The sequence below is a fragment of the Arthrobacter sp. TE12231 genome (genome assembly GCF_054062895.1).
The window spans coordinates 1,079,082-1,540,454 of the sequence record NZ_JBSSFS010000001.1; the positions used below are offsets into that span (position 1 = coordinate 1,079,082).

Below are 461,373 nucleotides of genomic sequence, written 5' to 3' on the forward strand. Positions count from 1 at the left end.
GCGGCCGGAATGAGGTGCGCGGTCGCTCCCGCCGCCTGAACACCCACCAATTCCGGCGCCCGGCCGCGGGTAGAATTGGCGTGTGCCCGTATACCTGGATCATGCCGCCACCACCACCCTCGCCCCGGAGGCTCTGGCGGCGCTGACGCGCGAACTGTCCCGGACCGGCAACCCCTCGTCGCTGCACGGCTCGGGCCGGCGGGCGCGTCGGGTCGTGGAGGACGCACGCGAGGCGCTCGCCGCCGCGGCAGGGGCCCACCCCTCCGAAGTCATCTTCACTTCAGGTGGCACGGAAGCGGACAACCTGGCGGTGAAGGGGCTCTACTGGGCCCGGCGCGCCCAGGACCCGTCCCGTACGCGCATACTGTGCTCCGGCGTCGAGCACCATGCGGTCCTGGACACTGTGGAATGGCTGGAGCGGCACGAGGGGGCCGACGTCTGTTGGCTGCCCGTCGACGCCGACGGCGTCGTAGAACTGGCCGCGCTGGAGGCGGAACTGTCCCGCGATCCGGCGTCGATCGCCCTGGTGACCGTCATGTGGGCCAATAACGAGGTCGGCACGCTGCAGCCGATCGCCGAAATCGTGGAGCTGGCACACGGTGCCGGCGTCCCGGTGCACTCCGACGCCGTCCAGGCCTTTGGTTCGGTCTCCGTCGATTTCCGCGGCACGGGCCTGGATGCCATGTCCATCTCCGGGCACAAGATCGGCGGCCCCGTGGGCGTCGGTGCGCTGCTTCTGGGCCGGGCGGTCAAACTGACGCCGGTGCAGCATGGCGGCGGACAGGAGCGCGACGTGCGTTCCGGTACCCTGGACACCGCCTCGATCGCCGCCTTCGCCGCGGCGGCCGACGCAGCTGTTGGCCGGCTCGCCGAGGAATCCGCACGGATCGCGGCCCTGCGGGACCGGCTGATCGAGGGCGTCCGCGACGCCGTTCCCGAGGCCGTGCTGCGCGGCGCCCCGGGCCCCGGGCGACTGCCCGGCAATGCACACTTCACGTTCCCCGGCTGCGAGGGCGACTCGCTGCTGTTCCTCCTGGACCTGGCCGGCGTCGAATCCTCCACCGGCTCGGCCTGCACCGCGGGCGTTCCGAGACCGTCCCATGTGCTGCTGGCCATGGGCCTGGACGAGGACACGGCGAGGGGCGCGCAGCGTTTCACCTTGGGCCATTCCTCCACCGACGCCGACGTCGATGCCCTGCTCGCCACGCTGCCGGGCGCCTACGCGCGGGCACGCCAGGCCGGCATGGCCGGGCATGAGTCCAGCATCCAGACTGCGGGCACCGTGGCGCGTCAGGCGTCCGGCAGGAGCTGAACGGGAGCTAGCCCAGGAGTTGGTCCAGCGGCACTGAGGGATCCGCGAGGAGGGCAGGACTGACGGCGGCGCGTGCGCCGATGAGCGCCTTGATCGCCTTTTGCGGCTTGGCGGTGCGGGGCCAGTTGACGTTCATCCCGGCGACCACCTGTCCCTCGCGCTGCCAGAAGGCCATGAACGACTTGTCCGCAAGCGAGCCGCGGATCACCGGAGGCCCGGCAACGAGCGACGGGAAGCCCGAGTACTCCATGCTGACGTCGTACTGGTCGGTGTAGAAGTACGGGACCGTGTCCAGCACGGCATCAAGGCCGAGCATGGCCCGCGCGGCGACCTTGCCGCCGTTGAGGGCGTTGGACCAGTGCTCGCTGCGGTGGTGCTCGCCGGTGAACGGGTGGAGGGCATTGGCAACGTCCCCGGCGGCGAAAATCCCCGCCGTCCACGTGCGCAGCGAGGCGTCCGTGAGGATGCCGTTGCGGACTGCGATGCCGGCTGCCTCGGCCAGTCCCGTTTCCGGGGCCACCCCCACGGCAATGACCACAAGATCTGCCGGGAGGACCTCGCCGGTGTCGGTACGGACGCCGGTGACCCGTCCGGAGGTGCCCATGATTTCTGCTGCCGAGGCCGGCAGCAGGAACCGCACGCCGTTGGCCTCATGCAGTGAGCGGAAGAAGCCGCCCAGTTCGGGGCCGATTGCCGCCGCCAGCGGAACCTCTTCGAGGCCCAGCAGGGTCACCGTGTTGCCGTAGCTGCTCGCGGCCGCGGCCAGTTCCATCCCGATCCAGCCCGAGCCGACCATCACCACGTTCCGGCCGCCTTCGGCGAGCGCGGCGAGCAGGCGGCGGCTGTCTTCAACCGTGCGGAAGGTGCCGACCCCGGCGAGCCCGCTGCCTGCCAGGGGGATGCTGCGCGGGCGTGCCCCGGTCGCGAGCAGCAGGGAGGCGTAGTCCAGCCGCGTGCCGTCGCCCAGAACCACGGTCCGGCCGGCCGGGTCCAGGCCCGTGACCTGAGTGCCGAGCCGAAGGTCGACGTCGTTCGCGCCGTACCAGTCATCCGGCACCACCGGCAGGGCGTCCTCGCCGGACTTGCCCAGCAGGTAGTCCTTTGACAGCGGCGGCCGCAAGTACGGCGGGTGGGATTCCGCGGCAAGTACTGTGATGCGCCCGGAGAAGCCCTCCGTGCGCAGCGTTTTGGCCGCGGTGGCGCCCGCCAGGCCGCCGCCCACGATCACGATGTCGTCATTGGCCATGATCCGCTCGATTCCGCTGTGCCGGTTTTGATCCGGGGTGAATACGGTCTGAATCCGTTGTGAAAGGCCTGTCGATCCGGACGGCGGCGGTTCGGCACGATGTCCGGCTCAACGATCTAAAATCACTTCTCTTGACTTTAGATTCGCGAGCGAAGGCGGGTCAAGGGGTTTTGGGCGGGGAATCGGCGTGGCGGTAGAATGGGGCCGCAGGCTTTGTGCTATCCGATCCTGGTTCGTGCCAGCGATCGACGCCAGCCGGCGACACCCCCGACAGCTAGAGAAAGCCAGTATGCGAGTTCTTGCAGCCATGAGCGGCGGCGTTGATTCCGCCGTTGCCGCCGCCCGCGCCGTCGAGGCGGGACACGACGTCGTCGGGGTCCACCTTGCGCTGTCCCGGATGCCGGGCACCCTGCGAACCGGGAGCCGTGGCTGTTGCACGATCGAGGACTCCCGCGACGCCTGGCGGGCCTGCGACATCCTCGGAATCCCGTACTACGTCTGGGACTTCTCTGAGCGGTTCAAGGAAGACGTCGTCCAGGACTTCATCGATGAGTACGCCGCGGGACGCACACCCAACCCGTGCATGCGCTGCAACGAGCGCATCAAGTTCGCCGCCCTGCTGGAGAAAGCCATCGCGCTGGGCTTCGACGCCGTCTGCACCGGCCACTACGCCAAGGTCATCACCGACGCCGAGGGCAATCCCGAGCTCCACCGCGCCGCCGACTGGGCCAAGGACCAGAGCTATGTGCTCGGCGTGCTGACCCATGAGCAGCTCAAGCACTCGATGTTCCCGCTCGCCGACACCCCGTCCAAGGCCGAGGTCCGTGCCGAGGCGGAGCGCCGCGGCCTCTCGGTGGCGAACAAGCCCGACAGCCATGACATCTGCTTCATTCCCGACGGCGACACCGCCGGCTGGCTTGCCGAAAAGATTGACATGACCACGGGAGACATTGTCGACGAATCCGGGGCAAAGGTCGGCGAGCACCCCGGCGCCAACGCCTTCACTGTCGGCCAGCGCCGCGGACTGAAGCTCGGCACCCCCGCCGCTGACGGCAAGCCGCGGTTCGTGCTGGAGATCCGGCCGAAGGAGAACAAGGTGGTGGTGGGGCCGGAAGCGCTGCTCGCCATTGACGAGATCCGCGGCATCAAAGTCTCCTGGGCCGGGCTGCCCATTGCGCAGGTGGCCACCGGCGAGGAATTCGACTGCTTCGCCCAGGTCCGGGCCCACGGCGACCCCGTCCCCGCCCGCGCCCGCATGGCCGGGGACGGACTCCTCGTCACCCTCAAGGAGCCGCTGCGCGGCGTGGCCCCGGGGCAGACCGTGGTGCTCTACCAGGGCAGCCGCGTGCTGGGCCAAGCCACTATCGACGCCGCTCGCTCGCTGCAGCGGGCCGCGCTCTAGGCGCCCGCCACACCGACTCCATCGCAGGGCCCCGCCGAATGGCGGGGCCCTGCGTCGTCTGCGCGCTCCGCCGAAGAATCGGGCGGAATCCTGAAGAAAATGGCAGAAACCTTCGTTTCGTATAAATTTTGTGTCTCAACTCACAAAATGCAACGATTCACCTAGCGGTCGTCTGATTGAATCTAGGAATCAGCAAAGCGTGCCGCCCGACGAGTCACTCGTTTCACTTCGGGCTGCGCTAGAACGCATCGAACAGAAAGTTCACAGATGGCAATGAACAAAAAGGCCTGGCAGAGCGTCATCGCGCTGGCCGGGGTTTCCGCCTTTGCACTGACGGCCTGCACGGGACCGTCCGGCGGCTCTGGCGGGTCATCAGCCGCGGCAAGCGGTCCGATCGCCTATGGCACCACGGATAAGGTCACCGCCTTGGACCCGGCGGGCTCCTACGACAACGGTTCGTTCATGGTGATGAACCAGATCTACTCCTTCCTGCTTAACTCGAAGCCGGGCAGCGCAGATCCCGTTCCGGACCTGGCCGAGTCCGCGTCCTTCACGTCGCCGACCGAATACACGGTCAAGCTCAAGCCGGGACTCAAGTGGGCCAACGGCCACACGCTCGACTCCAAGGACGTCAAGTTCTCCTTCGACCGGCAGATCAAGATCAACGATCCCGCCGGCCCCGCCAGCCTGCTGGCCAACGTGGAAAGCGTCACCGCCCCCGATGCCAACACCGTCGTGTTCAAGCTGAAGCTGGCCAACGACCAGACCTTCGCGCAGATCCTCAGCAGCCCCGCCGCGCCGATCGTGGACGATGAAGTCTTCCCGGCCGACAAGCTGCTTGACGACGACTCGATCGTCAAGGCCAAGGCGTTCTACGGCCAGTACACGATCGACACGTACAAGAAGAATGAACTGATCAGCTTCAAGGCGTTCCCTGACTACCAGGGCGTCCTCGGCAAGCCGGCCAACGATGCCGCCACGATCAAGTACTACGCGGACCCCACCAACATGAAGCTGGACGTCCAGCAGGGCAACATCGACGTCGCAAACCGCAGCCTGAGCGCCACGGACATCGATGACCTGAAGAAGGACTCCAAGGTCAAGGTCAACGTGGGCCCGGGTGGCGAAATCCGCTACATCACGTTCAACTTCGACACCATGCCGTTCGGCGCGAAGGCGCCGGACGCCGATCCGGCCAAGGCTACGGCCGTCCGCCAGGCCATCGCCAACCTCGTTGACCGGCAGGCCATCGCTGACCAGGTCTACAAGGGCACCTATCTGCCCCTGTACTCCAACGTTCCCAACGGCTTCCTCGGCGCCAACGAGTCGTTCAAGGACGCTTACGGCGACGCCGGCAAGCCCAGCCTGGACAAGGCCAAGAAGGTCCTGACCGACGCCGGTGTGACCACGCCCGTGTCGCTGAACCTGCAGTACAACCCCGACCACTACGGCAAGTCCTCCGGCGATGAATACGCCATGATCAAGGACCAGCTGGAGAAGTCCGGTTTGTTCAAGGTCAACCTGCAGTCCACAGAATGGGTCACCTACAGCAAGGCCAGCCGCGCGGATGAATACCCGCTGTTCCAGTTCGGCTGGTTCCCGGACTTCAGCGACGCCGACAACTACCTGACGCCGTTCTTCCCGGAAGGCGGCTTCCTGAAGAACCACTACAACAACCCCACCGTCAACGACCTGATCAACAAGCAGCTGACCACCGTCGACAAGACTGAGCGCGAGTCCACGATCAAGGATGCGCAGAATGCCCTCGCCAAGGACATCTCCACGCTTCCGCTGCTCCAGGGCGCGCAGGTTGCCATTTCCGGCAGCGGCGTCAAGGGTGTCGATACCACCCTCGATGCCTCCTTCAAGTTCCGTTTGGGAACTGTTTCCAAGTAGGGCTGCAACCCTGCTGTCCTGACCAGCCTGCGAGGCGGGGTGCCCTCGAGGCGCCCCGCCTTTGCTGGTCATTGCCGCACCTTGCAGTTCACGCCGGCCGGCCCATGGCCGCGAAAGCACAATCTTAGGTACCAATGACAACATTGATAGAGGCGCCGCCAAGCGACGCCGACGGACTCCTTCCGTCCAAGAAAAAATCCTCAGGTGGGGGCCTGGGGACCTACATCCTGATCCGGTTCTTCCTGATCATTCCGACCATTTTCATCCTGGTGACCCTGGTCTTCTTCCTGATGCGGGTCATCGGCGACCCCATCACCGCCGCCCAGGGCGGCAGGCTTCCCCCGGAGGCGCTGGCGCAGCGCATTCACGACGCCGGGTACGACCGCCCGATCCTGATTCAGTACCTGGAATACGTTGGGCAGGTGGCGACCGGCAACTTCGGCACCACCATCACCGACCGCCGACCCGTGGTTGAAATGCTCGCAACCTTCGGCGCGGCAACCCTTGAACTGGCCATCAATGCCCTCATCGTGGCGCTTTTGGTCGGCATCCCGCTCGGCCTCATCGCCGCCTACAAGCGCGACAAGGCACCCGACGCCGTCCTGCGGTTCTTCGCCATCCTCTGCTACGCCACCCCGGTGTTCTTCGCCGGTCTGCTGATGAAGCTAACCTTCTCCGTCTGGCTCGGCTGGCTGCCCGTGGCGGGACGGGCCTCCACGAGGACCGAACTGGCCATGGGAAGCCTGGCCGCGCCGACCGGGATCTATTGGCTGGATGCGCTGCGCAGCGGCAACATGGCCGCGCTCGGCGACATCGGGGCGCATTCGATCCTCCCCGCGGTCACCTTGGGCCTACTGACGGCAGGGGTCTTCCTCCGGCTGGTCCGCACCAACGTCATCGGTACGCTTGGCAAGGATTACGTCGAGGCCGGCAGGTCCCGCGGCGTCAGCAATTTCCGACTCGTGACCAAGCATGCCTACAAGCCTGCCCTCATCCCGATCATCACGGTCATGGGGCTCCAGATTGCACTCCTGCTGGGCGGAGCCGTCCTTACGGAGTCCACCTTTGAGTGGAAGGGCCTCGGCTACCAGCTGGTGCAATACCTGAACTCCCGCGACTTCGTCGCCGTCCAGGGCATCGTCGTGCTGCTGGCCGTCATCGTTGCCATCACGAACTTCATCGTGGACGTTGTCGCAGCCCTGATCGATCCGCGAGTGAGGTACTAGCCATGAACGCAACCACAGTAAGCGGGCGCAAGCAGCCCCTCCTTTACCGCCTGCCGGTCATCTCGCATTTCCGGACGAGCGTCGGGCTGCAACGCGGCATGCTCGTCACCGGTCTGGTGCTGGCTGTCCTCTTCCTACTAACGGCGGCGCTGGCGCCGATCATCGCCCCCTACGGCTTTGCCCAGCTCAGCGACGCGTCCGGGACCTTCCCCGCACAGCAGCCCCCCAGTCCTGCCCACATTTGGGGCACTACGGTGAGCGGCTACGACGTCTTTTCCCGCGTGATCTGGGGCGCCCAGACGGCGTTCGTCGTGATCGTCGTCGCCGTCGTGATGTCGATCTTCCTCGGCGTCGCGCTTGGCCTGCTCAGCGGCTACTTCGGCGGCTGGCTGGACCGGACGCTGGTGGTGATCGCGGACGCGATCTACGCTTTCCCGTCGCTCCTGCTGGCAATCGTGATGTCAATCGTCATCAACCACGGCCAGTCCAGTTTCTGGGGCGGCATCCTTGCCTGCTCCATCTCCATCTCGGTGGTGTTCGTCCCGCAGTACTTCCGCGTCATCCGTGCCGAGACCATCCGGCTGAAGGCAGAGCCGTACGTCGAATCAGCCAAGGTGGTGGGTGCATCCAGCGTCCGCATCATGGGCCGCCACATCTTCAAGAACGCGACCCGCACGCTGCCACTGATCTTCACGCTGAATGCCTCCGAGGCTATCCTGACTCTGGCGGGGCTCGGCTTCCTGGGGTTCGGCATCGAACCGTCCTCCGCCGCCGAGTGGGGCTACGACCTCAACAAGGCCATAGCTGACGCCTCGTCGGGCATCTGGTGGACCGGTGTCTACCCCGGTACAGCCATCGTCCTGACCGTTCTCGGTCTGACCCTCGTCGGTGAGAGCATGAACGATCTCAACGATCCACGGCTCAGGGGCCGCAAGAAAGCCGGAAGCAAGGTTCCTGCCGGGGGCCCCGGCTCCACCGCCGGCGCGCAGGCCGCCCTTGAAGCAGAAGCGAGAATGCCATGACCACCAACATCGACCGGCCGGGCACAGGCTCCGGCCCCGTCCTGGACATCGACCACCTCAAGGTCACGTTCGCAACCGACAGCGGCGACGTCTTCGCCGTCAAGGACGTCAGCCTTGAGGTCAACCCCGGCGAGGTCCTCGCCATCGTTGGCGAATCGGGATCCGGCAAGACCGTGACTGCCAAGACCATCCTGGGGCTCCTGCCGGAAACGGCAACCAGCCAGGGCGCTGTGCTGATCAACGGCAACAACGTCATTACCGTCAGCGCGGCCAAGCTGCGGCAGATCCGCGGCCGGGACGTCGCCATGGTGTTCCAGGAACCATCCACGGCACTCAACCCGGTCTACACCGTCGGATGGCAGATTGCCGAAGGCATCCGGGCGCACGCCGACACCAGCGGCCACAAGATCTCAGCCAAGGAGGCCAAGGCGCGGGCCGTCGAAGCCCTCCGAAAGGTGGGCATCCCGGACCCGGAGACACGGGTCAACTACTACCCGCACCAGTTCTCGGGCGGTCAGAAGCAACGCGTCGTGATTGCCGCCGCACTGGCCCTGAACCCTGGCCTTATCGTGGCCGACGAGCCGACGACCGCCCTGGACGTCACCGTCCAGGCGGAAATCCTGGAACTGCTGCGGGACCTGCGCGACCAGTACGGCACGTCCATCGTGCTGATCACCCACAACATGGGCGTCGTCGCCGACCTCGCCGACCGCGTGGTCGTCATGTACCAGGGTGACGTCGTGGAGGAGGCTTCCTCGCGGGTCCTGTTCGCCCAGCCCAAGGAGGACTACACCAAGAAGCTCCTGGCAGCCGTCCCGCACTTGGGCCGCAATTCCGCGTCCGAAGGCATGACGGAACGCGCCCACCAGGGCGGCAAAGTGCTGGTCGAGGCCAAAGACCTGACCATCGAGTATCCGGGGCGGCTGGGCAGCCCTGCCTTCAAGGCCGTCGACGGCGTCACCTTCACCGTGTCCGAAGGCGAAGTCTTCGGCCTCGTGGGGGAGTCGGGCTCCGGCAAGACCACGATCGGCCGGGCGATCGCCGGCCTCAACCGGACCACCGGCGGCAGCCTTAAGGTGCTGGGCTACGAAATGCTGAACTTCAAGGAGCGCACTTTCAAACCGCTCCGCAAGGAGATCGGCTTCGTGTTCCAGGACCCGGCCGCCTCCTTCAACCCGCAGCTGACTATCGGCGACTGCGTGGCGGAACCGCTGATCATCCACTCCAACCCGAGCCCGGCCGAGGCGCGCAAGCGGGTGGGTGAGCTGCTCGAATCCGTGCAGCTGCCGGCGTCGTACGCTGACCGGTTCCCGCATGAACTCTCCGGCGGGCAGCGCCAGCGCGCCTCCCTGGCACGGGCGCTCATCCTGAACCCGAAGCTGCTCATCGCCGATGAGCCGACCTCGGCCCTGGACGTCTCCGTGCAGGCCGTTGTACTGGAACTGTTCAAGGAGATCCAGCAGCAATTCGGCTTCGCGTGCCTGTTCATCAGCCATGACCTCGCCGTCGTGGACATGCTCTCCCACTGGGTCGGCGTGCTCTACAAGGGCAAGATGGTGGAGCAGGGCCTCGGCAACCAGGTCATGGGCAACCCGCAGCACGACTACACGAAGAAGCTCATCGCCTCGCTGCCCGTTCCGGATCCGGACGAACAGGCCAGGCGGCGCGAGGCCTTCCGGGCTGTGCTGCACAGCTAACCGCGGATGCCTGCATGCCGGACCGCTGCCTGCCGGTCCGGTTCCCCGCCCGCAGGGGACACCGCCAATGGACATGCCCGCCGTTCGCCACGAACGGTGGGCATGTCCACTTTGTGTCCGGCTTTGTGCCCTATTTTGTGCATGACATTGTGTTCGGCTTGTGCGCGGTTCTTTGCCTGCCTGTTTGCCTTCGGCCCGTGCCTGCAACGGTGCTTAACAGCAGAAAGCATTAGCCGCCGTGCCCCTAGACTGGGTCAATGACCGAGCAGAACCTCAATCTTCCTGACACCGATTCCTACGACCCGGCGGCAAGTTCCCTGGCCGGTTCGGTGGATCCTGCGGTGATGGCGGAGCTGTTGTCGATCCGCTCCAGCATCGACAACATCGATGCCACCCTCGTTTTCCTCCTCGCCGAGCGCTTCAAGGCCACCCAGAAGGTCGGCTTCCTCAAGGCCGCGCACAAACTTCCCGCCGGGGATCCCGGCCGTGAAGCGGCGCAGATCGCCCGGCTGCGGCACCTCGCCGCCGAGGCCCATCTGGACCCGGCCTTCGCGGAGAAGTTCCTGAACTTCATCATCGGCGAGGTCATCCGCCACCACGAGGCCATTGCCGAGGACCACCAAGCAGCCGCCCAGGCCGCCGGCCCGGCGGACGCCGACCGCACCGCAAACGCATAGCCATGGCCGCAGCAGCGTTGCCCGCCCCCGGCCAAGTCACCGCGACGGGCCTGGGTCCGTGGCCCGGCGAGGACCCGGCCGAGGCCGCCCGCATCATCCGCGGTGAACTGGGCAGCCCTCACCTGCCGTTCCTGGCCGAGCTTCCCGACCGCGGCGTCGGCTCCGATGCCCTGGGCCGCACCGCATCCCTGCTTGTGGAACTCGCCGTCGACGTCCAGCCACACGGGTGGCGGCTCGTTGACCGTCCTGGCAAGGACCTGCAGCGGGCGAAGTCGGCGTTGTCCACCGACATTAACGTCCTCGCGGACTTAATCGGGGCCGAGGAAGCGCCCTCGGACGATATCAAAATCCAACTGCGCGGGCCGCTCAGCCTGGCCGCCGGCCTCCACCTCCACAACGGGGAGCGGGCACTGATCGACTACGGCGCCCGGCGGGAGATTGCGGAATCGCTCGCAGCTGGAGTGGAAGGCTACCTCAAGCGCGTGGCCGCGGCCGCCCCGGGTGCCCGGATCGTGGTCCAGATCGACGAGCCGGACATCGCCTCCGTGCTGGCCGGCACCATTCCCACCGCCAGCGGGTACCGGACGCTGCGCTCTGTGCCGGGCCGGGAAGCCACCGAGTCCTGGCAGCTGGTCATCGACGCTCTCCGCGCCGCGGGCGCCGTCGAAACCGTGGTGGCCGTCTCGGAGGTCGAGGCGCCGTTTGAGCGGATCCTGGCGGCGGGCGCGGACGGAATCGCCGTCCCGCTCCGGGCACTGACCTCGCGCCAGTGGGAACAGCTCGCCGGCGCCGTGGAGGCCGGAAAACGGCTCTGGGCCGGGGCGCTGGACGTGGCAGACCCCGCCGCGGCGCTGCCCAAGGTCCGCGACGTCGTGGAAAACGTGTGGCGGCCCTGGCGGCAGCTGGGTCTTCCCGCATCCACGCTGGGCGCGCTCAGGGTCACGCCGTCGGACGGGCTGGCACGGCACTCGCCCGCCGCGGCGACAGAGGTCCTGACCCGGCTGACCCAGGTGGCTGACGGGCTCAACCAGCTCGCCCTCGGCTAGCAGCCTTCCGGGACTATTGGGACTGGCGGAACTGCCGGGTCAGACCCTGCTCTCCCAGCCGTCCGGGCGGGCATATCCGGGCAGGTAGCCCGGCGCTGTGCCACCGGCGGGGTAGGGCTCGAGCCGGTAGTCGAAATGGCCGGCGTACACCAGCACCAGGCCGAGCTGGGGCTGGATCACCTTGACCTGGATGCGGTGCCGGCCGCCGTCCTGAGGCTCCCACCACTGTTCGGCATAGGCCTTGGCGTCGAGGGCGGCCGGCAGCGGAATCCGCAGGGGTCCCAGGAACAGGCGGGACGCCTCGGACACGCCGCGGAGCCGGCCTTCCGGCGTGACGCTGAGGTTGAGGTCGGTGACGAGCCGCCGGAACCGGCCCACATAGTCCACGAGTCCCGGCCTGGTCCGGGAGTCGTCAAAGCTCGTGGTGTCGTGGAACAGCCGGGTGGTTCCCGGGAAGAAGATCTCCCGCCGGGCGGTCAGGCTTGACCTGCCGAACGGGTCCAGGTGGGCGTGGTTCTCGATCCGGAAACGAACGCCCTCGCCGTATTCGGGGAAGAAGGCCTGCTCGCCGGCGGTGAGCCGCAGGAGGGGGCGCAGCCACGCCTGGCGGCAGCCGACGACGTCGAACACCCCCTCGCCGACGCCGTAGTGGCCGGATCCCGGCGCCAGGGAGAAGTACGCTTGGAGTTCCGGCTGCAGTCGGGCAAAGTCACTGCCCAGGGCGCGCTCATAAATGGGGGTGTTCACGGGTTCCTCCTGCGGTCCGGGGCCGGTTCACTGGGCCTGTCCACAGCATGCAGGACAACGCGGCAATTGTCACAATGTCCGGCGTACCAGCGTGGTCCCGGCGGCCGCGGCACGCCCGCCTGCGCCATGCCGGAAGGCCGTCCGATACGACAAAGAGAATTCAATGGGGGAATATATAACTATGAAGGCACGCATTCTGGTAGTGGATGATGACGAGGCGCTCGCCGAGATGATCGGTATTGTGCTGCGCAATGACGGCTTTGAACCCGTCTTTTGCGCCGACGGTGGACAGGCGCTGGACGTGTTCCGCTCCTCCAAGCCGGACCTCGTCCTGCTCGACCTCATGCTGCCCGGGATAGACGGCATTGAGGTCTGCCGCCAGGTCCGCGCCGAATCTGACGTGCCGATCGTGATGCTCACTGCCAAAGCGGATACTTCGGACGTCGTCCGCGGCCTCGAGTCCGGTGCCGATGACTACGTGCCCAAGCCGTTCAAGCCCGCCGAGCTCGTGGCCCGGGTCCGGGCACGGCTCCGTCCGGGGGACCAGAAGGCCCCGGAAACCCTGCGCATCGCAGACGTCACGATCGACGTCGCCGGCCACCTGGTCAGCCGCGGCAACGACCGTATTTCCCTGACGCCGCTGGAATTCGACCTACTCGTCGCCCTGGCCCGCAAGCCGTGGCAGGTGTTCACCCGTGAACTTCTCCTTGAGCAGGTCTGGGGTTACCGGCACGCCGCCGACACCAGGCTGGTCAATGTCCATGTCCAACGGCTGAGGTCCAAGATCGAACGTGACCCCGAGGCCCCCGAAGTTGTATTGACGGTCCGTGGTGTCGGCTATAAAGCAGGTTCCTGAGCCTGCGGACCGCAGCGTCGCACAGGCCGCCGGGCCGGAATCCGGGCACGACACGACTCCGGACATGACTCCGGACATGACGCGCGGCGAAGCGCCCGCTGAATCGTCCGCATCCCATGAGCCCGTACCGGGCGTGCCGGAATCCGCTGTGGCGGAATCTGCCGTGCCGGAATCCGGTGTGGCTGAATCCGGTGAGCCGGAATCCCAGGAGCCGGAATCGCCGTCTGCCGGCCCGGGCAGTCGGGGACCGTGGCGCGGGCTCGCCTTCCGGACCCGGCTATGGGCCAAACGCGCGAGGATCGTTGGGGTCCGGGTCGCGCGCCTGGTCCGCACCGGGGCCGGCAGCCTCCTGCCCGGCATCCGTTACCTGCTCCGCGCGGTACAGCGGAAATGGCGGCGTTCGCTGCAGTTCCGGACCGTCCTGACCACGCTCCTGCTGGCCATCGGCTCGTTCGCCGTCGTGGGCGCCTACCTGTCCAACCAGATCGCCAATAACCTTTTCCAGGAACGGCTTGCGCAGGCCGAGTCGGAGACCCGCTACAACGTCAAGCAGGTCCAGGACACGTTCGACGGCGCCCAGGTCACCGACCAGTCCAGCGTCATCACCCTGGTCTATGACACCCTGAACGCCGTCGAAGGACGCGGGTCCGTGATTCAGCGGCGCTATGTCTTCGAAGCGATGCCGGAGCAGACCAAGCCGCGCAACCGCTGGGTCGAATCCCGGGCCTCGGACCAGCTCACCATCGCCGTCATCCCCCCGGAGCTGCGCAAGGCCGTGCAGGACTCGGGCAAGGACCAGTACTGGGCGTCAACCCAGTTCCCCGTGGGGACCGAGGACCGGCCCGGCATCGCGGTCGGCAACAAGGTGACCTTCAACGGCACCGTCTACGAGCTCTACCTCATCTATGACCTCAACACGGCGCAGAAGACGCTGGACGAGATCCAGAACGTGCTGCTGGCCGGCGGTGCCCTTTTGGTCCTCATGATCGGCGGCGTCGCCTGGTACGTCACCCGCAACGTGGTCAGCCCGGTCAGCCATGCCGCCGTCGTCTCCGAAAAGCTCGCCGCCGGGCAGCTGCAGGAGCGCATGGTGGTCAAGGGCGAGGACGAGGTCGCCCGGCTCGGGGCCTCGTTCAACCACATGGCGGCAAGCCTCCAGGAGCAGATCACCCAGCTGGCCACGCTCTCGCAAATGCAGCAGCGGTTCGTCTCCGATGTGTCGCACGAGCTCCGCACCCCGCTCACCACGGTCCGCATGGCCGCGGAGGTGCTCTACGACGCCCGCGAGGACTTCGACCCCATCAACAAACGCTCTGCTGAACTGCTGTACAACCAGGTGGAACGGTTCCAGTCGCTCCTGGCGGACCTGCTGGAAATCTCCCGCTTTGATGCGGGCGCCGCCACTCTCGACGCCGAACCCACGGACATCGTCCAGCTCGTCGCCCACGTCATCGAGGGAGTGGCGCCCGTCGCCGCCGAATACGGGTCCGCCGTCACCTTCAACGCACCGGCCGGCAGCATCATCGTCGACATGGACGACCGCAGGATCGACCGCATCCTGCGCAACCTTGTCCTGAACGCCCTTGAACACGGCGAGGGCCGCCCGGTGAACATCTCCGTGGCCGCCAACGACACCGCGGTGGCCGTGGCCGTGCGGGACCACGGAATCGGCATGACACCGGCCGAGGCCGCCCGCGTCTTCGACCGCTTCTGGCGCGCCGACCCTGCCCGCGCCCGCACTACGGGAGGCAGCGGGCTGGGACTGTCGATCGCCGCCGAAGACACCAAGCTCCACGACGGCTGGCTGCAGGCGTGGGGGAGCAAGGGCAACGGGTCAAACTTCCGGCTGACCCTTCCCCTGCGCCGCGACGAGCCGATCACCCGGTCTCCGCTCCAGCTGGAACCGGTCAACGTCGGGCTCCCGGGGCCCGGCAGCCAGCGAACAGTGCTGCTCCTGGACCGGCCGCCGGCCGCCGCGGTACCGGCAGCAGATACACCGGAAGGAACGCAGGGCAAACCTGACGGCGGGACCGGCGCCGACGACCTCATGGCGGACGGTTTGGCTGGCGACGGCGCTACCGGCGTCGGCGGGGCGAGCCCGGGCGGCGGCGCGGCCGGCCTCCGGGGCCATGGAACGGAAGGCAGGGCATGAGCAGTGTTTCCATTTCCGGCAAACTCACCAGGGTAGGGGCGGCGCTGCTGGCCGTCGTCCTGCTGCTGTTGACCTCGTGCGCCCAGATTCCGCGCTCCGGCCCGGTGGGCAAGAGCAAGGATGAGAGCGCCGGAAACCCCAATGCCCCCGTGTTCTTCCCGGCCGCGCCGCGTCCGGGCGCCGGGCCCGAGGCGGTCATTGAGGACTTCTACCTGGCCGGAAGCGGCTACGAAGACGATTACGCCGTCGCCCGGCAGTACCTCACCCAGGCGTCATCGGTGACATGGAAGCCGGACCAGCGGGCTCTTGTTTTCCGGAAGGCCTCGGTGGTGGCCACCGGCGTCGAAAACGTCTTCAACTACCAGCTCGACCTCGCCTATTCGGTGGACGCCGACGGCGTGGCGACGCAACTGCCCGAGGGCACCACCGAGAACATACCCGTCACGCTGACCCAGGTGGACGGCGAGTGGCGGATCTCGGATCTCCCGGACGGCACGGCGATTCCGGAGGAAACCTTCAAGGTCATCTACGGCGCCTACCCGATCTATTTCTACGACCCCACCTTCACCTACGCCGTGCCCGATGTCCGGTGGTTCATCCGCAAGAAAACCGTCAAGGCCATGACGAGCGCACTGCTCGGCGGCCCGGCCCCCTACCTCAAGGGCGCCGTCGTCAGCGCATTCCCGTCGGGCATCAAGCTGGCGCGGGAGTCTGTGCCCGTGGTCTCCGGCGCCGCCCAGGTGGATCTCACGGCCAAGGACCTCGTCGACGCCTCCAACGAGGACCGGCTGCGGATGCAAACGCAGCTGGCCCTGACGTTCCGCAGCCAGCCGGATGTCATCAACGTCGAGCTCCGGGCTAACCAGGATCTGGTGCGCGTCGAAGACAACGGAACGGTCCTGCCTCCGGTCCGCGACGAAAGCGTCCCCGGCTATCAGATCGCCGTCAGCAACAACGACCTGGTCCGGTACGAGAACAACCGGCTTTCACCCCTGCCGGATATCCGGTCCGTCGCGGCCCTGTCGCCGCGGGCGCCGGCGGAATCCGCCGAGTCACAGGCTGCTGCGTTCCTCAACGCCGACCGCACCACGCTGTACTCGATCGTTCCGGGCCAGCCGGCCAGGGCCCTGACCACGCGGGCCGCCCTCTCCCGGCCTTCGTTCGGCCGGTACGACTGGGTCTGGACCGCCGGGCCGGGCGCTGCCGGCGCCACCGAAGTGGTTGCCTTCCGGCCGGTCGGTGTGGCGGAGAGCGGAAACGTACCCACCGTGACCCTGACCCCGGGATGGCTTGCCGGCCGGACCGTCAAGGAGTTTCGGATATCCCGGGACGGCACGCGTGCACTGGTCATTTCCCAGCAGAACGGCAAAAGCCTGGTCCAGATCACCGGGATCATCCGGAACACGGACGGCACCCCAAGGGATCTGACCGTACCCCTGACGCTTCTGACGCCCCGGGATCCGGACCAGGGCGTGTGGGTGGATGACACCACAATCGCGGTCATGAAGGCCTCCGCCAGCGACGCCGTCACTCCCGAGTTGTTGTCCCTGACCTCCACCCAGCCGCAGCAGCTGGCGTCGTGGCCCGGGCTGACTGCCCTCAGCGCAGGAAACGGGCCATCTGAGATCTACGGCCAGTCCGCGGAAGGGATCTTCCAGAGGCTGGGCAACGGCTGGTCGCCGCAGCTCAAGGGCCCCATCGACCCGTCTTTCCCGGGCTGACCACGGGTGTGAGACCGCCGGGGTTGTCCACATAGCCTCCCGCGGTGCTACCGGCGTGCGAGTCTCCGGTCCACGATCGGAGGATGATCACTCACATGCCCCATGGTGGCGGAAATGTCGGGGGCGGAAATGGCGGGGAACACCGTGAAGTGCCGGCCCGCCGCAGTCCCCCACGCGCGGGGCCCGATCCTGGGCGGCGACCGGTCGCGGATCCGGACCTGGCCCCGGCTGCACCGACACCGGCAAGGCACCGCGGCGTGTACGCGCGGCCGCTGGCGCGGCTGTCCGACCGGACCGCGGCGGCTGCGGCCGAGGTGCTCGCCCTCGCCATCCCGGTGGAGTGCGTCTGCTGCGGCGCGGAAGACTCTGCACTTTGCGGCGCCTGCGCCCGGCAGGTGCGCCTGCTGACACTCAGGCCGTTCCGGGCCGAGGCCCAGGCGCCGGCCCTGATGGACACGGACGGCTCCGTGCTGCTGCCCGTGGTGGCGGCCGGGGCGTACCGGGCCGAGCTCGCGCAATGCCTCCTGTCCTTCAAGAGCCACGGCCAGGCGCGGCTGGCAGGCGAGCTGGCGCGGGGCCTCGCACGGGCCCTGCACGCAGCGGCAGGGCCGGCGGAGGGACTCGTCCTGGTCCCCGTACCGACTAGCGGCGCCGCCTTCCGCAAGAGGGGGTTCAGTCCCGTCCACCTCCTGCTCCGCCGGCTCGTTCGCGGCGATGAAATCCCCGGGTTCACCGTCGCGGACGCACTGCGGAAAACCGCGCGGCCCGCGCCGGGCCAGGGAACCCCGGAGCTTTCACCGCGGGTCGTAATGAACGGGTTGAGGCGGGCCGGCGGACAGAAGGGACTGGGCCGGGGGGCCCGCTCCCGGCGCGTGCGGGGAACCATGCGGGCCAGGGCAGGCCTGTGGTCTCCGGCAGTCCTGGGACGGACGTGCATCATCGTTGATGACGTGCTGACCACCGGCGCCACTGTGGCCGAGGCAGCCCGTGCGCTGCGGGCAGCAGGGGCCCTTGTAGGCGGCGCCGTTGTGCTGGCTGCGACACGCCCGCCGGCCACCGCCGACGGTGATGCCTCCGGCCCCGCCGTGGCGGGCGCGACCGGCGTGAAGTAAAAAAATAAACCGGAAAAGGATGAATAACAGGTTGCTATGAACTAACGTCGAAGATGGGTACCAAGAACAGATGTACCTGTCGATAGCGGCTCGGAAAGGGGCTCGACTGTCAGTCAGATCGGCCCCCGGGAAGTACCGCCGTCGTGTCACCGAAGTCATTTGGAGGGCACCATGGAGTTCATGATCAGCGGACGCAACTTGACGGTCTCAGACCGGTTCCGCGAATATGCCGACGAGAAGATCTCAAAGATCGCCTCGTTGGGAGACAAGGTCCAGAGGGTTGACGCGAAGGTCACCAAGGAGACCAAGGCCCGCCAGACCGCAGAATCGCTCACGGTTGAGTTGACAGTCTTGGGACGCGGCCCCGTAATCCGCGCTGAAGCGAGTGCCGCCGACAAGTTCGCTGCCTTCGATCTCGCTTACAACAAGCTTCTTGAACGCCTGCGCAGGGCCAGGGACCGTAGAAAGGTCCATCACGGCCGGCACACCCCAAAGTCCGTTACTGAGGCCACGGCAACGCTGGAGCCCGCAAGCCCCAACGAGCCCCTCTACGTTGAGGCGGCAAATCAGCAGGCGGCGCCTGTCCCGGCTGCAGAGAAGTCGCCCTATGAGGTCGAGAACGACATTCCGGCCGGCGATTCGCCCGTCCTGATCCGCCGGAAGGTGTTCCCCGCAGCCCAGCTCACGCTCGATGACGCCGTGGACAACATGGAACTTGTGGGGCACGACTTCTACCTTTTCGTGGACAAGGAGACCAAGGCGCCGTCGGTCGTATACCGGCGTGACGGCTGGACCTACGGGGTCATCTCCCTGGACCAGACCTGCGAGCCCGGACACTCAAGTCTGGAAGAAAAGATCCTCGCCTACCGTTCAGAGGATGAGCCCGCCACCGCATAAGCTGGTGCAGACCATCCAACGAAGGGATTGACGTGCAAGCATCGCTGAGCCTGGCACAGGCACGGCGGATCGCATTGGCAGCCCAGGGATTGGACAAGGAACGGCCCGCCGGACCCGTGACAGCACGGGCGGTGGGCCGTACCTTTGCCCGGCTGCACCTGGTCCAGATCGATTCCGTCAACGTAGTGTCCCGCAGCCACTTCCTGCCGTTCTTCTCCCGGCTGGGCAACTACGACCGCGCCATCCTGCAGCGCATGGCGGGGACCCACCCGCGCCGGATGATGGAGTACTGGGCGCACGAAGCCTGCTTCATCCGGCCGGACCACTTCCACGATCTCGTGCAGTGGCAGAACCGCACATGGGTGGGCGCCCACGCCATGGACCCCGAATTGCGCAACGGCGTGGCGGCGCGGGTGCTGGAAACCCTGGCGGCCGGGCAACCCCTGACCGCAGCCGAACTGACCGCCCGGCTGGGCCACGTGGAGGACCGGCAGCGGGACCAATGGGGCTGGAACTGGAATGCCGTCAAAAGGGTCCTGGAACATCTGTTTGAGGAAGGTCTGGTCTCCGCGGCCTCGCGGACCGAATCGTTCGAACGGCGCTACACCCTCACCGCCAGGGTGCTGCCCGGACCGGGCGGTGAGGCCGCGGCGCAAGCACCGGATGCTGCCGCCGCGATGGACCGGCTGATCGACGCAGCGGCCCGGGCCCACGGCATCGGGACCGTGCGGTGCTTCGCGGACTATTTCCGGACGCCCCAGAAAGCAGCCGCCATGGCCGTCCGGAACCTCGTGGACACGGGCCGGCTGCAGCCGGTCACCGTGGCCGGCTGGGACCGACCCTTGTACCGCCATGTGGAGGCGAAACTGCCGCGGTCAGCCACCGGCCGCGCGCTGCTGAGCCCGTTCGACTCCCTCGTCTTCGAACGCCGGCGGCTTCAGGAGCTCTTCGGCTTCCACTACAGGATCGAGATATACACCCCGGAACCGAAGAGGCGGTACGGCTACTACGTCCTGCCCTTCCTGCTGCGCGACGCGATCGTCGCGCGGGTGGACCTGAAAGCCGACCGGGCCGGGGGCCTGCTTCTGGTGCGGACCGCCCACGCCGAACCAGGCGCTCCGGAGGACACCGCCGTCGAACTGGCCGCGGAACTGAAGCTCATGGCAGAGTGGCTGGGACTCGGCGGGGTGGTTGTCTCGCCAACCGGGGACCTTGCGCCGGCGCTCGCCGAAGCCGTGGCTGAACCGGCAAACAGCAGTATCCGCTGAGAGGGAACAGGCGCCACCGGCGCTGCGTCTCTCCCGTAGACTAAACACGCCAGAATTCGGCAGCTTGAGACTGGGAGCAACTTCACGTGGCATCACTTATCGAAAAACTTCTCCGCACGGGGGACAAAAAAACCCTGCGGCAACTGCGGAACTATGCCGATTCCATTAATGCCCTGGAAAGCTCCTTCCAAACCTTCACGGACGCTGAGCTCCGTGAGGAAACTGACCGTCTGCGCGAACGCCACCAGGACGGCGAGAAGCTGGACGATCTGTTGCCGGAGGCCTTCGCGGCCGTCCGCGAAGCTTCCTCCCGTACCCTCGGCATGCGCCACTTCGACGTCCAGCTCATGGGCGGTGCCGCCCTGCACCTGGGCAACATCGCCGAAATGAAGACCGGTGAAGGCAAGACCCTGGTGGCCACTGCTCCGGCCTACCTCAATGCCCTCACCGGCAAGGGCGTCCATGTGGTCACCGTGAACGACTACCTCGCCGAATACCAGTCTGACCTCATGGGCCGCGTCTACCGCTTCCTCGGCCTGACCAGCGGTTGCATCCTGTCCAACCAGGACCCGGCACTGCGCCGCGAACAGTATGCCGCGGACATCACCTACGGCACCAACAACGAATTCGGCTTCGACTACCTGCGCGACAACATGGCGTGGGACAGCTCCGAACTCGTCCAGCGCGGCCACCACTTCGCCATCGTCGATGAAGTGGACTCGATCCTGATCGACGAGGCCCGCACCCCGCTCATCATCTCCGGCCCGGCCCAGGGCGACACCAACCGCTGGTACAGCGAATTCGCCAAGGTCGTCACGCGCCTGCAGCCCGAGACCGACTACGAGGTCGACGAGAAGAAGCGCACGGTCGGCGTCCTCGAGGCCGGCATTGAGAAGGTCGAGGACTACCTCGGCATCCACAACCTCTACGAGTCCGCCAACACCCCGCTGATCGGCTTCCTGAACAACGCCATCAAGGCCAAGGAACTCTTCAAACGCGACAAGGACTACGTCATCCTCGACGGCGAGGTGCTGATCGTCGATGAGCACACCGGCCGCATCCTCGCCGGCCGCCGCTACAACGAGGGCATGCATCAGGCCATCGAAGCCAAGGAAGGCGTCGAGATCAAGGCCGAGAACCAGACGCTTGCCACGGTCACCTTGCAGAACTACTTCCGCATGTATGACAAGCTCGCCGGCATGACCGGCACGGCCGAGACCGAGGCCGCCGAGTTCATGAGCACCTACAAGCTCGGCGTCGTGGCGATCCCGACCAACCGCGACATGCAGCGGATCGACCAGGCCGACCTCGTCTACAAGAACGAGACCGTCAAGTTCGACGCCGTGGTCAAGGACATCGCCGAACGCCACGAAAAGGGCCAGCCGGTCCTGGTCGGCACCACCAGCGTCGAGAAGAGCGAATACCTCTCCCGCCTGCTGGCCAAGGAAGGTGTCCGGCACGAGGTCCTCAACGCCAAGAACCATGCCCGGGAAGCCTCGATCGTGGCCCAGGCAGGCCGCAAGGGCGCCGTCACCGTGGCAACCAACATGGCCGGCCGCGGTACCGACATCATGCTCGGCGGCAACGCCGAGTTCACCGCCGTCGCCGAACTGGCCAAGCGTGGCCTGGACCCCGAGGAAAACTCCGAGGAATACGAGGCCGCCTGGCCCGAGGCTTTCGAGTCCGCCAAACAGGCCGTCAAGGACGAGCACGAGGAAGTCCTCAACCTGGGCGGACTTTACGTGCTCGGCACAGAACGGCACGAGTCCCGCCGCATCGACAACCAGCTCCGCGGCCGTTCCGGACGCCAGGGCGACCCCGGCGAGTCCCGCTTCTACCTCTCGCTGACCGATGACCTGATGCGCCTGTTCAACTCCGGTGCAGCCGAACGCCTGATGAACAGTTCGGTGCCGGACGACGTCGCACTCGAATCCAAGCTCGTCTCCCGCGCCATCGCCTCGGCCCAGGGCCAGGTGGAAGGCCGCAACGCCGAGCAGCGCAAGAACGTGCTGAAGTACGACGACGTCCTGAACCGCCAGCGCGAGGCCATCTACGGTGACCGGCGCCGCATCCTCGAGGGCGATGACCTCCACGAGAAGGTCCAGTACTTCCTGGAAGACACCATCAACGCGTTCATTGACGCGGCCACGGCCGAGGGCACGGGCGACGACTGGGACTTCAACCTCCTGTGGTCGAACCTCAAGACCCTGTACCCGGTGAGCTTCACGCCGCGCGACGTTATCGACGAGGCCGGCGGCAAATCCCGCATCACGGTTGACTTCCTGAGGGAAGAGATCCTCTCTGACGCCCGTCTGGTCTACCAGGCCCGGGAACAGGCAATCGGCTCCGAAAGCATGCGCGAGCTCGAGCGCCGCGTGGTCCTGTCCGTGATCGGTCGGAAGTGGCAGGAACACCTCTACGAGATGGACTACCTCAAGGAAGGAATCGGGCTGCGCGCCATGGCGCAGCGCGACCCGCTGGTGGAGTACCAGCGCGAGGGCTTCATCATGTTCCAAGCCATGATGGAGGCCATCCGCGAGGAGAGCGTCGGATTCCTGTTCAACCTCGAGGTCGAAGTGACGCCGGCCGAGGACGTTGTGGTGGCGGACGCCGCCGGCCAACATACGGAACACCACGAGCCGCAGATCCACGCCGCGGGACTCGAGGCTCCGGAGAAGCCGGCGCAGCTGCAGTACACCGCCCCCGGTGAAGACGGCGCCGCCCAGACCCGGATCGAGGCGAAGGCTTCTGGACGCTCAGGAAACCCCGCCAAGGCTGCGGCGCAGGACATCGGCCGCCGCACCGCGAAGAAGAAGCGGCGCTAGCAGGCGGCGCCAGTCGCGGTTGCCGGCGCAGAGGCAAACGCAGGAGGACCGGAACGATTGTTCCGGTCCTCCTGCCGTTGTGCCTCCTTTCCTTGCAAACCGGGTTTCCGCTTCGAACCCGGCCTGCGTATCGTTCCCGCCCCCAGCCGACGGGTTTCCGTTTCCGGTCCCCGGCCGGGCCGCTCAGCCGATCTCCAGGACTGTGACGCGCCAGGCCACGGTGCCGCGCTCGAGCCTCAACGCGACCGCGCGGACCCGCGATTCCTCGACCACCACTGCGCTCGCCTCATAGACGTCATCCGACACCCTGCAGGCCCGGACGGACCGGACCGACGGGTTGCGGTGCAGACGGCCCGCCGTTGGCGAGCTACCGGAGGCGACCCGACGGGTCAGTGCGGCCCGGTGTTGCAGGGCCGCCAGGCACCGGGGGTCCAGCCGGCGGGAGAGCTGCTGCGCGGGCCGCGTGCCGGCCAGGACTTCGATGGCCGCCTGCACCGTGCTGCGGGAGATCGCACAAATCTCATGGTTTTCGTCGACCACGCGCAGGGGCGCCGGGACCGCAGCCGGGCGGATGGCTGGTGTTGCCGTGCCGGAGACAACCCGGAGGGCGGAGGCGGTCGTGGTCGCCGCGGCGGCGCGGATCCCGGTGACTGGATTCATGACGGTTCCTTTGCTGGGCTGCTGATGCGGGGTGATCTCTCGGCTGGTGCTGACATGTGGTGCTGACGTGCTGGGGTGACGCGTGATGCGGCGTGTCCCTAGATTCCCGGCGGGAGGACAATGACCTGTCCCGGCCGCAGGAAGTGGGGGTTGGCTCCGATCGCTTCACGGTTGTTCGCATACAGCCGTGGCCACTCTCTGGCGATGTCGGCGTCGGACGCGAGGGGTCCCAGCGCGGCCGCGGCGATGCTCCACAGCGAATCACCGGACCGGACGGTGACCTCCCTGGCTGCGCCGGGGGTGTCCTGCGTGCGCACGTGCCGTGCCGTCAGGGGGCCGGCATCCACGACCGGGCTGAGGGGTTTCCACCGGGGATCCACCGCGGAACTTACCGCGGAGCCGGTAGCCGGCACCTGCGGCGCCGGGGCGGGCGTCGGGGCAGGGGGCGAAGACGGGGCAGGTTCGGGGGCGCTAGCGGGCATCGCGGCGCGGGCGGGTGTCCAGGATACCGAGACTGCCGCCGGGACTGGCCGGCCGGGATCCGGCACGTCGTGCGCGATTGCGGCGTTGGCCATCGGAGCGGTCATGAGCTGCAGGCCAACGGCGGCGAGAACCAGCCGGCGCATGAATGCCGGGCTGAAGCGCCCCGTGGCGGCCGCCGCGCGGGTCCTGCCGAGACGGTCGAGCAGGGCCGCGGCGACGGCGATGGCGAGGGACAGGACCCACCACGTGATGACGATCAGCCCCGCGGTATTCGCCGCGATCCCCAGTTGGTCCTCGAAGGACAGTGACTGGTGGCGCTCGGCGGCTAAGTGCCAGCGCTGGACGAGGAAGCTTCCGGTGGCAGCCAGGAAGACGCCCAGCATCAGGATCACGGCTGCCATGGCCGCGTCGGCCCGGACCGTTTGCCGGGGCCGGGGGTGGGGATTCTGTCCTGTTGTCCGGTCCATCGCTAACCCTCCATCGACCTTCAACATCATTTGATACATTTTGATGTTGTTTGATGTTGTTTGATGTCATTGAGTAAAGTCTGATCCGCGATGGCCTCGTTTGTCTAGAGGCAGCCCGCAGTCTGTGGATTGACCGGTGCGGGAGGCGCGCCTACGCTGGCGCAATGCGGTGGGACGCCCTGTTTGACGACATGGAGGCACAGCTGGCCGCGCGCCAGCAGTTGGATTTAGAGGCGGAAGTAGCAGAACGCGCACTGGTGGACGCGGCGGGGGTGGAGCTCGCCGACCGGCTGCGCGGGTCCCTGGGACTGGGCATCCGCGTTCACCTGTCGTCAGGATCCGCGTTCGAGGGGGTCCTGAGCCACGCGGGCAGCGAAGCCCTGGTCCTTGATGAGCCCCACCACCAGGTACTCGTTCCCTATGCCGCCGCCGTGCACTATGTTGGTCTTTCGCGGCTGGCGGTGCCCGAACAGTCAAGGGTCCGCCGGCGGTTAGGTTTGGGCAGCGCCCTTCGGGGCCTCGCCAGGAGCCGGGCGCGCGTGACGATTCTTGTCTCGCGGGGGCCGTCGGAGACGGTGTTCCACGGCGTTATTGACACTGTTGGCCGGGATTTCCTGGATCTGGCCGTGGCCCGGGAGGGCGGGGGCCGGCGTCCGGCGAATGACCGGCAGGCGGTGACCATCCCCTTTGGCGCCCTGGCGGGCATCAGGTCCGTCAGCGCCGCGGTCGACTAGCCAACCCTGCGGGGTCAGCTCCCGGCGGACTTCGCCTTAGCCTCTTCGATCATGCGGCTGGCCTCGGCGTAGCGTTCCTGGATGTACTGCTCCAGCATCTTCTCCTCAACACGCCACTGGCCGCGGCCGCCCACCTGGATCGCCTTGAGTTCGCCGCTGCGAACGAGTGCGTAGGCAGCCGGGGAGTTGATCTGGAGTTGCTCGGCAACGTCCGCGAGGGTCAGGAATCGGGGCATGTGTCCATTTTGCCACCGTTGGCGTCAATTGGTGCCGTTATCCACAGTTTGCGCCTGTTTGTCCCTACATCTTCCGCCCGGACCGCCGGGGCGTAACAATAGGGGTGCCAGGGGTGCCCGGCATCCCGGGAATGGACGGCGGCGACAGGGGGAGCGGACGCATGAGTGGAAGCGCGGCAGCCGAAGGGGCCCGTTTAAAGAAGCCGTCCTGGAAAGATCCCCGGCTCCTCGTCGGTATCCTGCTGGTCCTGGCATCCGTGGTGGGCGTAGTGTCGCTGGTCGGTGCCGCGGACCAGACCACTGAAGCCTATGCCGCGCGCGAGTCGATCGCCGTCGGCGAGACGCTGACCCCTGACAAGCTGCACCGGGTCAAAGTGCGGCTCGGCGAGGTCGAGCAGCACTACCTGACCCCGGAGTCCGGCCTGGATACCGGCCTCGTGGCAGTGCAACGAATCGGCAAGGACCAGTTGCTGCCGCGCGAAAGCGTCGGGCAGCTCGACCGGCTGGACCGCAAACCCGTCGCCGTCACTGTCGAAGAAAGCCTTCCCGCCCAAGCCGCGGCGGGCTCCCGAGTGGACGTGTGGGTTGCCCTGCCGGATGCCCGGAACGGCTTCAGCGAACCTGCCCTGCTCCTCTCGGGCGCCGAAATTTCCCAGATCACCGAGGGGAGTACAGCTCTCGGGTCTTCCCGCTCGACTGTGGTCATGGTGCTGGTCCCGGACGCCCAGATGCCGAAACTTCTGGGGGCGCAGGCCAACAAGGCCAAGATTGCTGTGGTGTGGAACCCGGGCGGTACCGGGCGATGAGCATACCCGTGGTGACTGTGGGGGACTCACGCGATGATCTGGTGGGAGGCCTGGAACGCCTGCACGGTCCCGTATCCGTTGTTCGGCGGTGCAGCGAGTTGGCCGAACTGCTGGCCGCCTGCCAGAGCGGCCTTGCCCGAGCCGCTGTCGTCGCGGCGGGCAGCGAAGAACTGACGGCCTCTCTCGTGGACCGCCTGTCCGCTGTGGGCGTCGTGGTCATTGCGCTGACCGACAATCCCGGGGAAACGGCCCGCCTGCGGACCATCGGCGTGGCAGCAGAAGCCCGCGGGGTTGACGCCGTGGCCCTTGCGGCACGAATTGCAGAGGCCGTGGCGCAGCTCAGCGGCACGGGAGGCGGGCCGGGAAGTGCCGCACCGGACGGCGACGCCTCCGGCATTTCCGCGGGCCAGTCCTCGGGCCCTGACGAGGTGGCGCGGCCCTCCGGAGAGCACGTGGCGGGCGCCCCGGGCACTGCCGGGACGGGCCGGATCATTGCGGTCTGGGGCCCGGGCGGCGCGCCGGGCCGGACCTTGGTGGCTGCCAACATCGCTGGTGAGCTGGCCGCGGAAGGACAATCCGTGCTGCTGGTCGACGCCGACAGTTACGGCGCCAGCATGGCCGCCCTGCTGGGACTGCTCGACGAGGCTGCCGGACTGGCCCAGGCCTGCCGCCTGGCCGACCAGGGCCTGCTCGACGCCGAGGCCCTGCTCCGGGTCGCCACCACGGTGGCGAGCAAAGCCGGGACGTTTCGCGTGCTCACCGGGATCACGAGGGCGGACCGTTGGACGGAATTGCGCGCCGCGGCGCTCACGCTGGTGCTGGAACGGGCAAGGGAGATCGCGGATGTCACCGTGGTGGACACCGGCTTCTGCCTTGAAGCCGATGAGGAACTCGGCTTTGACACCGGCGCGCCGCGCCGGAACGCGGCGACCCTGAGGAGCCTGGAAATGGCCGATACCGTCTTTGCCGTCGGGGCCGCCGACTCCATCGGAGTGCCACGGCTGGTCCGCGGCCTGGCCGAGCTTCAGGCGGCCGTCCCGCAGGCATCGCCCCAGGTTGTCATGAACAAAGTCAGAGCCGCCGCCGTCGGGCGTTCGCCGGAACGCCAGCTCAGAGAAGCGTGGGCGCGATACGGCCCTTCGGTGCCGTTGTCGGCGTTCCTGCCCTCAGACCCTGCGGCGAGCGACGCCGCCTTGCTGACGGGAACACTCCTGCTCGAATCCGCCCCTGAATCTGAGCTCCGGCGTGCAATCGCCAAAATGGTTTGTGCACCTGCCCAGCGAAATAAGAAATCCTTTGGCTTTTCTTCCACAGCACAGCGCCGGGCAAAGAGCTAGGGTCATCGTAAGGGCCGCAAAGAGGCGGCTGTGAACTTCTTTTATGGAGGCGTTTCGATGTCGTCTGGGTCCAGCGTGGAGGATCAACCCGTTTCGATCGGTAGTAGCGAGAGCTATCTCGGGGATTACTACGAGCACCTCGCGGAGGAGGATTTCCGGGCCTATCCCCAGGAAGTCCTGACGGCAAGGGCCGATACCCACCGCCAGATCGCAGCGACTCGGCTGCCGGGCATCGCGAACATCGCCGTCCGCGACGAGGCCGATTGCAGCGTCCTGTACATCGTCACGGATGACATGCCCTTCCTCGTGGACTCCGTTAACGCCGAACTGGTCCGTCAGAACGCCCCCATCCACCTCGTCCTGCACCCGCTCTTCGTGGTGACCCGCAACCGCGAGACCGGCGACCTGGTCAAGGTGGCGCGCGTCCCGTCCCACCTGGGCTTCTCGAGCGGAGACACGGCGGCCATGCCGAACATCTCGCACCTGATCGCACAGGGCGACAACGCCTCGCACATGGAATCCTGGATTGCCGTCGAAATCGACCTCGTCAGCGAACAGAAACGCGAGGAGCTCGTGAAGGGCATCTCCCGGGTGCTTGGCGACGTCCGCGCCGCCGTCGAAGACTGGCCGAAGATGCGCGCGAAAGCCCTGGAGATCTCCGCGGACTTGGACCGGGTGGCCAACCGGGCCCAGATTGCCGAGCTGCGGCAGGCGCAGGATCTGCTGCGCTGGCTCGATGACGGAAACTTCACCTTCCTCGGCTACCGCGAATACGACCTCGTCAACGAATCCGGCGAGGACGTGCTGGAACTGCGCGAGGAAAGCGGCCTCGGCCTGCTCCGCGCCGGCGCCGACGCCCGCCAGGTCCAGCACCTCACCGAGGCCGGCAGGAAGAAGGCCCGCGAGAAGCGCGCCCTCGTGATCACGAAGGCGAACTCACGCTCCACTGTGCACCGCTCGGCCTACCTGGACTACATCGGCGTCAAGAGCTTCGACGCCGCCGGAAACGTCAACGGCGAACGCCGCTTCATCGGCCTCTTCGCCACGACCGCCTACGCCGGATCCGTCCGGGACATCCCCGTGGTCCGGGAAAAGGTGGCCGCGGTCCTCGACGACGCCGGCTTCCCGCCGGACTCGCACTCGGGCAAGGACCTGCTGGGCATCCTCGAAACCTACCCCCGGGACGAGCTCTTCCAGATCGAAATCCCGGACCTCGCCGCCATAGCCACCGGCATCCAGCGGCTGCAGGAACGCCGCCGGACGCGGCTCTTCCTCCGGCCCGATATCTACGGCCGGTTCATGTCCGCCGTCGTCTACCTTCCGCGCGACCGTTACACCACCAATGTCCGCCTGCGCATTGAGCAGGAGCTGCGCGAGACTTTCAACGCCGCGTCCATCGACTACGAGGCGCGGATGACCGAGTCGGCCCTCGCCCGCCTCTTCTTCCGGATCCGGCTTCCGAAGGACGCCGATGTCAGCAACGTCAACAGCGACGAACTGGAGAAGCGGCTGGTCCGGGCTGCCCGCTCCTGGGGCGAAGGTATTTCCGAAGTGCTGCGCGCCCGCGCCGACGGTGGGGAAGCCGGCATCAGGGAGGACCGTGCCAAGGAACTGGCGGCAGTCTGGGCCGAGGCATTCCCCGCCACCTACCGGGTGGACTACGAGATCGAAGACGCGCTGGAGGACATCGACCGCTTCGAGAAGTACGGCGCCGCCGCCGAACGGGCCGGAGAGGGTGTCAAGGAAGAGCCCGGCGTCCACGTCTACCTTCCGGAAGGCGCCGGCGCCATGCTGGAGGAAGACGCCAGGGTCAAGCTCTACATGCTGGAGCCGAAGAGCCTGAGCCAGATCCTGCCGTATTTCCACAACCTCGGCCTCGAGGTGCTGGACGAGCGCCCCTTTGAGATCGAGACCGCGGACCAGCGGGACTTCTTCCTCTACGATCTCGGCCTGAAGTACCCGGCCGGGGTGGACCCTTTGACCACGGGACAGCTGCTCGCGGACTCCTTCGGAGCGGCCGTTTCCGGTGCCGTGGAATCGGACAGCTTTGACCGGCTGGTGCTGCGCGAACGGATGCACTGGCGCCAGGTGGTCGTGCTGCGCGCCTACGCCAAGTACATGCGGCAGATGGGCAACACCAACTCCTTCGGATTCCTGGCGGACACCCTGCTGGCGAACCCGGACGTCACGCGGGGCCTCAGCAACCTTTTTGCAGCACGCTTCGACCCGGCGCTCAGCGACGCCGAACGCCAGCTCAAGGAAGCCGAGGTCCTCATCGGACTGGACGCAGCGATTGAGCGGGTCGCGACCCTTGACGCCGACCGGGTGCTGCGCACGTTCAAGAACCTGGTCCAGGCCACGCTTCGGACGAACTACTACCAGAACAAGCCCCACCTCAGCTTCAAACTGGATCCGTCCCGGATCGACGGGCTGCCGTTCCCGCGGCCGATGTACGAGATCTGGGTCTACTCGCCCCGGGTTGAAGGCGTCCACCTGCGATTTGGCAAGGTGGCCCGCGGCGGCCTGCGCTGGTCTGACCGGCGCGAAGACTTCCGCACCGAAATTTTGGGGCTCGTGAAGGCCCAGACCGTCAAGAACGCCGTCATCGTCCCCACGGGCGCCAAGGGCGGCTTCTACGCCAAGCAGCTCCCGGACCCGGCGAGCGACCGCAGCGCCTGGATGGCCGAGGGCATCGAGAGCTACAAGACGTTCATCCGTGGCCTCCTGGACATCACGGACAACCTCATGGTCACGCCCGAGGGCGAAACGGTCAGGCCGCCGGCCGACGTCGTCCGCCATGACGACGACGACTCCTATTTGGTGGTCGCGGCCGACAAGGGCACGGCATCCTTCTCCGACATCGCCAACGGGCTGTCCGCCGAGTACGGCTTCTGGCTCGGCGACGCCTTCGCCTCCGGCGGCTCGGTCGGTTATGACCACAAGGCCATGGGCATCACTGCCCGCGGCGCCTGGGAATCGGTCAAGCGCCACTTCAGCGAGCTGGACCTCGACACCCAGTCGGAACCCTTCACAGTGGTGGGCGTCGGCGACATGTCCGGCGACGTGTTCGGCAACGGCATGCTGCTCTCCAAGCACATCCGCTTGCTGGCCGCCTTCGACCACCGGCACATCTTCCTCGACCCCACCCCGGACGAGGCAGCGTCCTACGCCGAGCGCCAGCGGCTCTTCGAGCTGCCCCGGTCCTCGTGGGATGACTACAACAAGTCGCTCATCAGTGAAGGCGGCGGCGTCTTTGCCCGGCAGGCCAAGGCGATCCCCGTGTCCGCCCAGATCCGCGCGGCGCTCGGACTCCCGGACGGCACTACGGAGCTCAGCCCGCCGGAACTCCTGCGCGCGATCCTCCTGGCACCGGCCGACCTGCTCTACAACGGCGGCATCGGCACCTACGTCAAGGCCAGCACGGAAACGAACGCCGAGGTCGGCGACAAGGCCAACGATGCCATCCGCGTCGACGGCCGCGACCTGCGGGTCAAGGTGGTCGGAGAAGGCGGAAACCTGGGGATGACCCAGCGCGGACGCATCGAGGCGGCGCTGCAGGGCGTCATCCTGAACACCGACGCGATCGACAACTCGGCCGGCGTCGACTGCTCCGACCACGAGGTCAACATCAAGATCTTCGTGGACCGGATGGTCGCGGCCGGCAAGCTGGACCGCACCGAACGCGCCGACTTCCTGGCCTCGATGACCGACGAGGTCGGCCGGCTGGTGCTCGAGGACAACATCGACCAGAACATCCTGCTCCTCAACGACCGTATGCGGGTCTCCGAATGGAGCCCCAGCTACGAACGGCTCATGGACTGGCTGGAAAAGTCCGCGGACCTCAAGCGGGACCTCGAGGCGCTGCCCACCACGGCCACGCTGCGCGAGCGGCTGGAACAGGGCCAGGGACTGACCTCCCCGGAGCTCTCGGTCCTGGCCGCCTACGCCAAGATCGAACTGGCTACCGCACTGCGCGACAGCGACCTCGCCGATGACCCGTGGTTCCGCTCGACGCTGCGGGCCTACTTCCCGGAGCAGCTGCGGGAGAGGTTCGACGCCGAACTGGACACCCACCCGCTGCGCCGCGAAATCATCGCGACCATCGTGGCCAACGACATGATCAACCTCGGCGGCATCACGTTCGCGTTCCGCGCCATTGAGGAAACGTCGGCCACGGAATCGGCCGTTGCCAAGGCATTCGTCGCACTCCGCGAGGTCTACGAGCTGGACGTCATGGTCAAGGAGCTCAACGAACTGCCGGCGTCGTTCCCGACCGAACACTGGAGCACCGTTCACCTGGACATCCGGCGGCTCCTGGACCGCGCCGTCCGCTGGCTCCTCGGCCAGGGCTCGGCGTCACGTCCCATCGCCGAGATTGTGGCAGAATTCAAGCCGCTGATGGATCCCATGCGGTCCCGCCTGCTGGACTACCTCCGGGGCGACGACCGTGCCCGCGTGGCCGAGTGGCTGGAGAAGGCGCGCGGCTGGGACCTTCCGGAAGACCTTGCACACCGCTGGGCGGAACTGTTCGAAAGCTTCGTGCTCCTGGACATCGCCAAGATCGTCCATGTCAGCCCGGAGCCCGTGGCCGATATTGCCCACGTGTACTACACGGTCTTCAACCGCTTCCACGCCGATTCCCTCCTCGAGCGCATCACCAAGCTGCCGAGGGAAGACCGCTGGCAAGCACTGGCCCGTGCAGCCCTGCGCGACGACCTCTACTCCACCGTCTCGGACATGACGACGGCGGTACTGGAGAGCACCCCGGCCGGTACTCCGGCCGAGGAACGGCTGGCGGCCTGGGAGGGCCAGAACGTGGAGCAGCTGGGCCGGGCGAAGTCCATGTTCGACGAGGTCAATGCCCTTGAGGCCGATGACATGGCCTCACTGTCGGTAGCATTGAGGCTCTTGAGGTCAATCGTCCGACGCTAGGGGGCTGCTGTCCCCGGCGTCGCAAATGGAGGTGCTGTGGCAATCTTTACGGACCCTATCAGGGAGCATGCTGATTTTGGCCCGGGGGATGCCGAGTGGCTGCACCTCCTGGTCGGCGACTGGCAGATGGTCGCCGACCTCGCGTTCGCCGACCTCGCCCTGTGGTTCCCGCATCCTGAGCTCGGCTACGTGGCGCTTGCCCACGTCCGCCCCTCCACCACGCACACGGTGTTCCACGCCGACTTCGTGGGGGAGGGGATCAGGTCGGACCTGCAGCCGCTGGTCGACAAGGCGTGGGAGAGCCGCGCGATCGAACGCTCCAACGAGACCAACTGGAGCAGCGACATGGCCCTCCGAGTCGAGGCGGTCCCGATGGTCCGCAACGGCCGCACCCTGGCGATCGTCACGTCCCATATGGATCTGTCCAGTTCACGGATGCCCTCCCGGCTCGAACTCACGTACCGGCAGTGCGCCTACGATCTGCTGCGCATGGGCACCCTGGGCCTGTGGCCGGACTTCGCCTCGCCGACAGGCTCGCGCCGCGGTGCCCCGCGTGTGGGCGACGGCCTGATCAGGCTCGACGCCGAGGGGATCGTGCAGTACGCCAGTCCCAACGGGGTTTCCGCGTTCCGCCGGCTCGGCGACGGCGAGTCCCTCGAGGGCCGGTCCCTGGCCGAGGTGACCGCCGGGCTCCTGAAGGACCGGCGCATGGTCGATGAAACACTGCCTCTCGTGGTCACGGGCCGCATGCCGTGGCGCAGTGAAATCGAGTCACGCGGCGTGAGCCTTTCGCTGCGGGCCATCCCGCTGCGCGACGAGCAGCAGCGGTTCGGGGCCCTGGTCCTCTGCCGCGACGTCTCGGAGCTGCGCCGCCGGGAGATGGAACTGGTGACCAAGGACGCCACCATCCGCGAGATCCATCACCGGGTGAAGAACAACCTGCAAACCGTTGCGGCCCTTTTGCGGATGCAGTCGCGGCGCATGGTCAGCGATGAGGCCAAGCAGGGGCTCGAGCAGGCCATGCGGCGGGTGGCGACCATTGCCCTGGTGCACGAGACGCTGTCCCAGGGTCTGACCCAGAGCGTCGATTTTGATGAGCTGATCGGCCGCCAGTTCCGCCTCTCGGCAGAGGTGGCTTCACCCTCGCAACAGGTCAAGACGCAGCGTTCCGGACTCTTCGGCGATTTGCCGAGCGACTTCGCCACCCCGTTGGCCCTCGTCATCAATGAACTCGTCACGAACGCCGTCGAGCACGGGCTGGAGGGACGGACCGGCACGGTCTGGCTGGTCGCCGACCGCTCGGAAACCGAAGAAGGGGACGAGCTTCTCACCGTACGGGTGGAGGACGACGGCGTCGGGCTGCCGGACACGCCGTATGTCGAGGGCCTGGGCCTGCAGATCGTCCGCACACTGGTCACGAGCGAACTGGGCGGCACCATCCACTGGCAGGCCAGGGACGGCGGCGGAACCGCAGTCCAGATTGTCCTGAGCCTTACGACCCATTGAGCCTGCCACACCGGGACGGTGATTTTCGTGGACGCCGCTGCCCTGCGGCGCGGCCCCGTTGACCGGACGCCCCTCACGGGCTCATGCTCCAGCCTGGTCCGCGGGACTGCGGAGAACGGCTTAAACGGACAATGGCCGCGGACCTTTCGGTCCGCGGCCATTGATGCAGGGATCTTGCGGTAGCTGCCGGCGCTTCGGCAGCTGGATCAGGAAGCGCGCCGGGCGCGTGCGGCGCGGCGCTTCAGGGCACGGCGCTCGTCCTCGCTCATGCCGCCCCAGACGCCGGCGTCCTGGCCGGACTCCAACGCCCATTGCAGGCAGGTGTCCACAACGGGGCAGCGCCGGCAAACGCTCTTCGCTTCCTCGATCTGCAGGAGGGCAGGGCCGGTGTTTCCAACGGGGAAGAACAGCTCCGGGTCCTTGTCAAGGCAGGCTGCGCGGTTACGCCAATCCATGCTGATCAGTCACTCCATTCCTGGGAACTCGTTAAATGCCTTTGTGAAATTATTCACTAGAGGCTTCATAAGAAAAGGGCCCATTGGGGCCCCCTCGGTCATCTGGATTAAGCGTGTCATGTTAACGCTGTGTAAACAAGGGGTAATAGAGGTCAAAATGCCTCGAGACCGTGAGCGATGCATCACATTGAGTAGCGACGTCCTCACATCTAGACGACTATGTCCGGTAGTGTGCCAGTGTGTCAAGGCCCCCCGTGAACCCCGAAGATCCCCGCGAAAATGCCGCTGAAAATGCGGGCGACAGTCCAAGCAACCATGCAGGGGGGAATCCCGGCGAAAATCCCCTCCGGCGCGAGGCCGGCGACCCCGCCACAGCCGTCGTGCGGCCCCGCGCCGTCGTCGTCATCGCCGTCGTCGTGGCGCTTGAAGCCACGGCCCTGCTCCTGGCGGGCGTCTGGTACGGGACCCAGCTCGTGACCGGGGCACCGGTACTCTCCTTCTGGGGCGCCGTCTTCACGCTGTGCCTCCTTCTGGCGGCCTCCGTCTGGCTTTTCGCCGTGGCACGCTTCCTCATGCGGGGGTTCCGCTGGCCGCGGGCAGGTGCCCTGATAGCCCAGCTCATCGTCCTGAGCATCGGCTTCCCGACCCTGACCGGCGGCTATCCGCTCGCCGGACTGGCCATGGTGGTTCCTGCAGCCACGGCCATTGTGCTCCTGTTCGACAAGCGGGTCATCGCCTTCGGGTCACGGGCAGCCGGAGCCCCGCCCGCCCTGTAGCGACCCGCAGCCTACCTCCCGCCTGCTCACGTCGAGTCCTGTAGCGGCCCAGCACGTGCGGCCCTCCGTCCGGGGGATATGCGGACCGGGCCGCCGGTAAGTCGGTCTGCAGCCAGTTGGACGGGCGTCGCCCGGCCGTCGGATATGACGACAGCGCGTCCTGGCGGAGGATTCTGTTCCGGTTCGAACCGAACGCCGAACATGTCGCCGTCGATGAGACCCCGCGGACGAATCAGGACCGCCCGTCCCTGGCTGCGCGCGATGCCGGCGAGGGTTACGCGTTGCCCGAATCCGGGGCCGAAACCCGCGGCCAGGACCACACGCCAGCCCAGGCTGTTTAGGGTCGCCAGGTTGCTGTTGGCCTCGGGCGGGAGCAGATCAGCGTCATCTGCCAGCGCTATCGCAGTCCGGTCGAGGGTGCCAGCGAGCGCGGAGGCATGGACTGCGGACCAGTATTGGCCGGGATCGGTCCCTGGCTGCGGTGAGAGCCACGCTCCTGCAGGGTTCATCGCCGGGAGCGCGGCCAGCAACGTGCTCTTCCCGGATGCCGGGCCGCCAAGGACCGCAAGGACACCGCCGGCCGGCAGTCGGATTCCACACGGCCGGAGCTCGTCTCCGGCCACCCCGATGAGCAGTTCGGTGGCCGGGACCGGGACCCGTGCGGTCCCGGGCACTCCACCATCCACTGCACGATCCACTGCAGCAGACGCGGCAGCGATCGTGGACGCGGGTCGCACGGACGGCGCAGGCGGCGCACTCCGAGGGCCGCCCCCGGGAGCCCTGCAGCCGGCCAGAACCTCGTCAACCGTCACCAGTGTTGGCAGGGCGTCGACCCGAAACGGCTTCGTCGCGACGGCTCCGAAAACCTTGCTCCGCCCGCCAGTTGCCATCGGCTCGAACATCTGGGCCGGGTGCCCGGTTGCCCCGGGAACCGGGACGAACGCACCGAATACGGCGACGCGCCCCGGGATCGGCTCCAACGCAGGAAGCCGCGGCCAGGCAAGACGGCCCTCGTCGGTGGACCCCGCGGGAAAGAAGATCCGGTTTGGCAATGCGGCGAAAAACCTGGACGTCACGAGCTCGCGCTCGCCGGAGACCACAACAGTGATCCCGGCCCGGGGTCCGTCGCGCACGATGTCATGGACCAGGTCTTCGGCCCATGCCAGCGGCCCGGAACGGAAGCCCGACACCCAGGCACCCCAGGCGTTGAGCACCAGGACCAGTAAGGGCCGGGGCGAGGCCGCCGGCACACTGAGCCGGAAAGTGACTTCTTCCGCGACCCGTTGCAGCACCCTGGCGGCCCGTCGGAGTTCGTGCAGGCCTGCCACCGCGCCGGACCGGGGCGCCGCCGCGATGGAGACGAAGGCACCGGTGGCGTCGAGGACGTAGAGGTGCGACTCCAGATTGCCGGCCAGAAGCTGATCGACTGCGAGGGCCAGAGTGGCGTCGCTGGTGCCGGCCCCGGCGCCGACGAAGCCCAGATGCCCATGCTTGTCAGGGCTCCAGCTCAGTTCCCTGACGCATTGGAGTTCCGGCAGGTCTACCCGGCCCAATCGGATCAGGTCCCGGTCGGCCTGCCCTGGACCCGGGTACGGCAATCGTTCCGGCAGGGGGTCCGCTACGGGCCGGCGCGGCAGCGGGCCGCCGCGTTCCTGCCACAGGCCCGCAACGACGTCGATGAGCGGCGCGGCCACCTGTGCCGGCGTCCGGGCCGCGGCGCCGGAGTCTTCCTGCCGACCGGGGAAGCCGTCGGCCGCGAGGCCGGCCGTCTGCGGCCGGGTCAAAGTCTCCGTGACTGTGCGCACCGTGACTGTACCGTCTGCCGGCGCGTCCGTCCCGGACGTCATGGTGGCCGTCTGGAACTCCTCTGGGGCTTGTGTGCCGCGAATCAAGAACGCCCGCCCGGGCCGTGCGATGGGGATTGCGGCCGCGAGGCCGGAGCCCATGACGTCGACCGATTCGAGGCTGGACTGGACCCGGAGGGCGATGCAGGTGGTGACATTGGCCCTGATGTCGGCGTTCAGGGCTCCCTGAGGGCGCTGGGTGGCCATGATGAGATGGATCCCCAGCGACCGGCCGATGGCAGCAATCCGCATGAGTTCGGACAGGGCGTCGGGGGCTTCGTCCACCAGGATCCTGAACTCGTCAACGACGATGACCAGATAGGGCACGGCCGGGCCGTCCCCTCGTGATGACTCATACGTCGCAAGATCCGGCGCATTCACCCGAGCCAGCAGCTCTTCCCTGCGCCGAACCTCGGCCCGCAATGATACGAGCGTGCGCTCCACGTCGGGAGCGCCGAGATCCGTCAGCAGGCCGACGCAGTGCGGGAGCCCGGTCAGCGGGCCCAGGCCCGAGCCGCCCTTGAAATCTATGAAGAGCAGGTTGACCCGGTCCGGGGGATGACTGGCCGCGAGCCCGGCGGCGAAGGTCCGCAGAAACCCCGACTTCCCGGAACCCGTAGTCCCTGCGACCAGGAAGTGCGGACCGTCCGCCTTCACATCGATCCGAATGGCCCCCGAGCTTCCCATACCGACAAGAACCCCCAGTCCGGCGGGGGAGCGGCTCCGGGCCCAGCGCCGGGAGATATCCGCAGCCGCGAGGGGAAGAACGTCCGCCAGTCCACAGCGGTGCGGGACGGTTGGCGGGAGATCCGCCGGGGTCCGCCCGGCGGCGTTGAATCTGCGGCAAAAACGGTCAAAGACGCCCGGCGGGACAAGATCAGGGATGAACTCCACAGGTGGGGCGTCTGCCGTGATGAGGGCGCCGGGCCGGCCGAGGACGATGCCGGGGTGCTGATCGGGGCCTTGTTCCGGTAGATACTCAATCACCCTCCAGCCGTGTGCCGTGGCCAAGTGCCGCAACGTGGGCCGCGTGCCGGCAGCGGCCCGACCGGCAGTGCCCCGTTCGGCCGCGTCCTCATCGGCAGCGTCCGGACCGGCCGCAGCACTGAACTTCCTGGCTTGCCAGGGAGCGTCCCAGAGGATGAGGACTCCGTGGGCACATCCCTCCCCGGGACCGCCAGCCAAGCGGGCTGCGGTGACAGCGTGAGTCGCGGACAACGTGACGCCGGGCAGGAAGCGCGCCGCCAACGGCAGCGTGTCCGCCGCGCCGTGCACGAGCACACAGGTGCTGCCGGCGTGGGGGTAGGCGGCCAGTTGCAGGATGAAGGAGCGCAGCAGCCCCGCGGCCGCGGACGCGGGCCCGTGGATAGTCACCACCGCAGACGCCGGGTCCAAGGTCAGGGGCGCCGGGCCTAGGGTCGGGGGCCGGAAGCCGGATTCGGGCGGTTCCAGCCGGATATTCGCCCGCTGATCCGCAAGGCCGAGTCGCAGCCAGATGCCCGGAGGCTCCCCGCGGGATGCGCCGCGTGGTGCGGAGGCCTCGGCCGCAGAAGTAAGAACAAGGTCCGCCGCGGAGGGGGCGGCCTGCCGGCGTCGGTCCCGGTCCTGCAACACCGCCGCCGCGATGGCAGCGGCGAGCTCGCGGCGCTGGCGCCGGCCCGACAGAACCGGGACGAGGACGGATACGGCAGATACCGCGGTAAAGGCCAGGAACATCCACATGCCGGTGAGCAGGGCCAGGCCGATGCCGGTCAGGAGCGGCAGCACCGCGGCCAGAACCACGGCGGCCCGGTGGCCTGGGGCAGCGGTGCCGCGGACAACAAGTGGCTCGGCCACGCTGCCGCCTGCATACGCCGTCAGGGAGGCCGCCGCAGCGTCCGGCTCGGTCGGCGGCCCTAGCCGGAGCGACATGGTGGAGTCGCCGCAGCGGATCGAGGACGCCGTGGTTACCGGCGCCGACCGCACTTTGCGGCCGTCGACGCTGGTTCCGTTCGCGCTCCCGAGGTCGACGATCGTGACGGCCGAGTCCGAGACGTCCAGGCGTGCGTGCTCCCGGGAGAGTGCGGCGTCAGGGATCTGGATCTCTGTCCCGCTGCGTCCGATCCGGAACTGGCCCCGTTGCAGCGCGACGACGGTGCCCGCGCCGGGACCGCTGTGGACGGCGAGCAACAACATGGCAGGTTTCGGGTGCCCGGGCCGGGGCCGGGATCGCGCGGCGGAACCATCGGGAGACGCGGTGCCGGCAAACCCACTGCCCGCAAGCCCGGAGCCCCTAGTGGACCCGGAGCCCTTAGTGGACAGAGCACCGTCAATCAGCACGGCGCCCGGGACCAGGGGAGCGACGCCCACCGTCATGGCGGAAACCGGGGCTCCCCGGACAAATAGTTCACCTGTCCCGTGGCGACGGGCGATGGCAGCTTCCAGATCTGCGCCGGTGCAAGCGGCTGGCACATCGACGGCGAGCTCGATGAGCTGCCCTTCCGGCGTCGATCCAGACCCGTGGGTGCCCTGCGTGAGAGTGCAGTGGAGGGCAGTGCCCGGCACAAGCGTGCAGTGGAAAATCATCAGGGGGCGTCCTTTCCCGCGTGGCGGCCCGCTTCCCACGTTAGGGACGCGTCGGCTTGGTTGCAGCCGCGAAATTGGGCTATGTGGACAACCCCGGAGCAGGCAGCGCATGCGCAGCACCCGCGCCGTACGCGCGCAGCACCTGCGCCGCACGCGGGCTGCAAGCGCGCCGCACGCAGGCCGCGCGACGCGGGCCGGGCGCCGACTGCAATGGCGCCTCGGGTAGGCTAGAGCAGCAGACAATGCGCAACATTGGGCTGCCCGCATTCGAATCAGGAGAGTTTGTGACCGCTGACCTCGTCATCGTAGGGTCGGGCTTCTTTGGCCTGACAATCGCAGAACAGGCCGCCACAGAGCTGGGCTTGAAGGTAGTCGTCATCGACCGCCGCCACCACATCGGCGGCAATGCCTACAGCGAAAAGGAAGAACAGACCGGCATCGAGGTGCACCGCTACGGTGCCCACCTCTTCCACACGTCCAACGACCGTGTGTGGGAGTACGTGAACCGCTTCACCACCTTCACGAACTACGTTCACAAGGTCTATGGCGTGCACAAGGGCGAGGTGTACTCCCTGCCCATCAACCTGGCCACGATCAACCAGTTCTTCCGGGCCAACCTCACCCCCGGCCAGGCGCGGGAACTGATCACCGAACAGGCCGGCGAACTGGCGGGCACCGATCCGCAGAACCTGAACGACAAGGGCATCCAGCTCATCGGCCGTCCGCTCTACGAGGCGTTCATCAAGCACTACACCGGCAAGCAGTGGCAGACGGATCCCAAGGACCTGCCCGCGGGCATCATTTCCCGCCTCCCCGTCCGGTACAACTACGACAACCGTTACTTCAACGACAAGTACGAGGGCCTGCCGACCAACGGCTACACGGCCTGGATCGAGAAGATGGCCGAGCACCCGAACATTGAGGTCCGGCTCAACACGGACTTCTTCGACGAGTCGCACGAGTACAGCAAGGACAAGGTGGTCGGCACCATCCCGGTTGTTTATACCGGTCCCGTCGACCGCTACTTCGACTACGCCGAAGGCGATCTCTCCTGGCGCACGATCGACTTCGAGGAAGAAGTCCTCGACGTCGGCGATTTCCAGGGAACTTCCGTGGTCAACTACAACGACGACGACGTGCCGTTCACACGCATCATCGAGCCGCGCCACTTCCACCCGGAACGCGACTACCAGACGGAGAAGACCGTCATCATGCGCGAATTCTCCCGCGCGGCGGAAAAGGGCGACGAGCCCTATTACCCGATCAACACTTCCGCCGACCGGGAGCGCCTGCTTAAGTACCGCGACCTCGCGGCAGCCGAGAAGGACGTCCTCTTCGGCGGACGCCTCGGCACCTACAAATACCTGGACATGCACATGGCCATCGGCTCTGCCCTGACCATGTTTGAGAACAAGATCCGGCCGCATTTCGAGGCCGGCGCCACGATTGAAAGCGGAGGAGTGGACGCATGAGCGCCGCTGAAACGACACCCGGCTGGAACCCGATTCAGCGGGTCATCCTGCCATCGACGGACCAGACCGACACCGTATCCCTCTACGTTGACGCTGGCACCGCCAGCGGCATCCGGCTCCGGGAGAACGACGAATTCGCCCGCACCCCCAAGCTGCTCGAAGACAAGCTGCAGATGTTCAGCTCAGAGAGCCGCGAGGCGCACTTCGAGGACCTCCTTGGCCGGCACTCCATGCGCGTGCGCTCCGGGGAGCAGATCTCGTTCGGCACCTACTTCAACGCCTTCCCTGCCAGCTACTGGCGCCGCTGGACCTCGGTGCGTGACATCCGCCTGGTCGTGGAGACGTCCGGCCCGGGAACGGTTACCGTCTACAAGTCGAACGCCCGCGGCTCAGTCCAGCGCGTCGACGGCAAGCACGTCGACGGCGACACCACCTCCACGTTCGAGCTCTCGCTCAAGCCTTTCGGCGACGGCGGCTGGTACTGGTTCGACCTGGCCGCCAGCACCGGCGACCTCGTCCTGAAGAACGGCGCGTGGCAGGCTACCGGTGGCCCCGCGACCAAGGGCCAGGTGACCCTGGAAATCACCACGATGAACAAGCCTGACTTCTGCCTGAACAACGCCCGCATCCTGGCGGAGAACGCGGAGGTGCTTGAGAACGTCAAGGAAATCCTGATCGTGGACCAGGGCACGCAGAAGGTCCAGAACCAGGAGGGCTTCGCCGCTGTGCGGGACGCCCTCGGCGGCAAGCTGCGGGTCATCAACCAGGCCAATCTCGGCGGCTCCGGTGGCTTCGCGCGGGGCATGTTCGAGGCCGTCGAAAACGGAAGCGACTACGCCCTGCTGCTCGACGACGACATCGTCGTCGAACCCGAGAGCATCGTCCGGCTCCTGACCTTCGCCGACCACTGCCGCAAGCCGACGATTGTCGGCGGCCACATGTTCGACCTCTACAACCGCAGCGTCCTGCACACCTTCGGCGAGGTGGTGGACCCCTACCGGATCGTCCCGGCCCTGCCGCATGCCGACATGGAGACGCGGCACGATTTCAGCGTCGCGAACCTGCGTCAGACACCTTGGCTGCACCGCCGCGTGGACGTGGACTACAACGGCTGGTGGATGTGCCTGATCCCCACGAAGGTGATCCAGGAAATCGGGCTGTCCCTGCCTCTGTTCATCAAATGGGACGACGCCGAATACGGGCTGCGCGCCCGTGAAGCGGGCTTTGCCACGGTGTCGATGCCGGGTGCTGCCGTCTGGCACGTGTCCTGGATCGACAAGGATGACCTCGTCGGCTGGCAGGCCTACTTCCACGCGCGGAACCGGCTGATCACCACCCTGATCCACAGCCCGTACCCTAAGGGCGGCCGCGTGCTGCGCGAATCTTTCCAGTCCGACGTCAAGCACCTCGTGTCCATGCAGTACTTCACCGAGCACGGGCGTATCGACGCGCTGCGGGACCTCCTGAAGGGTCCCGACGACCTCCACAAGGTGCTCGGCACCAAGCTGCCGGAAATCAACGCGCTGAAGGCGCAGTACCCGGACGCCCAGCTGAAGGAAGACGTCGATGACTTCCCGGCGCCCAAAATCGGCCGCGGGCCGATGGGCGGGACCGTCGTGGGCCTTCCCAGCAAGAAGCAGCTGATCCCGTGGGGCATCAAAACGGTGGCGCGCCAGCTCATCAAGGCGCCGGGACCGGAAAGCGCCGAACGGCCCCAGGGCTACCTGGCCCACCGCGACAACCGGTGGTACCGGGTGGCGCACTATGACAGTGTGGTGGTCTCCAACGCGGAGGGCACGGGCGCCTCGTGGTACCAGCGCGACCCGAAGAAGCTCAAATCGATGCTGACCGAAGCGACCATGCTGCACGCAAAACTGTTCCGGGAATGGGACAGTCTTGCCGCACAGTACCGCCGCGCCGTCACCGAGATCAGCTCCATCGATGCGTGGAAGAAGACGTTCGAGGCGAACTCCGAGGACGGCAGGTAGATGGCTGGTCAAACCGACCAACTGATCAAGCCCGGATCCGGGCACGGGCTCCTGGACGTCTACGGCGACCGCTTCCTCCTGAAGCTGCTGGTGCGCAAGGAAATCAAGGTGCGCTACCGCGGCTCCGTGCTGGGCCTGCTGTGGTCCTATGTGAAGCCGCTCGTGCAGTTCCTGATCTACTTCGTGGCGCTGGGCATCTTCCTGAACCTTCAGCGGGGAACGCCAAACTATGCGATCTACCTGTTCTCCGGCATTGTCCTGGTGAACTTCTTCACGGAATCGCTGTCCAACGCCACCCGCTCGATCGTGGACAACCGGGACCTGATCCGGAAGATCTACCTGCCCCGGGAGCTCTTCCCGGTGGCAACGGTCTGGGTCTCGGCAGCGCACTTCCTGCCCCAACTGGTGGTGCTGGTCGGTGCCTGCCTGGTGGTCGGGTGGGCGCCCACGCTGCTGCAGCTCGCCGCGGTGGTCCTGATCTTCCTCATGGTCGCCGTCCTGGGCACGGGCCTGGGCCTGCTGTTCGGCGCCATGAACGTGTATTTCCGGGACTCGGAAAACATCGTCGACATGATCGTCATGGTCGTCACCTGGGCTTCCCCGGTCCTCTACCTCTGGACGATGGTCGCAAAGGTGATGGGCGACTGGTTCTGGATCTACCAGCTGAACCCGATGACGGTCGCCGTCGAGGTCTTCCACTGGGCCTTCTGGGAACCGACGCTCAAGGCGGACCAGCTGGTCAACGACGCCACACCCCCCGGCATGCTGACGCTGTGGCTGCCCATCGCCATGCTGATCACGTTGGCCGTGCTGTTCGTCGGGCAGTTGACGTTCCGCCGGCTCGCCGTCCACTTCGCTCAGGAGCTCTGACATGACGCCGCAAGGCCACGTGGCCATCATCTGCACCGACGTCCGGAAACAGTTCGTGCTCCGACACACCCGTTCCCTGAAGGAAGCCCTCGTCTGGCTCGTGAGGGGGCGCAAGGGTGACCTGTCGAAGAAGTTCCTGGCCCTCAACCACGTCTCGCTTGAAGTCAAGCAAGGCGAGACGGTGGCGCTCATGGGGCTCAACGGCTCCGGAAAGTCAACGCTCCTGAAGCTCATTTCCGGGGTCCTTCAGCCCGACGGCGGCACGGTGCGCACGCGCGGCCGCGTCGCCGGCCTGATCGAGGTCGGCGCAGGCTTCCACCACGACCTCAGCGGACGGGACAACGTCTACCTCAACGGCGCCATCCTGGGCATGACCGAAAAACAGATCGACGAGAAGTTCGACTCGATCGTGGAATTCTCCGAAATCGGCGAGTTCATCGACACCGAGGTGAAGTTCTATTCCTCCGGCATGTACCTGCGGCTGGCGTTCAGCATCGCTGTGCACACGGACCCGGAAGTCTTCCTGATCGACGAGATCCTCGCCGTGGGTGACGAGCCCTTCCAGCGCAAGTGCATCGCGAAGATCAAGGAACTCTCGGACATGGGGAAGACCCTGTTTGTCGTGAGCCATGACCTGGACCTCGTGGCCACCGTGTGTGAGCGCGGTGTGCTGCTCGAACACGGCCAAATCGTCATGGACGGAGAAGTGCACGACGTCGTCGGCGAACTCCGGCGCAGGTCCCTCGCCATGTAGCAGGTCCCTCGCCGTGTAGCGGCGTGCCCGGCCGGCTCCCCGCAGGCTGTCCGTTAGGATAGGCCCGAAACGGGGGCTCAGCCCCGTACCGGGGGATGCGGGAGCAACGATGACAGCTGTGGGGTCCAGCGAGCGACGCGGCAGGGGACCGGGGCCTTCGTGGCCCGGTTGGCTGCGAATCATGACGAGGGCCGTGGCAGTCGCGGCCGTAACCGGCATCGTGGCGGCCAGCCTCGCCCAGGGAGCCGCCGCGGACAGCTCCCCGCCACCGCAGCCCGCACCATCGGCCACCGCAGGCAACGCCGCCACCGCCAGCCCACCCACGGCGGCGCCGGCGGCCCCGGTCACGGCAACACCACAACCGACGCCGACGGCGACGCCACAACCGACGCCGACGGCGACGCCACGCGCGACGCCAAAACCGACGCCTGCCGCAAAGGCGGCGACGGCGGCGCCCACGGCAGCTGCCGCGGAGGCAGCCATCCGCGTCCCCGGTGCCATCGGCGCCGAATACGAGCGCCTCGGCGGCGCCACTGGAGCCGTGGGCCTCGCGACGGCCGTGCAGCAATGCGGCCTGGCCGGCGGAGGCTGCCTGCAGACCTTCAAACACGGAACGATCGCCTGGAGCAAAGCCACCGGCGCCCACCTGCTGACCGGGGCGCTGGAGGACGCCTGGCTCAAGGGCGGCGGCGTCACAAGCTATCTCGGCTACCCGACCGGGGACGCCCGCTGCGGGGGAGATCCCCGGGTGTGCCAGCAGGCATTCCAACGCGGCAGCGTCTACAACGTGACCGGGAAGGGGACCTTTCCAGTCTGGGGCGCCATCAATGCCACCTATGAATCCCTCGGCGGACTGAACGGGTATCTCGGCTATCCGCTGGACGCCGAGACCTGCGGCCTGCCCGGCGGGGCCTGCACGCAGCGCTTCCAGCGCGGCGCCGTGTACTTTGCCCCCGGTGCCGGGACCTTCCCGGTGTGGGGCGCCATCAACGCCCGTTACCTTGCCCTGGGCGGCAGCCGGGGCTACCTGGGCTACCCGACGGGCGCCGAAAGCTGCGGGCTCCGCGGCGGTGGCTGCGCCCAGTCCTTTCAGCGCGGACGGATCTACTATGCGGCCGGCGCCGGGACTCAGGCGGTGTGGGGTGGTCTCGGACAGTTCTACGCGGCCCGCAAGGCCCAGGACGGCGCCCTCGGGTACCCGGTCACGGCCGAGGCCTGCGACCGGAGCGGTTTCTGCAGCCAGTCCTTCCAGTACGGCGTCCTCCAGTGGGTTCCGGGATCCGGCGTCCGTTACAGGCTGACCTCGGCCGCTTACTGCCCGGCCCTCAACTCCGGAGCCGTGAAGTACCGCACCGCCGGCGCCTCGCGGGTGTCCTTCGCGATTGCCGACGACTACAGGTCCACCCGCATCACCTTCATTACCTGCGTCCGCCAGCCGGACGGAAGCTACGCCAAAGAATGGGGCGCGCTCGGGCACGCCGGCGAGTCCGGCTTCGCGGCGCCTGGCGTCGCGACCGGGCCCACCTGGCAGGCGTTCTCCCCGACGGGGTCCTTCACCGTCACCCAGGCCTTCGGCCTGGGCAACCCCGGGACGGCCCTGCCGTACCGCACCCTCAATCCCTATTCGCGCTGGGGCGGCCGGCTCAATGCGAACTACAATAAGTACTTCGAGTCGAGCTCGGACGTCTTCCCGGACGAGAACATGTGGTACTTCGCAACCCGGCCGTCCCATGATTACCGCCAGGGCGTCGTCATCAACTACAACCGGCCGCCGGATGCGCCCATCACCATGAATGCGGGATTCGCGATTTTCCTCCACGGCAACAACCTGCCCACCTGGGGTTGCATCTCCCTCAACGACGGAGACCTCCTGCAATACCTGAGGACGGCGCATTCGGGAGACCGGTTTGTGATGGGGGTCGCGTATGACATCTTCAACTAGCTCAACCAGCCAGGCCGTTCCCCGGGAGGGTGAGGCAGCGGGCCGACGCCGCCCGGCCCAGTGCCCGGCGCGGCGCTCCGGCCTGCGCTACACCGGCCTGCTTGCCCTCGCCGCAAGCCTGGCCCTGGCCGGCTGCACCGCCGCTCCGGCCCCTGCCCCGGAGCAGTCCGCCGCCGTCCCGACGTCGGCCCCCACTCCGACCGCAACCTCCGGCGTCGCCCCCGGGGACGAGCCGTTGACGCACGACGGCCGCACGGTGGCACCGTCGACGGGCGATCGCTGCGCGCAGCCGGCGCTGCCCGATGTCCGGCGCGTGCTGGGCGCTGTGGCCGCCAACGTTCAGCCGGCGGAAGCCCAGGCGTCCTCGAAGGACGGCGTTGCCGACGTCGTCTGCACGTTCGCATTGGCCCCGGTCGGTGCCGGAGAGGCCGCCGACGTGGGGAATGCGCTTCTTGTGGCCAGGACCACCGCGCCGGACCAGGCTGCGCTGGACGGACTCGGACTGCCCCGGCTGATGATGTCTCCCGAGCCCGTCCCGGACTTGGGGGCCAAGGCGTGGTACTCGGTCAACCGCCTCAGCGGGACTACGGAATATGTCCTTGAGGCAGCGAACGGTTTGACCGTGGTGCGGGTAACCCTTGCCCTCCCGGCCGATGCGGCCGAGCCGGAGAACCTGAAAGCCGAACTCGCCGAACTCGCCAAGCTCAGCTAGGTGGCACTCATTTCGCGGGCCGCATTCCAGGGACTCGTGTCCGGACCACTTTCCCGGGACTCATGTGCCCCTGCAGGCTGTCACTTCGTAAAGCCGTGCGCCGCCTTCTGCCAGTACGAGCCGGACGGCCAGCGAGTTGTTGAGGTTCTCCAGTCCCGGGAAGGGATGATCGCCGAAGTGGACTTCATTGGGGCCAAAGTCCAGGACGTAGCGGACGCCCGTCGCCTTCAGCGCGGCGCAGACGTCGGGATCGGTGTCGGCGTTGCGGAGGTTCTGGTTGAGGATGTCGACGGCGGCCGTGTTGGCCGTCAGGATGTGTTTGGCGGTGGTCTCGCGGTGGGCCAGGGCATAGGCCAGGGCACCGCCGGTCCACGGGTTCACGGCGATGGCGTCGCCCTCGGGAACAATCCCGTCCAGCCGGTCAATGATTTTCTGTTCGTCCGTGGAGATGAGCAGCGAATGGTCGGTTTCGAGGTAGTTCATCCGGGCCGAACCGATGGCGGCCCTCATCGAGGGGACCTGGGACGCAAGCACGGCAAGCGCCAGTACGCCGCAGATGGCGGTGAAGGCAATCCTGCTGCCGCGGCCGGCCCCTGTATTTTCCTTGGCTGCACTTTCCTTGCCGGCACCGTCCTTCGCTGCACTGTCCTTCTCTGCCGGGCGCGACGCTGCCAGCCGGTCAAGCCGGCGGCGCAGCCAGACGGCGAAGGAATCGACGCCGACGGCGGCAAACGGCAGGGCAGTTAGCGGCAGGAGCGCCGCGAGCCTGTTGCTGTCGTTGTACCAGACGCCGGTCAGGGCGCTGCGCAGATCGCCCTTCAGGGTGCCGGAGACGACCACGTACAGCACGCCGGTGATGACAAAGGCTGCGATCATCCATGTCCTGCCGCCGCGCCGCCAGCACACGTAGAGTCCGATCAGCATGAGCACGCTGACGCCGATCGCAGCCGGGCGGTCGATCGCGGCGTTGGCGACAACGTCCCACACGGCACCCCGGGGCGTTTGCACGGGTTCCCAGAATGCGGCATCTTCCGGCGGCCGGATATTGGTCCACAGCAGATAGAGGGCCACCGCACCGGCGCCCAGGCCCAGGCTGGCAAGGAGCCAGACGTTCCGGTGGCGGGCCCGGTAACCGTGGTCGGCGGCCAAACGGGCGTAGGCCTGCAGGACGATCGGAACCGAGAGTGCCAGGAGCGACATGAAGCCGTTCGGATGGGCCAGGGCAAGTCCCGGAAGGATCAGCAGCGGCAGCGTGAACCGCGGCATCGGCGGCCACTGAAGATCGCGCGCGACCCGGAACAGCAGGGCAATGCTGGCCAGGACGGCCGGGAGCATGCTGATGGCCAGGAAATTCGGGTACAGTACGCCGAAATCCAGCAGCAGGAGCGGGAACGGCGCGAACAGTGCGGATAGGATCGCGGCAGCGCCGACGGCCACCGGCCGCTTGCCCGCCACTGTCCGTGTCAGCATCATGCAGCCCAGCGGCCACACCACTGCGGCCACCCCCATGTTCAGCACGTTCACGGCCGCCGTAATCGGCAGGCCTGTCAGCTGGACGAGGGCCGCGGCCAGGCCGTGCCAGGCGGCGGGATAGAAGTAGGGTGCCGCGTCGCCGCTGGTCATCTTCGACATCGACAGCGAGGACGCGTTGCCGGTATCGAGAATGTATCGCACTCCGTTGAGGTGGAACACGTTGTCGAATGTCTGGGAGAAACTTTCCGGAGTGCCGAAAACGACTGCGAGTTCAAGCAGGATCAGCGCCGCCCCCGCGACGAAGGCCGCTGCAACCCAGACGTCGCTGCGGGGCCGGCCTGCCTTCGGCTGCTGCGCGTCGGCGGGGGAAGTTCCCGCGGGGGATGCCCCGAGGGAGGCGGTGGTTAGGGTGTGCCGCAGGCTGCTGCCCGGGTGCAGGCGCCGGAGCGCGAAGAATCGGATCCCGAAGAGCAGGGCGGCGATCAGGATGCCCCCGGCCAGCACGGCAGCGGGCGTCCAGGGGATGTGCGCGAACGGCAGGACCACGGCGAGGACCGCCGCAATGGAAATTGTGACCGGTCCTGCCAGGGCGACCGCGGACAGCCGCCGCAGGCCCAGGCTCAGTGTCACCAGGCCGCCGGGCAGCAGCAGGAACAGCGCTGCCTCGAGCAGGTACGGCAGCGTCTGGAACCAGGTCAACGTATCAGCTTCGAAGAAATGCGGGCACCGGCAGGTACCGGCCCGCCGCAGGCGGGCGCGTCAGGACAGGCTGGCACGTCAGATGGTCTGGTCCAGCAGTCCCAGCAGATAGGCGCCGTAGCCGCTCTTGACCAGGGGCTCCGCGCGCTGGCGAAGTTCGTCGTCGGTCAGGAAGCCCAGCCGCCAGGCGATCTCTTCCGGGGCGCCGATCTTCAGTCCCTGGCGGTTTTCCACCGTGCGGATGAAGTTGGAGGCGTCGCTGAGGTCATCGAAGGTTCCGGTGTCCAGCCAGGCTGTGCCGCGGGGGAGGATCTCCACGTGCAGCTTGCCGCGCTCAAGGTAGGTCCGGTTGACGTCGGTGATCTCGAGTTCACCGCGGGCCGAGGGCTTGAGGTTCTTGGCGATTTCGATGACGTCGTTGTCGTAGAAGTACAGGCCCGGCACGGCGTAGTGGCTGCGCGGCTTTTCGGGCTTCTCTTCCAGCGAGAGGGCCTTGCCGTCGTCGTCGAATTCCACAACGCCGTAGGCCTTGGGATCGCGGACCCAGTAGCCGAACACGGCGCCGCCGTCGATGTCGGCGTGCCGGCGCAGCTGCGTGCCCATGCCCTGGCCGTAGAAGATGTTGTCACCGAGGACCAGCGCCACGGTCTCGTTGCCGATGTGCTCGGCACCCAGCACGAACGCCTGGGCCAGGCCGTCCGGCGAAGGCTGCTGGATGTACGTGAGGTTGACGCCGAACTGGGAACCGTCGCCCAGGAGCCGCTGGAACTGCTCTGCGTCATGGGGCGTGGTGATAATGAGGATGTCCCGGATGCCCGCAAGGATCAGCGTGGACAAGGGGTAGTAGATCATCGGCTTGTCGTAGACGGGGACGAGCTGCTTGCTGATGCCCAGGGTGATGGGGTGAAGCCGGGAGCCGGTACCGCCGGCCAGGATTATTCCACGCATAGGCCCAATCCTTCCGTACCTTGGCCGGTGACAGCAAACCAGGTGCCCGTTCCGGCGCGCGCAACGCGTGCTCAAGAGCGTGCCCAGGGCAACCGGCGCCCGGGGTGCGGGGCCCTGCAAGGTAGAATTGTGGGTCTGGACTACGTGATGAAGGATGCCGGAATTGAGCGCAGCTGTACTGACACCCAAGGCAAAGCCGGCCCCGGCAGTGGGGAGCCGGCTGGACCCGCGGAAGAACAGCTTGAACCTCATCAGGCTGGTTCTAGCCTTCATGGTCCTGCTTGCCCATAGCTGGCACATAGTCGGCGCCGGCAACGGCTGGGGGTTCCGCGGCGAAAACCTTGGCGGCTGGGCGGTGGCCGGGTTCTTCGGCATCAGTGGTTACCTGATTACGGCCAGCCGCTTTGGCAGCGGGATCGGCCGGTACCTGGTGCACCGTGTCGCCCGGATCTTCCCGGGGTTCATTGTCTGCCTGATCGTCATGGCCTTCGGCTTCGCCCCGATCGCCTACGTGATCCAGCACGGCTCCCTGCACGGCTTCATGCAGACGCCCACTACGCCTTTGAATTCCATCTTCGCTAACCTGTCCCTGCGGATTGTCAGCTACGACATTGCCGGCACCCCGGCGGGCGTGCCTTATCCGGGGGCATGGAACGGCTCGCTGTGGACGTTGTACTTCGAGTTCATGTGCTACCTGCTGGTCGCCGTGATGGCGTTCATTCCCCTGGTCCGCAAGTCCCCGTGGCCGGTGGTGGCCGCGTTCATTGCCAGCGTGGCCCTGTGGGCCAACGTCGGCGTCCTCAAGCCCTACCTGCAGTCGAACCTGGACTTTGAACTCGCGGCACGCCTGATCCCGTACTTCCTCGGCGGCGCCGTGGTGCAGGTGCTCAGCAACAAGATCGGCATCCACAAGGTGGCCGGCCCGGTCTCGATCGTGCTGGCTGCCCTGTCGATCTTCTTCGTCGACGGCTTCGGCGGTCAGCTCGCCGCGCCCTTCATTGCTTACGGGCTTCTCTGGATTTCCACGTGGCTGCCGCAGCCCGCCATTGTGGGCCGTCACGACATCTCCTACGGCGCCTACATCTACGCGTTTCCCGTCCAGCAGCTGCTGGCGGTGTTCGGGGCGTACCACTGGGGCGTCGCGTGGTTCACCGTGGCGGCCACGCTGTGCACGATCCCGTTCGCCGCGGCCAGCTGGTTCTTCGTTGAGCGCCCGGTCATGCGGCGGGCCAAGAACGCCGGCTGACCGGAAGCCACGTCCCGGGCCCGCATCCCATGAGCGGACCCCGGGCGGCTAGTGCCGGGCGCGTGGCCCGGAGACTCCGCGCACGCCGTCCGCCATGCCACGGAAGGCGTTGGCCAGGCGGATCCCGCGGCCTGGGGCCAGCAGCGTGACGATCGCCAGGTGGCGGTAGTCCGCCAGCAGGCCCTTGAGCGTCCACAGCGGAAAGCGCCGGCCGTACTGGCGTGCGAGCAGGATCCGGTTCCGGAAGAGGTAGTAGTAGCGCCAGTCCGCGGCCGTCCTGATCTTAAGTGGCCGGCCCGCGACGGACACGTCGCGGCCAAAGACGTTGGCTGTGGCCGGGCTGCCCAGGGCATGGTTGAGCGCGGCGTTGGGGGCCAGCACGGTGCGGAGACCCGCGGCCTCGCACCGGAGGTGGAACTCGCTGTCCACGCCGTCGATGAACAGCGGGCCCTGGAAGAGGCCCACCTTTTCGAGGACCGGCACCGGCACCAGCAGTCCTGACTGGATGGGTTCCCCGCCGAGCTGGATGCCGTTCAGGACCGGGCCTCGGCGCACCGGCAAGCCACGGACCGACGCCGGGGCAACCATGCCGACCGGGACGCCGGCCCCGGCGGCGGCCGCGGCGGCGGTGAGAAGCGCGTCGACGTAGCCGGGGTCCAGCAACGAGTCCTGGTCCATGGTCAGGATGTAGTCGGGCTTCGGGGCGGCCGCGAGTGCCGCGGTGATTCCCGCGTTGAGCGCAGCGGCGATGCCGGAGTTCTCGGCGAGCCGCACCACACCGCAGCCCAGGCTTTCCAGCGCGGCCAGGATCCGGGCGGTGTCCCGGGGGCTGCCGTCGTCGACGACCACCACCGCGTCAGCCTGGGCGAGCAGCGCGGCGGCGTTCGCCAGCACGCCGTCGTCGGGGTTGAACAGGGAAACGACGGCAGTAGTCCGGGGCACGGGAGCGTCCGTTCGGGTCAGGCGGGCTGGACGTCGGGCTGGGCGTCGATCCAGGTGGCGAGCCGGTCGATGCCCTGGGCGAGGTTGTACTGCGGAGTCCACCCGAGCACGTCCTTCGCCGCCGTGATGTCCGCCCACGCATGCCGGACGTCGCCCTGCCGGTACTGGCCGGTGACATGCGGCGCGGGCGCGTTGTAGTGCTGTGCGATGAGCTTCGCGGCGGTGCCGATGGTCTGGAACTCGCCGGACCCGATGTCCATGGGCTCGCCCTGGACCGTGGGGGAGACGGCGCCGGCGACAATCGCGGAGGCAACGTCGTCGATCAGGATGAAGTCGCGGCGCACTTCGCCGTCCTCGTACAGCGGAATGGACTTCCCGCCCATCGCCATGCGGCAGAACAGGCTCATGATGCCGGTGTACGGGTTGATCAGGGACTGGCCGGGACCGTAGACGTTCTGCAGCCGCAGGATGACGGTCTCAACACCATAGGACTTGGCCCAGGCCTGCAGGACATGTTCCTGGGCCAGTTTCGTGGCGCCGTAGACGCTCACGGGAGCCGGGAACGTCACGGAGGCCTTCATCGGCAGCGGGGTGGCGCCGGGGAAGTCCCACTGGGCCTGGTCCAGGGTGGCGCTGGTGCGCTGTCCCGGGTAGAAGGCCTTGCCGGCGGCGTCGCTCCAGGCACCCTCGCCGTACACGGCGCGGCTGGAGGACAGCACGATCCTGCGCGGAAGTTTGCCGTGGCGGTTGAGCCCGTCCAGCAGCTGCGACGTGCCCACCACGTTAACGTGCGTGTGCCGGGTGGACTCTTCGAGCGACTGGCCCGTTCCGGTCTCAGCAGCCAGGTGGATGACGACGTCGGGGGAGTGCTGCGCCAGGACCGTGTCCCACGTCTGGGCCTCGGCGACGTCGGCAACGATCAGTTCCGCCCGAGCGTCAAGCTCCGCCGGACGCTCGCCCGTGGCATGGATCTGCGGGTGGAGGCTGTCCACCACGACTACGCGGTCGAAAGCGTCGGCGAGGGCGGCGGAAATGGCGCAGCCAATGAAACCGGCGCCGCCGGTGACAAGGACGGTTCCGCCTGGGCGTGCGGAGGTTTCGGAAGAAGTCACAGCGGACCTTTCGTTGCGGGGCGTTTACTTGCCGAAGGAGTGGCGCACGAGCGCGCTGACGGCTGTGGAGTTGCGGTCCAGGACGGCCTGGGGAAGCAGAGAGAGGGCATGCGCCCGGGACGTGAGCCTGAGCTTGGCGGCGCGCTTGGCCCGGCGCCAGCCGAGAGCGTCGGCCTGCTCCGCGGACAGGGCGAAGTATTCGCGTTCGCCGGCGAATCGTGAACCGTCAACGAGCTTGGTCGAGGAGGCGCTGTTGGAGTGCCGGCGGTACTGGAAGCACACCGTGGGCTCGATCAGCAGCTGATCGCCCTTGTAGATCATGTCCATGATGAGGGCGAGGTCCTGGATGATCGGGAACCCGTCCCGGAAGTCCACTTCGCGGATCTTGTCGGTCCGGAACGCGAGGGAGGGCCAGTACAGCCAGTCCCCGTGCATGAGGTTGCTGGCAATGGCCTCACCGGCGATGAGCTGCTTGCCTTGTCCCCGGGGACGGACGATCTTCTGCTTCACGGAGTCCGCCAGCGTGGCCACCACCTGGCTTTGTTCATCGATGACCTGGACCCCCGGCTGGATGATCGCCGCGTCGGGGAAGCGCCGGTGGGCGGCCAGGATCACATCAACGTAGTTCGGCAGCAGGACGTCGTCGCAGCCCAGGATGACCATGACCTCCTGGGTGGCCATCCCGACGCACGTGCGGTAGTTCTCGGTGATGCCGGCATTGACGTCTTTGCGGATGTAGCGGACTCGCTCATCCTGGATCCCGGCCATGTACTCGGCAATGTCCGTCCCGGGGTAGGCGTCGTCCACGACGGTCAGGAGCCAGTCGCCGTTGTCCTGGGCCAGGACGCTGCGGACGGTTTCCTTCATGTAGCCGGGGTCGCCCCAGTAGGGAATGAAAATATCGAGGGGCATCTTAGGATTCCGTGCTTTCGGCGGGACGGTCGGTGACGTGCGCGCGGGCCTGGGCCGCAGGCGCGGCTTCACCCGCGAGCGGATTTGCAAGGGGATTCTTGCGGGAGTCCGGGAGGGGATTCGGGACCGGATCCGGGCGGCCCGCATCCAGCGCGGACAGGTGGCGGTGCTGCTCCAGGGACTCGAGCTGGGTGCGCAGGATGGCCACCTCCTCCGCCAGGGTCCGGGTTTCGTCCTCCACGACAGAGATTTCCCAAGACAAGTGCAGGCAGACGCCCAACAGCATGAGGATGCTCATGGCGAACAGCAGGTTGGAGGGAATCTGGACGCCGACAAATTCGGCAACGATGTTCAGCAGCCGGGGGAACGCGGCCAGGACCAGGGTGGCGACGCCGACCACCAGCCAGAGGACGGCGTACTTCTCCCGGAGCTTTTTGCGCCGAAGCATCTCGATGACCAGGGCCACGATGGCAAGCGCCAGCAGGAAGGCTGCGATGTTTCCCATGTCCTAGGCTCCTGCGGGTTCAGCGGCCCGGGTGGCCAGTCGTGTGGGTTTCCGGGTAAGGGCGAAGAGCAGGGCGAACACGGACCTTCCGAGGTAAATGGCTGCCTTGACGGGGTTGTGGCTTGGCTTGCCGCCCTGGCGTGCCCGCATCTCCACGGGCACCTGCGTGACCGTGCAGCCCGAGCGGATGGCCACGACGAGCGAGTCGATCGTGTCGCCCAGGTATTCGGCGGGATAGTGGTCGAGGTATTGGGCGACGGCGCGCTCGTTGGCGGCCCGGAAGCCGCTGGTGACGTCCGTCAGGCGGGTCTTGGCGAGGCCGGAAATGACCTTGGCCAGCAGCTGCATGGCCCACTTCCGGGGGCCGGTGACCTTGTATTCGCCGCGGTCGGCGAAGCGGGCGCCGATGGAGATGTCCGCGTGCTGGAGGCCGGCGAGGACTTCGTCAATGTTCCGGGGGTCGTGTTGGCCGTCCGAGTCGACCTGGATGACCTGGACGTAGCCGAGGCGTTGGGCGTACTTGAAGCCGGCCCGCATGGCGCCCCCGACGCCGAGGTTGAACGGCAGGTTTAGGACGGTTGCACCGGCCGCTGCCGCCTCCTGCGCCGTCGAGTCCGTGGAGCCGTCGTTGACGACGAGCACGTCGTAGCGGGCATTCGTGCGGAGGACTTCCCGCACGGTGCTGCCAACCACGGCGCCTTCATTCCAGGCAGGCATGATCACCAAGACGCGCGGGGAGGGTAGGGCTTCCATATCGTCCAAACTATATCAATTGCGTGCAGGGTCCTCGCTGGCGGCGGCCGCCCGGGCGGCGTCGGGCGCTGCCTGCTTCAGCGCAGGCGCCGTTCCAACTCCGCCGGGATCCGCCCTGTCGAGCCCCGGACCGCGTCCGTGAACCCTGCGACGGCGGCGCGTAAGAGCTTGGCGCGGCCCGGGCTGAAGGTGAAGCGCAGGATATGCGCCTTCAGTTCCTCCACGAGGCGCCGCAGCACCCAGCCCGGATACTTGCGCAGGTAGCGCAGGGTCAACAGCGTCCCGTTCCGGCAGATGTAGTAGACCCGGCTGGGCGAGTGGTAGTTATACGAAATTTCCCGGCCCAGGACCCGCACCGGCCGGCCGAAGAGCCGGCCGGGCTCGCGCTGTCCGAGGTCGTGGGCGATGTCACAGCCCTCACCCACCAGGACGCCGAGCCCTGCGGCACGGGTGCGCATGGTGAATTCGGAGTCGACGCCGTCGATGAACAGGGCCTCCTCGAAGGGGCCCAGCCGGTCCACGGTGGAGCGCGGGATGAGGAAACCGGACTGCATCGGATCGAAGGCGTGCACGAACCGGCCGTCGGTGTGCAGGACGGGGATGGGGTGGCCGCTGTAGGAGGCGGCCGTCACGAATCCGACGCCCATGCCGGCGGCGGTGGCGCGGGCGTAGGTGGCCAGGCCCCGCCGGACGTACTCGCCGACGGGGCGCGAGTCCTGGTCCAGCGTGAGGAAGAAGTCCGGGTTCCAGTGTGTCCGCGCCGCCGCGATGCCGGCGTTCAGGGCTGCCGCGATCCCTGAGTTTTGCGGTTGCCGGACCACCAGGGCGCCGGCGTCCGCGAGGCCGGCCAGCACGGCTTCGGAGCCGTCGGGCGATCCGTCGTCCACGACGACGACGTGCGCCACCTGCTGTTGCAGGGCCCGCACGGTGTCGGTCAGGGACGGATCGGGGCGGTAGGCGGCGACGACGGCGACGACGCTGGGGGACGGATCATTCGGCGACGGATTATTCGGCGACAACGGGCTCCATGCTTTCTTTGGCGAGCAGTCGTGACCCCGGGATCAGCAGGGTCACGAACAGGATAGCTTCGCTCAAGGCCATGCCCAGCGCGATGCCGGGGGCGTTCCCGATGGACCCGGCGTAGATCATGGCCGCGACCCCGAATACGGCGGAGATCAGCGTCCAGCGCAACACGAGGCTCTGCTGGCCGGCCGGAATGAGCAGGTTCCGGATGAACGGGGTGCTGGCACTGAGGAAGAGGAAGGCGAGCCCGTAGTAGAAGCACAATTCGGTGGTTGCCTGGGCCTCTCCGGCGAAAAGGAGGCCGCTGACAAACGGTCCGGCGACGGTCAGGACCGCCGCGCCGATCACGCCGAGTCCGATGTGGGACCAGATGGCTGCCAGATGGCGCCGTTTGCGGCCGGACGCCCCGCGTTCGAGGGTCCAGCCCTGGAAGGCATTGCCCAGGGCCACCACGGTGAACAGGCCGAAGCGGTACAGCGTGTCGGCCGTGGCCAGGCTGCCGGACGCCGCCGGGGCGGTCGTGGCGGTGGCAATCGGGGTGGGCGTGGAGGCGTAGGCGTTGCCGGCGAGGCTGATGCCCGCCGTCCGGCCCTGGGCCCCGAGCTCGCGGAGGGCGCCGCGGAGATCGCGGGGCCACCAGTTTCCTCCGGGGGAGTAGGTCCGGTGAAACACGATGAGGGAGGCCAGGCTCATGGCGGCGACCAGGGCCGTGTAGTACCAGAGCTGGTGGCTGATCAGCAGCACGGGGAGGGCCAGGGCGGTGGCGATGAAACGCGGAACGGTGTCGTAGACGGCCAGCAGCCGCGGCTGGCCCAGCCCGATGCAGAACCACGACGGCGACATCCCCGCGAACGCGACCGCCCACGCCATGGCCACGGCTTCCCAGCGGAATGCGGGAACGGCCACGAGCGCGGCGACGGCGGCGGCGGCGGGCAAGGTGAGGACGAGCAGCAGCAGCCGGGTCCGGATGCTGCGCAGGTAGACCCGGGCGCGGTCGGCGCTGCTGGCCGCCCGGGCGACGGCGACGGGCCCGTCCACGTTCCAGCCCCACATCAGGATGGTGGCGGCGAAGGTGCCGATTGCCTGCCCCGAGATGACGCTGGAGATTCCTTCGCCACCGACGAAGCCGGAGATGACCGGGAGCAGCAGGAGCGGGGTGATCAAGGACAGCAGGGGCAGAATGGTGAACCCTGAAAGTCGTAGCAGTACGGTTCTCATTCGAGCCGGAATCCTTGTTTCTTAGACATCGTCCCTCGATCCTACGGGATGCCCGGCCGCTGCCCGCGGTCCCCTAGGATGGTGCAGATGAACGATCAGAACCGGTTGCCCGACGTTCCGCTCCGGGCCAGCATCTGCATGGCAACGTACAACGGCGCGGAGTTCGTGGAGGAGCAGCTCGCCTCGATCCTGGCCCAGCTGGGCCCCGACGACGAGATCGTGATCGTGGACGACGCGTCCACGGATGACACCGTGGCGCGGATCCGGCAGCTCGCTGATCCCAGGATCCGTCTAATCGAGGCCGCCGCCAACCAGGGGTACGTCCGCTCCTTCGAGCAGGCCGTGCGGGCCAGCCGCGGCGGAGCGATCTTCCTGGCCGACCAGGATGACGTCTGGATCGGGGGCCGGCTGGACGCCATGCTGGAAGCCCTGGCCACGCACGCGGTCGTGGCCAGTAACTTCGATGTGCTCGGCGGGGGCGACCGGCCCCCGATTCCCCGGCTCCGCGCGGCCGACAGCGGCCGCCACCGGGCCAACCTCTGGGGCATCATGGTCGGCTACCGTGCCTACTACGGCTGCGGGATGGCCTTCCGTCGCGAAGTGCTGCCCAGCTTTGTCCCGGTGCCCGCGTACCTGCACGAGTCCCACGACCTCTGGCTCGCAATCCTCGGCAATACCGCGGGCTCCATCCGTCACCTGGACGACTCGACCCTGTTGCGGAGGCTGCACGAGAGCAACGCCACCCCGCGCGGCTGGCGTTCGCTGCGCGTTATCCTGGCCGCACGGGTGGTGCTCCTGCGCCTCATGGTCGAGGCCCGGCGGAGGCTCCGGGCGGCGTCGGCGCGGACGTAGCTTCAAGAGTCCAGCCGTGGACCAAGAGGGCCCGGGACCTCTGCGGTCCCGGGCCTTCTTGCGTCAGGTGTCCCTGAAAGTCGTTCGTCCCTAGAAGTAGGAGACGTCCACCGTCCGCGTGGCGAGGCTGTTGGTCAGCTGCCAGCTGTTGCCGCGCACGATGCCCACGGTGGTCAGTTTGTCACCGTTCCAGTCGCCTGTGATGGGACGGTCTGTGCTGACCCCGAAGGCGATGAAGTTGGAGACCACGGGGGACTTGATCCGGTTGCTGAGCCACCATTCGCCGTTGCGCCACACCCCGATGCTGGTCTTTCCGTCGCCGTCCCAGTCGCCGACGATCGGCGTATCGGAGGGAATCCCGAATCCGGTGTACTCATTGACCACCGGATTGTTGACGTTATAGCTGACCTGGAAGCTGGAGTTGCGCCAGATGCCGATTCCGTCGCGGCCGGCGCCGCTCCAGTCGCCAACGATCGGGGTGTCGGAGCCGACGCCGAAGCCCACCACCTTCGTGATGGCCATGGTGTTGAGGTCATCGACGAGCCACCACATGCCGTTCCGGAAGATACCGATCCCGGCCCGGCCGTCACCGTTCCAGTCGCCGACCACGGGCTTGTCGCCCGGCATGCCGTAGTTGAAGCAGCGCCGCGGGGCGGAGGGCATCTGCAAGCACCAGAACCCGTCCTTGAACCAGCCGGTGTAGGACTTGCCGTCGCCGGCCCACTTGCCGCTGAGCAGCGTGGCGCCGGGTATGAGGCCGATCGGGTAGGTGTCAGGCGTGGAGGCGAGTTTGCGGAGCTGGTCCAGCGAGCCGTTGAAGACGTTCTGATCGCCGGGGAACGTGGCCTTGACGGTCTGGGAAGCGTCGGCGTAGGCGTTGGCATACTGCCAGACGGTGTAGGTGGGCCATCCGCCGGGAACGGCCGGTGCATTGGTGTAGTAGGAGGCCAGCCACAGCGGGTTGGTCTGGCTGAATTCGCTGGTGTTGCCCAGGCAGTCGCGCCAGAAGTAGTAGCTCGTGTAGATCATGGCCTGTTTGTTGGTCATGCGGTACACGGTCTGGGTGAAGTCCCGGACCCAGGTGGCCAGCTGCCCCGGCGTGGCACCGTAGCAGCGGTTGAGGCCGGCGTAGGGGTTGTCCTCGATGTCCAGGACCGGGGGCATCGTGACGCCGTCGGCGGACCAGCCGCCGCCGTTGTTGACGAAGAACTGGGCCTGGGCGGCGCCCCCGGAGACATCGGGCCGGCCGAAGTGATAGGCCCCGCGGAGCAGGCCGACGGAGCTCGCGCCCGTGTACTGGGCCCCGAATTGGCTGTTCACGTAGCTGGTGCCCTCGGTGGCCTTGACGTAGGCGAAGCGGGCGCCGTTGGCCTTGACGGAGGACCAGTTGACGCTGCCCTGCCACGAACTCACATCCAGTCCCAGAGGCTGCCCGCGGGTGTCCAGCGGCTGCTCCGCCACCCACGGCTCGGTCGCTTGGGTCACGGCGGCCTGTTGCGTCTTGGCCATCGCCGCCGAGGCCGACGCCGGATTCAGTCCGGCCCGCCCCATTGTCGCCTGGCCCTGTTGCGGGGCGGCCGCGGCTTCCGCCGTGGCCGGAGCGGACGACGGCGCCGCCGCTGCCGTCGCCGCCTGCGCCGTGGCTTGAAGGGTGGTGGCCTGAGGGGTGGTGGCCGGGGCGCTGGCCTTCGCGGGGGCAGCCGCGCTGGTTGTCGCCGTCGGTTTGGGGGTCGCTGTGGGCGCGGCGGCGGTGGCGGTCGGGGAGGGGCTGGGAGCGGGTGCCGCGGATGCAGGGTTAGCCCAGGTCAGCGCCAGCGCGAAGGGAAGGCAGAGTGCCGCCGCGGTCCGTAGTTTGTGGATTTTGATAGTCGTCACCATTACTCCGGAGGATCTGGACAGAGGCCAAGATCACCCCCGTATGTGCGTAAAGAGTAACCAATTGCCCTCAGTGTTACCACTGTGGCCAATGTTGCTTTTGGTGTGTCCCGCGTCGGGACGGGAGAAAATCGTCAGCCGGTAAGCTGGCCTAATGCAGAAACTCCTCGTCACCGGCGGTGCCGGTTTCATCGGTTCCAATTTTGTCCACTACGTACTGGAGAACACCGACCACCACGTCACGGTCCTCGACAAGCTCACCTACGCGGGCAATGTGGAGTCGCTGGCGGGCCTTCCGGCAGACCACTTCACGCTGGTGCAGGGGGACATCTGCGACGCCGCAGTGGTTGACGACCTGGTCGCCGGGACGGACGTCGTGGTTCACTACGCGGCGGAATCCCACAACGACAACTCGCTGCACGATCCCCGCCCGTTCCTGGACACGAACATCATCGGGACGTACACCCTGATCGAGGCGGCACGGAAGCACAACAAGCGCTTCCACCACATCTCCACGGATGAGGTGTACGGCGACCTCGAGCTCGACGATCCGGAGCGGTTCACCGAGAACACGCCCTACAACCCCTCGAGCCCGTATTCCTCCACCAAGGCGGGCTCGGATCTGCTGGTCCGGGCCTGGGTGCGGTCCTTCGGCCTGCAGGCGACCATCAGCAACTGCTCGAACAACTACGGCCCGTACCAGCACGTGGAGAAGTTCATTCCGCGCCAGATCACCAACGTGATCGACGGCATCCGCCCCAAGCTGTACGGCAAGGGCGAGAACGTCCGGGACTGGATCCACGCCAATGACCACTCGTCCGCTGTCCTGGCGATCATCGCCAAGGGCCGGATCGGCGAGACCTATCTGATCGGCGCCGACGGCGAGAAGAACAACAAGGACGTCGTCGAGCTGATCCTCAAGCACATGGGCCAGGCGCCGGATGCCTACGACCACGTCGTGGACCGGCCCGGCCACGACATGCGCTACGCGATCGACTCCTCCAAGCTGCGCGACGAACTCGGCTGGGAGCCGAAGTTCTCCAACTTCGACGCCGGCATCGAAGACACCATCGCCTGGTACCGGAACAACGAGGACTGGTGGCGTCCGCAGAAGGCCGCGACCGAAGCCAAGTACAAGGAACAGGGCCAGTAGACCATGTCGATCGAGTTCTCGAAGAAGCTCACAGCACACGAAACCCCGATTCCCGGCGTCGTCCTGTACGACCTTCCGGTCCACGGCGACAACCGGGGCTGGTTCAAGGAGAACTGGCAGCGGGAAAAGATGGTGGCGCTCGGCCTCCCGGACTTCCGCCCGGTGCAGAACAACATCTCCTTCAACGAGTCGGCGGGCACCACCCGCGGGATCCACGCCGAGCCGTGGGACAAGTTCATTTCCGTGGCCACCGGCCGGATCTTCGGCGCCTGGGTGGACCTGCGCGAAGGCCCGACGTTCGGCGCCGTGTTCACTGCCGAAATGGATCCCAGCCAGGCCATCTTCATTCCCCGCGGAGTGGGGAACGCCTTCCAGACGCTGGAAGACAACACCGCCTACACCTACCTCGTCAACGACCACTGGTCCGCCGACGCCCAGGGCCAGTACACCTTCCTGAACCTCGCCGACGAGACCGCGGCCATCAGCTGGCCCGTGCCGCTGGAGCAGGCCGAGCTCTCGGACAAGGACAAGGCACACCCGCGGCTGGCGGACGTCACGCCGATGCCGCCGAAGAAGGTCCTCGTGGTCGGTGCCGACGGCCAGCTCGGCAAGGCCCTGCGCAAACAGTACGACGGCGACGCGTCCGTTGAATTCGCCGGCCGCGGCGAGTTCGACCTCGGCAGCGAGGACGCCTTCACCGGGCGCAACTGGAAGAACTATTCCGCGATCATCAACGCCGCGGCCTACACGGCGGTGGATGCCGCCGAGTCGGCCGAAGGCCGTGCGGCGGCCTGGGCGGTCAACGTCACCGCCGTGGCGCGGCTGGCCCGCACCGCCGTCGAACACGACCTCACACTGGTCCACGTGTCCTCGGACTATGTCTTCGACGGCACGCGCGCCACACACGACGAGTCGGAGCCCCTGGCGCCGCTGGGCGTCTACGGCCAGACCAAGGCCGCGGGCGACGCCGTCGTCAGCGTGGTGCCCCGGCACTACATCGTGCGCACGAGCTGGGTGATCGGCGAAGGCAACAACTTCGTCCGCACCATGGCCTCGCTGGCGGAACGCGGCATAGAGCCGTCGGTGGTGGACGACCAGATCGGGCGGCTGAGCTTCACGGAGGACATCGCCGCCGGCATCCGGCACCTGCTGGAGTCGGGCGCCGCGTACGGCGTCTACAACCTCAGCAACGACGGCGATCCGCAGTCCTGGGCGGAGATCGCCGCGGACGTCTACGAGCTCGCCGGCAAGCCGCGGGAGGCCGTGACGGGTGTCAGCACGGAGGAGTACTTCAAGGGCAAGGCCGTCTCGCCGCGCCCGTTGAACAGTGCCCTCGAGCTGGACAAGATCAAGGCCGCCGGGTTCGTCCCGCCGCTGTCCTCGGACCGGCTCAGGGCGTACATGGGGGCAACAGTTCCCCAGCACTGAGCCTTGGCCGTGCGGTTCAGCTAAGGATCAGCACGCGAAAAAGACCCGTTCACGCGCATGGCGTGGACGGGTCTTTTTGGTGCGGGAGCCGCGGGAGCCGCGGGAGCCGCGGGAGCCGCGGGAGCCGCGGGCTCAGCCGGCCGCGGCCTCGGCAGCGGGACGCTTGCGGGCCAGCCTGGTCCTGGACGGCCACGGCCGCTTCGGGAGCAGAGTATGGCCCGGGAACAGGTAGCTGAACAGCTTCGAGGCGCAGAGCAGGACTGCCGCGGTGAAGGCCAGGGTGAGGACCTCCCAGGTCAGCGGCGGCTGCCAGCCCGGCACGGTGAACATGGTCTGCCAGTTGGCCGTTTCCTGGATGCCCACAACATAGCGCCGGAGAACGTTCACAAAGGCATAGGCGTGTGCGACGCAGCCGGCCACCAGCAGGATCCGGGCGATGGTCATGCTCTGCGGCCGCTGTCCGAACGGCCGGAACCGCATGGCGAGCCCGGTCGAGATGACCGCGATCGTGAACAGCGGCAGGCTGTACCGGCCCTGCCAGATGAAGCCGGTGGTGTTGATGAGGGCCGCCTGCACCACGGCAGGGACCACCGCCAGCAATGCGACCGCCACCCAGAAGGCAGCCTGCAGCCGGTAGGGCCGGACCAGCATGACCGTGAGCATGAGCCCGATGAGCAACATGCTCCAGAACATCTGGACGGCCTGCGGAACCGGTGCGTCCAGCCACCCCGCAACGCCGATGTACTGGCCGACAAAGTCGAAGGACTTGTCCATCATCGTCAGGAACGCGTTGTACGGCCGCACCTCGCCGGCGACGTTGGAGATCCCGGCCGGGGCTTCGCCGGCCGAAGCCGGTGCCCGGAGCATCAGGAAATTCCACGCCACGCCCAGGACGATGCCCACAGTGGCCAGTGCGGTTACTGCCAGCACCACCCGGTTCCTGAAGATGGCGACGATGTCAGCGCGCCGGAAGAAGAGGCAGGCAACGATCGCGCCGCACAGCAGCCACAACAGGGATATGTTGCGGGTGTTCGCGAGAGTCGCGGCCGCGATGCCGACCGTCAGGATGCCCGGGCGGGCCCGCTCCAGGTGCCGCGAGTTCTCCAGCACGGACACCAGCCCGCAGAAGGCCGCCATGGAGGCCGCGATTTCCAGCGAATTCGGATTGATGCCGCTGCCCAGGAACAGGACCATCGGCGTCGTCGAAATGGCGGCCGCGACGAGCGGCCACTTGGGGTGGCGCAGCCGGTGCAGGGCCGTGAAACCGGCGGCGTAGAAGGCTGCGGACAGCAGACCGCTGACGATGCGCATGGCGTAGATCGCCGGGGCCCCGGACATGACGAGGCTGGGCAGCCCGACAAGCCAGTAGTAGAAGGGGTTGTACAGTCCGGCCGACGTCACACCGATGGTGAGGTCGTTGTCATCGAGGGGGATCGCCGGGGCGCAGCCTGCCGGTTTCGTCACCTGGAAGGGGAAGCACATCTGCGCCTGCACGTTGGCGATGTAGGACGGAACCTGCACATGGACGCCGTGGCCGTACGATTCGCCGGGGCCCGGGAAAAACTGGCCCCGGGATACAGCGGCCGCCTTGATGGTGTGCGAGGGTTCGTCCGGATAGGCCATGAGGGGGGTGGCCAGGATCCACAGGGTGATGAGGAGGGACAAAAGGGCGAAGACAGGAAGGAAGAAGCCCATGCCACCGCGGGTGGTTGCCGACAGCGCGAACCGCCGAGCCTTGCCGGGCCGGGCGCCGGGCACGGAGCCTGCTGGTGACGTGCGGGCCGCCTCGGTTGCGTGAATCACTGTGCGTCCCCGATCGTGTCAATCAGCTTTTTGGATTCCCGAATGGCCTCTTCGCTGGGAGAGGCGACACTGGCGAAGTACGTTGAGGACACCTGGCCGTCGGAACTGAGGACAAAGGTGCCCCAGGACTTTACGAGCGTGCTCAGCTGGTGGTTTGAATACTTACCGCAGAAGGCCTGGTAACCGACGACGCCGAGGGCGTAGCCCTGGTTGCTTGTCTCGGGCAGAGTGAATTCCACCCCGGTGGGCAGCGTCCGGGTGGTGCCCTCTTGGGCGGCAACCGCGGCGGAGTCCTTGGACATGCGGACGTAACCTCCGCCGAAGGAGAGCAAGGCGGTTTCGAAGCGGCTGCCGATCGAGCCGAGGTCCATGAACGCGATGCCGCCGGGGGTCTTGTCGACCTTGTCGGCAAGGTCGGAGTGCTTCTTGACGGTGACGGCGTTGCCGGTCTTCGGCCAGGTGGCGGATACGCCCGAGGTCCAGGCGGGGTCGGCGCTGAGGTACTTTGTGGCCGCTTCCGTTTCCACGCTGGGCTCCGTGGCCACGATGGGGGCGATGTCGTCCGAGGGGAGGGTGATGTCGGGGTTGATGTCCGCGATCTCACGCGCGTCCCAGCGGGTGATGGAGCCGGAGAAGATCCCGGCCAGGACTTCGCGGGTCAGCTTGACGTTCCGAAGGCTCGGATTGTTGAGCGCGACGCCGATGGAGGTCACGGAAACGGGAACGGAGAATGCGCCCGCCGGCCCGCACACGTCCTTGGTCTGGTTCTGCTGTTCCGGTGTCAGGGGACCGTCCAGTGCGGCGAAGTAGGCTTGGCGCGTGGCCAGGGCCCTCAGTCCGACGTCGGATCCGTCCGGGGAGTAGTTGAGCGACGTGGCGGTGAGTTCCTTGCTCCAGGCGTTGCTCCAGGCCTCGATCGGCCCCTTCTGCACGGGCGTTCCGATCGCGGTGAGGGATCCCCGGACGTCGCTGACGGGCGTTCCTCCGGAGCAACCGGTCACTCCGATTCCCAGCAGCAGAATGCAGGCGAGAACTCCACCTGTGGACCGATTGCGCAAAGAATTTCCCTTCCCGTTCCGGAATGCCTCCGAAACCGTTCCTTATTACCCTAGCCGGTCCCGTGGTGTCGAGGGGTTGCCGGAACACGTCACCGGAGTCTGCACGGCACGCGGTGCTGGTCTAGACTTGCCGGATGTCCCTGTGGATGAAAGCGCCCGGACACATCAACGATTACAGGCGGTATGTTCGAACAATGGGGATTGAATTGTGAGCCTTGCTCACCGCATGAAGACCCTTGTGCGCGACGGCTTCCTGGTCAAGTTCCTCGTGGTGGGAGGGCTTTCCTTCGCCATCGACCTCGGACTCCTGGCCCTCCTTCATGAGGTGGGCAACGTCGATCTGTGGATTGCCACCCCGATCGCCTTCCTGACCAGCCTGGTCTTCAACTTCTTCGTCCAAAAGAACTTCACGTTCCAGTCCGGCGCCCGGGCCCACGTCAGCTTCATCAAATACGGGGCACTTGTAGCGTTCAATGTCGTGGCAACAGACGTGATCGTCAATCTCGCCGCAGGGGCCGGCCAGTCCTACGCGCTCGGCAAGGTCATCGCGACCATCGCCACGACCGCCTGGAACTTCTTGCTCTACAAGCACTGGATCTTCAAGCCCGCGCCGGAGCATGACCGCGACATCGTCGACCTCGACGCCTCCGCGACCCCTGCCAGCGGCCCTCATCATCGGGATTAGCTAAGGCTGCTTCCGTCGTTGATGGGCTCCCCGGCCGGGGGCTGGCCGGGCGACAATTGGCGGTACAGCAGGACTCCCGCCACGGCTGTCACGGCCAGATAGGCAAGAGCCAGGGGAAGCCAGCCCAGCGGCGGCTCCCACTTGGTTGCCCCGAACATGTCCGCCCAGTTGGCTTCGGTGGATATTCCGACTCCGTACCTGCGCAAGGCATTGGCGAACACCGCGGTGTGCGCGGCCGCGGTGAGCCCGATCGCCCACATCGTGATTCTCCGCGCGAAGAGCGAGTCGGGGAACCGGAGGAAGCGCAGGGCCAGTCCCGCGGCCAGGAGCATCGGGACAATCACGGGCAGAAGGTAGCGGCCTTGCCAGATGTAGCCCAACTCCGTGACCACCTGAGCCTGAAGGATTGGCGGGATGGCGATCGCCGCGGCGAGCAGCACGATGAATCCGAGCCGAGGGCGCCACAGCCTGACGGACACCGCGGCGACCATGAGTGCCCCGGTGAGGCAGGACCACCAAAAGTAGACGCCGGTGGGACCGTTGGTGTCCAGCCAGCCGAGCTGGGCCACGTAGGAGGCCGCGATGTCGAATGTCCGCTCAACCATGGTGCCGAAGGCTTGCTCCGGGGTGACGGTACCGGGGGTGCCCAGCAGGCTGGCGAGGGTGTTGGCTGTCTTGAGCCACAGGAGGCCGAGGGCCGCCGCGACGGCAATCAGGGCGGCCATGGCCAGGACGAGCTTGTTCTTCACCAGGAGCAGTAGATCCCGGGGCGGGACCATGAGCAGGGCGGCAATGACAGCCAGGGCAAGCCACAGCAGTGACAACGCCCGGGTGTTGGCCAGGACGGCGGCAGCGACCCCCACAACAACGATGTTGAACCGGAACCGGGACAGCTCCCGCACGTTCTCAAGCACGAGGCACAGGTTGACGAACACTGCTGAGGTGGCGACGATCTCCAGGGCATTCGGGTTGATGGACCCGCAGAGGTAGAGAACCATGGGCGTGACGGCGATCCCCGCGGCCGCGACGGGCCAGCGCCGGTTGGCGAACTGGGTGGTGGCGAGGAGCGTGGCAGCGAGGAACAAAGAGCACAGCAATCCGCTGAGGATCCGCATGGCGTAGATGGCCGGCTCGCCGCTCAGGATCGTGGAGGGCAGGCCCACCACCAGGTAGTACAGGGGGTTGTAGTTGCCGGCCGACGTGCCGGCCGTCGTCGGCTGCCGGTCCGCGGAATCCAGCCCGGGGGAGCAGTCAGCGGTGACGATCACTTTGAAGGCGAAGCAGGTTAGGGACTGGGTGTCGGCGATGTACTTGGGCACCACCACCTGAAGCTGTTCGCCCTGGGTCTGTCCGGACGTGCCGAGGAACTGCCCCCGGGCCACGGCGGCGGCCTTGATCGTGTGGGCCGGTTCGTCGGGGACCGACATCAGGGGAGAGGCAAGGCTCCACAACGTGCTGAACATCGACAGGATCAGGAAGATCATGCCGAAGCGCAGGACCGGTGCGGGGGGCTTGGACTGCGCCGGATTCGCCTGGCGGGGCCGCTGCGCTTTGCGCAAGGGAAGACTCATGGATTCAGTGCACCGTTTCACAGTGATGAGACGCGTCCAGCGCCCTTGAAGCGCCCCGCCGGAAAACTGCTCATGAAGATTCGCGCAGAACACCGCGTCGGGACGCCGGGGCCCGTCTGTCCCCCGTCGATCGTAGGGCCACCAGGCACCCGGTACAAAAGCGCTGTCCGCCCGACCGGCCGCTCCGGCTCGGTCCGGCCGTGAGGCCAATGAGCCTGCTGTGACCGGTGAGAAAGATGTTGTCCCGCCACGGTGGCGGTTATCCACATAAGGCCGCCGCACCCCTTGTCCGGCCGGGCAGTGCCGCCTAGGTTTAAGCCACTTTCATCGCCTCGGCAGTGGGGCGTCAGTCATATTGGGGGCTGCATGGAGGCTGTGCGCATTGTCGAGGACGAGGTCCGCGAGCTGATCCGCCGGCGCGGCCTGGACCCCCTGCGGCAGTCCGGGGAGGTCCGGCGGCTGGTCGAAGCGGCGGTCAGCGACTACGACGAGCGGGCCTTGCTGGCGCCGCTGCCGCCACTGGGGCCGTTGGAGTCGGCGCGGAGATTCGTCTACGACGCCGTGGCCGGCTTCGGCGCGCTGCAGCCCCTCCTGGACGATCCGGGCATCGAGGAAATCTGGCTCAATGCGCCCAGCGAGATCTATGTGGCGCGCAACGGCGAATCGGAGCTGACTTCTGTGTCGTTGACGGACCAGCAGGTCCGGGACCTCGTGGAACGGATGCTGAAGAGCTCCGGCCGTCGGCTGGACATGTCCTCCCCGTTCGTGGATGCGGCGCTCCCGGACGGCTCACGTCTGCATGTGGTCATCCCGGATGTCACCCGGCGGCACTGGGCCATCAATATCCGCAAGTTCGTGGTCAAGGCCAGCCGGCTGGAGCACCTGGTGGAGCTGGGAACGCTGACCCCGCAGGCGGCCAGGTTCCTCGGTGCGGCCGTCGCCAGCGGCCTCAACATCCTGGTCTCGGGCGCCACCCAGGCTGGCAAAACCACCATGCTGAACTGCCTCGCGGCGAGCATCGGCACCCGTGAGCGGGTCATCACGGTGGAGGAGATCTTCGAACTGCAGTTTCCGCTCCGCGACGTCGTGGGGCTGCAGTGCCGGCAACCGAACTTGGAGGGGCAGGGGGAAATTCCGCTGCGGCGGCTCGTCAAGGAGGCCTTGCGCATGCGGCCCGACCGGCTCGTGGTGGGGGAGGTCAGGGAGGCTGAGAGCCTTGACATGCTCATAGCCTTGAATTCGGGTCTTCCCGGGATGTGCACCGTCCATGCAAACTCCGCACATGACGCCGTGACGAAGATTTGCACGCTGCCGTTGCTCGCCGGCGACAACATTTCCAGTGCCTTCGTGGTTCCCACGGTGGCGTCCTGCATCGACCTGGTGGTCCACTGCAGCCGGCACGCCAACGGGCGCCGACAGGTCACCGAGATCCTGTCGCTGGGCCGCCGCGTGGAAAACGGAATCATCGAATCCTCCATGGTGTTCACGATGTCGGACGGGCAGCTTCTTCCGAAGGCCAACTCGATGCCCGCCGCGGAAAAGTTCGCCCGCTCCGGCTATGACGTCGCGGCGCTCCTGGAGCCGCGCTAATGGCGCCGCTCCTGGGGATGCTGGGCGGGGCCGGACTTCTCTTGATCTGGTGGTCCGCGTGGGAGCAGCCCGGGAGCTCCGGGCGCAAGTCCCGGACCAGCAGGGTTGAGGATCTGCTGCGGACGGCGGGCATCGAAAAGGTCAGCGCGGCAGGCCTGCTCGCCTCGTGCCTCGGGGTCGGCGTATTTACAACCCTGGCCTTCTTCGCAGTGACAGCGTCGTGGCCGATCTCGGGATGCTTTGGCCTGTTTGGCGGCTGGCTGCCGATGGCGATCGTCCGGTGGCGTGCAAGGAAGCGCACGGCCGTCCTCCGCCAACTCTGGCCCGACGTCGTAGACCACCTCCGGTCAGCCATCAGGGCCGGCCTGTCACTGCCCGAGGCCCTGATCCAACTTGGCGAGAAAGGCCCCGTGGAGCTTCGCCACGTGTTCGTGGACTTCGGCTCCGACTACCGTTCCGGAGGCCAGTTCGATCCCTCGCTCACCCGGCTCAAAGAACGCCTGGCTGATCCCGTGGCGGACCGGATTGTCGAGGCGCTCCGGCTCACCCGGGAGGTGGGCGGCTCTGATCTCGGGCGACTCCTCGGCACCCTCGCCGAGTTCTTGCGTGAGAGCGCCCGGACCCGGAGTGAGTTGGAGGCCAGACAGTCCTGGACCGTCAACGCCGCCCGGCTGGCCGTCGCGGCGCCCTGGATTGTGCTGGTGCTGCTGGCCAGCAGGCCCGAGGCCGTGATGGCCTACAACACCGCGGCCGGGGCGGCGGTCCTACTGGGCGGCCTGGCTGTCTCTTTGATTTCCTATGCCATCATGTTGCGGATCGGGGCGCTGCCGGAAGAGCAGCGGGTGCTCCGATGACCGGGCTGATGGCGGGTGCCACGGTATGCGGCTCAGTCCTCGGGGCCGGACTCTGGCTGTTCCTCGTGCGGCTTCCCTTCATGCGCCCGACGACGTTCGTCGAACGTATCGGTCCGCAATTGAGAACCCACAACCTGGAATCCCGGCTCCTGCGGACCGCCCCGCGCAATGTCACGCCGTTCGGGCCGCTGGAAAGGATTCTCCGCCCGGCGATCCGCGACGGCGTCAGATCACTAGGCCGAATCAACCTTGGTGCGACGGCCTTGAACCGCAGGCTTGCCCGCGCCGGGAGCGCCAAGACAGCGGTGGACTTCCGGGCCGAACAGCTCGTGTGGGCGGCCGGCGGCTTTGTCCTCGCCGTCGGCGTCGTGGCGCTCGCCGGCAGTCTTGGCAGCTTCAGCCCGTTCGTTGCGGTGGTGGCCGTCGTGGGGAGCGCCGTGGGCGGGTTCCTGCTCCGGGACTACCTGCTGGGAGCGCACATCAAGAAACGGGAGGCGCTGACGATGGCGGAGTTTCCCAGCATCGCCGAACTCATGGCCCTCGCTGTCAGTGCCGGGGAAAGCGCCACCGGTGCGCTGGACAGGGTCTGCCGCAGCGCCCGGGGCGAGCTCTCGCACGAATTCAGCCGCGTCCTCTCCGAGACCCGGGCCGGGAAGCCCCTCGTGGAGGCCCTGCGGGAGTTCTCGGCCAGGACGGATCAGGGACCCCTTCTCCGTTTCGTCGACGGAATGATCGTGGCCGTGGAGCGCGGAACACCCCTGGCCGACGTCCTACGCGCGCAGGCACAGGATGTCCGGGACACAGCCAAAAGGGAGCTCATGGAGTCCGCCGGCAAGAAGGAGATCGGGATGATGGTGCCGCTCGTCTTCGGGGTGCTTCCGCTAACAGTCATCTTCGCCGTGTTCCCCGGCCTGGCCGCCATCAGTCTCGGACTCTAGGAGCCGCCAGCCCAGCCTGGACGCGGCGCAGACGGCGAGGCCTTGCAGGCCATAAGGACGGAATTCAAAAAAAGCCATACGACGACGGAAGAGGATACGAAGAACGTCCCGCGGTCCGGGACTTGCCGGCCCGGATGCGGTGCCAGGTTCTGCACCGAAGCATCACCAGGATTCAGGCACGAAGCGCAGGAAACCAGATGCACCAGATCGACAACAGCACCGGAAAGACAGAAGCAGCGGAAAGACAGAAGCACGAAACAAGAGAGATCAGGCACGAGAAGAACGAGGAAAGAGGACACCGTGAAGAACTTCGGAACCCGGATGGCATTGATGGCGCTGAGCATGGTGACGTGGCGGTCTGTCGCGTCGCGGCTGCGGCCGGGGGACCACCGTGCCCCGGTAGCAGACCATCCGGAGCGGGGGGATGTGCCCGGCTGGGTGATGATCACCCTTATGTCCGCCGTCCTCGTGGCAGCCCTTCTGGCCCTCGCCGGTCCGGCACTGGAGGGGCTCTTCAACCAGGCCATGGATAAGGTCGGACAGTAGCAGGTGGCGGCACAAGGCGCGGGGCACGGCACCGGGCTCCGGCGCATCACAGACCGTGAGCGTGGGGCCGCCGTGGTGGACTTCGTGCTGATCGGCGCGCTGCTCACGTTGTTCTTCCTCGCGATCGTCCAGCTCACCTTGGTCCTCCATGTGCGGAACACGCTGATAGACGCCGCCGCCTCGGGGGCCAGATACGGCACGCTGGCGGACCGCAACTCCGGGGATGCCCGGGACCGTACGGTCCAGCTGATCACGGCGGCGCTGAACCCCGATTTCGCCCGGGACGTGGCCACCAGCGAGTCCACGTACCAGGGCATCCGCACGCTGGAAGTCACTGTCCGTGCGCCCTTGCCGGTCATCGGCTTTATCGGTCCACGGGCGCTCCTGGAGGTGAAGGGCCATGCGGCCATCCAGCCGTAACGGCGCAGCGCCCCGCCCAGTCCGGGGCGTCCCCGGGGGCGACGGCGTCTCTCGGGACCTCAGCGCCGGGCTGGAACAGGGGAGTGCCGTGATCGAGTTCGTTTTCCTGTCCATGCTGCTGATGGTGCCCCTCGTGTACTTCATCGTCACCGTGGGCCAGATCCAGGGCGGCTCGTTCGCTGTGGTTGGCGCCGCGGACCAGGCCGCCAAGGTCTATGTCGCCCAGCCGGACGCGGCAAGCGGCCGGGCCGCTGCCGAGCAGGCCGTGCTGCTGGCGCTCGCCGACTACGGGCAGCCGCCGGAGAACGCCAGCATCGACACACGCTGCGAACCCGCGGACTGTCTGGCTCCCGGCTCGGCGGTGACGGTCACCGTTCACCTCGCCGTGCCGCTGCCCTTTGTGCCCTTCAGCGATGTGCTTCATCTCAACGCGAGCCAGCTCAGCGCCTCGGCAACCCAGCTGGTGGGAAGGTTCCGGTGAAAATCCACGTCGGTGCATTCCAGCATCCAGCCAGGAACCCGTCCCGCCCGCAGGAGGGCCAGGTGCTGGTGCTGAGCATCGGGTTCGTCGTGATTGCCCTGCTTGTCGCGACCGTCGTCATTGCCGCTTCCAGCGTCTACCTCGAACACAAGAAACTGCTCTCGCTCGCGGACGGCGCCTCGGTGGCCGCAGCGGACAGCTTCACGCTCGGGCAGCTCGGCAACGCCGGCGGCACGCCATCCGCCGTATTGAGCGGTACCAGGGTGCGCAGCGCCGCCGTCGACTATCTGAGCCGCAACGGCGCCTTCGGTCGCGTCAGCGGCCTCAGTGTGGCGCCGTCCACGGGCAGCCCGGACGGTGCCACCGCCGTCGTGGTGCTCAGCGCTGCGGTCCACCCGCCAGTGGTGAACTTCCTGGTGCCCGACGGCATCCGGATCGAGGCGACGTCGACGGCGCGGTCCCGCCTCAGCCGCTGACCCGCGTCCCCAACATCCCGGTTGCCCTATCAGTAGATGCTGCCAACCGGGGCCGATAGCAGCCCCAAGTGACAGGGCATCCGGGAGGGGAAGGGGGCCGCGGTGAGGGTCAGGGGGCTAGGACACATAGCGTAGGCTTAAAAAACCATGGCAAACATTGATTTTCCCGCTGAAATCCGCGCGCTGCGGGCCACCTATGCGTCCATCGAGAACGTCTCGAACGTCGAGGCGCTCAAGGAAGACATCGCCGAGCTCAGCGAGCGGGCCGGTGAACCCAACCTGTGGGACGACCCCGCCGCGGCGCAGGTCATCACCTCGAAGCTCTCGCACAAGCAGTCCGAGCTCGAGCGCCTCAACAAGCTGGCGGCCCGGATCGACGACCTCGAGGTCCTGGTGGAGCTCGGCCAAGACGAGGACGACGCCGAATCCATGGCCGACGCCGCCGCGGAGCTGGAATCGGTCCGCAAGGCGCTGGGCGAGCTCGAAGTGGTCACACTGCTCTCTGGCGAGTTCGACGAGCGCGAAGCCGTGGTGACCATCCGGGCCGGAGCTGGCGGCGTGGACGCGGCGGACTTCGCCGAAATGCTGCTGCGCATGTACCTGCGCTGGGCCGAACGCCACGGCTACCCGACCACCATCATGGACACCTCCTACGCCGAAGAAGCCGGGCTGAAGTCCGCGACGTTCGAGGTCAAGGCGCCCTACGCCTACGGCACGCTCAGCGTCGAGGCCGGTACCCACCGCCTGGTCCGGATCAGCCCGTTCGACAACCAGGGCCGCCGCCAGACCTCCTTCGCCGCAGTGGAAGTGATCCCGCTGATCGAGCAGACGGACTCCATCGACATCCCCGACAACGAGATCCGCGTCGACGTCTTCCGGTCCTCCGGCCCCGGCGGCCAGTCGGTCAACACCACCGACTCCGCCGTGCGCCTGACCCACATCCCCACCGGGACCGTGGTGTCCATGCAGAACGAGAAATCGCAGCTGCAGAACCGCGCCGCCGCCCTGAGGGTGCTGCAGTCCCGCCTGCTGCTGCTGAAGAAGGAACAGGAGGACGCCGAGAAGAAGGCGTTCGCCGGCGACGTCAAAGCCTCGTGGGGCGACCAGATGCGCTCCTACGTCCTGAACCCGTACCAGATGGTCAAGGACCTGCGCACCGAGCACGAGGTCGGCAACACCTCGGCGGTGTTCGACGGCGAAATCGACGACTTCATCGACGCCGGGATCCGCTGGCGGACCGACAACCGCAACGCCGAGAAGTAGGCCCCGCACCCCGGCCGGTCGCCTCGACTGGGAGGTCGCTGACAATCGTGCGACACGCCCCGCCGTTCCGGCCGATCCGCCGTTACCCGTGCGTATAGTCGAGGGGCCGGAGCTCTACTTCCCCCACACGAAAGCCCTTGCGCCGGCAGCAGAACCGGGTCCCCGCGGCCATGTCCTGCAGGGTACTAAGGGCCATGATCCGTTTCGAAAATGTCACCAAGGTCTATGACCAGAAGGCGCGGCCGGCGCTGGATTCGATCAACCTTGAGATCGACCGCGGCGAATTCGCCTTCCTCGTCGGGGCCTCCGGCTCCGGCAAGTCGACCTTCCTGCGCCTGGTCCTCAAAGAGGACCGCGCCTCCTCCGGGGCCGTGTACGTCGCCGGCCAGAACGTCGCCAACATCTCCAGCTGGCGCGTGCCGCGCCTGCGCCGAGGCATCGGCGTCGTCTTCCAGGACTTCCGCCTGCTGCCGCAAAAGACAGTCTTCGCCAACGTCGCCTTCGCCATGCAGGTCATCGGCAAGAGCCGCAGCGTCATCCGCGACACCGTCCCCGAGGTCCTCAAGACCGTGGGCCTGGAAGGCAAGGAAAACCGGCTCCCGCACGAACTCTCCGGCGGTGAGCAGCAGCGCGTGGCGATCGCCCGCGCCGTCGTGAACCGGCCCGGCATCCTGCTGGCCGACGAACCCACCGGCAACCTGGACCCCACCACCTCGATGGGCATCATGGGCGTGCTGGACAAGATCAACCAGAACGGCACTACCGTGGTGATGGCCACGCACGACGACGACATCGTCAACGAGATGCGCAAACGGGTCGTGGAACTCAAGAACGGCGTCGTGATCCGCGACGAGGCCAGGGCCCTGTACACGTCCATGATTCCGGTGGTGGGCCAGTCGCGCCGCCTGCGCGACGCCAGCGGCCGGGACGAGCCGCCCGCTACGTCCCCCCGTGCGGAAACACGCGCCGAAGCGCGCGGGCTCCGCACCGCAGGGGAGGGCCAGGCGTGAGGCTTGCATTCGTCCTGAGCGAGATCGGCAGCGGACTGCGCCGCAACCTGTCCATGGTGATCTCCGTCATCCTGGTGACCTTCGTGTCCCTGACCTTCGTCGGCGCCGCCGGCATGCTCCAGTTGCAGATCAACCAGATGAAAGGCTACTGGTACGACAAAGTCCAGGTGGCCATCTTCCTGTGCAGTGACGGTTCGACGGCGCCTGGCTGCGCCACCGGCCCTGCCACCCCGGAGCAGGAAGACAACCTGCGCAAGCTCCTGCAGTCGCCCGCGGTCGCGCAGTACGTCAACGACTTCCAGTACGAGTCCAAAGACGACGCCTACAAGCACTTCAAGGAACAGTTCTCCAATTCCCCGATCGTCGACTCCGTGACCCCGGACCAGCTTCCGGCCTCGTTCCGGATCAACATGAAGGACCCGGAGAAGTACGAGATCATCAGCGAGACCTTTTCCTCGCAGGCCGGCGTGGAGACCGTGATCGACCAGCGTCAGCTGCTGGAGCGCCTGTTCTCGGCCATGAACGCGGCGTCCCTCGTGGCAGTGAGCATCGCCGGCGTCATGATCATTTGCGCCATCCTGCTGATTGCGACCACCATCCGGCTCTCCGCGTTCAGCCGGCGCCGCGAGACGGGCATCATGCGGCTCGTGGGAGCGTCCAAGATGGTGATCCAGCTGCCGTTCATCCTCGAAGGCGTCATCGCCGCGGTGATCGGCGCCGCCCTGGCCTCCGGCACCCTGTGGGCGGTGGCCCACTTCTTCCTTGGCGAGGTCCTGTCCAAGCAGTACCCGGACACCGCCTTCATCTCGCCGGGGCAGACCCTGATGCTGGCACCTGCCCTGATTGGCCTGGGCGTCGTCCTGGCCGGAATTTCCTCCCTGCTGACCCTCCGCCGGTACTTGCGGGTCTAGCTTTGCGCAACGAAAAGGGAATGCTTATGACACCGATGGCCCCCCGCCCCCTCCGGCACCCCCTCCGGCACCCCCTCCGGCTTCGCCTGGTGGGACGCCGCAGCCGGATGATCAGCGCCACCCTGGCCTTGGTCCTCGCGGGAAGCCTGGGCGCCTCGGCGCCGGTGGCATTTGCGGACAACCTGGACGACCAGCAGGCCGCACTGAAGGATCAGGCGGCGCAGGTCCAGGACTCCCTGGAGTTCGTGGATGCCAGGATCGCCCAGGCCGCGGCAGACCTGGTCCTGTACCAGGGCCAGCTCCCCGCCGCCCAGCAGGCCCTCATGGACGCCCAGGGACGGGTGGCCGGAGCAGTCCAGGAGGTGGACGCCCTCGCTGCCCGCGTGGACCTCGCGCAGCAGAACAAGGCCAAAATCACCGCGCAGCTCGAGAGCGATAAGCAGAAGATCGCCGACACCCGCAAGCTGATCGGGCAGATCGCCACGCAGGCCTACAAGTCCGGCGGCGTACCGTCCAACCTGTCATTGTTCTTCGGCTCGAACCAGGGCGGCAGCCTGACCGACACCATCGACCTCGCGGACCAGGCCCTGCGCAGCCAAAACTCCGCGATGGACAAGCTCACGCAGCAGAGTGCCACCAACGTCAACGCGCAGGCCCGGCTGGCAGCCGTCGAGGCCGAAATCACGGACCTCAAGGCCAAAGCCGACGCAGCACTGGCACGGGAGAAGGCCGCCCGGGACGAGGCCGAAGCCAAGAAGGCGCAGGTGGACAAGCTCATCGCCGATACCACCAGGATCGACGCCGAACTCCAGGCTGCCAAGCCCGGCATCCAGAACCAGCTCGCCCAGGTCAAAGCCCAGCAGGACGCCGTCGCCGCCGATATCGCCGAACGCGACCGGAAACTGCGTGAGGCCTGGGAAGCCGAGCAGCGCCGCATCGCCGAGGCCGCGGCCGCGGCCGCCCGTGCGCAGGGACAGGCGGTCCAGCCCTACGTTCCGGTCCAGGGACCGCCGTCGGCCTTCGGCCTCCGGCACCCGTTCTCTTCCAACATCCCGATCACGTCCGGATTCGGCTGGCGCGCGACGCCGCCCGGCACCATCGACTTCTACGGCACCGGCGGCTATATGCACACCGGCATCGACTTCGGCGCCACGTGCGGCACCCCCGTTTACGCCGCGGCGGCCGGCACCGTTTTCTCGGCCGGCTGGGGCAACGACGGCGGCGGCAACCGGGTGAAGATTTCCCATGGCGTCATCCAGGGCAACTCGCTGACCACGATCTACTACCACAACACCTCTGTGACGGTCTCGGTCGGCCAGCACGTTGAACAGGGGCAGCTGATCGCCTACTCGGGAACCACCGGCAACTCCACCGGGTGCCACGCGCACTTCGAGACCTGGCTCAACGGCCGGGCCGTGGACCCCATGACCCTGCTGTAGCCCGTCCCGGGCCATCCGCTGCGGCGGCCGCCCTGCCGTAAACTGGAAAGGTTCCGCGCCACCCGGCCGGAGTGAATCACCACCACAACCAAGGAGTCCTACCGTGCCCAAAGAAAGTGGCCGTAAGGTAGTGGCCACCAACCGCAAGGCCCGGCACGACTACCACATCCTTGACACATACGAGGCCGGCATCGCGCTGATGGGCACTGAAGTAAAGTCCCTGCGCGAAGGCCATGCCTCAATGGTCGACGGCTTCTGCACGTTCTATAACGATGAGCTGTGGATGGAGGGCATCCACATCCCCGAATACCACCAGGGGAGCTGGACCAACCACGCCGCACGCCGCCGCCGCAAGCTGCTGCTGCACCGAGAGGAGCTCACGAAGATCTCGCACAAAATCCGGGAATCGGGTTTCACGATCGTGCCGCTGCAGTTGTATTTCGTGGACGGCCGCGCGAAGGTGGAAATCGGCGTCGCCCGCGGTAAGAAGGAATACGACAAGCGCCAGACGCTGCGCGAACAGCAGGACAAGCGCGAGGCCCAGCGGGTCATGCGCGAACGCAACCGGCGCTAGCGGGCGATCTACCGTCTGGCCGGCGGGCCCCTGGAACGTTGCCGGGAATGTTTCCCAGGGGTCGTGCGTTATGATTGAGTGTCCGGGAAGGAACGAAGCAGGACCGCGAAGCGGTTCAGCATCAGGCTAGTCCGGTTTGATAAAAAAATACGGGGATGATCGGTTTCGACGATGTTAGTCGCGACAGGTGAAGCGGGCCGAGGATGCAGAATTATCTCGTAAACGCTGTCTGCAAACCAATAAGTGCCGAATCAAAACGCACTGACTTCGCTCTCGCTGCCTAAGCAGTAAGACAGTCCGTCAGCCCGAGGTTGCTATTGCCCCGGATCCTGGCGTCATTTAGATAGCCACTGCTGTTTACCTCCGTCATCGGGGTAAACGGGACTCTTAGATGACTGGGCCCGGATCAGCCAGCTGTTTGCAGCATGGCTGGGGCCGAGAAAATCCAACGCAAACTGCGCCCGGAGAAGCCCTGACAACACGACATCGGACGGGGGTTCAATTCCCCCCATCTCCACAAGCATCACCCCGAAAAAAGGTGGGGGAAGTGTCTACTGACACTTCCCCCACCTTTTTTGTTGCCCGGGAGAATAGGCCGGAGCACTGCCCGGAGAATCGTTCAGTTGCCGAGGATCTTCGCCTTCTGGGCCACGAACTCTTCTTCGGTGAGAATCCCTTGCTCCTTCAGAGCTCCGAGCTCCTTGAGCTGCTGGATGGCGTCGTCCGTGATGCCGCCTGAAGGAGGCGGGGGCGGGGGCGGTGGCTGTTGATAGACAGGTTGCTGATACTCGGGCGGCGGTTGCTGCTGCGCCATCTGCGCATCGTAGGCCTCTTGCTGCTTGGCCGCGGTAGCGGCATCCTTCTCGGCAAACTTGTTAGCCTGGCGGCGCTGGACGCGGCCACTGACGGCAGATGCCGTCCCGGCAACCACGGCCGTCCGGGCCATACCCCTAAGAAGTCCCATAATTGCTCTCCTCTCACATTTCTTCTGCGTCAGGGCCTATGCGTCGGCTGCTGGCGTCGCGGCGTCGCGGGCCTCGAGGGCGTCGAGCGCCTCCATGACGTCCGGCGCGGGAATCCGTGTACTCCCGACGAGCTCGCCACCGCTTTCGCGAACGGCCGCTACGAACGGCGCTGCCCAAGTGTTCTCGTAGACAATCAGCGCGGCGACCGTCCCCGGGAGAAGCGCGGCCGACGCCTCCGCGATATCGTCGTCGCCCAGAAGCCCTGTCTGTGCGCCCTCGAAGTAGGAGAACCCCGCCGCCGGGCCTCCCGGGTCGGTAAGTTCGAGCACTTCCACAGTGCCGTCCTCGTTCTTCATGACGACGAGGAGATCGAAGAGGCGGATCACGCCCTGATCGACGAGTTTGACGAGTTCCTCACTGGCCCGTCCCGTCAGTCCCGTCATGGGGAACTCAAGGAGTACGAAGTCGACCGGCCCGTGGGCCTCGGTCTCCGGTGTGGTTGTCACTGGCATTCCTCCGGTCTGGTTCGAGCGCGCTGTCCGGCGCGCTGGTCCTAGTGTGGCCGTCCGCCGCCGCGGCGTCACCACCCGCGCCGGGTGAGATGCTGAAGGCCGGAAGCAACAGCTTCCGGCCTTCAGCATTGTTCAGCGCTTCTTGATGTGCGCCACCGGGTCGGTGTGGGCGTCAACGATATGCTTGGCCTTTTTCTCGGCCCGTTTTTCCTTGATCGTCTTAACCGACTTTTTCGACACGCTCTGGTGCGGCGTCTTGTCAGGCATGGTGCTCTCCCTCACGGCAGGGGCCCGGAGTAGCCCCTCTTTCTAAGCTACGCCTCGGGAACCTCGGCGTCCACGATGCCTGCGAAGCGGCTGCCGACGCCGTCGTACACGCTGCGCACGAGCCCGGGCCCGAGGACCGGGATGTCACGGGCCTCATGGTGGGCGCAACAGACGTAGGTGAACTCCGGCCACCATTTCTTGGGCCGGGCCGACTCAGAGAATCCGCAAACCGCACACGTGAGCTGGACCCAGACAGGGCGCTTCCCGGTCCGGTTCGCTTTGGACTGGAGCAGCCACGCCGGGGGATTGTCCAGCAGCTCACCGAGCTCGGCCTCGGACAAGCGGGACGGGATGCCGTGACGGTGCGCCATCTCCAAGGGAATGTCGAGGATCTGGGCTGCTTCACGTCGGGTAACCATCCTTCAACGATACGGGAACGACGGCGGCCCCCAGCCACCGAAGGGGCCCGGTGTTAGGCTCGACACACCGCCGGCGGTCGAGGTCCCGGCCCGACGGCGAGGAAGGCGGCAGCCGTGTCCCAACAGCAGCGCGTTCTCTACGTCGCCATCGTGGCGTCCTTCATGGCCTTCCTGGACGGGTCCGTCGTCAATCTCGCCCTCCCGGCCATCAGCAGGGACCTCGGCGGCGGCCTGGTCGTCCAGCAGTGGGTGGTGGATGCCTACCTGCTGACGCTGGGCGCGTTGATCCTGGTGGCCGGTTCGCTGTCGGACCAGTTCGGCCGCGTCCGGGTGCTGCAGTGGGGCCTGGCGGGGTTCACCGCCACGTCCGTCCTGTGCGGCTTCGCTTGGAGTGCCGAGGTGCTCATCGTCGCCCGCGGACTGCAGGGCATCGCCGGTGCGCTCCTGGTGCCGAGCTCGCTCGCCCTGATCGTCACGGTCTTCACCGGTCCTGCGCAAGCCCTGGCGATCGGCCGGTGGTCCGCCTGGACCAGCGGCGCGATCGTTGCGGCGCCTCTCTTAGGCGGCCTTTCGGTCGATGTGCTCACCTGGCGTGTCATTTTCTTCATCAATGTGGTTCCGGCCATCGCCGTGTGGCCGGTGCTCCGGCGCCTTAGAGGTCTTGACCACGGGCGGATTCCCGGCAGCCGGATCGATCTGCTCGGAACCGTCCTGGCGGTGATAGGGCTGGGCGGCACGGTGTACGCCCTCATTGAATCCGGCAGCAAGGACTGGGCTGCTCCGCAGGTCTGGGTGCCGCTGGCTGCCGGGGTGCTTGGCCTGGCCGCGTTCCTTGTGCACGAGGCACGGACCCCGTACCCGATGATGCCGCTGAGGCTCTTCGCCGTGCGTAATTTTGGCTGGGGCAATCTCGCAACGATGGCCATATACGGCGCGCTCTCGCTGGGCTTCTTTGTGCTGGGCCTTTACCTCCAGCAGGTGGCGGGCCTGGGCGCCACGGCCGCCGGGTTCGCCCTGCTGCCGCCGACGCTGATGCTCCTGCTGCTGTCCTCACGGGTGGGCGCCCTCGCCGGACGCTTCGGTTCCCGCTGGTTCATGGCGGGAGGACCCCTGCTCTGCGCCGCCGGCTTCGTCTTGATGATGGGCGTGGGGATCCCGCTGGACTATGCCGGCCAGATCCTGGCCGGATTGCTGGTCTTCGGCCTCGGCCTGTCGCTCACCGTCGCACCGCTGACAGCAGCCATCCTGGGCGCCGTCGAGCCGGAAGAGGCCGGGATCGGCTCCGCCGTGAACAACGCGGTGGCCCGCATCGCGGGCCTGCTGACCATCGCGTTCGCCGGCGTCATCACGGGACCGGCGGTCACGACGGCGGGCCTGCAGCGAACCATGGCCGTGACAGCGGCGCTGTTCCTGGCCGGCGCGCTGATTTCCGCCGTCGGGATCCGGAACCCGCCCGTGACGGACGGGCAGCCGGCTTAGCGCTCCGGGACGCTGCAGCCCGCGTGCTCGGCGTCGCTGTGGACCCAGAGTGCCGAGGCGACTTCCTCGGCGAAATCGAATTCACGGGGCGCCGCGGCGGAACCGATCCGGACCACGAGCGGGCCGCCGAACGGCCTCCGCCCCACAACCTCCACTTCGGCGTCGAGGTCGATGTCCTCGGCGGCGAGGTAGCGCAGGAGTTCCGGGTTTTCGTCGCTGATCCGGGTGATGCGGCCGGTGTGGCCGTCGTCGAGTTCGCTCAGGCGGAAGGCGGCGGGCATCAGCACGGTGCCGTCCGCGGCCGGGATGGGATCGCCGTGCGGGTCCCGGGAAGGGTTCCCCAGTTTCGCCGCCATCCGGTCAATGAAGGTGTCGGAGACGGCATGCTCCAGGAGCTCGGCTTCGTCGTGGACCTCGTCCCAGCGGTACCCGAGTTCCTGAACGAGGAACGTCTCGATCAGCCGGTGCCGCCGGACCATGGACAGGGCCAGCCGGACCCCGTCGCTGGTGAGGGTGACCGCGCTGTAAGGCTTGTGGTCTACGAGGCCTTGGTCCTTGAGCTTGCGGACCATCTCCGACACCGAGGAATTGGCGACCCCCAGGCGCTGCGCCAGCTGCGTGGAGGTGATGGGCTTCTGCTGCCATTCGGTGAACGAGTAGATGACCTTGACGTAGTCCTCGATCGAGGAGGAGGGCGTACTGGTCTTCACAAACCCAAGCCTACCGTCAGCCGCGGGCGGAGAACGTGAGCCAGAGCAGGACCAGGTTGAGTGCCACGACGAGCACCACGCTGATGATGGCGGCGATCCGGAGGGCCAACCCGTCGGCAAACCTGCCCATCAGGGCCTTGTTGCTGGTCAGGACCACCAGAGGGACCAGGACAAAGGGAATCCCGAAGCTGAGGACCACCTGGCTCAGGATGAGTGCCCACGTGGGATCGAACCCGACCGCCAGCAGCACAACGGCCGGAATCAGGGTGACCACACGGCGGGCCATGACAGGAATCCGGATTTTGAGCAGGCCCTGCATGATGGTTCCGCCGGCATAGCAGCCCACCGAGGTTGACGCCAGGCCCGATGCGAGGAGCCCGACCGCGAAGACCACGCCGACGACGGGGCCGAGGTTGGCGGAGATGGCGGCGTGCGCGCCTTGGATGGTGTCCGTGCCGTCCTCGCCGCCGAGAGTGGAGGCGGCCAGGAGGAGCATGCCGATGTTGACGATGCCGGCGATGGCCAGCGCGGCCACGACGTCGAACCGGGTGGCCCGGACCAGGCGGGCGACGGCCGACGGCGGGACATGCTGGTGCTCGTCGGGCCGGTGCCGGTCCCGGGACAGGGCCGAGTGGACGTAGATGGCGTGCGGCATGACGGTGGCGCCGAGCATGCTGGCAGCCAGCAGGACGGTGTCCGGGCCCTGGAAGCCTGGAATCAGCCCGGCCAGGGCGGCCCTCGGATCGGGCGGGCTGATGATCAGCCCGGCCAGGAAGCCGATGGTGATGATGCCGAGCAGGAACATGATGATGAATTCGAAGGGCCGCTGCTTCTCCCGGGCCTGCACGGCGAGCAGGAGCATCGACACCGCGCCGACAATCACGGCGCCCAGGGGGAGGGGGAGGCCGAACAGCAGGTACAGCGCGATTGCGCCGCCCACTACCTCGGCGAGGTCGGTGGCGGCGGCCACGATTTCGGCCTGCAGCCAGAAGGCGCGGCGCCAGAACGGCTTGAGCCGCTCGCCCAGGATCTCCGGCAGGCTCTTGCCGGTGACAACCCCGAGCTTGGCGGACTGGTACTGGACCAGGACGGCCATGATGTTGGCGACCACCAGGACCCACACCAGAAGGTAGCCGTACTTCGCGCCGGCGGTGAGGTTGGCGGCCACGTTTCCGGGGTCGACGTAGGCGATCGACGCCACGAACGCCGGGCCCAGCAGGCCGATCAGCGCCTTGTGGGCACCCGGATGTTTATAGGTGCGGGCGCCCTGCGGCGGTTGTTCGTGTCCCTTTACGTCCAACACTGACAGCTCCCGTGATTGGCGCGTCCTCGTTGACGCGGCGGCCGGCGCCGGCGGGAAAATGGCCGGCGTCAAAGTTTTGTCAGCCTACAAGAAATTATTAGGCATACCGAAACAATAAGCCCCATTGGCCTTCCCCTGCAATCCGGACCGGGGTCAGGCCCGGATGGCACGCCACGTCTGCGTCAGGTAGGGCAGCCGGAGGATCTCGCCGGGGGCATGGCCCAGGTGATCGTTCAGGTACCAGTCGAGGTTTGCCATGACCTTGGCCCGGGTGGCCTCCGACGCTGCGAGATAGTAGCTGCGGGACTTCGCCAGCTCCTTGATGTCCTCCGCGGTGACAGCGTCTTCCCAGCGGGTCAGGTGGCTCTCCAACGCGGTGAACTCGGGGCCCACGGGCGGCCGGAAGTGCGGTTTGTGGACATCCCCGGCGTGCATGATGCGGGAGAGCCGGTGTACCCACGGCACAGCGGTGTCCAGCTGGTTCCAGACCAGGCCCAGGACTCCGTGTGGCCGGAGGATCCGGGCGATCTCGGTGCTGGCCAGGCGGGGATCGCACCAGTGCCAGGCTTGGGCGACAGTGACGAGATCAAAGGCTCCCGGCTCGAGGCCCGTGTGCTCCGCGGTACCCTCGACGGCCGTAACCTCCGGCAGGGCCCGGCGCAGCTGCTCGAGCATGTCGGCGGAGGGGTCCACCGCCACCGTGTGCAGTCCCCGTGCGGCCAGGAGGGCGGTGAACTTGCCGGTGCCGGCGCCAATGTCCGCGGCGTCCTTGGCCCCCGCCGGGATCAGCCAGTCGGCCGATTCCTGCGGATAGCCCGGGCGGACGCGGTCGTAGTGCTCTCCGCCGTCCTGGAAGCTCTGTCCGAGTTCCTGGCGCCGTTGACTGTGCAGCTTGGGCCCGGCGTGCAATTTGGGCCTGCCGTGCATTTTGGGCACGCTGTGCAACGTGCTATCTCCTTCGGGGAAGGTCCTGCCGGTTCAGGTACCTTTCGAATTTACCGCACCGGCGCAGTGCCTGATCCCCAGCGCCTAGTCAGTAGTGCCCGGTCAGCAGTGCCCGGTCCAAGCAGTGCCTAGTCCAGGGTGCACGGCGCGGCGCCGGCAGTGCCCGGCGTGTTCGGCGCCCAGTGCGGGTAGCTGCGGGTGTCATTGGCCGGCACCCAGCGGCCGGCATCCACCACGTAATCCCAGCCGAGCCCTGTTTGCCGCAGTTGCCGCAGGCCGGCCAGCAGGCGCTCGGCGTCCTCCAGCCGGGATCCCAGGCCAAAGCTGGCCCGCAGGGAGCCGGCGGGCAGGCCGAGCCGCTTGAGCAGCGGGTGGGCGCAGAAGCGGCCGTCGCGCAGGCCGATCCCGTGTTCGGCCGACAGGTAGGCGGCCACCAGCCCGGCGTCGTAGCCCTCCACGGAGAAGTTCACGACGCCGATGGTGCCTGCGCCCGGCTGACCGTCGGCAAGCGACGAGTCGGCAGACGAGTCGGCGAAGATCTGGTGTACGGTCACGCCCTCGATGCGCCGGAGGCCTTCGACCAGGAAGGACCGGATGGCGTCCTCGTGGGCGTACCACTGTGCCGGGTCCAGCTCTGCGATCACTTGGGTGGCGCGGGCCAGCGCGGCCGCGCCCAGGACGTTCGGCGAGCCGCCCTCGTGCCGGGCCGGTCCGGTGGTCCAGCTGACGGAGTCGAGCCGGGCGTCGCGGACGGCGCCGCCGCCAGCCAGGTGCGGGGTGCCGGCGTCGAGCCAGTCCGTGCGCCCCACCAGCACGCCCGTTCCGAACGGGGCGTAGAGCTTGTGACCCGAGAAGGCGAGGTAGTCGACGTCGTCGGCGGCGATATCGATCCGCCGGTGCGGCGCCAGCTGCGCTGCGTCGACGACGATCCTGGCGCCGTACTCGTGCGCCAGCGCGGCGAGGGCGCGGATCGGCAGGATCTCGCCGGTGACATTGGAGGCGCCCGTAACGGCCAACAGGCTCACACCGCCGCGTGCGAGCTCGTCCCGCAAGCGGTCGATGGTGGCCGCGAGGGTGGGCGCGGCCACGACGCTGCGGTGCGGGACGTTCTGCCAGGGCAGGAGGTTCGCGTGGTGTTCGATGTCGAGGTAGATGACCTCGCCGGCGGGCCGGCCGTCCTGCAACGGCAGGCACCCGGCCAGCAGGTTCAGGGAATCGGTGGTGTTGCGGGTGAAGATGACGGAATCGTCCGGCCGGCCGCCCACGAAGTCCCGCACGATGTCCCGGGCGTTCTCGTAGACCGAGGTGCTGATCTGGGAGGCGTAGCCGGCACCGCGGTGGACGCTGGCGTAGTACGGCAGGATTTCGTTCAGGTAGGCCGAGACAACGGACAGGGCCGGGGCGGAGGCGCCGTAATCGAGGTTGGCGTAGCGGGCGTGGCCGCCCTTGATCAGCGGGGACTGGATCTCGGCGCCCGTGACGGCGGCGAGCGGGCGTGCGGCGGCGGCAAACCGTGCGTCGACTTCGGGGGCGGCGGGGAAAATGGCAGTTGTCATGGGACCTCACTCGAACAGGACCCCACATCGTGGGAATCCGCGCTTGCCGGGTCCGTTCCGGACCGGCCAGGTCGTCACCCGGGGCACCCCACCGCGACTGGAGGGTTGCCGGCCAGCAAACCGGGGTTTAGCGCTGGCACTCGTGACCTGCATCGAGCGTAGGACATCGGTGCAGCCGGGGAAAAGGCGGCCTCCGAATGTGAAGCGTTTTGTTACGTGCGCGCCGCAATGCGCACGTCGGCCGAAGAAACGACGGCGGCGGCCCCGGAATGGGGGCCGCCGCCGTCGTTTGTTCGATTGTTGAGAAAGGTCGGACGATCCTAGAGGAAGTCGTCGAGTCCGGGGTTGAGCCGCTTGAGCACTTCCGAGTGGAGGATCGAGTTGGTGGCCAGGGCGTTGCCACCGAAGGGGCCGTCCTCGCCCTCGAGCGAGGTGAAGCGGCCGCCGGCTTCGGTGACGATCGGCACGAGGGCGGCCATGTCGTAGAGGTTCAGTTCGGGTTCGCAGGCGATATCCACCGCACCCTCGGCCACGAGGCAGTAGGACCAGAAATCACCATAGGCGCGGGTGCGCCACACTTCCTCGGTGAGGCCCAGGAACTCGTCCAGGTTTCCGCGTTCCTTCCAGCCGCCGAGGCTGGAGTAGGACAGCGACGCGTCCTCGAGCTTGGAAACGTTGGACACCTTCAGCCGGGTGGCGGAGGCCAGGGAGCGGCCGGTGTAGGCGCCCGCGCCCTTGGCCGCCCACCAGCGCTTGCCCAGGGCCGGCGCACTGACGACGCCGACCACCGGTTCGCCCTCGTCAACGAGGGCGATCAGGGTGGCCCAGACCGGGACGCCGCGGACGAAATTCTTGGTGCCGTCGATCGGGTCAATGATCCAGCGCCGGGAGCCGTGGCCCGAGCTGCCGAATTCCTCGCCCAGGACCGCGTCGCGCGGCCGGGAGCGGGAGAGCTGGCCGCGGATGGCCTCTTCGGCGGATTTGTCGGCGTCGGTGACCGGGGTGAGGTCGGGCTTCGTCTCGATCCGAAGGTCGAGCGCCTTGAAGCGGCTCATGGTCTGGGAATCGACGGAATCTGCCAGGACATGGGCAAGGCGCAGGTCATCGTTGTAGCTCGAATCGGTTTGGCTCATGGTTCCAAACTACCGTCTAAGCGGGCGGGCCGCCGGGAGGCCGCGGTGCTGCGCCGCGGGCCGGTGAGGGGCCGGATTAGGACACAGTGCCGAGTTCCTTGGTGTCCTGCGCTTCCATCCGCGGGTCTGTGCCCAGCAGCCGGCGCAGGGAGGCCAGCCTTGCCGGCCCGGAGGGACCCGCATGCCCGGCCGCAACCCATGCATCGACGCCGCAGTTGACGGCGGTGGAGTCGTGCTTGCAGCCGCGTTCGCAATCGTCCGTGCCCGGTTCCAGGTCCGGGAAGGACCTCAGGATCCGGTCCGGATCCACGTGGGCCAGCCCGAAGGACCGGATGCCGGGGGTGTCGATGATCCAGCTGCCGGCCGGGGCATCGTTGACTTTTAGCGCCAGCGCGGAGGAAGACGTATGGCGGCCGCGGCCGGTCACCGCGTTGACGCCTCCGGTGGCACGTTCGGCCCCGGTCAGTGCGTTGACCATGGTGGATTTGCCGACGCCGGAATGGCCCAGCATGACGGTGACCTTGCCGTCGAGGTAGCCGCGGAGCTGGGAGACGGCGTCCTTGTCGAGCCGGGCCGAAAGGCCGTCGTCGGAGCGGGCGTCGATGCCTGATGCGGCGGAGTCCGCCGTCTTGGAGATGATGACGGGGAAGTCGAGGTGCGTGTAATTGGACAACAGCTCGGCGGGATCCTTGACGTCGGCCTTGGTGACGAGCAGCAGCGGCTCAATGCCGGCGTCGTACGCGGCCACGAGCGCGCGGTCGATGAAACCGGTCCGGGGCTCGGGATTGGCCGCCGCCACCACCACCACGAGCTGGTCGGCGTTGGCCACAACGGCCCGTTCGATCGGGTCCGTGTCATCGGCACTGCGGCGCAGCAGCGTCTTGCGGTCCAGGATCTTCACCAGCCGGGCGAGGGTGTCAGGTTCACCGGTAACGTCCCCGACGAGGGAGACGAAGTCGCCGGCCACCACGGGATTGCGGCGCAGTTCCCGGGCCCGTGCGGCGATGATCTTGCGTTCCCCGGGGGTGCCTTCGCCGACGACGGCGGTGTAGCGGCCGCGGTCAACGGTGATGATGCGGCCCGTGACGGCGTCGTCGTAGCTGGGCCGGTCCTTGGTGCGGGGCCGGGAGCCCTTCTTGTTCGGACGGATCCGGACATCGGACTCGTCCCAGGAATCAGTGCTGCGTGCCACCGGCGCCGTCCTCGTCCGCGGTGGGTCCCTGCGCCAGCATGGCTTCCCAGAGCCGTGGGAAGTCGGGCATCGTCTTGGCCGTGGTGGCGATGTCCTCGACCTCGACGCCCGGCACGGCCAGGCCGAGGATGGCGCCGGCCGTGGCCATGCGATGGTCTGCGTAGCTGTGCACGACGCCGCCGTGCAGCTTGGCGGGCCGGATGATGAGTCCATCCGTCGTTTCCTCGGCGTCGCCCCCGAGGCGGCTGATCTCGGCGACGAGGGCGGCGAGCCGGTCTGTTTCGTGACCGCGGAGGTGCGCGATGCCGCTCAGCCGGGAGGGGCCGGTGGCGAGGGCGCAGAGCGCGGCGACGGTGGGGGCGAGTTCGCTGGTTTCGTCGAAGTCGCCGCCTTTGATTTCGCGTCCGCCGGTGACGGTCAGGGTGCCGGCGTCGAGCGTCACGGTCGCCCCCAGGGCGGCCAGGATGCCGCGCCAGAGGTCACCGACCTGCGTGGTCCCGGCGGGCCAGTTGGGGATCCGCACGGTGCCGCCGGTGGCGAGGGCCGCCGCGAGGAACGGGCCGGCGTTGGAGAGGTCCTGCTCGATCCGCTGGTCGAACGCGCGGATCGGGCCGGGGGAGACCACCCAGTGGTTCGGTACCGAGTCATCGACCGTGACGCCCACTCCGCGCAGCACGGCCACCGTCATGTTGATGTGGTCCAGGCTCGGCACGGGCCTGCCTGCATCTTCCCTGCTTTGGTGTTCCAGGTGGAGCCCCTCGGTGAAGCGGGCGCCAGCCAGCAGCAGGGCGGAGACGAACTGGGACGATGCACTGGCGTCGATGACGAGGTGGCCGCCGCGCACTTCACCCGTGCCGTGCACGGTGAAGGGCAGCGACGACGCCGGACCGCCGTCGGGCGCGCTGACCGCCACGCCCAGGCCTGCCAGTGCCTCGATGATGGTGCCCATCGGCCGTTTGCGGGCGTGCGGGTCTCCGTCGAAATGTGACTCTCCGCGGCGCAGCGCGGCCACCGGCGGCACAAAGCGCATGACCGTGCCGGCCAGGCCGCAGTCGATCGCCGTTTCCGCCGCGGCGGCGTCCAGGCTGATCGGGATGATTTCCAGGTCGGGGCCGAACGCGCCGTCGCCGGGAACTTCCGTCACGGTGGCCCCCAGTTGCCGCAGGGCCGCAATCATCAGCGCTGAATCCCGGGAGTGCAGGGGCGCCCGCAGGCGGGACGGCCCGTCCGCGAGGGCCGCGAGCACGAGGTACCGGTTGGTCAGGGACTTGGAACCCGGAACGGTGACGGTGGCGTCGACCGGCCGTGCCGCGAACGGCGCGGGCCAGGGCGGAGCGGCATCGGCAGCATGGCGGCCGGCTGAGCGGGACGGGGTAGCTGCGGAGGGGGTGGTGCCAGTCATTACCGTCTTAGGCCCCGGCCTTGTGGTCGACGGCCTTGCGGACCACTTTGTCGGCCTTCTTCAGCCGCTTGTTGGTGGTCTTCTTGGCATCGGCCGCGAAGTGGCTCGCGTTCTTCTTCGCGTCCGCGGCGAAGGTGCCGGCGCGCCACGCCAGGCTGGGCTTGCCGGCGGTGTCGACGGCAGCGAGCAGCGCGCCGCCGGTCAGGGAAACGTTTTTCAGGAGCTGCTTGCGGCGGGCGTCGCGGGCTTCCTTTGAGGAGATGTCCGCGCTGCGCCATTCCACGTAGCTGTTGAGGGCCGAAATGACGGCCAAGACGGTGGCCGCCAGCCGGGCGGACTTGCCAAGGGCGAAGCAGACGCCGGCGCCGACCTGGGTTCCGCCAATCGCGCGCGCCAGGACCTTCTCATTGACCTGGAACGGCAGTGCGTCGGCGGTGCGCCGCAGCAGGGGAGACAGCTGTGCCGCAGTGTCATCCGCATTCTTGAGCTTGTGCACGCCGGCGAGGACGAAACTGGAGGCGAGCATGGGCCGGGCGAGAAAGCGGACAATCGACATGAATTTCCTCCTGGATGGACGAACTGCGGATTTACTGCGGGAGAACCGGTTCTAGTCTTGCACTTTTGCGGAATATTTGCCTGCCGGACGTGGTTGTGAAAGGCAGGTTTAAGCACGGCTAAGGAAGGCGGAGATTTGACGCAAGTGTTGGACAGAACGGAACTGGAAGCCGGTTCCGGGCAGCCGTGGACCGTCGCGCTTCCGGGAGTTCCGGGTGCCCGGCGGAAGGTGACAGTAGACTTGGACGCAATGAGCACCATGGACCCGGCCGTTACGGCCATGCACGAGGTTGCCGGAAACGACGCCACGCCCACCCCCACACCTGATGCCAGTGCGGCCGCCGCCCTGGAAACCGAGGTGGACGGCAAGCCGCTGGACGTCTCCACCGAGTCCGCGGAAGAGCGCCGGGCGCGCTTTGAACGCGACGCGATGCAGTACGTGGACCAGTTGTATTCCGCGGCCATGAGGATGGCCCGGAATCCCTCGGACGCCGAGGACCTGGTCCAGGAGGCGTACACGAAGGCGTTCTCGGCCTTCCACCAGTACAAGCCCGGCACCAACCTGAAAGCCTGGCTGTACCGCATCCTCACCAACACCTACATCAACCTGTACCGGAAGCGTCAGCGCGAGCCCCTGCAGTCGAATTCGGACACGATCGAGGACTGGCAGCTGGCCCGCGCAGAGTCGCATACGTCCTCGGGACTGCGTTCGGCTGAAGCCGAGGCGCTTGACCACCTGCCCGATTCCGATGTGAAGCGCGCCCTCCAGTCGATTCCCGAGGAATTCCGGCTGGCCGTGTACTTCGCCGACGTCGAGGGCTTCGCGTACAAGGAAATTTCAGACATCATGAACACCCCCATCGGGACCGTCATGTCCCGGCTGCACCGCGGCCGGAAGATGCTGCGGGACATGCTTGCGGACTATGCCGCCGAGCGGGGATTCAGGGCCGCCACCGAGTCAACCAGCGCGGCCGACAGCAACAAACAGGAGAACAGGAAATGAGCGACTGCCAGGGACTGGGCGATTGCGACGACGCCCGGATGCAACGTATCTATGAATATCTGGATGGTGCGCTCACGCATAAAGACATCGCAGAGATCAAGGACCACCTGGACAGTTGCCCGGAGTGCCTGGAGCAGTACGACCTCGAATGTGTCATCCGCGTGATGGTCAAGCGTTCGTGCACCGAAGCGGCTCCGGAGAACCTCAAGAACTCCATCCTGGACCGGATCCACTCCATCCGGACCGTGGAAGCCTAAGCCGCACAGCGAAAGACCCCAAAGCGAAAGACCCCGGAACCGTGAGGTTTCCGGGGTCTTTCACTTAAAGCATTCAATCCTAGCCGTGGCTTAGGTGTTGGGGCGCTTACCGTGGTTCGCGCCGCCACGCTTACGGTCACGACGTTTACGTGCACGCTTGCTCATAGCTGGCCTCCTTAATCTTGGTACTCAAAAGAGCTGCCCTCAAGTCTCCCACATCACGGCACCCGCCGCGAACCGGCGACCTCAGCGACCGGGCTCATGCCTCGAGTGAGTTGCGGATCGAGATCCGGGCCTGATCCAGCACTGTCCTGACGGTTTCGAGCGTGACGGCGGTGACGGGGTGGCTCCCGGCGTGGCGCCGCAGTTCCACCCGCATGTCGTCGCGGAAGGCCTGGACGAGCAGTTCGGCCTCCTTCAGCCGCCGTTCCCCCTCCGGCGAGTACCGCGTGCCCGCGACGCCGGCAGAGCCCGTCCCGGCCGCCGTCCCTGCGGCACGGGCCGAGGTGCGCGCCGCCTCCGCCGTTGCCGCGAGATCGGCCCGGAGGCCGCGCATGTTGACGCGGATGTCCTGGCGCAGGTTGTCGGCGAGCCGGCGGACCGAGGCCGAGATGTCGTTTTCGACGCCGGCGAGCTCGTCCCGGCGGCTGTTCAGCTCCCTGAGCCCCGCCGGGGTGATGCTGTAGTTAGTGCGGCGGCCTTCCGTGTGGGTGGCCACAAGCCCTTCCTCCTCGAGCTTGCCCAGGCGCGGGTAGATGGTTCCGGCGCTGGGGGAGTAGGTGCCGCCGAACCGCTCGCTGAGGGCCTTGATGAGCTCGTAGCCGTGCTTGGGTCCTGATTCGAGCAGGGCGAGCAGGTACAGCCGGAGTGCTCCGTGGGCGAAGACGGGAGGCATCAGAGCACCGGTTCGGTGTCCGCGGTGGGGTGGCCGTGGAAAATCGATGTCTTTCCCGAGACCGAGTTGGTGCGGACCAGCATCAGCTTGGCGTCCGGGCCCGCAATGGTCTGCACCGTGCCGTTGGGCTGGGAATACCTCAGGTCGTTAATGACCACTGCTCCGCTGGCGGATTTGGCGATGATGTCCACGCCGACGTCGTGCGGCAGCCGGATGGTGACGTCACCGGAGACCGAATTGGCGCCGAAATCCTGGGTGAAACCGTGGAGGTCGAAGCTCAGGTCGCCGCTGACGGTGTTCGCGCGGATGTGGCTGAAATGGCCCGAGGCCGTTACCTCGCCGGAGACGCTCTTGGCGGTCAGGACGCCGCGGTGGTTGCGGGCGATCACTTCGCCGCTGACCGTGTTGACGGAGAGGTCCCCGGAGGTGCCGTCGGCCAGCACGGACCCCGAGACCGTGTTGAGCCGGGCGTGCCCGCTGGTCCCGGAGACCATGCCGTCGCCGCTGACCGTTCCGGCCTCCACCTCGACGCCGGCGGGCAGGGCGATGCTGATGACGACCGAGTTGCTGCTGTGGTTGTTGACGGTCCCCATGAGGTTTTTGAACCAGCCCTGCGGGCCGTGGAGCTGGTGGCGGACTTCCAGGCGGCCGTCGATGACGGAGATGGTGAGCGGGTCGCCGGTGATTTCGGAGACTTCGATCCTGGCCACGTCTTCGTCATGGGTGACGATGTCGAAGCGGCCGCGGACGATGCCGAGCTTTAGCGAGCGGACGCCGTCGACGTCGATGGTCTGCGGGCCTGTCACGGTCCACGTGTTCTCTGACATGGTTCCTCCGGAAAATGCGAAAAGCGGCTGGACAACTAACGATATATCGCGACTATGAAGTCACGATATATCGCGCTTTCCGGCGGGTCAAGATATATCGCGAAATTCCCGGGAGAGCCGGCCGGGCTACTCCGGCGCCTCGATGCCGAGCCATTGGAACCAGCCGCGGTGCAGCACCAGCCACGCCATGAGTCCGTAGCCGGCCTGGCCGGGCGTGCCGCCGTTGGCTGCGAGGTCCTGGCGCCATTGTTCGTGGTTCAGGAGCGGCGAGAAGGTATCCACGTAGAGGTGCTTGCGGCGCGTGGTGACGTCGGCGAACGCCGTGTTGAGTTCACCGAGCCGGCGGTTCTGCGCGGGGTCGAGGGTGGGCGGCGGCCCCACGACGAAGACCTCGATCTTGTTCTGCGAGGCGGAGTCCAGGATGTTGGCGAGGTTCAGCCGGCTGCGGGCCGTGGACAAGCCGAATTCGATGTCGCGCCCGGATAGGCCGATCACCAGGCGGTTTTCGTGGTGGTTGCCGAAGCGGCGGCCCGCCTCCTCGAGCCAGCGCGCGGCAATTCCTTCGGTGCCCTCTTCCGGGCATGGCAGGGGGTAGCACTCCAGGGCGACGCTGTCCTGCGGGGTCCGGGCCAGCACCCGGCCCAACCAGCCCAGAGCCCGCGGATCACCGAGCCCGGCCAACAGCTCGTCCCCAACGGCTGCGATCCGCAGCTTCCGATCTTCCACGACTACCTCTTCACTTCAACGCTGTCCATCAAGCTGACCACTAACAGTCCATTAAACAGAGCTGCCCGGCCGGAGTGTTGTGTTTCAGTCTCCGGCCGGGCAGCAATGACGCTATTTACGCGCGAATGCCTGCTTGAGCAGGGTGTCCTGCTCGGCCGCGTGGCGCTTCATCGACCCTGCGGCGGTGGAAGCCGAGGCGGGGCGCGAAATGAGGCGGACCCGGCGGTCCAGGGCGTCCGGCAGGTTCAGGCCGATGAACGGCCACGGACCCTGGTTCGCGGGTTCGTCCTGGGCCCAGACCACTTCGGCGTTGGGGTACTTGGCCAGCTCCGCGGCGATCTCGGCGGCCGGCAGCGGGTAAAGCTGCTCGACGCGCACGATTGCCGTGGTCTTGTTCTCGGTCTTCTGCCGGGTGGACAGCAGATCGTAGTACAGGCGTCCGGAGACCAGCAGGACGCGTTCGACGGCGTCCGCCTGCAGTTGCTCGTGCTCCGGGATGACCGGACGGAACGAGCCGGTGGTGAAGTCCTCCACGGAGGACGCCGCCGCCTTGAGACGCAGCAGCTGCTTCGGCGTGAAGATGATCAGCGGCTTGCGGGGCCTGCTGTACGCCTGGCGGCGCAGCAGGTGGAAGTGCGAGGCCGACGTCGTGGGGTTAGCCACGATCATGTTCTCTTCCGCGCACATCTGCAGGAAACGCTCGATCCGGGCCGAGGAGTGGTCCGGGCCCTGGCCCTCGTAGCCGTGCGGCAGCATCAGAACCAGCGAGGACCGCTGGCCCCACTTCTGCTCGGCGGAGGAGATGAACTCATCGATGATGGTCTGCGCACCGTTGACGAAGTCACCGAACTGGGCCTCCCAGAGCACCAGGGCATCCGGGCGCTCCACGGAGTAGCCGTACTCGAAGCCCATAGCCGCGTATTCGGAGAGCAGGGAGTCGTAGATCCACAGCTTGGCCTGGTCCTCGGACAGGTGGGCCAGGGGCAGCCACTCGTCGCCGTTGGCGCGATCGTGGAAGACGGCGTGACGCTGCACGAAGGTGCCGCGGCGCGAGTCCTGGCCGGCGAGCCGGACCGGGACGCCTTCCATGATGAGCGAGCCGAACGCGGCGAGCTCGCCGAAGCCCCAGTCGATGCCGCCTTCACGGGACATGGCCTCGCGCTTCTCCAGCAACTGCTTGAGCTTGGCGTGGACGGTGAAGCCCTCCGGGATCTCGGTGTGGGCCTTGCCGATGCGGGCCAGGGTATGCGCGGAGATCGCGGTGGACGTCGGGGTGCTCACGCCGGAATCGGACTGCTGGGCCATGGGGCGTTCGAGATCGGACACCGCGGCGGAATCGGCCGTGATGATCGGGATCGGGGACGTCTGGGCGGCGTGGGTCTCTGCGAAGACGCGTTCCAGGCGTTCCTGGTAGTCGCGCAGCAGCTGCTCGGCTTCTTCCTCGGTGATGTCACCGCGGCCGATCAGCGATTCGGTGTACAGCTTGCGGACCGAACGCTTGGCTTCGATCAGGTTGTACATCAGCGGCTGGGTCATCGAGGGGTCGTCGCCCTCGTTGTGGCCGCGGCGGCGGTAGCACACCATGTCGATGACAACGTCCTTGTGGAACCGCTGGCGGAACTCGTAGGCGAGCTGGCCGATGCGGACAACGGCTTCGGGGTCATCGCCGTTCACGTGGAACACCGGCGCCTGGATCATCTTGGCGACGTCCGTGGAGTAGGTGGAAGACCGCGAGGACGACGGGGCGGTGGTGAAGCCGACCTGGTTGTTGACCACGATGTGGATGGTTCCGCCGGTGCGGTAGCCGCGCAGCTGGGAGAGGTTCAGGGTTTCGGCCACTACGCCCTGGCCGGCGAAAGCGGCGTCACCGTGGACCATGATCGGGAGCACGGGGAATGCCTCGCCCTGGTCCAGGCGGTCCTGCTTGGCGCGGACGATGCCTTCAAGGACCGAGTCGACGGCCTCGAGGTGCGAGGGGTTCGCGGCGAGGTAGACCTTGGTCTCCTTGCCGTTGTCCGAGGTGAAGGTGCCCTCGGTGCCGAGGTGGTACTTCACGTCCCCGGAGCCCTGGACCGAGCGGGGGTCCTGCGTGCCTTCGAATTCACGGAAGACCTGGGCGTAGGTCTTGCCGGCGATGTTGGTGAGCACGTTGAGCCGGCCGCGGTGGGCCATGCCGATCGCCACTTCGTCGAGTTCGTCGTCGGCGGCGTCAGAGATGATGGCGTCCAGCAGCGGAATCAGGGACTCACCGCCTTCCAGCGAGAAGCGCTTCTGGCCGACGAACTTCGTCTGCAGGAACGTCTCAAAGGCCTCGGCGGCGTTGAGCTTGGAGACGATGCGCAGCTGCTCGTCGCGGCTCGGCTTCGAGTACGGGTGCTCGATCTGGTCCTGGAACCATTTGCGCTCGGCCGGGTCCTGGATGTGCATGTACTCGATGCCGGCGGTGCGGCAGTAAGCGTCGCGGAGGACGCCGAGGATGTCCCGGAACTTCAGCATCGGCTTGCCGCCGAAGCCGCCGGTGGGCCATTCGCGGTCCAGGTCCCACAGGGTCAGGCCGTAGGTCAGGACGTCGAGGTCCGGGTGCTTGCGCTGGACGTACTCAAGCGGATCGGTGTCCGCCATGAGGTGGCCGCGCACGCGGTAGGCGTGGATCAGCTGCTGGATCCGGGCGACCTTGTTGATCTCGTCGGCAGGGTCTACCTGCAGGTCCGGGCTCCAGCGCACGGGCTCGTACGGGATGCGCAGGGACTCGAAGATTTCGTCGTAGAAGTTCTGCGCACCCAGCAGGAGCTGGTGCACAAGCTTGAGGAACTCGCCGCTGCCGGCACCCTGGATGACGCGGTGGTCATAGGTGGAGGTCAGGGTGAGGACCTTGCTGATGGCGTTCTGCGCGATGATCTTCTCGCTGGCGCCCTGGAACTCGGCCGGGTAGTCCAGTGCGCCGACGCCGATGATGGCGGCCTGGCCCTTGGAGAGGCGGGGCACCGAGTGCACGGTGCCGATGCCGCCGGGGTTGGTCAGGGACACGGTGGTGCCGGAGTGGTCGTCCGCGGTCAGCTTGCCGTTGCGGGCGCGCTTGATCAGGTCCTCGTAGGTGTGCCAGAACTCGGAGAAGTTGAGGGTCTCCGCTTTCTTGATGTTCGGCACCATGAGCAGGCGGGTGCCGTCAGGCTTCGGCATGTCGATCGCGATGCCGAAGTTCACGTGCGCCGGCTGGACAGCCACCGGCTTGCCGTCGATCTCGTCGTAGTAGACGTTCATCGAGGGGAACTGGGACAGGGCGCGGATGACGGCGTAGCCGATCAGGTGTGTGAAGGAGACCTTGCCGCCTCGGGCGCGGGCCAGGTTGGAGTTGATGACCACGCGGTTGTCGATCAGCAGCTTGGCCGGGATGGCGCGGACGCTCGTGGCGGTCGGCACTTCCAGGCTGGTGACCATGTTCGACGCGATGGCCTTGGCCGGGCCGCGCAGGACGGAGACGACGTCCTCTTCCGGCGCCGTCGGAGCTTTGACGTTCTTGGGCAGCTGTGCCGGGATCGGTGCGGTGCCGGGGCCGGCGTCGGAGGTCTTGGAGCCGTCCCGGGCGACGGTGGCCGGGGCTTTCTTGGCTGCGGGGGCCGGAGCGGGGGCTGCGGGCGCGGCGGGCGCAGGTGCGGAGGGCGCAGCTGCTGCCGGCGCTGCGGCGGCAGGCGCTACAACGGGAAGTTCACGGGTGGCAGGATGCACAGCGACTGCTGTGCCGGACGTTCCGTTGGCGGAAGAGGCGTCACTAGCTGCAAAGGATTCGAACAGGGGCCACCACTTGGCGTCGACCGTGTTCTTGTCCTGCTGGTAACGCTCGTACAGTTCGTCAACGAGCCACTCGTTTCCGCCAAATTCCTCTGGTAGACGGTGGCTAGGCTGCTCTGGCACTTGAAATACGCCTCTTCCATGAGTTTGATTCCCTCTGGCTTCCACGGTGCTTCGGCACAACGATCGAGCCAGTCTCTGCGTCCAGTGAACCCAGACCCATGCCAGTCTAGTGACGATTCTTGCCAAACCGCCAATAAGCGTGACTCAAATCATGATCTGCCCCGGCGGCCGCTGAATTGGCGTGAAGATGTCGTGCGGAACCGGCGAGGATGCAGCGGCTGCCGCACCTGAAATCGCCCCTAGAATCGAGGGAGAACCGTTTGGTGCCGAAGGTGCCAGCTAAGGAGCAGCCGTGCGTTTCCTGAATGAACCCACCACCGATCTGACCTACTCCGACCTCTTCCTCGTTCCGTCCCGTTCCGATGTCACCTCGCGCCTGGACGTGGATCTCGCGGCCGACGACGGGACCGGCTCGGCAATTCCGCTGGTGGCGGCGAATATGACGGCGGTGACGGGAAAGCGGATGGCAGAGACGATGGCCCGCCGCGGCGGCCTGGGCGTCCTGCCGCAGGACGTCCCGCTCGATGTCATCCGGGACGTTGCAGCCTGGATCAAGGGCCGCCACCCGGTCCTCGAGACCCCCGTCACCCTGGCGCCCACGGACACCGTGATCGATGCCCTGCACTTGATGGGCAAACGGCCGCACGGGGCCGTGGTGGTGGTGGACGCGGCGGGCGCCGTCACCGGAGTGGTCCGTGCCGCCGACTGCGAGGGCCAGGACCGTTTCGCGTCGCTGGCCTCCGTCCTGCGCCACCAGCCGCTCGTGCTGGATGCCGGGATGCTCGGTGACGGAACGCTGGCGGGCGGACCGGCCGCGGATGCTGCCGGCGCTGCCCAGTCGCTCCGCCGCGCCTTTGAAGCGATGGACGCCGCGGGGACGGACTATGCGCCGGTGCAGCAGGACGGTGTCCTGGCCGGTGTGCTCACCCGCAAGGGCGCCCTTCGCTCCACCATCTACCGCCCGTCCCTGGACGAGGACGGCAAACTCAAGGTGGCTGCCGCCGTCGGGATTAACGGTGACGTGGCCGGGCGGGCGGCCGAACTCCTGGCTGCCGGCGTCAACGTGCTGGTCCTCGACACCGCGCATGGCCACCAGCAGAAAATGTTCGACGCCCTGGCCGCCGTGAAGGGACTCAACCCCGGCGTGCCCGTCGTGGCCGGCAACGTGGTCACCGGCGAGGCCACCCGGGAACTCATCGAGGCCGGAGCGGACATCGTCAAGGTCGGCGTGGGTCCGGGCGCCATGTGCACCACCCGCATGATGACGGCCGTGGGCCGCCCCCAGTTCAGCGCCGTTCTGGAATGTTCCGCGGCGGCGCGGGACGCCGGGGGCCGGGTGTGGGCCGACGGCGGTGTGCGCTACCCGCGCGACGTCGCCCTGGCCCTGGCCGCCGGGGCGAGCCAGGTCATGATCGGGTCCTGGTTTGCCGGCACTCACGAAAGCCCGGGAGACCTTCAGCTGGACGCGGGCGGCCGGCAGTACAAGGAGAGCTTCGGCATGGCGTCCGCACGCGCCGTGCAGAACCGCAACCAGCGCGAGGGCGCCTTTGAGAAGGACCGCAAGGCCCTCTTCGAGGAGGGCATCTCCACGTCCCGGATGTACGTGGATCCGGTGCGGCCCGGCGTCGAGGACCTGCTGGACATGATCACCGCCGGCCTGCGCAGCTCCATGAGCTACGCCGGCGCCGCCGATCTCGCCGCCTTCCGCGAACGTGCCGTGGCCGGCATTCAGTCCGCGGCCGGGTACGAGGAAGGCCGCCCCGTCCCGCAAAGCTGGTGACGCCGCAGCTCGGGGGCTGGCGGCGGCTGCTCCTGTAGACTGAAATTCTTATGGACAGTAAATCTAGGTGCCGGCCTGGGGGCTGTCAGCGAAGAACGGAAACCGTTCCCGCGCAGTCCACCCGCAGAGCCGGCAAACCCCGTTCACGCGCCCATCACTCTCCGGCCATTCGCCACTCCGGAGCCTTCCAGGACACAGGGTCGGCTGCCGCCGACCATCCTCCGCCGGCCCGCCGACTCCAGCCACTCCACACCCCGCAACGGCACCGGCTGTGCGCCGCCTCTCCGGAAGCAGGCCATTAAATGGAATGGCTTCTCCTCGTAGCAGGGCTCCTGCTCATCCTCGGCACCGGTTTCTTCGTTGCCGTGGAATTTTCCCTGGTCGCCCTTGACCAGACGACAGTGCAGCGCGCGGTCGACGGCGGAGACGCCGCCGCCGAGCCTCTGCTCAAATGCCTCAAGTCCCTCTCCACCCAGCTCTCCAGTTGCCAGCTCGGCATCACGATGACCACGCTGCTGACCGGCTACGTCATGGAACCGTCCGTCGGCAAGCTGCTCGAAGGCCCGCTCGCGGCCATCGGAGTACCGGCAGCGGCGGTCGCCTCCGTCTCCCTGATCCTCGCGATGGCGCTCGCCACCCTGCTCTCCATGGTGATCGGCGAACTGGTGCCCAAGAACATGGCGATCGCCCTGTCCTTCCCGATCGGCAAGGCCGTTGCCCGGCCCCAGCTGGTGTTCACCGCGATCTTCAAGCCCGCAATCGTGGTCCTGAACGGTTTCTCCAACAAGGTCCTGAACGTCTTCGGCCTGGAGGCCAAGGAGGAAATCTCCGGCGCGCGCACGCCGGCAGAACTCGCCTCCCTCGTGCGCCGCTCCGCGGCCATGGGCACGCTCGACGCCGGAACGGCCAACTTCATCGCCCGGACCCTGAAGTTCTCCGGCCGGACCGCCGCGGACGTCATGACCCCCCGCATCCGGGTGGAGACCATCGACGCCGACCAGCCTGTGTCGGACATCGTCGAGGCCGCCAAGCGCACCGGCTACTCCCGTTTCCCGGTGATCGGCGAGTCGTCCGATGACATCCGCGGCGTGGTCCATATCAAGAAGGCCATCGCCGTTCCCGCGGACCGCCGCGCCAAACTGCAGGCCGGCGCCATCATGACCGATGTTCTCCGGGTGCCCGAAACCATCCACCTGGATGCCCTCCTCGCCGAACTGCGTGAGGGCAACCTGCAACTGGCCGTCGTCCTCGACGAGTACGGCGGAACGGCCGGCGTCGCCACGCTGGAGGACCTCGTGGAGGAGATTGTCGGGGAAGTGGCCGATGAACATGACAAAGTCCGGCCGGGGCTGCTACAGAGCGCCTCGGGCGACTGGTACTTCCCCGGGCTGCTCCGGCCCGATGAACTCTCCGAACAGATCCCGGGCCTGACCGTGCCCGACGAAGCTGCCTACGAAACGGTGGGAGGCTACGTCATGAGCCAGCTTGGCCGCATCGCGGCAGTCGGCGACACAGTCGACGTCGTCGGCGGAACGCTCAGCGTGACCCGCATGGACGGCCGCCGGATCGACCGGATCTGCTTCCGGCCCGCCCGGGTCCCGGGCAGCGGCCAGCCCGCCAGCCAGGCAGGTGCCGCGTGAGCGACTGGGCAGGAATCCTGTGGCTTGCCGTCCTGCTGGTCGGCAACGCCTTCTTCGTGGCGGCTGAATTCGCCATCATGTCCGCCCGCCGGAGCCAGATCGAGCCGCTGGCCGAGGCCGGCTCGAAGCGCGCGCAGACCACCCTGCGGGCCATGGAAAACGTCTCCCTCATGCTCGCGTGCGCCCAGCTCGGCATCACTGTCTGTTCGCTGCTGATCCTGCAGGTGGCCGAACCCGCGATCCACCACCTCCTGGCGGTGCCGCTGGAAGCGGCGGGCATCCCGATGGAGGCCGCCGACCTCGTGGCCTTCGCCGTCGCCCTGCTGGTGGTGACGTTCCTGCACGTCACGTTTGGCGAAATGGTGCCCAAGAACATCTCGGTGTCCGTAGCGGACAAAGCGGCGCTGCTGCTGGCTCCGCCGCTGATGTTCATTGCCCGCGTCGTGAAGCCCGTCATTGCGGCCCTCAACTGGTCCGCCAACCACATCCTGAAGCTGATGCGGATTGAGCCGAAGGATGAGGTCACGTCCTCCTTCACCCTGGAGGAAGTGCAGTCGATCGTGCAGGAATCCACCCGCCACGGGCTCGTGGATGACGACGCCGGGCTCATCACCGGAGCGCTGGAGTTCTCGGAGCACACGGCGTCCCACGTGATGGTCCCGCTGCACAAGCTCGTCATGCTCAAAGCGGCCACCACGCCGGCGGAATTCGAAAAGGCAGTGAGCCGGACCGGTTTTTCGCGCTTCCCGATGCTCGACGACGACGGCATGCTGTCCGGGTACCTCCACATCAAGGACGTGCTGTCCATCCCCGACGCCGGATACCACCAGGCGATTGCGGAAAGCCGCATCCGGTCGCTGGCGAACCTAGCCATGGACGACGAAATCGAGAAGGCCATGTCCGTCATGCAGCGCACAGGCTCGCACCTGGCCCGCGTGATCGGTCCCGACGGGCTGACCCAGGGCGTGCTGTTCCTGGAAGACGTGATCGAGCAGCTGGTGGGCGAGATCCGCGACGCGACGCAGGCTACCGGCTACCGGAGGCTCGGCCAGGACCAGTAGCGCATTGCCAGCAGCGGACGGGCGGCACGGCGCCGCGCCGGGTATCCCTAAATAGGAATGATTCCTATTTAGGGATACACTCGGGCTGTTGCTATTGCTCCTGATTCTCAATAACAGATCCGAGGTTTCCCGTGCGCCGTCCCGCTGCCCGAGCCGTGCTGGCTGGCTTTGCCGGCTTAGGCCTCCTGCTGACCGCGTGCGCTCCGACGGCGGGAAGCGCCCGGGGGACCGCGGGCGACGGCGTCGTCGACGTCGTAGCCTCTACGAGTGTCTATGGCGACATCGTCTCCAGCATCGGCGGCGACAAGGTCCGGGTCAGCTCGATCATCAGCCGCACCAGCCAGGACCCGCACTCCTACGAGGCCACCACCCAGGACAAACTGGCTGTCTCCAAGGCCGAACTCGTGGTGGAGAACGGCGGGGGATACGACTCCTTCATCGACACGCTCGCAACGGACACCGGGCTGGACCGCGGCAATGTGATCAGCGCCGTGGACGTCTCCGGCCTTGCCTCCGAAAGCCCGGCAGCGGCGAGCCCCGAGGCCTCCGGCCACACCCATGCGGCCACCGGGCTGAACGAGCACGTCTGGTACAGCCTGCCGGCCATGTCCCGCCTTACGGACGCCATTGCGGACAAACTCGGCACGCTGGAACCCGCCTCGGCGGAGACGTTCCGGACCAACGCGGCCGCATTCAAGGACTCGCTCGGCGGTCTGGAAACCAAGCTCGCCGCGATGAAGTCCGCGAAGGATCACGTGCCCGTGGCCGTCACCGAACCGGTGCCGTTGTACCTGCTGGAAGATGCAGGACTTGAGAACAAGACCCCCGCCGAGTACACGGCGGCGATCGAGGAAGGCGCCGATGTCCCGCCGGCCGTCCTCAAGGCCGCCGTCGATCTCGTGGGATCGGGGAGCGTGCGGCTGCTGGCCTACAATACCCAGACTGAGGGGCCGCAGACGCTGGCGCTGAAGAAGGCCGCCGCGTCCGCCGGCGTCCCGGTCGTGAACTTCAGCGAAACCCTTCCCGAGGGCCAGACCTTCCTGCAATGGATGACCGCAAATGTGGAGAGCATCAGCAAGGCCCTAGGATGATCGCAACAACGGAAGCGTCTGTCTCCGTAGGGAAATCGAGGAAACCTCATTTGACACCGGTAGTGAGCCTCCGCGGCGCCTCCCTGTCGTTCGGCCAGCGGACACTGTGGGAGGACCTGGACCTGGACATCAACCCGGGTGAATTCTTTGCCGTACTCGGCCCCAACGGCAGCGGCAAGACCACATTCCTCAAGGTCCTGCTCGGGTTGCAGGAGCTGAGCACGGGCACGGCCGTGCTTGACGGCCGGCCCGTCGAACGGGGAAGCCGCCGGATCGGCTATGTCCCGCAGCAAAAATCTTTCGACCCCGACACGCCGCTGCGCGCCCGCGACCTCGTGGCCCTCGGCCTCGACGGCCACCGCTGGGGCATCCGCCTTGGCGGGGCAAAAGTGAACCGGAAGGTGGACGAACTCCTGGAGCTCGTCGGCGCCAGCGACTACGCCAAAGTGCCGGTCGGGCAGCTGTCCGGCGGTGAGCAGCAGCGCCTGCGCGTGGCCCAGGCCCTCGCCACCGATCCCAAGGTGCTCTTGTGCGACGAGCCGCTGCTGTCCCTGGATCTTCAGCACCAGCAGGCCGTCAGCGCCTTGATCAACAAGCAATGCCGCGATGCCGACAGCGCCGTGGTGTTCGTGACGCACGAGATCAACCCGATCATGGACTACGTGGACCGCGTCCTGTACCTGGCCGGCGGACGGTTCCGGGTAGGCACTCCTGCTGAGGTCATGACCACCGAGGTGCTCTCCGATCTCTATGGCAGCCCCGTGGAAGTCATTCAGGCCAACGGCCGGCTGATCGTGGTGGGGCTGCCCGATGCCACGACGCACCACCACCACGACGCGCATTCAGTCGCGGGAGAGGTGGGCTAGATGGATCTGGGCAACCTGCTGCATTCAATCTTCAACTTCGAAAACTACGGCGAGCTGCTCGTCCTGGTGCAGAACTCGATCTGGGCCGGCGCCGTCCTCGGGCTGCTGGGGGGCCTCATGGGCACCTTCGTGATGAAACGCGACCTCGCCTTCGCGGTCCACGGCATCTCTGAACTCTCCTTCGCCGGTGCGGCGTTCGCGCTGCTGATCGGCGCGGACATCATTCTCGGCTCGCTGGCAGGATCGGTGCTGGCGGCCGTGGTGCTGGGCCTCATGGGCGTCCGTGCGCGGGACAAGAACTCGATCATCGGCGTCATCATGCCGTTCGGGCTGGGCCTGGGCATCCTGTTCCTGTCCCTGTATGAGGGCAGGGCCGCCAACAAGTTCGGCCTGCTCACAGGGCAGATTGTGTCTGTCGGAACGGTCCAGCTGCAGGTCCTGGCGGCCGCCGCCGTCGTGGTGATGCTGGCGCTGGTCGCCATCTGGCGGCCCCTGACCTTTGCCAGCGTGGACCCCGACGTCGCCACCGCCCGCGGCGTGCCGGTGCGGGCCCTGTCCCTGGCCTTCATGGTGCTGCTGGGCATCAGCGTGGCGTTGTCGATCCAGATTGTGGGCGCCCTGCTGGTGCTGGCCCTGCTGATCACGCCGGCGGCGGCGGCCATGCGGGTCACGTCCTCGCCCCGGCTGGTGGTCACCTTGAGCATCGTCTTCGCCATGGCGGCGACCGTCGGCGGAATCCTGCTGGCCCTCGGCGGCCGGCTGCCCATCAGCCCCTACGTCACCACGCTGTCGTTCCTGATCTACGTGGCCTGCCGGGTGATCGGCGGTGCGCGGGCGAAGCGGGGACTTAATGGCCGGGTTGTCCGCACGCCGACCCCTACCTCGACGCCGGTGGCTTGAGCGCGTGCGCCTGCCGCGTCCGATTTTCCCCAGCTTTGCGCAGGATCGACCGCGTGGCGCCGCGACCCGCTGGTTGATTGCCGCGGATCCACGTCAAAGGCGGGGAAATTCGGCCGTCGTGCTGCAGGGAACTTCGACGGCGAGGCTACTTTGCGGTCTTCAGCGCCGTGCACTCGGGGCATAGCCCGAAGATTTCCACGGTGTGCTCCACAGCCGTGAATCCGTGCTCTTTCGCGATCCTCGCGGCCCAGGCTTCGACCGCGGGTGCTTCAACTTCCACGGCCTTGCCGCAGTTGCGGCACAGCAGGTGATGGTGGTGCCCGGTGACGGCGCAGCGCCGATACACGGCTTCACCGTCGGCGTTGCGCAGGACGTCCACCAGCCCGTCGTCGGCGAGGGACTGCAAGATGCGGTAGGACGTCGCGAGGGACACCGTGCTCCCGCGCTCCTGGAGAATGCGGTGCAGCTCCTGCGTGCTGACAAAGTCCGCCAGATCGTCCAGGGCGGCACTGACGGCGAGACGCTGTTTGGTGACGCGCTGCTCCTTGCCCTGCGCGGGTGCCGCTGACGAGACGGGTCTCGGCGCTGACGCCGGGGCCGGAATCCGGCTGTTGCCGGCGGTGGCGCCCTGGGACATCGTGGAACTCGCTTCGCTTTGGGGGTTTCGCGGGGGACCCGCTGAGGGGTGGTGGCAATGTCCAAGATTACCAGCGTCCAAGATTGCCGGCAGCGCTCCGTGGACACCGTGACGGGTGTTGCCTAGGCTGGCCGGATGAAGCTGACCAAATTCACCCACGCCTGTGTCCGACTCGAGAAGGACGGCCGGGTGCTGGTGCTCGACCCGGGTACGTTCTCTGAGACGGACCAGGCGCTGGCCGGGGCGGATGCCGTGCTGATCACGCACGAGCACGCGGACCATGTCGACGTCGACGCCGTCGCCGCGGCGCTGCAGGGCAACACCGCCCTTGAGCTGTTCGCCCCGGAGGCTGTGGCCGCCACGCTCCGCAGCAAGGCGCCCGACGCCGGGAGCCGCATCCACGCGGCGGCCGTCGGTGAGGACTTTGAGACGGCAGGCTTCACGGTCCGGACCTTCGGGGGTCAGCATGCCCTCATCCATCCGCAGATTCCCGTCGTGGCCAACGTGGGCTACCTCGTGGATGCCAACGTCTACCACCCGGGGGACTCCTTCGCGATTCCCGACGGCGTCGAGGTCCGGACGCTGCTGGTCCCCATTCACGCCCCGTGGAACAAGGTGGGCGAAGTGGTGGACTTTGTGATCGGCGTCCGCGCGCCGCTGGCGTTCCCGGTCCACGACGCGCTCCTGAACGACACCGGCCGAGGCCTGATAGAAGGGCATGTGACCCGGATCGGAGCGAAATACGGCACCGAGTACCGGCACCTCTCCAGCGGAGACTCGGTGGAGGTCTAGCCCGTTGGAGGTTTAGCCACCGCGGGCGCCGCGGCGGTTCAGGCCGGCCACACACCGCTCTCGAAGAAGCCGCGCAGCACGGCCTCGTGGGGTTCGGGGTCCAGATCATGGGCAGCCAGCCACTCCGCGTTGTAGTAGTTCCCGGCATAGCGGTCGCCGGCGTCGCACATGAGCGTGACGACACTGCCCCGGCGGCCCTCGGCGATCATCCCGGCGATGAGCTGCCACGCGCCCCAGAGATTGGTGCCGGTGGACGGCCCGGCATGTAGCCCTGCGTGCTCCCTGAGGTGGCGCATGGCAGCCACGGACGCGGCGTCGGGAACCTGGATCATGTGGTCGATCACGGCCGGCACAAAACTCGGCTCCATCCGCGGCCGGCCGATGCCCTCGATGCGGGACGGCAGGCCCGTCGGCGTCCCGGCAGCAGACGTGCCGCGGGCGGCGGGGTTCCCGCCGTCGGACTGGCTGTCCCGCCAGCCCGGATAGAACGCGGAATTTTCCGGATCGACGACGGCGAGTCTCGTCTCATGGCGCTGATAGCGCAGGTAGCGGCCGATCGTGGCGCTGGTGCCGCCGGTGCCTGCCCCGACCACCACCCAGCGGGGGACCGGATGCTCCTCCAGGGCCAGCTGGCCGAAGATCGACTCGGCGATGTTGTTGTTCCCGCGCCAGTCTGTGGCCCGTTCGGCGTATGTGAATTGGTCCATATAGTGCCCGCCGGTGCTGCTGGCGAGGCCGGCGGCGGCGTCGTAGACCTCGGAGGCATGGTCCACCAAATGGCACGAGCCGCCAAACTGCTCGATCAGGGCGATCTTCTCCCGGCTGGTGGTCCGGGTCATGACCGCGATGAAGGGCAGTCCGAGCAGCTGCGCAAAATAGGCCTCGGAGACGGCGGTGCTGCCGCTGGAGGCCTCGACGATCGTGGTGCCTTCCCGGATCCAGCCGTTGACGAGGCCGAACAGGAACAGCGACCGTGCCAGGCGGTGTTTGAGGCTGCCCGTGCGGTGGGTGGATTCGTCCTTCAGGTACAGCTGCACGCCCCAGTGCTCCGGGAGCGGGACGGAATACAGGTGGGTGTCGGCAGATCGGTTGTTCTCGGCGTTGATCCGGCGGACGGCTTCGTCGGCCCAGGCCCGGTCGTGTCGGTGCGCGGTGTTCACCGCTACAGCCTACCGAAGGCGGCGGGACGCCGAAGATAGAGTGGGGCGCATGGACACCCTCATCGATGCAGTTGCCCTCAAAGACCGGTTGGACAGCGCCCGAGAAACGGGCCGCCGCACAGTGCTCCTGGATGTTCGCTGGGCGTTGGGTGACCCTCACGGCCACGACCACTACCTGCGCGAACACATCCCCGGGGGCATCTTCGTGGATCTGGCCACCGAACTCGCCGGCCCCGCGGAACCGAGCCGCGGGCGGCATCCGTTGCCGACGCCGCAGCAGTTCCAGGAGTCCGCGCGCCGCTGGGGCATCAACGATGGCGACGCCGTCGTGGCGTACGACGACAGCGGCAACATGGCCGCCGCCCGGCTGTGGTGGATGCTGCGCAACGCCGGCTTCCGTTCCGTCCAGCTGCTCGACGGCGGCCTGGCCGCCTGGCGCGCTGCCGGGTTCGATCTGGTAGCCGGAGCCGAGCAGCCTGCATCGGGGACTGTCACGCTGTCCGGGGGAGCCATGCCCGCGATCGACGCCGGCCAGGCGGCTTCCTGGGGTCGGCGCGGGCTGCTTCTCGATGCCAGGGCGGGGGAGCGGTACCGCGGGGAAGTCGAACCCGTGGATCCCCGCGCCGGTCATATTCCGGGCGCCGTGAGTGCCCCCACCACCGGGAATCTGCAGCCCGACGGGCGATTCCTGCCCCCGGCCGAGCTGCGGGAACGCTTCGAACGGCTCGGCTACCGTGCAGGCGTCCCCACCGCCGTGTACTGCGGTTCCGGGGTGACGGCGGCCCACGAAATCGCCGCCCTTGAGATCGCCGGCTTTCCCGCTGCTTTGTACCCCGGTTCGTTCTCCGAGTGGTGCCACAGCGCCTCGAACGAGGTCATCACCGGAGCCGCCCCGTATGGCGAGGACGCGGCTTCAAACTAGAGCTCCTTCTTGCCGGTTCACGCACTGAGTGCACCTGTCCTCACTTTGGTCACCCCCGACAAGCCGCCGACCAGCCGTGCGGGCTTGAAGGTCTTGGCGCGATGCCGCAGACGGTGTCTTATTCGTGGCCGTTCTGCCGCTTCCGTCCTGAGTGGCGTGCCCGGTAGCGGCGGGGCCGTGGACTGGTAGGTGTGGCCGGTGGGGGTGGTGAGCTGGATGGTGTGTCTGGGGCCGGGGCGGGGCTGGGCGTTCCAGCCGGGGGTTTCTTTGGTGTGGTTGCAGGCTTCGCAGAGCCCGGCGCCGTTGGTGCCGGTGGTGTGTCCGCCGTGGTGCCAGGGGATGATGTGGTCCAGGTGCCGGATCGGGGCGTCGCAGTAGGGGGTGCGGCAGGTGTCGTCGCGGGTTTGGATGAAGCGGCGGAGCCCGGCGGGGAAGATCCGGGCCCGGGAGTCCATCCCGACGAGGTCCCCGGTGCCGGGGCGGGTGTAGAGGCGGCGGAGCCGGATGTCCGGGGCTGGGTTCTCGTCCGGTGTCAGGATTTTGCGGGCCCAGCCGGCGGGGACGGTGCCGTAGCCGGTGAGGCGGGCGGGTTCGGAGTCGGCCTGGAGGAGGGTGCGGTCGGTCATGATGAGTTGGAGTTCGATGCCGCCGATCCCGCCGGGGGTGCCGGTGGTGCGTTCGACGAGCGCGTCGGCCATGGCCTGGCCGCGGGTGCGGGGGTCGCCGGCGGAGCGGCAAGAGTCGGCGTGCCGGGTCAGGGCGTTGTAGACGGCCACGCCCTGGGCGACGGGGAGCAGGGCGGCGAGGCAGGTCATGGTGTCCGGGGCCGGGCGGAGGCTGACGTGCCGGTCGGTGGCGGCGTGCGCGGCGCGGTCGGTGACGGAGCGCGGGTCGCGCCGGTAGGCGGCGGTGCGGGCCGCGGCGATCAGGCCCCGGTCCCCGGCCCCGGCGAGGGCGCCGGTGTCGGCGGCCATTTCCTCATCGACCCCGGCCCGGTCGGCGGCGGTCAGGCAGGCGGTTTCGCGCACGAGCAAGGTGGCGCGCCATTCGTTGAGGTTCCCGGTTTCCAGGGCGGTGAGGGTGTGCGGCATTTCGGTCACGAGGGCTTTGGCCAGGCCCAGGAGGCGGCTGCCTTTGGCGGGGGATTCGCGCCGGGCCAGGGCGATCTGCGCGCCGACACCGGCGCCGAGCTTGTCGGCCGGGACCCCGGCGGCAGCCTGCTCGCGGCGCTGAAGCGCATCGAAGGCCACGCTCAGGCGGGCCTGTTGTGCGGCCGCGGCGGATTTCAGGTCCTCGAGATCCCGGATCTCGTCGATCAGTGCGGCGGCGGTGTCCGGGGCCGGGAGGAAGGCCAGGATCCGGGCCAGGTCAGCGACCGTCACGGCACTTGCCGGTGCTGTGTCTGCCGGCCCCGTCTCGGGCCGCTGTATGCCGTCCATGAATCCAGTCTCCCTCGAGGGTCTGACACTGAAGGGAGAGCCCGGGGGGAGGAACCAGCAACGCGCCACAACGGTGATCCTCGCATCAGCGACAGCGCCGCGAGATGGTGTTGGAACCACTTCGGGCCCCTGATTGCCGTCCATGAATCCAGTGTCCCGTCGACCACCGACAATTAGGGGAAAGCCGAGGCGGGTAGACAAGCCACGGGAGTCATGCGCGGCCTTCGCTCGTCCGCAGCAGCGAAACCCTGGGGGTGTCAGCTTGTTTGTGTAGGAGGGCTGTAGTCGCTGATTGATTGGAGAATCATTGTGGCTATGACTGAACCCCGTGAAGTTCTCCCGGAGGAGCCGGCCCGCAGTGTGGCCTGGCGCTCCAAAGTGGAATAGTCGCCGGGACCGGGGGTAGCGTCGACACATGACACCTGGACGTCCTGTACCCCCGCCCCTTGCCAAGCCGCTGCCGAACTCCGAGACCTCCGACACCACCGCGATCAACGCCGCACACGCCGGCGGTGCCACGCTGGTCGCCGCCTATGGCGCCACCGCGCCGGACAGCGGACTCGTTCCCTTGACGGTGTCCCGCCGGGAGCCGAAGGCGGACGACATTGAGATCGCCATCGAATTTTGCGGACTGTGCCACTCGGACGTGCACGCCACGCGCGGCGAATGGGGCGGCGACACGTATCCGCTGATCCCGGGCCACGAGATTGTCGGCCGGGTCACCCGGGTCGGTTCCGCCGTCGACGATTTCACGGTCGGTGAGCGCGTGGGCGTGGGCTGCATGGTCGATTCCTGCCGCGAATGCGACAGCTGCCTGGACGGCCTCGAGCAGTACTGCGAAAACGGCATAACGGGAACGTACGGATCCAAGGATCCCCGCAACGGAGGCGCGATCACCCAGGGCGGCTACTCGACGTCGATCGTCGTGGACCGCAACTACGTCCTGCGGGTTCCGGAGGGCATGGACCCGGCCGCCGCCGCTCCCTTGCTCTGCGCGGGCATCACCACCTATTCCCCACTGAACCACTTCGAGGTGGAGGAAGGTGACGTCGTGGGCGTTGTCGGGCTCGGCGGCCTCGGACACATGGCCGTCAAGATCGCCAAGGCCATGGGCGCCGAGGTGACGGTGTTCACGACGTCGGAGCAAAAGTTCGGGGCGGCCCGCGAACTGGGCGCCGACCACGTCATCCTTTCCACGGACCCGGCCGCGATGGAGGCCGCGGACCGCAGCATCGATGTCATCATCGACACCGTCGCTGCACCGCACGACCTCAACCCGTACTTCCGCACCCTGCGCGTGGACGGCGCGCTGTTCCAGCTGGGCCTGCCCTCGGAAGCGATGCCGCCCGTCAACCCCGGCGCACTGATCCGGCGCCGGATCGCGTACGCGGGATCGATGATCGGCGGCATCGCCGAGACCCAGGAGATGCTGGACTTCTGCGCCGAGCACGGTGTGGTGTCCGACGTCGAGGTGGTCGGGGCGGACCAGCTCAACGAAGCCTACGACCGTATGGTGGCTGGAGATGTGAAGTACCGTTTTGTCCTGGACGTCAGCACCCTGGGGTCCCCGGCGGAAAAGGCGGACGTATGAGCACTCTCTTCACGAAAATCATCAACGGCGAGATCCCGGGCCGCTTCGTCTGGCGCGAGGACGACGTCGTGGCGTTCCTGACCGTGGGCCCGCTGGCCGACGGCCATACCCTCGTGGTGCCGGTCAAGGAAGTGGACCGCTGGACGGACGCCTCACCCGAGGTCTTGGGCCGGGTCATGGAGGTCGCCCGTAAGATCGGCGCTGTGCAGGTGGACGTCTTCGATGCCGCCCGGGCCGGCCTGATCGTCGCGGGTTACGAAATCAACCACATGCACGTCCACGTGTGGCCCTCGAACTCCATGGCGGACTTTGATTTCGGCTCGGTGGACCAGCACCCGGATCCGGCAAAGCTGGACGCCAACGCGGAGAAGCTCCGCGAAGGCCTCCGCAAAGCCGGGCATTCGGAGCACGTACCGGACGCCTAGGTTCAGACACGCCGGGGGCACCCCGGCGCACCCGACGCGTCCCGGACTGGCACCGGCGCAGCACTCCCCAAGGGGTCTACGCCGGTGCCAGTACTTTGTTAAGCGCCGCCCGGATGCGCTTTTCGGACACCGAGTAGGCGGTCCCGAGCTCGACGGCGAAGAGGCTCACCCTGAATTCTTCGATCATCCAGCGCACGTGGGTTAACTCCGCGCCGGCCCGCCGTCCGGGCAGCAGCGCGGAGACGGCGTCGTCGTAGTCGTCCTCGAGGGCCTGGACCGCGGCCATGTGCTGGGCGTCCCGCTGGACATTGCCCGGCAGCTTCTCGAGGCGCTTCTCGATCGCCGCCAGGTAGCGGGGCAGCTGGCTGAGCTGGGCGTAGCCGGTGCGTGCCACGAAGCCCGGATAGACAAGCTGCTCAAGCTGGCTCTTGACGTCGTTCAGCGCGCTGATCAGGGCAAGGCTGGTGGTGCCTTTGAGCTGCTTTTCGATCCGGCGCGTGCTGGCCAGGATGCGTTCGACGACGGCGGTGACCGTGAAGACGGTGTCGATCAGCTCGGCCCGCACGGTCTCGTACAGTGCCTTGAACGAGGCCTCATCCCACGGCAGCTCGGCCGGGGTGAGCTTATCAATGGCGGCCAGGGCACAGTCCGCAATCAACGCGGTCACGGAGCCGTGCGGATTCTGGCTGAACGTCAGTTTCTCGGTGTTGTTCAGGTGTTCCAGGACGTAGCGGTCCGGCGGCGGCACCTTCAGGGCCAGGAGCCGGATGACGCCGGCCCGCATGGCCTCCTGCTGTTCGGATGCGGTTTGAAAAAGCCGCAGTGCCACGGATGTTCCTTCGTCCACCACGGCCGGGTAGCCAGTAACGGTGTGCCCGCCGACGTTGCCCTGGACCTGGCGCTGCACGGTTCCGAAAGTCCAGTCCTTGAGGCCGGACACTTCGCGGAACCCGCCCGGGGCGGCGGAGGCGGCGGCCGCCGGTGCGGCCGATCCCGGCACTGCAGCCCGTGAGGCGCCCGACGACGTGCCCATCCCCCTAGGTGCGGCCTTCCCCCTGGCCGCGGGCGCCGTCGTGGCCGGGGTGGCACCGAGGGATTCCGCGATCGCCCGGCGGGTGGCCGGTGCCAGCCGCTCCTGCAGCGCGGTGAGGTCCTTACCCTCATCCAGTACCTTGCCGCGGGAATCCACCACCCGGAAACTGACCCGCAAATGCGCCGGCACGGCGTCCCAGTTCCAGGATCCCGGCGGGATGACCTGGCCGCGGATCCGGCGCAGCACGAGTTCGAGCGACGGCTCGAGTTCGTCCTCCGCGGGATGGAAGTCGGCTTCCAGCGCCGCGACGGCCTGGCGTGCCACGTCCGGCGCGGGCACGAAGTTCTTGCGGATCTGCTTGGGCAGCGACTTGATGAGCGCGGTGACAAGCTCCACGCGCTGCCCGGGGATCAGCCAGCGGAAAGCGGCGTCGTCGAGCTGGTTCAGGAACAGCACCGGGACTTCGGCGGTGACGCCGTCGGAAGGATTCGGCGGCGAGCCGGGCGCCACGGGGTGGAACTCGTAGCTCAGCGGCAGCTCAAAACCTTTGTGCAGCAAGGTCTTGGGGTAGGCCGAATCGTCCAGGGCCGCGGCGTCCTCGCTGATCAGCAGGGACTGGTCGAAGTCGAGCAGCTCGGGATCCCGCTGCCGCGCGTCCTTCCACCACTTGTCGAAGTGCCGCTCGGAGACCACCTCCTTGCCGATCCGGGCGTCGTAGAACTCGAACAACGTCTCGTCATCCACCAGGATGTCCCGGCGCCGCATCCGGGCCTCGAGCTCCTCGACCTCGTGGAGCAGGGCGCGGTTGCGGTGGAAGAACTTGTGATGGGTCTGCCAGTCGCCTTCAACCAGCGCGTGCCGGATGAAAAGTTCGCGGCAGAGCTCGGGATCCACGTTGCCGTAGTTGACCCGCCGGCTCGGGATGATGGGCACGCCGTAAAGAGTGACCTTTTCGTGGGCCATCACCGCGCCCATCTTCTTCGACCAGTGCGGTTCGCTGTAGCTGCGCTTGACCAGGTCCGGCGCCACCTGCTCGGCCCACAGCGGATCGAACTTCGCCGCGACGCGGGCCCAGAGCCGGCTCGTCTCCACGAGCTCCGCGGCCATGACGAAGGTGGGGGACTTCTTGAACAGCGCCGAACCCGGGAAGATCGCGAATCGGCTGCCGCGGGCGCCGGCATACTCGCGCTTGCGCTCATCCAGAATTCCGATGTGGCTCAGCAGCCCGGAAAGCAGGCTGATGTGGATGCCGTCATGGTTGCCCACGGGATCGGCCAGTCGCTTGTTGTCCAGGCTGATGCCCAGCGGCCGGGCGAGCTGGCGCAGCTGGGCGAAGAGGTCCTGCCATTCGCGGACCCGCAGGTAGTTGATGAACTCGGTCCGGCAGAGCCGGCGGAACGCGGTGGAGGAGAGTTCCTGCTGCTTCTCCTGCAGGTAGTTCCAGAGGTTCAGGTAGCCGGTAAAGTCCGAGTTTTCGTCCCGGAAGCGGGCGTGCTTCTCCGCGGCGAGCTGCTGCTTATCGGTCGGACGCTCCCGCGGGTCCTGAATCGTCAGGGCGGCCGCCAGGATCATGACTTCGCGGACGCAGCCGCGCTTGCCGGATTCGACGATCATCCGGCCCAGACGGGGGTCCACCGGCAGTTGGGCCAGTTGCTGCCCGACGGCGGTCAGCCCGCCACCGTTCCTGCCGCCGCCGCGGCCGGCAGCCTGTCGGCGGCCCGGGCGTCCGCCGCCGTCGCCCGTTTGCTCCTCGCCCCTCGGCTCCCCGCTCCTTTGTTCCGGGGTCCGCACGGGGCTGAGGGCGCCGAGTTCGCGCAGGAGGCTGACGCCGTCGTTGATGGCGCGTGAATCCGGCGGTTCGACGAAGGGGAAGTTCTCCACGTCCTTCGGTCCGCGGGCCACACCCATGGCGGTCATCTGCAGGATGACGGCAGCGAGGTTGGTGCGCAGGATCTCCGGGTCCGTGAACAATGGCCGGGACTCGAAGTCCTCCTCGGAGTACAGCCGGATGGCGATGCCGTCCGAAACACGGCCGCAGCGGCCCGAGCGCTGGTTGGCCGAGGCCTGGGAGACGCGCTCGATCGGCAGGCGCTGGACCTTGGTGCGGTGCGAGTAGCGCGAGATGCGGGCTGTACCGGTGTCGATCACGTACTTGATGCCCGGGACGGTGAGCGAGGTTTCGGCGACGTTGGTGGCCAGCACGATCCGCCGTTTGCTGCCGGGGTGGAAGACCTTGTGCTGCTCCTGCAGGCTCAGCCGGGCGAAGAGGGGCAGGACCTCGGTGCCGGCCAGCCGCCGGTTGGACTGGATGCGGGCGTTTAGGGCCTCCGCCGCGTCCCGGATTTCGCGTTCCCCGGAGAAGAAAATGAGGATATCGCCGGGGGCTTCCAGGGCGAGCTCGTCGACGGCGTCGCACACCGCGTCGAGCGGGTCGCGGTCCTCTTCGAGTTCGTCGTCCGAGCCTGAGCCCTCGCCGGCTCCGTCTTCGGCGCCGGCACCGGCGCCGCCGGCGGGCTGGGAGAGGGGCCGGTAGCGGATCTCCACCGGGTAGGTCCGGCCGGAGACCTCGATGATGGGGGAGGGCTCCTCCTCGCTGCCGAAGTGCTTGGCGAGGCGTTCCGGATCGATGGTGGCCGAGGTGATGATGATCTTCAGGTCCGGGCGCTGCGGCAGGATCCGCTTGAGGTAGCCGAGGATGAAGTCGATGTTGAGGCTGCGCTCGTGGGCCTCGTCAATGATGATGGCGTTGTACTTGCGCAGCAGCTTGTCGCGCTGGATTTCTGCCAGCAGGATGCCGTCGGTCATGAGCTTGACCTTGGTGGAGCGGCTGACCTCGCCCGTGAACCGGACCTGGAAGCCGACCTCCTGGCCGATCTCGACGCCGAGTTCCTCCGCGATGCGTTCGGCAACAGTGCGGGCTGCGAGCCGGCGGGGCTGGGTGTGCCCGATCAGCCCGTTCTCGCCCAGGCCGAGTTCCAGGCACATCTTCGGGATCTGGGTGGTCTTACCCGAACCGGTCTCGCCGGCGATGATGGTCACCTGGTTGGCCGCGATGGCGGCCATCAGATCTTCGCGGCGCTCGGAAACCGGCAGCTCGGCGGGGTAGGAAATATGCAATGTCATGGCTGGAGACAGTCTACTGGGACGGACTGTCCGCCGTGCCCTGCGCATAGTGAGGGCCCGGCTGGAGGAGCCGGGCCCGGGGCGGGTGTGCGGACTCAGAAGATCCGCAGGGTGTAGTTGACGCTGGGGAGATCCCGGGCCATCCAGAACTCTTCCGAGCGGACGGGCGGGTTGTGGCCGAGGCCATCCTTGCGCAGGGCGGAGATGGTGGCGGTGATGACGGCGATGATCAGGATGATGACGGCGATTCCGAGGAGTTCCATACCTCCATGGTTCTCTGGTCAACACATGAAAAAAAGTGGCAGAAATGACCAAAAAGCTATAATTTCTGCCACACTGGAATCATGATCAAATCAGTGGCAATGATCGTCGTCCCCAACTTCTCCATCTTCGAGTTTGCGACCGCATTCGAGGTCTTCGGGATTGACCGCTCAGAGCGAGGAAGCGGCGTGCCCGCCTTCGATTTCCGGGTCTGTACCCCGGAGCCGGGTGACGTCCCGCTCAAGTCCGGACTGTCCATGCACGTCAGCTTCGGGCTGGAAGCCGCTGCCGACGCGGACCTGGTGGTGATGGCGCCTTACGGCCGGGACGAGGATGTCCCGGAGTCCGTCCTGGACGCGTTGCGCGCCGCCCATGCCCGCGGTGCCTGGGTGATGTCCATCTGTTCCGGGGCCTTTGCCCTGGCCCGGGCGGGGCTGCTCGACGGCCGCCGCTGCACCACGCACTGGCACTACTCCCAGGAACTCGCCAGCCGTTACCCTGCCGTCCTGGTGGATGAAAACGTCCTCTACGTCGAAGACGACCGGATCATTACCAGTGCCGGGACGGCCGCGGGGATCGATGCCTGCCTGCACCTGATCCGCACTGAATTTGGCGCCAAAGTGGCCGCCGGCATCGCCCGTGACATGGTGGTCCCGCCGCACCGCGACGGCGGCCAGGCCCAGTACATCGACCGGCCCATCCCGCAATGCGGTTCGGAGCCGATGGAACAGCTGCTGCAGTGGATGGTCCGGCACCTCGACGAGGAACACCCGGTCAACGAACTGGCCGCCAGGGTCCACATGTCGCCGCGGACGTTCGCGCGGCGGTTCCGCTCGGAAACGGGGGCGACCCCGGCGGCGTGGCTCAACTCGCAGCGGGTCCTGCGCGCCCAGGAGCTGCTGGAGACAACGGAACTCAACATTGACGAAATCGCGCGGGAAGCCGGCTTCGGGCATTCGGTCCTGCTGCGGCACCACTTCGCAAAGGCGCTGGACACCAGCCCGCAGTCCTACCGGCGCACGTTCCGGGGGCACCTGGCAACGGCATAAGCTGCACCCGCCAGGGACAACGGCGTAGGCAGCACAGGATGACGACGGCTACGTGAGGTCCGGCGGGCCGGCCTCCTCGGCGGCAGCCCGGGCACACTCGACAAGGTCCCGCCAAGGTCCCGTCAGCTCACGCTCCGGCAGGACCGCCCGGCGCTGATCGGCCCGGATGCTGTACATGAACCGGTCCGGCTGGCCGGTGGCCTCGCCGGGCCCGGCGACGTCGTCCCACGGGCATGCCTCAATGAGCGGCTGCCACCGGTCGGTGTCCTCAGGCGGCTCGGGCCGGACGGTCCATGTCCTTTTCATTCCGGCCACGCCGCCGCTTCGCTGGACGATTATCTTCATGAGTCTGCGATCCTCACGACCTGGTGGCTGGGTTGGGATGCTGCGGCGTTTAGATGGCGCTGCGCTACAGCTTCACCTTCACAGTTTCCCACGCGGACCGCACTGCGTCATGCTCCTTGGAATCCGCCCCGAAAAGCTCCTTGGCAGAGGCGGCAGTGGCCTTGGCGAAGGCGCCGAACGTGGCATTCGGCGCCAGTGTGCCGCCGGTCAGGGTGTCGTACCAGATCTGCGCGGGGGTGTCCCAGGCGTTGCCGCCGAGGGCCGTGGCAACCAGGCAGAAGGCACGGTTCGGGATGCCGGAGTTGATGTGCACCCCGCCGTTGTCCGCGCTCGTCCGTACATAGGAATCCATCGAGTCCGGCTGGGGATCCTTGCCGAGGACGTCGTCGTCGTACGCGGTACCGGGCGCCTTCATGGACCGCAGGGCGGCACCCTGAACCTGGTCTGTAAAGAGTCCTTCGCCGATCAGCCAGCTCGCTTCCGCGGTGGACTGCTGCTTGGCGTACTGTTCCACCAGGGCGCCGAAGACGTCGGACAGGGATTCGTTGAGCGCGCCGGCCTGGTTGCGGTAGTTCAGGCCGCCTGAAAACTGCGTCACGCCATGGGCGAGTTCATGGCCGATCACGCTGAGCGACTTCGTGAACCGTTCGAAGACAACGCCGTCGCCGTCGCCGAACACCATCTGCCGGCCGTCCCAGAACGCGTTGTCGTAGCGTTCGCCGTAATGGACTGTGGCCTCGAGGGGAAGGCCCTTCCCGTCAATGGAGTCGCGGCCAAAAGCGTCCGCGTAGAGACGGTGGGTGTGGCCCAGTCCGTCGTAAGCTTCGTCCGCGGCCGGATCCCCGCTGGGCGGCTTGCCTTCGTTGCGGACCAGGCTGCCGGGCAACTGCTCCAGGGACCGGGCGTCATAGATGGTGCGTTCCGGTGCCCCGGGCTTGAGCCCCCGTGCGGCGGGGACCGCCGGCAGGGTCAGCTCAGCGCGGGCCGACTGGAAACTCTTGACGTGCAGCAGCGCCTTCTGTGCAGCCTCTGCAGCGCCGGAGAACCCGGGTTCCTGCTGGGCGGCCAAGCGGCGGAGCAAGTAGGGCGGAACGATGGAACAGTAACCACCGGAACGGTGAGAGGCGGAACGGTAAGAGACGGAACGGAACATGTGAGACCCCCTTCATGCTTCGGGGCGTGCCCGGTAGCCCGCCACCGATGAACACAGCCTACGAGCCGGCACCGACAATCGGCAGGGGGAGAGCCGCTGGTTTTGCGCGTTCTTTCCGCCGGATTCCGTGCAAAAGACCCGGCACAAAAAACCCCGCCGTTTCAATGAAACGACGGGGTTTGTCTGTACTGTCTGACTGCTGTACTGCCTATCTTCTGTGCCCTCGATAGGATTCGAACCTACGACCTTCTGCTCCGGAGGCAGACGCTCTATCCCCTGAGCTACGAGGGCAGTCAGGGATCCTGCCGTTTCCGGCGGGACGTCCTAGAGCTTAGCAGGAAGGTGGCCTCCAACGGAAAATCGGCGCCCATCTGTCGCATGGGGCGGGTGCAGAGCGCGTGCCGAGCCCTTGCTGAGTAGGCAATGAACGCGGTCACGCGCGGGGCGGGAGGACGGACTAGCTGCACGCCCGCCCGTCATGCCGGGCGCCAGATTCCGCCACACCTCGGGCCCACCGGTAGGCTAGAACTGTGACCCCAGAAGAACTCTCCCTCGCCATATCCGCCTGCCTGAAGGACGCCGTCGCGGCAGGCGAGATTGCCCTTTCCGCAGCCGACATCCCGGACGAGGTGCGCGTCGAGCGCCCGAAGAACAGGGACCACGGGGACTGGGCCACCAACGTCGCGCTCCAGCTGGCCAAGACGGCAGGCACCAACCCGCGGGAGTTCGCGTCCGTCCTGAGCGCCCGGCTGAAAACGATCGACGGCGTTTCCGCCGTGGACATCGCCGGCCCAGGCTTCCTGAACATCACCGTGGACGCCGCGGCCGCCGGCGCCCTCGCCAAGGCGATCGTCGAGGCCGGAGCGGACTACGGCACCAACAGCGCGCTCGCCGGGCACGTGGTTAACATGGAGTTCGTCTCGGCCAACCCGACCGGTCCGCTGCACATCGGCCACACCCGCTGGGCGGCCCTCGGCGACGCGATCGCCCGCGTCCTCCGCGCCTCCGGCGCCGATGTCACGGCCGAGTACTACATCAACGACGCCGGCTCCCAGATGAACGTGTTCGCCAACTCGGTGTTCGCGAGGCTGCACGGCCGGGACGTGCCCGAAGGCGGTTACCCTGGCCAGTACATCGCCGACCTCGGCCATGAGGTGCTCAGCGAGCACCCCGGCATCCGTGAACTCACCGAAGTCGCAGCCCTGCCGGTGATCCGTGGCGCCGCGTACAAGGCGCAGATGCACGACATCAAGCAGACACTGGCCGGGTTCGGCGTCGACTTTGATGTCTTCTTCTCCGAACAGGAACTCCACGACGCCGGCGCGATCGAAGACGCCGTCGCCCGCCTGCGCGAACAGGGCCACGTTTTCGACGACGGCGGCGCGGTGTGGCTGCGCACCACCGACTTCGGCGATGACAAGGACCGCGTGATGATCCGCGCGAACGGCGAGCCGACGTACTTCGCCGCCGACGCCGCCTACTACCTGTCCAAGAAGGACCGCGGCTACACGGAGAAGATCTACCTCCTCGGCGCCGACCACCACGGCTACATCAACCGGCTCAAGGCCATCGCGGCCGCCGCCGGCGACGACCCCGAGGTCAACATCGAGGTCCTGATCGGCCAGCTGGTCTCCGTCAACGGCGCCAAGCTGTCCAAGCGCGCCGGCAACATCATTGAGCTCAAGGACCTCATCGACTGGCTCGGCAAGGACGCGGTCCGCTACTCGCTCGCCCGGTTCCCGGCCGATTCGCCGCTGACCCTGGACCCCGAGCTGCTCAAGAAGCACAGCAACGAAAACCCGGTGTTCTACGTCCAGTACGCCCACGCCCGCTCCCGCGGCGCCGCCCGCAATGCCGTGGCCGCCGGCGTGGAGCGCCGTGTCGACGGCAAAGACTGCTTCGACGCCGCCCTGCTGGACCACGCCACCGAAAACGAGCTGCTCTCGCACCTGGGCAGCTACCCGTCGGTGGTGGCCAAGGCCGCCGAACTGCGCGAACCGCACCGCGTGGCCCGGCACCTGGAAGTCATCGCCGGCGCCTACCACCGCTGGTATGACGCCTGCCGGGTGGCGCCCCAGGGCGAGGAACCCATCACCGACACCAACCGGACCCGGCTGTGGCTCAACGACGCCACGAGCCAGGTGCTGGCCAACGGACTGGAACTGCTGGGCGTCTCGGCGCCGGAACGGATGTAATCGTCATGACCGCAAATACAGGACAGTCCCCGCTCGCACCCGGCTGGCTTGAGGTCCCCGCCGACCTCAACGCCCTCCACGAACCGCTGTGGGCCGGCGGCGTCGCCCGGAACGACGCCGGCGAGCTCACCATCGAGGGGCTGACGGTCAGCGAACTGCAACGCGAGTACGGGACGCCGCTGTTCGTGCTGAGCGAGACCGACTTCCGGGCCCGCGCCCGGTCGTTCAGCGACGCGTTCAACGACGCCTTCGCGGACATCTGTGGGGGAGTGGACGTCTACTACGCCGGCAAGTCCTTCCTGTGCACCTCCGTGGTCCGCTGGGTCGAGGAAGAAGGGCTGCGCCTGGACACGGCATCCGGCGGCGAACTCGCCGTCGCCGCCCGCGCCGGCATCCCGGGCGCCGACGTCGCCCTGCACGGCAATAACAAGTCCGACGGCGAAATCCACCGGGCCCTGGACATGCAACTGGGCCGGATCGTGGTGGACAGCCTCGACGAGCTCGAACGCGTCGCGGCGATCGCGGCCAACCGGGGCGACACCGCGAAGGTCATGCTCCGGTTGACCCCCGGAGTGCACGCCCACACGCACGAATTCATCGCCACCGCCCACGAGGACCAGAAATTCGGTCTCTCCATGGCGCCGGACTCCACCGACCAGGCCGGGCTGTCCGCCGCTGAGGAAGCCGTGGCCGCGGCCATTGGGCACGAGAGCATCGAGCTGCTGGGCCTGCACTGCCATATCGGCTCCCAGATCTTCGAACCCGACGGCTTCGCCCTCGCCGCCGAAAAGCTCCTGGACTTCCTGGCCGCAATGCAGGTCAAGTACTCCATCGTGCTGCCCGAGCTGGACCTCGGAGGCGGCTACGGCATCGCTTACACCCCCGTTGACACGCCCCGCCCGGCCGCTGAGATCGCGCAGGCGATGGCCGCCGTCGTCCGTTCCAAGTGCGCCGCGCTGGGTATTTCCGCCCCCCGGATCTCGATCGAACCGGGCCGCGCAATCGTCGGCAGCACGACGTTCACGCTGTACGAGGTCGGCACGCTCAAGACCGTCCGTGTGGACGCCCCGGGTTCCGAAGCCGGGGGAGTCGGCAACGACGTTACGTACCCCCGCCGGTATGTGTCGGTGGACGGCGGGATGAGCGACAACCCTCGCCCGGTGCTGTATGACGCGGATTATTCGGCAATTCTCGCCTCGCGGAGCTCCGATGCGGCCCCGCAGCTGTCCCGAGTAGTGGGCAAACATTGCGAGAGCGGCGACATAGTTGTTAGAGATGTATATCTGCCCGAGGACGTGGCAGCCGGTGATCTGCTTGCTGTACCGGGGACCGGCGCCTACTGCTGGGCCCTGTCAAGCAACTACAACTATCTGGCCCGGCCGGGCGTTGTCGCTGTCAGCGACGGATCTGCCCGGCTGATTGTCCGCGGGGAAACCGAAGAAGATCTGCTCAACCGCGACATGGGAGTCTGAATGACCGAATTGCGAACCCTGAAAGTGGCCCTGCTGGGCTGTGGCAACGTCGGGGCTCAGGTTGCGCGGATTCTCATTGACGACGCCGACGCCCTCGCGGCGCGCACAGGCGCCCGCCTCGAACTGGGCGGCATCGCTGTGCGCAACCTCGACGCCGAACGCGACGTCGATCTGCCCCAGGAGCTGTTCACCACCGACGCCGAAACCCTCGTCAAGGACGCCGACCTCGTGATCGAGCTCATGGGCGGGATTGAGCCGGCCCGGACCCTGATCCTGACGGCCATGCGGCACGGGGCCTGCGTGGTCACCGGCAACAAGGCGCTCCTGGCCCAGGACGGTCCCACGCTCTACGAGGAAGCGGACAAGGCCGGCGTGCAGCTCTCCTACGAGGCCGCCGTCGCCGGTGCCATTCCCATCCTGCGGCCCATCCGGGACAGCCTGTCCGGCGACCGGATCACCCGGGTGCTCGGGATCGTCAACGGCACCACTAACTTCATCCTCGACCAGATGGACTCCACCGGCGCGCAGTTCGCCGACGCCCTGGCCGAAGCCCAGCGACTGGGCTACGCGGAAGCCGACCCCACCGCCGACGTCGAGGGCTACGACGCCGCCGCCAAGGCAGCGATCCTTGCCTCGCTGTCCTTCCACACCCGGTTCGCCCTGGAAGACGTCTCGTGCGAGGGCATCACGGCCGTCAGCGCGGCGGACATCGCCGCCGCGAAGGAGGCCGGCTTTGTCATCAAGCTGCTCGCGATTGCGGAGAAGCTGACGGACGAGGACGGCAGGACCGGCGTCTCCGTCCGCGTGCACCCGACGCTGTTGCCCCGCGAACACCCCCTGGCCGCTGTCCGCGGTGCGTTCAACGCCGTCTTCATCGAAGCCGAGAACGCCGGCGAACTCATGTTCTACGGACAGGGCGCCGGCGGAACCCCGACGGCGTCCGCCGTGCTGGGCGACCTCGTCTCCGCGGCCCGCCGCATTGTCCTGGGCGGCCCGGGCCGGACCGAAACCACCACCGGGCACGTGCCTGCACTGCCCATCGATGCAGCCATCACGAGCTACTACATCGGACTCGACGTCGCGGACCAGCCCGGCGTCCTGGCCCGGATCGCCCAGCTCTTCGCGGAGCACGGCGTGTCCATCGAAATCATGCGGCAGACCATCCACCGCGACGCCGACTCCAACGTGGAGTCTGCCGAGCTGCGGATCGTGACACACCGTGCACGCGAAGCCGCACTTGCAGCAACCGTCGAGGCCGTCAAGCGCCTGGACGTCATCAATTCCGTCACATCCGTACTGCGGGTAGAAGGGGTCTAAGTGGCTCACCAATGGCGCGGTGTCATCCGCGAATACGCTGATCGTCTTCCTGTCACGGAAGCCACTAAGGTCATCACCCTGGGCGAGGGCGGCACCCCGCTCGTGCACGCCCGCCACCTCTCCGAGCTGACCGGCAGCACCGTCTACCTCAAGGTCGAGGGCATGAACCCGACCGGTTCCTTCAAGGACCGCGGCATGACCATGGCCATGACGGCAGCCGTGGCGGCCGGCGCCAAGGCCGTGGTCTGCGCCTCCACCGGCAACACCTCAGCTTCCGCCGCGGCCTACGCGACGGCGGCCGGGCTGCAGTGCGCGGTCCTGGTCCCAGAGGGCAAGATCTCGATGGGCAAGCTCAGCCAGGCGATCGCGCACGGGGCCACGCTGCTGCAGGTGGACGGCAACTTCGACAACTGCCTCGACATCGCCCGCAAGCTCGGCGAGTCCTACCCGGTGTTCCTGGTCAACTCCGTCAACCCGGCCCGGATCGAGGGCCAGAAGACCGGCGCCTTTGAAGTTGTCGATTCCCTCGGCGACGCCCCGGACTACCACGTGCTTCCGGTGGGCAACGCCGGCAACATCAGCGCGTACTGGAAGGGCTACAAGGAGTACGCCGCGGCGTACGAGTCGCCTACCGCCGGCTCGCTTCCCGCCGTCGCCACGAAGACCCCGGTCATGTGGGGCTTCCAGGCTGCCGGGGCTGCCCCGTTCGTGGCCGGCCACCCCATCACCGAACCCGACACCATTGCCACCGCCATCCGTATTGGCAACCCGGCCTCCTGGGACACCGCCGTGGCGGCCCGGGATGAATCCGGCGGCGTGATCGAGGCCGTCACGGACGAGGAAATCCTCTCCGCGCACCGCTGGCTCTCCGCCCGGGAAGGCGTCTTCGTGGAGCCCGGTTCGGCTGCCGGTGTCGCCGGCCTGATCAAGAAGCACGCGGCCGGGGAGGTTCCGGCCGGCAAGACGATCGTGATCACGGTGACCGGTCACGGGCTCAAAGACCCGCAGTGGGCCTTGCGCACCGAGGACGGCAGCGATGTGCAGCCGGTCAAGGTCTCCAACGACGTCGTCACCGTCGCCGCAGCTCTGGGACTGGAAGAAAAATAGCGTTGGAAACCACCCTCACCGTCCCGGCCGAATCAGCGGCAGGCACTCCCGCCGTTCCGGCAGGCCAGCTTGTCACCGTGCGGGTGCCTGCCACCAGCGCCAACCTGGGCCCGGGGTACGACAGCCTCGGCTTGGCGCTGACGCTGCATGACACGCTCACCGTGGAAACCCTGGCCAGCGGTGAACTTGAATTCGAGCTCAGCGGAGAGGGTGCCGAGTCGCTGCCCCGCGACGCCACGCACCTCGTGGTCAAGGCCCTCACCGAGGCGCTGCACCGCCTCGGTTTCCGGCACGAAGGCCTGCGGATCACGGCGGACAACGTCAACCCGCACGGGCGCGGCCTGGGGTCCTCGGCCTCGGCCGTCGTGGCCGCCGTCAGTGCCGCGAATGCCCTGGTTCCGGAGGCGTCCCGGCGCGGCCGCGACTGGATTCTGCAGCTTACGAGCGAAATGGAAGGCCACCCGGACAACGTCGCACCCGCCATTTTCGGCGGACTGGCGCTGTCATGGCAGGACAGTGACCAGTACAGCAGCACGTGCGCTGCCGTGGCCCCCTCGGTGATTCCCGTCGTCGCCGTTCCGGACTACGAGCTCTCCACCGAAGCCGCGCGGGCGCTTCTGCCGGCCTCGGTGGGCCACCACGCCGCGGCCATGAACTCCGGTCGCGCCGCCCTGCTGATCCACGCACTAACGGCCAAGCCGGAATTCCTGCTGCCGGGCACCGAGGATTACCTGCACCAGAGCTACCGTGCCGAAGCCATGCGGCCCAGCGCCGAGCTGATTGCCGTGCTGCGGCGGGCAGGGCACGCCGCCGTCGTCTCCGGTGCCGGGCCCACCGTGCTGGTCCTGGCCAACGGGGAAGCCGAAGCCCGCGAGGTTGTCGACTTCATCGGCGCCCACACGGCGGACAACACGCCGGAAGTGGGCTGGCGAGTGATGAAACTGGCCGTGGACGTTGAAGGTGCTAAAGTGGAAGTGCACCGGCGGTAAATACGCAGGCGGTAAATTAGTAACCGTTCTAAGACCGCGATGTTGGCCACGTAGCCTCTCTCATCTTTCACTGCGCAATATTTTCCGGTGCCACCTGCTTTCGGTCTGACGCAGGAATCAGCAGAATTGCTCTGCCCCCTGAAATCGTCAGCCCGCCGTTCCTCATTTCTCGGATCGTGCATGGTGAAGCAGTATCCGGCCCTGCTGGCCGAAATCCATCCGGCAAGGCCGAAATCACGGCTGCAGATCTGAACTGCAGCCCAGATCAAATCACCGCGTCCAGCTCTTAGCCTGGACGCCGTCGAGGGGGAAGGATCCTTCGTGACCGAAACCACTGAGCTGTCTCCGGCTGTGGATACATCTTCTGCTGCCGGATCAACGGCAGCACCCGCCAAGAGCAGCGGCCTTGCAGGCCTTAAGCTCGCCCAGCTCCAGGCCCTCGCCAGCCAGCTGGGGATTTCCGGCGGATCCCGCATGCGCAAGGGCGATCTGGTCACGGCCATTTCCGCCCACCGCGCAGGCACCCCGGTCAGCAAGGCTCCGGCCCGTGCTGCTGAAAAGGCGACCGACAACGGCACCGTTTCGCAGGCAGCTGCACCGGTAACCGTGCCCGCCGCCGGCAACGAGGCCGCCGCCCAGGAAAGCCCGGCCCAGGAAAGCCCCCGGGCCCGCCGCGGCCGCAGCCGCCGTGCAGGCAGCGACGGCGTCGTCACGACGGCCGCCGCAGAGGCACCCGCCGCGGCTCCGGCAGAAGCCCCTGCGGTTTCCACCGAACCCGGCGCAGCCGAAAGCCCCACTGCCGGAATTCGCGCAGCCGAAACCGGCCCGGCCGTTTCCGCAATGGAAGGCAGCGACCGCACGCGGCAGCCGCGCACCCGCAACCGCCGCCGCGGCGAAGCCGCGGCCCAGGTCACCGAGGCCGCCGGCCAGAACGCCGGCGAAGTCCAGGCCGAACAGCCCGCAACCGAGCAGCGTGAACAGCGCACTGAACAGCGTGAACAGCGCACTGAACAGCGCACTGAACAGCGTGAACAGCGCCAGGCCGAGCCGGGCAGTGAAGACGGCCAGCGCCGCGACACCACCCGCACCCGTGGCGAAGCCGCCGGCACCCGCGACAACACCCGCGACAGCGAAGAAACCGACGGCGGAAGCCGCCGGAACCGCCGCAACCGACGTGACCGTAACGACCGCGGTGACCGCCAGGGCCAGCAGGACAGCCGCGACAACTCCTCGCGCAACGACCGCTTCCGCGACCGCAACGACCGCCGCCGCGGGCGTGCGCAGGGACCGGACGTCGACGACGTCGAGGTCACGGAGGACGACGTCCTCCTGCCGGTCGCCGGCATCCTCGACGTGCTCGAGAACTACGCGTTCATCCGCACGTCCGGCTACCTGCCGGGCCCGAACGACGTGTACGTCTCGCTCGCCCAGGTCAAGAAGTACAACCTGCGCAAGGGCGACGCCGTCGTCGGTGCCATCCGTGCACCGCGCGAAGGCGAGGACCGCAGCCAGCAGTCCGCCCGCCAGAAGTTCAACGCGCTGGTCCGCGTCACCTCGGTCAACGGCAAGACCCCCGAGGAACTCAAGGACCGCGTCGAATTCGCGAAGCTCGTCCCGCTGTACCCCTCCGAGCGCCTGCGCCTCGAGACGGACCCGAAGAAGATCGGCCCCCGTGTCATCGACCTCGTGGCCCCGATCGGCAAAGGCCAGCGCGGCCTGATCGTTTCGCCGCCGAAGGCCGGCAAGACGCTCATCCTGCAGTCCATCGCCAACGCGATTACCACCAACAATCCTGAGGTCCACCTCATGATGGTGCTCGTTGACGAACGCCCCGAAGAAGTCACGGACATGCAGCGCACCGTCAAGGGTGAGGTCATTGCCTCCACCTTCGACCGTCCCGCCGACGACCACACCACCGTGGCCGAACTCTCCATCGAACGCGCCAAGCGCCTCGTGGAAATGGGCATGGACGTCGTTGTGCTCCTGGACTCCATGACCCGTCTGGGCCGCGCCTACAACCTGGCAGCACCGGCCTCCGGCCGCATCCTGTCCGGTGGCGTGGACTCCGCAGCGCTGTACCCGCCGAAGCGTTTCTTCGGTGCAGCCCGCAACATCGAAAACGGTGGCTCGCTCACCATCCTGGCCACCGCTCTCGTCGAGACCGGTTCCAAGATGGACGAGGTCATCTTCGAAGAGTTCAAGGGCACCGGCAACATGGAACTTCGCCTGTCCCGCCAGCTGGCTGACAAGCGCATCTTCCCGGCCGTGGACGTCAACGCGTCCGGTACCCGCCGCGAAGAGAACCTGCTTTCCCCCGAGGAAGTCAAGATCATGTGGAAGCTGCGCCGCGTCCTCTCCGGACTCGAAACGCAGCAGAGCCTTGAGCTGCTGACCAACAAGATCCGGGAGACCCAGAGCAATGTCGAGTTCCTCATGCAGGTGCAGAAGACGACGCTTGGTGCGAAGTCCGATAACGACAAGTAGCTGCTCTAACCGCTAGATTCTGGCGGTCCCGCGCGCTAACGCCGCACGGGTTTTTCCGCCCCCGCCCCTACGCCGGGTGGCTTGCGATCTACGATCGCAAGCCGCCCGGCTCCGGCAGGCCCGAAGCCACTCCCGGGGCGGAAAAACCCGTGCGGCTTCGTCGTTAAGTCGCCAGCCGCGGTTCAGTTCTTGTGTCGTAACTAGACTTGGTTTCAAGTCGAAAGAGGTTTTGAAAATGTTTGAGTCCGTACAGGGCCTGTTGGATGAGCATGACGCTATCCAGGCCCAGCTTGGGGATCCTGCTGTCTATGCTGACCAGCGGCTGGCCCGGAAACTGGGGCGGCGTTCTGCTCAGCTGAACGGCATTGTGGAGGCCTACCACCGCTGGGAGGGCATCCGCGATGACCTGGCCGCTGCCAAGGAAATGGCGGACGAGGACCCCGAGTTCGCCGCTGAGGTACCCGAGCTGGAGGCTGCGCTGGAGACGGCTGCGGCCAAACTGCGCCGGCTGCTGATCCCGCGCGACCCGGACGATGCCCGCAACGTGATCCTTGAGGTCAAAGGCGGCGAAGGCGGCGACGAGGCTGCCCTGTTCGCCGCGGACCTCCTGCGGATGTACAGCCGCTATGCGGAATCCCGCGGCTGGAAGACCGAGATCATCTCCGCCACGGAATCGGACCTTGGCGGCTACAAGGACGTCCAGATGGCCGTCAAGGGCAACTCGAACGACCCCGCAGAGGGCGTGTACGCACGGCTCAAGTTCGAAGGCGGCGTCCACAGGGTCCAGCGCGTCCCCGTAACCGAGTCCCAGGGCCGCATCCACACCTCGGCCGCCGGCGTGCTTGTGCTCCCCGAAGTGGACGAGCCCGAGGAACTCGAGATCAACCAGAACGACCTCAAGATCGACGTCTACCGGTCCTCCGGTCCCGGCGGGCAGTCCGTGAACACCACCGACTCGGCCGTGCGCATCACCCACCTTCCCACCGGCATCGTCGTGGCCATGCAGAACGAGAAGTCGCAGCTGCAAAACCGCGAAGCCGGCATGCGCGTGCTACGCGCCCGCATCCTGGCGCACCAGCAGGAGCTGATCGACGCCGAGAACTCGGCCCAGCGCAAGTCGCAGATCCGCACCATGGACCGCTCCGAGCGCATCCGCACCTATAACTACCCGGAAAACCGGATCGCGGACCACCGCACCGGCTACAAGGCCTACAACCTGGACCAGGTCATGAACGGTGACCTGGAACCGGTCATCCAGTCGGCCATCGAACTGGACGAGCAGTCCAGGCTCGACGCCATCGGCGAATAGGCCCCGGGTCACCACGTGATGACAGCAGGCAATGGTCCCAGCCTTGCGGAGGCCGTCCGCGAGGCGACCGAGGTCCTGGCCGCGGCCGGCGTGCCCAGCCCGCGCGTTGACGCCGAGCTCCTGGCCGAGCACCTGCTCGGCGTCGGGCTCGGCCGGCTGCGCGCTCTGATGCTCGGCGACGCCCCGGCACCGGAGGGGTATGCCGACCTCGTCGCCGAACGGGCGCAACGGATACCGCTGCAGCACATCACCGGCGTGGCGCACTTCCGCTACCTCGAACTCGCCGTCGGCCCCGGCGTCTTCATTCCGCGGCCGGAAACCGAATCCGTGGTGCAACTGGTGATTGACCGGCTGCAGGGCATGGCGCACCCCAAAGTGGTGGACCTGGGCACCGGATCCGGTGCGATCGCAGGCTCGATCGCGCACGAGATCCCCGGCGCCGAGGTCCATGCGGTGGAATACAGCGTCTTCGCGCACGCATGGGCGGCGAAAAACCTGGCTCCCCTTGGCGTCCACCTCGTCCGCGGCGACTTGCGCGACGCGCTGCCGGAACACAACGGCACGTTCGACGTCGTCGTCTCCAACCCGCCCTACATTCCCGCTGAAGCGATCCCGAACGAACCGGAAGTGGCGCTGCACGACCCGCCCGAGGCGCTGTACGGCGGGGGAGCGGACGGCATGGAACTTCCGACGGCGGCGGCCGCCTCGGCTGCCCGGCTGCTGGTCCCCGGCGGCTACTTCGTGATGGAGCACGCTGAAGTGCAGTCGGAATGGATCGCCGCGATGCTCACCCGCACCGGGAAATGGTCCGAGGTGACGACGCACCGGGACCTCAATGGCAAGGACCGTGCGACCAGCGCTGTGCTGACAGTGTCAGATCTGACAGCGTCGGCAGACACCGTCCGAATCGTGTGACAAGTGATGAAAGAATAGGCCAGTGACGACTAGCTACGATTGCACGGCAGCTGAGCAGCGCGCCGCAGGACTCGAACACGCCCAGCGGGCCATCCGTGAGAACAAGTGCGTGGTCTTCCCCACGGACACGGTCTATGGCATTGCCGCCGACGCCTTTTCACCCCTGGCCGTGACCCTGCTGCTCGCGTCCAAGGGCCGGAGCCGGAAGATGCCGCCGCCCGTGCTGATCCCCAGACTCAATGCCCTGGACGGTCTGGCCACGGAAGTTCCCGCTGAGGCGCGGCGGTTGGCCGAGACTTTCTGGCCCGGCGGCCTGACCCTGATCCTGCATGCCCAGCCGTCGCTGGACTGGGATCTCGGCGAGACCAAGGGGACTGTGGCCCTGCGGATCCCGGCTGACGAGATCGCGCAGGACCTCCTGACGCTTACCGGACCGCTCGCCGTGTCCTCCGCCAACCGCACAGGGCAGGCGGCGGCGCAGACCGCCGCGGACGCCGAAGCCCAGCTGGCCGAATCCGTGGAGGTCTACCTTGAGGGCGGCCCGCGGCCCGCCGGCGGCGCCGAGGCCCTCGCCTCGACCATCGTGGACGCGACCGCCCTGCCGTTGCGCGTGGTCCGCCAGGGAGCCATCAGCCTCGAACGCCTGCGCGCCGTGGTTCCGGACCTCGTGGACGTCGACGGCAACGCCCCGGAAGCTGCTGCACCGGTGGACGCCTCCGAGGCTGCGGCGTCTGTGGACGCCGACGCCGTTGCAGCCGAGGCAGCTGTCCCTGAGTCCGGCGACGCGCCGGGCGCGGGATCCGGCTCCGCATGACGCTGGAGCGCCAGCACGTCCCCTTCCTCGACGTCGAGGCGACCCCCCTCACGGTCTCAGAGCTGACCGCTGTCCTGAGCACTTACGTCGCCGAGGGCAGCACCCGCATTGTGGTGGGACACAACCTGCACAGCGTGACGCTGCTGCACTCCGATCCCGCCTTCCGGTCGTTCTACCAGCGCAGCGACGTGGTGCTGATCGACGGCGCCCCGGTGCTGTGGCTCTGGGCCAAGACCGGCGAAGACGACGACGGCCGGGGCCCGGTGATGGACTACCGTCTGGGGTCCACCGACTGGATTCCCGCCCTCGGCAACGTGGAGGGCCTCGAGCGGATTGCCGTGATCGGCGCAGGCGCCGTGGCCAACGCCGGCGCCGTGGCCAGGCTGCGGGAAATCGTTCCCGGGGCGCGCGTCGACGGCATGCCCGGCGAAGGCTGGAATCGGGACCTTGAGGAAAGTGCCATCGAATGGCTCTCCCGGCTACGTCCGCAGCTTGTGCTCCTGGGCCTGGGCATGCCGCTACAGGAACAAGTCCTGGCCCGGCGGCGTGCCATGCTCCCGCCGGCCGTCTACTGCGCCGTCGGCGGTGCCATTGAACAGATTGCCGGTGTCCAGAAGCTGGCGCCGCGCTGGATCGGGCGGCTCGGGCTCGAATGGGCCTGGCGGCTCATGCTCCATCCGCAGCGGGTGGCCTACCGGGTGTTCGGCGAGCCCTGGGTGCTGCTCGGCCTGCTGCTGCGCCGGCGGCTGCGCCGGCAGCCTTAGCGCGGCGTCCTTAGCACGGCCGCAGCGCCGGCGGACCCGGCAAGGGTCAGAACTTCTGGTCCTCCAGGGGGCCGAAGCCCTTGCCGCGGAGCCCGGTGGAAAAGGCGCGGAACCAGTCGGCGAGGCCGCGGACGTCGCCGCTGCGCAGGAAGTAGCCGAGGTAGCCGCCTACATCAGCGATGAAGGACTTGACCCGGAAATGGCGGCGGATCATGTAGCCGCGGTTCCGGTAGTAGAAGTAGCGCTTGAAGGCGGAGTCCGGAACGATCACGTGCCACCGTGCGCCAAAGACGTGCTTGGTTTCGGAAAACGCGTGCGGGTGGGTGATGGCGGCGGTGGTGACGGTGCCGAAGCGGATCCCGGCCTTCCGAAGCCTGAGCGTGAAGTCCACCTCGTCGCCGCGGATGAACAGGCGCATGTCCGGCAGGCCCACCTTGAAGAATACATCGGAACGGATCAGGGCGCCGTTGAAGAAGTGCCCGTCGCCGGGCAGGAACCCGACCTTCTCCACCTCCGCGCGCTCGTGAGTGACCTTGCCGTTGAGGCGGAAGAAGAAGGACAGCCGGTCCGGGTGGCCGGGGGCCACCACGAGCGGCACCACGGCGTCCAGGCCGCGGGCCTGCGCTTCGCGGAGCAGCGTGGCGAGGCATTCCGGGTCCGCGGGCTCGGCGTCGTCGTCCATCATCCAGATCCAGTCAGCCCCGCTGGCCACGGCCTTGAGGATGGCCAGCGAAAAACCGCCGGCGCCGCCGAGGTTGGCCTCGGACCGGACGTAGTCCACGTTGGCGTGCCGGTCGGCGACATCCTTGGAGGGCACGGTGCCACTGTCGACGAGGCAAATGGAGCGCACCGCAGCGGTCTGGTTGTTGATGGCGTCCAGCAGGACTGCCAGCTCCCGGGGACGGTCGAACGTCACGGCAGCGACTGCAACCGAGGGGGTCATCGCGGGGTCCTTTCAGCACGACCGTCAGTGGTTTTCCCGCCGGCGGAGGGCCGTGTGACGCGAAGACAGGTGGCCGTTGGCATTAGTATCTTGACTAGAGTCCACTGTAATACAGCCCTGTCAGGCACTACGCACTGCCTGCCCTGTGCACGGCGACGGAGAAGTTTCATTTTTCGAACGACAGTTCCACGGCAATTGAATCCACCCCATATCCGCAGCTCACCGGTGCCTCCGGTGCTGCGGAGCATGCCGCCGGGTCATGCCTTCGCCTGTGATTGTGCCGATGGCTCAGGACTGGTGGTCTTCCCGTGATCATGTATCTGCTCATGATGCTGACGGCAGCGATCGTGAGCTACGCGGCCACATGGGGTGCCCGGCTTGTGGGCAACAAACTGGAACTTTATTCACCGATCCGTAGCCGCGACATGCACTCCAGGCCGATTTCCAGGCTCGGCGGCCTCGGCATCTTCGCAGGGGTCCTGGTGGCCCTGGTCACGGCGAGCACATCGTTCTTCGTCAAGGACATTTTCCGCAACAACACCGCGCCCTGGGGGATCCTTGCCGGGGCCACCGTGATCGTGCTGGTCGGCGTCGCGGATGATCTGCTGGATCTGCGATGGTGGGTCAAACTGATCGGCCAAAGCGCCGCGGCGCTGGTCGTGGCCATCTGGGGAGTCCGGATGACGATCATCCCGTTCATCCCGGAACCGTTCGTGATTCAGAACGAGGCCGTGAGTATCGTCCTGACGGCCGGGCTGATCGTGACCACCATGAACGCGTTCAACTTCATCGACGGACTGGACGGCCTCGCCGCGGGAGTGGCGATCATCGGGGGAGCGGCCTTCTTCCTGACGGCCTACTGGGTCCACCGGACGGCCGTCCTGCTGGACCGCTCGGACCTGGCCACCCTCCTGACGGCCATTGTGGTGGGTAGCTGCGTCGGCTTCCTGCCGCATAACTGGTTTCCCTCGAAGATCTTCATGGGTGATTCCGGGGCCATGCTGATCGGCCTGCTGATGGCATCGGCAGGCGTCGTGTCCACCGGTCAGATCAGCTCCGGGCTCTACGACCGGGCCAACGGCATTCCCACGATCATCCCGATCCTCCTGCCGTTCGCCGTGCTGTTCCTGCCGCTCCTGGACCTGTGCCTGGCCGTCGTGCGGCGGACCGCGCTGGGCCGCTCGCCGTGGTCGGCGGACCGAGGGCACCTGCACCACAAACTTCTCGACATCGGCTACTCCCACCGCAGCGCCGTGGTGCTGATGTACCTGTGGACCTGCATCCTGGCCTTCGGCGGCCTCGCGTTCGCAATCTTCCCGTGGCACATAGTCCTGGCCGTCGATCTGGCGGCCGCCGCAATCATGGCCGTGGTGACCGCCTGGCCGTACCTGCGGCAGCGCGGGCCGGGGCAGATCGCCGGCACGCCGGAATAGACCGTGACGCTTCGCTCACAGGAAATTTTCAGAATAATTTCTATCTAATGTAGAATTCAGTGGCGGTGCTTCGCCGCCCACCAAGACCTGTACTACGCACGCGACGATTGGGATCTGATGACCTCCAACGCCGAACCGGAACCCGCTTCCGGCAACGGACCCGTTGGTGTCTCCGGCCCCACAAAATCCCTGTGGCTGAGACTGCTGGCCATGAGTTCCGCTGCGTCCGCCGCCGCCCTGCTGCTGACCGGCGTCACCGCCTTCTTCTTCAACGGCGCCGTGGGATTCTGGTCCTCCCTCTTCGGGGGAGCCTTGGTGATGGCGTTCTTCGCCATCAGCCTCGCGGTGGGCCACTTCGTCGGCCGCAACAACCCCTCCGGAGCGATCGGACTGTTCGTCGCGACGTATTTCGTCAAGGTCGTCGGCTTTGCCGTGGTCCTCTTCGTCATCGGAGCTCCGGCCTGGCTGCACGGCCGCTGGTTCCTGATCGGCGCCGTCGTGACCGTGGTGTTCTGGCAGGCGGCCGAGATCTACGGTTTCAGCAGGGCCAGGCTCCAGATTTACAACGATCCCGAACCCCGGAAAGGCGGCACCGATGTTTAGCCGCAAAACCGGCCGCAAGCCGCTTGCCGGACCGTCTCATAAGGTCGCCAAAACACCCAAAACCACAGCCGGTGCCCCCGGTGTATCCATGGACGGCAGCGACGGCGGATACAACGCCGGGATCGCCGTCTTTAGCTACATTGTTGGCGGAATCATCGTCTGGAGTTTGATAGGGTGGGGACTGGATAATCTGTGGGGAACCCGCTGGATTGTGCTCGCAGGCGCTCTGCTTGGAGCTGCGGGAGGGTTCTATCTTTCTCATATGCACGGCCTCACCAGTAACAGAACTTCAGCTGATGACGGCAATGCTGCACGTGGCCCGTCCCAGGACGAGGAACAGTAATGCCAAATAATTTCACAGGGGGAGAGGCGGGCAGCAATGTCGCCGGTCCCCGCCCAACGCCCAATGATGGACACTGCAGAGAGGAAACGCGTTGATCGCGCTTGCGCTCCCGGCCCAAGATTCTGGAACCTTCACGCCTCCTGGAATTGAAGAACTTCACCTGCCGGCTATCATCCCGTGGGGTGCAGCCGAAGGATTTTCCAAGCAGATGCTGCTGGTAATCCTGTCGGTTGTCATTATCGCTACATTCTTTGTGATCGCTGCGCGGAAGCAGCAGCTCGTTCCCGGCAAGCTGCAGTTCGCAGGCGAGGCCGCCTACAGCTTCGTCCGCAACGGCATTGCCAAGGACATCATCGGCGGCAGGGACTTCATGAAGTATGTCCCGCTGCTGTTCAGCTTGTTCTTCTTCATCCTCGTCAACAACATCTACGGCGCAATCCCCGTGATCCAGCTTCCGACCTTCTCGCACGTCGGCGGCGCCTACGTGCTGGCAGCGATCGTGTACATCACCTGGATCGCCGTCGGCATCAAGAAGAGCGGCCTGAAGTACTTCAAGCTGGCCACGGTTCCGTCCGGCGTCCCGTGGTACATCCTCCCGATCGTCGTCCCGATCGAGATCATCTCCAACTTCCTGGTCCGCCCGGTCACGCACAGCCTCCGTCTGTTCGCCACCATGCTGGCCGGCCACTTGATCATGATGATCTCCGGTGCGGGCATTGAGTTCCTGGTAATGCAGGAAAACGTCCTCCTCAAGGGCGCGTCCGTACTCGTCCTTGGCGGCGCCATCGCCATGTACATGCTCGAAGCGCTGATCATGGTGCTGCAGGCCTACGTCTTCACGCTGCTGACCGCGATCTACATCGAAGGCGCGCTGCACGCCGATAGCCACTAGGCACAGCGCCGCAGGGCGTACCGTCGCAAGGCTCAGCGCCTGAGGCGCAGCGCCAGCGGCACAAAAAGACTTCCCCTCACGGGGATGAAGCAACCCAAACAACCTGCCACATGGGTGGCATCTTGAAAGGAAGAAAAATGGAAGGCTCCATCAACGGCTCCCTCAACCTCATCGGCTACGGCCTCTCCGCCATCGGCGGTGGTATCGGTGTGGGTCTCGTGTTCGCCGCCTACATCAACGGTGTGGCACGTCAGCCGGAAGCCCAGCGCGTCCTGCAGCCGATCGCATTCCTCGGCCTCGCGCTGACTGAAGCCCTCGCCATCCTTGGCCTGGTCTTCGCGTTCGTTCTCAAGTAAACAGAACAAACCGAACATCCAGAACCGAGTAGATAAGGACGGGTGAAATATGCATCAAGCGATCATCTCAGCCGCCACCGAAGGCGGTACGAACCCCCTCGTTCCCAATCCTTGGGAGATGCTTGTCGTCTTCGCCGGCTTTGCTGTCCTCATGTACATCGTGGTCAAGTACGTTGTCCCGATGTTCGAGAAGACCTTTGCAGAGCGGGCCGAGGCCATCGAGGGTGGCATCGCCAAGGCCGAAAAGGCCCAGGCCGAGGCCTCCGCAGCACTCGAAGAGTACAAGCAGCAGCTCACGGATGCCCGCACCGAAGCCAACCGCATCCGTGAGGAAGCACGCGCCGAAGGTGCCCAGATCCTGGCCGAGCTGAAGGAGAAGGCGGCTGCTGAGTCCGCCCGCATCACCGCACAGGCTCACACGCAGATCGAATCCGAGCGCCAGGCGGCCGTTGTGTCCCTCCGCGCGGAGGTCGGCACGCTGGCCACGACGCTGGCGAGCCGCATCGTCGGCGAGGCCCTGAGCGACGACGCACGGTCGGCCCGAGTGGTGGACCGCTTCCTGGCAGATCTGGAGAACCAGAACGCGGGTGTAGCTAAGTAATGGCAGGTGTATCGAGCGAATCGCTGGCCGCTGCGCTGGCGGCCCTGGAAGCCAAGCTTCCCTCCGCGTCGCTGCAGTTGGCAGAAGAACTCTTCGGCATCCTGGGCACGGTGGACAGCTCGGCTGGCTTGCGCCGCGCCCTGACTGACCCGTCCCGCAGCGGTGACGAAAAGTCGGCGCTGGTCAAGCAGCTCTTCGGCGGGAAAGTTTCCGCCGACGCTGTTGAGATCGCGGGCGGACTGGCCAGCTCCCGCTGGGCATCGGCACGGGATATCGGCGATGCACTCGAGACTCTTGCCGCTTCGGTGGTCATCGCTGTTGCCGAGAACAAGTCGGCAGTCTCTGCCTCCGGACTCACCGGACTGGAATCGCTGGAGAACGATCTGTTCGCCTTCAACCATGCCGTCGAGTCCAGCCACGAGGTCCAGCGCGCTCTGTCCGAGCCGCAGGCCAGCCCGGCCGCCAAGGTGACCCTCGCCGAGAAGCTCGTACCTGGTGCGAGCAAGGAAGCGAAGGTCCTGATCGGACAGGCCGTCACGGCTCCGCGTGGTCTCAAGGTCACCAGGCTCGTTGGCCGCTTCGCCGAGCTTGCCGCCAAGCGCCAGCAGCGCTGGATTGCAACGGTCAGCGTCACCCGTCCGCTGACGGAGACCCAGACCAGTCGCCTGCAGGTGGGGCTGAACGCCCTCTACGGGCGCGAGCTCAAGATCAACATGAACGTTGATCCTGCACTCATCGGCGGGATCCGGATCCAGGTGGGGGATGAAGTGGTTGACGCTTCCGTCCTCGGCCGATTGGGTGAACTCCAGCGTCAGCTTGCTTAGCTAGCCGGACAAGCACAACCTAACGACAAGAAACCCCGGTCATCGTGAGCAACGATGATCACGAAAACAGGAGAGCAGGGACTGCAGATGGCCGAATTGACCATCAACGCCGACGACGTCCGTATTGCGTTGAACGAGTTCGCGGCGTCCTACGAACCCGGAAACGCAGAGCGCGTAGAGGTCGGCCGTGTAACAACCGCAGGTGACGGCATCGCCCGTGTTGAGGGCCTTCCCTCGGTCATGGCGAACGAGCTGCTTCGCTTCGAAGACGGCACGCTGGGCCTGGCCCAGAACCTCGACGTCCGCGAGATCGGCGTCATCGTACTCGGTGACTTCACCGGAATCGAAGAGGGCCAGGAAGTGCACCGCACCGGACAGGTTCTGTCTGTGCCGGTCGGCGACGCCTTCCTCGGCCGCGTGGTTGACCCGCTGGGCCAGCCCATCGATGACCTCGGCGAGATCAAGGCCGAGACCACCCGTGCCCTGGAACTCCAGGCGCCCGGCGTGACCCAGCGCAAGTCGGTTCACGAGCCGATGCAGACCGGCCTGAAGGCCATCGACGCGATGATCCCGATTGGCCGCGGCCAACGTCAGCTCATCATCGGTGACCGCCAGACCGGCAAGTCGGCAATCGCGATCGACACGATCATCAACCAGAAGGCCAACTGGGCTTCCGGCGATGTCACCAAGCAGGTCCGCTGCATCTACGTCGCCATCGGTCAGAAGGCGTCCACGATCGCGGCCGTCCGTCAGACCCTTGAGGACAACGGCGCCCTGGAATACACCACGATTGTGGCTTCCCCCGCGTCCGACCCCGCAGGCTTCAAGTACCTGGCACCGTACGCCGGCTCGGCAATCGGCCAGCACTGGATGTACGGCGGCAAGCACGTCCTCATCGTGTTCGATGACCTGTCCAAGCAGGCCGAGGCCTACCGTGCAGTGTCACTGCTGCTGCGCCGCCCGCCGGGACGCGAAGCCTACCCGGGCGACGTCTTCTACTTGCACTCCCGTCTGCTGGAGCGTTGTGCCAAGCTCTCCGACGAGCTCGGTGCAGGCTCGATGACCGGCCTGCCGCTGATCGAGACCAAGGCGAACGACGTTTCCGCCTACATCCCGACCAACGTGATCTCCATCACCGATGGCCAGATCTTCCTGCAGTCGGACCTCTTCAACGCCAACCAGCGCCCCGCTGTCGACGTCGGTGTGTCCGTCTCCCGCGTCGGTGGCGCCGCCCAGGTCAAGTCCATGAAGAAGGTCTCCGGTACCTTGAAGCTGGAACTGGCCCAGTACCGCGACATGCAGGCCTTCGCCATGTTTGCCTCGGACCTCGACGCAGCATCGCGCCAGCAGTTGACCCGCGGTGCACGCCTGATGGAACTGCTCAAGCAGGGCCAGTACTCGCCGTTCCCGGTCGAGAACCAGGTCGTCTCCATCTGGGCCGGCACCAACGGCTACCTCGACGACGTTCCGGTTGAAGACATCAACCGCTTCGAGACCGAGTTCCTGGAGCACCTCAAGCACAAGTCCTCCATCCTGACGACCCTGGCTCAGACCAACGTCATGGACGATGACACCGCAGAAGCACTGAAGACCGCGATCGTGGACTTCAAGAAGGGCTTCTTCGGCGAGGGAGACAACCTCCTGGTCGGTGCGGGGCACGAGGAGCACGCCCCCATCGGCGAGGATCAGGTCGACCAGGAAAAAATCGTCAAGCAGAAGCGCTAGTTTCGCTGGCAGGGACTGCCGGGACCCGCACGGGTTCCGGCAGTCCCGGCCATCGGGATCTTAGGAAAGGATAAGTATGGGAGCCCAGATCCGGGTCTACCGCCAGAAGATCAGCTCGACGACGTCGATGCGCAAGATCTTCAAGGCGATGGAACTGATCGCTACCTCGCGCATCGGCAAGGCCCGCGCACGCGTAGCAGCTTCACTGCCTTACGCAAACGCGATTACGCGTGCCGTTTCTGCTGTCGCAAGCCAGAGCGAAATTGACCACCCGCTGGTCACCGAGCCGGCGCAGATCCGCCGGGCCGCCGTCCTGGTTATTACCTCGGACCGTGGCCTCGCAGGATCATACTCGGCGAGCGTCCTCAAGCAGGCCGAAGGCCTCAACGAGCTGCTCCACGAGGAAGGCAAGGAAGTCAAGACGTTCCTGGTCGGCCGCAAGGGGCAGGCGTACTTCGACTTCCGGAACCGTCCGTACCACCGCGTATGGACCGGCAACACGGATGCACCGGAGTTCGCGACCGCTCGGGAAGTCAGCGAAGCACTGCTGGCTGACTTCGCCGCCGCCTACGAAGAGGGCGGCGTCGACGAAATCCACGTCGTCTACACCCGCTTCAAGTCGATGGTGACCCAGGAGCCGACGGTCGTCCGTCTGCTGCCGCTCGAAGTTGTCGAAGAGACGGCCGCGTCCGAATCGGACCTGCTGCCCCTCTACGAGTTCGAGCCGGAAACGGAGCAGGTTCTCGATGCCCTGCTGCCGCGCTACATCGAATCACGTATCTTCGCCGCCATGTTGCAGGCAGCAGCTTCCGAGCTCGCAGCCCGCCAGCGGGCGATGAAGTCCGCCGGCGACAATGCGACGGACCTCATCAAGAAGTACACGCGTCTGCGCAACACTGCCCGCCAGGCTGAAATTACGCAGGAGCTTTCCGAAATCGTGGCCGGTGCCGACGCGTTGAACGCGTCCTAGCCAGCCCGGGTCCGGATCCAGCTGTACCTGCACTAAAAGATAAACTTAACCCCACGCCATCTACTGAGTGAAGTGAGAGAGATGACTGCCACTGCTACCGAACACGTAGCCGCAACGTCCGGTGCTACCGGCCGTATTGCACGTGTTATTGGCCCGGTTGTCGACGTCGAATTCCCGGCTGACGCAATCCCCTCGATTTACCACGCACTCACCACCGAGATCACTCTCAACGGTGAGACCAAGACCATCACCTTTGAGGTTGCCCTGCACCTGGGCGACAACCTCATCCGTGCCATCTCCCTCCAGGCCACCGACGGACTTGTCCGCGGTACCAGCGTGGTGGACACCGGTGCCCCGATCTCCGTGCCGGTGGGCGACGGCGTCAAGGGACACATCTTCAACGTGCTGGGCCAGCCCCTCGACGTTGCCGAGTCCGAACTCCAGATCACCGAACGTTGGCCGATCCACCGCAAGGCTCCCGCCTTCGCGACCCTGGAAGGCTCCACGGAGATGCTGGAAACCGGCATCAAGGTGATCGACCTCCTCACCCCGTACATCAAGGGTGGCAAGATCGGTCTGTTCGGTGGTGCCGGCGTCGGCAAGACCGTGCTGATCCAGGAAATGATCACCCGTGTTGCCCGCAACTTCGGTGGCACCTCGGTGTTCGCCGGTGTCGGCGAGCGTACCCGTGAAGGTAACGACCTCTGGGTCGAAATGGAAGAGGCAGGCGTCCTCAAGGACACCGCCCTTGTATTCGGCCAGATGGACGAGCCGCCGGGAACGCGTCTGCGCGTGGCACTGTCCGCCCTGACCATGGCGGAGTACTTCCGCGATGTGCAGAACCAGGACGTGCTGCTCTTCATCGACAACATCTTCCGCTTCACCCAGGCAGGTTCCGAGGTCTCCACCCTCCTCGGCCGCATGCCGTCGGCCGTGGGCTACCAGCCCAACCTGGCTGACGAGATGGGTCTCCTCCAGGAGCGCATCACGTCCACCAAGGGCCACTCCATCACCTCGATGCAGGCCATCTACGTTCCCGCAGATGACTACACCGACCCGGCTCCGGCCACGACCTTCGCACACCTCGACGCGACCACGGAACTTTCCCGTGAAATCGCCTCCCGTGGTCTGTACCCGGCCGTTGACCCGCTGACGTCGACCTCCCGCATCCTGGATCCGCAGTACATCGGCCACGACCACTACAACACGGCCGTCCGCGTCAAGCAGATCCTGCAGAAGAACAAGGAACTTCAGGACATCATCGCCATCCTCGGCGTTGACGAACTCTCTGAAGAAGACAAGATCGTCGTGTCGCGTGCACGCCGCATCCAGCAGTTCCTCTCGCAGAACACCTACACCGCCAAGCAGTTCACCGGCGTCGAAGGCTCCACCGTGTCCATCAAGGACACCGTTGAAGGCTTCACCGCGATCTGCGACGGCGACCTCGACCACGTAGCAGAGCAGGCGTTCTTCAACGTCGGCGGCCTGGACGACGTCGAGCGCCAGTGGGCCAAGATCCAGGAACAGACCAAGTAATATGGCTGAGCTTGAGGTTGAGATTGTCGCAGCGGACCACTTCGTGTGGTCCGGAGCGGCCAAGATGGTCAAGGCCCGCACCAGCGATGGTGAAATCGGAATCCTGCCCGGCCACTCGCCCCTGCTGGCGATTCTGGCCGAAGGTGAGCTGGCAATCGAGCCGGTGTCCGGTGACCGCATCTCTGTAGTTGTTGACGGCGGGTTCTTCTCCGTCGACAACAACAGGGTGGTCATTGTTGCTGACAACGCCCAAATGGGCGAAGCGGCTACTGCGGGGATCCGCTAGCACGACCTTGATGAACGATATTGGTTTGCCGTTCATCGTCCTGGCAACTGCGTTTGCGTTGCTGGTCTTTGCACTGTGTCTTTCGGGGGTGCGCCGCTTCAATCTGCGGCGTGCCCTCGGCACGGTGGACGCCTCCATCTGCACGGCTGGAAAAAGCTGGCAGATGGGGGTTTGTCGTTATCAGGACAACGAGCTCGAGTGGTTCCGGCTGGTCTCACTGAGTGTCCGTCCCAAGCACACCTTCCGGCGCAGCTCCCTGGAGCTGCTGGGCCGGCGCAAGCCCACCGAATCAGAGCTCCTCAAAGTCCAGCCTGACGCCGTGATCGTGGAGCTTCGCTACGAAGGCCAGGAGGTCCTTCTTGCGATGCGGTTCGACGCCTACACGGGATTGTCTTCCTGGCTTGAGGCCGGACCGGTCATCGGCGTCGGCACCTGGCGCTAGCGCCTGTGGACGCATCATGGCTGGGCGTCTGGAAACAGGGCGTGCGCCGGACGCTGGCGCATTTCCGGGCTGTACCGTTCACTCTGACAGTCCTCACGGCCTTCCTTGCCATCGGGGCGCTCACGGGCAGTTTCCTGTCCGGGCCGCCGCACGCGTTGCTGCCCATTGCTTCCGTCAGCGCCCCGGGCCTGAAGGCAGGGCACTGGTGGTCGCTGTTCACCTCCCTGTTCTTCGCCACCAATCTGCTGGCCTACCTCGCCGCGTCGCTCATGATCCTGCTGCTGCTGGGCCTCGCCGAGCGGCATCTGGGCACGCTCCGGACGGCCGTGTTCTTCTTCGTGGGCCAGTTCGCGGCTGTGACCCTGTTCCTGCTGATCACGCAGCTTGCCCGGTACCTCGGCGACGGCTGGCTGGGCCTCATGGTCAGCGCCCGGCTGATCGGCCCCTACGCGGCCGTCCTTGCCGTCGTCCTGGCGGCCAGCGCGCTTCTGCCGACGCTATGGCAACGACGCCTGCGGACCGCCGTCGTGTCCGTCTCCCTACTGCTGGTGCTTTACGTGGGCCATGCGGAGACTGTGGTGGGGCTCTGCGGGGCACTCGCCGGCCTGGCCGCGGGCTGGTGGATCCAGGGCGACCGGGGCACCCTGCACCGCCACCGTTCAACGGGACGGGAAACGCGGAACCTGCTGGCCCTCACGGTGACCATCTTCGCGGTGGGACCGATCCTTACTGCCGTTGTCAGCAGTCCCACCGGGCCCCTTGCCTTGTTGCGCGACGTCGTGCTGAACCCGTTGCCCACGCTGAGCCAGCTGGAGGAAAACTGCGGCGGTACCGTTGACGTCAACTGCCTGGAGGCCGGCCGTGCCGGTTTCGCCGGTCCGCTCGGCCTCGCGCTGGCGGTCGTCCCGGTGGTCCTCCTGCTGATCTGCGCGGACGGCATGCGGCAGGGCCGCCGGCTTGCCCTGCGGATCGCCATCATTGTCCAGCTGGGGGTGACGGCCCTGGCCGCCGTGTACCTCGCCCTGTTCGCCCGCATTCCGCACTATCCCAACCGGCCCCGCCCGGCCGTGATGGGCTCAGGCTTCGTCCACGTCCTCCCGCTCGTGGCCGTTCCGCTGCTGGTCGTGGTGCTGCTCTGGTTCAACCGGCGGCAATTCAGGGTGGAGACGGCGCCGCAGGCGCGGCGGACCCTGGCCCTTGTGGTCGGCGGCACGTGGCTGGCGCTCACCGGCGCCTACACGGGGGCGTGGCTGGCGGCAGGCGGGATGGACCGCGACGGCGGGCCGCTGGGCCTGGTGGCGGAACTGGCCCGGCAGTACCTGCCGCTGCCCATTCCCGGCGCCTACAGCCGGCTGTTCCAGAACCGCAATGCCGTCGAGGCCTTCTTGTTCGCCTATGCCGGCATCATCTTCTGGGGCGTCGCCCTGGCCGCGGTCTGGCTGGTCCTGCGGCGGCGGCTTCACGGTACCGGGATGAACAGTACCGACGTCGGTTCCTGGGACCGGGACACGGCCCGTGAGCTCATCCGCCAAGGCGGCGACTCGCTGTCCTGGATGGCGCTCTGGGAACCGAACAAATACTGGTTCACGCCGGACCGTCGCGGCGGGATCGCCTATCAGCAGCACGGCAACGTGGCCCTGACGCTGGCCGGACCGTTCGGACCCGCGGCGCTCCATCAGGAGACCGCAGCCGGCTTCATGCGTTACTGCGCCGAGAACGCCCTGATCCCGTGCTTCTACTCCTGCACCGACGGACTCTGGCCGATGCTGAGTGCCCGGGGCTTCCGCAGGGTGGCCGTGGCCCAGGAAACCAGGCTTGCGGTGCGCGAACTCGAGTTCAAGGGCAAGCAATGGCAGAACGTCCGCACAGCCCTGAACCGTGCCGCGAAGACCGGCGTCCGGGCCGTCTGGGGCCGCTACAGCGGGTTTCCGGCCCCGCTGCGCGCCCAGCTCAGCGAGGTCTCCGAAGAATGGGCGGCTCAAAAGCACGTCCCCGAAATGGGTTTCACGCTCGGCAGCATGGACGAGCTCGACGACGACGAGGTGCTCTGCTGCCTGGCCGTGGACGCCGCGGGACGGGTGCACGGCGTCACCAGCTGGCTGCCGGTGTTCGAGGACGGGCGGATCGTGAGCTGGACCCTGGACTTCATGCGCCGGCGCGGGGACGCTTTCCCCGGCGTCATGGAGTTCCTCATCGCCTCCGCCGTCCAGGAGCTCAAGCGCACCGTGGAGGTCATCTCCCTGTCCGGCTCACCGCTGGCCAAGGACCGCTCCGGAGACGATGCGGGGGAGCGCGAAGGCGACGACGGCGGCGGTGCCTTGGGTGGTGGCCCGGGGGGAGGAAGCGCGGGGGCCGGCGACGCGGGGCCGGGGGACGGCGGACGCGGCGACGCGGGACCGGAGGGCCTGGCCGGAATCCTCGACGTCGTGGGCCGAGCCCTGGAGCCGGTCTACGGCTTCCGGTCGCTGGCAACCTTCAAATCGCGCTTCAAACCCGACTACCGCACGCTGTACCTGTATTACCAGGATCCGCTGCAGCTGCCCGCGATGGGCCGGGCCCTGAGCCGGGCGTACCTTCCCGGGTTATCCGTCCGGCAGAGCGCACGCCTGCTGCGGACCCTGGTGCGCTAGCGCATTTGCGTCGCGGCAATTCGGGCCAGCATTGGTTCCGCCGCAGCGGCGCCCGCGCAAAAGCAGTGCGGCCGAAACAGGGAGCCCAACAATGCAGGGCGCCTAACAAAGCAGGGCGCCCAACAATGCAAAAAAATGATCCCCGGCACTAATGCCGGGGATCATTTATTGCGGGAATTGCCGTAGCAGTTCCCTGCGGGAGACTAGACCAGCGTCACGCCGGTAGCCTGGGGGCCCTTGGCGCCCTGGCCGATCTCGAATTGAACGCGCTGGTTCTCGTCGAGGGTCTTGAAGCCGCCGGTCTGGATCTCGGAGTAGTGAACGAAGACATCGCCATCGGAGTCATCCGGGGTGATGAAGCCGAAGCCCTTTTCTGCGTTGAACCACTTGACGGTTCCCTGTGCCATTTGTTTCTCCTCATTGTGGATCTTGAATAAGTCCGGCGCACTTCACACCGGCCTTGGTCACTCTGCGAGAAGAACCTTGGCTTCGGGCCCGGATCCCGGACCGTGGCGGCAGGAGCTTCACGCTCGCAACATGTCTTGCGAGCATGAAAAAACACCTACACAAAGACTCGTATAAGAATTTCATGACACTTGCGTCAGGTCAACGGGCGCAAGCGAGAATTGCATAAATTTTGTGCAAAGAATCCCTTAACGCGAATCTGCGCCCGGAAAAGCCTGCCGCGGGACGTACTCAGAAGAGCCGGGACTCGCTGTCGTCAACGCCGCGCATGGCGTCGTAGTCCAGGGTGACGCAGTCAATTCCGCGGTCCTTGGCGAGGACCTTGGCCTGCGGCTTGATCTGCTGGGCCGCGAAGATCCCCCGGACCGGTGCCAGTAGCGGGTCCCGATTGAGCAGTTCCAGGTAGCGGGTGAGCTGTTCGACGCCGTCGATGTCACCGCGCCGCTTGAGCTCAATGGCCACGGTGGCGCCGTCGGCGTCCCGGGCGAGGATGTCCACCGGGCCGATCGCGGTGAAGTATTCGCGGCGGATCAGGGAGAACCCTGTGCCGAGCAGTTCAATCTGCGCGGCCAGCAGCCGCTGGAGGTCCGCCTCGACGCCGTCCTTGATCAGGCCGGGATCCTGGCCCAGTTCGTGGGAGGTGTCGTGCAGCTGCTCATGGATGTTGATGATGAGCCGGTCATCGGTCTTGGCGGACTGGACCGTCCACTGCTCGATGACGCCGACCTCGACGTCGACCTCGTCCGGGGTGGAGACCCGCAGCGAGGCAGGCGGGCTCATCCAGTTCAGCGGCTTGTAGGACCCGCCGTCGGAATGGACCAGGACCGAGCCGTCGGCCTTGACCAGCAACAGCCGGGTGGCCAGCGGGAGGTGGGCTTTGAGGCGGCCGACATAATCGACGGAGCAACGGGCTATGACTAAACGCACCCGGTCCACTCTACCGTCTGTGCCGGCGGAGCAGGGAGGCAGCCGGGCTGGGGCAGAATGGAACCATGCCGCGTTCCAACCGACCCCGTCGCACAGTGTCAGGAAAGACCGTGTCAGGAAAATCAGGCTCCGGCGCCAAACACGGAGCCAGGAACGGTCCGGCGCCGGAACTTGATCTGGAGCGCGCACGCTCGGGTTTTGCCCGCCGGGAGAGCGCACCGGACGGCGAATGGATGGTCCGCTCCATCACCGCAAGCCGTGCCGAGAAAACCTACATCTGCCCCGGCTGCTCCACGGCCGTGCTGCCCGGGATCGCCCACCTCGTGGTCTGGTCCGAGGACCACCTCTTTGGCGCCGCCGCTGGCCTCGCGGAGCGCCGGCACTGGCACAGCAACTGCTGGCGGTCACGGACGTACTGGTACCGCTGACGGGTAGGGGTAACAGGTATCGCCAAGCGTTATAGCTAAGCTTGTCAGCATGACTTTTGATCCGGCGTCGTACGTCTTCACCCAGCCGTCCGCGCCCACCCCCATCCGCGCTTCCACCGTCCTGCCGGCCCGCCGCGAGAACGTCGAACTCCGGACCTCGGACGGACACCGCCTGGTGGGCGAGCTGGCGGTCCCGGAATCGGGCGAGATCAAGGCAACGCTCATTACGCTGCACCCGCTGCCGACGCACGGCGGCTTCATGGACTCGCACGTCTACCGAAAGGCGTCCTACCGGCTGCCGGCCCTGGCCGGGATCGCCGTGCTGCGCTTCAACACCAGGGGCACGTCCTCGCCGCGGGGGACCAGCGGGGGCGCCTTCGAGGAAGGCGTCGGCGAGCGGCTCGACGTCGAGGCCGCCGTTCGGTTCGCAGTGGACCGCGGCCTGCCGAACCGATGGCTCGTTGGCTGGTCCTTCGGTACCGAGCTCGCCCTCATGTACGGCGCCACGGAGCCGGTGGCCTCGGAGATCGAGGGGGCTGTCCTGCTCTCACCCCCGCTGCACCGGGCCACGGACGTGCACCTGAAGGAGTGGGCCGAGGCCGGCAAACCGATCAAGGTGCTGGTCCCCGAACACGACGACTACCTGCAGCCCGCGGCGGCAGCGGAGAGGTTCGCCGTCGTCCCGCAGGCCGTAGTGGTAGGCGTCGAGGGCGCCAAGCACCTGTGGGTGGGGGAAAAGTACGCCGGGCGCGTGCTTAACGAAATCGTGGACGAGGTCCTCCCTGGACGCGCCGCGAGAGGCAGTGCCGGAACCGGAAGCGCCGGAACCGTGCTGCCGCAGGAATGGGACGGGCCGGTGGCCACGGCGCACGCCTGATCAAAACCGCACCGGAAAAGGACAGCCGCACCGTGGATCCACGGTGCGGCTGTCCTTTTCCGGTGCGAAAACGACTTAGCGGTTGTCCTGGCGGGCGATGAAGATCTCCTTGAGCAGCAGTAGGACCGCCGCCGCAGTGGGGATGGCGATCAAGGCGCCGAGCACGCCGAGCAGGCTGCCGCCGGCGATGACCGAGATGACGGCGACGGCACCGGGTACTGCCACGGCTTTCTGCATGATCCGCGGCGAGATGAAGTAGGCCTCGAACTGGAGGTAGGCGAAGTAGCAGATGGCGAACACGAGCGCCGTCTGCCAGCCGGCCGTCAGCGCAACGAGTGTCACCAGGCAGCCGGCAATCATGCCGCCCACGAGCGGGATGAACGCCAGTAGGGCCACGACGAACGCGAGCAGTGTTCCGAACGGCACGCCGATGATGGACATCACGATGAAGGCGAAGGTGGCGTTCAGTACCGCCACAGCGGCCTGGCCGATCACGTAGTTGCCCACCGAGCCGGTGATTTCCTCCGACAGGGCTTGAACCCGGTGGCGGCGCGAGCGCGGCGCGAGCCGGTAGCCCCATTTCTTCATGGCGGGCAAAGCCGCGAGGAAGTACAGGCTCAGGACCAGCACGATCAGCGCGCCGAACAGCCCGTTGGCCACCGTGGAGCCGAAGCCCACAACGCCGCCGAAGATTCCGCCCATGGCATCCGGGTTGTTGACGAACTTCTCAAGCTCCTGCGTGATGCGGTCCCGGATGCCGAACTGCTGGTCAATGCTCCGGAAGAAGTCCGAGTCAACGAACTCCTGGACCCACTTCGGCGCCTGCTGCACAATTTGCGTCACCTGCTGCACGATCGTGGGGATCAGGGTGGCAAAAAACGCCGCGACCGCGAGGGCCAGGGTGGCAACGGCCATGAGGATGCCGGCGGCCCGGGGGACGTTCTTGCCTTCGAGCCAGCGCACCACCGGGTCCAGTCCGAGGGTGATGAACAGCGCCGTGACGATCCACAGGAGCAGCTGGGTGGTATTCGAGCCGATCCAGTAGACCAGGAGTGCGACGCCTACGCCCACCGTGCCCATGAAGCCCATATATAGGGGATGCTGGGCGGACATCCGGGGGCCGGGGCTGCCGAAGCGTCCGGCGTCACCGGCCTCGGCTGCCCCTTCGTCCCCGGCCTCGTGCTCCGGAGGCATTTCGAAGCGGAGCCGCGGCTGGGCTCCCGGCAGGGGCTGACGCAACCGCCGGGCCAAGGACAAAAGCACGCCGGCGGCGGCCACCCGGGGGCGGGAGGCAATCGGCTGCGGGGCAGGATTCTGGCTGCCGGATTCCTGGGCTTCTTCCGGTCCTGCGGAGGACGAATCCGTATCTTCAGTCACTGCGGTGAATGCCCTTAATTCTCTGCGGCGCCATGGCGGCTGCGCTGGTGTGATGATCACCGCAAACACTATCAGCAGGCTTGTCAGCTCAAGGGCGGGGCGCCGGCGCGGGGGCCCCGGACGGGGGCGGGCCGGGCCGCCGATCTGACTCGCGGGTAACAAAACGGTTACTATTGAAGCTACGTGTCCGCTGATGATTGGTGTATTTTGCGTTTCAAGACTGCAGTCGCCCTGGTGCTGCTCGGCCTCCTGACACTGCTGGCTGGAATTGGCCAGAAGACCTTTTGGGCTCCTCCGGAGACCATCACGGCCACCGCTCCGGCCGGTACTGCGGCGCCGCTGACCGTCTTCGACGAGAAGCTGAGGACGCTGCACCCCGGGACCGTGAAGATCAACGTCAAGGGCGAGGGCAGCTTCATGCTGGCGGCAGGACGCCCGGACGACGTCAACGCCTGGGTGGGCAAGACCGCGCACAACACGGTCGCCGGCGTGTCCGACGACGGCACGGCGCTGCAGCTGACGCATACCGACGGCGAAGCAACCGCGCCGTCGCCCGCCGGATCGGATCTTTGGGTCACCACCGAAAACGCCAGCGGTGAAATGAACTATTCCTGGAACGCGCCGGCAGACGGCGACTGGTCCCTCCTTCTCGCAACGGACGGCACCAAGCCCGCCCCGAGCACCATCACGATGACCTTCCCGAACGACACCTCCACGCCCTGGGCCATTCCGTTCATGGTGCTCGGCGGCCTGCTGATCATCGCCGGCGTGGCACTGCTGGTCCTCAAGCCCAAGGCCGGCAACCGGAGCTCCGGCACCCCGACCGGCGGGGGTGAGGGCAGCCCGTTCGCCCGCCGCGCGCAGGCCAAGGCCGCGGCACGCCGCGGGAGCCGGGGTTCAACCGGCGGCACGCTGCCGGCCGGCCCCGAAGAGACTGCCCCCGACACCGCGCCGCAGCCGGCCACGCCTGAAAAGACCGCGCCTGAAAAAACCGCGCCCGAAAAGACCACGCCGGAACAAACCGTGCGTGAACAAACTCTGCGTGAACAAACTGTGCCCGAGCAGAAGCGGGGTGCCCGCACCGCACGCCGAACCGGCGTCGTGGTTGCCGTGTTGACGGCCGCCGCCGTCACCGGAACCTCCGTGGCAGCCCAGGCCAGCCAGACGCCGGTCCCCTCGCCGAGCGCCAGCGCCCCGGCATCCAGTGCTCCGGCTGCCAGTGCCCCTGCCTCCGCCAGTGCGACTCCGGGCACCTCCGGTCCGGACCAGGCCGCCGATGCCCCGGTACTCCTGGACGCCCAGTTCCGCCGCGTCCTGGAACAGGTTGCCGGTGCCGTCGATGCCGGCGACGCGGCCAAAGACGCCGCCAAGCTGCAGCCGCGCGTGGCACAGTCCGAGCTCGAGGTGCGTACGCAGAATTACAAGATCCGGTCCCAGGTGGGCTCCTACGAGGCCCGGATGCCGGTCCGCTCCACGAAGCTCCTGACCACCGTGGTCACCAACAAGCGCAGCTGGCCCCGGTCCGTCATGGCCGTGACGCAGGGCGAAGGCAACGTTGTCCCGCAGGTGCTGACCCTGACGCAGGCCTCCCCGCGGGATAACTACAAGCTCGTCAGCAGCACGCCGCTGCAGCCCGGAGCGACGTTCCCGGCGATCGGGCGGGGCGGCACCGAGACGCTGGCACCCTCGGACAAGTCGGGCCTGCTGTACAGCGGCGAGGAAGCGCTCGCCGGGCTGGGTGACCGCCTGACCAAGGCCGACTCCGCCTTCAAGGACAAGCTCGTCGAAGGCCAGTCCTCCCCGTACATCGCCGACACCCTCGCCTACCAGGCCGACGTCGTCACGTCCGGCGTCAACGGCACCTTTGCCTTCACGCACAAGGTAGCCCCCGAGAACACTGTCGTGTTCCGTACGGCCGACGGCGGGGCGCTGGTCCTGGGCCGCCTGAACTTCTCCTTCGACGGCACTCCGAAGGCCGAGGGAGACAAGCTCACGATCGGCGACGACGCGGCTGCCCTGGCCGGCGGCAAGGAGACGAGCACCGGCATGGTGCTCAACTTCGCCGAGTCGGTGGCGGTCTATGTTCCGCCGGCCGGGTCCAAGGATCCGATGAAGCTCGTGGCCGCCACCCGCGGCCTGGTCGGGGCGGCTTTCAAGTAGCCGCCACCGGCGGCGCGGGTGGCGCCGGGCGGGGCTTCAATGGCTAGAGTGGAGCTATGACAACGCCAGCTTCCCGACCGGTCCCGCCAGTTGCCGCCAACCCGCTGAACCTGCGCGGCGCCGTCGATCTCTCCGCCCTGAAACAGCGCCCCGCGCCGCCGGCTGCAGGTGCGGGCCGGACAGGCTCCGCCGACGCTCCGCCCGCTCCGGCAGCCGTCGGGGCCGAGCACGCCAATCGTCCGCTGCGGGTAGACGTCACCGAAGGCAACTTCCAGGAACTGGTGGAGCTCTCGGCGCAGGTGCCCGTGGTGATCGCCCTGTGGGCCTCCTATTCGCCGGACTCCGGGCAACTCGTGGGCATCCTGGAGGACATCGTCGAAAGCTACGACGGCCGGCTGGTGCTCGGCGCCGCGGACATCGACGCCTTTCCGCAACTGGCCCAGGCCTTCCAGGTCCAGGCCGTGCCGACCGCCGTCGCCGTCGTCAAGGGCCAGCCCGTCCCGCTCTTCCAGGGCGGTGCCGACGAGGAGCAGGTGCGCAGCCTGTTCGATGAACTCCTCAAGGTCGCCGCGGCCCACGGGGTGACCGGACGGATCGGCGCCGGCGGTCCCGGCAGCGGGGAACCGGAGGCTCCGCCGCTGTCGCCGCTGCACCAGGCCGCTTTCGACGCGATCGAGGCCGGCCACTACGACGCGGCCGCCGCCGCCTACCGGCAGGCCCTGAACGAGATGCCCTCCGACGCCGAGGCCAAGGCCGGGCTGGCGCAGGTGGAACTCATGGCACGCCTCCAGTCCTTTTCCGGGCCCGACGCCGACGCCCTCCGCCGGCTCGCCGCCGATGAGCCGGACAACCTCGACGCCCAGCTCGGCGTCGCAGACCTGGACATCGCCGGCGGCCACATCGAGGACGGCCTCGGCCGGATCGTGACGTTCATCGGCCGGAACTTCGGCCCGGAACGGGAGACCGCCCGGGTCCGGCTGCTCGAACTCTTCGACGTCGTGGGCACCGGCGACGAGCGCGTCGCCAAGGCTCGTCAGGGACTGGCCCGGGTGCTGTTCTAGTGGGATCCGCACTCTTCACGCCGCTGGAGCTGAGGTCCCTGCGGCTGCAGCACCGCGGCTGGGTTTCCCCGATGTGCCAGTACAGCTGTGAGCCCGAAACCGGCGAGGGGGTGCCCACCGACTGGCACCTCATGCACCTGGGCTCGTTCGCCACCGGGGGAGCGGCCCTGATCCTCACCGAGGCCAACGCCGTGAACGCGGCGGGCCGGATCAGCCCCCGCGACGCCGGCATCTACAACGACCGCCAGGCCGCGGCCTGGGAGCGCATCACCGCCTTCGTGCACCGGCACGGCACTGCGGAGACCAGGATCGGCACCCAGCTGGCGCACGCCGGCCGCAAGGCGTCGTCCTACTGGCCGTTCTCCGGAAAGTCGGGCAGCGTACCGGCTGCCGAGGGCGGCTGGGACACCGTGGGCCCCGGCACCGGTGCCTTCGACGGCTACGCGCCGCCGTCGGCCATGACTGACGCGGAGATTGACGGCGTGATCGCCGATTTCGCCGCCGCCGCCGTGCGGGCCGTCGCTGCCGGTTTTGACACAATCGAAATCCATGGCGCCCACGGCTACCTGCTGCACCAGTTCCAGAGCCCGCTCGTCAACGACCGCACGGACCGCTGGGGCGGGGACGAGGCCGGCCGGAACCGGCTGACGCTTGCCGTGGTGGACGCCGTCCGCGGCGTCATCCCCGACTCCATGCCGCTGCTGCTGCGGATCTCGGCCTCCGACTGGGCGCCGGGCGGGATCGACGCCGAGGCCTCGGTCCGGCTGGCCGGTGCCGCCGCGGAGCATGGAGTGGACCTGGTGGACGTTTCTTCCGGCGGCGCCGTGGCGCACCAGCAAATTCCGATCGGTCCCGGCTACCAGACCGGGTTCTCGGCCCGGATCCGGCGCGAAACCGGGGTCAAGACCGGCACGGTGGGACTCCTGACCTCGGCCGGGCAGGCCGAGCACGCGGTGGCCACCGGCCAGGCCGACGGCGTGTTCATCGCCCGGGCCGCCCTGCGGGATCCGCACTGGTGGCTGCGGGCAGCGTTCGAGCTCGGCCACGACCTTGCCTGGCCGCCGCAGTACGAGCGCGCCATACCCCGGCATTCGTTCTAGAACTCGACGGTTGTGGGTGCGGGTTGTTGCTGCGGGGTGCGGTTGCGGGCGCGGGGGAAGCTACGCCTTGCGGACGATCCTTTTCGCGACCGGGGGCGGTTAGTCTAGCGTCATGACTTACCAACCCCCTGACCAGCAGGGACAGCCAGCCCCGCACGGCCCGTCCGCGTCGACGGTCCCTGCTCTGTCCCTGCTCGGCCTCGCCAAGCGCTTCGGCGACAAAATCGCCGTCGACGGCATCACCCTGGACATTCCTGCCGGATCCTTCTACGGGGTCGTCGGCCCCAACGGCGCCGGCAAGACCACCACCTTGTCCATGGCGACGGGACTGCTGCGCCCCGATTTCGGGACTGCGCTGGTCCATGGCGTGGACGTCTGGCAGCATCCGCTGGAGGCCAAGAAGCTGATGGGGATCCTGCCCGACGGCGTCCGGCTGTTCGACCGCCTCAGCGGCGAACAGCTCGTCACGTACGCCGGCCTGCTGCGCGGCATGGACAGGGACACGGTGACCGCGCGCGTGGCGGAGCTGCTGGCAGCCCTGGACCTCGGCAACGACGCCGGCACGCTGGTGGTGGACTACTCCGCCGGCATGACCAAGAAGATCGCCCTGGCCTCGGCACTGATCCACGCGCCGCGGCTCCTGGTCCTGGACGAACCCTTCGAATCCGTGGACCCCATCTCCGCGGCCAACATCCGCGACATCCTGGACCGCTACGTCGCCTCCGGCGGAACGGTCATCGTTTCGAGCCACGTCATGGACCTGGTCCAGCGCATGTGCGATCACGTCGCCGTCGTCGCCGGCGGCCGGGTCCTCGCAGCCGGCACGGTGGAGGAAGTCCGTGCCGGGGCGAGCCTCGAGGACCGCTTCGTGCAGCTCGTGGGCGGCCGCAACCACACGGAGGGACTGGAATGGTTGCGCACCTTCTAAGGCTCAAGCTGACCCTCCTGCGCAACAGCGTGAGGCGCAGCCCCTGGCAGCTGGTGGGCCTCGGCATCGGCACCCTGTACGCCCTGGGAATCGTCGGGCTCCTGGTGGCCGGGCTGCTGCTCCTGCGCGGCCAGGAGATTGAGCTCGCCCAGACGGTCGTGGTCCTGGGCGGCGCGGCAGCACTCCTGGGCTGGGCCATCATCCCGGTCGCGGTCTCTGCCGCCGACATGACCCTGGATCCGGCCCGCTTCACCACCTTCGCCGTGCCCATGCCGCAACTGCTGGCGGGGCTGGCGCTGGGCGGCCTGATTGGCATACCGGGCCTTGCCACCTCCATCGTCGCGCTCGCCACTGTGGGCACCTGGTCCCGCAGCGTGCCCGCCGCGGCCGGCGCGCTAGTGGGCGCGGTGCTGGGCGTGCTGAGCTGCGTCGTGCTGTCCAAGGTCGTGACCACCGCGACGGCAGGGCTGGCGAGCTCCCGGCGCTTCAAGGACATCAGTGCCGTCGCCTTCCTCATCCCGCTGGTCCTCATGGGCCCCATCGTGGCGGGCATCGCGAAGGGAATCGCAGGTTCAGGCGACTTCCTGGCCAGCTTGGCCCGGACACTGTCCTGGACACCCGCCGGTGCGGCCTTTTCGCTCGGCGGCGAGCTCGCCGCCGGCCACTACGGGGCAGCCGCCGTGAAATTCCTCATCGCGGTGGCCACGCTGGCGGGGCTCGCCCTGGCCTGGAAGGTCCTGCTGCAGCGTGCCCTGGTGACCCCGCCTTACGCGGGAACCTCCAAGCGCCGTTCCGGCGGTCCGGGCCTGTTCGGGGTGCTCCCGGCGACCCCGGCCGCGGCCGTCGCCGCGAGGTCTTTGTACTACTGGCTGCGCGATCCCCGCTACGCCGGCGCCCTCGTCGTCGTGCCGCTCCTGCCCGTGCTGTTCCTGTTCCAGGGCAGCCAGAGCGGGTTCTACGGCCCGTTCCAGTTTGTCGGTCCGCTGACGGCTTTCCTCCTGGCCTGGTCCATCTCGACGGACGTGTCCTACGACAGCACCGCGTTCGCCCTGCACGTGGCTACCGGAGTGCGCGGCGCCGACGACAGGCTCGGCCGGGCTTTGGCGTGCCTGAGCTTTGCGCTGCCCGTCGTGCTCCTGTTCAGCGTGGGGCCGTTCTTCGTCACGGGTGACTGGGCCAAGCTGCCCGCGGTCCTGGGGCTGTCGTTTGGCGTGCTGTTCAGCGGGCTGGGCCTGTCCTCCGTGGTCTCGGCGCGCTACACGGTGAGCGTCCCGCTGCCGGGAGACAGCCCGTTCAAGAAACCGCCGGGCAACGTGGCCCAGACCCTTGCCGTGCAGCTCGGCGGCATGGCGGTTCTCATGGTCCTCGTGGCGCCCGAAGTGGCGCTCGTGGCCGCACAGTTCATCACAGGCAGCACCGTGCCCGGCTGGATCGCCCTGGTCCTGGGGCCGGTGCTGGGGCTCGCGCTGTTCGCCACCGGGGTCAGGGTTGGCGGAATCTGGCTCGACCGCCGGGCACCGGAGCTGCTGGCACAACTGGCCGTCAACCGCTGACGGGTGCATGCTGGGAGTGCGCAGACCCGAACGCCAGATAAGCCAGGTGAAGGCAGGGATTATGGAAGTTGTCATCCTTCCGGGCAGCAAGCAGATCGCATCGCTGGCGGCCGATGCGGTGGAAGCCTTGCTTCGCCGCAAACCCGGGGCCGTCCTGGGCCTGGCGACGGGCTCCACCCCGTTGCCCATCTACAGCGAGCTGGCGCTGCGGCACGAGCGCGACGGGCTGGACTTCAGCCAGGTCCGGGCCTTCGCCCTGGACGAGTACGTGGGACTCCCGGCGGACCATCCGGAGTCCTACCGCCAGGTGATCGCCCGCGAATTCACCGCCCGGGTCAACATCAGCCCCGCCAATGTGCACGTGCCCGACGGCGCCGCGGCAGACATCCCCGCGGCCTGCCAGAGGTTTGAAGACGCCATCCGCGATGCCGGGGGAGTGGACCTGCAGCTCCTCGGCGTCGGAACCGACGGCCATATCGGGTTCAACGAGCCAGGCTCGTCCCTCGCGTCCCGGACCCGGATCAAGACCCTGATCGAGCAGACACGCCGGGACAACTCACGGTTTTTCGGCAACCTCGCCGAGGTCCCCCACCACGTCCTGACGCAGGGTCTGGGCACCATCCTGGACGCCCGCCACGTGATCCTCGTCGCCACCGGCGCGCAGAAGGCCCAGGCCGTCCGGGATCTCGCGGAGGGCCCGGTCTCCGCCATCTGTGCAGCGTCGGTGCTGCAGCTGCACCCGCACGCCACAGTCCTCGTGGACGAGGCGGCGGCGTCCTCCCTGCGGCTGGCCGATTACTACCGCCACAGCTATGACCATAAACCTGCCTGGCAGGGCCTCTAAGCCCGGCCGCCGGCATCGCGCAGCCCCGCCGCGGGCGCCGCGCGGGTCCGGCCGCGCGCTTCCAACGGCTAAGATGGGTGTCATGACTAGCATGACCGATCCTCTCGAAAACGACCCGATGCGCGAGCTCTCCGGAGCCGGGACGTCAACGGCCACGATCGAGCGCGAGGAACTGCGCCAGGAAGTGGAGCCCGGTGACCGGGAGCGCTTCTCGCACTACGTGCGCAAGGAAAAGATCATGGAATCCGCGCTGACCGGCGAGCCCGTGATCGCGCTCTGCGGCAAGGTCTGGACGCCCGGCCGCGACCCCCAGAAGTTCCCGGTGTGCCCCGAATGCAAGGAAGTTTATGAGGGCCTGCGCCCCGGGAACGACGGCGGCAAGGGCTCCGGCGATAAATAGCGGCACGTGAGGGCTAGCGGACCGCACAGGATCCGTTAGCCGTCACGGTGCGGCGCTTCTGTAGTCCCCGGAAGCGCCCTGTAGTGCCCGTGCAATGTTCCTCTACGGCAGCGCGCCGCTGCGCTGCCGCGAATTTGTACTGCCCACGGTCCATCCGAAAAAGATTGGTGTTTTTGTGCTTAATTGGGTTTCTCCGTCGGCTGCAGCCATGCGCGGATGGGGGGCGCCCCAGTGACAGAGACACTCTTCGGCGGACCCACGCTTCCCCCCGCCTATCCCGAGCGGGCCGCCTGGGGCACCGCCCCGAAGCTGCGCGCCTGGCAGCAGGAGGCGCTGGACAGCTACTTCAGCACCCATCCCAAGGATTTCCTTGCCGTCGCCACCCCCGGCGCCGGCAAGACCACGTTCGCCCTGCGGGTGGCGTCCATGCTCATCGAGTCCGGCGTCGTGAACCGCGTGACAATCGTGGCGCCCACCGACCACCTGAAGCGCCAGTGGGCCGACGCCGCCGCCAAAGTGGGCATCGCGATCGACCCGAACTTCAAGAACGCCGACGGCCAGCACGGCCGCGGGTTCATCGGCGTCGCCGTCACGTACGCTCAGGTGGCCAGCAAGCCCATGCTGCACCGGGCCAAGACCGAGGCCGCCCGCACGCTGGTGATCCTGGACGAAATCCACCACGGCGGCGAGGCGCTGTCCTGGGGAGACGGCCTCCGCGAGGCGTTCGACCCCGCGGCCCGCCGGCTGTCCCTGACCGGTACCCCGTTCCGCTCCGACACCTCGCCCATCCCGTTCGTGGAGTACGCCGAAGACCGGGACGGGATCCGCCGCTCCAAGGCCGACTACACCTACGGCTACGGCAAGGCGCTCCGGGACCACGTTGTCCGCCCCGTCATGTTCATGGCCTACTCCGGCCAGATGCGCTGGCGCACGAGCGCGGGCGATGAAATGGCCGCCTCCCTGGGCGAGTCGGCCGTCACCAAGGACATCACCTCGCAGGCCTGGCGCACCGCGCTGAACCCCGCCGGCGAATGGATCCCCGCCGTCCTGGCCGGAGCGGACAAGCGCCTGAGCGAAGTGCGGCGGAGCGTCCCTGATGCCGGCGGCCTGGTCATCGCCACCGACCACGAGGACGCCCGGGCGTATGCCGGCCAGCTGAAGAAGATCACCGGCGAATCGCCCACGGTCATCCTCTCCGACGACGCCAAGGCCTCCAACAAGATCGAGGAATTCTCCGCCGGCGACAAACGCTGGATGGTGGCCGTGCGGATGGTGTCCGAAGGCGTCGACGTGCCGCGGTTGTCCGTCGGCGTCTATGCGACCTCGACGTCCACCCCGCTGTTCTTCGCCCAGGCCGTGGGCCGCTTCGTGCGTGCCCGCAAGCGCGGAGAAACGGCGTCGGTGTTCCTGCCCTCGGTGCCGCAGCTGATGGCGCTGGCCAACTCCATGGAGGCCGAGCGTGACCACGCCCTGGACCGCCCGGAGAAGGACGATGGCGACGGTCTGTTCAATCCCGAGGACTCGCTCATGGACGAGGCCAACCGTGAGGAGAAGGCCTCCGACACACTGATGAAGGGCAAGTTCGAGGCCCTCGACTCGCAGGCGTCCTTTGACCGCGTGCTCTTCGACGGCGGCGAGTTCGGCACCGGCGGCGAGGTGGGCTCGGAGGACGAGCTCGATTTCCTCGGAATCCCCGGACTGCTCGACGCCGAACAGGTCGGCACGCTGTTGCGCCAGCGCCAGCACGAGCAGCTGAACCGCAAGAACAGGCGCGCCCCGCAGGCCGGTGCCGCGCCCGAGGCGGCAGTGCCGGCCGTGCCAGACCACCGGATGCTCATGGACCTGCGCACCGAGCTGGCCAAGAACGTGGCGGCGTGGTCTGCCCGGACCGGGACCCCGCACGGCGTCATCCACACCAAACTCCGGACCGTCTGCGGCGGCCCCGCCGTCGCCCAGGCCAACGAGGAACAGTTGCAGACCCGGCTGCGGAAGCTTCAGGACTGGTTCATCGGGCGGAAATAGCCGCCCGCGCCGCTCAGCAGGGCAGCAAAAGCGAAGGGACCAGGCCGATGGCCTGGTCCCTTCGCTGTGTGAAACAGTCTCTTGCGCTCCGGTTACTGGCCGTTGCCGCAGATCTTGCCGTAAGTCTGGCCGGCCGCGGTGTAATCGGCCTTCATGGTTTCGAGCCTGGCGGCGTCGGGGTTGGGCTTGGCGGACTCGTCGAAGTATTCGATGATGGTCTGCAGCGGGGCCCGGAGGTCATCCGATGCCGCAGCCTTGATGGGCCGCAGCTGGTTGGCGACCCTGTTCATGCCGGCTTTGTCAGACGTCGCCGACGGGGCGGAGACCACGGTCTTGACCCGGGCGCAGGTTTCCTCGTTGGTCAGCTGCGGGGAAGCCGAGCAGCCGGCGGCGGCGAGCAGCGCTCCGGCGGCAATCAGGACGGTCAGGGTCTTCTTCATGGTGTACTCCGGGGTTCTACGGGACGGTCAAAATAGCAAGACTGGCGACTTGGCAAGGATTTCGAGTCTACTGCGGCGGCGGGCTCAGAGGACATCGACGCCGCCGAACTCCATCTCGGCCACGGCGTCGTCGAGGTCTTCGGCGATTCCGGCCGTCAAGCCGCGCAGCACCGTGACGGAGTAGCCCGCCTGGACGGCATCCAGGGCGGTCGCTTTCACGCAGTAGTCCGTGGCGATACCCACCACCACGATATCCTCGACGTCGTGGCTTTGCAGCCAGTCGTCCAGTCCGATGGCATCATCGCCGGCGGCGAAGGCACTCACCGAGTCTTCGGCGTCTTCGGCGCCGGGGCCGGTTTCGGAGACGGGCATGGCGCCGGGCTTCCGGTCCCCGGTGGGGACGTCGTCCTCGGGGGCCAGGAGTCCTTCAAAACCGGAGTACGCCGCGGCGAACTGGCCCTTGCGGAAGTATGCCTGGATGTACTCGGGGTCCAGGTCCGGGTGCAGTTCGGCCCCCCGGGTGCCCGCCACGCAGTGCCGCGGCCAGCTGTCGACAAAGTCGGGTTCCTCCGAGAAATGCGCCCCCGGATCGATGTGCCAGTCCTGGGTGGCCACGATGTGGTCGAACTGGCTGTGGTGGGCGTCGACGTACTCGCTGATCTCGCCGGCGAGGGCGGCCCCGCCGGCGACGGCGAGGGAACCCCCTTCGCAGAAATCGTTTTGGACGTCAACAATGATCAGGGCGCGGGACATTCAGTCCTCCTCGTAGATGGTCGGGATTGCCGCCTCGCCGCGTTGCAGCCGGTTGACGACGGCGGGGAGCTCCCTCATGGTCTCCGCGTGGCGCCGCCGGGCGCGCTGGACCCCCTCGGGGCCGGTCCACCCGGGCAGGAGCTCGCCGTTCTTGACGAACTGCTGCAGGAGAGGACGGTCATTGCCGTCATCCTCCGGGTGGTGGCCGACGCCGACGATTTCCTGGGTGGCGGTTCCGCGCTCGTTGAGCTTGCGCAGCGCGTACTTGCGACCGCCCTTGCTGGCTTTGTTCTTGGCGGCCTTCGCGACGGAAATGAAGTCTCCGTCGTCGTCGGTGCGGCTGACGAGCTTGTAGACCATGCTCGCCGTCGGTGCCCCGGACCCGGTCACCAGCGACGTCCCCACGCCGTAGGAGTCCACGGGTGCGGACTGCAGCGCCGCGATGGCGAATTCGTCGAGGTCGGAGGTCACCACGATCTTGGTGTGGTCATTGCCGAGCTCGTCGAGGAGCTGGCGGACCCACTGGGCCTGGGCCACGAGGTCCCCGGAATCCAGCCGGACCGCGCCGAGTTTGTCCCCGGCGAGGTCGACTGCCGTGCGGACCGCCGTTTCGACGTCGTACGTGTCCACCAGGAGCGAGGTTTCCGGGCCGAAAGCGGCAATCTGGGCCTCGAAGGCCTCACGTTCCGTGTCATGCAGGAGCGTGAAGGAATGGGCGGCCGTGCCCACGGTCTTCAGCCCGTAGCGCAATCCGGCCTCCAGGTTGGAGGTGCTGTCGAACCCGGCAATGACCGCGGCACGGGCAGCGGCGGCGGCCGCCTCCTCATGTGTCCGGCGCGACCCCATTTCGATGCACGGACGGTTTCCCGCCGCCGTGATCATCCGGGACGCGGCGGAGGCGATCGCGCAGTCGTGGTTGAGCACGGAGAGCAGGTAGGTCTCCAGGATGCAGGCCTCGGCGAACGTGGATTCCACGATCAGGACGGGGGAGTTCGGGAAGTACGCCTCACCCTCCGGGTACCCCCAGATGTCGCCGGAGAAGCTGTAGCCGGCCAGGTACTCCAGCGTCTGGTCGTTGACCACCTTCGTCCGGCGCAGGTGGTCCAGTTCCGGCTCGCCGAAGCGGAAGTTCGCGATACCCTCCAGCAGGCGTCCGGTGCCGGCGACGATCCCGTAGCGGCGGCCGTCCGGCAGCCTCCGGGCGAAGGCCTCGAAGACGGATTTCCGGTGGGCCGCACCGGACTGCAGAGCACCCTGCAGCATGGTCAGCTCGTAATGATCGGTGTACAGGGACGTGCGGGGACGGTCCCAGCCAGCTGATGAACTCACAAATTCACTCTAGTGTGCATCCCCATAGAATGGACAGATGACCCTCAGCGTTGCGCTTGGCCCCGACACACGGGAGAGCACCCAGACCGGAACGGTGACGTCCACCGACGTCCTGACCGCCCCGGATATCCCCTGGAACCTCGTGATCTGGAATGATCCCGTGAATCTGATGAGCTACGTGAGTTACGTGTTCCGCAGCTATTTCGGATACTCGGAGGCCAAGGCCAACAAGCTCATGATGGAGGTCCACAAGAAGGGCCGCTCGATCGTGGCGCACGGCAGCAAGGAACAGGTGGAGCAGCACGCGGTCGCCATGCATGGCTACGGCCTCTGGGCGACAGTGGAAAAAGCCACCGGCGGCAGCGGGAGCGGTTCAGGCAAAGGCAAGGGAAAACGTGGCTAAGGCATTCAAGTACGGGCTCAAGGGCATCAAGGGCTACCTGGAGCCGGCCGAACGGGAACTGCTGCGGAGCCTTTTTGCCGACGTCATCTCCATGCTCGAGCCGGCCGAGCGGGCCAACGAGGACCCGCTGGCCGCCCTGGTGGGACTGGACGCCGACGCCCGCGAGCCCTCGGACCGGGCCCTGCGCCGGCTGCTGCCGAACGTGATGAAGAACGACGACGACGCCTCCCTCGAGTTCCGCCGGTACACCGAGCGCTCGCTGCGCGAAAGCAAGATCGGCGCGTTGAAGGCGGCCGCCCTGAGCCTGGACAGGGAGGACCTTGTCCTGACCCCGGCCGACGCCCGGCACTGGGCCACGGCCCTCAACGATGTCCGGCTGGTCCTGGCCGAACGACTCGACATCCGCGACGACGCCGACGCGGACAACGTCCACCTCATGCAGGACTGGTCCCAGGCCGAGGACGTGGAAAGCTACCTGGCGCTTGTTTACAACTTCACCACGTGGCTGCAGGAGTCTCTGGTCCAGGCGATGGTGCACTCGCTCGATGCCCGGCGCTGAGCGCGGACGTGTGACACATGAGACACGAGTTGCACGCCACAATGTGATGGCCGCCCCGCAGGCGTTGTCCTATCCTCGAATAATCATGACTTCAGCATCGAGTATGGACCCGGCCGCAGCTGTTGCCGCGGACACCCCAACGAGCAATACCGCCACAGGCCCCTCGGGCCCCGAACCGGCATCGGAGCTGGGATCGCGTCCCATCGGGGTCTTCGATTCCGGCGTCGGCGGGCTCACGGTGGCCCGGTCGATCATCGACCAGCTGCCCAACGAATCCATCCTGTACGTCGGCGACACCGCCAACGGCCCCTACGGTCCCCTTCCCATCGCCGAAGTCCGCGCCAACGCCCTTGGCGTCATGGACGAGCTCGTGGACTCCGGCGTGAAGCTGCTGACCATTGCCTGCAACTCCGCCTCGGCCGCCGTGCTGCGCGATGCCCGGGAGCGCTACACCGCCCGGTACGGAATTCCGGTGATCGAAGTGATCCAGCCGGCGGTGCGTCGCGCCGTCGCGGCGACCCGTACGGGCCGGGTGGGCGTGATCGGGACCTCGGCCACCGTGGGGTCGCGCGCCTACGAGGACACCTTCGCGGCCGCGCCGGACCTGGAGATCACGTCAGTGGCCTGCCCGGCGTTCGTGCCCTACGTGGAGGCCGGGATCACCACGGGGCCGGAACTGCTCGCCGTCGCCCGCGACTATCTGGCACCGCTCATAGCCGCCGGCGTGGACACCGTGGTGCTCGGCTGCACGCACTACCCGCTGCTCACGGGCGTGATCTCGTTCGTCCTGGGCGAGGACGTCACGCTGGTCTCCAGCGCCGAGGAAACGGCCAAGGATGTCTATCGTGCCCTCGCCTCCAGCGGGCTCGAGCGCATGGACGCCGCGGCCCCCGAGCACAATTTCATTGCCACCGGGGATGCCGCCCAGTTCGAACACCTCGCCCGGCGCTTCCTCGGCCCCGAGGTCCTCAGCGTCCGCCACGTGGACCACGTCGCGGCGCAGTACCCCACCGGCAGCCTCGCCCGGATCACCCCGGAGATGATTGCCGCCGCCCAGGCCGGCACGGGCCGGCCGCGGATCTCCAACTTCGTGGGCGGATCCGCGGGCGGGGGAACACTGCTGTGAAGCTGACCATCGTGGGCTGCACCGGATCCTTTCCGGGGCCGGGCTCGCCGGCGTCGTGCTATCTGCTGACCGCCAGCGACGGCGAGCGGAACTGGAAGATCGTCCTGGACATCGGCAGCGGCGCGCTGGGCGCGATCCAGCGCTACACGGACCTGGAGGACATTGACGCGATCTTCCTGACCCACCTGCACCCGGACCACTGCATGGACCTGTGCGGCCTCCATGTTGCCGTGCGCTGGAAGCCGGGCGGCTGGGGCAAGGGCCGGATTCCGGTGTGGGGACCGGCCGCCACCGCCGACCGCATGGCCACCGCCTACGGCCTGGACCTGGATCCCGGGATGCACGAGGAATTCGACTTCAGTAACTGGTCCGAGCGCAAGCCCGTGGCCATGGGCCCGTTCACCGTCACCCCGTACGCCGTCAACCACCCGGTGGAAGAGGCCTACGCGCTCCGCGTGGAGGTCACCGAACCGGACAAGGTCGGCGACCCCGTCACCCGCGTCCTGAGCTACTCCGGGGACACCGACTCCTGCAGCGGACTCGAGGATGCGGCCCGCGACGCCGACCTCTTCCTGTGCGAGGCGGCCTTCGAGGAAGGCCGCGACGACGCCATCAAGGACGTGCATCTGACCGGCAAGCGCGCGGGGGAGGCCGCCGTCGCCGCCGGTGCCCGGCGGCTGCTGCTGACGCACATCCCCGTCTGGACATCCCCGACCACCGTCATGGCCGAGGCCAAGGAGGTCTTCGGCAAGGACGTGGCCGTCGCCGTCGCGGGTGTGCACTACACCGTGTAGACGCCGGCACTGCTTCGACGCCGGCACGGTTTCGACGCCGGCACAGCCGGGGCCGGGCAAGTCGATAAGCTAAAGACATGACTTCCCAAGCTCCTACTGTCCCCGTCATCCGCGCCGACGGCCGCACCCCCGATCAGCTGCGCCCGATCAGCATCACGCGCGGCTGGTCCAAGCAGGCCGAGGGATCGGCCCTGATCGAGTTCGGCAACACGCGCGTGCTGTGCACGGCCTCCCTGACGGAGGGCGTCCCGCGCTGGCTCAAGGGCGAGGGCCGCGGCTGGGTCACCGCCGAATACGCCATGCTGCCCCGGGCCACGAACACCCGATCCGACCGTGAATCGGTCAAGGGGAAAATCGGCGGCCGCACGCACGAGATCTCCCGGTTGATCGGCCGCTCACTGCGCTCCATCATCGACACCAAGGCCCTCGGCGAGATCACGATCGTACTGGACTGCGACGTCCTGCAGGCCGACGGCGGTACGCGCACCGCGGCCATCACCGGCGCCTACGTGGCCCTCGCGGACGCCATCCGCTTTGCGCGCGAGAAGAAGATGATCGCCAAGAACGCCGAGCCCCTGATCGACACCATCGCCGCGGTGTCCGTCGGCATCATCGACGGCGTGCCGATGCTCGATCTGCCCTACGTCGAAGACGTGCGCGCCGAGACGGACATGAACGTCGTGGTGACCGGCTCCGGAAAATTCGTGGAAGTCCAGGGCACCGCCGAGGGCGCGCCCTTCGACCGCGACGAGCTGAACAAGCTCCTGGATCTGGCGTTGCTGGGCACGGAGCAGCTCGCCGCCATCCAGCGCGACACCCTGGCGGAAGCCCCGTGACGGAGGCGCCCTCCACGGACCTGCGGGATGCCGGCAGCACGGCGCCCCGGCTGGTCCTCGCCACCCATAACAAAGGCAAGCTGCGGGAACTCCGCGAGCTGCTGCGCGGCCAGGTGCCCGGACTCGACGTTGACACGCAGGTCGTGGATGCCGGCGCCGTCGGAGCCCCCGACGTCGCCGAGACCGGGGTGACCTTCGCCGAAAACTCGCTCCTGAAGGCGCGGGCCGTGGCGGCGGCCACCGGGCTCGTGGCAATCGCCGACGACTCCGGACTGTCCGTTGACGTGCTGGGCGGTGCGCCCGGGATCTTCTCGGCGCGCTGGTCCGGCCGGCACGGAGATGACGCCGCGAACCTGCAGTTGCTCCTGGCTCAGCTGGCCGACGTGCCGGATGAGTACCGCGGGGCCGCGTTCGTCTGTGCCGCGGCCCTGGCGGTGCCCGGGTCCGCGGCCGAGGACTGCCGGGAAGTCGTGGAGTACGGACAGCTGGAAGGGATGCTCCTGCGCGAGCCGCGCGGGGAAGGCGGCTTCGGCTACGACCCCGTCCTGCAGCCGAGCGGATTGGACCGCAGCTGCGCCGAGCTCAGTTCCGAGGAGAAGAACGCCATCAGCCACCGGGGCCATGCGTTCCGTGCACTTCTGCCGGCCATCGTCGAGGCCCTGGCCGGGACGTAGGCCGCCGCGGCAGGTGCCGTGTGATACCCGCTGACGGCCTTAAGAGTGCTCAAAGCAAAAGAGGCGCCCCACACTGCGGGGCGCCTCTTACGTGCGGTGTGTCAGGGGGTCCTGCGCTCTTCTTCGGGCTCGTGCTCCTCGATGAACTCCTCCACGACGTCCGTGCCGTACTTCTCAGCCTGCCGCCTGGCGATGGCGCCCCGGATGACTTCGATGGCGATCGGGATCACGGAGACCAGCACGATGGCGATGAAGATGATGTCGAGGTTGTCCTTGACCCACGGCACCTTGTCTCCGAGCAGGTAGCCAAGGAGGGTGACGCCGCCGCCCCACAGCACAGCGCCGATCACGTTGTAGGTGAAGAATTTGCGCTTGCTCATCTGCGCGACGCCCACGATCACCGGGACGAAGGTGCGGATGATCGGGACGAAGCGGGCCAGGATCAGGGCCTTGCCGCCGTGCTTTTCGAAGAAGGCGTGCGCGTTTTCCACGTTTTCACGCTTGAACAACTTGGAATTGGGCTTGTTGAACAGGGAGGGTCCCGCAGTGGCCCCAATCAGGTAGCCCACCTGGTTGCCGATGATCGCGGCGACGATGATGAGCGCCGTCAGGACCCAGATGTTGACTTGGATGGTGCCGGTGGCCACGAGCAGACCGGCCGTGAACAGCATGGAGTCGCCGGGCAGGAAGAAGCCGATCAGCAAGCCGGTTTCGGCAAAGATGATGCCGCAGACCAGCAGGACCACCCACGGTGCAAAGGCCGGATTCGCCAGGAAGACCTGCGGGTTGAGCCAGTCGGGGAGGAAGGAGGCCAGATGTGGCTGCACCGGGCCGGCGCCGCCAAGGGCGGACACGGCAAAGTCGCTCATAGCTATAAGGTTCACCCGTTAAGGGTACTTGACGGCCACCGGCCGGCCCCTGCAGTGCTGCAGGGGCCGGCCGCGCCGGTGCGGGAGGTCCCGCCGTCGGGCGGTAAAGTTGAGCCGTGGGTTTGGACTTTACGGCGATCGACTTTGAGACCGCGAACGGCTTCCGCGGTTCACCGTGCGCTGTTGGCTTGAGCAAGGTCCGCGACGGCGTCGTTGTTGACGAAGCCTCCTGGCTGATGCGGCCGCCGGAAAACCACGACACCTTCGACCACCACAACGTCCGGATCCACGGCATCCGCCCGGACCAGGTGGCCGGCCTGCCGCGCTTCGGGGAGCTGTTCCCCGAGATCGGGGCCTTCATCGGCGGGGATGTGCTGGCGGCCCACAACGCGGCGTTCGACCTCGGCGTGATCCGCTCGGGTCTGGAGGTGTCCGGACTGCCCGGTCCCGCCTATGACTACGTCTGCACGGTGGTGCTGTCCCGGCGCTGTTACTCGCTGGTGTCCAATTCGCTGCCGTACGCGGCCGAGGAAGCCGGCGTGCCGCTGGTCAACCACCATGATGCGGCCGAGGACGCCCGCGCGTGTGCTGGCATCCTGATCGACATCGCCGCCCGCAACGGGGCGGCGAGCATTGCCGAACTCTATCTGTCCCTGGGCATGGCGGTCTCGCACCAGCCGGCCTTCGACCCCCGGCTCGACCCTTTGTCCAAGGCCACGCTGGCCGCACTGGAAGCGCTCGCCGGGGGAAACGCCGGGAGAAATGTTGGGGCGCCGTCGGGCCGCCGGTTCGTTGCCGGCTGGCCGGAGGAAGGTCCCAACCCGGAACCCAATGCCGGGGCCAGCCCCGACCACCCGTTGTTCGGCCAGACCGTCGTGTTCACCGGCGAGCTGGCGATTCCCCGGCCCGAAGCCAAAATCCGCTCCGCCGAGCTCGGCGCCCGGCCCGAAAGCCGGGTCACGGCCCGCACCACCGTCCTGGTGGTGGGCGACGGCTTCGTGGCCGCGGACCTGCGCTCCGGCCGGATCACCGGCAAGGCCCGTCGCGTCCTGGAACTGCACGAACGCGGGCAGCGGATCGAAGTCCTGTCCGAGGGGGAATTCCTCCAGATGGTCGGCGGGCACGTGGCCGCCGCCACCGCCTGAACCGGACAGCCCGGGGCCCGGATAACCCCGCCGGCCTGGGCCGGCATAAACCTGCCGGCAGTCACATGGCGCAACAATCATTCCCCCTGTAGCGCGCACGCTCGTAGCCTTGGCGGATGAGCAAACTGATGGATGCACAGACTCCCGCCGCTCGGTCGAAATCAGTGGCGTCGAAGCGCGGAATTGACTGGGGCAAGGTGTTCGCGTTCCCGAACCCGGTGAACGAGTACTCCGCCCGCATCACCGCGGCACTGGTCGTGGTGCTGTCCGCAGCGACCCTGCTGACCGGTTTCGGCTGGGGGCTCGCCATCATCGCGGCGGGGTTCTGGCTGCGCGTGCTGTTCGGTCCGCGGATCTCGCCGCTGGCGCAGCTCTCGGTCAAGGTCATCACGCCCTGGCTCGGCCGCACGCGGCTTGTTGCCGGCCCGCCCAAGCGGTTCGCGCAGGGCATCGGCGCCGCCGTGTCGACGGCCGCCGCGTTGCTGCTGGCCGCCGGCCTCGCGCCGGCCGCATGGGTCCTGCTGGCTGTGCTGATCGCCGCGGCGTCCCTCGAAGCATTCGCCGGGTTCTGCCTCGGCTGCACCATCTTCGGATTCCTGCAGCGCCGCGGGGTCATCCCCGAGGACGTCTGCGAGGCCTGCAGCAACATTTCGCTCCGGCGCGCCTAAGGCCCGCCGCCAGAGATCCGGCGCGCCAATGATCCGACGAGTCTGCCTCGGACATGTTCTCGGCAGGCTCTGACGATTGGACATAGTGGCAATATGTCCAGTCCTCGCCACCGCGAATGCGCATGTCACGAGCTGCTGCGGCCAGGATGGACATGTCGCTCGCAGTGGGACGCGACTGGGCATGTCCCGGGCACACAGCAGTGGCGGATGGACATGCCGTTCGCATTGATGCACGTCCGGGCATCTCCGGAGGGATGCGGCAACCCGGAATGGACATGCCCGTTGCGGCGAGGCAAAACTGGGCATGTCCCGCGGGAAAGCCGGCCCATGTGACGGCAGATGGACGGTCCCGCGCTGCACGAATACCGAAGACCTGACGCCAAGCGCACAAGTTCTCGGCGACGCTACGTGCCGGTGACGGCCGCCAGCCGTGACGCCATGCCCCGGATAACCTCCGGTGCCTCCAGGGCCGCCAGCCAGCCGGCCGGCAGGCACTGCTCGCCGTAGTACGCCCCCAGGATGTTCCCCGCGATCGACGCCGTCGAGTCGCTGTCCCCGCTGTGGTTCACCGCGACGGCGATGGCCGCGCGGAAGTGGGCCTCGGCGCGCTCCTCGGCGGCACCGGCCGCCGTCGCTGTTTCTGCCCCGGTTCCCGGGGCGGTGGCCAGCACGGCGTAGAGCGCGACGGCGAGGGCTTCCTCTGCCACCCAGCCCTCGCCGAGTTCGCGGACCAGGTCCTCGGGGCTGAGCCTGTCCCCGGGCCCCGGCTTGTCCCCGGCCAGCCGCAGGGCCGCCTCCAGCCGGGACACCACATCGGCGTCCGGGTCCTCGCCCTTCCGCAGGATGCCGCCGCACAGCTGCGCGAGGGCCGATTCCGCGGCTTCGCGCAGTCCGCGTCCGGTAGCCAGGGCATGGATGACCAGGCTGAACACCCCGGCGCTCTGTCGTGCCGCGGGGTGTCCGTGGGTCAGCGACGCGGCGTCAGAGCTGAGCTTGTAGACCGTCTCGGGCTCGAGGTGGGGGATCAGGCCGAACGGCGCCGAACGCATCACCGTGCCGCAGCCCTTCGACTCGGGGTTGACCGGCCGCTGCACGGTCCCCATCTCGCCCGTGGCGAGTCCGCTCAGGCACGCGTTGCCGGGTGCCCGGCGGTTCTTCAGAACGTCCTGGCCGTCGATCCAGCGCGGCGGCTGGACCGGGGCCGACGCCGGCACGGCGACCCCCTGGGTGCCCAGCCAGCGCAGGTACGCGAGCCACAGGCACGCGTTGATGTCGGCCGACACGCCGTCGTTCGCCCATTCGAGCGCCTCGAGGAGGCCGTCCGCCGTGTACAGCGTCATTTGCGTGTCGTCCGAAAACGGGCTGGCGGCGTCGAGAGCGGAAAAGTCCTGCAGGCCCGCGGGGCCGAACCGGGCGCGGATCGCGGAAATGCTGTCGAACTCGACGGCGTAGCCCAGCGAATCGCCGAGCGCGCCGCCCAGCAGGCAGCCGTGAATGCGCGAACCGTGGGCAGGGGAGTGTGACGGGCCGGGTGGGGCTGGTGCGGGCGTGGTCCCGGGCTCGGTGCTCATGTCTTCAAATTTACCCGCCGCCGCGCGCACTACCCAATGAACGCCGGTAGGGTGCTGTTAGGACCCGTCCAGCGGTCGGGCGAAGCAACCGCCGGTGGTGCCGTCGCCAGACTAGGAAAGGCAATCAGGCCACACAGGATGACCAGAGGAAACGAATGCGCGAACCGACGTGGCGGAAGACCGGAACTACGCCCGATTACAGATTCTCCCTGGCCAACGAACGGACGTTCCTGGCCTGGATTCGCACGTCCCTGGCCCTGATTGCCGGGGCCCTGGCGATTGACCAACTGGCCCCGGAAATTGCTCCCGCACCGATTCGGATTATTCTGTGCGTCATCCTCGCGTTCCTGGGCGCCGGCCTGGCCGCCCTGTCCTACCAGCGGTGGGGACTCATGGAGGCGGCCATGCGGAACAACCGCGAGCTGCCGTTCTCCGGGCTGATGCTGGTGATGACCATCGGCGTCGCGGCCGCGGCCCTGGTGTTTGCCGCCCTGATCCTGCTGGCGCGGTGAACCCCGAAGAGGCCCGGGATCCCGGGCTGCAGCCCGAGCGGACGTCTCTGGCCTGGCGCCGGACCCTGCTGGCCCTGATAGTGGCGGACCTGCTGATCTGGCGCAGCTGGGCGCTCGCGGCGTCCCGGGGCGGTCCTTCGGGGCGTGTTGATTACCTGGGCGTCTGCGCATTCGTCGCCATGGCCGCCACCCTGATTCTGGGCGTGTGCGTGCTGGTCCGCGGGCACGAACTCCGGCGGTCCACGACCGCGCCTTCGGCAACGCTGCTGCGCTGGGCCGCAGCCGCCGTCATGGCCCTTGCCTCCAGCGCCGTGGCCGCGGTAGCGCTGGGGCGCTAAGCCGCAACCCAGCGAACATCCAGATTCCGCTGGCAGACTGCTGGCGAAGCTATTCTCCGGGCGGCTCGATGCCGTACCCGGTCCATGACCCGGCGGCGGGCCAGCGACGGCGCAATTGCAGCCCCAGGGCGCGCCGCCACCAGCGAAGGAAGTCCTGACCATGACCCTGCCTGTGCCAGCCCACGACACCGTCGGCGTCCAGCCGCCGGCCGCCTGCGACGATGCGCCCCGGCCGGCACTCCTGGCCCGGCTGTCCGCCGAGGCGTTCGGGACCCTGATCGTCGTGGTCGCAGGTCTGGGCGTGCCGCTGTTCACCATTCCGCAGTCGAACCCGCTGCCCGCCGCACTTGCCGCCGGCGTGGCCCTGACGGCGGCGATGCTGGCCGTCGGCTACATCTCGGGCGGCCATTTCAACCCCGCCGTCACCCTCGGCAACGTCATCGCGGGCCGGATTGGGCTGGCCGACGCCGCCGCGTACATCGGCGCCCAGCTCGCGGGTGCCGTGCTCGGCGCCGTCGCCCTGTTCGGCGTCCTGCGTACGGTGCCGAAGATTGACGACAGCCAGGCCGCGTTTGCCACGGTGACGGCCGGTTTCGGCGAGCACTCGATCATCCAGGTCCCCATGGCCGGCGTCTTGCTCGTTGAGGTCCTCGGCACGGCCCTGCTCGTGGCCGTCTTCCTGGCCACCACGGCCGGCCGGAACCCCGCCAAGGCGGCGGCCCCGTTTGCGGTCGGCCTGACGATGGCGATGCTGTTGCAGTTTGGGCAGGCGATCGGCAATGTTCCGTTCAACCCGGCCCGCGCCACGGCCTCGGCCATCTTCAGCGGTCCGGATGCGCTGGGGCAGCTGTGGCTCTTCTGGGTAGCGCCCGTGGTGGGTGCGGCCATCGCCGGACTCGTCTTCCGCGGCTTTGCCCAATCGACGGCCCCGGCAGCTCCCCGGCCGGACGCCCGTCCCACGCGGCCCGCGCGCGGCAAGTCCGCCGGCAAGGCCCCCGCTGGCCAGGCCACCGCCGACAAGGCTGACGCGGAGCTCGGGAATGCAGAGCTGGATGAGGCGGAGCCGGCGAATGCTGAGATGGACAACGCAGAGCTGGCCGACGCACGGCCGGCCGGCGCCGCCCGCGCCGGGGACGACGAGGCCCGCAGCTTCTTCGACCGCAAGGGCCGCGAGTAACCCCCGTCACCCCTGCGGGGTGGTGGCGCAAGAGTGTCGGCCCCAGCCGATACCGTAGGAATATGCGGTTACTGCACACCTCCGACTGGCACTTGGGCCGGTCCTTCCACGGCGTCGGCATGCTGGACGCCCAGCGCGACTTCATCGACCAGCTTGTCACCTTTGTCCGGGACGAGGCAGTGGATGTCGTCCTCATCGCCGGGGATGTCTACGACCGCGCGCTGCCGGGTGTCGACGTCGTCGGCCTGCTCGATGACGCGCTGGTGCGTCTCACGGGAGCCGGCGCCCAAGTTGTCCTGACGAGCGGCAACCACGACTCCGCCATCCGGCTGGGATTCGCCTCACGGCTGCTTGAGCGCGGGGGAGTGCACCTGCGCACGCGGCTGAACGAACTGGACCAGCCCGTGCTCTTTCCTCTCGGCGATGCCGCAGCGGACAACGCCGCAGATGGGGATGCCGGTGGGGATACAGGGGACCAATCAGGGCCAGTGCTGGCGATTTACGGAATCCCGTGGCTTGAGCCCCGGCTCGTAGCTGAACAGCTGGGCGTCGAGACCGCGAGCCATTTTGAGGTCACACGCGCCGCCACCGAACGGATCCGGGCAGACGTGAGCCGCCGGAGCGAGACCCGGACCGTCCATTCGGTGGTCCTGGCGCACACCTTTGCCAGCGGAGGCATCAGCTCTGACAGCGAACGGGATCTGAGCATCGGCGGCGTGGGCGCCGTCCCGCTGGATCTCTTCGACGGCTTTGGCTACACGGCCCTGGGCCACCTGCACGGCCGGCAGGAACTCTCGACGGCGGTGCGCTACTCCGGCTCGCCACTGGCCTACTCCTTCTCCGAAGCGAAGCACAAGAAGGGCGGCTGGCTCGTGGAGGTCGACGCCGATGGAATCGGCGAGGTGCGCGAAGTGCTGTGGGACGCACCCCGGGCCCTTGCCGTGCTGCGCGGGAAGATCGAGGACCTCCTGGCGTCGGAGGAATTCGCGTGGGCGGAGGGCGCCTATTGCCAGATCACGCTGACGGACGCCGCGCGCCCCGCGCAGGCGATGGACCGGCTGCGGGCACGGTTCCCCGACACCCTGGTGCTCGGGTTCGATCCCGACGGCCCCGGCGCGGCGCCGAAGGCCAGCTACAGCAGCCGGCTGGCCGAGGCCGACGACGACCTCTCCGTCTGCTGCGGATTCCTCGACCACGTCCGCGGCAGGCCCGCGTCCGACGCCGAAGCAAAGGTTCTCGCCGAGGCCCTCGAAGCCGTGCGCCTGGAAGGGGTGTCCCTGTGAGGATCCACCGCCTTGAGATTTCCGCCTTCGGCCCGTTCGCCGGCACGGAGCGGATCGATTTCGACCGTCTCAGCGCACACGGGCTGTTCCTGCTCAACGGCGCCACCGGCGCCGGAAAAACCAGCGTCCTGGACGCCATCTGCTTCGCCTTATACGGCGCGGTTCCCGGTGCCCGGCAGGACGGTAAGCGGCTGCGCAGCGACCACGCGGAAGCCGCCGCCGAGCCCCGCGTCACCTGCGAGTTCTCGGCCAAGGGCCGGCACTTCGAAGTTTCCCGCTCGCCTGCCTGGGACAAGCCGAGCGCCCGGGGCAAGAACGGCTTTACGGTCCAGCAGGCCAACACGCTGCTGCGCGAACGCATCGACGGCGTGTGGGTGGAGAAATCCGGCCGGAATGACGAGGCCGGAGCCGAGATCGCCGACGTCCTGGGCATGAACCGGGAGCAGTTCACCCGCGTGGTCATGCTGCCGCAGGGCGACTTCGCCGCCTTCCTGCGGTCCAAGGCATCCGACCGGCTGGAGCTGCTGCAGAGCCTCTTCGGGACCCAGCGCTTCGAGGCGGTGGAGCAGGAACTGTCCCGGCAGGCGCAGACCGCGAAGGCGGAGATGGCAAACCTCACCACCAGGCTCGACCTGCTGCTGGCCCAGGCCGAGTCCGAAACCGCGGCACTCGACCTCGACCCGGCCGATGCCCCCGGCAGGGACGCCCCCGATGCCCTCCTGGCCTGGCTGGACGACGCGGCGGCAGCCGTCGCGACCGGGCGCCGGACCGCGGCCGCGGCAGCCGGGCAACACGCCGCGGATCAGGCCTCACTGCTGGAAGCCGCCACCGCGCGGGCCAGCCGCCACGCCAAACTTGCCGCCGCGGAACAGCGCCGGAATGATGCCGACGCCGCCGCACCCGCCCTGGCGGAACAAGCCATCACGCTGGGCCTGCATCGGAAAGCCGAAGTGCTCGGCGGCCAGCTGCGGGCCGTCGAAAGTGCCCGGGGCGCCGAGGACCTGGCGGGAACGGCCCTGCTGGAGGCCGCCCGGCAGTTGAGGTCCGCGGCCGTCACCGACCCCGAGCTCGCCGGGCTGGACCTCGTCGATGCCGGGGCGGACACCGGCCGCGAGCCCGAAGCCTTCGACAGCGCAGCCCTCCGGAACGGCCTCGGACAGCTGCGGTCACTGCGCGCCGTGCTCACCGAGCGCCTGCCCGACGAATCCCGGCTTACGGGGCTCACCGACCGCAGCAGCCGGCTGCGCCTGCAACTGACGGCCCTGGAAACACAGCAGCGGACCGGCGCCGCGGCCCTGGACGCCTTGCGCACTGAATCGGAGGCGCTGCTCACCGGAATCGTCCCCCTTGAGGAGCTCGCCGCCGAAGCCCAGCTCCGCACCAAGGAGGCCACGGCGGCGGACGAACTCGTGGCGATTGTTGGCCGCTACCTCACTGCGGAGGCCGGGTCCTCGGCAATCGCGGAACGTCACGCAGCGGCCCGGAACGACCACCAGGATCTGAGGCAGCACTGGCTCGACCTCCGCGAACAACGGCTCACCAACGCCGCCGCCGAGCTCGCCGCCCAACTCCTCGCCGGAGTGCCGTGCCCGGTCTGCGGCAGCCCGGAGCACCCGGAGCCGGCTCCGGCCGCGGCCTCTGCACTGGCCGTCGCGGAGGCCGAGAAGGCCGCACAGCAAGCCAGCGACGATGCAGAAGCGGCGCTGGCCGCCCTCGGGCGTGAACTCGCCGAGGCCCGGCAGGACGTCGCCGTGCTGGCGGCCCAGGGCGGCAGCACGCCTCCCGAGGAAGCCCGTGCCGATGCAGCACTTGCCCGTGAACGGGCCGACGATGCCGCCCGCGCTGCCACGGACCTTGCTGCCGGCCGGGCCCGGCTGGCAGAACTCGAGACGGCAATCGCCTCGGCAGAGCGGGCGAAGGCCGAGGCCGCCTCCGGCATCGCCCAGACGCAGTCCACGATCGCCGAAGTCGACGAACAGGCAAAAGTTCTCGAGCATGCCCTGGACAAGTTGCGCGCCGGCCACGCCAGCCTTGAGGAGCGGATCGCAGCCCTCACCGGAACAACAGCGATCCTGGAGCGCGCAGACGCCGCCCAGTCGGCCCTGGAACAGGCCGGGGCCCGCACCGCGGAGGCTCGCCGACAGCTGGACCAGGCGCTCCCCGCCACAGGTTTCAGCACCGAAGCCGCGGCACGGGCCGCCCTGCTGCCGGCTCCGGAGGCGACAGGGCTCGAAGCCGCCATCCGGGCGGGACAGGACGAGGCCGCGAGGATCCAGGAACTGTTCGCCGGAGAGGAGCTCGCCCTGGCTGCCGCCGAGCGGGCCGCCGGGGAGCTGGTCAGCGAGGCCGCCCTCGAAGAACTCCAAGCCGCGTCGGCGGCGGCGGAACGCCAATCCCGGGACGCCGAGCTCGCGGCGGGCCTGGCAGAAAATTCCGTCCGGACCCTCGGGCGCATCGCCGGCGAGTATGCAGAACTTGCCGCGGCCGGCCGGGCGCCGCGGGACCGTGCCGCGCTGCTTGGCGCCGTGGCAGAGGCGGCCAGGGGCGGAGGCGACAACACCTACCGCATGAGCCTGAACAGCTATGTCCTCGCCGCCCGGCTGGAGCAGGTGGCCGTCGCCGCCTCGGAACGACTGATCGGCATGAGCGACGGCCGCTACACCTTGCAGCACACCGATGCCAAGGCCGCGCGCGGCGCCAAGTCCGGCCTCGGCCTGGAAGTGGTGGACGAGTGGACCGGCCAGCGCCGGGACACCGCCACGCTTTCCGGCGGCGAGTCCTTCATGGCTTCGCTGGCCCTGGCCCTGGGGCTCGCAGACGTCGTGCAGCACGAGTCCGGCGGCGTGGACATCGAAACCCTCTTCGTGGACGAAGGGTTCGGCAGCCTCGACGACCAGGCGCTGGAACAGGTCATGGACGCCCTCGAAGGCCTCCGGGACGGCGGCAGGGTAGTGGGGCTCGTGAGCCATGTGGCGGAAATGAAGCAACGCATCGGCACCCAGCTCCAGGTGGTCAAGGCCCGCAACGGTTCCACCCTGCACATCAGCGACGACGCCCGGGCCTGACCAGGACCTGCCGTCGCGGCGCCGGGTCAGCTACCATGGACTCGTTACCGGGTCGCGCGCATCGGGAGGAGGGACGATGCGCACCATTGAACGAACCCGGAAACCATGTCCCCTTCACCGTCTTCATTGGCGTCTGCTCTTGACGCGACCCCCTCGGCCGGCCAAACCACCTCTGCCGACACCATGTCCGAACCGGCCGTTCAGGCCCCCGCGCTGCCCGCCCCCGCGCCCGGGAAGGGCGGCCGCTTCGCCCGCCTGCCGCTGCTGGCCGGGCGGACTTTCATCCCGCTGGGGCTCTTCGCGCGACTGCCGCTGGCCATGCTCACCGTCGGCGCCCTCACCCTTGTCACCGCCGTCACCGGATCCTATGCCGTGGGCGGCGCCGCAGCCGGTGCCGTCGGCATCGGTTCCGCGCTGGGCGCTCCCGTCCTGGGCGTCCTCGCGGACCGGCTCGGCCAGCGCGGAGTCCTGCTGGTGTCCGCCATCGCCAATACCGCGGCCATTGTCGCCCTGATCCTCGCGGCGTACCTGATTTCCGGCATGCAGGACCTATCCGCCGCCGCCCCCGCGCTCGCCGCGGCCTTCGTGGCCGGGGCCAGTTGCCCGCAGGTCGGCCCGCTCGCCCGGGTCCGCTGGATGGCACTGACATCCCGGCCGTCCGGTGCCGGCCGCGCGGCCGGCGCAACCTCCGCGGACCTGGACACCGCCCTGTCCTATGAGAGCACCGCGGACGAACTCACGTTCGTGCTTGGTCCCGCACTGGTCGGTGTCCTCGCCAGCCTGCTCGCGCCGTGGCTGCCGCTGGCCCTTGCTGCGGCACTGACCGTTGTCCTCGTACCCGCCTTCGCCGTCCACCCCACGCACCATGCCGTGATCCGCACCCCCCGGCGGCCGGCTGCCGGTTCCGTCGCCGGGACGGCAGGGGTGCGGGACCGGGACGCCCCGACGCCACGGCGCCTCCGGACCCTGGCCGCCGTCGCCCTTCCCGTGCTCGCGATGGTGTGCATGGGCACGTTCTTCGGCTCCACCCAGACAGCGCTGAGCTCCTTCTCCGCCAGCTTCGCCACGTCCGAGCTCGCGGGCCTGCTCTACGCCGCCATGGGACTCAGCTCTGCCGCAGCCGCCCTCTCGGTCGCGTACTGGCCCCGTCGCCTCACGGTCAACGCCCGCTGGATCGCCTGCGCGGCACTCATGGCCGGCCTTGCTCCGCTGTTGCTGCTGCCCGCGACGGCACTGCCCATGGTCCTCGTGCTGCTCGTCCTGGGCCTGCCCGTCGGCCCGCTCATGGTCACCGTCTTCGCGATCGGCGGCCTCGTGGCTCCGGCCGGAAAGCTCGGCACGGTCATGACGGCCCTGGCCAGCGGCATCGTCGCAGGCACAGCGCTCGGATCCTCCATCGCCGGACAGCTCGCCCAAAACTTCGGGTTTTCAACGGCGTTCCTCGTGCCGGTGTGCGCCGCGACGGCACTGTTCCTCCTGGGGACGGCCGCCGCCGTCGTCCTCCGGCAACGCGGGAAGAACACCTCCCAACTGACTAGCAGCTATGGTCGGTTTGAGCGCTGAAAACGGCCCTAGCTGCGAGTCAGTTGGGACAGGACGACGGGCCAGGGCGCGGGCGTTTAGCCCAACTGCGCCTCGATGCGCCGGGCCGCCTCCGTGAGGGCGCCGGCGACCTCGTCCGGATCCTGTGCCGCGCGGATGTAGACCACCGCGAGGGCGGCCGGCCGGCCTCCGGGCACGCGCAGCGGCACCGCAAGGGAGGACACGCCGGTAATGACCTCGTCGTGGCTCGCCGCAAAGCCGCGTCGCCGGGCCTCGGCCGCTTCGGCCCGGTACGGGATGCCCGGGGCCAGGGACTGCCACTCCTGCTCCGTGAAGGCGGACTGGATGGCGATACCCGGTGCGCCGGCGCTGATGGGATGCCGCGACCCCGGGTGCTGCACGACGGCGGGGCCGCTGTGCCGCGGATCAACGGTCACCAGCGTCACGCACTCCTCCCGGTCCCAGACGGCCACGAAGGCGCTCATCGTCAGGGTGTTGGCCAGTTGGGTCAGCTCCGGCAGGGCCGCGGACTGCAGGTTGCGCGAGACGCCCCGCGCCAGGACGGCAAGGCCCGGGCCCGGCTGGACACGGCCGCCGTCGTCGCGCACCAGCAGCGAATGGTCCTCGAGCGTGCGCAGGATGCGGTAGGCCACGGAGCGGTGGACGCCCATGGCGTCGGCGAGTTCGGCGATGGTGAGCGGCTGCTGTGCTTCGGCGAGGATCTCCAGGGCCCTGATGCCGCGGGAGAGCGTCTGGGACGGGGAGGCCTGGGCGCTGCCGGCGTTCGGGGTCATGGGATCCATCCTAGGGGCGGGGTCGCGGTAAGCCGGGTTCGCGGAGGCTCTTGTGTTCCGGCTCACGGTCCGCTAGCGTTCTATATGGGAACTATTTGTTCGATTATAGAACACCAGCGTATAAAAAGCCCAAGTATAAAAAGCCCAAGAGAAGATACAGCGCCAGGACAACTACAGCCCGTGAGAGCACGCGCTGAAAGCGCAGCCTGGGAAGACCGCCACCGAACCCAAGGGATCATCGATGATTGCCGAGCCTCGCGACCATGCCGGGGATGCCCCGGGCGCCGGGCGTGTCCACGGCCGGGCGGCCGACCCGCGGGCCAACCATTTCCGGGGCAGCCTCGGCCGGTACGCCACCGGCGTCGCGATCGTCACCTTCGACGGGGTGACGAAGCGCCACGGCATCACCGTCAACTCCTTCACGTCCGTCTCGATGGACCCGCCGCTGGTGCTGGTGAGCATCGCCCGGACCGCCAAGGCGCACGATGAACTTGCCGGCCGGCCCTTCACGGTGAACATCCTCGGCGCCGAGCAGCGGCAGCTGGCCATGCACTTCGCCGGCCGCCCAGGCCCCGAGCCGCTGTGGGTGGAAGGGGAGACCGCACCGCGGCTGTCCAATGTGCTCGCCTACTTCGCGTGCAGGCCCTGGGCGGCCTACGACGGCGGCGACCACACCCTGTACATCGGCGAGGTCGCGGACTTCAACTACCGCAACGGCGATGCCCTGGCGTTCGCCAACGGGTCGTTCACCACCATCCCGGAAAGCCAGCTGGGCATGGAAGACCTGCTCTAGCCCCCGCACCCCCCTCAAGACCGCTCAGCTCAACGACGACTGGAGAAAGACCAATGGGTATCCGCACCGGACGGCAGTATCTGGACAAGCTCAACGCCATGACCCCGCATGTCGTGATCGACGGCGAGGTGGTCAGCGAGAAGATCGCCGAGCACCCCGCCTTCCGCAACGTGGCCCGCTCCTACGCCAGGCTCTTCGACATGCAGCACGACCCGAAGTACCAGGACGCGCTGACTTACACCTCGCCGAGCACCGGCGACCTCGTCAACGCGTCCTTCCTGGTGCCCAGGACCATTGAGGACCTCCAGCGCCGGCGCCGGGCCATCTCGACGTGGGCCGAGTCCTCCAACGGCTTCCTTGGCCGCTCCGGGGACTACATGAACTCCTCGCTCACCGCGCTCAGCACTGCCGAGAAGTGGTTCTCGCAGGCGGATCCGAAGTTCGGCGAGAACATCCGCAACTACTACGAGTGGGCCCGGGAGAACGACGTCCTGGCCACGCACACCCTCATCCCGCCGCAGGTGAACCGCTCGGTCTCCGGTTCGGAGCAGCTCGGCGGCCAGCTCTCGGCCCGGATCATCGAGGAACGCGAGGACGGGATCGTCATCCACGGTGCGCGCATGCTTGCCACCATCGCCCCGATCGCCGACGAGCTCCTCGTTTTCCCGTCCACGGTGCTCCGCGGCACCCCGGAAGACGCCCCCTACTCCTACGCCTTCGCCATCCCCAACGATGCCCCGGGCCTGCGGTACCTCTGCCGTACCTCGCTCTACAACGGCGGCAGCACCCACGACGAGCCGCTCGCCTCCCGCTATGAGGAAATGGACGCCGTCGCGGTCTTCGACCACGTCTTCGTGCCCAACGAGCGCATCTTCATGCTCGGCAACCCGCAACTGTGCAACAGCTTCTACTCCGAAACCGGCGCCGGCGCGCTCATGACCCACCAGGTGGTCACCCGCACCATTGCCAAGAGCGAGTTCTTCCTGGGCCTGGCATCCGAGCTGGCCGAATCGATCGGCATCGACGGCTTCCAGCACATCCAGGAGGACATCGCGGAGCTGATTATCGACGTCGAAATCGGCCGGGCGCTGGTCCGTGCCTCCGAGGCCGACGCCGAGCTCAACGACGCCGGCGTCATGCTGCCCAAGTGGTCCACCCTGAACGCCGCCCGCAACTGGTACCCGAAGATCGCCCAGCGCTTCCCGCAGATCATCCGCAAGTTCTCGGCGTCGGGCCTCATGGCGCTGCCGGGCGAGGCGGACGTGAACAGCGAGGCCCGCGCGGACATCGAGCTGTACCTGCAGGGCAAAACCCTGACCGGTCCCGAGCGCGTCCGGCTCTTCAAGCTGGCTTTCGACGCCTCGATTTCCGGGTTCTCCGGCCGGCAGTCGCTCTATGAGTACTTCTTCTTCGGGGACCCCGTCCGCATGGCCGGCGCCCTCGTGAACAGCTACGACCGTGAGCCGGTCCGCGCCCGGATCCGCGACTTCCTCGCCCGCACCGACTGAGGCGCGCAAGACGCACCCCGGAAATGTGTGCGGGATATCACATTTTCATAGTAGTATCCTACATACCAACTGACCGTTCGATCAGTAATTAGAGTGATCCGCAGCTCCTGCGGCACGAGTTCCACGAGGCACCAGCTAGTCACTTCGCACCCACCCCGGGCAGTACCTCTGCCCCCAGCAACGGAGTTCCAATGACCGTAACTTCTTCCGTAGATTCAGTAGCGGGTCCCAGCAGCAAACATGAGGAACGCAAGGTCCTCGCCGGGACGCTGGTCGGCACCACCATCGAGTGGTACGACTTCTTTATTTTTGCCCAGCTGACGGCAACGCTGCTGTCACCGTTGTTCCTGGCCCCGCTGAACGCATCCAACCCCGGCCTGGCACAGATCCTGTCCTTTGCCCTCATCGGCATCAGCTTCCTGTTCCGCCCGCTCGGCGCGATCGTTGCCGGCCACCTGGGCGACCGCCTCGGCCGCAAGGCCATGCTCGTCTTTACGCTGGTCATGATGGGTGCCGCTACGGCCCTGATCGGCATGCTGCCCACCTACGCGCAGATCGGCGTCTGGGCCCCGATCCTGCTCATCACGCTCCGCGTCATCCAGGGCTTCTCGGCCGGCGGTGAATGGGGCGGCGCCGCGCTGATGGCCGTGGAGCATGCTCCGCTGAGCAAGCGCGGCCTCTTCGGCGCCTACCCGCAGATCGGTGTACCGGTGGGCATGATCCTCGCCACGGGTCTGCTGTTCTTCCTGAACACCAGCATGTCCAAGGACGACTTCGCCTCCTGGGGCTGGCGTGTGCCGTTCCTGCTCTCCATCGTGCTGATCGTCGTCGGCTACCTGATCCGCCGCGCCGTGTCCGAAAGCCCCGTCTTCAAGGAGATGCAAGACCGCAAGGAAGAGAGCAAGGCCCCCCTCGGCGAACTGATCCGCAAGCACAAAAAGGCCGTCCTCTACTCCACGATGATCTTCATCGGCAACAACGCCGCCGGCTACCTGCTGATCGCCTTCTTCATCTCCTACGCCACCAAGACGCTGAAGATGCAGACCCCGCAGATCCTGCTGGCCACCACGCTGGCTTCCTTCGGCTGGCTGATCTTCACGCTGGTCGGCGGCTGGCTCTCGGACAAGATCGGCCGCGTCAAGACGTTCCTGCTCGGCTACGCGATCGTCTTCGCCTGGATGATCCCGATGTTCGCCCTCATCGACACCAAGGACATCGTGCTCTACGGCGTGGCGCTGTTCGTCCTCACGATCGGCCTGGGCCTGTCCTACGGCCCCATGTCCGCCATGTACGCCGAGATGTTCCCGGCCAAGGTCCGCTACTCCGGCATCTCGATCGGCTACGCGTTCGGCGCCATCCTCGGCGGCGCCTTCGCGGCCATGATCGCCGAAGCGCTCCTGCAGGGCACGCACTGGACCGGCTCCATCGGCATCTACATCATGATCCTGTGCGTCATTTCCGCCGTCGGCGTCCTGCTGGCCGGCGAAACCCGCGGCCGCCCGCTGGGCCTCAGCAAGCACTAGAACCGCACAACAGCGACACGGGGTCACCTGCGGGACATCCGAACCATTCGGACGGGCCGCAAGTGGCCCCGCGTTGCTGTTCTAGTACCCGGGGGCGCTGCCCTTGAACTGGGACCATTTCCCGGCCACCCTGCCGTCGTTTGAGGCGACGATGAGGTCTCCGCGCAAGGTCGGGCCCAGGACGTTCCGGATACCTTGGCCGGCAGGCCGGGCATCCTTGTCCCGCCAGACTTCGGTCACCGTGTAGCCGTCGAACGTTGCGATGACAAAGGAGTACCCGGAGGCAACATCGGGACAGAAGCCAAAAAAGGCCGGCGCGTCATCCCCCACGCGCCTGATCCGGCTGATGCCCTGGCACAGATGCATACCCAGACTTGCCGGCGCGTCATAGGCGAGATCCAGCGTGTACTGCCCTGTGTGAATTTTGCCCTCGGTGCGATTGATCCGGTGCAGTCCGGAAGGATTGACATCCCCCGCCAGGAGGACGCAGCGGGGCAGGGGCAGAATGCCCACAGTCTGCGTTCCGTTCGTACCCGAGAAGTAGTGGGCTTCCTGCCATGTTGCCCCGAGGTTGTCGGAGTAGAGGACGCCGTTGGAGCCGGCTCCGGACATGTTGTCCCCAAAATTAAGCCAGATACGGTCCCAGTAGGGATCCCAGGCCACTCCGTGAAGGTGATGCCCCTTCGTGCTGCGGCCCTTTGCCGTCAGCCATGCATTCAGGTCAAAGATTGTCGTCCACGTCCTGCCGTAGTCCAGGGACAGGTACGTGTAGCGCGCGTTCTTGCCCTCGGCGATAATTTCCGTGCCACCGGACCACGTGTAACCGGATTTCGGTCCGTATTCGTTGGCCAGGACAATGTTGTCGTGGACGGCGAGCCCCCAGGCGGAAGCAAACTTGACCTGGGGATTGGACCCGTTCAGGACCACCGTCCACGAGGCCGAGCCGGACCCGTAGCCGCTGGACACATATGCGCGCCGCATGTTGGTGGCCGTAATCAGGACGAACACCAGCAGCTCGCCGTTGTCCAGGGGAAGGACGGCTTCGACGAACTCCCCGGCAAACGTCCTGACAGTTGTCCAGGTCAGCCCTTCGTCCCGGGTTTCCTTCAAAGTGCCGCTGTAGCAGTTCCATCCCCGGACCCGGTTCCTGTCCATGGCCACCATGATCTCCGACTGCAGCCGGGACGTTCCCGTGAGGGTGGTCGCAGTCAAGGGTGCCCGGTCCGGGACCGCGTAGGCGACCGGGGCCAGCAGTGCTTCGGGCGTGGTCACGGCGGCGGCAGCTGGTGGAGCGCCCAGGACCGGGAGAACGGCCGGCAGCGATGTCGCTGCGACTAAACCCAACATTGAGCGGCGTCCGATTTCAGCCATGAGGCACGTTAGGACGCGCACCTTGCAAAAAGGTTGGGCACTGCGCCTTTGGAGGCCCTAGACGGCCAGGAAGCTGATGGCCCCCTGCTTGAAGGCACGGCTGGTGACGGCGTTGGTGTGGTTACGGCCGGGCAGGGTGAGCTGCTCCACCATGGCGCCGGACTTGGCCCCCAGGGCGGCGAGGTTCGGCATGGAAGCAGCGCGGTCGTCCTTCTCCCCGGCCACTAGCAGCATCGGCATGGGCGGGATTGCCTCAGCAGGATCGAACGGCTCGCCCTTGATGGCCTCCACGAGCGAGAGCAGCGCGAAAATGTTGTTGCTGGGCAGCAACTGGGCCATCTTCAGCAGTTCGGCGGTCGATGCGTCGGCGATCGGAGTGCCGTCGGCCAGGTACCGCTGCGCGGCCACGAGGTCAAAGTCCGCCAGCGGATCCGCGGTGTTCGGCCCGCCCAGCACCAGGCGGTGCACGAGCTCATGCTGGGTGGCGCCAAACTCCCAGGCCAGCCGGGACCCCAGCGAATAGCCGATCACGTCGAGCCCGCTGGACGGGTCGCCGTCGCGCAGGGGGCGCGCGCCGGCATCGAACGCGATCTGGAGCAGGTCCGCACGGATCCGGCTGGGGGAGTAGGAGTCCATGTCCTCGGGGGCGCCACTGCGGCCGTGACCTGGCAGGTCCACGGTGATGACGCGCCGGCCGGCGTCCAGGAGTGCGGTGAGCCAGCCGGTGTCCTCCCAGTTGAGCTTGGAGGAGGAGGAAAACCCGTGCAGCAGCAGGATCGGACGGAGCCCGGCGTCGTTCTGGGGCTCATGCACCTCCACATACAGCTGGGGGTCGGTGCCCTCCACGGTGTGGGAATGCTGTTCGCCGGTGTGTCTGCCGCTCATGGTGTCAGTCCTCATCAAGTACGGCGCTCAGGCGGACCCGGCGCTTCGGTGCCTCTTCCTTCGGGACCGTGCCCACGATGCCGGCGGTATTGTCCGGGACCTCGAACACAATCAGGGGCTCGCCGACATTGATCTTGTCACCGGGCCCGCCGTGGATACGCACCACTTTACCTGCCTGCGGGCTGGGCAATTCAACGGCCGATTTGGTGGTTTCGACCTCCACGAGCGGCTGGTTGCGCTCCACCTGGTCTCCCGGGGAAACGAGCCATTCCAGCACGGTCGCTTCGATCAGGCCCTCGCCGAGATCCGGCAGCGGGAAGGAAATTTCAGCCACGTTTGTACTCCAATACTCGCTGGATCCCGAAGAGGATCCGGTCAATGTTCGGGATGTATTCGTCTTCCAGATCGCCCGAGGGATACGGGACGTCGAAGCCGGTGACGCGCTCCACCGGCGCCTTGAGCGTGCCGAAGCAGCTCTGTGTGATCAGCTGCGCCACTTCGGCGCCGAGGCCCGAGGTGAGCGGCGCTTCATGGACGACGACGGCGCGGCGCGTCTTGCGCACGGAGGCGGCCAGCGCCTCGGCGTCGATCGGCTTGAGCCAGCGCAGATCCAGGACCTCGATATCGATCCCGTCTTCCGCGGCGAGCTCGGCCACCTGCAGGCAGCGGGCCACCATGGCGCCCCACGCGACGAGCGTCAGGTGGCGGCCCTCGCGCATGACCTTGGCCCCGGTGGGGGAGACCCCGGCCGCATCGTGCCTGGCGAGGTCGACCTCGCCCTTCTGCCAGTAGCGGGACTTCGGTTCCATGAAGATGACCGGGTCCGGCCGCGTCGCGGCGTACTTGAGCAGGTGGTAGGCCTCGTGCGGGTTCGACGGCGAGACGACCTTCAGGCCCGGGACGTGGGCAAAGAGCGCCTCGAGGCTTTCGCCGTGGTGTTCGGGTGCCCGGATGCCGCCAAAGCTGGGCACGCGCAGCGTGATCGGCATGGGCATGGTGCCCCGGCTGCGGTAGTTCATCCGGGCGATCTGGCACACGATCTGGTTGATGGCCGGGTAGGCGAAGCCGTCGAACTGGACCTCGGGGATGGGGTGGAAGCCGGCCATCGCCAGGCCGACGGACATGCCGAGGATGCCGGATTCCGCCAGCGGGGTGTCAAAGACCCGCTGCGGGCCGTGCTTGGCCTGCAGGCCGTCCGTAATCCGGAAGACGCCGCCGAGCCGGCCGCAGTCCTCGCCGAAGATCAGGGTTCTCGGGTTGTCCGCCAGGACCTCGTCGAGGGCGCGGTTGAGCGCCTGCTGCATGGACATCACGGTGGTTGATGCGGGACTTTCCACCACAGCATCACTTTCAAGCATCGAGTTAGACATGTTCGGACTCCTCGCGCCAGCTGGCGGCCTGGGCCTGCAGGGCAGGGGTGGTTTCCTGGAAGACCAGGTCAAACATTTCAGTGCCGGGCCGGGATCCGAGCGCCTGGACGCCGGTACGGATCTGTTCCTCTTCGGCCTTGGCCGCTGCGAGGGCCTCCGCAAAGAAGGCCTCGTCGGCGATGCCGTCCGCGAGCAGCCGCTGGCGGAGCCGTTCGAGCGGATCGATGCCGGCGCCGTCGCGCTCCTCGTCGAGGGAGCGGTAGCGGCCCGGATCATCGGAGGTGGAGTGCGGTCCGCGGCGGTAGGTCATCGCCTCGATCACAACGGGTCCGCTGCCGGCCCGGGCGTGCGCGAAGGCGCGGCGGGTTGCCTCGACGACGGCGGCGACGTCGTCGCCGTCGATGTGCAGTGCCGGGATGCCGTACCCGGCGGCGCGGGCGGCGACGGAACCACCGGCCACCTGACGTTCGGTGGGCACGGAGATGGCCCACCCGTTGTTCTGGATGAAGAACACCACGGGCGCCTTCATCACGGCGGCGAAGTTCATGGCCTCATGGACATCGCCCTGGGACGATGCGCCGTCGCCGAAATACGTCAGGGCGACGCCGTCCTTCCCGTCCAGCGTCTGGCCGTGGGCCCAGCCGACGGCGTGCAGCACGGAACCTGCGACGACCGCCTGGATCGGGGCCAGCCGGGATTCCATCGGGTTGTACATCCCGCCATGCCACGTGGCTTTGTGGGTGGACATGTAGGCCACCATGTCCACGCCCATGGTGCGGGCGACGCCCATCTCACGGTAGGTGGGGAAGACGAAGTCGCGGGTGGTGTCCACGGCGTAGCCGCTGCCCACCTGGGCGGCTTCCTGGCCGAGTTCGGGCGCGTAGCCGGGGATGATGCCCTGCCGCTGCCAGGCGATGGCCGAGGTGTCGAGGTGCCGGACGGCCACCATCAGCGAATAGAGCTCGCGGAGCTCATCGGCAGTAAGGGCCCCGGCATCGGCGCCGGAAGCCACGGGGAGAAGTGTGTCCATGCCTGTGACCCTAGTCACCGGCGGCAGGGTGGGCAATCAGCCTAGGTATTGCTGCCCAGACTGCATAATTCTGCGTCACCCTAAGCCAAAACATGTGGCAATTTGTCTAGCGTCCCGTGAATCCGGCCTGCCATGCCCGTGCCCCGCCTCCGGGGTGCCGCGCGGGCGCAACGGCCGTGCCGGGGGAGTGCCGCTGCGCGGAAGCGAAGCGGCACTCCCTCCAGGCTATTCGGACTGCCGGGCGGCGGCCCGGTTGCGGGTGACGCGGGCGCCGATCCAGCATGCCGCGGCGATGCCGGCGACGAGGGCCAAGGTGCTGAAGAGCTGCTTGCTGCTTTCGGGGCTACTGAAGCCGACGGCGAAGATCAGCGCCAGGAGTGCCAGGCCGAAGATCGTCAGCCCGGGGAAGCCCTTCATCCGCAGCGGCAGCGGGGTGCCGTCCCGGTCCGCGCGGCGGCGCAGGATCAGCTGCGACACGAGGGCTGAGCCCCACACCACGAGGCACGTGGACCCGACAAGCTGGAACAGGGCCGGCAGGATCTGGTCCGGGAAGAGCAACTCCAGGACGGCGGCCAGGAAGCCGAAGGCGACAGAGACGCTGACGGCCAGCACGGGGACCCGGGCCGTGTTGAGCCTCGAGAGGAACCGCGGGGCCTCCCCGCGCTCGGCGAGCGAGTACACCATGCGCGATGCGCCGTAGAGGTTGGCGTTCAGGGCGGACAGCAGTGCGACGACGGCGACCAGAGTGATCGCGGCCGCCGGCGCCGGGGATCCGGGCGGCGTCGAGCACGCCGGCGAAGGGGGATTTCAAGGCCGCCGAGGTTGAGGGCAGGACGGCGGCGATGACGAATACCGAGCCGATGTAGAACACGAGGATCCGCCAGACCACGGTGCGGATCGCCTGTGCCACGCTGTGCTGCGGGTTCTCCGTCTCGGCCGCGGCGACGCTGACGATCTCCGTGCCGCCGAAGGCGAAGATCACTACGAAGAGCGCGGTGGCGATGCCGCCCAGGCCCGCCGGGGCAAAATTGGAGGTGAAGTTGCTCAGTCCCGGGGACGGGACGTCCGGCAGCCAGCCCAGCAGCAGGGCCGCGCCGATGCCGAGGAACAGCAGGATGGCAGCCACCTTGAGGATGGCGAACCAGAACTCGAACTCGCCGAAGTTCTTCACGCCGGCGAGGTTGACCGCCGTGAACAGGGCCATGAAGATCAGGGACAGCGCCCAGACGGGGATCACCGGCCATACGGTGAACAGGAGGGCGGCCGCACCCAGCGCCTCAGCGGCGATGACCACCACGAGCTGCAGCCACCAGAGCCAGCCGACGGTCGCGCCGGCGGTCTTGCCCATGGCCTTCTGCGCGTAGACGGAGAACGCGCCGCTGTTGGGGTTGGCAGCGGCCATCTCGCCGAGCGCCCACATGACCAAAATGATCAGGGTTCCTGCGACGAGGTAGGAGATCAGTACGGCCGGCCCCGCCGCCTGGATTCCGGCACCTGAGCCGAGGAACAGGCCGGCGCCGATCGCGCTGCCCAGTCCCATCATGGTCAGCTGCCGCGGCTTCATGCTGTGCCCCAGGGTCGGGGCCGGACGGGCGGCGGGTAACTTCGCGGTGGACTTCGTTGTCATGTGGCGAACCTTCGTGTGGTTTTTGAGCTGGGCGTCCTTATGGGACCTATTGAATTTACCGTCTTTCGCCCGGCCTTTCCGGCTGCCGCAGTGCCAAGGCCGTGAGAGCATGGTGGCAGTTTGCTCACTGAATCGGGAATTCGGCAACGGTTTGTCCGGCCCGGGCTGCTTGGGAGGGAAGAATTCATGGACGTCGATCCGCTGGACGCAAAGATTGTCCGATTTTTCACGGATTCACCGAGGGCCTCTGTCCTGGAAGCCTCGCGGGTCCTGAAGGTGGCCCGCGCCACAGTGCAGTCGCGGCTGGACCGGATGCAGGACGGCGGCGTGATCGGCTCCTGGGTGCCGCAGCCCGATCCGGCGCACTTCGGCTTCCCCGTGGTGGCGTTCTGTTCCCTCACGATCAACCAGGACCTCGGGCACGACGCCGTCGTGGAGGCCCTGGCGCAGATCCCCGAGCTGATTGAAATCCACACAGTCTCCGGGAGTTCGGACCTCATGGCCCGCATAGCCGCGCGCTCCAATTCGGACCTCCAGCGCGTCCTCGATGCCATGATCGGCACCAGGACCGTCCTGCGCTCCTCCTCCGTGATCGTCCTCAACACCCACTTCCAGGGGCGCACCCTGCCGCTGCTGGAGGCTGCGGCCGGACGCCGGTGAATCCACGGCGGCCCTACACGACGCTGAGGTTCCCGGGCAGTCCGGAGCGCCCCGTGAGCAGGAGCAGCAGGTCCGGGGCCGAGGGCAGCCGCGCGCCGATGGCCCCGGCGAGTTCCAGGGACGCGGCGATAGCGGGGGAGAGCGTATCGGGCGGCGGGAGGCCGATGGCGCGGGCCAGGTCCAGGCCGTGCACGGCCAGTTCGAAGCTGCGGGTCGGCAGGTAGTCGATCAGGGTCATTGCCCCGGCGGCGGTGGCGACGGGCGCGTCGTCCGGGGTCTTCGCGACGAGTTCCGTGACCCGGTCCACGAGCTTCCTGACGGCGGCGGCCGGGTCCTGCCCGAGGGCTTCGCCGGCCTCACGGCCGCGCGCGGCGATGGCCTCGGGCAGCACGCCACCGCGGATCGCCAGGAAATAGGCTACCGGGCCGTCGAGCCTGTCTCCGCTGGCGGGGGCGGAGAGGTACGTCTCGACGGTGCTCAGCGCACGGCTCGTGTGGCCCGTCAGTGCGCGGACGTCCCACTCGCCCAGCGCCGGCCTGGTCCAGGCGGCTTCGGGCACGTGTTCCACCAGGTCCAGGAACGCACGCGCCGCTCCGAGGTAGCAGTATCTAATCGCCACAGCATCCATACCGCCGATTATTGTCCCGCCGGCGTGAGCTTCCAACCGCGGCGGCAGTGACGGCAGGGCCCGCAACATTTCGCTTCAGGAGCCAGTGGTCGTAGAATTAGTTCTAGTCACATTGACTATAACTAGTCCGGCGGTCGGGCCGGCACCTTCCGGGGGTCCCCACGGGGACCGCCCAGAAGTCTGGAATGCGGGGTGAATCGCCGTTTACACGACAGCTGCCAACGTCTCGGAGCGCCAGCTCGCCCCGCCGTCGCTGGCCATCTCCACCGTGATCTTTGCGCTGCGTCCCAGCGAGCGGTCCGGACGGCCCACCCTTTGGATCCCGCTGGTGCGCCGGATCCGGGAACCGTTCAAGGACCTCTGGGCACTGCCCGGCGGCCCGCTCACGCACTCCGAGTCCCTCCAGGATGCCGCGTCCCGGAACCTGCGCGAGACCACCGGACTGGCCCCGAACTTCCTCGAGCAGCTCTACGCCTTCGGCGGCCTGCACCGCTCACCCACCCAGCGAGTCGTCTCGATCGTGTACTGGGCGCTGGTCCAGCCCACGGAGGCCGCGCTCGCGGACGAGTCGGAAAACGTGCGCTGGTTCCGCGCCGACCGGCTCGGCGAGCTCGCCTTCGACCACAACGCGATCATCGACTACGCCCTGTGGCGGCTGCGCAACAAGATGGCCTACGGATCCATCGCGTACCACCTGCTGGGCGAGTACTTCACCCTCGCCCAGGTCCGGGAAGTCTACGAGGCCGTCCTGGACCGCGAACTCGATCCGGCCAACTTCCGCCGGCAGGTCAAGGCCACGCCGGAAATCGAAGAAACCGACCAATACCTGCAGGGCGGCAAGCACCGCCCGCCCCGCCTCTACCGCTTTACCGGCCGCCCCGGCCTTGACCCAGACAACAGGAGCACACCATGAGCAGCGTCAACACGGCAATCCAGCTGATCACGCGCGAACAGGCCACCACCACGGCAGGCGGCGCGGCGGCCAACACCTGCAGCCCCGCCCTGGCGCGCGGGCCGTGGGACTTCGACCTCGCCGAGGCCCTCGCCGGGGTGCCCGCGTACGGTCCCGGCGCCTCATCCGCCGACGCCGCCCCGGCGTCGACCCCGCGGCAGGGGCAGCTGCCGGAGGAGTACAAGCTCGCCAGCGACGCCGAACTCGACGCCCGCATCCGCGCCGCGAAAGCGGCACTGGGGGAACGTGCCGTCGTGCTGGGGCACTTCTACCAGCGCGACGAAGTGGTCGAATACGCCGACTTCGTGGGCGATTCCTTCCAGCTCGCCAACGCGGCACTGACCCGCCCGGAAGCCGAAGCCATCATCTTCTGCGGCGTCCACTTCATGGCCGAAACCGCGGACATCCTGTCCCGGCCCGAGCAGGCCGTCATCCTGCCCAACCTTGCCGCGGGCTGCTCCATGGCGGACATGGCGGACATCGACTCGGTCACCGAGTGCTGGGAACAGCTCGAGGAGCTTTTCGGCACGGAACCCGACGCCGACGGCCGGGTTCCGGTCATTCCGGTCACCTACATGAACTCCTCGGCCGCCCTCAAGGGCTTCTGCGGCGAGCATGGCGGCATCGTCTGCACCTCCTCGAACGCCGCCACCGTGCTCGAATGGGCGTTCGAGCGCGGCCAGCGCGTGCTCTTCTTCCCGGACCAGCACCTGGGCCGCAACACCGCCAAGGCCATGGGCGTTCCGCTGGACCGGATGCCCATGTGGAACCCGCGCAAGGACCTCGGCGGCAACGATGAACAGGCGCTGCAGGACTCCCGCGTGATCCTCTGGCACGGTTTCTGCTCCGTCCACAAGCGCTTCAACGTCGGCCAGATCGACAAGGCCCGGGCCGAGTTCCCCGGCGTGCAGGTCATCGTGCACCCGGAATGCCCCATGGAGGTGGTCGACGCCGCCGACTCCGCCGGCTCCACCGACTTCATCCGCAAGGCGATCGCCGCCGCCACGGAGCCCACCACCTTCGCCGTCGGCACGGAGATCAACCTCGTCAACCGGCTGGCCGCGGAGTACCCGCAGCACACCATCTTCTGCCTGGACCCGGTGATCTGCCCCTGCTCCACGATGTACCGCATCCACCCCGGCTACCTTGCCTGGGTCCTGGAAGCGCTCGTCCGGGGCGAAGTGGTCAACCGCATCACGGTGGAGGACGACGTCGCGGCCCCGGCAAAGGTGGCGCTGGAACGCATGCTGGCGGCGCGGCCGTGACCAGGCGGCTGGTGATCGTCGGCAGCGGCGTTGCCGGGCTCTACGCCGCGCTGCTCGCTTCCGACGCGGCTGCCGGCAGCGGCCGTGACATCGAGGTGGTCCTCCTGAGCAAGGGGACGCTGGAGCAAAGCAATACCTTCTACGCCCAGGGCGGTGTCTCTGCCGTCCTGGCGGCCGAGGACGCCGCCCCCGGGGACTCCGTAGCCGCCCACATCGGCGACACCCTCGCCGCCGGCGCCGGGCTCAACGACGCCGAGGCCGTCCGGGTCCTCTGCACGGAGGCCGTCCGGGACATCGCCGGCCTGGGCCGCTACGGCGTGCACTTTGACGCCCGTCCCGACGGCGGCCCGGCCCTGGGCCTCGAAGCCGCGCATTCCGCGCCGCGCATCCTGCACGCCGGCGGGGACGCGACGGGCGCCTGCATCGCCCGCGGGCTGGTCGCCGCTGTCCTGGAACGGGCCGTCCAGGGCCTGCTCCGGGTGGAGACCAGTGCGTTCGTCACGGACCTCCTGACCGACGCCGGGCCCGACGGTCAGCCCGGATCACCCTCGCGGCCCGGCAGCACGACGCCGCCCCGGGTCACCGGCGTGGAATATCTGGCCGGCGGCCGGACCCACCAGCTGGCCGCCGACGGCGTCCTCCTCGCCACCGGGGGTGCCGGCCGGCTGTTTGCCCGCACGAGCAACCCCTCCGTCGCCACCGCCGACGGCCTCGCCCTGGCCTGGCGTGCCGGCGCCGCGGTGCGGGACCTCGAGTTCTTCCAGTTCCACCCCACCACCCTTGCCGCCGAGGAGGTCCCCGGCGGCCCGCCGGCCCTGCTCATCTCCGAAGCGGTCCGCGGCGAGGGGGCGGTGCTGCTGGACTCCGCGGGCTACCGCTTCATGCCGGACTACCACCCGGACGCCGAGCTCGCCCCACGCGACGTCGTCTCCCGCAGCATCGCCCTCCACCTGGCCGCCACGGGCGCCGCACCGGACAGCCCGGTCTACCTGGACGCGCGCGGCATCGAGTCCGCCCGCGGCACCGGCTTCCTCGCCCGGCGGTTCCCGACCATCACGGCCGCCACCCGGGGCGCCGGTTATGACTGGACCGCCGAGCCGGTACCCGTGTCCCCGGCCGCCCACTACTGGATGGGTGGCGTCTGCACCGATCTGTGGGGCCGCACGTCCGTTCCGGGCCTGTATGCCGCCGGCGAGGTTGCCCGCACCGGCGCCCAGGGAGCCAACCGATTGGCGAGCAACTCGCTGCTGGAGGGTCTCGTGTTCGGCCGCCGCGCCGTCGAAGACTTCCTGCGTGCCCCCGCGCCGGAGACGACATGGTTCTCACCGGCGCGAGGGGACGTCCACGCCGGTAGCATCGACCTGTCCGCGGCCGCTGTTCCTCCACGCACCGGCGCCGCCGGGGTTCCCTTCAGCCGTGCAGCCCTCGGCCGGCTCATGACCGCGGCTGCCGGAGTGACGCGCACCGGCGCCGAGCTCGCCGCCGCCGCGCTTCAGCTGGCGCAGTGGGCGGCGGGGCTTGCCGCCGGGGACAGTGCCGGCCTGGACCAGGGCGCCCGCGAGGACCGGAACCTGCTCCTCGCGGCCCGCTTGCTTGTGGCGGCTGCCCTGAACCGCACGCAGTCCGTCGGAGCCCACTACCGGGCGGACACCGCCCGGGCCGTCACCTCCCGCCTGGCAGACGCCGCCCGCTCGAACGACACTGCACCCACGGAAGACCATGCCGAGGCTGCCGTGCAGTCCGGTCCCGCCTCACTGACCTCCAGCGGCCGGCATCATGCCGCTGCCCGCTCCATGCAAAGGATCTAGCCATGACAGCAACCGCTGCCCCGGAAACCCTGCCCTCCCGCACCGCGGCGCTCGCCGGGAGCCTGCCCCAGGCCGCCGTCCTGGCCGTCCTCCACACGGCGCTCCAGGAGGACGCCCCGTACGGCGACATCACCTCGCAGACGCTCATCCCCGCGCAGGCGCGTGCGACGGCGGTATTGAACGCCCGCGTTCCCGGCGTGCTGAGCGGCGGCGAGGTGTTCGCCGCGGCGATGACGCTGACCGACCCTGACGCCGTCGTCGAACTCCTCGTCAACGACGGCGAGTCCTTTGCTGCCGGAACTGCACTGGCCCGGGTGACCGGGAACGCCCGCGCCGTGCTGCTGGCCGAACGCGTCGGGCTGAACCTGGTGCAGCGGATGAGCGCCATCGCCACCAGGACCGCCGAGTTCGTGGCGCTCGTGGACGGGACCGGCGCGCGGATCACCGACACCCGCAAGACAACGCCGGGGCTCCGGGTCCTGGAACGCTACGCCGTGCGCTGCGGCGGCGGCGCCAACCACCGCTTCAGCCTCTCGGACGCCGTCCTGGCAAAGGACAACCACCTGGCGGTCCTCACCGGGGGCGATCCGGCGAAGCTCACCGAGGTGCTGCGGCGCGCCAAGGCCCAGCTCGGCCACACGACTCACTTCGAGGTGGAAGTGGACACCATGGAGCAGATCGAGCCGGTCCTGGCCGCCGGGGTGGATACCATCATGTTGGACAACTTCTCCCTGTCCGATCTGGCGGCCGGCGTCCGGCTGGTGGGCGGCAGGGCCCGGGTCGAAGCCAGCGGCAACGTCAACCTCGCCACCGTGGCGGACATCGCGGCCACCGGGGTGGACGTCATCTCGATCGGCGGCCTGACCCACAGCGTCACGGCCCTGGATCTCGGCCTCGATATCGAGCTGGCTGTCGCCCCCGCCGCCGACCCGGCAGCGGGCTGAGGCCCGCCGTGATCTTCCTCGACGCCGCGGCCACCACCCCGGTCCGCCGCGAGGTGCTGGAAGCCATGTGGCCGTACCTTACGGGCGAGTTCGGCAACCCGTCGAGCCACCACTCCCTGGGGGACACGGCTGCCACGGCGCTCGCCGGGGCCCGGGCCGCGACAGCCAAGGCCCTGGGCTGCCGGTCCGGGGAGATCATCTTCACTTCCGGCGGCACGGAGGCGGACAACCTCGCCGTCAAGGGCATCGCCCTGGCCCGGCGCGCCGCCGATCCGGGCTTGGACCGGGTGGCGATCAGCGCCGTCGAACATCCCGCGGTGGAAGAATCCGCCCGGTACCTCGAACGCGTCCATGGCTTCGGCGTCGACGTGATTCCCGTGGACCGCTACGGGCAGGTCACGGAAGAGGCGCTGGCCGCCCTGCTGGGGCCCCGGACCGCGCTGGTCAGCGTGATGTACGCCAACAACGAGGTCGGGACGGTGCAGCCCATCGCCCGGCTCGCGGCGCTGGCCCGGGGCCGCGGAATCCCGTTCCACACCGACGCCGTCCAGGCCGCCGGCTGGCTGCCGCTGGACACGGGCGCGCTGGGTGTGGATGCGCTGAGCATTTCAGGCCACAAGCTGGGCGCGCCCAAAGGCAGCGGCGCGTTGTTCGTGCGCGGCCGGACCCGGCTGGAACCGCTGGTCCACGGCGGCGGCCAGGAACGCGGGCGCCGCTCCGGCACGGAAAACGTCGCCGGAGCCGTGGCGCTGGCGACGGCACTGACGCTTGCCCGGGCCGCACAGCCGGGACCGGCGGGACAAACGGCCGAGGGCGTTGCTTCCGACGTGGCGGCAGAACCGGCTCAGGACCCGGCCCGGCGCGTCGCGGACCTCCGCGAGGACTTCATCGCGGCTGTGCTGGCCGGTGTTCCCGGGGCCATCCTCACCGGGCATCCCACCGAGCGGCTGCCCTCCGTGGCTTCCTTCTGCTTCCCGGGCACCAGTGGCGAGTCAGTGCTGCTGGAACTCGAACGCCAGGGCGTGATCTGCTCCAGCGGGTCGGCGTGCGCGGCGGGCTCGGACGCGCCGTCGCCCGTGCTGCTGGCCATGGGGATCGAACCCGAGGTCGCCCAGACGGCCGTGCGGTTCAGCTTCGATGCGACCGTGACCGCGGAGGAGCTCCGTCAGGCCGCCGCTGCCGTGGGCGTCGCCGTCGCCGGGGTCCAGACCCTCGGCACCTGAATCGTTGCTCTATCATTTATGGCTGTTCCGGGGCGCCCGGAGCAGCCATAAGTGATAGCGCAACGGAGGTATTCGGCGGGGGTGACGCTAGCGGTGACGGGCGCGGCGGAAGATCCAGTGCCGCAGCATCGTGAACCGCACAGCGGTGGCGGCGAAGCCGGAGAGGGTAGTGGTCCAGAGCTCTTCGGCCACCGTGGCCTCGGGACGGACCCAGTGCAGGACGGCCAGGCTGCCGCCGGTGATCAGCAGCGCCACGAGGATTACGATGAGGCCGTTGAGGTGGTCGCGCTTCATCCGGCGGCGTTCGGTGATCTTGAATGTCAGGCGCCGGTTGAGTGCGGTGTTCATGAAGGAGGTCAGGACCAGGGCCGTCGCGTTGGCCGGCTGGGCACCGAGCCAGGGCCGGGACAGGGCGTACAAGGCAAGGGACGTCAGCGTGCAGACAATGCCGACGCCCGTGAACCGGAGGAGCTGCCGGACCACGGGGTAACGCAGGATTCCGCGGTGGCGCCGGGTTTTCGGCCCGCGGACGACGCCGGGTGCGGGGGACTGCTGTTCGAGCTGGGACTCCATCCGCTCAGTACAGTTCGCCCACGGGGATGTCCACGGCCAGCCGGTTGGCCGGACCCGCAAGGGGACAGGCCCACGCTTCGTTGTAGGCGCACGAGGGGTTGTAGGCGAAATTGAAGTCCAGGATGAATTCGGCGTCGGGCCCGGAGCCCCGAACACCGTGGAAAGCGCCCTTGATGGTATCCAGCAGGTAGCGTCCGGCCCCGTAGCTGCCGCCCGGCTGGCCGGCCGTGGCATCACGGAACGGCACGAAGATGCCGCCCCCGTAGCCCCGGAGTTTCCAGACCGCGAGCTGTCCCATCTCGGGAAGATCGAACGTGCCCAGCCGGACAAACCGCACCAGGCCGTCGGTCCCGGTCTCCACGTTCATTTCCCGGCCTGCGCCTTCCAGGGTCAGGGGAACATAGAACCGGTAGATCGGATCGTAGTCCGCCGTCTTCAATCCGCCGAAGCTCGCTTTGGCCTCGGCGGTCAGCGCCGACGCAGGGTGCGTGCCGAACATGCGGTCCCGCTCCTGGCGCCAGTAGGAATGGGCCTCCGCCGGGCTGTCGGCCGCGATCTTGCGCGTGGTGGCGTACAGGGCAAAGGTGCGCAGCCGCCAGTCCGCGATATCGAGCGCTGACATGCCTGCCGCATCGCCGTGCTCCCCAAAATGCGTTCCGTCAAAGTGCTGTTCGGCCATGCCCCCAGCGTATCCGCTTTCCCTGTGCCGCATTTCTGCCCCGGATCCCGGCGCTGGACCAGGACCCAAGCTACGCTGACTCCATGACTGGGAGGGACCCTGCCAAAGGATCAGGCACCGCCGGGACTCGGAACGCCGCGCTGCGCGCCGGCGTCGCGCTCGCGGTCGCGTCGGTGGCGCTCTCGGGCTGCAGCAGCGACGGCAAGGGGGCGCCCGTGTGGACGGCCGGCAGCAGCGCAACGGAAAGTACGACGTCGGCTCCCGCCCAGAGCCCGACGCCGTCCGCCAGCGTTTCCGCCACCCCGGGCTCCACGGCGTCGGCCTGGAAACTCTTCACCGATCCGGCAAAGACCGTCAGTTTTGAGGTGCCGCAGGACTGGATTGTCCAGTCCGTTGCCCCCGACGCCGGCACGCTCCCGGGCGCACTGAAAATCGAGGTCAAAGACGCCAAAGGCGCCTATCTGGCCACCCTCCAGACGGGGCTCGCGCCGCAGCCCGTCCCCGCCTGCTCGGACGGCGACGCGCGGAACTACGTCGTGGTCAGCAGCGTGCCCGTCGACCTGCCGCACCGGGGCGGCGAGGGGACCATCGATCCGCACGTGGTGTTCCGGGTCATCCAGGGCTACAAGTACTTCGGCTCCTACGGCATCACGAACGTGGTGGGCGGGGCCGGCGGCAAGAGCTGCGCGCTGCCGAACGTGGTCCGCGGCCCGGACGGCAAGGGCGACTATTCCTTTGCCGACCTGACGGTGCTCAAGCCGTTGGCTCCGGACCAGAAGGTCGCTCCGGCAAAGGCGTTCGACACCCTTGACCAGGCCGCCAAGTACGTTAACGACGGGTCCGAATTTGCCAACGTCCAGCGGATGCTAATGTCTCTGAAGATCAAAAACTAGTCCCGCACACCCGCACATCCCCGGGCCGTCGACGGCGACTTCTCCTTGCCCTCACCTCACATCCCGGAGATACATGGAACGCACTGTAGCCGCCCGCCTGGCCTTCAAAACCGTCGCCGAGACCAAAGTGGCGCTCGCCGTGGCCGTGGCCCGAAACGCCGGGTACGACTCCCTGGAAGAGTCGCTGTCGGTGACCGCGGGCGGCGGGCAGGTGCCGCTGACGGAGCTCTCGGACCACCACGGCGGGCGGTTCCACTACATGGAATTCGCCGAACCCGCAGAAGTCCTGGTGGAGTACTCGGCCACGGTCACCGGTGTAGCTCTGCCCGAAGAACCGGGCCTCATGGAACTGATCCGGTATGTCCGGCCCAGCCGCTACGCGGAGTCTGACCGGCTGCTGCCCACAGCGTATGCCGAATTCGGCGGCCTTCAGGGCGAAGAGCTGCTCCACGCTGTCCGCAACTGGGTCTTCAGCGAACTGCGCTATGTCAGCGGTTCCTCGCGGGGGACCGACGGCGCCGTCGAAACGCTCCTGCACCGTCGTGGTGTCTGCAGGGACTTCGCCCACCTCGCCATTGCCCTGCTGCGGTCCAAGAACGTCCCGGCCCGGCTGGCGGCCGTGTATGCGCCGGGCTTGACCCCGATGGACTTCCACGCTGTGGCCGAAGCACACATCAACGGAGCCTGGCACATCATCGACCCCACCGGCCTGGCACCGCGGGAAAGCATGCTGCGAATCACGGCCGGGCGCGATTCCTCGGACACAGCTTTCCTCTCGACGGTGGGCGGAAGCCTGTCGCTGCAGGACATCAAAGTCACAGCGATCGTGGATGTGCTGCCGGTGGAAGACCCGGCGAAGCTCGTCGCCATCAGGTAGGCACCATATGCAAAGGCGCCCCTTCCGGACGTATCCGGAAGGGGCGCCTTTGCGAGGCCGGCAGTCGGCCGGCCACCGACCGTCAGCGTGCGGCGACCGAGGCGCGGAGCTTCTCGGTCAGCCGCAGCAGTTCCTGCTGTTCGGCGGCCGAGAGTGCCGGCACCACCAGCGCGGCGATGTCCCGGACGTGCTCCCGGCCGATCTGCTTCTGCAGGTCCCTTCCGGCATCGGTGAGCCGGATCAGGATGCCCCGGCCGTCGTCGGGAGCTGGCATCCGTTCCACGAGGCCGCGTTTTTCGAGCCGCTCCACCAGCCGGCTCAGGCTCGACTGGCTCAGCAGGACGTTGTCGTTGAGCTCGTTCAGGCGCAGCCAGCCGGACGGGCAGCGGGAGAGCGTGAACAGGACGTCGTACTCATTGAGCGCCAGGGCCTTGAACGCCGGCGCCGCCTGCAGCTTGCGCATCACCGCCACCTGGGTGCGGAACAGTGATTCCCAGGTTTCCGCGGCCAGGCGCACCGGCGATTCTGTGGTCTTGGCGTGCATCACGCGTCCTGGCTGGTGGTCTCTGTCGCTGTCTCTGCCGCGGCGGCGTCGCCGGTGCCCGCGGCCAGCGCGGCGGCTACCCGGCCGGCGTGCGTGGGAGGCTCGGGGACATGCGCCGGCTTGAGTGCGGCGTATTCCCGGCGGAGCACCGGCAGGACCTCTTCGCCGAACAGGTCCAGCTGCTCCAGGACCGTCTTCAGCGGCAGGCCGGCGTGGTCGATCAGGAAGAGCTGGCGCTGGTAGTCGCCAAAGTATTCCCGGAACGTCAGGGTCTTCTCGATGACTTCCTGCGGGCTGCCGACCGTCAGCGGGGTCTGGGAGGTGAAGTCTTCCAGCGACGGGCCGTGGCCGTAGACCGGGGCGTTGTCGAAGTAGGGGCGGAACTCCTTGACGGCGTCCTGGGAGTTCTTCCGCATGAAGAACTGGCCGCCGAGGCCCACGATGGCCTGGTCCGCCTTGCCGTGGCCGTAGTGCTCGTAGCGCTCGCGGTAGAGGCCGATCAGCTGCTGGTAGTGCTCCTTGGGCCAGAAGATGTTGTTGGCGAAGAAGCCGTCACCGTAGTAGGCGGCCACTTCGGCGATCTGCGGCGTGCGGATGGAGCCGTGCCACACGAAGGGGGCGACGCCGTCGAGCGGGCGGGGCGTGGACGTGAAGTTCTGCAGCGGGGTGCGGTGTTTGCCGGACCAGTTGACGGTGTCCTCATCCCAGAGGCGGCGCAGCAGGCTGTAGTTCTCGATCGCAAGTTCGATCCCGTCCTGGATGTTCTTGCCGAACCAGGGGTAGACGGGTGCCGTGTTGCCGCGGCCCAGCACCAGGTCCACGCGGCCGTCCGCGAGGTGCTGGAGCATCGCGAAGTCTTCCGCGATCTTGACCGGGTCATTGGTGGTGATCAGCGTGGTGGCCGTGGACAAGATGATGCGCTCTGTCTGGGCAGCGATGTAGGCCAGCGTGGTGGTGGGGGAGGAGGAGAAGAACGGGCGGTTGTGGTGCTCGCCGATCGCATAGACATCCATGCCGATCTCTTCGACCTTCTTGGCGATCGCCACGGACGCCTTGATGCGCTCGTGCTCCGTGGGGGTGCGGCCCGTGGTGGGGTCGGTGGTGATGTCGCTGACGCTGAAGACGCCGATCTGCATGATGTGCCTTTCCATGGCCGGTGATCCGGGGACTGTTTCCACTATAACCGATTTACATGCATTTGCATGTATCGGTCGGTATAACGCCCGGAGCGGCCGGATATTCCCTTACCTTGCGGCTGCGGCCATCCCGGTTGCTGACACCCTGCTGCCACGAAGCCTACGGCAGCCTCGCCAACACCAACCCGGACCTGCTCAAGGAAATGTCCGGAGGCCTGACGTCCGCGCCCGTGTCAGACGCCAATGCGCGGAAGAGTTGATGCAACAACGCAAGGGCCGGACGTCCTTATTCGACATTGCCAGGCGCTGGCAGAATTGTTGGATCTCCACCGAATCGGGTAGTCCACCAGCCGTTTGGGTGGAAAAAACAAGTACCTAATACTCAGGTGCTGAGAGCTGCCTGAGACTAGCCTAGGCATAGCAACACATTCGGGCAGGCATTAGCTGCCACGTTCACGTATGGAAATACTCCATTGGTGAAAAAAATACGGGCTCCGTGGGAGCAGTGATCAGCACGCCGCAGATGTCGTGCTGCGTCCTTCCGTTGCCCGTCATCCGGGAGCCTGAGCTGAATCCACGCTCGGGACACTTCGCTAGTCGCAGAAGTACGGGGGACATCGAAAGATGGACATCTTTGAAACTTTGGAATCTGAAGTCCGCTGCTATTGCCGCAGCTGGGACACCGTGTTTGAGCGGGCCGCCGGCAGCACCCTCTACGGTGAGGATGGCAGGGAATATCTGGACTTCTTTTCCGGGGCCGGAGCACTGAACTACGGCCACAACAACCCGGTACTGCTCCGGCCGCTCGTGGATTACCTACTTTCCGGCGCCATCGTTCATTCGCTCGACATGAAAACGCCTGCCAAGCGGCGCTTCCTGGAATCATTCCAGGAGCTCATCCTCAAGCCCCGGCATTTGGATTACAAAGTAATGTTCCCCGGTCCCACCGGAACAAACTCAGTGGAAGCGGCCCTGAAGCTGGCGCGTAAAGTCACCGGCCGGCAACATATCCTCAGCTTCACCAACGCATTCCACGGGATGACCCTGGGCTCATTGTCGGTGACCGGCAATTCCATGAAACGGCAGGGCGCCGGTGTGCCGCTGACGAATGCATCGAGCATGCCCTATGACGGATTCTTCGACGGTCAGACGCCGGACTTCCTGTGGCTCCGGCACGCGCTGGAGGACAGCGGATCCGGACTCGACAAACCCGCCGCCGTGATCGTGGAAACGGTCCAGGGCGAGGGCGGGCTCAGAGCCGCCCGGGCATCGTGGCTCCAGGGCCTCGCGGAGCTATGCCACCAGCATGACATTTTGCTCATTGTTGACGATGTACAGGCCGGTTGCGGACGTACCGGAACATTCTTCAGTTTCGAGGATGCGGCTATAACCCCGGATATCGTCTGCCTGTCAAAATCCATTTCCGGTTTCGGGCTGCCCATGGCGCTGACACTGTTCAAGCCCGAGCTGGACATCTGGAAACCCGGCGAGCATAACGGAACATTCCGGGGCCACAACCCCGCCTTCGTCACCGGAGCCGCTGCCCTGGAGCACTACTGGCAGGACGGCAGGTTTGAGTCGCATGTCGCGGGGCTCATTACGCAACTGCACGACGGGCTTTCGCAGATCGCGGCCGGCATCGACGGCGCCACCGTCCGTGGCCGGGGCTTGCTCGCCGGTGTCTACTACCCCCACCCCGGGACTGCGGAAAAGATCGCGGCTGAGTCGTTCGCCCGTGGGCTGCTCGTGGAAACGTCGGGTCCGCAGGGTGAGGTCATCAAGGCGATGCCCGCGCTGACCATGAGCCACGAGAACCTGCGGAAGGGACTCGATATTCTCGCCGGGGCCGCAGAGGCCGTCACCGGCGTTCCTGTCGCCTTGGCATCCACTGTTTGATCATCCGCACGGACGCCCCGGCAGTGGGGCAAGGACCGCTCGCAAGAATCGAAGTAGATTTCGGGGGAGAAATGGGTACCCGCAAAGCCACAGCGGCTAACGATGGCGATCCAGCGGAAACAGCACGGGGCATCCCCCCGGGAAGTGTCCCCCCGGGAAGTGTCATTGTGCAAAAGTTCGGTGGTTCGTCGCTGGCCGATGCCGCAGGCGTCATCCGGGCCGCCGAGCGGATCGCCAGGACGCGTGAGGAGGGATTCCGGGTGGTGGCGGTGGTGTCCGCCATGGGCGACACCACGGATGATCTCTGCGACCTGGCGGCCGAGGTTTCCACCCGGCCGCTTCCCGGCGACCTCGATGCCCTCTTGAGCATCGGCGAACTCGTGTCCTCGGCACTCCTGGCGATCGCACTGGCAGATCTGGGCCAGGTGCCGCGGACGTTCACCGGCAGCGCGGCCGGCTTCATCACCGACAACATTCACGGCAAGGCCCACATCACTGACGTCAGGCCGGGCCGCGTCCGCACGAGTCTGGCCCGCGGCGAAGTGCCGATCGTTGCTGGATTCCAGGGCAGAACCAAGAAGCGGCGGAAAATCACCACCCTCGGGCGCGGTGGTTCGGATCTCACCGCGGTGGCGCTTGCCGCGGCACTGGGCGCCGGTATTTGCGAGATCTACACGGATGTTGACGGTGTCTATACCGCGGACCCGCGTGTTGTCCCGACAGCGCGCAAGCTGGACGTCCTCTCCAGCGAAGAGATGCTTGAGTTCGCGGCCTCCGGGTGCAAGGTACTTCACCTGCGGTGCGTTGAATATGCCCGCCGGTTCGGTATTCCGATCCATGTCAGGTCCTCTTTCGTGCCGGAACCGGGAACCTTGATCCTGCCTGGCCTTGACCGCGGTGCGCTGCGCCAGCCCGCCGGCGAGCAACCCGTGGTGACCGCAGTAGCCGGGGTCAACTCGGCGTCGAAAATCATCGTCGTTGGCATTCCGGACGAACCGGACAGTATCTCGCGCATATTCCAAGTGCTCTCGCGGTCCGGGGCCAACGTCCAGACGGTCGTCCAGACACCGGCCGGCCCGGATTCGCGGCGCTCGGACGTTGCCCTGATCCTGCCGGCAGCCCAGGCGGACCAAGCTCTTGCCGTGTTGAACGCGGCCAAGGGAGCCATCGGATTTCAGGGCCTACAGCACGACAGCGAGATGGGCAGAGTGTCCGTCACCGGTCTGGGCATGAGGTCCTCGCCGGAAATCTTCTGCACATTCCTGAAGGCCCTTTCCGACGCCGATGTCGGCCTCGATCTGGTCGATATCTCGGAGACCTGTCTGGGGGCCGTGACGCCCACCGACCGGCTCGCGGATGCCGAACGGGCCGTCCGCCTAGCGTTTGGCATGGCGACAGCGGACGGGGCGGCGGTGACGGGCCGCATGGGCACCCTCGTGCCCGCCGGCGGCCGCCCGGTCGGCACCTGGATTGCGATATCCGGCAAAGACAGGACGCCTGTCGCGCGAGGCGACAGAGCCGTGGCACGTCACTTCTAGCGAAGGAGCTAAAGGATGGGCAAGACCGCGAGGATCGGCAACGGCCTCACCCGACCCCCTGAGTTGCGCGGAAAGATGTCGGTGAACGGCGGTTCTGAGGGGGGAACGATCCTCACATCGGCCGCACCGGATCAAACCGCGCGCTGGCAGCGGGGGGAGCGGCTGGACCAGCTGTTTGAGGATCGCTGTGACCGCCTGCGGGACCAGGGGCTGGAAGACCAGGTCGCCGTGGATTCAGGGGACATCGTCCTGACGTATCTGCAACTGGATGAACGGGCGAACCAGCTGGCGCGGCATCTCCTGGTGTGTGGTGCCCGCCCGGGTGACCGCATTGCGTTGCTGTTCGACCAGCCGTGGCGTGCCTACGTCGCGATGCTCGCCGTCCTGAAGATCCACGCGGCCTATGTTCCCCTGGACGCGGGGTTTCCCCCCGACCGTCTCCAGTACATTGTGGAAGACGCCAATGTGGCGATGATCCTGTCACTGTCGCACCTGAAGGACTTGATGCCCGAGGTGGCCGCTGTGACGGTGTGTCTCGACGCTGTACAGGCCCAGGTCGACGCCAAGGACCCCTCGCGCCTGAACGGTGCGGCCAAGGGCGGAACCAAGGATGAGCTGGCGTACATCATCTACACGTCCGGCTCGACGGGCCGGCCGAAGGGTGTGGCGGTGGACCAGGCCAGCATCTGCAATTTTGTCCGGGTGGCCGCTGGTGTCTACGGCATGGAGCCCACGGACCGGGTGTATCAGGGCATGACGATCGCCTTTGATTTTTCGGTGGAGGAAATCTGGGTTGCCTGGATGGTGGGAGCGACCCTGGTACCTAAACCCGGACGCTCCAGCATGCTGGGGGCCGAGCTCGCGGAGTACTTGCAGGAGAAACGGATCACAGCCCTTTGCTGTGTTCCGACCCTGCTGGCCACCCTTGAGGATGATCTGCCCGGTCTCCGGTTTCTCCTGGTCTCCGGGGAGGCCTGCCCGCGGGACCTTGTCCAGCGCTGGCACCGCCCGGGCCGTCGATTCCTGAATGTCTACGGCCCGACCGAAGCGACGGTGACTGCCACCTGGTCCCTCCTTGACCCGGACACGCCCGTGTCCCTTGGCGTGCCCCTGCCCACCTACACGGCCGTCATTGTTGATCCCGTGGAGCCCCGGGCCCTGCCTGCGGGCGAAACCGGGGAAATCGGCTTGGCAGGAGTGGGGCTGGCCCGGGGCTACGTCAACCGGCCGGACCTGACGGAACGGGCCTTCATCCCGGATTTCCTGGGCATCAAGAACAACCCCTCCGGCCGGATCTACCGCACCGGGGATCTCGGACGGATCAACGACGACGGAGAGCTCGAGTACTTCGGACGTATCGACACGCAGGTCAAAATACGCGGCTACCGCATCGAACTGAGCGAAATAGAATCCGTCCTCCTGCAACTGCCCGGAATTGCGCAGACAGTCGTTCAAACCTATGAGCCGGAACCCGGAACGGTGGAACTGGCCGCCTACTACACCCTCCGCCATGACGCCACGTTCGTTGATGCCCATGACCTTCACCGGATGCTGCGCACCAGGCTCCCCGGGTACATGGTTCCGGCCTATTTTGAACAATTGGATGCCCTGCCCATGATGGCCAGTGACAAGGTGGACAGGAAGCGGCTGCCCCGCCCGGAACACAGGATCAGCCAGGCGGCCGCCGGTTCCTACACCGCCCCGACGACTCCTGCCGAAGAAGCCCTGGCGAAGCAGCTTGGCGCCGTGCTGAACCTTGACAAGGTGTCCACAGACGCCCACTTCTTCAATGACCTGGGAGCGGACTCCTTGCTGATGGCGCGCTATTGCGCCCGCATCAGAAAAGAAACCGCCCTGCCGCCGGCAGCAATGCAGGATATCTACGAAAACCCGACGGTCCGGCAGCTCGCCACATGCCTGGAAGCCAGGCACAGCGCATCGGTTCTCAGCGCGGCCGTGCCAAACACCGGCACTGCGCTCCCGGCACCGATGCCCCCGGTGAGCTCGTTCCAGTACGCACTGTGCGGCGCAGTCCAGTTACTGGTTTTCCTCGGTTACATGATGTATGCCGCTTGGCTGCTGGTTGTCGGCTACGAATGGACGACGGGAGCAACCACCCTCTTTGACATGTGGATGCGCTCCATCGGGTTTGGTGCCGCCATGTTCGTGGTCCTATCCGTCACCCCGATCATCGCCAAATGGGTTCTCGTCGGGCGGTGGAAGCCGGGCATCATCCGGATCTGGAGCCCGGGTTATCTCCGGTTCTGGACTGTAAAGACCCTGACGCGCGCGAACCCCCTCGTCCTGTTCGCCGGTTCTCCGCTCTTTGTGCTGTACCTGCGGCTCCTGGGCGCAAAGATTGGCAAGGGGGTGGTGATCTTCTCCCGGAAGGTGCCGGCGTGCCCGGACCTGCTCACTATCGGTGACAATACGGTGATCCACAAAGACTCCTCGTTCCTGTGCTACCGGGCCCGGTCAGGCATGATCGAAAAGGGCAGCGTCACGCTGGGAAGCAACGTTGTTGTCTCAGAGAGAACCGCACTCGACATCGGAACGTCGATGGGCAACGACTCCCAGCTCGGGCATGCTTCATCGCTGCAGACTTCGCAGGCCGTGCCCGAAGGACAGGTTTGGCACGGTTCCCCCGCCGCCCGGACAGGCGCCAATTACCTGCGGGTTCCGGCTGCCCGGTGCAGCACCCGCCGGAGAGTCATCTACAGCCTGCTTCAGTTGCTCAACCGGCTGGTCCTGGTTGTTCCGTCAGGCGTTCTCGTACTGGCCGCGCTCCTTCCGCCCTATCTGAATACCGGCCACCTGCAACTGGGAGCCTTCACGTTCTTTACCGATGTACTGGCTGCAACGCTGGTTCTGTTCATTGTCGGGCTGATCACCGGACTGGTGACGGTCATCTGCGTTCCGCGCTTGCTGAACCACTTCCTCAAACCGGACGTGGTGTATCCGCTCTACGGCTGGCATTTTTCGATCCATCGGTTGATTGCCCGGCTCTCGAACGTCAGGTTGTACAAAGACATCTTCGGCGACAGTTCCTACATCGTGCACTACCTGCGGGTCCTGGGCTGGGACCTGGGCAAGGTGCAACAAACAGGATCGAACTTCGGCCCCACGCTGTCCCACGAGTCGCCATTCCTCAGTTCCGTAGGAACAGGCACCATGGTGTCGGACGGCCTGAACATGATGAACGCCGATTTCACCAGCACCTCCTTCCGGCTCTCTAAGGTCCACATCGCCGGCCGTAACTTCCTGGGGAACAGCATCACGTTTCCGATGGGAGCGCAGGTCGGGGAGAACTGTCTGCTGGCCACGAAGGTGATGATCCCGATTGACGGCCCGGTCCGCCGGGATGTGGGGCTGCTGGGGTCACCCGCCTTCGAGATTCCCCGGTCCGTTCAGCGTGACGCGGAGTTTGACGAACTCAAGATTGCGGACGCCATGAACAGGCGCCTGCCGGCCAAGAACCGGCACAACATCCTGAGCATGGTGCTGTTCCTGGCCGTGCGCTGGTTCCTGCTGTTTGCCGCCGCACTCTTCGGCGCCGTTGCCGTTGCGGCGCACGGCGTCCTCGGTGTGCTGGCCGTCGCGGGCGCGATGCTCGGCCTGCTCGTGTTCCGGGTGCTGTTTACCGCCTTGGTGGAGCGTTCGGTCATGGGCTTCCGCCGTCTGAAGCCGCAGTACTGCTCCATCTACGACCGCTACTTCTGGCGGCACGAGCGTCTCTGGAAGCTGCTGTCCGTGGCGCAGTTCAACGGGACCCCTTTCAAGCCCCTGATTTGGAGGTTGCTGGGCGTCAAGGTGGGAAAGCGGCTCTACGACGCCGGCCTGATCATGCCGGAAAAGACCCTCGTGACGATTGGTGATGATTGTACGTTCAACGAGGGAACGCACGTTCAGGGCCACTCCATGGAGGACGGCACGTTCAAGTCCGACCACATTGTGATCGGCAACCGTTGCACCCTGGGTGTGGATTCGTGGGTCAACTACGGGGTGACAATGCACGACGGTTCAGTGCTGGGGGCCGACGCTCTGCTGATGAAGGGCGAAGACGTCCCGGAAAATGCAACATATACCGGCAACCCGGCGCGCGAAGTCATGACCCCCGCGACACCCGAGCCGCGTCCTGCAGGAATCCCCGGCGCACCCCGCAACGGCGCACCCCGCAACGGCGGACCCCGCCACGCCGGCCCCCGCCACAGGGACGCCGTCGAGCCGGCCGGTGGCCTGCTCAGGCTGTCAAGGGGGACCCACAGGCCGCACAGGGCAGCGCGGGCCAAGGCTGGGGCACCGGGATCCCCCTCCTAGCGCGAACTGCTGGGTATGGGAGCGTCCTCAGGGAAACTGTCAGGGAAATCGTCGGGGACATCCTCGGTTACGGCCGGCCCGGCATGGCGTCCCCGGGGGAGCGACTTCTGGAGCGCCTTCCGCTCACGACGTCCTTCCACGAGCCGGTACAGCACCGGAACCAGAATGAGCGTGAGCGCGGTCGAGGAGATCAGGCCGCCGATCACCACGATCGCCAGGGGCTGGGAGATGAACCCGCCGCCGCCGGTCAGGCCCAGCGCCATCGGCGTCAAGGCGAACACTGTGGCGAGGGCTGTCATGAGGATGGGGCGGAGGCGCTGGCGGGCGCCGTGCGTGATCGCGTCCGCCACGTTCATTCCGGGTTCGCCGTTGCGCGGCTGGCGGTACTGGTTGATGAGGTCGATCAGCACAATCGCGTTGGTCACCACGATGCCCACGAGCATCAGCATGCCGATCAGTGACGGCAGCCCCAGCGGCACCCCCGTCACGACGAGCAGGGCGATGGCTCCCGTCGCCGCGAACGGGATGGAGACCAGCAGAATCAGAGGCTGCACGAGGGACTTGAACGCAGCCACCATGATCACGTAGACGATCGCGACGGCGGCCAGCAGCGCGAGCCCCAGCTGGCGGAACGAATCGGCCTGCTGCGTCGTGGCGCCGCCGATCGTGGCGGTAACCCCAGGCGGGAGCTGGACTGACGTGAGCCGGTTCTGGACTTCCGTGCTCACCGCACCGAGGTTCGCGCCCGACGGCGTCACGGAAACCTTCGCCGTGCGCTGGCCGTTGCTGGCGGTAATGGAGACGGGGACGTCGACCTGTTCCACGGAGGCGATGCTGCCCAGCGGCACGGCGCCGGCCGCCGTCGGGAGCGGGATCTGCCGGACGGCGTCGATGCTCGTGAAGCGTGTGCCCTCGCCGATCCGGACCGGGAAGTCGTCGGTGTCGATCCGCACCGTCCCCGCGGGAACAGGGCTGATCGTGGCGGCAAGGACCCCGGCCACTCGCTCTTCGTTCAGGCCGGCCGCGACGGCCTTGGCCCGGTCCACCTTGACCTGGACTACCGGCTGGCTGGCGGCCAGGTTGGTGGCCACCTCGCTGCTGCCGGGGACCCCGTCCATGGCCTTGACCATCGCGTCACTGGCGGTCCGGAGGTCAGCGGTCGTGGCGGCCTTGAGGGTGATATCCACGGTGGAGGACGTGCCGAAGCCGCCTTGCTGGGAACCGACGGTGATCTTGCCTGCGTCGCCGAGCTTGGCGAGCTCGGCGCGGACTGTGTCCTGGAGCTTGTCCTGGTTGGCCTTTTCGTCCGTTACCACCGTGAATGTCGAATTCGACGCGCCGGTGGACAGCAGGGCCGAGAAACCGGTCTGGGCGTTGCCGGTGGTGGACTGGACGTCCTGGATCCCGTCGATACCCCGCAGCACGTTCTCGACCCGGATGGCCGAAGCGCTGGCATCGGCAAGGCTCGTGCCGGCCGGCAGGGCCTGCCGGACGGTCATGCTGTTCTCGCCGGAACGGCCCAGCAGGTCGGTGGCGAGAAGCGGGGACATCGCCACGGTGGCGCCCAGCACCAGGGCGGCGGCGACGAGCGTGAGGACCGGATGGCGCTGCGTGCCGGACAGGACGGGCAGGTAGCCGCGCTGAAGCAGCGTGCGCCGCTCGGCCTCGTGCGCCTTGGCGGCCACTGCGGCCGGGGAGTCCGTGACGGCGGGCGCGCGCAGGAACCAGTACGCCAGCACCGGCACGATGGTCAGCGAGACCAGCAGCGAGGAGAGCAGGGCGATGGTCACCGTGAGGGCGAAAGGCCGGAACAGCTCACCGGCCAGATCACCAACGAAGGCGATCGGCAGGAAGACGGCCACGGTGGTCAGGGTCGACGCCGTGATGGCGCCGGCGACTTCGCGGATCGCCGTCACAATGGCGGTGATCTTGTCTTCGCCATAGCTCAGGTGGCGCTTGATGTTCTCGATGACCACGATCGAGTCGTCCACCACGCGGCCGATCGCAATGGTGAGTGCTCCGAGGGTAAGGATGTTCAGGGAATAGCCGGTCGCCGAAAGCCCGATGAAGGTGATCAGCAGGGACAACGGGATGGACACGGCGGTCACCAGGGTCGCGCGCACGGACATCAGGAACACCAGGATCACCAGCACGGCGAAGCCCAGGCCCAGCAGGCCCTCGGTGGTGAGGTCCTTGATCGATTTCTCGATGAACGGCGCCTGGTCGAAGACTGGAGTGAACTTGGCGTTGGAGCCGAGTTCGGCCTCGAGCTGGGGGATGGCGTCCTTGACCGCATGGGAGATCGCGACGGTGTCGCCCTCGGGCTTCTTGGTCACGGACAGGGCGAGGGTTTCTTTGCCGTTCGTCCGCGTGATGGAGGTGCGGGCATCCTCGACGAGGCTGACATCGGCGACGCTGCCGATCGTTGCCGCATTGCGGGCGGCGCCCAGGGGCAGGGCTTTGATCGCGTCGAGGGAGTCCACCGGGCTGCCGATCTGCAGCGAGAGGGTCTTGCCCTGCTCTTCGACGGTGCCGGCCGGAACCAGCGAACCGTTGTTCTTCAGCGCATCACTGATGGACTGGATGCTCGCGCCGGACGCCGCCATGTCCCGGGGCCGCGGCAGGATCTGGATGTGCTGGGTGGCGCCGCCGGTGACGTCGGCGCCCCTCACGCCGTCGAGCTTCTGCAGCCGGGGGACACTGAGCCGGGCGAGATCGGCGTTGAGTTCGCTGAGCGGCTTGTCCGAGGACACGGCGAGGAACACGATCGGGAAGTCGCTGATGCTGCCGGCGATGGCCTGCGGCTGGACGTCCTTCGGCAGGGCCTGCTGGGCGTTGGAGATGGCCCGGTCGATCTGGTTGCGGGCCCGGTCCAGGTTGGTGCCGTACGTGAACGCCAGGGTGATCTGTGAGACGCCGTTGCGGGACGTGGACGACGTCGACTCCAGACCCTCGACGCCGTTGAGCGCCGTTTCCAACGGAGCGCTGATCTGCTTGTCCACGACTTCCGGCGACGCACCGGGCATCGAGGTGATGACCGTGATCTGCGGGAATTCGATGGACGGGATGAGCTCCTGCTTCAGCGAGGACATCGTGATCACGCCGAACACCGAGGCGAACACCGTGACCAGTGCGATCAGGGCCCGGTTGGCGAGGGACAGCTTGGCGAGCCGGAACATCTCATGGTCTCCTGGCGGGTCGACGACGTATTGCACAGATGTACTGCACAGATGTAGTGCCCAGATGTACTGCGCAGCCCTGGTGCACAACGGGAACAACATAAGCGTTGCGGCGGCTCCCAAACCAGAGGGCCGCCGCGGCCCGCGCCCGGAGGGTTTAGCTGTGAGCGGCGACTTGTTCGAGCTGCAGCGTCTTGGCCGTCTCGGCCTCCAGCTGCGCGGCGAGCTCAGGGTTGTCGTTGAGCTTGATACCGTAGCCGGGCATCATGTCCTTGAGCTTGGACTGCCAGCCCTTGAAGTTCTTGGGGAAGGACTTCTGGAGCAGTTCGATCATGATCGGCACGGCCGTGGACGCGCCGGGGGAAGCGCCGAGCAGGGCTCCGATGCTGCCATCGCGTCCGGCGATGACCTCGGTGCCGAACTGCAGCACGCCGCCCTTCTTGGGGTCCTTCTTGATGATCTGGACCCGCTGGCCGGCGGTGATGAGCTCCCAGTCGCCGTCCTTGGCCTCGGGGTAGTACTCGCGCAGGGCCTCGACCTTGTCGCCGTGGCGCTTGGCGACCTCCTTGACCAGGTAGGCGGTAAGGTCCATGTTGTCCTTGGCCACGGCCAGCATCGGGATGATGTTGGACGGGCGGATGGACAGCGGCAGGTCCAGGTAGGAGCCGTTCTTGAGGAAGTTCGTGGAGAAGCCCGCGTACGGGCCGAACAGCAGGGAGCGCTTGCCGTTGACGTAGCGCGTGTCCAGGTGCGGTACGGACATGGGCGGGGCGCCGACCGATGCCTGGCCGTAGACCTTCGCGCTGTGCTGGGCCGCGATGGTCTCGTCGGTGCAGCGGAAGAACTGTCCGGAGACCGGGAAGCCGCCGAAACCCTTGCTTTCGGGGATTCCGGAGGCCTGCAGCAGGTGGAGGGCGCCGCCGCCCGCGCCGACAAACACGAACTTCGCGTGGATCGAGCCGTGCTCGCCGCTGCGGGGGTGCTTCAGCGAGAGGTCCCAGCCGCCGTCGGACGCCCGCTTGATGTCGCTGACGTTGTGGCCGTAGTTGATCTCGACGCCGTTGTTGCCGAGGTAGGTGGTCAGTTCCCGGGTCAGGGCGCCAAAGTCGACGTCGGTGCCCTCGGCGGCGCGGGTTGCCGCGACGCGCTGCTTGGGGTCGCGGCCCTTGACGATCAGCGGGGCCCACTTCGCGATCTGGGCCTGGTCCTCGGAGTACTCCATGGAACGGAACAGCGGGTTCGGCTTGAGCGCCTCATAGCGGGTGCGGAGGAACTTGGAGTGGTCCTCGCCGATCACGAAGCTCATGTGCGGGACGGTGTTGATGAAGCCCTTGGGGGAGCCGATCAGGGAATTCGAGACGAGGTGGGACCAGAACTGGCGGGACAGCTGGAACTGCTCGTTGATGTTCAGGGCCTTGCCGGGGTCCACCGAGCCGTCTTTGGCTGCGGGGGAGTAATTAAGCTCACACAGGGCGGCGTGCCCGGTGCCGGCGTTGTTCCAGGGGCCGGAGCTTTCCAGCCCGGGCTCGTCGAGCCGTTCGAACAGCGAGATGGTCCAGTTCGGCTCAAGCTGCTTGATGAAAGCGCCGAGCGTGGCGCTCATGATGCCGCCGCCAATCAGGACGACGTCGGCATGTTGGGTCTTGGAAATGAAAGTCACAATCAGTCTCCGATAGCAGCGGCTCTGGCTGTCACAGAATATCCCCGCACGGCCCACTAACTGAAATTGGGCCCGGGCGTCAAGGCTTTAGCTCGACCTTTGTGAAAACTTCGTTCAACACCGGGGACGCCGGGTACTTCAGGACCCGATCGGACAAGGCCAGGGCCGAGATCGGGAAGGCAATGGGAACCGCGGGCACCGTGGCCGCGATCTGCGCATTGATGGTCTGGTACTCGGCCGTGCGGTCCTTGCCGTCCGGTAATCCCCGGGCCCGGGCGATCTTGGAGAAGACCTGGGGATCCTGGTAGCCGAATTCGCCGGTGTCCTCGCCGAACAGCGGACCAACGAAGTTGTCGGGGTCGGAGTATGAGCCGTTCCAGCCGAGCAGGTGCAGGGCGTGGTCGCCGGGCGAGGTGACCTTCTGCAGGTAGCCGTCGGTCCAGTCCACGGGCACCGGTTTGATGTTGAGCCCGACGGCGGTCAGTTGCCGGCTGATCTCGGCGTACACCTTTTCCGGCGTCGGCAGGTACGGCCGGGTGACGTTGAGCGGGTAGTAGAACTTCAGTTCCTCGCCCTTGTAGCCGGCCTCGGCCAGGAGTTCCTTAGCCTTGTCCGGGTTGTAGCCGAGCGACGGGGCGTTGTTGTTGAAGCCGCTGAGCTTGGGCGGAACGAACTGGGATGCCTGCGCGGTGTTGTCGATGAAGAACCGCCGGATCAGGGTGTCCTTGTCCAGCGCCATTTCAATCGCCTGGCGCACCTTGAGGTTCTGCAGGATCGGAACCTGCTGATTCATGCCCAGGTACATGACGGAGAAGGGGTCCCGCTGGATGATCTGTTTGCCGCTCTTGACCAGCTGGTCGAAGTTCCCCACGGTGACGGCGTCGTAGGCGTCGATCTTGCCGTCGAGAAGAGCCTGCATCCGGGTCTGCGGGTTGTCGTATGTCACGAACTTGATGGTCCCGATCTGACCTTTGTCCCCCCAGTAGTTCTTGTTGCTGGTCAGGGTGACGCTGCCGGTGTCCCAGGAACCAAACGAGTAGGGGCCGGTGCCCACCGGGTGGAGGCCGTAGGCGGACACGGGCTGGCCGCCGCGGCTCTGGTCCAGGACGTCCGCGTGTCCGGCAGCGAGGGCCTGCGGGGAGGACATCGCGAAGGCCGGGAGGGTGAGGGCCTGGAGAAATCCGGTGAAGGGCTGGGTGAGGTCGATCCTTACGCTGTCCGGCGCCACGGCGGTGCAGCTCTTGTAGATTGACAGCGGCGCCTGGTCGGCGTGGGCCTTGAAGACGCCCTTGAACGTGGTGCCAGTGGCCTGCTGGCGGAGGGCCGCGGGGAAGTTGAACCAGCGGTTGAAGTTGGTGCAGGCGGCGGCGGCATTGAACGGCGTCCCGTCCTGGAACGTGACTTTCTCGCGCAGCTTGAACGTGTACGCGCGGCCGTCATCGCTCTGGGACCACTCGGTGGCCAGCAGCGGTGTGGGCTCACCGGTGGTCTGGTCCACGCCGACCAGTCCTTCGAGGACCTGCCGGGTGACACGGTAGGACTCGACGTCGGAGACCAGGGCGGGATCGAGCCCCAGCGGATCGGAGCCGGTGCCGAAGGTGAAGAGCGCGGTGGGAGCGGTGCTGGAGGCGGCCGAGGAGGTTGCGGAGCCGGGTGCCGGGCCGAGGGCGCCGGTGCAGGAGGCAAGCGGCAGCACAAGGAGAACGGCCCCGATGCTGGCGGCAATACGCCGCGCTATCCTGCTGGGCACTCTACTGCTGGGCACTGAAGGAATCACCTCTGGGAGCTGGATGGTCCGCCGGCTGCGGAACAGCCCCAGTCTAGTTGACGGCGGAGTCCGGGATCTTTTGCGGCGCACCGTCACGGGCCGCATGGGCCCGCAAAAGCGATGGCCCGCACCACGAGGTGCGGGCCATCGCTTCTCCTAGTGGTCCAGGGAGTCAGGCTGGAGCCGGGGCAGGAGTGCTTGGATGTTGCTTACTTGGGCATGAGGACGGAGTCGACCATGTAGACAGTGGCGTTGGCGGTCTGGACGCCGCCGCAAACAACGTTGGCGCCGTCGACCTTCAGGGCATCCTTGGTGCCGGTCACCGTGACAGAACCGCCCTCAACGGTCTTGTGGGTGCCGACGATCTGGTCCGGAGTGATCTTGCCGGGAACGACGTGGTAGGTCAGGATCTTGCTGAGCGTGGCGTCGTCCGTCTTGAGTGCTTCGATCGTGGCCGGGTCGATCTTCTTGAAAGCGTCATCGGTCGGGGCGAAGACGGTGAATTCGCTGCCGTTCAGCGTGTCCACCAGGTTTACCTTGGGGTTGAGCTTGCCGGAAACGGCAGCGGTCAAGGTGGTGAGGACCGGGTTGTTGGACGCGGCGGTGGCTACCGGGTCAAGGGCCATGCCCGAGACGGAGCCGGCACCGCTGGGAACCTGGGCGGCGTAGGCGGCGCAGCCGGGTCCGACGAGGTTGGCGGCCGGATCCATCGCTGCGGCCGAGGTGCTCATGGACGGGGACGGCGCCATGCTGGCTTCCGACGGTGCGGAGGAGGCAGGAGCTGCGCTGGAGCTGGATCCGCCGCAGGCAGTGAGGCTGAGCATGGCGGCGGCTGCGATACCTGCAACGGCGAACGTGGTGCGCTTGATGGTCTGCATTTCGGTTTCTCCTTTGTTGTGCCGATGGTTGCCGGCGGCGAACTTTGCCGCTGCGGCCCTTTCCCGACTGTTGGGCACCGACCCTTGGTTGGTGTCTCAATGGGTATTCGGCTGCTCGGAGGACGCGGATGGGTGAGGGGTTGAAATTCTTTTTCAACCCCGGGGAATCCCCGGAAAATCCGCTGTAAACCACGAGAACCCCGGTCCGAAGACCGGGGTTCTCTCTGTGTGCGCAAGGGGGGACTTGAACCCCCACGCCCGAAGGCACAGGAACCTAAATCCTGCGTGTCTGCCAATTTCACCACTCGCGCGCGGCGCCGTCGTCGTCCGGGGGAAGAACCCCGGCGGCGGACGTCAGGCTCCATTGTACCTATTCGGCGTCGAGCTTCAGGTCCCGGCGGAGTTTCGCGACATGCCCGGTGGCCCGGACGTTGTACTGCGCGATCGTCACGGTGCCGTCGGGATCGACAACGATTGTGGAGCGGATGAGGCCCTGGTAGGTCTTGCCGTAGTTCTTCTTCTCGCCCCAGGCCGCATAGGCCTCCGCGACGGCGTGGTCTTCGTCGGAGAGAAGCGGGAACGTCAGCCCCTCGGCGGCGGCGAATTTGGCGAGCTTTCCGACCGGGTCGGGGGAGATGCCCACCACGTCATAGCCTGCCTGCTGCAGTGAGGCGAGGGAATCCCTGAAGTCGCAGGCCTGTTTGGTGCATCCCGGGGTGGAGGCCGCCGGGTAGAAGTAGATGACGGTGCTCCGGCCCCGGAAGTCGCGGAGGCTGACTTCCTGTCCTTCGGCGTTCTTGAGGGTGAAGTCCGGTGCTGCAGCACCGGGGATGAGTCGTTCAGGCACGGGTGTCTCCTTGGCGAAGTGCGGGGTTAAGTGGCGTGATTATCCAGCGTAGTGAGCGGAATGGCCCCCGACGAATCCGCTGCTCGCTATACTCTTGGGTATGCCTGATATGGATCGCTGGCCCACGGGCCGCCTATTGTCCACGGCAGCACGTCTCGTAGAACACTCCTGGAACGAAAAATTGGGGGCCATTGGCCTGACCCATGCCGGGGTGATCGCCATGGAGGTGCTCTCGGCGAACGGGCCGATGACGCAAGCCCAACTAGCCCAGCTGGTGCGGGTCCAGGCCCAGACCATGGGCAAGACGCTGAGCCGGTTGGAAGCGCACGGCCACATTTCGCGGCAGCGCAGCGCCTCGGACCGGCGCAGCCAGGTGGTGTCGCTGACAGACCAAGGCCGCGAGGCCGTTACCGCCGCCGCGGACATGGAGCGCTCAGTGCTCGCCGCGACGCCGATTGACCCGGACGTGTTGCGCCAGGAGCTTCAAGCGGTTGTGCGGGTGCTGGCCACCAAGTCCACGTCTGCCGAGGTCAAGGCCATTGTCACTGCCGCGGATCCTGCCGTCGCCTCGGAGCCTGGTCTCGCGGCGAATGCCACCCCGCTGAACTAGCCACCCCGCACGGAAGACGAAGATGAGCAGGACGGCGGGAGAATTCCCGCCGTCCTGCTCAGTCCTATCCCCAGGCCCTTAGCGGCGCCCGGTCACCAGATTGTGTGGGGGTGGTGCTTGTTGTCATTGTGCTTGTTGTCGTTGTGCTTGTTGTTGTTGTCGTGCTTGTTGTTGTCGTGCCGGTTTCCGTTATGGTCCCAGAATCCGTCCTTGTCATGCCGGCAGCCGTCGTGGCCGGTCCACCAGCCGTTGTGGTCGTTGTCGTCACGCCAATTGCCGTTGTCGTCACGCCAGCCCCACCCGTCGCCGTTGTCATGCCACCGGTCCTCACCGTCCCACCAGCCGTTATTGGTATCGTGCTGGTGGTTGTCCCGCATCTGGTGCCGGTGTTCGAACGAAGATTGATTCCAAGAGATGTTGGAAGTAGTCACGGCGGCGCTGGCGGGCAGGGCGCTGGCGCCCAAACCCAATGCCGCCGTGACAGCAGTTGTTCCGATGATGCGAATAGCCTTGTTCATTACGTTGATCCTTAGAGGGGGTCGACGTCCCCATTTCTCCCGCCGACGCACGGCCCACGCAAGGCCGGCCTGGCGTCGGCGGGAGCCCGCGTCTCTGGACGCGATCCCAGACAGGGAATCGGGGAGTCGACATGATAAACACTGGAGTTTTCCGCCCGGGAACTTGGCCGGGGGTCTGCGGTCCGGGTCTGCGGGACCGGTGTCGTTCCGGGATCGTTGCCCGGAGCACCTTCCCAGTCAACGCGCGGTTTCGGGCTCTCGACAGGGACTAAAGTCCCTGCTTCCCATGCTATTCGGGGGATGTCCGGACGCGGGCCGCGAGAGGATGATGGTGCCAACCAGGGAGCCTCAACCGGGTCGGAGGAAATGGTATGGCTATCAGCAGCCCGTTCGTGGTCGTCGTAGGGGTCGATGGCTCCACAGAGTCCCAAGCAGCCCTCGATTGGGGGATCCAGGAGGCAAAGCTCAGGAACGGACAAGTGATTGTCCTGGCTTCGTGGCACTACCCCTACGTCACGGATGCCGCGGGCCAGGCCTGGGACTACGCCGGCTTCGAGCGCGACGCACAGACAATCCTCAACGACGAACTTGAGCGCGTGGCCGATCAGGGGGTTCCGGTCACCGGGCGTCTTGTCGAGGGCAATGCGGCGGCCGCTCTTGTGGAGGCGTCGCGCGAAGCGGATCTGCTGATTGTCGGTTCCCGTGGCTTGGGCGGGTTTACGGGGATGCTGCTGGGCTCCGTGTCCTCCCAGCTGGCTCACCACGCCCGGTGTCCGCTCCTGATCATCCGGACAGGAGACGAAAGCTAGGAACCTGTCCCGGACGCGGCCTACGTCTAGGCTGCCTACGTCTACGCTGCCTAGATCGACGCCGCCTGGTTCGCCAGGGTGGCCACAAGCGAGGACATCTTGAAGCCGACCAGCACCACCGCGAGGACCGTTACGCCGATCGTGGCCCACACCGGGGCGAGCCCGCGCCGCGGCGCCACCTCGTGGACAATCACGGAACGGCCGATGACGTAGACCTCCCTGCTGAGGAATACCCACGCCCAGTGAAACGGCCTGACAACGCCGTCCTTGCGCAGCTTGTCCCAGTCCAGATAGGCCAGGAGGGCGGAGACGCCGTACACCAGGAAGCCGCTGGCCACCAGCAGGAAGTACGGCGTTGTAAAGATCGACGCCGGATCAACGGTCTGGACCTGCCGTGCACCGACGGTCCGCAACCGGATCGTCGGGTTCCAGAACATCAGCAGAATGAGCGGCACGAGCGGCAGGGCCACGATCGTCCAGACGTACGCGTTGTAGACAGGTGTCCGGTCACTGATGCGTCTCCGGGGTTCCACCGGTCGCGGGGTCTGGCCCTGGAACTGCGGTGTGCTGAATTGCCCGGTCCACGCCGTACCGTTCCACCATTGAAGCCGGCCCGATCCGGCAGGGTCCGGATACCAGCCAGGACCGGGGGTTGATGTGCTGGGCGGGACGGTCATGGCTGTTCATCCTTTTCCGGTGCGCGGGCGATCTCTGTCACTGAGACAGAGCGTACATCGGGGCGGCGGTGGTAGCGAGAGTCTCGACGTGCCAACGGATCGGGAGGACGATTAAAGGGCAATCACCATGAAGGAGGCCAGTGATGTGCTATTCGAACTACAAGGATTTCGGGCGTGATACCAGGAAGGATGCCGCACGGGAATCCGGGGAACGCCGGGAGCCCCGGCCGGAGGCAAAGGAATTCAAGTTCTGGGCCTTCCCCCGCCGCACCAAGGAATTCACCGTCGAGGAGCCGGAACACGTCGTAGACCGGTCCCGCGAGAAGGTCTAAGACAACACGCTGTCATTCAAGCGGCCGCCGAACCGCCACAGTTCGCTGTGACGGTTCGGCGGCCTCTTTAGGACCGGCCCGGCCGGCGGAGGCCAATCGCTGCCGAGGAGCCCAGGAGGAGCCCGCTTAGCGCCAACAGAGCCCCGCCGGTGAGGCCGCTCTGCCCGTCGGGTCCGGGAACATCCTGTCCAGCAGGGCTGCCCGGTGGCGTGGCTGGTGAGGGCACGGTCCCGTGGCCGGCGCCCGATGCCGGAGTCCCGGATGTGTCAGCCGTGACCGGGGCCGGAACGGCCCCCGTGGCCGATTGACCGGCGGCGCCCTGACCGGCGGATGGAACCGGGCCGGGCGTCGGGGGCGCCGGGACCTGTGCGGGCCGGGCCGTCTGTCCTTGTGACGGTGGCGTTGGGGACGGCGCGGCGGCCGACGTCGACGGTGCCGGGGTGCTCGGCGGTGTCGAACCGGAACCCGGGGGAGCGGACGGCGGGCCCGGCGTCGGCGCGGCGGGGCAGATCTTCACCGGGATGAGGCCGGCAGGCGTGCAGGGAGTCGCCACTGCGGGCCGCGTCAGGAGGAGCGGCGACGCCGCGAGCACGAGAACCACTGCGGCTATGCGACAGGCCTTCCGGATGGAGTTCATCCTCCCCATCGTAGGGTTCCACCTCCTGCCGGCACGGAACCTCGGCCCGGTGAGTGTCGCGGTAGAACGACGCTTCCTGCTGGCGTCTTGATCTATCCGTAGGCGTTTACCCGTGGCAGGATCGGTCAATGGGGGATTTCATGGGGCTGTGCCGGGCAATTTGCTGGACCACCGCGGTGGCATTACTGATGCTGGCCACAGGCTGCGCACACGCGCCGGGACAGGCAACACCTGCCGTGAGCCCGCCGTCGGAGTCCAAGGTCCCGGCAACGGCACCGAGCAGCTCCGCACCCGCCAGCCAGGCGTCTGCGAGCCAGGGACCAACGGGGCAAGCCCAACCCAGCCAGGGACCAACGGGGCAAGCCCAACCCAGCCAGGGACCAACGGGGCAAGCCCAACCCAGCCAGGCCCAACCCAGCCAGGCCGCCGGCGGGGCCCTGCAGATCAACACGATGCCCCTGGGCGGCAGCCGGATCGACGTCGTAGCTAGACTGCCGATCAACGCCTACTGGGCCAGGCCCGGCCAGGAGATCAACTTCGACGCCTCATCCTCCGAGGGCGTCATCGGCAAGTACGAGTGGGACCTGGACGGGGACGGCACCTACGACACGACCACCCAGTCGCCGATCCTCAAGCACGTTTACGCCCGGCCGTTCGAAGGCGTGATGATCCTGCGGGTCTCTAACCCGCTCGGCAGCGCCGACATCCTGAAGACCCCGGTGCACGTCGGCACGGGCCCGGGACCAGGGGGCGTGCGCCCGGTCCCGCCGACCAACGTCAAGGCCGAGGTCGTCTCCGCTGACGGCACCCAGGTGAAGGTCACGTGGGAATCGAATGACCCTACGGCTGACTCCTGGGGTGTGGCCGTGAACGGGTTCCCTGCCGGCCGCGTTTACAAGTCGGCCCGGTCCGTCACGGTCACCGACATCCAGCGCGACAAGGACGTCCTCCTGCAGGTCTTCGGCATCACCGCCGACGGCGCCGTTGGCGACCGGGCGGGAACGACCCTGCCGGCCGCGAAATGAGGGAAGCTTAGCGGACAAAAAAGAAAACCCGGCCCCGCGGGCCCCTAAGCCTGCGAAGACGAGTGATCCCGCACCGGATGGCAGCAAGGGCTAACCGGTCAGCGGATGCGGCTCGGGCCCGGGCTGCCCCGAGCCTCAGACGTTGGCTGATTTCCCCCAGGGGCCGATCTGGTCCAGGGTGTATCCGTCCGGGTATGCCACGACGTTCATCCTTCCCGGCACAAATATGGGCGCGGTTGGCAAGGGGCACCGCCTAGCCTTGAGGGAGCGGAACCGCAGCACCGCGTTGAACGGTACGCGCAGCGCTGCCGGGGCGGGTTTCAGGCCCAGGGCAACAGCGACCTCGGGTTTGTCCATCATCAGCGCCAAGATGGTCGGGGTGAACCGGCGAAGCCGGGTGGGGATACGGCTGGCGAAGGCCGCGACGGTCGCATTGAGCAGCATCGAGCCCTCGGGGGTCGGGCCCATGTTCCGGTCCTCGTACTCGTCCAGGAACCGTTCCGCCTCCGCGAAGGTGGCTGGGATGCCTTCGAGCCCCATCTGCCGGCCCAGTTCGGCGTAGAAGTCCGTGGCGGCCTGCCTCTCCAGCCCGGTCAGCCGGCGCCAGCCGTGACGTTCGGTCCAGCGCAGCGGCAGGACGAGCAAGGTCATGAGGACGTAGACGAAGTCGTCCGGGGTGCCGGGCACCCCTTTGTGGACCCGGCGGAGCAGTTCGATCATGGCCTGGCTGCGTTCGTGCTCGAACCCGTTGGCGATGATCTCGTGGAGGACGATGCCGGTGTCGTAGGAGCGCTTCATCGGCCGGGATTTCATCTCCCCGGTCGCCGCCAGGGTCCTCGCTGTGGAGGGGATAGCGAAGTTGCGGTAGTAAGCGACGAAGAAGCCCGAATGGATTTCAGTCTTGAAATCGAAGAGGACCATGTTCCGATAGATCCCGTACATGTCCGTACCGCTCGGGCGTGTTCGGCGGGTCGGGTGCGTCAGGAGGTGCATGGGGGCTTTCTGTAGCTGCCGCAGGTTATGCCAGGGCAGGGGCGACATGGAGCTTTGCTTCGACGGAGAGCAGGTAGCTGCGTTCCTCCGCGGTCAGGAAGGTCGCCGAGGTGCCCGCAGCGAGTTCAGCGTCCCGGATTTCGACAACCATCCGGTGCAGCCGGTCCTGTACCGGCGCCTGGGGGTCGGCCTCAAGGGTCCGGTCAAGAGAAGTGTTCTGCAGCGCTTTGGCCCAGATGGACTCGACGCGCGCGAGGGTTTCGGTGTTCCAGCGGTGCAGTTTTTTGCGGGCGCCCCTGCCGGCGACCGCCGGGATCGTGAGTCCGGCGCCGGCCAGGACGGTCGCGGCCAGCTCCAGCTGATGGTAAGGGAAATCAGGCCTGACCAGTATGGCCAGGAATGTCAGGTGTCGGGCCAGCAGGGAGAGACACATCTCGGCCATCACCAGGAAACCCATGATGCAGCCGGCGCCCAGCATGGAGAAGCCGACTCGGAACGAGCGGCTCATACGCGGGACGTAGCGGAAGCAGATCACGGCAATTTCCGCGCTCATCGAACAGATGAAGAGGGTGAGCATCAGTGAGAACAGGAGGGCCGGGAAGCGGTCCTCGTAGATGCCCCAGGCGGGAGTCGTGATGGTGGGTCCTGTGAGGAGGAAGAACGCGCTTTGCAGGGTCAGCGTGAGCGTCAGAGGCAGGGTGCGTGTCCACCAGGACCGGCGACCGCCGGCTTCCGGGGCGATGGCCGCGTATGCGGCGAGGCGCAGATACCAGAGGGAGATAATCATCAGGGAGTTCAGGATCAGTTTGACCAGGTTCATCCCGCCCAGGGCTGTGTCTACGGGGACGTAGACAATCGGGGACATGAGCAAAGAGCCCATGGCTCCGTACACGGCGCAGGAGAACACCAGGTCGGTGCGGTTGCGAACCAGGGCGGGAATGCGGGCCCCGGCCAAGAGGAAGAGTGCCGCGGCCATGAGGAACTGCATCATCCGAAGACCGCCCCGAAGTTGCCCGGCTCCGCGTCCGGCCGCCGGTAGGAGCGGCGGATGCGGGAGGCCAGCCGGTCGGCAAGGAGTTCGGCAGTTACCTCGAGCTCGTTGAAGAAATCGGTGCGCTTCAGGGCCGAGACGACGCGCTCCGGGCCGAGGTCCGGGAAGAAGGTCTTGGCGTAGTCGTGCGAGAGGTCCTCCTGCTCGTGGCGGAGGATCATGTGGGCGAACTCGTGCAGCACGATCTGCTGGCGGTGCACCTCCGATGCCGCCTTGGCGTGGAGGATGAGATCCAGGTCGTCCAGTCCGAACCACAGGCCGCAGACCTTGTCCGTGGGTGTGTTGTCGATGGGCTTGATGACGATCCGGCGCCCCCTGGCGGACTCCAGGTGGGCCTGGATGGAGCGCATGGAGACTGGTTCCTGTAGCCGCAGGCTGTCTTCCGCAGTCCGTGCCCGTGCTCGGGCGACGCTGTAGTCCATGGGAGCTGATCCTTGGGATAGTCCGATAAGTGGCCAGAGTCCCCTGACTCCAAAGGAGGAGCCTATCAGCCCTGTTCAGGGGCCTTCCCGGCACCCGGCGTGTCGGAAGAAGTAACGTTCGTCTCTGCCAGTTGTTCCTCTGGAGCGTCCCCCATGTCCGGAGGAATGACAAAATATCGCCTCGGAGGGATTACGGCAAAAAGAAACCCCGCCCTGCAGGCCGCTAAGCCTGCGAAGACGGGGTTTCTTGGTGGTGCACCCCCCGGGACTCGAACCCGGAACCCATTGATTAAGAGTCAATTGCTCTGCCAGTTGAGCTAGAGGTGCATCTGTTGTTCTTGTTCATCGGGGCTTTTTCTTTCCCCGTTGTTCTCCGCAACGACATGAAACTCTACACGAGTTTGGCCGCGGTGTGAAATCGAGGCGCGGGGGAGGAATCGAGCTAGGCGTGAAGGTTCAAAATCAGCGCAAAATCAGGGTTTTCGCCGTTGCTGAGGAGCCACAGGCGGCCGTCGGGGGCGAGTGAAACGTTCCGGATCCGACCGTACTTTCCTGTGAAATAGCTCACAGGATCGCCGGCGAATTCGCCCTTGAGGGGAACGGCCCACAGCCTTTGCCCGCGCAGGGCGCCCAGGTAGGCGGTGTTGCCGACAATTTCGAGCCCGCTGGGCGAGGAATCCGCCGTCGACGGCCACACGACTTTGGCGTCCAGGAAGCCGGTGCGGTGCGGTGCGCCCGTCACGTCCGGCCAGCCGTAGTTGCCGCCGGGCACGATCAGGTTGAGCTCGTCGTTGACATCGGGGCCGAATTCGCTGGCCCACAGCCTGCCGGCGCTGTCCCAGGCGAGTCCTTGCACGTTCCGGTGGCCCAGGCTGTAGACCGGGTTCTCGCCGAAAGGGTTTCCGGGCGCCGGCCGGCCATCGGCGGTGAGTCGGAGGATCTTCCCGCCGAGGGCCCTGCTGTCCTGCGGCTGCTCCGGGCGCTGCGAATCGCCGGTTCCCACATACAGAAAGCCGTCGGGACCGAAACGGATCCGTCCGCCATTGTGCGTGCCAGCTTTAGGAATCCCCGTGAAAACAGTCTCCGGGGCGCCCAGTTCCCACCGCCCGCCGCGGTCCTCGAGCCGCATGCGGACGATTCTGTTGTCTTGGGCCGCGGTGAAATATGCGTAAAGGTAGTGGTCCGTCGCGAAGTCAGGGGACAAGGCAAGGCCTAGGAGGCCGCCTTCGCCGCCGGGTACGACGCCGGGCACCTTGCCGAGGGTGCCCAGTTGTCCGCCGTTGATGGTCCGTAGCAGGGCGGTGTCGCGTTCGGAGACGACGGCGGTGCCGTCCGGCAGGTAGACCGTGGACCACGGCAACTGCAGGCCGTCAATCCGCTCCGCCACCGTGGGCTCACCCGCCGTCCCCGGCGCGCCCGTGGCAGGGCCGCCCCATTGCGGGGGCGTGGGAGAGGAGGCACCGCCGCCGGTGCAGGCGCTTGAGACAAACAGGGCAACGGCGAGGGCTGTTGCCCTGACCACGACATGGCGGAGCAGCAAGGCGAAAGTTGTAGGAACCGGGCCGGCTGCTACTGGCGCGTCCGGCGGGGCGGCCGGAATCCGGCGGCTTCGGCGTGTGCTGCGGAGACGAACCATACTTCTGCCCGGGCTTCTTCGTAGGCCGGGCTGGAGTCTTCGTAGTAGGTCATCGACGATGCGTTGCCCTTGACGGTGAAGCTTTCCGGTCCGCTGCCGTCGGCCGCCGGGGCCGCCGATCCCTCGCCGTAGGGCTGGTCAGTAGCGAGGTGGCCCGTGGGCTCGGTCGTGTGGCTTGCGGAAGCCTCCGTTGCCGCGGACGAGGCGGCCATCTGCGTGGTCTCCATGTCGGCAAGGGGCGCTGCCGCTGGTGCTGCTCCTGTCGCGGGGCCGGGCGCCTCGGGCATCGCTGCGGCGGGCATCGCTGCGGCGGCGGCGCCGGTGGCATTCGCAACACCAGGGGCAGTGCTGCCGGCGCTGACGTTGGCGCCTTCATTGTCGGCCGCCTCCGCGGCTGCCGTCTCAGCTCCGGGCAGTGTCGGCGAGTGGGGCTCGGTGTATTCGGGATGGTGCACCGGAGGCCCGGCAGCAGCCGCCGGTTCGGCGGCTGTCGGAGTTTCGGCGGCAACTCCTGGAACGTGCGCAGCGTGGGCCGGTTCGTGGTGGGTCGTGGCCGCATGCGCATCGGCCGGTGCGGCGGTCTCGGACCACTGGGTCTCCCACTCGGTGCTGTCCGCAACGCCGGCGGCTTCCGGCGCGCCTGCCGTGGCTGCGCCCGCGGCCGGTTCGATCGTCGGGGGCGCTGCCGGTTCGGGAGCGGGGGTCATCTTCTCTGCAGTGGCCTGCGGCGCAGGGTTCTCCGGTGCAGCCATCTCGGCCGGCGGCATCGCCGCCGAGGGCGCCTCAGGTGTTTGCATCGCTTCTGGCGCTGGCGCCGCCATCGCACCGCCCGCCGGTCCGGCACCCGCCGCCGTCGAACCGGCCGACGTGCCGGATGAGCCGCCGGTGCTGGTGGTTCCGGCGGAGGTGGACCCTGTGCCTGTGCGGCTCTTATTGCGGTTGAGCACGGCCCAGACCACAGCGACCACCACGATGATGACGACGAGCCAGACAATCCAGTCCATAGCAGAGCCTTTCAGTCCATATTCAGTCCATGAGATTCAGTCCATGAGGCACGGTTGCCGATGCTTGACGGTACGTCCGGGCCAAGCCGGCTGTCCACCCTTCCCGGGGCCGACACGGCCGCCTGCCGGGAGGGCACGGGCGGCCCCGCGAGCTGGCCGGAAACCGAAAACGACCCGGGCCCGCCGTGTAGCCTCGCCTCATGGATTTCAAGCGACTGCGGATTCTGCGCGAACTCGCCGACCGCGGCACGGTAGGCGCCACCGCCGAGGCCATGAACGTGACGCCGTCGGCTGTGTCTCAACAGCTCAAAACCCTGCAGGAAGAACTGGGTGTGGTCCTGGTGGAAAAGTCCGGCAGGGGAGTGCGGCTCACCGAGGCTGGCCTGGCCATGGCCGGCGCTGCTGCCGAGGTGTCCACCGCCATGGCACGGGCCGAGGCAACCATCGACACCTACCGGCGGGGCTGGCAGACGCGGGTTGTGGCAGCCTTTTTTCCCAGCGCCGCGGAGATGTTCCTCCCGGGCCTCCTGCACCGGGTCAAGGCCATCGAGGGCCTCCGCTTCGAAGCGCACTTCGAGGATCCCGGCGTTGCCGGGTTCGCCGGGCTGACCGCGGACTACGACATCGTCCTGGCCCACAGCGTCGACGGTCCCGAAGTCTTCGGCGGTCAGGGCCTGGCCGTGGTGCCGTTGCTGGAGGAACCCCTGGACGTGGCCCTGCCCGCGGGGCACGCGCTGGCCGCCAAGGCCACGCTGTGCGCCGAGGACGTCGTCGGCTTCCCCTGGATGGGCGTTCCCGAGGGCTTTCCCTTCGATACCGTGCTGCGCCAGATTGAGCTGCGGGCCGGCTCGCAGGCCGTCCGCGCCCAGCAGTTCCCCGATCTGCGTGTGCTCGAAGCCCTTGTCAGCGCCGGCCACGGGCTGAGCCTGCTGCCGCGGTACACGGCTGTCAGCAACCAGGACCGCGGATTCGTGCTGCGCCCGCTCGAAGGCGTAAAGGCCAACCGCAGCATTGTTGCCCTCGCCCGTCCCGACGTCGCGGCCAGGACCACCATCCAGCAGGTCCTGGCGATGCTGAAGGCCGAGGCCCAAGCTGTCGCCGAAGCTCCGCAACAGCGTGACGCGGCTCACCGAATCCGCGGCCAAGCGGCCGCGGATTTCATCATGTGAGATGAGAGTCCACTATTTGATCGAAATATTCCCGGTTTTCCGCTTAACGCTCCCTCATGGGGTCGTTGGGGTCCGGGGCGGACCCCTAGACTTTGAGCCATGAGTCAGGACACCCAAACAGCAGCAGACACCAAGCCGGACATCAAGCCCCGCAGCCGGGTCGTTACCGATGGAATCCACGCCGCGCCCGCGCGCGGTATGTTCCGGGCGGTCGGCATGGGCGATGACGATTTCGCCAAGCCCCAGATCGGTGTGGCGAGTTCGTGGAACGAGATCACTCCCTGCAACCTTTCGTTGAACCGGCTCGCCCAGGGCGCCAAGGAAGGCGTCCACGCCGGCGGCGGGTTCCCGATGCAGTTCGGCACCATTTCCGTCTCTGACGGCATCTCCATGGGGCATGAGGGCATGCACTTCTCCCTCGTCTCCCGCGAAGTCATTGCCGACTCCGTCGAGACCGTCATGCAGGCCGAGCGGATCGACGGCTCCGTCCTGCTGGCCGGGTGCGACAAGTCCCTGCCCGGCATGCTGATGGCCGCGGCCCGCCTGGACCTCGCAGCCGTGTTCCTCTACGCCGGCTCGATCATGCCCGGCTGGGTCAAGCTCGAGGACGGCTCCGAGAAGGAAGTCACCCTGATCGACGCGTTCGAGGCTGTCGGTGCCTGCGCCGCCGGGAAGATGAGCCGCGAGGACCTGGACCGCATCGAAAAGGCCATCTGCCCGGGCGAAGGCGCCTGCGGCGGCATGTACACCGCGAACACCATGGCGTGCATCGGTGAGGCCCTGGGCATGTCCCTGCCCGGCTCGGCCGCGCCGCCCTCCGCGGACCGCCGCCGCGACGCCTTCGCGCACAAGTCCGGCGAAGCCGTGGTCAACCTCCTGCGCCTGGGCATCACCGCCAGGGACATCATGACCAAGAAGGCCTTCGAGAACGCGATCGCCGTCACCATGGCCTTCGGCGGGTCCACCAACGCCGTGCTGCACCTGCTCGCCATCGCCCGCGAAGCCGAGGTCGAGCTGACCCTGGACGACTTCAACCGGATCGGCGACAAGATCCCGCACCTGGGCGACCTCAAGCCGTTCGGCCGTTACGTGATGACCGACGTCGACAAGATCGGCGGCGTGCCGGTCATCATGAGGGCCCTGCTCGACGCCGGCCTGCTGCACGGTGACTGCCTCACCGTCACCGGCAAGACCGTCGCGGAAAACCTCGCCGCGATCAACCCGCCGGACCCGGACGGCAAAGTGCTCCGCGCCATGGACAACCCGATCCACAAGACCGGCGGCATCACCATCCTGCACGGCTCGATGGCCCCCGAGGGTGCCGTCGTCAAGAGCGCCGGCTTCGACGCGGACGTCTTCGAAGGCACCGCCCGCGTGTTCGAACGCGAACAGGGCGCCCTGGACGCGCTGGACAAGGGCGAGATTCACAAGGGCGACGTCGTCGTCATCCGCTACGAAGGCCCCAAGGGCGGCCCCGGCATGCGCGAGATGCTCGCCATCACCGGCGCCATCAAGGGCGCGGGCCTGGGCAAGGACGTCCTGCTACTCACCGACGGTCGCTTCTCCGGCGGCACCACGGGCCTGTGCATCGGCCACGTCGCACCGGAAGCCGTCGACGGCGGCCCGATCGCGTTCGTCAAGGACGGCGACCGGATCCGGGTGGACATCGCGGCCCGCACGTTCGACCTCCTGGTCGACGAGGCCGAGCTCGAGTCCCGCAAGGTCGGCTGGGAACCCCTGCCGGCCAAGTTCACCAAGGGCGTTCTCGCGAAGTACGCCAAGCTAGTCCACAGCGCCTCCACCGGCGCGTACTGCGGGTAGCGCACGCTGAACAGCTAAACCCAACTAGCTCGCACTTGTGGCCGTTATGAGCGGGCATAACGGCCAATAACTGCGAGCTAGTTGGGGTGGCGTTCATCCAGTGGACAGCGTTGTCCAAATAGTGAGACAGGTGCCCGGCTCGTTGACACTTGTCTCACTCAGAGGGAAAACTGAACGCATGATCGAGATCGTTACCGCCGGTGCATCCGTCGTCGTACTTACCAAGCGCGTGGCTGACTAGCCCGACTGGTAACGAACCGTCACGCGCAACCCCTCGAAGAGCCACTCGGCTGAGGGGTTTTTTTATTTCCCGCAGCACCAGCACCACGCAAGACCCAAGAAGTTCCACGATCACCGAAGATCCACAAAGGAAGAGTCCGATGAGCAAAGGATCGCCGATCAGCCCCTCGCTGATGGCCACAAAGTCCGCTGGAGCCCACAAGGCTCCGGATCGCGTCGAACGTCCGGCTGACGCCGGCGTCGACACTGCTGCCGTCTCTCCTGTCCTCGGACCGAACAACGTCGTACCCCCGACCGTTATGACCGGTTCGCAAGCAATTGTCCGCTCGCTCGAAGAACTCGGCGTCCAGGACATTTTCGGTTTGCCCGGTGGCGCGATCCTGCCCACCTATGACCCCTTGATGGCCTCCAAAATGAACCACGTTCTGGTCCGTCACGAACAGGGAGCCGGCCACGCCGCGCAAGGCTACGCCATGGTCACCGGACGGGTTGGCGTCTGCATCGCCACCTCTGGCCCGGGCGCCACCAACCTCGTCACCGCCATCATGGATGCCCACATGGACTCCGTGCCGATGGTGGCCATCACCGGCCAGGTGTCCAGCGGGGTGATCGGCACGGACGCATTCCAGGAAGCGGACATCGTCGGGATCACCATGCCGATCACGAAGCACTCCTTCCTGGTCACCGACCCCAACGACATCCCGCACGTCATGGCCGAGGCCTTCCACCTGGCCTCCACCGGACGCCCGGGTCCCGTCCTCGTCGATGTCGCCAAGGACGCCCAGCAGGGCCAGATGACGTTCTCCTGGCCGCCCAAGATCGATCTGCCGGGCTACCGGCCGGTGCTGCGCGGCCACAGCAAGCAGGTCCGCGAGGCCGCCCGGCTCATCACCGCCGCCAGTAAGCCCGTGCTCTATGTCGGCGGCGGTGTGGTCAAGGCCCACGCCTCGGCCGAGCTGCGCGAACTGGCCGAGCTGACCGGCGCACCCGTCGTGACCACCCTGATGGCCCGCGGCGTGTTCCCGGATTCGCACCCGCAGCACGTTGGCATGCCGGGCATGCACGGCACCGTTTCCGCCGTGACCGCCCTGCAGCAGTCCGACCTCCTCATCACGCTCGGCGCACGGTTCGATGACCGGGTGACCGGCGTCCTGAAGTCCTTCGCCCCGAACGCCAAGGTCATCCACGCCGACATCGATCCGGCGGAGATCTCCAAGAACCGCACGGCCGACGTCCCGATCGTTGGCTCGGTCAAGGAGATCATTCCGGAACTGAGCGAGGCCCTGCGCACGCAGTTCGAAGCCTTCGGCACCCCGGATCTGACCAACTGGTGGGCATTCCTGAACAACCTCAAGGAAACCTACCCGCTTGGCTGGACCGAACCCGAGGACGGCCTCAGCGCCCCGCAACGCGTGATCGAACGCATCGGTGCCCTGACCGGACCCGAGGGTGTGTACGTCGCCGGCGTCGGACAGCACCAGATGTGGGCCTCGCAGTTCATTAAGTACGAACGCCCGCACGCCTGGCTGAACTCCGGCGGCGCCGGCACCATGGGCTACGCCGTACCGGCGGCCATGGGCGCCAAGGTGGGTGAACCCGACCGCGTGGTCTGGGCGATCGACGGCGACGGCTGCTTCCAGATGACCAACCAGGAACTGGCCACCTGCGCGATCAACAAGATCCCGATCAAGGTTGCCATCATCAACAACTCCTCGCTGGGCATGGTCCGGCAGTGGCAGACCCTCTTCTACGAGGGCCGCTACTCCAACACCGACCTCAACACCGGCCATGACACGATCCGCATTCCGGACTTCGTCAAGCTGGCGGACGCCTACGGCTGCGCTGCCTTCCGCTGCGAACGCGACGAGGACATCGACGCCACCATCCAGAAGGCCCTGGAGATCAATGACCGCCCCGTGGTCATCGACTTCGTCGTGAGCCCCAACTCGATGGTGTGGCCGATGGTCCCCTCGGGGGTCAGCAACGACCAGATCCAGGTTGCCCGCAACATGACCCCGGAATGGGAAGAGGAGGACTGAACATGACCCGCCACACATTGTCCGTTCTGGTCGAAGACAAGCCCGGTGTGCTGACCCGCGTCGCCAGCCTCTTCGCCCGCCGGGCCTTCAACATCAATTCCCTGGCCGTCGGCCCCACCGAGGTCCCGGGCATGTCCCGGATGACCGTCGTGGTCGACGCCGACGGCGAGCTGATCGAACAGGTCACTAAGCAGCTGAACAAGCTGGTCAACGTGATCAAGATCGTCGAGCTCACCTCAGAATCTTCCGTACAGCGCGACCACATCCTGGTCAAGGTACGTGCGGATGCCGCAACACGCCTGCAGGTCACCCAGGCTGCAGACCTGTTCCGCGCTTCAGTGGTCGACGTCTCCACAGAGTCGGTGGTCATTGAAGCAACGGGCCACCCCGAGAAGCTCACGGCACTCCTGTCAGTGCTTGAGCCCTTCGGCATCCGCGAAATCGTGCAGTCCGGCACCTTGGCCGTTGGGCGGGGATCCCGCTCCATGAGTGACAGGGCCTTACGCAGCGCATAAGCAAGTAACGGCGCAGGCAACTGCCTGGCCGAGCGTTGCGTCCCAAACCGCAGCACCACAGACAACATCGAAAAACCACTCAAGAGGAGTTACGCAAGTGACTGAAATGTTCTACGACGACGACGCAGACCTGTCGATCATCCAGGGTCGCAAGGTTGCCATTGTCGGCTACGGCTCCCAGGGCCACGCCCACGCGCTGAACCTGCGCGATTCCGGCGTCGAGGTTGCCATCGCGCTCAAGGAAGGCTCGAAGTCCATCGCCAAGGCCGAGGACGCAGGCTTCACGGTCAAGAACGTCGCAGACGCTGCCGAATGGGCCGACGTCATCATGATCCTGGCGCCGGACCAGTACCAGCGCTCGATCTACAACGACTCCATCAAGGACAAGCTGACCCCGGGCAAGGCCCTCGCCTTCGCCCACGGCTTCAACATCCGCTTCGGCTACATCAAGGCACCGGAGGGCGTTGACGTCATCCTGATCGCCCCGAAGGCTCCCGGCCACACCGTGCGCCGCGAGTTCGAAGCCGGCCGCGGCATCCCGGACATCATCGCCGTTGAGCAGGACGCCACCGGTTCCGCCTGGGAGCTGGCCAAGTCCTACGCCAAGGCCATTGGCGGCACCCGCGCCGGCGTCATCAAGACCACCTTCACCGAAGAGACCGAAACGGACCTCTTCGGCGAGCAGGCTGTGCTCTGCGGCGGCGTGTCCCAGTTGGTCCAGTACGGCTTCGAGACCCTGACTGAGGCCGGCTACCAGCCACAGATCGCTTACTTCGAGGTGCTTCACGAGCTCAAGCTCATCGTTGACCTCATGTGGGAAGGCGGCATCGCCAAGCAGCGTTGGAGCGTCTCGGACACCGCAGAGTACGGCGACTACGTCTCCGGCCCGCGCGTCATCACCCCCGAGGTGAAGGAGAACATGAAGGCAGTCCTGAAGGACATCCAGGACGGCGCCTTCGCCAAGCGCTTCATCGACGACCAGGACGCCGGCGCTCCCGAGTTCAAGGCGCTGCGTGCCAAGGCCGAGCAGCACCCGATCGAGGCCGTGGGCCGCGAACTGCGGTCCCTGTTCGCCTGGCAGCAGCAGGACGCGGACTACGTCGAAGGTTCCGCAGCCCGCTAGACCGCGGCCCGCTAAATATTGCCCGGCAGGGGAGCCGGACACCTTTTTCCGGGGGGTCCGGCTTCCCTGCTGTCCAGCACCACCCGTCTCACCAGCACCACCTGATTCACCAAAATCCCCACCAGATACACAAGAGAGCTAAAGAGGTCACCGGTGACTAGCACCAAACCTGTCGTACTCCTCGCTGAGGAACTTTCACCCGCCACAGTCGAGGCCCTCGGCCCGGACTTTGAAATCCGCCAGACTGACGGCTCCGACCGTTCCCAGCTGCTCTCCGCGATCGCCGACGTCGACGCGATCCTGGTCCGCTCCGCCACCCAAGTGGACGCCGAAGCCATCGCCGCCGCCAAGAACCTCAAGGTGATCGCCCGTGCCGGCGTGGGCCTGGACAACGTGGACATCAAGGCCGCCACGCAGGCCGGCGTCATGGTGGTCAACGCGCCGACCTCCAACATCGTCTCCGCCGCCGAACTGACGGTCGGGCACATCCTGAGCCTCGCCCGCCACATTCCGCAGGCCAGCTCCGCGCTCAAGGACGGGGAGTGGAAACGCTCCAAGTACACCGGCATCGAACTCTTCGAAAAGAAGATCGGCATCATCGGCCTCGGCCGGATCGGCGCCCTGGTGGCCGCCCGCCTCAAGGGCTTCGACACCAAGATCCTCGCGTACGACCCCTACATCACCTCCGCCCGGGCCGCCCAGCTCGGCGTCCAGCTGGTGACCCTCGATGAGCTCCTCGCGCAGTCGGACTTCATCACCATCCACATGCCCAAGACTCCGGAGACCGTCGGCATGCTCGGCGCCGACGCCTTCAAGAAGATGAAGAGCACGGCCTACGTCATCAACGTCGCCCGCGGCGGCCTGGTGGACGAGGAAGCCCTCTACACCGCGCTCCAGGCCGGCGACATCGCCGGTGCCGGCGTCGACGTCTTCAACAAGGAGCCCAGCACCGACCTGCCCTTCTTCAAGCTCGACAACGTCGTGGTGACCCCGCACCTGGGCGCCTCCACCGACGAAGCCCAGGAGAAGGCCGGCGTCTCCGTCGCCAAGTCCGTGCGCCTCGCGCTGGCCGGCGAACTGGTCCCGGACGCCGTCAACGTCGCCGGCGGCGTCATCGCCGAAGACGTCCGCCCGGGCATCCCGCTGATCGAAAAGCTCGGCCGGATCTTCACCGCGCTGACCCACGCCTCCCTCACGCAGTTCGACATCGAGGTGGCCGGCGAGATCTCCTCCCTCGACGTCAAGGTCCTGGAACTCGCGGCCCTCAAGGGGATTTTCGCCGACGTCGTGACCGAGCAGGTCTCCTACGTCAACGCCCCGGTGATCGCCGAACAGCGCGGCATCAACGTCCGGCTCATCACGACGCCGGACACCGAGTCCTACCGCAACGTGCTGACCCTGCGCGGTGCCCTCAGCGACGGCAGCCAGATCTCCGTCGCGGGAACCCTCACCGGCCCGAAGCAGATCCAGAAGCTCGTGGGCGTCAACGGCTACGAGGTGGAGATCCCGATCAGCGAGCACCTCGTGGTGGTGGCCTACTCGGACCGCCCCGGCGTGATCGGCACGATCGGCCACATCCTGGGCATGAACAACATCAACATCGCCGGCATGCAGGTGGCACGCCAGGCAGAAGGCGGCCAGGTGCTCGCCCTTCTGACCATCGACAGCTCCGTTCCCCAGCAGGTCCTTGACGCGATCAAGGCCGGGATCGGCGCTGACATGGTCCGCGAGGTCGACCTCGAGGACTGAAATCCTCCCCGCAGGGCGCCGGCGGCGGCTTGAGAGCCGCCGGCGTCCGTGAGCGGGCGGCCGGTCTGCGTACAATGGCTAGGACCGAATTTCGGGTCTTGGCCGGCAGACCGGCCTTTACTTTTGCACGCCCGGCACGGGACGCCTTCAATTCCGCAGGAAATGAACTGCGGCGTGCGCACGCAATCCAGCTTTCAGGAGCCCAATGAACGCCGTCCAGAGGTTCATCAGAAGCAGAGTGCTTCTGCTGACCGCGTCCATTTTGATCGTGGCCATGTGCCTGTCAGTCCTCGTCCAGGGTCAGTCCCAGGCGGCGCTGAGCAGGACCGTGGACCAAAACTCCCGGGGGCTCTACGACGTCCTGGTCCAGGCCAAGGCCGGTGACAACGGCGGCCTGATGCAGCCGGACATCGCCACCGGGCAGGGCGGCATCAGCTTCGACCAGCTGGACGCGATCCGGAAGCTCTCCGGCACGTCGGTGGCCGCGCCCATCAGCCTGGTCTCCCGCGTCACCCAGAACCTCGAGGCGCCCCGGCTGGACGCCACCGACTACCTCGGCTTCAACGCGGGCCTCGCCGGCACGGCCGGCGACCCGACCGCCACGGACCCGAGCAAATGGCCGGCCGCGGAATCTGTCCTGAGCGACACCCCGAAGAAATACCGCCTCACCGCCAGCGCCGTCAGCTCCGACGGCCACTCCGACCAGACCCTCTTCAAGACCACGGCCGAAGGAACCCTCGGCAAGGCCAAGCTGGTCGAAGAGCAGGTGGCCGGCGGCAAGAACGTCCGCATTCAGGGCCCGGCCGGCGAAACCGGGATCAAATTCCCCACCCCCGCCGGCGGCTCCGAGCACAACCTCTTCAACCTCTCCGTCTCCCTGCCCATGGCGCCGCAGGTGACCGAGTCCGTGGTCGCCGTCGACCCCGTCTCCGAACGCGCCCTGCTCGGCACGGCCGGTGACTTCCTGGCTCCGCTGGAGAAGGCCCCGCCCGCGGATGCCCGCAACGCCGGCGCGATCGGCCGCCACTTCGAGAGCCTCTTCACCAACGGCATCAGCATGGACGAGCTCAAGGAAGGCCCCGACTTCCTCGGCGTCAAGCTCAAGTACTGGGCCCCGCTGATGACCCAGTACCAGCAGGCCAAGCGCGACGGCCAGCTCACCGCCGATTCGCAGGCGATTCCGCTGATCGTGCGCACCGGCACCGCCCTGGACCTGAAGTACTCGGTCAAGATCGAGGAAATCGACGACTCCGGCAACGTCACCAAGGACGTCGGCACCGTGACCCGCTCGCTGGACAAGGACTACCTCCCGTTCGTCTCCAAGTCCCCGTTCGCCCTCGCCTGGCCCGGGTCCAAGGACCTCACCCAGCTCATGGGCGACACCGCAGCCTTCAGCCAGGGCCTCTACGACCCGGCCACCTGGACCACCAACTTCGCCGCGGCCCCCAAGTACAAAGACGGTGAAACCGCCGCCAACGGCGCGGCGAACAAGAGCGCCACGCCCGGCGACTGGGTCACCGTGAACCGGCTCCCGGACAAGGCCGCCAACGGCGCCGCCGTCGACCAGACCCAGCGCGATCCCGTCGACGAGCGCTCCTACCGGGACAACCTCGAGACCGGCAAGAAGCTCGCCACTCCGCTGGCCATGGTCTACGGCACGTTCGACCCTTCGGCGGTCAAGGAAGCTGCCGGCGACGTCAACCGGCTGCCCCTGGGCGGCTACGACCCCGCGCCGTTCACCCTGACGAAGGACGCGGCCGGCAACCAGACCAGCACCGAACTCAAGCCGTCCCTGAGCGCCACAGGCCTGGTCAGCCAGTCCGCTGGCGCCATCACCGACTACTACGGCCTCGCCGCCGCCCGCGGATACGACACTAACGCCAACGTGATCGACGCCGTCCGCGTCCGGGCCAAGGTCCCCGGCAGCTGGAAGCAGGCGCAGCCCGACATCGAGAAGCTCGCCAACGAGATCCGCGACATGGGCCTGGAAGCCACCGTCGTGGCCGGTTCCGCCCGCGAAGACGCCAGCATCGCCGTTCCCGGCTACTCCAAGGACGACGCCGGCAAGGAATCGCCGCTGGGCACCGTACAGCAGTCGTGGGTCCGCCAGAACGCCGCGGACGCCGTCTCCGGCTCCCTGACCACCACGAACCTGACCCTGCTGTTCCTGACCCTGTGCGGTGCCGCCCTGCTAACGGGTGCCTCCACCGTCAGCTACGTCCGCAAACGGCGCAGCGAGGCCGGTACCCTGCGTGCCATGGGCTGGACGCAGCGCAGGATCCGTTCCTGGGTGCTGGCCGAATTCGGCGTCGGCGCGGGCCTGCTGGCCGTCGTCGGGATCGCCCTCAGCCTGATCACCTGGACTGCGGCCACCGCGATCGTCTCGGCCTCGGTCCTGGCGTTGTACGTGGGCGCAGCCTTCTTCGCCGCGCAGCAGCTGCGCCACCGCGAGGAAGTGGACCAGGAACCGCAGCACGATGAGCGGCTCATGGCGATTGATTCCCCGCTGACCTTCGCCAACCGGCAGCTGAGCACCAACAAGTTCAACACCATCGCGCTGGCTGTTGCCGTCGGTGTTTTCGCCGCCGCCGTAGGCGGACTGGTCGCCCTGCTGATCGACATTCCCCGGGCCGCCGGCGCCAGTGCGCTGGGCGGGCTGGCCGCGGCCAGCATCGCGCTCCCAAGCATCATCCTGGCCTTGTCCGGCGTGGCCGTCGGCCTGGTCCTGACCATGGTCACCGGGCGGTTCGAACTGCAGGCCAAGCGCCAGTACCTCGGCACTCTGCGGGCCATGGGCTGGAACCCGGACATGCTGGGCCAGGTCCGTTTCTTCGAAAATGCCATGGTGGGAACCGTCGCGTTGCCGCTGGGTATTGTGGGCGCCCTCGGCATCGGCCTCCTCCTCGCCCCCTATGCCGCACTGTGGGCCGCTCTCGCCGGCCTCGTGGCTGTACTTTGCTGGATTCCGATTGCAACGAAAGTGGTCCAATGACTAACGAGCTGAACCTCGACCGGGAGGCACACGACCGGATGACCGCCAGCACCCGTCGCGGTGCGCACAAGACCCGCGCCAACACGATCGTGAAGGCCACGGACCACGCCACCCCGCTGGAACTGAGCAACATCACCATCCACTACGGCGGCGGCAAGGGCGGTGCCGAGCCCGTCAACGTCGTGGACGACTTCAACATGACGCTGCACGCCGGCGAGATGCACTGCGTCGCCGGCCGCTCCGGCTCCGGCAAGACCAGCATCCTGACCGTCGGCGCGGGCCTGACCCTGCCGACGTCGGGCCGGGTGTTCTGGGAAGGCGACTCGCTCGAGACCATGGGCGACGACGAGATCGCCGACCGCCGCCGGGCCCTGATCGGCTATGTCGACCAGGGCGGCGCCCTGATCGACGGGATGAGCGCACTCGAAAACGTCCTGCTGCCGGCCGTGCCGGATGGCGAGGTGGAGAAGCGCCGTGACATGGCCAAGGACCTCCTGGACCTCGTGGGCCTGGGCCGGCGCATGCGCCACCGCCCGGCGCAGCTCTCCGGCGGTGAGCGCCAGCGCGTGGCGATCGCCCGCGCCCTCATCCTCGGCACCCGGGTCCTGGTGGTCGACGAGCCGACGGCCAGCCTGGACCGTGCCGCGGCTAACCGCATCATCAGCATCCTCAAGGACACGACGTCCGACGGCATTGCCGTGCTGGTGGCTTCACATGACCACGAACTGGTCCGCCAGAGCGATACCCTGACCGAACTGATCTAGATTTAGACCGTGACTTCTTCTGAAAAAACCCCGTTCTACATCACCACGGCCATCACGTACCCCAACGGGGTGCCGCATATCGGCCACGCGTACGAGTACATCGCCACCGATGCGATGGCCCGCTTCAAGCGACTGGACGGGTTCGACGTCTTCTTCCTGACCGGAACGGACGAGCACGGCATGAAGATCGCCCAGGCCGCCGAGAAGGAAGGCGTCACGCCCAAGGAGCTGGTGGACCGGAACGCCGAGATCTACAAGGCGGCCCACGCCGCCCTGGGGATCTCCTACGACCGCTTCATCCGCACCACCGACGCCGACCACTACGCGGCATCGCAGGCCATCTGGAAGAAGATGGAAGCCAACGGGGACATCTACCTGTCCAAGTACGAAGGCTGGTACTCGGTCCGCGACGAGGCCTACTACGGCGAGGACGAGACCGTTCTCAAAGATGACGGACTCCGCTACTCCCGCGAAACCGATACCGCTGTGACGTGGACGGCCGAGGAGAGCTACTTCTTCCGGCTCTCGGCCTACCAGGACAAGCTGCTGGCGCTCTACGAGGCGCACCCGGAATTCGGCGCCCCGCAGTCACGGTTCAACGAGGTCATCAGCTTCGTCAAGCGCGGCCTGGAGGACCTGTCCATCAGCCGCACGACGTTCGACTGGGGCGTTCCGGTGCCCGGCAACGACACCCACGTCATGTACGTGTGGGTCGACGCCCTCACCAACTACCTCACCGGCGTCGGCTACCCCGACACCGAATCGGAATCCTTCAAGAAGTACTGGCCGGCCGATGTCCACGTGATCGGCAAGGACATTTCCCGGTTCCACGCCATCTACTGGCCGGCCTTCCTCATGAGCGCCGGGCTGGAGCTGCCCAAGCGCATCATGATCCACGGCTTCCTGCACAACAACGGCGTCAAGATGTCCAAGTCCCTCGGCAACGTGGTGGCGCCGGCGGACTTCGTCGCGCAGTACGGGCTGGACCAGGTGCGGTTCTTCTTCCTGCGCGAGGTACCGTTCGGGGCGGACGGCAACTACAACCACGAGGCCATCGTGGGACGGATGAACTCGGACCTGGCCAACAACTTCGGCAACCTGGCCCAGCGGTCGCTGTCCATGGTGGCCAAGAACTGCGAGGGCCGCGTGCCGGCGCCGGGCGGCTTCTCCGCCGACGACACCGCGCTGCTGGACCAGGCCAACGCCCTGCTGGACACCGTCCGGGCCGCGTTCGAGAAGCAGGAGTTCAGCCGCGCGCTGGAAGCCATCTGGGCTGTCCTGGGCGACACGAACGCCTACTTCGCCGAACAGGCCCCGTGGGTGCTGCGCAAGACCGACGTCGAGCGCATGAACACGGTCCTGTACGTGACGCTTGAGGTGCTGCGGATCGTGTCCATCCTGGCCCAGCCGGTCATGCCGACGGCGACGGCGGCCATCCTGGACACGCTCGGCCAGCCCGAGGGCGAGGTGCGCCAGTTCGCGGCCCTCGGCACGCCGATCGCCGCCGGCACCCAGCTGCCCGCTCCGGCCCCGGTGTTCCCGAAGTACGAGGAACCCGCCGACGCCTGAGCCTGCACACCTCCGGACGCTCCCGCAGACTTGCGGCGTTTCGGGTGACGCTCCCGCACCTCCGCCGTGGAGGAGCGGGAGCGTTTCGCTTCTTCCTGCAGGACGTGAGGGTGCGTCGGCGGGGGTGTTTGAATAGTGAGACGACTTGACCAGAATGTGGATCCCTTGGCTACCCTGAAATTATGAGCGCATCCACGATTGATCTGGCAGTCATCCCGGGCGACGGCATCGGCCCCGAGGTCACCGCCGAAGCCCTGAAGGTTCTCGAGAAGGCCGCGGCCGCCGAGGGGATCGTGCTCCGGCAGACCCACTACAAGCTGGGCGCGGAGCACTGGCTGGAGACGGGGGAGACCCTGCCCGCAGCCACCCTCGAGGACCTCCGCACCCGCGACGCCATCCTGTTCGGCGCCGTCGGCGCAGCCCCCGGCGACACCCGGATCCCCTCCGGCATCATCGAGCGCGAGCTCCTGCTGAAGCTGCGTTTCAGCCTGGACCACTTCGTCAACCTGCGGCCTTCCCGCCTCTACGCCGGCGTCGGCAGCCCGCTCGCCAACCCCGGCGAGATCGACTTCATCGTGGTCCGCGAAGGCACCGAAGGCCCCTACGTGGGCAACGGCGGCACGCTGCGCGCCGGCACGCCGCACGAGGTCGCCACCGAGGTCTCGCTGAACACCGCCCACGGCGTGGAGCGCGTGGTCCGCGACGCCTTCCGCCGGGCCAACGACCGTCCCCGCAAGAAGCTCACCCTGGTGCACAAGCACAACGTCCTGGTCTTCGCCGGCCAGCTCTGGAAGCGCACGGTCGAGGCCGTGGCCCAGGAGTTCCCCGAGGTCACCCACGACTATCTCCATGTCGACGCCGCCACGATCTTCATGGTCACCGATCCGGCCCGCTTCGACGTGATCGTCACCGACAACCTGTTCGGAGACATCATCACCGACCTCGCGGCAGCCGTGACCGGCGGGATCGGCCTGGCAGCCTCCGGCAACATCAACATGGACCGCACCGCCCCGTCGATGTTCGAACCGGTCCACGGCTCCGCCCCGGACATCGCCGGCCAGCAGAAAGCCGACCCCACCGCCGCGATCCTCTCCGCCGCGCTCCTTCTCGACCACCTTGGGTTCGCTGGCGCCGCCCGGAAGATCGAGGCGGCCGTCACCGCCGACGTCGAGGCCCGCGACGGCGCCGTCCGCACCACCAGCGAGGTGGGCGACGCCATCGCGGCGGCGCTGTAGCCCCCCGGCCGCACTCGCTGCACTGCAGGCAGCGCAGAACCGGTACTGCCAACGGGCGTAAGCTAGTTTCGAATCACCAAAATGCTGCCGTGGTCCGACGGTGAACCACGTTCCCACACCAGGCAGCCGATCGTGGAGGAACCATGACTCAGACTGCCCATGGCGTCGAATTCACCCAGCACCTGTCGGAGAACCCGAAGTCTGCTGAAGAGCGTGCAGCCATCCTGGCGAACCCGGGATTTGGCGACTATTTCACCGACCACACCGCGGTTGTCGACTACAGCGTCGACGCCGAGGGCAACGGCGGCTGGCATGACGCGCGAATTGAGCCCTACGGTCCCATTTCCCTGGACCCCTCCGCCGCGGTGCTGCACTACGGCCAGGAGATCTTCGAGGGACTCAAGGCCTACCGGCACGCTGACGGCTCGATCTGGACGTTCCGCCCCGAGGCCAACGCCGCCCGCCTGAACAAGTCCGCCCGGCGCCTGGCGCTCCCGGAGCTGCCGGAGGAGTACTTCCTCGGCGCCATCCGCGAACTCGTCGCGGCGGACAAGGACTGGGTCCCGTCCGGCGACGGCGAGGCCCTGTACCTGCGGCCGTTCATGATCGCCACGGAGGCCTTCCTGGGCGTCCGGGCAGCGCGCGAGGTCTCCTTCCGCGTGATCGCCTCCCCGGCCGGCAACTACTTCGGCGGCGAGCTCAAACCCGTCTCCATCTGGATCTCGCGTGAATACGCCCGCGCCGGCCGCGGCGGAACGGGCGCCGCCAAGTGCGGCGGCAACTACGCCGCCTCGCTGATCGCCCAGCAGGAAGCCGAGGCCCACGGCTGCAAGCAGGTCCTCTTCCTGGACCAGTTCAATGACAACGCGGTCGAGGAACTCGGCGGCATGAACGTCTTCTTCGTCATGAAGGACGGCTCGCTCGTCACCCCCGCGCTGTCCGGCACCATCCTGGAGGGCGTGACGCGGTCCTCCGTGATCCAGGTGGCCCGGGACATGGGCCGCGAAGTCACCGAACGCAAGATCACCCTGGATGAGTGGCGCGACGGGGTTGCCTCCGGCGAGATCGCCGAGGTCTTCGCCTGCGGCACCGCCGCCGTCATCACCCCCATCGGCGTGCTCAAGGATGCCACCGAGTTCATCGGCTCCGAAGACGCAAAGGCGGGAGAGACCACCATGGCCATCCGCGCCCAGCTGCTCGGCATCCAGACCGGCACCGTGGAGGACACTCACGGCTGGCTGACCCGCCTCGCCTAGGTACAAAATCCAGGCGCAGCATGTAGGACAAACATTGTGACTCTCGACGGCGGCCCGCACCTTTCGGTGGGGGCCGCCGTCGGCGTCTGAGATTTTGGTGAAAAATGCGCTGAAGTACGGCGTAACCTGTCCAATCGGCCCTGTTCGAGGCTGGAGCCGCGGGTGCACAATGAGCAGATGACCGGGCTTATCCAGGTTCTGGGCGTGGTCTTCGGGGGCCTGCTGATCGTCGTCGGTGTAGCCGAGTCGTTCTTCATCCGCGACCAGCGTCTGGAGCGGCTATTCGTCGCCGAACCGGACGACGTCCAGGCCGCCTGGCTGGGGACGTTGAATCTCGGCTTCTACAACGTGATCTGGGGGATCGGTGCCATCGCGGGGGCCATCATGCTCGGGGGAGCCGATGCCGCAGCCGGCCAGGCGCTCCTGTTGTTCATTTGTACGAGCCATGTGGTTCTCGGCCTCATTTTGTTTCTGTCCGAGCGGCGGCTTTGGGGCAGCGCCATCGCAGAAGGGCTCCTGCCGCTCATCATCGCGACCCTCTTGCTCGTCTAAGGCCTTCTGGAGGAAGTGCGAGGATGGGACCGTGACTTCCGAGACCTCCGCCGGCATTGTCCGCAGCAGCGAGCTGACCCGGTTCCGGCTCGCCCCGAACCCCGGGCCCATGAGCCTGGCCGGAACCAACTCCTATCTCATCGGCGCCCCGGCGGCGGCCAGCGTCGCCGTCGACCCCGGGCCCCTCGACGAACCGCACCTGAAGGCGCTGGCCGGGGAGGGCCGGATCGAGCTCATCCTGATCACGCACCGGCACGCGGACCACACAGCGGCCGCCGCGAGGTTTTCCGAGCTCACGGGCGCGCCGGTACGGGCCGCGGATCCCGCCCACTGCCACGGCGCGCTCCCGCTGCAGGACGGCGAAACGCTCCATGCCGCCGGGGTGGAGATCAGGGTCCTGGCGACGCCGGGCCACTCCTCGGATTCGCTGTGCTTCCACCTGCCGCAGGACGGCCCGCACGGCTCGGTGCTGACCGGGGACACGATCCTGGGCTCTGGAACCACCGTGCTGGATTACCCCGACGGCACGCTCCGCGACTACCTCGACTCGCTGGACAAGCTGGAACGCCTCGGACCCGCCACAGTGCTGCCGGCCCACGGCCCCGTACTCCCGGCGCTCGACGCCGTCGCCCGCGCCTACCGGGACCACCGGCAGGGCAGACTCAAGCAGGTCCGGGCCGCGCTCGTGGCCCTGGGCGCCGGCGTCGGCGCTGACGCCGATGTCCGCGCCGTCACGGACGCCGTGTACGCCGACGTCGATCCTTCCGTCCGCCGCGCCGCGGAGCTTTCGGTCGCTGCGCAGCTGGACTACCTGCGCACCCACCCAACTAACTCGCAGTAGAAGCCGTTTTCAGCGCTCATAACGGCCCCAAGTGCGAGCCAGTTGGGGGAGGGGCGCCCGCCGGGGACGGTACGCTTGGAACCATGCGTATCGCCCGGTTTGTAGTTGATTCTGATCCCCTCTACGGCATCGTGGAAGGCGAGCCCGGCAGTGAGGAAGTCACTGTCATCAAGGGCGACCCCTTCTTCCACGGCGTGGAACGAACCCCCATGAAGCACAAGCTGGAAGACGTCCGCCTCCTGGCGCCGATCATTCCGCGCAGCAAGGTCATCGGCGTGGGCCGCAACTTCGCGGAACATGCCCGTGAGCTGGGCAACGAGGTCCCGCAGCAGCCCCTGCTGTTCCTCAAGCCCAACACCTCCGTGATCGGGCCCAACGATCCCATTGTGCTGCCGGAGTTCTCCGAGGACGTGTCCTTCGAGGCCGAGCTGTGCGTCGTGATCGGCCGGATCTGCAAGGACGTACCCGAGGACCGGGTGGACGACGTGATCTTCGGCTACACCTGCGGCAACGACCTCACCGCGCGCGACGTCCAGAAGACGGACCTGCAGTGGGCCAGGGCCAAGGGCTTCGACACCTCGGCGCCGCTGGGACCGTGGATCGAGACCGAACTCGACACCGAGGACCTGCAGATCCAGGGCCGGCTCAACGGCGAACTGCGCCAGGACGGCAGCACCAACCAGATGATCCGCGGCGTCCGGGAACTCGTCTCCATCGTCTCGCAGGCCTTCACCCTCCTGCCCGGCGACGTCATCATGACAGGCACCCCGGCCGGCGTCGGCGCGGTGCAGGCCGGGGACCGTTTTGAGGTCGAGATCGAGGGCATCGGACGCCTCTCCAACCCTGTGGTGCGCCGCTAAGCGTTTTTCGCGCCGATTTCGGACAGCCGCACCGTGGATCCACGGTGCGGCTGTCCGTTTTCGTGGCGGTATTCCGGACAAGCGGCCGCGGTAGAGATTGGTAATGTTGGTACCACTATGACTACTGCTTCCGCGTCCGACGCCGTCTCCAGCTCCGCCCCGCTTGCTGCCTCCACCGGTGAAGTCACCACTGACACCCCGGTCCGTGTCCGGTTCTGCCCGTCACCCACGGGCACCCCGCACGTAGGCCTGATCCGCACCGCCCTCTTCAACTGGGCCCACGCCCGGCACACCAAGGGCACGTTCGTGTTCCGGATCGAGGACACGGACGCGGCGCGCGACTCGGAGGAGAGCTACCAGCAGTTGCTGGAGGCCCTCAAGTGGCTGGGCATCACCTGGGAAGAAGGCGTGGAGGTCGGCGGCCCGCACGAGCCCTACCGCCAGTCGCAGCGGCTGGACCTGTACAAGGACGTCGTAGCCAAGCTGATCGACGCCGGCTACGCCTACGAGTGCTACTCCTCACCGGAGGAAGTCGAAGCCCGCCACCGTGCCGCCGGCCGCGACCCCAAGCTCGGCTACGACAACTTTGACCGCGAACTCACCGACGAGCAGCTCGCCGCGTTCAAGGCCGAGGGCCGCCAGCCCGTGCTGCGCGTCCGCATGCCCGATGAAGACATCACCTTCAACGACATGGTCCGCGGCGAGATCACGTTCAAGGCCGGCAGCATCCCGGACTACGTCATTGTCCGCGCCGACGGCTCCCCGCTCTACACGCTGGTCAACCCCGTAGACGACGCGCTCATGGGCATCACCCACGTGCTCCGCGGCGAGGACCTGCTCTCCTCCACGCCCCGCCAGGTGGTGCTGATCAAGGCGCTGATGGACATCGGCGTCGCAAGCTACATGCCGGTCTTCGCCCACCTGCCGTACGTCATGGGCGAGGGCAACAAGAAGCTCTCCAAGCGCGACCCGCAGTCCAACCTGTTCCTGCTCCGGGACCGCGGCTTCATCCCCGAGGGCCTGCTGAACTACCTCTCCCTGCTCGGCTGGAGCCTCTCCGCCGACGAGGACATTTTCACCGTGGACCAGCTGATCGAGAACTTCGACGTCAACGACGTCCTGGCCAACCCGGCCCGCTTCGACATCAAGAAGGCCGAAGCAATCAACGGCACCCACATCCGCATGCTTGACCCGGAGGACTTCCGGGGCCGGCTGGTGCCCTACCTGCAGGCCGCCGGATTCGTGGGGGAGACCCTCACCGCCCGCGAGGAGGAAGTCCTGGCCGAGGCCGCGCCGCTGATCCAGGAACGCATCTCGCTGCTGGGCGAAGCGCCGGAGATGATCGCGTTCCTGTTCAAGGCCGACGACGCGATCGACGTCGCCGACGACGCCCGCAAGGGCCTGCCGGAGAACCTCACCGAAGTCCTCGACGCCGCCCTGGCCGCGCTGGAGCCCGTTGCCGACTGGACGGCCGAGAACATCCAGACCGCCCTCAAGGAGGCCCTCGTGGAAGGCCTCGGCGTCAAGCCGCGCCTGGCGTTCGGGCCCGTCCGCACGGCCGTCTCCGGCCGCCGGATCTCCCCGCCGTTGTTCGAATCCATGGTCATCCTGGGCAAGGACTCCTCCCTGGCCCGCCTCCGCGCCTTCCGCGGCTGACGTTCCGCCGATGGACACCGCGCCCGGATCCGGGACTGTGAACGAGACTGTGAACGAGACCATGGCCGGCCGCACGCCGGGCCCCGCCATCCTGGCGGCGGGTCTGGGCGCCGGCGCTGTCCGTGGGGTTCTGTTCGACATCGATGACACCCTGGTGGACCTCGAATTCGCCATGACGACCGCTCTGCGTGACGTCAGTGAGCATCTCCTGCCCGGCCTCGATGAGGCCGGGTGGGTGAGGTTCGGGCGGATCTTCACCCACGAGACCACCCATTTCTACGACCGTTACCTGGCCGGTGAGTTGACGTTCAACGAGCAACGGCTGCTCCGCGGCCGGGCGGCGCTGGAGCACTTCGGCGTCGAACTGTCAGACGGCGAGCAAGCCCACCACTGGGTGACGTCCTACGCAAGCCGCCAGCACGGCTACGTCCGGGCATTTGACGACGTCGGACCGCTGCTGGATGCCTTGGACGCCGCCGGCATTCCCTACGGGGCCGTCAGCAACAACGTCCACGACTACCAGCGCGTGAAGCTGGACGCGGCCGGGCTGGCACGGATTGCCGTCCTGGTGGGGACCGATACCGTCGGTGCCGCCAAGCCGGACCCCGCCATATATCTCGAGGGTGTCCGCCGCATCGGCACCGGCCCGGGCGAAACGCTGTACATCGGCGACAACCGGCTACTCGACGCTGAAGGTTCGACGGCGGCAGGCCTCCTCGGCGTCTGGCTGAACCGCGGCGGGGAGCCGGCCCCGGGCTTCCTCGGACGCCAGGTCAGCTCCCTGCTGGACCTGCTGGCGTAGCTGTTCCCCGTCGCCGGCACGCGCTAGGAGGCCTGGGCCGCTGTCTGCTTCCGCCGCAGTGTCAGGAAGGCGCCCACGGAACCCAGCCCAAGCACCCCGACGAGTCCTAGCGCCATCGCGGCGTCGGACTGCCGGAGCACAGTGCCGGGAGACACCGCTGCGGCACCGGAATAGAGCGTGCCGGTGCCGTCAGCGATCCGGGCGTTCCCGTCCGCGAGCTTGTCCGCGCCCGTGGCAAGCCGTGAGGAGCCGTCGGCCAGCTTGGTGTTCCCGGCCGAGAGTTCGGAGGCCCCTGATGCCAGCGCCTGAGAGCCGTTGAGCAGGCCGGGGTTGGCCGGATCGCCCGGAGTTCCCTTGATGCCGGCGTTCAGGGCAACGGTTCCGTCGGCCAGCCGGGAGCTGCCGGCGGTCATCCGGGCGGCGGCCTTGAGCAGACCCGGGTGCTCGGGATCGCCGGGAACCCCGTCCATCCCAACACGGATCTTGGAGGTGCCGTCGGCCAGGAGCCGGGTGCCCAGCACCACGCCCGGGTTGGCCGGGTCCTGGCTGTTGAGCTTGCCGGCCAGCGTGGCGAAACCGGCCGTGAGCTTTCCCGTACCCGCATGCAATTGGCCCGCGCCGTCCTGCAGCCGCTGCGCGCCGGCCTGCACCTGGGTGGCGCCGGCATCCAGCTTGCGTGCGCCTGCGGTGATCTTGGCGATCTTGTCTTTCACGACGGACAGAGGAACAAGGCTCTGGACAGGGTCGTTGGCCGCGGCCTGCAGGAGTTCCAGCGCCTGAGCCAAGGCAGCGGTTCCGGTTCCGGCTTCGGGATTGCCGTTGGCACCGCGGTAGCCCTTGAGCTGGTCCGTTCCTGCGGCGAGTGCGGCGGTGCCCCCGGCAAGCTGGGCGGCGCCCCCGTCGAGCTGGGTGGCGCCGTCGGCGAGGTTGTTCTCAGCGTTGCCTGCCGGCGTCGGGGTCAGGGCGGCGGACAGCTGCACGGCCCCTGCCGCGAGCTTCTGCGCACCGTCATCGACCTTGTAGACGCCGGGGGCGAGCTTGCCGTTGACGTCCGTCTCGATCTTGACGGCGCCTTCGGCCAGTTCCCCGGCGCCGGCCTGGAGCTTGTCCGCCCCCGGGGCGAGCCGGCTGCTGATGCCCGAGTAGACCTTCTCCGCCCCCGCGGAAAGTTTGCCGGCCCCGGCATCGGCCAGGCTGGCTCCGTTGGCGAGCTTACCGGCCCCGTCTTTCAACTGATCAGCCCCGGCCGAGGCCTGGCCGGCGCCGTCCTTGAGCTTGGCCGACCCGTCCGTGATGCGTCCCGTGACGAGGGTATAGAACCCCAGTACGGCAATGAGCAGCAGCGCCAGGATGGCGATGGCAATTTGCTGCCCGCGGGTCCGGGCGCGGGTCTGACTGGCGGCGGCACGACTCTCTGACACAGATGAATCCTCTCGACGGTCTCGCCGGCAGCTGCTCTGCCACCGGCCACCCCGGAAGCTGTGATGCAGCTAACACTGGAAAATAGTCGCAAAGCTGCCCGCAGCAGAGTGGGGGAGGGGTGGTTACTCATCGGTAACTTACCGAGCGTAAACTTGTTTCCGCCGGATTGGCAAGGGTGGGCCCGGGTTTTCCGGCTGGGGCCGTCCCGATCGGGGCGGAGGGGGCCGTTCGCCCCGGCGCCGGATCCCCGATTTGTGCAAGTGAAAACTCTCGGGTAAAGTAATTACTCGTGCTGAGGCGCCGGGAGCGAGGGTTTAGGCCCAAACATCCGGTCCGAAAGTGCCATTGGGATATGGTGTAATTGGCAACACTACGGTTTCTGGTACCGTCATTCTAGGTTCGAGTCCTGGTATCCCAGCTCTGAAAATTCTCGGATTTCCGCGAATATTCGGAAGTTTTGAATCGGCTGAGCCGATTTGAAACAGCGGCCAAGTGTATGAAACAATCACTTGGCTTGAATGGCAGAAATGCTGTTCTGGAAGTACGCGGCCCCATCGTATAGCGGCCTAGTACGCTGCCCTCTCACGGCGGTAACGCGGGTTCGAATCCCGCTGGGGTCACAACGGAAACGGTCCCGGGCATCAGCCCGGGGCCGTTTTGCTTTTCCCTGATGGCCGCCCGGGAACCCCCGCTTACCCCGGAACCCCCGCTCATCCCGTCGATTGCTCCGTAACTGCCCTTCTGGCGGGTCAAAAGGGCGGCTACGGAGCAATCGATGCAGGGTGACAACGAATCAGGCCATTGGGACTATGTCCGCCGAGGCAACGGTTTCGTAGATCTCCCGGTGTAGCGCGGCGGTTTGGTGGAGCCCGTTGTGGCCCGGATAGCTTGAGGTCCGCCGCCTGGAGTCGTTCAACGCGCAACTGAAGACAGTCGCCCGTGGAGTCGCCCGTGGGTGACGGTTGCAGGCTCAAGGCCCTGCGGCAGGGGCTGCGGGCTCCGGTCCGGCCGGCCTGCCTGCGGGCTCGAGGTCGGTCGGCTACAGCCCGGCCGCGGCGTCGCGGACTTTGACCATGGTCCGAAGATTCCGGGTGGTGGTGGCGGCCTTGTACTTGGCCTTCGAGGAGAGCTTGCTGAAAGGACTGTCCAGGGTTCCGCCGGTGGGGGCGAGCCACGCCAGCGCTTCCGGACCCAGCTGCGTGAGCTCGGTCCCGTCCAAGGCGCGGCCGGACTCGAAGAGTTCTGCGAGCACGCCGGTATCGGAGGCGAGGGTCAAGTAGGTGTGGGTGGATGCGTCGTCGGCCGGGTAGGGGCAGGCCTCCACGAGGGCCGCCACCCGGTCTGCCGTCAGCACCACCACCCAGGCGTCATAGCCGAAGGTCTCCCGCAGGCACGCCTCGAATTCCTGTTTGACGCCGGCCTGGTCCAGCTCGCTGGCCAGCACCACGTTGCCGCTGGCCAGCAAGGTCTTGACGCCGGCAAAGGGACGGGACTTGAGCGCGTTCTTGAGGTCGGCCATTTTGATGTTGATACCGCCCACGTTGATGCCCCGCAGGAACACGGCATAGCTTTTCATGGGCACAGCATACTTAGTCGTTGGTCTTGCGGAGCGCTTCCGTGAGGACACGGCCGGCGTTGCAGACCACTTCGGCGTGCAGCCGTCCCGGCTGGCGGGTCAGGCGCTCGATTGGGCCGGAAATCGAGACGGCGGCAATCACGCGGCCGGACGGCCCGCGGACCGGGGCCGAAACCGAGGCGACACCAGGCTCGCGTTCGCCGAGGCTCTGCCCCCAGCCCCGGCGTCGTACTCCGGCCAGAACGGTGGGGGTGAAGCGGGCGGACTGGAGGCCCTCCAGCAGGCGGTCGTGATCTTCCCACGCCAGCAGCACCTGGGCGGCGGAGCCGGCCTTCATGGACAACTGGGTGCCGACGGGGATGGTGTCGCGCAAGCCGATCGGCCGCTCGGCGGAGGCCACGCAAACGCGCCAGTCACCCTGGCGCCGGAAGATCTGGGCGCTCTCGCCGGTGGCGTCGCGCAGTTGCATGAGCACGGGCCCGGCGGAGGCGATGAGACGGTCTTCGCCGGCGGCGGAGGCCAGTTCCACCAGGCGGCTGCCCAGGACAAACCGGCCCTGGATGTCGCGGCTCACGAGCCGGTGGTGCACCAGGGCGAGGGCCAGCCGGTGCACGGTAGGCCGTGCCAGCCCGGTCGCAGCAACCAGCTGCGCCAGGGTGGTGGGGCCGGCCTCAAGTGCGTCAAGCACATGGGCCGCTTTATCGATGACACCGACTCCACTAGAATTGTCCATGTAATGATATTGACGTCTCATTATCTGAGATGCAAGTCAATGCGCTGGCGTATTACTTGGCTGTGCTGGTTCAGTGGAAGCAACAGCCCGCAGGAACGCACATTAATCACCGCAGTGAAGGGAGAAGGCCGTGGCAAAGACACTGGCCGAGAAAGTCTGGGACGCGCACGTGGTGCGCAAGGGGGACGGCGAAGGAGCCAACGCCCAGCCGGACCTCCTTTTCATCGACCTCCATCTGGTGCACGAGGTTACGTCGCCGCAGGCATTTGAGGGCCTCCGGCTCGCCGGCCGCAAGCTGCGCCGCCCGGACCTCACCATCGCCACCGAGGACCACAACACTCCCACGCTGGACATCGACAAGCCAATTGCCGACCTCACCAGCCGGACCCAGATCCAGACGCTGCGCAACAACTGTCAGGAGTTCGGCGTCCGCCTGCACTCCCTCGGCGACGCCGAGCAGGGCATCGTTCACGTGGTGGGTCCCCAGCTGGGCCTCACGCAGCCGGGCATGACCGTGGTTTGCGGCGACTCGCACACGTCAACGCACGGCGCCTTCGGGGCGCTCGCCATGGGCATCGGCACCTCTGAGGTGGAACACGTCATGGCCACCCAGACGCTGTCGCTGAAGCCGTTCAAGACCATGGCCATCAATGTCGAGGGCACGTTGCGCCCCGGGGTGAGCGCCAAGGACATCATCCTGGCCGTCATCGCGAAGATCGGCACCGGCGGAGGCCAGGGCTACGTGCTCGAGTACCGCGGCTCCGCCATCCGGGCCCTGTCCATGGAAGCCCGGATGACCATCTGCAACATGTCCATCGAGGCCGGCGCCCGCGCCGGGCTGGTGGCTCCGGACCAGACCACGTACGACTACATGTACGGCCGCCCGCACGCGCCCCAGGGCGCAGAGTGGGACGCCGCCGTCGAATACTGGAACACGCTGAGCACTGACGACGGCGCGGTGTTCGACGTCGAGGTGGACCTCGACGCCGACACCTTGGAACCGTTCGTGACGTGGGGGACCAACCCGGGCCAGGGCGTATCCCTGTCCGCGAAGGTGCCCTCGCCGAACGACTTCGGCGACGAAAACGCCAAGGCCGCCGCCGAACGCGCCCTGCAGTACATGGGGCTCGAGGCCGGCACGCCGATGAAGGACATCCGTGTGGATACGGTATTCCTGGGCTCCTGCACCAACTCCCGGATGGAAGACCTCCGTGCCGCAGCGGACATCATCCGCGGCCGCACCAAGGACCCCAACATCCGCATGCTCGTTGTTCCGGGCTCGGCCCGGGTACGCCTGGAAGCCGAGGCCGAGGGCCTGGACAAGGTCTTCAAGGACTTCGGCGCCGAATGGCGGTTCGCCGGCTGCTCGATGTGCCTGGGCATGAACCCGGACCAGCTGGAAGTGGGCGAGCGGTGCGCCTCCACCTCCAACCGCAACTTCGAAGGACGCCAGGGCAAGGGCGGCCGGACCCACCTCGTCTCGCCCGTAGTGGCGGCGGCGACGGCGGTGCGCGGCACGCTGAGCTCGCCCTCGGATCTGGACCCCGCTGCGGAGTCCGCGGCGCTCCGAACCGGCGTCGCCTAGCCCGTCCCCGGATCTGAAGCGCAGGCCGCAAACCCGGCCCTGAAGCCCAGATCCACCCAGCCTCGATCCATACAGCCTGAGAAGGATCCGCCATGGAAAAGTTCACCACCCACACCGGAATCGGTGTCCCGCTGCGCCAGAGCAACGTCGACACGGACCAGATCATCCCCGCCGTGTACCTCAAGCGCATCACCCGCACCGGCTTCGAGGACGCGCTCTTCGCCGCCTGGCGCAAGGACCCGTCGTTCATCCTGAACCAGGCGCCGTTCAACGCAGGATCCGTCCTGGTGGCCGGCCCCGACTTCGGCACCGGCTCGTCCCGTGAGCACGCCGTCTGGGCGCTCAAGGACTACGGCTTCAAGACCGTGCTCTCCTCCCGTTTCGCCGATATCTTCCGCGGCAACTCGGGCAAGCAGGGCCTGCTCGCCGCCGAGCTGGCCCAGGACGACATCGAACTCATCTGGAAGGAGCTCGAGAACGCCCCCGGCACCGAGGTCACGGTGGACCTCGTCTCCAAGACCGTGCAGTGCGGCAACATTGTGGCGCCGTTCGAGATTGATGACTACACGCGCTGGCGCCTTCTGGAAGGCCTGGACGACATCGGGCTGACCCTTCAGCACGAAGAAGACATCACCGCGTACGAGGCCACCCGGCCCTCCTTCAAGCCCAAGACGCTGCCCGCCCGGTTGTCCTAGGACCCCGGGGCAGTGCCCCCGGCTCCGGACTTCGGGACGCCGCCGGCCGCTGAGTCCGGTGATGATGTGCCGCCGTCGAGTCCTAAGACTCGACGGCGGCATTCGTTTTCGTTCGAGTTCGTCGGGGCTGGACATCCGCACAAACACCCGCCGCGCGCCCCGCCGAAGGGCTCCGTATTTCGGATCGGTAACGGATACTCCTATGCTTAGCTGGAGCCTTTGTAAGGATTTGGGGGCGAGTAGTCGTGAGGAAACCGGTATATGAGTAGTGTTCTGACAATCCGCGGAGGCGTCCCGCTAACTGGCCGCGTCACCGTTCGCGGGGCCAAGAATCTTGTCCCCAAAGCCATGGTGGCTGCCCTGCTGGGCAATGAACCATCGGTGTTGCGCAACGTCCCGGAAATCAAGGACGTCGAGGTTGTCACGAGCCTGCTCCAACTCCATGGCGTCAGGGTTGATAAGGACCCCGTCACCGGTGATCTGACACTTGACCCGAAGGGTGCCAAGACCGCCTCCAGCACGGCGATCGACGCCCACGCCGGCGATTCGCGCATCCCGATCCTGCTGTGCGGGCCGCTGATCCACGCCATCGGCGAGGCCTTCATCCCGGACCTGGGCGGCTGCAAGATCGGCGACCGTCCGATCGACTACCACTTGAATGTCCTGCGCCAGTTCGGCGCCGTGGTGGAGAAGCGCCCCGGCGGCATCCACATCTCCGCCCCGAACGGCCTCAAGGGTGCCAAAATTGCCCTTCCGTACCCGTCCGTCGGCGCCACCGAGCAGGTCCTGCTGAGCGCCACGCGCGCCGAGGGCATCACCGAACTCTCCGGAGCGGCCACCGAGCCGGAAATCGTTGACCTCATCGCGGTGCTGCAGAAAATGGGCGCGATCATCAGCGTCCAGACTGACCGCACCATCCGGATCGAAGGCGTCCAGGACCTCGGCGGCTACAACCACCGCGCCCTCTCCGACCGCAACGAATCGGCCTCTTGGGCTTCCGCGGCCTTGGTCACCCGCGGCGACATCTTTGTTGAAGGCGCCACGCAGCGCGACATGATGACGTTCCTGAACACCTACCGCAAGGTCGGCGGCGGCATGGACATCGGCGACGACGGCATCCGCTTCTACCACCGCGGCGGCAAGCTCAACCCGCTGGTCCTCGAAACGGACGTTCACCCGGGCTTCATGACCGACTGGCAGCAGCCCCTCATCGTCGCCCTGACCCAGGCCGAGGGCGTCTCGATCGTGCACGAAACCGTGTATGAGAACCGCTTCGGCTTCACCGAGGCCCTCATCCGGATGGGCGCCAACATACAGGTGCACCGCGAGTGCCTCGGCAGCGTGCCGTGCCGTTTCGGCCAGCGCAACTTCCTGCACTCCGCCGTGATCTCCGGACCGGCGCAGCTCAAGGGCACCGACATCGACGTGCCGGACCTGCGCGGCGGGTTCAGCCACCTGATCGCCGCACTGGCCGCCACCGGCACCTCCCGCGTCACAGGCATTGACATCATCAACCGCGGCTACGAGCGCTTCACCGAGAAGCTCGCGGGCCTCGGCGCCGATTTCGACATCACGTCGGCCAAGTAGCGGGGGCCCTGTGAAGGAAACGGCCAAGAGCCACGCCACATTTGTGACAGTCGCCGGGATCGTCCGGCCGGTGATGAATCTGCTGATGCGCAAGAAATGGGAAGGCCTGGAAAAGCTGCCCGCCGGGGGTTTCATCGCCGCCCCCAACCACTGCACGGAGATCGACCCGCTGGTAGTGGGGCACATGCTCTACAACCAGAAGCGGATGCCGCACTTCCTCGCCAAAGCCAGCCTCTTCAAGGTTCCGGTTCTGGGGGCGATCCTGCGGTCCACCAAGCAGATCCCGGTGGAACGCACGACGGCGGGAGCGAACCGCTCGCTTCAACTCGCCAAGGAGATCGTGGACGAGGGCGGGGCGATCATCATCTACCCGGAAGGGACCCTGACCCGGGACCCTGACCTGTGGCCGATGAAGGGCCACACCGGCGCCGCGCGCATGGCGCTGGAGAGTGGCATCCCCGTGGTGCCTATGGCCCATTGGGGTGCCCAAGAGGTCTTGCCGCGCTACGCCAAGCGTTTGTACCTCTTCCCGCGCAAGACGTCCCGCCTGGTAGTAGGGGATCCCGTGGACCTGAGCGCCTTCGAAGGCCGCCCGCTGGACCGGGCGACGCTCACCGCCGCCACGAACGTCATCATGAACGCGATAACCGGCCTCCTGGCCGGACTGCGCGGCGAACAGCCGCCGGCAGAGCGCTGGGACCCGGCAGCGCACAACCAGCCCACCCACGGCCGCATTGACCCGGACGTCACCACATGACCGCGGAATCAGTGACGGCGGATCTTCCGGCGCCGGCCTTCCGGGAAACGGATTCCGCCACCACCGTGGCTGTCTTGGGGGCAGGCTCATGGGGGACCACCTTCGCCAAAGTGGTCGCCGATGCGGCCACCGCCTCCGGAGTCGAGCGCAGCATCCGCCTCTGGGGCCGACGTCCGGAAGTCGTCGACCAGATCAACGCACTGCACGTCAATGAGCAGTACCTGAAGGACATCAAGCTGCCGTCCAGCATCACGGCCTCCACGGACGTCGCCGCGGTCCTTGCCGGTGCGGAACTGGTGATCCTGGCCGTTCCGGCGCAGACCCTGCGCCCGCAGCTGCGGGCCTGGAAGAAGCACCTGACGCCGGGCGCCGTCGTCGTATCCCTGATGAAGGGCCTTGAGCTCCACACCGACGCCCGTATGAGCGAGGTCATCTGCGCGGAGCTGGACCTGCCCGCCAACCGAGTCGCCGTGGTTTCCGGGCCCAACCTGGCCATGGAGATCGCCCGGGACGAGCCGACTGCGTCCGTTGTGGCCTGCACGGATCCGATCACGGCAGGCTGGATTGCCCGCAGCTGCACCGCGCCCTACTTCCGCCCTTATACCACCACTGATGTGGTCGGCGTCGAAATCGGCGGAATCGTCAAGAACATCATTGCCCTGGCCGTGGGAATCTGCGAAGGCAAGAAAATGGGGGACAACACCAAGGCCTCGGTGATCACCCGCGGCCTGGCGGAGACCTCCCGGCTGACCCTTGCCCTGGGCGGCGAGGCCCGGACCATGGCCGGGCTCGCCGGCCTGGGCGATCTCGTGGCCACGTGCTCCTCCCCGCTGTCCCGGAACCACACTGCCGGCCGGCTGCTCGGCAAAGGACTGACGCTCGATCAGGTCACGGCCGAGATGAAGCAGACCGCGGAAGGCATCAAGTCCAGCCAGGCGGTCCACGAACTTGCCGGAAAGCTCGGCGTCGACATGCCGATCACGGCAGCCGTCGTCGCCGTCCTGGCCGGAAAACTGTCCGTAGACGAACTGGGTCCGCTGCTGCTGTCCCGGGACCTGAAACCCGAAGGCGATTACTGAGAGTGTCAGAGAACAACATGACCACAGAAGCCCGCACAGGCCAGTCCAAACCCCGCGTCGCGGTGCTCTTCGGCGGCCGCTCCAGCGAGCACGCCGTCAGCTGCGTGACAGCCGCCGGCGTCCTCGGTGCGATCGACAAGGACAAGTACGACGTCATCCCCATCGGGATCGCCAAGACCGGCCAGTGGGTTTTGGCCTCCGGGGACACCAACGAATGGTCGCTCTCGGCGACGTCGCTGCCTGAAGTGGCGCCGTCGACGCAGACCGTGGCGCTGGCCGAGATCGGCGGCGAGCACCAGTTGATCGTCGCCTCCCCGAACGCGGTTCCGCAGGAACTCGGCGCCGTCGACGTCGTTTTCCCGCTCCTGCACGGGCCGTTCGGCGAGGACGGGACCATTCAGGGCCTCCTGGAACTCTCCGACACCCGCTACGTGGGCGCCGGCGTGCTGGCGTCAGCCGTCGGCATGGACAAGCACTTCATGAAGGTGGTCTTTGAGTCGGCCGGGCTGCACGTGGGGCCGTACATCGCCGTGACCGACCGGCAGTGGCTCACGGATCCCGAGACCGTCCGCAAACGCGTGGACCAGCTCGGCTTCCCCGTGTTCGTCAAGCCGGCCCGGGCGGGGTCCTCCATGGGCATCTCCAAAGTGGATTCGCTTGAGGGCCTGGACGCCGCGATCGAGGCTGCCCGCGAGCACGACCCCAAACTGGTCATCGAGGCCGGCATCACGGGCCGCGAGATTGAATGCGCCGTGTTGGAAGGCCGGGGGACCGATGCCCCCCGGACGTCCATGCCGGGCGAGATTTCCGTGGCGGGCGGGGGACACGAGTTCTATGACTTCAACGCCAAATACGTCGACGACGCCGCCGCGCTCAGTTGCCCGGCCGACCTCCCCGACGAGGCAATCGCCCGGGTACGGGAACTGGCCGCTGTCGCCTTCGACGCCGTCGGCGCCGAGGGACTGAGCCGGGTGGACTTCTTCTACACACCTGAGGGCGAGCTCATCATCAATGAGATCAACACGATGCCCGGGTTCACGCCCAAGAGCATGTACCCGCAGATGTGGAAGGCCACTGGCCTGGGCTATGCGGAACTGATCGACGAGCTGATCTACCTCGCGCTGCACCGCAAGACGGGGCTGCGCTAGGCCCCGCGGGGCACTAGCGCCGGGCCCGGCGTCACGGCGCCGGGTCCCTTACTTGCTGGTCGGCAGGTTCTGCAGGTCCTCTTGGCCGACGCAGTTCCGGGTGGCCTTAATCTTCAGCGCCGCAGGGGAGAGATCCGCCAGCACGGTAGCCGAGCTGATCTTGTCCGGATCCATGAGGATCTCCGTGGCCGGTTCGCGGCCGAACGTCGTCAGCGTCCACACCGGGTTGCCTTCTTTGATGACCCAATCGACGCCGTTGACGCTCACGCAGCGGTCCGTCGTGGGACCCGGAACGTTGACACCGCAGCGCAGGATCACCAGGGACGGGTCTCCCCAGGCCGCCGTCGCCTGGGCATTGGTCTTGCGCAGCTTGGCGTCGCCAATGGCATCGGGAAGGGCCAGCATCATCGGTGCACAGGCCGCGTTCGCGGCGTCCTTCGCGGGCGTGACGTCGACTACCGGCGAGCAGGATGTCAACGCCAGGCCGGCTGCGGCAGCCGCCACAAGAAGCGGAAAACGCGCGGAAACAAGGCGGCTGAACGGGAGCATTCATCCAGCTTAACCCGCCCCGCGTGGCGCTATGGCCACACTTTCGGGTCTGCGGGTAGCATCTCTTTGAACAGCCTGACTCTAGCCTTCGAGTAGACTGGGACCTCGTGCACCTCTGGGGCTCTGCCGACAATGACGTTAGTGTTGGCCGCATAACGCACACCTGATTCAATCTCGCACTGTGGGGGAGGGACTGTCGATGACGTCGTGCAGCCGAAAGAAAACTATACGAATGGGGCTGGGAGCTTTGCTCCTGGCCGCCTCAGTCGCGGGCACGGCGACAGCCGCAAACGCCGATGACCTGGTGGTCCCGAGCCCCTTGGCTCCGGCGGTCTCACCCTCCCAGACGCCCGCCGACCCGGGACCGACAGCCCCGGCGACGGATCCGGCGCCCGTCACGCCGACCGAACCCGTGATCGTGCCGACGCCCGTGGAAACTCCTGCGCCGCCCGTTGTGACACCGGCCCCGCCGGTGGACCCCGCCCCGGCACCGGTAGTCCCGCCCGTCGTACCTGTTGTGCCCGTCGAGCCGCCGGCTGTGCCGCTCGAGACGCCCGCTCCCGTGGTGGAAACCCCGGCCGTCGTTGCACCTGTCGCGCCGGCCCCCGTCGTTGAAGAAACCCCGTCGGAGACGCCGACCCCCACGCCCACCCCAACGGCCGCGCCGTCGACGGCCCCCGCCGTCATCGCCACGCCTACCGACCCTCCCGTCATGGTGAAGTCAGAGGTCCAGGCTGCAGTGGCCGTTGCCACCGGCAGCCCCCTGGCCGTTCAGGCCATCACCGTGCTCGTCCTGCTGGGCCTGGGCTTTGTCTACTTCAGGTTCATCAGCTCGAAAAAAGCCACTGGTCTTCCGCGCACCCGTAAGTCCTGACACCCATGCAAGATCAAGTCTTGATGGAGTCGAGTGCGGCCAAAACCACGAGTGACGGCCTGCAGATCACGCTGATCACCCACTCCTACTGGCCCGAACAGAGTCCGCCGCAACGGCGCTGGACGGCCATGATCAAGGAGTTTTCCCACTCGGGCTGGAACGTCGACGTCGTAACGCCGGTGGCGCACTACCCCTTCGGCAGGCGGGCCCTCCCGCGCTGGATGGCGGGCAGGCCGTTCCGGCTGCGCAACGGCCAGTTCACCGAGAAGATTCTTCACGTTCCGTACCTGCGCCACGGCAACTCCCGTGCCGCACGGCTGCTGGATCAGTGCTATTCCGCTTTCTTGTCAGTCCCGGCCGGAATGATGGTCCGCAAGCCCGACGTCGTCATTGTCACCGCCCCCGGGCTGCCGTCGCTGGCGGCCGGCTACGCCCTGGCCAAAATGCGCCGTGTCCCGCTGATCGTGGAAATGCGGGATGCCTGGCCTGACCTGGCCCGTGACGCCCGTCTGGTCCAAGGCAGCGTCAAGAGCGTTGTGGAACACGTGGTGGACTTTGTCCAGCACCGGGCGGACCTCGTGGTCACCGTCACGGAGGGTTTCGCCGCCACGCTGCGATCGCGCGGAGTCCGCAATGTGGCCACCGTCAGCAACGGCGTGCACCTGGACGCCATCCCCGTCGTCGGGCCGCCTGAACCCGAGCGGGACGTCTTCGAGGCCCTGTACCTGGGCAACCACGGCGAGAGCCAGAAGCTCGACGTCGCGATCCGCGCGAGCGCCCTCGTGGGGGACTCCATGCACCTGCACATGGTGGGCCACGGAACGCAGAGGCCTGCGCTGGAGAAGCTGGCACGTGAGCTGAAGGCTCCGGTCACCTTCCACCCGCCCCTGACCGGTGACGACATGCTGGAACGCTACTCGTCGGCTGACACCTGCATCGTCTCCCTGCGGGACGACTGGAAGTCCTTCGAAACCACCGTGCCGTCCAAGACCTACGAGGTCCTGGCCATCGGGCGGCACATCACCGCCGTGGTGCGTGGAGAAGCGGCCAGAATCGTCTCCGACGCCGAGGCCGGCGACATCGTGGCCAGTGATCCGGAAGAGCTGGCGGCACTGTGGCGCGAACTGGCGGCCGACCGCGGCCGCCTGGTCCGCAACGGCGACAGCCGCCAGTGGGTCAAAGCGAACGCCGAGTACGGGCAACTCGCCGGCCGCTACATGGAACTCATCACCGAACTGCTCGCGGAAACCCGCACTAACCGATGATGCAGCTCCTCAACAACGTCAGGCTGGCCCAGAGCGTCGTCAGGCAGCACCTGACCGACGATCCCGTCATCCTGTTCCTGCAGCTTTCGCGCAGGATGCCCTCGGCCGTGCTTCCGCTCGCGAAGCGCCTGTGCCAGCTCGCCCCCAAAGACTCCACCTCCGCGGCCGTGCTGTTGGCGGCACTCGCCGCCGGAGACGGCTCCGACGTCGAACGCCGGCTGCGCATAGCCGCCGGCGGCAACGTCGAAGGTGAGCGAGCGCGGCGCCTGGCCGACGTCGCCCTCGCCGCCAACCTTCCGGCGGTGTCGGATGTCTTTCTGGCCAAGGCAGGCACGGCGCAGCATGCAAAACAGGCCCGGGCACGGCGGCTCTGGTACGACGGCGCCGTCAGCGAAGCTGTAGAGGCGCTCGACGGCGCGGGAGCGGCGGGCTTGCGGCAACGGGCGCGCCTGGCGGCCGAAGCGGCAATTCTGGCGGACGCATCCCCGTCGCTGGAGCGTCGGGACTACACACCGGTTCCCGGCCGGATCCTTCATCTTCTGACAAATTCCCTGCCGCACACCGCCAGCGGCTATGCCCAGCGCTCCCACTCCACGCTGCTGGCGCAGCAGGCGGCCGGTTGGGAAGTGCTGGCGGTCACGCGGATGGGGTATCCCGTGCAGGTGGGGAAGCTCCTGGCCAAAGCCACAGACACCGTGGACGGCATCCGGTACCGCCGGCTCCTGCCCGCCACGATGGCCCAGACCATTGACGCCCGGCTGCAGCAGCAGGCGGAGGAATTGCTCGCCGTGGCCCTGGACTTCAAGCCGAGCGTCCTGCACACCACCACGCACTACGTCAACGGACTGGTAGTGCGGGCCGTGGCCCAGGCCCTCGGCATTCCCTGGGTCTACGAGGTCCGCGGCCAGCTGGCCGACACGTGGGCCTCCACCCGCGGTCCCGAGGCCCGGAACAGCGAGAGATACCGGCTGTTTCAGAACAGGGAAACGGACGTCATGCAGGACGCTGACCTGGTTCTGACCCTCGGGACCGCCATGAAGGCGAACATTGTCGCCGCCGGGATTCCGGGGAGCAAGGTCTTGATTGCCCCCAACGCCGTCGGCGGTGATTTCCTCTCCGAACCGCAGGAGAAAGCCAGCGCCCGGCGCGAGCTCGGTCTTGCAGAAGACGGGCAATTCATTGGCACAGTCAGCAGCTTGGTACCCTATGAAGGGATTGAGGACCTGCTGGCCGCGTTTGTGCTGCTCGCGGAGGACCTTCCTCAGCTCCGTCTCCTGATAGTCGGCGACGGTTCTTCCCTGCCAGCGCTGCAGATCCAGGCGCAGCGAAGCGGCTACGCCGATCGCATCATCTTCACAGGCCGCGTGCCCCGGAGCCGGACGGCCCTGTACCATCAAGCGCTGGATGTTTTCGTTGTGCCGCGCAAGGACTTGGAGGTGACGCGATCCGTGACACCCCTCAAACCCGTGGAAGCCATGGCCTCCGCCCGGCCTGTAGTGGCCAGCGACCTGCCGGCACTGGCGGAAATCGTCGAGGACCGGGTGACCGGCTTTCTTGCGGCGGCGGGGGATCCTGCCGCCTTCGCCAAGGCTATCCGGGAATTGCTTTCGGACCCGGAGCTTGGAGCAAAGTTCGGAGCTGCCGGCCGGGAACGCGTGTTGCAGGAAAGAACATGGGCCGCCAACGCGGTTGCCCTGGCACGAGAGTTGGAAATGCTGGGAGTAACTAAATGAGCATCCAAGAAAAAACGGAAGCGGAACAAACCGAAGCCGTGCAGACGGAAGCACCCGCCACCGTCTCGGTGCCCGTGAACCTTGCCCGGCTGAGCAAAGTGGGGCAGCGTCCCGATTTCCTGGACTACCTGGTCCAGTTGTGGGACCGCCGGAGTTTCATCCTGTTCGATGCCCGGGCCAGGGTGCAGAGCGGCCACGACAAAAACAATCTGGGTACCGCATGGCTCGTCTTGACCCCGTTGTTGAGCGGCCTCAGCTACTACCTGATCTTTGGCGTGTTCCTGAGCACCAGCAAGGGCATTGAAAACTTCATCGGCTACCTGATCATCGGCGTCTTTACGTTCCAGATGAGCACGCGGTCCATCCTGGGTGGGGCCAAGTCGCTCACCAGTAACAAGTCCATGATCCGGGCCTTCCAGTTTCCCCGGGCGGCCCTGCCCCTGGCGCTCAACGTGCGGGAACTCATCTCCAACATTCCCGTGACGATCGTCATGCTGCTCTTCGTGATCTTCACGGCACCGGCCGAGGAAATCACGTGGCGGTGGTTCCTGATCATTCCGGCGATCCTGCTGCAATTCCTGTTCAACCTCGGGATCGGCATGATGCTGGCACCGTTGATCATGAAGGTCCCGGATCTTAGCATGCTGCTCACATTTGTGGTTCGATTCCTGATGTATGCCTCGGCGGTCTTCTTTGCCGAGGAGCGCTTTGGCAAGTACCCGGTGATGCGCACCATCATGGATTTCAACCCGGTGTTCCAGGTCATCAAGGTCATCCGTGACACGGTTCTTTACGACACCACACCGTCCTGGCGGGCCTGGGCCGTCTTGGGCCTGTGGGCACTGGGATCGGTCGCCGTGGGACTCTTTGTCTTCTGGCGCGGGGAGGAGAGCTATGGACGTGTTTGAGGCATCGGGCGGCCCCATCCTGGAGCCAACAGTGGTCGTGGATGACATTTCGGTCGTCTATCGGACCAAGAACCATACTCCCGGGCGGACCAATGCCCGGACCTCCATTGTGAAGAGCCTGAGGAACCGCCGTCTCGGCGACACAGCGGTAAAGACCACGGCTTTGAGCAAGATTTCCTTCGTGGCCAATCAAGGTGACTCCATTGGTGTCATTGGCCGCAACGGTTCCGGCAAGAGCACACTGATGAAGGTTCTGGCCGGGCTGATCATCCCCGACTCCGGCACCGTCTACGCCGCGAGCAACCCCATCCTGCTGGGCGTCAACGCCGCCTTGATCAGCTCCATCTCGGGCGCCCAGAACATTAGGCTCGGCTGCCTGGCCATGGGCATGAGCCACGCCCAAATCGATGCCAAGTTCGATGACATCGTGGAGATGTCCGGGTTGGAGCACGAGGTCTACCACCCGATGAATTCCTATTCTTCGGGCATGGGCGCGCGCCTCCGCTTTGCCATTGCCGCTGCGGTGGACCCCGAAATCCTGCTCATTGACGAGGCCCTGAACACCGGCGATGCCCAGTTCAAGGAACGTTCCAAGCAACGGATGGAGACGGTCACGAACCAGGCGGGAACGGTGTTTGTGGTCAGCCACAGCCTCGGGACCATTACTGGCATGTGCAACCGCGCCATCTGGATCGACAAGGGCGACTTCATCATGGACGGAACCCCGGACGAAGTCGCCAAGGAATACCGGAACTTCATTTGGCGCATGAATGAGGGCAATGCCGACTACGGCCGCCAAATCCGTGCTGAGCTGATGGCGAGCCTGCCCGAAATGCGTACCACCCTGCTTCCCAACGGCTGGAAGCGGTCCAGGTAGCCAATGAGTTTTCGAGACAAGACGGCGTATTGGCGCCGCGCGCTGTGGCACGCCCGCCAGGGCGGCATGGGACAGGTCAAGAGCTACCTGCACCGCAGCACCGCCGAACGCGATGAGGCCAGCCTTTCCGGTGTCCGCGGAGCGGAAGGGGCCTGGCGCGGCTTGGGACGCGGCCGGCACCTGATCTTCCGTGAAGCCGAGGTTGGCGTTGCTGAGCCAAGGAATCCCCGGCTGCGCGTGGGCATCATCATGGATGATTTCTCCGCTGCCGCATTCTCCGCCGAGTGGACGGTCGTGGCGCTCAGGCCGGACAGCTGGGAAGAGCAGTTGCGTGACGAGGCCCTGGACTTCGTCGTCGTCGAGTCCGCCTGGGCCGGCAACGCCGGTCTCTGGCGGGGAAAAATCACAAGCCCTGCAGGGCCTTCGCCGGTCTTCCGCGACCTCGTTGCGGGTTGCCGGGCGGCCGGACTTCCGGCGGTCTTCTGGAACAAGGAAGACCCGCCCCACTACGAGGACTTCCTGCCTGCCGCGAAACTCTTCGACCACGTCTTCACCACTGACTCCAACATGCTTCCCCGCTACCGCGAGGACCTGGGCCACAACCGGATTTCCGTGCTGCCGTTTGCCGCGCAGCCGCGGATCCACAACCCGGCCCGGCCCCGGCACGGCTGGCACGCACGGGAGATCGCCTTCGCCGGAATGTACTTTGCGCATAAGTACGAGGACCGCCGTCGGCAGATGGAGTACTTGCTGGGAGCGGCCGTTGACGCGACGGCGGGCAAGCGCCCCGGCTTTGAGATCTTTTCCCGGCAGCTCGGCCGGCAGCCGCAGTATCAATTCCCCGGGATCCTGAAGAAGCATGTTGTGGGCTCCCTGTCCTACAAACAGATGCTGACCGCCTACAAGGCGTACAAAGTCTTCCTCAACGTCAACTCCGTTACGGACTCGCCGTCCATGTGCGCGCGGCGGATTTTTGAGATCACCGCGGCCGGATCCTGCGTGGTCTCGACCCCCAGCGCTGCCATCACGGAATTCTTCCCGGGCAATGAAATCCCCACGGCAGGCACGCGCGAAGATGCCGCACACCTGCTGAAGGCACTGACCGCCAACCCGGACTATGCCCAGCGCCTGGTCCACAAGGCCCAGCGCAGGATTTGGGCCGAGCATACCTTCAGCCACCGGGCACAGAGCATCGCAGCCGCGGCCCGGCCTGAGCTGGCCGTCCCGGGCCCCCGTGCCCAGGTGTCCGTCCTCGTGTCGAGCTTCCGGCCGCAGCAGCTGGAGCATGTCATCGCAGGGGTGGCCGCCCAGCAGGGTGTGGACGTCCAGCTGGTGTATCTCGCCCACGGGTTTGAGATCGACGAATCCGCATTCCGGCGCAAATGCCTGGAAGCGGGGATTCTCGACGTCGTGGTTCTTCAGGAACCGCAGCAGACCATGCTCGGTGAGTGCCTCAACTCCCTCGTGGCGAAGGCCGACGGCCGGTTCGCCACCAAATGGGACGACGACGACGTTTACAGCCCGCTGTACCTGGGCGACCAGGTCCACGCCATGATGTACTCCGAAGCCGAGGTGGTGGGCAAGCGGGCACACTACATGCACCTGGCCGGGGCGGGAGCTACTATCCTGCGCAACCCGCAACTGGAACACCGCTACGTCGAAGCAGTCTCCGGACCGACCATCTTCGCCGCCACGGAAACCTTCAGGCGTTTTCCGTTCCAGCCTGTGCCACGCGGAGAGGACTCGCGTTTCCTGAGCGACGTCATCGAGGCCGGCGCACGGATCTACTCGGCAGACCGCTTCAATTACTGCCAGATGCGCGGCGCCGACGTGGCCTCGCACACCTGGCCCATCACCAATGAAGAGCTCCTGGCTACTTCAAAAGTTCAGTTCTTCGGTTCGCCCGAAGACCACATTTTAGTTTAGGGAAGACATGGACGAGACGATTTTTGATGTTGCCGTCATCGGGCTCGGCTACATCGGCCTGCCTACCGCGGCCAGCTTCGCCGCCAAAGGCAAGCTCGTGGCCGGCGTCGACGTGAAGCAGTCCACCATTGACGCCGTCAACCGTGGAGAAGTTCCCTTCGTGGAACCCGACATGGGCGTGGTGGTCTCGGGCGCGGTCAGCTTGGGCAACCTCGTGGCGATGACCACCGTGCCTGCGGCCGACGCCTACATCATTGCCGTGCCCACCCCGCTGGCCGAGGGCAACGGGGCCGATCTCTCCTACCTCCGCAGCGCGGTCGAGGCCCTCGCGCCGAAGCTCCGCGGTGGTGAATTGGTGGTCCTGGAATCGACGTCGCCTCCTGGCACCACCGAACGCCTGGGCGCCCACCTCATGGAACTGAGGCCGGACCTGTCGCTCGACGCGGCTCCCGGGAAGAAGCAGGTCCACGTTGTGCACTCCCCGGAGCGCGTTCTGCCGGGCCGGATCATGATCGAAATCGTCACCAACGACCGCGTGATCGGCGGCCTCACCGAGGAAGGCGCCCAGCTGGCCAAGCGGCTGTATGAGGTCATCTGCCAGGGCGAAATCCTGCTGACGGATGCCACCACCGCAGAGATGACCAAGCTGGTGGAAAACACATTCCGCGACGTCAACATCGCCTTCGCCAACGAGCTCTCGCTGATTTGCGACAGCCTCGGCATCGATGTCTGGAGGCTGATCGAACTCGCGAACCACCACCCCCGCGTGAACGTCCTGCGCCCCGGCCCCGGCGTCGGCGGCCACTGCATCGCCGTCGACCCCTGGTTCATCGTGGACGCCGTCCCGGAGCACTCCGGACTGATCCGGACGGCGCGAGAAGTCAACGACTCCAAGCCCCACCACGTGGTCCGGCAGGCAGTTCAGGCACTCTCCGATCAGCCGGGCGCCACAGTCGCTGTCCTCGGCCTGGCCTTCAAGGCCAACATCGACGACGTCCGCGAGTCGCCGTCGGTGACGATCGTCCAGGAACTGGTCCGGCAGCTGCCGGACAGCACCATCCTGGTGGTAGACCCGAACGTCGAGGAACTACCCGCGGCGCTGGCGGCATCCGGGCTCGCGCGCCTCCACGGCATGGAGGAAGCCGTAGCCAAGGCAGATCTCGTGATGCTCCTGGTGGACCACGACGAATTCCTGACTCTTGACTCCCTGGCTCTGGAGGGCAAGCAGGTCATCGACACCAAGGGCATCTGGAACCAGCAGGAGCCTGCGGATTCCAGCCGGCCGCACACCCCCGTGGGGGCAAGCGTAGGTGGATAGGGGAAGCCACGCAGTGACAGCGTCCATTGAAGAAGAGCTGCGCGAGGCTGGCTTTGCACTCAAGGCCCTGCACACGCCGCGGCGGGAGACTCCTCTTGTCCGGATCCTGATCCGGGGCGCGAAAGCTACGGATCTGGAGATTGCCGGGACCGTCGCATCGCTGTTCGGCTCGGCGTGGCAGGACTTCGCCGTGGACATACTCGTGGAAGACGGCGCCCGGCCCAAGCTCGAGGAATGGCTGGCCAGCGACCGCCGCTTCGCCTTTGTCCCGGCCGACGGACAGCACATTGCCGAGTCCTCCTACACCCTGGTGCTCAGCGCCGGGACGGCCGTGGCCCTGCACTCGCTGGAGGCCATGATCGACACCCTGCGGCAGACGCAGGCCCTGGTCCTCAGGGCACTGGTGGACGGGCAGCCCGGTGCGATCGAACTCTGGCCGACGGCCACCCTGCGGGAGCTGTCCGGCTCCGGCGACCCCGAGCAATCTGCGCGCAGCGCCGGCGGCGAGCGATGGGTCTCCGGCAGTGCCCTGGGCCTGCACGACTTCCGCCGGCCCAAGCCCAAACTCCACCTGCGCAAAGGCGTTGCCGCCACCCTTGACCTGAATATCGTGGTCCGGGACCTGGCTGACAGCGCCACGCGCCACGACTATGAGCAGCAGATCCGGCATCTCGAGGCGCGGCTTAAGAAGTCCGAGATCGAACGCCGCCGCCTGGAGCAGGGCCTTGCCCGGAACCGGGGCCTCTCCCGTGCCCGCGCAATTGCCCGCAAGGGCCCGGCGTACATCCTGGGCCGGCTGAAGGCCCGCACCGGCCGGGCCGGGAGCTAGGATCATGCAGATCAAGAGCGTCCTGGTCAGCTCCACGGACCACTCCATGGCTGAGCTGGCACTGGACCTTGGACTCGACTACGCCCGCACGGACTGGGAGCACCGTGATCCCCGGACCGTGGCCGGCTGGCGGCACGCCGTCCCTGCGGACCAACTTTGGTGGGCCACCTACGTTGTGCAGGCGGAGTCGCTGGCCGAGGCCCGGGCACTGCTTCCCTTGTTCCGCAGCGAGGGACGGGCGCAACGGTTTGTGCTGGTGATCCGCGGACTCTTCCCGGCCGCGGAGCTCCCGGTCTGGACCCCGCGCAGCCTCCAGGTCAAGGCCGGCGCAACCGCACTCACCGTGCCCGGGCTTGGCTTCGCCGTCGTGGTTGAAGGCGGCAAATGGGTGAACGTGCATGCTGCCGCCCTGGCCGCATTGGGCTGCTGTGCTCCTGCTGCGCCGCGGCCGGTGCTGGGCGGACTGCGGGTCGGCATCACCGAGCCCGCGGCCAGCGCCTGGCTCGCCGGGGACGCCTTGGGCAGCTTCATGACGGAGCAGCTCCTGCAGCCCGAGCCGGATGACATCTATTCGGTCGACGTGCTGATCGGGCCCGCCGAACTCACGGAGCAGCTGAGCGGGCAGACTGTGGCCAACCCCGTTCGCGTCACCCCGCCGGTCTGGACACCGCCGGGGACCGTACTCCCCCCGGTCGATACCGCCATCGTCTCGCCCATGGGCTTCCTGCCCTACGCCGAGAAGCTGGCGCGCGCACTCGAACCGGGCGAGCTCGGCCACGGGGGAGAGCTGAGCGAAGCCGGCCTGGCGGCCCTGCGCCCCCACAAGTACCTCGAGGTGGACGGCACCCGCTTTGACGGCTTGGACTGGGAGTTGGCACGGCGCCTGAGTCAGCTCGCCGTCGCCGGCGTGCCGCTGCTGGCACGAGATTTGGCTGCCCCGGTGCGTTCCCTGCTCGGCGATCAGCTGGTGAACTGCGTCCAGGCATTCGACGCAGGCGACCCTCCGGTGCTGAGGGAATCGAAGTCGATCGACCTTCGCCGCACGGCGCTGGACCTCTACAGCCCGAAGGCCGTCTGGAACACCCTGTTGGGCCAGCTCGGCAGGCCCCTGCTTCCCGTGCCTTCCGTGAGCGTGGTCCTGGCCACCCGCCGGCCCGAGAAGCTGGCCTCCGCACTGGGTCAGCTGGCGCGCCAGAGCTGGGAAGCCCTGGAAGTGGTGGTGGTGCTGCACGGCTTCGACGCCGATCTGCCCGAGGTCCGGCGCGCCGTCGAGGCCTATCCCGGCGAGCTGCAGCTGCGCTCCGTTCCGGCCGAGATGATTTTTGGCGAGGTGCTGAACGCCGGAGTCAGTGCCGCCAGCGGCGATCTGGTCTGCAAGTTGGACGACGACGACTGGTACGGCCCGCACCACCTGCGGGACCTCGTCCATGCAAAGGACTTCAGCGGCGCCACCCTGGTGGGGGCACAAGTTGAATTCGTCTACCTGGAAAGCCTGGACATCACCACCCGCCGGCCGCCGCTCGGCGAGCAGTACTCGGACCACGTTGCCGGCGGCACCATGATGCTCGGCCGCGACGAGCTGCGGCAACTGGGCGGATGGCGGCCCGTCCACCGGGCCGTCGATCGCTGCCTCCTGCAGGCCGTCCAGGCCGCCGGGGGACTGATCTACCGCTGCCACGGCCAGAACTACATGATGCAACGCCACTCCGGCGCGGATTCACACGGTGGCCACACCTGGAATCCGGACGACAGCATCTTCCTGCAGAGCGTGGCCGAACAATGGGACGGTTTCGTCCCGCCGCCGCAGATCGGCGCCGTTCCGGGGCCTTCGGCAGGAGCACGGCTCGATGCCATGCGCAGCCACTTCGCCCGGGTGCCCGTTCCTTCCCCTTCCGCTTACACCACCAAACCGCACGTTTAGGATGCTCAGCGAATGAAACTTCAACAAGCTCTCCGCAGAATTGCGCGCCTGTCCCCGAAGAAGAAAGCGGCCGCGGCTTGCTTCGCTGTCCTCTTCGCCCTGGTCGTTGCGGCTGCCTACGCACGCAACCCGTGGCTCCTGGGGCTGGTGGTGGTGGTCTTCGCAGCCGCACTGGCCGTCGGCGCGCTGTACGTGGACAGGCTTCTCAAGGCGTCCCGGCAGGCAACCAAACGCGCCATCGCCGCACGGGCCAAGCTGGCCGCGACTCCGCCGGCCCCGCGCCCAGGGGCCCTCGTCGAATGGGGCGCCCGCTCCCGTATCCCGGAGGCGCGTCTTGCCCAGCGTTTGACCAAGCTGCATTCCGTTGATGGCCGCGACGTGCTCGTGAGCGCGACAACCATGGGCCGGTGGGGCTGGCGGGACATGTCGGCTGCCCTGGAAATGTACCGGATCGGGGGCAAGAGCCGGCGCAGCGTGGAGCCCGTCCTGGACAAGGCGCCGCGTTCCGCACTCCTGCATCTGGCCGATCTGTGTTTCCGGCAGAACATTCTCCAGGACGACATCCTCAACGCGGCCACGCTGTACAAATACGCCTACCAGCGGCTCGGCGCAAAGCCGTTCGGCAAAAAGCGCCGCGGGGAGTTCTTCCTCGACGCCTTGGCCCGGACCGGTCAGGGCGGGGAAGTCATCAGGCTTCAAGGTCTCTACAAGGCCGACGAACTGAACGGCAACGACCTCCACCTCTACCGTGCCAACGCTGCCAACCCGTTCAAGGACAGTTCAGCCGACGCCGAGCGCTGGCTCGCCGAGATCAACGACATCTACGTGCGGGCAGGGCTTTCCCGGCTTTCGCTCGCCGAAGGGTCCGCCCCGGCATTTCTCCGGCTGAAGGCAGAGGTGCCGACCCCGGTGACGGACGGCCCCCTCGTCAGCATCGTCATGCCCGTCTACAAGCCGGACGAGTACACGGATCTCGCGATCCAGTCGGCTCTGGATCAGAGCTACCGGAACATCGAAATCATCATCGTTGACGATGGCTCCGGCGGGGACGCCGCGGAACGGCTCAACAAGTGGCTGACCGTGGACGCACGCATTAAAGTGGTGCTCAACGAGCCCAACGCCGGTGCGTACACGTCGCGCAACATCGGCTACACCATGGCTCAGGGCGAATTCATCACGATCTTCGACGGCGACGACTGGCAGCACCCGCAGAAGATCGAGCGACTGGTCCGGGGTGCCCGGCAGCAAAGCGACGGAAGGCTTGTTTCCGCTCCCTGGACGCGCGCGGACGAAGACCTCTTCTTCCACTACCGCGGATGGCGCGGAGCCTTCATCACCCCGGCCCACGTCTCCACCATGTTCCACACCGCCACCATCCGGGAGCACCTGGGTCACTGGGATTCCGTCCGGAAGGCCGCGGACACGGAGTTCATCCTCCGCTACATGGACCTCGTCAATGACAAAGAGCCTCTCGAGGTCTGCGAGGCTCCCTTGACGCTGTCCCTCGTGGGATCCTCGAACCTTTCCATGGAGGATTTCCGTCTCGGGTACAGGTCGCCGGACCGGGTGTCCTACCGCGACTCCTACGAGCACTGGCACAAGAAGATTCGCGCCGGCGAGCACACGGGCTACTTGGACTTCCCGCTTGCCGAACGTGCGTTCCCGGCACCTGCACGGTTCCTGCCGTCCGGCGCGAATCAGCAGGACGTGGAACTTGATATTCTGCTTGTCGGCGATTTCGGCGCCGACTCCTTGGTGGCCGAGCTGATGCTGGAGCATCTGGCAGTTGCGGCCGCGAAGGGACAGAGGATTGGCCTGATGCACTATCCGAGCCTGCTTCACACGAGTTCCATCGACTCATCGTATTCAGACGAGCTCATGGAGGCCTTCCACGACGGGCGTCTTATCCGGGTCGAAGCGACGGACCGCGTGCGCTCTGCGCAAGTCAACGTGTATGATCCGACCGCATTCCAGTACAGCCGCGAGCTGCGCAGCGGTCACACAGCGGACGCCGTGTCCGTGTGGACGGATGAGCCGCCCTACAACTGGGAAACGGATGAACACAAGTACGAGGTCGGGACAGTGGAACGCAACCTGTTGTCCGTGTTCGGCGGTCCCGTACGGTGGCTTCCGCTCAACGAACGCACCTTCCGGGTCATCGCCGAGTCCGGGCACGGACAAAAGTCCGTCGGTGACCACGTAGCCCAGCCGGAAATTCTAACCATTCCCGATACCCCGGCGGAGGAAGCTCCGCTTGCACTGACAGGCTCCAACGTGGGCGCCTTTGAAACAGGAGAGACTCTGTGAATTTGCAAGAAACAACCACCGGCACGGCCTGGGACGAGCGGAATGCTGTAGAGATCCGCCGCATCGACTCGGCCAGCGAGATCGACCACAAGGCGTCGCAGCTTTACGAGTACGTTGTGCCGTCCCCTTCCGGCGGACCCTTGGATATTGTTACCCTGTACGCTCCCAGACCGTCCAAGACGCTGATTGTGAGCTTCCACGGCTCGCTGGTGCGGTCCAAGTTCCAGCTCCCCCGCTTTGAATGGCGCCGGACGCTCGGCAACCTGGACGCCGGGGTCCTTCTGATTGCTGACACGACCCTTGAACTGGGGGAGAAGATTCCCCTCGGGTGGTATATCGGCACAAAGGAGCAGGACCTTGCCGATGACATCGCTGCTGTTGTCCAGCAGGTGGCGGCCGACGGCGGCTACGAGCACATTGTTCTGGCCGGGTCCAGCGGTGGCGGGTATGCGGCTATGGCTATTTCGCGCCGCATACCCGGGTCGCTTGCTGTTAGTTTCTCGCCCCAGACTCGCGTGGGTGACTACATTCCTTGGGTTGCCAAAGTGCTCGTGAATGCAGCGTTCCCTGGCTACGACACGATTGACGCCGTAGAAGCGGACTTTGCGGAGCGGGTCAACCTTCGCCGGCTCTATGCCGAGCCGGAAATCCCCAACTTCGTGCGCTATGTCCAAAACTCCAACGACCTGGATCACATCGAAGAACACTACGCGCCGTTCGCCCAAGTACGGTCCACTGATCCTGAAACGGGCGGGATGGACCCATCGGGACGGCTCCGTTTCGTGCTTGAGCCGATGTCCAAAGGCCACGAGCCGCCCGCGCGGCACCGTTTCCTGCGGAATATCCAGGAGGCACACCAGGAGTTCTTCGGGTCCCGGCTGGGTGAAGCAAAGATGGACGGTGAATGAAACTTTCTCCTGTCATCTGATCGGAGATCAAGGGCTTGGACGCGGCGCAGCCAAGCGGGGGACTTCATACCTAACGGTGTCGAAAATCGGTCACGGCGGGCGTGCTAGGGTCTTTGACAGTGATAAGTATGGGGAACATCCCGATTAGCATGCGGATTTGCATTTGGCGGAGCGCTAGATACGGCGAAATCTACTATGACGAGGGATTACAGATTGACTGGCGATAATAAATGCCTCCACAGCTTTGAAATAAAACTTCTTGTGCCGAGAAATTCTCTATCGATTGGGATTCAGGCCCTAGCCGATGTGGATGCGGATAAGCAATTCATGCTCACGTTGGAGAATGTCTCGGCTGGCTCCGAAGTTCTGGATCCTCGGGACATGAACTGGAACTACTCCAAGGCGTTACAGCGGACTTTCGCCTATGTCCCGGCCATGAAGGCAGGGACCGTGACAAAAATCCCCCGCCTCCTTGCCAGTGAGACACCTTTTGATTCCATGCGGATCGGCGTTCGGGTTTGGCACGCGGAAATGGCCCCCGAGCAAATACCAACAGTCATTGGCAGACTTTGGTATTCCCAAGTCGATCTGCCGAGCGTGACTGCCGCCTCCGGTCCGGTTCACAGCGTAGTTCGCACGAGTCCACTAGGGAGTTTCAATTGAGCACGCGTGTGACCGTATCCGTCATTGTGAATGCCGTGACCTCGGGCCCCGATCGGATATGGCTGTCGGCGAAAACAATCGGCGCTGCATTGAGCGGGATAGACCACGAAATTATCCTGCTGGTCGACGGCGAGCGTGCTGACGACATCGAGTTGGATTTGCGGTCCAGGCCGGCGACCGGGATGCAGGTCATCGGATGCGATCCCGAGGACAGTGCAGGCCTTCAGTTAAACGCGGGCGTCGCAATTTCGACGGGCGACGTTATTCTTGCGCTCGATGACTGCATGATGTTTAGTCCGGCTGGTCTGAAGGACGCCATCGAGTCTGTCCGGTCTGCAGCGGCCAGTATGGTCATCATCCCCGGGAGGGATCTTCCGCCTCGTCTCGCCACGGCCGCGTTGACGGACACGTTGGAATGGTCTGAAGCGGCACGTGTCCCCGTGAGTCGTTCCGTCTGGGCTCCGGGAAGCCCGGTGCTCGTTGATCGAGACTCACTGCTGCGGCTTCGTGGATTCGACGAGAAACAAAAGAAAACCGCTCGTGCCTTCTGCGACCTCAAGCTGCGCATGAAACGCATGGGAGTGATCTTCGATCAGCGCTCTGCCGAGGGAATTCGTTGCTTTGTGGCTCCGGCCGTGGATGACTCTGACGCTGCGGCCGCCCGTGCCGATTCAGCCGGTGACATTGCCGAGCGGCTCAACCGGCTTGAGCAAGACGAGACCTACATCCGCAACGTGACCAGTTGGAAGAACCGCCCAGCAGACGCCCCGCCCCTGGTTACTGTTGCAATTGCGACGTACAACCGGGCCGACTACCTGCGGGACAGCATTAACTCAGTGCTGGCGCAGACAGTAGAAGATTTCGAACTCATCGTCGTTGATGATGGATCCACTGACGCTACCCGGCTTGTAGTCGAATCATTCGACGATGAGCGCGTCAAATATGTCTACCAGGAGAACCGCGGGATCGCCGCTGCCAGGAACACGGTGGCGGACATTTCACGAGGCACCTTCACCGCCGTCCACGACGACGACGACATCATGTTGCCTTGGCGACTCGAAGTGAGCCTTTCCGGAATTAAGGCCGGCGTTCAAGCCAGCTACGGTTCCTGGGTCAACTTCGACGACATCACCGGCGAGATGGTCCTCCATGTCATCAGGGAACAGTTCTGCATGCCCGTGTCATTGGTCACCGGACAAACCCCGGGCCACGCAACGTGGCTCGTGGAGACCCGCCTTATCCGGCAGTTCCGATACAACGAGACGATCTCCAGCGCTGTGGACCACAATTTGGCGCTGCGCATGATGAGGTCAGGGGTGTCCTGGGTACACACGGGAAGGGTGCTCTTCCTGCGTCGTATGCACCCCACACAGGTGAGTAACTCAGACGGCACACGGCAGAAGTACGCGGCTGAGCTTTCCCGATTCATGCTGCAGTTCGCTGGTTCCGATGACGACATCGCCGCACTGAAGGAAGAAAGCAAAGCAATCCTTTGGCCCAAGATTGCGGAGAAGGGCAAGCTCGAGGAGAGCTTCGGAAAGTACCTGCCAGACCACCTGGCAGTACGTTCGCTCCACGTTCAGGGCAATGTAGCCAACAAGGCCAGCCGCCTGCAGAAGCTCAAGAGCACGAGCTTCATCCTCTGCGAGGAAGATGAAACCGGAAAGATCGTCGGCGAATACGCCGACTTCCTGAACGTGACGCTGGAGGACCTCGCTGCCATGCAGAAGTTGGGCGTTAGCGGGCGATTGGAGGGCGAACTTAACCCTTCAATGGAGCTCCCGAGGGAGGCGCCGGCGGAAATCCTGGACCGGGCCCTTCGCAGTCGGCTCCAAGGGCTGACCGGACTCATGGCCAAGCCGGGCCGAATCCCTGCAGCCATCGTTTGGACGAATACAGATGCCGCCGACGCTCCGACTGGCTTGGAGCAAGCGGCAGACCTCAAGCGGCAAATCACCCTCTCCATCAGTCAAGATTACCGATTCGCCTTCACCGTGTATGTCTTCGAAGACGAGCCGAAGGCCCTTGAGGCCTTTGCGCGTGCGGTGGAAGGCCGGAACGAGTCCGATCTGGCGCTCTATCGGCGCGGTAGCGACGGATTGGATTCGGAAGTAGCGGAATTGCGCATTCAGGAATTGGTGAATCGATAATGAAGGTGTCTTGGATCAACGACAAATCCGGACGTGCCGGGCTCGTGGCTCACGACCTCGAATACTTGGACGCCTTTCCGGTTGTCTCGGAATTCTGGATGGATGCCTCACCGGCATCAAACTGGGCCGATAGGGTGGCGGTTGCCACGACTTTGGTTTTCGGCTCGCACATGGGCGGACGGTTCCACGCACCCTTCGCAATGTCGTCAGACGTAGCAGCTGCCATCAGCCGTTTCTCCGGCAACGGACAGATAGTTCCGACCAACGTGTCCTCTGGTGCTGGAACGCTTACGTGGCGCGGAGGACTCGAGCTGGCGCTTGAAACGGACGCGGTCATTGGGTCGGAGCGGATCAACTCGCTGGATGCAACCCGGAGAATCGGCCTGAACGTCGTCCGTTCCGACATTGCGACCGGCAGGCTGTTTACGTTCGACCGTCTCACGCTGTCCAGCAACGCCTGGCTTCACGCGGGACAGCGGGCCGGGAATGAGCAACTCTATCCATTCCTTGCCGTTGCCGTCCTGTTCGCTGCTGACCTCCAAGTTTCCACACTTGTGTGCCCGGCGGACGCTGAATTTACTGATCAACAGCTGGCGTCTCTCGTTGATCTCCTCGGATCGGTCGGCTTGGGTCTGGAGTTTGACCGCTCCGAACCGGGCCACTGACATCTCGACCGTAGAGGAGACTTCGTGAGAATTCTGTTACCGGCCTATACCGTTGCCGAATGGGGTGGGCTCCACGAATACGTCGTTGGGGCTGCGGCAACGCTTCTTGAGCGCGGCCACGAAGTAACGCTGGTCGTGCGGGACGGGCTCGTTGCTGAGAAGGGCGAGGAAGTCGGAGCCCAAGTGATTCGTGTTGACTGGGCAGACTGGACCGCGGTTGCCGAAGAAGTCCGAAACGGGCCCCGCTATGACATGGTATTCGCGCAGCCTTTCGAGTCGCGGAAATTTGCCCTGTTCGTGAACGAGGTCATGAAGACCAAAGTCGTCGCCATGTTCCATGGCTTTCACCATGACTTTGTCTACACATGGCAGCACCTGGTTGACGGTTTTCTGGTGACCACGGAGCAGATCGGTGATCTTCTGGTGGACCTGTGCAGAATCGAACCGGAGCGCGTCCATGTCGCTCCCAACGGCGTGGACATGGATCGATTCGAGTATCCTCTCCTGGGTCTCGACGAGAAGATCGTGAACGGACACGGTTCCATCGTTATGGCGTCGAGAATCGATAAGGACAAACGCAGCCAAGTTCGAGCTCTGAAGCTTCTGATTAGCGGACTCTTCCACCAGGCTCGACATATCCATTGGGACATTGAGATTCTGGGAGACGGCCCTGAGCGGAACAGAGTTGATCGCGAGCTGGCAAACTATTTAGTCGACTACCCGAACGTCTCTGTCGTCATGCGCGGCTGGGTACCTGCTGACGATGTTCCGCGCCTGATGAATAAGGCAGTCTTTAGCGTCTCAGCCGGAAGAGGCGCAATGCAGAGCCTGGCAGTGGGCACTCCGTGTTTGGCCGCCGGGGCAAGGGGCATCGCCGGGCTCCAAGTTGGACCCAACCTCGATGTAGGCGTCTGGTCCAACTTTGCCGACTACCCGATAGTCGGTTGCAAGATTGTCGATCTGGAAACTGACTTGGAACGGATATTGATTCCCGAAGCGTACGCGAATGCGCAGGTCGAGGGCCGTTCCAGGATACTTGCGGATCGGAGTCAACAAAACGCTGCAGCGATGATGGTCAATGCGCTGACGGCATTTGCTTCCTGACAGAAGTGCGGGTTTTACCCCATCATGCATTTGGGGATTAGAAGAGGCTTAGGTGGGTTGACAAGGTCAAACCACCTAAGCCTCTCTTCTTGCGCCCTGCGCGCCCTTCGTCAGGAGGGATGGTTGCTCCAAAGATCGTAGCTTCCGGCCCCACCGGTGAATTGGTAGATGCGGAACCGATAGTACGAGGCCCCTGTCCCCAGATAGGCTATGCGTTCGCGTGGCGTCAGGGTCGCTGACGCGGCGACCGTGACCCATGTGGTGCCGTTCCAGCGTTCGAGGTAGAGATCAGTGTCCCGTCCCGCAGTCGCGGCGAGCCAGCCTTGGATATAGCCGGCGCCGGCCTGATACCACGAGGAACCGTCAGGTTGATAGCCGCTGACCCCGTTCGCGGTGAGGTTGCCGTTCCACTTGCGGGCAAAGCGGTTCGGTGATCCGTTGGGGTTGCTCACGATTCCGGTGACCGCGGTGCTTTTGATAACCGCCATGACGGTTGCGGGCGAAGCGTATGGGTTGCTCTTGAGATAGAGTGCCACCAATCCGGCCACGTGGGGGGCGGCCATCGACGTTCCCGAAATGGTATTGGTCGCAGTCGTGCTTCCGATCCACGCCGAGGTGATGTTGACTCCCGGATCAAATACGTCCAGGCACGTCCCCCAGTTGGAGAAGGATGCCCTGACGTCTGTGCCGCCAGTCAGGCTGGTTGCGCCGACAGTCAATGCTGATGGAGTGGAGGACGGAGAATAGTTGCAGGCGTTGTCGTTGCTATTGCCGGCCGCTAAGGCATACGTGACTCCGCTTGCGATAGATCGCGTGACGGCGTCATTGGCTGCCTGGTTGAAACCGCCGCTGAGACTCATGTTGGCGACGGAGGGTCCGTTGTGGTTGTAGGTGACCCAGTCAATCCCGGCGATCACCGCGGAGAATGTCCCGGAACCTGTACAGTCCAGCACCCGGACTGCCACCAGCGACACCGACTTCGCCACGCCGTACGTGGATCCTCCGATGGTTCCGGAGACGTGCGTCCCGTGGCCGTTGCAGTCCTGTCCGTTGCGGCCGTCTCCTACGGAGTCGAAACCGACGCTGGCTCTGGTCCCGAACTGGGTGTGGGCGGTATTGATGCCGGTGTCGATGACGTAGGCGCTGACTCCTGAGCCGGTGTCGGTGTAGTTGTAGGTGCCATTGATGCCGGTACGTTGGTCCACGCGGTCGATGCCCCACGTGGCTCCCGTTTGTGTGGCGTCGGTGGTCACGTCGGGAGAAATGGATCCGAACTGGCCCGGTGCCTTGTTGGCCATGGGATCCGGCGGTGGTGCTTCTTTGGACGCCGTGACTTCGCCGTCTGGTTCCACGTAGTCGACGGCGGAGTCTTTGCGGACTCTGGCCAAATCCGCTTTGGACAAGGTTGCCGCGAACCCGGACAACGCAGCGGTATAGACATACTTCGTCTTCACATTATTGCGGCGCGCAACCGCCGCAGCATCAGATCCATTTTTGAGGACGACGATGAAGTGATCTGCGATGACTTTGCCGTGCCCAGGCTTAAGCGTGGCATCCGGTGGAGGAGACGCCTGGCCGGGTAGTGCGCCCCCTGCGACAAGCAGGGCACTCAGGCACGTCGCCACGATGCTCAGGCGCTGGACGGTTGGTCGTTGGGATTTTGCTTCACTTCTTGCGGATGCACGCCTGGCTGAAGTGCTCATCGAACTCCTTCGTGGGTTTGCGGCCCCTGCAGAAGTCCCTTTCCCGAATCCGTGCCGGGTGCGACGTTCATGATGTGCTCCTGTCCCGGTGGAGGACGCGATTAAACGAACCATATGGGGAGACGCGGATAACGTTTGATAGCAGCCGCCGCCTCAACGACTTCTGGCTGCTAGAGCGCAGTCAATCCCTTAAGAGAAAAAAGCACACGGGTGGTCCGCGCACCGCCGGCCTACTTGGTCCTACTCGCGTTGCCCCACGGGACACCCCCAATATGTCGGCAGTGTGCAGATGCTGCCGGGGGGATTTGACTACTTCGAAGGCGGAGCGGAATCAGCAATGACCGGTGCATCCAGTCTTTCCGAGAAATGGTTCAATACAGAGAAAAGCTCGTCTTCAAGGTCGGAATAAGCAGCTTCCCAGGCCACTTCTCCTGTGTCCGTATTCCGTCCGAGCTCCGGATTCTTGATGAGTTGGATTTCCCGGTCGGTGGTCGCTTCTGGCCCGCAAACCTCCCGGGCATGGATTGTCGCCTGTTCGGAGAGGCGGGCAAAAGTTTCAGGTGAATCCACCAGCATTTCCACGCAGGAAGCCAGGTCTTCAGGGTCTTCAGGGGCGGCAAGGAGGCCGCTCGTCCCGTGGGTTACGAATTCGGGGATAGCTGAAATCGCTGTGGACACCGGAACAAGTCCGGAACTCATGGCCTCGCCAATGGAGACTCCCTGGGAATCCCAGCGCGTAGGGCTGAGAAAAATGCCATGGTCGGCATGAAGACGGGCGATATCCTCCTGGCGTAGAAATGCTTTGGTGAGGTGCACATTTTCCAATCCCCGAAGCGGCTCGAGTGTCTCATCGAAAAACGGGCCGTCGCCGTAGATGCTGAACTGCATCTTGTCAAAGGAAGGCGATTGGCGAAGGGTGAGGATTGTCTTCACAACCAGATCGTTGGCATATTTGTACCCCGTGAACGGTTTGATGATGAGCACTTTATGCCGCAGGGCCGGATCTTTAGGAATGTAAGGGAAAAGCTCGGTGTCAACCACATTTGGTATGACGCTTACGTTCGAAACGCGAACTCCCGCATCCGGCTCTACGCTGTGTTTCAGGAACCAATTGGAGACGGTGACAAACCTGATATCACGATGTTCGGCCTGATAGAGCTGTCGCAGGAACGGGACTTTTTTGTTCTCGCCGTGCGCTCTGAGGCTCTTCACTCTATCCATGAATCCTGCAACGTCGACGGCGTCGTACCATCGCCGGTGCCAACTTAGGGTCTCGTAGCCATGAAGCCACGCGATGATCGGAGTTGACGGTTTGTGGGTGCTTAGCGGGGCAATGATGTAGTCCAATGGGAAATGGACCAGAAAGCTTGCGTGATCAGAGGCCAAGATATATTGCGTGTAAATGTCTCGATTCCCCGTAGTGACAGTGACTCCGTCGAAAACGTAGGTTCTTAGCTCGGGTTCATTGGCATCGATGCGAAAAACGTCAATAGCCAGGCCGGCGTCGAGATATTTCTTTACTCTGCGATGTAAAAACCCATAGTTGTAGATATTGGAATCATTAGGGTAAGCATTAGCTATGACCAAATATCTATCTTCAGCCACGTGGCTTACTCCTGTCATTGGGGCAGATCGACACGCAAAATAGTTGCGCCGCACTAACTAAAGCGTGCTCCGAAGCCATTCCGCGGCATTGTCCAATTGCTCGTGAAATACCGTGGGAACGGGAGGGTTGTGGGCTTTCGGACCCTCGTAGACGTGGAAGCGCACATTGTCAGCGTTGGGGCCTGCTTCGATGACATCGCGGAACGGCCGGTAGTGCTGTTCGACGTGTGCGAAGTCATTGCTGTTCTGAACGTAGTACACAAGATTGGGCTGATGCTGGCTGTACCGGACTAGAGCTGAAGACCTGGGGCCCAGCGGGATAGACCAGTCTTCTTCTGGTGTCAGTGACCATGGCCCATCCGGGGCGAGGTGCGGCATGACGGTTTCGACGTACCTGCGCTGTGCTCCCATAAGGGTCCCGTTAATGAGGTAGTTCGCGATGCTCGTCTGGCAGCTGAACGGCAACGCCATACTCCCAGGGATGTAAGTTGCCATTTGCAGAGCCGCCAGCCCGCCACCCGAAGACCCCAGGAAGAGAATTCCTTTCGCGCCGACTGCATCGGCAGCCGAACAGGCCCACTCCGCCAGGAGCGGGTACAAGTCGAGGTTTGCGGAGCCCGTGTACCAGGCCAGCTCCAAATCGTCGCGATGATGAAGCGTGGGGTCCGAGAAGTACAAGCTGCTGAATTCCGTGGTCAACAGGCTCCGCAGCCACTCGAAGCGGGGTAGTTGGTATTTGTTGCGGTCGGTAGCGCCGTGGAGGCTTACAACCAGCAGATCTGAGTTCTTGTTGACGAGAAGTGCCTCCAGGGGCAGGCCGTCCGACAAGACGGCAGAGTACCTGCTGGCTCCGTGACCAGAAGCTGGCGCAAAGGGGAGGTGGGCAGAGACCTCTGTGACGGGTACATTCGTCGCACCAGCGTCGATCCTGTCGGCAGGTATCACGGGAATCGTTTGCAGCATGGATACATGGTAGCCATGTTCCGATCAGCCATTTCCTCACCGCGGCTGTCCTCGCTGGTCTCGATGACTTGGGAGTCCAGTAATTTCAAGTGGCGTGCGATGGGGTGCCAGCCGCTAGAGCTATGTCACTTCCAGGGGCAAGGGGAGGGACACCGTGACCAAACGATATATAGTGGTCCCGTTTGGATGCGCCATCTGCGCCCAACGCAATGAAATTTACTGCAGCTACTGGGGGACTAGTGACACTACGACTAACCGTGATCGGTACGGGATACCTCGGCGCGACCCATGCGGCATGCATGGCGGAGCTCGGCTTCGAGGTACTCGGGGTCGACGTCGACAAGGAAAAGATCGACAGCCTCAGCCGAGGCGAATTGCCCATCCACGAGCCCGGCCTGCCGGAGCTCCTGCGCAAGCACACTGCGTCCGGCCGCCTGCGCTTCACCACTTCGTTCGAAGAAGCCGGCGCCTTCGGTGATGTCCACTTCATCGCCGTCGGCACCCCGCAGCGTGCCGGTGAGCACGCTGCCGACATGACCTACGTTGACGCGTCCGTGGCAGCCATTGCCCGCGCCGCGACGAAAGACTCCCTGATCGTCGGGAAGTCCACCGTTCCGGTGGGCTCCGCACGCCGTCTCAAGGGTCTCGTCGCCGAAGAAGCGCGCGACGGCGTCACCGTCAACTTCGCCTGGAACCCCGAGTTCCTGCGCGAGGGCTTCGCCGTGGAGGACACCCTGCGTCCCGACCGCCTGGTCATCGGGGTGGATTCCGCCTCCGCCGAAGCGACTCTGCGCGAGGTCTACGCCGACGCCATCAGCCGAGAAACCCCGTTCATCTCCACCGACTTTGAGACGGCTGAACTGGTCAAGGTTGCGGCGAACGCCTTCCTGGCGACCAAGATCTCCTTCATCAACGCCTTCTCCGAGGTCACCGAGACCGTCGGCGGCAACATCCGCACCCTGGCCGACGCAATCGGCCTCGACGCCAGGATCGGCCGCCGCTTCCTCAACGCCGGCATCGGCTTCGGCGGCGGCTGCCTGCCCAAGGACATCCGGGCGCTCCAGGCACGGGTATCCGAGCTCGGCCTGGACAGCACCATGCGCTTCCTGAATGAAGTCGACGAAGTGAACCTCCGCCGTCGTGACCGCGCCGTCCACGTCGCCGAGACGTTGCTGGGCGCGCTGGAAGGCAAGCGCGTCGCCGTCCTCGGCGTCGCGTTCAAGCCCAACAGCGACGACGTCCGTGACTCACCGGCACTGGACGTCGCCGCCAGGCTCTTCAACAGCGGAGCGGACGTCAGCGTCTACGACCCCGCCGCCAATGCCAACGCCGCCAAGCGCTACCCGCGCCTGAACTACGTTGACTCCCTGGCGACGGCCGTGGCGGACGCCGACCTGGTCATGCTGCTGACGGAATGGAACGAATTCGTGAACGTCGATCCCGCTGAGCTGGCCGCCGCTGTGTCCCACAAGCGCATGTTTGACGGACGCAACGTCCTGGACCACGAGAAGTGGACCGCGGCAGGCTGGGACATCGTCTCGCTTGGCCACAAGAGCGAACTGCTGGAGCTCGCCGCCGCCAACTAGCGGCACCTCGGCCTGACAGCTGATACAACACGTTCAACAAGGAAGGATCCCGCCGGAGCAAACGCTCTGGCGGGATCCTTCCCTTGGTTAACGGACAGCTTAACGGAATGTGGCCGGACACCTGGGTGTCCGGCCACAGCAGGAGGCGCTCAGCGCCTCACAGGGACGCGTAGAGCTTGCCTGTGGTGGTGAGGGAGCCGTTGGTGTGGAAGAGGGCGGAGCAACCCATCCTGATGTCGCCTGCCGGGCGGGTCTTCCAGGCGAAGCGCTCGACGAACGGCATGGCGCGCAGGCCGGCGACGGTGGCCCGCATGAAGTCCTCGGTCTGCGCCCGGGTATAGATGGAAGGCTGTGTAGCCGTAGCGTTCCAGTCGGCCACCGCGTACTCGGTCACCCAGATGGGCTTGCCATATTTCTCGTGCATCATGGTGATCTTGTTCAGGAAGTCATCGGCCCTGGGCCAGGCGTAGACGTGCGTTGTCAAGAAGTCCACACGGAGGCCCTTGTTCTTGGCCTTGGTCATGAAGTCGGCCAGCCACGCACTGCGGGGGCTGGTGCACGCCGGGGACCCGAGCCGCAGCCCGGTTGCCATCAGCTTGGGCCAGAGCTCGATGGCCCTGTCCACGCTCATGTTCGCCTGGGCCGTGTTGTCGGGCTCGTTGAAGCCCAGGAGGTGCTTGGTCTTCGTTTCCGCCAGCTGGCGCGATACCCAGCCCAGGGCATCCTGCTCCAGCAGCGTGCGTTCGCTCTTGACCATGGGAACAAAGGGCGGGTTGGTGGTGACGTTGTAGTGCGCCCCCCACGTGTAGTGCCAGTCCAGCTTCAGGCTCTTGATCTGCGTGAGCGCCAAGGCGTCTTTCCCGCCCCAACCGAACCCCTTCTGCGTATCGGCGGGCAGCGTGACGGCGGGGACGGTCGGGATCGCGGTCGGGGCCGTAGCTGCCTGTGCGATTCCGGCATTGGCGGCCAGCAGGGCGCCGGGCGCCGCCATTGCAGCCAGGGGCATAGTGAGAAACTTACGGCGTTCCATGAGTTCCCTTCGTGGAAGGTTGCTGGGTTCTGTGACTGCTGCGGGGACAACAAAGGCCAGCGGCGGCGTGCGTCCCGACGGATTCCGCTCACGGATGGCGGCGTCGGGGTGTGACTGCTCTGGCCTGTGGGGTCCCTGATTCAGTTGTGGCTGAAGTCAACATAGCACGGCAAATACTCAGGAAAGTCCCGGTTTTACACAGGAAAGACGCAGTTTTCTGCGGGCCACCAGCGGCAACCGGCACTGGCTGAAGGTCGGTCCTAGAGGGAGTGGTAGAGCTCGCCGGTGGGGGTGAGGGAGCCGTTGCTCCGGAACAGGGCGGAGGCGCCCATGATGGGGTCGCCGTGGGCCCGCGTTTTCCAGGCGAAACGCTCCACGTACGGCATCTTCCGGAGTCCGGTGACGGTCTCATTCATGAACGCCAGGATTTCCTTCTCCGTGAACCGGCTGGGCGACTTCGCAGTGGCCTTCCAGTCGGCGACGGCGTATTCGGTGATCCAGACGGGCTTCCCGTAGCGTTCGTGCAGTTTCTCCACCGTGCGGAGGAACGAGTCCCCGTGGGGCGGCGCGTACCAGTGCATCGCGACAAAATCCACCCGCAGGTCCTTCTTGGATGCCTGGTCCATGAAATTTTTGAGCCAGTCGCCCAGCGCCTGAACCGGGGCCGGAGAGCCCAGCCTGAGGCCGGCCTGTTCCAGCTGGGGCCAGAGACTGATGGCAGTGTCCACGGACATGTCCGCCTGGCCGGTGTGGTCGGGTTCGTTGAAGCCGAGGAGATTGTCGGCGCCTGTCCAGGACACTTCGGACCGCACCTGCTCTATGGCCTTCCGTTCCAAGGAGCCGCGCCCCCAGACCATTGGCACAAATTCAGCGGCCTGGCTCGAAGCAGCCCGGAGGGGCGGGTAGTCAGGTCCCCAGTCGTAGAACCAGTCCAGGTTCAGGGAATCCAGCTCCTTGAAACCGAATCCGCCGAAGCGCGGCATGCCGAGGCCCTTGCTCGCGTACGGGGGTATGGGTCGACGAGGCAGTGGTGTGGGCGAGGTCGACGGCGGTCGGGGGCCGGGCGAAGTATCGGGGGTGCACGCCGCCAGGGCGGCGGCGGCTGAGGCCGCCACTGATAGTCGTAGAAAGTCCCTGCGGTCCACTTGCACCCCCTGGCGTCGCCGTCGGTTCAGGGTCGAATCCGGGGTACCAGATCCGCCGACGGACAACGTGATGCTGGCAACCCGCATCCTTGCCTGCTGAACACTAATTGTTTCACGAAAGGCCTTCTCGGCTCACATCGAGGCCCGGGTCCCGGGCAGCCCTGCCGGTGGTTGTCCGGCGCCTACGCGCCGCTGAACTCCGCCGTCCGGTAGCCGACGCCGAGCAGCTCTTCAATAGCTGCCACCGTCCGGGCCGCAGCCTTGCCGTCGCCGTAGGGATTCACGGCGTTTGCCATGGCCGCGAAGTGCGCGGAATCGTGCAGGAGGCTGGTCACCTCGGCAACAATCCGTTCCTCGTCCGTGCCGATCAGCTTCACGGTGCCGGCTTCCAGGGCCTCTGGCCGCTCGGTGTTGTCCCGCATCACCAGGACCGGCTTGCCGAGGCTGGGTGCTTCCTCCTGCACTCCGCCAGAGTCCGTGAGGACGATGTGTGCTCGGGAGAGCAGCCGGGTGAATTCGCCGTAGGCCAGAGGTTCCGTCACCAGGACGTTGGCTTTGCCCTCCAGCGCGGGCAGGACGGCCTCCCGCACCACCGGGTTCTTGTGGGCCGGCAGCACGATCACCAGGTCCGGCTCGGCGTCGGCGATCCGGGCCAGGGCCCGTCCCACGCTGCGCATGGATTCGCCCTGGTTTTCCCGCCGGTGCGTGGTGACGAGCAGGACCCGACGGTCGCCGGCCGCCAGTGCTTCCAGCCGGGAGTCTGTGAAGGGGAGCTGCTTGTCGACGGTGGCGAGCAGGGCGTCGATCACGGTGTTTCCCGTGACCACGATGTCCTCGGCGCTGATGCCTTCCTTCAGCAGGTTCTCCCTGCTGGTGGAGGTGGGCGCCAGGTGCAGGCGGGTGATCTGGCTGGTGATCTTTCGGTTGGCTTCCTCGGGGAACGGCGAGAGCAGGTCTCCGCTGCGCAGCCCGGCCTCGACATGGACCACCGGGATGCCGTGGTAGAACGCCGCGATGGCGGCGGCCGTGGAGGTGGTGGTGTCGCCCTGGACGACGACGGCGTCCGGCCGGGTGCCGGCGAAGAGCTTCTCCAGTCCGTCGATGGTCCGCGTCATGATGGCCGAGAGCGACTGCCCCTGCTGCAGGATGTTCAGGTCATGGTCCGGAACAATGCCGAACAGTTCGTTGACCTGGTCCAGCATCTCGCGGTGCTGCCCCGTGACCGTCACGATGCAGCGGAAGAGCGGAGACTCCTGCAGCGCGCTGACGATCGGCGCCATCTTGATGGCTTCCGGCCTGGTTCCGAAGATCGGCATGATGCTGTGCATGGTTATTCCCCAAGGGTGTGCGAATGGTTGGTAAGGTCTGTGGCCCGGCTTAGCCGAGCAGCAGGGCCAGCACGATGGCCGGCACGGCCAGGGCTACGACGAGAACGGCTAGAAGAGCCACCCGCCGTTTGCGCCGGTGGAGCATGTCGCGGGCGACTTGCTGGGATTCCTTCTCCTGGATGGCGGCTTCCAGGCCCGACTCTGCCGGGTTTGAATCCGCGGGTTCCTCCGGGTCCTGAAATACAGGAGCCTGCGCGGCTGCTGGCGGCGGCGCGTTGAGCGGAAGAGGGTCCGCCCCGGGCACCAGAAGGGCGTCCGGGATCTCCGTGTGCATGCGCCGCTTGCGCAGGTGCCGGGGTGCGGCAACCAGCGGGGCAGCACCGTCGGGAGAGTGTTCCAGCGTGTCCTCCTCGCCTCGGTCAGATGCCCGAACCGGCTGACCAGTTCAACCGGATGAGGTTCAATTGTTACATTTCCGCCCCGTGATTGGCGCATTCCGGCCTAAAGGTGGCATCGATCAGGCCTCCCGTTTCGACCACAAACCGCCGGATCCACTGGAAGACATCCAGGTCCGGGTGGGAGGCAACCATCTGGACGTCCGCCGTCGTGCATTGCCCGATCAGGCGACCCGCGCGGGTGACGTGATAGCTGGATGTCACCACGGTGACGGACTTCCAGCCGTTGGCTTCGATGAGCCGGGAGATCGACTCAGCCTCGCCGCGGGTGTCCAGGTCCGGGGGCCTGAAACAGATGAGGTCCGGGTTGGGGAAGGCTGTGGAATTGCACGTCTCATCCGCGCTCCGGTTGCCCACGGTGTCCGTGTGGGAGATCACCAGGACCGGGATGTGGAATTCGGCTTGGAACTGGCGTGCCACCGGGAGTCGCTCAGATGCCGCCCCGCCGAGCATGATGACGGCGTCGGTCCGGTGAACGCTGAGCGGATCCACGTTGACGAACATCTGGGTGGCAATGATCAGCGCTAACAGGAGGCCTCCGACGGCGAAGGCAAGCACCCTGCGGGTGGCGGTATTGACCGCGGCGACGGAAGGAGGCACGGCTAAGAGTTTGGCATGCGGTTTTCAGGTGGCGAAATGGTGCGGCATTACTGCGCAGAAGCTTGCAAACAAAAATGCGTGATGCAGTTGTGATTTAAGGGATCAAAGTTAGTGGGGTGACAGGCGGGAATTGGCGTTTATGCTGTAGGCACCTTACGTCGCTCCCACCACCAGGTCTCCGCCGGCGGTCTCACCCCTAAGCGAGCAATCTTGCGAAAACTGAACATAGCGGCAACAGTGATTGCCGCCGTGATGCTGGCAGCAGCGTTGCCCCAAACCGCTGTGGCGGCCGTTCCCTCGGTTGCTGTTCCGGCCGTTGCTGTTCCAGCGGGTGCCGTTCCTGCGGTGTCGGACCCGAGCCCTCAGGGGCAGGTGGATGACTTTGTCCGGCCCGAGCCGCCGGCCAACAAGGCGAGGAGCGAATACACCTACGTAAGCGCGCCGCTGGCAGGCACCCTGAAGACCACCCTGGTGACCGTCCAGCTCGCCGACAAGACCGCAGCGGAGACGGACGCCGCCGTGCCGATGGCCGCGGCGAAGGCCTCGCTCAGCGCGGCCAACCGCTACTGGGCCCACGCCACCGCCGGGCGCGTGGACATTGCCCTGAGCTCGTCCCGACTGCTGCACAAGTCGGCTGCGACCTCAACGCAGTCGCCGTCGCAGATCGTGGACACGGTCTCCCAGGAGCTGGGCTGGACGCAGAGCCCCTACACCGCGCTGGTGATCTTCATCCCCGGCGCGTACCTGAGCAATGGCACCGCCGGCATGACCTACAGCAACGGCACCACGGGCGGGCGCATCCTGATGCCGCAGAACAGCCGGCTCGCAACCCCCGTGCTGACCCATGAGTTCGGGCATGCCCTGGGCATGGACCACGCCAACAGCCTGCTGTGCGGCAGCGGGGCCATGGACGTGGCCTCCGGCCCCTACGCGGGCTTTGCCGATCCCACCTGCAGCATCAAGCCCTATGGCGACAACCTGGACCTCATGGGGATCTCGCACTGGGACGTCATGCCGGAAATCAGCGCCAGCCTCTGGGAAATGGGCCGGTTCGGCAACGGCAACGAGATCACCAACCTGGGCACAGTCTCCGGGCCCCGCAAGGTGACCCTCGCACCCTGGGCCGGCGACGCCGCCAACCGGGCGGCGAAGTTCACCGACCCGAAATCCGGCGAGGTCTACTACCTCGAGCTCCGGGCTCCGGTGGGCTACGACTCCGTGATCGCGCAGGCCGGAAACCGCGGCGTCAAGATCACCCAGCAGGGCGGCGGCAACTCCTCGATCCTGCTCCCGCCGGACACCCGCGCCGCCGCCTTCAACGGCTACTACAGCAACACCCAGGCCTGGCAGGCCGGACAGACCTTCACCACGCACGCCGGCACCAAGGTGAGCATCGATTCGGTCACCGACACCGCGGCCAGCGTGACCATCCGCCCGCCGGGAGCGCCCGCGGTCGGCTACGTCGAGTCCATGGCCATCAACCGCTCCGGCGCCAAGGCCAGCCTTGACATTGCCGGCTGGGCGTACGACACCGCCAAGCCCTCCGAATCATCCACGGTCCACATCTACGTGACCCCGCCCGGCGGCACCGCAACCGGCTACGCCGTCGCAGCCAACCAGGCCCGCGCGGACGTTAACAAGGTCATGCAGGTGACCGGCAACCACGGGTTCACCCGTTCCTTCAATCTGACCGCAGCCGGCGTATATAAGGTCTGCGTCTACGCCCTCAGCAGCGCCGAACCAACGGACCTAGGCTGCAAGTCCCTGACCCTTGCGGGGACGCCGGCCACCGCCGGCTATCTCGAGTCCCTGACACTCACCAGGACCGGCGGAGCAACGGTGCTGCGGGCCACGGGCTGGAGTTACGATCCCGGGACGCCCACAGCGTCCATCCCGGTCCACCTCTACGTGACCGATCCGGCAGGCAAAACGACGTCCCAGGCCATCACCGCCAACAAGAGCCGCGCCGACGTCAACCTGGTGATGTCCGTGACGGGAAGCCACGGCTTCACCTCGGACCTCCCCGTGACCATGAGCGGGCAGTACAAGGTATGCGCCTACGGCATGGCCGTCACGGCATTCAGCCTCGGCAACAGCCTCCTGGGCTGTAAATACGTGACGCCACGGGCAACACCGGCGCCCGCCGGCTTCCTGGAAAGCACCGTGGTCAAGACGGACGCAGCGACGGCCACCATCACGGCCACCGGGTGGAGCCTGGATCCCGGAACTCCGGCCGCCTCCATCCCGGTCCACCTCTACGTCACCGACCCCAAGGGTGTGACCAAGAGTTCCGCATATACCGCCAACCAGTCCCGGGCCGACGTCAACACGGTCATGGGGACCACCGGAAACCACGGCTACCGGGTGGCGCTGCCGGTCACGACGCCGGGTGACTACAAGATCTGCGCCTACGGCATCGCCGTCAGCGTCTTCCCGCTGGGCAACAGCCTCCTGGGCTGCTCGACCGTGCGTGTCGCCGCCACGCCCGCACCGATCGGGTACTACGAGTCCCTCAAGGTCCAGCTCGGCGGGATGGGATCCGCGCTCGTGGCCAGCGGCTGGGCGCTGGATCCGGGGCTGACGCGGGCAAACGTCCCCGTCCACCTGTACGTCACGTCCCCGGACGGCACCACCACGGGCACGGCGTATGTGGCCAACCGGTACAGGGCCGACGTCAACTCGGTCTTCCAGGTCTCCGGCAACCACGGCTACCGGATTGTCATCCCGGTCACCAAACGCGGCGTGTACACCGTCTGCTCCTGGGGGCTGGGCGTGGCAGGGATGTCCTCGGGCAACACCCAGTACGGCTGTCTCAAGGCCACCTTCTAATACCCGTTCGCCGGTGTCAGCCCCTCGCGGTAGCGTAGGGCTGTGCCTGAAACTCCCGTGTCTGAAGCTCCCGTGCCTGTAACGGCCGTGTCCGAAACCCAGCCCGCGGAGGCCGGCCTGACCGTGGCCGGGCTCTCGGAGTCGCAGCTGCTGGAGCGCATCTTCCCGCGGCTCATTGTTCCGGAGCCCGCCGGCGGGCCGGAGGCGCCCACGTCCTTGCTGCTCGGGCCGGGGGATGACGCCGCGATTGTCGCGGCGCCGGACGGGCGGACGGTCCTGAGCATCGACACCCAGGTGGCTGACCAGGACTTCCGGCTGCAATGGAACAACGGCTACCGGACCAGCGGGTACGACGTCGGCTGGAAGGCCGCCGCGCAAAACCTCAGCGACATCAACGCCATGGGTGCCCGGTCCACGTCCCTTGTGGTGAGCCTGACCATGCCGCCGGAAACCCCGGTGTTCTGGGTGGAGGATTTCGCGGACGGCCTCACCGCCGGCATCCGGGAGCTGGGCGCTCGCGGCTGCACGGTGGCTGGCGGGGACCTGGGCCGCGGCCGCGAACTGGCCGTCAGCGTGGCGATCGTGGGCACCCTGGACGGCAAGGAGCCGGTCCTGCGCTCCGGGGCCCGGCCGGGTGACACGGTGGCCCTGGCCGGAACGGTGGGCCGCGCCGCCGCCGGTCTGGCGCTGCTGGAATCGGAGATCAACGTCGTGGAGCTGACGGCCGCACAGCGAGCCCTCATGGACACCCAGTGCCGGCCGCTGCCGCCGCTCGCCGCGGGCCCTGCGGCCCGTGACGCCGGCGCGTCGGCCATGATGGACATTTCGGACGGCCTGGTCCGCGACGGCAACCGCATGGCCGCGGCCAGCCATGCCGTGCTGAACCTGGACGCCGCCGCACTGAAGGAACTCGCCGTTCCGCTGCTGCCGGCGTCGGAGCTGCTGGGGGCAGACCCGATGCCTTGGGTCCTGGGCGGGGGCGAAGACCACGGGCTGTTGGCCACATTCCCCGCGGGGGTTCAGCTCCCTGCCGGTTTCACTGCGATAGGCTCGGTAGAGACCCCTGCACCAACTGAAAGCACGGGAGTAAAGATCGCGGGCAGGCCCGCTGACGCTGTGGGATGGGATCACTTTGCAGACTAAAATTGCCGCCAACGCGCAAGCGATGAAGCGGTGGTTGAGCAAGGCGGAGACAACGCTCGGAAACCACAGCGACCGCCTGAACGCCATCAACATCTTTCCCGTGGCCGACGGCGACACCGGCACCAACCTCTACCTGACCGCCCGGGCTGCGGCCCGCGCCGCTGACCCCGCCCAGCACGACGTCGGCGCCGTCCTGGCGCAGGCCGGCCAGGCGGCCATGGAACAGGCCCGCGGCAACTCGGGAACACTGTTTGCCGTGTTCCTCTGCGCCGCCGCCGAACCGTTGGCCGGACACACCCGGATCAGCTCGCCGCTGCTGGCTGCGGCCCTGAACCGGGCCCAGCTCCGGGCCTGGTCCGCGCTGAGTGATCCCGTGCCCGGCACCATGCTCTCCGTCATGGAAGCCGCTGCCCGCGCCGTGGCCGCCGTGGACTCCGCGCACGACGGCGATGACAGCAACCAGACCCTCGGCCTGGCCCTGGACGCCGCCGTCGAGGCAGCCCTGGCCGCCGTGGTGCACACGGAGGACCAGCTCGCTGCCCTGCACGCCGCCCATGTGGTGGACGCCGGCGGCGTGGGCATGCTCCTGATCCTGGACTGCCTCCGCTCCGCCGTGCTGGGCGAGGAGCTCCAGAGCGAACTGCTGGACGGCCTGCACGGCTACGACGTCCAGGATCCGCACATCCACGTCGGCATGCCCCGCGACGACGGCGTCGAACTCATGTGCACCATCTCTCTGTCCCCGCTGGACGCCGCCATGATGCGGCAGCGGCTCGACGAAATGGGCGACTCCGTGATCATGAGCCAGGTGGGCGGCGCCGTGGATGCTGCCGGGCACTACCGCTGGCGCGTCCACGTCCACGTCCTGGATGCCGAACCTGCCGTTGCGCTGATCCGTTCCCTGGGCGAGCCCACGGACATCTCCGTGAGCGAGCTCGCCCTGCCGCGCGACCCGGAGACAGAGGCCGCCGTCACCGCTGCCGCCGTGGCCCCGGTACTGGCCGCTGAAACCCGAAACCCCGACGGATATGCACGCTGAACTTGAACTGGGCCTGGAACGCCGGATCGGTAAGCGCTCCGCGGCTGTCATCGAAAAACACCTCGGCATCACCACCGTCGGCGGGCTCCTGAACTACTTCCCGCGCCGCTATCTCAGCCGCGGCGAGCTGACACCCATCAGCGAGGTCCCGCTGGATGAGGAAGTGACCCTGATCGCCCGGGTGATCTCCAACAGCACCCGGGCCATGCGCGCCCGGCGCGGTTCACTCACCGACGTCGTGATTTCCGACGACGCCGGGACCGCCGGTTCCGGACGGGCCGCCGGCGGACTGCCGGGCACGCTCAAGGTCAGCTTCTTCAACGGGTTCCGGGCCAAGGCCGAGCTCCAGCCGGGCCGGCGCGCCATGTTTTCCGGCAAGGTCACGCGCTACGGCGGCTCCCTGGGCCTGACCAACCCCGATTTCCTGCTGCTCGACGAGGACCCCGACACCCCGGGCCTGGACCCGGAGAAGCTCGCGGCCATGCCGATCCCGGTGTACCCGGCCACCGCGAAACTCACCAGCTGGTCCATCCAGAAGGTCATCTCGACCCTGCTGGACACCCTGGAGCTCGAGGCCCTCGGCGACCCGCTGCCCGCGGAGATCGCGGCGCGGGAGAAATTCCTGCCGGTCGCGGACGCCTACCGGCTGATCCACACACCGCAAACCCCGGCCGACTGGCAGCGCGCCCGGGACCGCTTCCGCTACCAGGAAGCCCTGGTGCTCCAGTCGGCCCTCGCCCGCCGCCGGGCCCAGCTGGCCGCCGAGGAAGCGACGGCCCGGCGCCCGGCACCAAACGGGCTGCTGCCCGCCTTCGACCGCCAGCTGCCGTTCACGCTGACCGCCGGGCAGGCCGCCGTCGGCAAGACGCTCTCCGAGGAGCTCGCGCAGGACTCGCCGTTGAACCGGCTGCTCCAGGGCGAGGTGGGTTCGGGCAAGACCATCGTGGCCCTGCGCGCCATGCTGCAGGTGGTGGACGCCGGGGGACAGGCGGCCCTGCTCGCCCCCACCGAAGTCCTTGCCGCCCAGCACTACGAATCCATCCGGCGCACGCTCGGACCGCTGTCCCGGGACGGGATGCTCGGCGGGTTCGGTCCGGACGCCGTCCAGGTCACGCTCCTCACCGGCTCCATGCCCACCGCGGCGCGGAAGCAGGCCATGCTCGACGCGGCCTCCGGGACAGCCGGAATCGTGATAGGCACCCACGCCCTGCTCAGCGAGACCGTGTCCTTCTACGACCTCGGGCTGATCGTGGTGGACGAACAGCACCGTTTCGGCGTCGAACAGCGCGACGCCCTCCGGGCCAAGGCGAGCAAACCCCCGCACCTGCTGGTCATGACCGCCACCCCGATTCCCCGGACCGTGGCCATGACCGTCTTCGGGGACCTCGAAACCTCGGTCCTGGACGAACTCCCCGCGGGCCGCGCGCCGATCTCCACCCACGTGGTGGGGCTCGCCGAGCACCCGGCCTGGGCCGGCCGCATCTGGTCCCGCTCGCGGGAGGAGATCGACGCCGGCCACCAGGTCTACGTGGTGTGCCCCAAGATCGGCGAGGACGACGACGGCGACTTCACCCCGGGCGAGGCCGAACCGTCCGCCGCGGACCTGGAAGGCGAGAACGGCGCGCGGGAGCTCGCCTCCGTCACCGGCGTCGTGGAACACCTCCGGGACGAGCCGGCCCTGGCCGGGGTGCCGGTCGCGCCACTGCACGGCCGGCAGGATCCGGCCCTGAAGTCCGAGACCATGGCCTCCTTCACGGCCAACCGGACCAAGCTGCTGGTCTCCACCACCGTGATCGAGGTCGGCGTGGACGTGCACAACGCCACGCTCATGGTGATCCTGGACGCGGACCGTTTTGGCATCTCCCAGCTCCACCAGTTGCGCGGCCGGGTGGGCCGCGGCGGCCTGCCGGGGACCTGCCTGCTGGTCACCACCCTGGAGCCGGGTCATCCGAGCCGCCGCCGGCTGGACGCCGTGGCGGCCACCACGGACGGCTTTGAGCTCTCCCAGGAGGACCTCAAACTGCGCCGGGAGGGCGACATCCTGGGCGCCTCGCAGTCCGGCGGGCGCTCCACACTGAAGCTGTTGCGCGTGCTCGAACACGAGGACGTGATTGCCCGGGCCAGGCAGGACGCCCAGCGGATCGTGGCCGCCGATCCCACGCTGGCGGGACAGCCCTTGCTCGCCGCGGCCATCGATGAATACTTGAACCCCGAGAAGGAGGCGTTCCTTGAACGCGGCTAGCACCACGAGCCAGGCAAACAGGTCCACGGGGGATCGCGCATGAGCCGCATCATCGCCGGCGCGGCCGGCGGCAGCCCCCTGACCAGCGTCCCCGGGAACATGACGCGTCCCACGACGGACCGCGTCAAGGAAGCACTGTTTTCCCGGCTGGACGCCTTCAACGTCATTGCCGGTGCCCGGGTGCTGGATCTCTACGCGGGCTCCGGCTCACTGGGCGTGGAGAGCGGCAGCCGTGGCGCCGACTCTGTGGACCTGGTCGAATTCGATGCCAAGGCCAGCGCCGTCTGCCAGAAGAACGCGGACCTGGTCAACACCGTGGCACGCCGCAAGGTGGTCTTCGTGCACCGGTCCAAGGTCGAATCGTTCCTGGAACGGACCGCCGACGCCGTGCTCTGGGACCTGGTGTTCCTGGACCCGCCGTACCCGCTGGACGAGCCGGCCCTCGCCGCCGTTCTGGCCAAGCTGGTGCCGCACCTGGGCGAGGGGGCCGTCGTCGTGGTGGAACGCTCCTCCCGGAGCCCCGAACCGGAGTGGCCCGACGGCGTGGAACGATTTGCCGAGAAGAAGTACGGGGAAACCCGCCTGTGGTTCGCCGAACCCGGCGTCGCGGCTGCGGATTAATCGGACAGTACGTCCAGTTCGACGCCGGCGAGGACCTTGGCCGGATGCGGACCGCGGGCCGTGAGGGCCGCCGTCCAGACCTCGGGCCACGGGCCTTGCGTCCCGGTCAGGATGATGTTGCCGGGGTACCGGCCGGTGAACACCCCGGCCTCCGCGAAGGCCGCGACGTCCGACATGGCGCGGCGCAGGGCCGCGACCTGGCTGCGGACCAGGGTCAGCCCGGGTTCGTCGCCCACGTTGACAATCAGGACGCCGCGCGGCGTCAGCCGTGCTGCAGCCTCCTCATAGAACTCGGTGCACGCGATATGTTCCGGAGCTTCCGGCCCGGAGAAGATGTCCAGGATCACGACGTCGAAGCGCAGCTCCGCCGGAAGCCCGGCGAGGGCCTCGCGGGCATCGCCGATCACCGTGTGCAGCTGCGTTCCCTCCGGCAGGGGTAGCTGCGCCAGCACGAAGTCCAGCAACTCCCGCTCCAGTTCAACGGCGTACTGGACCGAGCCTGGGCGGGTGGCCTGGATGTAGCGGGCCAGCGTCAGGGCGCCCGCACCCAGGTGCAGCGCCGTGATCGGCTCGCCCCACGGAGCGGCGAGGTCCACCACGTGCCCGATCCTACGCAGGTATTCGTAGAAGATGTCCCCGGGATCGGCCAGGTTGACGTGGGACTGCTCCGCGCCGCCGATGCTCAGCACGAAGCCGCCGTCGGTAAAGGGATCCGATTCGATCTCGGCGTGCTGTCCCGTGGTCCGCAGGAACCGTGAGGCGCCGGGCTGCTGCTCGGCCATCCTCACAGCCTGTCGCGCAGGGTCGCCAGCCGCTCGGCCGCTTCCTCCAGCACGTGCAGCTGCTTGCAGAACGCGAAGCGCAGCAGGCTGCGGGTGCGCTCGGCGCCGTCGGCGTGGCAGAACACCGGCACCGGGATCGCGGCGACACCCACGAGGGCCGGGAGCCTGCGGGCCAGCTCCACGGAATCGGTGATGCCTAGCGGAGAGGTATCTACGTTCACGAAGTACGTCCCCTGCGGCGTCAGGACGTCAAGGCCGGCCGCGCGGAGTCCCTCGCTGAGGATGTCGCGCTTGTACCGGAGGGTGTCCGCGATGCCGGTGTAGAACTCGTCCGGAAGGCCCAGCCCCACCGCGATGGCCGCCTGGAAGGGCGTGCCGGAGCTGTAGCTCAGGAACTGCTTGACGGTCCGGGCGGCGGCCACCAGATGCTCCGGCCCGGAGAGCCAGCCGATCTTCCAGCCGGTAAAGGAGAAGGTCTTGCCGGCGGAGGAAATGGTCAGCGTGCGTTCGGCCGCTCCGGGCAGCGTGGTGACAGGGATGTGCCGGGCGCCGAAGGTGAGGTGCTCGTAGACCTCGTCGGTGATGATGACGGCGTCGTGCTTCTCGGCGAGTTCGACGACGCGCTGAAGCACCTCGCGGGGGAACACGGCACCGGTGGGGTTGTGCGGATTGTTGATCAGGACCACCTTGGTGCGCGCGCTGAACGCGGCCTCCAGCGCGGCGGGGTCCGGCATGAAGTCCGGGGCCAGGAGCGGGGCCGTGACATGGGTGGCGCCGGCGAGCCCGATGATGGCGCCGTAGGAGTCATAGAACGGTTCGAACGTCAGCACCTCATCGCCGGGGCCTACCAGTGCGAGCAGCGACGCGGCGATGGCTTCGGTGGCGCCGGTGGTGACGATGATCTCCGTCTCGGGGTCCGGAGCGAGCCCGTAGAACCGCTGCTGATGGACGGCGATCGCCTCCCGCAGCGGCAGGATGCCCTTGCCGGGCGCGTACTGGTTGGCGCCGGCGGCGATGGCGGCCTGGGCGGCCTCCTTGATCTCCACGGGGCCGTCCTCGTCCGGAAAGCCCTGGCCGAGGTTGATGGCACCCGTGCTGAGGGCCAGGGTGGTCATCTCCTCGAAGATCGTGACGCCCAGGGAGCCGTCCGGGGAGAGCAGGTTGGCGCCCGTCGCGGCGCGCTGCCACGGAAGGGGGAGCGGCGCGGTCATCGGGGGCCCGCTTTCGTGTCGGGGACGGCGCGGCCGGTGAACTTGTCCATGGTGGAGTAGATCCCGAAGACCTTCCCGCCCACGAAGTCCCAGGCCCGCACCGGCAGGATGCCCTTGAGCACCTTGCCCAGTTTGGCCATCCCGGGGGCGATCAGCTGCGGCTGCCCGGCGACGGTGGCCCGCCAGGCCCGGTCCACGGCATCCTCCGGTGTCATGAGCGGGGTCAGCAGGGGACCGCGGGCCCCTTCGAACATGCCGGTGGAGATGTAGCTGGGGCAAAACGTGGTGACGGCCAGGTGGCGGTAGCCCTGCTGCTCCAGCTCGAGCCGGAGCGAATCGCTCCAGCCGATGACGGCCCATTTGGACGCGGCATAGACGCTCATCCGCGGATTGGACACCGTGCCGGCGGCGGAGGCGACGTTGAGGATCCGGCGGGGCCGGCCGGCGTCGGCCATCATGTCCGGCAGGAATTCGAGGGTGACATACATGGGTGCCAGAGCGTTGATGTCCATGGTCAGGGCGATGTCACGGTCCGGGGTGTGGTCCCAGAAGTACGCGCCGCGGACGATCCCGGCGTTGTTCACCAGAAGCGCCAGCGGCCCTTCGGCCCGGGCTTCCCGGGCGGCCCCGGCGATCGCGGCGGGGTCCGCCAGATTCACTGTCCGGGGGACGGCGCGGGCGCCCAGGGCCGTGACTTCGGCAGCGGTGCTGGCCAGGGCGTCGGCGTCGATGTCCCAGAGGATCACCACCGCGGCGCCTTCCCGGGCGGCGCGGAGGGCGTACAGCCGGCCCATGCCCATGGCGGCGCCGGTGACCAGGGCCACGCCGCCATCCATGGTGAACGGCTGCGCGGCAGCAGGCTGCATGGTGAAAGGCCGAGTGGCAAAAGGCAGGGCGAAGCGGTTCTTCGATGCTGACATTCAGCCATGCTATCCCGGCCCGCGGCGCGAATACGGTAGGTTCGGACCATGAGACGCGCCGTATGCCCTGGCTCCTTTGATCCCATTCACAATGGCCACCTGGAAGTCATTGCCCGTGCCGCGGGCCTCTTCGACGAGGTGATCGTGGCCGTGTCCACGAATTACGCCAAGAAGTACCGCTTCAGCCTTGAAGAGCGGATCGACATGGCCCGGGAAACCTTCGCATCGTTGCGCGGCATCGTGGTGGAACCCGTAGGGGAGGGACTCCTGGCCGAGTACTGCCGGCAGCGCGGCGTCTCCGCAATCGTCAAGGGCCTGCGCTCGTCCTCGGACTTCGACTACGAGCTGCCGATGGCCACGATGAACCGGCAGCTGACCGGCGTCGAGACGGTGTTCCTGCCGGCGGAGAGCCACTACCTGCACTTGTCCTCCACTCTCATCAAAGAGGTCTTCACCCTGGGCGGGGATGTCTCGGACTTTGTGCCCCGGTCCGTGCTGAAGCGGCTGGCTCCGGGGGAACCGGTCCAGAACCGTGCCCGCAAAGTGTAAGCTTGACCGGTACTCGGCGGCCTGCTGCCGGTTGCGCGGCCCGTCCCGGGGGCCGGTTTGCGGCATCATGCTGCTGACCTGCTGCCCGGTTTGAGTCCGTCCGGAAGTTCAGGCTAAGATAGTACGTCGGTCATATGTTCAACAGGAGTTCTCATTAAACGAGATGCTAGTTCGCCCCTGGCGTTCGACGTCAAGGACCTCGGACGCAGTCCGGGAAGCATGCGGACGCTGAAGGAACATGTACCCGCACCAAGTGATCTTGGTGTGGCACTCATTGGCGTGCAGGAAGGCTCGGATGTCGAGCTGGATCTGCGGCTCGAGGCCGTACACGAAGGAATTCTGGTATCAGGAACCGCGCTCGTTGAAGTAACTGGCGAATGCGGCCGATGCCTGGATCCCCTTGCGTATGACCAAGAGGTTGATGTGCAAGAACTTTTCTTCTATGAGGACGCTGTGTTCTCGGACGAAGAAGACGAAGAAGAGCAACGTCGAGTCGAGCACGATCTAATCGATCTTGAGCCGGTGTTGCGGGACGCAGTTGTCACCATACTGCCGTTCCAGCCGGTGTGCCGGGAAGACTGCCAGGGCCTTTGCTCCGAATGCGGAGTTCGCCTGGAAGACGAGCCGGGGCATCACCACGAGGTCGTAGATCCTCGCTGGGCCGCCCTGGCTGACTTGGCTAAGCCTGACCGGCAAAACTGATTTGTAAGTGTTGGACTAGAGAGAAATGAGTTAGCCGTGGCTGTCCCGAAGCGGAAAATGTCTCGCTCGAATACCCGCGCCCGCCGCTCCCAGTGGAAGGCAACTGCCCCCCACCTGGTGAAGACCGTAGAGAACGGCCAGGTTGTTTACAGCCTGCCGCACCAGGCAAAGGTCGTTACCGACTCGGCTGGCACCGCGCTGTTCCTTGAGTACAAGGGCCGCAAGGTCGCAGACGTCTAATCCGCCAACAGGCTGAAAAAGATGTCTTCAACTGAAGAGCTTCTGAAGCGTCTCGGTGTCACTATTGACGCCGGGACGCTTCGTCTTGCGCTCACACACCGTTCCTATGCCTACGAAAACGGCGGCATTCCCACCAACGAACGGCTCGAATTCCTCGGCGACTCCATCCTGGGGTTCTCCGTCACTGACGCGCTGTACCGTGACAACCCCACGCTGCCCGAAGGCGACCTGGCCAAGCGCCGTTCCGCCGTCGTCAGCACGCGGGCGCTGGCTGGCATTGGCCGCAGCATCGGCCTGGGCGAGTACATCTACCTCGGACAGGGCGAGAAGCTCACCGAGGGCAAGAACAAGGCCTCGATCCTGGCGGACACCATGGAGGCGCTGATTGGCGCCACCTACCTCTCCAACGACATCGAGACGGCACGGCAGCTGGTCATGCGGCTGATCGGCCCGCTGCTGAAGGACGCCGCGGCCCTTGGCGCGGGAACCGACTGGAAGACGAGCATCCAGGAACTGGCGGCCAGCCGGCAGCTCGGGACCATCAACTATGCGGTTGACGGCTCCGGACCGGACCACGCCAGGACGTTCGAGGCCGTCCTCAGGATCGGCGGCACGGACTACGGCACCGGCACCGGCAACTCCAAGAAGGAAGCCGAGCAGGAAGCTGCGGCCGACGCCTGGCGCCGGCTGACCACCCCTGCTGCCGACACCCAGGCTTCCGACACCCAAACCGGCAGCTAGGCAGCGGCATTGCCTGAACTGCCCGAAGTCGAGGTGGTCCGGCGCGGGCTCGTGAGCTGGGTGCGGGGCCGGACCATCACCGCCGTCGACGTCCTGGATCCGCGCTCCCTGCGCCGGCACCTCCTGGGACCGGAGGACTTCGCCGGCAACCTTGAAGGCGCGCGCGTGCTGGATGTGGTCCGCCGCGGCAAATTCCTCTGGATGCCCCTGGCGGACACCCCGGCTCCCTCCGCAGATGCTGCCCCGGGAGAACCGGCCCCCGCCGTTGCCCTCATGGCCCACCTGGGGATGTCGGGCCAGCTGCTCATGCAGGTCCCCGGTGTGCCGGACGAGAAGCACCTGAAAGTCCGGTTGCGGCTCAGCCCGACCGAAGGCATGCCGGAGCAGCTCCGGTTCGTGGACCAACGCATCTTCGGCGGCCTGTCCCTGACCTCGCTGATTCCCACGGACGACGGCGGCCCCGGCGGCCTCGCCGAAACCCCGCTCCCGCTCATCGCCGAGGAAGCCTCGCACATTGCCCGGGACCCGCTGGATCCCTACTTTTCTTTCGACACCTTCTACCGGCGCCTGCGTGCCCGCAAGACCGGACTCAAGCGGGCGCTCCTGGACCAGGGCCTGGTCTCCGGGATCGGCAACATCTACGCCGACGAGGCCCTCTGGAAGGCGCGGCTGCACTATGCCCGGCCCACCGATACCCTCCGCCGGGCCGACGCGCTGCGCGTGCTCGACGCCGCCCGCGAGGTCATGACGGATGCCCTGGCCGCCGGCGGCACGAGCTTCGATTCGCTCTATGTCAACGTCAACGGCGCCTCGGGATACTTCGACCGCTCCCTCAACGCCTACGGCCGTGAAGGCCAGGAGTGCAAGCGCTGCGCCGCGGCCGGCCTCGTGAGCATCATGCGGCGGGAGCAGTTCATGAACCGCTCATCCTATACCTGCCCAGCCTGCCAGCCCAGGCCGCGTAACGGCCGCTGGTAGGCAGACCAAGAACAAGTAGTCCTACGCTTACGCACCCCTCTTGGCCGGTGACAAACTGTCGCCATGGGAGCTGGGGACTATAGGAATCCTTATCGCGCCGGCGTTAAAGGCGGAGTCAAAAGGGCCGACACGACGCCGGACGCGCACGGGTAGGCCGTCGTGTACATCTCAATGGCCGACCGCACCGGCGGCAAAAAGAACTCCGGCGACACACGGCCGGAAGCCCTGCCCGGACCGGGCGTGGCCTTCCGGTTATCGCCCGTCATTCTCTGGCTGGGCATCGTCAGCATGGCCACGGACATCTCCTCGGAATCCGTGTCCGCCATCCTGCCGCTGTACGTCACCGGATTTCTGGGCCTCTCGACCATTGCCTTCGGTTTCATTGACGGGCTCAACCAGGGCGTCAGCGCGGTGGTGCGCATTGCCGCCGGGTGGGCCTCAGACCGCACAGGCCACCCGAAACGGGTGGCGGTGGCCGGCTACGGGCTCTCCATGGTGGCCCGGGTCGGCTTCCTGTTTGCGGGCGGGTTCTGGGCGATCACCGGGATCGTGACCGGCGACCGCATCGGCAAAGGCATCCGCACCGCGCCGCGGGACGCCTTGATCTCATCGGCTGCCCAACCGGAACATCTGGCGAGATCCTTCGGGGTGCACCGCATGCTCGACACCGTCGGCGCCGCAACAGGGCCGCTGCTGGCGTTCCTGATCCTCCTGTTCATCCCCAACGGGTTCAGCACCGTCTTTGTGGTTTCGCTCGCCTTCGCCGTAATCGGCGTCGCCCTCCTGGTGCTGGTGGTGCCGGACCGCAGGACTCCGCGGACGGCGCAGAAGCCGGACCGGGCACGGCCGCCCTTCACGTGGAGCCAGTTGAAGGACGCCGGACTGACCCGCCTGCTCGTGACCGCGGGGATCCTCGCTTTGCTAACCGTCGGGGACGGCTTCATCTACCTCGTGCTCCAGGATCGGGACTCCTTCGCCGTGCAGTGGTTCCCGCTGCTCTATGTCGGAACCAACGTCGTGTACCTCGCGCTGGCCGTTCCCCTGGGCCGGTTCGCGGACCGCTGGGGCAGGATCCGGGTGTTCCTGGGCGGACACGGAGCGCTGCTGGCGTGTTACCTGCTGGCCGCAGTGCCGTTCGGCGGCCTGGGCGTCACGGTGGCGTGCCTGGTGCTCCTGGGAGTCTTCTACGCCGCAACCGACGGCGTGCTGGCCGCGCTGGCGAGCCGGCTGGTCAGCCCGGACAAAGTGGCCACCGGCATCGGGGCCGCCCAGACCGTGGTGGCGCTGTGCCGGATGGCGGCGTCGGCCGGCTTCGGCATCCTCTGGTTCACCGTCGGGGCCCCCGCCGCAATGACGACGGCCGCCGTCGGCCTGGCCGCGGCACTGGTGGCCGCGGCCGTGCTGATGCGCACGTCCCGTGCACAGGAGGCCGGCGCATGACGGCCACCCGCACCGGGCGGCCGCCCGGAAAGGGTCCCGCGCCTGGAATAGAATCCACTGCCGAAAGAGTACCTTCAACCCAGCGGGTCGCGATCAGCAGGAAGCGACTCCTGGCCCTGGTACTCATCACCGTGGGAGCCATTGCGGCGGCGGGACTCTACGCCGGACTGGCCTTCCGGGACGCCCGGGCCAGCCAGAGTGCACCGCCGCCGGTCGACGTCACCACGTCCACGGCCCTGCCGGCCGCACCCTTCGTCCTGTTCCGCAACACCGCGCCGGGCCAGGGGTTCGGCTCGGCCGCCACCGTGCCGCTGTCCGGGCCCGGCGGTCAGCGCGCCTTGAGCGGAGCAAGCTGCGACCGCGTCTACGGCACGCACGATCAGACCTTGTGCCTGCAGACCAAGCAGGGACTGGCCACCACCTTCCAGGCCACCGTGTACAACAGCACCTGGCAGGAGACGCGCAGTTGGCCGCTGCCCGGCATCCCCAACAGGGCCAGGACCAGCGCCGACGGATCCCTGATGGCCACCACCGTCTTCGTGTCGGGCCATTCCTACTCCGCCGCCGGGTTCTCCACCGAAACAGTCATCCGGGATAAGACGGGCCAGAGCGGCGGAAGCCTCGAGGGCTTCGCACTGATGCTGGACGGCACCCGGATCAAGGCCACGGACCGGAACATCTGGGGCGTCACGTTTGCTCCCGGAAAGCCCGACGTCTTTTACGCCACGGCGTCCTCGCAGGGGCACATCTGGCTGGTCCAGGGCAGCATTGCCGACCGTACGCTCACCGTGGTCCGCAGCGGCATAGAATGCCCGTCCGTTTCCCCGGACGGCACCCGCATCGCCTACAAAAAGAGCGACAACGGCACCCTGACCGGTCACCGCAGTGTCGCCGTCGTGGACCTCGCCAGCGGCACGGAAACCGTCCTGGCGGAGAAACAGAGCATTGACGATCAGATTGAGTGGCTGGACAACTCCACCCTGTTGTACGCCCTTCCCCGGGACGGCTCCGAAGTGGATAGCGACATCTGGTCCATCACAACGGACCCGGCCGCGCAGCCCGTCCTCTTCATCGAGCACGGGTTTTCCCCCTCGGTGGTCCGGTAGCGCGGCGGACGTCGCCCGCGTCGTTAGGATCCGTCCGGCACCCTCAAGCGCCGCCGCGAAGTGAACCGTAGTGCTCGGCCAGCCTCGCCAGGCCGTCATCAAGGGACACGGCGGGGGTCCAGTCGAGGAGTTCGCGGGTCTCGCGCTGGTCGAACCAGTGGGCGGTGGAGAGCTGTTCGGCGAGGAACCGGGTCATCGGCGGCTCGTCGGACCGGCCGGAACGGGCCCAGAGCTTCTCAACCACTGATCCGGCCGCCCGCGCGAGCCTGCCCGGCACCCGCCACGACGGCGCGGGGACGCCCCCCGCGGCACAGATGCCCGCCAGCAGCTCCCCGACCGGGCGGGGCTCGCCGTTGGTGATGACCAGCGCCCGGCCGTGAATGTGCTCTATGCGGTGCAGGGCGGCGACGATGGCCGAGGCGGCGTTGTCCACGTAAGTGGTGTCGATCAGGGCCGCCCCGGCGTCGAGCAGCGGCAGGCGTCCGCGGCCGGCACGTTCCAGCACCCGTTCCACCAGCTGCGTATCGCCCGGACCCCAGACGATGTGCGGGCGCACGGCCGCGACCCGGAAGTCCGGCGAGTCCGCGGCCAGCGCCAGCAGCTCGGCCTCGGCCTTGGTGCGCGAGTAGTCGCCGTGCGCGCGGGCCGGGTCCGCCGGCTCGGCGCCCAGTCCGGCGATAGCAGCCCCGGAATTGGCCACGGACGGGGAGGACACGAACACCAGATCCCGCACGCTGGCGTCGCGGGCCGCACGGAGCAGGCGGCGCGTGCCTCCGACATTCACCTCGTCGAAATCGGCGGCACGGCCGGTGAAGGAGACCTTCGCCGCCAGATGGATGACAGCCTCGGCCCCGGCGACGGCGCGGCGGACAGCGGTGTCGTCCGTGACGGACCCGGAGAGGTCCGCTGCGCCATCGACGCCTGCAGGACGGCGCTGGAAGGTGGTGACGGCGTGGCCTTGACGCACTAGAAGCCCGGTGACTTCCCGCCCGAGCAGGCCGCTCGCGCCGGTGACGAGGACTCTCACGGCGTGCCCGGCCGGCCGCCAGCCAGCACCGCGGAAGCCCACCGGGACAGGCGGACCCTGTCGATCTTGGCGTTGTGGCGGATGTCGGTCGGCTGGGAGGGGACGGTGAGCACGGCGGAGACGCTGACGCCTGCCTGACGGGCCGCGTCGCGCACGCGCCCGGCGAGGTACGGCGCCGCGAGGCCGGCCCGGCGCACCGGCGGAACGGTTTCGACGACGGCGACGACGGCCTGCGTCCCGGCGGGGCCGACCCCGACGACGGCGGCCAGCCCGACGGCGTCCAGGCGCTCGATGGCCTGCTCGGCGCCGACAGGCGTCACCACAGCACCCGGCGCGGTCACGACGTGCGCGAGGCGGCCTTCCACCCAGAGCCGCCCGGCGGCGTCGAAGTGCCCGACGTCGCCGGTGCGGTGCCATCCGGCCGTGCGGACGCTCTCGCGTTGGGTCAGCCAGAGCCTGTCGTAGCTTTCCTTCACATGCGGGGCGCTGACGAGGATCTCGCCGGTTAATCCCGCCTCGGTGACGGGTCGGTTCCCGGGGGCTGAGCCGTCCGCGTCGAGCGGGATGACGGCCACGCGGGCGCCGTGCACCGGCCGGCCCACGCACACGCCGTTGCCGGCCCCTGCGACGGTGCCGGCGGCGGCATCGGACTCGGCGGCGCAGATCTGTTCGAGGCTGATGTCCGTGACGGGCAGCGCCTCGGTCATCCCGTACGGGGTGTGCAGCGAGGCACGGGGCAGCAGCCGCTGGACCTCTGCGAGGAGGGAGGCGGGGACGGGCGCGCCGGCGGAGAGCAGCAGCTCCACACGACCCAGGGCCTCGTGGCCGGCACCGTCCAAGCGGCTCTGGGTCGCAAGGACGTTGCGCAGGGCAGCGGGCGAGGCGAAGACCACCGTGGCGTCGATCGCCGCGGCGGCGTCCGCCAGCGCGCGGGCCGTGAGGGTGCGGGGCGCTGTCACGTCCATGGCGGGCGTCACCGACACTGCTCCCAGCGCAGGTCCCAGCAGGGCGAACGGTGCGAAGCCTGCCACGAGGCGTGCGCCGGGGCGGATCGCCAGCGTCGCGGCCACGGTGTCCCGCATTGCGGCCAGTTGCCGGTGCGTATACACCACGCCCTTGGCCGGACCGGTGGAGCCGGAGGTGAAGAGCACGGCGGCGGGGGAGTCCGGGTCCGGAGCCTCGCCCGGGTCCGGGCTGAGTGTGGCTCCGCGGCGGGCGAGGGCGGCGAGGGAAGTCTCGACGGCGAGGACGCGGCGGCGGGAGGCGGGCAGGTCCCGCACACTGATGCGCCGGCCGGGCCAGCCAAGCACCGACGCGGCGGCGAGGGCCTTATCGATCCCGATGAGGTAATCCGGGGTCGCACCCTTCACGGCGCGGTTCAGGCCGCGGGTGCCGAGGCCGGCGTCGGCCACCACCACCACGGCGCCGAGCCGCAGGCAGGCGTAGAGGACCACAGTCAGGTCCACGCCCGGCGGGACCATCAGGCTCACCCGGCTGCCCTGCCGGACACCGGATTCCTGCAGGCCGGCTGCGAGGGTGATGATATTCCGTTCCAGCTCCTGCCAGCTGAGCGAGCGGGCGACGCTGCCGTCCGCGGCCATCTCGGCGACGGCGGCGTCCCCGGCATGGGGTCCTGCCGCCAGCCCGGTAAGCGGCGCCCACAGGGGCGCGAGCCCGGTGCCGGGGGCCGGCGTCGAGGGTTCAGGCATTGGTGGTTCGGGCGCCGGGTTTACCGGTGCCGGACCGTCCGCGGGGTTGCTGTCCCGGCCGCGCTCGGCAAGCCAATCGAAGACGGGGGCGGCAATGTCCCGGTCCTCCGCGATCAGGTGGCCGGCGCCCTCGAAGCGGTGGACTTTCGCTTGCGGGAGCCGGCTGATGAGGTCCTTGAGGTACCGGTCGGAGAAGATCGGGTCCCGCGGCCCCCAGAGCATCAAGGCCGGTACGCTCAGCCTGCGCAGGCCTTCGGCGACGCGGGTGAGCGCCGGGAAACTCGGATGGGACGCGTCCGCGGGAATGTCGGCGACAAAGTTTCCCACGCCGGCGCGGCGGCCGGCGCCCCGGTAGGGGGCCATGAAGGCGCTGCGGACGTCCTCCGCGAGCGGCGGGCGGGCCAGGGAATGCGTCACCCGCAGGAAGGTGTCCGACGTCGTCGTTCCCCAGCGGTGCACGGCAGGGTGCAGGGCCAGCCGCAGGGCCGGCGGGATGGGTGAGCCGGGGGGCTGGTGGACGGCAGTGTTGGTCAGCACGACACCGGCGAGCTGCTGCGGATGCGCCAGGGCCCAGCCGAGGCTGATCACGCCGCCCCAGTCGTGGCCGACGGTGACAACCGGCCCGTCAAGCCCTAGGGCGGTGGTGAGGTCGCCGAGGTCGTTGATCCGGTCCGCCAGGCGCCGGAACGTGCCGGTGCGCTCGGAGAAGCCCATATCCAGTTGGTCCACGGCCACCACACGCCACGGATGCGCGGGATCGGAACCGGCCGCCAGCAGGGTCCGCCACAGGTATGACCACGTCGGGTTGCCGTGCACGCACAGCAGCGTGCCGGCGGGGGTCAGGCCGCGGCGGGCGAGCTGGGCGCCGTTGTCGAGCAGGTGCCAGCGGCGCAGGGTTCCAGGCTCATCCGCGGCGGAAGTGGACGCCACATCGATGTCGCGCGACCATTCGGGGTCGACGCCGGTCCAGTCGGCGGTTACCAAACGATTTCCACCATGGCGGTGTTCAGGCCGGAGCCGACGCCCATGCACAGCACGCGGTCCCCGGTCACGAGGGTCTGCGCCTCCGCCGCGAGGGTCATGGGTAGGGAGGCCGGGCCCACATTGCCCCAGTGCGGGAACGTGATCGGCACTTTGTCCGGGTCCAGGTCGATGGCGTCGATGATGGCCTGGGTGTAGGCGTTGCTCACCTGGTGCGTCACGTAGCGGTCCATCGAAGCCCAGTCCCACTCCGGCTGGGCCTCTTTCCAGGCATCGACCACGAGCTGCAGGCCGCCATCGAGCAGGCCCTTGGTGTCGGTGGCCATGCCGTCGATGCCCCCCACGCACAGTTCATGGTGCTCGGTGCCGGCGCGCATCACGCCCCCGACGATCCGGTGCGCCCCGGGGTGCTGGTCCGCCGGGCCCAGGACGGCAGCAGCGGCTCCGGAGCCCAGGGTGAGTGTGGCGAATTCGCGGTTGAAGTCCTCGCGGGTCGTCTCGGGCCGCTGCAGCCGCGTCAGGGTGGCCTCCTGCGTGGCCTGGGCATCCTCACCGTTGACGATCACCGCGTACTTGATCTGGCCGGAGTCGATCATGCTGGCCGCCAGGGTCATACCGTTGACGAATCCGAGGCAGGCGTTGGCGAGGTCGAAGTTTATGGCCGACGACGGCAGGCCGAGTGCATGGTGGATCTTCACCGCGACAGAGGGTTCGAGGTTGCGCCGCGTGACCGAGGTGTTGATCAGCAGGCCAACGTCGGCCGCTTCGATGCCGGACTCGGCCAGGGCCTTGGCGCCGGCCTCGATGGCCGCGTCGTCGAACGATGTCCCGGGGGCCCACCAGCGCCGGTGTGTGATGCCGGCGACCCGTTCGAGCAGCTTCGGCGGGAACTTCAGCCGCCGCAGGGTCAAAGCCAGCCTGTGGTCGAAATCCTTGGAACTGACGATCGTCGGAGCTTCGACGCTGCTCACCGAAAGCAACGCGGTGTTGTAGTGCCGGAATGTCGCATTCCCTACCAATTCAAGCCCCTGTTCATGTCCGTCCTGCGCTCCAGCGGTTGACTGCCCCTTCAAACACAAGCTCAAGAGCTTAACTATGCCCGGTGCCGGCAGGTTTCTGCACATGCCGCCTGCGGCATCTGCGGCGGCCTCGCATGGGTTGTGCGCGGAATTGCCGCAGCTCCGCAGTAGATTGTAGGTACCCGGGGCCGTCCCCGACCATCCATGTCCGTCCGAATCATGCTTTCGCCCAACAGCGTGCCCAGTCCGCCAGCCAGGAGATCCGAAGTACCTTGCACCTGAAGAGTCTGACCGTCCGGGGATTCAAATCGTTTGCCTCAGCGACAACGTTTGAATTCGAACCCGGCGTCACCGCCGTGGTGGGCCCCAACGGATCGGGCAAGTCCAATGTGGTGGACGCCCTGGCTTGGGTCATGGGCGAACAGGGCGCCAAAACCCTCCGCGGCGGCAAGATGGAGGATGTGATCTTCGCGGGCACCTCCGGCCGTCCGCCCCTGGGCCGGGCCCACGTCTCCCTGACCATCGACAACAGCGACGGCGCCCTCCCGATCGAGTACAGCGAAGTGACGATCTCGCGCACCCTGTTCCGGGCCGGGGGCTCGGAGTATGCCATCAACGGCGCGGCCTGCCGGCTGCTGGACATCCAGGAGCTGCTCTCCGATTCGGGCCTCGGCCGCGAAATGCACGTCATTGTCGGCCAGGGGCAGCTGGACAAGGTCCTGCACGCCACCCCCGAGGACCGGCGCGGGTTCATCGAGGAGGCCGCCGGCATCCTCAAACACCGACGCCGCAAGGAAAAGACGGTCCGCAAACTCGAAGCCATGCAGGCCAACCTGTCCCGGCTCAGCGACCTCACCGGCGAAATCCGGCGGCAGCTCACACCGCTGGGCAAGCAGGCCGAAGTGGCCCGGCGTGCCCAGACCGTCCAGTTCGAGGTCCGCGACGCCCGCTCACGCCTGCTGGCCGACGACCTCGTGCAGCTGCAGTCCGCGCTGGCCCGGGACGTCGCGGATGAGTCGGCGCTCAAGGCGCGCCGCGGCGTCGTCGAACGCGACCTCGAGGCCGGCCGGCAGCGCCAGGCGGTCCTTGAGCAGCTTGCCGCCGAGGCCACGCCCGCGCTGAACGCCGCCCGGGACAACTGGTACGCCCTTTCCACGGGACGCGAACGGCTCCGGTCCCTGGGCTCGCTCGCCGAGGAACGCCGCCGCCTGCTGGGCGCCGCGGACGTGGTTCCGGACACCGGCCGGGATCCGGACCAGCTGGAGAAACAGGCCGTCCGCGTCCGCGAAGAGCAGGCCGGGCTGGAACGCCAGATCCTGGACCGCACCGGGGCGCTGGACGCCGCGACGGCCGCGAAGCAGGCCGCCGAACAGGCCGCCGCGGCCGAGGACAAGCGGCTGGCGGCCCTGCTTCGCGCCGCCGCGGACCGGCGCGAAGGCCTGGCCCGGCTCGCCGGGCAGGTCGGCGCGGCTCGGTCCCGCGTGGAATCGGCCCAGGCCGAGCTTGGACGCCTCCGCGACTCGCAAAAAGCGGGGGAGGAGCGCCGCCGGCAGGCACACAGCGAATTCACCGCACTGGAATCACAGGTGGCAGGCGTTGAGGACGGCGAGGAATCGCTCGACGCCGAGTACGAGGCCGCCAGTGCGGAGCTGGACGACATCCTCGCCGGCATCGAGGAGCTGGAAGCGGCCGAGCGCGAGGGCGAACGGGAACGCGGCGCCCTCGTGGCCCGACGCGATGCCCTCCAGCTGGGCCTGAACCGGAAGGACGGCTCCGAGCACGTGCTCGGTGCAGGCGACTCGGGAGTTTTGGCCGCCGGCGTGCTCGGTTCTCTGGCGTCCATGATCACGGTCGAGCCTGGCTTCGAGCCCGCCGTCGCCGCGGCCCTCGGCACCGCCTCCGACGCCGTGGTGGTCCGGGACCGGGAGACGGCCACCGCCGCCGTGCGGCTTCTGCGCGAGGACGACGCCGGCCGCGCCGCGCTGCTGCTCGCTGATCCTTCCGCCGGTGCGGCGACGACTGCCGGTGCGGCTGGGGCTGCTGCCGCACTCCGCATCGGCACGACCCTGGGTGCCGAGACCACGCTTCCCGCCGACACATCGCTTCCAGCCGGAGCGCGCTGGGCCGCGGAACTGGTGTCAATGACGACGCCCGATACGGCCGGGTTGCCGCTGGCCGCCCTGCTGGCGGGCGTCGCCGTCGTGGACGACCTCGACGTTGCGGCGGACCTGATTGCCGCACATCCCGGGCTCACCGCCGTGACCCGGGCCGGGGACGTCGTCACGGCATTGACCGTCACCGGTGGCTCCGCGACGGCGCCGTCGCTGCTGGAAGTCCAGGCCGCCGTCGACGACGCCGCCGCCAAGCTGGCCACCGTTACCGCCGGTCTCGAACGCAACCGCTTCGCCCTCTCTACCGCCCGGTCCCGACGAGCCGAAGCCCAGGACCGCGCGGACGGGGCCCTCGCGAAGCTCCACGACTCCGACGCGAAGCTCGCCGCCGTCGCCGAACGCCTGGGCCACCTCAACTCGGTGCTGCGTAGCGCCGTCGGCGAAAGTGAGCGGCTCACGGCGTCCCTGGCCAAGGCAGAGGCCAACATCGCCGGCGAGCAGGAGGCACTCGAGGCGGTGGCGGCGCGGCTCGCCGCGGCCCAGGAAGCCCCCGCGGAGCAGGAACCCTCTCCGGAACACCGCGACGCCCTGGCCCTGGCCGCCTCGCTGGCGCGCACGGCCGAGATGGAGGCCCGGCTCGCCCTGCGCAGCGCCGAGGAACAACTCACGGCCACCCGCAACCGTGCCACCTCGCTGGAACGCGCCGCCGCCACTGAACGCCGCGCCCGTGAAGAGGCTGCGGAACGGGCCCGCCGCCGGCGGCTCCAGGCCCGGCGCGCCGCCGCCGTCGCTGACGCCGTGGGGCAGGTAATCGGGTTCATCGACGTCTCCGTGGAGCTGGCGCGCCGGGAGCGGGACAGCGCCGAGGAACGCCGGGACGAAATGGAGCGCGAACTCGCCGCGGTCCGCACCGGCAACGACGCCCTGGCCCGCGAACTGGCCGAACTCACCGACTCCGTGCACCGCGACGAGCTCGCCCGCGCCCAGCAGCGGCTGCGCATCGAGGCGCTGGAACTCAGGAGCATCGAAGAGCTCGGGCTGACGGCCGACCAACTCGTGGCCGACTACGGCCCGGACCAGCCCGTCCCGGTGCCGGCCGCCGAGTCGGGCGACAAGTGGGCCGCGCTGCGCGCCCCGGTGGACGAAGACGGCCGGGAAATTAGCGAAGGCAAGCCCTTCGTCCGCGAGGAACAGGAAAAGCGGCTTAAACGCGCCGAACGCGACCTCTCGGCCCTGGGCAAGGTCAATCCGCTGGCCCTCGAGGAATTCGCCGCACTTGAGGAACGCCACCAGTTCCTCAGCACCCAGCTCGAAGACCTGAAATCCAGCCGCAAGGACCTACTGGACATCATCAAGGAAGTCGACGACCGCGTCCAGAAGGTCTTTGCCGAAGCGTTCGAGGACACCTCGCGGCAGTTCGTGCGGGTCTTCGCCCGGCTGTTCCCAGGCGGCGAGGGCCGGCTGGTCCTGACGGACCCCTCGGACATGCTCACCACCGGCATCGAGGTGGAAGCGCGCCCGGCGGGAAAGAAAATCAAGCGGCTCTCGCTGCTGTCCGGCGGGGAGCGTTCCCTGACGGCGGTGGCGCTGCTGGTGGCCATCTTCAAGGCCCGGCCCTCGCCCTTCTACGTCATGGACGAGGTGGAAGCAGCGCTCGATGACACCAACTTGGGCCGGCTCATCACCATCTTCGAAGAGCTGCGCGAATCCAGCCAGCTGATCGTCATCACGCACCAGAAACGCACCATGGAGGTGGCCGATGCCCTGTACGGCGTCACGATGCGCGGCGACGGTGTCTCCACGGTCATCAGCCAGCGGCTAACAGCGGAGGTCTAGCCAGGGCCAGGATCCAGGACGTGCCTCCCAGCTGGATGTGACGTCTTTGGCCGGCTGGTGCGACCGTTTCCCGGCACAAGTCCGGAGCCGGTAGTCACCGCTCTTGTTGCGGGCCGGCGCCGCGGGCGCAGCAGGGCAAACAGCTCAGCGACGTCGCCGGGAGAACCGGTGCTGCTGCGGCCGTCGAGGACGAATCCACGGTCCGGGTAAGGTCACTGGACGTTCGCGGTGTCCGCAAGGCGTTCCCCGTGACGCCGGACCGTTGCCGCAGAAGCCGCGCTACATGAAGTCGTTCACCGCTTACCCGATTTCCAATCCCACAAGCGCCGCCGCATTGGCTTGGCACCACCGGCTCGATCGCCCGATGAGTTCAGCGACCCGGTCATCCCTCTCTTGACGGTAACCCCTCGCAGGACTGACGTCATTGCCGGCGTCCCGTCGCAGCACCATCAAGATTGTCAGTGCCTCTTCATAGACTTGGGGTATGAAAAGCAGGGTGGCGTGGAGCGGGGACAGCGGGGTGGCGGTGGAGGCCGTTGCCGCGTCTGTGGCTGTGCTGGCTGCCTTGCTCGGGTCCGGCTCCGAGGGCCCGGACCGCCCTGATCCGGCCGCCGCCGATGCCGACCGGGATGCGGGCGCCCTGCGGGATGCCGGTGCCCTCCGGGATGCCAATAACTTGCGGGATGCTGATGCCCTCCGGGACGCTGATCCGTTGCGGGATTTGGCGGACGGGTTGTTGGACGGGTTGGCCGAGGTGGCCCGGTTGGAGGCCCGGACGGCGGCGCTGAAGGTTCAGCTGGCCGCCGACTACGCCCGGGCGGCGAGGTTCCTGGCCCCGCCGGCGGGATCCGTGCGGGACCGTGCCGTCCAGGAGATGGCCCTGGTCGCCGAGGTCGCGTGTGTCCTGACCGTGAGCGAACGCGCCGCCGGGGCGCTGTTGTCCGAGGCCCGGGCGTTGACGACCGGGCTGCCGCTGACCTGGGCGGCGTTGCGGGCCGGGACGATTTCCTGGCAGCACGCCCGGATCCTTGTCGAGGAAACCGGCGGCCTGGATTCTGCCGGGGCGGCCTCGCTGGAGGGGCATCTCCTGAACCCCGACGCGCCCGGGGCGGCCCGGGGCTGTGCGGCCGGGGAGCTCGTGCCGTCCCGGTTCCGGGCCAAGGCCCGCACCTGGCGCGAACGCCACCACCCGGAGAGCATCGAGGCACGCCACACCGTGAGCGTCGCGGACCGGCGGGTCGAGTTCGTCCCGGACCGGGACGGCATGGCCTGGCTCTCGGCCCGGCTACCGGCCGAGACCGCGGCCGGGATCTGGGAACGGACCACCGCCGCCGCCCGGGCCCTGCAGGGCCCGGCCGAGACCCGGACCCTGGCCCAGCTGCGCGCCGACATCGCCGCGACCTGGCTCCTCACCAACGGGACCGGCCCCACCCCAGGGACCACAGCCCGAACAGCCGACGACGGGACCAACGGCGGACTTGCCGGCGGCAGCAACGGCGGACGTGCCGACGGCGGACTTGCCGGCGGCAGCAACGGCGGACTTGCCGGCGGCGGACTTGCCGCGGGAGGGTGTGAGGCTCGGTGTGTGGTTGGGGGTGTTCCGGTGCCGCGGGCGCAGGTCCTGGTCACCGTGCCGGTCCTGTCGCTGCTGGGCCTCACGGACGAACCGGCCGTCCTGGACGGGTACGGGCCGATCCCGCCGTCGATGGCCCGCCGCCTCGTCAGTGGCGGCGCGGGTTCCTTCTACCGGGTCCTGACCGATCCCCGGGACGGGGCGCCGCTGGAGATCGGGCGGAGCAGCTACCGCCTGACGGCGGCGCAGCGGCACTGGCTCCGGCTCCGGGACGGCAGGTGCCCGTTCCCCGGCTGTAACAACCATTCCCTGGACAACGAGGCGGACCACCTCCTGGCCTGGGCCGACGGGGGCACCACGGGCATCTCCAACCTGGGCCAGCCCTGCCCGAAACACCACCGCCTCAAACACTCCTCCGCCTGGACACCGAGCGGGGCCACCACAACGAGCCCGCCGGGCTGGATTTCACCCTCAAAACGCTATTACCCGAGCGAGCGCCAGGACTGGGAACCGCCCCGCTGGCCCCACGACTTCCCGATCACGGCTACAGCCACAGACCCTTGGTCGGAGCGAGGCGTGCCCGCGGATCCGGACCATCCTCCGGGCCCGGGCCCCACCGGGCACCCCGGCCAGGACCCCATCCAGGATCCCGAGCCGGAACTGCCCCCGGATCCCTTCCCCGACTGGCACCACTTCACGGCCGGGCACCCATTCCCCGCCGCAGACACCGACGACCCCGGCTGGCCGGCACCCCTCGACGACCCCATCCCCGAAGAACTCGTGCTTTCATTTCTATGATCGGTAACCTCACCTCTCTGGGCCGTGTCGACGTCTGAGCAGCTCAGAGGTCCAAGCAGAACGAAATCGCTGGCCACGGCCCATTTGGGGTTTGTGAGAAGCTAGGGGAGTGAACGACATCCTCCCCATTATTCTGCCCATTCTCGCTGTGCTGGTGGTCCTCGGCGCGCTGATCCCGGTGCTCATGAAGACCCGGAAGAACGTCAAGAACTATCCCGGCACGCGCGACGCAAACGACCCCGTGCAGGCCCCGGGAGCCGGGACCCTTGTGGAGGACCGTCCGGCGCCAGCGCCGGCGCCTGAACGGAAGGCGCCGGGCGGCGTCGAGGTCGAAGGACTCGAAACGGTCGAGGTGCCGGACAACGCGGCCGGCCTGGAAACCGTACCGGTGGAAACGCCGCTGCCGGTGGCCGGGCGCCTTATCCGGCTGCGCGAGCGGCTGGTCAAATCCAACAACATCCTGGGCAAGGGGCTCCTGGCCCTGCTCTCGGCGGACAAGATCGATGAAAACGTCTGGGACGAGGTCGAGGAGACCCTCCTGCTGGCCGACCTCGGCACCGAACCGACCATGCAGCTCGTGGATGCGCTCCGCGAACGCGTCAAGGTGATCGGCACGCGGGACCCCGAGCACGTCAAGGCCCTGCTCCGCGAGGAACTCATCAAGCTCGTGGACCCCACCATGGACCGCACCCTGCACGTTGAGCGCCACGCCGACAAACCTGCCGTCATGATGGTGGTCGGCGTCAACGGCGTCGGTAAGACCACCACCGTGGGCAAGCTGGCCCGCGTGCTCGTCGCCGAGGACAAGGACGTGCTGCTGGGCGCAGCCGACACCTTCCGTGCGGCCGCAGCCGAGCAGCTGGCCACGTGGGGCCAGCGCGTGGGCGTCCCCACCGTGAAGTCGGACATCGACGGCGCTGACCCCGCCTCGGTGGCCTACGAGGCCGTCAAGGCCGGCATCGACCAGGAAGTCGACGTCGTCATGATCGACACCGCAGGGCGGTTGCAGAACAAGGTGGGCCTCATGGACGAGCTCAGCAAGGTCAAGCGAGTCATCGAAAAGCTTGCCGAAGTGGACGAGGTCCTGCTGGTCCTGGATGCCACCACCGGCCAGAACGGGCTCAACCAGGCCCGGGTGTTCTCCGAGGTGGTCAACATCACCGGAATCGTCCTGACCAAGCTGGACGGCACCGCCAAGGGCGGGATCGTCGTCGCCATCCAGAAGTCCCTGGGCGTACCGGTCAAGCTGATCGGCCTGGGAGAAGGCGCCGATGACCTCGCACCGTTCGACGCCGAAGCGTTCGTCGACGCGTTGCTGAACTAACCACGCACGGCAAAAAAGTGCCCCGGTCCGCAGAGGACCGGGGCACTTTTTGCTGCTGGCTGTGCTGCGCGAAGTCAGCGGGATATGGCTAGTACGTGAAGTGCAGCACCGTCACGGTTCCGGCCGTCAGCTTGAACTGCTGCGTCCCTGACTTATAAGCGAAGCCGGGCACCGTGGCACGCTCGGCAAGGGGCTTCGGCTCGGACTTGGCGCCGTCGATCACGGTCTGGTCCTCGGCTTTGTAGCTGGGGCCGCTGAGCTGGGTCATGGTCCCGGTCACCGGCTTGCCCGGCAGGTTCAGGGTGACGTCGGTCTGCGCGGCCTTCTCGGGGTCGTTTTCATTGACGATCACCACGCTGGTGCTGCCGTCCGCGTTCTGCAGCGCGTAGCTGAACGCCAGCCCGCCGCCGGAGCTGTTCAGCTTCATGAACTTGCCGGCCTCAAGCTCGGCCACCATGGAGATGCCGAAGAAGTTGGCCCGGCCGGACATCTGGCCGTTGCCGAACGGGTAGGCACCGGCGCTGCAGATCGCGGACAGGGGCGGCCCGCCCTTGCAGGTCTGCAGGGAGCTGTGGAAACCGATCCGGGTGATGCCCAGCTGGGCGGCGTTGAGGGCATAGTCCGCCGCCCACAGGGCCGAGGCGTGGGTGCGGGAGGTCTCGTTCGAGCCGGGGCAGGCGGCGATCCCGGTCTCCGGGAGCCATGTCTCCAGGCCTGCGTCCTGGCCGACCTTGAGGGCCGATTTCTGGTAATCGGCGGCGCGGTCGTGCATCAGCTGGCTCATCAGGTTGGCCATGGTGGGCGAGCCCTTGGGGTCGCTGCCGTCACAGCTGTACAGCGGGTAGTTATGGAACGTGAGGATCTTCTTCTGCGGGAGGTCAGCATCGACGAACGGCTGCCACCACTTCTGGTCATAGGCACCCGGGCCGGAGATGGGCACCTTGGGGGCCACCGCGTAGATGGCGTTGGCGTAGTCCTTCAGTTCCCGGAGGTACTGGTCCAGGCTGTAGCCGGTGCCGGTCTTCACATCGTTGAAGACGAAGCCGTTGGGTTCGTTGCCCACCGTGACGCTGAGCAAACGGTCGCCGAAGATCTCCGAGGCGTTCTTGACCATGTCTGCCGCCCGGGCCGGATCGTAATGGCCCAGGTCCACCGTCAGGCTGATCGTGGCATTCCCGGCCTCAAGAAGAGTCTTTACCCGTGCCAGGTCAGCCGGGCCCACGGCCTTGACCGGGTGGGTCTTGTCTCCCTTGTAGCCGGCGGGGACGGCCTCGCCGGTGGAGGTCCAGAAGAAGCGCCGGTCCACGGCATTGCCGCCAAAGCGCAGGACAGGCTGGTCGATCTCCTTCAGGAGCTTGACCATTGACGCGTTGTCGGCGCTGAGGTCAGGGTCTGCCAAGTCCGTTGCCTCCAGGGAGATTCCCGTCAGGCCCTTGTTCAGGGATGTGCCCACGAGGTCGCTGGAGACGTCCACCTTAAGAGGCTCAACCTTTTCCAGCGGCGACCCGGCCGGCGGACCCGCCTGCTGGTAGTACGTCACCGGCGGCCCCACCTCGGCAGGGCCGGACGCCGGGGCGGATTCGGACGTGGCCTGTGGTGCCGGCGGTGCTTGGGTGGGCCCGCCGAGAGCCAGGGGAACCAGCACCGCCGTGGCCGCGAGGACGGCGACGATTCCGGTGCCGGCGATAATCCGTGCGCGCTTCTTCTTCTTTCCGGCATTCACTGCGTTCGCCGGATTAGCCGCATTCGCGGGGATGGTTGGGTCAGGGCTATCGGCTTTCCCGGGGGAATAGTCGAATCTGGCCATGGGGGATTACCTCCGGAGGGTTGTGGCAAGTGACCCCAGCTTAGCCAAGGGCGGAGGCAGGCGCTGACCAGCGGGTTCGTGTCAGGGCACCGTCTGCGGTCATTGGCCCCGGGGGCCCGGGCCGGATACAGTTTGCGGCGTTCCCCGGCGCGCCGGGCTAGGCGCGGTTCGCGGTGTGCCGGACAAACGTTTCCCGGGCCGGGAGCCACACAGCGGCGGCGGCCAGCAGCATGCCGCCCGTGACGCCGAAGGCCCAGCCGTAGCCCAGACGGTCCGCCAGCAGCCCGGCCACGACGGGTCCGACGATCGCGCCGCTGTCAGAGGCCATCTGGAAGACGGCCAGGACGCGGCCGCCGGAACGCTCGTTGCCGATCACGTCGGCGATGGCAGCCTGCTGGGCCGGTCCCAACAGCCCGGAGCCGATCCCCGCACAGGCGGACGCGAGCAGGAACCAGGGCAGCTGGTGAGTGAACCCGATAGCCGCCGTGGCCGTGCCGGTGACCACCAGTCCGGCGAGCAGGAGCGGCTTGCGGCCGAGGCTGTCCGCGAGCCGGCCGGAGAACGTCAGCGCCACCGCGTTGCCGCCCGCAAACACGGCCAGTGCCCAGCCAGCCGATTCCGGACCGGCGCCGAGGGCCACGACGGCGAACAGCGGCACCGTCGCCATCCGCACCCCGAAGGTGGCCCAGCCATTGGCGAAGCTCGAAAACAGGCCGGCCCGGTACGCGCTGTCCCGCAGCGCGTCTTTCAGTTCCATCGCCGGGGCCGTGGCGCCGGGCTCCCGCGAGGCGGCCGGGACGTGGCTGAGCTGGGTCTGCACCACGATGGCCGCCAGCACGAGGGCGGCCGCGTAAGCAAGGAACGGCACGCGCAGGCCGAAGTTGGCGAGCAGGCCGCCGACGATAGGTCCGCAGACGTTGCCGATCAGGAATGCCGAGGCGTAGGCCCCGGAGACGCGGCCGCGGCTTTTCGGCGGCGCGAGCCGGACCACGAGCGCCATGGATGCCACGGTAAACATCACCGACCCCGCCCCGCCGAGCCCGCGGAAGATCAGGAGCTGCCAGTAGTCCTGCGCGAAGGCGCAGGCCGCCGTCGACGCCGCCACAATCAGCAGACCGGCAACGTAGACGGGCCGTTCGCCGAACTTTACGATCAGCGCGCCGCCGGCCGGGGCGAAGACCAGCCGCATGAAGGCGAAGATGCTCACGATCACCGCCGCCGCCGTCGCGCCGACGTTGAAAGTGGTCGCGAACTGGGGGAGTACCGGCGCGACAAGGCCAAAGCCGATCGCGATCAGGAAAGCCGCCACCAGCATCACCTTGATGTCCCGGGGAAGCCGGGAACGCCCGTGCGCCACGGCGGGCAGCTTGGGGGCGGCTTCGCCGGCGGGGCGGGAGGTCTTGCTCATAGTGCGTTAGTCCTTGGGGAGAAGAGGGGCCGGCGGGCTGCTGGTCCTAAAGCGCGGGATTATGCGGATGAAACATAACCGTAACAAGTGTGAGATGCACCATTTACGTCCGGGAGGTTCTTGTAACAACCTGGCAATCTAAATCCTCCGCCAGCGAAACACGGCCCCGCGAAACTCGATGTAGAACGCAAATAATGCGTTGGGACCGGCGGACTACTCCGCACCTAATAGCAAGAGAGGACGTAGACCATGGAACTCACCGCAGGTCTCGTTTGGCTCCTGGTCGCCGCGGCACTCGTGCTGTTCATGACCCCGGGTCTAGCATTCTTCTACGGCGGCATGACTCGTGCCAAGTCGGCTTTGAACATGATGATGATGAGCTTCGTCGCCATTGGCACCGTCGGGATCATGTGGGTCCTGTGGGGCGCTTCGATGGCCACGGCCAACGAGGACAACTTTTTCCAGATCTTCGCCAACCCGTTCAGCCACTTCGGCCTCCACGGTTTCACCGAACCGGCTGACCTGCTTAAGGTCGGCTACGCGGCCACGTTCGCCATCATCACTGTGGCCCTGATCTCCGGTGCGGTCGCCGACCGTGCCAAGTTCTCCGCCTGGGTGGTCTTCACCCCGATCTGGGCAACGCTTGTTTACGCCCCGATGGCCTTCATGGTCTGGGGCGGCGGTCTCTTCTCTGCCAGCGGCTGGTTCGGCCAGACGTTCGCGCCGGTCATCGACTTCGCCGGTGGCACCGTGGTCCACATCAACGCCGGCGTCGCGGGCCTCATCCTGGTCCTGATCATCGGCAACCGCAAGGGCTTCGGCAAGGACCCGAACCACCGCCCGCACAATATTCCGTTCGTCATGCTCGGTGCCGCGATCCTGTGGTTCGGCTGGTTCGGCTTCAACGCCGGTGCCGCCGCGACCGTTGAGCAGGCCGGCCTGATCTGGATCAACACCCTGGCCGCCCCGGCCGCCGCCATGCTCGGCTGGCTCGCCGTGGAACGCTTCCGCGACGGCCACCCGACGTCCCTCGGTGCCGCCTCCGGTGTGGTCGCCGGCCTGGTCGCCATCACCCCGGCTTGTGCCAACGTCTCCCCGCTCGGTGCGATCGCCCTCGGCGTCGTCGCCGGTGTGGCCTCCGCGCTCGCCGTCGGCCTGAAGTTCAAGTTCGGCTACGACGACTCGCTCGACGTCGTCGGTGTCCACCTCGTCTCCGGTGTTGTCGGCACCGTGGCGATCGGCTTCCTGGCCACCCCGACCCAGGGCACCGCGGGCCTGTTCTACGGCGGCGGCACCACGCAGTTGGTCGCCCAGACCCTCGCCGCAGTGTGCTCGATCGTCTTCACCGCCGTGATGACGTTCATCATCGCCTTCCCGATCCACAAGCTCATGGGCTTCCGGGTCTCCCAGGAACAGGAAGTCGTCGGTGTGGACCTGAGCCTGCACGCCGAGACCGCTTACGAGTTCGGCGTCGGCGGCCATGGCGGCAGCTTCCAGCCGCTGCACGAACTGATCACCGGCAGGCCGGGCGAAGACGCAGTCTCCGCAGCCCCGATGGACGTCACGTCCAACGGCAAGAAGAACGCAACGGGTAAGGAAAGTGTGGGGGCATGAAACTGATCACGGCAATCGTCCGTCCGGAAAAGCTGGAGGCTATTCGCGAAGGTCTCGAAGCCTACGGTGTGCAGGGCCTGACGGTCAGTGCAGCCAGCGGCTACGGCCGGCAGCGTGGCTACACCGAGGTGTACCGCGGGGCTGAGTACAACGTGGACCTCCTGCCCAAGATCCGGGTAGAAGTCCTGGCCACCGACGAACAGGCGGACGACATCCTCGATGTCATCATCGCCAGTTCGAACACCGGCCGGGCCGGCGACGGCAAGGTCTGGACGATGGATGTGTTCGAGGCCGTCAGGGTCCGCACCGGAGAGCGCGGCGCGGCAGCTATCTAGCTGCACCCGCCCCGCCGCGGAACGCGGCACTGACACAGCGGCACTGACACAGCGGTCCTGACACAGCGGGCCGGATGCCTGAAAAGGCATCCGGCCCGCTTCGTCGTTTCTGCGGTCGCCTCCAGCGGGTTGCGCGCTACTAAGCGGCCGTGTTGCGTCCGTCTAGGCCGGCCAGTCCTCCGGGCCGGAGGTCCCGGCGGGATAGTCCTCCAACGGCACATGTCCGGCCGCCCAGGACTTCAGTACCGGGTCCAGGATGCGCCAGCAGTCCTCGGCGGTGTCCGCCCGCACTGAGAGCAGCGGATCGCCGGTGAGGACGCCCTCCAGCACTTCACCGTACGGCAGGAGCTCGGAAGCGCTCAGCTCGGCCTGCAGGGTGGCCCGGTCCAGGCTCAGGACATCGCCGGGGCCGTTCACATCGACGTCGAACTTCAGCGTGTCCGGGCCAAAACCGATCCGCAGCTGGTTGGGGGCGTCCACGCCGCTGAAACCCTTCGGCAGATGCGGCACCGGCCGGAACGTCACCACGGCTTCTTTGCGCTTGGTGCCCAGCGCTTTGCCCGAACGCAGGATGAACGGCACGCCCTGCCAGCGCCAGTTGTCGATCCCGAGCTGCACCTCGGCGAGGGTTTCGGTGTCCCTGGCCGGGTCCACCCCGGTTTCCTTGGCGTAGTCCGGGACCTTCCGGCCGTCGATGGAACCGGCCGTGTAGCGTGCCCGGCGGGTACTTTGGCGGTACGGGGCCTTGATGCTGCTGGCGCGCAGCACCGTGGCAATGGCATCGCGCAGGTCGCGTTCGTCCACGGACGCCGGCGGCTCGATCGCCATGAGCGCCATGATCTCCAGCAGATGGCTTTGGATCATGTCCCGCAGGGCGCCGGCGCCGTCGTAGTAGCGGGCCCGGCCCTCCAGGGCGAGGTCTTCGTCGAAAACGATCTCGACCTTTTCGATGTACCGACGGTTCCACACCGGCTCCAGGAACGTGTTCGCGAAGCGCAGGCCCAGGATGTTCAGGACGGTTGCCTTGCCCAGGAAATGGTCCACCCGGTGGATGTGGTCCTCCGGGACCAGCGCGACCAGCGTCTTGTTCAGGTGCCGGGCGGACTGCTCATCCGAGCCGAACGGCTTCTCCATCACCAGCCGGGTCCCGGCGGGCGCGTCTTCCGGGGCCAGCGCCTCGCACGCGAGCTGGCTGACGTGCGGCGGCAGGGCGAAGTAGACGGCCACGGGGCCCTCCAGCTCCTTCAGCAGCCCGGCGAGCTGCCCGCCGGCGGTGACGTCGAGCTGGTGGTACGTGCTCTCTTGGCGGATCCGCTTCAGCTCATGCTTGCCCTCGGTATCGGCCTGAGAGTTCTCGTCCGCGAAAGATTCCTCGATCCGCTCCAGCCACTGCTCGGCCGTCCACGGGTCGGATCCGGCACCGACTAACGTGAGGCCGTCGGCGCGGCCCCGGGCCACCAGGCGGGCGAGTCCGGGGAGCAGGAGCCTGCCGGTGAGATCGCCCGAGGCGCCCAGGATGAGGAGGGTTTTTACAGTTAATTGGCTGGTCACCTAAGCCAGCATGCCATCCTGAAGGCTCATCTTGGTACCCTAGATAGTCGAGTCCCGTTGTCGAGGCGGTTCGTTCAGGCGAACACCAGTCACGACGCTGGCGTGCCGGACCGGCCGCCACCTGTAGATCCACTGAAAGAAGTGCACGGCGCGTGTTCAATTCACTCTCTGACCGGTTGACAGCAACCTTCAAGAATCTGCGTGGCAAGGGCCGCCTGACCGAGGCGGACGTTGACGCCACCGTCCGGGAGATCCGGCGTGCCCTCCTGGACGCCGACGTCGCCGTGCCCGTGGTCCGGGAATTCACCGGCCGCGTCCGTGAGCGTGCCCTCGGCGCCGAGGTATCCGGCGCGCTGAACCCGAGCCAGCAGATCGTGAAGATCGTCAACGAGGAACTCGTGGAGATCCTCGGCGGCGAGACCCGCCGGATCCGCCTGGCCAAGACCGGGCCCACCATCATCATGCTGGCCGGTCTCCAGGGCGCCGGTAAGACCACCCTGGCCGGCAAGCTGTCTAAGTGGCTCAAGGCCCAGGGCCACAGCCCGATGCTCGTTGCCTGCGACCTTCAGCGCCCCAACGCCGTCACCCAGCTGCAGGTGGTCGGCCAGCGTGCCGGGGTGCCCGTCTTCGCCCCGCACCCGGGCGCCACGTCCACCGAACTTGACCACCCCGCCGGTGACCCGGTCGCCGTCGCCCGCGCCGGCGTCGAGGAAGCCAAGCGCACCCTCCACGACGTCGTGATCGTGGACACCGCCGGCCGTCTCGGCGTCGACGCCGACATGATGGAACAGGCGCGGCAGATCCGCCGCGCCATCGTCCCCAACGAAGTCCTGTTCGTCATCGACTCCATGATCGGCCAGGACGCCGTCAACACGGCAATGGCCTTCGACGAGGGCGTCAACTTCACCGGCATCGTGCTGTCCAAGCTCGACGGCGACGCCCGCGGCGGTGCCGCGCTCTCCGTCGCGTCGGTCACCGGCAAGCCGGTCATGTTCGCGTCCACCGGCGAAGGCCTGGACGACTTCGAGCTCTTCCACCCGGACCGCATGGCCTCGCGCATCCTCGACATGGGTGACGTCCTCACCCTGATCGAGCAGGCCGAGAAATCCTGGGACAAGGACGAGGCCGCCCGGATGGCGAAGAAGTTCGCCGACCAGGAAGACTTCACGCTGGACGACTTCCTCGCCCAGATGCAGCAGATCCGCAACATGGGCTCCATGAAAAAGATGCTCATGATGATGCCGGGTGCACAGAATATCCGGCAGCAGCTGGAGCAGTTCGACGAGCGCGAGATCGACCGGGTCGAGGCCATTGTCCGCTCGATGACCCCGCACGAGCGCGTGGCACCCAAGATCATCAACGGCTCCCGTCGGGCCCGCATCGCCCGCGGCTCCGGTGTGCACGTCTCCGAGGTCAACGGCCTGCTGGAGCGCTTCGCCCAGGCCCAGAAGATGATGAAGAAGATGGCCGCCGGCGGCGGCATGCCCGGAATGCCGGGGATGCCCGGCATGGGCGGCGGGGGAGGCGCCCGCAAGGGTGCCAAGTCCGCGCCCAAGAAGAAGGCCCGCTCCGGCAACCCGGCCAAGGCCGCGCAGGAACTGCGCGACGCCGAGGCCCGGCGTGCGGCCGGCGCCAAGGCCCTGCCCACCGGAGCATCGTTCGGGCAGCAGGGCGGCGACTTCGATCCGTCCCAGCTGAACCTGCCCAAGGGCTTCGACAAGTTCCTCGGCGGCAGCAAATAGCCACCGCACGCTGATGCCGCCGGGGCTGTGTCGCCGGCGGCATCAGCTCTGAAGTGCCATAGGGTTAGACCATGTTCAAGCAGCGCGTAGTCTTCGTCCACGGGGCTGGCAGCTTTGGGGCCGCCGCGTGGCCAAAGCAGCACGGGATGGCGCTGGATTATGACGCCCTGTTCCTGCGCCGGCACGGGTTTGACCCCGTTGCGGAACCGCTTGAATCCGACTTCGCCGCCGACGCCGCCATCGTGCTCGCATCATTGGCGGACGACGGCCGCGGCGAGGCCGGCGGCCACGTGGTGGCCCACTCGCAGGGCGCCATCGCCGCCATGATGGCCGCCGTCGAGCGCCCCGACCTCGTCCAGTCCCTGACCCTGGTGGAACCGGCCTGCTTGTCCTTGACTGCGGAGCTCCCGGCCACCGCCGCGCACCGGGCGCTCATGCAGCCGCTTTTCGATGTCCGGCACAACCTCAGCGACGACGACTTCCAGCGCGAATTTATCCGCCGCGTCTTCGCCGCCGACGCCCCGGGGGCCACGACGCCGGAGGCCCTCCGGGCCGCGCGCCGGCTCCGCCTGCAGGCTCCGCCGTGGGACGCGCCGCTGCAGATCGTGCCCGGCGTGCCGACGCTGGTCCTGACCGGCGGCTGGGAACCCCTCTACGAGGAAATCGCGGGCTACCTGCGCGAGACCGGCGCCTTGCACCGCACCGCCCCGGGCGGACACCGGCCCCAGGATTCCACCGAAGGGGACCGGGTCATCCGCTCGTTCATCGGCGAGGTCAGCCGGCTCCAGCATGCCCGGGCTTCCTGAGAACTAGTTTCCCCCAAGCGGGGTGTCGTTTCGCCTCCGACGGGCAGCCCAGGCTATGCGCGATCCTCCAGGAAGGGAATGCGAGGCCGCCTCGCGAGGATCAGGTCGGCAAGCGACATTCCAGTTTCCCTGTTCTGCCTTCCGGAAGGCACCAAACGGATGATTGCGACATACGGGGTGTCCCGCGATTCAATCTCAATGACCAACAGGGCACGGCGACTAAGTGGCCTCCGCAGGGTATCCATTCTCACTGAGACAACCCGCTCCCAAGGCACGATTCCGAAATAGACTGGTCGCCGTCGTTGTCTGACCAGCTGGAGACCGCGGGCGTCTGCGACCAGGTCCAGGATGAATCCCCTCCCTTTCGTCTTTGATATCAACGGCCCTTTCCTGAGGAATCTCCCGAGTTCTTGCCCGGTCCAAAAGGTGTCGACAACAAGGGCTCCAGGATGGTCTTTCTGCAGCCGCGTCTTGAATGTTCTCGCACTGTGGAACAGCCACGCCAACCAGGGCAGTATGGCAACCGCCATGATGAGCAGGGCCAACCCAAAGACCTTGAGACCGTCCGGATAGCTGATGGCTTCGTGGAACTTGACGACAAGTTTGACGAGAAGGGCCGCAACTCCCATGACCCCCAGTGCCGTGCCCAGCGGACGCTTCATCCTCATTAGACCTCCCCCAAAAGGCCGGCCATGCTGGCCGCGAAACTGGTTTGAGCAACCGCTAGCCGGGGATGCCGCCGCGGGCGCTTCTTTCGGCGAGACGCTCGAGTTGCCGTGCGTGAACGTCGCTCACCCAGTCCCAGCCCTCTTGAGCCGAGGGGCCGACGCGCGGGTCGCTCGGATCACGTGCGTCACGCAAGGCGTGCACATATGCCAAATCCTGATCGATCCGTGCGTGGACCTGGTCGGTTCCTCCGACGGACCCGTGCCCGGGGATGACGACATCGACGTCACCGGCCACGCTCGCCAGCAGATGCAGCGCGGCGAGGTAATCCTCGATCGGGTCAGCGGTGTCGCTCAGGTCGAGCATTGGAATCAGGACATCGGAAAGCATGTCCCCGGCGACAAGAACCCCTCGTTCCTCAATCAACAGCGCCGCATGGCCAGGGGCGTGCGCCTGATGCTCGAGGATCCGCACAGGAGGGCCATCCCAGGGAATCTGCACAGCCCCGACTGGCAGGCCGGTGATGAGGCCGAGCAGGTCCATCGGCACCTGAGCGGGGATGCCGAGCCGACGTGAATCGATGCCGTGCGACAGCCGCTCGCGGGCCGTATCCGCGCAGAGCGCGGTGCCCCAACGGACAGGAGCTCCAAGACCGGAGTGCCAGAGCAAGTGATCCCAATGCGGATGCGTCGAGAATCCCACCGCAACGGCCTGACCCGAATCGGACAGATCCTTCGCGAGGCAGGCCATCTCGGCGTCGTGCACACCGGCGTCGATGAGCAACACGCCAGCCCGCCCCTGCACGACCACGGCGTTGCTCTGGCAGAACTCGCTCTCGTGGACCAGCACACCATCCGCAACCTGGCTCAGCACGGGTGAAATAGTAGCTTGCCCGGCGCCGGCCCACAATGATTCGCGGGAACGGGCCGCCTGGAGGTCACTGAGTCGTTGCCCGATGGCGTCACATCCGGGGCCGTCCAGGCGCGTGAACGTCGTCGGGTCAGGCATCCGAGGCATGAGCAGATGACGTCATGCCTACCGAGCCCGACTGATTTCGTGGGCGCCCAGTCCAACGGTGTCCGTGTTCTGCCGCCAAGTGGTGACAGCACCAGCACCCGCCCGTATCCGGCTGCCAGATCGGCATTCTCGTTGCGTCGGTAGCCGCCGTCGATGTATCGGTTGTCGCCGATGGTGTACGCGAAGCCACTGGCGCAGCTGGCGGCGACGGCGTCCGCCAGTCGACTCCGCTGTCGCGGTCGAATACGACCGGTCCACCGGTATGGGCATCGACCGCCGTGATGAGCACCGGTCGTTGCGGCCAGAGCTGACCGGGGAGCCGCGCGGCAACGTTTGCGCGCCACCGCGTTTGCCCGGAGCCATCCGACGCCGCATCCATGTCGAGCGCCGCCGCGCCCATTCTGCGGCGCATATCGGCCGCATCCTCAGCGGCCCCGATGATTCGGCTCGTTCTCTCCAGATGGTCGGCCGGCCCAACTGGAACGCGTCCGCCGTCGGATCCGACCGGACCAGTCCGTTGTTGGGGCGCAGAAGCAAGGATTTGGGCAAGCAGTTGGGTCGGCGCCGCGCCAGTTATTTGGGCCGCGGCCGTTGATCCGGCCGACGTCCCGATGATCAGATCAGCCTCGGTCATATTCAGACCGGCTTCAGACAGGCCGGCGATGATACCGATCAACCACGCATTGCCTGCCGATCCGCCACCGCCGAGGACCAATGCTCGCTCACCCGCGGCACGCACCCGCCGTATGGCGTCGATCTGCGGCAGATCCTGGTCCGACCACGGCCGGTCGGAGGCCGTCGCCGAGGTGAGGTGCAGACTCGAAGAAGGTGTTGTGTTCATGGGAGCCGCCTTTCGCGAATTGCCTGCAGCGACGCCGTCACCAACCGCCGCGTGTTGGCGTATGTCCCTTTCGGGCATCGTCGGGCATTGCCATTTCGGCCCGCAGGCCGAGGAGCCGGATCGGACGGCCTGCTTCGATTCCGGCTGCGAGGTCCAAGGCCCGCGCGAGGATTTCGTTCCGGTCGAATGTCTCGGGAATCTTCCTCGCGTGGGTCGTGGTGAGGAACGGCGCGTACCGAACCTTGAGGGTCAGCCCAATCACGGGCCGTCCTTCGGCCACAACATCCTCAAGGACACGCGCCGTCAGCTCCCTCACGGCGTCGTCCACCTGGGCGGGCTCGGTCAGGTCGCGCTGGAAGGTGGTCTCCCGGCTATGCCCGCGGGCAACCCACGGGGTGTCGTCCACAACGCTGGTGCCGTCCCCGCGTCCGAGCTCCGCGTACCAAGGACCCATCCTGGGGCCGAACTCCGGGACCAGGACCTGGGGGTCGGACGCGGCGAGCTCGGCCACTGTGTTGATGCCGAGTTTGGCCAGGCGGCCCGACACTTTGGTTCCGACGCCCCACAGGTCCTTGGTGGGCCGACTGCCCATGACATCGAGCCAGTTCCCGGCAGTGAGGCGGAAGACGCCGGCCGGCTTGCCGAACCCGGTAGCGACCTTTGCCCGGACCAGCGTGTCGCCGATGCCCACGCTGCAATGCAGCCGCGTTTGCTCCAGGACAGCGGCCTGCACCTGCCGGGCGTAGGCCTCCGGATTCTCTGTCTCCGTGCCTATAAAGGCTTCATCCCAACCCAGCACCTGCACGGTGGCGCCGGGCTGCGCGCGCAGGGTAGCCATCACCGTTTCAGACGCCGCGAGGTAAGCCTCCTGATCGACGGGCAGGATCACAGCGTCGGGCACTTTCCGGGCCGCAATGCGTAAGGGCATTCCGGAACCCACGCCGAACGCCCTGGCTTCGTAGGATGCGGTCGACACCACAGCTCGTTCCGTGGGGTCGCCCCGACCGCCGACAATGATCGGCTTGCCCGCAAGCTCCGGCCGCCGAAGCACTTCGACCGCCGCGATGAACTGGTCGAGATCGACGTGTAGCACCCACCGGATTCCGCTCACGCCACCAGTCTGCCCTAAACATCCCTGGCAAGCATCGGCCCTCCTCCGGGCTTGGCTGCGTGGCCTGCAGCGTCCTGACCTGTGCCTCGGAACGCGGGTGAGGCAAGACGACTCAAAGCCCGGTTGAGCAACACCAAGCCGTGAAGGGGTACGCCCTCATCCCCACCCTGACCTGCGCATTCATTGTCGCCAACGGTGTCGGGGCACTACACTCGGCGACGGGGGAGCCGGGATGGGGGTAGCGATGTTCGTTCCAAGTTCAGGGGATCACTTCCGGGAGGACGATTTGCCGACCCGCATTCGTGCGCTGCGAATGCCGGGCTGGGCTGGCGCGGCCCTCGGTGCGGGCCTGCTGGCGGTCGCAGTCGCGGCGGTCGCCGGCTCGATCCTGGTCAACGAGCGCGACAGCACGATCATCGCGGCCTGGGCGGAGGCGCTCATCATGGCGGGGGCAATCATTTCCGCGGTCTTCGGCGCCGTCCTGCTGTGGTACGCCGGCGAGTGGGTCACGCTCACGCCGGACGCGGCGATCGTGACGAAGGCGTTCCTCGCCCGGGCCAGGGTCGATCGCACGCAGCTTGAAGACTTTCACCCCTATCCCCACCGGTACGCCGGCCGCGGGGGCGTCCAGTACCGGATGGTCCCGACCTTCACCTTTAGGGACCCGTATGGCCGGCTCCGGGACTTGCCGCTGCCATTTCTGGCCTACTGGAACAACGTTGGGGGCGCGGAAGCCCCCTTGCCGCCGCGCGCCGCGCACATCGAGGCATGGGCTCGTGCGGGCGGCAGCCCGTACTCGAGAACTGTGATCACAGGCGCTGTGCCGCACACGCTCTCGATGCACCGACAGTCGGTGAGGACGGGTCTGCTGCGCCGGGCACGCGTGGCGGCAATCCTCATCCCGATGGTCTCGATTGGGCTCGGCCTGGCCCTCGGCTTCGGTCTCGGACCGGTCGCCAAAGCCTTCGGCGGGCATGACCGCAGCTTCGACGCCCAAACGAACCGCACTGGCATCCGCGACCTCGACGACGCCCTCACGCCCGCCGTAACCGCCTACCAGTGGCGTGCGGAGCAGTTCAAGCCCGGCACAAGAGACTTCAGCTTCTTCCCGACCCTGCGGTCACTGCCGTCCGCGCCGTACACGGTCCGATACTTCATCCGCGACCCCGCGCAGCGCGGCACAGACCTCAGTCCCCCGGAGCAGAAGTATGGCCGAATCATCTCGGAAGGGACGATTTCCGTAACGAACCCCACGATCGAGTTCGCGCTCGACCACGACGCAAGCATCTTCACCTTCGAGGTCTACGTCACCGACGACCACGGCCACACGACGCTCAACTCCGAGCTCTACAGGAACATCGCCGCCAATCCGGCACGGACGCCGACGCCGAATCCGGCACGGACGCCGGCAACGACGGCGACGTCCTGAGAGCGACGCGTCGCGCGGTCGGAACGCCTTCTGTCGCATCCCGCTAGTGCCTCATCAGGGGGCAATCCCCATGGCTGTCCGGGGCGCCCGCCCAGCAGGGCAGGCGTCCTGGACCGCTGGCTAGGCCGAGACCTGTGCTCCCACGGTCGGCTTGGGCAGGTAGACCTTGCCGCCCGCTGCCAGGAATTCGTTGCTCTTCTCCCGCATCCCGGCGGCCATCTGCGCCAGTGCCGCCTGCGAGTCGGCGGAACCATATTCGTCCCGGATGTCCTGGCTGATCCGCATGGAGCAGAACTTGGGCCCGCACATCGAGCAGAAGTGCGCCGTCTTGGCCGGCTCCGCGGGGAGCGTCTCATCGTGGAAGGCCTCGGCGGTCACCGGATCCAGGGACAGCGCGAACTGGTCCCGCCAGCGGAACTCAAACCGCGCCTTGGACAGGGCATCGTCGCGTTCGTGCGCTCCGGGGTGGCCCTTGGCGAGGTCGGCGGCGTGGGCGGCGATCTTGTACGTGATCACTCCGGTCTTCACATCGTCCTTGTTCGGCAGCCCCAGGTGTTCCTTGGGCGTCACGTAGCAGAGCATCGCGGTGCCATAACGGGCAATCTCCGTGGCGCCGATCGCCGAGGTGATGTGGTCATAGCCCGGTGCGATGTCCGTAACCAGGGGCCCCAGCGTGTAGAACGGGGCACCCTTGCAGAGCTCCTGCTGGCGCTCCACATTTTCCCGGACGAGATGGAACGGCACGTGTCCCGGGCCCTCCACCATGACCTGCACATCGAACTCCCAGGCCCGCTGGGTGAGTTCGGCCAGCGTGTCGAGTTCGGCGAACTGCGCGGCGTCGTTGGCGTCCGCCGTCGCGCCGGGCCGCAACCCGTCGCCGAGGGAGAACGCGACGTCGTACTGGGCGAAGATTTCGCAGAGCTCGTCGAAGTGGGTGTAAAGGAAGTTCTCCTGATGGTGCGCCAGGCACCAGCCGGCCATGATGGAACCGCCGCGGGACACGATCCCGGTGACCCGGTTGGCCGTCAGGGGGACGTAGCGCAGCAGCACCCCGGCATGGATGGTCATGTAGTCCACACCCTGCTCGCACTGTTCGATCACGGTGTCCCGGAAGATCTCCCAGGTCAGGGCGTTGGCCTCGCCGTTGACCTTCTCCAGCGCCTGGTAGATCGGGACCGTTCCGATCGGGACGGGGGAGTTGCGGATGATCCATTCGCGCGTGGTGTGGATATCGTCCCCGGTGGAGAGGTCCATCACCGTATCCGCACCCCACTGGGTGGCCCACTGAAGTTTGTCCACCTCCTCGGCGATGGAGCTGGTCACCGCGGAATTGCCGATGTTGGCGTTGATTTTCACCAGGAACCCCTTGCCGATGATCATCGGCTCGGACTCCGGGTGGTTGATGTTGCTGGGAATAATGGCCCGGCCCGCTGCCACCTCGCTGCGGACCAGCTCCACATCGCAGTTCTCGCGCAGCGCAACGAACCGCATCTCCGGTGTCACGATGCCCTGCCGCGCGTAATGCATTTGGGTGACCGTCCGGCCCTCGACGGCGCGGCGGGGCTCTGGCGGGGCGCCCCGCCATTCCGCGGAGGCGGCACCGCGGCGCACCGCGGACCTGCCGTCGTCGAGCAGGTTGCGTTCCCGGCCGCGGTACGGCTCCGTGTCACCCCGCCCGGCGATCCAGCCGCTGCGGAACGGGGCCAGCCCCACCACCGGATCGCTGCCCGGCCCGGCCGTGCGGTAGACCCGGAATGGAGGGTTCTCGACGCCGCCCGGCGAGGGTTCCAGCGCGATCTCGGTCACCGGGACGCGGATGCCGTGCTCCGGGTCCGTCGTGAAGGCCAGCGAGTGGGACTTCAATGACTGCGTCGCGCCCGCCTCAGAGTCGGCAGGCAGGTTTTGGCCGGACTGGTTTTGGATAGGGCTGTGCTGTGCAATTTGCGTATTCACGGAAAATACTCACTTCCTTCGCCGGCATTACCCGGACAGGTTCAACGGTCGCAGGCCGCGTCAGCCCGATCTCAGCCCCTGCAGGGGCACCCGTGTGGTCGTAGATGAAGCTACCACGCGCCGCCGGACGGCTGTCCAGTGTGACGCGGCCGACGCAGCGACATGGGGACTACCCTTGATGCCATGACCGGCATCATCGAATTCAGCGGCCCCGTCCTTGCCGGGCCGGACACGGTACGCCCCGGCCTCTGGTCCGTCGACGGCCGGCTCACGTTCCTCCGGCCCGCCGCCGCGCCGGAGCGCGTGCTGGATGGCTGGGTCATTCCCGGGCTGGTGGACGCACACTGCCACATCGGCCTCGGCCCGGGCGGAGACGTTGCCGAGGACACCGCGGAGACCCAGGCCGTCACGGACCGCGACGCCGGGACGCTCCTGGTCCGCGATGCCGGCGCCGTCCACGACACCCGTTGGCTCCAGCAGCGCACGGACCTTCCGCGGATCATCCGCGCCGGCCGGCACATCGCCCGCACCCGGCGCTACCTGCGCGGCTTCGCCGTCGAGGTGGAACCGGACGGCCTGGTCGAGGCCGTGCGGAAGCAGGCCCGTGCCGGCGACGGCTGGGTCAAGCTCGTGGGGGACTGGATCGACCGCGACGCCGGCGACCTCGCCGCCAGTTTTCCCGCTGGAAGCCTCAAGGACGCCGTCCAGGCCGCGCACGATGAAGGGGCCCGCGTCACCGCCCACTGCTTCGCCGAGGACACCCTGGATGACATGCTCGACGCCGGGATCGACTGCATCGAGCACGGCACCGGGCTGCTGCCGCGGCACCTGCCGCGCTTCGTGGAGCAGGGCGTGCCGATCGTCCCGACCCTGATCAACATCGCCACATTCCCGGACATCGCCGCCCAGGCGGAAGCCAAGTTCCCCCGCTACGCCGCGCACATGCGCTCGCTGTGGGAGCGGCGGGCGGAGCGGATCCTGGAAGCCCACGAGGCCGGGGTGGCCATCTATGCCGGCACCGATGCCGGCAGCGTGATCAGGCACGGCCGGATCGTGGACGAGATCCGGGCCCTGCACGCCGCCGGGCTGCCCGCCGCGGCTGCCCTCGGCGCGGCCAGCTGGTCCGCGCGGACCTGGCTCGGCGCGGACGGCATCACTGAAGGGGCCAGCGCCGACGTACTGGTGTGCGCGAAGGACCCCCGGCAGGACCTCGGGACCCTGGCCGGACTGAAGCACGTTGTCCTGCGGGGTCGGCCCACCCGTTAGGAATAAATTGAAGCTTCAAGTAATTTAATACTATGCAAGGTCACCGAAAGCCCGGTGGCCACTGAACCCCCGGAGAGTTTCAATGACCGCAGAAGCCAGCACCCAGGATCTCCTTCCTGCCGCACTCACCATGGGCACCGTGATGCTCAAGGTTGGCGACATGAAGCTCATGACCGACTACTACCAGCGCGCCCTCGGCCTGGACATCGTGGCCGAACAGGACGGCGGACTCTACCTTGGCCGCCAGCAGAAGCCCCTGGTCCACCTGGCGCCCGCCCCGGGCTTGAATCTGCCCTCCCGCGGCGAAGCCGGGCTCTTCCACACCGCCCTCCTCTTCGAGGACCAACATTCCCTGGCGGCCACCGTTGCCAGCGCGGCCCAGTACGAGCCCCAGTCCTTCACCGGCAGCGCGGACCACCTCGTCAGCGAGGCCTTCTACTTCAACGACCCCGAAGGCAACGGCATCGAGCTGTACTGGGACCGGCCGCGGCAGGACTGGTCCTGGGAAGGCAAGAACGTCGTCATGGACAGCCTGGCCCTGCCGCCGCAGCGCTACTTGCAGCAGCACCTGACCGAAGAGTCCCTGAGCGGCCAGCGCGAGGCGGCCGCCGGCGTCGGGCACGTGCACCTGCAGGTTGGCGACGTCCACACTGCGCATGAGTTCTATGTCGGCACCCTGGGCTTCGAAAAGACCGCGGGCTGGCATGGCCAGGCCCTGTTCGTCTCGGCCGGCGGCTACCACCACCACATGGCCATGAACGTCTGGAACAGCCGCGGCGCCGGCCCCCGACGCGACACCCTGGGCCTGGGCGAGGTGCTCATCGAAGTGCCCTCGGGTGACGACGTCGGTTCCCTGGCTGACCGCCTCAAGGTGGCCGGCGTCGACTCGCACCACACCGGCGCCGAACTGCGCTTCGAGGACCCGTGGCGCAACCGCATCCGCGTCGCCGTGCGCTAAGGGAGTGCTTTTCGGTGAACATGTCCAGCGTTCACAGCTCCCCGCTGGACATGCACACTGTTCACTGACAGGACCGCTGGACATGTCCATCGGTCGCGGCCGGGAATGGACATAGCTGCCATATGTCCATTGCCCGCGGTCAGGGGAGGGCATGTCCGCGGGCGAGGCCAGATGACGCACGGTCCGGCACGGTCAACGAGGGCACGGTCACCGAGGGCATGTCCAGCGGCCGGGGCGCGGCTGCGCTGAAGCGATTAGGCTGAAGCGACGCCAAAAACAGCGGCCAAGCGCCGCCAGACATCTAAGGACCAGCTGCATGGGATTTACTGAAATCTTTGTGTCCACCCACGACGCCGCCCTCAAACGCGCCGGCGCGCTCGAAGCGGGCGGCGCGGCCGCCCCGGACGCCGTGCGCATCCCGGACATCAGCGACTTCGAGGTCGAACGGCTCGGCGACCTCGCCGGAGTAGCCGTGCACGCCCCGGGCGCGGACTACGAACTGGCGATGGTGGACGTGGCCAGCGACTCCCTGCTCGGCGTACCCTCCGCCATGGTCCGGACGCTCGCGGAACTGCTCAGCTACGAAACCGAGGGGGAGGGCGACGTCCTCGAGGACGTTGCGGCCAACTGGGCCGCCGAGGAGGACATGCCCTTCGGTGCGGACCAGGCCCGGGCATATGTGCGCCGGATCGCCGAACTGGCCGCCGGAATCGACCCCGCCACCAAGTCCGGACTCTATGTCTGGACGTCCTGACCGGACGGCCAGGCCGTGTCAAGTCGAAATCCTGCCGGTCATCTGGCACAATGAACAGGTACTCGATCTGCGTGGCCCCTCTCTCCGCGTCCGGATCTTGTCCTTTAGAACCCCCTAGTACGGCCCGCCCCACGGGTGCAGAACGCCGGGCTCGACCCCGTTTCAGAAACAGGAGTGACCACAAAAGTGGCCGTAAAGATTCGCCTTAAGCGCTTCGGTAAGATGCGCGCACCGTACTACCGCATCGTCGTCATGGACGCACGCTCCAAGCGTGATGGCCGTGCCATCGAAGAGATCGGCAAGTACCACCCGACCGAAGAGCCCTCGTACATCGAGGTCGACACGGACCGTGCCCAGTACTGGCTCGGCGTCGGCGCACAGCCGTCCGAGCAGGTTGCCGCGATCCTCAAGATCACCGGTGACTGGCAGAAGTTCAAGGGTCTTCCGGGCCAGGAGGGAACCTTGAAGACGAAGGCTCCCAAGGCTGCCTTCGTTACGCCGGAAAAGGGTTCCGTGATCATCCCGGAAGCCATCACCAAGAAGGCCAAGAAGGACGAAGCTGCCGAGGCTCCCGCCGACGCCGCCGAAGCAGAGACCACCGAGGCTGAGTAAATTGCTGGCAGAAGCGCTCGAACACCTGGTCCGCGGGATTGTTGACAGCCCCGAGGACGTCAAGGTCAGTGCGAAGAACAACCGCCGCGGGGAAACCCTCGAGGTGCGCGTTCATCAGGACGACCTCGGACGGGTGATCGGCCGGCAGGGCCGGACCGCACGCGCACTGCGCACTGTGGTTGCGGCGCTGGCGGACGGCGAGCCGGTCAGGGTCGACGTCGTCGACACGGACCGCCGCCGCTAACGCGTTCAGCATTACTTGTCTTTAGCCCGGCCCCTTCACCAGATAATGGTGGAGGGGCCGGACTGTTTTCCGCGCCAACCAACCCCGACCCACCCCGAACAGAGGAACAGATGCAGCTCCAGGTCGCACGAATCGGCAAACCCCACGGCATCCGCGGCGAAGTGACCGTCCAGGTGCTCACCGATGCGCCCGGCGACCGCTTTGTCCCCGGTACGCAGTTCATCGTGGAACCCGCGTCCTCCGGGCCGCTGACGGTGTTCAGCGCCCGCTGGAACAAGGACATCCTGCTGCTGGCCTTCGACGAGATCGAGACCCGCAACCAGGCCGAGACCCTGCGCGGGGCCAAGCTGTTCATCGAAACCGAGGACATCGGCGCCGACGACGACGATGAAGGCTGGTATGAGCACGAGCTCGTGGGCCTGGACGTCCGGGTGGGCGGCAGCGTGGTGGGCAAGGTCTCCGGACTGCACACGATGCCCGTCCAGGACCTGCTGGTGGTCACCACGGCCGAGGGTCAGGAAGTCCTGGTCCCGTTTGTCGAGCAGATCGTGCCGGAGGTCAACGTGGGGGACAAGTACCTGGTGGTCACCCCGCCGCCCGGACTCTTCGAGGTCAACGCGGACGAGTCCGCTGACGAGCCGGCCGCCGGGAGCCAGTCGGCTGGAGAACGCGGCACCGAGGCCGGGAGCAACGCGTAGATGAGAATCGACGTCGTCAGCATCTTCCCGGAGTATCTGGCCCCGCTGGAGCTTTCCCTGATCGGCAAGGCCCGTCAGGACGGCCTGCTGGACCTGCGGGTCCATGACCTGCGGGACTTCACGACCGACCGGCACCGCACGGTCGACGACACGCCCTATGGCGGCGGCGCCGGGATGGTCATGAAGCCCGAGCCCTGGGCGCAGGCCCTCACCGCAGTCGCGACAGAGGGGTCCGGGGACGCTGCGGGTGCCGGGGATTCCGGGGATGCCCGCAAGCCAGTGCTGATCGTCCCCTCGCCGGCGGGCGAGAGGTTCACGCAGGCCACCGCGCATCAGCTCGCCGAGGAGGACCAGCTGGTCTTCGCCTGCGGCCGGTACGAGGGCATCGACGAACGCGTCCTGGAATGGGCGGCCGACCACTTCACGGTGCGTCCCATGAGCCTGGGGGACTACGTCCTCAACGGCGGCGAGGTCGCCGTCCTGGCCATGGTTGAGGCCATCGGGCGGCTGCTGCCCGGCGTCGTCGGCAACCCGGAATCGCTCGTCGAAGAATCCCACTCGGACGGGCTGCTCGAATACCCCGTCTACACGAAGCCCTCCAGCTGGCGGGACCGTGACGTCCCGGCGGTGCTGCTGAGCGGCAACCACGGCAAGATCGCCCAGTGGCGCCGGCACGAACAGTACCGGCGCACTGCCGAACGGCGCCCGGATCTCCTGGCCGGGTTCGACGCCGGTACGCTGCCCCGCGCGGACCGCACCGCGTTCGCCGACCTGGGGTACGACGTCGTCGGCGGGCGCCTCGTGCCGCGCCCCGGCGCCTGAACTGTCGGGATTGGGCTAACCCGCACCAAATGTGGCAAAATTAGTCCTTGTGCCTGCTGGGTTGCGAACCTGCCACAGGGGGAGCGCTACCAACAGCCCGGCACCCCGGTCCCGTCTATTCCTGACAGGGCCGGATTGACAAACTTTCGGCGGACAATTCCGGGCGGCAAATGCCCCCTGGCTTGGCCGCCGTAACCCAACGTGAGTGACCTGTGGCGTTCACCAGGAGTGGATCAATGCATATCCTCGATTCCGTAGACGCAGCCTCGCTGCGCACCGATGTTCCCGAGTTCCGCGCGGGTGACACCATCAAGGTTCACGTGAACATCATCGAAGGCAAGAACTCCCGCGTCCAGGTCTTCCAGGGCTTCGTCCTGGGCCGCCAGGGCGACGGCGTCCGCGAAACCTTCACCGTCCGCAAGGTCTCCTTCGGCGTCGGCGTGGAGCGTACCTTCCCGGTGCACTCCCCGATCATCGACAAGATCGAGCTCGTCTCCAAGGGTGACGTGCGCCGCGCCAAGCTTTACTACATGCGTAACCTGCGTGGTAAGGCCGCGAAGATCAAGGAAAAGCGCGACTTCCAGACCGCCAAGTAAGTCCTCCCGGACTTCCACGCAGTCTTCCGCCGCGGGTCCACGGACCGTGCCCGGCGTGCCGCCGGAGCTATCCGCAACAGCGCACTTTAGTTCACGACAGCGCCAAGGGATACGGAACATGGAACAGCCAAAACGCCAGCCCAGGAAACCGGGCTGGCGTTTTGCGTTGCTGGCCCTGGTGCTCGCGGTGGCCATCAGCGCCGTGGTCCGCTCGCTGTGGGTGGATGTCTACTACATCCCGTCCGCGTCCATGGAACCGCTCCTGCTCACCGGTGACCGGATCCTTGTGGAGCGGACCGGCCCTGAGTCCCTGAACCGGGGCGACGTCGTGGTCTTCGACGGACGCGGCTCCTTCGCCCCGCTGAACAGCGGCAACGGACCCGTGGTGGACGCCCTCGCCGAAGCCGGACGCTGGCTGGGCCTCGCCGGCAGCGACACCACGTACGTCAAGCGTGTGATCGGCCTGCCCGGAGACCGCGTGGTGTGCTGCGACGCCAGCGGCCGGCTCACAGTCAACGGCCAGCAAGTTGCGGAACCCTATGTGTACCCGGGGGACACCCCGAGTGAAATGAAGTTCAGTGTTGAGGTGCCGGCCGGGCGGCTGTGGCTCATGGGGGACCATCGTTCCCTCTCGGCCGATTCCCGGAGCCTCCTCGGCGCCCCCGGCGGCGGCATGGTGCCGCTGGAACGCGTCATCGGCCGGCCGGTACAGATCATCTGGCCGCTTGATAGATTTGCAGCAGTAGCGCGGCCCCAACCGGCTGCGACAACGACGACGACGAACGGACAGTAGATGCCCGAGACCGAACCGCGCACTCCTGATCCGCAGGGCCAGGACCTACCCCGGGTGACCTCCTCGGCGATCCCCGACGAGCAAGACACCAGCGGCGGAGCGCCGCGCGCGGACCGGCCTGATTCTGACCGGCCTGATTCTGACCGGCCTGATTCTGACAGTGCCGTCGCTGGCGGGGCTGCCGTGGCTGCCCACGAGGAGCGGCCTGCCGGACCTGCCCACGCCGGGAAGTCCTCCCGGCGGGCCAAACGGGCGAAGGCCCGTGAAGGGCGCAGCCCGCTCTTCCTGTGGCTGAAGGAGGTGGCCACCGTGGTCGTCGTGGCGGTCGTGCTGTCCTTCCTGATCAAGACCTTCCTGTTCCGGGCTTTCTACATTCCCTCCGAATCCATGGTCAACACCCTCGACGTGAACGACCGCATCTTCGTCAACCTCCTCGTGCCGCAGCCCATCGCCCTCCAGCGCGGCGACGTCGTGGTGTTCCGGGACAGCCAGGGCTGGCTCGCCCCCGCAGCCCAGAAGACGAAAGGCCCCTTCACCTGGGTGCAGGACGGGCTGACGTTCGTCGGCCTGCTCCCGGACAACTCCGAACAGCACCTGGTCAAGCGCGTCATCGGGCTCCCCGGCGACCACGTGGTCTGCTGCGACGCCGGCGGACAGCTCACCATCAACGGCGCGCCGCTGGACGAGAAGTACATCAATCCCGCCGAGATTCCCCAGGTCCGCGACTTCGACGTCGTCGTGCCGGCCGGCAAGGTCTGGGTCATGGGCGACAACCGCAACCACTCCGCGGACTCACGCGCCCACATGGACACCAACGGCGGATTCGTCAACGAGTCGGACATCGAAGGCCAGGCCGCCGTCATCGCCTGGCCGCTGAACAGGATCTCGGCACTGGACAACTATCCGGGCGTGTTCCGCAGTGTGCCCGCCCCGGCCGGAAAGTAAGCCGCCCGCCATGTCCGACGCCCCCACCCTCGACTACGAACGCCGCTTCCGCCGCTCCGGCGCGCGGCTGCTCGCGGGCATCGATGAGGTCGGCCGCGGTGCCCTCGCCGGCCCCGTCAGTGTGGGGATCGCCGTCGTCGACCTGCAACGGCAGAAGCTCCTGGCCGATGTCCGGGACAGCAAGCTGCTCAAGGTCGCCGACCGTGAGCGGCTGGTGCCGGTGGTCCGGGACTGGAGCGTCGCGTCCGCCGTCGGACACGCGTCCGCGAACGAGATCGACGAGCTCGGTATCATCGGCGCCCTCCGGCTGGCCGGCAACCGCGCCTGGTGCGCTGTCCTCGCCGCCGGCGTCCGGCCCGAGGTCGTCCTGCTCGACGGCAGCCACAACTGGCTCTCGCCCGATCTCCAGCCCTCCCTGTTTGACGAGGCTCCCGCCGACCCCGGCTGCGACGCCCCGGTGCACACGCTCGTGAAAGCCGACATGCAGTGCCTCAGCGTCGCCGCGGCCAGCATCCTTGCCAAGGTGGAACGGGACCGGATGATGAGCGAGCTGCACATCGAATACCCGGGCTACGGCTGGGACGAGAACAAGGGCTACGGTACCGCCGCGCACAAGGAAGCGCTCCGTGCCGCCGGTCCCACGCCGTACCACAGGGTCAGCTGGCAGCTGCTCTAGCGTGCCGCGGCCGCACTCCCGTCCCCATCGCGACGGCCGGCGCGGACCGGACTTGTGGCGCGCGGCCGGCGCCGGATGGTGCAAGATGGAACCATGAGTGCCGAGGACCTTGAAAACTATGAAACCGACATGGAGCTACAGCTCTACCGCGAATACCGCGACGTCGTCGGGCTGTTCAGCTATGTGGTCGAGACCGAGCGGCGTTTCTACCTTGCCAACCACGTAGACCTGCAGGCCCGCAGCGCCGACGGCGAGGTCTACTTCGACCTCACACTGCAGGACGCCTGGGTGTGGGACGTTTACCGCTCCGCCCGGTTCGTCAAGAGCGTCCGCGTCATCACGTTCAAGGACGTCAACGTCGAGGAACTGCCCCGCAGTGAGGAACTGGCCCTGCCCAAGGTCGAGGACCTCGGCAACTGATCCCCGCGGGAACTTTCGCGGCAGCCGGCTGCCGCTGTATTTGCGCGACTCTTCCTCCACAGGGCCCGCGTAGGGACTTTCCATGAGGGTTTCCACATAGCCCAAGTGTGCTCTATGGCCGTTCCCGGCGGCGCTGCACGCTGGAGGCATGAGAGCTAAGGATGTGCTGGGCCGGCGCGGGGAGGACCTCGCCGCCGGGTACCTTGAATCGCTTGGTATGCGAGTGCTGGAGCGGAACTGGCGCTGCCCTGAGGGCGAGATCGACATTGTCGCGCTCGACGGCGACGCCCTGGTCATCGCCGAGGTGAAAACCCGTAAATCCCTCGCGTACGGCCATCCCTTCGAGGCAGTCGGCGCGGACAAGCTGGCCCGGCTCCGCCGCCTGGCGTCTGCGTGGTGCCGTGTCCAGGGGCTGGGCGCGCCGCCCTGCCGCGTGGACGTGATCGCCGTGATCGACGACGGCACCGGCGAGCCCGCCGTCGAGCACCTCGAGGGGGTGGGGTAGGTGGGGCTGGGCCGGAGCTATTCGGTCGCCCTGGTGGGCCTCAACGGCTACATCGTGGAGGTCGAGGCCGACATCGGCCAGACCCTGCCGGCGTTCGTGATCCTGGGACTGCCGGACGCCTCGCTCAACGAGGCCAAGGAACGGATCCGCTCCGCCGCCCAGAACTCGGGAATCCCGCTGAGCCGCCGGAAAATTACGGCCAACCTGATCCCGGCGTCCCTGCCCAAGCGCGGCTCGGGCTTCGACCTCGCCATTGCCATGGCCGTCCTGCTGGCGGCGAATGACATCCGGTCCACCGGCCGCACCGTCTTCATCGCCGAGCTCGGCCTGGACGGCCGTCTGCGGCCCGTGCGGGGCATCCTTCCGGCGGTGATGGCCGCGGTGCGGGCCGGCTACCCGGAGGTCGTGGTGGCCAGGGCCAACGTGGCCGAGGCCGAACTCGTCCCGGGCGCACGGGTCCGCGGCTACGCCACGCTGGCCAGACTCGCGTTCGACTGCGGCGCGGATCCGCAGGACCTCGCCCTGGACTTCGAGCCCGAGCCCGAGGACGCCGACAGCCCCGATCCCGGCACCGGTCCCGCACTGGCGCCGGACATGTGCGATGTCTCCGGGCAGGCCGCGGCGCGCCGTGCCCTGGAAGTGGCCGCCGCGGGTGCCCACCACCTTCTGCTGACGGGGCCGCCCGGTGCCGGGAAGACCATGCTGGCCGAGCGGTTGCCCGGCCTCCTGCCGGACCTGGGCGACACCGAGGCCATGGAGGTGACCGCCATCCACTCCTTGTGCTCGCTGCCCTCGGGCTCCGTGCAGCTGCTGCGCCGGCCGCCCTACGAGAACCCACACCACACCGCGACGGCGGTGGCCATCATCGGCGGCGGGTCAGGGCTGCCGCGCCCCGGGGCAGCGTCCCGCGCGCACCGCGGAGTGCTCTTCCTCGACGAGGCCCCCGAGTACGACCGCGGCGTCCTGGACGCCCTGCGGCAGCCGCTGGAAAGCGGCGAGCTGGTCATCCACCGCTCGGCCGGGGCCGCGGCCTATCCCGCCCGGTTCCAGCTGGTCCTCGCGGCCAACCCCTGTCCCTGCGGCAAGGCCACCGGGAAGGGAGTGGACTGCGTCTGCACACCCACCATGCGCCGCCGCTACCAGGCCCGGCTCTCCGGCCCGTTGCTGGACAGGGTCGACATCCAGCTCGAAGTGGAGCGCGTCTCGCTCGCCGGCTTCGGCCAGCCCGCGGCCGAGGAAGGCACTGCGAGCATCGCAGAGCGCGTCCGCGCGGCCCGGGCCCGTCAGCTGGAGCGGCTGCTGCCCTTCGGACTGGAAACGAACGCGCAGGTGCCGGGACGGCTACTCCGCGGAACCCTGCGGCTTAGTGCATCCACCACGCGTGTCCTGGACTACGCCCTGGAACGCGGCGTCCTGACAGCTCGCGGCTACGACCGCGTGCTGCGCCTCGCGTGGACGCTGGCGGACCTGTCCCGGCACGACGTCCCGGACACGGACGACGTCGGCCAGGCGCTGGGCCTCCGCCAGGCCGCGACGGCGGCTCCCTGAGCCCGGGCACGACCCCGCACCCCCCAAACGCCACGCGAAAGGAAGCACCATGAGCGACGACGAACGAACCGCCCGGGCCGCACTGTCCCGCCTCTTCGAGCCTCAGGACGCGGCGGCCCTGGCCCTGGTGCAGGCCGCAGGAGCGCAGGACGCCCTGAGGATCGCGTGCGGCCGGCTCGCCGCCGGTCCGGAGCTGGAACGGGAGATCACCGCGATCCTGGCAGAGAGCGGCTCCGGCATCAGCTGGTCAGGGTTGGCCGGGGCGCTGCAGCGCTGGGCGCCGCGCATCCCCGACCTCGCGCCGGAACGGGACCTGGCCACCATGCGCCGGCTCGGCGGACGGATCATCATCCCCTCAGATGAGCTGTGGCCCCGGCAGCTGGCCGACCTCGGACTCCAGGAGCCCGTGTGCCTGTGGTGGCGCGGCGTCGAGCAGGAGCTGCCGCCCGCGGCCAAAGCCATCGCCCTGGTGGGCTCCCGGGACAGCACCAGCTACGGCGCCTCGGTGACGGGTGACCTCGCGTACTCCCTGGCCCAGCGCGGCTTCACCGTCGTCTCCGGCGGCGCCTATGGGATTGATGCCCACGCCCACAGGGCCGCGCTGGCCGGAGGCACGGGCGCCCTGCCCACCATCGCGGTCATGGCCGGGGGAGTTGACCGCTTCTATCCCGCCGGGAACGAGGACCTGCTCCGGGCCGTGGCGGACCATGGCGCAGTCCTGGCCGAAGTCCCGCCCGGATCCGCACCCACCCGCTACCGGTTCCTCCAGCGGAACCGGCTCATTGCGGCCTTGGCCTCCGTCACGGTAGTGGTCGAGGCCAGGTGGCGCTCCGGCGCCCTCAACACGGCCCACCACGCCGAAAGCCTGGGCAGAGCCGTGGGCGCCGTGCCCGGATCCATCCACAGCGCCAACTCCGCCGGCTGCCACCGGCTGCTTCGGGAAGGCGGGGCCGTGTGCGTCACGGACGCGGGGGAAATCGCCGAGCTCGCCTCCCCGAGTGGTGAGGCCCTGCCCCCGGACAAGGCCGGCCGGACAGAAGTCCATGACGGCCTCACCCTCGAGGACCTGATCCTGCTCGATGCGTTGCCGCTGCGGACCACGAGCTCGGTCGAGAAGCTGGCCGTGGTGGGTGGCTTGAGCGTGGAATCGGTCCGTGCCGGACTTGGCCGGCTCGGGCTGCTGGGGCTGGCCGAATCCCGGCACGGCGGCTGGAAACGCTCCGGGAAAGCGACCTGACATGGCCGCCGACGCCCGCATGCAGCGGCCGGTATGCCGCGGCTCGCCGCCCGGCTCCTGAGAATGCCCCCGGAATACTGCCACAGTAGGAAGGTGTCTACACAGGATCTCCCCGCCGCACTCGACGGCGCCGCCGCACGCTTCGGCCGCTACCTGGAAGCTGAGCGGGGGAGGTCGGCCCATACGGTGCGGGCGTATCTCTCCGACGTCGAAAGCCTGCTGACCCATGCCGCGACTGAAGGGATCCAGGACCTGGCCGGGCTGGAACTCGGAGCCCTGCGGCGCTGGCTTGGTGCCCAGAGTGAGTCCGGCAAATCCCGCGCCACGCTGGCTCGCCGCGCCGCCACCGCCCGGGCGTTCACCGCATGGGCCGTCCGCGAGGAGCTGATCGACGCCGATCCCGCGCTGCGGCTCAAGGCCCCGAAACGGGAGAAGTCCCTGCCCGGCGTCCTGCACCAGCAACAGGTCCAGCGGCTCGTGGACGATGCCGAAGCCGCCTCCGCGGAGGGGGAACCGCTGGCCCTGCGCAACCGCGCCATGCTCGAACTGCTCTACGCCACGGGCGTCCGGGTCGGGGAGCTGGCCGGGATGGATGTGGATGACCTCGACCCGGACCGCAGGACCCTGCGGGTACTCGGCAAAGGCAACAAGGAACGCACGGTGCCCTACGGGCTTCCGGCGGCGCTCGCCGTCGACGACTGGCTCCGTCGGGGCCGGCCGGCCCTCGCCACCGGGTCCAGCGGCCCGGCGCTCTTCCTGGGCGCGCGCGGCGGCCGGGTGGATCAGCGCCAGGTCCGCAGCGTGGTCAAGGACATGCTGGAGAGGCTGGGGGACACCGCAGCCACCGGCCCGCACGCGCTGCGGCACTCCGCTGCGACGCACCTGCTCGACGGCGGGGCGGACCTGCGGGCCGTGCAGGAAATCCTCGGCCACAGCAGCCTTGCCACCACGCAGATCTACACCCACGTGTCCGTGGAGAGGCTCCGGCAAAGCTACCAGCAGGCGCACCCCCGGGCCTGATCCCCGGCTTCCAGCGCGACGTCCGTGCCCTCCGGTACAGGGGCCGCCGCGTGGAGCGACAGCAGCCACGGCGCCAGCCTCCTCACGGGTCCCGTCATCCGCCCCGCAGCCCTTCGCCGTCAGCCCCGTCGGCCGCCCCGTCAGCCCGTGATCCGCCCCGCCGGGCGCTCCCCTCGCGGTCTCCGGAGACGAATTCGGCGCGCCGAAAAGGACGCGCCGAATCGCACTGGCGTAATTAGGAGGGGTAGGGCAGAATAAAACTCACGCCCGGGAAGTTTCAAGTTGAACTTGAAGCTGGAATGCACCACGTCCCAGCTTCGAACCCGGTTGTATATTAGTAGTCTGGCAGGGACCGCTGGCACAATTTCGGATCCGCGCAACAGACAGACATCCAGGCAGAGGTCGTTGGGGAAGACGTACCTACAGCTATGGAGGATGGAATGTCTGTTGCACTGACCCGCGGTGTGTTGTTCGTTCACTCGGCCCCGACTGCCTTGTGCCCCCACGTCGAGTGGGCCATAGGGTCTGTCGTGGACAAGCGGACGGATCTGGAGTGGACCCCGCAGCCTGCCGCGCCCGGAATGTTCCGGGCCGAGCTGTCGTGGACCGGTACGCCGGGCACGGGGGCTCAATTGGCGTCCGCTCTTCGCGGCTGGGCCCACCTGCGCTATGAAGTGACCGAAGAGCCGAGCCAGGGCGTCGACGGCGGACGCTGGTCACACACCCCGGAACTGGGGATCTTCCACGCCACCACCGACGTCCACGGCAACATCATGGTCTCCGAGGACCGCATCCGGTACGCCTACGAATCCGGTGCCGGCGACCCTTCGGCCGTCTACCACGAGCTCTCGCTCGCCCTGGGTGAGGCCTGGGACGAGGAACTCGAGCCGTTCCGCCACGCCGCCGAAGGCGCCCCCGTGCGCTGGCTCCACCAGGTCGGTTAGGGCCCGCCCAGCACAACACCAGGCGCACCACCGCAGCACTTCCATAGCTAGGCGCCAAACACAGATGGCGGCAATGTCCACGAGGAACATTGCCGCCATCTGTCATTCGGGCCAGCCGTCATTCAGCCGGGGCCGTGCAGCAACTACACGCTGCGTACCGCGATCACGGCGTTGTGTCCGCCGAAGCCGAACGAGTTGCTCAGCGCCGCAATGCTGCCGGCGGGCAGGTCGCGGGCCGTCGTGACGACGTCGAGCGGGATTTCCGGATCCTGGTTCTCGAGGTTGATGGTCACCGGCGCCTTGCGGTCGTACACGGCCATGACGGTCAGCACGGCCTCCACCGCACCGGAGGCGCCTAGCAGGTGCCCCATCTGCGACTTGGTGGCCGAGACCGCCACGCTGTCCACGTGCTTGCCCAGGGCGGCCTTGAGCGCCGTGTACTCGGGCTTGTCGCCGACCGGGGTGGAGGTGGCGTGCGCGTTGACGTGCACCACGTCTTCGGGCTGGATGCGGCCGTCGAACATGGCAGCCTTCAGCGCGCGGGTCGCGCCGAGGCCCTCGGGGTCCGGGGCGGTGATGTGGTAGGCGTCGGCGGTGACCGAGGTACCGGCGAGTTCGGCGTAGATCCGGGCGCCGCGGGCCAGGGCGTGTTCCTCGGCTTCGAGCACGAGGGCACCGGCGCCTTCGCCCATGACGAACCCGTCACGGTCGCGGTCGTAGGGGCGCGAGGCGTGCTCGGGATCGTCGTTGCGGCGCGAGAGGGCCTGCATGGAGGCGAACGCCGCGATCGGCATCGGGTGGATCGCGGCCTCGGCGCCGCCACAGACGACGACGTCGGCCTTGCCGGAGCGGATCAGGTCCAGGCCCATGTGGACGGCCTCGGTGCCGGATGCGCAGGCGGAGACGGGGGTGTGGGCGCCGGCACGGGCGCCCAGGTCGAGGCTGACCGCGGCGGCAGGGCCGTTGGGCATGAGCATCGGAACGGTCATGGGCAGGACGCGACGGGGGCCCTTTTCGCGCAGGGTGTCCCAGGCATCGAGGAGGGTCCAGACGCCGCCGATGCCGGTGGCGAAGGCCACGGCGAGGCGGTCGTGGTCGATCTCGGTGATCCCGGAGTCGGCCCAGGCCTCGCGGGAGGCAACCACGGCGAACTGCGTCGAGGGGTCCATGCGCTTGGCTTCGACACGGCTCAGGACCTCGAGGGCCGGGGTGGAGGCGCGTGCGGCGAAGTGAACGGGCAGTTCGTACTTTGCCACCCAGTCGTCCTCAAGCGTGTGCGCGCCGGAGACGCCCTTGAGCGCGTTCTTCCACATCGTGGGGACATCGCCGCCGATGGGTGTGGTGGCACCCAGCCCGGTAATGACTACTTTGCGTGCCATGGGATCACTCTCTGTCGGTGCGCCTGCCGTGTCCGGAACCGTGAAGGGGATGGCCGGGGCCTGCGTGGGGAAATCACTGGGGTCGTGCACTTGATGGTGGTGCTGGTGGCCGGTCCGGGCGCTGCTGGAACGCCCGGACCGGCCACCGGGTCCGCCGTTGCCGGCGGAAAGCCAGACTTAGGCCTGGGCGTTGGCGATGAAGCTCACGGCGTCGCCGACGGTCTTGAGGTTCTTGACCTCTTCGTCGGGGATGCGGACGCCGAACTTCTCCTCGGCGTTGACCACGATGGTCATCATGGAGATGGAGTCGATGTCCAGGTCTTCGGTGAAGGACTTGTCCAGTTCGACAGCCTCCGGGGCCAGGCCGGTCTCTTCGTTGACGATTTCAGCCAGGCCGGCCAGGATCTCTTCGTTGTTAGCCATTGATGGCTCCTTTTCTAGTTGTTGCCCCAGGCTGCCGGTGAAATGCCGGCCGTCGGGGGCGGAAATGATTCAAACCGAGGGATTCGGCTTGGTGCGGGAAATGCGTGCTGTGCAGAGCTTGGGGGCAGATAGTGAACCTCATGCTCTGCAATGGTGAAACAGGTGAAACGTATTCAGTTCGGGAAGGCGGCGGCTACCTACGGAAGCACGATCACCTGGGCGCCGAAGACCAGTCCGGCTCCGAAGCCGATCTGCAGCGCCAGCCCGCCGCTGAGCTCGGGGTTTTCCTCAAGCAGGCGGTGGGTGGCAAGGGGGATGGACGCCGCGGAAGTGTTGCCGGCGTCGGCGATGTCGCGGGCGATCTTGACGGTCTCGGGCAGCTTCAGCTTCTTGGCCATCTCGTCGATGATCCGCATGTTGGCCTGGTGCGGGATGAAGGCGGCGAGGTCCTCAGCCGTGACGCCGGCAGCGTCCAGGGCCTGCTGGGCCACCTTGGCCATCTCCCACACGGCCCAGCGGAAGACGGTCTGGCCGTCCTGGCGCAGGGTGGGCCAGAGGGAGGCGTCCGTCACGGCGGCTTCCTCGGCGCTGACAGCGGCGCCGCGCTTGCCGGTCAGGGCTAGCTCGCGGATATCCAGCATGGAGTGGGTCATGCCGATGGCGTCCCACTTGCTGCCGTCCGAACCCCAGACCGACGGGCCGATGCCCGGCGTGTCGGACGGGCCGATCACGACGGCGCCCGCGCCGTCGCCGAGCAGGAAGGAGATGGTCCGTTCCGTGTTGTCGATGACGTCGGAAAGCTTCTCGGCACCGACCACCAGGACGTAGGTGGCCGCTCCGGAGCGCACCAGGGCGTCGCCCTGGGCGATGCCGTAGCAGTAGCCGGCGCAGGCCGCGGAGATGTCGAAGGCCGGGGCCGGCGTCGCGCCGAGGCGGTCGGCCAGGCTCGCGGCCGCGGACGGGGTCGCGTAGGGGTGCGTGACCGTGGAGACGATCACGGCGCCGAGCTGGGAAGCCTCGATGCCGGCCTTCTGCAAGGCCTCACGGGCGGCGCCTTCAGCCATGTCGATCACGCTGACATCGGCGGGCGCGCGGTGCCGGGTGATGATGCCGGTGCGCTGGCGGATCCATTCATCCGAGGAATCGATCCACTGGCACACGTCCTCGTTGGTCACGATGACGCTGGGCCGGTAGGCGCCGATACCCATGATGCGGGTGTTTTCCTGCACGGGCGCCTGCTTCAGAGTGGGAACGCTCATGCCCCTCCCTCCAGTTCTGCAAATAGGGCCAGGGCCGCGGAAAGATCGTCCGGGGTCTTGACGGTAAGGGTCTTGACGCCCGGCATGCCGCGCTTGGCGAGGCCGGCGAGTGTTCCGGCGGGAGCCAGTTCAATCAGGCCGGTCACGCCGCGCTGCACCATCGTCTCCATGCAGAGGTCCCAGCGGACCGGGCGGGAGACCTGGGCAATCAGGCTGTCGACGGCGGCGCCGCCGTCGGTGACTTCCGCGCCGTCGAAGTTGGACAGCAGCGGCACCTGGGGGTTCCGCGGGTGCAGCGACGGGCGCAGCGCCTGCAGGGCGGCGCCGGCCGGGGCCATGTGCGAGGTGTGGAACGCGCCCGCAACCTTCAGCGGAATGACCCGCGCCTTGGCCGGCGGGTTCCCGGCCAGGGCCTTGAGCTGCTCCAGCGTGCCGGCGGCCACGGTCTGGCCTGCGCCGTTGACGTTGGCCGCGGTGGCGCCGGAGGCCTCAATGGCCGCCAGGACGTCGGCCGGGTCGCCGCCTACGACGGCGCTCATGCCGGTCGGGGTGGCGGCAGCGGCGGCGGCCATGCTGTTGGCCCGTTCGCGGACAAACGTCATGGCTTCGGTTTCCGTCAGGACACCGGCCAGCGAGGCCGCGGTGATTTCGCCGACGGAGTGGCCGGCCAGGATGACCGGAAGCGTGCTGAGTTCGACGTCGAACAGTGACTTTGCGGCCACGAGGCCCGCGGCGACGATCAGGGGCTGCGCGACGGCAGTGTCCTTGATGGTTTCCTCATCGGAGGTGGTGCCGTGAGCGGTGAGGTCGATGCCTGCTATTTCGCTGAGGGAGGCCAGGAGGCCTGCGACGGGTGGTAGTTCCAGCCAGGGGGCCAGAAAACCAGGGGTCTGGGAGCCCTGTCCAGGGCAGACGATTGCAAGCACGTAACCAGCTTTCCAAATTACCGCGTGAACATTCGTGTTTTCATGCACCAAGCTCACTGGGTCAGTTTGTAGGAAGTCTACAACGATTCAGGACCCGTTGCGGGGAGGCTGCCGCTCCGCGGGGGCCTTCGGCGGCGTCGAAAGCCGGCCGACCACGAGGGCCGTCTGGAGCACGAACGCCTCGCGCGGCAGGAGGGGGTCCCAGCCCGTGACGTCACACACGCGCTTGAGCCGGTAACGCACCGTGTTGGCATGGACGAAGAGTTCCCGGGCCGTGGCCTCCAGCGAATGGCCGAGCTCGAGGTACGTTCCCAGGGTCTCCACAAGCCCGTTGGAGGCGGCCAGCAAGGGCCGGTAGATGTTCTTGACCAGCGAGCGGCGGGCGGCGTCGTCGCCGGAGATCACGCGCTCGGGGAGCAGGTCGTCGGCTGCCACCGGACGCGGCGCGGAGGGCCACGCCCGGGCCGCGGTGAGGCCGGCGAAGGCTGACTGGGCCGAACCGCTGGCCTCGAGGAGGGAGCCCGCCTCGGGGCCGTACACCACCGGGCCGGGGGCGAAGAGTTCGCTGAGCTTCAGGTAAGCGGTCTCCCGGTCCTGGAGTCCGCCCAGGATGAGGATGAGGCGGTCGCCCTGGATCCCCACGAGTGCGTCCTCGGCGAAGCGCCCCGCGGTGCGGCGCAGTTCGCTGACGTAGCTGGCGCTCGGCTCCGACGGCGAATTCCCCACCATGACCGTGAACCGTTCCTGCGCCTTCCAGCCCAGGGCCGCGATCCGGGACCGCAGCGCGTCCGTGTTTTCGCCGCGCAGGATGGCATCGACAATCAGGGCTTCCAACCGGGTATCCCAGGATCCGCGGGATTCCGCGGCGCGGGCGTAGACGTCGGCGGCGGCGAAGGCGACCTCCCGCGAGTACCGCAGCACGGCCTCGCGCAGCGCGCCCTGGTCCGCTTCCGGGGCGATGACCGGGACCTGGTCCTCGACGACTTCCACGACGATCCGGATGAGCTGGAGCGCCTTTTGCAGGCTGATGGAGCGGGTCAGTTCGGTGGGGGCGGTGCCGAAGACGTCGGACAGGATCCACGACGGCGAACTTGGCCGTTCGTACCAGGTCACGAACGCCGCGATGCCGTTCTGGGCCACCATGCCCAAGGCGGAGCGTTCGTCTGAGTTCAGCCGGCTGTACCACGGCAGGGACTTTTCCAGCTGGCGCAGTGTCGTCGTCGACAACTGGCCCACGCTCGCCCGAAGCTTCTTGAGGGTCTCAGCCTTCTCCGGAGTCATCGCCCGCGAGGTCGGCTTGCGTTTTTCGGGAGTGGTGATCGGCTCTGCCATGCATCGAGCATACGGGGCGCGCCGCCCAAGCTCCATTTGTGAGAAGGCTACAACTGCCGTTGTCCTGCATCACACCGGACCGCGCCGGGATCGCGGTGAGGCCCGCCCCCGGAGAGACGGGGGGACCACCCCGGTTAAACGCCGACGGCGGCCCCCACCAATTGGTGAGGGGCCGCCGTCGGGCGCCGTGCCTGGCCTTGCGGCCGGCGGGGCGTCCGGTTAGGAGTCGCCGCCCGCGTTGCCGGTGGTGCCGGCGTTCACGTTGAGCAGCCGGTACTTCTCGATGGCCTGGGCCGGTGCCTGGGCATCGACTTCGCCGCGGCGGGCCAGCATCTGCAGGGAACGGACCACTACCGAGTGGATGTCGTTCTTGAAGAAGCGGCGCGCAGCGGCCCGGGTGTCGGAGAAGCCAAAGCCGTCCGCGCCGAGCGAGGCGAACTCGTTCGGGAGGAACTGCCGGATCTGGTCCGGCACGGCCTTCATGTAGTCGGTGACCGCAACGATCGGACCCGTGGCACCGGCGAGCTGCTGCGTGACGAACGGGACGCGGGCCGGCTGGCCGGGGTTGAGGAAGGCCTCTTCCTCGGCGGCCATGGCGTCGCGGCGCAGTTCGCTCCAGGACGTCACGGACCAGACATCGGCGGAGACGCCCCAGTCCTCGGCGAGGATCCGCTGGGCTTCGAGGGCCCAGGGGACGGAGACGCCGGAGGCAAGGATCTGCGTGCGCGGGCCGTCGATCTTGGCCGGTGCCAGCAGGTAGATGCCCTTGGTGATGCCTTCGACGTCGAGCTCGGCCGGCGCCGCCGGCTGGGCGATCGGCTCGTTGTAGACCGTGATGTAGTACATCAGGTTCCGGTCTTCGGAGTCGGGTCCGTACATCCGCTCCAGGCCGTCGCGCATGATCACGCCGATCTCGTAGCCGTACGCGGGGTCGTAGGTGACGACTGCCGGGTTGGTGGCGGCGAGGATCGGGGAGTGGCCGTCGGCGTGCTGCAGGCCTTCACCGGTCAGGGTCGTGCGGCCGGCGGTGGCGCCGATGATGAACCCGCGGGTCATCTGGTCCGCAGCGGCCCAGAAGGAGTCGCCGGTGCGCTGGAAACCGAACATCGAGTAGAACACGTAGATCGGCACGAGCGGTTCGCCGTGCGTGGCGTACGAGGTGCCCGCGGCGGTGAACGCGGCCACGGAACCGGCCTCGTTGATGCCGGCGTGCACGATCTGGCCGGAAATCGACTCCTTGTAGGCCAGGACGAGGTCCCGGTCCACGGAGAGGTAGTTCTGGCCGTTCGGGTTGTAGATCTTCGCGGTCGGGAAGAACGCGTCCATGCCGAAGGTGCGGGCCTCGTCCGGGATGATCGGCACGATCCGCTGGCCGAAGTTCTTGTCCCGCATGAGGTCCTTGAGCAGACGGACGAACGCCATGGTGGTGGCGGCCAGCTGCTTGCCGGAGCCGCGGTTCGCGACCTCGTACGTCTTCTCATCCGGCAGCGTGATCTCGCTGTGCTTGGACCGGCGTTCGGGGACGAAGCCGCCGAGGGCTTGGCGGCGTTCCATGAGGTACTGGATTTCGGGGGCGTCCGGGCCGGGGTGGTAGTACGGGGGCCGGTAGGGGTCGGCTTCGAGCTGGTCGTCGGTGATGGGGATGCGCAGGTGGTCGCGGAAGGCCTTCAGGTCCGCGAGGGTGAGCTTCTTCATCTGGTGCGTGGCGTTGCGGCCCTCGAAGTGGGTGCCCAGGCCGTAGCCCTTGACCGTGTGGGCCAGGATGACGGTGGGCTTGCCCTTGAACTCGGTCGCGGCCTTGTACGCGGCGTAGACCTTGTTGTAGTCGTGGCCGCCGCGCTTGAGGTTCCAGATCTGGTCGTCGGTGAGGTCCTGGACCATTTCCTTGGTCTGCGGGGTCTGGCCGAAGAAGTGTTCGCGGACGAACGCGCCGGATTCGGCCTTGTAGGTCTGGTAGTCCCCGTCGACGGTCTCGTTCATGATCTTCACGAGCGAGCCGTCCTCGTCCTTGGCCAGCAGGTCATCCCACTCCCGGCCCCAGACGACCTTGATCACGTTCCAGCCCGCGCCGCGGAAGAACGCCTCGAGTTCCTGCATGATCTTCCCGTTGCCCCGGACCGGGCCGTCCAGGCGCTGGAGGTTGCAGTTGATCACGAAGTTCAGGTTGTCCAGCTTGTCGTTCGCGGCGAGCTGGAGCAGGCCGCGGGACTCGGGCTCGTCCATTTCCCCGTCACCCAGGAACGCCCAGACCTGCTGGTCACTGGTGTCCTTGATGCCGCGGTTGTGCAGGTACCGGTTGGACTGGGCCTGGTAGATCGCGTTCATCGGCCCGATGCCCATCGAGACCGTGGGGAACTCCCAGAACGCGGGCATCAGCCGCGGGTGCGGGTAGGAGGACAGGGCGTGGCCCTCCTTGGACTTCTCCTGCCGGAACCCGTCCAGGTCCTCCTCGGACAAACGGCCCTCCATGAAGGCCCGGGCGTACATGCCGGGGGAGGCGTGGCCCTGGAAGAAGACCTGGTCCCCGCCGCCGGGGTGGTCCTTGCCGCGGAAGAAGTGGTTGAACCCGACCTCGTACAGGGTCGCGGCCCCGGCATAGGTCGAGATGTGCCCGCCGACCCCGATGTCCGCCCGCTGCGCCCGGTGCACCATGACCGCGGCATTCCAGCGCAGCCACGCCCGGTACTTCCGCTCGATCTCCTCGTCCCCGGGGAACGGCGCTTCCTGGTCCACCGGGATCGTGTTGACGTAGTCCGTGGTGGTCACCATCGGAACACCCACACTCTGCGCCCCGGCCCGCTGAAGCAGGCTCCGCATGATGTACTGGGCACGCTCGGTGCCCTGTTCCTGAATCAGCGTATCCAGGGACTCCAGCCACTCGGCGGTCTCTTCCGGATCACGATCAGGCAGCTGGTTTGTCAACCCGCTGAGGATATGGGAGGTATCTTCTCCTGCAGCCACGTCCAACCTCTCTTTGAGCGCATCCATCGGCACCCTCAGCTCCGGGCAGGGTGACTGCCTGGCGTGAACGCGACGTGTGCGACATATCGGTTACAACAGCCCGGTCGTATGCGCCGGGCAAGGTCCAATCACGGTACGCCTGCCTGTGTCATCAGTGGGGCGGTTGCCCGCACAGGCGTAGTCGTCATCAGCCACTCTAGCCGTGCGCGTTGACGGATGCGTAGCCGCCGCATGGACCCCCCGACGTATTTCACGGGCATACTGGTTGTGTGACCGCGGGCTGCCCGTCAGCCTTCGGATCGCCCTGTGTGACGCAGAATATGGCGGATCGCGGGGCCAACAGCTTGAAGCTAAGCCTCAAAGGGTGTTGGCTTGGAGTAATGGAAATCACTAGTGCCATTGAAGACATGAAGCAATTCACAAAGCATAGGAGCAACACGTGAGCGAGGCCGACGCCGCCACTTCGGTAAATGTGGCGGAGAAACTGGGTTTCAAAGACGGGGACCTGATTCAGGAATTCGGTTATGACGACGACGTCGACTTCGACTTGCGTGACGACATCGAAGATCTCACGGGCTCGGAACTCCTCGACGAGGACGATCACGAAGTGGTCGATGCCGCCATCCTGTGGTGGCGGGCCGGTGACGGCGACCTCGTTGACACCCTGGTTGATTCGCTGACCACCCTCACTGAGGGCGGTGTCGTGTGGGTCCTGACCCCCAAGTCCGGGCGGGTCGGCTATGTTTCGCCCGCCGACATCCAGGACGCCGCGCCCACTGCGGGACTCCACTACACCACCTCGGCCGGCGTCTCCAAGGACTGGAGCGCCACCCGGCTGGTCACGCGGAAGAACAAGTGACCCAAGCAGTCCAGAACGACGCCGCCCGGCCGGCCGGCGCCGTTACCCCTGTTCCCGGTGGGGTGCCGGCCGTTGGCGATCCCGCACCGGACTTTGAGCTCGCCAATCAGTTCGGAGAGCCGGTCCGCCTCTCCGACTTCCGGGGCCGCAACGTCGTCGTGGTCTTCTATCCGTTCGCTTTCTCAGGCATCTGCACCGGTGAACTGTGTGAAATCCGGGACAACCTCGCGCTGTTCGAGGATGCCGACGCCGCAGTGCTGGCTGTTTCGGTGGACAGCAAGTTCGCCCAGCGGGCCTACGCCGAAAAAGAAGGCTACGGTTTCGACCTTCTCGCCGACTTCTGGCCGCACGGCGCCGTGGCCTCGGCCTACGGCGTGTTCGACCCCGAAAGCGGCATGGCACTGCGAGGCACCTTCATCATCGACGCCGCGGGCGTTGTCCGCTACGTCGTCGTCAATCCCCGCGGCCAGGCCCGGGACCTTGCCGAATACCGGGCCGCCCTGGCGGGGCTCGGCGGGAGCTGATCCGGTGAGGCAGCGGCGCCCCGGGATCGGCATGACTGGCTTTGCCAGCCTCCCGCCGGTCACGGCCGCCGCGACCTCGGCCGAACTCCAGCGGGACGAGCTCGAGGTCCTGCAGGACATCCACGGTCTTCTCGCCGGGGGCCGGTTCGCCGTGCTGACCGGCGCCGGCCTGAGCACCGATTCCGGCATCCCGGACTACCGGGGCCCCGGCGCTGCCCCGAGGGCGCCCATGACCTACCAGGAATTCATCGGCGAGGCGGCGAACCGGCAGCGCTACTGGGCCCGCAATCACATCGGCTGGTCGCACCTTCGCCGCGCGGACCCCAACGACGGACATGCCGCCGTCGCCCGGCTGGAGCACCGCGGACTGCTCACCGGACTCATCACCCAGAACGTCGACCGTCTCCACGAAGACGCCGGCAGCGTCAACGTCGTGGACCTGCACGGCCGCTTCGACCAGGTGGTGTGCCTCGACTGCCTCCGGCGGTACAGCCGCCGGCTCCTGGCCGGGGTCCTCGAGGAACTCAACCCGGGATTCCTGGAACGCGCCCACGCCGCCGGGGCGATTGAAATGGCCCCCGATGCCGATGCCACGGTTGAGGACTCCGGGCTGATCGAATCCTTCGTCGTTGCCCGCTGTCCCGCCTGCGGGGGCACCTTGAAACCGGACTTCGTCTACTTCGGTGAAAACGTGCCCAAAGACCGGGTGGAGCGCTCCTACGCCATGGTCGACGCGGCCCGGGCGCTCCTGGTGGCAGGCTCGTCCCTCACCGTCATGAGCGGCCTGCGCTTTGTCCGGCACGCCGCCAAACAGGGCAAAGCCGTCGTCATCATCAACCGGGGAGCCACCCGCGGCGATGACCTCGCCACCATCAAGCTCGACGCAGGCGTCAGCGGGGCCCTGAGCTGGCTTGCCGCCGAGCTGCCCCCGCTCTAGGAAGGGGTCGGACCGATTGGCGCTTGGCCACTGGCATCCTGTACAGTAGCTGTTCGTTGGTTGAAGCGCTGAGGCGCGGATGCCGCGGTTTGGGTCTTTAGCTCAGCTGGTAGAGCGCCACGTTTACACCGTGGATGTCATCGGTTCGATCCCGGTAGGACCCACCACAGAAAACCCCGTCATGCCGGACCAGATGGTCGGCAATGGCGGGGTTTTGTCGTTCCCGGCGGGCCCGGCGTCACGGGGGAGGACGGCTGCCGGGTAGAGTTAGGTGATTTGTTCAGCCTCGCAAGACCATTGGGGATCACCATGTTCTATGGCGTCACGCGCTACAGCCTCTTCTCACCCGGATCGCACTCGTGGAAAACGTCGCGCAGTGGGGTTTTCAGGACCCCGGATGACTACATGCAGTACCTGTTCTCGGAAAAGCGCCTTAACCTCCGTGCCGAGATGTTCTTCAACAAGGCCGTGCCCGCGCTTGCCGTAATGGCGGAAAACCATGACTACAAGCATTTTGTGATGTACTCCGAGCTGCTCCCGAAGCGCCACCAGGACATCTTGTTCGCGGCTGCGGCCAAGTACCCGTTCCTGGTGCCCGTGGAGTGGAACGAGGTGGTCCGGGGAACCGGCATCGAAGAAGTGCTGCCCCTGGTCGAGGAGGACCTCGCCGGCAAGTTTGACGCTGCCGACGGCGTGCAGCCGGTGGTGTGGTTCCGGCTCGACGACGACGACGTGCTGGCTGCCGACTACCTGACGCACCTTGAGAACTATCGGACCTTGAACCACGTGGGGATGGCCATCTCGTTCGGCCTCGGCCTGACGGCCTACAAGGGCGAACATGAACTGGTGAACCTTCGGGAGTACTACCACCCGAAGTCTGCCCAGGGCATGGCCTTCGTATCTGCCTTCGACCCTGCTCAGCGCCGCCTCGCGATCATTACGCCGGGCCCGCACCACGGCGTGGACCAGATCATGCCGACCATCCTTGACTCCCGGGAGCACATGTTCTTCCAGGTCCGTCACAGCGATCAGGACTCGACGCTGAACGAGACCCCGTACGAACGGGTCGCAGCGTCGCTGGCGCGCCTGGATAAGCTCCCGGCCGTGCACTCGGCCGATGTTTCCGCCGCGAAATGGCCGAGCCTTTTTGAGGACATCGTCCGCGGCGAACCCGTGGCACATGAGCTGTCCACGCCCGGTTCGGAACCGCTGCGCCTGACCGAAGAGACCGTGCTGACCTTTCCGCTGGATTCGGGAATCGAAGCCGGGCTGGTCGAGTTTGAGTTTGAGTTCGAGTCGGCCAGGAGGCTTCAGGGAGGATTTGCCGTGGTCTCCTATGATCTCCATGGTGCGGATGGCGTTGATCCCGAGGCGCTCGGGCTGCGGAACAGCGCTACCTTCGGGTGGAGCCGGCAGGCATGGTCGAAGAGCTCACAGGGCGTCGTGCGCCAGAGCCTTCTTCTCCCGGACGGGGCCAGCATCTCCGGCATTACCCTGAGGGGCAAGAACCGCCAGCCGGCGGACGTCTTTATCCGCTTGCGCCAGCCTCGCGTCGTGGCCGTGCACGCCGCCGACTAACGACTGAGGGCGGAGTTGTGGCCCGGGCTTTTGAGCCCGGGCCTCCACTTTCCGTGCGGGCGCCGAAAATGTCCGTGCTCCCCCCTAGTGTGACGGGCATGGAGCACGTGATGGTGAAAACAGGCCCGGACGGGCGGCCCCAGGCCGTGCTGCGCGGAGGCAGGGAATGGTTGATCGGGGCCGAACCGGTCCGCTGGTTTGAGCGGGTCAACTGGTGGGAGGCGGAGCGCCGCATGCCGAAGGGACTGAGCCGGGTGGACGTCGAGGTCTGGCAGATCCAGGCACGGCTTGGCCGCAACCGGCAATCGGCCCTCACCACCATGGAAATCGTCCGGGACGGCCTCGGCGGCGGCTGGCGGCTGCGGGAGGCGGTCGCGGACGCCGCATAGGCCGGCGGCCCCTAACCCGGTCCTTGGGAAAACCCGGGCATTGGAAAAGCCTTCCACCGCGACTATTGGGGGATGCCGCGGTGGAAGGCTTGTTATGAATATACCGTGAACATTTGGAAATGTGAAACGCGCGGGCGGGATTCCGGCCGGGAGAAATACCCCAGTCGATGGCCTAATTCGGGCCCGGAGTGGCCGGGATGTCGGCGCGGAGCCGCCGCGTACCCGCGGAGACCTAGGATGTGTTCATGACCGCCACGACTGCCCGCCGCATCGCCCGAGTCCGCCCGCTTTCCCCTGTTGCCGAGGACGAGCATTTCTTTATCGCCAACGACGCTGCGGACTTCTACAGCGACACCGGCAAGGTCTGGACGGTGACCGGGACCCCCTTCCCGGGCTCTCCGGCCAACGCCGGTAGCCGGCCCCGCAGCGGGTGGGACATCGGCGCGACGGTCCATGAAGGGGAATTCACCTTCCTCGCGCCAAGCATCCCGGCCAACGTCCTGGGCATGGCGCACAACACCGGCCGCGCCGGCCGTGACCTGCCTCCGCAGGCCTTCCACAAGGCGGCGACCAGCGTGGTGGGTCCGGGCGACGCCATCGAACTCAGGCCCGGAGTGGGCCGTGTCGAGCCGGAAGCGGAGCTGGCAATCGTCGTCGGGAGCAGGGCCCGGGGGCTGACACCCGGCAACGCGAGGACCGCGGTTCTGGGGTACACCATCGGAAACGACGTCTCGGCCAGGGACCTGCAGCAATCCGACGAGCTGTGGGTCAGCGCCAAGAGCCAGGACACGTTCACGCCTGCCGGTCCCTGGATCGTCACGGATCTGACAGGTGATGACCTCGAGATCGGCATCAGGCACAACGGCGTGGAGCTCAAGGCGGCCAGCTCTGCCGATCTCGGCTGGAAGGTGGAAGAAATCCTCGCCTACATCACCTCCTTCATGACGCTGCACCCGGGGGACCTGGTGCTCACGGGCTTCCCGGCCGAGGCCGCCCCGATCGTTCCCGGCGATACCGTCAGCTGCCACATTGCCGGCGTCGGCGAACTCACGAATCCCGTGGCGGCCGCCAGACATTATGATGGTTACTGTTCAGCTGACTGGACGGCATTCGAATGAGTGGCGCGGCGACTGCGCGCGATACCTGAAGGAGAATCATGGCCGATTCCCGAGTTTCCCGAACCTCCGACGGATTGGGGAGCGCATCACCGGCACCGGCCGTCACCCGCGCCGCCGCCGTGCTGGAGGCCCTGGCCGCATCTGCGACCGGGCGACTCACGCTGAGCGATCTGGCCCGGGAGCTGGGAATCCCGAAGTCCTCAACGTCCAATCTGCTGCTCGCCCTCGAGGAGGCCAGGCTGATCAACCGCCAGGGCGCGGAATTCACGCTCGGACGCAAGCTGGTGGAGCTGGGTGCGGCCTACCTCAGCCGCCTGGATGAGGTGCAGGAGTTCTACCGGTTCTGCGAACAGGCCCCAACGCTTTCGGGGGAGACCGTCCGCATCGCCATGCTTGACGGAACAAACGTCATCTACCTGGCCCGCTATGAAGGCCACCCCGCGGTCCGCCTGACGTCCAACATCGGCGACAAGATGCCGGTGTCCCTCTGCGCCGTGGGCAAGGCCCTGATAGCGCGCCTGCACGACCACGACGTCGACGAGATGTTCCCGGACGACGCCGAACTGCCGGTCCTGACGCCGAAATCGCTGCGTACGGGGGCCGAGCTCAAGGCCCAGCTCGCCGTGATCCGGGAGCAGGGCTACGCCTTTGAAGACGAGGAGTCCACCACCGGCGTCGTGTGCCTGGCCGTGGCCGTCCCGACGCGCGGTGCGCACGGCCCCAGCCTGGGCCTCTCGGTCACCGCGTTGAAGGCGACCTACTCGGAAGAGCAGGGCGCCATGATGGTGAAGGAACTCAAGGACCTCGCCCGGTCCCTCGGAAATCCCATGGGCTAACCCGCCCGCACGGGGTTCCGCAGGGCCGGCAGGAATAAATCCGATTACTCATTGGCTAGCCGATCACCATGCTGTACGCTGTTCAGCATGGTGATCGACTCTTCGGGAGTTGCTCACATCCCACCAGGCCAACGGGGGTCTGGAGTGTTCTTGAGGGAGTGCTTGTGACAACTAGTACTAATACACCGCTCGCTGAAGCGGACGGCGCCGTCGTCGATCCGGACCAGCTGCGACGGGCAACGCTTGCCAGCTCCGTGGGTTCCGCCCTGGAGTACTACGACTTCTACATCTACGGCCTGGCCTCGGCCCTGATCTTCGGCCCGCTCTTCTTCAAGCCGCTCGGCGACGACGGGGCCCTGATCGCATCGTTCGCCACCTATGGCGTCGGTTTCGCGGCCCGGCCGTTTGGCGGCATGGTCTTCGGGTATATCGGGGACCGGTTCGGCCGCAAGATGGTCCTCATCCTCACGATCGCCCTGATGGGGTCCGCCAGCTTTGCCATCGGCCTGCTGCCGACCTACGAGCAGGCAGGCATGCTGGGCGCCGTCCTCCTGGTGACGCTGCGCATCCTCCAGGGGCTGGGCGCCGGTGCCGAACAGGCCGGCGCGACCACGTTGATTTCCGAGGTCGCACCCCGCCGCCGTCGCGGCTTTTTCGCCTCGCTCCCGTTCGTGGGTATCCAGCTGGGCACCCTGCTCGGCGCCGGGACGTTTGCGCTCATTGCCATGGCGGACAAAGCCGTCCTGGAAGGCTGGCTGTGGCGCGTGCCCTTCCTGGCCAGCGCCCTTCTGATCGTGGTGGCCATCTTCATCCGGCTGCGGCTGAAGGAAACGCCGGTCTTCCAGGAACTGGAAAAACACAAGAATGTGGTGAAGAACCCCATCGGCCAGCTCTGGAAGCACTCCAAGAAGAATGTGCTGATCGGCATCGGCTTGCGGATGGGGGAGAACGGGAATTCCTCGATCTACTCCGCCCTGCTCATCGCGTTCCTGGCGTCCAAAGACGGCGTGTTCCCGGGAGACAAGTTCATCGGCCCGGTGGGCCTGCTCATCGCCGCCGGCTTCGCCGCCGTCATGGTGATCACGTTCGGTGCGCTGTCCGACCGGTTCGGCCGCGTGCCCGTCTACCGCTACGGCGCGCTGTTCCAGGCCGCCATCGCGCTGCCCGCGTTCTACCTCGTGACCCTGGGCAATGTCACCCTCGTGTGGATTGTGATGGTGGTGGGCATCGCGCTCGGTGTCCAGTCCATGCTCGGCCCGCAGTGCCCGATGCTGCCGGAACTCTTCGGCTCGCAGTACCGCTTCACGGGCGTGGCCATGAGCCGCGAGCTCTCCGCCGTGCTGGCCGGCGGACTCGTTCCGCTCGTGGGCGCCGCGCTGCTGGCCGCCACCGATCACTCCTGGCTCGTGCTCGCCGTCTACTCGCTGGTGCTGGCGCTGATCTCCTTCATCACCACGTTCTTCACGCCGGAAACCGTGGGACGCGACCTCCTGCTGATCGAGGATGCGCGCTAGGCGCACGCGCCCTCATCAGCACGCAGTCCTCAGGACGCCAGGCCGAGGCCCCTTCCAATCCGGGAAGGGGCCGCGGCCGTTTCTGCGACACGGCACGTGCCGCGCGACGCGCAAAATGCCCGGCGCTACCGGGATACCCGCGTCGATGGGCAATCTGCGCGTCGCCGAGCAGGATGCCGCGTCGATGGGCCATATTCGCATCGCAGAGTAGGACGTCGGTCACCGCGGCTGCCGTGCACCAACGCAAGGGGCGGCCCCTCCGTTTCCGGAGAGGCCGCCCCTTGCGATATGCGGGTCTGGCTTTAGTAGAAGTGCACCGTGTCCACGAGGTGGGGGAGTTCGCCGCCGTCGAGGTGGGTGCGCAGGTTGCTGCAGAAGCGCTCGGCGATGAGCCGGTTCTCGGCTGCGCTGAGGGCCGAGGTGTGCGGGGACACCATCACCCTGGGGTGGGTCCACAGCGGGCTGTCCTGCGGGAGCGGCTCCACGGCAAACACGTCGAGGCAGGCATAGGAGACCTGGCCGTTGCCGAGCGCCTCGAGGAGCGCCTCTTCGTCAACCACGGTGCCGCGGCCCACGTTGATGAAGACCGTTCCGGGCTTCATGGCCGCGAAGGCGTCCCGGCCAAAGAGCTTCTCCGTGTACGGCGTGCCGGGAAGGGTGTTGACCACGGCGTCGGCCGTGCTCAGGAGGCCGGCGAGGCCGTCGTTGTCCGTGACCTGCTCGATGCCGTCGATCTTCTCCACGGTCCGCTTGGTCCCGCTGACGCGCATGCCCAGGGCGCGGGCGATCCGGGCCGTCTCGAGCCCGATCTCGCCCAGTCCGGTGACCACGAGGCGGGAGCCGTTGACCAGGCGCGTGGGGGTGCGGAGCTCGGGCCAGAGCTTGGCCGCCTGGTCCTGCGCCAGTTCCGCGCTCCGCTTGAAACCGTTGAGGATGCCGAGCGCGGCGAACTCGGCCAGCGGCAGGGCGTGGACCCCGGCGGAGGTGGTGACCTTGAACTTCTGCAGCGTCGCGGCGTCCAGGCCCGATGCCTTCACGGCGCCGCCGGCCCCGGCCGCCATGGCATGGATCCACTCCAGGCGGGGATTGCTGCCGGCGATCCTGGCAAGGCCTGCCGGGCTCTCGTTGGGGAACCCGTACAGGACCTCGGCCTTGTTGAGCATGTCCCAGTAGCGCTCCTCCTGCTCCGGCGTCCGGCGGAAGTCCGGGTCGCCCGAGTGGTCCGCGGGAAAGCGTTCCGGCGGCAAGAGGTCGGGTTCGTAGAGGACGGTCACGGAAGGATCTACGGCGCGGATGCGTTCCACAGGCTCGGCTTCGAGCGGGACGGCGATTGCGACGGTGGTTTTGGTCGTCATAGTGTTCATCATACTGAATGGAGGCTAGGATGCTGAACAGATTTCGAAGATTAACCACGACGGAGTGAGGAAATATGGAACTGGACCGAAAGGAAGCCGGGTTTGTCGGCCTCGGGCTGATGGGTGCTCCGATGGCCGCGAACCTCCTCAAGGCGGGCTGGGACGTCAGCGCCTGGAACCGCTCACCTGCGGCACTGGACGCATTCGAGGCACTCGGCGGCTCCCGCGTGGCCCGCGTGGACGAGCTCCGCGACATGCCGGTCATCATCTTCATGCTTCCGGACCTGTCCTACATCGAGGACTCGGCCGCCTCCCTCCTGGCGGGCTGGGCTGCCGAACCGCCCGCCGCCGGAACCGTCGTCGTCGTCGTCATGAGCAGCGTCTCCCCGTCAGCGGTCAAGGAATTCGGCGCCCGGGTCGCCGGGGCCAGCGGTGGCCGCGCCGTCGTCGTCGATGCTCCCGTCAGCGGCGGCACCAAAGGTGCCGTTGACGGAACCCTCGCCATCATGGCAGGCGCCGGCGAGGACGACTTCCGGCGGCTCCGGCCACTCTTTGACGCGATGGGCGGCACCGTGCGGCGCTTGGGGCCGCTGGGCTCCGGCTCGCTCGCCAAGGCGTGCAACCAGCTGATTGTGGGAACCACGACGGCGGCGCTCGCCGAGGCAGCGGAGCTCGCCGAACGCTCCGGCATGGACGTGCACGCCCTGTACGAGGTGCTCGCCGGCGGCCTGGCCGGCAGCCGGGTACTCGAGATCGTGGGACCCCGGCTTGCTGCGAAGGACTATGAGCCCACCGGACCCGCCAAATTCATGCACAAGGATCTGTCCTTCGTGCTCGAAAGCGCCGCCGCCGCCGGCGCCGCAGCACCGATGGCGGCCTCCGGCGTGAAGCTCTACGCGGAGCTCAAGCGCCAGGGCCTGGGGGACCGGGACCTCGCCGTTGTGCGGCAAGCCATCGCCAACCTCGGCGACGCCACACGTGGCAACACCAGCGACAACACCAGCAACAACCCGGCAGCAAAGACCAATTGAGGATCAGCGAACCATGAGTGGACTATTTGACCTGACAGGCCGGACCGCACTGGTCACCGGCTCCAGCCGAGGGATCGGCAATGCGCTGGCCCGTGCCCTGGCCGACGCCGGCGCCACGGTGGTGCTCAACGGCATCAACACCGAACGGCTCAAGGACGCCGAGGCGGCGATGGCCGCGGATTACCCGCCGGGGCGGGTGCACAGTTGCGCGTTCGACGTCACCAGCGACGCCGAGGCCGCCCGGGGCGTCGCCTGGGTGGAAGAGAACGTCGGGCCGCTGGAGATCCTGGTGAACAACGCCGGCATCCAGCACCGCGTCCCCATGCTCGACCTCGACGTCGCCGACTGGGAGCGGGTGATCTCCACGGACCTGACCAGCGCCTTCCTCGTGGGGCGTGCGGCGGCCCGGCACATGATCCCGCGCGGCCGGGGTAAGATCATCAACATCTGTTCGGTCCAGACCGACCTCGCCCGGCCCACCATCGCCCCGTACGTTGCGGCCAAGGGCGGGCTGCGGAACCTGACCCGGGCCATGACTGCGGAATGGGCCGGATCGGGGCTGCAGATCAACGGGATCGCGCCGGGCTACATCCACACCGAAATGACCCAGAACCTGGTGGACGACGAGGCCTTCAACGCCTGGATCCTGGGCCGGACCCCGGCGCACCGGTGGGGGACCGTGCAGGACCTGGCCGGACCCGCGGTGTGGCTGGCGTCCAGCGGCTCGGACTTCGTGAACGGCCAGACCATCTTTATCGACGGCGGAATGACGGTGGTGGTCTGATGCGCGGCGCAGCAGAACTCCCGGCCACGGCCGCCGCCGTGGTGGCCCACGCGGCAGGCGATCTCCGGATCCAGGACATTCCCGTGTCCGAGCCGGCACCCGATGAAGCCGTCGTCGAAGTGGCCTTCGGCGGTATCTGCGGCTCCGACCTGCACTACTGGCTGCACGGCGCCGCGGGGGAGTCCGTCCTGAAGACACCGCTGGTGCTCGGGCACGAGATTTCCGGGACCGTGGTCCGCGCCGCGGCGGACGGATCAGGCCCCGCCGCCGGCACCGCCGTCGCGGTGCATCCGGCCACCCCCGGTCCGGGTGCGGCGCGCTATCCGGCGGACCGGCCGAATCTCTCCCCGGGCTGCACGTACCTCGGCAGCGCCGCACGCTTTCCGCACACCGACGGCGCGTTCAGCCGGTATGTGAACCTGCCGGTGCGGATGCTCCGGGCGCTGCCGGAGAGCATTGGCCTGCGCACGGCGGCGCTGATCGAGCCTGCCAGCGTCGCCTGGCACGCCGTCTCCCGCGCCGGTGATGTGGCCGGAAAGACGGCACTCGTGATTGGCAGCGGACCCATCGGGGCCCTGGCGGTCGCCGTCCTCAAACGCGCCGGCGCAGGCCGGATCGTCGCCGTCGACATGCACGCCAAACCGCTGGAAATCGCCGCGGCCGTGGGAGCGGATGCGGTCCTCAAGGGCGACGACGCCGGCGCGATCGCCGCCGTCGAGGCCGACGTCGTCATCGAGTCCTCGGGCAGCCACCACGGCCTCGCCTCGGCCATCCAGGGCGCAACCCGCGGCGGCCGCGTCGTGATGGTCGGCCTGCTGCCTACCGGCCCCCAGCCGGTCCTGATCTCGCTGGCCATCACGCGCGAGCTGGAGCTGGTGGGCTCGTTCCGCTTCAACGACGAAATCGATCAGGTCATCGGCGCACTCGCCGACGGATCGCTGGCGGTGGACCCGGTGGTCACGCACACGTTCACGCTGGACCGCGGAATGGAAGCGTTCGAGGTGGCCAGGAACTCCTCAGCTTCAGGCAAGGTCCTGCTGGACTTCCGGCCGTCCCCGGCGTGAGGGGCGCCGCGATGGTTTCCACAGCGGACGCCGTGCCGGCGATCCTAGGTGCGTTGGGGCTCCTGGGATCGCCGCCTCAGTGGCGCTCAACGGGTACAAACACCCGCGGCTGGTTCTTCCAGCTCGGCTCCATCTCCGCGATCGTCTCCCGCATGATCCGGTCCGAGGCCTCGCGCGCCGCGGCGGTGTCCCCGGCCGCGATGGCCTCGGCGACGTCCACATGCCACTGCAACGCAGTCTCCCGCGGGTGGTCCGGCATCAGGCCGTGGACGGTGCGGCCGGTCAGGGTTTCGGTCACCTGGCCCACCATGTTGGCGAACATCTCGTTGCCGGAGCCGGTCAGTAACAGCGAATGGAACAGGATGTCTAGCTCCAGGAACCGGGGCACGTCCCCGGCCTGCCCGGCGTCGCGCATCGCGTGGGAGATCTCTACGAGTTCCTGGCGGAGTTCCTGGGGGGCGTTGGCTGCTGCGAGCTCGGCAGCCACGGGCTCGACGGCGGTACGGAGCTCGGCCAGGGAGCGCAGCTGCGCGCCGCGGCCCTCGCCGGCCAGGCGCCAGCGGATCACGAGCGGATCGAACGGGTTCCACCGGCTGGAGGGCAGGACCCGGATGCCGACGCGCTTGATGGTCTCCACCAAGCCCAGGGACTGGAGGACCCGGACCGCCTCGCGGACCACCGAGCGGGAAACCTTGAGTTCCTCCTCAAGGTGCTCGGCAAGCATGACGTGCCCGGGCGGAAGCTCGCCCGCTACAATCCGGGTCCCGAGGTGCTCAATGGCACGATGGTGGAGGCTGGTTGACATAGTCGTAAGCATAATGCCGCGGGCCTCATCCAGGCCGGGCGGCGGGGCGGGTGCCGGGGATCATAGACTGTTTGTGACGCGCAGTGTTCCGCTACGTGGGCGCTGCTTTCCCGCAACCCGCGGAAATACATATGGTTTATAGACAGCCACTGAACCTCAAGCGCGGGTTCCGCCCCATGCGGCACGACCTGCCCGAGTCCTACATGAACGTCGTACCGGAATCGCCGTACGGACGTGGTGTACAGAAATGAATTGGAGTTTTGATGTCAGCACACATCGGTGTCACCGGCCTCGCGGTGATGGGGGCCAACCTCGCACGCAACCTGGCCCGGAACGGCTTCACCGTTGCCCTGCACAACCGGTCCGTGGAAAAGACGGACGCGCTGCTCGCCAAGCACGGTGACGAGGGCGACTTCGTCCGCACCGAAACGCTGCAGGAACTGGTGGACTCCCTGGAGAAGCCGCGCCGCGTCCTGATCATGGTCAAGGCCGGCAAGCCGGTGGACTCCGTGATCGAACAGCTCGAACCGCTGCTGGAACCCGGCGACATCATCATCGACGCCGGCAACTCGCACTACGAGGACACCCGCCGCCGCGAAGCCGCCCTGGCCAAGAAAGACCTGCACTTCGTCGGCATCGGCGTCTCCGGCGGTGAAGAGGGCGCCCTGAACGGCCCCTCGATCATGCCGGGCGGTTCCAAGGAGTCCTACGACGCCCTCGGCCCGCTGCTGGAAAAGATCGCCGCGCACGTCGACGGCCAGCCCTGCTGCGCCTGGATCGGCACCGACGGCGCCGGCCACTTCGTCAAGATGGTCCACAACGGAATCGAATACGCCGACATGCAGGTCATCGGCGAGGCCTTCGACCTGCTGCGCTCGGGCGCCGGAATCGAACCGGCCGACCAGGCCAAGATCTTCGAAGAGTGGAACAAGGGCGACCTCGCCTCCTTCCTGATCGAAATCTCCGCCGAGGTCCTCGGCCACGTCGACGCCAAGACCGGCAAGCCGTTCGTCGACGTCGTGGTGGATGCCGCCGGCCAGAAGGGCACCGGCCGCTGGACCGTCATCTCCGCGCTCGAGCTCGGTTCCCCGACCTCGGGCATCGCCGAGTCCGTGTTCGCCCGGGCCCTGTCATCCCAGGCCGAACAGCGCAAGCTGGCCCAGGAACTGCTGGCCGGCGGCGAGGCCGCCGTCGAGGTCCCCGAGAGCTTTGTCGAGGACGTCCGCCAGGCGCTCTACGCCTCCAAGCTGGTCTCCTACGCGCAGGGGCTGGACATGCTCACGTCCGCCGCCAAGGAATACGGCTGGGACCTGAAGCTGGACGAAATCGCCTCGCTGTGGCGCGGCGGCTGCATCATCCGTGCCGAACTGCTCAAGGAGATCACGAAGGCCTACGCCGCGGCGGAGAAGCCGGCCAACCTGCTCTTCGCCCCGGCCTTCACCAAGGCGATCGCCGACGTCCTCCCGGCCTGGCGCCGCGTGGTGTCCACCGCGGTCCAGCTCGGCATCCCGGTGCCGGTGTTCTCCTCCTCGCTGGCCTACTACGACGGCCTGCGCCGCAAGCGCCTGCCGGCCGCCGTCATCCAGGGCCAGCGCGACCTCTTCGGCGCGCACACCTACGGCCGCGTCGATGCAGAAGGCACGTTCCACACCCTCTGGGGCGAGGACAAGTCCGAGATCGAGGCAGTCGACACCCACTAGCGCGACTCCGGACGGCCGGCGCCTTTCCAGATACTCTGGGAGGCGCCGGCCGTCCGTGTTTCCGGCGACACCTGCCAAGGAGTTCAGCCCATGTCCCAGCCCGTAGCGTTCGTCACCGGTGCATCCACCGGGATCGGCTTTGAAACCGCGAGGAAGCTCGCCGCGGCCGGCTTCACGGTCTATGCCGGGGCCCGCAGGGTGGAGAAAATGGAGCCGCTGAAGGCCTCCGGCGTCAACGTGGTGGCCCTGGACGTGACGGACGAGGACTCGATGAGCGCCGCCGTCGGGGAAGTGCTGGCCGCGCACGGGCGCATCGATGTCCTCGTCAACAACGCCGGCTACGGGACGTACGGCTCGCTCGAGGAGGTGGAGCTCGCTGAGGGGCGGCGGCAGTTCGATGTGAACGTCTTCGGCCTGGCGCGCATGACGCAGCTCGTGATCCCGGCCATGCGGGCAGCGCGTGCGGGCAGGATCATCAACATCTCCTCCATCGGGGGAAAGATGTACGAACCGCTCGGCGCCTGGTACCACGCGACGAAGTTTGCCGTGGAGGGCCTGAGTGATTCGCTGCGGCTCGAGCTCAAGCCGCACGGCATTGACGTGGCGATCATCGAGCCCGCCGGGACGCAGTCGGAATGGGGCGCCATTGCGGCGCAGGGCCTGTTGGCCAGTTCCGGGAGCGGCCCCTATGCGGCCCAGGCCAGGGTCGTGGCGGCCGCACTGGGCACTACGGACAACCCCGCCAGCTCGACCCGGCCGGAGCTCGTCGCGGAGGCAATCCTGCACGCGGCCACCGCCCGCCGGCCCAAGACGCGTTATCCCGTGGGCGCCAGCGCCCGGGGGATCCTGCTGCTGCGCCACCTGCTGCCGGACCGTGCGTTCGACGCCGTCCTCTGGAACATCTACAAGCGGTTCCCCGGGTAAGGGTGCCTAGATGCGGTATTCGATCAGGTACTCGGCCGGGTCGACGGCGGGTTTGGTCTCGCGCTGGGCGTCGCGGTGGCGCCACGTGGCTGGCACGCCGGTGACGATGGATTCGGCCGGGGCGTCTTTGACCACCACGGCGTTGGCTCCGATGGCGCTGTCGCGGCCGATCGTGATGGGCCCCAGGACCTTGGCGCCGGCGCCGATCACGACCCGGTCCTCGATGGTGGGGTGGCGCTTGATCTTCGCGAGCGAGCGGCCGCCGAGCGTCACGCCGTGGTAGATCATGACGTCCTCGCCGATCTCGGCGGTCTCGCCGATGACCACGCCCATGCCGTGGTCAATGAAGAAGCGCCGGCCGATGGTGGCTCCCGGATGGATCTCGATGCCGGTGAGGAACCTGGCCAGCTGGGAGATGAGCCGGGCCGGGAACCGCAGCGCCGGGTTTTGCCACAGCCGGTGCGTCAGGCGGTGGAACCAGATCGCGTGCAGGCCGGAATAGGCGAAGAAGTTCTCAAAAGAACCCCGAGCCGCCGGGTCGTGGGACCGGGCGGCGTCGAGGTCTTCCTTCAGTCTTGCGAAGAAGCTCACAAAGACCTTTCTGGGGAATCGTGGGGCAGCGGCCGGGCTTAGCCGCGGATGTCGTCGTACAGCACGGTGGAGATGTAACGCTCACCGAAGTCGCAGACGACGGCAACAATGAGTTTACCGGCGTTCTCCGGGCGCTTGGCGAGTTCCAGGGCCGCCCAGACGATGGCGCCGGAGGAGATGCCGCCCAGGATGCCTTCCTTGATGCCGAGATCGCGCGCGACGCGGACGGAATCCTCCAGCGTGGCGTCGATGACCTCGTCGTAGACGTTGGTGTCGAGGATATCGGGGATGAAGTTCGCGCCGAGGCCCTGGATCTTGTGCGGGCCCGGGGCGCCGCCGTTGAGGATGGGGGAGTCCTTGGGCTCGACGGCGATGATCTGGACGTCCGGCTTGCGCTCCTTCAGGACCTGCCCGACGCCGGTGACGGTGCCGCCGGTGCCGACGCCGGCGACGAAGATGTCGACCTTGCCGTCGGTGTCCGCCCAGATTTCCTCGGCCGTGGTGCGGCGGTGGACCTCCGGGTTGGCCTCGTTGGCGAACTGCTGGGCCCAGATGGAGTTCTCCGTGTTGGCCACGATCTCCTGGGCCTTCTCCACGGCCCCGCGCATGCCCTCGGAACCGGGGGTCAGGACAATCTCGGCGCCGTACGCGCGCAGCATGACCCGGCGTTCCGTGGACATGGTTTCCGGCATGGTCAGGATGACCTTGTAGCCGCGGGCCGCGCCCACCATGGCCAGGGCGATTCCGGTGTTGCCGGACGTGCCTTCGACGATCGTACCGCCGGGCTTGAGGGCCCCGGACTTCTCCGCAGCATCGACGATGGCGACGCCGATCCGGTCCTTGACGCTGTTGGCCGGGTTGTAGAACTCCAGCTTGACTGCCACGGTGGCGTCAAGGCCTTCGGTCAGCCGGTTCAGCCGGACCAGCGGAGTTCCGCCCACCAGTTGGGTTACATCGTCATAGATCGGTGCCATGTATGTATGCCTGTCTTTGAAGAGGGATAACTGAGGTCAGCCTAACGAGCGCGTGCAGACCCAAGCTAAGCATTAAGCCATGCAGAGTAATATTTCCTCGCCTTGGCCAGCTTCGGATTGATGATCACCTGGCAGTAGCCCTGCTCGGGGTACTTGGCGAAGTAGTCCTGATGGAAATCCTCGGCCACATGGAACTTCGGCAGCCGGCTGACCTCGGTGACGATCGGATGCCGCCACAGGGCCTGGTTGCGTTCGATGGCCTCCTCGAACAGGATCTTTTCTTCGGTGGTCTCGTAGAACATCGAGGACCGGTACTGCGTACCGACGTCATAGCCCTGCCGGTTCAGCGTGGTGGGGTCGTGGAGGGCGAAGAACATGTCCAGGATGACGTCGGCGGGGATGACGTCCTCGTCGAACGTCACTGCCACCACCTCAGCGTGGCCGGTGGTTCCGGAGCATACGGAGTAGTAGTCGGGGTTGCGGTCATGGCCTCCGGTGTAGCCCGAAACGACCGAGCTGACGCCCTTGGTTTTCTGGTAGACGGCGTCGAGGCACCAAAAGCACCCTCCGCCGAGGACAAAAGTTCTCATGATCTCTTCAATGGTTCGGCGCCCCCGATGATTCCCCAGCCACCTTACGAGAGTGTTACAGGTGACGGGGCCGGGCGCGGATAGGGTAAAAATGGGGGTATGGAACCTGTGAACACCGATGTTTCAGCTGAGTCCGACGGCGTTGCTGTCGCCGTCGACGGCGCTACCGGCACCGGGGAGGCCCCCGGCACGGCGACGCTGGGCGCGATCCAGCTGGCGGTGGAGGAGCTCTGGCCCGAATCGCTGGCCGAGGACTGGGACGAGGTGGGCCTCGTGGCGGGCCACCCGAACGCCGAGGTGCACAGGGTCCTCTTCGCCGTCGACCCCACCACCGAGGTGATCGAGGAAGCCATCGAATTCGGCGCCGAGCTGCTCATCACCCACCATCCGCTGCTGCTCAAAGGCGTCACGAGCGTCGCCGCGAACACCGCGAAGGGCAAAGCCGTCCACCGCCTCATCGAGTCCGGAACCGCGCTGATGACCGTGCACACCAACGGTGACTCCGCCGTCGGGGGCGTCTCCGACGTCCTGGCCGATGCGCTGGGCCTGCAGAACGTGGCCCCGCTGACCCCGGCCGCGAACGGGCTGCCCGAGGAAGGGATCGGCCGGGTCGGCGATCTTGAAGAGGTCCTGACCCTGGGTGACTTCGCGGCCCGCGTGTTCGGCATCCTTCCCTCGGTGGCCGGCGGCGTGCGCGTCTCCGGGGACCGGGACGGGCTGGTCCGGCGGGTTGCTGTCTGCGGCGGCGCCGGCGATTCCCTCTTCGGCGAGGTCCGGGCCAGCAACGCCGATGTCTACCTGACGGCGGATCTGCGCCACCACCCGGCCTCGGAAGCCCGGGAGGCGGCGGTCAACGACCGGCCCTACCTGATCGACGTGTCACACTTTGCCAGCGAGTGGCTGTGGCTGCCTGCAGCCGCCGAAGCGCTGGGCAATGTGCTCGCCGATCAGGGGCACGACGTCGAGATCCGCGTCAGCACCACCAACAGCGACCCCTGGGACTTCATTCTGACTCCGGGCTAAGCCTGGCGTGCGAGGGGTCCCCGGGTGAGCGTAGCGAGGCCGGGGAGCACGCTAGGCGCTAGAGTCTTAGGAGCGCCGGTACGGTGCCCGGCTCCGGCCGGAAGGGAACAAGCGGAGGTAATAGTGGCCAAGGCAGCACCGGCGGAACAGTTGAAGTTGCTCGAATTGCAGGGACTGGACGCCAAGCTCAAATCCCTGTCCAACCGCCGCCGAAGCCTTGAAAGCGACTCCCGGATCACCGACCTGGAATCAGCCCTCGGCATCGCCAACGGCGAACTTGGTGCCGCCAAGGTGGCAGTCCACGATGCTGAACTGGAACTCAAGCGCGCCGAGGCGGACGTAGAGCAGGTGGCCTCGCGGATCGAACGCGATGAGGCCAAACTCAACAGCGGCACTGGCCTGTCCAAGGACCTCGTCGCCCTGCAGCGGGACCTGGTATCCCTCAACAAGCGCCGCTCCGACCTGGAGGACGTCGAGCTCGAAGTCCTCGAACGCCTCGACTCGCTCCGCGCCCGCCAGGCCGCGCAGCAACAGATCGTCGACGACATTCAGGGCTCCTTCGGCTCCATCCGCGCCGAACTCGACGAGCAGCTGGCCGAGATCGACGCCGAAGCCACCGTGGTGCGCGGCAAGCGTGCCGAGTTCGCCGCCGGACTCGACGCGGGAATGCTCGCGATCTACGAGAAGACCCTGGCCAAGCGCGGAGTGGGTGCGGCGCGTCTGTTCCACGGCACCTCCGAAGGCTCCGGCATGCAGCTTAGCCCCGGCGACCTCGCCGAGATCAAAGCCGCCGCCGAGGACGACATCGTCTTTTGCCCGGACTCCGGCTGCATCCTGGTCCGTTCGGCCGAGTGGGCCGGACCCCCCAACTAACTCGCAGCTCAGGCCGTTTTGAGCGCTCAAAACGGCCACAACTGCGATCTAGTTGGGCAGGATGATGTTCAGGGTGTGTGGCTTGCGGGCCGTGCCCTCGACGAGTTCCGCAACCCACTTCTCGGCCGCCGCCTTCTGGAGCTGGGCGGGCGTCCGGGGGGCGTTGCCCCTGCGGGTGAGCAGATGCCGGGCCAGCTCGCCGCGGGTGTGCTTGGCGAAGTGGCTGACCACCTTGCGCACACCGGCGTTCTCGGTGAAGACATTGACAGCGACCGTCTGTTCCGGCGGGGGAGTCCAGGCCGCGGCGTAGGTGCTGGACCGGCAGTCCACCAGCAGCTCACCGGCGGTGGCCGCCGCCAGGGCATCGCCCAGTTGCGGCTTCCAGAACGAGGCGAGCCGTCCGACGTCGGGCAGCGAGGTTCCCATCGACAGCCGGTAGGCCGGCACACGGTCCGCGAAGCGGATGGCACCCCATAGCGCCGAAACCACCAGGACTGATGCGTCGGCCTTCTTCCGCTGCGCCGGGGTCAGGGAGTCATAGCCCAAGGCGTCATAGAGCACCCCGGAATACACCTGGTGAGCCGGGGCGGCCGGTTCTGCGTGCAAGCGCGTGTTGCGTTCGACGTCGGCACTCAGCGATGCGCCGACGCCCAGCAGGGCCAGGGCGTCCTCGTGGGCGCTGACGGTGCCGAGGGCGTCGAGGACCTTGGCCCGGGCGCCGTTGAGGACGGGAAAGCTCAGGGTGTTCCAGTCGGCGGCGTCCCCGCCCGTCGCGGGAGTCTTGCCCTCCGAGGGCGGCAGCAGAATTAGCACCGTACGATCTTACCGGCGGGCACCTGCCCGGGATGTCAGCTCGCCGGACCCGACCGGCGGCCCGCCGGCGCGGAGGGCTCCGAGGGGACGGTTGCCGAGGCGGTGGACGCCGGTATGGCAACTACGCGGCTTTGATCGGCGACTCCGGGGACGCTGCCGGCGGCTCCGCGGGTACCGGTGCCGGCGGCTCCGCGGGTACCGGTGCCGGTGACTCCGGGGGTGCCGCGCCCGGTGCCGCTGCCGGGTTGCCCGCCAGCCACGCTGCCGCACTCCCGGTCCCTGTCCTGGCCGCGAGGTCCTCGCGTGCCAGGAAGGCGCCCAGCTCGGCGATGGTGCTCATCAGGGGAGCCGGGAAGACCACGGTGGAGTTCTTGTCCACCCCGATCTCCACGAGCGACTGCAGATTCCGCAGCTGCAGGGCCACGGGATGGGCCATCATCGTGTCGGACGCCTCGCCGAGGGCCACGGCCGCGATCGACTCACCTTCGGCCGAGATGATCTTGGCCCGCTTCTCCCGCTCTGCCTCGGCCTGACGGGCCATGGCCCGCTTCATGCTGTCCGGGAGCTGGATATCCTTGAGCTCCACGAGGGTCACTTCGACGCCCCATGCCAGGGTCAGGGCGTCCAGGATTTCCCGGATATCGGTGTTGATGCGCTCGGTCTCGGACAGCGTCTGGTCCAGGCTGTGGCGGCCGACCACCTTCCGCAGGGTGGTCTGGGCGATCTGGTTGATGGCCGCCCCGACGTCCTCGATCGCCACGACGGACTTCACGGCGTCGATCACCCGGAAATAGGCCACGGCCGAAATGTCCACACTGACGTTGTCCTGGGTGATGATGCCCTGCGACTGGATCGGCATTGTCACGATCCGCAGGCTCACCAGCTGAAGCCGGTCCACTACCGGGATGATCAACCGCAGGCCGGGCATCCGGACCGCGACCACGCGCCCCAGCCGGAAGAGGACGCCCTGTTCGTACTGGCGCACAATCTTGATCGACATCCTGGCGACAATAAGCACCAGGACGAGCGCGAGCAACCAGCTGAAGATGGCGGTCCAGTTCATCGAAATCGCGTCCTTGGCTAGCAGGAATCCTGGTCCAATTCTCCCACCGTGCGCCCCAAAAGGCTCCGGTGGGGCGGCATCGCCGAGCGAGACCGTAGAATGAACTGCGGATGGGTTGACCAGGCGGCCGCGCGTCACGCAAGTGGCTCGAGGAACGTCCGGGCTCCGCAGAGCAGGGTGGTGGGTAACGCCCACTCGGGGTAACCCGCAGGCCAGTGCCACAGAGAACAGACCGCCTGCGTGCGGCGTGTGCTTGCACAGGCCGCAGGGCAGGTAAGGGTGAAACGGTGGTGTAAGAGACCACCAGCTTCCCGGGTGACCGGGAAGGCTAGGTAAACCCCACCCGGAGCAAGGCCAGACAGGGCACGATTGAGGGCTGCTCGCCCGAGTGTCCGGGTAGGCCGCTGGAGGGCGTCGGCAACGGCGTCCGTAGATGGATGGCCGCTACTCCCGCGCCGGCAACAGCGCGGGAACACAGAACCCGGCGTATCGGTCAACCCATCCACTCACTGGACCGGTTTCCCGCGGGATTTCGGGGAATTTTGCCTAAATGGCGGCCTTTGAGCCCTGCTTGGTTCGGGCCGATTTGATTGAATTTGATGGGGTCCGGCCGGGCTGTTTGCCCCTGATTTGCCCCTAGGCGGGCAGGTATCCGGGGGCCGGTTCCCCACTGGATGGGGCTAACGAGTCCATGGATTCCCTGCGGCTCAGGGCACTATGCCTCATGGAAGAAAACCCTCGTCAGTCGTGATGACTGACGAGGGTTTTCTGTGCGCCGTGGTTAGTAGCGGACGACGTACGTCCTGCTGAACCGATAGCTGACCTTGCCCGCCAACGTGCCCTTGACGCGCACGACGTACTTGTCGCCTTTGCTGTCCACGGCCGGCGGCCCCCAGACCTTAGTGGTTGCATTCCAGCCGCCCGCAAAGATTTCGCCATTCAAGAACCAGCGGTATTCCAGCTTGGTGCCCTTGGGCCAGCCATACGTGTTCGCCCCCAGGATTGTTCCTGGAGTGACGTAGACGGTGGACACGCCGGCTGTGCAAGGCGCGGCGGTTTCGGCACATGAGGCGGGAGTGCCTCCGTTGGCGCTGGCAGGGGCCGCAACGGTGAGCGCTCCGGCTCCCAGGGCAACGGAAAGGGCGGCAGTGGCCGCCGCTTTGCGGAAGATCGATCGTTTCAATGCTGGCACGGCTCCCCGTACCTCCTGTCGGTTCGTTGGCAGATATCTTGTGACTGCTGAACGCTTCCGACATACACCGGCTAAGGCGCCCCCAAGCATGAGTATAACCACACGGGCAACACTGGCATCAAGGGTGCCCGGCCTAGGCGGGCAGGAACCCCGGAAGCCTGTCGCCCCAAGCCGTGGCGGGGGACTGGGCTGAGTCCCTGGCGCCATCCACGGTCAAGGTGACCTACTGGTACTTGGCGGCCATGTTCAAGGCGGCGGTTCTCGATGGCAAGGTGCAGAAGACGCCATGCCTGTCGATCCGGCTGCCGAAGATCGAGCCTGAAGCGCTCGTTCCGCTCCGCACCGACGTTGTGCGGCGCCTCGCAGGGGAGACCTGGAAACCATACCGGCCGATGGTGGTCTTCTGCGCCGCGACCGGCCTGCGCTCATCCGAGTTGCGCGGCCTCACGTGGGACCGGGTCGACTTCGACAGCTCAATGATCAGCATCGACCGGCAACTCATCGGGAACAACTCGAGCGATCCATCTTGGGGCCCGCCCAAGACGAAGGCCGGCCGCCGGCGCATCCACATCGGCGATCACTCAGTGCAAGTCCTGAAGGGTCTGCGGGAGGGGCCGCAAGGCGTCGGAGGCATCGTCTTCCATTCGGCTGGCCGGGCCATCACCAGGCACACGGCGGGGGAGGCCTGGAGGCACATCCGCGACATTGTCCCCGGGGCCGGGACGGGCTGGCATGAGCTGCGGCACCATCACGCCTCGCAGCTGATCGCCGGGGGCATGTCCCCTGTGGCCGTGGCCCACCGGCTGGGGCACAAGGACGCCACCGAAACTCTCAAGACGTATGCCCACCTGTGGCCGGACGATGACACCAAGGCGGCGGCCCTCACGGACGGTCTAGTGAGGCTCGATGCCCCTGATTTGCCCCTGACCGAACCCACATCCCAATGATGGAGCCGATTCAGTCAGAACCCGGCGTATCGGTCAACTCATCCACTCACACCGCCGGGATCCCGCGTTCGGAGCGGTAATCGGCCGTCATGGGCTGCAGGCCCAGGGAGCTATTGCATGGGTGCAACCTTGGGAAAACCTTGAGGCACCCTTGACTTCGTCCGGGCGGCCCCCGACACTGCAATGAACGCTTCAAATGATGGTGCAGTCGGTGATGGTTGAGGAGTCATTGTGCCGGACGACCTAGCATATGACTACGTGATCGCCGGCGGCGGTACCGGTGGCAGCGTCCTGGCCGGCAGGCTGAGTGAAGACCCCTCAATTCGCGTGCTGCTGCTCGAGGCGGGCAGATCCGACCGCCACCCATTCATCCACGTGCCCGCCGGCTTTCCCAGACTCAAGGGAGGCCCGTACCAGTGGGCATACAACAGCATTCCGCAAGAGCACAGCAACGGCCGCAGCATCCCGCTCCCGCAAGGCCGCGGGCTCGGCGGCGGCGGCTCCATCAACTCCCAGGTCTTCACGCGGGGCGTGGACGAGGACTATGACGGATGGGTCGCGGACTACGGATGCGAGGGCTGGACCGCCGCTGAGGTGTCCAAGTATTTCGTCCGCTCGGAGTCAAACTCACGACTCTCAGGACCCCACCACGGAACCCAAGGGCCCCTTAGTGTCTCGGACCCCCGGCGTCCGCACACGCTCTCGGCGGCATTCGTGCAGGCTGGCCGGGAGTTCGGCCTACCCTACAACAACGATTTTAACGGCGCGGAACAGTACGGCGTCGGTTTCTACCAGACCACCACCAGGAACGGCCGTCGGTGCAGCGCCTCCGTCGCCTACCTGAAACCCGCGCGCAGGCGGCGCAACCTCACGGTTCGCGTTAATGTGTCGGTATCAAAAGTGGTCATCAAGAACGGCCGCGCCGTCGGCGTCCAGGCGGTCGAAGATGGAGTGGCGCGAACCTACAGCGCACGGCGCGAGGTCATAGTCGCCAGCGGCGCTTTTGGATCTCCTAAGTTGCTGCAGCTCTCAGGCATTGGCGACCCGGCAGACCTTGCAGCCGCCGGCATCGACGTTCTCCATGCTCTGCCCGGTGTCGGGAAGAACCTGCAGGACCATCTGGACCTGGACATCATCTATGAACTCACCGACGACCACAGTCTGGACCGGTTCAATCGCGTGCGCCCGGCGACGGTCCTGGCCGGCCTCGAGTACCTGGCCTTCCGGACGGGACCGTTCGCGTCCAACCTTGTGGAGGCCGGCGGCTTCAGCTATGCCAACAAGTACGAGAAGACCCCGGACCTGCAGTTCCACTTCCTGCCCGCGGCGAGGCCGGAGCCGGGCATAGCGTCGCTGCAGCCCGGGTTTGGCATGACGCTGAACTCCTATTTCCTGCGCCCCCTCAGCCGGGGAACAGTCCGGGTCGCGTCCGCAGACCCCGCACAGATACCGCTCATCGATCCGAATTTCCTCGCGGATGACTACGATCTCGAGATGACGATCGCCGGTGTGCAGCAGAGCCGCCAGATCATGGAGCAGTCATCTATGGCAGCCTTCGTCAAGAGAGAGCACATCGGCGACGGCTCACGGGTGGAATCCCGCGACGAGTACGTGAACTTCGTGCGATCCTACGGACGGACCTCGTACCACCCGGTGGGCACGTGTTCCATGGGCACCACCGATGAGTCCGTCGTCTCCCCCCGGCTTACGGTCCACGGACTGGAGGGACTGCGGGTGGTGGACTCCTCGATCATGCCCCGCCTGATCAGTGCCAACACGCAGGCGCCCACCATCATGATCGCGGAAAAAGCCGCCGACATGATCCTCGAAGACGCGGGCAGGCTGACGCCGGGCGTGAGTGGTTTGGCAGGCTCGTCCAGGGCCCCGGATGGTGTGTGAGTCATTTCACGCGTAACCGGGCACCGGAGGCCGCCGGGCCGCCCGTAGAATTGATGATGAACGTAGAAGTTCCGCCGCCGGGTCTGCGTTCGCAGCCGGCGGATTTTCTTTGCGTTCAGTGAGGCGCCCGGGGTGGACCGAATCCCCGGCGACGCCGAGGTACCGGACACCCTCCGGCGGCCGACTTCCCCGTACGAGGACGTATGGGGTGGATTCTAGGAAGGTAGTTCTGTGAGCCAGACGTCAGATTCTTGTCTTGATACGTGGATGGGCCGTGAGGCACTCGCCGAGGCCATGATCCCGGTGATCGGCCGGCTGTACCGCGAGAACAACGTGGTGACCTCGATCCACGGACGCAGCCTGATCAACAAGTCCACCATGAATATCCTCAAGGCACACCGTTTCGCCCGCCGGATGAGTAAGGAAGAACTGCGCCTCGAGGAAACGGCCCCGCTCCTGGAGGCCCTGACCAAGCTGGAGCTCGGCGCTGCGGCGATCGATATTGCCCGCCTCACCGAGAAGTACCGTGCCGAGGGCGACGGCGCCAGCCTGGACGATTTCCTGCGCGAGGAACTCGCCGAGATCGTCGGCAAGCGCGGCGGCGACGACCGCACCAGCACCGACGTCGTCCTCTACGGCTTCGGCCGCATCGGACGGCTCCTGGCCCGCCTCCTGATCGAAAAGGCCGGTGGCGGCCACGGCCTGCGCCTGCGCGCCATCGTGGTGCGCCGCGGCTCGGACAACGACCTCGCCAAGCGCGCCAGCCTGCTGCGCCGCGACTCGGTCCACGGCTCCTTCGAGGGCACCATCAAGGTGGACCTCGAAAACGACACGATCACTGCCAACGGTGTCCAGATCCAGGTCATCTACTCGGACAACCCGGCCACGGTCGACTACGCCGCCTACGGCATTCACGATGCCCTGGTGGTGGACAACACCGGCCGCTGGCGCGACGCCGAGGGCCTGTCCCAGCACCTGCAGAGCACCGGCGTCTCCCGGGTCCTGCTGACCGCTCCGGGCAAGGGCGAGCTGAAGAACATCGTGCACGGCATCAACCACGGCACGATCACAGACTCGGACAAGATCGTCTCCGCGGCCTCCTGCACCACCAACGCCATCACCCCTGTCCTGAAGGCGATCAACGACCGCTACGGCGTGGTGCACGGCCACGTCGAAACCGTCCACTCCTTCACCAACGACCAGAACCTGATCGACAACTTCCACAAGGGTGACCGGCGCGGCCGCTCCGCCGCGCTGAATATGGTGATCACCGAGACCGGTGCCGCCAAAGCCGTGGCAAAGGCCCTGCCGGAACTCCTCGGCAAGCTCACCGGCAGCTCCATCCGTGTCCCCACCCCCGACGTGTCCCTGGCCATCCTGAACCTGAGCCTGGAGAACGGCACCACCAAGGACGAGGTCAACGACTACCTGCGGGAAATGTCGCTGCACTCGGAGCTGCGCAAGCAGGTCGACTACATTGATTCGCCCGAGGTGGTCTCCACGGACTTCGTCGGCTCGCGCCGCGCAGGCATCGTCGACGGCCTGGCCACCATCTCCAACGACAAGAACCTTGTGCTCTACGTCTGGTACGACAACGAGTTTGGCTACTCCTGCCAGGTGGTCCGCGTCATGGAGGAAATGGCCGGCGTCAACCCGCCGTCGTTCCCCGCCAAGGACGCGTCCGCCATCCTCGAGGCCGCCGGGCTCCCCGTCGAGGTCTAACCGGCTGGCCGAACCTTCGTCCCTGACCGGGACTCGTTCGTCCTTTCCCGGCCGATGTACTGGAATCGGCCGGGAAAGGGAACCACAATGGAGCCATGGAACAGAACGCGGCTATTGAGCACGAGACCACCCTGGAACACGCGCTGGACGTCGCGCGGAGCAACGCGAAGGAAGCGAAGCGGCTCCTGGACGACGCCGTCGCCAAACGCCAAACCGGTGAAGTCAACGACGACCGGGTGAACCAGCTCCAGTCACTGCTGGACCTGGCCAACGAAGACCTGAAACGGGTCACGCGGGACCAATAACCCCGGCTGCCCGGCCACCGGTCCTCAACACTGTGGACAAAGTCCATGATGTCAGAGCGCCGGTTTAGGCTCAGGGCGTGCAACCAGATCGCCACCCGCGGCTAACCTCATGACCGTCACCTGGACGGAGTTCCGCCGCGCCCGGCGCCGCTCCCGCCCGGCCTGGCTTCTCCTGGCCGCAGCGGCCCTGACCGTCTTCGGCGGCCTGGCCTGGTTCTTCCTGGCCGGCCAGTTTTCCCTCGCGGAACCGCAGACCGCGGGTCCAAGCGAGGCCCCCGTGCTTGCGGGCGGGTGGATGAAGCCCGTGGAGTCCGTCCGGGCCGTCCCGGCCGGAAGCGCCGCCACCGTGCTGGACACACTCGCGGTCAAAGGCCGGTCGGCCAAGGATACCTATGACCGCAGTGCGTTCGGCCAGGCCTGGCTCGACGTCGACCGCAACGGCTGCGATACCCGTAACGACATCCTCCGCCGGGACCTTGAGGCGGCTGAATTCGTGAACGGCTCAGGGTGCCAGGTCTCCGGCGGCACCCTCCGGGAACCGTATACAGGCCACGTGATCGCGTTCCGGCGGGGCGCCGAGACCAGCTCAGCCGTGCAGATCGACCACGTCGTGGCGCTCGGCGACGCCTGGCAAAAGGGGGCCCAGCAGCTCACCGCGCAGCAGCGCGAACACCTGGCCAACGATCCCCTCAACCTGATCGCCGTTGACGGTCCCGCCAACCAGGACAAGAGTGCCTCCGACGCCGCCACCTGGCTGCCGCCGAACAAGGCGTTCCGCTGCCACTACGTTGCCCGCCAGATTTCCGTCAAGGCGGCCTACCGGCTGTGGGTCACGCCCGCAGAGAAGGAGGCGATGAAGCGAATCCTCGGATCCTGTCCGCAGCAGCAGACCATCGTTCCTCGTTGACCGCATCGTGTCCCTATTGCCGTGCCCGTTACTGCCATCCCCGGGACGTTGTCCTCTGGCCGCCCGGACACGGCCGCGGTGTGCTGGCAATCCGGCGCAGCAGCGCGGCGCTCAATGCGGGGGAGAGGTACACGGATGAACGCGACCAAGAGACTGGCGTTTGGACGGATGGGGCTTCCGGACACGGGCTTCGGCAGGCTGGCGCTGCTACTGGCAGTGTTAGGACCGGCCCTGATAGTCGGCATCGGCTGGTTTGGCATTGTCCTGGGCGTGAACCTGGGCACGACAAATGAATATCACGCACTGAACTCCGTCGGCTGGTTTGTCACGGTCATGGTTGCAGTGATCGCAGTGGTCCTGTGGACCGACCTGCTCCGGGGCCGCGAGGACTCCGCCGCCGTGGGCGTGGCCACCGTGCTCTGTTCAATCCTGCTGATCATGCTCTTTCCCCTGGCGATAGAAGCCGCCAGCCAGGCACCCCTCCTCTGACGCTTCAGGCCCCTCTCAGTGTCATCGGCTCCGTGCCGTCGGCACTGTCTCAGTGGCTGCCGGCTATGGCTCGAGTGCCTGGGCGGCGAGTTCTGCCTCGAGACGTTCGACGTCGGCCCGGCTGCACAGCTCCGTGGCCGTCGTCGTCACGGTGGCAGTTCCTGCCGCGACCGCGGCCCGGAACGCGTCCTGAAGGCTGCGGCCCTGCGCCATCCGGAGCACGAAGGCGGCCAGAAAACTGTCGCCCGCTCCGACCGTGCTGCGGACCTGCACGTGCGGGACCGCCAGGCGGAGGACGCCGGTCTGTGACGCAAGCACCGCTCCTTCACCACCGAGGGTCAGGGCGACGTGCTGAGATGACCCGTCCGCCACGAGCGAGGACGCGGCCTCAACCTGGCTCTCCTCGCTGTCCAGCGTCCTGCCGAAGTGTGCGCCGAGTTCCCGCCGGCTCGGCTTGACCAGGAAGACCCCCTCCGCCAGCGCAGCGGCGAGGGACGCTCCGGAGGCGTCCACGATGCAGCGAGCCCCGCGCTCGTTCGCCAGGCGGGCCACCCGGGCATAGAAGTCGTCCGGGACGCCCTTCGGCAGGCTTCCGCTCGCCACCAGGTAGCCGCCCGCCGGGACGCATTCCGCGACCACAGCCAGGCACCCCCGCCACTCCGGCTCGCTGAGCTCGGGCCCCTCAAGGACAAAACGGAACTGCTTGCCGGTCCTCGTCTCATCGACCGTGAAGTTCTGGCGTGTGGTCCCGCTGATCGGCACCACCAGGGTGGGGATGCGTTCGGCTTCGACGAGCCGCCGGTATGCTTCGCCGGTCGGACCGCCGGCCGTGTAGGCCGCGATGGTCTGCCCTCCGAGCCGGTGCACCACGCGCGCCACGTTGACCCCGCCGCCGCCCGGGTCCAGCCGACCGGTATGGCAGCGGAGTTTGTGCTCGCCAATGACCTGGTCGGTGACCGTGCTGGCATCAAGGGCCGGGTTCACGGTGAGCGTGAGGATGGGCAGCATCGCCGTCGGAGCGGGGGATTCCATGGCCCAAGCATAGGAGTTCCGGCCGGCACGGTTCCCGTGCTGGATGACTCTTGTCGCCGTTCTGCTGCCCGGCGGAGAATGGGCGCGGCAGGGTAAACCGCCACGCCGGAGCACGGGAACGGGAAACATGGCACATGACAGCGGCGGCGCAGGCAAGGGGCGCGACGGGCACAAAGACGGGCACAAGAACGGACGCAGAGACGGTCGCAAGGACGGTCGTGGAAAGGGTTCCGGTCGCTCGGCGCGCAAACGCGCCCGGCTCGACGTCGGCCTCTACGAGGCTGAATTGTTGCGACTCCAGGCGGAGTTGGTCGCGCTGCAGGAGTGGGTGCGGAGCACCGGGGCGCGGGTCCTGGTGATCTTTGAGGGCCGGGACGCCGCCGGCAAGGGAAGTGCCATCAAGCGGGTGACCGAATACCTGAATCCGCGCTTTGCCCGGATCGTCGCGCTCCCGGCACCGACCGAGAGGCAGCGGGGGGAGTGGTACTTCCAACGGTACGTAGCGCATCTGCCGGCCGCCGGTGAGATTGTCCTGATGGACCGGTCCTGGTACAACCGGGCCGGCGTCGAGCACGTCATGGGCTTTTGCACCCCCGCCGAACACAAGCGCTTCCTGGCGCAGTGCCCGGTCTTTGAACGGCTCCTGGTCCAGGATGGCATCCTGCTCCTTAAATACTGGTTCTCCATCAGCCACGCGGAGCAGGAGCGGCGGTTCAAATCCCGCCTGGATGACCCCATGCGGCAATGGAAGCTCTCGCCGATGGACCGGGAGGCAATCCTGCGGTGGGAGGACTACTCGCGGGCCAAGGACGAAATGTTCGTCCAGACGGACACGGCGGAGTCACCCTGGTACGTCGTGGAAGCCGAGGACAAACGCCGGGCCCGGATCAACCTGATCGCCCACCTGCTCTCCAGCATCGACTACACCGAAGTGCGGACCGAACCGGTGACGCTGCCGGAACGGCCCCGCGCGATCAATTACACCCGGCCGCCCAGGGAACTCTTCCGCTACGTTCCGGACCACGCGGCCAACCTGGAAAACCCGGTCGACGACTGACCGGTCGGATCATTGTCCGGTCCGGACACGCTGCCGGCCGGGTGGAGCCCGTGCCGCGGATCTGTCCGGGCGGGTAGGGTACCGGCATGGATATCATTCTGGTTCCCGGATTCTGGCTGGATGCGTCGTCGTGGGCGGAGGTGACGCCCCCGCTGGTGGCGGCGGGGCACGCGGTGCACCCGCTGACGCTGCCCGGGCTCGAGTCGGCGGACGCGCCGCGCGCGGGCATCGGCCTGCGCACCCACATCGACGCCGTCATTGCAGCCATCGATGCCTTCGGCGCGCCTGTGGTCCTGGTGGGGCACTCGGGCGGCGGCGCCATCATTCATGGCGCGGTGGACGCCCGGCCGGACCGGGTGGTCCGCGCCATCTATGTGGACAGCGGACCGCTGGGCGACGGCGGGGTCATCAACGACGAGCTCCCGGCCGACGGCGACGCCGTTCCGCTGCCCCCGTGGGAACTCTTTGAGGACGAAGACCTCACCGACCTCACCGATGAGCTGCGGGCCATGTTCCGCGCCCGCGCCGTGCCGGAGCCGCGCGCTGTAGCCCAGGACCGGCAGCAGCTAAGTGACGAACGCCGCTACGAGGTCCCGGCCACCATCATCGCCTGCGAATTCCCGTCCTCGCTGCTGACCCGGATGATCGCCGAGGGCCACCCGTATGTGGCGGAGCTCGGCCGTGTCCGCGACGTCGAATACGTTGACCTGCCCACGGGGCACTGGCCGCAGTTCACCCGGCCCGCCGAGCTCGGCGCCGCCATCCTGGCCGCTGTCGACCGGACCGCCTGAAACCGGCCTGACGGAAATTCCCCACCTATGGCCGGGTGCCGACGGCGTGTCGGGCGAATCGCCGAAGTTCCCGGCGGCGGCCGGGTCAAAGGTGGGGAGAACAGGCGCATTGGCCGGCAGCCCGCCGGACGCGTCAGTGGCCGAACGGGTCCGGGTCAACCCCCGGCATCCAGGTCAGGCCGGGGACGCCCCAGCCGCTCCGTTTGGCCTGCTTCATGGCCTTGCGGGCATAGCGGTCGACCAGCCGGTTGACGTAGAGCTTGCCGTCGAGGTGGTCGTACTCGTGCTGGATGACCCGGGCAAACCAGCCGGTCGCCTCGAATTCCACCGGCTTCCCGTCGCCGTCGAAGCCCTGGACGCGTGCCCATTCGGCCCGCTTGAGCGGATACTGGCCGCCCGGGAAGGACAGGCAGCCTTCCTCGTCCTCGTCCGGGTCCGGCAGCGCGCCGGAGACCTTGGAGAGGGTCAGCACCGGGTTGACCACGACGCCGGTGGGCGGGGCGCCGTCGTCGTTCTCGTACTTGTACACGAAGAGCCGTTTGCCGACCCCCACCTGGGGAGCGGCCAGCCCGACCCCGTTGGCGGCGTCGTTGGTCTCGAACATGTCGGCGATCAGGGTGCGGAGCTCGTCGTCGAAGACGTCGACTTCCGCGGCCCGGCGGTGCAGCACGGGCTCGCCCCAGATCGTGATGGGCAGGACGGTCATGTCAGGTGATTCCTCGGGTGCTGGTGGCGACGTGCGGATCAGCCGGCGATGGTGCGGCCGACGACGTCGCGCATGATTTCGTTGGTGCCGCCGAAGATCGTCAGCAGCCGGGCGGCGAGGTAGGCCTGGGCCACCGGGTATTCCAGGATGTAGCCGTAGCCGCCGTGCAGCTGCAGGCACCGGTCCGTGACGGACTTGGCGCGCTCGGAGGCCCACAGCTTGGCGCGGGCAGCACCTGCGGCGTCGAGTTCGCCGGCGTTGAAGGCCAGGATGGCCTGGTCCACATAGGCTTCGGTGACCTCGACCTCGGTGAGGATGTCGGCGAGTTCGAAGCGGCTGTTCTGGAAGTCGATGATCCGCTCGCCGAACGCGTTGCGCTCCTTCGTGTAGCGGACGGTCGCCTCATAGACGGCGCGCACGACGGCGGAGCTCGCCACCGCGATCGCCAGGCGGCCCTGGGGGAGCTGTTCGGCCGCGTACTGCAGGCCCTTGCCCACCTCGCCCACCAGATCGGCGTGCGGGACGCGGACGTTGTCGAAGAACAGTTCCGCCGTGTCAGAGGCCTTCAGGCCCATTTTGTCCAGCTGCTTGCCGGTGTTGTAGCCCTCACCCTTCTGGACCATGAAAAGGGAGAACGAGTCGTGGTTGCCGCGACCGGTGCCGCCGTCGGTGCGGGCCAGGACCAGGGAGGCGTCGCCGGAAATGCCGTTGCCGATGAACGTCTTCTGGCCGCTGATCAGCCAGTCGTCGCCGTCGCGGACGGCCTTGGCGCGGATGCCGCGAAGGTCGGAGCCGGCGCCTGGCTCGGTCCAGGCAATCGAGGTGACCTTTTCGCCGGAGACCATGGCGGGCAGCCAGCGGGACTTGAGGTCATCGGAGCCGTAGGCCAGCAGGTGGGGGAGGACCATGTCGTCGTGCAGGTGGAACGCGAGGCCGACGGCGAGGTGGTTGCTCTTGGCGAACTCCTCGTCCAGCACCGCACGGAAGCGGTAGTCGTTCATGCCCATGCCGCCGAACTCCTCCGGCACGGCCAGGCCCAGCAGTCCCTGCTCGCCGGCCGCCGACCACAGGTCCCGGGACATCATGTGCTCCTTGTCCCACTGGGCATAGTGGGGGGCCACCGCGCGCGAATTGAACTCGGCAGCCATCTCGCGGAACATCTCGTGGTCTTCTTCAAAGAGCTTGCGCTTCACTGCGTTTCCTTCCAATACAGACAACAAAGGCCGCACCGGATAACCGGTGCGGCCTTTGGAAAAGGTCGGACAATCACTGCCGTCCTTCATGAGGGTGAGCGACGGGGGTTGAACCCGCGACCTCCTGGACCACAACCAGGCGCTCTGCCAACTGAGCTACGCCCACCATGTGCCGTATCAGGCCCTCCGGCGAACCGGCGGGCTGGAAAGGCAACGACAAATAGCTTACCTGTTGTTTGGGGGTGGTTTTGCCACTTTTGCGATTTTCACCGAAATTTCCGCCAAACGTGGCGCAGATTACTTTTCCGCGCCACGGTCCCGGGTGCCGCTACTCGGCCTGGGTGGACTCCGCCGGGGTGCCCTCAGCCGGGCCGTCGCCCATGACGCGCTTGGCGATCCGCTGCGCCGTGGCGCTGTCCGGACCGGGCGCGGGGACGAACACCGCCTCGCGGTAGTAGCGGAGTTCGTCGATGGAGTCCTTGATGTCACCAAGCGCCCGGTGTCCGCCCATCTTGGCGGGGGACTGGAAGTAGGCCCGGGCAAACCAGCGGCGGGAGAGTTCCTTGATGGTGCTCACGTCGATGACCCGGTAATGCAGGTGCTCCACCACCTCGGGCATGTCGCGGACCAGGAACACGCGGTCGGTGCCCACCGAGTTGCCGCCGAGCGGGGCCTTCCTGGGGTCCGGCACCCACTTCTTGATGTAGTCGAGCACGGCGGCCTGCGCTTCGGCCATGGTCTTGCCGTGCGGGAGCTCCGCCAGGAGGCCTGACCGGGTATGCATGTCCCGGACGAAGTCGTTCATCTGGGCCAGCGCGGCGTCGTCGGGCTTGATGACGACGTCGACGCCCTCACCCAGGATGTTGAGCTCCGAATCGGTCACCAGGGCGGCGACCTCAATCAGGGCGTCGTTCTTGGTGTCCAGGCCGGTCATTTCGCAGTCGATCCAGACGATGCGTTCGTTAGTTATAGGCACCCGCCCAGCCTACCGTTCCGACGTCACAGGGCCGTCCGGTGCTAGGATTTCGGGTACGCGGCCGTCGAAGTATTTCGTCAAGCCGGCGTGCCCCGGGCCGGACAATTCGGCCGACTGCGGGCGGAAAAATGGCCCACGACAGATTGGACGATCCTGACATGACGGCGCCTGTGCCTGCGGCGGGGGAAACGGCTGCCGGTACGTCCCGCCCGACTGACTCCCGTACGACTGAGACCCGCGAGGCCGGATCCCGCCCTGCTGACCTCGGCACGGCTGACCTCCGCCCCGCTGCCGTTGACGAAGTCGACAACCCCCGGTCCCCGATCCTTGCCGGGTTCCTCGGATCGTTGTTCATGGCGATCGGTTCGATCGGCGTCGGCTGGCTCGCCCCCGTGTCCGGGCTCCGCCGCGTTCCGCTGTTCATCTGGATGCGCACCGAAGCCATCGGCGTCGCCCTGTCCATTGTCCTGCTGGCCTTCGGCGGCATGCTCCTGGTCCGCGCCTGGCTGCGGCTGGGCCAGCGCGTCCGGGTCTGGGGACCGGGGGCCCGCAAGGCCACGCTCCAGGCGACCGTGGCGTGGGGCTTGCCGCTGATGTTCTCCGTGCCGCTTTTCAGCCGGGACGTCTACGCCTACATCGGCCAGGGCCGGCTCATGGTGGAGGGGTTCAACCCTTACGAAAACGGCATTTCGGCGCTGTCCAACTACTTCCAGCTCGGCGCGGACAAGATGTGGACCGAGGCGCCCGTTCCGTACGGCCAGCTCTTCCTGTGGATCGAGCAGTTCGTGGTCTGGGCCACCAACGTGAACCCCGAGGGCAGCATCATGCTCTTCCGGATGGCCGCGCTGGTGGGCATCGTCCTGTGCGTGATCTACGTGCCGAAACTGGCCGAACTCCACGGGGTGAACCCGAACCGGGCCCTGTGGCTGACGGCCGCCAACCCGCTGTTCCTCACCAACTTCATCGCCAGCGTGCATAACGACGCCCTTATGATCGGGCTGGCCCTGGCCGGACTGTATTACTGCGCAACCCGCCGGGTCATCCGCGGAATCGTGCTGGTCACGCTCTCCATTGCGGTGAAGCCCATCACGATCGTCTTCCTGCCGTTCATCGGCCTGCTCTGGGCGGGAAAGAACGCCAGCTGGCCCCGCAAGTTTCTCTTCTGGGGCCTCACGGCCGGCATCAGCCTGGCCCTGCTGTACCTCATGAGCCGGGTCAACGGCTTCGGCTTCGGCTGGATCAACGGCCTGTCCGCCCCGGGCAGCATCTGGATCTGGTACGCGCCCGTGGGTCTGATGGGCCTGGTCGTCGCCTCCATCTCCAACGCGTTCGGCCTGGACGGCTGGGGACTGGCCAAGTGGGCGTTCGACGCCGGCAAGCTGGTCGCCGTCGGGATCGTCGCCTGGCAGATCTTCCGCGGTGACTACGACCGTCTGATGCGCCGTCTCACCCTGGCGTTCGCCGCCGTCGTGCTCCTGTCCCCGATGATCCAGTCCTGGTACATCGTCTGGCTCATTCCGCTGTTCGCGGTCACGGGCATCCGCGACGACTGGCAGGTCAAGGCGCTCTACTTCATCGTGTCCTTCTTCATGGTGTACGCGATCTCGGACCAGCTGGACGTCTTCCCGTACCTGCAGACCGCCGACCTCGGCCTGGCCCTGGCGCTCGCCCGCAACGCCGCGGCCATCATCGCCCTGCTCTTTGCGCTGTACCTGATCTTCCTGGACCCGAAGACCAAGCTGCTGTTCAGCAAGTCGGACGAGCCCGTCACCACACGGCCGATCATCTAGATCTGTTTGTCCGGTCTGGATCAGTCAGGCGGCAGGTTCTTCAGCGCTTCCCTGCGGGAGAGCGGACTGAGCTCGTCCCGGTGCCGCTGCACAAACGCCACCACCCAGTCCGGGTCCGTCCTGGCGTACTGGCGCAGCGCCCACCCGATCGCCTTCCGGATGAAGAACTCCTGATCGCCCAGGTTGGCCTCGATCACGGCGGTCAGGAGGGCCGTGTCCGTGGCAGCCTTCGCCCCGAGCTGCGCCGTGATGGAGGCCCGCCGGATCCAGAAGTCCTCGTCCTTGCTCCAGCGCCCCAGGACCGGCGTCAGTTCTGCCCGGTGCGCCTGCAGGAGCCCGCCCAGCCGGTGCGCCACCCCATCCACCAGGTCCCACCAAGCCCCGGTGCGGATGATTTCCTCGTACACGGCCAGCATGCCGAGCTCCCGGGCCGCGAGTTTCAGCCCGGTGAGTTCGATCGCCGCATAGCGTTCCTCACGACAGCCGGAGTTCCGCCACAGTTCGAGCACTGCGGACCGCAATTCCGCGATGCTGCCCGGAGGGTGCTCGGCGGCCGCGGCTTTGACGATTCTGCGGACTTCGGGAACCCGCACGCCCAGAAACGGCATCTGCGACCTCATATAGGCCTGTGCCCCGGCGGCGCGGCCGGGATCGGCTGCAGCCTGCAGACGGCCGCGGATCGCATCAATCAGTTCGGTGGTGGCCATGAGGCCACTGTAGACATCCTGCGGCGGGCTTTAGAGTTGAAGCCAGCAAGCCGCGGATCCGCGTCGGAAGGAAACCCATGTCCATGATCAAGAGTCCCGAAGAGATCGCCCTGATGCGCGAGGCCGGCCGGGTGGTCGCCACCACGCTGGGCCGGGTCCGGGACGCCGCCGCAGTCGGTGTCTCGCTCAAGGAACTGGACGAGGTCGCCGCGGCGTCCATCGCCGACGCCGGTGCCACGCCGGCGTTCCTGAACTACCGGCCCCGGTGGGCATCCGTCCCGTTTCCCGGGGTCATCTGCACGAGCGTCAATGACGCCGTCGTGCACGGCATTCCCAACGGCTACCGGCTGCAGGACGGGGATCTGCTGAGCGTGGACTGTGGCGCGTTCCTGGACGGCTGGTGCGGCGATGCCGCCGTCAGCTTCGTCGTCGGCACGGCGGCCCCCGTGGATCAGGCCCTTATCGACGCCACGGACGCCGCCCTGGCGCGGGGGATCGAGGCTGCCCGGATCGGGAACAAGATGGGCGATCTGGGCTACGCGATCGGGGGGGAAGCGCGCCGGGCGGGCTACGGGCTCCTTGCCGACCACGGCGGCCACGGGATCGGCCGGACCATGCACGCCGAGCCGCACGTGCCCAACGACGGCCGGCCCGGCCGCGGCATCAAACTGACCGAGGGCCTTGTGATCGCCATTGAGCCGATGCTCATTCTCGGCCGCAAGGACGACTACTACCATGACGAGGACGAGTGGACCCTCCGGTCCGCGAACGGGCGCCGCGCCGCGCACAGCGAGCACACGGTTGCCATCACGAAGGACGGCCCGGTCATCCTGACGCTGCCGTAGTGGCAGTCGGAGCTGTCAGGGCGCCGTGAGGCGGACGACGGCGCGTCCCGGCACCGCGTCGCTGACCACTTCGAAGCCAGCGGCCAGGAAGAGCCCCAGCGTGCCGTGGTAAAGGTCTGCCGGACCGGCCTTGGGCCGTTGCGCGGGATCGACCGGATAGCCCTCCACCACCGTGGCTCCGTGGGCAAAGGCGTGCTCGACGGCGGCCGCGAGCAGCGCCCGCGCCACGCCGGTCCGGCGCTGGCCGGGGGAGACAACAAAACAACTCACGGACCACACCTGATTCCCGCCATGATCCCGGGCCATGTCAGACCCCGCCGCCGTCAAGACCTTCGAGCGGACGATCCTGGGATAGCACCCGCGGGCCTCGACGGCGCACCAGCCCACCGGGTTCCCGCCGCGGAAGGCGAGCACCCCCGGGGCCGGGCCGCCGCCGTCGAACTTGTCCCGCAACTGGACTTTCCGCTGTTCGGGGGTGGACACGGACCACTGTGTTCCGGTGAGGGCGAAGAACCGGCACCAGCAACGCGACGGTTCGCCGCGGCCGCCAAAGAGGCGCTCGACGTCGGGCCAGTCCGCCGCCGCGGTGGTGATGGCTTCCGGACCCCGGGGTTCTGCTCCGCCCATGGAAACAGGCTAGCCCCCCGCCGGCGTCAGCGCGTGCGCGCGCCGGCGCCGGACTGACGGCCGGCACGCTGACGATGCGCGGCCAGGCGCAGTTGGATGATGCGGGCGGCTCCGGCGATCGCGACCAGCACGCCGCCGCCAACGGCCGCGATGAACAGTGCAATGCCCAGCGGGACCGAGCCCGTGAGGCCAAAGAACTTGACCTGCACATATTCCTGGTTCTGCAGGATGAAGGCGATAAGCAGGATCAGCACCACCAGCGCGCAGGCAACCGCGGCCCAGACCATTCCCGCACGGGTGACCTGGCGCGCCTCCGGTGCGGGAGTCGGTGTTCCGGGCGTCTCTGGCCGGGGCGTTTCTATCCCCGTCGCCGGGGCCGGGGCCGGGGCAGCCGGAGCCGGGGAAACAAGGTCCGGGCCGGACTGGATTCCGGTGTTGGCGCCTTCCTCAGCGGATCCGGACGCGCGGTCAGCGGCCCTCGGGTACTGGGTGGTCGGGGCGTCGTAGGAATCGTTGGGATCAAATCCGCGGGGTGTCTGGGTCATGGCGGCCGTACCTTTCGGTTGCGGGCAGGGAGCACAGGCGTTCCCTGGTGCCCTGCCTGTCCCCTCAATACTAAGCGTGCTGATGGCTGATGGCGGGTTGTTGGCACCGGGGCGGGCACGGTATAACGTCACAGCCAAGGGAAGCCTTGAAGAGGAGGCGCGGCCGTGACAATCATTGACAACGCTGTTTATGTGGACGGTCGCCGGACCGCCGACCCGGAAGATCTCGAGGAGACGTATTTCCTGCTGCGGCAGCGCCAGGGCATGGCGTGGATCGGGCTCTACCGGCCCGAACCTGACGAGCTGCGATCGGTGGCCGAGGAATTCGACCTGAGCCACTTGGCCGTGGAGGATGCGCTCGCCGGCCACCAGCGGGCGAAACTGGAGCACTACGGCGAAACCTTGTTCCTGGTTCTTCGGCCGGCCCGGTATCTGGATGATGTGGAGAAGGTCGAGTTCGGCGAGATCCATGTCTTCGCCGGCCCGGACTTCGTCGTCACCGTCCGCCGTGCCGAGTCGCCGGATCTGGCCCGGGTACGCCGGCGCATGGAGTCCGAGCCGGACTTCCTGGCGCTAGGACCGGATGCGGTGCTGTACGCGATCGTGGACCAGGTGGTGGACGAGTACGAGCCGGTCGCCGCCGGGCTGGAAAACGACATCGATGAAATCGAAGATGATCTGTTCGCGGCCGATCCCGGCGTGTCACGCAGGATCTATGAGCTCTCCCGTCAGGTCATCGGGTTCCAGCGCGCCACAGCCCCTCTTGCCGGAATCCTGCAGACACTCATGGCGGGCGGACCGGACGGGGTGCCGGATCCCGAACTGCAGGACCACTTCCGCGATGTCCTGGACCATGCCCTCAGGCTCGGGGAACGGGTGGCAGCGTTCCGTGCGCTGCTGCAGAATGCGCTGGCAGTCAACGCCGCGCTCGTGGCACAACGGCAAAACGATGAAATGCGCCTCCTGACGGAGTCGAGCTTCGCCCAGAACGAGCAGGTCAAGCGGATTTCGTCGTGGGCTGCGATTCTGTTCGCCCCGACGCTGATCGCGTCAATCTACGGCATGAACTTCCGGCTCATGCCCGAGCTCGACTGGTTCTTCGGTTATCCGATGGCACTCGGGCTCATGGTGGTCATGGGCTTGATCCTGTACCTGGCGTTCAAACACAACAAGTGGATCTGACGCCCCGGCGCAGCCGGATGGGGAACCGCAGCCGGGTGGGGAACCGCAGCCGGGTGGGGAACCGCAGCCGGATTCGGGGGAGTGCGGCCGTGATGCGCGGTGGCGGTTTTTGCGGTGGCGGCCAGGTCCCTGATGGGACTCTGGGCTGCGGAAGTCCGCAGCCCAGAGCCGCTCTTCTTGTGCCCCAGGAGGGAATCGAACCCCCGACCGGCGGATTAGAAGGCCGCTGCTCTATCCCCTGAGCTACTGGGGCACGTTGGCTGCCGCCGGCTGCTGCCGGGGACGCCTCAAAAAGTTTACAGTGCCGGACGGCCGCCGACGGTCAACGCCCGCCCCCGGCTTGTCGGTAGTCCGGGCCGCCCGCCAACTCCTCCCCAACACCTCCCCGGTGCGGGTGCCGGCGGCAGGTTTTCCACATGGCTCAGCCGGGCCCTCCCCGGCGACCGTCCAGCGCAGGATGCTGGAACTGCCCGCCAGGGCACGACAACTCGAGACAGGACATGAGAATGAGTGACAACATTACCGTCCGCGGCTTCGTGGCCACGGAGATCAGAAGCTCTACCACCCCCGGTGGCGTGGCCACGGCGTCCTTTCGGCTCGGCGCCACCGACCGCCGTTTCGACCGGGCGACCAGCACCTGGGTGGATGGCAACACCAACTGGTTCACCGTCCAGGGCTACCGGCAATTGGCTGGCAATCTGGGCTGCAGCGTCAAAAAGGGCCAGCGGGTCATTGTCGTTGGCAGGCTAAAGATGCGGAGTTGGGAAAAAGACGGCCGGATCTACCATGCAGCAGAAATCGACGCCGAGTCCGTTGGCCACGACCTCATGTGGGGATCCGCCAACTTCACGCGCACGGCCGGAGCCGGAACCCAGACGGCCGCCGGGCCGGGCGCACCCGGCGCGCCCGGTGCCGGGGACGGGGATGGCGGCTCAGCGCCGACGGAGTCCGGTGATTCCGACGGACACAGCGACGGCGCCCCCGACGACGCGACGTATATCGATGAGGCGACCGGTGAAGAAGAGGAAGTGGACCGGGAAACCGGCGAACTGAAAGGGGCGGCGGCCTGAATCCCGGCAAGACGCCGGCGGCGAGCCAGGAAGCGACGATATCCGCGTCCCTGATTGGCGCGGGGATTCCGGGCAGCTCCGTCCAATGCCCGCCGGCGTCCTCTAGCATCGTCAAAGGACCGATTGGGGGCGTCCGGAATGTGAGTTATCCCGGCCGAGCCACTAGATTTGTAGGCATGGCGGAATTTATCTACACAATGACCAAGGCCCGTAAGGCTGTCGGCGAAAAACTCATCCTCGATGACGTAAGCATGTCCTTCTTCCCGGGGGCCAAGATTGGCGTTGTCGGCCCGAATGGTGCCGGTAAGTCCACCATTCTCAAGATCATGGCAGGCCTGGACACTCCCTCCAACGGCGAGGCCCGGCTCAGCCCCGGCTACACGGTCGGCATCCTGCTGCAGGAGCCGCCGCTGAACGAAGACAAGACCGTCCTGGGCAACGTCCAGGAAGGTGTCGGTGAAATCTACGGCAAGATCCAGCGCTTCAACGAGATCTCCGAGGAAATGGCCAGCCCCGATGCTGACTACGACGCCCTCCTCGAGGAAATGGGTCAGCTGCAGGAAGCGATCGACGCCGCCGACGCCTGGGATATCGATTCGCAGCTGGAACAGGCCATGGACGCCCTGCGCTGCCCGCCGGCCGACGCCGATGTCACCCTGCTCTCCGGTGGTGAGCGCCGCCGCGTCGCCCTCTGCAAGCTCCTGCTGCAGAAGCCGGACCTGCTGCTGCTCGACGAGCCCACCAACCACCTCGATGCCGAAAGCGTGCTGTGGCTGGAGCAGCACCTCTCCAGCTACCCCGGCGCCGTCCTCGCTGTCACCCACGACCGCTACTTCCTTGACCACGTGGCCGAATGGATCGCCGAAGTGGACCGCGGCCACCTCTACCCGTACGAGGGCAACTACTCCACGTACCTGGAGAAGAAGCGTGCCCGCCTGGAAGTCCAAGGCAAGAAGGACGCCAAGCAGGCCAAGCGCCTCACCGAGGAACTCGAATGGGTCCGGTCCAACGCCAAGGGGCGCCAGACCAAGTCCAAGGCCCGTCTGGCCCGCTACGAGGAAATGGCTGCCGAGGCAGACCGCACCCGCAAGCTCGACTTCGAAGAGATCCAGATCCCGCCGGGACCGCGCCTCGGCGGACTTGTGCTGGAAGCCAAGGACCTCCAGAAGGGCTTCGATGACCGCACGCTGATCGACGGACTGTCCTTCAGCCTGCCCCGCAACGGCATCGTCGGCGTCATTGGCCCCAACGGCGTCGGCAAGTCCACCCTGTTCAAGACCATCGTGGGCCTGGAGCCGCTCGACGGCGGCGAACTGAAGATCGGCGACTCCGTCAAGATCTCCTACGCCGACCAGAGCCGCGGCGGCATCGACCCCAACAAGACCCTGTGGGAGGTCGTGTCCGACGGCCTTGACTACATCCAGGTCGGCCATGTCGAAATGCCGTCCCGTGCCTATGTTGCCGCCTTCGGCTTCAAGGGCCCCGACCAGCAGAAGAAGGCCGGGGTGCTCTCCGGCGGTGAGCGCAACCGCCTCAACCTGGCGCTGACCCTCAAGCAGGGCGGCAACTTGCTGCTCCTCGACGAACCGACTAACGACCTCGATGTCGAAACCCTCAGCAGCCTCGAAAACGCCCTGCTCGAATTCCCGGGCTGCGCCGTCGTCGTCTCGCACGACCGCTGGTTCCTGGACCGGGTGGCCACCCACATCCTCGCCTACGAAGGCGACGAGGAGAACCCGTCCAAGTGGTACTGGTTCGAGGGCAACTTCGAATCCTACGAGGAGAACAAGGTGGAGCGCCTGGGCCCGGACGCGGCCAAGCCGCACCGTGTGACGCACCGCCGCCTCACCCGCGACTAAGCACCGCAACGCAGAAGGCGGGCTCCCCCCGGGGGAGCCCGCCTTCTGCGTTAAGCCGCGTCGTGTTGTGTGATCTTAGGGTCTCGGGACGCGGATCATGCCTTCCTGCGCCACCGTTGCCACGTGCCGGCCGTCGCGGCTGAAGATCTTGCCCGTGGCCAGGCCCCGCGCACCCTGGGCGCTGGGGGACTCCTGGACGTACAAGAGCCATTCGTCCACCCGGACCGGGCGGTGCCACCACATGGCGTGGTCCAGGCTCGCCACGGACATCCCGGGCGTAATCCAGCTCATCCCGTGCCTGCGGAGAACCGACTCCAGCAGGGTGTAGTCGCTCGCATAGGCCAGGGCGGCCCGGTGCAGGCCGGCGTCGTCGGGCATCGGGCCGAAGGTCTTCATCCAGACGGCGTTGCGCGCTTCCTTGGGCCCGTGGGCCGAAACGTACAGGGCAGGGTCGACGTGTCGGATATCGAAGGGCCGCTCATAGGCCCAGTGCCGGGCCACGGGGTGGTCGAACTTCCCCAGCAGGTCGGCGGTGCTGGGCAGCGATTCGGGGTCCGGGATGCCGGCCGGCATCTCCGACTGGTGCTCAATGCCTTCGTCCTCGGCCTGGAAGGAGGCGATCATCGACAGGATGGGCATGCCCTCCTGATAGGCGTGGACCCGGCGGGCCGAGAAGGACCGGCCGTCGCGCAGGCGCTGCACCCCAAAGGTGATCGGCTGGTTGGCGTCGCCCGGTCGGAGGAAGTAGCCGTGCATGGAGTGCACGCTGCGGTCCGGATCGACAGTGCGGCTCCCGGCAATGAGGGACTGCGCCAGCACCTGGCCACCGAAGACGCGCTGCCGCGGCTGCCGCTGGGAGGGACCCATGAAGATGTCCTCGTCGGTCCGTGCGCCCTCAAGCTCGCCGAGGTTGAGGAGTTCGATGAGCGAGGAGGTGGGGTCCTGCGTGGGAAGTCCCCGCAGTCCGGCTTCGGCTTCAGTCATGCTCTGACTCTAGACGGACGCCCGGGCCGCTCCAAAGAAGCGCAGCCGGTAGAGTCGGTAGTGTGTCTGATGTCCTAACCCAGCCCCTGCAGTTCACCGATCCCCGTGACCTCGCCGACCTTCGCACCTTCGCGACGCGCGCCAGGTCCATCGACGACGGCGCCATCCGGCTCCAAGCCGCGGGCCCGGTCCTGGCCGCCTACGTCTGCGTCCTGCGGCCCCGGCTCCTCGGCGAATCCACGCCCACCATCCTGGGCTTGCGGACGATGGCGCTGGCACAGCCGGCGGACACTGACGTGACCGTGCCGCTGTCCGCCGTACTGGACCGTTTGGCACGGGCGGGGGAGACCGACGTCGAACTTCCCGTGCCGCCGATGACCGTCAGCGAGTCGTGGGCCGGGATCGGGGCGCCGCGTGCCGGCTGGGAACCGCTCGGTACCCTCCGGGACACCGCCCTGCGGGACGCCGCCGAGGCCGGCATCCGGGAGATCGCCGCGATCATCCCGGACAAGCCGGGTGCGCTGATCGTCAACAACGCCCGGGCAACGGTCTGGGGCCGTGAACTGCCCGACGCCGGCGGCCTCCCGGCCGGTGCCGCGTTCGCCGCGCTCACCTTGGGCTTCCTCGCCGACGGCGACCAGCGGCTCTTCCGGGCCGGGCGCTGGTTCCGGCTCAGCGGCACCCGCGGCCACGTGCTGGTCCGGACGGGTTCCGGACTTTAGGACTCTGGTAGCCGGAGGCGGAATCCCGGATCGCCGTCGTTGCCGTCCCCGCGTTGACCGGCATGCCATACTGGGCGCATGAGCGGTGTGTCGGTGCTGGATCCCCCAATCGGGCGACACTTTGGCTTCAACGATGCGCTGCATCCGGACCGGACGTGGATCCGCCTGCCCCGAGCCGCGGTGGGCATCTTCGTACTCTTTGCCGTCGTCCGGAGGACGTACGACGCGACGCTGCCCGGCAACGACGTCGACGTCTTCCAGCTCTATTCGGAATTCACCGTCCAGTCGAACCTCGCCCTCGGGCTAGTGCTCATCGCGTCCGCCGCCTGGCAGCGGACGCGGCTTCCGGAGTGGTGGGACCACGTTTTCGGCGCACTTGTTTTCTATCTGGTGATGACGGGCATCATCTACGCGGTGCTCGTCGCCCCGCCGGGTGAACCGTGGTGGAGTTGGGACATGTACTGGCCCCAGCTGGCACACCATCGCCTGGCTCCGTTGTTCGTCGTCCTCGACTGGATCCTCGTCACGAAGACACTGCGCGGCAGATGGTGGCGGCCGCTGGTGTGGCTCAGCTACCCGACCGCCTTCCTGGCCTTCTCGTGGGTGCGCGGCGGGATCGACGGCTGGTACGTCTACGACTTCCTCGACCCGACGCTCGACGGCGGGTGGCCGGCCGCGCTGACGACGACGGCGCAGGTGCTCGCCGCGTTCCTGCTCATCGCGTTCCTCGTGCACGGCGCCGGCAACGGGCGCGCCGCGCTGGCCGCGGGCACCGGGCGGCGCTGATCCTGCTTCCGGACGCGACGGGGATTAGGCCTCCGACGGGCTGTTGACCATGGAGAGGGCTGCCCGCTCCATGTAGTCCCACAGCGTTCCCTCGTACAGCGGCGGAAGCGCCAGGGCATCCACCGCGGTGCGCATGTGGTGCAGCCAGCGTTCCTTGGCCTCCGGCGTCACGCGGAAGGGCATGTGGCGCATCCGCAGACGGGGGTGCCCGCGCTCCTCGCCGTAGGTCGTCGGGCCGCCCCAATACTGTTCCAGGAACATCAGGAAGCGCCGTTTGGCGGGGCCGAGGTCTTCTTCCGGGTACATGGGGCGCAGCAGCGGATCGCTCGCGACGCCGTCGTAGAACACGTCGATGAGTTTGACGAAGGTTTCGTGGCCGCCCACGGCGTCGTAGAAGTTGTCGGTGTAGCCGGGCTGGCTGAACGGATCGTTCTGCAGCAACTGGCGGGGCTGCCGGGGTTCACCGGCGCTGGGAATCGTCATTTCTCTATTCTCCGGCCTGCTGCTGCGGCGTGGCATCGGCCTCGTCGGCCGGCGGGGCGGTCGGTGCGATGTAATTGCCCTGCGAACGGTTGCCCACGCGCAGGATTTCGCCGTTGCGCAGGTACCAGATGGCGCCGTCGTCAGCCCGGACCCGGGTGATCCGCAGGTTCATGGACTCCACGACGCCCACCACCTCGGAGGTCTCGATGATGTCGCCGATTCCGTACTGGTCCTCGAGCGTGATGAAGATGCCGGCCAGGAAGTCGCGGATCAGCTGCTGGGCGCCGAAGCCGATGGCGATACCGAGGATCCCGACGCTGGTCAGCAGCGGTGCAATGTTTACGTTCAGGTTGTTGAGCACATACATGATGGTGAATGCAGCGACCAGGACGCCCACCACGCTCCTGAGCAGCGCACCGATCGTGTTGGCGCGCTGGACCCGGCGTTCGTGGTCCAGTGCCCGCAGGGCCGGAGTCACCCAGCGGAAGTGCCGCTTCTTGAAGAAGGTGCTGCCCTCGGCGACACGCTTGGTGATTCCGGAGATCAGAAAGGATGCCACCAGCCACACCGCAACGCCGACGCCGATGCTGATGAGGACGCCCGGCAGGTTGATCGCCGAAATTTCCTGCGGGGTGATGGGCTCGACGGCTGTCATGCTGTACATCGGTAGGGTTTGCTCCTTGCAGTTGTTGGCTATGGGGCCGGCGTTCGCCGGCCGCATAACACTCTGTTCCCCTTCAACATTAGCGCCGTACCGTGGCACCCATGCGCATCCTCATCCTTGGCGGCACAGCCTTTCTCTCCGCCGAAATAGCCCGGCAAGCCGTCAATTCCGGGCATGACCGTCGTCTCCAGCTGCTCGGTCTACGCGGACCATTCGGTTGCCGGCACGGCCGAAGATGCGCAGGTGCTCCCGCCACTGGCCCCGGGCACGGCACTGACGATGGAAAACTACGGCGAAGCGAAAACCGCGATTGAACAGTGGGCGCGTGCGCTGGCAGCGGACAAGTCGCACCTGTGCCGCGCCGGGCTGATCGGCGGACCCGGGGACGGCTCGGACCGGTACGGGTATTGGCCCGCCCGCTTCGCCCGGGACGACGATCCGGTCCTGGTCCCTGACATCCCCGCCGACTCCACCCAGATCATCGATGTGCGGGACCTCGCGGCCTGGATCGTGGCCGCGGCGGAGTCAAACGTCACCGGGGCCCTGAACGCCGTCGGCGAGCCGGTGCTGTTTGCCGCCTATCTGGAAGCATGCCGGCAGCTGACCGGCGGGAAGGCCCGGACGGTGGCGGCCCCGGGGGAATGGCTGGCCGGGCACGGCGTGAACTACTGGGCCGGGCCCGACTCGCTGCCGTTGTGGCTGCCGCCAGGTCATGACGGCTTCTCGGCCCGCAGCAACAGCGCCGCCCGGGGTGCCGGGCTGCGGCTCCGGCCCTGGACACAGACCCTGCGCGACACCCTCGAGGACGAACGCCGGCGCGGCCTTACCCGTGAACGCAAGGCCGGCCTGCGCCCGGACACGGAGCGGACACTCCTGGCCGCGTACCGGGCGCAGCCCGCCTGAGCTGCCGCCGCTTGGGCGATCAGGCCGGTTCCGCCACGGGCACGGGCTCGTGCAGCACGGGAAAGTTGACGCTGCGGGCAATGAAGCAAACCTTGTTGGCCTCGGCATGGAGCTCCTCGAGAAGCTCCGGGGCCGCAGGTTCCGCCACCGTCACGCGGGGCTTGAGCGTGACGGACTCGAATTGGCCGCTGCCGTCCCGGTTGGTCCGCATCAGCCCCTCGGCCCGGTCCTCATAGCCGGTCACCACCACGCCATGCTTCACGGCCACGTGCAGGAAAGAGAGCATGTGGCATTGCGAGAGCGCCGCCAGGAGGAGCTGCTCGGGGTTGTAGCGCTGGCGGTCACCATGGAATGTCGGATCGGCCGAGCCGCGCAGCACCGGCAGCCCGGGGATCTCGACGTCGTGGTCCCGTGAATAGCCGCGGTAGGAGGACGTCCCGGACCCGAGGTTCCCGGTCCAGCGGACAGTCAGCGCGTAGCGGCGTTCGTCAAGGCTCATGACGCCAGTTTAGTGGCGCTTAAACGCCGGAGTCCCGGTACCGCCGGAGGGCGGCGCCGGGACTCCGGGAAAACGCGTCCTAGCCGACGTCGGCCTGGCGGGCGCGCAGGGACCGGACCACGCCGTCGCGGTTTTCCAGCATCATCCGGCGCAGCGCGGAGCTGTCTTCCGGCAGCGAGGCCAGGAACTTATCGGTCCGGTCCACAGTGGCCTGCGTGGTGAGCAGGGCCGGGTAGAGCCCGACGACGATCTGCTGGGCCAGCGCGTGGGTGCGGTTGGCCACGATCTCCGGGACGGCCTCGAAGTACTTCTCGGCGTAGGGCTCCAAGAGGGAGGTGTCCAGGACCCGGGTGAAACCGGTCACGGCCGAGCCCTGCAGGGCGTTGGACAGATCGCCCTTGACCACAATCGATTCCCAGGCTTCGGCCTTGGCCTCAGGGGTGGGAATGGCCGCCTTCGCCAGAGCTGCCGCGTTCTGGCCGTTGGAGGTGTTGTCGTGCGCGAGTTCCTCGTCGATCCGCTCCTGTCCGGCGCGGCCACCTGCCACGAGGCACGCCAGCAACTCCCACCGCAGGTCCTGGTCAACGGTCAGCCCGTCGAGCGTGCGGGAGCCGTCCAGCAACCCGGACACCGTATCCAGCTGCCCGGCGCTGCGGGCCAGCAGGGCGTAGGACTTCACGAACTGCAGCTGGGCGTCGGAGCCGGCCGGCACGGTCGAGGCCAGGTCCCACAGGGTGTCGGCCGCGGCCACGGCGGTGGCTTCCTTGTGCTCCTCGGCCACGTAGAAGGCCAGCGTGGTGGCAAGCTGGCGGAGCTGGACCAGGATCACGGAGGAATCGGACTCCTCGGCAATGTTGGCCAGGATCAGGTCCACGTAGCCGCGGGCCGGGGTTTCGCCGTCGCGCGCCGCGTCCCAGGCCGAGCCCCACACCAGGGTGCGGGGGAGGCTCTGGCTGAAGTCCTTGAGGTGAGCCGTGGCCGTGGTGAGGGACGTCGGATCGAGCCGGACCTTGGCGTAGGCGAGGTCGTCGTCGTTGAGCAGGATCAGGTCCGGCCGGGCAAGCCCGGCCAGGGCGGGAACCTCGGTGCGCTCGCCGTCGACGTCGAGCTCCTCACGGTGGACGCGCTCCAGCTTGCCGGCGCTGTTGAGGTCATAGAAGCCGACGGCGAGGCGGTGCGGCCGCAACGTCGGCTCGCTCTCGACCGCCGACTGCACGATCGCGAAGGAACTGATGGTGCCGTCCGCCCCTGCCGTGATTTCCGGTGTCAGGGTGTTGACGCCGGCGGTCTCCAGCCAGAGCTGGCCCCACCTTTCCAGGTCGCGGCCGCTTGCCTTCTCGAGTTCGGCCATGAGGTCGCTGAGCTCGGTGTTTTGCCAGGCGTGCTTGCTGAAGTACTCGCGGACGCCGGACATGAATTCCTCCGGGCCCACCCAGGCGACGAGCTGGCGCAGCACCGAGGCGCCCTTGGCGTAGGTGATGCCGTCGAAGTTCACCTCGACGTCCTGGAGGTCGTTGATCTCGGCGAAGATCGGGTGCGTGGTGGGAAGCTGGTCCTGGCGGTAGGCCCAGGATTTCTCCATGGAGGCGAACGTGGTCCAGGCGTGGGCAAACTCGGTGTTCTCCACGGCGGCCAGGTGGGACATGTACTCGGCGAAGGACTCGTTGAGCCAGAGATCGTTCCACCAGCGCATCGTGACGAGGTCGCCGAACCACATGTGTGCGAGCTCGTGCAGCACGGTGATGGCGCGGCGCTCCACCTGGGCGTCGGCGACCTTGCCGCGGAAGACGTAGCCTTCCAGGATGGTGACGGCGCCGGCATTTTCCATGGCGCCGGCGTTGAACTCCGGTACGAAGAGCTGGTCGTACTTCTCGAACGGGTACGGGCAGCCGAACTGCGCCTCGAAGAACTCAAAGCCCTGCCGGGTGAGTTCGAAGATGTTGTCCGCATCCAGGTACTGCATGAGTGACTTGCGGGCGAAGATACCCAGGGGGGTGACGCGGCCCTCCGCCGAGGTGACCTCGCTGCGGACCGACTGGTACGGCCCGGCGATCAGTGCCGTGACGTATGAGGAGAGCCGGGGCGTGGGCGTGAATTCCCAGACGGAGCGGGCGCTACCGTCCTCGCCGGGGATGGTCTCCACCGGCACCGGGGTGGGGGAGTTGGAAACCACGTCCCAGTGTGAAGGGGCGGTGACGGTGAACGTGAAGCTGGCCTTGAGGTCGGGCTGTTCGAACACGGCGAACATGCGCCGCGAATCCGGGACCTCGAACTGCGTGTACAGGTAGACCTCGTTATCCACCGGATCCACAAAGCGGTGCAGGCCTTCGCCGGTGTTCATGTAGGGCGCCTCCGCGACCACGAGGAGGTGGTTCTCGGCCTCCAGGTCCGGCAGCTGGATCCGTACGCCGTCTGAGACCTCTGCCGGATCCAGTTCGCGGCCGTTGAGGCTCACGCTGTGCACCGCGTGGGTCACGGCGTCGATGAAGGTCGAAGACCCCGGCTTGGCGGTGAACTTCACGGCCGTGGTGGTCCCGAAGACTTTCTCGCCACGCGTCAGGTCGAGGCTGACCTCGTAGGACTCGACGTCGATCAGGGCGGCGCGCTCGCGGGCTTCGGCGCGGGTCAGGTTCATACCGGGCAAGGGGGCCTCCAAAAGAGTCGGATACTGCCGGCCGGCCGCAGCCGCCGGCGATACTGTGAAATTATTCTTTCACGTCAGCGGCCGATGGCAAGGCATCCTTGTCCCAATGTCTGCCGCCGCGACGGTCCTGATGGCCGGTTTCCGCCGCGAGTTCCGTCGTAAATTTCCGTTTCGGGCGTTCGCGCCGCGCCCGGATCGCTCCACGTGCAGGCGGGGGTAGCGTTGGAGTATGGGAAAGTTTCGGGACTCAGTCGATGTCAGGGCGTTGCGCTTTGCCATCGGTTTCCCCCTCATGCTGGCGGCCGGATTCGTGGTGTGTGCGCTGCTGGTCCGGCCGGACCTGCCCGAGCCGCTGGCCGTCCGCTGGACCGACGCCGGTGCCGTCGACTTCGCGCCGTTCACCGCCGTCGCTGGCGCCGGTGCGGCGCTGATCGTGGTGGTCGGCTGGGCCGTGCTGCTTCAGGCCGTGCCGCTGTCCCGCCCCGCGATGATGCGCCGCATCATGATGGGCGCCGGGCTATCCATGAGCCTCTTCATCACCACGGTCCTCGCCGCTGTGCTCGTGGGCCAAATGGGGCTGCCCGACGCGCGCGAGTCCCACGTTGATGCCACGGTCCTGGCCCTCGGAAGCGGCGCGGCCCTGGGCCTGGGGGTTGTCATGGGCTTTGTCTTCAAGGCCGACGAACGCTGGTCCGTCGACGACGACCTCGCCATACGGCAGGCCCTCGAGCGGGAACAGGATCCGGAACTGGCCAGGGACCGCATCAGCCTCTGGGTGCACGCCCGCAGCTCGATCTTCGTCATGCTCGGCATCGCGACACTCCTGCCCGCGGCCCTCCTCACCCTTGCCGTGCCCTGGCTGGCTGCGCTCCTGGTGGCCGCGGCCCTGGTAACGGCGGCGTTCCTGTTTGCCCGGATCCGGGTTGACCGCAGCGGGCTGCGGGTCTTCGCGGCAGGGTTCGTCCGGGTCATGGACGTTCCGGCCGCGGCCATCGACGCTGCCACACCTCGGGATGTCCGGGCTGCCGACTACGGAGGGTGGGGGTACCGGATCCACGGCAACACCACGGCGCTGCTGGTCAGCAGCGGGCCCGCGGTAGTCGTCGACCGTCTGGACGGCCGGCGGCTGGCCGTGAGCGGCGGAAGTGCCGCCTCGGCGGACAACATTGCCCGTACGCTTTCCCGGGTGGCGGACAGGGCCCGGCGGAACGGTGATGCACCCGCCGTGTGACACGAAGATGTGGCGCAGTGCTGTAACAAGTGCTGTAACAAGTGCTGTAACACGACAGTGCAGGGCGGCGCCCGGCGCGGTCCGGCGCCGCCCCGAAAGGCCCGGCCTAGTAGGCTTGGAACAGCCCCCAACCGCCCCCGGCCGCCGCCCGGCGCCGCAACTGAACGGAATCGCCGTGACTCTTTCTGACTTCCCGCGCGTGCACATCGCCACCGACCACGCCGGCATGGAGCTCAGCGCCCACCTCGTCAGCCACCTCAGCGCCAAGGGCTACGAGGTGGTGGATCACGGACCCAAGGTCTACGACGCCCTGGATGACTACCCGTCGTTCTGCATCAACGCCGCCCTCGCCGTCGTCGCCGACCAGGAAGCCGGCACCCACGCCCTCGGCATCGTCCTGGGCGGTTCCGGCAACGGCGAGCAGATTGCCGCAAACAAGGTCAAAGGCGTGCGCGCCGCCCTGGCGTGGAACCTGTCCACGGCGCAGCTCGCCCGCGAACACAACGATGCGAACGTGGTTGCCGTCGGCGGGCGCCAGCACAGCGTGGACGAGGCAACAGCAATCATCGAGGCCTTCCTGGCCGAGCCGTTCAGCAACGACGAGCGCCACGTCCGCCGGATCGGCAAGATCGCCATCTACGAGCGCACCGGCGAGGTTGTTCAGTAGTGCCGGAAGGGCACTCCGTCCACCGGCTGGCACGCCAGTTCGGTGACGTTTTCGCGGGGGAGAGGCTGAGCGTCTCGAGCCCGCAAGGACGGTTCGCGCCCGGCGCCGCGTTGTTGGACGGGCACGTCATGATGACCGCGACCGCCCACGGGAAGCACCTGTTCCTCGAGTTCGACCACGGCCTGGTCTTGCACGTCCACCTGGGCCTCTATGGCGCGTGGGATTTCGGCGGGGACGACACCTTCCGCGGCGCGTCCAGCATCGGCGCGCCCCGGAAGGTGGGGGAGCGGGAGGTGTACGACGACGGCGACGCACCGGCAGTCGCTCTTCCTGCGGACGCCGCGCCTGCTGCTGTCCCTGCACTCGCGTCTGCATACGCAGGGCCGCCGGCGCCGGTGGGCGCCGTCCGCGTCCGGCTGGTGAGCGGGCACGGCTGGGCGGACCTGCGCGGTGCTACCACCTGTGAGGCGATCACCGGGGATGAGGCCGGAGGCGTCCTAGCCCGCCTCGGCCCGGACCCGCTGCGCAACCTGCCGGGGGACCGCGACGCCTTCACCGCCACCCTGGCGGGCAGACGCACGCCCCTGGCAACCTTGCTCATGGACCAAAAGGTGATTGCCGGCGTCGGGAACGTCTACCGCGCCGAACTGCTGTTCAGGCAGCGCCTCAATCCCTGGCTTCCCGGGGCCGGGCTGTCACCTGACGCGGCCCGCCGCCTCTGGGACGACACCGTGGCGATGATGTCCGACGGCGTCCGGGACGGCCGGATTATTACGACGCCGCCCCGGTACTGGGACGGGCAGCCGGACGTCCTTCCGGACCCTGATGAGGCGCACTTCGTCTACCGCAGGCACGGACTGGACTGCCGCGACTGCGGCACCCCTGTGGTGCTGACGGAACTGGGAGCCCGGAAACTGTACTGGTGCCCGCAGTGCCAGCAGGCCTGAGCGGATTCCGCCGGGCCGCGCATGAAAAAAGCCCCTCCGGAGAGGGGCTTTCTCTGTGTGCCTGACGGCTGTGGTGGAGGGGACGACGGGAATCGAACCCGCGTAATCAGTTTGGAAGACTGAGGCTTTACCATTAAGCTACGTCCCCGGGGTGATGCTGGAAATCCAGCAAAACTTCCGGTCGGCTGTTCAAGCCGGATACAACTAAACCTAATGCAGGGCCCCGGTGTCAAATGTGCAATTCGGCACAGTATGACCGTAGACTGTTCTGTGCACTTACGGGGTGTAGCTCAGCTTGGCTAGAGCGCCTGCTTTGGGAGCAGGAAGTCGCAGGTTCAAATCCTGTCACCCCGACTCTGCAAGCACTGCCAGTCCGTGGCAATGCAGAACCCCATTCCCCCACACCAGGAGTACTTAGACTGTGAAGAGCGCTGTCGAGAACCTCACCCCCACGCGGGTCAAGCTCAATGTTGAGGTCCCCTTTGAGGAATTGAAGCCCAGCATCGCAGAGGCATACAAGACTGTTGCTTCGCAGATCCAGGTCCCCGGTTTCCGCAAGGGCAAGGTCCCCTCCAAGCTCATTGACCAGCGCGTTGGCCGCGGCTACGTCCTGGAGACGGCCATCAACGAAGGCCTCAACGGCTGGTACCAGGCTGCCGTGCAGGAAACGGGCATCCGCCCCCTGAGCCGTCCCGAGGTCGAAATCACCGAGGTTCCGGACCCGTCCGCCACCGATGGTGAGCTCAAGTTCCACGCAGAGGTTGACATCCGCCCCGAGATCGAACTGCCCGACTACGCCGGCATCAAGGTTGAGGTCGCCGCCGCCGAGTCGTCCGACGCCGACGTCGACAAGGCCCTGGACGAGCTCCGCGGCCGCTTCGGCACCCTGAAGACCGTCGACCGCCCGGCCGCGGACAAGGATTTCCTGACGATCGACATCGCCGCCTCGATTGACGGCGCCGAGGTTGACTCCGCAGCAGGCCTGTCCTACCAGGTTGGCGCCGGCACCATGCTTGAAGGCCTCGACGAGGCCGTCACGGGCCTCAGCGCCGACGAGGACGCCATCTTCGACACCACCCTGGTGGGTGGCGAGCACGCTGGCGAGTCCGCCCAGGTCAAGGTCACGGTCAAGGCCGTCAAGGAGCGCGAGCTCCCCGTCGCCGACGACGACTTCGCCCAGCTGGCCAGCGAATTCGACACCCTGGCGGAGCTCCGCGAGGACCTCGCCAAGCAGGCTGCCGAGTCCAAGGTTGTGGAGCAGGGCGTCGAGGCCCGCGACAAGGTCCTGGACAAGCTCGTTGAGCTCGTTGCGGTTCCCGTCCCGGAATCGATCGTCGAAGAGCAGCTCGAGCAGCACTTCAACGCCGAAAACGCCCACGGTGAAGGCGAGCACGACACCGAGGAGCACCGCGCCGAGGTCAAGGCCAACACCGAGCGCGCTTTCCAGAACGAGATCATCCTTGACGCCATCGCCGAAAAGGAAGAAGTCAACGTCAGCCAGAACGAGCTGATCGACTACATCGTCACCACCGCCAGCCAGTACGGCATGGACCCGAACCAGTTCGCCCAGATCATCGATCAGAGCGGCCAGGTCCCCATGATGGTGTCCGAGGTCCGCCGCCGCAAGGCTCTGGCCGTCGTCCTGGGCCAGGCCGAGGTCACCGACTCCGAAGGCAACAAGGTTGACCTGAGCGACTTCGTCCGCCCCGGCGACGAAGCTGCCCCGGCCGCTGAGTCCGTTGAGGAAGAAGCTTCCGAGGAAGCAGCTGCCACCGACGCCACGCCGAGCGACGACCCCGCAGCAGTGAAGTTCTAGCATTGCCGCTGACGGCCCCCGGATCATCGATCCGGGGGCCGTCTGTTTTAAGTCCCCGGGACCCGGCTGGCAGGCTCCCGGCAATCGTGCGCCGTCAGCGAACAGCCCTGCGCCTGCGCACAAACGGGCAGTGAAAACCGTTAGTGTCCATGTAGGAAAGTTCAGTGATGTCGTTCAGTGACGTCACCGTCGCCAGCGAGAGGTAAGTACATATGTCACAGCACGCAGGGGCACCCCGGATGGCCACGGTCGATCCGGCAGCCCAGGATAACTACATTTACAACCGCCTGCTGAAAGAGCGCATCATCTGGCTCGGCTCCGAGGTCCGCGACGAGAACGCCAACGCGATCTGCTCGCAGCTCCTGCTGCTCTCGGCGGAGAACCCTGAAAAGGACATCTACCTCTACATCAACTCTCCCGGCGGCTCCGTCACCGCCGGCATGGCCATCTATGACACCATGCAGTTCATCCCGAACGATGTTGTCACCGTGGCCACCGGCCTGGCCGCATCCATGGGCCAGTTCCTGCTCTCCTCCGGCACGAAGGGCAAGCGCTATGCGACCCCCAACGCCCGCATCCTCATGCACCAGCCCTCCGGCGGCATCGGCGGCACGGCGTCGGACATCAAGATCCAGGCTGAGCTGATCCTGCACATGAAGAAGGTCATGGCCGAGCTGACCGCAGACCAGACCGGCCAGACCGTGGACACCATCCTCAAGGACAACGACCGCGACAAGTGGTTCACGGCCCCGGAAGCCCTGGAATACGGCTTCTTCGACAAGATCGCCGCGCACGCAGGTTCCGTGGCCGGCGGCGGCGGAACCAACGCCAATGGCTCCGGCAACGGCGGCGGCGCTGCGACAGCCACCGAGAACTGACCGGCACGTAGACAGCAATGAATTCAGGAGCAATGAACATGAACTACAACTTCGGTTCGACTGCCGGTAACCTGCCGGGCAGCCGCTACGTGCTGCCGCAGTTCGAAGAGCGCACCCCTTACGGCTTCAAGCGCCAGGACCCGTACACCAAGCTGTTCGAGGACCGCATCATCTTCCTGGGCGTCCAGGTCGACGACGCCTCGGCGGACGACGTGATGGCCCAGCTCCTGGTCCTCGAGTCCACTGACCCGGACCGCGACATCACGCTCTACATCAACTCCCCGGGCGGCTCCTTCACCGCCATGACCGCGATCTATGACACGATGACGTACATCCGGCCCGAGATCCAGACCGTCTGCCTGGGCCAGGCAGCCAGTGCCGCCGCCGTGCTCCTCGCCGCCGGCACGCCGGGCAAGCGCCTCGCGCTGCCGAACGCCCGGGTCCTGATCCACCAGCCGTCGCTCTCCGGCGGGCAGGGTGGGCAGGCCTCAGACCTGGAGATCCAGGCCGCCGAGGTCATGCGCATGCGCTCCTGGCTCGAGGACACGCTGGCCAAGCACTCCGGCCGGACGCCGGAACAGGTCAACAACGACATCGAGCGGGACAAGATCCTCACCGCCGCCGAGGCCATGCAGTACGGCCTCATTGACCAGGTGCTGGATTCCCGCAAGATCAAGCCCCAGGCCATCACGCGCTAATCAACACAACGCGACGCCGGTGCGGCACCTTCACATGGCCGCACCGGCGTCCGCATTCCACCCAACAGGCCCAAAGTGACCTAGAGTGGAACATGTCACAGCCAGCAGCAAGCTACTAAAGGGGTTCACACATGGCTCGGATTGGCGAGAGCACTGATCTGCTGAAGTGTTCTTTCTGCGGAAAGAGCCAGAAGCAGGTTCGCAAGCTCATTGCCGGGCCCGGCGTCTACATCTGCGACGAGTGCATCGAACTCTGCAACGAGATCATCGAAGAAGAACTCGCGGAAGTAGCTGACCTGGGCAGTTTCGAACTGCCCAAGCCCCGCGAGATCTTTGATTTCCTGCAGGAATATGTGATCGGACAGGAACCCGCCAAGCGCTCGCTCGCCGTCGCGGTCTACAACCATTACAAGCGGATCCAGGCCGGCCACGCGCCGAAGAGCGGCAGCCTCGCCGACGGCGTGCACCACGACGACGTCGAGATCGCCAAGTCCAACATCCTCCTGATCGGCCCCACTGGCTGCGGCAAGACGTACCTGGCTCAGACCCTGGCACGCCGCCTGAACGTCCCGTTCGCGGTGGCCGACGCCACGGCCCTGACCGAGGCCGGCTATGTCGGCGAGGACGTCGAGAACATCCTCCTCAAGCTCATTCAGGCCGCCGACTATGACGTCAAGAAGGCCGAGCAGGGCATCATCTACATCGATGAGATCGACAAGATCTCGCGCAAGAGCGAAAACCCGTCCATCACCCGGGACGTCTCGGGCGAGGGCGTGCAGCAGGCGCTCCTGAAGATTCTCGAGGGTACCGTCGCCTCGGTCCCGCCGCAGGGCGGACGCAAGCACCCGCACCAGGAGTTCATCCAGATCGACACCACCAACGTGCTGTTCATCGTGGCAGGTGCTTTCGCGGGTCTCGAGGACATTATCGGCTCACGCTCCGGACGCAAGGGCATCGGCTTCGGCGCCCCGCTGAACGAGGTCAAGAACACCACGGATTCCTACGGCGAGGTCATGCCCGAGGATCTGCTCAAGTTCGGCCTGATCCCCGAATTCATCGGCCGGCTGCCCGTCATCACGACGGTGTCGAACCTGGACCGTGCAGCGCTCATCCAGATCCTGTCGACTCCGAAGAATGCTCTCGTCAAGCAGTACCAGAAGATGTTCCAGCTCGACGGGGTGGAGCTGATCTTCGACGAAGAGGCCCTGAACCTGATCGCGGACCAGGCGCTGGAACGCGGCACGGGGGCCCGCGGGCTCCGGGCCATCATGGAGGAAGTGCTGCTTCCGGTCATGTTCGACCTCCCCAGCCGCGACGACATCGCCAGCGTCGTGATCACGGCCGATGTGGTGGCCAAGAAGTCGCAGCCCACGATGATCGCCCACGACGTCGTGGCCAAACGCCGGAATAAATCCGCTTAGTTCATCGCTACACGTCATTGGTGCGCCCTGAGTGCGCCATGCCCCGAAGACTTTCCTGAGGAGACCGCCTGTGTCTGAAACCGCTCCCAATAAGGCCGATTTCTGGTTCGACCCGATGTGCCCCTTCGCCTGGGTCACGTCGCGCTGGATCGGCGAAGTGGAAGACGTCCGCGACATCAAGACCGAGTGGCATGTGATGAGCCTCGCCGTGCTGAACCAGGGCCGCGAGGAACTGCCCGAGCAGTACAAGGAGTTCCTGGCGAAGGCGTGGGCCCCCGTCCGCGTCATCACGGCCGCCGCCGAGGAGCACGGTGCCGAGTACATCAAGCCCCTCTACGACGCCATGGGCACGAAGATCCACAACGAAGGCATCAAAGACATCGACGAGGTCATCGCCAAGTCCCTGGCCGAGGCCGGACTGCCGGCCGAACTCGCCGCGGCGGGCCAGTCGGAGGAATTCGATGCGCAGCTGCGCGCCAGCCACGAGGCCGGCATCTCGCTGGTGGGCCAGGACGTCGGCACGCCGGTAGTAGCTTTCAACGGCACCGCGTTCTTCGGCCCCGTCCTGACCCGCATCCCGCGCGGCGAAGAGGCCGGACGCCTCTGGGACGCCACCGTCACCCTGGCATCCTTCCCGTACTTCTTCGAAATCAAGCGAAGCCGGACCGAAAGCCCCGTCTTCGACTGAGCCCTCCGCCGCCACGGCAAGCCTCCGGAGGCCGGCAAGAATTACTGCGATGTAATTCTTGCCGGCCTCTTGTGCATGGCGGCGCCGAGGAGAACAATAGAGCTTACCCACTTCGAAAGAAGAGGGACGCAGGAACCAAAGATCCAGTGACACTTATCCGACGCAGCCTTCGGCAAAGTCAGATGATGGCTACCAGTGACGAGGTAGGAAGACCTGGAAATCTAAGGATCCCGCCAGATTGTCTAAGACGTCACGTGACAATCGAAAAGTCGAAGCCCCACCAACGGCTAACGCTGATGGGGCTTCCCCTTTGCCCAAAAATAGGGGCTTCCCAAAAATAAGGGCTGCCCAAAAATAAGGGCTGCCCAAAAACAGGGCCCAAAAAATTTGATTGTCGTGTACGGTGCGCATGACCCCGGAAGGGTCATACGCACCTGCGGGTGTCAGTCGCGGCGGTCGCGGCGATCTTCCCGGCGGTCGCCGCGGTCATCACGGCGGTCCTCACGTCGGTCACCGCGACGGTTGATCCCGTGGGCGACCACAACGGCCCCGCCGACGGCGGCGGCGGTCCTGCGCCTGCGTCGTGCTGCCAGTGGCATGTCAGGCTCCTTCTTTCGTTTCTTCGGAGGACTCGGCTTCGGCGTCGGCGTCGGCCTGGAAGGCGGCGATGACGGCTTGGGTCGGGATCCGGCCGCTGGCCACCAGTTGGCCGCCGGCCTTGCGGACGGCCGTGCCGAACGGGGCAGCCCACTGGTTCTCCCAGACGAGCACCGCGGCGGAGTGGCCGGGCGCGATCGTCTCGGCCAGGTCCATGACGTCCTGCTCTGAGAGCACCATGGCCAGGTCGGCCTCGGCCGTGCGCACCTCGCCGAGCTCGCTCGGGTCGAGGTCGGAGATCTCCGCCGTCTCGAGGGTGCCGTCCTCGGTCTTCCTCAGGAACACCATGTCGAGCACCCTGATGAGGTCGCGCTGGACCAGGTCCTCCAGGAACGGGGCGACCTGGCCATTGCCGAAGTTGGGACCCGGGAACTCCACGACGAGCCAGTCCACCGGCCCCAGTTCATCGAATGTGTCAGCCATGAGTATGACCTCCATTTCTCCTTGGGTAGTATGCGATCCGACGGACCGCCGCAGCTTCATTCTGTGCCCCCGGGGAGGGGCGGCGCCTCACCCGCACCGGGTGACCTCTCGCAGGGGGTCGGTATAGCCGGCGTTCGGGCGTTTGGCCGCGGAAGAAGACGCTGGTCCAGCGCCGAAGAAACAAGGCAGAGGGAACATGCCCGGCGCCCTGGCTGTTGCCTCCAAGGTAGGGGCAGCGGTCCCCGTGCCGTCATTTCCGGGCATCCGGCCCGGTTGTGTCCTGTGCCCACCTGCGAACATTGGAGCGCCATGCCCGTCACAGCCCACCTTGACTTGAAACTTAAACCGGAAGCCGTGCCCACAGCACCGGCGGTACTCCGCGAAATTCTGACTGACACACGGGCCTTTGACGGCTGCCTCGGCGTCGACGTGCTCGTCGACAGCAACGATCCGGCACATTTTCTCGTGGTCGAACAGTGGGCGTCGCTGGAACACGACGCCGCCTATCGCACCTGGCGCGCGGGCGACGGCGCGAGCGGGCTGGGAGAACTCCTGGCCGCCCCGCCGGTCCTGACCCACTTCGAGACCTCCTTCGAGGTCTGAGGAAAGCCAAACCAGGACAAACGCAGCGAGGGCCCTCCGCCCGGCCTGAGCCGGGCGGAGGGCCCTCGTCCTGGTTGGCTGGACTACGCCGCTGCCGCTACGCCTGGGCGGGCTCCTCGGGAGCTGCCAGCACGACTCCGCTGACGGCCAACTCGCCGTCGCCGGCCACGAGCGAGATGTCACGCGCATTTGCCGCGGCCTTGAGGTCGGCCAGGCCTGCCTTCAGCTGGGTGATGATCGACTCCGGTGCCGTGATGGCGGCAGAGAGCACCTCGGTGCGCTGTTTGACCTTGGCCTCGGACTTGGCCTTGCGGATGCCGCTGAGCGCGGTGCCGACCGTCCCCAGGAGGTTCGTGTCGCCGTCGATCTCGACTGCGGACGGCCACTGGGCGCGGTGCACGGAACCGGTGCGCCACCAGCTCCAGACTTCCTCCGTGGCGAACGGCAGGAACGGGGCGAAGAGCCGCAGGAGGGTGTCCAGGCTCGTCGCGAGGGCGGCCAGCACCGACGCCTGCTGCTCCTCGCCGGCGGCACCGTAGGCACGGTCCTTGATGAGCTCGACGTAGTCGTCGGTGAAGTTCCAGAAGAAGCTCTCCGTGATCTGCAGGGCCCGGGCGTAGTCGTAGCCCTCGAACGCCTTCGTGGCCTGCTGGACGACGTCGGCGAGCTGGGCCAGGACGGCGCGGTCCAGGGGGTTGCTCAGCACGGACAGGTCGCCGGAAACCACCGAGTCCTCCGTGGCGCCCAGATTCAGGACGAATTTGGAGGCGTTCAGGAGCTTAATGGCCAGGCGGCGGCCGATCTTCATCTGGGCGATCTCGTACGCCGTGTCCGCACCGAGCCGGGCGGACGCGGCCCAATAGCGCACAGCGTCGGAGCCGTATTCATCCAGCACGTCCGTGGGAACAATCACGTTGCCCTTGGACTTGGACATCTTCTTGCGGTCCGGGTCCAGGATCCAGCCGGAGATGGCTGCGTGCTTCCACGGCGCCGTGTTCTGCAGCGCGTCGGCGCGCACGGCGGAGGAGAACAGCCAGGTCCGGATGATGTCGTGACCCTGCGGGCGCACATCGAACGGGTAGACCTTGGCGAAGAGTGCCTCGTCAGTGCTCCAGCCGCCCACAATCTGGGGGGTCAGCGAGGACGTGGCCCAGGTGTCCAGGACGTCCGCGTCGCCCGTGAAGCCGCCCGGCACGTCGCGCTGGGCTTCCTCGTAACCGGGCGCGGCGTCGGCGGCCGGATCCACCGGCAGCTGCGCGTCCGCGGGCAGGATCGGGGCGTCGTAGTCGGGGTTGCCGTCGGCGTCCAGCGGGTACCAGACCGGTACCGGGACACCGAAGAAGCGCTGGCGGGACACGAGCCAGTCGCCGTTGAGCCCCGAAATCCAGTTCTCGTAGCGGGAGCGCATGAAGGACGGGTGGAACTCGATTTCGTTGCCCCGGCCGATCAGCCGTTCGCGCCGGTCCTCATCACGGCCGCCGTTGCGGATGTACCACTGGCGGGACGTCACGACCTCAAGGGGCTTGTCGCCCTTCTCGAAGAAGTTCACCGGGTGCATGATCTTCTTGGGCTCGCCGTCGAGCAGTTCCGCGGCGGCCAGGAGTTCCACCACGCCCTCCTTGGCGCTGAAGACGGTCTTGCCGGCGATTGCCGCGAAGTTGGCGCGGCCTTCCTCGGTGGTGATCCACTCCGGGGTCTCGCCGATGATACGGCCGTCGCGGCCCACGATCGCGCGGGTGGGCAGCTGCAGTTCGCGCCACCACGTGACGTCGGTGAGGTCGCCGAAGGTGCAGACCATGGCGATGCCCGAGCCCTTGTCCGCCTTCGCGAGCGGGTGGGCCTTGACCTCCACCTCGACGCCGAACAGGGGAGAGGTGACCTTCTTGCCGAACAGCGGCTGGTACCGCTCGTCGTCGGGATTCGCCACCAGCGCGGCACACGCGGCCAGCAGCTCGGGGCGGGTGGTCTCGATGAAGATCTTCTCGCCCTCGGCGGTGAAGAACGGGTAGCGGTAGTAGGCGCCCGCGACTTCGCGGTCCTCAAGTTCGGCCTGGGCCACCGCGGTGCGGAAGGTGACATCCCACAGGGTGGGCGCCTCGGCCATGTACGCGTCGCAGGCACTCAGGTTGGCCAGGAAGGCCCGCTGGGAGATCGCGCGGGACTTGTCATCGATCGTCCGGTAGGTCAAGTTCCAGTCCACGGACAGGCCCAGGGTCTGGAACAGGTGCTCGAAGACCTTCTCGTCCTCGACCGCGAGCTCCTCGCACAGCTCGATGAAGTTCCTGCGGGAGATGACGTCGAAGTCGCGCTGGTTCTTGGCGGGCTCGGCCGGGGGACGGTAGCCGGCGTCGTAGGAGATCGCCGGATCGCAGCGCACGCCGTAATAGTTCTGCACGCGGCGCTCGGTGGGCAGGCCGTTGTCGTCCCAGCCCATGGGGTAGAAGACATTCTTGCCGGTCATGCGCTGGTAGCGGGCCAGGACGTCGGTCTGCGTGTAGGAGAACATGTGTCCTACGTGGAGGGAACCCGACGCCGTCGGCGGGGGAGTGTCGATCGAGTAGACCTGCTCCCGGGTGGTGTCCGGGTTGAACTTGTAGGTCCCTTCGTCAAGCCAGCGCCGGGTCAGGGCGCCTTCCAGCCCCTCCAGGGCGGGCTTGTCCGGAACGTTGATGGGGGTGGTGGTGGGCGTGTCTGTACCCTGATTGTCTTCAGCCATGGGTCAATTCTTCCACGGCCCGCAGCGCCGACCTGCAGTAGCATGCGCAAATGGACAATTCTCCGGAAAGCGGTGCCGGAAACTTCGTGATCAAGCGCGTCTATGACGCCCCCGCTGACGACGACGGCTGCCGGGTTTTGGTGGACCGGCTCTGGCCGCGGGGCGTCAGCAAGGAACGGGCCCGGTTGGACCTCTGGCTCAAGGACGTGGCGCCCTCCCCGCCGCTGCGCACGGAATTCGGGCATATGCAGGAACGGTTTGCGGCGTTCCGGGCGGCCTACGAGGCCGAGCTCGAAACCAACCCGGCCGTGCAGACGCTGTACGCCCTGGCGGCGGAACACGGGAAAGTGACACTCCTGTTCGGGGCGCGGGACCCGGAGACCAACCACGCCCGGGTGCTCAAGGAGTTCCTGCAGTACGGCGGCCACAGCGGGAACTGAGCCCGGCATTGCCGTTAGGGTGGTGCCATGACTGAGGGAATCGACAACAACGCAAAAGTAGCCCCGGCAGCAGCGGCCAAGGCAGCCGTGGTCACCGGCGCCAGCACCGGGATCGGCGAAGCCACCGTGCGGGCGCTCCGCAAGGAAGGCTGGACCGTGTACGCGGTCGCCCGCCGCGCGGACCGGCTCGAAGCGCTCGCTGCCGAGACCGGCGCTGTCGCGCTTCCGGCCGACGTGACCGACGACGCCGACGTCGCCCGGCTCCTCGACGAGGTGACCCGGGCCGGCGGCATCGACACCCTGGTCAACATCGCGGGCGGGGCCCGCGGCGCCGACAAAGTCGCCGACGCGAAGACCGGGGACTGGGAATGGATGTACCAGGTCAACGTGCTGGGCAGCATGAAGCTGATCCGTGCGTTCCTGCCCATGCTGCGGGCCTGCGGCGAAGGCACCGTGCTGAACCTGACCTCGACCGCCGGATACGCGGCCTACGAGGGCGGCGGCGGCTACAACGCGGCCAAGTTCGCCCAGCACGCCCTGACCGGCGCCCTGCGGCTCGAAGAGGCCGAGCACAACGTTCGCGTGATCGAGGTGGCCCCCGGCATGGTCTACACCGAAGAGTTCGCACTGAACCGCCTCGGCGACCAGGACGCGGCCGCCAAGGTCTACGCCGGGGTCGAGAAGCCGCTCTCCGCCGAAGACGTTGCGGACGTGGTCCGCTACGCCGTCTCCGTCCCGCACCACGTCAACCTGGACGAGATCGTGATCCGCCCGGTAGCCCAGGCCTCCAACTTCAAGGTGATCCGCAAGGCCTGAGAAGGACACCGGGCTGCGGGGCGCCTGCGCTGCCCGGGCAGCGGCGGTGCTGCGGTCAGCCGCCGGCGGGGACTCTCAGTGTGGCCAGTACTGCTGCATGGTCCGAGCCGACCACGGGCAGCACGGAATAGCCGTAACTGCGCACCTGCGGGCTGGTCACGACGTGGTCGATCACCACGCCCGGCAGGGGCGGTCCGGCCTGCGGCCAGGTCGGAACCAGACGGGCCAGGGCCGCGGCCCCGGCGTCGACGAGGGGGCCGGCGGGGCCGGCCCCGCCTTCGCCGCCCGCCAGCATCCGGCGGAACTCGGCGTGGTCCAGGGTGGCATTGAAGTCGCCGAGCAGCAGCACGTTGCCCGGACGGACCGCGACGCGCCCCAGAGCCGCGAGTTCGCTCCGCCACTGCCCGGCCCGGCCCCACACCGGAGCCTTGGTGTGCACATTGGTCACGTCGAGGGAGACCGGCCGTCCGTTGGGGTCCCCGGCCGGAGCCGGGCCAAGGTCCATCCGCACGGTGGGCATATGGAAAGCGGAACCGTCCACGGAGTCCAACGGAGCGATCGGGCGGGAGGAGTACACGCCGCCTCCTCCCGCGCCCTCGACCGCCCGGCTGATCCGGTGCGGAAGCAGCGTGCCCAGCCCCTCGGCATCCAGCCGTCTTTCCAGGGCGGGCGAGAGTTCCTGGACGGCAAGCAGCTCGACGCCGTTCTCGCGCACCAGCCGCACCACCTCCGCGGCGTCCGCCTGGCCCTTCCACGCATTGAATGTCATGACCTTCAGTTCGGTGGCGGGCGGCTGTCCCGTGCCCGCTTCCTGCCCTGCGCCCTGCTGCCCGCCTTGCAGTGGATCAGCCTGCGCAGCCAGGAGCCGGTCCGCTAACCGGTCCGGCGGGAACAGCCAGAGCAGCTGGAGGGCCAGCAGGGCACCGGCGGGCAGGACCGTCCACGGACGGCGTCCCGGCAGCGCCAGCAGGAAGGCGGCCCCGGCCGGAAGCGCGAACCAGGGCGTGAAGGCCACGAGCTGCACCACCGGCGACGGCCACGGCGCCGGGACCGCCCGAAAAAGGGACACCACGGCCACGGGCGCGGCGCACAGGGCCGAGGACACCTGCCAGCGGCGGCTCGCGCGGCGGCTCATCATGGGTCGGCCCGAGGCGGCCGGGGGTCGGTCATGGCAAGAGTCTAAGCAGTCCGGCCGTTCGCGTCGCCCCTGAGGGCACGTTTGCCGGGCGGTGTCACTGCCGGTCACTGCCGGTCGCTCCATTTGGGGCCGTGATTTGCAGTAACATCGACGTAGCAGCTTTGACCCGGCCATCACCGGTGAGCTTCCGGAAGAACACCCCCGCGTGCGGTGGCGACGTAGTCGCGGCAGCGCGTGCAGGGCCAGTAGAACCGGACGGGTAAGCCCGTCACAGCAGTAATGAGCGGCCGACGCCGGCGCAGCCCCTTTCCCGAAAGGGTGCGGGCCCGGTGGCGGTAAGTGAGGTGGTACCGCGGTGCCGGTGTTGTCGAAAGACAGTGCAGGAGCCGTCCTCGCATCCTGAATGAATACATGTGTTCGCCGCTCAACCCAGGATGTCGAGATGACCCATTACCCCAAGGCCTCAGCCGCACCCGCCGGTTCCACCACCTCCGCTTCCAACGCCTCAGGCGTGTCCGCCTCTGTGAAGTTCCCGGAGATCGAAGAGCGCATCCTCAAGTACTGGGACCAGGACGGCACCTTCCAGGCCAGCATCGACCAGCGCGACGCCGGCCAAGACGGCAGCAACGAATTCGTCTTCTACGACGGCCCGCCCTTCGCCAACGGCCTGCCGCACTACGGCCACCTGCTGACCGGCTACGCCAAGGACCTCGTAGGCCGCTACCAGACCCAGCGCGGCCGCCGCGTGGAACGCCGCTTCGGCTGGGACACGCACGGCCTGCCCGCCGAGCTGGAAGCCATGAAGCAGCTGGGCATGACGGACAAGACCCAGATCGAGGCCATGGGCATCGACAAGTTCAACGACGCCTGCCGTGCCTCCGTCATGAAGTACGCCGACGAGTGGAAGAGCTACGTCACCCGCCAGGCGCGCTGGGTGGACTTCGAGAACGACTACAAGACGCTCAACGTCGAATACATGGAGTCCGTGCTCTGGGCCTTCAAGCAGCTGCATGAGAAGGGCCTGACCTACAACGGCTACCGCGTCCTGCCGTACTGCTGGAAAGACGAGACGCCCCTGTCCAACCATGAACTGCGCATGGACGACGACGTCTACAAGAACCGTCAGGACCAGACCGTCACCGTCACCTTCCCCATCACGGCAGGGGAGTCGGAGCTGTCCAGGCAGCTCGCCGGGGTGCAGGCGCTCGCCTGGACCACCACCCCCTGGACGCTGCCCACCAACCTGGCGCTCGCCGTCGGGCCGGCCATCAGTTATGTGGTGCTGCCGGCCGGCCCGCACGGGATCAAGGCCGCCGCGGCCGAAGCCCCCGTGACGGGCAGCTTCCTGCTCGCCGGGGACCTGCTGGGCGCCTACGCCAAGGACCTCGGCTACGGCGACGGCGCCGAGGGCGTGGCTGCCGCCGAGGCCGCCGTCACCTCCCGCCACACCGGCGCCGAGCTCGAAGGGCTGACGTACGCGCCGCTCTGGGACTACTTCCACGATGCCGAGAAGTACGGCACCGAGAACGCCTGGCGCTTCCTCGTGGCCGACTACGTCACCACCACCGACGGCACCGGCATCGTCCACCAGGCTCCCGCCTATGGTGAAGACGACCAGAAGGTCTGTGAAGAGGCCGGCATCCCCGTCGTCCTGTCGGTCGACGAGGGCGCCAGGTTCCTGCCGCTCTTCGGCCACGGCGACCTCGCCGAAATCGCCGGGCTGCAGGTGTTCGAGGCCAACAAGCCCATCACCCAGGTGCTCCGCGCCCAGGGCCGCCTGGTCCGCCAGGCCAGCTACGAGCACAGCTACCCGCACTGCTGGCGCTGCCGCAACCCGCTGATCTACCGCGCCGTGTCCTCCTGGTACGTCGAGGTCACCAAGTTCAAGGACCGCATGTCCGAGCTCAACCAGGAGATCAACTGGATCCCGGGCAACGTCAAGGACGGCCAGTTCGGCAAGTGGCTCGCCAACGCCCGCGACTGGTCCATCAGCCGCAACCGCTACTGGGGCAGCCCCATCCCGGTGTGGCAGTCCACCGACCCGGACTACCCGCGCACCGACGTCTACGGCTCGCTCGCAGAGATCGAGGCCGACTTCGGCCGCCTGCCGCTGAACAATGACGGCCAGGTGGACCTGCACCGGCCGTTCATCGACGACCTCACGCGCCCGAACCCGGACGACCCCCGCACCCCGGAGGAAGGCCAGTCCGTCATGCGCCGTGTCGAGGACGTCCTGGACGTCTGGTTCGACTCCGGCTCCATGCCCTACGGCCAGGTCCACTACCCGTTCCAGAACGAGGAATGGTTCGACACCCACAACCCGGCGGACTTCATCGTCGAGTACATCGGCCAGACCCGCGGCTGGTTTTACATGCTCCACATCCTCTCGACCGCGCTGTTCGACCGGCCGGCCTTCCGCAACGTCATCAGCCACGGCATCGTCCTGGGTTCCGACGGGCAGAAGATGTCCAAGAGCCTGCGCAACTACCCGGACGTCTCCGAGGTCCTGGACCGCGACGGCTCCGACGCCATGCGCTGGTTCCTGATGTCCAGCCCGATCCTGCGCGGCGGCAACCTTGTGGTCACCGAGCAGGGCATCCGCGACGGCGTCCGCCAGGTCATCCTGCCGCTGTGGAACGTGTACAGCTTCTTCACGCTGTACACGAACGCCTCTGCCGGCGGCTCAGGCTACGACGCCAAACTCCGCTACGACGGCTACGCCGACACCCTGGACCAGTACCTGATGGCCAACACCGGGGACCTCGTCCGGAACATGACCGCCCAGCTGGACAACTACGACATCTCCGGCGCCTGCGACGAACTGCGCGGCTACCTGGACATGCTCACCAACTGGTACGTCCGCCGCAGCCGCCAGCGCTTCTTCGACGAGAACGTCGACGCCTTCGACGCGCTCTACACGGCGCTGGAAACGGTCTGCCGGGTCGCGGCCTCGCTCCTGCCGCTGGTCACCGAGGAAATCTGGCGCGGCCTCACCGGCGGCCGCTCCGTGCACCTGGCCGACTGGCCGGACGCCGACCTGTTCCCGGCCGACGCCGACCTCGTCGAGGCGATGGACCGGGTCCAGCAGATCTGCTCCACCGGCTCCTCGCTGCGCAAGGCCGCGAACCTCCGCGTGCGGCTGCCGCTGCAGGAACTCACCGTCGTGGCACCCGGCGCGGACGCGCTGCAAGGCTTCGCCGCCGTCGTCGCCGATGAACTGAACCTGCGCTCGGTCCGCTTGCTCGACGCCGAGAACGCCTCCCCGGAGGAGTTCGGCATCGAGCAGAAGCTCGTGGTGAACGCCCGCGCCGCGGGCCCGCGCCTGGGCAAGAACGTCCAGCAGGCCATCAAGGGCTCCAAGTCCGGCGACTGGTCGGTCAGCGACGAAGGTGTGGTCACCGCCGGCGGGCTCGAGCTCGAGCCGCAGGAATACACCCTGGAAACCGTCGTGGCCGAGGCCGCCGAAGGCGAGGGATCCCGCGCAGCGGCCGTGCTGCCCGGCGGAGGTTTCGTGGTTCTCAACACCGAAGTCACCCCCGAACTGGAAGCCGAAGGTGCGGCCCGCGACATGGTCCGCGCCATCCAGCAGGCCCGCAAGGACGCCGGACTCAACGTCAGCGACCGCATCCACACCACCGTCACCGCCAAGCAGGACATCATCGATGCCCTCCTGGCCAACGCGGCGCTCGTCACCACCGAAACCCTGACGGTCCGGCTGGACACCGTCCCGGCCGACGTCAAAGAACCGCAGGTCAGTGTTGCCAGGACCGCTGCAGAAGTAGGGGCCTAAGCCATGACCGACGAATTCTCCGTAGAAAGCGTGTACGCCGAGCTCCTGGGCCGGGCGCCCGAAAACAAGATGGAGCCGCGGCTCGCCCCGCTGTTCCGTGCCATGGAGATCCTGGGGGAGCCGAACAAGGCCTTCCCGATCATCCACGTCACGGGCACCAACGGCAAGACCTCCACGGCCCGGATGATCGAAGCCGGCCTGCGGGCCCACGGCCTGAGCACCGGCCGCTACACGAGCCCGCACCTGTCCAAGGTCACCGAACGGATCAGCATCGACGGCGCCCCGGTGCCGGATGAGACCTTCGTCCGGATCTGGGACGAGATCCGCCCCTACCTGCAGATCGTGGACAGCGAACTCGAGGCCGAGGGCCAGCCCCGGCTGACGTACTTCGAGTGCCTGACCATCCTGGGCTTCGCGGTCTTCGCGGACCAGCCGGTCAACGTCGCCGTGATCGAGGTGGGTCTGGGCGGCATCACCGACGCCACGAACGTCGGCGACGGCCAGGTGTCCGTAGTCACCCCGATCTCCCTGGACCACACGGAGCTGCTCGGCGACACCACCGGGGACATCGCCTACGAGAAAGCCGGCATCATCAAGCCCGGCGGCTTCCTCATCAGCGCGGCGCAGCCGGTCGACGCGGCCCAGGTCCTGCTGGAAAAGGCCAAGGAAGTCAACGTGCCGTTCCGCTTCGAAGGCGTGGAGTTCGGCGTCGAATCCCGCACTGTCGCGGTCGGCGGCCAGATGGTCACCATCCAGGGCATCGCCGGCCGTTATGAGGACCTGCTGGTGCCGCTGCACGGCGCACACCAGGCCGAGAACGCCGCCGTCGCGATCGCCGCGCTGGAAGCGTTCTTCGGCGCGGAAAAGGCGATCGACGCCGAGATCCTGCAGGAGGCCTTCGCCTCCGTCACCTCCCCGGGCCGGCTCGAGGTGGTCCGCACCGCGCCGACCATCATCGTGGACGCGGCCCACAACCCGGAAGGCATCCGGGTCTCCGCCGAGGCCATCCACGAGGCCTTCAACTTCACCAAGCTCGTGGTGGTGGTCGGCGTCCTGCGGGAAAAGGATGCCGAGGAGATCCTCCGCCAGCTCAAGGAATCCCTGGGCGGGCTCGCCACCGAATACTGCTTCACCGAGTCCAACTCGCCCCGGGCCGTCCCGGCCGAGGACCTTGCCGAGATCGCGATGGATCTGGGCTTTGGCGAGGACAACATCCATGTCGCCGCGAAGCTCGACGACGCCCTGGAATGGGCCGTGGAACGCGCCGAAGCCGACGACGAACTCGCCGGCGGCGTCCTGGTCACCGGGTCCATCACGCTGGTTGCCGATGCCCGGATCCTGCTCGGAAAGGCGGACGCTTAAGCGATGGCCAAACTCACCAAAGCCCAGCGCGAATGGCGCCCGGGCATGCCCAAAAAGCGGCGTTCAACCAAGGTCATGTTCGCCTCCACGGTCCTGCTGCTGGAAGCGTTTGTGGTGCTGTTCGGGACGCTGGCCGTCTTTGGGCTCCACCGGAACGAGTTCCCGCCGGCTCTGGTCTTCTCGGTGGGGATCGGGCTGTGCCTCGTGTTCGTCCTGACCTGCGCGGTCCTCTCGAAACCGTGGGGAGTGGCCCTGGGCTGGATCCTGCAGCTGGTGCTCATCCTGGGCGGCCTCGTGGAGCCCGCCATGTACCTCGTCGGCGCCCTCTTCGCCGTGTCCTGGTGGTACGGCATCCGCACCGGCATCCGGATTGACCGGGAGGCGGCCCAGCGGGAACGCGAACAGGCTGAATGGGAAGCGTCCCATCCCGCGGGCAGCGGGCCGGAACAGACCCCCGGCGCCGACGCCCGGAACACGTAGCCCGAACCCGTAGACTTGACCCGAACCCCACCCCAACACATTGGAGCAGCTGTGAGCATTGAGCGCACCCTCGTCCTGATCAAGCCCGACGGCGTCGCCCGCAACCTGTCCGGCGCCATCCTGAGCCGGATCGAAGCCAAGGGCTACACCCTGGCCGAGCTCAAGAAAGTCGATGCGAGCCGGGAGCTGCTGGAGCAGCACTACGAGGAACACGTCGGCAAGCCGTTCTACGAGCCGCTGGTTGAGTTCATGCTCAGCGGCCCCGTTGTCGCCGCGATCTTCGAGGGACACCGCGTGATCGAGGGCTTCCGTTCCCTCGCCGGCACCACGGACCCGACGACGGCGGCGCCCGGCACCATCCGCGGCGACTTCGGCCGCGACTGGGGCCTGGCCGTGCAGCAGAACCTGGTCCACGGTTCGGATTCGGTGGAGTCCGCCGAGCGCGAGATCAAGATCTGGTTCTAGCCCTCATTTCCGGGTTTACTCCGCACCGGGGTAACAGAAAAGGCCAATGTTCGCGAAGAACATTGGCCTTTTCTGTCAGCTCGTTTTCCCGGGGCGCGGTTCCTAATACCCGGAGGTCCCGATGAAAACCTGGATGAAGGCGAAGAAGATCGTGGCGATGACGGCGACGTAGAGCAGCGCCGTGATGATCCAGCCGGCCTCGCCCAGGACCCTGGTGGGGCCGGCGGGCAGGGCGATCACGCCGTGGGAGATGTTCCGGATGGTCACCCAGACGAACATCGGGATCATTATGGCCCAGACGATCATGCAGAACGGGCAGAGGATGTGGATGGAGTACAGGGCCTGGGACCAGAGCCAGACCACGAACACGAAGCCCAGGCTCACGCCGGTCTGAAGCCCCAGCCAGTACCAGCGGGCGAACCTGGCGCCGGCCAGGATGCCCATGGCTGTGGTGATGATCACCGCGAACGCGACGATTCCGATGAACATGTTCGGGAAGCCGAACACGGAACTCTGCGGCGTCTGCATGACCTGGCCGCAGGAGATCCATGGGTTCACGTCGCAGATCGTGACGTGGTTGGGGTTCTTCAGGACCTCGAGCTTCTCCAGCACCAGGGCGCCGGATGCGAGCCAGCCAATCACGCCGGTGATCAGCAGGAGCCAGGCGAACGGCCGGTCGCGGGTCATGGTGGGAAGGGGCCGGTCCGCGGGGGCCGGTCCGGAGCCCGGTTGGTGCGCGGTCGCGTCACCGGCAGTGCTGGAGATGCTGGGCATGGAATATGAGTCCTTTTGATCGGGTGCTTCTGGCCCCGATTGTAACGCCGCGGGCTGGATGGCGCCGGGAAACGCCCCTGTCTGTCCCGTCGCGGCCCGCAGCCGGGGCACTTCCGGCCTTGCCTACGCCAGCTTTGACGGCTCTTGTGAGACAATGATCGTGGCTGGAACCCGATCCACATCCGGATTCCGGTCCGGCGATTTTGTTTCAAGACCGCCAATGATGAGCAGGGAGCTGCGGATCCTCTGATTCCAGCTGTCCCGCAATGCCATTGGACGGCACCTGGTTGTGGCGTGTAGGTCAACGGGTTCCAAAACAATCTCGCCGGCCCTCCAGGGCTGCCGCACCCCACTGCCGGTGCGAACCTGAGGGTATCCAATTGACTTCTGTCAATGCCTGCGGGTGTTGACGCATATTTGCCCCAACGGGCGCCGAATGTGGCGGCGCATCAGGGGCAGGAGTGTCGCCACATATGGATAATGATCAGGTTGTAGCCGGTAACGAAGAACTAGTTGTTGCCGAGGAAAAGCAAGAAACAGCCGTAAATGCGGAAGCAGAGGCTCCGGTAGCGCCGAAGAGGGCCGTCCGGACCCGCCGCAAGGCACCCGTCGCGAAGGTCGACCCCGCGGCGGCCGCCGAAGCTGTGGCCGAAGCCGCGGCCCTGGCCGCAGCAACCGCCTCGGATGAGCCGCTCGCCGCCGCCGAACGGGCCGCAGCCCCCGAACCCAAGGCAAAAGCCCCCGCACGGCGCACCCGTGCCCGCAAGCCGGTTGCCGCACCGGAGCCCCTGCCGGCCTTCGCCGACGAACCCGAAGCCAACGCCGCCGCCGCGGAAGCTCCCGCCGAAACAGCACAATCAACAGAGTCCGCCGTTGCGGAAAAGCCGGTCCGGCGCCGCGCCAGCCGCGCCAAGGCCGCTCCGAAGGTCGACGAGGTCCCCGCAGTAGCTGCGGCGGAAGAAGAAACCGAAGAAGCAACCGAAGAAGCGGCCGCCGCACCCGCTGAAACACAGGCACAGGCTGCACAGCCCGTCACGGCAGACGAGCAGCCGGCTGAAAGCCCTGCCGCATCACTCTTCCTGGAACCGGGTGCCCTCACCTCCGTGATCTTCCAGGCCCCGGACCTCAGCACCGTGGTGCGTCCGGCCCCGGCGGCCGCAGCAGCGGAGCCCGAGGAAGAAGAAGGCGACGAGGACGAGGACGCCGGCAGCCGCCGTCGTCGCCGTAGCCGCGGCCGCCGCGGACGCACCCGCACCTCCGCCGAGTCCGAGATCGACGTTGAAGGCACCGAGGAAGAGGGCGAGGAGGGCCAGGAGGGGACGCTCGAGGACGGCGTGACCTCGCGCCGCCGGCGCCGCCGCCGTCGCGGTGACCAGGACCTGGAACTGACCGGCGGGGGAGACGACGATCCGCCCAACACCGTGACCCGCGTGCGCGCGCCGCGGGCCATCAGCGAAGCCCCGGTCAACAACCGCGTCACCTCGGTTAAGGGTTCCACCCGCCTCGAGGCCAAGAAGCAGCGCCGCCGCGAATCCCGCGACACCGGCCGCCGCCGCACCGTGATCACCGAAGCCGAGTTCCTGGCCCGCCGTGAATCCGTGGACCGGCAGATGATCGTCCGCCAGCGCGACGACAGAATCCAGATCGCCGTCCTGGAAGACGGCGTCCTGGCCGAGCACTTCGTCTCCAAGACCCAGCAGGACTCCCTGATCGGCAACGTCTACCTGGGCAAGGTCCAGAACGTGCTGCCCTCCATGGAAGCTGCCTTCGTGGACATCGGACGCGGCCGCAACGCCGTCCTGTACGCCGGCGAAGTGAACTGGGATGCAGTGAACCTCGAAGGCAAGCAGCGCCGGATCGAAAACGCGCTCAAGTCCGGCGACTCCGTCCTGGTCCAGGTCACCAAGGACCCGGTCGGCCACAAGGGCGCCCGGCTCACCAGCCAGATCTCGCTGCCCGGACGCTACCTGGTGTACGTGCCCGGCGGTTCCATGACCGGCATCTCCCGCAAGCTGCCCGACGTCGAACGCAACCGCCTCAAGCGGATCCTCAAGGACCGCCTGCCCGAGGACGCGGGCGTCATTGTCCGCACTGCGGCCGAAGGGGCGTCCGAGGAAGAGCTGACGCACGACATCAACCGGCTCCGCGCGCAATGGGAAGGCATCGAGAGCCAGTCGACCTCTACGAAGATCCTCGCCCCCGAGCTGCTCTACGGCGAACCCGACCTCACCATCAAGGTGGTCCGCGACGTCTTCAACGAGGACTTCTCCAAGCTGATCGTCTCCGGCGAGGAAGCTTGGGACACCATCGAGGCCTATGTGACCTACGTGGCGCCGGACCTCGTGGGCCGGCTCGAGAAGTGGACCAAGGACACGGACATCTTCGCTGCCTGGCGCATCGACGAGCAGATCCACAAGGCCCTGGACCGGAAGGTCTTCCTGCCCTCCGGCGGGTCCCTCGTGATCGACCGCACCGAGGCCATGACCGTGGTGGACGTCAACACCGGCAAGTTCACCGGCTCCGGCGGCAACCTCGAAGAAACCGTCACCAAGAACAACCTGGAAGCGGCCGAGGAAGTCGTCCGGCAGCTGCGGCTGCGCGACATCGGCGGCATCATCGTGATCGACTTCATCGACATGGTGCTCGAATCCAACCGAGACCTCGTGCTGCGCCGCATGGTGGAGTGCCTGGGCCGGGACCGCACCAAGCACCAGGTGGCGGAGGTGACCTCGCTGGGCCTCGTGCAGATGACCCGCAAGCGGATGGGCACCGGGCTGCTGGAAGTCTTCGGCGAACAGTGTGAAGCCTGCGCGGGCCGCGGCATCGTCACCCACGACGAACCCGTCGAGCACCGCCGGGCCAACACGGTCGCTGCCGAGCATTACGTCCCGCGCGCCGAGGCCCAGCCTGCCGCCCGCACCGAACGCAAGAGCCGTCGCCGCGGCCGGGGCCAGGGCCCGGAGTCCGCACCGGCCGCCGTCCACGCCGAGCCCACCGAGGCCGAGCGCCATGCCAAGGCTGAAGCCACCCGTGCCGCGCTGGCGAACATCGCCGCCGCGGCCCACGCCGCGCACCTGCACGACGGGGAAGCGGCTGCAGCCAGCGACGCCGGGGCCCGCCAGGCCGCCGTCGACGCCGTCACGAAGCTCGCCGCCACGGAAGAGGCAGCCGGCCGTCCCGCGGCTGTGCTGACGTTCGGCGGTGAGCAGGTGGCCCTGCCGTTCGTCGAGCACGCCGAGGGCACACCGGAGCCGTCCCTGACCCTGGACCTGCTGACCGAGGCCTTCGCCAACCTGGGCGAGGCTGAGGCCCAGGCCGGCAAGCAGGCGGCCGCCCAGGCCCAGCACGAGACTCAGGCCACGGCCGCATCCGAGCCGGCGCGCGTCGAGGCGCCGGCTTCACGGACAGCGGAAACCACGACGACGCGCGGCCGCCGCGGGCGCCGCAACCGGAGCGCCAGCCGCGCCCAGGGTGCAGCCAACGAGACCTCCGTGGAGCACCGCGAGGCAACACGGCCGGCCGCGGCCGGCTCGGTTCACGAGGCCAAGGCTCCCGCCGCGGCCAGGCCGGCCATCCCGGCCGGCAACGAGCCGATCATCCTCGGGGTCGGCGTGCCGGCATCGGAGCTGTAGTCCTCCACGGCTGATCCCTTCCGCCACCGGTCGGGCTGTTGTGTGGATTGCGGGTTCGGGCCGGAGCGGGCGTAACAATACGTCCGCTCCGGCCCGGGCCCGCTTCTCCGTTAACAGGCCAGCGCCGGGACAGCGGCTAGGCTTGACCACTGACACGGGGTGCCGCGCATCGGGCCGGCTGAGATCCAGACCCGTTGAACCTGTCCGGTTAGCACCGGCGAAGGGATGTCTGACTTGTCCGCAACAGTGAATCCGTCTGAATTTCTGCCCGACGCTTTTCTGCCTCCCAATTTTCTGCCCTCCGCGCCGTCTGCGCCGCTGCGCATTCCCCGGGTGCTGGCCATCGCCGGTTCGGACCCGTCCGGCGGCGCAGGGATCCAGGCGGACTTGAAGAGCATCGCGGCGAACGGCGGCTACGGCATGGCCGCCATCACGGCCCTGACGGCGCAAAACACCCAGGGCGTGCGCGCCGTCCACGTTCCTCCGGCAGAGTTCCTCACGGCGCAGCTGGACGCCATCAGCGACGACATCGGCATCGACGCCGTGAAAATCGGCATGCTGGGTGACGCCGCGGTGATCGACGCCGTCCGCACCTGGCTGGAAAAGGTGCGACCCGCCGTCGTGGTCCTGGACCCGGTAATGGTGGCCACCAGCGGCGACCGGCTCCTGAAGGAATCCGCCGAGGCGGCACTGCAGGCCCTCCTGCCCCTGGCGGACCTCATCACGCCGAATCTTGCCGAGCTGGCCATCCTGCTTAAGGAACCCGTCGCGGCAAACTGGGCGGAAGCCCTGGCGCAGGGCAAGCGCCTGGCCGCCCTCACCGGCACCACCGTCCTGGTCAAGGGCGGACACCTCCCCGGCGGGGATGGTGCCGGGGATAGTGCCGGGGACGGCTGCCCGGATGCGCTGGTCAACACCGTAGGGCTGCTGGGGCAGGAGACCGTGGTGGTGCCGGGGGAGCGGATCGCCACCCGCAACAGCCACGGCACCGGCTGCTCCCTGTCCTCGGCCATGGCCACGGTGCAGGCGCGGGTGGGGAACTGGGAAGCCGCACTGCGGGAGGTCAAGCCGTGGCTGCTGGGTGCGCTCCGCGAAGCCTCGGCCCTGGACGTCGGCACCGGCAACGGCCCGGTCCATCACTTCCATCACGTGCAGGACCGCACGAGCTCTCAGCACAGCCAGCACAGCCAGGGGCCGGCGGAGACCCCCGCGGAGGGCGAGTTCGCCGCGGCTCTGCGCGATGGCGCCGCGGCCGATCTCGACGCCATCTATGCCCTGGACTTCATCCGCGGACTCGCCGACGGCACCCTGCCCGAGCACGAGTTCGCCTACTACCTGGCCCAGGACGCCATTTACCTCAACGGCTACTCCCGGGTCCTGGCCCGCGCCGCCGCCCTCGCCCCCACCGAGGCCGAACAACTGTTCTGGGCCCGCTCGGCGCAGACCTGCCTTGAGGTCGAGTCCGAGCTCCACCGCTCCTGGCTCAGCACCCGCCCCGCGGCGGCCGGTCTGGGCCCGGTCACGAAGTCCTACGTGGACCACCTGCTGGCCGCCTCCGTCTCGGGCAGCTACGGCGTGCTCGTGGCGGCAGCCCTGCCGTGCTTCTGGCTCTACGCCGAAGTCGGGGCCACCCTGCACCGTGAATTCCTGGCCGGCGGCGCCCCCGCAGCGCACCCTTACGCCGACTGGCTGCGGACGTACGCCGATGAGGACTTTGCCGCCGCGACCCGGCAGGCGATTGCGTACACCGACGCGGCGGCCCGGCAGGCCTCCGCCGGCGAGCGGGAGGCCATGGCCTTGGCCTTCCGGCAGTCCTCACGCTACGAAGTGCACTTCTTCGACGCGCCGAGACTGCACGCCTGACCCAACCCGCCCCGCACACCCGCTAGGATGGTGGGGCACGGTTCCGGAAGTCGTTGCGGCAACACTGCGTAAAAACGTAGTGGCGCCTATCACGGACTACCCGCCGGAACCAGCCTCATTTGCGGCCGAAGGCAAAATTAGCGTATTCTAGATCTTCGGTGCTTACGCCAACACTTGGGTTATGACCCTGAGAACTATCCACTTGGAATTCCTCGTGGATTTGTTCCGGGGGTAGCTCATGGGTTCCCCCGGGGAATCCACCGGCGTTGAGGCACAGCGTGAGCCGGTCCAAACAATTTGGCCCCAGGTTCCGCACGCAAATCTAGTAATAAACGTCGAGAGAAGTGAGTTCCCCAGTGGTGTACGCGATTGTCCGCGCAGGCGGCCGCCAAGAGAAGGTTTCCGTTGGAGACTTCGTTACCCTGAACCGCGTCCCCGGTGGAGCCGGCAGCACCTTTGAGTTGCCCGCACTGCTCCTGGTGGACGGTGACAAGGTCACGTCTGCTGCTGCGGACCTGGCCAAGGTAACGGTTACGGCTGAGATCCTCGAAGACCTTCGTGGTCCGAAGATCGTCATCCAGAAGTTCAAGAACAAGACCGGTTACAAGAAGCGCCAGGGCCACCGTCAGGAATTGACCAAGGTCAAGATCACCGGTATCAAGTAACTCTTCGTTACTGTTCAGGTTCCAGCAGATTCCCCAGAATTTTTGAAGGCAGGCATTTCAAATGGCACATAAAAAAGGCGCGAGTTCCACTCGCAACGGTCGTGACTCCAACGCCCAGTACCTCGGCGTGAAGCGCTTCGGTGGCCAGGTGGTTTCCGCAGGCGAAATCATCGTCCGCCAGCGCGGAACCCACTTCCACCCGGGCGCCGGCGTCGGCCGCGGCGGGGACGACACCCTGTTCGCCCTGACCCCCGGTGCTGTCGAGTTCGGCACCCGCCGTGGTCGTCGCGTTGTGAACATCGTGGCTGCTGCAGCTGCAGAGTAACAACAAGTTCTAAATCGGTGGGGCGGGCCATTAGGTCCGCTCCACCGGTGTTTTAACCGCATTACAATCAACTTGGGCCTTTTTGAGGTCCGGGGAACAGCACTGAGGAGATCCACGTGGCTAGCTTTGTAGACCGGGTAGTACTGCACGTATCCGGCGGTACCGGCGGCCACGGCTGTGTCTCCGTTCACCGTGAGAAGTTCAAGCCCCTCGGCGGTCCCGACGGCGGCAACGGCGGCAATGGCGGAGACGTCATCCTGCGCGTCGACCCGCAGACCACCACGCTCCTGGACTACCACCATGCCCCCCACCGGCACGCCACCAACGGCGGTCCCGGCATGGGCGACTGGCGCGGCGGCAAGAACGGCGAGACCCTCATTCTTCCGGTTCCCGAGGGAACCGTCGTGAAGTCCAAGACCGGCGAAGTCCTCGCCGACCTCGTGGGCGAAGGCGCCGAGTACGTCGCGGCGGCCGGCGGCATCGGAGGACTCGGCAACGCCGCGCTGTCCTCGCAGAAGCGCCGCGCCCCGGGCTTCGCGCTTCTCGGCATCGAAGGCGAATCCAGCGACATCGTCCTGGAACTGAAGTCCATCGCCGACATCGCCCTGGTTGGTTTCCCGTCCGCCGGCAAGTCCAGCCTCATCGCCGCGATGTCCGCCGCGCGGCCCAAGATCGCCGACTACCCCTTCACCACCCTGATCCCCAACCTGGGCGTCGTCCAGGCCGGCGAGGTGCGCTTCACGATCGCCGACGTCCCCGGCCTGATCGAGGGCGCCAGCGAAGGCAAGGGCCTGGGCCACAACTTCCTGCGCCACGTGGAGCGCTGCGCGGCCTTGGTGCACGTGCTGGACTGCGGAACCCTCGAGGCCGACCGCGACCCGCTCTCCGACCTCGCCATCATCGAAGCCGAGCTCGAGAAGTACGCCGTGGACATGAGCTACGCCGGCACCGACGGCGAAGTGGTCCCGCTGAACCACCGCCCCCGCCTGGTGGCGCTGAACAAGGTCGACCTGCCTGACGGCAAGGACATGGCCGAGTTCGTCCGCCCGGAACTGGAATCCCGCGGTTACAAGGTCTTCGAGATCTCGGCAACGAGCCACGAGGGCCTCCGCCAGCTGGGCTTCGCCATGGCCGAAATCGTCAAGGCCGCCCGCGACGCCGTCGCCGCGACCCCGCCGAAGGTGCAGGCCCCCGTGCTGCGCCCCCGCGCCGTCAACGAATCCGGGTTCACGATCCGCCGCGAAGAAAAGAACCTCGAGCCGCTCTTCCGCGTCCTCGGCGACAAGCCCGTGCGCTGGGTTAAGCAGACCGACTTCACGAACGAGGAAGCGATCGGCTACCTCGCCGACCGCCTCGCCAAGCTCGGCGTCGAAAACGAACTCTTCAAGCAGGGCGCCACGCCGGGCGACACCGTGGTGATCGGCGAGGACGACGGCGTCGTCTTCGACTGGGAGCCGACCATGATGGCCGGCGCCGAACTGCTCGCCTCGCCGCGCGGCACCGACGTGCGCTTCGCAGACATCGGCGACCGCCCGACGCGCGGCCAGAAGCGCGACGAGCAGCAGGAGCGCCGCGACGCCAAGGCTGCCGCCCGCGCCGAGCTGGAAGCCGAGCGCAAGGCCGGTATCTGGACCGAATCCGTCAGCGGCCGCCGGGCGCGGCCGCTCAAGGAGAGTGGGCTGGGCGAAGCCGATGACGAGTAAGACCGTCGTCGGGCACCTCACGCCTCACAACCTCAAAGCGCAGACCCTCACGGCCCCCGACCGTACCGCGCTGTCCGGGGCCCGCCGGATCGTCGTTAAAGTGGGCTCGTCCTCGCTGACGTCCATCAAGGGCGGGATCTCGGAGGAGGCCCTGACCGGCCTCGCCGACGCCCTGGCGCACAAGCGCAACGCGGGCGCGGAGATCATCCTGGTCTCCTCCGGTGCGATCGCGGCCGGGCTCGCGCCGTTGGGACTTGAGAAGCGCCCGCGCGACCTCGCCACCCAGCAGGCCGCCGCCAGCGTGGGCCAGGGCCTGCTGATGGCCCGCTACACGCACGCGTTCGGGGCGCACGGGGTCACCGTCAGCCAGGTGCTTCTGACCGCTGATGACTTCATGCGGCGCAGCCAGCACACCAACGCGTTCCGCGCGCTGGACCGGCTGCTGAACCTTGGCGTCGTCCCGGTGGTCAACGAAAACGACACCGTGGCCACCCATGAGATCCGCTTCGGCGACAACGACCGCCTCGCCGCCCTGGTGGCGCACCTGGTCCGCGCCGACGCGCTGGTGCTGCTCTCCGACGTCGACTCCCTCTACGACGGCCCGCCGTCGCACGGCGCCAAGCGGATTCCGCACGTTTCCGGCCCGCATGACCTCGACGGCATCTCGATCGGCAGCACCGGAAAAGCCGGCGTGGGCACGGGCGGCATGGTCACCAAGGTCGAGGCCGCCAGCATCGCCGCGGGTTCGGGCATCCATGCCCTCGTCACCTCCACACGGAATGCGGCTGCCGCGCTGGCAGGGGAGGACGTGGGAACGTGGTTCTCCGTCAACGGCTCCCGCAAACCCATCCGGCTCCTGTGGCTGGCCCACCTGGCGTCCGTGCAGGGCACGCTGGTGCTCGACGACGGCGCGGTCAAGGCCGTCCGCGACCGCCACACCTCACTGTTGCCGGCCGGGATCGCCGCCGTGCGGGGCCATTTCGAGGCCGGCGATGCCGTGGAGATGGTCTCGACCGACAACACCGTGATTGCGCGCGGGCTCGTGAACTATTCCGCCGCCGAACTGCCCCAAATGCTGGGCCGCTCCACGCGCGAGCTGGGTAAGGCGCTGGGCCGCGGATATGACCGCGAAGTTGTTCATGTTGACGATCTGGTGCTGGTCTAGGTTCACCGCTCGCCTAAACTGGACGTATGACTGAGGCCCTGACTTCCGCCGCCCTGCCTTCTGACGACCTGCCTTCCGACGACGCGCCCGCTGAGAACACTGCCGGCACCACCGTGCCCGCCCAGGGGTTCGCCGCGGCGCCGGATCCGGCACCCGCAGGAGTCCCGGCCACAGCAGCGGACGTCGAAGCTGCCGTCCATGCGATCGCCGACCGTTCACGTAAAGCTGCCCGCAAGATGGCGCACGCAAACCGGGCGTGGAAGGACCGCGGCCTGCGCGCCATCGGCAAGGCGCTGCTGGAGCACAAGAACCAGATCCTGGCCGCCAACGCCAAGGATGTCGCGGCCGGCCGGGCCAACGGCACCGGTGCCGCCCTCCTGGACCGCCTGACCCTGAGCGATGCACGCATCACGGCCCTGGCCGCGGCACTGGAGAACCTCGCCACCCTGCCGGACCCCGTAGGGAACGTGGTGCGCGGCCAGACGCTGCCCAACGGGCTCCGCCTCCGCCAGATCAACGTGCCCATGGGTGTGGTGGCCGCGATCTACGAGGCCCGCCCCAACGTCACGGTCGATATCGCCGGCCTCGCCCTCAAGAGCGGCAACGCCGTGATCCTGCGCGGCGGTTCCGCTGCGGCTGCGACCAACGCGGCTCTCGTCACGATCCTCCGCGATGCCCTGGAATCGGTGGGCCTGCCCGCCGACGCCGTCCAGACCGTGGACCAGTACGGCCGCGACGGCGCCAACGCGCTCATGCGGGCGCGCGGCCGGGTGGACGTGCTCATTCCCCGCGGCGGGCGCGAGCTCATCCAGGCCGTGGTGACGAACTCCTCCGTGCCGGTCATCGAAACCGGTGAGGGCAACGTCCACATTTTCCTGGATGCGTCCGCCGGCGAGGAGATGTCCGTGGACATCCTCCTCAACGCCAAGACCCAGCGGCCCAGCGTCTGCAACACCGTGGAAACGCTTCTGGTGCACTCCAAGTCCACCGTCCTGCCCGCCGTCGCCGCCGCCCTGCGGGCCGCCGGCGTCACCCTCCACGTGGACCAGCGCGTCCGCGCCGCGCTGCCGGCGTCGATCGAAACCGTCCCGGCCACGGACGAAGACTGGGCCACCGAGTACATGGACCTGGACCTGGCCGTGGCCATGGTGGACAGCCTGGACGAAGCCGTCCGGCACATCCGCACATGGTCCACGGGCCACACGGAAGCGATCCTGACCAACGACCTCGCCAACGCCGAACGCTTCATCGCCGACGTCGACTCGGCGGCCGTGATCGTGAACGCCTCCACCCGCTTCACTGACGGCGGAGAGCTCGGCCTCGGCGCCGAGGTGGGGATTTCCACCCAGAAACTCCATGCCCGCGGCCCCATGGGACTGACCGAGCTGACCACCACGAAGTGGATCGTGCAGGGCGAGGGCCAGATCCGGGGCTAGCGACGCTGTAACATGGAACGGAAGACCGGGACGGCGGACACCTCCGCCGTCGTCACATTTTGAACTCACTAGGGGAGAACATGCTGTCGCAGCAGATCGCCACTTTCGTCGCCGCAGCCGGCGCATCAGCCAACGAGGAGCTCGCGCCGCTCATCGCACCGCCGTTCGTCATTGGCGGCTCCATGTTCGCCGTCCTGGTGGTCCTGCTGCTGATCACGCTGTCCTACTCCAACCTGGGCCGTCGCCACGAGGCCGTCGAGGAGCACTCGGATCCGCACCGCCAGCACCCGAACAAGCACGACCACGGCCAGGGTCACTAATATTTCCGCCACCATGAGGCAGCGCGGCGCCCAGCGCCGCCTGCGTCTGGGTGTGATGGGCGGCACGTTCGATCCCATCCATCACGGACACCTTGTCGCGGCCAGCGAGGTCGCGGCGAAGTTCGAGCTCGACGAAGTCGTGTTTGTTCCCACCGGCCAGCCCTGGCAGAAGATGGCCAAGAAAGTCAGCGAAGCCGAGCACCGGTACCTCATGACTGTCATCGCCACGGCCTCGAACCCCCGTTTCACCGTGAGCCGCGTGGACGTGGACCGCCCGGGCCCGACCTACACGATCGACACCCTGCGCGACCTCCGCACGCTGCGCCCCGATGCCGATCTCTTCTTCATCACCGGTGCGGACGCGCTGGCCCAGATTTTGTCGTGGAAAGACATCGATGAACTCTGGTCCCTCGCGCATTTCGTGGGCGTAACCCGTCCCGGACACGTCCTGGACGGCATGGGCCGCAAGGACGTCAGCCTCCTCGAGGTTCCGGCCATGGCCATTTCCTCCACGGATTGCCGCACCCGGGTGGCCGAAGGAAATCCCGTCTGGTACCTCGTGCCGGACGGGGTGGTCCAATACATCGCAAAGTATGGCCTGTATGACGCTCCCCGCGAGGCGGTCCGCCTCGACAGCCGACACGCCGGGACCAGCAACGCCGGAACCAACAACATCGGGACTAACAATGCCGGAAACGACGCGGCAGGGCTTGACCCGGCACAGCATGATTCAGCCCTCGAGATAACCCAACCAGCCAGCACTGAATGAGTTTGCCATGAGTCAGGAACAGCCTCCCATCCGCAGCCGCCGCGAACTTCGGCAGGCCAGAGATGAACGCCTGGACACCGCGGCACCGGACGAGCCGACAGAGGCCGAAACCACCGGCCGCATCCGCCGGGTAGCCGACGCTCCCGTGGACTCTGTGGGCGCCGGCGAGGAGCGGTCCTCCCAGGTCCGCGCCCGGGACCGTGCCGCGCTGCGCACCATCAAGGAACTCGCTGAAAAGGAAGGCCACCTCGCCGGGGGCGGACCGCCCACGCGACGCCAGCTGCGGCTCCTGCAGCTGGCCGCCGAAACCGCCCCGGCCACCCAGGCCAACACCATTGTCCCGGCCTCACCGCGGACCCGGGCCACTCCGGTGGTTTCCCCGTCCGGCAAGGATGCTGCTCAGAAGGACGCCGCCCAGCAGAAGGACGCCGCCCCTAAGGGCGCCGGCGGCAAGACGCCCGACGGCATGACTGTGGAGCAGGCGCTGGCCGCGCGCGAGCTCCTCGCGGCGCAGGCCCTGAACCAGATGGCGAAGATGGAGCACATCACGGCCACGGATCCCGACGCCGTCGATCCGGCCGTTCTGGCCGAGCAGATCGCCTTGGCCGAACGCGTCGCGATCCTTAACCGCCGTGCCGCCGCCAAGCAGAAGCTCGCAGAACAAAACAGCCAGCCCGCGGCGCCTCGCAACGATCCCACCACGGCCAACAATCTGGCCATGGTCACACCTTTGGAATTCGAGAAGGTTCCCGGCGTGGAGCGGCCCGTCATGAAGCGCCCTGCCACGTCGTATGTTCCGGTGGTCACCAACCCGGGTCCCCGGGTGGACGCACCACGGAAACCCGGCCTCCGGCGCCCCGGACTGTCCCGCCAGCGGGCCGCCAGTCCTGCCGCCGGCCGGGCAGGCGTGCTGGCCCGGGCGGAAGCAGCCGCCAAGGCAGGAACCGTCAAGCCATCAGCCGCGGCTGCGAATGCTGCGGGGGAGACCGACGAGAGCCTGGTGGGCGGGGAGCCCGTGGCCGCGAACGCCGCCTATGGCCTGGATCCCCTGGATGCGGCGACCGCGGGACTGGGCCGGGCCCGGCGCCTCCGCATGATCCAGCTTGGCGTCCTGGCCCTGGGGATCGTCGCGCTCATCGCCGGCATCACGCTGATTGTCACCGGGCTGGCCCACTAGGAGCCGGTGCCGTTCGCGCGAGGCCGTCAGCGCAGGGGAGCGTTCCAGCCACGAGGCCCGTTGTCCGCGGCAGCGTTCGAATGCAGCCTCCACCACCGGCGCTTCCTCAGCCCGGATTTTTCAGTTCAGCTTTTGACTACAAAGTTTCATCACAAGAATTTTCATCACTACAAGGAGTCCCGTGACTGCAACCGATTCATCCATCACCACCGCCCGCCACGCAGCCCGCGCTGCCTCGGAGAAGCTTGCCGAGGACATCGTGGCCCTGGACGTCAGCGAACGGCTCGCCCTGGCCGACGTTTTCCTCATCGCCTCGGCACCCAGCGAACGCCAGGTCAACGCGATCGTGGACGGCATTGAGGACGAGCTCGCCAAGTTTGACCAGAAGCCCGTCCGCCGCGAAGGCCGCTCCGGCGGGCGCTGGGTGCTGCTGGACTACTCGAACGTCGTCATCCACGTCCAGCACGAGGAAGACCGCGTCTTCTACGCCCTCGAACGCCTCTGGAAGGACTGCCCCGTCGTCGACCTCCAGCTCGGCGACGACGCGTCCGCCAAGGCCACCGCAGCCACCGACGCCGAGTAGCAACCCCGCGCACCGGCCAGGCCGCCGGAAGCTCAACAGAGCCGAATATGCCCGATTTGGAATTTTCGGAAGGGCTGTTCTAAGATATTTGAGTTGCTTCGGAGAGATCCGGACAAAGAAACCGGAACTTTACACCTCGGTAGAGGTGGTCGGAGCAGCGAAAATTCGGGGCTGTGGCGCAGCTGGTAGCGCACCTGCATGGCATGCAGGGGGTCAGGGGTTCGAGTCCCCTCAGCTCCACCGGAGAATCCGCCGGAATCGAAAGATTCCGGCGGATTTTTTTATGCCTCCGGGCAGAAATATGACGGTTCAGCGCGCCAATTGGCGCGGACGGCGATTGTGGTTTAGGCTATTCAGGTTGCTTCAGCGAGGACGGAACTTGCGAAGCAAATGAGGGGCTGTGGCGCAGCTGGTAGCGCACCTGCATGGCATGCAGGGGGTCAGGGGTTCGAGTCCCCTCAGCTCCACCAACTAAGGGAATCACCGGAAACGGTGGTTCCCTTTCTTGTACCCGTTTTACCCCCGATAGCTTCAAAGCCCGTAGCGGCCGTATCCGTCAAGACCGTCTCATGAACGCTCGTCACATACCGTCATTTAGGGTCTCCACCCCGGGCCGGTCCTTGCTATCGTCGCTAGGAGACGGCCGCCCCGCAGCTTAGCTGGAAGGCCTTTTCCGGCTCCACGACGAAGGACCATCATGAAGCGCACACGACTTTCCGTAATTGGCCTCATTGCCGCAGCAGGACTCGCCCTGGCGGGGTGCGGGTCGGCGTCCACAGCCCCGTCCAGCTCGGCGCCGGCGGCCGGCGCAGACACCTCCTTGAGTGACGTCAAGAGCGCCGGCGTGCTCAAGGTCGGCACGGAAGGCACTTACAAGCCGTTCACGTTCCACGCCAACGGCAGCGGCGAACTGACCGGCTATGACGTGGAGATCATCAACGCCGTCGCCGACAAGCTGGGCGTCAAGCCGGCCTTCCAGGAAACGCAGTTCGACGCCATCTTCGCCGGCCTCGACGCCAAACGGTTCGACGTCGTCGCGAACCAGATTTCCATCACGGACGAACGCAAGGCGAAGTACGACTTCTCCACTCCCTACACGGTGAGCACGGGCGTCATTGTCACCAAGGCCGACAACAACAGCATTACGTCCTTCGACAGCCTGCAGGGCAAGACGACGGCGCAGTCCCTGACGAGCAACTGGTACAAGCTGGCGCAGCAGAGCGGCGCGAACGTCGAGGCCGTGGAGGGGTGGGCGCAGGCGATCACGCTGCTCAAGCAGGGCCGTGTCGATGCCACCATCAATGACAAACTGACGTACCTCGACTCCCAGAAGACGTCCCACGACGACACCATCAAGATTGCCGCTGAAACCACGGACAAGTCGCTGAGCGCCTTCGCCCTGCGCAAGGGATCAACCAGCCTGACCGACGCCATCAACAAGGCCCTCGGCGAGCTCGCGGCCGATGGCACGCTGGCGAAGATTTCCCAGAAGTACTTCGACGCCGACGTCTCGAAGTAACGCAATGGCAGCCGTTGAGGAAGGCCGCGTCCGGGCATGAATATCAATTGGGACCTCGTATGGTCATCGCTGGGCCCCCTCCTGACGGGTGCGATCGCCGGCACTATTCCGCTGGCGCTGGCGTCGTTCAGCCTGGGCCTCCTGTTGGCCCTGCTGGTAGCCCTCATGCGGCTGAGCCGCAATCGCGTAGTCTCCGCGGTCGCCAGGATCTACATCTCCGTCATCCGCGGGACCCCGCTCCTGGTCCAGCTGTTTGTCATTTTCTACGGGCTCCCGTCCGTCGGAATTACCATCAGTCCTTGGCCGAGTGCGATCATCGCGTTCTCCCTGAACGTGGGCGGCTATGCGGCGGAGGTTATCCGGGCGGCCATCCTGTCCGTTCCCAAGGGACAGTGGGAGGCGGGCCACACTATCGGGATGTCGCGGCACCAGACCTTGGTGCGGATCATCCTGCCGCAGGCTGCCCGGGTCTCGGTCCCGCCGCTGTCCAACACCTTCATCAGCCTGGTCAAAGACACATCGCTGGCGTCGCTGATCCTCGTCACCGAACTGTTCCGCGTCGCGCAGCAGGTGGCGGCCTTCAGCCAGGAGTTCATGCTGCTTTATCTGGAGGCGGCCGTGATCTACTGGATCATCTGCCTCGTCCTGGCCAGCGGACAATCCGCACTGGAGAAGAGATTGGACCGCTATGTCGCCCACTGAATCCCCGCTTCCGGGAGACGTCGTTGTCCCGGATAGCGCCCTGCTGACCGTCAGAGGTCTGCGCAAGTCGTTTGGCGACCACGAAGTGCTGAAGTCCATCGATCTGGACGTCCGCCGCGGTGAAGTCGTCACGTTGATCGGACCGTCCGGGTCGGGCAAGACGACTGTCCTGCGCTGCCTCAACGGCCTTGAAGTGCCCGACGCCGGTGTCGCGGAGTTCGCCGGACAACTGACCGTCGACTTCTCCACGCCGATGGCGAAAAAGCAGGTCTACGGGCTCAGGGACCGCAGCGCCATGGTCTTCCAGCACTACAACCTCTTCCCGCACAAGACCGTTCTCGAGAACGTGATCGAAGGCCCGGTCCAGGTGCAGAAGCGGCCCAAGGCCGAGGCGGTTCAGGAAGCCCGCGACCTCCTGGCCCGCGTCGGACTGGCCGGCAAGGAGAACAGCTATCCGTTTGAGCTCTCCGGCGGCCAGCAGCAGCGCGTGGGCATTGTGCGTGCGCTCGCCCTGCGCCCGCAGCTGTTGCTCTTCGACGAGCCGACGTCGGCCCTGGACCCGGAGCTGGTCGGCGAAGTCCTGGCCGTCATCAAAGAACTGGCGGAAGAAGGCTGGACCATGGTCGTGGTCACCCACGAGCTCGCGTTCGCCCGTCAGGTGGCCGACGAGGTCATCTTCATGGACGGCGGGGTCGTGGTTGAACGCGGCCACCCGGACACCGTGCTGCGCAACCCGCGGGAGGAACGCACGCGGCAGTTCGTGGACCGGCTGCTGAACCCGTTCTAAGGCAGCGCTCCCGGGGGAGACCAAAGAGCCGGCCAAAAGAGCCGGCTGAAAGAGCGGACCGAAAGAGCCGACTAAACTTAGGGACGTGAACGACTCCCTGCCCCCGTGCCCCGAATGCTCCAGCGAATACACCTACGAGATGGGGGCGCTCCTGGTTTGCCCGGAGTGCGCGCACGAATGGTCCGCGTCCGCGGAGACTGACACGGACGCCGAAACCCCTGCTGAGGCCGTCATCAAGGACGCCGTCGGCAACGTCCTCGCCGACGGCGACACCGTCACGGTGGTCAAGGACCTCAAGATCAAGGGCAGCTCCACGGTCATCAAGGTCGGCACCAAGGTCCGCGGCATCCGCCTCGTGAACGGCGTCGGCGACCACGACATCGACTGCAAGGTGGACGGTGTGGGCCCCATGCAACTCAAGTCCAGCGTCGTCAAAAAGATCTGACCGGGGGCGGGACCATTACCCCTGGGACGGTGCGCCCGGCCGACGTCGTCGTCATCGGCGCCGGCCAGGCCGGGCTGTCGGCGGCGTACCACCTGCAGCGTCGCGGCTTCGTCGCGGCTGCCTCCAGCCCGGGCTCTGCCCGCGGCGGAACCGGCGTGCCTGCGGCGGATGCCCGGCCCGCCGGGACGTACATCGTGCTCGACGCCGAGGACGGCCCCGGCGGGGCCTGGCGCCACCGCTGGAAGAGCCTTCTCATGGCCACGGTCAACGGCATCAGCGACCTTCCGGGCCTCTCGCAGCCCGACGTCGATCCTGCCGAGGCCAGTTCCAGTTTCCTCACCCGCTATTTCGGCGGGTACGAACACGACCTCGGCCTCGCGATCGAGCGGCCCGTGAAAGTGCAGTCGGTGAGCCGGGAGGACACGGATCCCGCCGGGCGGCTGACCATCACCACCTCCCGGGGCACGTGGTCCGCCCGCGCCGTCATCAACGCCACCGGCACCTGGACCCGGCCGTTCTGGCCCATCTACCCGGGCCAGGCCAGCTTCCGCGGCCGCCAACTGCACGTCGCGGACTACGTCTCCGCCGACGAATTCCGTGGCCGGCATGTCATTGTGGTCGGCGGCGGGATTTCGGCCGTCGGTCTCCTCGACGAAATCTCCCGGGTCACCGGCACCACCTGGTTCACCCGCCGGAAACCGGTGTGGCGCGAGGCGGCGTTCGACCGGCAGGCCGGGCACGACGCCGTCGCCCGCGTGGACGAGCGGGTGCGCCAAGGCCTGCCGCCGCAGAGCGTGGTCTCCGTGACGGGCCTGATCTGGACGCCGGCCCTGCGCGCGGCCGCGGCGCGCGGCGTCCTGGACCGGCACCCCATGTTCACCGCAATCGAGCCCGACGGCGTCCGGATGGCCGACGGCAGCTTCCTGACCGCCGACGTCATCCTGTGGGCCACCGGATTCCGGGCCGAACTTGAACACCTCGCCCCGCTGCACCTGCGCGGACCAGGCGGCGGCATCGCGATGGACGGCACCCGGGTCGCGGCCGAGCCCCGGGTCCATCTGGTCGGCTACGGTCCGTCCTCATCCACCATCGGCGCCAACCGTGCCGGCCGGGCCGCCGTCGCCGGGATCGTCACCCTGCTGGCCGGTTCGGGATAACGTGGAAGCTCATGACCCAAGACCGAGAAGAAACGGCGGCACAACGCGCGTGGCGGACACCAACTTCGACTCCCTCTTTGCCCGGCTGAGACGATTCCCGGATGTCGAGGCCGCCAACCTGCAGGCCTGGGACGCCACGGACAGGCTCCTGCTGGACACTGTCCGTGAGATGCAGGCGGCCGGTTTGCTGCAGCCCGGGGGACGGCTTGCGGTTGTGGGGGACCGGTACGGTGCCCTGACCCTGGGTGCCCTGACGCTGGACTCCGTGGGGACGGTGGCGCCAGCCGTCCGCGTCCATCAGGACCTCATCACCGGTGAGCGGGCGCTGCGGGCCAACGCCGGGGCGCTGGACCTCGATACCGGTTTTGAACAGCTCCCGCTGGGCGAACGGCTCCTGGAGGGCGCCTCGCTCGTCGTGCTGCAGTTGCCCCGGTCCCTGGCCGAACTGGAGGAAATCGCCGACGCCGTCGCCCGCTACGCGGCGCCCGACGTCGTGCTCCTGGCAGGCGGGCGCGTCAAGCACATGAGCCTGGGCATGAACGCGGTGCTGGCGCGCTACTTCGATGACGTCCAGCCCCAGCTGGCCCGGCAGAAGTCACGGCTCTTGCTGGCCCGGCGCCCCAAGCCGGTCGCGGACGCCCCGCCGTTCCCGGTCACCGAGGTGAACGAGGAACTCGGGCTGACGGTCTGTGCCCGGGGCGCCGTCTTCGCCGGCACGGGGCTGGATATCGGAACCCGGTTCCTGCTGGACTTCCTGCCCCGGATGCCGCACGCCGCCCATGCGGTGGACCTGGGCTGCGGCACCGGAATCCTCGCCGCGATGTACGCCCGCGCCAACCCCGGCGCCCGCGTCACCGCCACGGACCGGTCCGCGGCCGCCGTCGACTCCGCCCTCGCCACGGCCCGCGCCAACGGCCTGGAGGACCGGATCGATGTGCTCCAGGACGACGCGATGAGCTCCCTGCCGGCGGGCAGCGCGGACCTGATCCTGCTCAACCCGCCCTTCCATCTGGAGGCGGCCGTCCACTCCGGCGCCGGGATCAAGCTGATCGAAGCGGCCGGCACGGTGCTCGCCCCCGGCGGGGAGCTCTGGACCGTGTTCAACAGCCACCTGCACTACCGGCCGGCACTCGAACGGCTGATCGGTCCGACACGCGAGGTCGGCAGGAATCCAAAGTTCACCGTGACGGCCAGCACCCGCCGGCCGTGAAGGTGAAACATTGTGTCCGAAAGGCGGATGTGTGGGCGCACGCCTGCACTTAACGTACGATTCTGACAACTGCTGTAGATAACTGTTGTATTGGGCCAATGACGTTTTGAGGTATCAGTGACCGAGATCCGGCAACCTTCGTCGAGGCGAGGGACCAACCTCCCCAAGATGGGTGATTTCAACCTCACGGTTATCCTGGACGCCATCCGGCGCGCGCCGGGCGGCATGAGCCGTGTGGAGCTGGCCCAGATCGTCGGACTGTCGCCGCAGACCATCTCCAATATTTCCCGGCGGCTGCTGGACCAGCACCTGATCGTCGAGGCCGGCAAAGAAGGCACCGGCCCGGGCAAGCCGCGGACCATGCTCCGGTTGAATCCCGCCGGGATGTACGCCGTGGGCGTCCACCTGGACCCGGCCGTGGTCACCTTCGTCCTGCTGGACCTGCTCGGCGCCGTCGTCAGGCATTCCCGGATCGCCACCCCGCCCGGCAGCGATCCCCGGGCGGTCATTGACACCATCGCCGCCGAAATCAACGGCCTCATCACCGAATCCGGCGTGGACCCGGCCCGGATCGCCGGACTGGGGATTGCCTCCCCGGGCCCCATCGACCTCAACGACGGCGCGGTGGTGGACCCGCCCCTGCTGCCCGGCTGGGACAACGTCCGGCTCCGGGACGCCCTCGCCGAAGCCACCGGCCTGTCCACCCTGATGGACAAGGACGTCACCAGCGCAGCCGTGGCAGAAACCTGGGCCGGCGGCCCGAGCGGCGAGGGCAGCTTCATCTTCATGTACATGGGGACCGGGATCGGGTGCGGGATCGTCCTCAATGACGAAGTCGTCCGCGGAACCTCGGGCAACGCCGGGGAAATCGGGCACATCGTCGTGGACTCGGACGGCGCCCTCTGCGATTGCGGGCAGCGTGGCTGCGTGAAGGTCTCCGCCATTCCGCAGGTCCTCGTGGCGCAGGCCGAGGCGGCCGGAGTGCTGGACGGTTCGCGCGAGGACCGGAGTGCGCCGGCGGTCCAGGAGCAGTTCGCCCAGTTGTGCGAACTCGCCTACGGCGGAAACCAACAAGCCATGGACATCATCGCCGGCTCCGCTGTCCTCGTGGCCCGGGCAGTCTCGGTCGTCACGAATGCCCTGGACGTGGACCGCGTGGTGTTCGGCGGTCCGTTCTGGGCGTGCCTGTCGGCGGCCTATCTGGAACAGATTCCCGGACTCGTCGAGGCTAACAGCGCCACCCGGAAGATCCACGGCATTGAGGTCGTGGGCACGGGCGTGGGGGACGACGTCGGCGCCGTCGGGGCAGCCTGCCTGGTGCTGGAGCACACCCTGGCGCCCCGCTCGCAACGGCTCCTCCTGGAGGGCTGACGCCCTCGGGGCTGAGCGCCGGCGTGCCGGCCAGGCTTCAGTCGATATCCTCGATAACTGTCCCGAACGGGATGGTCTCGTCCAGATGCGCCTGGTGGCCGGTCGGGCCGCGGTTGTAGGACACCCGCACCCCGTGCGTCTTTTCCGCGGCCGACTGCATGAGGACGGGGCGGACGGTGTTGATGAAGCTCTCGCTCTTGCCGGCGAGATACTCCTGGTAGCTGGCTGGTAGCTGAATCATGGCAAAAGGATAGTCCTGAGCAGGGTCGATGGGGAGGGCCGCAGGACAGGGCCGCGCAGCAACGGAATCAGCCTCTCCGGCGAACTTTATTCTGCCCAGCCCGGAAATTAGCCGTAAAGGTGCGTCTTAATTCGGACGCCGACTTGAAGCGGGTCGTGCCGGGCCCTTAGAGTTCTATACAAGTTACCTCAGTAACGTGTCAGCGATCCTCCGCTGAAGGCCGGCCCTGGAAAAATTTCACGGGCAGCCCAGGAGGGTGTGGGTGCCCCCATGTGGGCCTGACATTTGCTCACGGACAGCTTCGTATCAGGCGTACCAGTCGCGACTGCGCCCTGCAGAAGTTTCCTCCGTGTTCCCCAAACTCATTCATTGGCGGCAGGACCCTTTTCAGGGCACTTCCGGCAGTGTTCACAGCCAAGGACGCAAATGTCACCACCTAGCCCTATTGACCCCCATCCGAATCTGGCCGGCCCGGCTCCCGTCGCGCTGTCCTATGAGCTGTTCCCGCCGCGGTCGGCCGCGGCCGCCGAATCGCTCTGGACCACCATCGGGGAACTCGAAGCCACGGACCCGGACTACGTTTCGGTAACGTACGGCGCCAGCGGCTCCAACCGCAGCACCGCCGTCGAGCTCATCAACCGGCTCGTGCAGGAAACCACGCTGCGGCCCCTGGCCCACCTGACCTGCGTGGGGAACTCCCCGGAGGAACTGGCGGAGATTATCGGCGAACTGCTCGACGTCGGGGTCCGCGGCATTCTTGCCCTGCGCGGCGACCAGCCGAAGGACGGGGCAACCCCGCCACCGGGATCACTCCGGTACGCCCAGGACCTGATCGAACTCATCCGCCGCGTGGAGCAGCGCCGGTCGGCGCTGCTGTGCGCCGGAAAAGTCGCGGTCGGCGTCGCCGCCTACCCGACCCGGCACCCGGAATCCCCGAGTGAGGCGCACGACGTCGAGGTCCTACTGGCCAAGCAGCGCTCCGGCGCCGACTTCGCCATCACCCAGGTCTTCTTCCACGCCGAGCAGTACGCGGACCTCCTGACCCGGGCACGCCGGGCCGGGGTGACGATCCCGATCATTCCCGGCGTCATGCCGCTGATCAGCCTTCGCCGGCTCGCCCGCCTCGGCGAATTGACCGGAGTGGAACCGGCGCCGGAACTCATCGAACGCCTCGCCGCTGCCGATACCGACGCCGAACGCACCCGGATCGGCGTCAGCGCCACGGTGGACCTCGCCAATGCCGCCCTGGACGCCGGAGCACCCGGCATCCACCTCTACACGTTCAACGAGCACGCCGCCGCCCTGGACGTGCTGGACAAACTCGCACTGCCCCGGCCGCGAAGCGGCAACCGCCAGGGGGGAAACCGGCACAGCGGCGGACGCATCAACGCGTCCCGGCGTGCCGCCGCCCGCCAGCTCGCCAGCTGACCACCCCTACTTCGTCATCTCAACGACCACTTCAAGGACTTTCCATGACTGAACAGCTCGCCACTCCCTTCCCGTCCGCCTCGATCCTCGGCTACCCCCGCATCGGCCGCCGCCGCGAACTCAAGAAGGCCATCGAGGCCTACTGGGCCGGCAAGATCGACGCCGCCGCCCTGGACGCTGCCGCCAAGGAGATCCAGCTCGGCACTGCCAAGCGCCTCCAGGGCCTCGGCCTGACCGAAGCCGCCGCCGTCCCCGGCACCTTCTCCTACTACGACCAGGTGCTCGACGCCGCCGCCCACCTCGGCGCCGTGCCGGCCCGCTTCGGCAACCTCCTCAACGCCGAGGGCCAGCTGGACATCGACGGCTACTTCACCCTGGCCCGCGGCAACAAGGACCAGCAGCCGCTGGAAATGACCAAATGGTTCGACACCAACTACCACTACCTCGTGCCGGAAATCGGCCCGGAGACCAGCTTCGCACTGACCTCCAGCCGGATCGTCGAAGAATTCGAGTACACCCTCGCCAACGGTGTGGAAACCCGCCCGTACATCGTCGGCCCGGTCACGTTCCTGCTGCTGAGCAAGGCATCCGACGACGCCCCCGCCGGCTTCAGCCCGCTGTCCCGCCTCGAGGACATCCTCCCCGTCTACACCGCGCTGCTGGAGAAGCTTGCCGCCGCCGGCGCCAGCTGGGTCCAGCTCGACGAGCCCGCCCTCGTGGTGGATCAGGACACCCCGGCCGAGGCAATCCAGGCCGCCGTCGCCCGCTCCTACGAGGTCCTCTCCTCCGCCGCCAAGCGCCCGCGGCTGTTCGTCTCCACCCCGTACGGCGCGCTCAACGGCCAGCTCGGCACCCTCGCCGCCACCGGCATCGACGCCCTGCACCTGGACGTCTTCAAGGGCGAGGTTCCCTCCGCCGCGGCCCTCGCCGCGCTGGGCACCAAGACTCTCGTCGCCGGCGTCGTGGACGGCCACAACATCTGGCGCAACGACCTCGCGGCCTCCGCGAAGAAGATCGCCGAGCTGAAGCAGTCCGTCGCCAAGCTGGCCGTCAGCACCTCCACCTCCACCCAGCACGTCCCGCACGACGTCGAAGAGGAAGTCCAGCTCTCCGCGCAGCTGCGCAGCTGGCTCGCCTTCGCCGACCAGAAGACGGCCGAGGTGGTCACCCTCGCAGGACTCCTGACGGACCCCGCGGCCGTCCAGCCGGCCATCGAAGAGGCCACCCGCGTCATCGCCTCCCGCGCCGAGGCAGAGGGCGTCCGCCGCACCGACGTCCGGGCCCGCACCGCCGCCCTGACCGACGCAGACTTCAACCGTTCCGCTTACGCGGTCCGCGAAGCCGCCCAGGAGAAGGCTCTACACCTGCCGCCGCTGCCCACCACCACCATCGGCTCCTTCCCGCAGACCGCCGAGATCCGCACCGCCCGGGCCCGCGCCAACCGCGGTGACCTCACCACGGAGCAGTATGAGCAGCTCATGAAGGATGAGATCAAGCGCGTCGTGGAGCTGCAGGAGGAGCTCGGCTTTGACGTCCTGGTCCACGGCGAGCCCGAGCGCAACGACATGGTCCAGTACTTCGCCGAGAACCTTGAAGGCTTCGACGTCACCGTGCACGGCTGGGTCCAGTCCTACGGCTCGCGCTGCACCCGTCCCTCGATCCTGTGGGGCGACGTCACCCGCAGCGCCCCCATCACGGTGAAGTGGGCCGAATACGCGCAGTCCCTGACCAACAAGCCGATGAAGGGCATGCTCACCGGTCCTGTCACCATCCTGGCCTGGTCCTTCGTCCGCGACGACCAGCCGCTCGGCGAGACCGCCAACCAGGTGGCCCTGGCCCTCCGCGACGAGATCGCCGACCTCGAAGCCGCCGGCATCAAGGTCATCCAGGTGGACGAGCCCGCCCTGCGCGAACTCCTGCCGCTGCGCAAGGCAGACCAGGCCTCGTACCTGGACTGGTCCGTGAAGTCCTTCCGCCTCTCCACCGCCGGTGCCGCGGACGCCACCCAGGTCCACACGCACCTGTGCTACTCCGAATTCGGTGCCATCATCGACGCGATCGATGGCCTCGACGCCGACGTCACCTCGATCGAGGCCGCCCGCTCCCGCATGGAGGTTGTGCACGACCTCGAATCCCACGGCTTCGGCCGCGGCGTGGGCCCGGGCGTCTATGACATCCACTCGCCCCGCGTCCCGGGCGAGCAGGAAGTCACCGAGCTGCTCAGCACCGCCGTCAAGCACGTCCCGTCCCGCCAGCTCTGGGTCAACCCGGACTGCGGCCTGAAGACCCGCGGCTACGCCGAGACCGAAGAGTCCCTGCGCAACCTGGTCACGGCCACCAAGACGGTCCGCGCCGAACTGCTGGAACCAGCCAAGTAGCAGCCGGCTGAACTGAACACCAGCTGAATTAACGACGCCGGCCGGTCACCTCGCAAGTGACCGGCCGGCGTCGTACGTTTCAGCTCATCGACTGCTGAGCAACCGCCGCTTTGAGCCCCCAAAGGGCCGTTACGGAGCAGTCGATTCGGAGTTTCCCTAACGATTCAGGATTCCCAGAGGATTTCGTCGTCGACTACGCCGTCCTCATCCGCGGAGGCCACCAGGACCTCGTCGGTGAAGTGCTGGCCCAGGGTGAAGTCAAGGACGAAGTAGCGTTCCGGCTGGCCGGGGTAAATGCCCACGTGGCCGAGTTTGAGTGCCTTGAGGAAGACCTCGTCGGTGAGCTGGCTCTTGTCCTCGACGCCGAAGATTTTCTTGAGGTGCTCGTCCTTGATCGCGTTGCAGTGGAAGTGGCGGTATTCCTGCGGGCTGGTGCCCTCCTGCGATAGTTCCTCGGCGATCATTTCGCGGACCTGGTCCACGAGTTCGGGCAGGAAGCGCAAGCGGTAGTCAACTTTGTGCATGGCGGCTTCATCGAAGTGGTCATGCGCGTTGACATTCAGGTCAAGCTCCACGGTCTGGCCCGCCAGCTCATGCGTGGCGGTGAGATTATGGTCCCTTCCGTGGTTGAGCTCGACCTCGCCGAAGTGCTTGCTCGCTACCTTGTTCATATCTTCAACATAGTCCTGAAAACCGGACCATTCCAGCATTGGCAGGCTTTTATCCGCTACCGGACCGGTGGAGCGGCCTGGGGACTGTACATTGATCGGATGCAGACCGTAGCCACTTCCGTTGCCCGCGCCCGGGCCCAGTTCGACGCCGGCACCACCCGTCCGCTGGCCTGGCGGCTGGAGCAGCTAAGCAGCCTGCGGCGCATGCTCGCGGACCGCCACGCGGACTTCGCCGCTGCCCTCGCCAAGGATTTGGGCAAGCACAACACCGAGGCGCAACTGACGGAGATCGGCTTCGTTGCCGCAGAGGCCGCCCACCTGGCGAGGCACCTGGAAGACTGGCTCCGGCCCCGCCCCGTGCCGGTGCCGCTCACCGTGCAGCCGGCCCGGGCCTGGACCGAACTCACCCCGCTGGGCGTGGTGCTGGTGATCGGGCCGTGGAACTACCCCCTGCAGTTGCTGCTCGCCCCGCTGGCCGGGGCCCTGGCCGCCGGCAACACCGCGGTGCTCAAGCCGAGCGAACACGCCCCGGCCACCTCGGCGGTGCTGGCCCGGTGGATTCCGGAGTACCTGGCCGGCGCCGCCGAGGTGGTCGAGGGCGGTATTCCGGAAACCACGGCACTGCTGGCCGAACGCTTCGACCACATCTTCTTCACCGGCGGAGAGACCGCGGCCAAGGTGGTGATGCGCGCGGCGGCCGAACACCTGACTCCAGTGACGCTGGAGCTCGGCGGCAAGTCCCCGGCCTACGTGGATGCGTCCACGGACCTGGCGACGGCGGCGAAGCGGATCGCCTGGGGCCGGTTCATGAACGCCGGCCAGACGTGTGTGGCCCCGGATTATGTCCTGGCCGCGGAGGAGGTCCTGGAGCCGCTGCAGGCCGAGCTGATCAAGGCCGTCACGGCGCTCTTCGGCACTGACCCGGCAGCGAGCCCGTCCTACGGCCGGGTTGTCGATGACCGTCACTTCGCCCGCCTCGCTGCCCTGGCCGACGGCAGCACCGTCGTGCACGGCGGAGAACGCGACGCCGCCAGCCGCTACTTTGCGCCCACCCTGCTCCGGCCGGCGCCGGGGGACGCCGTCATGGCGGAGGAAATCTTCGGTCCGCTCCTGCCGCTGGTTCCCGTGCAGGGGGTGGACGAGGCCATCGGGCTGGTCAACGGACGCGCCAAGCCGCTGGCGCTCTATGTGTTCAGCAAGGACCCGCTGACGCGCGGCGCCTTCGCCGAGCGGACCTCGTCCGGAGCCCTGTGCTTCGACGTCCCGGCGGCCCACCTGTCCGTCCCCGGGCTGCCGTTCGGCGGCGTCGGCGGCAGCGGCATGGGCGCCTACCACGGGGAACATTCGGTCCGGACGTTCTCGCATGAGCGTCCCACGCTGGACAAACCGCTGAGGCCCGACACCCTGGAACTTATCTACCCGCCGTACACCCGGGCCAAGCAGGGGATCATCAACGCGCTGGTGGCGCCGGTCCGAAAGCAAGTCCGAAAACCGGCCCCTAAGCGCTGAGTCGCGCCGCCGGGCTACCCGGCCGGCTCGCCCTCCCAGTCGACGTTGACCCAGCGCTGGCCTTCATCGTCCCAGGACTCGGTGTGCCCCAGCAGGGCAATGTCGTCAAAGCTGGCCTCGATCCCGAGGCCGCGGAGGGTTTCGCGGAGCTCCTCGGTGGCCGCGCGGACAGCCGCGGCGACTTCCTCGGGGTTGTCGGAGGCAACGGGACGGGAGGCTGAATAGGTTTGGCTCATGGACCCCATCCTCATCGATCGGGCGCCGCAGGGGAACCCCCGCGGTGTGCTCAGTCCTTGCGCGCGGTCTCCAGCTTGTGCATCGTCTCGCCCAGCAGTTCCACGAACAGCTGGACCTGGGCGGTCCGCTTCTCGTTGAGCAGCAGGGCGAAGACATTCCGGGCGAGCCGGATCTCCGGAACGTCGAGGACCACGACGCCGGCCGGCCGGTGCAGCAGGGCGAGCTCGGGGACCAGTGCGGCGCCGAGGCCCGCGGCCGCCATCTCCAGGCTCGCGTGGAAGTCATCGCTGTACGCCACCACCCGGGGGTGCAGGTTGCAGCTGGCGAAGAGGCGTTCGATCACCGTGGCGTCGGAGGTGCCCGGGTGGTGCATGATCCACGGCATGTCCGAGAGGTGCGGGGCGGCCACCTTGGAATCCGTGCCGATGCCCCACGCCGCAGGCAGCACCACCCGGAAGTCGTCGTCGCCGATCCACTGCCGGTCCACCGTGTGCGGCCAGGCGAGGCCCGACTGCCCCACCTGGTACACCAGGGCGACGTCGAGTTCACCCCCGGTCCGCAGGCCTTGGATGGTCTGGGCCGGTTCCGCGACCGATACCCTGAGGTCGATGCCGAGCTTCTTCCAGGCCGGGTTCCGCAGGATCGGCGGCAACACATAGGTGGCCAGGCTGGGGAAGATGCCCAGCCGCAGCTCCTGGCTGGTGCTGTCCTGTGCCCGTGACGCGGCGGCCATGAGCGTCTCGATGTCCGTCAGCACTTTGGCCGCGTGCCGCGTCATGACGACGGCGGCTTCCGTCGGCTGGATGCTGCGGGCCGAGCGATGGAAGAGCGTGACGCCGGTGTCACGTTCCAGCGCCGACATTTGCTGGGAGACGGCCGAGGCGGTGTAGCCGAGACGCGCCGCGGCGGCGGCAAACGATCCCAACCGGATCACTTCCACAAGGGTCCGCAGATGAACGGGGTTGATCAAGGGCTGCCCTTCGCCTGGTAGCGGGTCCACTGCAACGGGAACGGAATGGCGGGACCGGAAATCCCGCTTCATTGTGGCACACCGGGCCCTGCCGGGGGCGCCGGTTCCCTCCCCGCACGGTCCGCGGCTTCCCGGCGGGGCCCGTCCGGAATGTCTGCGCGGCCCGGGGGTGCCGATGCAGGAGAATCCGTGGGGTCAGGCCAAGTTTTCAGATACCAACGGCACAGCTAGCGGGCCCCGGGAGGACGCCGTCACAGGAGCCGAAAAAAATGCCGAACTCATACTCATCCGGCGCCCCGGCGGCGACGAATTGCCCGTAAGACCTTTTTGGCGAGACAACAGGAGCAGACCAGTGGCACAAGCAGCAGGGATTCCGGCAGGCCGGCGGGTTGCCGTCATCGGCAGCGGCGTGGCGGGGCTGACCGCCGCGTATGTGCTGAACGGGCAGGACCGGGTGACTCTCTTCGAGGCGGACTCCCGGCTTGGCGGGCACGCCCATACCCATGATGTTCCGCAGCAGGGCGGGCCCACCCTGGGCGTGGACACCGGCTTCATTGTCCACAACGAGCGGACCTATCCCACTCTCCTGCGCCTGTTCGCCGAGCTCGGCGTCGAAACCCAGGATTCGGAAATGAGCATGTCCGTCCGCTGCGACGGCTGCGGCCTGGAATACGCCGGCGCCCGTCCCAACGCGAGCGGCATCATTCCCCGGCCGTCCACGCTGCTGCGCGGCCGCTACCTGCGCATGCTGC

Annotated in this window: 401 protein-coding genes, 12 tRNA genes, 2 other RNA genes, 4 pseudogenes and 3 riboswitches (1 of these 422 cut by a window edge); of the genes and pseudogenes, 274 read left to right on the top strand and 145 right to left on the bottom strand. The window is 67.1% G+C overall.

Annotation, left to right across the window (positions count from 1 at the left end; translation table 11 throughout):
• Positions 1-82 precede the first annotated feature (82 nt).
• Positions 83-1,312, top strand: a complete 1,230-nt coding sequence (locus tag ACVWYS_RS04935) for a cysteine desulfurase family protein (protein ID WP_456508561.1) — start codon at positions 83-85, stop codon at positions 1,310-1,312.
• A 7-nt stretch (positions 1,313-1,319) separates the two neighbouring features.
• On the opposite strand, the gene ACVWYS_RS04940 is transcribed toward ACVWYS_RS04935, so the two are convergent.
• Entirely contained in the window at positions 1,320-2,558 is a 1,239-nt protein-coding gene (locus tag ACVWYS_RS04940; RefSeq protein WP_456508562.1) for an NAD(P)/FAD-dependent oxidoreductase, read from the bottom strand.
• Positions 2,559-2,847: 289 nt separating this feature from the next.
• On the opposite strand from ACVWYS_RS04940, the gene mnmA reads away from it, so the two are divergent.
• The 7 genes from mnmA (at position 2,848) to ACVWYS_RS04975 (ending at position 11,524) form a co-directional block, all read left to right on the top strand.
• Complete coding sequence (gene mnmA / locus ACVWYS_RS04945; protein WP_456508563.1) at positions 2,848-3,960, top strand: tRNA 2-thiouridine(34) synthase MnmA; 1,113 nt, start codon at positions 2,848-2,850, stop codon at positions 3,958-3,960.
• A 267-nt stretch (positions 3,961-4,227) separates the two neighbouring features.
• A complete protein-coding gene (locus tag ACVWYS_RS04950; protein WP_344367269.1) occupies positions 4,228-5,856 on the top strand; it encodes an ABC transporter substrate-binding protein in 1,629 nt (542 codons plus the stop codon).
• 134 nt (positions 5,857-5,990) lie between these two features.
• Positions 5,991-7,082 (top strand): ABC transporter permease, encoded by a 1,092-nt coding sequence (locus ACVWYS_RS04955; RefSeq protein WP_344367270.1) that lies wholly within the window; start codon positions 5,991-5,993, stop codon positions 7,080-7,082.
• A 2-nt stretch (positions 7,083-7,084) separates the two neighbouring features.
• Positions 7,085-8,104 carry an ABC transporter permease gene (locus tag ACVWYS_RS04960; RefSeq protein WP_344367271.1) on the top strand — a complete coding sequence of 340 codons (1,020 nt, stop codon included), beginning with the start codon at positions 7,085-7,087 and terminating at the stop codon, positions 8,102-8,104.
• Entirely contained in the window at positions 8,101-9,801 is a 1,701-nt protein-coding gene (locus ACVWYS_RS04965; RefSeq protein ID WP_344367272.1) for an ABC transporter ATP-binding protein, read from the top strand. Before ACVWYS_RS04960 ends, ACVWYS_RS04965 begins: the two co-directional genes overlap by 4 nt.
• 257 nt (positions 9,802-10,058) lie before the next feature.
• Positions 10,059-10,478 carry a chorismate mutase gene (locus tag ACVWYS_RS04970; protein ID WP_116766813.1) on the top strand — a complete coding sequence of 140 codons (420 nt, stop codon included), beginning with the start codon at positions 10,059-10,061 and terminating at the stop codon, positions 10,476-10,478.
• Between the two features lie 2 nt (positions 10,479-10,480).
• Positions 10,481-11,524: a hypothetical protein gene (locus ACVWYS_RS04975; RefSeq protein ID WP_456508564.1), complete on the top strand. Its 1,044-nt coding sequence runs from the start codon at positions 10,481-10,483 to the stop codon at positions 11,522-11,524.
• Positions 11,525-11,563: 39 nt separating this feature from the next.
• Here the strand turns inward: ACVWYS_RS04975 and ACVWYS_RS04980 are convergent, their stop codons facing one another.
• Positions 11,564-12,271 (bottom strand): DUF4166 domain-containing protein, encoded by a 708-nt coding sequence (locus ACVWYS_RS04980; protein ID WP_344367274.1) that lies wholly within the window; start codon positions 12,269-12,271, stop codon positions 11,564-11,566.
• 181 nt (positions 12,272-12,452) lie between these two features.
• Between ACVWYS_RS04980 and mtrA the strand changes: the two genes are divergently transcribed.
• From mtrA to secA, 7 genes are all read left to right on the top strand, one after another.
• The gene (gene mtrA / locus ACVWYS_RS04985; RefSeq protein WP_344367275.1) at positions 12,453-13,127 is read left to right on the top strand and encodes an MtrAB system response regulator MtrA; all 675 of its coding nucleotides are present in this window, start codon (positions 12,453-12,455) and stop codon (positions 13,125-13,127) included.
• Positions 13,128-13,191: 64 nt separating this feature from the next.
• The gene (gene mtrB, locus ACVWYS_RS04990; RefSeq protein WP_456509408.1) at positions 13,192-15,279 is read left to right on the top strand and encodes an MtrAB system histidine kinase MtrB; all 2,088 of its coding nucleotides are present in this window, start codon (positions 13,192-13,194) and stop codon (positions 15,277-15,279) included.
• A complete protein-coding gene (locus tag ACVWYS_RS04995) occupies positions 15,276-17,000 on the top strand; it encodes an LpqB family beta-propeller domain-containing protein (RefSeq protein WP_456508565.1) in 1,725 nt (574 codons plus the stop codon). The genes mtrB and ACVWYS_RS04995 overlap by 4 nt, the downstream gene beginning before the upstream one ends.
• A 257-nt stretch (positions 17,001-17,257) precedes the next feature.
• Positions 17,258-18,112 carry a ComF family protein gene (locus ACVWYS_RS05000; protein WP_456508566.1) on the top strand — a complete coding sequence of 285 codons (855 nt, stop codon included), beginning with the start codon at positions 17,258-17,260 and terminating at the stop codon, positions 18,110-18,112.
• 171 nt (positions 18,113-18,283) lie between these two features.
• Positions 18,284-19,009, top strand: coding sequence for a ribosome hibernation-promoting factor, HPF/YfiA family (gene hpf / locus ACVWYS_RS05005; RefSeq protein ID WP_344367279.1), 726 nt, complete (start codon positions 18,284-18,286; stop codon positions 19,007-19,009).
• A 32-nt stretch (positions 19,010-19,041) separates the two neighbouring features.
• Positions 19,042-20,277 carry a winged helix-turn-helix domain-containing protein gene (locus ACVWYS_RS05010; RefSeq protein WP_456508567.1) on the top strand — a complete coding sequence of 412 codons (1,236 nt, stop codon included), beginning with the start codon at positions 19,042-19,044 and terminating at the stop codon, positions 20,275-20,277.
• An 86-nt stretch (positions 20,278-20,363) separates the two neighbouring features.
• Complete coding sequence (secA, locus tag ACVWYS_RS05015; protein WP_116766820.1) at positions 20,364-23,102, top strand: preprotein translocase subunit SecA; 2,739 nt, start codon at positions 20,364-20,366, stop codon at positions 23,100-23,102.
• A gap of 183 nt (positions 23,103-23,285) precedes the next feature.
• Here secA and ACVWYS_RS05020 read toward each other — a convergent pair whose 3' ends face one another.
• Positions 23,286-23,762 carry an Rv3235 family protein gene (locus ACVWYS_RS05020; protein ID WP_344367282.1) on the bottom strand — a complete coding sequence of 159 codons (477 nt, stop codon included), beginning with the start codon at positions 23,760-23,762 and terminating at the stop codon, positions 23,286-23,288.
• A gap of 98 nt (positions 23,763-23,860) precedes the next feature.
• Positions 23,861-24,712 carry a LysM peptidoglycan-binding domain-containing protein gene (locus ACVWYS_RS05025; RefSeq protein ID WP_456508568.1) on the bottom strand — a complete coding sequence of 284 codons (852 nt, stop codon included), beginning with the start codon at positions 24,710-24,712 and terminating at the stop codon, positions 23,861-23,863.
• A gap of 164 nt (positions 24,713-24,876) precedes the next feature.
• On the opposite strand from ACVWYS_RS05025, the gene ACVWYS_RS05030 reads away from it, so the two are divergent.
• Positions 24,877-25,446 carry a hypothetical protein gene (locus tag ACVWYS_RS05030; protein ID WP_456508569.1) on the top strand — a complete coding sequence of 190 codons (570 nt, stop codon included), beginning with the start codon at positions 24,877-24,879 and terminating at the stop codon, positions 25,444-25,446.
• A gap of 14 nt (positions 25,447-25,460) precedes the next feature.
• On the opposite strand, the gene ACVWYS_RS05035 is transcribed toward ACVWYS_RS05030, so the two are convergent.
• Positions 25,461-25,682: a helix-turn-helix domain-containing protein gene (locus ACVWYS_RS05035; protein ID WP_018775212.1), complete on the bottom strand. Its 222-nt coding sequence runs from the start codon at positions 25,680-25,682 to the stop codon at positions 25,461-25,463.
• 161 nt (positions 25,683-25,843) lie between these two features.
• Here ACVWYS_RS05035 and ACVWYS_RS05040 point away from each other — a divergent pair, with 161 nt between their 5' ends.
• Genes ACVWYS_RS05040 through ACVWYS_RS05055 form a run of 4 tightly spaced genes read left to right on the top strand, consistent with a single transcriptional unit; the run spans position 25,844 to position 34,263 of the window.
• Positions 25,844-26,488, top strand: coding sequence for a hypothetical protein (locus ACVWYS_RS05040; RefSeq protein WP_456508570.1), 645 nt, complete (start codon positions 25,844-25,846; stop codon positions 26,486-26,488).
• Positions 26,485-27,825, top strand: a complete 1,341-nt coding sequence (locus ACVWYS_RS05045; protein ID WP_456508571.1) for an AAA family ATPase — start codon at positions 26,485-26,487, stop codon at positions 27,823-27,825. Before ACVWYS_RS05040 ends, ACVWYS_RS05045 begins: the two co-directional genes overlap by 4 nt.
• Positions 27,826-27,882: 57 nt before the next feature.
• On the top strand, positions 27,883-32,757 hold the full coding sequence (locus ACVWYS_RS05050; protein WP_456508572.1) for an NAD-glutamate dehydrogenase: 4,875 nt from the start codon (positions 27,883-27,885) through the stop codon (positions 32,755-32,757).
• Between the two features lie 36 nt (positions 32,758-32,793).
• Positions 32,794-34,263, top strand: coding sequence for a sensor histidine kinase (locus tag ACVWYS_RS05055; RefSeq protein ID WP_456508573.1), 1,470 nt, complete (start codon positions 32,794-32,796; stop codon positions 34,261-34,263).
• A gap of 206 nt (positions 34,264-34,469) precedes the next feature.
• Here ACVWYS_RS05055 and ACVWYS_RS05060 read toward each other — a convergent pair whose 3' ends face one another.
• Positions 34,470-34,718 carry a WhiB family transcriptional regulator gene (locus ACVWYS_RS05060; RefSeq protein ID WP_003804966.1) on the bottom strand — a complete coding sequence of 83 codons (249 nt, stop codon included), beginning with the start codon at positions 34,716-34,718 and terminating at the stop codon, positions 34,470-34,472.
• A gap of 239 nt (positions 34,719-34,957) precedes the next feature.
• On the opposite strand from ACVWYS_RS05060, the gene ACVWYS_RS05065 reads away from it, so the two are divergent.
• Positions 34,958-35,494 (top strand): hypothetical protein, encoded by a 537-nt coding sequence (locus tag ACVWYS_RS05065; RefSeq protein ID WP_425547219.1) that lies wholly within the window; start codon positions 34,958-34,960, stop codon positions 35,492-35,494.
• 26 nt (positions 35,495-35,520) lie between these two features.
• Here the strand turns inward: ACVWYS_RS05065 and ACVWYS_RS05070 are convergent, their stop codons facing one another.
• A complete protein-coding gene (locus tag ACVWYS_RS05070; protein ID WP_456509409.1) occupies positions 35,521-39,903 on the bottom strand; it encodes an FtsK/SpoIIIE domain-containing protein in 4,383 nt (1,460 codons plus the stop codon).
• Positions 39,904-40,187: 284 nt separating this feature from the next.
• On the opposite strand from ACVWYS_RS05070, the gene glf reads away from it, so the two are divergent.
• From glf to ACVWYS_RS05100, 6 genes are all read left to right on the top strand, one after another.
• Positions 40,188-41,375 (top strand): UDP-galactopyranose mutase, encoded by a 1,188-nt coding sequence (gene glf, locus ACVWYS_RS05075; RefSeq protein WP_344367291.1) that lies wholly within the window; start codon positions 40,188-40,190, stop codon positions 41,373-41,375.
• On the top strand, positions 41,372-43,363 hold the full coding sequence (locus tag ACVWYS_RS05080) for a glycosyltransferase (protein WP_456509410.1): 1,992 nt from the start codon (positions 41,372-41,374) through the stop codon (positions 43,361-43,363). The genes glf and ACVWYS_RS05080 overlap by 4 nt, the downstream gene beginning before the upstream one ends.
• Positions 43,364-44,233, top strand: a complete 870-nt coding sequence (locus ACVWYS_RS05085) for an ABC transporter permease (RefSeq protein WP_344367292.1) — start codon at positions 43,364-43,366, stop codon at positions 44,231-44,233.
• Position 44,234: 1 nt separating this feature from the next.
• Positions 44,235-44,987 carry an ABC transporter ATP-binding protein gene (locus tag ACVWYS_RS05090; RefSeq protein ID WP_344367293.1) on the top strand — a complete coding sequence of 251 codons (753 nt, stop codon included), beginning with the start codon at positions 44,235-44,237 and terminating at the stop codon, positions 44,985-44,987.
• Positions 44,988-45,168: 181 nt separating this feature from the next.
• The gene (locus ACVWYS_RS05095; protein WP_456509411.1) at positions 45,169-46,929 is read left to right on the top strand and encodes a L,D-transpeptidase family protein; all 1,761 of its coding nucleotides are present in this window, start codon (positions 45,169-45,171) and stop codon (positions 46,927-46,929) included.
• Entirely contained in the window at positions 46,913-47,641 is a 729-nt protein-coding gene (locus ACVWYS_RS05100; RefSeq protein ID WP_456509412.1) for a hypothetical protein, read from the top strand. The genes ACVWYS_RS05095 and ACVWYS_RS05100 overlap by 17 nt, the downstream gene beginning before the upstream one ends.
• A 60-nt stretch (positions 47,642-47,701) precedes the next feature.
• On the opposite strand, the gene ACVWYS_RS05105 is transcribed toward ACVWYS_RS05100, so the two are convergent.
• Entirely contained in the window at positions 47,702-49,813 is a 2,112-nt protein-coding gene (locus tag ACVWYS_RS05105; protein ID WP_456509413.1) for a DUF6541 family protein, read from the bottom strand.
• Between the two features lie 78 nt (positions 49,814-49,891).
• Positions 49,892-50,761 carry a glucose-1-phosphate thymidylyltransferase RfbA gene (rfbA, locus tag ACVWYS_RS05110; protein ID WP_116766836.1) on the bottom strand — a complete coding sequence of 290 codons (870 nt, stop codon included), beginning with the start codon at positions 50,759-50,761 and terminating at the stop codon, positions 49,892-49,894.
• Between the two features lie 163 nt (positions 50,762-50,924).
• On the opposite strand from rfbA, the gene ACVWYS_RS05115 reads away from it, so the two are divergent.
• Entirely contained in the window at positions 50,925-52,007 is a 1,083-nt protein-coding gene (locus ACVWYS_RS05115; protein WP_456508581.1) for an acyltransferase family protein, read from the top strand.
• A gap of 48 nt (positions 52,008-52,055) precedes the next feature.
• On the opposite strand, the gene ACVWYS_RS05120 is transcribed toward ACVWYS_RS05115, so the two are convergent.
• From ACVWYS_RS05120 to ACVWYS_RS05150, 7 genes are all read right to left on the bottom strand, one after another.
• Complete coding sequence (locus ACVWYS_RS05120; protein WP_456509414.1) at positions 52,056-52,949, bottom strand: glycosyltransferase; 894 nt, start codon at positions 52,947-52,949, stop codon at positions 52,056-52,058.
• Between the two features lie 17 nt (positions 52,950-52,966).
• Positions 52,967-54,061: an NAD-dependent epimerase/dehydratase family protein gene (locus ACVWYS_RS05125; protein WP_344367299.1), complete on the bottom strand. Its 1,095-nt coding sequence runs from the start codon at positions 54,059-54,061 to the stop codon at positions 52,967-52,969.
• Positions 54,062-54,085: 24 nt separating this feature from the next.
• A complete protein-coding gene (locus ACVWYS_RS05130; protein ID WP_116766840.1) occupies positions 54,086-54,973 on the bottom strand; it encodes a glycosyltransferase family 2 protein in 888 nt (295 codons plus the stop codon).
• 1 nt (position 54,974) lies between these two features.
• The gene (locus ACVWYS_RS05135; RefSeq protein WP_456509415.1) at positions 54,975-55,478 is read right to left on the bottom strand and encodes a DUF2304 family protein; all 504 of its coding nucleotides are present in this window, start codon (positions 55,476-55,478) and stop codon (positions 54,975-54,977) included.
• A 3-nt stretch (positions 55,479-55,481) separates the two neighbouring features.
• Entirely contained in the window at positions 55,482-56,231 is a 750-nt protein-coding gene (locus tag ACVWYS_RS05140) for a glycosyltransferase family 2 protein (protein ID WP_116766841.1), read from the bottom strand.
• 77 nt (positions 56,232-56,308) lie between these two features.
• Entirely contained in the window at positions 56,309-57,250 is a 942-nt protein-coding gene (locus tag ACVWYS_RS05145) for a glycosyltransferase (protein WP_456508584.1), read from the bottom strand.
• The gene (locus ACVWYS_RS05150; protein ID WP_456509416.1) at positions 57,237-58,472 is read right to left on the bottom strand and encodes a polysaccharide biosynthesis protein; all 1,236 of its coding nucleotides are present in this window, start codon (positions 58,470-58,472) and stop codon (positions 57,237-57,239) included. Before ACVWYS_RS05150 ends, ACVWYS_RS05145 begins: the two co-directional genes overlap by 14 nt.
• Before the next feature lie 87 nt (positions 58,473-58,559).
• Here ACVWYS_RS05150 and ACVWYS_RS05155 point away from each other — a divergent pair, with 87 nt between their 5' ends.
• Positions 58,560-59,324, top strand: coding sequence for a glycosyltransferase (locus ACVWYS_RS05155; protein ID WP_116766844.1), 765 nt, complete (start codon positions 58,560-58,562; stop codon positions 59,322-59,324).
• 90 nt (positions 59,325-59,414) lie between these two features.
• On the opposite strand, the gene ACVWYS_RS05160 is transcribed toward ACVWYS_RS05155, so the two are convergent.
• A complete protein-coding gene (locus ACVWYS_RS05160; RefSeq protein WP_456508587.1) occupies positions 59,415-61,202 on the bottom strand; it encodes a GH25 family lysozyme in 1,788 nt (595 codons plus the stop codon).
• Between the two features lie 151 nt (positions 61,203-61,353).
• On the opposite strand from ACVWYS_RS05160, the gene rfbB reads away from it, so the two are divergent.
• A complete protein-coding gene (gene rfbB / locus ACVWYS_RS05165) occupies positions 61,354-62,352 on the top strand; it encodes a dTDP-glucose 4,6-dehydratase (RefSeq protein WP_456508588.1) in 999 nt (332 codons plus the stop codon).
• 3 nt (positions 62,353-62,355) lie between these two features.
• A complete protein-coding gene (locus ACVWYS_RS05170) occupies positions 62,356-63,780 on the top strand; it encodes a sugar nucleotide-binding protein (RefSeq protein WP_456508589.1) in 1,425 nt (474 codons plus the stop codon).
• A 132-nt stretch (positions 63,781-63,912) separates the two neighbouring features.
• Here ACVWYS_RS05170 and ACVWYS_RS05175 read toward each other — a convergent pair whose 3' ends face one another.
• Entirely contained in the window at positions 63,913-65,583 is a 1,671-nt protein-coding gene (locus tag ACVWYS_RS05175; protein WP_456509417.1) for a DUF2142 domain-containing protein, read from the bottom strand.
• On the bottom strand, positions 65,580-66,641 hold the full coding sequence (locus tag ACVWYS_RS05180; RefSeq protein ID WP_456508591.1) for a substrate-binding domain-containing protein: 1,062 nt from the start codon (positions 66,639-66,641) through the stop codon (positions 65,580-65,582). The genes ACVWYS_RS05175 and ACVWYS_RS05180 overlap by 4 nt, the downstream gene beginning before the upstream one ends.
• Before the next feature lie 226 nt (positions 66,642-66,867).
• On the opposite strand from ACVWYS_RS05180, the gene ACVWYS_RS05185 reads away from it, so the two are divergent.
• A complete protein-coding gene (locus ACVWYS_RS05185) occupies positions 66,868-67,326 on the top strand; it encodes a GtrA family protein (protein ID WP_456508592.1) in 459 nt (152 codons plus the stop codon).
• On the opposite strand, the gene ACVWYS_RS05190 is transcribed toward ACVWYS_RS05185, so the two are convergent.
• Complete coding sequence (locus ACVWYS_RS05190) at positions 67,323-68,897, bottom strand: DUF2142 domain-containing protein (protein WP_456508593.1); 1,575 nt, start codon at positions 68,895-68,897, stop codon at positions 67,323-67,325. The genes ACVWYS_RS05185 and ACVWYS_RS05190 overlap by 4 nt on opposite strands.
• A gap of 366 nt (positions 68,898-69,263) precedes the next feature.
• On the opposite strand from ACVWYS_RS05190, the gene ACVWYS_RS05195 reads away from it, so the two are divergent.
• The 13 genes from ACVWYS_RS05195 to ssrA all read left to right on the top strand — a co-directional run bounded on the left by ACVWYS_RS05195 (position 69,264) and on the right by ssrA (position 79,919).
• A complete protein-coding gene (locus tag ACVWYS_RS05195; RefSeq protein WP_456508594.1) occupies positions 69,264-70,487 on the top strand; it encodes a CpaF family protein in 1,224 nt (407 codons plus the stop codon).
• Positions 70,487-71,341: a type II secretion system F family protein gene (locus tag ACVWYS_RS05200; RefSeq protein WP_344367313.1), complete on the top strand. Its 855-nt coding sequence runs from the start codon at positions 70,487-70,489 to the stop codon at positions 71,339-71,341. Before ACVWYS_RS05195 ends, ACVWYS_RS05200 begins: the two co-directional genes overlap by 1 nt.
• Positions 71,338-72,279, top strand: coding sequence for a type II secretion system F family protein (locus ACVWYS_RS05205; protein WP_456508595.1), 942 nt, complete (start codon positions 71,338-71,340; stop codon positions 72,277-72,279). The genes ACVWYS_RS05200 and ACVWYS_RS05205 overlap by 4 nt, the downstream gene beginning before the upstream one ends.
• Before the next feature lie 342 nt (positions 72,280-72,621).
• The gene (locus ACVWYS_RS05210; RefSeq protein ID WP_425547222.1) at positions 72,622-72,825 is read left to right on the top strand and encodes a hypothetical protein; all 204 of its coding nucleotides are present in this window, start codon (positions 72,622-72,624) and stop codon (positions 72,823-72,825) included.
• 3 nt (positions 72,826-72,828) lie between these two features.
• Positions 72,829-73,245 carry a TadE family protein gene (locus ACVWYS_RS05215; protein ID WP_116766864.1) on the top strand — a complete coding sequence of 139 codons (417 nt, stop codon included), beginning with the start codon at positions 72,829-72,831 and terminating at the stop codon, positions 73,243-73,245.
• Positions 73,226-73,726 carry a hypothetical protein gene (locus tag ACVWYS_RS05220; RefSeq protein WP_456508596.1) on the top strand — a complete coding sequence of 167 codons (501 nt, stop codon included), beginning with the start codon at positions 73,226-73,228 and terminating at the stop codon, positions 73,724-73,726. The genes ACVWYS_RS05215 and ACVWYS_RS05220 overlap by 20 nt, the downstream gene beginning before the upstream one ends.
• The gene (locus ACVWYS_RS05225) at positions 73,723-74,202 is read left to right on the top strand and encodes a pilus assembly protein TadG-related protein (protein ID WP_337189820.1); all 480 of its coding nucleotides are present in this window, start codon (positions 73,723-73,725) and stop codon (positions 74,200-74,202) included. Before ACVWYS_RS05220 ends, ACVWYS_RS05225 begins: the two co-directional genes overlap by 4 nt.
• Before the next feature lie 147 nt (positions 74,203-74,349).
• Positions 74,350-75,465, top strand: coding sequence for a peptide chain release factor 2 (gene prfB / locus ACVWYS_RS05230; protein ID WP_456508597.1), 1,116 nt, complete (start codon positions 74,350-74,352; stop codon positions 75,463-75,465).
• A gap of 194 nt (positions 75,466-75,659) precedes the next feature.
• A complete protein-coding gene (gene ftsE, locus ACVWYS_RS05235; RefSeq protein ID WP_344367318.1) occupies positions 75,660-76,475 on the top strand; it encodes a cell division ATP-binding protein FtsE in 816 nt (271 codons plus the stop codon).
• Positions 76,472-77,386 carry a permease-like cell division protein FtsX gene (gene ftsX, locus ACVWYS_RS05240; protein ID WP_091249317.1) on the top strand — a complete coding sequence of 305 codons (915 nt, stop codon included), beginning with the start codon at positions 76,472-76,474 and terminating at the stop codon, positions 77,384-77,386. The genes ftsE and ftsX overlap by 4 nt, the downstream gene beginning before the upstream one ends.
• Positions 77,387-77,412: 26 nt before the next feature.
• Positions 77,413-78,825 (top strand): peptidoglycan DD-metalloendopeptidase family protein, encoded by a 1,413-nt coding sequence (locus tag ACVWYS_RS05245; RefSeq protein WP_456509418.1) that lies wholly within the window; start codon positions 77,413-77,415, stop codon positions 78,823-78,825.
• A 103-nt stretch (positions 78,826-78,928) separates the two neighbouring features.
• Positions 78,929-79,399 carry an SsrA-binding protein SmpB gene (gene smpB, locus ACVWYS_RS05250; RefSeq protein WP_091249322.1) on the top strand — a complete coding sequence of 157 codons (471 nt, stop codon included), beginning with the start codon at positions 78,929-78,931 and terminating at the stop codon, positions 79,397-79,399.
• A gap of 151 nt (positions 79,400-79,550) precedes the next feature.
• Positions 79,551-79,919, top strand: a transfer-messenger RNA (tmRNA) gene (ssrA, locus tag ACVWYS_RS05255).
• A 99-nt stretch (positions 79,920-80,018) separates the two neighbouring features.
• Here the strand turns inward: ssrA and ACVWYS_RS05260 are convergent.
• From ACVWYS_RS05260 to ACVWYS_RS05275, 4 genes are all read right to left on the bottom strand, one after another.
• Complete coding sequence (locus ACVWYS_RS05260) at positions 80,019-80,363, bottom strand: SHOCT domain-containing protein (protein ID WP_456509419.1); 345 nt, start codon at positions 80,361-80,363, stop codon at positions 80,019-80,021.
• Positions 80,364-80,399: 36 nt separating this feature from the next.
• Positions 80,400-80,876 (bottom strand): DUF6325 family protein, encoded by a 477-nt coding sequence (locus tag ACVWYS_RS05265; protein ID WP_456509420.1) that lies wholly within the window; start codon positions 80,874-80,876, stop codon positions 80,400-80,402.
• A gap of 132 nt (positions 80,877-81,008) precedes the next feature.
• A complete protein-coding gene (locus tag ACVWYS_RS05270; protein WP_018775274.1) occupies positions 81,009-81,143 on the bottom strand; it encodes a hypothetical protein in 135 nt (44 codons plus the stop codon).
• A gap of 47 nt (positions 81,144-81,190) precedes the next feature.
• Positions 81,191-81,562, bottom strand: a complete 372-nt coding sequence (locus ACVWYS_RS05275) for a hypothetical protein (protein ID WP_456509421.1) — start codon at positions 81,560-81,562, stop codon at positions 81,191-81,193.
• 162 nt (positions 81,563-81,724) lie between these two features.
• On the opposite strand from ACVWYS_RS05275, the gene ACVWYS_RS05280 reads away from it, so the two are divergent.
• Positions 81,725-83,041, top strand: coding sequence for an MFS transporter (locus ACVWYS_RS05280; protein WP_456510276.1), 1,317 nt, complete (start codon positions 81,725-81,727; stop codon positions 83,039-83,041).
• Here the strand turns inward: ACVWYS_RS05280 and ACVWYS_RS05285 are convergent.
• The 8 genes from ACVWYS_RS05285 to ACVWYS_RS05320 all read right to left on the bottom strand — a co-directional run bounded on the left by ACVWYS_RS05285 (position 83,038) and on the right by ACVWYS_RS05320 (position 91,838).
• Positions 83,038-83,751 (bottom strand): metal-dependent transcriptional regulator, encoded by a 714-nt coding sequence (locus ACVWYS_RS05285; protein WP_116766871.1) that lies wholly within the window; start codon positions 83,749-83,751, stop codon positions 83,038-83,040. The genes ACVWYS_RS05280 and ACVWYS_RS05285 overlap by 4 nt on opposite strands.
• 16 nt (positions 83,752-83,767) lie before the next feature.
• Positions 83,768-85,054, bottom strand: coding sequence for an Nramp family divalent metal transporter (locus tag ACVWYS_RS05290; RefSeq protein WP_116766872.1), 1,287 nt, complete (start codon positions 85,052-85,054; stop codon positions 83,768-83,770).
• A gap of 153 nt (positions 85,055-85,207) precedes the next feature.
• Positions 85,208-85,981: a class I SAM-dependent methyltransferase gene (locus ACVWYS_RS05295; RefSeq protein WP_456509422.1), complete on the bottom strand. Its 774-nt coding sequence runs from the start codon at positions 85,979-85,981 to the stop codon at positions 85,208-85,210.
• Positions 85,982-86,127: 146 nt separating this feature from the next.
• Positions 86,128-87,555 (bottom strand): aminotransferase class V-fold PLP-dependent enzyme, encoded by a 1,428-nt coding sequence (locus ACVWYS_RS05300; protein ID WP_456509423.1) that lies wholly within the window; start codon positions 87,553-87,555, stop codon positions 86,128-86,130.
• A 34-nt stretch (positions 87,556-87,589) separates the two neighbouring features.
• A riboswitch (SAM riboswitch) is annotated at positions 87,590-87,703 on the bottom strand.
• A gap of 172 nt (positions 87,704-87,875) precedes the next feature.
• On the bottom strand, positions 87,876-88,688 hold the full coding sequence (gene hisN / locus ACVWYS_RS05305) for a histidinol-phosphatase (protein ID WP_456509424.1): 813 nt from the start codon (positions 88,686-88,688) through the stop codon (positions 87,876-87,878).
• A 76-nt stretch (positions 88,689-88,764) separates the two neighbouring features.
• The gene (gene rsgA, locus ACVWYS_RS05310; protein WP_116766875.1) at positions 88,765-89,880 is read right to left on the bottom strand and encodes a ribosome small subunit-dependent GTPase A; all 1,116 of its coding nucleotides are present in this window, start codon (positions 89,878-89,880) and stop codon (positions 88,765-88,767) included.
• The gene (gene aroA / locus ACVWYS_RS05315; protein ID WP_456509425.1) at positions 89,864-91,282 is read right to left on the bottom strand and encodes a 3-phosphoshikimate 1-carboxyvinyltransferase; all 1,419 of its coding nucleotides are present in this window, start codon (positions 91,280-91,282) and stop codon (positions 89,864-89,866) included. The genes rsgA and aroA overlap by 17 nt, the downstream gene beginning before the upstream one ends.
• 7 nt (positions 91,283-91,289) lie before the next feature.
• Positions 91,290-91,838: a DoxX family protein gene (locus ACVWYS_RS05320; protein WP_091249357.1), complete on the bottom strand. Its 549-nt coding sequence runs from the start codon at positions 91,836-91,838 to the stop codon at positions 91,290-91,292.
• A gap of 249 nt (positions 91,839-92,087) precedes the next feature.
• On the opposite strand from ACVWYS_RS05320, the gene ACVWYS_RS05325 reads away from it, so the two are divergent.
• Both ACVWYS_RS05325 and rsrA read left to right on the top strand, forming a co-directional pair.
• Positions 92,088-92,840 (top strand): sigma-70 family RNA polymerase sigma factor, encoded by a 753-nt coding sequence (locus ACVWYS_RS05325; protein ID WP_116766922.1) that lies wholly within the window; start codon positions 92,088-92,090, stop codon positions 92,838-92,840.
• A complete protein-coding gene (gene rsrA, locus ACVWYS_RS05330) occupies positions 92,837-93,097 on the top strand; it encodes a mycothiol system anti-sigma-R factor (RefSeq protein WP_116766878.1) in 261 nt (86 codons plus the stop codon). Before ACVWYS_RS05325 ends, rsrA begins: the two co-directional genes overlap by 4 nt.
• Positions 93,098-93,187: 90 nt before the next feature.
• Here the strand turns inward: rsrA and ACVWYS_RS05335 are convergent, their stop codons facing one another.
• From ACVWYS_RS05335 to ACVWYS_RS05355, 5 genes are all read right to left on the bottom strand, one after another.
• Positions 93,188-93,262 (bottom strand): 50S ribosomal protein bL37, encoded by a 75-nt coding sequence (locus ACVWYS_RS05335; protein ID WP_369299106.1) that lies wholly within the window; start codon positions 93,260-93,262, stop codon positions 93,188-93,190.
• A gap of 94 nt (positions 93,263-93,356) precedes the next feature.
• Positions 93,357-93,992: a PadR family transcriptional regulator gene (locus ACVWYS_RS05340; RefSeq protein WP_456508605.1), complete on the bottom strand. Its 636-nt coding sequence runs from the start codon at positions 93,990-93,992 to the stop codon at positions 93,357-93,359.
• A complete protein-coding gene (locus ACVWYS_RS05345; RefSeq protein ID WP_456508606.1) occupies positions 93,992-94,819 on the bottom strand; it encodes a DUF4097 family beta strand repeat-containing protein in 828 nt (275 codons plus the stop codon). Before ACVWYS_RS05345 ends, ACVWYS_RS05340 begins: the two co-directional genes overlap by 1 nt.
• A 126-nt stretch (positions 94,820-94,945) precedes the next feature.
• Positions 94,946-95,545 carry a GDSL-type esterase/lipase family protein gene (locus ACVWYS_RS05350; RefSeq protein WP_091249367.1) on the bottom strand — a complete coding sequence of 200 codons (600 nt, stop codon included), beginning with the start codon at positions 95,543-95,545 and terminating at the stop codon, positions 94,946-94,948.
• 111 nt (positions 95,546-95,656) lie between these two features.
• Entirely contained in the window at positions 95,657-99,457 is a 3,801-nt protein-coding gene (locus ACVWYS_RS05355; protein WP_456509426.1) for a multifunctional oxoglutarate decarboxylase/oxoglutarate dehydrogenase thiamine pyrophosphate-binding subunit/dihydrolipoyllysine-residue succinyltransferase subunit, read from the bottom strand.
• A 292-nt stretch (positions 99,458-99,749) separates the two neighbouring features.
• Here ACVWYS_RS05355 and ACVWYS_RS05360 point away from each other — a divergent pair, with 292 nt between their 5' ends.
• The 6 genes from ACVWYS_RS05360 (at position 99,750) to ACVWYS_RS05385 (ending at position 106,795) form a co-directional block, all read left to right on the top strand.
• Positions 99,750-101,237 (top strand): GuaB1 family IMP dehydrogenase-related protein, encoded by a 1,488-nt coding sequence (locus tag ACVWYS_RS05360; RefSeq protein ID WP_456509427.1) that lies wholly within the window; start codon positions 99,750-99,752, stop codon positions 101,235-101,237.
• A gap of 302 nt (positions 101,238-101,539) precedes the next feature.
• Positions 101,540-102,877 carry a hemolysin family protein gene (locus ACVWYS_RS05365; protein ID WP_456508609.1) on the top strand — a complete coding sequence of 446 codons (1,338 nt, stop codon included), beginning with the start codon at positions 101,540-101,542 and terminating at the stop codon, positions 102,875-102,877.
• Complete coding sequence (locus tag ACVWYS_RS05370) at positions 102,874-103,938, top strand: hemolysin family protein (RefSeq protein ID WP_116766884.1); 1,065 nt, start codon at positions 102,874-102,876, stop codon at positions 103,936-103,938. Before ACVWYS_RS05365 ends, ACVWYS_RS05370 begins: the two co-directional genes overlap by 4 nt.
• A 131-nt stretch (positions 103,939-104,069) precedes the next feature.
• Entirely contained in the window at positions 104,070-105,029 is a 960-nt protein-coding gene (locus ACVWYS_RS05375; RefSeq protein WP_456509428.1) for a metal ABC transporter solute-binding protein, Zn/Mn family, read from the top strand.
• A gap of 50 nt (positions 105,030-105,079) precedes the next feature.
• Entirely contained in the window at positions 105,080-105,895 is an 816-nt protein-coding gene (locus ACVWYS_RS05380) for a metal ABC transporter ATP-binding protein (RefSeq protein WP_344367340.1), read from the top strand.
• Positions 105,896-106,795 (top strand): metal ABC transporter permease, encoded by a 900-nt coding sequence (locus ACVWYS_RS05385; protein WP_456509429.1) that lies wholly within the window; start codon positions 105,896-105,898, stop codon positions 106,793-106,795. It abuts the gene before it with no gap.
• 145 nt (positions 106,796-106,940) lie between these two features.
• Here the strand turns inward: ACVWYS_RS05385 and ACVWYS_RS05390 are convergent, their stop codons facing one another.
• The gene (locus ACVWYS_RS05390; protein ID WP_237563406.1) at positions 106,941-107,432 is read right to left on the bottom strand and encodes a Fur family transcriptional regulator; all 492 of its coding nucleotides are present in this window, start codon (positions 107,430-107,432) and stop codon (positions 106,941-106,943) included.
• A 135-nt stretch (positions 107,433-107,567) separates the two neighbouring features.
• Here ACVWYS_RS05390 and ACVWYS_RS05395 point away from each other — a divergent pair, with 135 nt between their 5' ends.
• Positions 107,568-108,224, top strand: a complete 657-nt coding sequence (locus ACVWYS_RS05395; protein WP_344367342.1) for an MBL fold metallo-hydrolase — start codon at positions 107,568-107,570, stop codon at positions 108,222-108,224.
• A gap of 38 nt (positions 108,225-108,262) precedes the next feature.
• On the opposite strand, the gene ACVWYS_RS05400 is transcribed toward ACVWYS_RS05395, so the two are convergent.
• On the bottom strand, positions 108,263-109,384 hold the full coding sequence (locus ACVWYS_RS05400; protein WP_456509430.1) for a PLP-dependent cysteine synthase family protein: 1,122 nt from the start codon (positions 109,382-109,384) through the stop codon (positions 108,263-108,265).
• A gap of 49 nt (positions 109,385-109,433) precedes the next feature.
• Between ACVWYS_RS05400 and ACVWYS_RS05405 the strand changes: the two genes are divergently transcribed.
• Positions 109,434-110,306, top strand: coding sequence for a sulfurtransferase (locus ACVWYS_RS05405; RefSeq protein ID WP_344367344.1), 873 nt, complete (start codon positions 109,434-109,436; stop codon positions 110,304-110,306).
• A 17-nt stretch (positions 110,307-110,323) separates the two neighbouring features.
• Here ACVWYS_RS05405 and ACVWYS_RS05410 read toward each other — a convergent pair whose 3' ends face one another.
• Positions 110,324-111,745 carry a DUF222 domain-containing protein gene (locus tag ACVWYS_RS05410; protein WP_456509431.1) on the bottom strand — a complete coding sequence of 474 codons (1,422 nt, stop codon included), beginning with the start codon at positions 111,743-111,745 and terminating at the stop codon, positions 110,324-110,326.
• A 415-nt stretch (positions 111,746-112,160) separates the two neighbouring features.
• On the opposite strand from ACVWYS_RS05410, the gene ACVWYS_RS05415 reads away from it, so the two are divergent.
• Together ACVWYS_RS05415 and ACVWYS_RS05420 are read left to right on the top strand one after the other, a co-directional pair.
• The gene (locus ACVWYS_RS05415) at positions 112,161-113,336 is read left to right on the top strand and encodes an NAD(P)-dependent alcohol dehydrogenase (protein ID WP_456509432.1); all 1,176 of its coding nucleotides are present in this window, start codon (positions 112,161-112,163) and stop codon (positions 113,334-113,336) included.
• Positions 113,333-113,761 carry an HIT family protein gene (locus ACVWYS_RS05420; protein WP_456509433.1) on the top strand — a complete coding sequence of 143 codons (429 nt, stop codon included), beginning with the start codon at positions 113,333-113,335 and terminating at the stop codon, positions 113,759-113,761. The genes ACVWYS_RS05415 and ACVWYS_RS05420 overlap by 4 nt, the downstream gene beginning before the upstream one ends.
• Positions 113,762-113,837: 76 nt before the next feature.
• Here the strand turns inward: ACVWYS_RS05420 and hrpA are convergent, their stop codons facing one another.
• Both hrpA and ACVWYS_RS05430 read right to left on the bottom strand, forming a co-directional pair.
• Positions 113,838-117,917, bottom strand: coding sequence for an ATP-dependent RNA helicase HrpA (hrpA, locus tag ACVWYS_RS05425; protein ID WP_456509434.1), 4,080 nt, complete (start codon positions 117,915-117,917; stop codon positions 113,838-113,840).
• Positions 117,918-118,012: 95 nt separating this feature from the next.
• Entirely contained in the window at positions 118,013-118,180 is a 168-nt protein-coding gene (locus tag ACVWYS_RS05430) for a hypothetical protein (RefSeq protein WP_175460671.1), read from the bottom strand.
• 81 nt (positions 118,181-118,261) lie between these two features.
• On the opposite strand from ACVWYS_RS05430, the gene ACVWYS_RS05435 reads away from it, so the two are divergent.
• Positions 118,262-119,227, top strand: coding sequence for a GlxA family transcriptional regulator (locus ACVWYS_RS05435; protein WP_456509435.1), 966 nt, complete (start codon positions 118,262-118,264; stop codon positions 119,225-119,227).
• 48 nt (positions 119,228-119,275) lie between these two features.
• Here the strand turns inward: ACVWYS_RS05435 and ACVWYS_RS05440 are convergent, their stop codons facing one another.
• The 3 genes from ACVWYS_RS05440 to ACVWYS_RS05450 form a co-directional block, all read right to left on the bottom strand.
• Positions 119,276-119,572: a protealysin inhibitor emfourin gene (locus tag ACVWYS_RS05440; protein ID WP_456508623.1), complete on the bottom strand. Its 297-nt coding sequence runs from the start codon at positions 119,570-119,572 to the stop codon at positions 119,276-119,278.
• Positions 119,573-119,636: 64 nt separating this feature from the next.
• Complete coding sequence (locus ACVWYS_RS05445; RefSeq protein ID WP_456509436.1) at positions 119,637-120,725, bottom strand: M4 family metallopeptidase; 1,089 nt, start codon at positions 120,723-120,725, stop codon at positions 119,637-119,639.
• Positions 120,726-120,943: 218 nt separating this feature from the next.
• Positions 120,944-121,016: transfer RNA gene (locus tag ACVWYS_RS05450), tRNA-Arg, on the bottom strand.
• A gap of 239 nt (positions 121,017-121,255) precedes the next feature.
• On the opposite strand from ACVWYS_RS05450, the gene argS reads away from it, so the two are divergent.
• From argS to ACVWYS_RS05500, 10 genes are all read left to right on the top strand, one after another.
• Positions 121,256-122,920, top strand: coding sequence for an arginine--tRNA ligase (argS, locus tag ACVWYS_RS05455; RefSeq protein ID WP_456509437.1), 1,665 nt, complete (start codon positions 121,256-121,258; stop codon positions 122,918-122,920).
• A gap of 5 nt (positions 122,921-122,925) precedes the next feature.
• On the top strand, positions 122,926-124,392 hold the full coding sequence (lysA, locus tag ACVWYS_RS05460) for a diaminopimelate decarboxylase (RefSeq protein ID WP_456509438.1): 1,467 nt from the start codon (positions 122,926-122,928) through the stop codon (positions 124,390-124,392).
• Positions 124,393-125,709, top strand: a complete 1,317-nt coding sequence (locus ACVWYS_RS05465) for a homoserine dehydrogenase (RefSeq protein ID WP_344368190.1) — start codon at positions 124,393-124,395, stop codon at positions 125,707-125,709.
• Positions 125,710-126,816, top strand: coding sequence for a threonine synthase (gene thrC / locus ACVWYS_RS05470; protein ID WP_091256688.1), 1,107 nt, complete (start codon positions 125,710-125,712; stop codon positions 126,814-126,816). It abuts the gene before it with no gap.
• Between the two features lie 2 nt (positions 126,817-126,818).
• Positions 126,819-127,805 (top strand): homoserine kinase, encoded by a 987-nt coding sequence (gene thrB / locus ACVWYS_RS05475; protein WP_116766901.1) that lies wholly within the window; start codon positions 126,819-126,821, stop codon positions 127,803-127,805.
• A gap of 321 nt (positions 127,806-128,126) precedes the next feature.
• A complete protein-coding gene (rho, locus tag ACVWYS_RS05480) occupies positions 128,127-130,289 on the top strand; it encodes a transcription termination factor Rho (protein WP_456509439.1) in 2,163 nt (720 codons plus the stop codon).
• A gap of 235 nt (positions 130,290-130,524) precedes the next feature.
• Positions 130,525-131,598 carry a peptide chain release factor 1 gene (gene prfA / locus ACVWYS_RS05485; RefSeq protein ID WP_091256683.1) on the top strand — a complete coding sequence of 358 codons (1,074 nt, stop codon included), beginning with the start codon at positions 130,525-130,527 and terminating at the stop codon, positions 131,596-131,598.
• 18 nt (positions 131,599-131,616) lie between these two features.
• Positions 131,617-132,513, top strand: coding sequence for a peptide chain release factor N(5)-glutamine methyltransferase (gene prmC, locus ACVWYS_RS05490; protein WP_344368187.1), 897 nt, complete (start codon positions 131,617-131,619; stop codon positions 132,511-132,513).
• Positions 132,514-132,535: 22 nt separating this feature from the next.
• Positions 132,536-133,327 (top strand): L-threonylcarbamoyladenylate synthase, encoded by a 792-nt coding sequence (locus ACVWYS_RS05495; RefSeq protein ID WP_456509440.1) that lies wholly within the window; start codon positions 132,536-132,538, stop codon positions 133,325-133,327.
• On the top strand, positions 133,324-134,091 hold the full coding sequence (locus tag ACVWYS_RS05500; protein ID WP_344368184.1) for a WecB/TagA/CpsF family glycosyltransferase: 768 nt from the start codon (positions 133,324-133,326) through the stop codon (positions 134,089-134,091). The genes ACVWYS_RS05495 and ACVWYS_RS05500 overlap by 4 nt, the downstream gene beginning before the upstream one ends.
• A 46-nt stretch (positions 134,092-134,137) precedes the next feature.
• Here ACVWYS_RS05500 and ACVWYS_RS05505 read toward each other — a convergent pair whose 3' ends face one another.
• The gene (locus ACVWYS_RS05505) at positions 134,138-135,034 is read right to left on the bottom strand and encodes a glycosyltransferase (protein WP_456509441.1); all 897 of its coding nucleotides are present in this window, start codon (positions 135,032-135,034) and stop codon (positions 134,138-134,140) included.
• A 308-nt stretch (positions 135,035-135,342) separates the two neighbouring features.
• On the opposite strand from ACVWYS_RS05505, the gene ACVWYS_RS05510 reads away from it, so the two are divergent.
• The 13 genes from ACVWYS_RS05510 to ACVWYS_RS05570 all read left to right on the top strand — a co-directional run bounded on the left by ACVWYS_RS05510 (position 135,343) and on the right by ACVWYS_RS05570 (position 147,675).
• Entirely contained in the window at positions 135,343-136,467 is a 1,125-nt protein-coding gene (locus tag ACVWYS_RS05510; protein WP_344368182.1) for an MraY family glycosyltransferase, read from the top strand.
• Positions 136,468-136,584: 117 nt separating this feature from the next.
• Positions 136,585-137,070 carry a hypothetical protein gene (locus ACVWYS_RS05515; RefSeq protein WP_116766908.1) on the top strand — a complete coding sequence of 162 codons (486 nt, stop codon included), beginning with the start codon at positions 136,585-136,587 and terminating at the stop codon, positions 137,068-137,070.
• An 88-nt stretch (positions 137,071-137,158) separates the two neighbouring features.
• Complete coding sequence (locus ACVWYS_RS05520; RefSeq protein WP_344368203.1) at positions 137,159-137,413, top strand: hypothetical protein; 255 nt, start codon at positions 137,159-137,161, stop codon at positions 137,411-137,413.
• 91 nt (positions 137,414-137,504) lie between these two features.
• Positions 137,505-138,305 (top strand): F0F1 ATP synthase subunit A, encoded by an 801-nt coding sequence (atpB, locus tag ACVWYS_RS05525; RefSeq protein WP_116766910.1) that lies wholly within the window; start codon positions 137,505-137,507, stop codon positions 138,303-138,305.
• Between the two features lie 137 nt (positions 138,306-138,442).
• Positions 138,443-138,661 (top strand): ATP synthase F0 subunit C, encoded by a 219-nt coding sequence (gene atpE / locus ACVWYS_RS05530; RefSeq protein WP_003804776.1) that lies wholly within the window; start codon positions 138,443-138,445, stop codon positions 138,659-138,661.
• Between the two features lie 49 nt (positions 138,662-138,710).
• Positions 138,711-139,262 carry a F0F1 ATP synthase subunit B gene (locus tag ACVWYS_RS05535; RefSeq protein ID WP_116766911.1) on the top strand — a complete coding sequence of 184 codons (552 nt, stop codon included), beginning with the start codon at positions 138,711-138,713 and terminating at the stop codon, positions 139,260-139,262.
• A complete protein-coding gene (locus ACVWYS_RS05540; protein ID WP_456509442.1) occupies positions 139,262-140,086 on the top strand; it encodes a F0F1 ATP synthase subunit delta in 825 nt (274 codons plus the stop codon). Before ACVWYS_RS05535 ends, ACVWYS_RS05540 begins: the two co-directional genes overlap by 1 nt.
• An 87-nt stretch (positions 140,087-140,173) precedes the next feature.
• On the top strand, positions 140,174-141,811 hold the full coding sequence (gene atpA, locus ACVWYS_RS05545; protein ID WP_091253590.1) for a F0F1 ATP synthase subunit alpha: 1,638 nt from the start codon (positions 140,174-140,176) through the stop codon (positions 141,809-141,811).
• 76 nt (positions 141,812-141,887) lie between these two features.
• The gene (locus ACVWYS_RS05550; protein WP_091253400.1) at positions 141,888-142,781 is read left to right on the top strand and encodes a F0F1 ATP synthase subunit gamma; all 894 of its coding nucleotides are present in this window, start codon (positions 141,888-141,890) and stop codon (positions 142,779-142,781) included.
• 81 nt (positions 142,782-142,862) lie between these two features.
• Entirely contained in the window at positions 142,863-144,317 is a 1,455-nt protein-coding gene (atpD, locus tag ACVWYS_RS05555; RefSeq protein WP_091253402.1) for a F0F1 ATP synthase subunit beta, read from the top strand.
• A 1-nt stretch (position 144,318) separates the two neighbouring features.
• Entirely contained in the window at positions 144,319-144,603 is a 285-nt protein-coding gene (locus ACVWYS_RS05560; RefSeq protein ID WP_091253404.1) for a F0F1 ATP synthase subunit epsilon, read from the top strand.
• A 10-nt stretch (positions 144,604-144,613) separates the two neighbouring features.
• The gene (locus ACVWYS_RS05565) at positions 144,614-145,045 is read left to right on the top strand and encodes a DUF2550 domain-containing protein (protein ID WP_091253406.1); all 432 of its coding nucleotides are present in this window, start codon (positions 144,614-144,616) and stop codon (positions 145,043-145,045) included.
• Between the two features lie 5 nt (positions 145,046-145,050).
• Positions 145,051-147,675 carry a bifunctional lysylphosphatidylglycerol flippase/synthetase MprF gene (locus tag ACVWYS_RS05570; RefSeq protein WP_456508634.1) on the top strand — a complete coding sequence of 875 codons (2,625 nt, stop codon included), beginning with the start codon at positions 145,051-145,053 and terminating at the stop codon, positions 147,673-147,675.
• Positions 147,676-147,878: 203 nt separating this feature from the next.
• Here the strand turns inward: ACVWYS_RS05570 and ACVWYS_RS05575 are convergent, their stop codons facing one another.
• Together ACVWYS_RS05575 and nucS are read right to left on the bottom strand one after the other, a co-directional pair.
• Entirely contained in the window at positions 147,879-148,082 is a 204-nt protein-coding gene (locus ACVWYS_RS05575; RefSeq protein WP_011692441.1) for a cold-shock protein, read from the bottom strand.
• 289 nt (positions 148,083-148,371) lie between these two features.
• Positions 148,372-149,067 carry an endonuclease NucS gene (gene nucS, locus ACVWYS_RS05580; RefSeq protein ID WP_116766621.1) on the bottom strand — a complete coding sequence of 232 codons (696 nt, stop codon included), beginning with the start codon at positions 149,065-149,067 and terminating at the stop codon, positions 148,372-148,374.
• 65 nt (positions 149,068-149,132) lie between these two features.
• On the opposite strand from nucS, the gene ACVWYS_RS05585 reads away from it, so the two are divergent.
• Together ACVWYS_RS05585 and ACVWYS_RS05590 are read left to right on the top strand one after the other, a co-directional pair.
• A complete protein-coding gene (locus ACVWYS_RS05585) occupies positions 149,133-149,495 on the top strand; it encodes an ATP/GTP-binding protein (RefSeq protein ID WP_116766483.1) in 363 nt (120 codons plus the stop codon).
• Between the two features lie 49 nt (positions 149,496-149,544).
• Positions 149,545-150,372: an alpha/beta hydrolase gene (locus ACVWYS_RS05590; protein WP_456509443.1), complete on the top strand. Its 828-nt coding sequence runs from the start codon at positions 149,545-149,547 to the stop codon at positions 150,370-150,372.
• A 75-nt stretch (positions 150,373-150,447) separates the two neighbouring features.
• On the opposite strand, the gene ACVWYS_RS05595 is transcribed toward ACVWYS_RS05590, so the two are convergent.
• Positions 150,448-151,749, bottom strand: coding sequence for an AI-2E family transporter (locus ACVWYS_RS05595; protein ID WP_456509444.1), 1,302 nt, complete (start codon positions 151,747-151,749; stop codon positions 150,448-150,450).
• A 207-nt stretch (positions 151,750-151,956) separates the two neighbouring features.
• Between ACVWYS_RS05595 and ACVWYS_RS05600 the strand changes: the two genes are divergently transcribed.
• The 8 genes from ACVWYS_RS05600 to ACVWYS_RS05635 all read left to right on the top strand — a co-directional run bounded on the left by ACVWYS_RS05600 (position 151,957) and on the right by ACVWYS_RS05635 (position 161,817).
• Positions 151,957-153,909: a hypothetical protein gene (locus ACVWYS_RS05600; RefSeq protein ID WP_456509445.1), complete on the top strand. Its 1,953-nt coding sequence runs from the start codon at positions 151,957-151,959 to the stop codon at positions 153,907-153,909.
• 56 nt (positions 153,910-153,965) lie between these two features.
• Entirely contained in the window at positions 153,966-154,970 is a 1,005-nt protein-coding gene (locus tag ACVWYS_RS05605) for a co-chaperone YbbN (protein ID WP_456509446.1), read from the top strand.
• On the top strand, positions 154,970-156,070 hold the full coding sequence (locus tag ACVWYS_RS05610; protein WP_344368171.1) for an NADH:flavin oxidoreductase/NADH oxidase: 1,101 nt from the start codon (positions 154,970-154,972) through the stop codon (positions 156,068-156,070). Before ACVWYS_RS05605 ends, ACVWYS_RS05610 begins: the two co-directional genes overlap by 1 nt.
• Positions 156,071-156,182: 112 nt before the next feature.
• On the top strand, positions 156,183-156,998 hold the full coding sequence (locus ACVWYS_RS05615) for an ABC transporter ATP-binding protein (RefSeq protein ID WP_456509447.1): 816 nt from the start codon (positions 156,183-156,185) through the stop codon (positions 156,996-156,998).
• Entirely contained in the window at positions 156,980-158,551 is a 1,572-nt protein-coding gene (locus tag ACVWYS_RS05620; RefSeq protein ID WP_344368168.1) for a transporter, read from the top strand. Before ACVWYS_RS05615 ends, ACVWYS_RS05620 begins: the two co-directional genes overlap by 19 nt.
• A gap of 61 nt (positions 158,552-158,612) precedes the next feature.
• Complete coding sequence (gene nagB / locus ACVWYS_RS05625; RefSeq protein WP_456509448.1) at positions 158,613-159,395, top strand: glucosamine-6-phosphate deaminase; 783 nt, start codon at positions 158,613-158,615, stop codon at positions 159,393-159,395.
• Positions 159,396-159,477: 82 nt separating this feature from the next.
• On the top strand, positions 159,478-159,795 hold the full coding sequence (locus tag ACVWYS_RS05630; RefSeq protein WP_370122952.1) for a DUF3039 domain-containing protein: 318 nt from the start codon (positions 159,478-159,480) through the stop codon (positions 159,793-159,795).
• A gap of 231 nt (positions 159,796-160,026) precedes the next feature.
• On the top strand, positions 160,027-161,817 hold the full coding sequence (locus tag ACVWYS_RS05635) for a DEAD/DEAH box helicase (RefSeq protein WP_344368164.1): 1,791 nt from the start codon (positions 160,027-160,029) through the stop codon (positions 161,815-161,817).
• 92 nt (positions 161,818-161,909) lie between these two features.
• Here the strand turns inward: ACVWYS_RS05635 and ACVWYS_RS05640 are convergent, their stop codons facing one another.
• The 3 genes from ACVWYS_RS05640 to ACVWYS_RS05650 all read right to left on the bottom strand — a co-directional run bounded on the left by ACVWYS_RS05640 (position 161,910) and on the right by ACVWYS_RS05650 (position 164,339).
• Complete coding sequence (locus tag ACVWYS_RS05640) at positions 161,910-162,257, bottom strand: hypothetical protein (protein WP_116766493.1); 348 nt, start codon at positions 162,255-162,257, stop codon at positions 161,910-161,912.
• 84 nt (positions 162,258-162,341) lie between these two features.
• Positions 162,342-163,010, bottom strand: a complete 669-nt coding sequence (locus tag ACVWYS_RS05645) for an isochorismatase family protein (protein WP_344368163.1) — start codon at positions 163,008-163,010, stop codon at positions 162,342-162,344.
• Positions 163,011-164,339, bottom strand: coding sequence for a nicotinate phosphoribosyltransferase (locus ACVWYS_RS05650; RefSeq protein ID WP_456509449.1), 1,329 nt, complete (start codon positions 164,337-164,339; stop codon positions 163,011-163,013).
• Between the two features lie 37 nt (positions 164,340-164,376).
• Here ACVWYS_RS05650 and clpS point away from each other — a divergent pair, with 37 nt between their 5' ends.
• The 6 genes from clpS to rdgB all read left to right on the top strand — a co-directional run bounded on the left by clpS (position 164,377) and on the right by rdgB (position 168,731).
• Positions 164,377-164,742: an ATP-dependent Clp protease adapter ClpS gene (gene clpS / locus ACVWYS_RS05655; protein WP_091253439.1), complete on the top strand. Its 366-nt coding sequence runs from the start codon at positions 164,377-164,379 to the stop codon at positions 164,740-164,742.
• Positions 164,735-165,301: a DUF2017 domain-containing protein gene (locus ACVWYS_RS05660; protein WP_116766496.1), complete on the top strand. Its 567-nt coding sequence runs from the start codon at positions 164,735-164,737 to the stop codon at positions 165,299-165,301. The genes clpS and ACVWYS_RS05660 overlap by 8 nt, the downstream gene beginning before the upstream one ends.
• An 85-nt stretch (positions 165,302-165,386) precedes the next feature.
• Positions 165,387-166,427: a glutamate racemase gene (murI, locus tag ACVWYS_RS05665; protein ID WP_344368161.1), complete on the top strand. Its 1,041-nt coding sequence runs from the start codon at positions 165,387-165,389 to the stop codon at positions 166,425-166,427.
• Positions 166,424-167,221 (top strand): MBL fold metallo-hydrolase, encoded by a 798-nt coding sequence (locus ACVWYS_RS05670; protein ID WP_344368160.1) that lies wholly within the window; start codon positions 166,424-166,426, stop codon positions 167,219-167,221. Before murI ends, ACVWYS_RS05670 begins: the two co-directional genes overlap by 4 nt.
• A gap of 77 nt (positions 167,222-167,298) precedes the next feature.
• Positions 167,299-168,057, top strand: coding sequence for a ribonuclease PH (rph, locus tag ACVWYS_RS05675; RefSeq protein ID WP_344368159.1), 759 nt, complete (start codon positions 167,299-167,301; stop codon positions 168,055-168,057).
• Entirely contained in the window at positions 168,054-168,731 is a 678-nt protein-coding gene (gene rdgB / locus ACVWYS_RS05680) for an RdgB/HAM1 family non-canonical purine NTP pyrophosphatase (protein ID WP_344368158.1), read from the top strand. The genes rph and rdgB overlap by 4 nt, the downstream gene beginning before the upstream one ends.
• A 101-nt stretch (positions 168,732-168,832) precedes the next feature.
• On the opposite strand, the gene ACVWYS_RS05685 is transcribed toward rdgB, so the two are convergent.
• Positions 168,833-169,600, bottom strand: a complete 768-nt coding sequence (locus tag ACVWYS_RS05685; protein WP_091253452.1) for a VTT domain-containing protein — start codon at positions 169,598-169,600, stop codon at positions 168,833-168,835.
• Between the two features lie 116 nt (positions 169,601-169,716).
• Between ACVWYS_RS05685 and ACVWYS_RS05690 the strand changes: the two genes are divergently transcribed.
• Both ACVWYS_RS05690 and ACVWYS_RS05695 read left to right on the top strand, forming a co-directional pair.
• Positions 169,717-170,745, top strand: coding sequence for an exonuclease domain-containing protein (locus tag ACVWYS_RS05690; protein WP_116766499.1), 1,029 nt, complete (start codon positions 169,717-169,719; stop codon positions 170,743-170,745).
• A 116-nt stretch (positions 170,746-170,861) separates the two neighbouring features.
• On the top strand, positions 170,862-171,413 hold the full coding sequence (locus ACVWYS_RS05695; protein ID WP_456509450.1) for a DUF4395 domain-containing protein: 552 nt from the start codon (positions 170,862-170,864) through the stop codon (positions 171,411-171,413).
• A gap of 404 nt (positions 171,414-171,817) precedes the next feature.
• Here the strand turns inward: ACVWYS_RS05695 and ACVWYS_RS05700 are convergent, their stop codons facing one another.
• Positions 171,818-172,984 carry an ADP-ribosylglycohydrolase family protein gene (locus ACVWYS_RS05700; RefSeq protein WP_456509451.1) on the bottom strand — a complete coding sequence of 389 codons (1,167 nt, stop codon included), beginning with the start codon at positions 172,982-172,984 and terminating at the stop codon, positions 171,818-171,820.
• A gap of 155 nt (positions 172,985-173,139) precedes the next feature.
• Between ACVWYS_RS05700 and ACVWYS_RS05705 the strand changes: the two genes are divergently transcribed.
• From ACVWYS_RS05705 to ACVWYS_RS05730, 6 genes are all read left to right on the top strand, one after another.
• Positions 173,140-173,496 (top strand): YidH family protein, encoded by a 357-nt coding sequence (locus ACVWYS_RS05705; RefSeq protein ID WP_091253459.1) that lies wholly within the window; start codon positions 173,140-173,142, stop codon positions 173,494-173,496.
• On the top strand, positions 173,493-173,834 hold the full coding sequence (locus ACVWYS_RS05710) for a DUF202 domain-containing protein (protein WP_344368154.1): 342 nt from the start codon (positions 173,493-173,495) through the stop codon (positions 173,832-173,834). The genes ACVWYS_RS05705 and ACVWYS_RS05710 overlap by 4 nt, the downstream gene beginning before the upstream one ends.
• A gap of 160 nt (positions 173,835-173,994) precedes the next feature.
• Positions 173,995-175,011: an MIP/aquaporin family protein gene (locus ACVWYS_RS05715; protein WP_456509452.1), complete on the top strand. Its 1,017-nt coding sequence runs from the start codon at positions 173,995-173,997 to the stop codon at positions 175,009-175,011.
• Positions 175,012-175,073: 62 nt separating this feature from the next.
• Entirely contained in the window at positions 175,074-176,294 is a 1,221-nt protein-coding gene (locus ACVWYS_RS05720; RefSeq protein WP_456509453.1) for an exonuclease SbcCD subunit D, read from the top strand.
• Entirely contained in the window at positions 176,291-179,359 is a 3,069-nt protein-coding gene (locus tag ACVWYS_RS05725) for an AAA family ATPase (protein ID WP_456509454.1), read from the top strand. The genes ACVWYS_RS05720 and ACVWYS_RS05725 overlap by 4 nt, the downstream gene beginning before the upstream one ends.
• A 183-nt stretch (positions 179,360-179,542) precedes the next feature.
• Entirely contained in the window at positions 179,543-180,922 is a 1,380-nt protein-coding gene (locus ACVWYS_RS05730) for an MFS transporter (protein WP_456510277.1), read from the top strand.
• Positions 180,923-180,978: 56 nt separating this feature from the next.
• Here ACVWYS_RS05730 and ACVWYS_RS05735 read toward each other — a convergent pair whose 3' ends face one another.
• On the bottom strand, positions 180,979-181,695 hold the full coding sequence (locus ACVWYS_RS05735) for an IclR family transcriptional regulator (RefSeq protein ID WP_116766507.1): 717 nt from the start codon (positions 181,693-181,695) through the stop codon (positions 180,979-180,981).
• Positions 181,696-181,936: 241 nt separating this feature from the next.
• On the opposite strand from ACVWYS_RS05735, the gene ACVWYS_RS05740 reads away from it, so the two are divergent.
• The 3 genes from ACVWYS_RS05740 (at position 181,937) to ACVWYS_RS05750 (ending at position 185,519) form a co-directional block, all read left to right on the top strand.
• Complete coding sequence (locus ACVWYS_RS05740; protein WP_116766508.1) at positions 181,937-182,488, top strand: flavin reductase family protein; 552 nt, start codon at positions 181,937-181,939, stop codon at positions 182,486-182,488.
• 53 nt (positions 182,489-182,541) lie between these two features.
• A complete protein-coding gene (gene hpaB / locus ACVWYS_RS05745; protein WP_116766509.1) occupies positions 182,542-183,996 on the top strand; it encodes a 4-hydroxyphenylacetate 3-monooxygenase, oxygenase component in 1,455 nt (484 codons plus the stop codon).
• Between the two features lie 191 nt (positions 183,997-184,187).
• Positions 184,188-185,519: an MFS transporter gene (locus tag ACVWYS_RS05750; protein WP_344368142.1), complete on the top strand. Its 1,332-nt coding sequence runs from the start codon at positions 184,188-184,190 to the stop codon at positions 185,517-185,519.
• An 81-nt stretch (positions 185,520-185,600) separates the two neighbouring features.
• On the opposite strand, the gene ACVWYS_RS05755 is transcribed toward ACVWYS_RS05750, so the two are convergent.
• The 6 genes and pseudogenes from ACVWYS_RS05755 to ACVWYS_RS05780 form a co-directional block, all read right to left on the bottom strand.
• Positions 185,601-186,890 carry a hypothetical protein gene (locus ACVWYS_RS05755; protein WP_456509455.1) on the bottom strand — a complete coding sequence of 430 codons (1,290 nt, stop codon included), beginning with the start codon at positions 186,888-186,890 and terminating at the stop codon, positions 185,601-185,603.
• Positions 186,891-186,947: 57 nt separating this feature from the next.
• The gene (locus tag ACVWYS_RS05760) at positions 186,948-187,775 is read right to left on the bottom strand and encodes an alpha/beta fold hydrolase (RefSeq protein WP_456509456.1); all 828 of its coding nucleotides are present in this window, start codon (positions 187,773-187,775) and stop codon (positions 186,948-186,950) included.
• A gap of 4 nt (positions 187,776-187,779) precedes the next feature.
• Complete coding sequence (locus ACVWYS_RS05765; protein ID WP_043482513.1) at positions 187,780-188,109, bottom strand: biotin/lipoyl-containing protein; 330 nt, start codon at positions 188,107-188,109, stop codon at positions 187,780-187,782.
• Positions 188,102-189,145 (bottom strand): alpha-ketoacid dehydrogenase subunit beta, encoded by a 1,044-nt coding sequence (locus ACVWYS_RS05770; protein WP_456509457.1) that lies wholly within the window; start codon positions 189,143-189,145, stop codon positions 188,102-188,104. The genes ACVWYS_RS05765 and ACVWYS_RS05770 overlap by 8 nt, the downstream gene beginning before the upstream one ends.
• The gene (locus tag ACVWYS_RS05775) at positions 189,138-190,175 is read right to left on the bottom strand and encodes a thiamine pyrophosphate-dependent enzyme (protein ID WP_456509458.1); all 1,038 of its coding nucleotides are present in this window, start codon (positions 190,173-190,175) and stop codon (positions 189,138-189,140) included. The genes ACVWYS_RS05770 and ACVWYS_RS05775 overlap by 8 nt, the downstream gene beginning before the upstream one ends.
• Positions 190,176-190,400: 225 nt before the next feature.
• Positions 190,401-191,802, bottom strand: a pseudogene (locus ACVWYS_RS05780) (amino acid permease).
• A 186-nt stretch (positions 191,803-191,988) separates the two neighbouring features.
• Here ACVWYS_RS05780 and ACVWYS_RS05785 point away from each other — a divergent pair.
• Positions 191,989-192,462, top strand: coding sequence for an Lrp/AsnC family transcriptional regulator (locus tag ACVWYS_RS05785; protein WP_344368137.1), 474 nt, complete (start codon positions 191,989-191,991; stop codon positions 192,460-192,462).
• A 13-nt stretch (positions 192,463-192,475) separates the two neighbouring features.
• Here ACVWYS_RS05785 and ACVWYS_RS05790 read toward each other — a convergent pair whose 3' ends face one another.
• On the bottom strand, positions 192,476-193,090 hold the full coding sequence (locus ACVWYS_RS05790; protein WP_456509459.1) for a maleylpyruvate isomerase N-terminal domain-containing protein: 615 nt from the start codon (positions 193,088-193,090) through the stop codon (positions 192,476-192,478).
• 196 nt (positions 193,091-193,286) lie between these two features.
• Here ACVWYS_RS05790 and ACVWYS_RS05795 point away from each other — a divergent pair, with 196 nt between their 5' ends.
• From ACVWYS_RS05795 to ACVWYS_RS05815, 5 genes are read left to right on the top strand one after another with little or no spacing between them, the layout of a single operon-like run.
• Complete coding sequence (locus ACVWYS_RS05795) at positions 193,287-194,003, top strand: NUDIX hydrolase (RefSeq protein WP_091253495.1); 717 nt, start codon at positions 193,287-193,289, stop codon at positions 194,001-194,003.
• On the top strand, positions 194,000-195,307 hold the full coding sequence (nadA, locus tag ACVWYS_RS05800) for a quinolinate synthase NadA (RefSeq protein WP_456509460.1): 1,308 nt from the start codon (positions 194,000-194,002) through the stop codon (positions 195,305-195,307). Before ACVWYS_RS05795 ends, nadA begins: the two co-directional genes overlap by 4 nt.
• Positions 195,304-197,115, top strand: a complete 1,812-nt coding sequence (nadB, locus tag ACVWYS_RS05805) for an L-aspartate oxidase (RefSeq protein ID WP_456508661.1) — start codon at positions 195,304-195,306, stop codon at positions 197,113-197,115. The genes nadA and nadB overlap by 4 nt, the downstream gene beginning before the upstream one ends.
• Before the next feature lie 2 nt (positions 197,116-197,117).
• Entirely contained in the window at positions 197,118-198,059 is a 942-nt protein-coding gene (nadC, locus tag ACVWYS_RS05810; RefSeq protein WP_456508662.1) for a carboxylating nicotinate-nucleotide diphosphorylase, read from the top strand.
• Positions 198,060-198,067: 8 nt separating this feature from the next.
• Positions 198,068-199,282: a cysteine desulfurase family protein gene (locus ACVWYS_RS05815; protein WP_456508663.1), complete on the top strand. Its 1,215-nt coding sequence runs from the start codon at positions 198,068-198,070 to the stop codon at positions 199,280-199,282.
• Between the two features lie 87 nt (positions 199,283-199,369).
• Here ACVWYS_RS05815 and ACVWYS_RS05820 read toward each other — a convergent pair whose 3' ends face one another.
• Complete coding sequence (locus ACVWYS_RS05820) at positions 199,370-199,855, bottom strand: GtrA family protein (RefSeq protein ID WP_344365332.1); 486 nt, start codon at positions 199,853-199,855, stop codon at positions 199,370-199,372.
• Positions 199,856-199,859: 4 nt separating this feature from the next.
• A complete protein-coding gene (locus tag ACVWYS_RS05825; RefSeq protein WP_116766523.1) occupies positions 199,860-200,534 on the bottom strand; it encodes a DUF1684 domain-containing protein in 675 nt (224 codons plus the stop codon).
• 83 nt (positions 200,535-200,617) lie between these two features.
• On the opposite strand from ACVWYS_RS05825, the gene ACVWYS_RS05830 reads away from it, so the two are divergent.
• Both ACVWYS_RS05830 and ACVWYS_RS05835 read left to right on the top strand, forming a co-directional pair.
• On the top strand, positions 200,618-201,427 hold the full coding sequence (locus ACVWYS_RS05830) for a hypothetical protein (RefSeq protein WP_456508664.1): 810 nt from the start codon (positions 200,618-200,620) through the stop codon (positions 201,425-201,427).
• 73 nt (positions 201,428-201,500) lie between these two features.
• Complete coding sequence (locus tag ACVWYS_RS05835; RefSeq protein WP_116766524.1) at positions 201,501-202,304, top strand: transglutaminase-like domain-containing protein; 804 nt, start codon at positions 201,501-201,503, stop codon at positions 202,302-202,304.
• Positions 202,305-202,386: 82 nt separating this feature from the next.
• Here the strand turns inward: ACVWYS_RS05835 and ACVWYS_RS05840 are convergent, their stop codons facing one another.
• Positions 202,387-202,848: a MarR family winged helix-turn-helix transcriptional regulator gene (locus ACVWYS_RS05840; RefSeq protein WP_456508665.1), complete on the bottom strand. Its 462-nt coding sequence runs from the start codon at positions 202,846-202,848 to the stop codon at positions 202,387-202,389.
• Complete coding sequence (locus tag ACVWYS_RS05845; RefSeq protein ID WP_344365586.1) at positions 202,848-203,984, bottom strand: LLM class flavin-dependent oxidoreductase; 1,137 nt, start codon at positions 203,982-203,984, stop codon at positions 202,848-202,850. Before ACVWYS_RS05845 ends, ACVWYS_RS05840 begins: the two co-directional genes overlap by 1 nt.
• Before the next feature lie 624 nt (positions 203,985-204,608).
• On the opposite strand from ACVWYS_RS05845, the gene ectB reads away from it, so the two are divergent.
• The 3 genes from ectB to ACVWYS_RS05860 all read left to right on the top strand — a co-directional run bounded on the left by ectB (position 204,609) and on the right by ACVWYS_RS05860 (position 211,735).
• The gene (gene ectB, locus ACVWYS_RS05850) at positions 204,609-205,880 is read left to right on the top strand and encodes a diaminobutyrate--2-oxoglutarate transaminase (RefSeq protein ID WP_456508666.1); all 1,272 of its coding nucleotides are present in this window, start codon (positions 204,609-204,611) and stop codon (positions 205,878-205,880) included.
• Positions 205,881-205,951: 71 nt separating this feature from the next.
• A complete protein-coding gene (locus tag ACVWYS_RS05855; RefSeq protein WP_456508667.1) occupies positions 205,952-207,418 on the top strand; it encodes an aspartate kinase in 1,467 nt (488 codons plus the stop codon).
• Positions 207,419-207,433: 15 nt separating this feature from the next.
• On the top strand, positions 207,434-211,735 hold the full coding sequence (locus ACVWYS_RS05860) for a Pls/PosA family non-ribosomal peptide synthetase (protein WP_456508668.1): 4,302 nt from the start codon (positions 207,434-207,436) through the stop codon (positions 211,733-211,735).
• Here ACVWYS_RS05860 and ACVWYS_RS05865 read toward each other — a convergent pair.
• From ACVWYS_RS05865 to bcp, 6 genes are all read right to left on the bottom strand, one after another.
• Complete coding sequence (locus tag ACVWYS_RS05865) at positions 211,732-214,914, bottom strand: efflux RND transporter permease subunit (protein WP_456509145.1); 3,183 nt, start codon at positions 214,912-214,914, stop codon at positions 211,732-211,734. The two genes, ACVWYS_RS05860 and ACVWYS_RS05865, sit on opposite strands and share 4 nt — an antisense overlap.
• A 157-nt stretch (positions 214,915-215,071) precedes the next feature.
• Positions 215,072-216,574: a malate:quinone oxidoreductase gene (locus ACVWYS_RS05870; RefSeq protein WP_116766530.1), complete on the bottom strand. Its 1,503-nt coding sequence runs from the start codon at positions 216,572-216,574 to the stop codon at positions 215,072-215,074.
• A 79-nt stretch (positions 216,575-216,653) separates the two neighbouring features.
• Positions 216,654-218,312 (bottom strand): ABC transporter substrate-binding protein, encoded by a 1,659-nt coding sequence (locus ACVWYS_RS05875; protein ID WP_456509146.1) that lies wholly within the window; start codon positions 218,310-218,312, stop codon positions 216,654-216,656.
• A gap of 239 nt (positions 218,313-218,551) precedes the next feature.
• A complete protein-coding gene (locus tag ACVWYS_RS05880; RefSeq protein WP_344365370.1) occupies positions 218,552-219,220 on the bottom strand; it encodes a fasciclin domain-containing protein in 669 nt (222 codons plus the stop codon).
• A 229-nt stretch (positions 219,221-219,449) separates the two neighbouring features.
• Positions 219,450-219,531, bottom strand: a tRNA-Leu gene (locus ACVWYS_RS05885).
• A gap of 59 nt (positions 219,532-219,590) precedes the next feature.
• Entirely contained in the window at positions 219,591-220,067 is a 477-nt protein-coding gene (gene bcp, locus ACVWYS_RS05890) for a thioredoxin-dependent thiol peroxidase (RefSeq protein WP_116766532.1), read from the bottom strand.
• A 100-nt stretch (positions 220,068-220,167) separates the two neighbouring features.
• Here bcp and ACVWYS_RS05895 point away from each other — a divergent pair, with 100 nt between their 5' ends.
• Entirely contained in the window at positions 220,168-220,677 is a 510-nt protein-coding gene (locus tag ACVWYS_RS05895; protein WP_237563374.1) for a MarR family winged helix-turn-helix transcriptional regulator, read from the top strand.
• Between the two features lie 92 nt (positions 220,678-220,769).
• On the opposite strand, the gene ACVWYS_RS05900 is transcribed toward ACVWYS_RS05895, so the two are convergent.
• The gene (locus ACVWYS_RS05900; protein WP_456508669.1) at positions 220,770-221,195 is read right to left on the bottom strand and encodes a hypothetical protein; all 426 of its coding nucleotides are present in this window, start codon (positions 221,193-221,195) and stop codon (positions 220,770-220,772) included.
• A gap of 371 nt (positions 221,196-221,566) precedes the next feature.
• On the opposite strand from ACVWYS_RS05900, the gene ACVWYS_RS05905 reads away from it, so the two are divergent.
• Positions 221,567-222,004: a universal stress protein gene (locus ACVWYS_RS05905; protein WP_116766534.1), complete on the top strand. Its 438-nt coding sequence runs from the start codon at positions 221,567-221,569 to the stop codon at positions 222,002-222,004.
• Positions 222,005-222,054: 50 nt separating this feature from the next.
• Here ACVWYS_RS05905 and ACVWYS_RS05910 read toward each other — a convergent pair whose 3' ends face one another.
• Entirely contained in the window at positions 222,055-222,681 is a 627-nt protein-coding gene (locus ACVWYS_RS05910) for a DUF2510 domain-containing protein (protein ID WP_344365380.1), read from the bottom strand.
• 143 nt (positions 222,682-222,824) lie between these two features.
• On the opposite strand from ACVWYS_RS05910, the gene ACVWYS_RS05915 reads away from it, so the two are divergent.
• A complete protein-coding gene (locus ACVWYS_RS05915; RefSeq protein WP_116766536.1) occupies positions 222,825-223,013 on the top strand; it encodes a hypothetical protein in 189 nt (62 codons plus the stop codon).
• Between the two features lie 266 nt (positions 223,014-223,279).
• Here ACVWYS_RS05915 and ACVWYS_RS05920 read toward each other — a convergent pair whose 3' ends face one another.
• Positions 223,280-223,672, bottom strand: a complete 393-nt coding sequence (locus tag ACVWYS_RS05920) for a hypothetical protein (protein ID WP_456508670.1) — start codon at positions 223,670-223,672, stop codon at positions 223,280-223,282.
• A gap of 430 nt (positions 223,673-224,102) precedes the next feature.
• On the opposite strand from ACVWYS_RS05920, the gene ACVWYS_RS05925 reads away from it, so the two are divergent.
• Positions 224,103-224,675 (top strand): PKD domain-containing protein, encoded by a 573-nt coding sequence (locus tag ACVWYS_RS05925; protein ID WP_456508671.1) that lies wholly within the window; start codon positions 224,103-224,105, stop codon positions 224,673-224,675.
• A gap of 135 nt (positions 224,676-224,810) precedes the next feature.
• On the opposite strand, the gene ACVWYS_RS05930 is transcribed toward ACVWYS_RS05925, so the two are convergent.
• From ACVWYS_RS05930 to ACVWYS_RS05955, 6 genes are all read right to left on the bottom strand, one after another.
• Positions 224,811-225,668, bottom strand: coding sequence for an oxygenase MpaB family protein (locus tag ACVWYS_RS05930; RefSeq protein WP_456508672.1), 858 nt, complete (start codon positions 225,666-225,668; stop codon positions 224,811-224,813).
• Positions 225,669-225,693: 25 nt separating this feature from the next.
• Positions 225,694-226,659, bottom strand: coding sequence for a hypothetical protein (locus ACVWYS_RS05935; RefSeq protein WP_456508673.1), 966 nt, complete (start codon positions 226,657-226,659; stop codon positions 225,694-225,696).
• A complete protein-coding gene (locus ACVWYS_RS05940) occupies positions 226,656-227,141 on the bottom strand; it encodes a hypothetical protein (RefSeq protein WP_456508674.1) in 486 nt (161 codons plus the stop codon). Before ACVWYS_RS05940 ends, ACVWYS_RS05935 begins: the two co-directional genes overlap by 4 nt.
• A 251-nt stretch (positions 227,142-227,392) precedes the next feature.
• Positions 227,393-227,468 (bottom strand) — tRNA-Lys (locus ACVWYS_RS05945).
• A 115-nt stretch (positions 227,469-227,583) separates the two neighbouring features.
• Positions 227,584-228,681, bottom strand: a complete 1,098-nt coding sequence (locus ACVWYS_RS05950; protein WP_456508675.1) for a PQQ-dependent sugar dehydrogenase — start codon at positions 228,679-228,681, stop codon at positions 227,584-227,586.
• 29 nt (positions 228,682-228,710) lie between these two features.
• Complete coding sequence (locus tag ACVWYS_RS05955; RefSeq protein WP_456508676.1) at positions 228,711-229,781, bottom strand: sunset domain-containing protein; 1,071 nt, start codon at positions 229,779-229,781, stop codon at positions 228,711-228,713.
• A gap of 200 nt (positions 229,782-229,981) precedes the next feature.
• Here ACVWYS_RS05955 and ACVWYS_RS05960 point away from each other — a divergent pair, with 200 nt between their 5' ends.
• From ACVWYS_RS05960 to ACVWYS_RS06035, 16 genes are all read left to right on the top strand, one after another.
• The gene (locus ACVWYS_RS05960; protein WP_116766545.1) at positions 229,982-230,950 is read left to right on the top strand and encodes a LysR family transcriptional regulator; all 969 of its coding nucleotides are present in this window, start codon (positions 229,982-229,984) and stop codon (positions 230,948-230,950) included.
• A gap of 99 nt (positions 230,951-231,049) precedes the next feature.
• Positions 231,050-232,771: a dihydroxy-acid dehydratase gene (gene ilvD / locus ACVWYS_RS05965; protein ID WP_116766546.1), complete on the top strand. Its 1,722-nt coding sequence runs from the start codon at positions 231,050-231,052 to the stop codon at positions 232,769-232,771.
• A 380-nt stretch (positions 232,772-233,151) separates the two neighbouring features.
• On the top strand, positions 233,152-235,050 hold the full coding sequence (locus ACVWYS_RS05970; protein ID WP_091253335.1) for an acetolactate synthase large subunit: 1,899 nt from the start codon (positions 233,152-233,154) through the stop codon (positions 235,048-235,050).
• 2 nt (positions 235,051-235,052) lie between these two features.
• Entirely contained in the window at positions 235,053-235,565 is a 513-nt protein-coding gene (gene ilvN / locus ACVWYS_RS05975) for an acetolactate synthase small subunit (protein ID WP_018773531.1), read from the top strand.
• Between the two features lie 97 nt (positions 235,566-235,662).
• Positions 235,663-236,688, top strand: a complete 1,026-nt coding sequence (ilvC, locus tag ACVWYS_RS05980) for a ketol-acid reductoisomerase (RefSeq protein WP_091253334.1) — start codon at positions 235,663-235,665, stop codon at positions 236,686-236,688.
• A 153-nt stretch (positions 236,689-236,841) separates the two neighbouring features.
• Positions 236,842-238,437 (top strand): phosphoglycerate dehydrogenase, encoded by a 1,596-nt coding sequence (gene serA / locus ACVWYS_RS05985; RefSeq protein ID WP_456508677.1) that lies wholly within the window; start codon positions 236,842-236,844, stop codon positions 238,435-238,437.
• A gap of 205 nt (positions 238,438-238,642) precedes the next feature.
• Positions 238,643-241,429, top strand: a complete 2,787-nt coding sequence (locus ACVWYS_RS05990) for an ABC transporter permease (protein ID WP_456508678.1) — start codon at positions 238,643-238,645, stop codon at positions 241,427-241,429.
• The gene (locus ACVWYS_RS05995; protein WP_371129565.1) at positions 241,426-242,193 is read left to right on the top strand and encodes an ABC transporter ATP-binding protein; all 768 of its coding nucleotides are present in this window, start codon (positions 241,426-241,428) and stop codon (positions 242,191-242,193) included. The genes ACVWYS_RS05990 and ACVWYS_RS05995 overlap by 4 nt, the downstream gene beginning before the upstream one ends.
• A gap of 9 nt (positions 242,194-242,202) precedes the next feature.
• The gene (metG, locus tag ACVWYS_RS06000; protein ID WP_456508679.1) at positions 242,203-243,762 is read left to right on the top strand and encodes a methionine--tRNA ligase; all 1,560 of its coding nucleotides are present in this window, start codon (positions 242,203-242,205) and stop codon (positions 243,760-243,762) included.
• 182 nt (positions 243,763-243,944) lie between these two features.
• On the top strand, positions 243,945-244,997 hold the full coding sequence (locus ACVWYS_RS06005; RefSeq protein ID WP_344365412.1) for a 3-isopropylmalate dehydrogenase: 1,053 nt from the start codon (positions 243,945-243,947) through the stop codon (positions 244,995-244,997).
• Between the two features lie 143 nt (positions 244,998-245,140).
• A complete protein-coding gene (locus tag ACVWYS_RS06010) occupies positions 245,141-246,253 on the top strand; it encodes a branched-chain amino acid aminotransferase (RefSeq protein WP_344365414.1) in 1,113 nt (370 codons plus the stop codon).
• Between the two features lie 177 nt (positions 246,254-246,430).
• Positions 246,431-246,805 (top strand): DUF1304 family protein, encoded by a 375-nt coding sequence (locus ACVWYS_RS06015; protein WP_133247500.1) that lies wholly within the window; start codon positions 246,431-246,433, stop codon positions 246,803-246,805.
• A gap of 31 nt (positions 246,806-246,836) precedes the next feature.
• Positions 246,837-247,646, top strand: a complete 810-nt coding sequence (locus ACVWYS_RS06020) for an MBL fold metallo-hydrolase (RefSeq protein ID WP_456508680.1) — start codon at positions 246,837-246,839, stop codon at positions 247,644-247,646.
• A gap of 83 nt (positions 247,647-247,729) precedes the next feature.
• Complete coding sequence (locus tag ACVWYS_RS06025; RefSeq protein WP_116766554.1) at positions 247,730-248,506, top strand: fumarylacetoacetate hydrolase family protein; 777 nt, start codon at positions 247,730-247,732, stop codon at positions 248,504-248,506.
• A gap of 117 nt (positions 248,507-248,623) precedes the next feature.
• The gene (gene gltX / locus ACVWYS_RS06030; protein WP_456508681.1) at positions 248,624-250,162 is read left to right on the top strand and encodes a glutamate--tRNA ligase; all 1,539 of its coding nucleotides are present in this window, start codon (positions 248,624-248,626) and stop codon (positions 250,160-250,162) included.
• A 61-nt stretch (positions 250,163-250,223) separates the two neighbouring features.
• Complete coding sequence (locus ACVWYS_RS06035) at positions 250,224-250,964, top strand: HAD family hydrolase (RefSeq protein ID WP_456510278.1); 741 nt, start codon at positions 250,224-250,226, stop codon at positions 250,962-250,964.
• A gap of 23 nt (positions 250,965-250,987) precedes the next feature.
• Here the strand turns inward: ACVWYS_RS06035 and ACVWYS_RS06040 are convergent, their stop codons facing one another.
• Complete coding sequence (locus ACVWYS_RS06040; RefSeq protein ID WP_456509461.1) at positions 250,988-252,385, bottom strand: hypothetical protein; 1,398 nt, start codon at positions 252,383-252,385, stop codon at positions 250,988-250,990.
• A 347-nt stretch (positions 252,386-252,732) separates the two neighbouring features.
• On the opposite strand from ACVWYS_RS06040, the gene ACVWYS_RS06045 reads away from it, so the two are divergent.
• Positions 252,733-252,804 (top strand) — tRNA-Gln (locus ACVWYS_RS06045).
• 129 nt (positions 252,805-252,933) lie between these two features.
• A tRNA-Glu gene (locus tag ACVWYS_RS06050) sits at positions 252,934-253,006 on the top strand.
• A 419-nt stretch (positions 253,007-253,425) separates the two neighbouring features.
• Here ACVWYS_RS06050 and ACVWYS_RS06055 read toward each other — a convergent pair.
• On the bottom strand, positions 253,426-253,962 hold the full coding sequence (locus tag ACVWYS_RS06055) for a DUF1697 domain-containing protein (protein ID WP_456509462.1): 537 nt from the start codon (positions 253,960-253,962) through the stop codon (positions 253,426-253,428).
• Between the two features lie 13 nt (positions 253,963-253,975).
• Positions 253,976-254,695 (bottom strand): IclR family transcriptional regulator, encoded by a 720-nt coding sequence (locus tag ACVWYS_RS06060; RefSeq protein ID WP_026266447.1) that lies wholly within the window; start codon positions 254,693-254,695, stop codon positions 253,976-253,978.
• Positions 254,696-254,825: 130 nt separating this feature from the next.
• Between ACVWYS_RS06060 and leuC the strand changes: the two genes are divergently transcribed.
• The 6 genes from leuC (at position 254,826) to ACVWYS_RS06090 (ending at position 261,546) form a co-directional block, all read left to right on the top strand.
• Positions 254,826-256,280 carry a 3-isopropylmalate dehydratase large subunit gene (leuC, locus tag ACVWYS_RS06065; RefSeq protein ID WP_344365464.1) on the top strand — a complete coding sequence of 485 codons (1,455 nt, stop codon included), beginning with the start codon at positions 254,826-254,828 and terminating at the stop codon, positions 256,278-256,280.
• A gap of 92 nt (positions 256,281-256,372) precedes the next feature.
• Complete coding sequence (gene leuD, locus ACVWYS_RS06070; RefSeq protein ID WP_456508686.1) at positions 256,373-256,975, top strand: 3-isopropylmalate dehydratase small subunit; 603 nt, start codon at positions 256,373-256,375, stop codon at positions 256,973-256,975.
• A gap of 261 nt (positions 256,976-257,236) precedes the next feature.
• Positions 257,237-258,562, top strand: coding sequence for a UDP-N-acetylglucosamine 1-carboxyvinyltransferase (murA, locus tag ACVWYS_RS06075; protein WP_091253277.1), 1,326 nt, complete (start codon positions 257,237-257,239; stop codon positions 258,560-258,562).
• 10 nt (positions 258,563-258,572) lie between these two features.
• Positions 258,573-259,319: a lysophospholipid acyltransferase family protein gene (locus ACVWYS_RS06080; protein WP_344365474.1), complete on the top strand. Its 747-nt coding sequence runs from the start codon at positions 258,573-258,575 to the stop codon at positions 259,317-259,319.
• Positions 259,316-260,398 carry an NAD(P)H-dependent glycerol-3-phosphate dehydrogenase gene (locus ACVWYS_RS06085; protein ID WP_344365476.1) on the top strand — a complete coding sequence of 361 codons (1,083 nt, stop codon included), beginning with the start codon at positions 259,316-259,318 and terminating at the stop codon, positions 260,396-260,398. Before ACVWYS_RS06080 ends, ACVWYS_RS06085 begins: the two co-directional genes overlap by 4 nt.
• A gap of 17 nt (positions 260,399-260,415) precedes the next feature.
• Positions 260,416-261,546 (top strand): D-alanine--D-alanine ligase family protein, encoded by a 1,131-nt coding sequence (locus tag ACVWYS_RS06090; RefSeq protein ID WP_425547180.1) that lies wholly within the window; start codon positions 260,416-260,418, stop codon positions 261,544-261,546.
• A gap of 48 nt (positions 261,547-261,594) precedes the next feature.
• On the opposite strand, the gene ACVWYS_RS06095 is transcribed toward ACVWYS_RS06090, so the two are convergent.
• The gene (locus ACVWYS_RS06095; protein ID WP_116766562.1) at positions 261,595-262,095 is read right to left on the bottom strand and encodes a DUF3515 family protein; all 501 of its coding nucleotides are present in this window, start codon (positions 262,093-262,095) and stop codon (positions 261,595-261,597) included.
• A 232-nt stretch (positions 262,096-262,327) separates the two neighbouring features.
• Here ACVWYS_RS06095 and ACVWYS_RS06100 point away from each other — a divergent pair, with 232 nt between their 5' ends.
• The 15 genes from ACVWYS_RS06100 (at position 262,328) to ACVWYS_RS06170 (ending at position 281,543) form a co-directional block, all read left to right on the top strand.
• A complete protein-coding gene (locus ACVWYS_RS06100; RefSeq protein WP_456509463.1) occupies positions 262,328-262,969 on the top strand; it encodes a hypothetical protein in 642 nt (213 codons plus the stop codon).
• A 23-nt stretch (positions 262,970-262,992) separates the two neighbouring features.
• Entirely contained in the window at positions 262,993-264,234 is a 1,242-nt protein-coding gene (locus ACVWYS_RS06105; RefSeq protein WP_456509464.1) for a glycosyltransferase family 4 protein, read from the top strand.
• Entirely contained in the window at positions 264,231-265,967 is a 1,737-nt protein-coding gene (locus ACVWYS_RS06110) for a glycosyltransferase family 4 protein (protein WP_456509465.1), read from the top strand. Before ACVWYS_RS06105 ends, ACVWYS_RS06110 begins: the two co-directional genes overlap by 4 nt.
• Positions 265,964-266,875, top strand: a complete 912-nt coding sequence (locus ACVWYS_RS06115) for an ABC transporter permease (protein ID WP_116766566.1) — start codon at positions 265,964-265,966, stop codon at positions 266,873-266,875. The genes ACVWYS_RS06110 and ACVWYS_RS06115 overlap by 4 nt, the downstream gene beginning before the upstream one ends.
• Positions 266,868-267,752, top strand: a complete 885-nt coding sequence (locus ACVWYS_RS06120; RefSeq protein ID WP_456508690.1) for an ABC transporter ATP-binding protein — start codon at positions 266,868-266,870, stop codon at positions 267,750-267,752. The genes ACVWYS_RS06115 and ACVWYS_RS06120 overlap by 8 nt, the downstream gene beginning before the upstream one ends.
• A gap of 3 nt (positions 267,753-267,755) precedes the next feature.
• On the top strand, positions 267,756-269,678 hold the full coding sequence (locus ACVWYS_RS06125; RefSeq protein WP_456509466.1) for a glycosyltransferase family protein: 1,923 nt from the start codon (positions 267,756-267,758) through the stop codon (positions 269,676-269,678).
• A gap of 7 nt (positions 269,679-269,685) precedes the next feature.
• A complete protein-coding gene (gene wecC / locus ACVWYS_RS06130; RefSeq protein ID WP_456509467.1) occupies positions 269,686-270,996 on the top strand; it encodes a UDP-N-acetyl-D-mannosamine dehydrogenase in 1,311 nt (436 codons plus the stop codon).
• A gap of 13 nt (positions 270,997-271,009) precedes the next feature.
• Positions 271,010-271,825 (top strand): hypothetical protein, encoded by an 816-nt coding sequence (locus ACVWYS_RS06135; protein WP_456509468.1) that lies wholly within the window; start codon positions 271,010-271,012, stop codon positions 271,823-271,825.
• Positions 271,826-271,829: 4 nt separating this feature from the next.
• A complete protein-coding gene (locus ACVWYS_RS06140) occupies positions 271,830-273,746 on the top strand; it encodes a glycosyltransferase (RefSeq protein WP_456509469.1) in 1,917 nt (638 codons plus the stop codon).
• A gap of 12 nt (positions 273,747-273,758) precedes the next feature.
• Entirely contained in the window at positions 273,759-276,053 is a 2,295-nt protein-coding gene (locus ACVWYS_RS06145) for a glycosyltransferase family 2 protein (protein ID WP_456509470.1), read from the top strand.
• Entirely contained in the window at positions 276,050-276,961 is a 912-nt protein-coding gene (locus ACVWYS_RS06150) for an alpha/beta fold hydrolase (protein ID WP_456509471.1), read from the top strand. Before ACVWYS_RS06145 ends, ACVWYS_RS06150 begins: the two co-directional genes overlap by 4 nt.
• Positions 276,962-277,174: 213 nt before the next feature.
• Positions 277,175-277,624: a hypothetical protein gene (locus ACVWYS_RS06155; RefSeq protein ID WP_456508697.1), complete on the top strand. Its 450-nt coding sequence runs from the start codon at positions 277,175-277,177 to the stop codon at positions 277,622-277,624.
• Positions 277,625-277,632: 8 nt separating this feature from the next.
• Complete coding sequence (locus ACVWYS_RS06160; RefSeq protein WP_456509472.1) at positions 277,633-279,774, top strand: glycosyltransferase; 2,142 nt, start codon at positions 277,633-277,635, stop codon at positions 279,772-279,774.
• Positions 279,775-279,779: 5 nt separating this feature from the next.
• On the top strand, positions 279,780-280,439 hold the full coding sequence (locus tag ACVWYS_RS06165) for a hypothetical protein (protein WP_456508699.1): 660 nt from the start codon (positions 279,780-279,782) through the stop codon (positions 280,437-280,439).
• A 24-nt stretch (positions 280,440-280,463) separates the two neighbouring features.
• Positions 280,464-281,543: a glycosyltransferase family 4 protein gene (locus ACVWYS_RS06170; protein WP_456509473.1), complete on the top strand. Its 1,080-nt coding sequence runs from the start codon at positions 280,464-280,466 to the stop codon at positions 281,541-281,543.
• A gap of 110 nt (positions 281,544-281,653) precedes the next feature.
• Here ACVWYS_RS06170 and ACVWYS_RS06175 read toward each other — a convergent pair whose 3' ends face one another.
• The 3 genes from ACVWYS_RS06175 to ACVWYS_RS06185 all read right to left on the bottom strand — a co-directional run bounded on the left by ACVWYS_RS06175 (position 281,654) and on the right by ACVWYS_RS06185 (position 285,814).
• On the bottom strand, positions 281,654-283,360 hold the full coding sequence (locus tag ACVWYS_RS06175) for a S8 family peptidase (RefSeq protein ID WP_456509474.1): 1,707 nt from the start codon (positions 283,358-283,360) through the stop codon (positions 281,654-281,656).
• Between the two features lie 195 nt (positions 283,361-283,555).
• Positions 283,556-284,851 (bottom strand): glycosyltransferase family 4 protein, encoded by a 1,296-nt coding sequence (locus tag ACVWYS_RS06180; protein WP_456509475.1) that lies wholly within the window; start codon positions 284,849-284,851, stop codon positions 283,556-283,558.
• Positions 284,852-284,908: 57 nt separating this feature from the next.
• The gene (locus ACVWYS_RS06185; RefSeq protein ID WP_456509476.1) at positions 284,909-285,814 is read right to left on the bottom strand and encodes a hypothetical protein; all 906 of its coding nucleotides are present in this window, start codon (positions 285,812-285,814) and stop codon (positions 284,909-284,911) included.
• A 209-nt stretch (positions 285,815-286,023) separates the two neighbouring features.
• On the opposite strand from ACVWYS_RS06185, the gene ACVWYS_RS06190 reads away from it, so the two are divergent.
• On the top strand, positions 286,024-287,400 hold the full coding sequence (locus tag ACVWYS_RS06190; RefSeq protein ID WP_456509477.1) for a UDP-glucose dehydrogenase family protein: 1,377 nt from the start codon (positions 286,024-286,026) through the stop codon (positions 287,398-287,400).
• Positions 287,401-287,557: 157 nt separating this feature from the next.
• Here the strand turns inward: ACVWYS_RS06190 and ACVWYS_RS06195 are convergent, their stop codons facing one another.
• The 5 genes from ACVWYS_RS06195 to ACVWYS_RS06215 form a co-directional block, all read right to left on the bottom strand.
• Positions 287,558-288,406, bottom strand: a complete 849-nt coding sequence (locus ACVWYS_RS06195) for a glycosyl hydrolase (RefSeq protein ID WP_456508704.1) — start codon at positions 288,404-288,406, stop codon at positions 287,558-287,560.
• A gap of 284 nt (positions 288,407-288,690) precedes the next feature.
• The gene (locus ACVWYS_RS06200; protein ID WP_456509478.1) at positions 288,691-289,413 is read right to left on the bottom strand and encodes a glycosyl hydrolase; all 723 of its coding nucleotides are present in this window, start codon (positions 289,411-289,413) and stop codon (positions 288,691-288,693) included.
• Positions 289,414-289,757: 344 nt separating this feature from the next.
• Positions 289,758-290,903 carry a non-hydrolyzing UDP-N-acetylglucosamine 2-epimerase gene (gene wecB / locus ACVWYS_RS06205; RefSeq protein WP_456509479.1) on the bottom strand — a complete coding sequence of 382 codons (1,146 nt, stop codon included), beginning with the start codon at positions 290,901-290,903 and terminating at the stop codon, positions 289,758-289,760.
• 49 nt (positions 290,904-290,952) lie between these two features.
• The gene (locus tag ACVWYS_RS06210) at positions 290,953-291,237 is read right to left on the bottom strand and encodes a hypothetical protein (protein WP_456508707.1); all 285 of its coding nucleotides are present in this window, start codon (positions 291,235-291,237) and stop codon (positions 290,953-290,955) included.
• Between the two features lie 133 nt (positions 291,238-291,370).
• Entirely contained in the window at positions 291,371-291,958 is a 588-nt protein-coding gene (locus tag ACVWYS_RS06215) for a YdcF family protein (RefSeq protein WP_456508708.1), read from the bottom strand.
• Between the two features lie 210 nt (positions 291,959-292,168).
• Between ACVWYS_RS06215 and ACVWYS_RS06220 the strand changes: the two genes are divergently transcribed.
• The 5 genes and pseudogenes from ACVWYS_RS06220 to rsmD form a co-directional block, all read left to right on the top strand.
• Positions 292,169-294,787: a hypothetical protein gene (locus ACVWYS_RS06220; protein ID WP_456509480.1), complete on the top strand. Its 2,619-nt coding sequence runs from the start codon at positions 292,169-292,171 to the stop codon at positions 294,785-294,787.
• Between the two features lie 117 nt (positions 294,788-294,904).
• Positions 294,905-295,930: a thiamine-phosphate kinase gene (gene thiL / locus ACVWYS_RS06225; protein WP_456510279.1), complete on the top strand. Its 1,026-nt coding sequence runs from the start codon at positions 294,905-294,907 to the stop codon at positions 295,928-295,930.
• A 22-nt stretch (positions 295,931-295,952) separates the two neighbouring features.
• The gene (locus tag ACVWYS_RS06230) at positions 295,953-296,969 is read left to right on the top strand and encodes a DAK2 domain-containing protein (RefSeq protein WP_237563386.1); all 1,017 of its coding nucleotides are present in this window, start codon (positions 295,953-295,955) and stop codon (positions 296,967-296,969) included.
• On the top strand, positions 296,959-299,211 hold the full coding sequence (locus ACVWYS_RS06235; RefSeq protein ID WP_456509481.1) for an ATP-dependent DNA helicase RecG: 2,253 nt from the start codon (positions 296,959-296,961) through the stop codon (positions 299,209-299,211). Before ACVWYS_RS06230 ends, ACVWYS_RS06235 begins: the two co-directional genes overlap by 11 nt.
• 30 nt (positions 299,212-299,241) lie before the next feature.
• Positions 299,242-299,832: pseudogene (gene rsmD / locus ACVWYS_RS06240) on the top strand (16S rRNA (guanine(966)-N(2))-methyltransferase RsmD); the annotation flags it as partial.
• Here the strand turns inward: rsmD and ACVWYS_RS06245 are convergent.
• From ACVWYS_RS06245 to ACVWYS_RS06255, 3 genes are read right to left on the bottom strand one after another with little or no spacing between them, the layout of a single operon-like run.
• On the bottom strand, positions 299,829-300,614 hold the full coding sequence (locus ACVWYS_RS06245; protein WP_456509482.1) for a spermidine synthase: 786 nt from the start codon (positions 300,612-300,614) through the stop codon (positions 299,829-299,831). The pseudogene rsmD and the gene ACVWYS_RS06245 overlap by 4 nt on opposite strands.
• 2 nt (positions 300,615-300,616) lie before the next feature.
• Positions 300,617-301,825: an aminotransferase class I/II-fold pyridoxal phosphate-dependent enzyme gene (locus ACVWYS_RS06250; protein WP_456509483.1), complete on the bottom strand. Its 1,209-nt coding sequence runs from the start codon at positions 301,823-301,825 to the stop codon at positions 300,617-300,619.
• Positions 301,822-302,745 carry an SDR family NAD(P)-dependent oxidoreductase gene (locus ACVWYS_RS06255; protein WP_456509484.1) on the bottom strand — a complete coding sequence of 308 codons (924 nt, stop codon included), beginning with the start codon at positions 302,743-302,745 and terminating at the stop codon, positions 301,822-301,824. The genes ACVWYS_RS06250 and ACVWYS_RS06255 overlap by 4 nt, the downstream gene beginning before the upstream one ends.
• A 48-nt stretch (positions 302,746-302,793) precedes the next feature.
• Here ACVWYS_RS06255 and coaD point away from each other — a divergent pair, with 48 nt between their 5' ends.
• The 7 genes from coaD (at position 302,794) to ACVWYS_RS06290 (ending at position 308,501) form a co-directional block, all read left to right on the top strand.
• Positions 302,794-303,294, top strand: coding sequence for a pantetheine-phosphate adenylyltransferase (gene coaD, locus ACVWYS_RS06260; protein WP_091253233.1), 501 nt, complete (start codon positions 302,794-302,796; stop codon positions 303,292-303,294).
• Between the two features lie 177 nt (positions 303,295-303,471).
• Entirely contained in the window at positions 303,472-303,996 is a 525-nt protein-coding gene (locus ACVWYS_RS06265) for a YceD family protein (protein ID WP_091253231.1), read from the top strand.
• A gap of 36 nt (positions 303,997-304,032) precedes the next feature.
• Positions 304,033-304,236, top strand: a complete 204-nt coding sequence (gene rpmF / locus ACVWYS_RS06270; RefSeq protein ID WP_056738282.1) for a 50S ribosomal protein L32 — start codon at positions 304,033-304,035, stop codon at positions 304,234-304,236.
• 21 nt (positions 304,237-304,257) lie between these two features.
• A complete protein-coding gene (gene rnc / locus ACVWYS_RS06275) occupies positions 304,258-304,977 on the top strand; it encodes a ribonuclease III (RefSeq protein WP_116766591.1) in 720 nt (239 codons plus the stop codon).
• Positions 304,978-304,986: 9 nt separating this feature from the next.
• Positions 304,987-305,955, top strand: coding sequence for a bifunctional DNA-formamidopyrimidine glycosylase/DNA-(apurinic or apyrimidinic site) lyase (mutM, locus tag ACVWYS_RS06280; RefSeq protein ID WP_456509485.1), 969 nt, complete (start codon positions 304,987-304,989; stop codon positions 305,953-305,955).
• A 159-nt stretch (positions 305,956-306,114) separates the two neighbouring features.
• On the top strand, positions 306,115-307,395 hold the full coding sequence (locus ACVWYS_RS06285) for an MFS transporter (protein ID WP_456509486.1): 1,281 nt from the start codon (positions 306,115-306,117) through the stop codon (positions 307,393-307,395).
• Positions 307,392-308,501 (top strand): TolB family protein, encoded by a 1,110-nt coding sequence (locus tag ACVWYS_RS06290; protein ID WP_456509487.1) that lies wholly within the window; start codon positions 307,392-307,394, stop codon positions 308,499-308,501. The genes ACVWYS_RS06285 and ACVWYS_RS06290 overlap by 4 nt, the downstream gene beginning before the upstream one ends.
• 43 nt (positions 308,502-308,544) lie before the next feature.
• Here ACVWYS_RS06290 and ACVWYS_RS06295 read toward each other — a convergent pair whose 3' ends face one another.
• The 3 genes from ACVWYS_RS06295 to ACVWYS_RS06305 are packed head-to-tail and all read right to left on the bottom strand — an operon-like array spanning position 308,545 to position 313,237.
• The gene (locus ACVWYS_RS06295) at positions 308,545-309,528 is read right to left on the bottom strand and encodes an NAD-dependent epimerase/dehydratase family protein (protein WP_456509488.1); all 984 of its coding nucleotides are present in this window, start codon (positions 309,526-309,528) and stop codon (positions 308,545-308,547) included.
• Positions 309,525-312,221 carry an alpha/beta fold hydrolase gene (locus ACVWYS_RS06300; protein WP_456509489.1) on the bottom strand — a complete coding sequence of 899 codons (2,697 nt, stop codon included), beginning with the start codon at positions 312,219-312,221 and terminating at the stop codon, positions 309,525-309,527. Before ACVWYS_RS06300 ends, ACVWYS_RS06295 begins: the two co-directional genes overlap by 4 nt.
• Positions 312,215-313,237, bottom strand: coding sequence for a 3-oxoacyl-ACP synthase III (locus ACVWYS_RS06305; RefSeq protein WP_344365550.1), 1,023 nt, complete (start codon positions 313,235-313,237; stop codon positions 312,215-312,217). Before ACVWYS_RS06305 ends, ACVWYS_RS06300 begins: the two co-directional genes overlap by 7 nt.
• A 272-nt stretch (positions 313,238-313,509) precedes the next feature.
• Here ACVWYS_RS06305 and smc point away from each other — a divergent pair, with 272 nt between their 5' ends.
• The 3 genes from smc (at position 313,510) to ftsY (ending at position 320,879) form a co-directional block, all read left to right on the top strand.
• Positions 313,510-317,184 (top strand): chromosome segregation protein SMC, encoded by a 3,675-nt coding sequence (gene smc, locus ACVWYS_RS06310; RefSeq protein ID WP_456509490.1) that lies wholly within the window; start codon positions 313,510-313,512, stop codon positions 317,182-317,184.
• A 484-nt stretch (positions 317,185-317,668) separates the two neighbouring features.
• A complete protein-coding gene (locus tag ACVWYS_RS06315; protein ID WP_456509491.1) occupies positions 317,669-319,555 on the top strand; it encodes a DUF222 domain-containing protein in 1,887 nt (628 codons plus the stop codon).
• A gap of 109 nt (positions 319,556-319,664) precedes the next feature.
• On the top strand, positions 319,665-320,879 hold the full coding sequence (gene ftsY / locus ACVWYS_RS06320) for a signal recognition particle-docking protein FtsY (RefSeq protein ID WP_116766596.1): 1,215 nt from the start codon (positions 319,665-319,667) through the stop codon (positions 320,877-320,879).
• 88 nt (positions 320,880-320,967) lie between these two features.
• Here the strand turns inward: ftsY and ACVWYS_RS06325 are convergent, their stop codons facing one another.
• Together ACVWYS_RS06325 and ACVWYS_RS06330 are read right to left on the bottom strand one after the other, a co-directional pair.
• A complete protein-coding gene (locus ACVWYS_RS06325) occupies positions 320,968-322,686 on the bottom strand; it encodes a hypothetical protein (RefSeq protein WP_456509492.1) in 1,719 nt (572 codons plus the stop codon).
• Positions 322,687-322,843: 157 nt separating this feature from the next.
• Entirely contained in the window at positions 322,844-324,001 is a 1,158-nt protein-coding gene (locus ACVWYS_RS06330) for an MFS transporter (RefSeq protein ID WP_425547261.1), read from the bottom strand.
• A gap of 342 nt (positions 324,002-324,343) precedes the next feature.
• On the opposite strand from ACVWYS_RS06330, the gene ACVWYS_RS06335 reads away from it, so the two are divergent.
• Together ACVWYS_RS06335 and ACVWYS_RS06340 are read left to right on the top strand one after the other, a co-directional pair.
• Entirely contained in the window at positions 324,344-325,708 is a 1,365-nt protein-coding gene (locus ACVWYS_RS06335; protein WP_456509493.1) for an ammonium transporter, read from the top strand.
• Positions 325,705-326,043 carry a P-II family nitrogen regulator gene (locus ACVWYS_RS06340; RefSeq protein ID WP_018773460.1) on the top strand — a complete coding sequence of 113 codons (339 nt, stop codon included), beginning with the start codon at positions 325,705-325,707 and terminating at the stop codon, positions 326,041-326,043. Before ACVWYS_RS06335 ends, ACVWYS_RS06340 begins: the two co-directional genes overlap by 4 nt.
• Positions 326,044-326,205: 162 nt before the next feature.
• Here ACVWYS_RS06340 and ACVWYS_RS06345 read toward each other — a convergent pair whose 3' ends face one another.
• Positions 326,206-327,594: a glucose-6-phosphate dehydrogenase gene (locus ACVWYS_RS06345; RefSeq protein ID WP_456509494.1), complete on the bottom strand. Its 1,389-nt coding sequence runs from the start codon at positions 327,592-327,594 to the stop codon at positions 326,206-326,208.
• Positions 327,595-327,746: 152 nt separating this feature from the next.
• On the opposite strand from ACVWYS_RS06345, the gene ffh reads away from it, so the two are divergent.
• Together ffh and ACVWYS_RS06355 are read left to right on the top strand one after the other, a co-directional pair.
• Positions 327,747-329,336: a signal recognition particle protein gene (gene ffh / locus ACVWYS_RS06350; RefSeq protein WP_091256272.1), complete on the top strand. Its 1,590-nt coding sequence runs from the start codon at positions 327,747-327,749 to the stop codon at positions 329,334-329,336.
• 71 nt (positions 329,337-329,407) lie between these two features.
• Complete coding sequence (locus ACVWYS_RS06355; protein WP_091256273.1) at positions 329,408-330,142, top strand: alpha/beta fold hydrolase; 735 nt, start codon at positions 329,408-329,410, stop codon at positions 330,140-330,142.
• Between the two features lie 53 nt (positions 330,143-330,195).
• Here the strand turns inward: ACVWYS_RS06355 and ACVWYS_RS06360 are convergent, their stop codons facing one another.
• The 4 genes and pseudogenes from ACVWYS_RS06360 to ACVWYS_RS06375 form a co-directional block, all read right to left on the bottom strand.
• Positions 330,196-330,810, bottom strand: coding sequence for a hypothetical protein (locus ACVWYS_RS06360; RefSeq protein ID WP_456509495.1), 615 nt, complete (start codon positions 330,808-330,810; stop codon positions 330,196-330,198).
• A gap of 55 nt (positions 330,811-330,865) precedes the next feature.
• Positions 330,866-331,681: an MBL fold metallo-hydrolase gene (locus tag ACVWYS_RS06365; RefSeq protein ID WP_456509496.1), complete on the bottom strand. Its 816-nt coding sequence runs from the start codon at positions 331,679-331,681 to the stop codon at positions 330,866-330,868.
• Between the two features lie 191 nt (positions 331,682-331,872).
• A pseudogene (locus ACVWYS_RS06370) lies at positions 331,873-332,666 on the bottom strand (patatin-like phospholipase family protein); the annotation flags it as partial.
• Positions 332,667-332,703: 37 nt separating this feature from the next.
• On the bottom strand, positions 332,704-333,777 hold the full coding sequence (locus ACVWYS_RS06375) for a DNA polymerase IV (protein WP_456509497.1): 1,074 nt from the start codon (positions 333,775-333,777) through the stop codon (positions 332,704-332,706).
• Positions 333,778-334,063: 286 nt separating this feature from the next.
• Here ACVWYS_RS06375 and ACVWYS_RS06380 point away from each other — a divergent pair, with 286 nt between their 5' ends.
• On the top strand, positions 334,064-335,206 hold the full coding sequence (locus ACVWYS_RS06380; RefSeq protein WP_456509498.1) for a hypothetical protein: 1,143 nt from the start codon (positions 334,064-334,066) through the stop codon (positions 335,204-335,206).
• A 120-nt stretch (positions 335,207-335,326) separates the two neighbouring features.
• On the opposite strand, the gene thiC is transcribed toward ACVWYS_RS06380, so the two are convergent.
• Positions 335,327-337,159 carry a phosphomethylpyrimidine synthase ThiC gene (thiC, locus tag ACVWYS_RS06385; protein WP_456509499.1) on the bottom strand — a complete coding sequence of 611 codons (1,833 nt, stop codon included), beginning with the start codon at positions 337,157-337,159 and terminating at the stop codon, positions 335,327-335,329.
• Positions 337,156-337,263, bottom strand: a riboswitch (TPP riboswitch). It overlaps the preceding gene by 4 nt.
• Positions 337,264-337,342: 79 nt before the next feature.
• On the opposite strand from thiC, the gene ACVWYS_RS06390 reads away from it, so the two are divergent.
• The 17 genes from ACVWYS_RS06390 (at position 337,343) to ACVWYS_RS06470 (ending at position 351,197) form a co-directional block, all read left to right on the top strand.
• Positions 337,343-338,425 carry an amidohydrolase family protein gene (locus tag ACVWYS_RS06390; protein WP_456509500.1) on the top strand — a complete coding sequence of 361 codons (1,083 nt, stop codon included), beginning with the start codon at positions 337,343-337,345 and terminating at the stop codon, positions 338,423-338,425.
• 82 nt (positions 338,426-338,507) lie between these two features.
• Positions 338,508-339,383, top strand: coding sequence for a VOC family protein (locus ACVWYS_RS06395; protein WP_456509501.1), 876 nt, complete (start codon positions 338,508-338,510; stop codon positions 339,381-339,383).
• A 316-nt stretch (positions 339,384-339,699) separates the two neighbouring features.
• On the top strand, positions 339,700-340,137 hold the full coding sequence (locus ACVWYS_RS06400) for a hypothetical protein (RefSeq protein WP_344368117.1): 438 nt from the start codon (positions 339,700-339,702) through the stop codon (positions 340,135-340,137).
• A gap of 186 nt (positions 340,138-340,323) precedes the next feature.
• A complete protein-coding gene (gene rpsP / locus ACVWYS_RS06405; RefSeq protein WP_091256308.1) occupies positions 340,324-340,749 on the top strand; it encodes a 30S ribosomal protein S16 in 426 nt (141 codons plus the stop codon).
• Between the two features lies 1 nt (position 340,750).
• Positions 340,751-340,993 (top strand): RNA-binding protein, encoded by a 243-nt coding sequence (locus ACVWYS_RS06410; RefSeq protein WP_018773450.1) that lies wholly within the window; start codon positions 340,751-340,753, stop codon positions 340,991-340,993.
• A gap of 110 nt (positions 340,994-341,103) precedes the next feature.
• Positions 341,104-341,691: a ribosome maturation factor RimM gene (gene rimM / locus ACVWYS_RS06415; RefSeq protein ID WP_456508729.1), complete on the top strand. Its 588-nt coding sequence runs from the start codon at positions 341,104-341,106 to the stop codon at positions 341,689-341,691.
• A complete protein-coding gene (gene trmD, locus ACVWYS_RS06420; RefSeq protein WP_456509502.1) occupies positions 341,692-342,513 on the top strand; it encodes a tRNA (guanosine(37)-N1)-methyltransferase TrmD in 822 nt (273 codons plus the stop codon).
• A 236-nt stretch (positions 342,514-342,749) separates the two neighbouring features.
• Complete coding sequence (gene rplS, locus ACVWYS_RS06425) at positions 342,750-343,109, top strand: 50S ribosomal protein L19 (protein WP_091256284.1); 360 nt, start codon at positions 342,750-342,752, stop codon at positions 343,107-343,109.
• Positions 343,110-343,227: 118 nt separating this feature from the next.
• The gene (gene lepB / locus ACVWYS_RS06430; protein ID WP_456508731.1) at positions 343,228-343,902 is read left to right on the top strand and encodes a signal peptidase I; all 675 of its coding nucleotides are present in this window, start codon (positions 343,228-343,230) and stop codon (positions 343,900-343,902) included.
• Positions 343,903-344,847 carry a signal peptidase I gene (gene lepB / locus ACVWYS_RS06435; protein WP_456509503.1) on the top strand — a complete coding sequence of 315 codons (945 nt, stop codon included), beginning with the start codon at positions 343,903-343,905 and terminating at the stop codon, positions 344,845-344,847.
• 10 nt (positions 344,848-344,857) lie between these two features.
• Positions 344,858-345,523 carry a ribonuclease HII gene (locus tag ACVWYS_RS06440; RefSeq protein ID WP_344368122.1) on the top strand — a complete coding sequence of 222 codons (666 nt, stop codon included), beginning with the start codon at positions 344,858-344,860 and terminating at the stop codon, positions 345,521-345,523.
• A 93-nt stretch (positions 345,524-345,616) separates the two neighbouring features.
• Positions 345,617-345,943, top strand: coding sequence for a DUF2469 domain-containing protein (locus ACVWYS_RS06445; protein ID WP_018773443.1), 327 nt, complete (start codon positions 345,617-345,619; stop codon positions 345,941-345,943).
• A 148-nt stretch (positions 345,944-346,091) separates the two neighbouring features.
• A complete protein-coding gene (locus ACVWYS_RS06450; protein WP_456508733.1) occupies positions 346,092-346,448 on the top strand; it encodes a YraN family protein in 357 nt (118 codons plus the stop codon).
• A complete protein-coding gene (locus ACVWYS_RS06455) occupies positions 346,449-347,996 on the top strand; it encodes a YifB family Mg chelatase-like AAA ATPase (protein ID WP_456508734.1) in 1,548 nt (515 codons plus the stop codon).
• A 49-nt stretch (positions 347,997-348,045) separates the two neighbouring features.
• Positions 348,046-349,233 carry a DNA-processing protein DprA gene (gene dprA, locus ACVWYS_RS06460; RefSeq protein WP_456508735.1) on the top strand — a complete coding sequence of 396 codons (1,188 nt, stop codon included), beginning with the start codon at positions 348,046-348,048 and terminating at the stop codon, positions 349,231-349,233.
• A 63-nt stretch (positions 349,234-349,296) separates the two neighbouring features.
• A complete protein-coding gene (locus ACVWYS_RS06465; RefSeq protein ID WP_456509151.1) occupies positions 349,297-350,253 on the top strand; it encodes a tyrosine recombinase XerC in 957 nt (318 codons plus the stop codon).
• A gap of 440 nt (positions 350,254-350,693) precedes the next feature.
• On the top strand, positions 350,694-351,197 hold the full coding sequence (locus ACVWYS_RS06470) for a DUF3145 domain-containing protein (protein WP_091256295.1): 504 nt from the start codon (positions 350,694-350,696) through the stop codon (positions 351,195-351,197).
• A gap of 143 nt (positions 351,198-351,340) precedes the next feature.
• Here the strand turns inward: ACVWYS_RS06470 and fabF are convergent, their stop codons facing one another.
• From fabF to aceE, 6 genes are all read right to left on the bottom strand, one after another.
• Complete coding sequence (gene fabF / locus ACVWYS_RS06475) at positions 351,341-352,576, bottom strand: beta-ketoacyl-ACP synthase II (protein ID WP_116766638.1); 1,236 nt, start codon at positions 352,574-352,576, stop codon at positions 351,341-351,343.
• 177 nt (positions 352,577-352,753) lie between these two features.
• Positions 352,754-352,999, bottom strand: coding sequence for an acyl carrier protein (locus ACVWYS_RS06480; RefSeq protein ID WP_091256299.1), 246 nt, complete (start codon positions 352,997-352,999; stop codon positions 352,754-352,756).
• Positions 353,000-353,196: 197 nt separating this feature from the next.
• Positions 353,197-354,258 carry a beta-ketoacyl-ACP synthase III gene (locus ACVWYS_RS06485; protein WP_116766618.1) on the bottom strand — a complete coding sequence of 354 codons (1,062 nt, stop codon included), beginning with the start codon at positions 354,256-354,258 and terminating at the stop codon, positions 353,197-353,199.
• Entirely contained in the window at positions 354,255-355,184 is a 930-nt protein-coding gene (locus ACVWYS_RS06490) for an ACP S-malonyltransferase (RefSeq protein ID WP_456508736.1), read from the bottom strand. Before ACVWYS_RS06490 ends, ACVWYS_RS06485 begins: the two co-directional genes overlap by 4 nt.
• A gap of 87 nt (positions 355,185-355,271) precedes the next feature.
• Positions 355,272-356,516, bottom strand: coding sequence for a PucR family transcriptional regulator (locus ACVWYS_RS06495; RefSeq protein ID WP_116766620.1), 1,245 nt, complete (start codon positions 356,514-356,516; stop codon positions 355,272-355,274).
• 219 nt (positions 356,517-356,735) lie between these two features.
• Positions 356,736-359,504: a pyruvate dehydrogenase (acetyl-transferring), homodimeric type gene (gene aceE, locus ACVWYS_RS06500; RefSeq protein ID WP_456508737.1), complete on the bottom strand. Its 2,769-nt coding sequence runs from the start codon at positions 359,502-359,504 to the stop codon at positions 356,736-356,738.
• A gap of 412 nt (positions 359,505-359,916) precedes the next feature.
• Between aceE and ACVWYS_RS06505 the strand changes: the two genes are divergently transcribed.
• The 9 genes from ACVWYS_RS06505 to ACVWYS_RS06545 all read left to right on the top strand — a co-directional run bounded on the left by ACVWYS_RS06505 (position 359,917) and on the right by ACVWYS_RS06545 (position 367,232).
• Positions 359,917-360,336: a DUF3052 domain-containing protein gene (locus ACVWYS_RS06505; RefSeq protein WP_091256835.1), complete on the top strand. Its 420-nt coding sequence runs from the start codon at positions 359,917-359,919 to the stop codon at positions 360,334-360,336.
• A 62-nt stretch (positions 360,337-360,398) separates the two neighbouring features.
• Complete coding sequence (locus ACVWYS_RS06510) at positions 360,399-360,860, top strand: peroxiredoxin (RefSeq protein ID WP_116768666.1); 462 nt, start codon at positions 360,399-360,401, stop codon at positions 360,858-360,860.
• 31 nt (positions 360,861-360,891) lie between these two features.
• Positions 360,892-361,797, top strand: coding sequence for an NAD-dependent protein deacetylase (locus tag ACVWYS_RS06515; RefSeq protein WP_456508738.1), 906 nt, complete (start codon positions 360,892-360,894; stop codon positions 361,795-361,797).
• Positions 361,798-361,888: 91 nt separating this feature from the next.
• Positions 361,889-361,964 (top strand) — tRNA-Val (locus tag ACVWYS_RS06520).
• A 142-nt stretch (positions 361,965-362,106) separates the two neighbouring features.
• Entirely contained in the window at positions 362,107-363,375 is a 1,269-nt protein-coding gene (locus ACVWYS_RS06525) for a glycosyltransferase (protein WP_456509152.1), read from the top strand.
• 98 nt (positions 363,376-363,473) lie between these two features.
• Positions 363,474-363,764 (top strand): hypothetical protein, encoded by a 291-nt coding sequence (locus tag ACVWYS_RS06530; RefSeq protein WP_202615949.1) that lies wholly within the window; start codon positions 363,474-363,476, stop codon positions 363,762-363,764.
• A 245-nt stretch (positions 363,765-364,009) separates the two neighbouring features.
• Positions 364,010-364,882: a fumarylacetoacetate hydrolase family protein gene (locus ACVWYS_RS06535; protein ID WP_456509504.1), complete on the top strand. Its 873-nt coding sequence runs from the start codon at positions 364,010-364,012 to the stop codon at positions 364,880-364,882.
• A gap of 38 nt (positions 364,883-364,920) precedes the next feature.
• Complete coding sequence (locus tag ACVWYS_RS06540; RefSeq protein ID WP_344366380.1) at positions 364,921-365,718, top strand: IclR family transcriptional regulator; 798 nt, start codon at positions 364,921-364,923, stop codon at positions 365,716-365,718.
• A gap of 164 nt (positions 365,719-365,882) precedes the next feature.
• A complete protein-coding gene (locus ACVWYS_RS06545) occupies positions 365,883-367,232 on the top strand; it encodes an MFS transporter (protein WP_344366377.1) in 1,350 nt (449 codons plus the stop codon).
• Between the two features lie 302 nt (positions 367,233-367,534).
• Here ACVWYS_RS06545 and ACVWYS_RS06550 read toward each other — a convergent pair whose 3' ends face one another.
• Positions 367,535-368,599 (bottom strand): D-2-hydroxyacid dehydrogenase, encoded by a 1,065-nt coding sequence (locus ACVWYS_RS06550; RefSeq protein ID WP_456508740.1) that lies wholly within the window; start codon positions 368,597-368,599, stop codon positions 367,535-367,537.
• Between the two features lie 62 nt (positions 368,600-368,661).
• Between ACVWYS_RS06550 and ACVWYS_RS06555 the strand changes: the two genes are divergently transcribed.
• Genes ACVWYS_RS06555 through ACVWYS_RS06565 form a run of 3 tightly spaced genes read left to right on the top strand, consistent with a single transcriptional unit; the run spans position 368,662 to position 371,466 of the window.
• Positions 368,662-369,618, top strand: coding sequence for an NAD(P)-dependent oxidoreductase (locus tag ACVWYS_RS06555; protein WP_456508741.1), 957 nt, complete (start codon positions 368,662-368,664; stop codon positions 369,616-369,618).
• Positions 369,619-369,631: 13 nt separating this feature from the next.
• The gene (locus ACVWYS_RS06560; RefSeq protein WP_456508742.1) at positions 369,632-370,402 is read left to right on the top strand and encodes an SDR family oxidoreductase; all 771 of its coding nucleotides are present in this window, start codon (positions 369,632-369,634) and stop codon (positions 370,400-370,402) included.
• The gene (locus ACVWYS_RS06565) at positions 370,402-371,466 is read left to right on the top strand and encodes an L-idonate 5-dehydrogenase (protein WP_456508743.1); all 1,065 of its coding nucleotides are present in this window, start codon (positions 370,402-370,404) and stop codon (positions 371,464-371,466) included. Before ACVWYS_RS06560 ends, ACVWYS_RS06565 begins: the two co-directional genes overlap by 1 nt.
• 76 nt (positions 371,467-371,542) lie before the next feature.
• On the opposite strand, the gene ACVWYS_RS06570 is transcribed toward ACVWYS_RS06565, so the two are convergent.
• Positions 371,543-372,271, bottom strand: coding sequence for a FadR/GntR family transcriptional regulator (locus ACVWYS_RS06570; protein ID WP_091256819.1), 729 nt, complete (start codon positions 372,269-372,271; stop codon positions 371,543-371,545).
• Between the two features lie 263 nt (positions 372,272-372,534).
• On the opposite strand from ACVWYS_RS06570, the gene gndA reads away from it, so the two are divergent.
• Positions 372,535-373,971: an NADP-dependent phosphogluconate dehydrogenase gene (gene gndA, locus ACVWYS_RS06575; RefSeq protein WP_116768654.1), complete on the top strand. Its 1,437-nt coding sequence runs from the start codon at positions 372,535-372,537 to the stop codon at positions 373,969-373,971.
• 90 nt (positions 373,972-374,061) lie between these two features.
• Complete coding sequence (locus ACVWYS_RS06580; protein ID WP_116768653.1) at positions 374,062-374,895, top strand: oxidoreductase; 834 nt, start codon at positions 374,062-374,064, stop codon at positions 374,893-374,895.
• Between the two features lie 6 nt (positions 374,896-374,901).
• Here ACVWYS_RS06580 and epsC read toward each other — a convergent pair whose 3' ends face one another.
• The 3 genes from epsC to msrA all read right to left on the bottom strand — a co-directional run bounded on the left by epsC (position 374,902) and on the right by msrA (position 377,050).
• The gene (epsC, locus tag ACVWYS_RS06585; RefSeq protein WP_091253804.1) at positions 374,902-375,486 is read right to left on the bottom strand and encodes a serine O-acetyltransferase EpsC; all 585 of its coding nucleotides are present in this window, start codon (positions 375,484-375,486) and stop codon (positions 374,902-374,904) included.
• 38 nt (positions 375,487-375,524) lie between these two features.
• Positions 375,525-376,460 carry a cysteine synthase A gene (cysK, locus tag ACVWYS_RS06590; RefSeq protein ID WP_116768652.1) on the bottom strand — a complete coding sequence of 312 codons (936 nt, stop codon included), beginning with the start codon at positions 376,458-376,460 and terminating at the stop codon, positions 375,525-375,527.
• Positions 376,461-376,525: 65 nt separating this feature from the next.
• Complete coding sequence (gene msrA / locus ACVWYS_RS06595; protein WP_344366351.1) at positions 376,526-377,050, bottom strand: peptide-methionine (S)-S-oxide reductase MsrA; 525 nt, start codon at positions 377,048-377,050, stop codon at positions 376,526-376,528.
• A gap of 99 nt (positions 377,051-377,149) precedes the next feature.
• On the opposite strand from msrA, the gene ACVWYS_RS06600 reads away from it, so the two are divergent.
• Entirely contained in the window at positions 377,150-378,073 is a 924-nt protein-coding gene (locus ACVWYS_RS06600) for a Nif3-like dinuclear metal center hexameric protein (RefSeq protein ID WP_116768650.1), read from the top strand.
• 123 nt (positions 378,074-378,196) lie between these two features.
• Positions 378,197-378,946 carry a zinc ribbon domain-containing protein gene (locus tag ACVWYS_RS06605; RefSeq protein WP_344366337.1) on the top strand — a complete coding sequence of 250 codons (750 nt, stop codon included), beginning with the start codon at positions 378,197-378,199 and terminating at the stop codon, positions 378,944-378,946.
• Between the two features lie 48 nt (positions 378,947-378,994).
• Here the strand turns inward: ACVWYS_RS06605 and ACVWYS_RS06610 are convergent, their stop codons facing one another.
• Positions 378,995-379,759 carry a YaaA family protein gene (locus ACVWYS_RS06610; protein ID WP_456509505.1) on the bottom strand — a complete coding sequence of 255 codons (765 nt, stop codon included), beginning with the start codon at positions 379,757-379,759 and terminating at the stop codon, positions 378,995-378,997.
• Between the two features lie 121 nt (positions 379,760-379,880).
• On the bottom strand, positions 379,881-380,822 hold the full coding sequence (locus tag ACVWYS_RS06615; RefSeq protein ID WP_344366332.1) for a slipin family protein: 942 nt from the start codon (positions 380,820-380,822) through the stop codon (positions 379,881-379,883).
• 111 nt (positions 380,823-380,933) lie between these two features.
• Here ACVWYS_RS06615 and rnpB point away from each other — a divergent pair.
• Positions 380,934-381,327, top strand: an RNA gene (rnpB, locus tag ACVWYS_RS06620) — RNase P RNA component class A.
• Between the two features lie 276 nt (positions 381,328-381,603).
• Here the strand turns inward: rnpB and ACVWYS_RS06625 are convergent.
• On the bottom strand, positions 381,604-382,014 hold the full coding sequence (locus tag ACVWYS_RS06625; RefSeq protein WP_456509506.1) for a hypothetical protein: 411 nt from the start codon (positions 382,012-382,014) through the stop codon (positions 381,604-381,606).
• 173 nt (positions 382,015-382,187) lie between these two features.
• Between ACVWYS_RS06625 and ACVWYS_RS06630 the strand changes: the two genes are divergently transcribed.
• The 6 genes from ACVWYS_RS06630 (at position 382,188) to ACVWYS_RS06655 (ending at position 388,283) form a co-directional block, all read left to right on the top strand.
• On the top strand, positions 382,188-382,961 hold the full coding sequence (locus ACVWYS_RS06630; RefSeq protein WP_456509507.1) for a site-specific integrase: 774 nt from the start codon (positions 382,188-382,190) through the stop codon (positions 382,959-382,961).
• A gap of 231 nt (positions 382,962-383,192) precedes the next feature.
• The gene (locus ACVWYS_RS06635) at positions 383,193-384,860 is read left to right on the top strand and encodes a GMC family oxidoreductase (RefSeq protein ID WP_456509508.1); all 1,668 of its coding nucleotides are present in this window, start codon (positions 383,193-383,195) and stop codon (positions 384,858-384,860) included.
• A 231-nt stretch (positions 384,861-385,091) separates the two neighbouring features.
• The gene (locus tag ACVWYS_RS06640) at positions 385,092-386,582 is read left to right on the top strand and encodes a glyceraldehyde-3-phosphate dehydrogenase (protein ID WP_456508749.1); all 1,491 of its coding nucleotides are present in this window, start codon (positions 385,092-385,094) and stop codon (positions 386,580-386,582) included.
• A gap of 95 nt (positions 386,583-386,677) precedes the next feature.
• On the top strand, positions 386,678-386,887 hold the full coding sequence (locus ACVWYS_RS06645; RefSeq protein WP_116768644.1) for a hypothetical protein: 210 nt from the start codon (positions 386,678-386,680) through the stop codon (positions 386,885-386,887).
• Positions 386,888-386,996: 109 nt separating this feature from the next.
• Positions 386,997-387,794, top strand: a complete 798-nt coding sequence (locus tag ACVWYS_RS06650; protein WP_456509509.1) for an HNH endonuclease family protein — start codon at positions 386,997-386,999, stop codon at positions 387,792-387,794.
• Between the two features lie 135 nt (positions 387,795-387,929).
• Complete coding sequence (locus ACVWYS_RS06655; RefSeq protein ID WP_456509510.1) at positions 387,930-388,283, top strand: hypothetical protein; 354 nt, start codon at positions 387,930-387,932, stop codon at positions 388,281-388,283.
• A gap of 63 nt (positions 388,284-388,346) precedes the next feature.
• Here ACVWYS_RS06655 and ACVWYS_RS06660 read toward each other — a convergent pair whose 3' ends face one another.
• On the bottom strand, positions 388,347-389,315 hold the full coding sequence (locus tag ACVWYS_RS06660) for a 1-phosphofructokinase family hexose kinase (RefSeq protein ID WP_456509511.1): 969 nt from the start codon (positions 389,313-389,315) through the stop codon (positions 388,347-388,349).
• Between the two features lie 127 nt (positions 389,316-389,442).
• Between ACVWYS_RS06660 and ppk2 the strand changes: the two genes are divergently transcribed.
• Together ppk2 and ACVWYS_RS06670 are read left to right on the top strand one after the other, a co-directional pair.
• Positions 389,443-390,372: a polyphosphate kinase 2 gene (gene ppk2 / locus ACVWYS_RS06665; RefSeq protein ID WP_344366312.1), complete on the top strand. Its 930-nt coding sequence runs from the start codon at positions 389,443-389,445 to the stop codon at positions 390,370-390,372.
• Positions 390,373-390,458: 86 nt separating this feature from the next.
• Positions 390,459-391,163 carry an alpha/beta fold hydrolase gene (locus ACVWYS_RS06670; RefSeq protein WP_456509512.1) on the top strand — a complete coding sequence of 235 codons (705 nt, stop codon included), beginning with the start codon at positions 390,459-390,461 and terminating at the stop codon, positions 391,161-391,163.
• Positions 391,164-391,296: 133 nt separating this feature from the next.
• Here the strand turns inward: ACVWYS_RS06670 and def are convergent, their stop codons facing one another.
• From def to orn, 4 genes are all read right to left on the bottom strand, one after another.
• Complete coding sequence (def, locus tag ACVWYS_RS06675) at positions 391,297-391,869, bottom strand: peptide deformylase (RefSeq protein WP_091253763.1); 573 nt, start codon at positions 391,867-391,869, stop codon at positions 391,297-391,299.
• 38 nt (positions 391,870-391,907) lie between these two features.
• A complete protein-coding gene (locus ACVWYS_RS06680; protein ID WP_202615947.1) occupies positions 391,908-393,062 on the bottom strand; it encodes an acyl-CoA dehydrogenase family protein in 1,155 nt (384 codons plus the stop codon).
• Between the two features lie 93 nt (positions 393,063-393,155).
• Positions 393,156-393,228: transfer RNA gene (locus ACVWYS_RS06685), tRNA-His, on the bottom strand.
• A 162-nt stretch (positions 393,229-393,390) separates the two neighbouring features.
• On the bottom strand, positions 393,391-394,038 hold the full coding sequence (gene orn, locus ACVWYS_RS06690; RefSeq protein ID WP_344366303.1) for an oligoribonuclease: 648 nt from the start codon (positions 394,036-394,038) through the stop codon (positions 393,391-393,393).
• A 158-nt stretch (positions 394,039-394,196) separates the two neighbouring features.
• Here orn and mptB point away from each other — a divergent pair, with 158 nt between their 5' ends.
• The gene (gene mptB, locus ACVWYS_RS06695) at positions 394,197-395,828 is read left to right on the top strand and encodes a polyprenol phosphomannose-dependent alpha 1,6 mannosyltransferase MptB (protein WP_202615946.1); all 1,632 of its coding nucleotides are present in this window, start codon (positions 394,197-394,199) and stop codon (positions 395,826-395,828) included.
• Between the two features lie 20 nt (positions 395,829-395,848).
• Here the strand turns inward: mptB and ACVWYS_RS06700 are convergent, their stop codons facing one another.
• Positions 395,849-396,535, bottom strand: coding sequence for a DNA alkylation repair protein (locus ACVWYS_RS06700; RefSeq protein WP_456508756.1), 687 nt, complete (start codon positions 396,533-396,535; stop codon positions 395,849-395,851).
• A gap of 77 nt (positions 396,536-396,612) precedes the next feature.
• Here ACVWYS_RS06700 and map point away from each other — a divergent pair, with 77 nt between their 5' ends.
• Complete coding sequence (gene map / locus ACVWYS_RS06705; RefSeq protein WP_344366299.1) at positions 396,613-397,380, top strand: type I methionyl aminopeptidase; 768 nt, start codon at positions 396,613-396,615, stop codon at positions 397,378-397,380.
• A 15-nt stretch (positions 397,381-397,395) separates the two neighbouring features.
• Here the strand turns inward: map and ACVWYS_RS06710 are convergent, their stop codons facing one another.
• Complete coding sequence (locus ACVWYS_RS06710; protein WP_456508757.1) at positions 397,396-398,007, bottom strand: GNAT family N-acetyltransferase; 612 nt, start codon at positions 398,005-398,007, stop codon at positions 397,396-397,398.
• 26 nt (positions 398,008-398,033) lie between these two features.
• Positions 398,034-398,552: a LapA family protein gene (locus tag ACVWYS_RS06715; RefSeq protein ID WP_456508758.1), complete on the bottom strand. Its 519-nt coding sequence runs from the start codon at positions 398,550-398,552 to the stop codon at positions 398,034-398,036.
• 165 nt (positions 398,553-398,717) lie between these two features.
• On the opposite strand from ACVWYS_RS06715, the gene ACVWYS_RS06720 reads away from it, so the two are divergent.
• On the top strand, positions 398,718-399,734 hold the full coding sequence (locus tag ACVWYS_RS06720) for a magnesium and cobalt transport protein CorA (RefSeq protein ID WP_344366289.1): 1,017 nt from the start codon (positions 398,718-398,720) through the stop codon (positions 399,732-399,734).
• Positions 399,735-399,914: 180 nt separating this feature from the next.
• Here the strand turns inward: ACVWYS_RS06720 and ACVWYS_RS06725 are convergent.
• Positions 399,915-399,987: transfer RNA gene (locus ACVWYS_RS06725), tRNA-Arg, on the bottom strand.
• 253 nt (positions 399,988-400,240) lie between these two features.
• Between ACVWYS_RS06725 and ACVWYS_RS06730 the strand changes: the two genes are divergently transcribed.
• Entirely contained in the window at positions 400,241-400,804 is a 564-nt protein-coding gene (locus ACVWYS_RS06730; RefSeq protein WP_456508759.1) for a single-stranded DNA-binding protein, read from the top strand.
• A gap of 176 nt (positions 400,805-400,980) precedes the next feature.
• Complete coding sequence (ettA, locus tag ACVWYS_RS06735; RefSeq protein WP_091253738.1) at positions 400,981-402,663, top strand: energy-dependent translational throttle protein EttA; 1,683 nt, start codon at positions 400,981-400,983, stop codon at positions 402,661-402,663.
• Positions 402,664-402,738: 75 nt separating this feature from the next.
• Here the strand turns inward: ettA and ACVWYS_RS06740 are convergent, their stop codons facing one another.
• Positions 402,739-403,647: an acyl-CoA thioesterase gene (locus ACVWYS_RS06740; protein WP_116768453.1), complete on the bottom strand. Its 909-nt coding sequence runs from the start codon at positions 403,645-403,647 to the stop codon at positions 402,739-402,741.
• A 62-nt stretch (positions 403,648-403,709) separates the two neighbouring features.
• Here ACVWYS_RS06740 and ACVWYS_RS06745 point away from each other — a divergent pair, with 62 nt between their 5' ends.
• Both ACVWYS_RS06745 and ACVWYS_RS06750 read left to right on the top strand, forming a co-directional pair.
• Entirely contained in the window at positions 403,710-404,369 is a 660-nt protein-coding gene (locus ACVWYS_RS06745; protein WP_344366279.1) for a hypothetical protein, read from the top strand.
• A 78-nt stretch (positions 404,370-404,447) separates the two neighbouring features.
• Positions 404,448-405,155 carry a Pr6Pr family membrane protein gene (locus ACVWYS_RS06750; protein ID WP_456508760.1) on the top strand — a complete coding sequence of 236 codons (708 nt, stop codon included), beginning with the start codon at positions 404,448-404,450 and terminating at the stop codon, positions 405,153-405,155.
• A 24-nt stretch (positions 405,156-405,179) separates the two neighbouring features.
• Here ACVWYS_RS06750 and ACVWYS_RS06755 read toward each other — a convergent pair whose 3' ends face one another.
• Entirely contained in the window at positions 405,180-405,638 is a 459-nt protein-coding gene (locus tag ACVWYS_RS06755; RefSeq protein ID WP_344366272.1) for a globin, read from the bottom strand.
• 4 nt (positions 405,639-405,642) lie between these two features.
• Entirely contained in the window at positions 405,643-406,302 is a 660-nt protein-coding gene (locus tag ACVWYS_RS06760) for a mechanosensitive ion channel family protein (protein WP_344366269.1), read from the bottom strand.
• Positions 406,303-406,403: 101 nt separating this feature from the next.
• Between ACVWYS_RS06760 and ACVWYS_RS06765 the strand changes: the two are divergent.
• Positions 406,404-407,205, top strand: a pseudogene (locus ACVWYS_RS06765) (epimerase).
• Positions 407,206-407,224: 19 nt separating this feature from the next.
• Here ACVWYS_RS06765 and ACVWYS_RS06770 read toward each other — a convergent pair.
• Complete coding sequence (locus ACVWYS_RS06770; RefSeq protein ID WP_456509513.1) at positions 407,225-407,704, bottom strand: OsmC family protein; 480 nt, start codon at positions 407,702-407,704, stop codon at positions 407,225-407,227.
• A 79-nt stretch (positions 407,705-407,783) separates the two neighbouring features.
• Positions 407,784-410,339, bottom strand: coding sequence for an aminopeptidase N (gene pepN / locus ACVWYS_RS06775; RefSeq protein WP_456509153.1), 2,556 nt, complete (start codon positions 410,337-410,339; stop codon positions 407,784-407,786).
• Positions 410,340-410,577: 238 nt separating this feature from the next.
• On the opposite strand from pepN, the gene ACVWYS_RS06780 reads away from it, so the two are divergent.
• From ACVWYS_RS06780 to ACVWYS_RS06790, 3 genes are all read left to right on the top strand, one after another.
• Positions 410,578-411,579: a hypothetical protein gene (locus ACVWYS_RS06780; RefSeq protein ID WP_456508761.1), complete on the top strand. Its 1,002-nt coding sequence runs from the start codon at positions 410,578-410,580 to the stop codon at positions 411,577-411,579.
• Between the two features lie 175 nt (positions 411,580-411,754).
• The gene (locus ACVWYS_RS06785; RefSeq protein WP_091253711.1) at positions 411,755-412,246 is read left to right on the top strand and encodes a ribose-5-phosphate isomerase; all 492 of its coding nucleotides are present in this window, start codon (positions 411,755-411,757) and stop codon (positions 412,244-412,246) included.
• Positions 412,246-413,193 carry an Fpg/Nei family DNA glycosylase gene (locus ACVWYS_RS06790; RefSeq protein WP_456508762.1) on the top strand — a complete coding sequence of 316 codons (948 nt, stop codon included), beginning with the start codon at positions 412,246-412,248 and terminating at the stop codon, positions 413,191-413,193. Before ACVWYS_RS06785 ends, ACVWYS_RS06790 begins: the two co-directional genes overlap by 1 nt.
• A gap of 74 nt (positions 413,194-413,267) precedes the next feature.
• On the opposite strand, the gene ACVWYS_RS06795 is transcribed toward ACVWYS_RS06790, so the two are convergent.
• Positions 413,268-413,341 (bottom strand) — tRNA-Gly (locus ACVWYS_RS06795).
• A gap of 131 nt (positions 413,342-413,472) precedes the next feature.
• On the opposite strand from ACVWYS_RS06795, the gene ACVWYS_RS06800 reads away from it, so the two are divergent.
• The 6 genes from ACVWYS_RS06800 (at position 413,473) to ACVWYS_RS06825 (ending at position 418,694) form a co-directional block, all read left to right on the top strand.
• Positions 413,473-413,547, top strand: a tRNA-Pro gene (locus tag ACVWYS_RS06800).
• 67 nt (positions 413,548-413,614) lie between these two features.
• Positions 413,615-415,009, top strand: a complete 1,395-nt coding sequence (gene tig, locus ACVWYS_RS06805; protein WP_456508763.1) for a trigger factor — start codon at positions 413,615-413,617, stop codon at positions 415,007-415,009.
• A gap of 239 nt (positions 415,010-415,248) precedes the next feature.
• Positions 415,249-415,887 carry an ATP-dependent Clp protease proteolytic subunit gene (locus ACVWYS_RS06810; RefSeq protein ID WP_116768441.1) on the top strand — a complete coding sequence of 213 codons (639 nt, stop codon included), beginning with the start codon at positions 415,249-415,251 and terminating at the stop codon, positions 415,885-415,887.
• A gap of 38 nt (positions 415,888-415,925) precedes the next feature.
• Positions 415,926-416,585 carry an ATP-dependent Clp protease proteolytic subunit gene (locus ACVWYS_RS06815; protein ID WP_116768458.1) on the top strand — a complete coding sequence of 220 codons (660 nt, stop codon included), beginning with the start codon at positions 415,926-415,928 and terminating at the stop codon, positions 416,583-416,585.
• 131 nt (positions 416,586-416,716) lie between these two features.
• Positions 416,717-418,006: an ATP-dependent Clp protease ATP-binding subunit ClpX gene (gene clpX / locus ACVWYS_RS06820; protein ID WP_091253704.1), complete on the top strand. Its 1,290-nt coding sequence runs from the start codon at positions 416,717-416,719 to the stop codon at positions 418,004-418,006.
• 70 nt (positions 418,007-418,076) lie between these two features.
• Positions 418,077-418,694, top strand: a complete 618-nt coding sequence (locus tag ACVWYS_RS06825) for a mycothiol-dependent nitroreductase Rv2466c family protein (RefSeq protein ID WP_456509514.1) — start codon at positions 418,077-418,079, stop codon at positions 418,692-418,694.
• Between the two features lie 443 nt (positions 418,695-419,137).
• Here the strand turns inward: ACVWYS_RS06825 and ACVWYS_RS06830 are convergent, their stop codons facing one another.
• Together ACVWYS_RS06830 and ACVWYS_RS06835 are read right to left on the bottom strand one after the other, a co-directional pair.
• The gene (locus ACVWYS_RS06830) at positions 419,138-419,293 is read right to left on the bottom strand and encodes a hypothetical protein (protein ID WP_167467810.1); all 156 of its coding nucleotides are present in this window, start codon (positions 419,291-419,293) and stop codon (positions 419,138-419,140) included.
• A 1-nt stretch (position 419,294) separates the two neighbouring features.
• Positions 419,295-419,774, bottom strand: coding sequence for a DUF6325 family protein (locus tag ACVWYS_RS06835; protein ID WP_344366243.1), 480 nt, complete (start codon positions 419,772-419,774; stop codon positions 419,295-419,297).
• Positions 419,775-420,083: 309 nt separating this feature from the next.
• Between ACVWYS_RS06835 and ACVWYS_RS06840 the strand changes: the two genes are divergently transcribed.
• A complete protein-coding gene (locus ACVWYS_RS06840; RefSeq protein WP_116768438.1) occupies positions 420,084-420,377 on the top strand; it encodes a putative quinol monooxygenase in 294 nt (97 codons plus the stop codon).
• A 97-nt stretch (positions 420,378-420,474) separates the two neighbouring features.
• Here ACVWYS_RS06840 and valS read toward each other — a convergent pair whose 3' ends face one another.
• Complete coding sequence (gene valS, locus ACVWYS_RS06845; RefSeq protein WP_456509515.1) at positions 420,475-423,093, bottom strand: valine--tRNA ligase; 2,619 nt, start codon at positions 423,091-423,093, stop codon at positions 420,475-420,477.
• A 50-nt stretch (positions 423,094-423,143) separates the two neighbouring features.
• On the opposite strand from valS, the gene ACVWYS_RS06850 reads away from it, so the two are divergent.
• Both ACVWYS_RS06850 and ACVWYS_RS06855 read left to right on the top strand, forming a co-directional pair.
• Positions 423,144-423,533 carry a DUF488 domain-containing protein gene (locus ACVWYS_RS06850; RefSeq protein WP_456509516.1) on the top strand — a complete coding sequence of 130 codons (390 nt, stop codon included), beginning with the start codon at positions 423,144-423,146 and terminating at the stop codon, positions 423,531-423,533.
• 27 nt (positions 423,534-423,560) lie between these two features.
• Complete coding sequence (locus tag ACVWYS_RS06855) at positions 423,561-424,349, top strand: SDR family oxidoreductase (protein ID WP_456509517.1); 789 nt, start codon at positions 423,561-423,563, stop codon at positions 424,347-424,349.
• A gap of 55 nt (positions 424,350-424,404) precedes the next feature.
• On the opposite strand, the gene ACVWYS_RS06860 is transcribed toward ACVWYS_RS06855, so the two are convergent.
• On the bottom strand, positions 424,405-425,487 hold the full coding sequence (locus ACVWYS_RS06860) for an endonuclease/exonuclease/phosphatase family protein (RefSeq protein WP_344366230.1): 1,083 nt from the start codon (positions 425,485-425,487) through the stop codon (positions 424,405-424,407).
• 442 nt (positions 425,488-425,929) lie between these two features.
• Between ACVWYS_RS06860 and ileS the strand changes: the two genes are divergently transcribed.
• From ileS to ndk, 4 genes are read left to right on the top strand one after another with little or no spacing between them, the layout of a single operon-like run.
• Entirely contained in the window at positions 425,930-429,277 is a 3,348-nt protein-coding gene (ileS, locus tag ACVWYS_RS06865) for an isoleucine--tRNA ligase (RefSeq protein ID WP_456509518.1), read from the top strand.
• 3 nt (positions 429,278-429,280) lie between these two features.
• Entirely contained in the window at positions 429,281-430,639 is a 1,359-nt protein-coding gene (locus ACVWYS_RS06870; protein ID WP_456508769.1) for a bifunctional folylpolyglutamate synthase/dihydrofolate synthase, read from the top strand.
• 3 nt (positions 430,640-430,642) lie between these two features.
• Positions 430,643-431,119: a DUF4233 domain-containing protein gene (locus tag ACVWYS_RS06875; protein ID WP_456508770.1), complete on the top strand. Its 477-nt coding sequence runs from the start codon at positions 430,643-430,645 to the stop codon at positions 431,117-431,119.
• A 51-nt stretch (positions 431,120-431,170) separates the two neighbouring features.
• Positions 431,171-431,584, top strand: a complete 414-nt coding sequence (gene ndk, locus ACVWYS_RS06880) for a nucleoside-diphosphate kinase (protein WP_091253679.1) — start codon at positions 431,171-431,173, stop codon at positions 431,582-431,584.
• A gap of 102 nt (positions 431,585-431,686) precedes the next feature.
• On the opposite strand, the gene ACVWYS_RS06885 is transcribed toward ndk, so the two are convergent.
• Complete coding sequence (locus ACVWYS_RS06885; RefSeq protein WP_116768431.1) at positions 431,687-432,358, bottom strand: vitamin K epoxide reductase family protein; 672 nt, start codon at positions 432,356-432,358, stop codon at positions 431,687-431,689.
• A gap of 473 nt (positions 432,359-432,831) precedes the next feature.
• Between ACVWYS_RS06885 and ACVWYS_RS06890 the strand changes: the two genes are divergently transcribed.
• From ACVWYS_RS06890 to ACVWYS_RS06985, 20 genes are all read left to right on the top strand, one after another.
• Positions 432,832-435,990 carry an Rne/Rng family ribonuclease gene (locus ACVWYS_RS06890; RefSeq protein WP_456509519.1) on the top strand — a complete coding sequence of 1,053 codons (3,159 nt, stop codon included), beginning with the start codon at positions 432,832-432,834 and terminating at the stop codon, positions 435,988-435,990.
• A 145-nt stretch (positions 435,991-436,135) separates the two neighbouring features.
• Positions 436,136-436,233: riboswitch (TPP riboswitch) on the top strand.
• Positions 436,216-437,853, top strand: coding sequence for a bifunctional hydroxymethylpyrimidine kinase/phosphomethylpyrimidine kinase (locus ACVWYS_RS06895; RefSeq protein WP_456509520.1), 1,638 nt, complete (start codon positions 436,216-436,218; stop codon positions 437,851-437,853). It overlaps the preceding riboswitch by 18 nt.
• A 356-nt stretch (positions 437,854-438,209) precedes the next feature.
• A complete protein-coding gene (gene rplU / locus ACVWYS_RS06900) occupies positions 438,210-438,518 on the top strand; it encodes a 50S ribosomal protein L21 (protein ID WP_018773353.1) in 309 nt (102 codons plus the stop codon).
• 61 nt (positions 438,519-438,579) lie between these two features.
• The gene (gene rpmA, locus ACVWYS_RS06905) at positions 438,580-438,843 is read left to right on the top strand and encodes a 50S ribosomal protein L27 (protein ID WP_009372867.1); all 264 of its coding nucleotides are present in this window, start codon (positions 438,580-438,582) and stop codon (positions 438,841-438,843) included.
• A gap of 116 nt (positions 438,844-438,959) precedes the next feature.
• Positions 438,960-440,546: a GTPase ObgE gene (gene obgE, locus ACVWYS_RS06910; RefSeq protein ID WP_456509521.1), complete on the top strand. Its 1,587-nt coding sequence runs from the start codon at positions 438,960-438,962 to the stop codon at positions 440,544-440,546.
• Positions 440,536-441,711, top strand: a complete 1,176-nt coding sequence (gene proB / locus ACVWYS_RS06915; RefSeq protein WP_456509522.1) for a glutamate 5-kinase — start codon at positions 440,536-440,538, stop codon at positions 441,709-441,711. The genes obgE and proB overlap by 11 nt, the downstream gene beginning before the upstream one ends.
• Positions 441,712-441,737: 26 nt before the next feature.
• Positions 441,738-443,147 (top strand): glutamate-5-semialdehyde dehydrogenase, encoded by a 1,410-nt coding sequence (locus ACVWYS_RS06920; protein ID WP_456509523.1) that lies wholly within the window; start codon positions 441,738-441,740, stop codon positions 443,145-443,147.
• Positions 443,148-443,227: 80 nt separating this feature from the next.
• Positions 443,228-443,467 (top strand): hypothetical protein, encoded by a 240-nt coding sequence (locus ACVWYS_RS06925; protein ID WP_091253668.1) that lies wholly within the window; start codon positions 443,228-443,230, stop codon positions 443,465-443,467.
• 13 nt (positions 443,468-443,480) lie between these two features.
• Positions 443,481-444,236, top strand: a complete 756-nt coding sequence (nadD, locus tag ACVWYS_RS06930; protein ID WP_344366197.1) for a nicotinate-nucleotide adenylyltransferase — start codon at positions 443,481-443,483, stop codon at positions 444,234-444,236.
• Between the two features lie 7 nt (positions 444,237-444,243).
• Complete coding sequence (locus ACVWYS_RS06935) at positions 444,244-445,413, top strand: hypothetical protein (protein ID WP_456509524.1); 1,170 nt, start codon at positions 444,244-444,246, stop codon at positions 445,411-445,413.
• 181 nt (positions 445,414-445,594) lie between these two features.
• The gene (gene rsfS / locus ACVWYS_RS06940) at positions 445,595-445,996 is read left to right on the top strand and encodes a ribosome silencing factor (RefSeq protein WP_091253659.1); all 402 of its coding nucleotides are present in this window, start codon (positions 445,595-445,597) and stop codon (positions 445,994-445,996) included.
• Between the two features lie 167 nt (positions 445,997-446,163).
• A tRNA-Ala gene (locus tag ACVWYS_RS06945) sits at positions 446,164-446,236 on the top strand.
• Positions 446,237-446,390: 154 nt separating this feature from the next.
• A tRNA-Ala gene (locus tag ACVWYS_RS06950) sits at positions 446,391-446,466 on the top strand.
• Between the two features lie 227 nt (positions 446,467-446,693).
• Complete coding sequence (locus ACVWYS_RS06955; protein ID WP_344366189.1) at positions 446,694-447,515, top strand: amino acid ABC transporter substrate-binding protein; 822 nt, start codon at positions 446,694-446,696, stop codon at positions 447,513-447,515.
• A 36-nt stretch (positions 447,516-447,551) separates the two neighbouring features.
• Positions 447,552-448,217, top strand: coding sequence for an amino acid ABC transporter permease (locus ACVWYS_RS06960; RefSeq protein ID WP_456509525.1), 666 nt, complete (start codon positions 447,552-447,554; stop codon positions 448,215-448,217).
• Positions 448,204-449,004 (top strand): amino acid ABC transporter ATP-binding protein, encoded by an 801-nt coding sequence (locus ACVWYS_RS06965; RefSeq protein WP_456509526.1) that lies wholly within the window; start codon positions 448,204-448,206, stop codon positions 449,002-449,004. The genes ACVWYS_RS06960 and ACVWYS_RS06965 overlap by 14 nt, the downstream gene beginning before the upstream one ends.
• An 85-nt stretch (positions 449,005-449,089) precedes the next feature.
• Positions 449,090-449,449 (top strand): zinc ribbon domain-containing protein YjdM, encoded by a 360-nt coding sequence (locus tag ACVWYS_RS06970; protein ID WP_091253650.1) that lies wholly within the window; start codon positions 449,090-449,092, stop codon positions 449,447-449,449.
• Between the two features lie 29 nt (positions 449,450-449,478).
• The gene (locus ACVWYS_RS06975; RefSeq protein ID WP_456509527.1) at positions 449,479-450,606 is read left to right on the top strand and encodes an NAD(P)-binding domain-containing protein; all 1,128 of its coding nucleotides are present in this window, start codon (positions 449,479-449,481) and stop codon (positions 450,604-450,606) included.
• 49 nt (positions 450,607-450,655) lie between these two features.
• The gene (locus ACVWYS_RS06980; protein WP_456509528.1) at positions 450,656-451,816 is read left to right on the top strand and encodes a class I SAM-dependent methyltransferase; all 1,161 of its coding nucleotides are present in this window, start codon (positions 450,656-450,658) and stop codon (positions 451,814-451,816) included.
• A 168-nt stretch (positions 451,817-451,984) separates the two neighbouring features.
• Entirely contained in the window at positions 451,985-453,187 is a 1,203-nt protein-coding gene (locus tag ACVWYS_RS06985) for an ROK family transcriptional regulator (RefSeq protein ID WP_456509529.1), read from the top strand.
• A 37-nt stretch (positions 453,188-453,224) separates the two neighbouring features.
• Here the strand turns inward: ACVWYS_RS06985 and ACVWYS_RS06990 are convergent, their stop codons facing one another.
• Positions 453,225-453,428 carry a hypothetical protein gene (locus ACVWYS_RS06990; RefSeq protein WP_091253639.1) on the bottom strand — a complete coding sequence of 68 codons (204 nt, stop codon included), beginning with the start codon at positions 453,426-453,428 and terminating at the stop codon, positions 453,225-453,227.
• A gap of 426 nt (positions 453,429-453,854) precedes the next feature.
• On the opposite strand from ACVWYS_RS06990, the gene ACVWYS_RS06995 reads away from it, so the two are divergent.
• Both ACVWYS_RS06995 and metE read left to right on the top strand, forming a co-directional pair.
• Entirely contained in the window at positions 453,855-454,856 is a 1,002-nt protein-coding gene (locus ACVWYS_RS06995; protein WP_456509530.1) for a methylenetetrahydrofolate reductase, read from the top strand.
• A gap of 44 nt (positions 454,857-454,900) precedes the next feature.
• Positions 454,901-457,234 (top strand): 5-methyltetrahydropteroyltriglutamate--homocysteine S-methyltransferase, encoded by a 2,334-nt coding sequence (gene metE / locus ACVWYS_RS07000; protein WP_456509531.1) that lies wholly within the window; start codon positions 454,901-454,903, stop codon positions 457,232-457,234.
• Positions 457,235-457,398: 164 nt separating this feature from the next.
• Here metE and ACVWYS_RS07005 read toward each other — a convergent pair whose 3' ends face one another.
• Positions 457,399-457,905: a DUF2004 domain-containing protein gene (locus ACVWYS_RS07005; RefSeq protein ID WP_456509532.1), complete on the bottom strand. Its 507-nt coding sequence runs from the start codon at positions 457,903-457,905 to the stop codon at positions 457,399-457,401.
• A 99-nt stretch (positions 457,906-458,004) separates the two neighbouring features.
• On the opposite strand from ACVWYS_RS07005, the gene ACVWYS_RS07010 reads away from it, so the two are divergent.
• Positions 458,005-459,414, top strand: a complete 1,410-nt coding sequence (locus ACVWYS_RS07010; RefSeq protein WP_456509533.1) for an aldehyde dehydrogenase family protein — start codon at positions 458,005-458,007, stop codon at positions 459,412-459,414.
• Positions 459,415-459,428: 14 nt separating this feature from the next.
• On the opposite strand, the gene ACVWYS_RS07015 is transcribed toward ACVWYS_RS07010, so the two are convergent.
• Both ACVWYS_RS07015 and ACVWYS_RS07020 read right to left on the bottom strand, forming a co-directional pair.
• Positions 459,429-459,650 (bottom strand): hypothetical protein, encoded by a 222-nt coding sequence (locus tag ACVWYS_RS07015; protein ID WP_456509534.1) that lies wholly within the window; start codon positions 459,648-459,650, stop codon positions 459,429-459,431.
• Between the two features lie 50 nt (positions 459,651-459,700).
• A complete protein-coding gene (locus ACVWYS_RS07020; RefSeq protein ID WP_344366151.1) occupies positions 459,701-460,621 on the bottom strand; it encodes a LysR family transcriptional regulator in 921 nt (306 codons plus the stop codon).
• A 352-nt stretch (positions 460,622-460,973) separates the two neighbouring features.
• On the opposite strand from ACVWYS_RS07020, the gene ACVWYS_RS07025 reads away from it, so the two are divergent.
• Positions 460,974-461,373, top strand: the start of a protein-coding gene (locus ACVWYS_RS07025) for an NAD(P)/FAD-dependent oxidoreductase (RefSeq protein ID WP_456509535.1). 1,070 nt of this gene lie beyond the right edge of the window; only the first 400 of its 1,470 coding nucleotides appear in the window; the start codon lies at positions 460,974-460,976; its stop codon lies off the right edge, out of view.

Excerpts from the sequence above, each read along its gene's own strand:
- ACVWYS_RS05045 (WP_456508571.1), top strand. The coding sequence starts at position 26,485 with ATGAGCATACCCGTGGTGACTGTGGGGGACTCACGCGATGATCTGGTG.
- ACVWYS_RS05155 (WP_116766844.1), top strand. The coding sequence starts at position 58,560 with ATGAACGATCAGAACCGGTTGCCCGACGTTCCGCTCCGGGCCAGCATC.
- ACVWYS_RS05410 (WP_456509431.1), bottom strand. The coding sequence starts at position 111,745 with ATGGACGGCATACAGCGGCCCGAGACGGGGCCGGCAGACACAGCACCG.
- lepB (WP_456508731.1), top strand. The coding sequence starts at position 343,228 with ATGGAACAGCCAAAACGCCAGCCCAGGAAACCGGGCTGGCGTTTTGCG.
- ACVWYS_RS06175 (WP_456509474.1), bottom strand. The coding sequence starts at position 283,360 with ATGGTTCGTTTAATCGCGTCCTCCACCGGGACAGGAGCACATCATGAA.
- ACVWYS_RS06835 (WP_344366243.1), bottom strand. The coding sequence starts at position 419,774 with ATGGCTGACACATTCGATGAACTGGGGCCGGTGGACTGGCTCGTCGTG.
- ACVWYS_RS05260 (WP_456509419.1), bottom strand. The coding sequence starts at position 80,363 with ATGGGACTTCTTAGGGGTATGGCCCGGACGGCCGTGGTTGCCGGGACG.
- ACVWYS_RS06810 (WP_116768441.1), top strand. The coding sequence starts at position 415,249 with ATGGCCACGGTCGATCCGGCAGCCCAGGATAACTACATTTACAACCGC.
- wecC (WP_456509467.1), top strand. The coding sequence starts at position 269,686 with ATGGACGAGACGATTTTTGATGTTGCCGTCATCGGGCTCGGCTACATC.
- ACVWYS_RS05210 (WP_425547222.1), top strand. The coding sequence starts at position 72,622 with ATGGTGACGTGGCGGTCTGTCGCGTCGCGGCTGCGGCCGGGGGACCAC.
- ACVWYS_RS06060 (WP_026266447.1), bottom strand. The coding sequence starts at position 254,695 with ATGGACAATTCTAGTGGAGTCGGTGTCATCGATAAAGCGGCCCATGTG.
- ACVWYS_RS06715 (WP_456508758.1), bottom strand. The coding sequence starts at position 398,552 with ATGACCCAGACACCCCGCGGATTTGATCCCAACGATTCCTACGACGCC.
- ACVWYS_RS06525 (WP_456509152.1), top strand. The coding sequence starts at position 362,107 with ATGTTCTATGGCGTCACGCGCTACAGCCTCTTCTCACCCGGATCGCAC.
- ACVWYS_RS07010 (WP_456509533.1), top strand. The coding sequence starts at position 458,005 with ATGCAGACCGTAGCCACTTCCGTTGCCCGCGCCCGGGCCCAGTTCGAC.
- ACVWYS_RS05275 (WP_456509421.1), bottom strand. The coding sequence starts at position 81,562 with ATGGTTACCCGACGTGAAGCAGCCCAGATCCTCGACATTCCCTTGGAG.
- murA (WP_091253277.1), top strand. The coding sequence starts at position 257,237 with ATGAGTAGTGTTCTGACAATCCGCGGAGGCGTCCCGCTAACTGGCCGC.
- map (WP_344366299.1), top strand. The coding sequence starts at position 396,613 with ATGTCCATGATCAAGAGTCCCGAAGAGATCGCCCTGATGCGCGAGGCC.
- ACVWYS_RS05865 (WP_456509145.1), bottom strand. The coding sequence starts at position 214,914 with ATGTTCCGGCTCGCCAAGCTGTCCCTCGCCAACCGGGCCCTGATCGCA.
- ACVWYS_RS05185 (WP_456508592.1), top strand. The coding sequence starts at position 66,868 with ATGAAGACCCTTGTGCGCGACGGCTTCCTGGTCAAGTTCCTCGTGGTG.
- ACVWYS_RS05040 (WP_456508570.1), top strand. The coding sequence starts at position 25,844 with ATGAGTGGAAGCGCGGCAGCCGAAGGGGCCCGTTTAAAGAAGCCGTCC.
- ACVWYS_RS06515 (WP_456508738.1), top strand. The coding sequence starts at position 360,892 with ATGACTGGCTTTGCCAGCCTCCCGCCGGTCACGGCCGCCGCGACCTCG.
- ACVWYS_RS05325 (WP_116766922.1), top strand. The coding sequence starts at position 92,088 with ATGAGCACCATGGACCCGGCCGTTACGGCCATGCACGAGGTTGCCGGA.
- ACVWYS_RS06770 (WP_456509513.1), bottom strand. The coding sequence starts at position 407,704 with ATGAGCCTTGACGAACGCCGCTACGCGCTGACTGTCCGCTGGACCGGG.
- ACVWYS_RS05760 (WP_456509456.1), bottom strand. The coding sequence starts at position 187,775 with ATGAGCGGCAGACACACCGGCGAACAGCATTCCCACACCGTGGAGGGC.
- ACVWYS_RS05775 (WP_456509458.1), bottom strand. The coding sequence starts at position 190,175 with ATGGACACACTTCTCCCCGTGGCTTCCGGCGCCGATGCCGGGGCCCTT.
- ACVWYS_RS06400 (WP_344368117.1), top strand. The coding sequence starts at position 339,700 with ATGGGATTTACTGAAATCTTTGTGTCCACCCACGACGCCGCCCTCAAA.
- ACVWYS_RS06290 (WP_456509487.1), top strand. The coding sequence starts at position 307,392 with ATGACGGCCACCCGCACCGGGCGGCCGCCCGGAAAGGGTCCCGCGCCT.
- ACVWYS_RS06895 (WP_456509520.1), top strand. The coding sequence starts at position 436,216 with ATGTCTGACTTGTCCGCAACAGTGAATCCGTCTGAATTTCTGCCCGAC.
- ACVWYS_RS06650 (WP_456509509.1), top strand. The coding sequence starts at position 386,997 with ATGACCGTCACCTGGACGGAGTTCCGCCGCGCCCGGCGCCGCTCCCGC.
- ACVWYS_RS05855 (WP_456508667.1), top strand. The coding sequence starts at position 205,952 with ATGGGTACCCGCAAAGCCACAGCGGCTAACGATGGCGATCCAGCGGAA.
- ACVWYS_RS05585 (WP_116766483.1), top strand. The coding sequence starts at position 149,133 with ATGCCGCGTTCCAACCGACCCCGTCGCACAGTGTCAGGAAAGACCGTG.
- ACVWYS_RS06955 (WP_344366189.1), top strand. The coding sequence starts at position 446,694 with ATGAAGCGCACACGACTTTCCGTAATTGGCCTCATTGCCGCAGCAGGA.
- ACVWYS_RS06200 (WP_456509478.1), bottom strand. The coding sequence starts at position 289,413 with ATGCCGCGCTTCGGCGGATTCGGTTTCAAGGAGCTGGATTCCCTGAAC.
- ACVWYS_RS05150 (WP_456509416.1), bottom strand. The coding sequence starts at position 58,472 with ATGAGAACCGTACTGCTACGACTTTCAGGGTTCACCATTCTGCCCCTG.
- ACVWYS_RS04995 (WP_456508565.1), top strand. The coding sequence starts at position 15,276 with ATGAGCAGTGTTTCCATTTCCGGCAAACTCACCAGGGTAGGGGCGGCG.
- ACVWYS_RS06580 (WP_116768653.1), top strand. The coding sequence starts at position 374,062 with ATGTCCCAGCCCGTAGCGTTCGTCACCGGTGCATCCACCGGGATCGGC.
- ACVWYS_RS06815 (WP_116768458.1), top strand. The coding sequence starts at position 415,926 with ATGAACTACAACTTCGGTTCGACTGCCGGTAACCTGCCGGGCAGCCGC.
- ACVWYS_RS06890 (WP_456509519.1), top strand. The coding sequence starts at position 432,832 with ATGGATAATGATCAGGTTGTAGCCGGTAACGAAGAACTAGTTGTTGCC.
- ACVWYS_RS06485 (WP_116766618.1), bottom strand. The coding sequence starts at position 354,258 with ATGAGCGTTCCCACTCTGAAGCAGGCGCCCGTGCAGGAAAACACCCGC.
- ilvN (WP_018773531.1), top strand. The coding sequence starts at position 235,053 with ATGACCCGCCACACATTGTCCGTTCTGGTCGAAGACAAGCCCGGTGTG.
- ACVWYS_RS05970 (WP_091253335.1), top strand. The coding sequence starts at position 233,152 with ATGAGCAAAGGATCGCCGATCAGCCCCTCGCTGATGGCCACAAAGTCC.
- ileS (WP_456509518.1), top strand. The coding sequence starts at position 425,930 with ATGACCCATTACCCCAAGGCCTCAGCCGCACCCGCCGGTTCCACCACC.
- ACVWYS_RS05415 (WP_456509432.1), top strand. The coding sequence starts at position 112,161 with ATGACACCTGGACGTCCTGTACCCCCGCCCCTTGCCAAGCCGCTGCCG.
- ACVWYS_RS06565 (WP_456508743.1), top strand. The coding sequence starts at position 370,402 with ATGCGCGGCGCAGCAGAACTCCCGGCCACGGCCGCCGCCGTGGTGGCC.
- clpS (WP_091253439.1), top strand. The coding sequence starts at position 164,377 with ATGACCCTCAGCGTTGCGCTTGGCCCCGACACACGGGAGAGCACCCAG.
- ACVWYS_RS06655 (WP_456509510.1), top strand. The coding sequence starts at position 387,930 with ATGAACGCGACCAAGAGACTGGCGTTTGGACGGATGGGGCTTCCGGAC.
- ACVWYS_RS05085 (WP_344367292.1), top strand. The coding sequence starts at position 43,364 with ATGGCTGGTCAAACCGACCAACTGATCAAGCCCGGATCCGGGCACGGG.
- ACVWYS_RS06660 (WP_456509511.1), bottom strand. The coding sequence starts at position 389,315 with ATGGAATCCCCCGCTCCGACGGCGATGCTGCCCATCCTCACGCTCACC.
- ACVWYS_RS05715 (WP_456509452.1), top strand. The coding sequence starts at position 173,995 with ATGACCCTGCCTGTGCCAGCCCACGACACCGTCGGCGTCCAGCCGCCG.
- ACVWYS_RS05900 (WP_456508669.1), bottom strand. The coding sequence starts at position 221,195 with ATGAACAAGGCTATTCGCATCATCGGAACAACTGCTGTCACGGCGGCA.
- ACVWYS_RS05905 (WP_116766534.1), top strand. The coding sequence starts at position 221,567 with ATGGCTATCAGCAGCCCGTTCGTGGTCGTCGTAGGGGTCGATGGCTCC.
- ACVWYS_RS05365 (WP_456508609.1), top strand. The coding sequence starts at position 101,540 with ATGGAATGGCTTCTCCTCGTAGCAGGGCTCCTGCTCATCCTCGGCACC.
- ACVWYS_RS06995 (WP_456509530.1), top strand. The coding sequence starts at position 453,855 with ATGTCACCACCTAGCCCTATTGACCCCCATCCGAATCTGGCCGGCCCG.
- ACVWYS_RS06755 (WP_344366272.1), bottom strand. The coding sequence starts at position 405,638 with ATGACGATTCCCAGCGCCGGTGAACCCCGGCAGCCCCGCCAGTTGCTG.
- ACVWYS_RS06555 (WP_456508741.1), top strand. The coding sequence starts at position 368,662 with ATGGAACTGGACCGAAAGGAAGCCGGGTTTGTCGGCCTCGGGCTGATG.
- ACVWYS_RS05060 (WP_003804966.1), bottom strand. The coding sequence starts at position 34,718 with ATGGATTGGCGTAACCGCGCAGCCTGCCTTGACAAGGACCCGGAGCTG.
- ACVWYS_RS05030 (WP_456508569.1), top strand. The coding sequence starts at position 24,877 with ATGCGGTGGGACGCCCTGTTTGACGACATGGAGGCACAGCTGGCCGCG.
- ACVWYS_RS06760 (WP_344366269.1), bottom strand. The coding sequence starts at position 406,302 with ATGTACAGCATGACAGCCGTCGAGCCCATCACCCCGCAGGAAATTTCG.
- rfbA (WP_116766836.1), bottom strand. The coding sequence starts at position 50,761 with ATGCGTGGAATAATCCTGGCCGGCGGTACCGGCTCCCGGCTTCACCCC.
- ACVWYS_RS06710 (WP_456508757.1), bottom strand. The coding sequence starts at position 398,007 with ATGGGCGGAGCAGAACCCCGGGGTCCGGAAGCCATCACCACCGCGGCG.
- ACVWYS_RS06330 (WP_425547261.1), bottom strand. The coding sequence starts at position 324,001 with ATGCTGGTGGCGGCTTTCCTGATCGCGATCGGCTTTGGCCTTGTCGCG.
- ACVWYS_RS06090 (WP_425547180.1), top strand. The coding sequence starts at position 260,416 with ATGACCACAGAAGCCCGCACAGGCCAGTCCAAACCCCGCGTCGCGGTG.
- ACVWYS_RS06105 (WP_456509464.1), top strand. The coding sequence starts at position 262,993 with ATGGAGTCGAGTGCGGCCAAAACCACGAGTGACGGCCTGCAGATCACG.
- ACVWYS_RS05080 (WP_456509410.1), top strand. The coding sequence starts at position 41,372 with ATGAGCGCCGCTGAAACGACACCCGGCTGGAACCCGATTCAGCGGGTC.
- ACVWYS_RS06550 (WP_456508740.1), bottom strand. The coding sequence starts at position 368,599 with ATGATGAACACTATGACGACCAAAACCACCGTCGCAATCGCCGTCCCG.
- ACVWYS_RS06470 (WP_091256295.1), top strand. The coding sequence starts at position 350,694 with ATGTCTGTTGCACTGACCCGCGGTGTGTTGTTCGTTCACTCGGCCCCG.
- ACVWYS_RS05820 (WP_344365332.1), bottom strand. The coding sequence starts at position 199,855 with ATGGAGTCCCAGCTCGAACAGCAGTCCCCCGCACCCGGCGTCGTCCGC.
- ACVWYS_RS05420 (WP_456509433.1), top strand. The coding sequence starts at position 113,333 with ATGAGCACTCTCTTCACGAAAATCATCAACGGCGAGATCCCGGGCCGC.
- ACVWYS_RS05265 (WP_456509420.1), bottom strand. The coding sequence starts at position 80,876 with ATGCCAGTGACAACCACACCGGAGACCGAGGCCCACGGGCCGGTCGAC.
- ACVWYS_RS05195 (WP_456508594.1), top strand. The coding sequence starts at position 69,264 with ATGGAGGCTGTGCGCATTGTCGAGGACGAGGTCCGCGAGCTGATCCGC.
- rplS (WP_091256284.1), top strand. The coding sequence starts at position 342,750 with ATGCATATCCTCGATTCCGTAGACGCAGCCTCGCTGCGCACCGATGTT.
- ACVWYS_RS06195 (WP_456508704.1), bottom strand. The coding sequence starts at position 288,406 with ATGCCCCTGGCTGCAATGGCGGCGCCCGGCGCCCTGCTGGCCGCCAAT.
- ACVWYS_RS05135 (WP_456509415.1), bottom strand. The coding sequence starts at position 55,478 with ATGGGAAACATCGCAGCCTTCCTGCTGGCGCTTGCCATCGTGGCCCTG.
- ACVWYS_RS05405 (WP_344367344.1), top strand. The coding sequence starts at position 109,434 with ATGGACACCCTCATCGATGCAGTTGCCCTCAAAGACCGGTTGGACAGC.
- ppk2 (WP_344366312.1), top strand. The coding sequence starts at position 389,443 with ATGGCACATGACAGCGGCGGCGCAGGCAAGGGGCGCGACGGGCACAAA.
- ACVWYS_RS06645 (WP_116768644.1), top strand. The coding sequence starts at position 386,678 with ATGGAACAGAACGCGGCTATTGAGCACGAGACCACCCTGGAACACGCG.
- ACVWYS_RS06495 (WP_116766620.1), bottom strand. The coding sequence starts at position 356,516 with ATGGCAGAGCCGATCACCACTCCCGAAAAACGCAAGCCGACCTCGCGG.
- ACVWYS_RS05640 (WP_116766493.1), bottom strand. The coding sequence starts at position 162,257 with ATGAAGAAGACCCTGACCGTCCTGATTGCCGCCGGAGCGCTGCTCGCC.
- prfA (WP_091256683.1), top strand. The coding sequence starts at position 130,525 with ATGTTTGAGTCCGTACAGGGCCTGTTGGATGAGCATGACGCTATCCAG.
- ACVWYS_RS05925 (WP_456508671.1), top strand. The coding sequence starts at position 224,103 with ATGCCCCTGGGCGGCAGCCGGATCGACGTCGTAGCTAGACTGCCGATC.
- clpX (WP_091253704.1), top strand. The coding sequence starts at position 416,717 with ATGGCTCGGATTGGCGAGAGCACTGATCTGCTGAAGTGTTCTTTCTGC.
- ACVWYS_RS05050 (WP_456508572.1), top strand. The coding sequence starts at position 27,883 with ATGTCGTCTGGGTCCAGCGTGGAGGATCAACCCGTTTCGATCGGTAGT.
- ACVWYS_RS06965 (WP_456509526.1), top strand. The coding sequence starts at position 448,204 with ATGTCGCCCACTGAATCCCCGCTTCCGGGAGACGTCGTTGTCCCGGAT.
- ACVWYS_RS06185 (WP_456509476.1), bottom strand. The coding sequence starts at position 285,814 with ATGCTGCAAACGATTCCCGTGATACCTGCCGACAGGATCGACGCTGGT.
- ACVWYS_RS05160 (WP_456508587.1), bottom strand. The coding sequence starts at position 61,202 with ATGGTGACGACTATCAAAATCCACAAACTACGGACCGCGGCGGCACTC.
- rnc (WP_116766591.1), top strand. The coding sequence starts at position 304,258 with ATGTCTTCAACTGAAGAGCTTCTGAAGCGTCTCGGTGTCACTATTGAC.
- ACVWYS_RS05705 (WP_091253459.1), top strand. The coding sequence starts at position 173,140 with ATGCGCGAACCGACGTGGCGGAAGACCGGAACTACGCCCGATTACAGA.
- ACVWYS_RS05535 (WP_116766911.1), top strand. The coding sequence starts at position 138,711 with ATGCATCAAGCGATCATCTCAGCCGCCACCGAAGGCGGTACGAACCCC.
- ACVWYS_RS06670 (WP_456509512.1), top strand. The coding sequence starts at position 390,459 with ATGGATATCATTCTGGTTCCCGGATTCTGGCTGGATGCGTCGTCGTGG.
- ACVWYS_RS06740 (WP_116768453.1), bottom strand. The coding sequence starts at position 403,647 with ATGACTGAAGCCGAAGCCGGACTGCGGGGACTTCCCACGCAGGACCCC.
- ACVWYS_RS05435 (WP_456509435.1), top strand. The coding sequence starts at position 118,262 with ATGATCAAATCAGTGGCAATGATCGTCGTCCCCAACTTCTCCATCTTC.
- ACVWYS_RS05895 (WP_237563374.1), top strand. The coding sequence starts at position 220,168 with ATGCCTGATATGGATCGCTGGCCCACGGGCCGCCTATTGTCCACGGCA.
- ACVWYS_RS06535 (WP_456509504.1), top strand. The coding sequence starts at position 364,010 with ATGACCGCCACGACTGCCCGCCGCATCGCCCGAGTCCGCCCGCTTTCC.
- ACVWYS_RS06920 (WP_456509523.1), top strand. The coding sequence starts at position 441,738 with ATGACTGAGGCCCTGACTTCCGCCGCCCTGCCTTCTGACGACCTGCCT.
- ACVWYS_RS05605 (WP_456509446.1), top strand. The coding sequence starts at position 153,966 with ATGACAACGCCAGCTTCCCGACCGGTCCCGCCAGTTGCCGCCAACCCG.
- ACVWYS_RS06125 (WP_456509466.1), top strand. The coding sequence starts at position 267,756 with ATGAGTTTTCGAGACAAGACGGCGTATTGGCGCCGCGCGCTGTGGCAC.
- aroA (WP_456509425.1), bottom strand. The coding sequence starts at position 91,282 with ATGACTGGCACCACCCCCTCCGCAGCTACCCCGTCCCGCTCAGCCGGC.
- coaD (WP_091253233.1), top strand. The coding sequence starts at position 302,794 with ATGAGACGCGCCGTATGCCCTGGCTCCTTTGATCCCATTCACAATGGC.
- ACVWYS_RS06570 (WP_091256819.1), bottom strand. The coding sequence starts at position 372,271 with ATGTCAACCAGCCTCCACCATCGTGCCATTGAGCACCTCGGGACCCGG.
- ACVWYS_RS04965 (WP_344367272.1), top strand. The coding sequence starts at position 8,101 with ATGACCACCAACATCGACCGGCCGGGCACAGGCTCCGGCCCCGTCCTG.
- prmC (WP_344368187.1), top strand. The coding sequence starts at position 131,617 with ATGACAGCAGGCAATGGTCCCAGCCTTGCGGAGGCCGTCCGCGAGGCG.
- ACVWYS_RS05035 (WP_018775212.1), bottom strand. The coding sequence starts at position 25,682 with ATGCCCCGATTCCTGACCCTCGCGGACGTTGCCGAGCAACTCCAGATC.
- ACVWYS_RS05515 (WP_116766908.1), top strand. The coding sequence starts at position 136,585 with ATGACCTCCAACGCCGAACCGGAACCCGCTTCCGGCAACGGACCCGTT.
- ACVWYS_RS06875 (WP_456508770.1), top strand. The coding sequence starts at position 430,643 with ATGGCCAAACTCACCAAAGCCCAGCGCGAATGGCGCCCGGGCATGCCC.
- ACVWYS_RS05560 (WP_091253404.1), top strand. The coding sequence starts at position 144,319 with ATGGCTGAGCTTGAGGTTGAGATTGTCGCAGCGGACCACTTCGTGTGG.
- atpA (WP_091253590.1), top strand. The coding sequence starts at position 140,174 with ATGGCCGAATTGACCATCAACGCCGACGACGTCCGTATTGCGTTGAAC.
- mtrB (WP_456509408.1), top strand. The coding sequence starts at position 13,192 with ATGACTCCGGACATGACGCGCGGCGAAGCGCCCGCTGAATCGTCCGCA.
- hrpA (WP_456509434.1), bottom strand. The coding sequence starts at position 117,917 with ATGACATTGCATATTTCCTACCCCGCCGAGCTGCCGGTTTCCGAGCGC.
- ACVWYS_RS05190 (WP_456508593.1), bottom strand. The coding sequence starts at position 68,897 with ATGAGTCTTCCCTTGCGCAAAGCGCAGCGGCCCCGCCAGGCGAATCCG.
- trmD (WP_456509502.1), top strand. The coding sequence starts at position 341,692 with ATGAGAATCGACGTCGTCAGCATCTTCCCGGAGTATCTGGCCCCGCTG.
- rph (WP_344368159.1), top strand. The coding sequence starts at position 167,299 with ATGACTTCCCAAGCTCCTACTGTCCCCGTCATCCGCGCCGACGGCCGC.
- ACVWYS_RS05565 (WP_091253406.1), top strand. The coding sequence starts at position 144,614 with ATGAACGATATTGGTTTGCCGTTCATCGTCCTGGCAACTGCGTTTGCG.
- ACVWYS_RS06145 (WP_456509470.1), top strand. The coding sequence starts at position 273,759 with ATGAAACTTCAACAAGCTCTCCGCAGAATTGCGCGCCTGTCCCCGAAG.
- ACVWYS_RS05700 (WP_456509451.1), bottom strand. The coding sequence starts at position 172,984 with ATGAGCACCGAGCCCGGGACCACGCCCGCACCAGCCCCACCCGGCCCG.
- ACVWYS_RS05540 (WP_456509442.1), top strand. The coding sequence starts at position 139,262 with ATGGCAGGTGTATCGAGCGAATCGCTGGCCGCTGCGCTGGCGGCCCTG.
- ACVWYS_RS06935 (WP_456509524.1), top strand. The coding sequence starts at position 444,244 with ATGAGTCAGGAACAGCCTCCCATCCGCAGCCGCCGCGAACTTCGGCAG.
- mtrA (WP_344367275.1), top strand. The coding sequence starts at position 12,453 with ATGAAGGCACGCATTCTGGTAGTGGATGATGACGAGGCGCTCGCCGAG.
- ACVWYS_RS06990 (WP_091253639.1), bottom strand. The coding sequence starts at position 453,428 with ATGATTCAGCTACCAGCCAGCTACCAGGAGTATCTCGCCGGCAAGAGC.
- ACVWYS_RS06855 (WP_456509517.1), top strand. The coding sequence starts at position 423,561 with ATGACTGAGGGAATCGACAACAACGCAAAAGTAGCCCCGGCAGCAGCG.
- ACVWYS_RS06255 (WP_456509484.1), bottom strand. The coding sequence starts at position 302,745 with ATGTCAGCATCGAAGAACCGCTTCGCCCTGCCTTTTGCCACTCGGCCT.
- ACVWYS_RS05095 (WP_456509411.1), top strand. The coding sequence starts at position 45,169 with ATGACGAGGGCCGTGGCAGTCGCGGCCGTAACCGGCATCGTGGCGGCC.
- ACVWYS_RS05685 (WP_091253452.1), bottom strand. The coding sequence starts at position 169,600 with ATGAGCGACTTTGCCGTGTCCGCCCTTGGCGGCGCCGGCCCGGTGCAG.
- rsrA (WP_116766878.1), top strand. The coding sequence starts at position 92,837 with ATGAGCGACTGCCAGGGACTGGGCGATTGCGACGACGCCCGGATGCAA.
- ACVWYS_RS04970 (WP_116766813.1), top strand. The coding sequence starts at position 10,059 with ATGACCGAGCAGAACCTCAATCTTCCTGACACCGATTCCTACGACCCG.
- ACVWYS_RS05615 (WP_456509447.1), top strand. The coding sequence starts at position 156,183 with ATGACTTACCAACCCCCTGACCAGCAGGGACAGCCAGCCCCGCACGGC.
- gltX (WP_456508681.1), top strand. The coding sequence starts at position 248,624 with ATGACTACTGCTTCCGCGTCCGACGCCGTCTCCAGCTCCGCCCCGCTT.
- ACVWYS_RS05880 (WP_344365370.1), bottom strand. The coding sequence starts at position 219,220 with ATGCAGACCATCAAGCGCACCACGTTCGCCGTTGCAGGTATCGCAGCC.
- ACVWYS_RS06010 (WP_344365414.1), top strand. The coding sequence starts at position 245,141 with ATGACTCAGACTGCCCATGGCGTCGAATTCACCCAGCACCTGTCGGAG.
- ACVWYS_RS05935 (WP_456508673.1), bottom strand. The coding sequence starts at position 226,659 with ATGATGCAGTTCCTCATGGCCGCGGCACTCTTCCTCTTGGCCGGGGCC.
- ACVWYS_RS06015 (WP_133247500.1), top strand. The coding sequence starts at position 246,431 with ATGACCGGGCTTATCCAGGTTCTGGGCGTGGTCTTCGGGGGCCTGCTG.
- ACVWYS_RS05220 (WP_456508596.1), top strand. The coding sequence starts at position 73,226 with ATGCGGCCATCCAGCCGTAACGGCGCAGCGCCCCGCCCAGTCCGGGGC.
- ACVWYS_RS06850 (WP_456509516.1), top strand. The coding sequence starts at position 423,144 with ATGGACAATTCTCCGGAAAGCGGTGCCGGAAACTTCGTGATCAAGCGC.
- ACVWYS_RS05205 (WP_456508595.1), top strand. The coding sequence starts at position 71,338 with ATGACCGGGCTGATGGCGGGTGCCACGGTATGCGGCTCAGTCCTCGGG.
- ACVWYS_RS05740 (WP_116766508.1), top strand. The coding sequence starts at position 181,937 with ATGATTGCCGAGCCTCGCGACCATGCCGGGGATGCCCCGGGCGCCGGG.
- ACVWYS_RS04975 (WP_456508564.1), top strand. The coding sequence starts at position 10,481 with ATGGCCGCAGCAGCGTTGCCCGCCCCCGGCCAAGTCACCGCGACGGGC.
- msrA (WP_344366351.1), bottom strand. The coding sequence starts at position 377,050 with ATGAGAACTTTTGTCCTCGGCGGAGGGTGCTTTTGGTGCCTCGACGCC.
- ACVWYS_RS05200 (WP_344367313.1), top strand. The coding sequence starts at position 70,487 with ATGGCGCCGCTCCTGGGGATGCTGGGCGGGGCCGGACTTCTCTTGATC.
- ACVWYS_RS06600 (WP_116768650.1), top strand. The coding sequence starts at position 377,150 with ATGGAACCTGTGAACACCGATGTTTCAGCTGAGTCCGACGGCGTTGCT.
- ACVWYS_RS04960 (WP_344367271.1), top strand. The coding sequence starts at position 7,085 with ATGAACGCAACCACAGTAAGCGGGCGCAAGCAGCCCCTCCTTTACCGC.
- ACVWYS_RS05345 (WP_456508606.1), bottom strand. The coding sequence starts at position 94,819 with ATGTCAGAGAACACGTGGACCGTGACAGGCCCGCAGACCATCGACGTC.
- ACVWYS_RS06340 (WP_018773460.1), top strand. The coding sequence starts at position 325,705 with ATGAAACTGATCACGGCAATCGTCCGTCCGGAAAAGCTGGAGGCTATT.
- ACVWYS_RS05910 (WP_344365380.1), bottom strand. The coding sequence starts at position 222,681 with ATGACCGTCCCGCCCAGCACATCAACCCCCGGTCCTGGCTGGTATCCG.
- ACVWYS_RS05940 (WP_456508674.1), bottom strand. The coding sequence starts at position 227,141 with ATGGACTACAGCGTCGCCCGAGCACGGGCACGGACTGCGGAAGACAGC.
- ACVWYS_RS05445 (WP_456509436.1), bottom strand. The coding sequence starts at position 120,725 with ATGTTCCGTTCCGTCTCTTACCGTTCCGCCTCTCACCGTTCCGGTGGT.
- ACVWYS_RS05270 (WP_018775274.1), bottom strand. The coding sequence starts at position 81,143 with ATGCCTGACAAGACGCCGCACCAGAGCGTGTCGAAAAAGTCGGTTAAG.
- ACVWYS_RS05575 (WP_011692441.1), bottom strand. The coding sequence starts at position 148,082 with ATGGCACAGGGAACCGTCAAGTGGTTCAACGCAGAAAAGGGCTTCGGC.
- ACVWYS_RS05020 (WP_344367282.1), bottom strand. The coding sequence starts at position 23,762 with ATGAATCCAGTCACCGGGATCCGCGCCGCCGCGGCGACCACGACCGCC.
- nadD (WP_344366197.1), top strand. The coding sequence starts at position 443,481 with ATGAGGCAGCGCGGCGCCCAGCGCCGCCTGCGTCTGGGTGTGATGGGC.
- ACVWYS_RS05070 (WP_456509409.1), bottom strand. The coding sequence starts at position 39,903 with ATGATTTTCCACTGCACGCTTGTGCCGGGCACTGCCCTCCACTGCACT.
- ACVWYS_RS05395 (WP_344367342.1), top strand. The coding sequence starts at position 107,568 with ATGAAGCTGACCAAATTCACCCACGCCTGTGTCCGACTCGAGAAGGAC.
- wecB (WP_456509479.1), bottom strand. The coding sequence starts at position 290,903 with ATGCACAGCATCATGCCGATCTTCGGAACCAGGCCGGAAGCCATCAAG.
- ACVWYS_RS05825 (WP_116766523.1), bottom strand. The coding sequence starts at position 200,534 with ATGGCCGAACAGCACTTTGACGGAACGCATTTTGGGGAGCACGGCGAT.
- ACVWYS_RS05930 (WP_456508672.1), bottom strand. The coding sequence starts at position 225,668 with ATGCACCTCCTGACGCACCCGACCCGCCGAACACGCCCGAGCGGTACG.
- ACVWYS_RS05430 (WP_175460671.1), bottom strand. The coding sequence starts at position 118,180 with ATGGAACTCCTCGGAATCGCCGTCATCATCCTGATCATCGCCGTCATC.
- ACVWYS_RS05955 (WP_456508676.1), bottom strand. The coding sequence starts at position 229,781 with ATGGACTGGATTGTCTGGCTCGTCGTCATCATCGTGGTGGTCGCTGTG.
- ACVWYS_RS06110 (WP_456509465.1), top strand. The coding sequence starts at position 264,231 with ATGATGCAGCTCCTCAACAACGTCAGGCTGGCCCAGAGCGTCGTCAGG.
- ACVWYS_RS05390 (WP_237563406.1), bottom strand. The coding sequence starts at position 107,432 with ATGTCCCAGGGCGCCACCGCCGGCAACAGCCGGATTCCGGCCCCGGCG.
- ACVWYS_RS06250 (WP_456509483.1), bottom strand. The coding sequence starts at position 301,825 with ATGACCGCGCCGCTCCCCCTTCCGTGGCAGCGCGCCGCGACGGGCGCC.
- ACVWYS_RS05320 (WP_091249357.1), bottom strand. The coding sequence starts at position 91,838 with ATGTCGATTGTCCGCTTTCTCGCCCGGCCCATGCTCGCCTCCAGTTTC.
- mptB (WP_202615946.1), top strand. The coding sequence starts at position 394,197 with ATGACGGCGCCTGTGCCTGCGGCGGGGGAAACGGCTGCCGGTACGTCC.
- gndA (WP_116768654.1), top strand. The coding sequence starts at position 372,535 with ATGTCAGCACACATCGGTGTCACCGGCCTCGCGGTGATGGGGGCCAAC.
- ACVWYS_RS05130 (WP_116766840.1), bottom strand. The coding sequence starts at position 54,973 with ATGCCCCTCGATATTTTCATTCCCTACTGGGGCGACCCCGGCTACATG.
- ACVWYS_RS05300 (WP_456509423.1), bottom strand. The coding sequence starts at position 87,555 with ATGACAACTGCCATTTTCCCCGCCGCCCCCGAAGTCGACGCACGGTTT.
- ACVWYS_RS05520 (WP_344368203.1), top strand. The coding sequence starts at position 137,159 with ATGGACGGCAGCGACGGCGGATACAACGCCGGGATCGCCGTCTTTAGC.
- ACVWYS_RS06870 (WP_456508769.1), top strand. The coding sequence starts at position 429,281 with ATGACCGACGAATTCTCCGTAGAAAGCGTGTACGCCGAGCTCCTGGGC.
- ACVWYS_RS05645 (WP_344368163.1), bottom strand. The coding sequence starts at position 163,010 with ATGTCCCGCGCCCTGATCATTGTTGACGTCCAAAACGATTTCTGCGAA.
- ACVWYS_RS05730 (WP_456510277.1), top strand. The coding sequence starts at position 179,543 with ATGTCCGAACCGGCCGTTCAGGCCCCCGCGCTGCCCGCCCCCGCGCCC.
- nagB (WP_456509448.1), top strand. The coding sequence starts at position 158,613 with ATGGAAGTTGTCATCCTTCCGGGCAGCAAGCAGATCGCATCGCTGGCG.
- ACVWYS_RS06395 (WP_456509501.1), top strand. The coding sequence starts at position 338,508 with ATGACCGCAGAAGCCAGCACCCAGGATCTCCTTCCTGCCGCACTCACC.
- ACVWYS_RS05440 (WP_456508623.1), bottom strand. The coding sequence starts at position 119,572 with ATGAAGATAATCGTCCAGCGAAGCGGCGGCGTGGCCGGAATGAAAAGG.
- ACVWYS_RS06315 (WP_456509491.1), top strand. The coding sequence starts at position 317,669 with ATGAAAAGCAGGGTGGCGTGGAGCGGGGACAGCGGGGTGGCGGTGGAG.
- ACVWYS_RS06325 (WP_456509492.1), bottom strand. The coding sequence starts at position 322,686 with ATGGCCAGATTCGACTATTCCCCCGGGAAAGCCGATAGCCCTGACCCA.
- ACVWYS_RS06100 (WP_456509463.1), top strand. The coding sequence starts at position 262,328 with ATGGGGCTGGGAGCTTTGCTCCTGGCCGCCTCAGTCGCGGGCACGGCG.
- ACVWYS_RS05500 (WP_344368184.1), top strand. The coding sequence starts at position 133,324 with ATGACGCTGGAGCGCCAGCACGTCCCCTTCCTCGACGTCGAGGCGACC.
- ACVWYS_RS06085 (WP_344365476.1), top strand. The coding sequence starts at position 259,316 with ATGACCGCGGAATCAGTGACGGCGGATCTTCCGGCGCCGGCCTTCCGG.
- ACVWYS_RS06005 (WP_344365412.1), top strand. The coding sequence starts at position 243,945 with ATGAGCGCATCCACGATTGATCTGGCAGTCATCCCGGGCGACGGCATC.
- ACVWYS_RS05590 (WP_456509443.1), top strand. The coding sequence starts at position 149,545 with ATGACTTTTGATCCGGCGTCGTACGTCTTCACCCAGCCGTCCGCGCCC.
- hisN (WP_456509424.1), bottom strand. The coding sequence starts at position 88,688 with ATGAGCCAAACCGATTCGAGCTACAACGATGACCTGCGCCTTGCCCAT.
- ACVWYS_RS06750 (WP_456508760.1), top strand. The coding sequence starts at position 404,448 with ATGAGCGGTGTGTCGGTGCTGGATCCCCCAATCGGGCGACACTTTGGC.
- ACVWYS_RS05280 (WP_456510276.1), top strand. The coding sequence starts at position 81,725 with ATGGCCTTCCTGGACGGGTCCGTCGTCAATCTCGCCCTCCCGGCCATC.
- ACVWYS_RS06540 (WP_344366380.1), top strand. The coding sequence starts at position 364,921 with ATGGCCGATTCCCGAGTTTCCCGAACCTCCGACGGATTGGGGAGCGCA.
- ACVWYS_RS05990 (WP_456508678.1), top strand. The coding sequence starts at position 238,643 with ATGAACGCCGTCCAGAGGTTCATCAGAAGCAGAGTGCTTCTGCTGACC.
- ACVWYS_RS06025 (WP_116766554.1), top strand. The coding sequence starts at position 247,730 with ATGCGTATCGCCCGGTTTGTAGTTGATTCTGATCCCCTCTACGGCATC.
- ACVWYS_RS04955 (WP_344367270.1), top strand. The coding sequence starts at position 5,991 with ATGACAACATTGATAGAGGCGCCGCCAAGCGACGCCGACGGACTCCTT.
- ACVWYS_RS06960 (WP_456509525.1), top strand. The coding sequence starts at position 447,552 with ATGAATATCAATTGGGACCTCGTATGGTCATCGCTGGGCCCCCTCCTG.
- ACVWYS_RS05995 (WP_371129565.1), top strand. The coding sequence starts at position 241,426 with ATGACTAACGAGCTGAACCTCGACCGGGAGGCACACGACCGGATGACC.
- ACVWYS_RS05505 (WP_456509441.1), bottom strand. The coding sequence starts at position 135,034 with ATGACCCCCTCGGTTGCAGTCGCTGCCGTGACGTTCGACCGTCCCCGG.
- ACVWYS_RS07015 (WP_456509534.1), bottom strand. The coding sequence starts at position 459,650 with ATGAGCCAAACCTATTCAGCCTCCCGTCCCGTTGCCTCCGACAACCCC.
- pepN (WP_456509153.1), bottom strand. The coding sequence starts at position 410,339 with ATGAACCTGACCCGCGCCGAAGCCCGCGAGCGCGCCGCCCTGATCGAC.
- ACVWYS_RS05695 (WP_456509450.1), top strand. The coding sequence starts at position 170,862 with ATGAGCAAACTGATGGATGCACAGACTCCCGCCGCTCGGTCGAAATCA.
- ACVWYS_RS05915 (WP_116766536.1), top strand. The coding sequence starts at position 222,825 with ATGTGCTATTCGAACTACAAGGATTTCGGGCGTGATACCAGGAAGGAT.
- ACVWYS_RS05835 (WP_116766524.1), top strand. The coding sequence starts at position 201,501 with ATGGAACGCACTGTAGCCGCCCGCCTGGCCTTCAAAACCGTCGCCGAG.
- ACVWYS_RS06985 (WP_456509529.1), top strand. The coding sequence starts at position 451,985 with ATGGGTGATTTCAACCTCACGGTTATCCTGGACGCCATCCGGCGCGCG.
- ACVWYS_RS05295 (WP_456509422.1), bottom strand. The coding sequence starts at position 85,981 with ATGCACGGCAGGCCCAAATTGCACGCCGGGCCCAAGCTGCACAGTCAA.
- ACVWYS_RS05845 (WP_344365586.1), bottom strand. The coding sequence starts at position 203,984 with ATGCAGATCGGCGTCTTCAGCGTCAGCGACATCACCACCGACCCCACC.
- rimM (WP_456508729.1), top strand. The coding sequence starts at position 341,104 with ATGCAGCTCCAGGTCGCACGAATCGGCAAACCCCACGGCATCCGCGGC.
- ACVWYS_RS06450 (WP_456508733.1), top strand. The coding sequence starts at position 346,092 with ATGAGAGCTAAGGATGTGCTGGGCCGGCGCGGGGAGGACCTCGCCGCC.
- ACVWYS_RS06830 (WP_167467810.1), bottom strand. The coding sequence starts at position 419,293 with ATGCCACTGGCAGCACGACGCAGGCGCAGGACCGCCGCCGCCGTCGGC.
- ACVWYS_RS06035 (WP_456510278.1), top strand. The coding sequence starts at position 250,224 with ATGGCCGGCCGCACGCCGGGCCCCGCCATCCTGGCGGCGGGTCTGGGC.
- ACVWYS_RS06210 (WP_456508707.1), bottom strand. The coding sequence starts at position 291,237 with ATGCACACGGAGATCCCGGACGCCCTTCTGGTGCCCGGGGCGGACCCT.
- ACVWYS_RS06840 (WP_116768438.1), top strand. The coding sequence starts at position 420,084 with ATGCCCGTCACAGCCCACCTTGACTTGAAACTTAAACCGGAAGCCGTG.
- rfbB (WP_456508588.1), top strand. The coding sequence starts at position 61,354 with ATGCAGAAACTCCTCGTCACCGGCGGTGCCGGTTTCATCGGTTCCAAT.
- atpE (WP_003804776.1), top strand. The coding sequence starts at position 138,443 with ATGGAAGGCTCCATCAACGGCTCCCTCAACCTCATCGGCTACGGCCTC.
- ACVWYS_RS06780 (WP_456508761.1), top strand. The coding sequence starts at position 410,578 with ATGGGAAAGTTTCGGGACTCAGTCGATGTCAGGGCGTTGCGCTTTGCC.
- leuD (WP_456508686.1), top strand. The coding sequence starts at position 256,373 with ATGGAAAAGTTCACCACCCACACCGGAATCGGTGTCCCGCTGCGCCAG.
- ACVWYS_RS05785 (WP_344368137.1), top strand. The coding sequence starts at position 191,989 with ATGGACGTCGATCCGCTGGACGCAAAGATTGTCCGATTTTTCACGGAT.
- ettA (WP_091253738.1), top strand. The coding sequence starts at position 400,981 with ATGGCGGAATTTATCTACACAATGACCAAGGCCCGTAAGGCTGTCGGC.
- ACVWYS_RS06140 (WP_456509469.1), top strand. The coding sequence starts at position 271,830 with ATGCAGATCAAGAGCGTCCTGGTCAGCTCCACGGACCACTCCATGGCT.
- prfB (WP_456508597.1), top strand. The coding sequence starts at position 74,350 with ATGGCAAACATTGATTTTCCCGCTGAAATCCGCGCGCTGCGGGCCACC.
- ACVWYS_RS06355 (WP_091256273.1), top strand. The coding sequence starts at position 329,408 with ATGTTCAAGCAGCGCGTAGTCTTCGTCCACGGGGCTGGCAGCTTTGGG.
- def (WP_091253763.1), bottom strand. The coding sequence starts at position 391,869 with ATGACCGTCCTGCCCATCACGATCTGGGGCGAGCCCGTGCTGCACCGC.
- proB (WP_456509522.1), top strand. The coding sequence starts at position 440,536 with ATGACGAGTAAGACCGTCGTCGGGCACCTCACGCCTCACAACCTCAAA.
- nadA (WP_456509460.1), top strand. The coding sequence starts at position 194,000 with ATGAGCAGCGTCAACACGGCAATCCAGCTGATCACGCGCGAACAGGCC.
- ACVWYS_RS06700 (WP_456508756.1), bottom strand. The coding sequence starts at position 396,535 with ATGGCCACCACCGAACTGATTGATGCGATCCGCGGCCGTCTGCAGGCT.
- cysK (WP_116768652.1), bottom strand. The coding sequence starts at position 376,460 with ATGGCACCGATCTATGACGATGTAACCCAACTGGTGGGCGGAACTCCG.
- valS (WP_456509515.1), bottom strand. The coding sequence starts at position 423,093 with ATGGCTGAAGACAATCAGGGTACAGACACGCCCACCACCACCCCCATC.
- aceE (WP_456508737.1), bottom strand. The coding sequence starts at position 359,504 with ATGGATGCGCTCAAAGAGAGGTTGGACGTGGCTGCAGGAGAAGATACC.
- ACVWYS_RS06230 (WP_237563386.1), top strand. The coding sequence starts at position 295,953 with ATGAAGCGGTGGTTGAGCAAGGCGGAGACAACGCTCGGAAACCACAGC.
- ACVWYS_RS05840 (WP_456508665.1), bottom strand. The coding sequence starts at position 202,848 with ATGCACGCCAAGACCACAGAATCGCCGGTGCGCCTGGCCGCGGAAACC.
- ACVWYS_RS06925 (WP_091253668.1), top strand. The coding sequence starts at position 443,228 with ATGCTGTCGCAGCAGATCGCCACTTTCGTCGCCGCAGCCGGCGCATCA.
- lepB (WP_456509503.1), top strand. The coding sequence starts at position 343,903 with ATGCCCGAGACCGAACCGCGCACTCCTGATCCGCAGGGCCAGGACCTA.
- ACVWYS_RS06885 (WP_116768431.1), bottom strand. The coding sequence starts at position 432,358 with ATGCCCAGCATCTCCAGCACTGCCGGTGACGCGACCGCGCACCAACCG.
- ACVWYS_RS06615 (WP_344366332.1), bottom strand. The coding sequence starts at position 380,822 with ATGAACTGGACCGCCATCTTCAGCTGGTTGCTCGCGCTCGTCCTGGTG.
- ectB (WP_456508666.1), top strand. The coding sequence starts at position 204,609 with ATGGACATCTTTGAAACTTTGGAATCTGAAGTCCGCTGCTATTGCCGC.
- ACVWYS_RS06055 (WP_456509462.1), bottom strand. The coding sequence starts at position 253,962 with ATGAAAAGCTATGCCGTGTTCCTGCGGGGCATCAACGTGGGCGGTATC.
- rpmA (WP_009372867.1), top strand. The coding sequence starts at position 438,580 with ATGGCACATAAAAAAGGCGCGAGTTCCACTCGCAACGGTCGTGACTCC.
- ACVWYS_RS05720 (WP_456509453.1), top strand. The coding sequence starts at position 175,074 with ATGCGGTTACTGCACACCTCCGACTGGCACTTGGGCCGGTCCTTCCAC.
- ACVWYS_RS05620 (WP_344368168.1), top strand. The coding sequence starts at position 156,980 with ATGGTTGCGCACCTTCTAAGGCTCAAGCTGACCCTCCTGCGCAACAGC.
- ACVWYS_RS05385 (WP_456509429.1), top strand. The coding sequence starts at position 105,896 with ATGGATCTGGGCAACCTGCTGCATTCAATCTTCAACTTCGAAAACTAC.
- ACVWYS_RS05960 (WP_116766545.1), top strand. The coding sequence starts at position 229,982 with ATGGATTTCAAGCGACTGCGGATTCTGCGCGAACTCGCCGACCGCGGC.
- metE (WP_456509531.1), top strand. The coding sequence starts at position 454,901 with ATGACTGAACAGCTCGCCACTCCCTTCCCGTCCGCCTCGATCCTCGGC.
- ACVWYS_RS05860 (WP_456508668.1), top strand. The coding sequence starts at position 207,434 with ATGGGCAAGACCGCGAGGATCGGCAACGGCCTCACCCGACCCCCTGAG.
- ACVWYS_RS04940 (WP_456508562.1), bottom strand. The coding sequence starts at position 2,558 with ATGGCCAATGACGACATCGTGATCGTGGGCGGCGGCCTGGCGGGCGCC.
- ACVWYS_RS06190 (WP_456509477.1), top strand. The coding sequence starts at position 286,024 with ATGAAATTTACTGCAGCTACTGGGGGACTAGTGACACTACGACTAACC.
- ACVWYS_RS05100 (WP_456509412.1), top strand. The coding sequence starts at position 46,913 with ATGACATCTTCAACTAGCTCAACCAGCCAGGCCGTTCCCCGGGAGGGT.
- mnmA (WP_456508563.1), top strand. The coding sequence starts at position 2,848 with ATGCGAGTTCTTGCAGCCATGAGCGGCGGCGTTGATTCCGCCGTTGCC.
- atpD (WP_091253402.1), top strand. The coding sequence starts at position 142,863 with ATGACTGCCACTGCTACCGAACACGTAGCCGCAACGTCCGGTGCTACC.
- ACVWYS_RS05140 (WP_116766841.1), bottom strand. The coding sequence starts at position 56,231 with ATGGAAGCCCTACCCTCCCCGCGCGTCTTGGTGATCATGCCTGCCTGG.
- lysA (WP_456509438.1), top strand. The coding sequence starts at position 122,926 with ATGACCGCAAATACAGGACAGTCCCCGCTCGCACCCGGCTGGCTTGAG.
- ACVWYS_RS05630 (WP_370122952.1), top strand. The coding sequence starts at position 159,478 with ATGACTAGCATGACCGATCCTCTCGAAAACGACCCGATGCGCGAGCTC.
- ACVWYS_RS06245 (WP_456509482.1), bottom strand. The coding sequence starts at position 300,614 with ATGGCCGAGCAGCAGCCCGGCGCCTCACGGTTCCTGCGGACCACGGGA.
- ACVWYS_RS06445 (WP_018773443.1), top strand. The coding sequence starts at position 345,617 with ATGAGTGCCGAGGACCTTGAAAACTATGAAACCGACATGGAGCTACAG.
- ACVWYS_RS04950 (WP_344367269.1), top strand. The coding sequence starts at position 4,228 with ATGGCAATGAACAAAAAGGCCTGGCAGAGCGTCATCGCGCTGGCCGGG.
- nadC (WP_456508662.1), top strand. The coding sequence starts at position 197,118 with ATGACAGCAACCGCTGCCCCGGAAACCCTGCCCTCCCGCACCGCGGCG.
- ftsE (WP_344367318.1), top strand. The coding sequence starts at position 75,660 with ATGATCCGTTTCGAAAATGTCACCAAGGTCTATGACCAGAAGGCGCGG.
- ACVWYS_RS05735 (WP_116766507.1), bottom strand. The coding sequence starts at position 181,695 with ATGACCCCGAACGCCGGCAGCGCCCAGGCCTCCCCGTCCCAGACGCTC.
- fabF (WP_116766638.1), bottom strand. The coding sequence starts at position 352,576 with ATGGCACGCAAAGTAGTCATTACCGGGCTGGGTGCCACCACACCCATC.
- ACVWYS_RS05340 (WP_456508605.1), bottom strand. The coding sequence starts at position 93,992 with ATGCCTCCCGTCTTCGCCCACGGAGCACTCCGGCTGTACCTGCTCGCC.
- ACVWYS_RS06115 (WP_116766566.1), top strand. The coding sequence starts at position 265,964 with ATGAGCATCCAAGAAAAAACGGAAGCGGAACAAACCGAAGCCGTGCAG.
- ACVWYS_RS06360 (WP_456509495.1), bottom strand. The coding sequence starts at position 330,810 with ATGAGGATGAAGCGTCCGCTGGGCACGGCACTGGGGGTCATGGGAGTT.
- hpf (WP_344367279.1), top strand. The coding sequence starts at position 18,284 with ATGGAGTTCATGATCAGCGGACGCAACTTGACGGTCTCAGACCGGTTC.
- ACVWYS_RS05755 (WP_456509455.1), bottom strand. The coding sequence starts at position 186,890 with ATGGCTGAAATCGGACGCCGCTCAATGTTGGGTTTAGTCGCAGCGACA.
- ACVWYS_RS06530 (WP_202615949.1), top strand. The coding sequence starts at position 363,474 with ATGGAGCACGTGATGGTGAAAACAGGCCCGGACGGGCGGCCCCAGGCC.
- ACVWYS_RS06860 (WP_344366230.1), bottom strand. The coding sequence starts at position 425,487 with ATGATGAGCCGCCGCGCGAGCCGCCGCTGGCAGGTGTCCTCGGCCCTG.
- ACVWYS_RS06480 (WP_091256299.1), bottom strand. The coding sequence starts at position 352,999 with ATGGCTAACAACGAAGAGATCCTGGCCGGCCTGGCTGAAATCGTCAAC.
- ACVWYS_RS05170 (WP_456508589.1), top strand. The coding sequence starts at position 62,356 with ATGTCGATCGAGTTCTCGAAGAAGCTCACAGCACACGAAACCCCGATT.
- ACVWYS_RS06235 (WP_456509481.1), top strand. The coding sequence starts at position 296,959 with ATGCACGCTGAACTTGAACTGGGCCTGGAACGCCGGATCGGTAAGCGC.
- ACVWYS_RS06335 (WP_456509493.1), top strand. The coding sequence starts at position 324,344 with ATGGAACTCACCGCAGGTCTCGTTTGGCTCCTGGTCGCCGCGGCACTC.
- ACVWYS_RS06465 (WP_456509151.1), top strand. The coding sequence starts at position 349,297 with ATGCCCCCGGAATACTGCCACAGTAGGAAGGTGTCTACACAGGATCTC.
- ACVWYS_RS06440 (WP_344368122.1), top strand. The coding sequence starts at position 344,858 with ATGTCCGACGCCCCCACCCTCGACTACGAACGCCGCTTCCGCCGCTCC.
- ACVWYS_RS05830 (WP_456508664.1), top strand. The coding sequence starts at position 200,618 with ATGACTGGGAGGGACCCTGCCAAAGGATCAGGCACCGCCGGGACTCGG.
- hpaB (WP_116766509.1), top strand. The coding sequence starts at position 182,542 with ATGGGTATCCGCACCGGACGGCAGTATCTGGACAAGCTCAACGCCATG.
- murI (WP_344368161.1), top strand. The coding sequence starts at position 165,387 with ATGACTTCAGCATCGAGTATGGACCCGGCCGCAGCTGTTGCCGCGGAC.
- ACVWYS_RS05550 (WP_091253400.1), top strand. The coding sequence starts at position 141,888 with ATGGGAGCCCAGATCCGGGTCTACCGCCAGAAGATCAGCTCGACGACG.
- ACVWYS_RS06095 (WP_116766562.1), bottom strand. The coding sequence starts at position 262,095 with ATGCTCCCGTTCAGCCGCCTTGTTTCCGCGCGTTTTCCGCTTCTTGTG.
- ACVWYS_RS07005 (WP_456509532.1), bottom strand. The coding sequence starts at position 457,905 with ATGAACAAGGTAGCGAGCAAGCACTTCGGCGAGGTCGAGCTCAACCAC.
- ACVWYS_RS05245 (WP_456509418.1), top strand. The coding sequence starts at position 77,413 with ATGACACCGATGGCCCCCCGCCCCCTCCGGCACCCCCTCCGGCACCCC.
- ilvD (WP_116766546.1), top strand. The coding sequence starts at position 231,050 with ATGAGTCAGGACACCCAAACAGCAGCAGACACCAAGCCGGACATCAAG.
- ACVWYS_RS05770 (WP_456509457.1), bottom strand. The coding sequence starts at position 189,145 with ATGTCTAACTCGATGCTTGAAAGTGATGCTGTGGTGGAAAGTCCCGCA.
- dprA (WP_456508735.1), top strand. The coding sequence starts at position 348,046 with ATGAGCGACGACGAACGAACCGCCCGGGCCGCACTGTCCCGCCTCTTC.
- ACVWYS_RS06560 (WP_456508742.1), top strand. The coding sequence starts at position 369,632 with ATGAGTGGACTATTTGACCTGACAGGCCGGACCGCACTGGTCACCGGC.
- ACVWYS_RS05090 (WP_344367293.1), top strand. The coding sequence starts at position 44,235 with ATGACGCCGCAAGGCCACGTGGCCATCATCTGCACCGACGTCCGGAAA.
- ACVWYS_RS05790 (WP_456509459.1), bottom strand. The coding sequence starts at position 193,090 with ATGGATGCTGTGGCGATTAGATACTGCTACCTCGGAGCGGCGCGTGCG.
- ACVWYS_RS06730 (WP_456508759.1), top strand. The coding sequence starts at position 400,241 with ATGAGTGACAACATTACCGTCCGCGGCTTCGTGGCCACGGAGATCAGA.
- ACVWYS_RS05465 (WP_344368190.1), top strand. The coding sequence starts at position 124,393 with ATGACCGAATTGCGAACCCTGAAAGTGGCCCTGCTGGGCTGTGGCAAC.
- ACVWYS_RS06390 (WP_456509500.1), top strand. The coding sequence starts at position 337,343 with ATGACCGGCATCATCGAATTCAGCGGCCCCGTCCTTGCCGGGCCGGAC.
- ACVWYS_RS05025 (WP_456508568.1), bottom strand. The coding sequence starts at position 24,712 with ATGGACCGGACAACAGGACAGAATCCCCACCCCCGGCCCCGGCAAACG.
- ACVWYS_RS05750 (WP_344368142.1), top strand. The coding sequence starts at position 184,188 with ATGACCGTAACTTCTTCCGTAGATTCAGTAGCGGGTCCCAGCAGCAAA.